Source organism: Streptococcus sp. A69 (assembly GCF_058556195.1).
In genome coordinates this window covers 285194-746566 of record NZ_JBZUJU010000001.1, presented here as the reverse complement: position 1 = coordinate 746566, position 461373 = coordinate 285194, and the positions used below count along the sequence as shown (strand labels likewise).

Sequence of the window (461373 nt, the reverse complement as noted above, 5' to 3'; positions counted from 1 at the left end):
TAGAAGAAAACGATTACACGTTAAGGTGACTTAACGGACAGTCAAAGGAGAATTCATATGACACAACATCTTACTGCTGAAGCCCTTCGCAAAGACTTTCTTGCCGTTTTTGGTCAAGAAGCAGACCAAACCTTCTTTTCACCAGGCCGTATCAATTTGATTGGTGAACACACGGACTACAATGGCGGGCACGTTTTTCCAGCTGCTATTTCCTTGGGAACATACGGTGCAGCTCGCAAGCGTGACGACCAAGTCTTGCGTTTCTACTCAGCTAACTTTGAGGACAAAGGTATCATCGAAGTGCCTCTTGCTGATCTCAAGTTTGAAAAAGAGCACAGCTGGACCAATTATCCAAAAGGAGTTCTTTATTTCTTGCAAGAAGCTGGTCACGTGATTGATAAAGGGTTTGATTTTTATGTTTATGGGAATATCCCAAATGGTTCTGGCTTGTCTTCATCAGCATCCTTGGAACTCTTGACAGGAGTCGTGGCAGAGCATCTCTTTGATTTAAAACTAGAGCGTTTGGATTTGGTTAAAATCGGAAAACAAACAGAAAACAACTTTATCGGAGTCAACTCTGGTATCATGGATCAGTTTGCTATCGGTATGGGGGCAGACCAACGTGCTATTTACCTAGATACCAACAGTCTTGAGTACGATTTGGTGCCACTTGATTTGAAAGACAATGTCGTTGTTATTATGAACACCAATAAACGCCGTGAATTGGCAGACTCTAAATACAATGAACGTCGTGCCGAATGTGAAAAAGCAGTGGAAGAATTGCAAGTTGCCTTGGACATTCAGACCTTGGGTGAATTGGACGAGTGGGCTTTTGATCAATACAGCTATCTGATTAAAGATGAAAATCGTTTGAAACGTGCTCGCCATGCTGTGCTTGAAAACCAACGTACCCTTAAAGCTCAAGCAGCCCTTCAAGCAGGTGATTTGGGAACATTTGGTCGCTTGATGAATGCTTCTCACGTCTCTCTAGAACATGACTATGAAGTAACTGGTTTGGAATTGGATACACTTGTCCACACAGCTTGGGATCAAGAAGGTGTTCTCGGTGCTCGTATGACAGGAGCAGGTTTTGGTGGCTGTGCCATTGCTTTGGTGCAAAAAGATGCTGTTGAGGCCTTTAAAGCAGCTGTTGGCAAGCACTATGAGGAAGTAGTTGGATACGCTCCAAGCTTCTATATCGCTGAGGTTGCAGGTGGCACTCGCGTCCTTGACTAGTTAAAAGGAGGCTCTATCGTGACCTTAGTAGATAAATTTGTAACACACGTTATTGCTGAAAGTTCATTTGAGGAAATGGATCGAATCTACCTGACCAATCGTGTTTTGGCACGAGTAGGCGAAGGTGTTTTGGAAGTTGAGACCAATCTGGATAAAGTGATTGACCTCAAAGACCAGTTGGTTGAGGAAGCGGTTCGATTAGAGACGATTGAGGATAGTCAGGCTGCGCGTGAAATCCTCGGTGCTGAACTAATGGACTTGGTAACGCCTTGTCCAAGTCAGATCAATCGTGACTTCTGGGCAACCTATGCCCAATCTCCCGAACAGGCAATTGCGGACTTCTACCAACTTAGCCAGAAAAATGACTACATCAAACTCAAGGCCATTGCAAAAAATATTGCTTATCGTGTTCCATCTGACTACGGAGAACTTGAGATTACCATCAACCTCTCTAAGCCTGAAAAGGATCCAAAGGAGATTGCAGCAGCCAAGTTGGTGCAAGCTAGCAATTATCCCCAGTGTCAGCTTTGTATAGAGAACGAAGGCTATCATGGTCGAATTAACCATCCAGCTCGCAGCAATCACCGCATTATCCGTTTTGAAATGGCGGGTCAGGAGTGGGGCTTCCAGTATTCGCCCTATGCTTATTTTAATGAGCACTGTATCTTCTTAGACGGCCAGCATCGTCCCATGGCCATTAGTCGTCAGAGCTTTGAGCGTCTGCTGGCGATCGTAGAGCAATTTCCGGGATATTTTGCGGGTTCGAATGCCGACCTACCGATAGTGGGAGGCTCTATTCTAACCCATGACCACTATCAGGGAGGACGTCACGTATTTCCTATGGAATTGGCTCCCTTGCAAAAGGCTTTCCGATTTGCTGGTTTTGAGCAGGTCAAGGCTGGGATTGTCAAGTGGCCTATGTCAGTGCTACGTTTGACTTCGGATTTCAAAGAGGATTTGATTAACTTGGCGAACAAGATTTTACAGGAATGGCGACAATATTCAGACCCTGAAGTGCAAATTTTGGCAGAGACAGACGGGACACCGCATCACACCATCACACCGATTGCTCGTAAACGCGACGGTCAGTTTGAGTTGGACTTGGTATTGCGAGATAATCAGACTTCTGCAGAACATCCTGACGGTATCTATCATCCCCACAAGGATGTCCAACATATCAAGAAGGAAAATATCGGCTTGATTGAGGTCATGGGCTTGGCTATTTTGCCACCTCGTTTGAAGGCAGAAGTGGAGCAAGTTGCCAGCTACCTCGTGGGAGAAGGGGTTACAGTTGCCGACTATCATCAGGAATGGGCAGACCAGCTTAAAGCCCAACATCTGGACCTAGCAGATAAAGAAAAAGCCCTTGAAATCGTCAAGGACTCTGTGGGTGCTATCTTTGCACGTGTTTTGGGGGACGCGGGGGTTTACAAGCAGACGGAACAAGGACAGGCAGCCTTTATGCGCTTTGTAGAACAGGTCGGAATTTTACCCGACTAGGAGCTTTCTCCTTGCACAGTCCTATAAAAAGTAGTATCATAGGGTCGTTTGAAATATCAGGAGGAAACGATGAAAGATTTTCATTTTGACGCTATATCTGCCTTTGAAAATTACGAAATTGAACAAATGAGAGCTGGTCACGTTGAGGTGACGACCAAAGTAGTGGACTCGTCGCTCAACTACTATGGCAATGCCCATGGTGGCTATCTCTTTACTCTTTGTGACCAGATCAGTGGTTTGGTGGTTATTTCGCTGGGACTTGATGGAGTGACGCTCCAGTCCTCTATCAACTACCTCAAGGCAGGAAAACTCGACGATGTGCTGACCATTAAAGGAGAATGTGTCCATCATGGACGCACAACCTGTGTGGTAGATGTTGATATCACCAATCAAGAAGGCAGAAATGTCTGCAAAGCAACCTTTACCATGTTTGTCACAGGCCAGCGGTCTGATGAGAGACAGGTGAGGATATAAGAAACAAAAAAGAGGCTCACACCTCTTTTTCTTATTTCTTCTTCCTGTTTAATACTGCATTGAGGACAATGGCCAGTATGCTGGCTACGACGATTCCGTTTGAGAAGAACATTTGGAAAGCTGTCGGCATGCTGACGAAGAGATTACTGTTGTTTAGACCTACACCAGCAGCGATGGAAACAGCTGCGATAAGGAAGTTGTGTTCATTGTTAGCAAAGTCAACACGGGCGAGGATTTGCATCCCTTGAAGGGAAACAAAACCAAACATCACCAGCATGGCCCCTCCAAGGACAGGGCTTGGAATGATTTGGGCGAGGGCGCCAAACTTAGGAAGGAGTCCAAGGAGAACTAGGAAACCAGCTGCGTAGTAGATTGGTAGGCGAGTCTTGATACCTGACAATTTAACCAAACCAACGTTTTGTGAAAATCCTGTGTAAGGGAAGGTGTTAAAGATTCCTCCGAGAAGGACAGCTAAACCTTCTGCGCGGTAACCGTTGCGCAGGCGCATGCTGTCGATTGGGTCATTGGTAATATCAGACAAGGCCAGGTAAACACCAGTGGATTCAACCATAGACACCGTTGCGATGATACACATCATGACAATAGAGGAGATTTCAAAGGTTGGCACCCCAAAGTAGAGGGGAGTTGGGACATGGACAAGCGGTGCTGCTGCAACAGGGGAGAAATCAACCAAGCCCATGGTAGCAGCAATGGCAGTTCCAACAACCAGACCAATCAAAATGGAGATAGACTTGATAAATCCTTTGGCAAAGATGTTGATCAAGAGGATGATTAGAACAGTGATGGCTGCAAGCAAAAGACTTTGCCCAGTTGGTTCTGGGACGTTATTTCCCATATTTCCAATAGCGACAGGAATCAGGGTCAATCCAATCGTGGTAATGACAGAGCCTGTTACGATAGATGGGAAGAGATTGGCAACTTTTGAGAAAATGCCTGAAATCAGAACTACATAAATCCCAGAAACGATAAGGGCACCAAACATAGCTCCGCTACCGTGACTTTGTCCAATCATAATTAAAGGAGCGACGGATTGGAAGGCAACTCCGAGAACGACTGGTAGTCCAATCCCAAAGTATTTGTTGAGTTGGAGTTGAAGGAAGGTGGCCACCCCACACATGAAGATATCTGTGGAGATTAGGTAGGTCAACTGCTCAGCCGAATAGCCAAGAGCTGTCGCAATCATGATGGGAACCAGGATAGAACCTGAGTACATGGCTAGTAAGTGCTGCAAGCCAAGAACGGCTGCTTGCGAGTGTTTTTCTTGTTTTTGCATTAGAGGTCTGCCTCCTTAAATACGACCTGACCATTTTCAAAACGATCCAAACGGGCCAGTGATAGGACGGGATATCCTGCTTTTTCAAGCAAATCACGACCATCTTGGAAAGACTTTTCAATCACAATACCAATCGCTTCAACTTTTGCTCCGGCTTGTTCGATGATTTGGATCAAGCCTTTGGCAGCTTGTCCATTTGCTAGGAAATCATCGATAATCAAGACCTTGTCCTCTGGTGAGAGGAATTTTCCAGCGATGGAAACAGTGCTGGTCACCTGCTTGGTAAAGGAGTAGACTTGGGCAGTTAAGATACCTTCGTTCATGGTGATGTTTTTAGCTTTCTTGGCGAAAATCATGGGAACATTCAAGGCTTCGGCAGTAAAAATGGCTGGGGCAATGCCTGAAGCTTCAATGGTTACGACCTTGGTAATGCCAGCAGAAGCGAATTTTTCCGCAAAAACCTTACCAATCTCTCGCATCAAGCTAAAGTCAACTTGGTGGGTTAAAAAGGAATCCACCTTGAGGATGTTGTCCCCCAAGATATGCCCATCCTCGAGGATGCGCTCTTCTAATAATTTCATAAGACCTCCTAAAGTCTAAAAGATGATTCATTTGCTTGTTTAGAGATTCTGGCAGGAAATAGAAAAAGAGCCTACTTAACAGATAAGCAAGCTCTCCAAACAGGTATGGCCCAACCCATACCTTCAGCAGACTTACTCATTGTTAGGTGTTCCGGCACCTTGTAGAAACGTCGTGCCAATTCACGACATAAACAAGTAAAATGATATTCAATTTTAAATAAGCTGACGCCAATGTTTTTATTTTACACTAATTAACTTTATAAATCAAATATTTTGTTAATGTTTAGATATAAAAAACGAACAAATTGAACAAAAAAGAGCAAAAGCTCAATTGTAGGCTAACATTTATACTAAATGAAAATCAAAGAGCAAACTAGGAAGCTAGCCGCAGGTTGCTCAAAACACTGTTTTGAGGTTGCAGATGGAAGCTGACGTGGTTTGAAGAGATTTTCGAAGAGTATTAGAAGATTTTTTCATCATAAAAGGCACATTATCAGGATTTTTCAAGACCTGACAATATGCCTTTTTCTGATTTGAAAGATTTTTCCAGTCTCTATTTTTCTACTCGCTGAATCTTAAAAAATAACCATCTGGATCCAAAACTGCAAATTCATGAGGGTAAATAAAGCTATCTCCCACTCGAAATTCTCTTTTGGTCAGCGGACGATGGATAGGATAGTCAGCTTCCAGCAGTTTTTGGTGGAGCTGAGGGACATCTTCAATGCCAAAGGAAATATTGACACCGCGCCCGAAAGGATAGGTTAGTTGGGCTAATTCTTCTGTGCTGCCTTCTTCTAGCATAAGTTGGCAGTCTTCAAGCGAGGGGAAGAGAAATTTCTCCTCTGGACGCTCGTATTCGACAGAAAATCCCAGCAAGTCGCAGTAGAAGTTGCGTGACTTTTCGAGGTCAGATACTACAAATTCAGGAATGACAGCTTGATAGTCCATTAGCTTTCTCCTTAGAGCTCAATCTCCATGACAATGGGCGTATGGTCTTGACGCGCACCTGAGTTAATCATGTCAGACTTGGTCACCTTGTCAGCCACGCGGTTGCTAGTGAGCCAGTAGTCGATTCTCCAGCCTGTATTGTTGATTTTAGAAGTCTTGCTGCGTTGCGCCCACCAAGTGTAGCGCTCTGTGATATCACCGTGAATATGGCGGAAGGTGTCAGTAAATCCAGTTGCCAAAAGGTTGGTAAACCCAGCACGTTCCTCGTCTGTAAATCCAGGTGAGCGGCGGTTGCTGGCAGGATTCGCAAGGTCGATTTCCTTGTGGGCTACGTTGTAGTCACCGGTTGCAAGGACTGGTTTTTCTTTGTCTAGTTGAGCCAAATACTCAGCGTATTTGACGTCCCAGACTTGACGCTCTTCCAAGCGTTTGAGACCATCGCCAGCGTTTGGAGTGTATACTTGGGTCACGAAAAATGTATCAAATTCCAAGGTGATGATGCGGCCTTCCAAGTCCATGGTAGAAGGGGCACCGATTTCTGGGAAGCTAATCGCTGGTGTGAGTTCTTTCCTATAGAGGAACATGGTTCCAGCGTAGCCTTTGCGAGCAGGTTCTTGAGAGGAACGCCAAGTGTTTTCATAACCTGGGAAGAGTTCTTTTAAAATTTCCAAGTGTTTTTTTGTAGGCCCTTTTGCAGAAAGCTTGGTTTCCTGGATAGCGATAATATCAGCATTTTCGGCTACCAAGGTTTGTAGGACTTCTTGGGACAATTTTGCACGAGCTGAGTCGCTCGTTAGGGCTGCATTGAGGGAATCGATATTCCATGATATGAGTTTCATAAAGTTACCTTTTTCATTCAGATTACAGACTATATTATACCAAAAAAAGACGTATTTCCCCAACGTATGGTTTGAAAAATCACCCTCTTTCGTTTATAATGAAGAATGATTTTATGAAAGGGAGTGAAAATACATGAAATTCTATTCTTATGACTATGTCCTCAGCCAAATCGGTCAGCAAAATGGTATCATGATTGGTTTAGGGATTGTTTTATTAGCTGTGACAGGATTTTTGGCCTTCAAGGCTTATCATGATAAAAAGGGGACCAAATTTCGTGAGTTGGTCATGATTTCAGCCTTAACCTTATTAGCTCTCCTTTTGGTCAGCATCACGACTTATCAAAACAATCAAGTATCTAATAATAAATTTCAAGCTTCACTTCATTTCATCGAGCTTGTTTCCAAAGAATTGGGAGTAGACAAGTCAGAGGTTTATGTCAATACTTCTGCCGACACTGATGGCGCACTTATCAAGGTCGGAGATCGCTATTACCGTGCCCTGAACGGCAGTGAGCCAGACAAGTACCTATTAGAGAAAGTCGAATTGTATAAAACAGATGCAATTGAACTGGTGGAGGTGAACAAATGACACTCAATTATATGGAAATTTTAATCAAACTAGCCTTGGGTCTCTTTTCTCTTGTTTTTGTAATTAATGTGACCGGAAAGGGCAACCTAGCGCCTAACTCAGCAATAGATCAAATTCAGAACTATGTACTCGGGGGGATCATCGGTGGGGTGATTTACAATAGTGCCATCAGTATCCTTCAGTATGCAGTTATCCTGATTATGTGGACTATTCTGGTTTTAACTCTCAAATGGCTGAACAACAATGTTCACTTTGTGAAACGTTTGATTGATGGGAAGCCAACCCTGCTCATCAAAAATGGGAAGATTGATCCAGAAGCCTGCCGTTCGGTTGGTTTGTCAGCAGCGGACGTAGCTCTTAAGCTCCGTAGTCAGGGAATTTTCCAAATGAAACAAGTCAAACGAGCGATGCAGGAGCAAAATGGTCAACTCATCGTAGTCCAAATGGGAGATGAGAATCCCAAGTATCCTGTTGTCACAGACGGTGTGATCCAAGTTGAAATTTTGGAGACCATTGGTCGGAGCGAAGAATGGCTGCTTGATAACCTCAGTAAACAAGGGTATGACAATGTGGCCAATATTTTTATCGCTGAGTATGACAAGGGTGTCGTCTCAGTCGTAACTTATGAATAAGAAAAACCTGGGGTCTTGTACTCTTCAAAAATCAAATTCAAACTGCGTCAACGTCGCCTTGCCGTATGTAGGTTACTGACTTCGTCAGTTCTATCTACAACCTCAAAGCAGTGCTTTGAGCAGCCTGCGGCTAGTTTCCTAGTTTGCTCTTTGATTTTCATTGAGTCTTGGCCTCAGGTTTCCATTTGTAATCAGAAAGGGATTTTATGTCCATTATTCAAAAACTTTGGTGGTTTTTCAAGTTAGAAAAGCGCCGTTATCTAGTCGGGATTGTGGCCTTGATCTTGGTTTCCGTCCTCAATCTCATTCCCCCCATGGTCATGGGACGGGTGATTGATGCCATTACGTCGGGACAATTAACCCATCAGGACCTCCTTTTTAATCTATTTTATCTACTGCTGGCAGCTTTTGGTATGTACTATCTGCGCTATGTTTGGCGCATGTATATCCTTGGAACTTCTTATCGTCTAGGGCAGATTATGCGCTCTCGCTTGTTTGAGCATTTTACTAAGATGTCGCCAGCCTTTTATCAGACCTATCGGACGGGAGACCTGATGGCACACGCAACCAATGATATCAATGCCTTGACTCGTCTCGCAGGTGGAGGAGTCATGTCTGCGGTGGATGCCTCTATCACGGCGCTGGTGACCTTGCTAACCATGCTTTTTAGTATCTCATGGCAAATGACCTTGGTTGCCATTCTTCCCCTGCCTTTCATGGCTTATGCGACCAGTCGTCTTGGGAGAAAGACTCATAAGGCCTTTGGCGAATCACAGGCTGCCTTTTCTGAGCTCAATAACAAGGTGCAGGAGTCTGTATCGGGTATTAAAGTGACCAAGTCTTTCGGTTATCAGGCGGACGAGCTAGAGTCTTTTCAGGCAGTCAATGAATTGACCTTCCAAAAGAATCTCCAAACCATGAAATACGATAGTCTCTTTGATCCTATGGTTCTCTTGTTTGTTGGTTCATCCTATGTTTTAACCCTTTTGGTCGGTTCCTTGATGGTGCAGGAGAGGCAAATAACAGTTGGAAATCTGGTCACTTTTATCAGTTATTTGGATATGTTGGTCTGGCCTCTTATGGCCATTGGTTTCCTCTTTAATATTACTCAGCGAGGGAAGGTGTCCTATCAGCGAATTGAGGAACTTTTATCTCAGGAATCACCTGTAAAAGATCCTGAATGTCCTCTGGACGGTATTGAAAATGGACGCTTGGAGTACGATATTGATAGTTTTGCCTTTGAAAATGAGGAAACACTGACGGATATTTACTTTAGTTTAGAAAAAGGGCAAACTCTTGGCTTGGTCGGACAGACAGGCTCTGGGAAAACGTCCTTGATCAAGCTTCTCTTACGCGAATACGATGTGGATAAGGGAGCTATTTATCTAAATGGTCACAATATTCGGGACTATCGTCTGACAGACCTTCGCAGTCTCATGGGCTATGTTCCTCAGGACCAGTTCCTCTTTGCGACCTCTATCTTAGACAATATCCGCTTTGGAAATCCTAACTTGCCCCTTTCAGCAGTCGAGGAAGCGACTAAGCTAGCCCAAGTTTACCAAGATATTGTAGCCATGCCTCAGGGATTTGATACAGTTATCGGTGAAAAGGGAGTCAGTCTTTCTGGTGGTCAAAAGCAACGCCTGGCTATGAGTCGGGCGATGATTTTAGACCCTGATATCTTGATTTTAGATGATTCCTTGTCAGCCGTGGATGCCAAGACAGAGTATGCGATCATCGACAATCTCAAGGAGATGCGGAAGGATAAGACAACTATCATCACAGCCCATCGTCTCAGTGCAGTCGTCCATGCAGATTTGATTTTAGTTCTGCAAAATGGACAGATTATCGAACGAGGTACGCACGAAGACCTGCTAGCTCTAGATGGCTGGTATGCCCAAACCTACCAGTCTCAGCAGTTGGAAATGAAAGGAGAAGAAGATGCAGAATAAGCAAGAACAATGGGCTGTATTGAAGCGCTTGATGTCTTATCTCAAGCCCTATGGACTCCTGACCTTTTTGGCACTCAGTTTTCTCCTTGCGACGACGGTCATTAAAAGTGTCATTCCCCTTGTAGCTTCCCACTTTATCGACCAGTACCTCAGCAATCTCAATCAGTTTGCTATTACAGTTTTATTAGCCTACTATGGCCTCTATATCCTGCAAACTCTGGTCCAGTATGTTGGCAATCTTCTCTTTGCGAGGGTGTCCTACACTATTGTCAGAGATATTCGTCGAGATGCCTTTGCCAATATGGAGAAACTGGGCATGTCTTATTTTGACAAGACGCCAGCAGGTTCCATCGTCTCTCGTTTGACCAATGATACCGAGACTATCAGTGATATGTTTTCAGGGATTTTATCCAGCTTTATCTCAGCAGTTTTTATCTTTCTGACAACTCTGTATACCATGTTGGTGCTGGATTTTCGTTTGACAGCTTTAGTTTTGCTATTTCTACCCTTGATTTTCCTTTTGGTCAATCTCTATCGGAAAAAGTCAGTGAAAGTCATCGAAAAAACCAGAAGTCTTTTGTCGGATATCAATAGTAAGCTGGCAGAGAATATCGAGGGAATCAGGATTATCCAGGCCTTTAATCAAGAGAAGCGCCTGCAGGCAGAATTTGATGAAATCAACCAAGAACACTTGGTCTATGCCAACCGTTCTGTAGCCTTGGATGCCCTCTTTTTGAGACCTGCCATGAGTTTGCTGAAACTTCTAGGCTACGCCGTTTTGATGGCTTACTTTGGTTACCGTGGTCTGTCTATCGGGATAACAGCTGGAACCATGTATGCCTTCATCCAGTACATCAACCGACTTTTTGATCCCCTGATTGAGGTGACGCAAAACTTTTCAACCCTTCAAACGTCTATGGTATCTGCAGGCCGTGTCTTTGCCTTGATTGACGAAACGACCTATGAGCCTCTTCAAAAAGATGGGCAAGCTAAAGTCAAAGAAGGCAATATCCGTTTTGAACATGTGTGTTTCTCATATGATGGCAAACACCAGATCCTAGATGATATTTCTTTCTCTGTTAACAAGGGAGAAACCATTGCCTTTGTAGGACATACAGGTTCTGGGAAATCTTCGATTATCAATGTCCTCATGTGTTTTTATGAATTTCAGTCAGGCCGCGTTCTCTTGGATGGTGTGGATATCCGAAACTACAGTCAGGAAGAGCTGAGAAAGAACATCGGTCTGGTCTTACAGGATCCCTTCCTCTATCACGGGACTATCAAGTCAAATATTGCCATGTATCAAGAACTTAGTGATGAAGAGATTCAGGCTGCAGCTGCCTTTGTCGATGCAGATTCCTTTATTCAGGACCTTCCGCTGGGTTATGATGCCCCTGTTTCCGAGCGTGGTTCGAGCTTTTCTACTGGTCAGCGCCAGCTTCTTGCCTTTGCCAGAACAGTCGCCAGTCAGCCTAAAATCTTGATTTTGGATGAAGCGACAGCCAATATTGACTCGGAGACAGAAAGTTTGGTTCAGGATTCTCTGGCTAAAATGAGAAAAGGACGGACGACCATTGCCATCGCCCACCGCCTTTCGACCATCCAGGACGCCAACTGCATTTATGTTTTGGACAAGGGACGCATCATTGAGAGTGGAACCCATGAGGAACTCTTGGCCTTGGGAGGAACCTATCACAAGATGTATAGTTTGCAGGCAGGGGCTCTTACCTAAAGAAGAATTCCTCTAAATTACAGATTTCTTGCACCGCCTTTTCCATTTTGTGGTATAATGAAAAATGTTGACAAATAGTATAATAAAAACAAAGGAGAAACAGCATGCTGAAATGGGAAGACTTGCCCGTGGAAATGCAATCAAGCGAGGTTGAGTCTTACTACCAGCTTGTCTCTAAAAGGAAAGGTTCGCTGATCTTCAAGCGTTGTCTGGACTGGGTTCTGGCCTTGGTTTTACTGATTTTGACTTCTCCCATCTTTCTTATCTTGAGCATTTGGATCAAGTTGGATAGCAAGGGACCTGTCATTTACAAGCAAGAGCGCGTGACCCAGTACAACCGTTCGTTCAAGATTTGGAAGTTCCGTACTATGGTAACGGATGCGGATAAAAAAGGAAGTCTAGTGACTTCTGCTAACGATAGCCGTATTACCAAAGTGGGAAATTTCATTCGCCGTGTGCGCTTGGACGAACTACCTCAGCTAGTCAATGTCCTTAAAGGCGAGATGTCCTTTGTTGGGACACGACCTGAGGTGCCACGCTACACGGAGCAGTATAGTCCTGAAATGATGGCGACCTTGCTCTTGCCAGCAGGAATCACCTCTCCAGCTAGTATCAACTACAAGGATGAGGACACGATCATCAGTCAAATGACGGAGAAAGGTCTGTCAGTTGACCAGGCCTATGTCGAACATGTCCTTCCTGAAAAGATGCGCTATAACCTCGCCTATCTCCGAGAGTTTAGTTTCCTTGGAGACATCAAAATCATGTTTCAAACCGTGTTTGAGGTACTAAAATAAAGTAGTCATGAGAAAATGAGTACAGATAAAAGGAGCAAATCAATGCCAAATTACAATATTCCATTTTCACCACCCGATATTACAGAAGCAGAAATTGCTGAAGTAGCGGATACCCTTCGTTCTGGTTGGATCACAACAGGTCCGAAGACAAAAGAACTGGAGCGTCGCTTGTCTCTTTACACACAGACACCTAAGACTGTCTGTCTCAACTCTGCGACTGCGGCTCTTGAGTTGATTTTACGTGTTTTGGAAGTGGGACCAGGTGATGAAGTCATCGTTCCAGCCATGACCTATACAGCTTCATGTAGTGTCATCACTCACGTAGGAGCAACACCTGTCATGGTGGATATTCAAGCAGATACGTTTGAGATGGATTATGACTTGCTTGAGCAAGCTATTACTGAGAAAACTAAGGTGATCATCCCAGTAGACCTTGCAGGGATTGTTTGCAACTATGATCGTTTGTTCCAAATTGTGGAGAAGAAACGCGATCTCTTTACTGCTTCAAGTAAGTGGCAAAAGGTCTTTAACCGTATTGTGCTTGTCTCTGATAGTGCCCATGCTTTGGGATCAACTTATAAAGGACACCCTGCGGGCTCTATCGCTGACTTTACTTCCTTCTCATTCCATGCCGTTAAAAACTTTACAACGGCTGAGGGAGGAAGTGCGACTTGGAAGGCCAATCCAGCGATTGACGACGAAGAAATGTACAAGGAATTCCAAATCCTTTCCCTTCATGGTCAGACTAAGGATGCTCTTGCTAAGATGCAATTGGGTTCATGGGAGTACGATATCGTAACACCAGCCTATAAGTGCAACATGACGGATATCATGGCTTCGATAGGTTTGGTACAATTGGATCGTTACCCTGGTTTGCTACAACGTCGTAAGGACATCGTGGATCGCTATAATCGTGGCTTTGCGGGTACTCGTATTCACCCACTGGCACACAAGACTGATACTGTCGAATCTTGTCGTCACCTCTACATCACCCATGTAGAAGGTGCTAGTCTAGAAGAGCGTAATCGTATTATCCAAGAATTGGCCAAAGCAGGAATTGCAAGTAATGTACACTACAAACCGCTTCCTCTCTTGACAGCTTATAAGAATCTTGGCTTTGATATGGCAGATTATCCAAGAGCCTATGCCTTCTTTGAAAATGAAATTACGCTCCCTCTTCATACAAAATTAAGTGATGATGAGGTTGATTATATCGTTCAGACTTTGGTGAGAATTTCCGAAGAAATACTCGGTTCAGGAAAAAAATCATAAAAAAATCTTGACAAAGATAGAACAATAACATATAATATTCTCAATAAATCAGAAAAGTAACTATATTCGATCTTCAGGGAGCCTGTGGTGATTGTGAACAGGTGGTTGGAAGTAGTGAAAGTGGGCTGATTTTAAAAATGAATTTGAAACAATGAAAATTCGGTGCGCACACCTTATAGTGCAACTTGTTGTTAGACAAGGCAGAGATGTAAAGGGGGATAGTCCCTTTACAATTGAGGTGGCACCGCGTTACCAACGCCCTCACATGGAAGTCGATTCTGTGTGTGGGCTTTTTTCATATCTTGAAATCAATACTGAAAGAGGAAAAATTTATGACAACTAAAGGTTATTTTGGACAATTTGGTGGTAGTTTTGTACCGGAGCCGATTCAGGCTTTGTTGGATGAGTTGGAAGTGACATTTGACAAGTACAAGGATGATCCAGAATTTTTGGCAGAATTTCGCCATTACTTGAAGGATTATTCAGGTCGCGAAACACCACTCTATTTTGCGGAAAGTTTGACAGATCACTTAGGTGGTGCTAAGATTTATCTCAAGCGCGAAGATCTTAACCACCTTGGTTCTCACAAGCTCAACAATGTTTTAGGACAAATTCTTCTTGCCAAACGTATGGGCAAAAAACGAGTGATCGCAGAAACAGGAGCTGGTCAGCACGGTGTTGCGACAGCAGCTGCTGCGGCCAAGTTTGGTATGGCCTGTGATGTCTACATGGGGGCAGAAGATGTGGAGCGTCAACGTCTCAATGTTTTCCGTATGGAGATGATGGGAGCGACCGTTCATGCAGTTGAAACGGGAACACGAACTCTTAAGGATGCGGTTGATGCAGCCTTTGGAGCATGGATGAATGACCTTGAAGCCTTCTACGTTTTGGGATCTGCTGTAGGCCCTCACCCTTATCCTACCATTGTTCATGAATTCCAAAAGGTCATCAGTGAAGAATCTCGTTGTCAAATCTTAGAAAAAGAAGGTCGTTTACCAGACTACGTCATTGCCTGTGTAGGTGGTGGTTCCAATGCCATCGGTGCTTTTTCACAGTATGTGGCTGATGAAGAAGTCAAATTGGTTGGGGTCGAAGCTGCCGGTCACGGACTTGACACAGACAAGCATGCAGCCACTATGACAAAGGGTAGTGTCGGAATTGTCGATGGTATGAAGACCTATGCAGTCTTTAAGGAAGACGGAGAGCTGGCGCCAGTTTACTCTATCTCAGCTGGTTTGGACTATCCAGGGGTTGGCCCAGAACACGCCTACTTCAAAGATTCTGGCCGCGTAGAATACGTAGCAGCGACAGATGAAGAAGCTGTTCAAGCCTTGCTCCTTCTAAGCAAGACTGAAGGGATTATCCCAGCGATCGAAAGTTCTCACGCTATCGCAGAAGCGGTTAAACGTGCACCGAAACTAAGTAAAGATGAGATTATCATCATCAATGTCTCTGGTCGTGGAGACAAGGACGTAGCTGCTATTGCAGACTACCTAGAAGCTAAAAAATAAGAGATGGAAAAATTACAGTCTTTTCTCTCACAGAGAGCTTGTGGTTGCTGGAAACAAGCAGAGAAAGCTGTAAGGTTGGGTCCATCTGAAACGAGAGAAGAAAACATAATTCTCAAGGGAGTGCCCTTTATCGCACAGCCTGTTACAGGAGCTTTCTGAGACAGGAATGAGAGATAGGAGAAATCCTATAATTGAGGTGGCACCGCGAATTTCGTCCTCACGCAAGTTATTTTGCGTGGGGATTTTTATATATTTATCGTAGATATGGTCATCAGTTTTAAACTATACTTCATCAATAGATAGATTTCTATAAAATATTTGTGAACGAAGTGAGTTTCTAAAAGATGTTTCCCGCCATAGTGGTATTCTAGAGAAGCAAAGATGCTTATCTAGAACGGAATTTTTGAGAGTAAAATAGTTCGGGGAACTATTTTAGCCTGAGCCTAGAAATTAATGAGCGAGGAGCTCGAAAATTAGGTCTTTCATTTCATGGATTTCTAAAATCATCCACTGGATAATTTTACCTCCCGTCCGCACTATTTAAGGGAAATAGAAAAAAGACAAAAAATTAAAAATAAGAAACTGAAAGGGAAATTACAATGGAACGAATCATTCATGGAGATGTCTTATCACCAATCTTGGCTTATATGCGCTTAAAAGGGCAACACAAGGTGATCTTAGAAAGTATTCCGAGAGACAAGGAAACCGCTCGTTTTTCTATCTTAGCCTATAATCCAGTTTTTGAGATTCAGTTTGAAAATGGAGTCCTTTATCAAAATGGGCAAGTGATTGATCGGGATCCCTTGGATTTCCTTTATGAAGTGACTCATAAGAGCCAACACCATTCAGACCTCCCTTTTGGTGGGGGAGCCATTGGCTTTGTGGGTTACGATATGATTTCGCTCTATGAGGAAATCGGCCAAATCCCTCAAGATACCATTGGGACTCCAGACATGCATTTCTTTGTCTATGAGAGCTACATGGTCTTTGACCACAAGAAGGAAAAAATCCATGTCATCGAAGATGCTCTTTATAGCGATCGCAGTCAAGAAGATTTGGAAGCAGCCTTGAAGCAAGTGCTTGAGGAATTACGCATTCCTGCTTCAAATGAATTTGAAGACCTGGATCTATCTCCGTTAGACTTCAAACCCCATATCGCTCCTCAGAAGTTTGAGCAAATGGTGGAAATCGCTCGTGGCTTGATTCGTAATGGTGATATGTTCCAATGCGTGCTCAGTCAACGTTTCTCAGCAGAAGTTACTGGAAATCCATTTGACTTCTACAGAAATCTTCGCGTGACCAATCCATCTAATTACCTCTATTTCTATGACTTTGGTGACTATCAAATCATCGGTGCCAGTCCGGAAAGTTTGGTTTCTGTCAAAAATGGCATCGTGACAACCAATCCGATTGCGGGTACACGACCAAGAGGGGCTACGGATGAAGAGGACAAGGCCTTGGCGACAGACCTGCTTGCTGATGAGAAGGAAACAGCAGAACATCTGATGTTGGTAGACTTGGGGCGTAACGATATTGGCCGCATCTCTGAAACATCCAGTGTTCAAGTTACCAAGTATATGGAAGTGGAGCTCTTCCGCTATGTCATGCATTTAACCAGTGTTGTGAGAGGGCGTTTGCTTCCAGAACTCACTGCCATGGATGCCTTGAAAGCAACACTTCCAGCTGGAACAGTTTCAGGAGCACCAAAGATTCGGGCCATGAGACGGATCTATGAACTGGAAACAGAAAAACGGGGCTTATACGCAGGAGCAATCGGCTACTTGTCTGCGACGGGTGATATGGATTTGGCCATTGCCATCCGAACTATGATTCTTAAAAATCAAACAGCCTATGTGCAGGCTGGGGCAGGGATTGTCTACGACTCCATCGCCCAAAACGAATACCAAGAAACCATTAACAAAGCAAAATCTATGACTAGAATTGGAGAACTAAGACCATGATTTTATTGATTGACAACTATGATTCTTTTACCTATAACCTGGCACAGTACATTGGGAATTTTGCAGAAGTGCAGGTTTTGAGAAATGATGATCCCAAGCTGTATGAAGAAGCTGAAAAAGCAGATGGTCTGGTCTTTTCTCCTGGTCCTGGTTGGCCAGTTGATGCTGGAAAGATGGAAGACATGATTCGTGATTTTGCTGGCAAGAAGCCGATTCTAGGGATTTGTTTGGGACACCAAGCCATTGCAGAAGTCTTTGGTGGGAAGCTAGGTTTGGCTCCCAAAGTCATGCATGGGAAACAGAGTCATATCAGCTTTGAAGTGCCTTCTGTTCTCTATCAAGGCATTGAGGATGGCCGTCCGGTCATGCGTTACCACAGTATTTTGATTGAAAAAATGCCTGAAGACTTTGAAGTGACAGCTCGTTCGATTGATGACCAAGCCATTATGGGAATTCAACACAAAACCCTGCCGATTTATGGCTTCCAGTACCATCCAGAAAGTATCGGAACGCCAGATGGCTTGTCTTCTATTCGGAATTTTATCGAGAAGGTTGTAAAGTGAGGAAACTAGGATGAAAGAGATTATTGAAAAACTAGCAAAATTTGAAAATTTATCAGGTGTGGAAATGACGGATGTCATTGAGCGTATCGTAACTGGGCGTGTAACCGAAGCTCAGATTGCTTCTCTCCTTTTAGCCCTTAAGATGAAGGGGGAAACACCTGAAGAACGCACAGCCATTGCACAAGTCATGAGAGGCCATGCCCAACACATTCCAACTGAAATTCATGATGCCATGGACAACTGCGGTACAGGTGGAGACAAGTCCTTCAGCTTTAACATTTCGACAACTGCAGCCTTTGTCTTGGCTGGTGGTGGTATTCATATGGCTAAGCACGGTAACCGTTCGATTTCTTCTAAATCGGGTTCGGCAGACGTCCTTCAAGCATTGGGCATCAATCTTGACCTCAAACCAGCTGAACTAGGTAAGGTTTTCGATAAAACTGGAATCGTCTTTCTCTTTGCTAAAAATATGCACCCAGCTATGAAGTACATCATGCCCGCTCGTTTGGAACTAGGAATTCCAACGATCATGAACTTGACTGGTCCACTGATTCACCCAATGGCTTTGGAAACACAGCTTCTTGGTATTAGTCGTCCAGAACTGCTAGAAAGTACCGCTCAGGTTTTGAAAAATATGGGTCGCAAACGTGCCGTCGTGGTTGCTGGACCAGAAGGGCTAGATGAAGCTGGCTTGAACGGAACAACCAAGATTGCTCTTCTTGAAAATGGCGAAATCACCTTGTCAAGTTTCACTCCAGAAGATTTGGGGATGGAACGCTACGCTATCGAAGATATTCGTGGAGGGAATGCTCAGGAAAATGCAGAAATTTTGCTCAGCGTTCTTAAAAACGAACCAAGTCCATTCTTGGAAACGACAATCTTGAATGCTGGTCTTGGTTTCTATGCTAATGGTAAGGTTGATAGTATCAAGGAAGGAGTTGCCTTGGCCCGTCAAGTGATTGCTAGTGGCCAGGCCCTTGAAAAACTCAGACTGTTACAGGAGTACCAAAAATGAGTCAGGAATTTTTAGCACGAATCTTAGAGCAGAAGGCGCGTGAAGTCGAGCAAATGGAGCTGGAGGAAGTCCAGCCCTTGCGCAAGACCTATCGCTTAGCTGACTATTTAAAAAAACATCAAGACCGTTTGCAGGTAATCGCTGAGGTCAAGAAGGCTAGCCCTAGTCTGGGAGATATCAATCTCGATGTGGATATTGTGCAACAGGCCCAGACTTATGAAGCAAATGGAGCAGTGATGATTTCAGTTTTGACAGATGAGGTTTTCTTTAAAGGACATTTGGATTATTTGCGTGAGATTTCCAGTCAGGTAGGAATTCCGACGCTCAACAAGGACTTTATCATCGATGAAAAGCAAATCATCCGTGCTCGCAATGCCGGTGCAACAGTTATCCTGCTCATCGTGGCTGCCTTGTCAGAAGAACGACTCAAGGAACTGTATGACCACGCGACAGAGCTTGGTCTGGAAGTCTTGGTGGAAACTCACAATCTAGCTGAACTAGAAGTGGCCCACAGACTGGGTGCTCAGATTATTGGGGTTAATAACCGCAACTTGACCACCTTTGAGGTCGATTTGCAGACCAGTGTAGACTTGGCCCAGCACTTTGAGGAAGGTAACTATTACATTTCTGAATCAGCCATTTTCACAGGGCAGGATGCGGAACGAGTAGCACCATACTTTAACGGAATTTTGGTGGGAACAGCGCTCATGCAGGTAGAAGATGTAGCCCAGAGAATCAAGGAGTTGCAGATTGACAAAGGTTAAAATTTGTGGACTGTTGACCAAAGAAGCGGTAAAAACAGCTGTATCAGCAGGGGCAGACTACATCGGTTTTGTCTTTGCACCTAGTAAAAGACAGGTGACCTTGGAAGAGGCTACAGAGCTGGCAAAGCTCATTCCTGCAGATGTACAAAAGGTTGGCGTATTTGTTTCACCAAGTCGGGCTCAACTGCTAGAAGCGATTGACAAAGTTGGCTTGGACTTGGTACAAGTTCATGGTCAGGTAGCAGATGGTTTGTTTGAGGATTTGCCTTGTGCCAGCATTCAGGCTGTTCAAGTCGATGGAGAGGGTCATGTACCCAATTCTCAGGCAGACTATCTACTCTTTGATGCCCCTGTAGCAGGGAGTGGCCAGACCTTTGATTGGGGTCAACTGGATACGACAGGACTAGCGCAGCCCTTCTTTATCGCAGGTGGCCTTAATGAAGACAATGTAGTACAAGCAATTCAACACTTTACTCCCTATGCAGTAGATGTATCGAGCGGAGTGGAGACAGATGGACAAAAAGATCAGGAAAAGATTAGAAGATTTATAGAGAGGGTAAAGCATGGCATATCAAGAACCAAATAAAGATGGATTTTACGGAAAATTCGGCGGACGTTTCGTCCCAGAAACATTGATGACAGCAGTTTTGGAGTTGGAAAAAGCTTATCGTGAAAGTCAGGCGGACCCAAGTTTCCAAGAGGAATTAAACCAGCTCTTACGCCAGTATGTAGGACGTGAAACTCCCCTTTACTACGCAAAAAACTTGACCCAGCATATCGGCGGAGCCAAGATTTATCTTAAACGGGAAGACCTCAACCATACAGGGGCTCACAAGATTAATAATGCCTTGGGACAGGTTCTTCTCGCTAAACGCATGGGCAAAAAGAAAATCATCGCTGAAACTGGTGCTGGTCAGCACGGTGTGGCAACTGCAACAGCTGCGGCCCTCTTTAACATGGAATGTACCATCTATATGGGTGAGGAAGATGTCAAACGCCAAGCCCTTAATGTCTTTCGTATGGAGCTTTTGGGAGCTAAGGTTGAGGCCGTGACAGATGGTTCGCGCGTGCTCAAGGATGCGGTCAATGCAGCCCTCCGTTCATGGGTGGCAAATATCGACGATACCCACTATATCCTTGGTTCTGCCTTGGGGCCTCATCCTTTCCCAGAAATCGTTCGTGACTTCCAAAGTGTTATCGGACGCGAAGCCAAACAACAGTACCGTGAATTGACTGGGAAAGACTTGCCAGATGCTCTAGTAGCCTGTGTTGGTGGTGGTTCTAATGCTATCGGTCTCTTCCATCCATTTGTAGAAGATGAGTCAGTAGCCATGTATGGGGCTGAAGCGGCAGGACTTGGTGTGGATACGGAACACCACGCAGCTACCTTGACCAAGGGGCGTCCGGGTGTCCTTCACGGTTCCCTCATGGATGTGCTCCAAGATGCTCATGGTCAAATTCTTGAAGCTTTCTCTATCTCAGCAGGTTTGGACTATCCTGGTATCGGTCCAGAACATTCTCACTACCACGATATCAAACGTGCCAGCTATGTCCCCGTGACAGATGAGGAAGCCTTGGAAGGATTCCAGCTCTTGTCTCGTGTGGAAGGGATTATCCCAGCCTTGGAATCTAGCCACGCTATCGCCTTCGCAGTGAAATTGGCCAAAGAACTCGGACCAGAAAAGTCTATGATTGTCTGCCTATCCGGTCGTGGGGACAAGGATGTAGTTCAAGTCAAAGACCGCTTAGAAGCAGATGCAGCAAAGAAGGGAGAAGCGCATGCCTAAGACACTAACAGAAAAATTAAATGCTATCAAAGCAGCTGGAAAGGGAATTTTCGTTCCTTATATCATGGCTGGGGACCATGAGAAAGGTTTGGATGGTCTCGCTGAAACAATCCACTTTTTAGAAGATTTGGGTGTTTCAGCTATTGAAGTGGGCATTCCCTTTTCAGACCCTGTTGCAGATGGACCTGTGATCGAAGAAGCTGGCTTACGCAGTCTAGCTCGCGGGACTTCTACCCAAGCTTTGGTTGAAACCTTGAAAACCATTCAGACTGAGGTGCCACTGGTCATCATGACCTACTTCAACCCCCTCTTTCAGTACGGTGTGGAGAAATTTGTCAAAGATCTGGCAGATACAGCAGTTAAGGGCTTGATTATCCCAGACCTGCCTCATGAGCATGCCAACTTTGTAGAGCCATTTTTGGTAGACACAGATATCGCCTTGATTCCCCTAGTTAGTTTGACCACAGGACTTGAGCGCCAAAAAGAGTTGATCAAGGGAGCTGAAGGATTCGTCTATGCCGTTGCTGTCAATGGGGTGACAGGGAAATCAGGAAATTACCGTGCAGACTTGGACAAGCACTTGGCGCAACTGCATCAAGTAACTGACATCCCTGTATTGACAGGCTTCGGTGTGTCTAGCCAGGCTGATGTAGAACGTTTCAATGCGGTGTCAGATGGCGTTATCGTCGGTTCGAAAATTGTAAAAGCTCTCCACCAAGGAGAGCCGATTGAGGACTTTATCAAACAAGCAGTAGCTTACCAAAAATAATCACACAAGTAGCAAGTAAGAGGAAAGGCACAAAAGGAAGTCTTTCCTTTTTCTTTTGCGAAAGAAAGGCTAAAATCCCTGCCGCAGAAGCGAACTGAATCAAGATGAGTAATTCTGTCACGCTAAAGACGAGCGCACAAGAAGCCAGAAATAGAAAATCCCCTGCGCCCATGCGGATATCGATAAAATGGGCCATGATTCCGAGGGCAAGGAAAAAGAACATAATCGGATTCCAACCACAGAAAGCCATGAGTATTAGGTGGAAAGTCATCCAGACTAGTAAGGGATATTCCTGATGGCGAAAGTCATAGATTCCCAAGGTTAAGCCAGCAGTGATTAGGATGACTTGACCCAAGGAAAGCCAGCTCCAAGCCCAAGCTAGAAAGAGGACACCCAAGCCCAATTCAAAGAGGGCATACCAGAATGGATAGCGAGCCTTGCAGTAGCGACAGCGAAAGCGATTAACCACCTGCGAAAGGATAGGAATCAAATCTAAGGGACGCAAGCGAGTCTGACAGGAATCGCAGTGGCTAGCTGGTCGAATAATGGATTGCTCAGGGAAACGGTCAATAACCAAACTCAAGAAAGAAGCGAGAATGCTCCCGACAAGAAAATAATAAAGATCAATCATACTTATCTATTCGTAAAAAATAGGAGAAGTAGTATAATAAAGAAACATTGATAAGATGGTGAGGTCAAGATGATGATTCGTTTTGAAGAAAATGTGAGCATAGAAAATGCTCAGCTCTTATGCCAATGGTCCAACTCCCTTGGCAAATCCTTTCAAGAACAATGGATGGGAACAATGATTCCTTTTCCTTTAACAATTCAAATCTTGCAAGATTTGGAAGGAATCTTTTCAATCTTTGATGGACAAGAGTTTGTGGGGCTTATCCAGAAAATCAGGCTAGAAGACAAGAATCTTCATATCGGGAGATTTTTTATCAATCCCCAGAAACAGGGGCAGGGCTTAGGCAGCCAGGCTTTAAGGGAATTTGTTAGTTTGGCCTTTGAAAATGAAGACATAGATACTATTTCTCTAAATGTCTACGAGGCAAATCAAACAGCTTACATGCTTTACCAAAAAGAAGGATTTGAAATCGTTCAAATGGTTGAAGTACCTATACGAAAATACATCATGAAAAAGGGCAAATAGCAGTCACATGGGGCTAGAGTTCCAAGGATTTTCAAGGATAAAGAAGTTATCTTTCAAAGTTAGAAACAAGATTTCTATGATTTTTTAGATAGAGGAGATAAAAATGTCGAGACCTAGAAAAATACGAATCTTGCTCGCTTCTGTACTTGCCTTAGTTGTTGGTATCACTCTTTATTCTCAGTATCAAAGCCACCAAGAACGGTTCCAATTAAAGGCTTCTTTTGAAGAGAGGGACAATACAGCTGTCTTACAACATTTAATGGATTCAGGAAAATATGCGTCTGACATGCGAAAAGCAGGTTATATTGTTCCCCCTGACGGTGCCATCCGCTTGGATGGAGGAATTGACTCCATAGGGATAAAAGGAGACATCGATTTGAAAATGTTGAATCCTAGTAGGGATGAAGTCTCGGTTTTATTTGAAACAATGGTAAATGAGGAACAAATAAATGCCTACTATATTTTAGATCATCAATTAACCCTAAAACGTAGTTACTATTCTCATATTAGTAATCATAAAAAAGAAAGTGTGACCATCTCTCAAGCCGAAGAAGAACACCTGTTAAAGATTGTTCGAACAGAGTTGAAAGTTTTTCTAGATAAGATGTATCAGACTTTGTATGGTTGATGTTACCAGTGAGAAATGGAAGCGAGACTCTGTTCAGAATGTCAACGATGATGAGAAAGGGGGGATAAAATGTTTACAGAATTGCTTTTTATCGTCTCTTTTGTCTTACTTTTACGTTTGTTTAAAAGTAGGCGCTCACGAATCTTTATAGGAGTCTTGTATAGTTTGCTGCTAGTCTGGTTTGTCCTTTCAGTTTTGAACTATGGCAAATACACTCTTCAACCAGGTCAATCCGTCAACTTAAGAGTAAATCCCAGAACACAAGATTTGGAATACTATTCAATCTTCATCTTGAAGAAAAATGATTCAAGTAAAATTAAATTAACTGGCTCTGGTGTTTGGAGTGAGAGAAACAGCGATGTTTACTATGAAGTAGAGGGACAAAAAATTATAAAAAGCCATGGTTTGGACGAGGAGGATGAAGAACTTCCAAACAAGCAAGCAGATATTTATTTAGTAAAAGATGGAGTTGTTGTGAGTTACCAAGGTGAAAAGTATTTGATGCCACCAATAACAAGCCCTACACGATAACCATTACCAATGTAGACACCCAGCCAGCCCAATTTGAGGCTCAGGTGGTGGATAAATAAGCCAGTCTAGTAGTGTGCAGCTTTTAAATTTTCTTTCTTTAAAAGGGAGATATTATTTTAAGTGAGCAAAAAAGCCCTGAAACCAGAGCCTTTCCTATTAAGAATCTCTTTTAACGAAAAATGGGAAGCGTGTTTAGAATCCGATCTACAAAAAAAGAGGACATTTACGGTCCTCTTTTTGACTACTATAATGAAAAGGTCAATTAACGTTTAGCCTTATTTTTCATCTTTGTGAAGCATGTTTTTCACACCTTCAATAGCGCCTTCGACAGCGTCTTTAGCATCTTCAGCAACTTCTTTTACTTTAGATACTACTTTTTCAGTTGCGCCTTCTTTTTCCATTTTTTCATCGCCGATCATTTTGCCGACACCTTCTTTAATGGAACCTTTTGCTTGATTAAATTTTTCTTCTGTTGACATGATTCTGCCTCCTTTAAATTGATTGATTTAGACCAGATGAATTAGTGTACGCGAGCTTTTTCATTTGTTTCGCCCTTAACGGCTTCAACACCTTCGCCTGCTTTTTCTTGAACAGCAGCAACACCTGAACCGATACCAGATTTCACTTTTTCAAATTGTTCTGAAGCAAATTCTCCTGTTGAAGAAGCCACGTCAGTTACTCGGTCTTGAAGGCTAACTGAATCTGCTTCATGCTGTTCCTTCGTTTTGATATCAACAACATTCACATTGACTTCAACAACTTCTAGATCAGTCATTTTTGTAACTTGTGATACCACAACATCTTTGATTTCTTTGTACAAAGCTGGAACATTTTTTTGGTATTCAACAACAATGTTCAAGTCAACTGCGACTTGTTCTTTCCCAACTTCAACATTGACACCATGAGTGACATTATCCGTATTGATAATTTTTTCTGTTAGATTAGAGAAGAATCCTCCATCAACATCCAAAAGTCCAGGCACTTTTTCAAGTGAAAGACCAATGATTTTTTGGATGACTTTATCTTCATAAGTGAGTTCCCCTTTAACATCTTGAGAAACAAGAGCGACATCTTTTTTTTCTACATTTTTATCTACGTTTGACATACGAGACTCCTTTATTTATTTAAATATTTTTCCTTAACATAATATCCAGCAAATGCTCCTAAACCTCCACAGATTAACACAAAGAGTGTTTTGAAAAAGCCAAAGGATAAGATAAAGCATGCGAGAATGACGCCTACTAAACCTGCAATAATTGGATACTGATATTTTTTAAACCATTCCATTTTTACTTCCTTACTTTACACGACTAACAGTCTTTTTGGTCGCTTTTTGAGGTTCATATTCTTTTACTTTAACTTCAAGTTTTACCTCACGTTCAATACCAAAGAACTGCTTTAATCCATGAGTTATTTCATTCTGAATGACTAGACATCGGTTTGAGATGTTGTCTGAAGGAAGAATTTTTCCTTCTACAGTAACGAAACATTTATTTTTGCGGCTATTTACATGGACCGTTGGTTCTTTGATCAACTGATGATCAATGACCAAACATCGAACAAAGCCTTCGATAGCTGAGTTTTTTAGTTTTAATGTATCTTCTTGAGTTTCTAATTGAATCTCTAGATATTGTTTAGGATAAAAGAGTATCACTAACATTGAAATTAAAACTAAAACAGATAGGACAAGTGTCCCCCAAAAGACATATCTAGCAATCAGAAATTCAGCGTAGAGTTCTCTCCAACTGAATAAGTGGATATCTAAATCACTGACCTGATGATAATCTATGAGAATAGGAAGGAAAATAGTCAAGATTAAGATACAGAAAATAAGTAACAATATTTTCTTTGATTTTGACATATTAAATCCTTTCAAATGAAAAGCTTTAAACCATAATTTTACCCGTCTACAGTATTCAAAATTATGGCTTATCACTTTTAATTTCTTATGAGGTAATGCTTATTTTTTACCAAATAAGAATGAAACGACTGCAACAACAATCACTGCACCTACGATTGATGGAATAATAGCCATTCCAGCCAATGAAGGTCCCCAGCTTCCGAGAAGAGATTGTCCTACAGATGAACCGATAAGACCTGCAAAGATATTTGCAATTATTCCCATTGAACCACCTTTTTTAGTGATTGCACCAGCGATGAGACCGATAAGACCTCCTACAATAATGGACCACAACATAGTGTATCCTCCTTTTCTATTTCTAAATCAAAGAATCAATTTCTTTGATTACACTAATTATATAGTATTTCAATTTGGAAAGATAATAGTTCGTCTTAAAAACCGTACTGTAAACATGTACTCTAGGTACAGATAAATAAGAAAAGCTTAATGCTACTGAGTTTCTAGGTGATGAAGCGAATCTTTTCATCGCAAGCTAAAGTCGTTGTAAGAGGATAAATGCACTCCATTTGTGGTATAATTGCATGAAGATTGAAAGACAATCCTTTAGTTTATTATAAAGAGAGAAAAGCTAGTCATGAGAGATTTATTATCTAAAAAAAGTCACAGACAATTAGAATTGTTAGAATTACTATTTGAAAATAAGCGCTGGTTTCATATTTCTGAACTAGCAGAATTATTGAATTCTACAGAGCGTTCAGTAAAAGATGACTTGTCCCATGTCAGATCTTCTTTTCCTGACTTGCTATTTCATTCCTCGACAAATGGTATACGCATCATAAATACTGATGATAGTGATATTGAAATGGTCTATCACCATTTTTTTAAGCATTCAACTCACTTTTCAATTTTAGAATTTGTCTTCTTCAATGAAGGATGTGATGCAGAGAATATTTGCAAAGAGTTTTATATCAGTTCTTCCTCTCTTTACCGTATTATCCGTCATATTAATAAAATTATTAAAAAACAATATCGTTTTGAAATTAGCCTCAATCCAGTTCGAATCACTGGAAATGAGATCGATATCCGTTACTTTTTTGCCCAGTATTTTTCAGAGAAATATTATTTCCTCGAATGGCCCTTTACAGATTTTTCAATAGAACCTTTGTGTAAGCTGTTAGCACTGGCCTATAAAGAAACTGCATTCCCTGTCAATTTCGCAACTCAAAGAATGTTAAAATTGCTCCTGGCTACAAATTTATATCGCATAAAGTTTGGTCATTTCATGGAAGTTGAGAGAGATTCTTTTAACAATCAATTGTTGGAATCGTTCATGCAGGCAGAAGGTATCGAAGACATTGTAGCCAGCTTTGATTCTGAATATCATATCTCTCTGAATAAAGAAGCGCTAGGTCAACTATTTGTATCCTATTTTCAAAAAATGTTTTTCATAGATGAAGAAGTATTTCTGAACTATGCAAAAACAGACAGCTATGTTAAAAAATCGTATCAATTATTGGGAGATTTTGTGGATCAGGTATCAAGAGACTATAATCTCCAAGTAGACAATAGAGATAATCTGATTTGGCACCTGCATAATACGGCACATCTGCATCGTCAGGAATTATCGACAGAGTTTATCCTATTTGACCAAAAAGGCAATACAATCAAGAACTTTCAAAATATTTTCCCTCGCTTTGTTTCAGAGGTGAAGGAAGGGATTGGACATTACCTAAAGACTTTGGAGATGGATGATAGTTCAATGAAAGTCAATCATTTGTCCTATACTTTTATCACTCATAGCAAACACTTAGTGCTAGATCTTTTACAAAATCAACCTAAATTAAAGGTTTTGGTCATGAGTAATTTTGATCAGTATCACGCAAAATCAGTAGCTGAGACACTTTCTTATTATTGCAGCAACAATTTTGAACTGGAAGTTTGGAGTGAATTAGAGTTGTCCATTGATGCTCTAAAAGAATCACCTTACGACATCATTATTTCAAATTTTATTATTCCACCTATTGAAAATAAGAGACTGATCTATTCCAATAATGTCAATACAGTCGCTCTCATCTCTTTGCTTAACGCAATGATGTTTATTCGATTAGACGAGTAACTAAGAATAACAAAAAACGCTAGATAGCGTTTTTTGTTTTATAAGGAAAGAATTTTATCTATACTAAACTCAGAATATCCTAACAATCCTGTCATTTTTTAGTTCAGAACAACAAAAAGCCTTGGTTCCCAAAGCTTTTTTATGTTATAAACTCATTAAAATAACTCCCAGTTAGATTTGGAATATTTTTTATTCTGTGTCACATAAAAATAAATAAAATGAATGGCTATAGCTAGAGCTAAAATGGTTGTTATACTCACTACTATTATAGGATTAGAAGCAAAGATTAAAGAGAGAATCAAGGCAGCCAGATAGAGTGTCGCTTGGACACAGTAGTAACTTTTCGAATAGCGAAGATAGTGTTTGTTATAGGGCCCATTTACTAGGACAGCAGCTTGAAAGAGGCCAAATCCGATATAAGAGAAGCTGGTTGCAAAGAGAAGATTAGCTTCAGGATTCAGAAGAAAACTCATCGAAACGGTCATCATAATAAGTCCAATGAAAATAGGATAGTGACTGTAAATTAGAAATAGTCCCTTTTGATTAGATTCTTCATCAATAGCGTGGTCGAATTGACCAAAATAAAACAAGAACAGAGAAAGCATAATAATGAAATAAAGAACCGAATAAATCGAGAAATTCTCGATTGTAAAGAAGTTAGCTAGCTCCATAATCATCTCTCCAAACGTAATAATGACAAGAAGGGAGATGCGCTAGATTAAATGGGGGAGATTTACCTGGTAATGCTTATCTTTAGTAATCAAGAAAATTGGCACAATAAATGTTAGCAGAATACTAGCAAATAAGACAGAGACTCCAACGTAAATAGGAAGAAGAGCTGCTAGATAGACTCCTAAACTTCCTAGACCTGTTATCCATAGAAAACTTTTGATACTTTCCCGTTCAACATTATCGGTTGATTTTCTAAAAAATTCAACCAAATATTGTAAAAATAAGGTAAAGGTTAATGTACCAACAGCCCAACAAAGATAATGAAAATATTGTTGCCAATCAGGTCCAATCATATTGGCTATAAAGAGTAAAAGTCCCATTTTGATAAACATGATTACCATGTTAAATAAAGAGTTCTTTCCATAGCGATTGGTATAAATGGTTTGAATCATCCATGAATCAGTGAGAACCAAGACAGCCATGAAAAAATCAAGGAAAGAATTCCAAGTCAAAATACCGTTATGAAGATGCTCAATTAAAGTAGTTACTTTTGAAATTGCAAAAACAAAAACTAGGTCATAAAAAAGTTCTGAAAATTCTACACGCTTATGTTTAATAATATTTGTCATCTTAATACCTTTCTATTTTAGAAGTATAGTTTATTATAACAGAAAATGGCAATGAGAGAAAAGGATATGCTTAAATAACTTCATGTGACGCGAATGAACTGCGCCACAAAAGTTAGGTTTTTTCTGTCTAACTTTTGGGGTGCAGTTCAGAAGGGGTGTTTTTTCTATCGTTTTTTAGTGCTAAGACTACACAAAAAAGCCTAGTAAATCAAGGCTTTTTCCTGTTGTATTTAGATGCCCCCTACAGGGATTTGGAAAGGACTTTCATATTGAGAGCAATTAAAAATATTGAAATATAAGTGATTTTAGGTATTTTCAATGTCATGATTTAAAAATGGGACAAAAGTGGGGCAAAAACCATACAGATTCTAAACTGTATGGTTCTTTTTTTATCTAACCAAGAAAGGTTAAAACTTATTAAAACAAATGCAATCAACTGTTGAAAACTTTTTAGTCCGTGTAATATAAAAACAAGTAAAAAGTTGAACTATAGGGAATATTGTGTCATAATAGGTAATAGATGAATAATTAATAGATTGGAAATAATGCTTTCTTACCTTAACAAGTTGAATTGGTTATACATTTTTTCGTCGCAATTGTGTCTATCTCTCGAGTTTAGCTAGTTTTTATAAGCTCTGGTTTCTAATCAATATAACAAATTTTAGAAGTGCATAAGACAAGATGGTGACATTACTACAGTCATTTCTAGTCACCATATGTTGCTGGCACAGGCTGTTTGTAGTGTTGGCTATTTACTAGTCAGTTTAATCGGAGTGTTTAATTTTTATTGTTGAAAGGTTTTTATATGGCGAAAATTCTATCTTTAGGTCTGACAGGTAAGAAATTACTTGCTCAGGGGTTCTTGTTTGTTCTGCTAGGTCTCATCTTGATGGTCACGGGGACTTGGTTGCCAGTAACAGTTATTCGCCTGGTTCTGTTTTTAGCTTGGATAGCAACGGTCGTAGATTTGCTATTAAGAGTTTTCAAAAAAAGCCAGTCAACGGATACCTTGGGAGTTGCACTGGTTAAATTGTTAGTGCTGGGATATTTGCTAGGTTCTAATCTTGCGACTGATATACCGATTTATGTTCTGGCTCTTGTGATTGGAGTTTATCAGATTTTTCATGCTAGTATTAACCTTGTCACCTATGTTCTCTACCGCAAAAACAAAATTCGACCTCGTTTTCGTCTCTTACTAGATGGACTCGTACTAGTTTTTCTTGGTGGGACTAGTCTTTTGTCCTCTACAGGAAATTCTGTCTTTCAACTCTTTGTATTAGGGGCTTATTTTTTCCTTTATGGTCTGTCCAATATCCGTGATGGTTTCTTGTTTGAGGAGGAAATTGGGAAAAACCATCTCAAACGTCGTGTAAGAATGAGCTTACCTATTGTCCTAGCCGCTCTCATCCCTGCAAGAACTTTAGCAAAAATTAACAAATTTATGCTGGAAAATGCTGATGAGGAAGAAGATATCCATCTTGGAATAGTGAAGTCTGGTAAGACAGCAGAGCTAGAAATTTTTGTTCATACAGCTGAGACCTCCCTGTTTTCAGCTATTGGTCATGTGGATATCTGCTATCAGGGCCGTGTTATTTCTTATGGCAACTATGATCCGTCATCTGAGACCTTATTTGGTATGGTAGGAGATGGTGTCTTATATTTCTGTGATCGTGACAAGTACATTGACCTATGTAAACGTGAGAGTCAAAAAACGCTTTTTGGTTATGGGATAGATTTGACGCCTGAAATGGAAAAAGCAGTTCAGAAAAAGTTGGCTGAATTGAAACAACTGACGATTCCATGGGAGCCAAGTGCAGATAAAATCATGACAGGTGATGGTAAGGAAGACTACACCTACGCTTATAAAATCAGACATGAGACAGATGGGGAACTTTATAAATTTATCAAATCTAAGTTTAAATCCTACTTTGTCTTATCTACAAACTGTGTGCTCTTGGCTGATACCATAGTCGGTCAGGCTGGAACAGATATCCTCTCACCCAAAGGATTTATCGCTCCAGGAACTTACCAAGCCTACCTTAATCGAGAGTTTGAAAAACCAAATAGTATAGTCGTATCTAAACATGTTTATTAAGGAAAATTTATGAACTTAGTAAAAAAATACACCCCGTTAATACTTTTTATAGGGCTGGTTGCTCTTGTAATTCTGAATGCATCGAGCTTTATATCAGGAGCAATCTCTCTCTTTGATGTAATATCAACCTTGATTTATGGTGCTGTTATTGCTTTTGTGCTTAATGTTCCTATGAAAAAAATTGAACAGTACTTAGTTAAATTGAAGGTAAAGGCAGAGTTGCGTCGTCCGATTGCCATGGTACTTGTTTTCCTAGCTCTTATCTTAATCGTGATTGCTCTTTTGGTTTTGGTGCTGCCAACCCTAGCCCAGACTATTAGTCAGCTGGGAACAGTCCTTTCAACAGTCCTTACTCAACTTGGGAAATTGCTAGGCAGCTCGGAATTTGTAACCAAAGACATGTTGTCAACTATCGTATCAGGCATACAGGGACAATCTAGTTCTATTAGCCAAGCTTTGATAGGTTTTTTATCAGGTCTGACTAGTAATATCGGCAATATTTTTTCAAGTTTGATGAATGCCTTTTTGATTATAGTCTTCACCTTTTCATTTTTATCCAGTAAGGAACATTTGGCAGCGATGACGAGTCGACTTCTAAAAGTTTTTCTTCCAGAGAAGGTGGTGATAAAGTTGACTTACATTGGACAAGTAGCACTAGAGACTTATGACCAATTTTTGATGAGTCAGCTGATTGAAGCAGTTATCATAGGAGTTATGATAGCGGTTGGTTACAGCGTGTTTGGGATACCCTATGGAGTAATGACAGGTATCTTTGCAGGAGTGCTATCGTTCATTCCTTATGTAGGGCCTATGATTGCTTGTGTTGTGGGAGCGATTTTTATCTTCACAGTGAGTCCTACTCAAGCCTTACTTTCTCTTCTTCTATATCAAGTTATACAGCTGATTGAAGGAAACCTTATTTATCCTAGAGTTGTAGGTCAGTCTATTGGTTTGCCAGCTATTTTCACGCTTGCGGCTGCTAGTATTGGAGGCAATCTCTTTGGCTTACTTGGGATGATATTCTTTACACCGATATTTGCTGTTATCTATCGATTGGTTAAGGAATTTGTCGTTGCAAAGGAAAATCAGGTAGATTAAGAAAAACTAAATTTAATAAGATATACTGAGAAGAGAGTGAGAGATTCTCTTCTCTTTTATTTTTAAATACTTTTCTACAAAAAGCTATTAGACGTTAAAAAAAGCCTTGGTTTCAAGGCTTATTTCTGTTGATTTAGATGTGCCCCCTGCAGGGCTCGAACCTGCGCCCCATAGCTTAAGAGTCTACTGCTCTACCAACTGAGCTAAGGAGGCAACAGAAAAAGCTGAGAATGTAACTTCCCAGCTATTTTAATATGCCCAAAATGGCAGCTAGATTATTTACGAAAGGCATCAAGGATATAGGTGAAACCAACAATTAAAAATGCAAAGGCAACGACATAAACGACAAAGACACTTGTAGCTACTGGATTGAACAAAATCACTAGACCTAGTAAAAATGCAAGCAACGCTATCCACATGATATGGTTGCCAATAATAGGGAAAATCAATCCCAGACGATTGCCTTTAAAGAAAGCTATAATGGCTTCTACAATTAACCAAATTCCTAAAATAGTTGGAATGACAACTGGCAGCGTCACAAAGCCATAGGCAACGAGGTAAAGAGCTAAGAGAAGATTAACAATCCCTTGGAAAAGATGAGCTGGTGAGCGAAGCTCTTTTGGTACAGAGAAATAGCCTAAAATAGCTGCTATAGAAGAAACCAGTAAACCAAATGCAATCCACCAGCTGTAAGCAACAAGATTAGCTACTGGGTTTGTAAATAGGAAAAGTCCTAAAAGGACAAAAACAACTCCTGCAAGGAATAGCAGTAAACGATTAGAAAATTTCATTTCAATACTCCCTATATAGTATAGTATAGTTTGATAATAAAAATATTATACACCTTTTTAGAGGAAATGTCAATAAACAAAATGGAAAATTTGGAAGTTTCAGTCTGATTTATGAAAAGAAAATCAGTTTTTATTATTTTGAAAATAAAAAGAGAAGATAAAATTTGTCTTCTCTACATGAAAATATTGTATGGCATCAAAGCAAAAGTAACTGGCTTTACACTATTTGTAAAGATGTAATTTGATTCAAAAAGAAAAGATAGATTTAAAATGTGGGACAAATGATGAGGCAAATCAGTTATAGATAAGCAAAAAAGCCTTGGAACTCAAGGCTTTTTCCTGTTGATTTAGATGCCCCCTACAGGGATCGAACCTGTGACCCACGGATTAAGAGTCCGCTGCTCTGCCAGCTGAGCTAAGGAGGCAAAGAAAAAAGCTGTATTGGTGCCGAAACTTCACGGTTTGTATTGAACCCGCGCAATTAAGCAGGTGGGCAACTCGCTCTAACTGAAGCTGTTTCCGTGTGAGACGGCCTACATGCTGTTAGAAGACTTTTGTTTCCCTAATAATACAAAAAATAGTCGGTCAACACTTAAGTGTGAAGTCGTACACCACAGCGTTTCTATGTTTATATGATACCACTTTTTCAAAAAAAATCAAGAGGAAAGTGCAATTTTTTGAAAAGGATTTCAGATTTTTCGCAAACGGTCGATAGCTTCCTTTCTTTGAGCCAAGGCCCGTTCATATTTACCAGTATCTTCTGCTTGGAAATAGTGATGATTACGAATTTTTTCTGGTAGATAGTCTTGCTTGACCCAGTGTCCAGGATAGTTGTGCGGATAGAGATAGTTTTGCGCATTCCCTAGTTCCTTGCTTCCACTGTAGTGGCCATCGCGCAGGTGTCGAGGGATAGGCAAATGCCCTGATGTTTTGAGATCAGCAAGGGCCTTGTCCATGGCCACATAGGCTGAGTTGGATTTTGGAGAGAGGGCCAAATCAATCACGACATTGGCAATGAGAATGCGAGCTTCTGGAAAGCCAATCTTTTGAGCAGCATCTAGAGCAGTTACGGTATGAATCTGAGCTTCAGGATTGGCCAAACCGATATCTTCATAAGCAATAACAGTCAAGCGACGAGCGAGACTAGGCAGATCCCCAGCCTCAATCAAGCGGGCCGCGTAGTGGAGACTGGCATCAACATCCGAGCCACGGATGGACTTTTGCAGTGCTGAAAGGACATCGTAGTGACCGTCCCCATCCTTATCCATGGTAATGTAACTCCTCTGCAGGCTGTTCTCCATGATATCAAGAGTGATATGGCGGATGCCCTTATCATTTTCAGGGGTAGAGAGAACAGCCAAGTCAAGTGAGTTGAAGGCAGAGCGAAGATCTCCGTTTGTAGAGGTTGCGATGAAATCCAGCGCCTCCTCATCTAGCTCTACTGGAAAATCAAAACCACGCTCAGGGTTACTTAGAGCTATCTGAATCGCTTCTTTGACATCTTGATTGGACAGAGGTTCCAACTCAAAAATCTGAACACGGCTACGGATGGCAGGAGTGACAGAAAAGAAGGGATTTTCAGTCGTAGCCCCAATCATGATGACAAGTCCACTTTCCAAGAGAGGAAGGAGAAAGTCTTGCTTGGTTTTGTCAAGACGATGAATCTCGTCTAGTAGCAGTACAAGGCCACCTGAGAATTTAGCTTCTTCAGCAATCTCTTGGAGCCGTTTTTTACTATCAACAGTGGCATTGAAGGTCCGAAAGGCATACTTGGTTGTTCCAGCGATGGCAGAGGCGATACTGGTTTTGCCGATTCCTGGAGGTCCGTAGAGAATCATGGAAGACAGACGATTGGCTTCCACCATACGACGGATAATTTTTCCAGGTCCTACCAGATGCTTTTGACCGATGACTTGGTCGATAGTTTTAGGGCGCATGCGAAGCGCGAGATTGTCTGGCATAGCAGTCCTTTCTAACATGGATTTTCTGATGTATATGTGGTAAGATGGTAGTATCTATTTTAGCATATTTCCGAGCAATCGGGGCGATTAAAGAGTCGCATAGAAAGAGGACAAAATGGCAACATACGGATTTTTAGATGTTTTAGAGGAAGAATTGGACAAGAACTTTCCTTTTGACTATGAGATTAGCTGGGACAAGCGCAACCACGCGGTTGAAGTGAGTTTTCTCTTGGAAGCGCAAAACGCTACAGGTGTGGAGATGGTGGATGAAGACGGAGAGGTTTCTTCGGATGATATTCTCTTTGAAGAAGCAGTGCTTTTTTACAATCCTGCTAAGTCAACAGTTAATGCAGACGATTATCTGACTGTCATTCCTTACTTACCAAAGAAAGGCTTCTCTCGTGAATTTTTAAACTATTTTTCACTGTTTCTTAAGGATACAGCTGAGATTGGCTTAGATGCGCTCATGGACTTTTTGGAAGACCCAGAAGCAGAAGAGTTCGTCATGGAATGGAATCAAGAAGTCTTTGAAGAGGGGAAAGTCGGCTTGGAAGAAGGAGAGTTTTATCCTTATCCGAGATACTAGGAGTCTAGAAAAAGGTGACGTCAATGAATTTTAATAAAATAAAAATCAAAAAAGATTATTTACCATTTAATAATAAAATGATTGAGCTGCCTATTGAGGACTGTCATAATCTTATATTTGCTAGAAATGGAACTGGAAAGACAACAATTGCTAGAGAAATTTATGAGAATCGTGATAAGGAATCAAGGGAAGACGAAAAGTATAGTATTTTTTTTAATGATACCAATCCAGTTGACATTAACGAAAAAGAATATATTTATGTTTTTGGATATGACTTTTTTGTTAATTTTAATGTTGAAAATCCACTAATTTATGCAACTAATGATATTAATGATGTAAAAGAAGATATAGAAAACACTAATAAGGAAATAGAACTTTTAGCAAGACAGCTAGCACGATTTGGAGGAAGTAACAGTAATCCAGAGGCTACCATTGCTAGGAGATTGTATGATTTTGGAATAACTAGTGCTAAGTTTGACTCAAAACGCAAAGAAACATTTGTTGAAAAAGGAGAGTTAGGCTTTTTGAAAGAATTGGTTAACTCTGATTTGTATAGAAATTTGAAGGCACAATATCGAAAAAGTGATGGAAAGTATAAATACCAAAGGAATTTGTTCGATAGTATGCGTACTGAGAGAGAAATTGAGACAATTAAGTTATTGAGTAAATTTCCTGGTTTTTTTGAATTAGAGGAAAAGGTGAATTCTTTTGAAAAAAGGTTGCAAGAATCCTACACTGAATTGAATAAAATTGTTGAATCAGCACGTAAACCAACAGAGGGATTTCTTGATAAAATCAACTATTATGCAGCTAGGATTTTTTATTCAAAAGATAGATTAGAGTTTACAAAGAGTAGAGATAAATTGTATGAAGTAAAGTCTAGAGGTAAAAAATTAGACAATTTAAATCAGCTATCTACAGCTGAACAGAACATTGTCAATCTCATTTACTTTTTTTCACGTATTCTATATGAAATCGAAGTGAATCAGGTAACACAAAAGGTTTTAATTGTTTTAGATGACCCTATTGCAAGTACAGATTTTGAAAATAAAATAGGTATATACTCTTTTTTAAGAGAACAGATTAAGATTCTATCGAAACAAATAAATAACTTTACTTGTCTTATTTTTACCCATGATGAAGAGGTTTATTACCATTTTAATAAATTATTTAGCGACTTAGAATTAAACATCAAACGATATGAATTGTCACATGAAAATGGTTTGATGCAAATTAATTCGGAAAATAATTTCTACTCTAAGCATATAACTGATATATATCTATTTGCTTTAGGATATAAAAAAGAGTTGCAATTTTACATTGGAAATGTGATGCGAAAGGTATTGGAAGGATATTCAACTTTTAATTATTGTATGGGTATGGAGGAACTATCAACTTCAGTAGAAATTAAGAATGAGTTATCTACACAGGAAGAAAAAGGACTGTTTGATAATTTCTTATATAGATTGTTATTAAATTCTGAGAGTCATCAAAGTGACAATTCTAAGAAAACAGAACATAATAGAGTTGATTATTTTTCTATACAAGAAAAGCAAAATACAGCTAAAATTGTAATTTCATTGCTTTATCGATTAAATCCACTATATGTTGAAAGACATATTGCAGATTTTGTCGAAATGAGTGAAGACTTAAAGCAATTCAAAAAAGAAAAAGAAAACAAAGAAAATAGAATTGCAAAATATATTAGAGATATAATGAATAGAGAGAAAGGAATTAAAAGTACTGCAGGAGAAAAGCAAGAGGAAATTAAGGAAAAAAAAACTTAGAATAGAAGAAGAAAAGGGGAATCTTGAGGAAGAACTCAAAGAACTCGAAAAATGTTATTTAATGGAATTTGCCAATGACAACTGGCGAGAAAAATTAAAGGAAAATATTGATTGTTGGCTGAGTATATAGAGGAATAATACATGGACAAATGGCAAGAGTTAAAAGTTACAGTGAAGCGTGAGGGGGAGGAGCTGGTCTCCAATCTCTTGATTGAGCTGGGGGCGCAAGGTGTTGCGATCGAAGACAGTATGGACTATGTGGGGAATGTGGATCGCTTCGGTGAGATTTTCCCAGAGGTTGAGCAACAAGAAGAAATCGTAGTGACCGCCTACTATCCTGATACGGTTGATGTAGCTGTGGTTGAGGCGGACTTGCAGGCTCGTCTGGCAGAATTGACAGACTTTATGGATCTAGGAGATGTCAAGATGGGCACGACTGACTTGGCTGAGGAAGACTGGGCAGACAACTGGAAGAAATATTATGAACCAGCTCGCATTACTCATGACTTGACCATAGTGCCGTCTTGGACGGACTATGAGGCGACTGCGGGAGAAAAGATTATCAAGCTGGATCCTGGTATGGCCTTTGGTACGGGTACTCATCCAACGACCAAGATGAGCCTCTTTGCCTTGGAGCAGGTTCTTCGTGGTGGCGAAACGGTGCTAGATGTGGGGACTGGATCAGGTGTCCTTTCTATTGCTAGCTCGCTTCTTGGTGCCAAAGAAATCTTCGCCTATGACCTGGATGATGTGGCGGTTCGTGTTGCTCAGGAAAATATTGAGCTCAACCCTGGTATGGAAAACATCCATGTAGCGGCAGGAGATTTGCTTAAGGGAGTTGAGATTGAGGCAGATGTCATTGTGGCCAATATCTTGGCGGATATTCTCATCCATCTGACAGAGGATGCTTATCGTTTGGTCAAGGGCGAAGGCTACCTGATCATGAGTGGGATTATCAAGGACAAGTGGGACATGGTGCGCGAGTCGGCTGAGTCAGCTGGATTTTTCCTTGAAACCCACATGATTCAAGGGGAATGGAATGCCTGTGTCTTTAAGAAAACCAAGGATATTTCAGGTGTGATTGGAGGCTAGCATGCAGCAGTATTTTGTCAAAGGCAGTGCAATCTCTCCTGTCACTATTGAGGACAAGGAAACCAGCAAGCATATGTTTCAGGTCATGCGCTTGAAAGAAGATGATGAGGTGACCTTGGTCTTTGATGATGGCGTCAAGCGCTTGGCGCGCGTGCTTGATGTGGAAGCACGTCAGTTTGAATTGGTTGAAGAATTAGCTGACAATATGGAACTGACAATCCAAGTGACCATCGCATCTGGCTTTCCCAAGGGAGACAAGCTGGAGTTTATTACTCAGAAAGTAACCGAGCTCGGAGCTAGTCAAATCTGGGCCTTCCCTGCCGACTGGTCAGTTGCCAAGTGGGATGGTAAGAAATTGGGCAAGAAAGCCGAAAAACTAGAAAAAATTGCCCTTGGAGCAGCAGAACAAAGCAAGCGGAATCTGGTCCCAAGTATCCAACTTTTCGAGAAAAAAGCAGATTTTCTAGCTCAGTTTGACCAGTTTGACTCTATCGTAGTGGCCTATGAAGAATCAGCAAAAGAGGGAGAAGCCGCTGCTCTCTTACAAGCAGTCACTGGTCTTGAAAAAGGAGACAAATTGCTCTTTATCTTTGGCCCAGAAGGCGGTCTCTCACCAGCAGAAATTGAAAGTTTTGAATCTAAAGGAGCTGTTCTTGCAGGCCTTGGTCCTCGAATCTTGCGAGCAGAAACAGCCCCACTGTATGCTTTATCAGCCCTTAGTGTATTATTAGAATTAGAAAAATAAGAGGAAAAATATGGAACAAAAACACCGTTCAGAATTCCCAGAGAAGGAACTTTGGGATTTAACAGCTCTTTACCAAGACCGTGAGGATTTCTTGCGTGCAATCGAGAAAACGCGCGAAGACATCAATCAATTTAGCCGTGACTACAAGGGCAAGCTTCACACTTTTGAGGATTTTGAGAAGGCCTTTGCGGAATTGGAGCAAATCTATATCCAGATGAGTCATATTGGCAATTATGCCTTTATGCCTCAGACGACAGACTATAGCAATGAAGATTTTGCTAATATCGCCCAGGCTGGGATGGAATTTGAAACAGATGCCAGCGTAGCCTTGACCTTCTTTGACGATGCCTTGGTGGCAGCAGACGAGGAGGTCTTGGACCGTTTGGGTAAATTGCCTCACTTGACGGCAGCCATTCGTCAGGCCAAAATCAAAAAAGCCCACTACCTAGGGGCTGATGTGGAGAAGGCCTTGACCAATCTAGGTGAAGTTTTCTACAGTCCTCAGGATATTTACACCAAAATGCGAGCTGGGGACTTTGAAATGGCTGACTTTGAAGCCCATGGCAAGACCTACAAAAACAGCTTTGTAACCTATGAGAATTTCTACCAAAACCACGAGGACGCTGAAGTTCGTGAGAAATCCTTCCGTTCCTTCTCAGAAGGACTTCGTAAGCACCAAAATACGGCAGCTGCAGCCTATTTAGCCCAAGTCAAGTCTGAAAAACTCTTGGCAGATATGAAGGGCTACGACTCAGTCTTTGATTATCTCCTAGCTGAGCAAGAAGTGGACCGTGCCATGTTTGACCGCCAGATTGACCTCATCATGAAGGATTTTGCGCCAGTTGCTCAGAGATACCTCAAGCATGTTGCCAAGGTCAATGGTCTTGAAAAGATGACCTTTGCAGACTGGAAATTGGACTTGGACAGCGCCCTGAATCCTGAAGTGACTATTGATGACGCCTATGATTTGGTCATGAAGTCAGTAGAACCTTTGGGACAAGAATATTGTCAGGAAGTTGCGCGCTATCAAGAAGAACGCTGGGTGGACTTCGCTGCTAATAGTGGCAAGGATTCTGGTGGTTATGCGGCGGATCCATATCGCGTGCACCCTTATGTCCTCATGAGCTGGACTGGTCGTTTGAGCGATGTTTATACCTTGATTCATGAAATCGGGCATTCTGGTCAATTCATCTTTTCAGATAATCACCAAAGTTACTTCAATGCCCACATGTCTACTTACTATGTCGAAGCGCCATCAACCTTCAATGAATTGCTTCTCAGTGATTACTTAGAAAACCAGTCTGATGATCCACGTCAAAAACGCTTCGCCCTTGCCCATCGCTTAACAGATACCTACTTCCATAACTTTATTACCCATCTCTTGGAGGCGGCCTTCCAGCGCAAGGTGTATACTCTGGTTGAAGAAGGGGAAACCTTTGGAGCAAGCAAGCTCAACAGCATCATGAAGGAAGTCTTGACGAATTTCTGGGGAGATGCTATTGAGATTGATGATGATGCAGCTCTGACTTGGATGCGCCAAGCTCACTATTACATGGGCTTGTATAGTTACACCTACTCAGCTGGACTAGTCATCTCGACTGCGGGTTACCTTCATCTGAAACATTCAGAAACTGGAGCTGAAGATTGGCTCAATCTCCTCAAATCAGGTGGCAGCAAGACACCGCTTGAATCAGCCATGATTATCGGAGCCGATATCTCAACGGATAAACCACTCCGTGATACGATTCAGTTCTTGTCTGACACAGTTGATCAGATTATTGCCTACAGTGCTGAGTTGGGCGAGTAAGGGGATTTAGGATAAGGATATGAACAGAATTAAAAAATGGCTGGAGCAGGATCCCCAAAGAATGCATTTTATCAAAATTGGTCTAGTTTTGTTGGGAATCATTTTATTGATTGCTTTGCCTACTCTCTATCTTGTTTTGAGCGGAGTTGGTATTTGGTATTTTGTAAAGAAAGCACCAGATATTCGAAAAAGAAATCTAATGATTGGGATTTTCATTGTCAGTTTTGTTGCAGTTGCTATTCAAACTCCGACAGTCACAAAGAAAACTTCATCTTCTCAATCAGAAACTAAGCAGACTGCGACATCTACTACTTCGACAGCTTCAACCACGGATACTTCATCTAGTATAGAGGAAGCAAAACGAATCGAAGAAGAGAAAAAAGCTAAAGAAAAAGCAGAAGAAGAGAGAATTGCCAAAGAAAAAGCTGCAAAGGAGTTGCAAGAAAAAGGTGAAACCTTAGTCAAACAATTAGAAGACAGTCAAGATGCGAGTCAAGTGAAGTCTGCTAAAGAAACAGTTAATCAGATTGAAAATAATGATAAAAAGACAGAGTTGCTTGATAGAATAGGTGCAGTTGAGTCGTTAATTTCTCAAAAAGAAGAAGAAAAAAGAGCTGCGCGTGAAGCTGAAACCAAAGCACAACAGCAAGATAGAATTGTCTATGTTGCAGACCATGGGAAATCAAAAGTTTATTGGTATAGTAAGGATAGAATGCCTTCAAAAACGAATAAAGCCAACGTTGTTGAGATGACAGAGGCAGATGCAATTGCTGCAGGAAAACGTCCATCAAAAACAGAATAAGAAAGAAAGTCATCTTCGGATGACTTTTTGATAAGTTACTAGAAATGTAGAGGTGCTAGAGATGCGTCAAGAATTACAAAGAAAAGTGATAGAAGAAAAACCAAGCTATAGTCGAGAAGAAATTCAGTGGCTGCTTGAGCACTTGGGAGATCCCTCTCCAGAAATTCGAGATGAACTTGTTTTTACGAGTTTGGCTAGGGGGATTCAAGAAGAGTTGTTTTCCCTTGAGCAGTTTCAGTTTATCTCAGAAGAGGTCTCCTCTGATGAAGGTCTATACAAAGAGATTGATAGTAGAGGAGTTTCGACTCTTAAACGTTCTTTTAGGGCGCTTATTTATGCCAATCTTTTGTCTGCAGATGGTAACGAACACTCTCTTTTCTATAAAGGTTTAAAAACTGATATAAGAAATGCTATGCTATCTCAAGGTTTGTATTACCTTAAAAAAGAAAAGGATACGACAGGTTTTTCAAGTCAGTATGGTTGGGTTCACGCTTTTGCACATGGAGCGGATCTCTTGACTGAAGTCGTTTGTCATCCAGATTCTCCTAGTAACAGAGTTTCTGAAGCATTTGATGTACTGGGTCAACTATTTAAAAGAATTACCATTCGTTTTACAAATGATGAGGATTGGCGGTTAGCGAGAGTACTTTATGAACCCATTTTGCAAGTGAAATTAGGGCAAGAACAAGTAGCTTCTTGGATAAAAACGGTTGATTTTCCAATAGAAGAGAGGGAAGATTTTTATAAATTTTCCAATTTCAGATCCAGTCTGTTGGAAGTGTATATCCAACTTGATCAGAAAAATAGTTTACAAGATGCCTTGAAAGAAGCGATTCAATCCTTTCAATACTAAGTCCAAGCGAGTCGTTTCATGATTTTTAAATAACTTTCCAGTCAATTTTCTTGAAACCCTTTGCTTCTTTTGATAGACTAATACTTAGTTTGAAAAAAGGAGACTTATCATGAAAAAATTTGTTGCTGAATTAATCGGTACATTTATGCTTGTGTTCATCGGAACAGGAGCTGTTGTTTTTGGGAATGGTGTTGAAGGTGTTGGGCACCTTGGGATTGCTCTTGCTTTTGGTTTGGCAATCGTAGTTGCAGCTTACTCAATTGGGACGATTTCAGGTGCTCACTTGAACCCAGCGGTTTCGATCGCTATGTTTGTAAACAAACGTTTGTCATCTTCTGAGCTTGTAAACTACATACTTGGACAAGTAGTTGGAGCTTTCCTTGCGTCAGCTGCAGTATTCTTCCTCTTGTCTAACTCAGGCATGTCAACTGCTAGTCTTGGTGAAAATGCCTTGGCAAACGGTGTCACTGTCTTTGGTGGATTCTTGTTTGAAGTCATCGCAACTTTCTTGTTTGTCCTAGTTATTATGACTGTCACTTCAGCAAGCAAAGGTAATGGCGCAATCGCTGGTTTGGTAATCGGTTTGTCATTGACAGCCTTGATCCTTGTGGGATTGAACATCACTGGACTTTCAGTAAACCCAGCTCGTAGCTTGGCTCCTGCTGTCTTGGTAGGTGGCGCAGCCCTTCAACAAGTATGGATTTTCATCCTTGCCCCAATCGTTGGTGGTATTCTTGCAGCCCTTGTTGCGAAAAACTTCCTTGGAACAGAAGAATAATTGAAATTCAAAAAGCCTTGCTCCTCAGTTTGAGGAACAGGGCTTTTTCGTATCTGTTTAGCGGTTGTCAATTTTCTCTGGATAAAGGTCGTGTTGAAAGAGGCGTTGTTCTGCCAATCCTTCATACTTGGTTCCAGGTCTACCGTAATTGTAGTAAGGGTCGATTGAAATGCCCCCGCGCGGAGTGAATTTTCCCCAGACTTCTAAATAGCGAGGGTCGAGCAAGTTAACCAAGTCTTTCCCGATAGTGTTGATACAGTTTTCGTGAAAATCCCCATGATTTCGATAGCTAAAGAGATAGAGTTTGAGGGATTTTGACTCGACGCAGAGCTTGTCAGGAATGTAGGAAATATAAATGGTCGCAAAGTCTGGCTGAGCGGTGATTGGGCACAGGGAAGTAAATTCAGGACAGTTGAATTTGATGAAATAGTCATTTTCCACATGACGATTGTCAAAGGATTCGAGGACTTCTGGTTGATAGTCAAAAATGTAGGTAGTTTCTTTGTTGCCCAGTAGGCTTAGGTTTTTCATTTCTTCTTGTTGTGACATGATTTTTTCTTTCTAATTTTAAACACCACGTTGGTTATCGTAGAGGAGGGTATGGAGTTGAGGAAGGACGCGGACATTGCCCCAGCTATCGTCAGCAGCGACACGTTTCCAGAGTTCTTTGAGGCGATCTAGTTGGTCTTGGACAATATTACCCGTAGCCTTGGGCTCAGGATTTCCTGCTGATAAGAAGAGGACATCTGGCTGGTAACGTTCTTGGATCCCTTTGGCAAAGGCTAAATCGGCATCATCAAAGACAGGGATTTTAAAGGTGACCTTGTCTGGATCTAGTTGGGAAACGATAAAGTCTAAGGTTTCGAAGTTGACTTCCATCTTGGATGAAGGAGGTTTGGGACTCAGAGTGACTTGGTCGATATCTTTTAACCAATTTTGCCAGCGGGAGCCTTGGGTCTCAACAGCCAGAGTGACACCACGTTCCTTGAGTTTGGTGACCAGCTCGGCCATGTTGGCTGCTAGGATAGCAGGATTTCCCCCAGATAGAGTTACATAGTCGTAGGTCCCCAATTTATCCAAGGCAGCAATGACCTCGTCAGCTGTCATACGAGTTGGTTTTTCAGAACCATCCCAAGTAAAGGCAGAGTCGCACCAGTCGCAGTGGTAGTCGCAACCTGCAGTGCGGACAAACATGGTTTTCTGCCCAATAGCACGGCCTTCACCTTGAAAGGTTGGACCAAAAATTTCCAGAACTGGTAGTTTGAGGACACGTTCCCTAGTCATCTAACCACTCCCGTCTAAACTCTGCAAAGGCGGTCGGAGTCTCATAGAGGCGAACGTATTCCAAACGGAGACCGCGCTCGTCTGGCAACTCTTGACTCATAGTTTGGAAAATCCAGTAAACCATATTTTCAGCAGTCGTGTTCATATAAGGCAGGGTTTCATTGAGATAGCGATGATCCAAATGGGGCTCTAAGTAGTCCTTGTAGATAGCTTTGATGTCTCCAAAATCGTAGGTCATGCCACGTTCATCTAAAAATCCACTAATAGCAATCTGCAGACGATAAGTGTGTCCGTGCAGGGATTTGCATTTTCCTTCATAGTGAAAGAGGTGGTGGGCAGCGTCGAAAGTGAATTCTTTTGAAACTAAGGTTCTGTGAGGATTGTAGACGAGAGACTCCCCAGTTTCCTGTTTGATTTCTTTAGGTGCGAAAAACATTAGCCCTCTCCTTTCTGTGAAAGATAAACATCTAAACCATGCTGACGTAGGTGGCAGGCTGGGCAATCTCCACAGCCACTTCCGATAATTCCGTTGTAGCAGGTCAAGGTCTTTTCACGAACATAGTCAAAGGCACCGAGTTGGTCGGCTAATTCCCAAGTTTCAGCCTTGTCTAGCCACATGAGAGGTGTTTGGATAACGAAGTCGTAATCCATGGCAAGGTTGAGGGTGACATTGAGAGATTTGACAAAGACATCACGGCAGTCAGGGTAGCCTGAGAAGTCTGTCTCGCAAACACCTGTCACGATGTCTTTAATACCACGTTGCTTGGCAAGAACCGCCGCAAAGGACAAAAAGAGGTGGTTGCGACCATCAACAAAGGTATTGGGAACCTCTCCCTCTTTTTGCTCGATTTCCATATCAGAGGTCAGGGCATTTTCAGTGATTTGTCCCAGCAGAGACATATCTAGGATGTGATGACGAATACCCTGTTCCTTAGCGATTTCTCTAGCAACTTGGATTTCGAGATGATGGCGTTGACCGTAGGCAAAGGTGACAGCTTCGACTGTTTCATAGTGTTCTTTAGCCCAAAAGAGGCAGGTTGTGGAATCTTGACCGCCACTAAAGACGACCAAGGCTGATTGACGTTTCATAGTACTCCTTCCAAAATGGGAAATGTTCAGAGCACGCAAAAAGCTCCCTTTAGGGGAGCTAAAAAATACCAAGTAGAGGTTTTTTTTAGCGATGGCATGTCCCAAACATCGTAATATTCTACCTACAGTCTAGCATATTTTTTGAAAAATGGCAAAGGGCAAGAAAAAAGAGACCTAAGTGCCTCTTTTATTAATTTTAAGTTATTTCTTGAATTCATTGATAGTGAGCTTCCTATATCTTGACATCAGTTGATTAATAGTGATAAACATGGTACAATGAAAGCGGATATAAAGATTGCGCAAGGAGGGAAAGAAAATGAAAAAAAATAAGCTATTGCTTGCTAGTGCGATTGTGATATCGCTTTTAATTCCAATGTCTCAAGTAAAGGCTGATTGGCATAGAGATAATATTGGTTGGTGGTATACATACCCTAATGGTTCGTATTATATCAGAGGTGCTCGAACTGAAATTGACGGAAAATGGTATAGGTTTGATAACAGAGGATATATGGTAACTGGCTGGCAATTAGATGAGTATACTAGTGGAGGCAAACTAGTAAAACAATGGAGTTATTACGATCCAGTGAATGGTGATTTAAAAACAGGCTGGCAAAATGTAGATGGGAAATGGTATTACCTTTATTCAGATGGTCTACGCGGGGGTATGCATAATATAGGTGGAAAACAATATTATTTTGACTCAGTTACTTACGAGATGAAAACGGGTTGGATGTTATTAGAAACTCCTGATCCAAGTTGGTATTATTTCGATCCTGTCAGCGGAGCACTACCAGAAGGTTGGAAAAATATAGATGGGAAATGGTATTACTTTAAATATTCTGCACTTAAAGGCTCACACAAAATAGACGGAAAATTTTATTATTTTGACCCAGTTAATTGTGATATGAAAACGGGTTGGGTGTTATTAGAAGATTCAAATGGTAAATCAATATGGTATTATTACGACCCAGAAAGTGGAGAACGATTGTCAGGTTGGCAAACGATAGATGGGAAAACGTATTGCTTTGACGAATTTGGTAAGGCATTTGTAGGTCGGTGGATATTATTAGATGGAAAACAATATTATTTCGACCCAGTTACTTTTGAGATGAAAACGGGTTGGCTTGAGTTTAACGGAAGTAGATATTATGCAGATCCTAACGATGGTGGTGCATTTGCAAGTAATAAAACTCTAATTATAGACGGTGTTTCTTATACATTCAGTAGTGGTGGCTCTGTTATCAATAATGAGCCTTAATTGATTAACGCCTCAAAAGTTGGATTATTTCTAACTTTTGGGGTCTTTTTTACTTTGAGAATAATGGTACGATCTATGATTTTAGGAAGTAAGTATATGGATTAAAAAAATTTTAAAGGTCACTGACAAATTAAGGTGAAACTAAATCCTTTAGAGTCGCTTTATATCAAGAAATATAGGATTTCAATTTCTTCTTTATTCTGCTAAAAAATTATAGTAGGGTGTATCAATGTCTTCCCTACAATCGGGATTAACATATTTACCACCATTTAATACACTTCTATAATAATCATCAAACTCATCACTCTGAAATATACTCGTTTCTTTTTCCACTTAAAACCGTCATCCTTAATTCATATCTAGCTACTCTATGTCATAAAATCATCGTTTTAAAAATCAACTAATCCTCAGATTAATCATGTTATACAACTTAATAGTCCAAATTAGGTAAACAATAATGAAACGATCAACTTCTTTGAACTAACTGATTTTGATCATAAAAAATATAAAAACCTCCTCTTATAGAGTCATTATTTATGTTCAAGTTCAAAGGTTTTATTAACTTTCCGAAAAATATAAATTTTTTCGGAAAAAAGAACTGTATATATTTGGATAAAATCCACTGATTTACCACTTGACCCTTCTATTAATAAGTTGTACACTATGAATATATGTTACTGTGTAGAGATTATTAAGATGAAGAGAGATATGGATTTATATCGTTTGATACTTTTTAAAATTGAGGATGAATATAGATCAACTGGGTTGTCTAATTTACAAATTGACGGATATGATATAGAGACAATAGCCTATCATTGCGACTTGTTGTTTGAAGCAGGATTAATAAAAAGTTATAAACCAACGTATGCTAATGATGGAATCTATTTTTTAGTGTCGGTGCTTTGACTTGGGAGGGGCATGATTTTCTAGATAAAATAAGAGAAAACACTATGTGGAATAGGACTAAGACTAATATCAAAGAAAATGCTCTACCTATGACTTTGGAAGTAATTAAAAGTGTAGCAACCAGTTTTATAAATTCTCAGCTAAGTAAATATTTAGATGGCTCTTTATAGGAATAATAAATTTCCCTATTCCAAACAAATTTATTCAATTTTTTTGAAATAAAAAAGCAGTACTAGTCTGCTAAATTTTGATGTAAAGTTATTTATAGATTACTTGAAATCAAACCGTGTCAAACCAGGTTTTAAGTTTAATAAAGTATTTTTGGAAAATCTAGACACTGTATGAATCTCTACCTTTTTCTCTACCTTTTTTCCGCAGACGCTTATAAAGTCTATCAGAATAAGCTTTGTAAGAGTATAAGTTAATTTTTACAGAAGTGAAGTAAGCATTCAATACGAATCAATACATAAGAAAAACGCTGATTTCAAGCGTTTTTTCTTTTTGCCAAATGCAATATATTGCACTGTATTTCAATTCAAACTCTACCTTTTTTGGATAAATTGTAAAATATAGTGTAACAAAAAAAACACCCCAAAAGTTAGATTTTTTGTCTAACTTTTGGGATGCAGTTCAAATTCTTATCTCTTTTTATTTTAAATTAAAATGTAAAATCAATGGAAAAGTCAGAATTATAATTTTCAATTAGGAGTATCTTGAATTATTTCACTCAACAATTCCGGCCATCTTTGTAGTACTTCTTTACCTATTATTACTTCATCCACAAGGCCAATATTTAATACGTCAACAAGCCTACATAAATAAGATTTACCTTGTTTCCACCACGTATGGTATGAGTCTATAAATAATACATGATGACGAATTCCTTGTTCCTTAGCGATTTCTCTAGCAACTTGGATTTCGAGATGATGGCGTTGGCCGTAGGCAAAGGTGACGGCTTCGACTGTTTCATAGTGTTTTTTGGCCCAAAAGAGGCAGGTTGTGGAATCTTGACCGCCGCTAAAGACGACCAAGGCTGAATGACGTTTCATAGTACTCCTTCTAAAATGGGAAATGTTCAGAGCACGCAAAAAGCTCCCTTGAGGGGAGCTAAAAAATACCAAGTAGAGGTTTTTTTTAGCGATGGCATGTCCCAAACATCGTAATATTCTACCTACAGTCTAGCATATTTTTTGAAAAATGGCAAAGGGCAAGAAAAAAGAGACCAAATGAAGCACTTGGTCTCTAGTGTGATTAGCTCAATTCAGCAACGATGGCCTTGATTTGTTCTGCAGTATGAACACCTGCAACTTGTTTCACCACTTGGCCGTCTTTTTTGAAGAGAAGGGTTGGGATAGACATGATTCCAAAAGCACGAGCCGTGTTTGGATTTTCATCAACATCCATTTTAACGATTTTCAAGACATCTTCTGAAAGTTCCTCAGACAATTTGTCCAAGATTGGACCTTGCATACGACATGGACCACACCAAGTTGCCCAGAAATCTACCAAAACCAAACCGTCTTTTGTTTCTTGTTCAAATGTTGCATCTGTAATTGCTTTTGCCATTGTATTTCTCCTTTTTTAGTTATATTGGCTTAAATCTTGTTTCTTGAGATAGAAGAAGATATCTCCGTAAGTCCCATGGTAGTCCAAATCATGACCGTTGTAAGTTAATTTTTGGACAGGGTAGTAGTCTGCGATACCGATAAGGCAAGCCTGTTGTGAACGATCAAAGTCTTCATAAGAATCGAAGGTAACAGTTCTTTCATTCTTGCTGGCATCTAGATAGGTAATTTCAATCATTTTATAACTCCTTTGTTTAATGATGACTTTATTTTACTCCTTGTAAAAAAGAATGTCAAGAAAAATGATTGCGCACGCAACTTTTTTAAAAAATCTGATTAAGAAATGAAATAAAGATTCATTTCCAGTCTTTCTTCGACGGCTTTTTGCAGGTAAGCTAGGGTGGTTTGTCCCTCGTCAGTCAGACAGATAAAACTTGCTCGTCTATCCTGATCGCAACATCTGCGACTAAGCAAGCCACAGTTTTTCTCTTCTAATCGTGCCACCATTCGAGAAACAGCGCTCGGGCTGAGATGGAGTTTATCTGGCAGGTCAATCTGTCGTAAAGATTTTTCATCAGCTAGGTCCAGATAGTAGAGCAGGTAAAACTCTTTCAAGGTCAGACTTTGGTCACTCTGCTGGGCAATGGTCTCTTCCAAGAGACCTTCAATTTCTTTCTGACGACGATTGAAATCAAACCACTTTTCCAAATAGCTCATTGCTTTCTCCTTTCTTTTCAAAGTAAAATCACAAAGTCATTACTGACTGTCTCTACAACACAAGATGATTGCGCATGCAATGATTATACTACTTTTAACTAATCCTTGCAAGAGAGAAGAATTGCGATATTTCCTTGAAATTTTCTGAAAAAAGAGTAAACTGGTATGCAAGAAGTCTATTTCGTGGAGTTTAGGATGAAATTATATGTTCAATTAATGATTCTCTTTGTGATTTCTCTTATCGGAGAGGGAATTTCTAGTTTCTTTCATCTGCCCATCCCAGGCAGTATTATCGGTTTGATTATTCTCTTTCTAGCCTTACAGTTCAAGTGGCTGAGAACCAGACATGTCAACATGGTGGGGAATTTCTTGCTGGCCAATATGACTATTCTCTTTTTGCCACCAGCAGTGGGAATAATGGAGAAGTTTGATGTGATTGCTCCCTATCTCCTGCCCATCGTTTTGATTGTCTTTTTTGCAGCTGTCATCAATATTATCCTCATAGCCGTGGTAGTTCAGTTCATTAAGAGACGATTTGAGGGAGATTATGAGAAAGGAGATGCCAAATGAGTGAATTTGTTTCCAATCCCCTGTTTGGGCTTGCCCTGTCTATCCTTGCTTATCTAGTGGGGATGCTGATTTACAGACGTTTTCCCCATCCATTGACAACGCCCTTGCTTTTGTCGGCTGTTTTCATTATCATTTTTCTAAAGCTGACGGGGATTTCTTACCAAGATTACTACCAAGGTGGGGTTTATCTGAACAATTTGATTGTTCCGTCAACAGTGGCTTTAGGGATTCCGCTTTATAAGAGTTTTCACTTGATGAAGCACCATGCTCGCAGTATTCTCTTTGGTAGTCTGTTAGCAGTAGTTGTCAATACTTGCTTTACTGCCATAGTAGCGAAAATATTTGGCATGGACTTTTTCCTAGCTATTTCTCTCTTTCCCAAGTCAGTGACAACCGCTATGGCAGTGGGGATTACAGAAAAATTGCAAGGTTTGACGACTGTGACCTTGGTCGTCGTAGTGGCCACTGGCATTTTGACCAGTGTGATCGGACCAACCCTTTTGAAATGGTTGAAGATCGATGACCCAGTGGCTGTGGGACTTTCTCTTGGAGGAACAGGTCATGCTGTCGGAACGGGAACCGCCTTTCGATACGGATCGGTAGCAGGAGCCATGGGTGGCTTGGCTATCGGTGTCACTGGTATTCTCTACGTCTTTGTCAGCCCCATCGTAGCCAGTTTGATATTGAGTTAAAGAAAAACCCAGCTTTCTAGCTGGGCATTTTTTATTGCAAATTAACCTTGTTTTTCAAGATGTAATAAGTACCGAGATAGTAGATAACTGATAGAAAGAGATCGCGCAGAATTTCTGTACCAATCATCATGTTAAAGTTATTTTCAATTCGGAAAAAGAGAGAAACATAACCAATGACGATGGCAATGACGATATAGGCTAGAATTCCCATAGCTGTTCGATACTCATTAAAGAGTTGCCCGATTGAGATTGCGAGGTAAATGGACAAGATCCATGTAATCGAACCTGCTAGAAGAGACAGGGCATAGAGCCAACCGTAGCTGAGGTAAGGGGAAATGAAGTTATAGAGGTAAGTGAAGTCTTTTTCTATCGGTGTTAAGAAGAAGATAATCAGTACACTCAAGATAAAGACGATATAGCTTAAGATGGACCAGACAAGACCACCTAAAAGTTTTGCGATGATGATTTGGTGCTCAGAGACAGGCAAGGTCAGGGTCAAATACCCTTGGCGGTCATAAACACTCCCCTTGAATCTTCGGATGATTAAAAAGATTGTTGCAATCCAAAGAGTGACGCTGAGTCCTCCAAAGACTAGTACCAAAAAGAAGATGAAATAAACAGCATTGTTAGAATTGTAACTCTGGCTAAGACTACCAAGAAAAGTTCCAATTAAAACTGAAATTGCAAGCACAGCTCCATAGAGCGCTAAATACCATTTATTGACATTCTTAAATTCATAACGAACTAGATTCCAAAACATAATAATCTCCTTTGCTTAGGCTTTAAATTCCTGGCGGAAGAGCTGGTCAATTGATTCACCTGACTCGTAACGAATATCATCAACATTTCCTTGGCGAACGACTTTCCCGTCTTTGAGGAAGATAATCTCATCCAAGATTGGCTCAATATCTGAAATCAAGTGGGTTGAAATCAGCACCGTAGAGGTTGGTGAGTAGTTGTTGATGATGGTATTGAGGATATAATCACGAGCAGCTGGATCCACACCTCCAATTGGTTCGTCCAGAACGTAGAGGCGGGCTTCACGGCTCATAACCAAAATCAGTTGCACCTTTTCCTTATTTCCTTTTGATAATTTCTTTAAGCGACTATTTTCATCAATGCCAAGGTCTGCAAGCAGATGTTGGGCGCGTTCAAGATTGAAATCCTGATAGAAGGTTTTAAAGTAAGTCAGGGCTTCCTTGACCTTCATCTGTTCATTGAGATAAGTCGTATCTGGTAGATAAGAGACGATCGCCTTGGTAGCAGGACTTGGATCCTGTCCGTTAATGAGGACACGTCCTTTATTTGGTTGAAGGAGGCCATTGATCAGTTTGATCAGTGTTGTTTTCCCGGATCCGTTTGGTCCAAGGAGTCCAACAATCTTTCCAGCTGAGATCTCTAGTGAGATATTGTCAAGTGCCGCAGTTGCTCCATATGATTTTGATACATTTTCAAGTGCTAGTAGTGTCATAGTCTTAAACTCCTTTAATATAGTCGCTTAATACATTTGGCAGTTCTTCTTTTTTGTAGCCAAATTGAAGCATGCAAGAGACGAAGTGTTGCAGTTGCTCCTCGGAAAGTTGTTTGCGGGACTGAACGATGAGGTCCAAATCCTCGGTGACAAAACGACCAGTTGTTCGCTTGCTATAAACGAATCCTTCACGTTCAAGGTCAGACAAGGCGCGCTGAATGGTATTGGGATTGACACCAGCCTCGCTCGCCAGTTCTCTTACGGTAGGGAGCTGTTGGTTGGGTTCCAGTTTATGGGAGACAATCTGTAGTTTAATTTTTTCCATAATCTGTAAATAAATGGGTTTTGTATTATCAAATGACCAGGACATCATAGTCTCCTTTCTTTATCTTTGTTGTTCTAATTAAATAATACAATAAAACAAAAAACTTGTCAAGTAAAAATAAGAATTGTTTTGGGAATTGATCAAAAAATGGTATAATGAAAAGAAAACGACAAGGAGGGAAATGCATGCGTTGTCCAAAATGTGGGGCTACCAAGTCTAGTGTTGTTGATAGTCGACAGGCCGAAGAAGGAAATACCATCCGTCGAAGACGTGAGTGCGACGAGTGTCAGCATCGTTTTACAACCTATGAACGAGTAGAAGAAAGAACGCTGGTTGTCGTCAAAAAAGACGGTACGCGAGAACAATTTTCGAGAGATAAAATCTTTAATGGGATTATCCGCTCAGCCCAGAAGCGTCCTGTGTCAAGTGATGAAATCAACATGGTGGTCAATCGTATTGAGCAAAAACTCCGTAGTCGCAGTGAGAATGAGATCCAAAGTGAATACATTGGGTCCTTAGTCATGGAAGAATTGGCAGAGCTGGATGAGATTACCTATGTTCGTTTTGCCAGTGTTTACCGTAGCTTTAAGGATGTTAGTGAGTTGGAGAGCCTGCTCCAGCAAATCACCCAGTCCTCTAAAAAGAAAAAGGAAAAATAGATGAAACCAAATGACCGTTTTTCTTTTCTAAAGAATAATCGGGTGTCGCAAGATACCTCTTCTCTGGTGCAGTGCTACCTCCCGATTATCGGTCAGGAGGCACTGAGCCTCTATCTATATACCATTACCTTTTGGGATGGTGGGCAAAAAGAACACCTCTTTTCCCATATTCTCAACCACTTAAACTTTGGCATGCCGACCTTGCTCCAATCCTTTAAAATTTTATCTGCTTTGGATTTGTTGACCCTTTATCAGAAGGAGAATGTCTATGAATTACAGCTTCATTCTCCCCTCTCCAGTCAAGAATTTCTAAGCCATTCTGTCTATAGCAGATTATTAGAGAAAAAGATTGGGGATACAGCTGTTTCTGCTATGAAGCAGGTTCCAAGTGAGGGAGAAGCACTCTCTGTTTCTTTGAGTCAAGTCTTTCCAACCCTGACTGAAGAAGTGAAACCAAGCGAGTCTAAAAGCAAGTTAAAAAATGATTTTGATTTGGAACATTTCCAGCGCCTGATGGCTCGAGATGGTTTGCGTTTTAAAGACGAGCAGGCGGATGTTTTGGAATTGTTTGCCATCGCAGATGAAAAAAAATGGACCTGGTTTGAAACTTATCAATTAGCCAAGGCGACAGCAGTAGCTCAGGTTATTTCAGTCAAACGCATGCGTGAAAAGATAGCACAAAAACCAGCATCTTCTGACTTTAGCCCCAAAGAAATGACCATTATCAGGGAAGCAAAAAATAAAACTCCCCTGCACTTTTTAGCGGAAATCAAGCAAACGCGTAAGGGGAACATCACCCAAAGTGAAAGAGAACTCCTTCACCAGATGGCGTCTTTAGGCTTGTTGGATGAAGTCATCAATATCGTCTTACTTCTAACCTTTAACAAGGTTGATTCGGCAAATGTCAATGAGAAATATGCCATGAAGGTCGCCAATGACTATGCTTATCAAAAAATTCGGACAGCAGAAGAAGCTGTGCTTCGGATTCGAGAGCGTCAGCAAAAAGGGCAAGAAGACCAGAAATCGAAAACTAGCTCGACTAAGACAAATGTTCCCAAGTGGAGTAATCCAGAATACAAGAATCAAACCAGTGAGGAGACTCGTCTGGAACTAGAACGCAAAAAACAAGAAATGTTAGCCCGATTAGAAGAAGGAGGAGACTAGATGGAAAGTGTGGGTGACGTTATCAAACGTCAGACAAGTCGTTTTCAGTATCAGGACCTAGTCCAGCAGATTATGAAAGACCCAGATGTGGCGGCTTTTATCCAGAAAGAATCCCTCAGTCAAGAGGAGTTAAATCGTAGCATCTCCAAGTTCAATCAATATATCACAGAACGGGACAAGTTTCTTCGTGGGGATGCGGACTATATTGCGCGTGGCTATAAGCCTATCTTGGTCATGAATCACGGTTATGCGGATGTGTCTTATGAAGAAACACCAGAACTAATCGCAGCAGAAAAAGAGGCTGCGATTAAGAATCGTCTCAAGTTGATCAATCTACCAGCAAGTCTCAAGAAAGCGAAGTTGGCTCAGATTGACCTGGATGATCTAGGACGTTTACCGATTTTTGAGAGACTCTATTCCTTTGTTGACCTTTACCCAAGCATTCGAAAAGGCCTCTATCTTTACGGAGATTTTGGTGTTGGAAAGAGTTTCATGATGGCAGCCTTAGCTCACGACCTATCTGAAAAGCGAGGGGCCTCAACGACCATTCTCCACTATCCAAGCTTTGTCATTGATGTGAAAAATGCCATCGGTGAAGGATCTGTGAAGACCTTGGTGGATGACATCAAGTTAGCTGAAGTTCTGGTCTTGGATGATATTGGTGCAGAACAGTCGACCCCTTGGGTGCGTGATGAGATTCTCCAAGTTATTCTCCAGTATCGTATGCAGGAAGATTTGCCGACCTTCTTTACTTCCAACTTTAATTTCCAAGATTTGGAAAAACATTTTGCCAAAGGAAAGAATGGAAATGATGAGACTTGGGAAGCTAGACGGGTTATGGAGCGAATCCGTTATTTGGCTGAGGAGACAAGACTAGAAGGAGAAAATCGCCGATGACAGAAACCATTAAACTGATGAAAGCTCATACTTCAGTTCGTCGCTTTAAGGAGCAAGAAATTCCTCAGGCGGACTTGGAAGAGATTTTGACTGCTGGACAAATGGCGTCATCTTGGAAAAATTTTCAATCCTACTCTGTGATTCTTGTGCGCAGTCAAGAGAAGAAAGATGCCCTATATGAACTGGTTCCTCAGGAAGCCATTCGCCAGTCAGCTGCTTTCCTACTTTTTGTTGGTGACTTAAACCGAGCTGAAAAGGGAGCCAGCCTTCATACGGACACTTTCCAACCCCAAGGAGTGGAAGGTCTCCTCATCACGTCTGTGGACGCGGCGCTTGCTGGGCAAAATACCTTGCTTGCGGCGGAGAGTCTAGGTTACGGTGGGGTTATTATCGGTTTGGTTCGTTACAAGTCGGAAGAAGTGGCAGCGCTTTTTAACCTGCCTGACTATACCTACCCTGTTTTTGGGATTGCCCTTGGCGTACCAGATCAACAACATGATGTCAAACCAAGACTGCCTTTGAAGCAAGTGGTATTTGAAGAAGAATACCAAGAACAGCCAGTTGAAGCGATTTTGGACTATGACCAAGTACAGGCAGACTATGCTGGTGCGCGTGCGACAACATCTTGGAGTCAGCGTTTGGCAGAGCAGTTTGGCCAAGCCGAACCTAGTTCAACTCGGAAGAATCTAGAACAGAAAAAGTTATTGTAGAAAGTGAGAAAACATGGCCTTACCAACTGTTGCCATTGTAGGACGTCCCAATGTTGGGAAATCAACCCTATTTAACCGAATCGCTGGTGAGCGAATCTCAATCGTAGAAGATGTCGAGGGTGTGACACGTGACCGTATCTATGCAACGGGTGAGTGGCTCAACCGTTCTTTCAGTATGATTGATACTGGAGGGATTGACGACGTCGATGCTCCTTTCATGGAGCAAATCAAACACCAGGCAGAAATTGCCATGGAGGAAGCAGATGTCATCGTTTTTGTGGTGTCTGGTAAAGAAGGGATTACAGATGCGGACGAGTACGTAGCTCGCAAACTCTATAAAACCCATAAGCCTGTGATCCTTGCTGTTAACAAGGTTGACAATCCTGAGATGCGAAATGACATCTATGATTTCTATGCTCTGGGATTGGGCGAACCGTTGCCAATTTCGTCTGTCCACGGTATCGGAACAGGGGATGTGCTCGATGCCATCGTGGAAAATCTACCAAATGAGGTTGAAGAAGAAAATCCAGACGTGATTAAATTTAGCTTGATTGGCCGTCCTAATGTTGGAAAATCAAGTTTGATCAACGCTATTTTGGGAGAAGACCGCGTGATTGCTAGTCCAGTAGCTGGGACAACGCGTGATGCCATTGATACCCACTTTACAGATACGGATGGACAAGAGTTTACCATGATTGATACAGCTGGTATGCGTAAGTCTGGTAAAGTCTATGAAAATACGGAGAAATACTCTGTCATGCGTGCCATGCGTGCCATTGACCGTTCTGACGTGGTCTTGATGGTCCTCAATGCCGAGGAAGGTATTCGTGAGTACGACAAACGTATCGCAGGTTTTGCCCATGAAGCGGGTAAAGGAATGATCATCGTGGTCAACAAGTGGGATACCCTTGAAAAAGACAATCACACCATGAAGAAATGGGAAGAAGATATCCGTGAGCAGTTCCAATACCTGCCTTATGCTCCGATTGTCTTTGTCTCTGCTCTGACCAAGCAACGTCTCCACAAATTGCCTGAAATGATCAAGCAAATCAGCGAAAGTCAAAACACCCGTATCCCATCAGCGGTCTTGAACGATGTCATTATGGATGCCATTGCTATCAATCCAACACCGACAGACAAAGGAAAACGCCTCAAAATCTTCTATGCGACTCAAGTGGCAACCAAGCCACCAACCTTTGTCATCTTTGTTAACGAAGAAGAACTCATGCACTTCTCTTACCTGCGCTTCTTGGAAAATCAAATCCGCAAGGCCTTTGTTTTTGAGGGAACCCCGATTCACTTGATCGCGAGAAAACGCAAGTAAGCTATATTTGTTTTCACACAAAAATAAACTAAAAGAAGGCTATGAGGTCTTCTTTTTTCTATCAAAGGAGTAAAAAGGCTTGTCAAATCGGGGACAAAATCTGTCATCAAAATTCAGTCAATTTCCTAATTTTTGTAATCTATTTGTAATGAAAATGTACTTTCTTTGTAAAAATCAAAATGCTATAATTCCTTAAATCGATTTTCCTTTATCAGGGAGGTTATTATGAAAAAAAGCAAATTGTTTAAACATAGTTTGTTGGTTCGCTTGCTTGGGTTGCTGATGGTCTTTCTCTTCTTGTCAGCATTCACAGCACCTGAAAAACCTGAGTACGGGATCTATGACCCGGATCACTATCTAACGGATGAGACTATTCGTCTGATTCGGGGGTTGAACAATGTAAATAGTAAAAAATCAGAAAAATTCCAGATGGGTGTTTACGTTGTGAAAAGCCTAGATGGAGAAACAATCGAAACAGTCGCCAATGAAACAGCTAGAGCTTGGAAGATTGGCTATTCGGGAGATAACAATGGTGCCTTGGTCGTCATAGCAGTCCAAGATAGAAAATCACGGATTGAAACCAGTAATAATGTGGCCAGTAAGATCACAGACTATCAGACCAATAGATTTTTGAAAACAGCACGACCTTACTTTCAAAAGGGAGACTACAGCAATGGAGTTCTTTCTATAGCAAACAATCTCAACTACATGTTTTATAGTGGATCGAGTACGACTGCTTCAAGTTCTAGAAGTAGTTACGACTATGCTACTAATTCTAGTCGTCTAAGAGAAATTGAAAAGTATACCGCTGGGAGTCAATCTTCGAAACGGCATCGAAAAAGTAGCTTCGATGACGGAGCCCTCGGATTTGTAGTTCTCATTTACTTCATCGTCATGATCATTGGATTTATATTTGGAGGTCGTGGTGGTTCTAGTGGAGATGATTCTGGCGGAGGCTGGTGGGGCGGTGACTCATCAGATTCGGGCTCCTCTTGGTCTGACTCAGGCTCCGACTCATCTGGAGGCTGGGACGGCGGTGGCTTTGATGGCGGCGGTTCGTCTGATGACTGGTGAGTGATTGTATATTGCTCAAACCGATTTCTCCATGCAGTAAGGTGACTCCTTTGCAACAGTTCACTCCTAATTTAAAAATAAAAAAACTTTTGAAATTGATTTAAAATCTGAGTATTTTCTCAGAAAAGTTGATAAAAGAAAGTGTTAAGGTTTTGATATGAAACAAAATAAAGTAATTCTCTCAATAGTGGCGATCTTTTTTGGACTACTAGTTCTGGGAAGTTGTTCCGCAGTGACGACCTATAATGGTCTGGTTGGTGAACAGACTAAAGTGGAGCAGGCTCAGGCCGATGTTTCGACAGCCCTCCAACGTCGTTCGGACTTGATTGGTAACTTGGTGGAGTCAGTTAAAGGACAAATGAATCATGAAACCGAAGTCTTTACCAAGATTGCTGATGCTAGAGCTAAAATCGGTAGTAGCTCAGTAACTTCGGAAGAAAACCAAAAGGCTCAGGGAGAATTGAGCTCTGCTCTTTCCCGCTTGATTTCCTTGACGGAGAATTATCCAGAACTCAAGAGCAATCAAAATGTTGAGCAACTAATGGTCGAACTTTCAGGAAGTGAAAATCGTATCTTTGTAGCACGCAAGGATTATAATAAAGTCGCAGCTGAGTACAATCAAAAGTTGAGAAGTTTTCCAACCGTGCTTTTTGCGAATATGATGAACTTTAAAGAAGCTGAAACCTTTAAAGAAACAGAAGAAGCCAAGACAGTTCCTAAGGTCGATTTTGGAACATCTTCATCAAGTCAATAAAGTGAATCAGCCTATGAATAAAGGAATTTTTTTAGTATGACTAGTGATTTCAAACTCAAACCTGGAAAGCTTTTTCCAGGTTTTTTTGGTATAATAAAAGGGAAGAGACAGTGACTCAAATGGAGGTTTGCTATGGAGAAAACAAAAGCCTTTCTTGAAGCGCACTACAAGAGATATACTCTTACGATTTGCCTTCTCTGGTTCCTCATGTTTTTCCTTCCTTGGGATTGGCAAATAGGAGGAGTTTCAGTATATTATTTCGTTATGAAAAAACTCTTCGTGGTCTTTGGCGTTTTATCCATCCTATACTCCGTGCTGATTAAAAAAATCAGTCTTCTCATCTTTGAAATTATCTTTTGCTTGGCCTTCTGGATCAATCTCTTTTGGTATTTTGGGATACTGCCTGTATTCTTGGGAAATTAAACATTAAAAAATGAAGGACTAGACTAGTAGCTAGTCCTTTTTTCCCCTTTGTAAAACAAGGATTCTTTCTTGAAAAATAACAGTAAATATGCTAAAATGAAAAGAACATTCTAAAATATTCAGAATAAAAAGTAAGGAAAATCATGGCTAATATTTTAAAAACGATTATTGAAAATGATAAAGGAGAACTTCGCCGTCTAGAAAAGATGGCTGATAAGGTTCTTAATTATGAGAGCCAAATGGCTGCGATGTCAGACGAAGAGCTAAAAGCAAAAACTGACGAATTTAAAGAACGTTACAACAAGGGTGAATCACTTGATTCACTACTATATGAAGCTTTTGCGGTAGTTCGTGAAGCAGCAAAACGTGTCCTCGGGCTTTTCCCTTATAAGGTTCAGGTCATGGGTGGGATTGTTCTTCACCATGGTGACGTTCCAGAGATGCGTACCGGTGAAGGGAAGACCTTGACGGCGACCATGCCGGTGTACCTCAATGCCCTTGCAGGTAAAGGGGTTCACGTAGTTACAGTCAACGAATACCTAACAGAACGTGACGCGACTGAGATGGGTGAGTTGTACTCATGGCTCGGTCTATCAGTAGGGATCAACTTGGCAGCCAAATCTCCAATGGAGAAAAAAGAAGCGTACCTCTGTGATATCACCTACTCAACCAACTCAGAGATTGGTTTTGACTACCTTCGCGACAACATGGTCGTTCGTGCAGAAAACATGGTACAACGTCCGCTCAACTATGCCTTGGTCGATGAGGTTGACTCGATCTTGATCGACGAAGCCCGTACTCCTTTGATTGTTTCAGGTGCCAATGCAGTTGAAACGAGTCAGCTCTACCATATGGCGGATCACTTTGTGAAGTCTTTGGACAAGGATGACTATATTATTGACATTCAGTCTAAGACGATTGGTTTGTCTGATTCTGGGATTGACAAGGCTGAGAGCTATTTCAAACTGGAGAATCTCTATGATGTCGAAAACGTGGCTCTTACCCACTTTATCGACAATGCCCTCCGTGCCAACTATATCATGATTCTCGATATCGACTATGTGGTAAGTGAAGAGCAAGAAATCTTGATTGTCGACCAATTTACAGGTCGTACCATGGAAGGTCGTCGTTATTCTGACGGCTTGCACCAAGCGATTGAAGCTAAAGAAGGTGTTCCAATCCAAGACGAGACCAAGACTTCAGCTTCTATCACCTACCAAAACCTCTTTCGTATGTATAAGAAATTGGCAGGTATGACGGGTACTGGTAAGACAGAAGAAGAAGAATTCCGCGAAATATACAACATTCGTGTTATCCCAATCCCAACCAACCGTCCAATCCAACGTATCGACCACTCAGACCTTCTCTATGCCAGTCTTGATGCGAAGTTTAAGGCTGTAGTTGAAGATGTAAAAGCTCGTCACCAAAAAGGTCAGCCGGTCTTGGTAGGTACAGTTGCAGTTGAAACGAGTGACTTTCTTTCTAAAAAACTGGTAGAGGCAGGTGTTCCTCACGAAGTCTTGAATGCGAAGAACCACTACAGAGAAGCGCAAATCATCATGAACGCTGGTCAGCGTGGTGCAGTTACTATCGCAACCAACATGGCCGGTCGTGGTACCGACATCAAGCTTGGCGAAGGGGTTCGTGAACTTGGTGGACTTTGTGTCATTGGTACAGAACGCCATGAAAGTCGCCGTATTGATAATCAGCTTCGTGGACGTTCAGGGCGTCAAGGAGACCCAGGTGAGTCACAATTCTACTTGTCTCTTGAAGATGATTTGATGAAACGTTTCGGTTCAGAACGTTTGAAAGGTGTCTTTGAACGTCTCAACATGTCTGACGAAGCCATCGAATCTCGCATGTTAACGCGTCAAGTTGAAGCAGCTCAAAAACGTGTTGAAGGAAACAACTACGATACTCGTAAACAAGTCCTTCAATACGATGACGTCATGCGTGAACAACGTGAGATCATCTATGCACAACGCTATGATGTCATTACTGCAGATCGTGACTTGGCACCAGAAATCCATGCTATGATCCGTCGTACAATTGGACGTATCGTGGATGCACATGCACGTTCTAAGGAAGATGAAAAATTGGAAGCAATCTTGAACTTTGCTAAATATAACTTGCTTCCAGAAGATTCAATCAGCCGTTCAGATCTTGCAGGTTTGTCAGACCAAGCTATCAAGGATGAACTTTACCAACGTGCCTTGAAAGTTTATGACAACCAAGTTGCCAAACTTCGTGATGAAGATGCAGTGAAAGAATTCCAAAAAGTCTTGATTCTACGCGTTGTAGACAACAAGTGGACAGACCATATCGATGCTCTTGACCAGTTGCGAAATGCTGTTGGCCTTCGTGGATATGCCCAAAACAACCCTATTGTAGAATATCAAGCAGAAGGTTTCCGCATGTTTAATGACATGATTGGATCAATTGAATTCGATGTAACTCGCTTGATGATGAAAGCACAAATCCACGAACAGGAACGTCCTCAAACTGAACACAATATCAGTACAACTGCGACTCGTAATATCGCAGCGCAGCAGACTCAGCTTCCAAAAGATGTGGACTTGAGCCAAATTGGACGAAATGATCAATGCCCATGTGGCTCTGGTAAGAAATTCAAGAACTGTCATGGTAAGAGACAATAATATGAGATAAGATACAGGCGGATACCTGGTAAAAATCATTTTTTGCTTGGTGTCCGTTTGCTTTATAAGGAGATGAATCATGGTATTTAAAGCTAAAAGTCCTAAAATTAACATTGAAGAAGTTCGCGCCTTGTCTAAATTAGAGGGGGCGGCTCTTGCGAGAAAAAAACAACGTGATCAGGAATTGGAAGCTATCATCCGTGGAGAAGACCAGCGTGTTCTTTTGGTGATTGGACCATGTTCATCTGATAATGAAGAGGCAGTCCTCGAGTATGCTAAGCGCCTGTCTGCCTTGCAAGAAGAGGTCAAAGACCGTATCTTTATGGTCATGCGTGTCTATACAGCTAAACCTCGTACCAATGGAGATGGCTATAAGGGCTTGATTCATCAACCAAATGCTAAAGAAGCACCTAGCTTGATCAATGGAATCAAGGCTGTTCGCCAACTGCACTACCGTGTGATTACCGAGACTGGTATGACAACAGCGGATGAGATGCTTTATCCTGAAAATCTTCCGCTGGTGGATGATTTGATTTCTTATATGGCTGTTGGAGCTCGTTCTGTAGAGGATCAACAGCACCGTTTTGTAGCGAGTGGAGCAGACTTTTCAACAGGATTTAAAAATCCAACATCTGGAAATCTCAATGTTATGTTTAACGGGATTTACGCAGCGCAAAATAAACAGAGTTTCCTTTTCCTCGGTAAAGAGGTGGAAACAACAGGGAATCCATTGTCCCACGCCATTCTTCGCGGTGCCTTGAATGAATACGGGAAAAATATTCCTAACTACTACTATGACAATTTGATGGATACCATTGATCAGTATGAAAAGATGGGCTTGGAAAATCCCTTTATCATCATTGATACCAATCATGATAATTCGGGCAAGCAGTACATGGATCAAATCCGTATCGTTCGTCAGACCTTGATTAACCGTGACTGGAATGAGAAGATCAAAAAATATGTTCGTGGTTTTATGATTGAGTCCTATCTAGAAGATGGACGTCAAAATGAGCCAGAAGTTTTTGGTAAGTCCATTACAGATCCGTGTCTAGGATGGGACAACACAGAAGCACTTGTTCGCGAAATTTACCAAACGCTAGGAGAGTAAGATGGCATTTATCGAAAAAGGTCAAGAAATTGATATTGAAGCAATCAAGGCTGCGACCCAGTTGTCACCTGAAGTCTTGCGTTATAAGGAAGTGCGAGATCAAGAGTTGGCAGCCATCATCTCGGGTGAGGACGACCGAATTCTTTTGGTAATGGGACCTTGCTCTTCTGACAATGAAGAGGCTGTTTTGGAATATGCCCGCCGTTTAGCTGACTTGCAGAAAAAAGTTGCGGATAAAATCTTTATCGTCATGCGTGTCTATACAGCTAAACCTCGTACCAATGGAGATGGCTATAAGGGTTTGATTCATCAGCCAAATGCTAGTGAGGCTCCTAGTCTCATCAATGGTTTGCAGGCTGTTCGTCAGCTCCACTACCGTGTGATTACGGAGACGGGATTGACTACGGCTGACGAGATGCTTTATCCGTCTAATCTCCTTTTGGTCGATGATCTGGTCAGCTACCATGCTGTAGGAGCTCGTTCAGTGGAAGACCAGGAACACCGCTTTGTAGCCTCTGGGATTGATGCTCCAGTTGGGATGAAAAATCCGACATCCGGAAACCTTGGGGTTATGTTTAATGCTATCTATGCAGCTCAAAACAAGCAAACCTTCCTTTACCATGGCCAAGAAGTGGAGACTTCAGGAAATCCCTTGGCCCACGTTATTCTTCGTGGCGCCATGAACGAATATGGTAAAAATGAACCCAACTTCTACTATGAAACCCTCTTAAACGCTATCAACCGTTATGAGACCATGGGACTTGAAAAGCCCTTTATCATCATCGATACCAATCATGACAATTCTGGCAAGCAGTATATGGAACAAATCCGCATTGTTCGCCAATCCTTGCTGAATCGTGACTGGAATGAAAAGATTAAAAAGACGGTTCGAGGCTTTATGATCGAATCTTACCTAGCAGATGGTCGTCAAAACCAACCAGAGGTCTTTGGCTGCTCCATAACTGACCCTTGTCTAGGTTGGGAAAATACAGTAGCCTTGGTAGAAGAAATTTATACTACCTTAACAAAATAAGTGAAAAGGATGGAGTTGGGGGAATCTCAGCTCCTTTTGATGAGTATGATAGTTGGACACGGAATTGACATCGAAGAATTGGCTTCGATAGAAAACGCAGTTACACGACGTGAGGGCTTTGCTAAGCGCGTGCTGACCCCTAAAGAAATGGAGCGTTTTGCCAGTCTCAAAGGGCGCAGACAAATCGAATACTTGGCAGGTCGTTGGTCGGCTAAGGAGGCTTTTTCCAAGGCTATGGGGACAGGAATTGGCAAACTGACCTTTCAGGATTTGGAAGTTTTGAACAATGAACGAGGCGCGCCTTATTTTAGTCAGGCACCATTTTCAGGAAAGATTTGGCTATCTATCAGCCACACAGATCAGTTTGTGACAGCCAGTGTCATTTTGGAGGAAAATCATGAAAGCTAGTCCACATAGACCGACCAAGGCTCTGATATATCTGGGAGCCATTCGACAAAATATCCAGCAAATGAGTGATCATATCCCTGAAGGAACGCTCAAGTGGGCAGTGGTCAAGGCCAATGCCTATGGTCATGGAGCAGTTGCTGTTGCCAAGGCTATTCAAAATGATGTTGATGGATTTTGTGTTTCCAATATTGATGAAGCTATTGAACTTCGTCAGGCTGGACTTAACAAGAAAATTCTCATCTTAGGAGTTTCTGAGCTAGAAGCCGTTGACCTAGCTAAAGAATACGACATCACCATGACAGTGGCTGGGCTGGAGTGGATTCAAGCGCTCTTAGCTAGGGAGACAGATTTATCTGGCTTAACTGTCCACCTCAAGATTGATTCAGGAATGGGACGAATTGGTTTTAGAGAAGCCAGTGAAGCGGATCAGGCTCATGCCTTGCTCCAACAACACGGCGCTCGTGTTGAGGGAATTTTTACCCACTTTGCGACTGCAGATGAAGAATCAGACACTTATTTTAATACCCAGTTAGAACGATTTAAAACTATTTTGGCAAGTATGAAGGATGTTCCAGAGCTGATTCATGCCAGCAACTCGGCAACGACCCTCTGGCATGCAGAGACTATTTTCAATGCGGTTCGTATGGGAGATGCCATGTATGGCCTGAATCCTAGTGGAGAGGTCTTGGACTTGCCCTATGATTTGACTCCAGCCTTGACCTTGGAGTCTGCCCTTGTTCATGTCAAGACAGTTCCGGCTGGAGCTTGCATGGGCTATGGGGCGACCTATCAGGCGGATAGTGAGCAAGTCATTGCGACGGTGCCAATCGGTTATGCGGATGGTTGGACACGAGACATGCAGAATTTCTCCGTCTTGGTAGATGGACAAGCGTGCCCAATCGTCGGTCGGGTTTCAATGGATCAAATCACCATTCTATTACCTAAGGTTTACCCTCTAGGAACAAAAGTAACCTTAATTGGCTCCAACGGTGACCAGGAAATCACAGCTACTCAGGTAGCGACCTATCGTGGAACTATTAACTATGAGGTGGTTTGTCTCCTCAGCGACCGCATTCCGAGAGAATATTATTAAAAAGAAAGGAGTGGAGCATGAATTTACACCAACCCTTGCATGTCTTACCTGGTGTGGGACCAAAGTCAGCAGAGAAATACGCCAAACTAGGAATTGAAAACTTGCAAGACCTCTTGCTCTACTTTCCTTTCCGTTATGAAGATTTCAAGACCAAGCAGGTGCTAGAGTTGGAAGATGGAGAAAAGGCTGTTCTGTCTGGTCAGGTAGTGACTCCTGCCAGTGTCCAGTATTATGGTTTCAAGCGCAATCGCCTGCGTTTTAGCCTCAAGCAGGGAGAGGTCGTTTTTGCGGTGAATTTTTTTAACCAACCCTATCTGGCTGATAAGATAGAGTTAGGTGCAACTCTTGCTGTCTTTGGGAAATGGGACCGTGCCAAGGCCAGTTTGACTGGGATGAAGGTTCTAGCTCAAGTGGAAGATGACCTCCAACCGGTTTATCGTCTGGCTCAAGGAATCAGTCAGGCCAGTCTGGTCAAGGTCATTAAGACAGCCTTTGATCAGGGGTTGGACCTCTTGATAGAGGAAAATCTTCCCCAGTCTTTACTTGATAAATACAAACTCATGTCCCGTTGTCAGGCTGTCCGTGCCATGCATTTTCCTAAGGATTTGGCAGAATACAAGCAGGCCCTTCGTCGGATCAAATTTGAGGAACTCTTTTATTTTCAGATGCAGTTGCAGTCACTCAAGTCTGAAAATAGAGTTCAGGGAAGCGGTCTGGTTCTGAATTGGTCTAAGGAAAAGGTGACAGCTGCTAAAGAAAATCTGCCATTTTCCCTGACTCAAGCTCAGGAAAAAAGTTTGCAGGAAATCTTGACCGACATGAAGTCGGACCATCACATGAATCGTCTCCTGCAAGGAGATGTGGGGAGCGGAAAAACGGTGGTTGCTGGTTTGGCCATGTTTGCGGCGGTGACGTCTGGCTATCAGGCAGCTCTCATGGTGCCAACAGAAATCCTAGCAGAGCAACACTTTGAAAGTCTACAGGGTCTCTTTCCAGACTTGAAACTCGCTCTCTTGACTGGATCCTTGAAAGCTGCAGAAAAAAGAGAAGTCTTGGAGACCATAGCAAAGGGTGAGGCTGATTTGATTATCGGAACCCATGCACTGATTCAGGATGGGGTAGATTATGCTCGTCTTGGTTTGATTATCATCGATGAGCAGCATCGTTTTGGTGTGGGGCAAAGGCGTATTTTACGTGAAAAAGGGGACAATCCTGATGTCCTCATGATGACGGCAACTCCCATTCCACGAACTTTGGCCATCACAGCCTTTGGTGATATGGATGTTTCCATTATCGACCAGATGCCCGCGGGTCGGAAACCCATTGTGACACGTTGGATCAAGCATGAGCAACTACCTCAGGTGCTGACTTGGTTAGAGGGAGAAATTCAAAAAGGTTCTCAAGCCTACGTCATCTCTCCCTTGATTGAAGAATCGGAAGCTCTGGATTTGAAAAATGCTATTGCTTTATCAGAGGAGTTGACAGCTCATTTTGCAGGTAAGGCTGAAGTGGCTCTTTTACATGGTAAGATAAGGAGTGACGAAAAAGACCAGATTATGCAGGATTTCAAAGAGAGAAAAACAGATATTCTAGTATCTACAACTGTTATCGAGGTTGGGGTCAATGTTCCCAATGCGACAGTCATGATCATCATGGATGCCGATCGGTTCGGTCTCAGCCAGCTTCACCAGCTCAGAGGCCGTGTTGGTCGAGGGGACAAGCAGTCCTATACTGTTCTCGTTGCTAATCCCAAGACGGACTCTGGGAAGGATCGCATGCGTATCATGACAGAAACGACCAATGGATTTGTCCTTGCGGAGGAAGATTTGAAAATGCGTGGTTCTGGTGAGATTTTTGGAACCAGACAATCAGGACTACCAGAATTTCAAGTGGCGGATATCATCGAAGATTTTCCGATTTTAGAAGAAGCTAGGAAGGTTGCCAGCTACATTAGTTCGATAGAAGGTTGGCAAGAGGATCCAGAATGGCGTATGATTGCTCTCCATCTGGAAAAGAAAGAACATCTAGATTAATACTCTTCGAAAATCTCTTCAAACCACGTCAACGTCGCCTTGGCGTATATATGGTTCCTGACTTCGTCAGTTCTATCTACAACCTCAAAGCAGTGCTTTGAGCAACCTGCGGCTAGTTTCCTAGTTTGCTCTTTGATTTTCATTGAGTATAAGCTTTCTCTAAGGAAAACTTAAGCTAGCTTTTAGGTTTGGGTCTTATACTAGAGTCATCAAAAAGAAACGAGGACTCTCATATGACGATTAAAGTGACCTACCAAAAGAAATTTCAGACTTTCAAACTAGAGAAAGGAGCTAGCACCTATTGATACACAAAGAGCGGAAACGCTCTTTTATTTTTATAAAATGGTCGGCTATAAATCAAACTTAGTCAAGTGATAAAAAGATATTAGTCTCCAAGCCTATTTACTCTTTGACTGAAGCTTGATATAATGACTCCATCTGAATAAGGAGGAGTGAAAAGAATGTTAGAAACCAGAACGATTGCTATCCAGGATAGGTATGGAGAACGATTCCAGCATTGTTGGGGATGTGGTCCAAAGAATGATTTAGGTTTACATTTAAAAACCTATCCAAGTGTAGATGGGAGTAGTTGTATTAGTCGTATAAAGCTTGAGAATGCTTATACTGGTGGAGTTCCTTCAAATGTCTTTGGAGGAATGATAGCGACTATTTTTGATTGCCATGGCACGGCCTCAGCAGCTTGGTTTGCCCATCATCAAAAAGGGTTGGAACTGACGGAATCAACTGTGATAGGACGTTTTATTACAGCTCGCTTGGAGATTGATTACCTTAGTCCTAGTCCAATTGAAGATGAAATTGTGGTCACTTCTACTCTGGAGGAATTAGGGGAAAGAAAAGCAATTATTGCTATGGAGATGACAGTGGCTACTAAAGTCCGTGCCAAAGCCAAAATGGTAGCAGTTGCTGTGAAGGATCATATGTAAAACGGAGGATTAGAAGTTTAAGATTTTAAAACTACTTTCAAACGATGCGTTTGAGGGAGGAGAATTTAAAATCACTTTCTGTTTACCATTCTTTCTTGCATTGCTTTTCTAGATATGCTACAGTTATGATAACGATTACAAATTAAAAGGAGCATGCTATGAAAAACCCAGTTTTGCTAGAAGAAATCAAGACTTATAAAGGAAGGGATGAGGTCCCAGAAGATTTTGATGCTTTTTGGAATGAGGAAGTCAAAAAAGTTTCAGTCCTTCCTGCCTACCAGTGGGAGGAAAAGGATTTCCATATTCCTCAAGTAAGGTGCTATGAACTGACCTTTGAGGGAACTAATGAAGGCAAGGTCTATGCACGCGTCGTCCTTCCAAAGACTGAGGAGAAGGTTCCGCTAATCTTCCATTTCCATGGATACATGGGGCGTGGTTGGGACTGGGCTGACATGCTGGCCTATACGGTGGCTGGTTACGGTGTTGTTTCCATGGATGTGCGGGGCCAGTCGGGCTATTCGCAAGACGGCTTGCGCTCTCCACTAGGAAATACGGTGAAGGGGCATATCATCCGTGGTGCTGTGGAAGGTCGGGAACATCTCTTTTATAAGGATGTCTATCTGGATATTTACCAGTTGATCGAAATTGTTGCTAGTCTACCTCAGGTAGATGAGGAAAGACTTTCTAGCTATGGCGCCTCACAGGGAGGGGCTTTAGCCCTGGTTGCAGCGGCGCTCAATCCTAGGATTCAGAAAACAGTTGCCATCTATCCTTTCTTGTCTGACTTTAGACGAGTGATTGAGATTGGCAATACCAGTGAAGCCTATGATGAACTCTTCCGTTATTTCAAGTTCCACGATCCTTTCCATGAAACAGAGGAGGAAATCATGGCGACCCTTGCCTACATCGATGTGAAAAATCTTGCCCATCGCATTCAAGGTGAGGTCAAGATGATTACGGGCTTGGATGACGATGTTTGCTATCCTATTACCCAGTTTGCAATTTACAATCGTCTAATTTGCGAAAAGGCCTATCGCATCATGCCTGAGTATGCCCACGAAGCCATGAATGTTTTTGTCAATGACCAAGTTTATAACTGGCTCTGTGGTAGTGAGATTCCTTTTAAGTACGCAAGATAATGAATGAGAGAGCCCAGGAGCTCTCTTTTTTGTTTTTTAATAAAAATTATTTAAAATAGATGGCTCTCTGAAACTACTTTCAGGATAGTCTGTTCTATAAAATAGTTTTGAAACTGAAATCTATTCTATCACAACCTATTGAAAGCGCTTAACAAATGATATATAATAAGCCCATAAGAACAAGAAAGGGAGGAAAGAGGATGCCACAGATCAGCAAAGAAGCCTTGATTGAACAAATCAAAGATGGAATCATTGTCTCTTGCCAGGCACTTCCTCACGAACCGCTTTATACAGAAGCGGGAGGAGTCATTCCCTTGCTAGTCAAAGCGGCTGAGCAAGGTGGAGCAGTCGGTATCCGAGCAAACAGTGTTCGCGATATCAAGGAGATTAAGGAGGTTACGAAACTTCCGATTATCGGGATTATCAAACGTGACTATCCGCCACAGGAGCCTTTCATTACAGCTACGATGAGAGAAGTTGATGAACTGGCTGAACTAGACATTGAGGTCATTGCTCTGGATTGTACCAAACGTGAACGTTACGACGGTTTGGAAATCCAAGACTTCATCCGACAAGTCAAAAAAAAATATCCGCATCAACTCTTAATGGCTGATACCAGCACGTTTGAAGAGGGAATAGCAGCAGTTGAAGCCGGAATTGATTTTGTTGGAACAACCCTGTCAGGTTACACCTCTTATAGTCCGAAAGTGGATGGTCCAGACTTTGAACTGATCAAAAAGCTGTGTGAAGCCGGTGTGGATGTCATCGCTGAAGGGAAAATTCATACACCAGAACAAGCTAAGCAAATCCTTGAATATGGGGTGCGAGGTATCGTTGTTGGTGGAGCGATTACTAGACCAAAAGAGATTACGGAACGCTTTGTTGCCGGTCTTAAATAACATAATCTCAAAACAGAGGAGAGTGGTCGATGCGTCGAACAAAATAAAAACGTATACAAATACAAAGAACTCATTATCCAATATGGATACGCTTATCAATTAGGAGAATACAAATGAAATTTAGAAAACTAGCTTGTACAGTACTTGCGGGTGCTGCGATTCTTGGCCTTGCAGCTTGTGGTAACTCTGGTGGAAGTAAAGATGCGGGAAATTCTGGTAGCGATAGCGGAAAAACAGAAATCACTTGGTGGGCATTCCCAGTCTTCACACAAGAAAAAACGGGTGACGGTGTTGGAACTTATGAAAAATCAATCATCGAAGCTTTTGAAAAAGCAAATCCAGATGTAAAAGTGAAATTGGAAACCATCGACTTCAAGTCAGGTCCAGAAAAGATTACAACAGCTATCGAAGCAGGGACAGCGCCAGATGTACTCTTTGACGCACCAGGACGTATCATCCAATACGGTAAAAATGGTAAATTGGCTGAGTTGAACGACCTCTTCACAGACGAATTTGTCAAAGATGTCAACAACGAAAACATCGTACAAGCAAGTAAGGCTGGTGACAAAGCTTACATGTATCCAATCAGTTCAGCTCCATTCTACATGGCTATGAACAAGAAAATGTTGGAAGATGCTGGAGTTGCAAACCTTGTAAAAGAAGGTTGGACAACTGATGACTTTGAAAAAGTTTTGAAAGCGCTTAAAGATAAAGGCTATACACCAGGTTCATTGTTCAGTTCTGGTCAAGGGGGAGACCAAGGAACACGTGCCTTCATCGCAAACCTTTATGGCGGTTCTGTAACAGATGAAAAAGTAACGAAATATACAACCGACGATCCTAAATTTGTCAAAGGTCTTGAAAAAGCTGCTAGCTGGATTAAAGACGGTTTGTTGAACAATGGTTCACAATTTGACGGTGGAGCAGATATCCAAAACTTTGCGAACGGTCAAACTTCATATACAATCCTTTGGGCACCAGCTCAAAACGGTATCCAAGCGAAACTCTTGGAAGCAAGTAAGGTAGACGTGGTAGAAGTACCATTCCCATCAGACTCTGGGAAACCATCTCTTGAATACCTTGTAAACGGATTTGCAGTATTTAACAACAAAGATGACAAGAAAGTCGCAGCTGCTAAGAAATTCGTTCAATTCATCGCTGATGACAAAGAATGGGGTCCTAAAGACGTTGTTCGTACAGGTGCCTTCCCAGTTCGTACTTCATTTGGCAAACTTTATGAAGACAAACGTATGGAAACAATCAGCAGCTGGACTAAATACTACTCACCATACTACAACACTATCGATGGATTTGCTGAAATGAGAACACTTTGGTTCCCAATGTTGCAATCTGTATCAAATGGTGACGAAAAACCAGCGGATGCTTTGAAAGCCTTCACTGAAAAAGCTAACGAAACCATCAAAAAAGCTACAAAACAATAAGCACTAAGTCAGATTGATTCCCCCCTTTTCCCTGTGCACTATGGTGTAAGAAAAGGGGGACTTTTGTTTGAAATGGTAGGAACTGTCACGAAATTAAAATGAAGTTCTTACATAAGCGAATCTTAAAAAATTTCATTTTGGTTTTAAAACAGTTCAAGAAAATCAAAAACTATTCTATTTGAAAGAGAGGTGCCGACTGTGAAAGTCAATAAAATTCGTATGCGGGAAACAGTGATTTCCTACGCTTTCCTAGCACCAGTGTTATTCTTCTTTGTCATCTTTGTCTTGGCTCCTATGATTATGGGATTCATTACAAGTTTCTTTAACTACTCCATGACTAAATTTGAGTTTGTGGGCTTGGACAACTACATTCGCATGTTTAAAGACCCTGTCTTTGTGAAGTCTTTGATCAATACCGTTATCCTGGTTATTGGATCTGTTCCGATTGTGGTTCTCTTCTCTCTCTTTGTAGCATCTCAAACCTATCATCAAAATGCCATTGCCCGTTCTTTTTATCGTTTCGTCTTCTTCCTTCCTGTAGTTACAGGTAGTGTTGCCGTAACGGTTGTATGGAAATGGATCTATGATCCACTATCAGGGATTTTAAACTTTGTCCTTAAGTCAAGCCACATCATCAGCCAAAACATTTCTTGGCTGGGTGACAAAAACTGGGCTTTGCTAGCGATTATGATTATCCTTTTGACAACATCTGTTGGTCAACCGATTATCCTTTATATCGCTGCTATGGGGAATATTGATAACTCACTTGTTGAAGCAGCGCGTGTTGACGGTGCGACTGAATTTCAAGTCTTCTGGAAGATCAAATGGCCTAGCCTTCTTCCAACAACTCTTTACATCGCAATCATCACAACCATCAACTCATTCCAATGTTTCGCCTTGATTCAGTTGTTGACATCTGGTGGTCCAAACTACTCAACAAGTACCTTGATGTACTACCTTTACGAAAAAGCCTTCCAATTGACAGAGTACGGCTATGCCAATACCATCGGTGTCTTCTTAGCAGTGATGATTGCCATTGTCAGCTTTGCTCAATTCAAGATCCTCGGAAACGACGTAGAATACTAAAGAAAGGAGACAGTTATGCAACCTACACAAAAGAAACCTTTAACAGCTTTCACTGTTATTTCAACGATTATCTTGCTCTTGTTGACCGTACTGTTCATCTTTCCATTCTACTGGATCTTGACAGGGGCCTTCAAATCACAGCCTGATACCATTATGATTCCACCACAATGGTTCCCTAAAATGCCAACCATGGAGAATTTCCAACAACTCATGGTGCAAAACCCTGCTATGCAGTGGATGTGGAACTCTGTATTTATCTCACTGGTAACCATGTTCCTAGTGTGTGCAACCTCTTCTCTAGCAGGTTATGTCTTGGCTAAGAAACGTTTCTATGGTCAACGCATTCTCTTTGCAGTCTTTATCGCTGCCATGGCTCTTCCAAAACAAGTTGTCCTTGTACCATTGGTACGTATCGTCAACTTCATGGGAATTCACGATACACTTTGGGCAGTAATTTTACCTTTGATCGGATGGCCATTCGGGGTTTTCCTTATGAAACAATTCAGTGAAAACATCCCTACAGAATTGCTTGAATCAGCTAAAATCGACGGTTGTGGTGAGATTCGTACCTTCTGGAGCGTAGCCTTTCCTATCGTGAAACCAGGCTTTGCAGCTCTTGCGATCTTTACCTTCATCAATACTTGGAACGACTACTTTATGCAGTTGGTTATGTTGACTTCACGTCAAAACTTGACTATATCACTCGGGGTTGCGACCATGCAGGCCGAAATGGCAACCAACTACGGTTTGATTATGGCAGGTGCAGCCCTTGCAGCCGTGCCAATCGTAACAGTCTTCCTTGTCTTCCAAAAATCCTTCACTCAGGGTATTACTATGGGAGCTGTTAAAGGATAATACTCTGCGAAAATCGAATTCAAACTACGTCAGCGTTACCTTGCCATACTTAAGTATTGCCTGCGGTTAGCTTCCTAGTTTGTTCTTCGATTTTCATTGAGTATAAGAGAATACAGAGTTATAAGTGTCTACAAAATGGAGAGTATGCAGTTACTTCGTGAAGTTTTGTCAGACACTTATCAACTTAATTTATGATTTTAGTTAACTATCAGAAACGAAGGAAACAGTATGATTTTTGACGATTTGAAAAACATCGCCTTTTACAAGGGTATCCATCCCAATCTAGACAAGGCTATCGACTATCTCTATCAGCACCGTAAGGATTCTTTCGAACTCGGTAAGTATGAAGTTGACGGAGACAAGGTCTTTCTAGTTGTTCAGGAAAATGTCCTCAATCAAGCTGAAAATGATCAATTTGAACACCATAAGAACTATGCAGACTTGCATTTGCTGGTAGCAGGGCATGAATATTCGAGCTACGGTTCACGTATCAAAGACGAGGCAGTAGCATTCGATGAAGCGAGCGACATTGGCTTTGTCCATTGTCATGAACGTTACCCACTTTTGTTGGGCTATCACAATTTTGCGATTTTCTTCCCAGGAGAACCTCACCAGCCAAATGGCTACGCAGGGATGGAAGAAAAAGTTCGCAAGTATCTCTTTAAAATTTTGATTGATTAAAAGAATCAGGAGGAGTAAACATGGCACAAAAAGGAGTAAGCCTTATCAAGGCAGCATTTGATACAGATAATTTTCTCATGCGTTTCAGTGAGAAGGTCTTGGATATCGTGACAGTCAACCTTCTTTTTGTCGTCTCTTGTTTGCCCATCGTGACGATTGGAGTGGCTAAAATCAGCCTTTACGAGACCATGTTTGAGATTAAGAGAAGCAGACGGGTACCAGTCTTTAGAACTTATCTAAGAGCCTTCAAGCAAAATCTGAAACTGGGTTTCCAGTTAGGTTTGCTGGAGTTAGGCATTGTGTCATTGAGCCTTCTAGATCTCTATCTCTTCTGGGGTCAGACAGCTTTGCCTTTCCAGGTTGTGAAAGCTATTTGTTTGGGGATTCTCATTTTCCTCACTCTCGTGATGCTGGCTAGCTATCCCATCGCTGCGCGCTATGATTTGTCTTGGAAAGAAGTGCTGCAAAAAGGGCTTATCTTGGCAAGTTTTAACTTTCCATGGTTTTTCCTCATGTTAGCCATTCTCTTTCTCATAGTGATGGTTCTTTATCTATCCGCCTTCACTCTCCTTTTGGGTGGGTCAGCCTTTATCCTCTTTGGCTTTGGTTTGCTAGTCTTTCTCCAAGCAGGTTTGATGGAGAAAATTTTTGCCAAATATCAGTAGGATGGCTTGTTTCTGAAACTACTTTCAATCGTTACAGTTTCTAAAATACAAGTAGAAACTAAAATCTAAGTGTATACAAGATATTGAAAGCGATTTTCACAAGGTGTATACTAAACTTGTAAAAAATAGAACTGCTCTCAGCAGAAAAAAAGAAATCTTAGGAGAAAATCTATGTCAGATTTGAAAAAATACGAAGGTGTCATTCCAGCCTTCTACGCATGTTATGATGATCAAGGAGAAGTCAGTCCAGAGCGTACGCGTGCCTTGGTTCAATACTTTATTGATAAGGGTGTTCAAGGTCTCTATGTCAATGGTTCTTCTGGTGAATGTATCTACCAAAGTGTGGCAGACCGCAAGTTGATTTTGGAAGAAGTCATGGCAGTTGCCAAGGGCAAATTGACTATCATCGCTCACGTTGCCTGCAACAATACCAAAGATAGTATGGAACTTGCTCGCCACGCAGAAAGCTTGGGTGTAGATGCCATTGCAACGATTCCACCGATTTACTTCCGCTTGCCAGAATACTCAGTTGCTAAATACTGGAACGATATCAGTTCTGCAGCTCCAAATACAGACTACGTGATTTATAACATTCCTCAATTGGCAGGAGTTGCTTTAACTCCAAGTCTCTACACTGAAATGTTGAAAAATCCTCGTGTTATCGGTGTGAAGAACTCTTCTATGCCAGTTCAAGATATCCAAACTTTTGTTAGCCTTGGTGGGGAAGACCATATCGTCTTTAATGGTCCAGATGAACAGTTCCTAGGTGGTCGCCTCATGGGTGCCAAAGCTGGTATCGGTGGTACTTATGGTGCGATGCCAGAACTCTTCTTGAAACTAAATCAGTTGATTGCTGAAAAAGACTTGGAAACAGCGCGTGAATTGCAGTATGCTATCAACGCAATCATTGGTAAATTGACTGCTGCACATGGAAATATGTACGGTGTGATCAAAGAAGTCTTGAAAATCAATGAGGGACTTAACATTGGATCAGTTCGTTCACCATTGACACCAGTGACTGAAAAAGATCGACCAGTTGTAGAAGCAGCAGCGCAATTGATTCGTGAAACCAAGGAGCGCTTCCTCTAATCCATAAGGAGGTATTTATGACACACTACGTTGCAATTGATATTGGCGGAACCAACATCAAATATGGTTTGATCGACCAAGAAGGCCAACTTGTTGAATCGCATGAAATGCCAACTGAGGCGCATAAGGGTGGACCCCATATCTTACAAAAGACAAAAGATATCGTAGCCAGCTATTTAGAAAAGGGCCCAGTAGCAGGTGTTGCCATTTCTTCTGCAGGGATGGTGGATCCTGATAAGGGTGAAATCTTCTATGCTGGTCCTCAGATTCCCAACTATGCAGGAACCCAGTTCAAGAAGGAAATCGAGACTAGCTTTGCGATTCCTTGCGAAATTGAAAATGATGTCAACTGTGCAGGTCTTGCTGAGGCAGTATCTGGTTCAGGCAAGGGAGCGAGTGTGACACTTTGTTTGACCATTGGAACAGGTATCGGTGGTTGCTTGATTATGGATGGGAAAGTTTTCCATGGATTTAGCAACTCAGCTTGCGAAGTTGGTTATATGCACATGCAGGATGGAGCTTTCCAAGACTTGGCTTCTACGACAGCCTTGGTAGAATATGTAGCAACAGGTCATGGCGATCCAGTTGATCAGTGGAATGGCCGACGCATTTTCAAGGAAGCTACTGAAGGAAACAAGATTTGTATGGCTGGTATTGACCGCATGGTAGACTACCTTGGGAAAGGTCTGGCAAATATTTGCTACGTTGCCAATCCAGAAGTGGTCATTCTCGGTGGCGGGATCATGGGGCAAGAGGCTATCCTCAAACCGAAGATCCGCACAGCCTTGAAGGCGGCCTTGGTGCCAAGCCTAGCTGAAAAAACACGATTAGAATTTGCCCATCACCAAAACACAGCAGGTATGTTGGGTGCCTATTATCATTTCAAAACAAAACAATCCTAGTTTGGTTCAACCAAACTAGGATTTTCTAACGCGTTTTTGTCTACGATAGCCATTGAGTTTTTTATTTTCCCAATAGCTATTAAAGATTTTCTCCTTGCTTTCACGATTGATTTCCAAAAAGTAGGCGTAAACCAAATCTATAAGGAAGAGCATAGGGAGTTGAGCGGAAATACGCTGGATGTAAGAAGATTGACTATGGCTTGCCACAAGGACTGTTTCGGTATAGGCTTGACTATCTTTATTGGGAACACTTGTAAAGAGTACAGTCTTCGCCCCCATCTCTTTTGCGTCTAATAGACTGTCTAAAATAGAAGGAGTTGTACCAGAAAGTGAGAAACCGAGTACGAGACAATTTTCATCCATGATGCTGGTCGTCCATGCAAAGCCGTCCTGATCGGTTAAGGCTTCACAGACCACACCCAGACGCATGAAACGCAATTTCATTTCACGAGCGACAAGACCGGAACTGCCTGTTCCAAAGAAGTAGACACGCTCAGCATCTTCGATTAAATGGGCGACTCGTTCCAGTTGTTCTTCGTCAATCAAATCCTGTGTTTGTTCTCGCATGATACTGTAGCTTCGCAAAACACGTTTGGTCAAAGGACTATGTTTGTGCGAATGAGTGTCCTGTTTACCCGCCTGATGCTGGTATTGAAAGACAAATTCTCTGTAACCTGTAAAACCACACTTTTTAGCAAAGCGGGTCAGCGCTGCTTGGGAGATATGTAATTTCTGGGTAACTTGCTGAGAAGAAAGATCATCTTGGATCGTTTCAGCTTGTAAAAAATAGCGAGCGATTTCTTGCTCAAGCTCGGTTAATTCTTCAAAATGGAGGTCGATTATGGTTGCGATGTCTGGCTTGTTCATGAGGCTCCTTTTTATGAGTCAAAGTCTTAAAGGTTAACGCTTTCCTAACTATTACTATCATTATATCATAGAAGTTAGGATAACCAAATAAAAAGGCATTTTCAGTTGAAAGTCAAAAAATGCTTTGACTTTTCCAAGTCTTTCTCCGTAAAATATGGTACAATGAAAAGTACTGAGCTTCACCTGTTTGCTCTATTATTTTATATGTAAATAAAGGTGAAAATTGGAAATTTTTCTAGAAAAGAGTCTTAGTTGTATGAGAAAATTCAATAGTCATTCGATTCCTATTCGGCTTAATTTACTGTTTGCCATTGTTATCCTGTTGTTTATGGCCATTATTGGTCGATTGTTATACATGCAGGTGCTCAATAAAGATTTCTATGAAACAAAATTGGCCTCAGCCAGCCAGACAAGGGTAACAACCAGTTCAGCTCGTGGGCAAATCTATGATGCAGCAGGGAAACCCTTGGTAGAAAACACTGTCAAGCAAGTTGTTTCTTTCACCCGAAACAATAAAATGACAGCAGCTGAATTGAAGGAGACAGCCAAGAAACTTCTCACATATGTGAATGTAACCTCCCCTAATTTGACAGACCGTCAGATTGCAGACTACTACTTGGCGGACCAGGACGTTTACAAAAAAACAGTCGAATCCTTGCCAAGTGATAAACGCCTGGATTCAGATGGGAACCGCTTATCTGAAGCGACTCTCTACAATAATGCGGTTGAAAGTATTGATGCGAGTCAACTCAATTATACAGATGACCAGAAAAAGGAAATCTATCTCTTTAGTCAGCTCAATGCCGTTGAAAATTTTGCGACGGGTACCATTTCTACGGATGCCTTAGATGATACCCAAGTTGCTCTCGTTGCATCAGCGTCCAAGGAATTACCAGGTATCAGTATTTCAACCTCATGGGATAGAAAAGTCCTAGACACTTCTTTGTCTTCAATTGTAGGTAGTGTATCAAGTGAAAAATCAGGTCTTCCAGCAGAGGAAGTCGATGCCTATCTTAAAAAAGGGTATTCTCTCAATGACCGAGTGGGTACTTCCTATCTTGAAAAGCAATATGAAGATGTTCTCCAAGGCAAACGCTCCGTCAAGGAAATCCACCTCGACAAACACGGAAATATGGAAAGTGTGGAAAATGTTGAAGAAGGAAGCAAAGGAAACAACATCAAACTAACGATTGACCTAACTTTCCAGAATGGTGTAGATGACCTACTCAAGAGCTACTTCAACTCAGAGTTGGGTAACGGTGGAGCTAAATACTCTGAAGGAGTCTACGCCGTAGCCCTCAATCCTAAAACAGGTGCTGTGTTATCCATGTCAGGGATCAAACATGACCTGAACACGGGAGAGTTGACTCCTGATTCCTTGGGAACTGTGACCAATGTCTTTGTACCCGGTTCGGTTGTTAAGGCCGCTACCATCAGCTCAGGTTGGGAAAATGGTGTTTTATCAGGAAACCAAACCTTAACAGATCAGCCTATTGTTTTCCAAGGTTCAGCTCCAATTTATTCTTGGTATAAATTGGCATATGGATCTTTTCCTATTACAGCTGTGGAAGCCTTGGAGTATTCATCTAATGCTTACATGGTTCAAACCGCTCTTGGAATCATGGGCCAGACCTATCAACCAAATATGTTTGTTGGAACCAGCAATTTGGAAACAGCTATGGGAAAACTTCGTGCGACCTTTGGCGAATATGGCTTGGGGGCTGCGACCGGAATTGACCTACCAGATGAATCTACTGGATTTGTTCCCAAAGAGTATAGCTTTGCTAATTACATCACCAATGCCTTTGGGCAGTTTGATAACTACACTCCTATGCAATTGGCCCAGTATGTCGCAACCATTGCAAACAATGGCGTACGTTTGGCTCCTCACATCGTTGAAGGGGTTTATGGAAACAATGACCAAGGTGGCTTAGGTAGTCTGGTTCAAGAAACAGCCACTAAGGAACTAAACAAGGTCAATATTTCAGAATCAGATATGGCTATCTTGCAGCAAGGTTTCTATCAAGTTTCGCATGGAACGAGTGCTCTGACAACTGGTCGTGCCTTTTCAAATGGCGCAGCCGTTTCCATCAGTGGGAAAACGGGTACTGCCGAAAGTTACGTTAATGGCGGTCAAAAAGCCAATAATACCAACGCAGTCGCCTATGCACCGACCGAAAATCCCCAAATCGCAGTCGCAGTCGTCTTTCCTCATAACACCAACCTTACAAACGGTGTCGGACCTTCGATTGCACGCGACATTATCAATCTTTATCACCAACAACATCCAATGAATTAGAAAGGAACTTATGCTGTATCCAACACCTATTGCCAAGTTAATTGATAGTTATTCGAAGCTTCCAGGTATCGGGATCAAAACGGCTACTCGTCTCGCCTTCTATACCATTGGAATGTCTGATGACGATGTCAATGAATTTGCAAAAAATCTCCTATCTGCCAAGCGGGAATTGACCTATTGTTCCATCTGTGGTCGCTTGACCGATGATGATCCCTGCTCTATCTGCACAGATCCGACTCGAGACCAGACAACGATCTTGGTGCTAGAGGATAGTCGCGATGTGGCTGCTATGGAAAATATCCAAGAATACCACGGACTCTATCACGTCTTGCATGGACTCATTTCTCCTATGAATGGCATCAGCCCAGACGATATCAATCTCAAGAGCCTCATGACCCGTCTCATGGATAGTGAGGTTTCAGAGGTGATTGTGGCAACCAATGCGACAGCAGATGGAGAAGCGACATCTATGTATCTCTCTCGTTTGCTCAAACCAGCTGGTATCAAAGTCACTCGTCTAGCACGAGGACTAGCCGTGGGAGCAGATATCGAGTATGCGGATGAGGTCACACTCTTACGAGCCATTGAAAATCGGACAGAGTTGTAAGTGTAGACCAATTTACTAACTCCATTCATCTATACAAAAAATCAAGGAGGCCGACTTTGTTTTTATCGGTCTCTTTTTATGTTTTTTGAAGATTAGTATTAGCTTCAAGTTTTAAAAAAAAAAGTAAATATGATATACTAAAGAACGAGTATTCTATTAGAATTAGGACAAGCAATATGAAACAAACGATTATTCTTTTATACGGCGGACGCAGTGCAGAACGTGAGGTGTCTGTATTGTCAGCTGAAAGTGTCATGCGTGCGGTCAACTACGACCGTTTCACAGTCAAGACTTTCTTTATCAGCCAGTCAGGTGACTTTATCAAGACTCAGGAATTTAGCCAGACTCCAGGTCAAGAGGATCGTCTCATGACCAATGAAACGATTGATTGGAATAAGAAAGTTGCACCAAGTGCCATCTACGAAGAAGGTGCAGTGGTCTTTCCAGTTCTTCATGGCCCAATGGGAGAGGATGGCTCTGTTCAAGGATTCTTGGAAGTTTTAAAAATGCCTTACGTAGGTTGCAATATCTTGTCATCTAGTCTTGCCATGGATAAAATTACGACCAAGCGAGTTCTAGAATCTGTAGGGATTGCCCAAGTTCCTTATGTGGCCGTCGTCGAAGGTGATGATGTGACTGCTAAAATCGCTGAAATTGAAGAAAAATTGACTTATCCAGTCTTCACAAAACCATCAAACATGGGGTCAAGTGTCGGTATTTCTAAGTCTGAAAACCAAGAAGAACTCCGCCAAGCTTTGGAACTTGCCTTCCAATATGACAGCCGTGTCTTGGTAGAGCAAGGTGTGAATGCGCGTGAAATCGAGATTGGTCTCTTGGGCAACTACGATGTTAAGAGTACTTTGCCAGGTGAAGTGGTCAAGGATGTTGCCTTCTATGATTATGATGCCAAATATATCGATAACAAGATTACTATGGATATCCCGGCTAGAATCAGTGATGATGTGGTAGCTATCATGCGTCGAAATGCAGAAACTGCCTTCCGTGCAATCGGTGGCCTCGGTTTGTCTCGTTGTGATTTCTTCTATACAGATAAGGGCGAGATTTTTCTAAACGAGCTCAATACCATGCCAGGTTTTACCCAGTGGTCTATGTACCCACTACTTTGGGACAATATGGGAATCAGCTACCCAGAACTAATCGAGCATTTGGTTGACCTTGCTAAGCAAAGTTTTGACAAGCGTGAAGCGCATTTGCTATAAAAATGAAAGAGAGGGTAGAAGCCAGAACTATCACTGCATGGTGACTAGAGTTCTCGGACTTCAACCCTTTTTAAAGGAGTAGAAATGAAATTAACGATCCATGAAGTGGCCCAAGTTGTAGGAGCTAAAAATGACGTTAGTCTTTTTGCGGATGCTCAGTTAGAAAAAGCAGAGTTTGACAGTCGTTTGATTGGGACAGGTGATTTGTTTGTGCCACTTAAAGGAGCGCGTGACGGTCATGACTTTATCGAAACAGCCTTTGAAAATGGTGCAGCAGTAACCTTGTCTGAGAAAGAGGTTGCAAATCATCCCTACATTCTAGTAGACGACGTTTTGACTGCCTTTCAAACCCTTGCAGCCTACTATCTTGAAAAAACGGCTGTTGATGTCTTTGCAGTTACAGGTTCAAATGGCAAGACGACGACCAAGGATATGTTGGCACATTTACTATCAACAACCTACAAAACCTACAAAACCCAAGGCAACTACAATAATGAGATTGGCCTTCCCTACACGGTTCTCCATATGCCTGAGGGAACAGAAAAGTTGGTCTTGGAGATGGGACAGGATCACTTGGGGGATATCCATCTCTTGTCTGAATTGGCCCATCCAAAAACAGCCATCGTGACCTTGGTTGGAGAAGCTCATTTGGCTTTTTTCAAAGACCGTTCGGAAATTGCTAAAGGGAAGATGCAAATTGCTGATGGTATGGTACCAGGTTCTTTGCTTTTGGCACCAGCTGACCCGATTGTAGAGGATTACTTGCCTACAGATAAAAAAGTGGTCCGTTTTGGGCAAGGGGCAGAGTTGGAAATCACAGACTTGGTCGAACGCAAGGATAGTCTGACCTTTAAGGCTAATTTTTTTGGAAAAGCTCTCGATTTGCCAGTGACAGGTAAATACAATGCCACCAATGCTATGATTGCTGCTTATGTGGCTCTACAAGAAGGAGTTTCAGAGGAACAGATTCGTCAGGCTTTCCAGAACCTAGAATTGACCCGCAATCGTACTGAGTGGAAGAAAGCAGCCAATGGAGCAGATATTCTTTCTGACGTATACAATGCCAATCCCACTGCTATGAAGTTGATTTTGGAGACATTCTCTGCCATCCCAGCCAACGAAGGAGGAAAGAAAATTGCTGTTCTAGCAGACATGAAGGAACTCGGCGACCAGTCTGTTCAACTCCATAACCAGATGATTTTAAGTCTTTCCCCAGATGTGTTGGATACCGTTATTTTTTACGGAGAAGACATTGCCGAATTGGCACAACTGGCTAGTCAAATGTTCCCAATCGGCCACGTTTATTACTTCAAAAAAACAGCCGACGAGGACCAATTTGAAGACCTAGTAAAGCAAGTCAAGGAAAGTCTCGGTGCGAATGATCAAATCCTGCTCAAAGGCTCTAACTCCATGAATCTAGCCAGGTTGGTAGAAAGTTTAGAAAATGAATGCAAGTGATTTTGCCAAGTATCTGCAAAGAATGATTGCCATTACAGATACTGGATTAACCTTTACAAAAGATCCTTTTGACCGCGAGCGTTACGAAGACTTGCGAAGCCTTTTATCTGAAATGTTGAATCAGGTATCAGACCTCGATGCAGAAGAAGTGGCAGAAGTCTTGAAACCAACGTCCGCTTATGCAACTCCTCTGATGGACGTCCGTGCTTGGATTGTTGAGGATGAAAAAGTCTGTTTAGTTAGAGGAAAAGGGGAGGATAGTTGGGCTTTGCCAGGTGGTTTTGGTGAAGTTGGCTATTCTCCAACCGAAAATATTCTTAAGGAAATTGAAGAAGAAACTGGTTTTACAGCAAAAGCTGAAAGGTTACTTGCAGTTTTTGACACTAATCGTTTCCAACTACAGAGCAAACAATATGCAAAGTTTGTCTTTGAATGTAAGCTTTTTGATGGACAATTTCAAGAAAATCAAGAGATTGCTGAGCTTCAATTTTTTGCTATTGACCAACTGCCGGCCTTATCTGAAAAACGCATCACCAAGGAGCAAATGGAGATTCTTTGGCAAGTTTATAGAGGACAAAGAGACCAATATGTCGATTAGTTTGTGCTAGAGAAGTCGACAAATCAAAAAAGGGTGTCTGTAAAGTGCATTTCTGCAATACAAATGATATAATAGGTTGCGAATTTAAGACGCAAGTGTTCTATGCTTAGTATAGAATCAAGCTTTTTAAAAAAATTAAAAACTAGAGTAGTGAACTTTCTACTGCTCTGGCTAGATGAATGAGGAATAGAATATGAATTTGTGGGAACAATTATTTACCACACAGATATCAGAACCGCCCCAGTTTGAACTCCACTGGTATATTGGTTTGTTAAGTTTATTGGCTCTTACTTTCTATGTTTCATATCGTTACCGTGACAAGGTGGCTTACCAGCGCTTTTTTCAGATCCTTCAGTCTCTTCAACTGATTGTTCTGTATAGCTGGTATTGGGGGAATCAAATGCCCTTATCAGAAAGTTTGCCCTTCTATCATTGCCGTATCGCCATGTTTGTCATGCTCTTGATTCCAGGAACTTCCAAGTACAAGCAATACTTTGCCCTTCTAGGAACCTTTGGAGCAACTGCAGCTCTGGCATACCCACTCTTTGACCCTTATCCGTTTCCACACGTGACCATCCTGTCCTTTATCATCGGGCACGTGGCACTTTTGGGGAATGCGCTCCTATACTTGTTTAAGAATTATGAAGATTCCCTGCTCAACTTCAAAAATGTAGCGGTGATTACCTTCACCTTGAACGCTTTGATATGGGTTGTTAATTTAGTTGTCAGTGGGGATTATGGTTTCTTAACGAGACCGCCACTTGTTGGAAATCACGGACAACTTTTGAATTACCTTATTGTTTCGAGCGTTATCGTGATAGCAATTTGCGTAACAGCAAAATTGCTAGAGATTTTTTTACAGCAAAAATCGGAAGAATTTATTCAAGAGAAGGTCTAAAAAGACCTTCTTTTTTTGATGGGTTATAAATGTTATCGAATTGTTGACAAGAACATCAAAAACTTTTTCCAGAAGAAAAATTTTCTAATATGTTCTCAAAAAACATGCAGGAAATTTACGAAAAACTAAGCATGATTAGTTTTTTTGTGTTATAATATTCTTTGAATAGCTATGCCCAAACATAGTTATTAAATAGAAGTGAGAAACTTGGAAGATAGAGAGGATGCGATGTAATGACTAGAGATGGTTTTTTTACAGGCTTAGATATCGGAACTAGCTCCATTAAGGTGTTAGTTGCTGAGCATAGAGATGGCGAAGTAAATGTAATTGGTGTTAGTAATGCCAAAAGTAAAGGTGTAAAAGACGGAATTATTGTTGATATTGAAGCGGCTGCTTCGGCAATCAAATCCGCAATCACACAGGCAGAAGAGAAAGCAGGCATTTCTATCAAGTCTGTCAACGTTGGTCTTCCAGCAAATCTTCTGCAGGTCGAACCAACACAAGGAATGATTCCTGTAACATCAGATACAAAAGAAATCACAGATCAGGATGTTGAAGATGTTGTTAAATCAGCTTTGACAAAGAGCATGACTCCTGATCGTGAAGTGATTACCTTCATTCCTGAAGAGTTCATCGTGGATGGTTTCCAAGGAATCCGTGACCCTCGTGGTATGATGGGTGTCCGTTTGGAAATGCGTGGTCTGCTTTACACAGGTCCTCGTACGATTCTACACAATCTTCGCAAGACGGTCGAACGTGTTGGTATCCAGGTTGATAATGTGATTATTTCACCTTTGGCGATTGTGAACTCCGTTCTCAATGAAGGCGAACGTGAATTTGGTGCGACTGTCATTGACATGGGTGGAGGTCAGACTACTGTAGCGACTATCCGCAACCAAGAATTGCAATTCACCAACATCTACCAAGAAGGTGGAGATTACGTTACAAAAGACATTTCTAAAGTCTTGAAAACATCTCAAAAGATTGCAGAAAGTTTGAAACTGAACTATGGTGAAGCTTACGTTCCACTTGCAAGTAATGAAACTTTCCAAGTTGAAGTAATTGGCGAAGTAGAACCTGTTGAAGTGACAGAAAGCTACTTGGCAGAAATTATTTCAGCACGTATCAAACATATCTTTGACCAAATCAAACAAGAGTTGGAAAGAAGACACTTGTTGGATTTGGCAGGAGGTATCGTCCTTATCGGTGGAAATGCAATTTTGCCGGGCGTTGTTGAATTAGCCCAAGAAGTATTTGGTGTTCGAGTAAAACTCTATGTTCCAAATCAGGTTGGAATTCGCAACCCTGCATTTGCTCACGTGATTAGTTTATCTGAGTTTGCTGGTAAATTGACTGAAGTCAATCTTCTTGCTCAAAAAGCAGTTAAAGGAGATGAATTCCTTCGTCAAAAACCAATCAACTTTGGCATTCCAAATCAACGTTTGAATCCTGTGGCGCAACCAAGCCCAACACAGACAACTCCAGTTGAAACTGTACAGGAAGCTCCAGTTGCTCCCAAGGAAGAATTCCAAGCAAGTTCTCAAAGTAAACCGAAGCTAACAGAACGTTTCCGTGGTTTAATCGGAAGCATGTTTGATGAATAAAAGAGGATAAGAAATTATGACATTTTCATTTGATACAGCAGCAGCTCAAGGCGCAGTTATTAAGGTAATTGGTGTCGGTGGTGGTGGTGGTAACGCCATCAACCGCATGGTTGACGAAGGTGTTGCTGGTGTAGAATTTATCGCAGCCAACACTGATGTACAAGCACTTAGCAGTACGAAAGCAGAAACCGTTATCCAACTTGGTCCCAAATTGACTCGTGGTTTGGGTGCTGGAGGTCGTCCAGAAGTTGGACGTAAAGCTGCAGAAGAAAGCGAAGAAGCTTTGACGGAAGCAATCAGCGGTGCAGACATGGTCTTCATCACTGCTGGTATGGGTGGTGGATCTGGTACAGGTGCTGCCCCTGTTATTGCACGTATCGCTAAAGATCTTGGTGCTCTTACAGTTGGTGTTGTGACACGTCCTTTCGGATTTGAAGGAAGCAAACGTGGTCAGTACGCTGTAGAAGGAATTAATGAACTTCGCGAGCATGTTGATACTTTGTTGATTATCTCTAACAATAACTTACTTGAAATTGTTGACAAGAAAACACCGCTTCTTGAAGCTCTTAGTGAAGCAGATAACGTTCTTCGCCAAGGTGTTCAAGGGATTACTGACTTGATCACGAACCCAGGATTGATTAACCTTGACTTTGCTGACGTGAAGACTGTAATGGCAAACAAAGGGAATGCCCTTATGGGTATCGGTATTGGTAGTGGTGAAGAGCGCGTTGTTGAAGCAGCTCGTAAAGCAATTTACTCTCCACTTCTTGAAACAACTATCGATGGCGCCGAAGATGTGATTGTTAACGTTACTGGTGGTCTTGATTTAACGTTGATTGAAGCAGAAGAAGCTTCAGAAATTGTCAATCAAGCAGCTGGCAAAGGTGTAAATATATGGCTTGGAACATCTATCGACGAAAGCATGAAGGATGAAATCCGTGTGACTGTTGTAGCGACAGGTGTTCGTCAAGAACGACTAGAAAAAGTAGTCGGGTCTGCTACCAACCAACCAGTTGGTCGACCATCAACTAAAACTCCACAAGCACACACATTTGACCGTCAATTCGACTTGAAAGAGACAGCAGAACTGCCTAAATCAAGTCCACGTCGCTTTGAAACCAACCAAGCATCTGCTTTTGGAGATTGGGACTTGCGCCGTGAGTCAATTGTTCGCCAAACAGATCCCGTTGTTTCACCAGTTGAACGCTTTGAAACACCAGTTTCACAAGATGAGGATGAATTGGATACACCTCCATTCTTCAAAAATCGTTAATCAATGAATTTGAAAAAAAACACTGAATTAGTTTTTCAGCAAATTGCTGATGCTAGTCAAAAAGCCAACCGTAATCTAGATGCTGTTTCAGTAATCGCAGTGACAAAATATGTAGATGTACAAACAGCGGAAGCCTTGCTTCCGCTTGGCATCCATCATATCGGTGAAAATCGAGTTGATAAATTTTTAGAAAAATATCAGGCCTTGAAAGATTACCCAGTCACTTGGCATTTAATAGGAACACTACAGAGACGGAAAGTAAAAGAAGTAATCCCATATGTGGATTACTTTCATGCTTTAGACTCCCTAAAGTTAGCACAGGAAATTCAAAAGAGAACAGATCATGTTATCAAGTGTTTCTTGCAGGTTAATATTTCTGGGGAAGAAAGCAAGCATGGGTTTTCAAAAGAAGAATTGCTAGAACTTTTGCCAGAATTGGCTAAGTTAGATCAGATTGAGTATGTTGGTTTAATGACCATGGCTCCTTTTGAGGCAGACAGTGATGAATTGAAAGAAATTTTCAAGGATACGCAGGCTCTGCAAGCAGAAATTAGAGAAAAACAAATCCCTAATATGCCGATGACAGAGCTAAGTATGGGAATGAGTCGTGATTTTAAAGAAGCGATTCAGTTCGGCTCAACCTTTGTTCGAATCGGTACAGCATTTTTTAAATAGGAGAGAGCTATGTCTTTAAAAGATAGATTCGATAAATTTATAGATTATTTTACAGAAGATGGAGAAGAAACGACTAACTACCAGACTCAACAAGAGGAAACAGTTAGCCCAGCCATCTCATCTTCTAAAGGATTACCAGCATCTGCTCAGCCGGGATCAGTAAAAGATGCGAATATTACTCGCCTCCATGCTCGTCAACAAGAGTTGGCAAAGCAAAACCATCACTCAGATGAGAAAGTGACGATTGATGTTCGTTATCCAAGAAAGTATGAGGATGCAACTGAGATTGTTGATTTGTTAACTGGAAATGAAAGCATCTTGATTGATTTCCAATACATGACAGAAGTACAAGCGCGCCGCTGCCTTGATTACTTGGACGGAGCCCGTCACGTCTTGGCTGGAAATATGAAAAAAGTTGCGAGTACGATGTATCTATTGACGCCTGTCAACGTTATCGTGAATATTGAGGATATCAAACTTCCAGACGAATCACAAGGTGCCGAGTTCGGCTTTGATATTAAACGAAATAGAGCAAGATAATGATTTTCTTAATCCGTTTAATTCAAAATGCAGTTAGCATTTACTCCATCATTCTCGTTGCATTTGCTCTTCTTTCATGGTTTCCAAATGCCTATGAAAGTCAACTAGGTCGTTTAGTCATCAGACTTGCTCGTCCAGTTATCGAGCCTCTTCGTAAGCTCAATCTACAATTTGCTGGTCTTGATTTTACAGTTTGGGCTGCGCTGATTCTAATCCAGTTTGTTGGAAATCTCTTAACACGACTAGTGCTATTACTATGACAGTAAATCGAGCCATTTATCAGCATTTTTCCCAAGATGATATTCCCTTTATTGATAAGGGTTTAGAGTGGATCAAGCGGGTAGAAGATACATATGCACCAGTGCTTACTCCTTTTATCAATCCCCATCAGGAACAGATCTTGAGGGTGCTAGCTGGGACATATGGACTGGGTTGCCAAAGTAGTGGTGATTTTCTTCCGACGGAGTCGGTTCGTGTTCTTCTGTATCCAGATTACTTTGAACCGGAAATATCAGACTTTGAAATGACCTTGTTAGAAATTTGCTATCCGAGCAAGTTTGAACAGCTGAGCCATGGAAAAATATTGGGAACAATCATCAACCAGCTAGGAATTGACCGTAAATTATTTGGTGATATCTTGGTAGATGAAAAGAGAGCACAGATTTTTGTCAATCGTGATTTTATTCCTCTTTTTCAGGATGGAATAAGAAAGATTGGCAGACTTCCTGTATCGCTGGAGGAACGTCCTTTTACCGATAGGATTATATCTAAAATTGACTTTAGAGAACGAGAAATTTTAGTTTCGAGTTTTCGATTGGATGCCCTCTTATCAAGTGCCTTGAAATTATCTAGAAATCAAACCAGTCAACTAATTGAGAAAAAATCTGTCCAGGTAAACTATCATCTGGTTGAAAAATCTGATTACCAGGTTGCCGTTGGGGATTTGATCAGTGTGAGAAAGTTTGGCCGTCTAAAAGTTGTCAAAGACAATGGACAGACAAAAAAAGACAAGATAAAATTAAGCATTCAATTATTATTAAGTAAGTGAGGAAAAGTATGCCAATTACATCGTTAGAAATTAAAGATAAAACCTTTGGTACAAGATTTAGAGGTTTTGACCCAGAAGAAGTAGATGAATTTCTTGATATCGTTGTTCGTGACTATGAAGATTTGGTTCGTAGTAATCACGACAAAGAGACACACATCAAGAGTTTGGAAGAACGTTTGTCTTACTTTGATGAGATGAAAGATTCCTTGAGTCAGTCAGTTTTGATTGCTCAAGATACTGCGGAGCGTGTCAAACAGGCTGCTCAAGAACGTTCGAACAATATTATTCAACAAGCTGAACAAGACGCTCAGCGTTTGCTAGAAGAAGCAAAATACAAGGCAAATGAAATTCTCCGTCAGGCAACAGATAATGCTAAGAAAGTGGCTGTTGAGACAGAAGAGTTGAAGAACAAGAGTCGTGTATTCCATCAACGCCTCAAGTCTACGATTGAAAGTCAATTGGCTATTGTTGAGTCATCAGATTGGGAAGACATTCTTCGCCCAACAGCAACGTATCTTCAAACAAGCGATGAAGCCTTTAAAGAAGTGGTGGGTGAAGTTCTTGGTGAAACTATTCCTTCTCAACCAGAGGAAGAGCCAATTGATATGACTCGTCAATTCACACCAGAAGAGGTTGCTGAGTTGCAAGCTCGCATCGAGGCTGGAAATAAAGAATTGGCTGAGTTTGAAGCTCAACAAAATCAACATACAGATGAAAGTGAACAACATGAAGAGTCAGTTGACGTAGAAACTACTGCAGCAACTGAGGAAGATGCAAACAAAGAATCTGTTCTTATCCTATAAAAGTAAATGTGAGAACAAAGTCTAACCAACTATATTTTCAGCGAGCGGGAGATGGTGTGAGCCCTGCAATCCCTAGTCGTTAGATTATCCTCTCAACGAATCCAGTCTGAAAACAGTAAGACTGGACGTTCCCCACGTTACGGGAAAAGAGGAAAAGAGACACTGTCTTTTTTCGAACAAAGGTGGTACCACGATTTTCGTCCTTTTTGGAAGTCGTGGTTTTTAATTTGTTAATATTTATAAAGGAGATACCATGAAACTCAAAGATACCCTTAACCTTGGGAAAACAGCTTTCCCAATGCGTGCAGGACTTCCTACCAAAGAGCCAGTTTGGCAAAAGGAATGGGAAGATGCAAAACTTTACCAACGTCGTCAAGAATTGAACCAAGGAAAACCACATTTCACCTTGCATGATGGACCTCCGTATGCAAACGGAAATATCCACGTTGGACATGCCATGAACAAGATTTCCAAAGATATTATTGTTCGTTCTAAGTCTATGTCAGGATTTTACGCCCCTTATATCCCAGGTTGGGATACACATGGTCTGCCAATCGAACAAGTTTTGGCAAAACAAGGTGTCAAACGCAAAGAAATGGACTTGGTTGAGTACTTGAAACTTTGCCGTGACTATGCTCTTTCTCAAGTAGATAAACAACGAGAAGACTTTAAACGTTTGGGTGTTTCTGGTGACTGGGAAAATCCTTATGTAACCTTGACTCCAGACTATGAAGCGGCTCAAATCCGTGTCTTCGGTGAAATGGCTAAGAAAGGCTACATCTACCGTGGTGCCAAGCCGGTTTACTGGTCATGGTCATCTGAGTCAGCTCTTGCAGAAGCAGAAATTGAATACCATGACTTGCTTTCAACTTCCCTTTACTATGCTAACCGCGTCAAAGATGGCAAAGGTGTCCTAGATACAGATACTTATATCGTCGTATGGACAACTACACCATTTACTATCACAGCATCTCGTGGTTTGACAGTTGGAGCAGATATTGATTATGTATTGGTACAACCAGCTGGCGAATCTCGTAAGTTTGTGGTTGCTTCAGAATTACTGAATAGTCTTTCTGAGAAATTTGGCTGGGCTGATGTTCAGGTCTTGGCGACCTACCGTGGTCAAGAATTGAATAAAATTGTGACAGCTCACCCATGGGATACGGCTGTAGATGAGTTGGTGATCCTCGGTGACCACGTTACGACTGACTCTGGTACTGGTATCGTCCATACAGCTCCTGGTTTTGGTGAGGACGACTACAATGTCGGTGTTGCTAACGGCCTTGAAGTTGCTGTAACAGTTAACGAACGCGGTATTATGATGGCCAATGCTGGCTCTGACTTTGAAGGTCAATTCTATGACAAGGTTGTACCAACTGTTATCGAAAAACTGGGCGATTTGCTCCTTGCCCAAGAAGAAATCTCTCACTCATATCCATTTGACTGGCGTACGAAAAAACCAATCATCTGGCGTGCAGTACCACAATGGTTTGCCTCTGTATCTAAATTCCGCCAAGAAATCTTGGATGAAATTGAAAAAGTGAAATTCCACTCAGAATGGGGTAAAGTTCGTCTTTACAACATGATTCGCGACCGTGGCGACTGGGTTATCTCTCGTCAACGTGCTTGGGGAGTTCCACTTCCTATCTTCTATGCTGAAGACGGAACACCAATCATGACAGCTGAAACGATCGAGCACGTGGCTCAACTCTTTGAGGAACACGGTTCTATCATCTGGTGGGAACGTGATGCCAAAGACCTCTTGCCAGAAGGATTCACCCATCCAGGTTCACCAAATGGCGAGTTCAAGAAAGAAACAGATATCATGGACGTTTGGTTTGACTCAGGTTCATCATGGAATGGGGTTGTAGTAAACCGTCCTGAGTTGACTTACCCAGCAGACCTTTATCTTGAGGGTTCTGACCAGTATCGTGGTTGGTTCAACTCTTCACTCATTACATCTGTTGCCAACCATGGCGTAGCGCCATACAAACAAATCTTATCACAAGGATTTGCCCTTGACGGTAAAGGTGAAAAGATGTCTAAATCTCTTGGGAATACCATTGCTCCAAGTGATGTTGAAAAACAATTTGGTGCGGAAATCTTGCGTCTCTGGGTGACAAGTGTTGACTCAAGCAACGACGTGCGTATCTCTATGGATATCTTGAGCCAAGTCTCTGAAACTTACCGTAAGATCCGTAACACACTTCGCTTCTTGATTGCCAATACATCTGACTTTAACCCAGCTCAAGACGCAGTGGCTTACGATGAGCTTCGTTCTGTTGACAAGTACATGACCATTCGCTTTAACCAGCTTGTGAAGACCATTCGTGATGCTTATGCTGACTTTGAATTCTTAACCATCTACAAGGCCTTGGTGAACTTTATCAACGTTGACTTGTCTGCCTTCTACCTTGACTTCGCCAAAGACGTTGTCTACATCGAAGGTGCCAAATCACTCGAACGCCGTCAAATGCAAACAGTCTTCTATGACATTCTTGTGAAAATCACCAAACTCTTGACACCAATTCTGCCTCACACTGCAGAAGAAATCTGGTCATATCTTGAGTTTGAAGCAGAGGAATTCGTTCAATTGTCAGAATTACCAGAAGCTGAAACTTTTGCCAACCAAGAAGAAATCTTGGATACATGGGTAGCCTTCATGGACTTCCGTGGACAGGCTCAAAAAGCCTTGGAAGCAGCTCGTAATGCAAAAGTAATCGGTAAATCACTTGAAGCCCACTTGACAGTTTATCCAAATGAAGTGGTGAAAACTCTTCTTGGAGCAGTGGACAGTAATGTGGCTCAACTTTTGATCGTGTCAGACTTGACTATTGCAGAAGGACCAGCTCCAGAAGGCGCAGTTATCTTTGAGGATGTTGCCTTCACAGTTGAACGCGCTGCAGGTGAAGTTTGTGACCGTTGCCGTCGTATCGATCCAACTACTGCTGAACGCAGTTACCATGCAGTTATCTGTGACCACTGTGCAAGCATCGTAGAAGAAAACTTTGCGGATGCAGTCGCAGAAGGATTTGAAGCGAAATAATCAGAAAGAGACTGAGAAAGGTCACTAAAATCATAAAAACGCATAATATCAAGAGTTCAAGTGCTTTGATATTATGCGTTTTATCATGGGAAAATTTACTAGTCCATTTTCTAGAATGAAGTTCTTCTTGGCCTGTCCGTGTAGATAATTAACATAATCAACTATTCAGTTTTCTCATAATTTTATATTTCTACTAATTATAAAGAGACTGTAGAACTTAAAATTATTTTTTGAAAATCAATATTTATTATAAAATTTTATAAGATTGTTTAATTTTTAGATAAATTATGATAGAATAATACCTATAAAAATTTTAAGGAGATTATTATGAAAACAAATACACTTGCTCGTGTTAACGCTATTTTTGGTCTTATTTCAGGAATTATATTGCTTTTAGCGCCAGTTATCATGTTTATCCTAGCTATTGGAGCTGCTGCGGCAACTGAAGACGCAGATGTAACGGTTGGGACATTGACAGGGCTCTCAATTATTTTGTCATTGGTTAAAATTGCTGTTTTAGTATTGGGAATTGTGGCTATTGTTTATTATAAAGATGATGAACGTGTTACGAATGCACCTTCTGTCTTGCTCATTGTAGGTGGTGCGGTCGGCTTGATTCCATTTTTAGGATGGGTAGGTGGAATTCTAACCATTATTGGTGGTTCACTTTACTTTGGAACATTGAAAAAATTTGTAATTGAAGAGTAGTAGTTTTCCAATTATTTTTTGGGGACTATTTCATCCTCTATCGAGAACAATTATGATAGTGTGATAAAGAGAAGACTGATAAGCTCTTCTCTTTTTAGTTGATTTTAACTAGCTTTTTTGTGAAAAATTGTGTAAAATAGAATAGATAAACGAGGGAAACCTCGAAAAATAAAAGGAGAATCCATCTAATGGTAAAATTGGTTTTTGCTCGCCACGGTGAGTCTGAATGGAACAAAGCTAACCTTTTCACTGGTTGGGCTGATGTTGATTTGTCTGATAAAGGAACACAACAAGCGATTGACGCTGGTAAATTGATCAAGGAAGCTGGTATCGAATTTGACCAAGCTTATACTTCAGTATTGAAACGTGCGATTAAAACAACAAATTTGGCTCTTGAAGCTGCTGACCAACTCTGGGTTCCAGTTGAAAAATCATGGCGCTTGAACGAACGTCACTACGGTGGTTTGACTGGTAAAAACAAAGCTGAAGCTGCTGAACAATTTGGTGATGAGCAAGTTCATATCTGGCGCCGTTCATACGATGTATTGCCTCCTGCAATGCCTCATGATGACGAATACTCAGCACATACTGACCGTCGTTACGCTTCACTTGACGATTCAGTCATTCCAGATGCTGAAAACTTGAAAGTGACTTTGGAACGTGCCCTTCCATTCTGGGAAGATAAAATCGCTCCAGCACTTAAAGATGGTAAAAACGTATTCGTAGGAGCTCACGGTAACTCAATCCGTGCCCTTGTAAAACACATCAAACACTTGTCAGATGATGAAATCATGGGTGTAGAAATCCCTAACTTCCCACCATTGGTATTCGAATTCGACGAAAAATTGAACGTCGTAAAAGAATACTATCTTGGAAAATAATCTATAAACAGAAAGCCTAGGATTCCTAGGCTTTTTGTTTTTGCTTCTGGTTTCCAACTAGTTGAAAAAGCGTTATAATGATAATAGGAAGTAATTTGTTTGAGAGAAGGTGTGTCTGATGGCTTATATTGAGATGAAACACAGCTACAAGCGTTACCAGGTTGGGGATACAGAGATTGTGGCTAATCGTGATGTGAATTTTGAAATTGAAAAAGGGGAGCTGGTTATCATACTTGGCGCTTCAGGTGCTGGAAAATCAACCGTTCTCAATCTTTTAGGAGGTATGGATACCAATGATGAGGGGGAGATTTGGATTGATGGTGCCAATATTGCCAACTATAGTTCGCACCAACGAACAAACTATCGTCGTGAAGATGTAGGCTTTGTTTTTCAATTTTACAATCTGGTCTCCAATCTGACAGCCAAGGAAAATGTGGAACTGGCTTCAGAAATCGTGATAGATGCCTTGGATCCAGAGCAAGTGCTCAAAGATGTAGGTCTGGCTCATCGCCTGAATAACTTTCCAGCCCAGCTTTCTGGAGGGGAGCAACAGCGAGTCTCCATTGCACGTGCTGTAGCCAAAAATCCTAAAATCCTCCTTTGTGATGAACCAACGGGTGCCTTGGATTACCAGACTGGGAAGCAAGTCTTGAAGATTCTCCAAGACATGTCTCGTCAAAAAGGAGCAACGGTGATTATCGTAACCCACAATGGCGCGCTAGCCCCTATTGCAGATCGGGTGATTCATATGCGCGATGCCACGGTTAAGAGCATGACGGTCAATGAGCATCCGCAGGATATCGATACATTGGAGTATTAGCATGAAAAAAACGTATCGGAAAGACCTATTTCAGTCAGTGACGGCTTCAAAGGGACGCTTTGTTTCTATCCTGACCTTGATGATGCTGGGTTCTTTAGCCCTTGTTGGTCTCAAAGTGGCCAGTCCAAATATGGAACGTACGGCAGGGGATTATCTCCGTAAAGCCAATACCCTAGATCTGGCAGTGATAGCTGATTATGGCTTGGACAAAGAAGACCAAGACGAATTAAAGGCCCTTCAAGGAGCAAGTGTTGAGTTTGGTTATATGGCAGACCTAACCGTTGAAAATAGTGAAGAAGCGGTTCGACTTTATTCCAAGCCAGAGGGGATTTCAACCTTCCAAGTGACAGAAGGGCGACTACCAGAGGCTGATGAGGAAATTGCCCTAGCCGACTTCTGGAAAGACCGCTATCAGATTGGGCAGACCATTACCTTTACTAAGAAAGAAGAAGGGAAGTCCGTCCTAAAATCCCAAACTTTGACAATTACTGGATTTGTTCAGTCGGGTGAGATGCTTTCTCAAAAAGACTTAGGGAGTGCTAGCAGTGGAAATGGAAGCTTGGCTGGCTATGGAGTTATTTTACCCAGTCAGTTTGATATAGAAGTCTACAGTATTGCGCGTGTGCGCTATGATGATTTAAAAAATCTGGATGCTTTTTCATCAGACTATAAGAGGAAACGAACCCAACATCAGGAAGAGTTGCAAGACTTACTTGCCGATAATGGTCAAAAAAGATTGACAAGTATCAAGGAAAATGGGCAAAAGAGCCTGGAAGAGGGCAAAGATCGGCTCCAAACTGCTGAAAGCAACCTTGAAAATGGCAAGAGTCAGTTAGAGCAGGCTGAAAATCGCTTGAAAACGCAAGAAGAACAAGCGACCGCTTTGCCAGAACCACAAAAGAGTCAAGCCAAGGGACAGCTGACAAAAGCTAAGGAAGAACTGGCGACAAAAAAAGAAAAGCTGGCTCAGACAGAGAGTGATCTATCTAAGGAAAAAGAGAAGCTAGAACAGCGCCAGAAAGAGCTTGATGAACTGGCAGAGCCAAAATACCACGTATACAATCGCCAAACAATGCCAGGTGGTCAAGGCTACCTCATGTACAGCAATGCATCGTCAAGCATTCGTTCAGTCGGGAATATCTTCCCAGTGGTGCTTTATATGGTCGCCGCAATGGTGACCTTTACAACGATGACTCGCTTTGTGGATGAAGAACGCACCAATGCTGGTATTTTCAAGGCCTTGGGTTACCGCAACCGAGATATTGTTGCCAAGTTTGTCCTCTATGGTTTTCTTGCAGGAACTGTGGGAACCATTATAGGAACACTTCTTGGGCATTATCTTCTTGCAGGGGTGATTTCAGATGTTATAACAGCTGGGATGGTTGTTGGAAAAAGTCACGAGTATTTCTATTGGTCTTATAGTCTCCTTGCCCTAGCTTTAAGTTGGATATCCAGCGTTTTGCCGGCTTATCTGGTAGCGCGGAGGGAATTACACGATGAAGCAGCCCAACTCTTACTTCCCAAACCTCCCGTTAAGGGAGCAAAGATTTTGCTGGAACGACTGAGCTTTATTTGGAGTCGTTTGAGTTTTACTCATAAGGTTACGGCAAGAAATATCTTTCGTTATAAGCAACGGATGTTGATGACCATTTTTGGAGTTGCGGGTTCGGTTGCTCTTCTATTTGCAGGTCTTGGAATTCAGTCATCTGTGGGAGGAGTTGTCGAGCGCCAATTTGAACAAATCCAGCAATATCAGATGATTGTAGCAGAAAAGAGCAGTGCAACGGAGCAAGAAAAAGCAGATTTAGAAAGCGCCTTGCAGGCTGAATCTATCTATGCTTATCAAAAGATTTACTCTAAATCCATTGAAAAAGATTTCAAAGGAAAAGCAGGACTTCAAACGATTACCATGATGGTTACTAGTGGCGAAGACTTCAAACCCTTTATCACATTAGAGGAAAATGGGCAAGAGGTGCAGGTCACTGATGGAGCAGTCGTGAGTCAAAAATTAGCCCAACTAGCAGGTGTTACGGTTGGAGACAAGTTGGAGCTTGATGGGAAGGAAATCAAGGTCGCGGCTATTTCTGAAAATTATGTTGGACACTTTGTTTATCTCAACCGAGCGACTTACGAACAAGTCTACGGCACCAGTCCGCAAGACAATACCTACCTAGTAAAATTAAAAGAGCCAACACCTTCCAATACGGAGCAAGAAGCTGCTACCTTCATGGGAAAAGCTGCTGTTTCTGGGGTCGTCCAAAATGCGACGGCCATCCATCTCTTTGAATCTGTAGCTAGTTCGCTCAATAAAACTATGGCAATCCTTGTCCTTGTTTCCGTTTTACTAGCCATTGTCATTCTCTACAATCTCACTAACATCAATGTGGCAGAACGTATTCGTGAACTTTCCACTATTAAGGTTCTCGGTTTCCACAATAAAGAAGTGACCCTCTATATCTACCGTGAGACCATGGTGCTGTCCCTTGTGGGAATTGCTCTCGGTTTGGTAGCTGGCCACTATTTACATCAATTTTTGATTCAAATGATTTCACCTGCCACCATACTTTTTTATCCACAAGTCAGCTGGGAAGTCTATGCTCTTCCAATCGTCGCAGTGACTGTGATTTTGACTTTACTAGGTCTCTTTGTCAATTACCACTTGAGAAAAGTAGATATGCTTGAAGCCCTGAAATCAGTAGAGTAATTCACGGTTTTAAATAGTAAATCAGTTGACAAAGTCCCTGCTTCTTGGTAGAATAAGAACTGTCGTAAAGACAAATAACTTCTTCTTGGTTGCAGGCATGCCAACCTGTCACTCGGATGAAGCCAAATAAAAAGGAGAAACATCATGGCAATCTCAAAAGAGAAAAAAAATGAAATCATCGCACAATATGCACGTCACGAAGGTGATACAGGTTCAGTAGAGGTTCAAGTTGCTGTCCTTACTTGGGAAATCAACCACCTTAACGAACACATCAAACAACACAAAAAAGACCACGCTACTTACCGTGGATTGATGAAAAAAATCGGTCGCCGTCGTAACTTGCTTGCATACTTGCGTAAAAATGACGTTAACCGTTACCGTGAGTTAATCAACTCTCTTGGACTTCGTCGCTAATCTGCTTTATTTTCCACTTACATTGCGTTGTCACCTTACCTCGATATACTCAAGTATAATCTTCGGTTACGGTTCCTAGCACTGTAAGGTAAAATAAACCAGAATGATCTCCCTTCGGGGAAATTTTTTGTTTCACTAAAATTTTCGTACAATCTTTGGCTTGTCGCCTAGTCTATAAACGTTTTATCCAGCAAGAATAAAGCTCTCTGATTTCAGAGGGCTTTTTTATTGAGGTTTTATCGGTCACAATTTTGGAGACTACAAAAACCTCAAATAGTATCAGCTAATTACACCATAAAGGTGCGCATCTACTCGGCTTGAAAAGTCGAGTAGCTGTCTGCAAGCCCCCTCGGAGAGCCCACACTTTACGAAGTAAAGTATAGTATGTTATACTTTACATAGAAGTAGTCACCGAATTTCAGTTAGAAATTACTTTGTAACTACGTTTTGAGGAGGAGTAAAATGCTTTCCTACGTTCGACATTACCCACTAGCGATAGCTAAATTAATGTGTCTGTGCTCTCCTAAAATCTGCTGATTTATTACTGACTAATACAGGAGGTTTTTATGGGACAGACAATCATATCTGCTATTGGTGTTTATATTTCCACCAGTATCGATTATTTAATTATTTTAATTATTTTATTTGCACAGCTATCACAGAATAAACAGAAATGGCATATTTATGCGGGGCAATATCTAGGAACAGGCTTACTTGTAGGGGCGAGTTTAGTTGCTGCTTATGTCGTTAATTTCGTGCCTGAAGAATGGATGGTTGGATTGCTTGGTTTAATCCCTATCTATTTAGGGATTCGCTTTGCAATTGTTGGAGAAGGTGAGGAAGAAGAGGAAGAAATTATTGAAAGATTAGAACAAAGCAAGGCAAATCAACTGTTTTGGACAGTTACATTGCTGACAATTGCGTCTGGCGGAGATAATTTAGGTATCTATATACCTTATTTTGCTTCGTTAGATTGGTCACAGACCCTCGTGGCGTTGCTTGTGTTTGTAATCGGCATAATTATCTTTTGCGAGATTAGTCGGATGTTATCCTCTATTCCGTTAATATTCGAGACAATTGAAAAATACGAGCGAATCATTGTGCCCTTAGTATTCATTCTACTTGGACTATACATCATGTATGAAAATGGCACGATAGAGACTTTTCTGACCGTGTAGATTTTTTTGTTTCACTAGGATTTTAGCCCGGGTTCAAATCAGCTCTCTAATTTTAGAGGGCTTTTTATGTTGTCACTTTACCTCGATATACCCAAGTATAATCTTCGGTTACGATTATTAGCACTGTAAGACCAACTATATTTATTTTTCTCATCTTGTTCCATTGTTGAAAATATGGTATACTTTTCATGAGAATTTTCTAAATTTTTAATTTTGTCTAAGGAGGTTTTCATGCTTTCCAAATTTTCTGGAAGCCGACAAGATTTGCAATTTGTGTTGTTTTTGGGTATTTTGCTAAGTGTTTTAGGAATTTCACTTTTCCTAGCTGTTTCTATGGGGTCCGTTGCGATTGATCTAGGAGATACCTATCGAATTATTTTGAGCAGATTGGGGATTCCTCTTGAGATAGGAGAGGTTTCCAAGTCCACTCTTGCCATTGTATGGAACATGAGATTCCCCCGAGTATTGTTAGGTCTGATAGTAGGAGCTGGTCTTTCTATGTGTGGTAGCGTGATGCAGTCCACAGTGAACAACCCCATCGCAGAGCCTTATGTCTTAGGAATCTCTGCTGGTGCAACTCTAGGGGCAACCTTGAGCATCATTCTTGGTTTAAAATTGGTGATTAGCCTTGGAGCTTTTTTAGGAGCTGTTTTGGCAACAATCGCTGTCCTCATTATTGCCTCTATGCAGGGCAGGATGACGACTTCTAGTCTGATCTTATCAGGAACGGTGGTCAACGCTCTCTTTCTGGCTTTTTCAAACTTTATTATCTCAGTCGGCGCTAATGCGGACAGTGTGATGACCATTAAATTTTGGACCATGGGCTCGCTTGCCGGGACCACTTGGTCTGACTTAGTCCTGCCAACTATAGTAGTGGGAGTAGCGTTTCTATTTTTCTCTACTCAGTATCGTGTTTTCAATGCAATGATGATGGGAGATGAGGCTGCTTTAACTTTGGGGATTCCCTTACGCTTTTATTGGTATCTTTATGTGACAATGGTGGCTGTGTTAACAGCAGTCTTAGTGGCAACCTGTGGGATTATTGGATTTGTCGGTTTGATTACTCCACATTTAGCTCGAGGGTTAGTAGGAACGAATTACAGGAGACTTTTTCCTATTGCGACCTTACTGGGTGCCCTCTTTGTGGTCTGGGCAGATGTACTCTCTCGTGTCATCATTCCCAATGCTGAGCTGCCTATTGGTATTTTTACAGCCTTAGTAGGTGCTCCCTTCTTTATCTACATTGTCGGAGGTAGGCGAAGGGAGGTGAGGGGCTGATATGGACTTGAATTGTCAGGATATCCATTTTGGACTAGGAGAGAAAAAAATCCTCAAAGGAGTCTCTCTTAAGGTTGAGGGGAATCAATTTCACACGATACTAGGACCAAATGGAAGTGGGAAAACCAGCCTGCTTAAACTTCTCTATCGTCAGGAAAAGGCGGACAAAGGCTTGATAAGCTTAGATGGAAAGCCGCTGGAGCATTGGTCACTCAAAGAAACAGCCAAGCAAATGGCAGTTGTTACTCAGTTTAATCAATTGCAGTTTGATTGTACAGTTGAGGAAATCGTCTTGCTGGGAAGAACTCCTCACCTCTCTTTTTTACAGAAGGAAAAGGAAAGAGATTATGCCCTCGTTCAAGATGCTCTCGTCAAGGTGGATATGCTTGAGAAGAAAACTCGTCTCTATTCGTCTCTGTCAGGGGGGGAGAAACAACGAGTCTTATTAGCCCGCGCCTTGGCGCAAGAACCAACTCTCTTGCTCCTGGACGAACCAACCAATCACCTAGATATCAAGTACCAGCTAGACTTGTTAGCCATTGTGAAGGAGCTCAAAATCAATGTTCTAGCTGTCCTGCATGATATTCAACTTGCTTGTCGCTATTCGGATTATCTCTATCTGATGAAAGAGGGGGAAATCCTTTACCAAGGGACTCCAAAGGAGACCATCACCCCTGAGTCATTACAAACTGTATATGGAGTTCAAAGTCAGGTTACTTGGACCGAGGATCAGCAAGCCATGATTCACTATTTATAAGAATGAAAAGGAAAACAAAATGAAAAAAACACTCAGTATTTTACTCGTAACAGTAGCTACCCTAACCATGGCAGCTTGTGGTAACACTACCACTGAAAAAGCTACTACACAGTCTAGTACAGAAACAAGTCAGAAGGCCAGCACAGAGACGACTTATCCGTTAACGGTCAAGACCTATGACGCTAAGGGAAATGAAGTCGAACAAGTCTTTGACAAGGCACCTGAAAAAGTTATCACCAATAATCTTTCAACTACTGAAATTTTGTTGGAACTAGGCTTGAAGGATAAAATTGCTGGCATGCTCAACCCTGACAATGCTGTAACAGACAAATACAAGGACGCGATTGCGACCATTCCTCAAATCGGTGATAAAAAAACAGTCTCTCAAGAGACAGTCCTTTCTTATGAGCCAGATGCGGTGATGGGTCGAAACATGATGTTTTCAGAAAAATCCTTGGGAACAGTTAGCGCTTGGAATGAAAACAAAATCCCAGTCTATACGCAAAAAGCTTCTCTCTCAACGATTCAGCAAGATTTGGGAAATATCGTAGAAGATGTCAAAAATCTTGGAATGATTTTCAATGTTCAGGACAAGGCTAATGAATACGCAGCCCAATTACAAGCTAAAATTGACGCTGTTAAGAAAGCAAATCCAACAAGCCAAGGTGAAAAGAAAAAGGCTTTGATTATGGTTGCTTATAATGATGAAACCTTTGGTGCCTACAAGTCTGCTTTGCAAGAAAGCTTGTTGAATCAACTTGGTTATACAAACGTTGCAACGGGAACATCAGGCTTGACCTTGGAAAATCTCGTGTCAATGGATCCTGAGTTGATTATCTATGTGACCAGCGACCGCAATAAAAAATTGGATGCCAACGCAGTAGAGTTGATGAAAGCAAATGAAGTTTTGGAAAACGTTCCTGCAATTAAGAATCAAAAAATCATGACCATTTCTTACGATGAGTTGATGGACTATGGTCCAGCAGTGATTGATTCCCTTGAGAAAATCAATGACTTTATCAATAAATAATGAGTTTGATTGGGAGGGAATCCAAGTCAAGGTCAGCCTTCCTTCGACCTATGATCCCAATCAAACCTATCCAGCTATTCTCTTGAATGATGGAAACTTGGATTTTCTATCTTCCCTTTCAGAGTCTGTGATTTTAGTGGGCTTGACCTCTAAAAATCGCCTAAACGACTACACTCCCTGGAAGGCAGCTGCTCTGAGAGAGGGGGCTCCAGATTTTGGCGGTCAGGCAAATGCCTATCATGGTCATTTATTTGGAGGTCTTTTAGATAAGTTGCGGTCTCTTTATCGCCTGGACGAAGATCGCCTTGCCTATGGAGGATACTCATTAGGTGGACTGGCGGCAGTCTACAGTCTATTCAGCTTTGACAAGGTCTCCTGTATCTTCTCTATCTGCGGTTCCTTTTGGTATCCTGATTTTACGACTTATTGCAAGGATGAAAGGGTGAAAAATTTAGATTGTTTACTGTATTTACAGAATGGTCAAACAGAAGGAGCCCATCATACCAATCGCTTGGCTCAAGCACCAGTTTATGCTGAGCAGATCCATACAAGCCTTCATCAACGATATCCGACTGGTCAGTTTGTCTTTGATCCCTATGGGCATCATGAGCAAGTTGCTGAGCGATTTCTAGCCTTTTCCAGCTGGTTGGCCCAAAAATGGAAAATCGAATAAAAGAAATATCCCTTGGTAAAAGCCAAGGGATAATTGTATTTTTTAACCAAGAGCCTCTCTCTTCTTATCTGGATTCCAGATAAAGCTCGCAATAAAGGTGAAGATAATCGTTAGGATACCAACAATCACAGCAAGGATGAGGGCTGGGATTCGGACAAACCACCAGAGTGGGTTTGGTTTTTTATCATTGTGCCATTGCTTAGTTTCTTCGTCCAAACGTTGGAATTCTGCTTGGATACGATCTGCGACGAGTTCAATCCCTTCATCATTCATTTTCTTGATGTCTGAGATATCGATAGGATTTCCAAAGTTCATATCCACACGTTCACGGCTAACCAAGCCTTTCAAGGTCATAGGACCTGTGTAGGTAACCGGCATGATACGAACCTTAGCCATTTTAGCAATCAAGGCTACTCCACCCTTGACATCGTTTGAGTGACGGCTCCCGCTTGGGAACATGATGAGAGAGCGGTCGCTTTTTTTGAGGACGTTGATAGGGTACTTGATGGCAGATGCATTAGGTTTTTCCCGATCGATAGGAAAGGCGCCACACATACGGATCCACCAGCCAAAGATACGGTTGTTAAACAGCTCTTTTTTGGCCATAAAGATGAACTGTTTTGGCTTGGTCGCAAAGGCCATGTAAACAGGATCCCACCAGGTACGGTGAGGTGCGACGAGGATATAGTTTTCGTCTCGGCTAGGGATTTTATCAGTATTATGATAGTGGGCATTGCCATTGATGGACCACAAGATTAGCATGACTAGTCCACGCAAATAAGTATAAAACATGAGATCTCCTTCGATTGTATTGCTTTTATTATTATACCTTATCGAAAGACTACTGGCAAACTTTTTCAGTTATCAGTGGACAGTTTTTGGATAGGATTAGAAATCTGCTAGAAAAAATGATATGATAGAATTTATGGATAAAAATAAGATAATGGGATTAACCCAAAGAGAAGTCAAGGAAAGACAGGCTCAAGGTTTGGTCAATGACTTTACCGCTTCGGCCAGTACCAGTACTTGGCAAATCATCAAACGAAATGTTTTTACACTTTTTAACGCTTTGAACTTTGTTATTGCTCTAGCGCTGGTCTTTGTGCAGGCTTGGAGCAATCTGGTCTTCTTTGCTGTTATCTGCTTTAACGCTTTTTCAGGGATTGTGACTGAGCTACGGGCCAAACATATGGTGGATAAGCTCAATCTTATGACCAAGGAAAAGGTCAAAACCATTCGTGATGGTCAAGAAGTCGCTCTCGATCCTGAAGAATTGGTGCAGGGTGATGTTATTCGTCTGTCTGCTGGGGAGCAGATTCCTAGTGATGCCTTGGTTCTGGATGGCTTTGCGGAGGTCAATGAAGCCATGTTAACAGGTGAGAGTGATTTGGTGCAAAAGGAAGTTGACGCCTTGCTTTTGTCTGGGAGTTTCTTAGCCAGTGGCGCAGTTTTGGCTCAAGTTCACCATGTCGGGGCAGACAACTATGCTGCCAAACTCATGCTGGAAGCTAAGACAGTGAAACCAATCAACTCCCGTATCATGAAATCGCTAGACAAGCTAGCCGGTTTTACTGGGAAGATTATCATTCCCTTTGGTCTAGCTCTCTTGTTAGAAGCCTTGATTTTAAAGGGTTTGCCCCTCAAGTCATCTGTTGTAAATTCGTCGACAGCCCTTTTGGGCATGTTGCCTAAGGGAATCGCCCTTTTGACCATCACTTCGCTCTTGACTGCGGTAATCAAGCTGGGCTTGAAAAAGGTCTTGGTGCAGGAGATGTACTCTGTCGAGACCTTGGCGCGCGTGGATATGCTCTGTCTGGACAAAACGGGCACCATCACCCAAGGAAAGATGCAGGTGGAGGCGGTTCTTCCTCTGACGGAAACTTATGGTGATAAGGCTATTACTAATATTCTGACCAGCTACATAGCTCATAGTGAGGATAAAAATCCAACAGCCCAAGCCATTCGCCAGCGTTTCCAAGGTCAGGTTTCCTATCCTATGCTTTCGAATCTTCCTTTCTCAAGCGACCGTAAGTGGGGAGCTATGGAGTTAGAAGGTTTGGGGACGGTTTTTTTAGGGGCACCTGAGATGTTGTTGGACTCTGAAATCCCAGAAGCTAGAGAGGCCTTGGAGCGAGGTTCTCGTGTCTTGGTCTTGGCTCTCAGTCAGGAAAATCTAGACCATCACAAACCACAGAAACCATCTGATATTCAGGCCTTGGCACTGCTGGAGATCTTGGATCCCATTCGAGAAGGAGCGGCTGAGACGCTGGACTATCTCCGTTCTCAGGAAGTAGGACTCAAGATTATCTCTGGTGACAATCCGGTCACTGTATCCAGCATTGCCCAGAAGGCTGGATTTGCGGACTATCAAAGCTATGTTGATTGCTCAAAAATCACGGATGAGGAATTGATTGCTATAGCTGAGGCAACAGCCATTTTCGGACGTGTTTCCCCTCATCAAAAGAAACTCATCATCCAAACGCTGAAAAAAGCGGGGCATACAACAGCTATGACGGGGGACGGTGTCAATGATATTCTGGCTCTTCGTGAAGCAGACTGTTCGATTGTAATGGCAGAAGGAGATCCGGCAACACGTCAGATTGCCAATCTGGTTCTCTTGAACTCAGACTTTAATGATGTTCCTGAGATTCTCTTTGAAGGTCGTCGTGTGGTCAATAACATTGCCCATATTGCACCGATTTTCTTGATAAAGACCATCTATTCCTTCTTGCTTGCGGTGATTTGTATTGCTAGTGTTTTACTAGGGCGGTCTGAGTGGATTTTGATTTTCCCTTTCATTCCAATTCAGATTACCATGATCGACCAGTTTGTGGAAGGTTTTCCGCCATTCGTTCTGACTTTTGAGAGAAATATCAAGCCTGTCGAGCCAAATTTCCTCAGAAGATCCATGCTTCGTGCCCTACCAAGTGCTCTTATGGTCGTCTTCAGCGTTCTCTTAGTGAAAATTTTTGGAACGAGCCAAGGTTGGTCTGAGTTAGAAATCTCAACCCTCCTCTATTATCTCCTTGGGTCAATCGGTTTCTTATCCGTATTTAGAGCCTGCATGCCATTCACCCTCTGGCGTGTCCTCTTGATTGTCTGGTCAGTAGGGGGCTTCCTAGCCACAGCTCTTTTCCCAATGATCCAAAAGTTGCTTGAAATTTCGACCTTAACAGGACAAACATTGCCTGTCTATGGGGCCATGATGTTGGTCTTTACCGTGATTTTCATTCTAACTAGTCGTTACCAATCCAGAAAATAAAGAAAGGCTGCAATCTGTGGATTGCGGTCTTTTTAGGTGCAAGATTGCTAGCTGATACTCAATGAAAATCAAAGAGCAAACTAGGAAACTAGCCGCAGGCTGTACTTGAGTAAGGCAAGGCGACGTTGACGCGGTTTGAATTTGATTTTTGAAGAGTATGAAATGTGGTATAATAAGAGGTAACAGAGTTTTGGAAAGTGAGAGAAGATGATTTCAAAGAGATTAGAATTGGTGGCGTCCTTTGTGCCCCAAGGTGCTGTGTTACTTGATGTGGGGAGTGACCATGCTTATCTGCCTATCGAGTTGGTCGAGAGAGGCCAAATTGAAGCTGCTATTGCTGGTGAGGTGGTGGATGGCCCCTACCAGTCTGCGATTAAAAATATTGAGGCTTACGGTCTAAAGGAGAAAATCCAAGTCCGTTTAGCCAATGGTTTGGCAGCTTTTGAAGAGGCAGACCAAGTATCGGTCATCACCATCTCCGGTATGGGCGGGCGCTTGATTGCAACGATTCTAGAAGAAGGTTTGGATAAGCTTGCGAATGTAGAACGTTTAATCCTCCAGCCCAATAATCGTGAAGACGACTTGCGTCTCTGGTTACAAGAGCACGGATTTCAGATTGTGGCCGAAAGTATTCTAGAAGAAGCAGGTAAGTTTTATGAAATTCTAGTGGTGGAAGCAGGACAAATGAAGCTATCAGCAAGCGATGTCCGCTTTGGTCCCTTCTTGTCCAAAGAAGTCGGCCCAGTCTTTTTCCAAAAATGGCAAAAGGAAGCTGCTAAGCTAGAATTTGCTCTTAGCCAAATCCCAGAAAAAAATATAGAAGAACGTCAAGTTCTTGTAGATAAAATTCAAGCCATCAAGGAGGTGCTCCATGCTAGCAAGTGAGGTAATTAGAGCTTATGAAGCCTTTTGCCCTCAGGAATTCTCAATGGAGGGGGACAGTCGTGGCCTGCAAATCGGCACTTTGGACAAGGATATCCAAAGGGTCATGGTTGCTCTCGATATTCGTGAAGAGACGGTGGCTGAAGCCATTGAAAAGGATGTGGATTTGATTATCGTCAAGCACGCGCCGATTTTCCGTCCTATCAAGGACTTGGTCGCCAGCCGTCCGCAAAATCAGATTTACATCGACCTCATCAAGCATGACATCGCAGTTTATGTCAGTCATACGAATATCGATATTGTCGAGAATGGCCTCAATGACTGGTTCTGTCAGATGCTAGGTATTGAGGAGACGACTTATCTACAGGAGACAGGTCCAGAACGTGGGATTGGGCGTATTGGAAATATTCAGCCTCAGACATTTGGGGAATTGGCCCAGCATGTTAAGCAAGTCTTTGGTCTAGATAGTCTTCGAATGGTACATTATCAAGAGAGTGATTTGAAGAAGGAAATTTCAAGAGTTGCCATTTGCGGTGGTAGTGGTCAGTCTTTCTATCCTGATGCTTTGGCAAAGGGGGCAGATGTCTACATCACTGGTGATATTTACTACCACACTGCTCAGGATATGCTGTCTGATGGCTTGTTGGCATTGGACCCAGGCCACTATATTGAAGTTCTCTTTGTGGAAAGAATCGCAGCACTCCTTACTCAATGGAAGTCAGAAAAGGGCTGGACTATTGATATCTTGCCTAGTCAGGTATCGACTAATCCTTTCCACCATATCTAGTTAGAAGGTGAAGACAATGAAAAAAGTTGCCATTATTGGAGCAGGGATTGTGGGAGCAACAGCTGCCTACTATCTCTCAAAAGAAAGCGACCTAGAGGTGACCGTTTTTGACCATGGACAAGGTCAGGCAACCAAGGCTGCAGCAGGAATTATCAGTCCTTGGTTTTCAAAACGCCGCAATAAAGCTTGGTACAAGATGGCACGCTTGGGGGCTGACTTTTATGTGGATTTATTGGCTAATTTAGAAAAGTCTGGTCAGGAAATCGACTTTTACCAGCGTTCGGGAGTTTTTCTCTTGAAAAAGGACGAATCCAAGTTGGAAGAACTCTATGAACTAGCCCTCCAGCGCATAGAAGAATCTCCCTTGATAGGCCAGTTAGCTATTCTGGACCAAGCGTCTGCAAATGAATTATTCCCTGGTTTGCAGGGATTTGACCACCTGCTCTATGCTTCTGGTGGAGCGAGAGTAGATGGCCACCTCTTAGTGACTCGTTTGCTAGAAGTCAGTCAGGTCAAGCATGTCAAAGAAAAAGTGAGTCTGACACCTTTAGCATCAGGTTACCAGATTGGTGAAGAGGTATTTGACCAGGTTATTTTGGCAACGGGAGCTTGGTTGGGAGACATTTTGGAGCCTTTAGGATATGAGGTAGATGTTCGTCCCCAAAAGGGACAGCTCCGAGATTATCAACTTGCCCTAGATATGGAATCTTACCCTGTTGTTATGCCAGAAGGGGAGTGGGATTTGATTCCTTTTGCAGGTGGAAAATTGTCCTTAGGCGCTACTCATGAAAATGACATGGGATTTGATTTGACAGTAGATGAAACCTTGCTCCAACAAATGGAGGATGTGGCCTTGCCTCACTATCCAGCCTTGGCAGGAGTGAAATCATCGGGTGAGCGTGTGGGAATTCGTGCCTACACTAGTGATTTCTCCCCTTTCTTTGGGCAAGTACCTGGCTTAGCAGGTGTCTATGCGGCTAGTGGACTAGGTTCCTCAGGCCTCACAACTGGTCCTATCATTGGTTACCACTTAGCTCAACTGATCCAAGACAAGGAATTGATTCTGGACCCAGTAAACTATCCAATTGCAAACTATGTCAAACGAGTAAAAAGTGAATAAGATTTTACTGAAATTTTAGCAGATAGTTTAGGATGTCAAATGACATTCCCTATCAAAAATGATAAAATAAGAAAAAATAATCCGAGAATCGAGGAAAAAAGATGCAAGAAAAGATTTTGGTAACTGGTGGTGCTGGATTTATCGGAACCCACACTGTTATTGAATTGATCCAAGCAGGTCATCAAGTGGTTGTAGTGGATAACCTTGTTAATAGTAACAGAAAAAGTTTAGAAGTTGTTGAGAGAATTACAGGAGTTGAGGTGCCTTTCTATGAGGCAGATATCCGTGACACAGATACCCTCAGAGATGTTTTCAAGCAGGAAGAGCCGACTGGTGTCATTCACTTTGCTGGTTTGAAGGCTGTAGGTGAATCAACACGTATCCCTCTTGCCTACTATGACAACAATATCGCTGGAACTCTTAGTCTTTTAAAAGTTATGGAAGAAGCAAACTGTAAGAATATCATCTTCAGCTCTTCTGCGACAGTTTACGGAGATCCTCACACAGTTCCAATCTTAGAAGATTTCCCACTTTCAGTGACTAACCCTTACGGTCGTACCAAACTCATGCTAGAAGAAATCTTGACTGATATCTACAAAGCAGACTCAGAATGGAATGTGGTCTTGCTTCGTTACTTTAACCCAATCGGAGCGCATGAAAGTGGAGACTTGGGAGAAAATCCTAATGGAATTCCAAACAATCTCTTACCATATGTGACTCAGGTAGCTGTTGGGAAATTAGAGCAAGTGCAAGTCTTCGGAGACGATTACGATACGGAAGATGGAACTGGTGTTCGTGACTATATCCACGTTGTCGATTTGGCTAAAGGTCACGTTGCAGCTCTTCAAAAAATCCAAAAAGGGTCTGGCCTTAACATTTATAACCTTGGAACAGGCAAAGGCTACTCTGTTCTTGAAATTATTCAAAATATGGAAAAAGCAGTGGGACATCCAATTCCTTACCGCATCGTAGAACGCCGCCCAGGAGACATCGCTGCCTGCTATTCAGATCCTGCAAAAGCCAAAGCAGAACTCGGATGGGAAGCAGAATTTGATATCACGAAAATGTGTGAAGACGCATGGCGTTGGCAAAGTAAGCATCCAAATGGATTTGAAGACTAGGATGATGATTTCGATCATTGTCCCCTGTTTAAATGAAGAGGAAGTACTTCCTCTTTTTTATCAGTCTGTTGAAGATTTGCTTCCTGACTTGGGAGCAGAGGTCGAGTATGTCTTTATAGACGATGGCTCAAGCGATGGGACCTTAGAGCTTTTGAAGGCCTATCGGGAGCAAAATCCTGCGGTACGTTATGTCTCATTCTCACGAAATTTTGGGAAAGAGGCAGCTCTGTACGCAGGTTTACAGCATGCGACTGGAGACCTGGTGGTCGTGATGGATGCAGACCTCCAGGACCCCCCTAGTATGCTACTTGAGATGAAAGCCTTACTAGACCAAAATGCAGACTTGGACTGTGTTGGGACACGGAGAACTAGTCGGGAGGGAGAACCCTTCTTTCGCAGTTTCTGTGCTGATCTTTTTTACCGCCTTATGCAAAAAATTAGCCCAGTAGCTCTGCCCTCAGGCGTCCGTGATTTCCGGATGATGAGAAGGTCTGTGGTAGATGCTATTTTAACCCTGACCGAGTCCAATCGGTTCTCTAAAGGGCTCTTTGCCTGGGTGGGCTTTAAAACGCACTATCTTGATTATCCAAACGTTGAACGACAGGCTGGCAAGACCAGTTGGAGTTTTAGACAGCTCTTTTTCTACTCGATTGAAGGGATTCTCAATTTTTCAGATTTCCCCTTGAGTATAGCCTTTGTAGCTGGACTCCTATCTTGTTTTATTTCTTTTATGATGACTGTTTTTGTAGTGTTTCGGACTCTTATTTTGGGAAATCCAACATCTGGCTGGACCTCTCTGATGGCTGTCATTCTCTTTCTTGGGGGGATTCAACTTCTGACCATTGGAATTCTGGGCAAGTATATCAGTAAGATTTATCTAGAAACCAAAAAAAGACCACTCTACCTCATCAAAGAAAAAAGTGATCTTTCTATTTTTGAAGGAAAAAATAACCGGAAAAGACTATAATTTTACCTAGAAATATGCTAAACTAGTAGGTGAAGGGATTAAAGTGATAAAGAGAATCTACAAAATCAATCTCCCTTTTAAACTATGATGGATCTTTTAGAAGTGCATGTGTAGGACAATTTTTGATGGCCTCTAGAACATCGCTGCTCTCAGCGATTTCTCTTTGCAATTCAACTGGATCATCGCAAAATCGAACGATTCCATTATCGTGGTAATCAAAGAGTTCAGAATAGGTTTGGCAAAGCCCGCAGGCGATGCACCGTTCAGGTATAAGTGTGAGTTTCATATTTATATTGTAATAAGAAAGTTTAAAAAATACAAGGAGTAAGGTATGGCAAAGGAACCATGGCAAGAAGATATCTATGAAAATAGTGAGGAAGAATCAAGATCAGAGCGTCGTCGCCGTAAACAAAAAGGAAAAGGTGCTGTTGCGAATCGTGTCTTAACCGTTCTAGCTAGCCTCTTCTTTGTGATTGTTGTAGCGATGGTAGTTGTATTGATTTACTTATCAACCGGAGGAAGCAATCGTACTTCATCTTTGAAGGACTTCTATGATACATCGTCTCCTTCTACAAGTTCAAGTTCTAAAGTAGAAGCATCGTCATCTTCAAGTAGCAAGGTAGAAGAAACATCGTCTTCTGAAACAACTTCTTCAGAGAGCAGTTCAGAAGAGCACACAGAAGGAGAAGGAACACTCACTGTGCATCCTGGAGAGGGTGAGGCAGCTCTTGCTCAACGTGCAGGGATTTCCATTGCCCAGTTGGAAGCGTTAAATCCTTCTCATATGTCATCTGGATCTTGGTTTGCCAATCCAGGTGATGTGATCAAGACAAGATAGGAGTCGGGAATGAAGACAATTCAAATTGCTATTGATGGCCCAGCTTCCAGTGGTAAGAGTACGGTTGCAAAGATTGTCGCTAAAGATTTTGGATACACTTATCTTGATACGGGCGCTATGTACCGTGCTGCGACTTATATAGCGCTCAAACACCAGTTGGATGCAGGAAAAGTAGAGCAACTTTTGGAATTGCTTGATCAACATCCCATTAGTTTTGGACGTTCAGAAACAGGTGATCAACTTGTTTTTGTAGGGGATGTGGATATCACTCATCCTATCCGTGAAAATGAAGTGACCAACAAGGTTTCAAGCATTGCTGCCATTCCTGAGGTGCGTGAGAAACTGGTTTCGCTCCAGCAAGAGATTGCCCAGCAAGGTGGTATCGTCATGGATGGCCGTGATATCGGGACAGTTGTTTTACCACGAGCTGAACTCAAGATTTTCCTAGTTGCTTCGGTTGATGAAAGAGCAGAGCGTCGTTACAAGGAAAATATTGCTAAAGGGATTGAGACGGACCTGGAAACTCTGAAAGAAGAGATTGCGGCACGTGATTACAAAGATAGTCATCGCGAAACCTCGCCTCTCAAACAAGCAGAGGACGCAGTTTACCTCGACACAACTGGATTGAGTATCCAAGAAGTAGTCGAAAGAATTGAATCAGAAGCAAAAAAATATATGTCCTAGGCACGAGAGGAGCAGGCTAAATGAAGCCTGCTCCTTTTCTCTCTTTTGCGCGCGTTTCAAAACAGTCTTTTTAGGAGTTTTTTGATAAAATAGTAGTATCAATAAAAAGGATGGAAGCATGACAAAGAAAATCGTAGCCATTTGGGCCCAAGATGAAAAAGGTGTAATTGGTAAAGAAGACCGTCTTCCTTGGCATTTGCCAGCAGAATTACAACATTTTAAGGAAACAACTTTGAACCACGCCATCTTGATGGGACGAGTGACTTTTGATGGAATGGGGCGTCGTCTGCTTCCCAAACGCCAAACCTTGATTTTAACGCGCAATAGCGAAGAAGTCATAGATGGGGCGCTCGTATTTCAAGATGTGGAGTCTGTTTTAGCGTGGTATCAGAGTCAGGAAAAAAATCTCTATATCCTTGGCGGAAAGCAGATTTTTCAGGCTTTTGAGCCTTATTTAGATGAAATCATCGTGACACAGATTCATGCTCAGGTGGAGGGAGATACCTATTTCCCTGAGGCGTTTGACTTGTCTCGTTTTGAGACAGTAGCAAGCAAATCTTACACCCGAGATGAGAAAAACGACTATGATTTTACCATCGAATACCGAAAGAGAAAGGAAGTCTAATGGAGCGCAGTATATTTGGATTTTTTACAGCTTTTTTGTGTGTAATCTGTATTTTGACTGGAGCACAGGCTTTTCGTAAGAAGCGCTATGGACTGTCTGCCTTACTCTGGTTGAATGCTTTTACCAATCTAGTAAACAGTGTCCACGCTTTTTATATGACCTTATTTTAGATAGAATGAAAATATAGAACGGAAGGAAATCATGCCTACAAATAGGAAAAATGATATGATGGTTTATTGCTCATTTTGTGGCAAGAGCCAAGAAGAAGTAAAGAAAATAATCGCTGGGAACAACGCCTTTATCTGTAATGAATGTGTGGAGTTGGCCCAGGAAATCATTCGGGAGGAGTTGGCCGAGGAAGTTTTGGCAGACTTGTCTGAAGTACCAAAACCAATCGAACTCCTCAATATCTTAAACCACTATGTGATCGGTCAAGATCGTGCCAAACGTGCCTTGGCAGTGGCAGTTTACAACCACTACAAACGCATCAATTTCCACGATACTCGTGAAGAGTCAGAAGATGTGGATTTGCAGAAGTCAAACATTTTGATGATTGGTCCAACTGGTTCTGGGAAAACTTTCTTGGCTCAGACTTTGGCTAAGAGCTTGAATGTACCTTTTGCTATTGCAGATGCGACAGCTCTTACTGAGGCTGGGTATGTGGGTGAGGACGTGGAAAATATCCTCCTCAAACTCTTGCAGGCCGCTGACTTTAACATCGAACGTGCAGAACGTGGGATTATCTACGTGGATGAAATTGACAAGATTGCCAAGAAGAGTGAGAATGTGTCTATCACACGTGATGTTTCGGGTGAAGGGGTACAACAAGCTCTTCTCAAGATTATCGAGGGAACTGTCGCTAGCGTGCCGCCTCAAGGTGGACGCAAACATCCACAACAAGAGATGATTCAGGTGGACACTAAAAATATCCTCTTCATCGTGGGTGGTGCCTTTGATGGCATCGAAGAAATTGTTAAACAACGTCTGGGTGAAAAAGTCATCGGTTTCGGCCAAAATAACAAGGCGATTGACGAAAAAAGCTCCTACATGCAAGAAATCATCGCGGAAGATATTCAAAAATTCGGTATTATTCCTGAGTTGATTGGACGTTTGCCAGTCTTTGCTGCTCTTGAGCAATTGACGGTCGATGACTTGGTTCGCATCTTGAAAGAGCCAAGAAATGCTTTGGTGAAACAATACCAAACCTTGCTTTCTTATGATGACGTTGAATTGGAATTTGACGATGAAGCCCTTCAAGAGATTGCCAATAAGGCTATCGAACGCAAAACTGGTGCGCGTGGTCTTCGCTCGATCATTGAAGAAACCATGCTAGACGTTATGTTTGAAGTGCCAAGTCAAGAAAATGTGAAATTGGTCCGCATCACGAAAGAAGCTGTCGATGGAACGGAAAAACCAATCCTAGAAACAGCCTAGAGGTGACTATGGAAATCAATACACACAATGCTGAAATCCTGCTCAGTGCGGCAAACAAGTCCCACTATCCGCAGGATGAACTGCCAGAGATTGCCCTTGCAGGGCGTTCAAATGTCGGCAAGTCTAGCTTTATCAACACCATGTTGAACCGCAAAAATCTTGCTCGTACATCAGGAAAACCTGGGAAGACCCAGTTACTCAACTTCTTTAACATTGATGACAAGATGCGCTTTGTGGATGTACCAGGTTATGGCTATGCCCGCGTTTCCAAAAAGGAACGTGAAAAGTGGGGGCGCATGATTGAGGAGTACCTGACGACTAGGGAAAATCTCCGTGCTGTGGTCAGTCTGGTGGATTTTCGTCATGACCCGTCAGCAGATGATGTGCAGATGTACGAATTTCTCAAGTATTATGAGATTCCGGTTATCATCGTTGCGACCAAGGCGGACAAGATTCCTCGCGGTAAGTGGAACAAGCACGAATCAGCAATCAAAAAGAAATTAAACTTCGACCCAAGTGACGACTTCATCCTCTTTTCATCTGTCAGCAAGGCAGGGATGGATCAGGCTTGGGATGCAATATTAGAAAAATTGTGAGGGAAAGAAATGGCAAAAACAATTCATACAGACAAAGCTCCAAAAGCAATCGGACCTTATGTTCAAGGAAAAATCGTTGGCAATCTTTTGTTTGCGAGCGGTCAAGTTCCCCTATCTCCTGAAACTGGAGAAATTGTAGGAGAAACGATCCAAGAACAGACAGAACAAGTCTTGAAAAATATCGGTGCTATTTTGGCTGAAGCAGGAACAGACTTTGACCATGTTGTCAAAACAACTTGCTTCTTGAGCGATATGAATGACTTTGTTCCTTTTAACGAGGTTTACCAGACTGCCTTTAAAGAGGAATTTCCAGCTCGTTCAGCTGTGGAAGTTGCACGTCTTCCTCGGGATGTAAAAGTCGAAATTGAAGTGATCGCAGAGATTGGATAAGCTAGTTGAAGTTTGGCTCTGCCGAACTTTTTTTGATATAAGGAGAGATAGATGACAAAGAAACAACTTCACCTGGTGATTGTGACAGGGATGAGTGGCGCAGGGAAAACGGTAGCCATTCAGTCCTTCGAGGATTTGGGATATTTCACTATTGACAATATGCCACCAGCCCTCTTGCCAAAGTTTTTGCAGTTGGTAGAGACCAAGGATGATGACCACAAACTGGCCTTGGTTGTGGACATGCGGAGCCGTTCCTTCTTTTCAGAGATTCAGGCTGTTTTGGATGAATTGGAAAACCAAGACGATTTGGACTTCAAAATCCTCTTTTTAGACGCAGCAGATAAGGAATTGGTGGCACGCTATAAGGAAACTAGAAGAAGTCACCCTCTAGCTGCTGATGGTCGGATTTTAGATGGCATCAAGCTGGAACGCGAACTCCTAGCACCTTTGAAAAACATGAGTCAAAATGTGGTGGATACGACCGAACTCACTCCGCGTGAACTGCGTAAAACCATTGCAGAGCAATTTTCAGACCAAGAACAAGCCCAGTCTTTCCGTATCGAAGTCATGTCTTTTGGATTCAAGTATGGTATCCCGATCGATGCAGACTTGGTCTTTGATGTCCGTTTCTTGCCAAATCCATACTACCTCCCTGAACTCCGTAATCAGACAGGTGAGGATCAAGCAGTTTATGACTATGTGATGAATCATGAAGAGTCTGAAAGTTTTTATCAGCACTTACTCGCCTTGATTGAGCCCATTTTGCCAAGTTACAAAAAAGAAGGCAAGTCTGTTTTAACCATTGCAGTAGGATGTACAGGTGGACAACACCGTAGTGTTGCCTTTGCAAAACGAATCGCTGAGGACCTTGCTAAAAACTGGCCTGTCAATGAAAGCCATCGTGACAAAGACAGAAGAAAGGAAACGGTAAACCGTTCATGAGAAAACCAAAGATAACGGTAATTGGTGGAGGAACTGGTATCCCCGTCATTTTGAAAAGCTTGCGAGAAAAGGATGTTGATATCGCAGCCATCGTAACGGTAGCTGATGATGGTGGCTCTTCTGGTGAGCTAAGAAAGAATATCCAACAGCTGACACCACCAGGCGATCTTCGCAATGTTCTGGTAGCCATGTCGGATATGCCTAAATTTTATGAGAAGGTTTTTCAGTACCGTTTCTCTGAAGAGGCTGGAGCTTTTGCGGGTCATCCTCTAGGAAATATCATTATAGCAGGACTTTCTGAAATGCAAGGGTCCACTTACAATGCCATGCAGCTGCTAAGTCTCTTTTTCCACACAACAGGAAAAATCTATCCATCAAGCGATCAGCCTCTGACACTGCATGCAGTCTTTAAAGACGGTTCTGAGGTGGCAGGTGAGAGCCACATTGCAGATCATCCCGGTATGATCGACCATGTCTATGTGACCAATACCTTGGATGATGAAACACCCCAAGCCAGCCGTCGAGTGGTCAATACTATCCTCGAGAGTGATATGATCGTCTTGGGGCCTGGTTCCCTCTTTACATCGATTTTGCCAAATATTGTCATTGAGGAGATTGGGCAGGCTCTCTTGGAGACCAAGGCGGAAATCGCCTATGTCTGCAATATCATGACCCAGCGTGGGGAAACAGAGCACTTTTCAGACAGTGACCACGTGGAAGTCCTCCATCGACACTTAGGTCGACCTTTTATTGATACGGTCTTGGTTAATATCGAGAAGGTTCCTAGAGAATACATGGATACCAACCGTTTTGATGAATATTTAGTTCAGGTAGAGCATGACTTTGCTGGTCTTTGCAAACAGGTTCCTCGTGTGATTTCATCCAACTTCCTTCGTTTGGAAAATGGAGGTGCCTTCCATGATGGCGATTTGATTGTAGATGAATTGATGCGCATTATACAGGTGAGAAAATGAGTTTCACAGTTGCAGTAAAAGAAGAAATTCTTGGTCAACACCATCTCAGTCGTTATGAACTATCGGCCATCATCAAGATGTCTGGCAGTATCGGTCTCTCTACTTCAGGCCTGACCTTGTCCGTCGTGACTGAAAATGCCAAGTTAGCTCGTCATCTTTATGAGTCTTTTCTCCATTTTTATGACATCAAGTCAGAAATTCGTCACCATCAGAGAAGCAATCTTCGCAAGAATCGTGTTTACACGGTCTATACCGATGAGAGAGTGCAGGAGCTTTTAGCTGATTTGCGACTTGCGGATTCTTTCTTTGGTTTGGAGACAGGCATTGATCCTGATATTTTAGCAGATGAAGAAGCTGGACGTGCTTACTTATGTGGTGCCTTTCTGGCAAATGGCAGCATCCGAGATCCTGAGTCTGGCAAGTACCAGTTGGAGATTAGTTCCGTTTATCTAGACCATGCCCAAGGACTGGCCTCTCTCCTTCAGCAGTTTTTGCTGGACGCCAAGGTCATTGAGCGCAGGAAAGGTGCAGTTACCTATCTCCAACGGGCAGAAGACATCATGGATTTCTTGATTGTGATTGGGGCCATGCAGGCGCGTGATAATTTTGAGCGCGTCAAGATTTTACGTGAAACCCGTAATGATCTCAATCGAGCCAATAATGCCGAGACAGCTAATATCGCTCGAACGGTTTCTGCTAGTATGAAGACCATTAATAATATCAGTAAAATCAAAGATAGAATGGGTTTGGAAAATTTACCCGTGGATTTACAAGAGGTAGCACAGTTGCGGATTCAGCATCCGGACTACTCTATCCAGCAGTTGGCAGATAGCTTGAGCAATCCCCTGACCAAAAGTGGTGTCAACCACAGACTCAGAAAAATCAATAAAATAGCAGATGAATTATAAAACCACGAATCGTTGATCCGTGGTTCTTTTTTTATAAACTGGTCGAGTGTTTTGGTTGCACTTTTTGCTCTGGGTCGATGTAGTTGATGGCATTGTTAACAGCTGTTGGAGCTTCACCCAGTCCTGTCGCAATCAAATCGATCTTACCTTCATAGTAGCAGCAGTCCCCAATGGCGTAGATACCCTCTTGGCTGGATTCTTGCTTGCTATTGACGATAATCTTGTGGCGGTTGAGATCCAGACCCCAATTTTTAAGATTGCCAACAGATGATTTGAAACCATAGTTGACAAAGAGATGGTCTACTTCGATAGTTTCGGTTTCATCTGATTTGACTTTGGTGATTTCTAGTTTATCGAGTGTTTTTCCATCTCCGAGAAGTTGGCTAGGGACGAACGGTGTCTTGATAGTTACAGATGATTCTTGCAAGGCTTGCACACTATGTTCCAAGGCGCGGAAGTTATCTCTGCGGTGAACAAGGGTAGTTGGGGCAATCTTTTCAAAAGCCAGAGCCCAGTCCACAGCTGAGTCTCCCCCACCAAGGATGGTCACTTTCTTGCCAGCGTATTGCTGAATGTTGGAAACGTGGTAGTGGATATTTTCATAGTTTTCAACGCCATCTAATTCGAGCGGACGTGGTTTGAAGGCGCCACCACCCATAGCAATGATAACGGTTTTAGTCAGGTGACTTCCCTTATTGGTTGTAATGGTAAATCCTTGATCTTGTTTATTAATTTCAAGAACGGTTTCATTGAGATGAATAGGGGTATCAAAGCCGTTTAGCTGTTCAATCAAGCGATTGGTCAGCTCTTCCCCAGTTAAGTTTGGAAAACCTGGCACGTCAAGGATTTGCTTTTCAGGGTAGAGGATGGCTGGTTGACCACCGAGCTGGGGAAGGGAGTCGATGATTTGAACATTGGCTTGGCGTAGGTGGGCGTAAAAGGCAGCAAAGAGCCCGACAGGACCGCTACCTACAATGGTAATATCATAGAGTTGAGACATGATTTCTCCTTTGTTTTTTCTAATCAGTTTATTTTATCATATTTTTGCTTAATTTAAAATGAGGTAGGATAGGGAAAAAATGGGCAAAAAATGGTATAATGATGAGTAAAGTGTTTTGACAGGGAGGAGGCCAAGGATGAATTTTCAACAATTATCCAATTTACAATACTGGACGAGTTTGTTTTCAAGTCCTTGGAGTATAGTCACCAATCTGATTGATATTCTCATTGTGACTTATATTTTATATCATTTTACTAAAGCTATTGCAGGCACCAAGATTATGATATTGGTCCGTGGAGTCTTAGTTTTTATTCTAGCCCAGATTCTTTCCAATATGATTGGTTTAACGACTATTTCCTGGTTGATCAATCAGATCATCACCTACGGGGTGATTGCAGCGGTGGTTATCTTTTCACCAGAGATTCGGACTGGTTTGGAGCGATTGGGCCGGGCTACTGATTTCTTCTCCAATGCCCCTATTAGTGCAGAAGAGCAGATGGTTCGTGCATTTGTGAAATCAGTTGAATACATGAGTCCTCGTAAGATTGGGGCGCTTGTAGTGGTTCAGCGAGTAAGAACCTTGCAGGAATACATCTCGACAGGGATCCCTTTAGATGCTAAAATTTCGGCTGAATTGCTTATCAATATTTTCATTCCCAATACTCCCTTGCATGATGGTGCTGTCATTATCAAGGAAGACCGAATTGCTGTAACTTCAGCCTATCTACCCTTGACTGAAGATACCGGGATTTCCAAGGAGTTTGGAACGCGTCACAGGGCGGCGATTGGTTTGTCGGAAGTGTCAGATGCTCTTACCTTTGTGGTTTCGGAAGAAACGGGTGGAATCTCCATCACCTATAATGGAGTCTTTAAGCACGATTTGACCTTGGAAGAGTTTGAATCTGAATTGAGAAGAATCTTACTTCCAAAATCAGAGAAAAAGCAAGGTCTGAAAGAGCGCTTGCTAGGAGGATTGAAACATGAGAAAAAATAGTCTTTATATCATTTCTTCCTTCTTTTTCGCCTGCATCCTCTTTATCTATGCGACTTCTACAAACTATCAGAATAATAATAGTGCTAGACAAGTGCGGACGGAAACCTATACCAATACGGTTCTTAATGTCCCAATCGATATTCAGTACGACAGAGATCAGTATTTTATTAGTGGCTTTACATCTGAAGTGACCGTCTTTCTGACAGGGTCAAACAGAGTTGCTTTGGCGAGCGAAATGCAGGAAAGTACCCGCAAATTTAAGGTGACGGCTGATCTTTCTGATGCCAGTGTAGGAACCATCGAAGTTCCTCTAACCATTGAAAATCTTCCGAGCGGTTTGACGGCTGTTGCGACACCGCAAAAGATAACAGTGAAGGTCGGTAAAAAAGCAAAACGGGACAATGTCATTGTTGTGCCGGAGATTGACCCTAGTCAGATTGATTCTCGCGTGAAAATCGATACCGTTACTGTATCAGATGAAAAAGTAACGGTTATTAGTGATGAGGAAACCCTCTCCAAAGTAGATCGTGTCATTGCCATCTTACCGACGAGTGAACGGATAACTGGAAACTACTCGTCCTCTGTGCCTCTACAAGCAGTCGATAAAAATGGAAATGTCTTACCAAGCGTCATTATGCCGTTTGACACAACTATGAAAATTACAACAAAAACAGTATCGTCTAGCTCGAGTTCTTCGTCAAAGACCTCGTCAACGGGCTCTTCAACCAGCAGTTCGTCTTCAACGAGTTCAGAAACGAAACCAGACTCGTCTAAACAGGACTAAATAAAATAGTAGAAAAGGATGATAAATAAAATGGGTAAATATTTTGGGACCGATGGAGTCCGTGGAGAAGCAAACGTAGAATTGACGCCAGAATTGGCCTTTAAACTGGGACGTTTTGGTGGTTATGTTCTTAGCCAACATGAAACGGAAGCCCCTAAAGTCTTTGTAGGACGTGATACACGTATCTCAGGAGAAATGCTAGAATCTGCCTTGGTGGCAGGTCTTCTATCAGTAGGGATTCACGTCTACAAACTCGGTGTCCTTGCAACACCAGCAGTAGCTTATTTGGTTAAAACTGAGGGAGCTAGTGCGGGTGTCATGATTTCAGCGAGTCACAACCCAGCCCTTGATAATGGAATTAAGTTCTTTGGTGGGGATGGATTCAAACTTGATGACGAAAAAGAAGCAGAAATCGAAGCCTTGTTGGACGCTGCCGAAGACACACTTCCTCGTCCGAGTGCAGAGGGCTTGGGAACCTTGGTGGACTATCCAGAAGGTTTGCGTAAGTATGAAGGCTACCTTGTTTCAACTGGAACTCCTCTTGAGGGAATGAAAGTTGCCTTGGATACAGCCAATGGTGCAGCAGCTACAAGTGCCCGTCAGATTTTCGCTGATCTAGGTGCCCAGTTGACAGTTATTGGCGAAACACCAGATGGTCTTAATATCAACTTGAATGTGGGTTCTACACATCCAGAAGCTCTTCAAGAAGTGGTCAAAGAAAGCCAGTCAGCTATTGGTTTGGCCTTTGACGGAGATAGTGACCGTTTGATTGCTGTTGATGAAAATGGCGACATCGTCGATGGTGATAAGATCATGTACATCATCGGAAAATACCTTTCTGAAAAAGGCCAGTTGGCTCAAAACACCATCGTGACAACGGTTATGTCTAACCTTGGCTTCCATAAGGCCTTGGAGAGTGCTGGTATTAACAAGGCAGTGACTGCTGTTGGAGACCGCTATGTCGTTGAAGAAATGAGAAAATCAGGCTACAACCTTGGTGGTGAGCAATCAGGCCACGTTATCTTGATGGACTACAATACAACTGGTGATGGTCAATTATCAGCTGTTCAATTGACTAAGATCATGAAAGAAACAGGCAAGAGCTTGTCTCAACTAGCATCAGAAGTGACAATTTACCCACAAAAACTGGTCAATATCCGAGTGGAAAATGCCATGAAAGAGAAAGCCATGGAAGTACCAGCTATCAAGACAATCATCGAAAAGATGGAAGAAGAAATGGCAGGGAACGGTCGTATCCTTGTCCGCCCAAGTGGAACCGAACCTCTCTTGCGCGTTATGGCAGAGGCACCTACAACAGAAGAAGTCAATTACTATGTAGATACGATTGCTGCTGTTGTTAAAGATGAAATCGGAATTGACTAAAGCCTAGAAAACTAGATGAAATGATAAAAATGTGGTACAATTGCATAGTAAATTGTAGCAATGGGAGAGAAAAATGAATCTTAAACGAGAACAAGAATTTGTTAGCCAGTATCACTTTGATGCTCGTAACTTTGAATGGGAAAATGAAAATGGAGCTCCTGAAACCAAGGTAGACGTGAACTTTCAGTTGCTCCAACATGACCAAGAAAATCAAGTGACTTCGCTTGTCGTTATCTTGAGCTTCATGATTGTCTTTGACAAATTTGTCATCAGCGGAACGATTTCCCAAGTTAACCATGTGGAAGGTCGTATTGTCAACGAACCAAGCGAATTTAACCAAGAAGAAGTCGAAACCTTGGCACGTCCATGTTTGAACATGCTCAATCGTTTGACGTATGAAGTAACAGAAATCGCCTTGGATCTTCCAGGGATCAATTTGGAGTTTTAGTCATGAAATTAGCTGTCATTACAGATTCTTCAGCCTATTTAGAGGAGAAGACGCTGCAAAGAGAGAATCTTTTTATCTTGGATATTCCTGTCAATATTGATGGAGAGGAGTATGTTGAAGGTGTCAATCTGACTGCTGAGGAATTTTATCAAAAAATGGCTCAGTCTGTAGAATTGCCTAAAACTAGTCAACCAAGTATTGCCAAATTGGATGAGACTCTATGTTCCTTGAAAGAAGAGGGTTATACCCATGTCTTGGGCCTTTTCCTTTCGTCAGGAATTTCAGGCTTTTATCAGAATATCCAATACCTGTTGGACGAGTATGAAGGTTTGACCATTGCCTTTCCGGATACCCATATCACAAGTGATCCTCTAGGATTTATGGTAGAGAGTGCCTTTGAATGGGCAGAAAAAGGCGATGATTTTACTCAGATTCAGGAGAAATTGGCTATCCAAATCGCTGACAACTCGGCCTTTATCATAGTAGACGACCTTGATCACTTGGTTAAGGGAGGACGTCTGTCAAATGGTGCAGCCATCCTAGGAAATCTCCTCAGTATCAAGCCTATCCTCTATTTTAATGACCAAGGAGTGATTGAAGTTTACGAAAAAGTTCGTACAGAAAAGAAAGCAATTAAACGTTTGGTGGAAATCATCAAGGAGTTGACAAAAGATGGGAACTACCGTATCACAGTCATCCATGGGAACGCTCCTCAAAAGGCAGCGGATTTACGTCAGCTTTTGATGGAGAGTGGTGTGACTGCTGAAATTCCAATTGAAACCTTTGGTAGTGTCATTGGGACCCACCTTGGAGAAGGTAGCATCGCCTTGAGCTATACACCAATCGTCTAAATTGTTCTTGCAGACTTTGTGTCTTAGAAATTGAACACGACCTACCTGCCTCTTGAAAAAAGATGCCTGTCTTGCCTTTCGTAGAAAGTCAGCGCCATTCCCTATTTTTCATGGGCAGCTAACGTCCTTTGTATCTTGATAATTGAACACGCCTGGAACCCTGTGTGAAAAAGATAGTTCTTCCAAGGAGTAGACACTCCTTGATCAGAACACCTATTTTCACTTTGTGTTCTTACAGGCTTTGTATCTTAGACAGGAGTAGAGATGAGTATTCGAGTAATTATTGCCGGTTTTAAGGGAAAGATGGGCCAAGCTGCTTGTCAGATGGTCTTGGCTGATCCAGACTTGGACTTGGTCGCAGTTTTGGATCCTTTTGAGTCTGAGTCAGAGTGGCAGGGGATTCCTGTCTTCAATGATAAGGCTGACTTGGCTGGTGTTGAAGCGGATGTTTGGGTAGATTTTACTACACCAGCCGTTGCCTACGAAAATACACGCTTTGCTCTTGAAAATGGCTTTGCTCCTGTCGTAGGAACAACAGGATTCACTAGTGAAGAAATTGCAGAACTAAAAGCATTTTCCCGTGAACAAGATTTGGGTGGCTTGATTGCCCCTAACTTTGCCATGGGGGCTGTCTTGCTTATGCAATTTGCGACGCAGGCTGCCAAATATTTCCCAAATGTGGAGATTATCGAGCTCCATCATGACAAGAAAAAAGATTCTCCGAGCGGAACAGCTATTAAAACGGCTGAGCTGATGGCGGAAGTGCGAGAGTCTATCCAACAAGGTGCGCCTGATGAGGAAGAATTGATTGCAGGTGCCCGTGGTGCTGACTTTGATGGCATGCGGATCCACTCGGTTCGTCTACCAGGCTTGGTAGCCCATCAGGAAGTCATCTTTGGCAATCAGGGAGAAGGATTGACCCTCCGTCATGACTCCTATGATCGCAGCTCCTTCATGACAGGGGTGAATTTGGGAATCAAAGAAGTTGTCAAGCGTCATGAGCTTGTCTATGGATTAGAACACTTATTATGAGATTAACACAAATGCCTTCTGAATTTCAGAAGGCTTTACCAGTATTAGAAAAAATTAAAGAAGCAGGTTTTGAAGCCTATTTTGTTGGGGGCTCTGTTCGAGATGCCCTCCTCCATCGTCCCATCCATGATGTGGATATTGCGACCTCTTCCTATCCAGAGGAGACCAAGCGGATATTCTCCCGCACAGCCGATATTGGAATCGAGCACGGAACTGTTTTAGTTTTAGATGGGGACGAGGAATATGAAGTGACGACCTTTCGGACCGAAGATGTCTATGTGGACTACCGTAGACCCAGTGCGGTTTCCTTTGTGCGTTCGCTAGAAGAAGACCTCAAGCGCCGTGATTTCACAGTCAATGCCTTCGCTTTGGATGAGACAGGTGAAATCATTGACTTGTTCCATGGTTTAGAAGATTTGGAAAACCAAGTCTTGCGAGCAGTTGGAGTGGCTAGTGAGCGTTTCAACGAAGATGCTTTGCGGATTATGCGTGGTTTCCGTTTTCAGGCCAGTCTCGGTTTTAAACTTGAGTCAGAAACTTTTGAGGCGATGAAGACTTTGACGCCGCTTTTGGAGAAAATTTCTGTAGAGCGCACCTTCGTTGAGTTTGATAAACTCTTGCTGGCACCTTTTTGGCGAGTTGGTCTGGCTTCCATGATTGAAAGTCAAGCTTATGACTATCTTCCAGATATGGCAGGAAGCCAAGACAAGCTCAACGGACTGTTTGATTTAGAGGCTGATCTCACTTTTGAATCCTCTGAACAAGCCTGGGCGGCTCTATTGTGGGCTTTGGAGATTAAAGATGCACAGCCATTTTTGAAAGCTTGGAAAACCTCACGCCAGTTTGCTAAGCAGGTTCAGGATTTGCTGACTATTTTGACTTTGCGAGAAGAAGGAGAGCTGAGCAAGCGTGATTGTTACCGCTTTGACTTGGATTCCCTTCTACAAGCTGAAAGTCTTCGTCAGGCCCAAGGAAAGGAAGTCAACCCACAAGCCATCAAAGAAACTTACCATAGTTTGACCATTCATGACAAGAAAGAAATTCAGATTAACGGTGGAATTTTGATTAAGGAATATGGTTACCAGCCAGGACCAGACTTGGGAGAGATTTTAACAAAGATTGAGTTTGCCATTGTCGATGGAGAATTGGAAAATGATCGTCAAGCAATCCATGCTTACCTGAGGGAGAAAAAATGAGTGATTTTATCGTTGAAAAACTAAGCAAATCCGTTGGTGACAAGACCGTTTTTAAGGATATTTCTTTTATCATCCATGACTTGGACAGAATCGGTCTGATAGGTGTCAATGGGACTGGTAAGACCACCCTTTTAGACGTCCTTTCTGGCGTTTCTGGCTTTGATGGGGATGTCAGTCCTTTTTCAGCTAAGAATGACTACAAGATTGGCTACTTGACACAGGATCCTGATTTTGATGATAGCAAGACGGTCTTGGATACGGTTCTCTCCAGCGACCTCAAGGAAATCCAGTTGATTCGTGAGTATGAGTTGATCATGCTCAACTACAGTGAGGACAAGCAGGCTCGTTTGGAACGCGTCATGGCTGAGATGGACTCTCTCCAAGCTTGGGAAATCGAGAGTCAGGTCAAGACCGTTCTCAGTAAGTTGGGTATTCAGGACTTGTCCACTCCAGTTGGGGAACTGTCAGGCGGTCTGAGAAGACGGGTTCAGTTGGCGCAAGTTCTCCTAGGAAACCACGACCTCTTGCTTCTGGACGAGCCGACCAATCACCTGGACATTGCGACCATCGAGTGGCTGACCCTCTTTTTGAAAAATTCCAAGAAGACAGTTCTCTTTATCACCCATGATCGCTATTTCCTAGACGCTTTATCAACACGGATTTTCGAATTGGATCGCGCAGGATTGACCGAGTATCAAGGAAATTATCAGGACTATGTTCGCCTCAAGGCAGAACAAGATGAGCGTGATGCAGCACTTCTCCACAAAAAAGAACAACTCTATAAGCAAGAATTAGCCTGGATGCGCAGACAACCGCAAGCGCGTGCGACCAAGCAGCAGGCTCGGATCAATCGTTTCCACGACTTGAAAAAGGAAGTTTCAGATAATCCTACTGAGTCAGACTTAACCATGAACTTTGAGACCAGTCGGATTGGTAAGAAGGTCATCGAGTTTAAAGATGTTTCCTTCGCTTATGAGAACAAGCCGATTTTACAAGATTTTAACCTCTTGGTGCAGGCCAAAGACCGTATCGGTATCGTTGGTGACAACGGTGTTGGAAAATCCACCCTGCTTAATCTGATTGCAGGAAGTCTTGAGCCGACAGCAGGTCGAGTTGTGATTGGGGAAACCGTTCGTATCGCCTATTTCTTTCAACAAATCGAAGGCTTGGATGAAAGCAAAAGGGTCATCAATTATCTGCAGGAAGTAGCAGAAGAGGTCAAGACTAGCGGTGGTTCTACGACTTCCATCGCTGAGTTGCTAGAGCAGTTCCTCTTTCCGCGTTCGACGCATGGAACCTTGATTGAGAAATTGTCTGGTGGCGAGAAAAAACGCCTCTATCTTCTCAAATTGCTTTTGGAAAAACCAAATGTTCTTCTCTTGGATGAGCCGACCAATGACTTGGATATTGCGACCTTGACAGTTTTGGAGAATTTCTTGCAGAGCTTTGCAGGGCCAGTATTGACAGTTAGCCACGACCGTTATTTCCTGGATAAGGTAGCGACCAAGATTCTCGCTTTTGAGGATGGCAAGATTCGTCCTTTCTTTGGTCATTATACTGACTATCTTGATGAAAAAGTCTTTGAAACAGAGATGGCCAATCAAGTGCAAAAAGTTGAAAAGGAAAAAGTCGTCAAGGTTCGAGAAGACAAGAAACGCATGACTTACCAAGAAAAGCAGGAGTGGGCAAGCATTGAAGGCGATATTGAAGCCTTGGAAAATCGTATCACTGCTATTGAAGAGGAAATGCAGGCCAATGGTTCTGACTTTGGTAAACTGGCTACTCTTCAAAAAGAACTGGATGAGAAAAACGAGGCACTTCTTGAAAAATACGAACGCTATGAATATCTAAGTGAGTTTGATAGTTAGGTGAATAGAAAAATCCTGTCATTACGACAGGATTTTTCTATTCTTCTTTTTTGGTTTCTTGATGAAAGATATTTTGCCAAGTCTCATGGCGACGCCAGATACTGGTATGGATGATACCATCTAACACATAGCAAATGAGCTTGGTTTTCTGACTAATGGAGGTAATCTGAATGTCCTTAATTGCAGCTTTAAGTTCTTTTTCAGCCTTATAGGCCTCTTTATCCATCTGCTCTCCATCTTGACGGATATAGATAAAGTCCTCAGCAAGGAGTTCTTCTAGTTGGTTTCCTTGGTCAATCAATTGCTCGCGCATGAGTAGTTTTTTGTAGACATTGTCTAAAATTTCATCTTCAGGTATAGGAGCAGGTTCGATATGGACATCGGTGTCAAATACTCCAAAACGCTCTTCTAGCATGGATTCGACCTGGTCTGCAATTTCGTGACTTTCATAGACTGATAAATCAGGATTCATCTCCAGCGTGATATCAAGGTAGATATTGCTACCATAGGTACGCCCTCTTTGGGACTTGACCTTACTAATCTTTGGAATTTCCATTATGGCCTTTTGGTAGTCTTCTAGTAGCTGATCATCAAAACCATCTGAAAGACTGAAGGACGATTCGATAAAGATATCATAGGCTGTCTTTAAGATAAAGAAAGTGATGATGATAGCGACTAATTTATCCACAATCGGATAATTAAAACTGCTGGCTAGGATAGCAATGGAAGTACCAAGCGAGGTGACTGCATCGGAAAGATTATCTTTAGCTGCTGCCTTTAGAGCTTTGGATTTGGATTTCTTACTGAGGCGTGTGTTATAGAGATAAACGACAAACATAACCGCTGCAGAAATGATTCCTAGAAATGCTCCCAGAGGATCGATAATCGTTTGTTCCCGACTGAGAATTTTCTGAATGGTATCCCGAAGCACATCAAAGCCAACGTAGAACATGATGATGGAAGTGATCAAACTAGCTAAATCTTCAATCTTCCAGTGTCCAAAGCGGTGGTCACGGTCTGCAGGCTGGCGAGCCATCCGAATGCCAATCAGAAGAGCAACATTTCCGATAATATCGGATACGTTATTGAAACCATCCGCTACCAAACTGGATGAATGAAGTAGATGACCAGTTGCTAATTTTGCCGCAGACAAGAATAAGTAGGTCGAGATACTGATAATGGCACCACGCTCAGCTAACTTGAGATTTGAGATTGATTGTTTCATCAAACTTCCTTTTCAGTATAAGTAATATTCTTTCATTATACTGGTTTTTGCGGGAAAATTCAAATTTAGTCCACCTTCATCGAATTTTAATGATTGAAAACTTTTCAAATTTTGATATAATAGTACTACTCAAGGGAGTAGCTGGCAGAAACCTGTGATAGTGTCGTCATTCCGAATTGTGTACTGCAAAGTATACCTTCCGGCCCTATCTTAAACAGCGAGACTTGTTATGATTAACAAGTCTCTTTTTGTTTGTCATAAAACAAAAAGAGAACTTGTTTTGCACACAATGTCAAGGAGGAGACGCATGTCAAAAGAACAAAAACGCCAAGCGTTTTATACTCAAAGTCCTGAAGAGGTCTTGAAGTCAGTTGAAGCAACTGAGCAAGGCCTTTCGTCAAGCGAAGTGCAAAAACGCCTAGCTGAATATGGACGCAATGAACTGGAAGAGGGTGAGAAAAAATCTCTCTTGGTTAAATTCATTGAACAGTTTAAGGATTTGATGATTATCATCCTAATTGCTGCAGCTATCTTATCAGTCATAACTTCTGGTGGGGAAGATATCGCAGATGCCATCATTATCCTAGCCGTGGTTATCATCAACGCTGCCTTTGGTGTTTACCAAGAAGGAAAAGCAGAAGAAGCTATCAAGGCCCTCAAGTCTATGTCCAGTCCAGCTGCTCGCGTTATTCGTGATGGGCACATGGCAGAGATTGATTCCAAAGAATTGGTACCAGGTGATATCGTTGCTCTTGAAGCAGGTGACGTCGTACCAGCAGACCTACGTTTGCTAGAAGCCAACTCTCTTAAAATCGAAGAAGCAGCTCTAACAGGTGAGTCTGTTCCAGTTGAAAAAGACTTGACAGTCGAGCTTGCTGCAGATGCTGGTATTGGTGACCGTGTCAATATGGCCTTCCAAAACTCAAACGTGACTTATGGTCGTGGTCTTGGTGTTGTTGTCAATACAGGTATGTATACTGAAGTGGGTCATATCGCTGGCATGCTCCAAGATGCTGATGAGACGGATACACCTCTTAAACAAAACTTGAACAACCTTTCTAAGGTCTTAACCTATGCAATTTTGGTTATTGCCCTTGTTACTTTTGTAGTTGGAGTCTTCATCCAAGGAAAAGATCCACTTGGTGAGTTGATGACCTCTGTTGCGCTTGCTGTTGCAGCCATCCCAGAAGGACTTCCTGCTATCGTGACCATCGTTCTTGCCCTTGGTACTCAAGTTTTGGCAAAACGAAACTCTATCGTTCGTAAGTTGCCAGCAGTTGAAACGCTTGGTTCGACTGAGATCATCGCTTCTGATAAGACTGGTACACTTACTATGAACAAGATGACAGTCGAAAAAGTCTTCTACGATGCAGTCCTACATGATTCTGCTGATGACATTGAACTTGGCTTGGACATGCCACTACTTCGTTCAGTTGTCTTGGCTAATGATACCAAGATTGATGCTGAGGGAAACCTGATTGGTGATCCAACCGAAACAGCCTTCATCCAGTATGCCTTGGACAAGGGCTATGATGTTAAAGAGTTCTTAGAGAAATATCCTCGTGTAGCTGAATTGCCGTTTGACTCAGATCGTAAACTCATGTCAACGGTTCATCCATTGCCAGATGGTAAATTCCTCGTAGCAGTCAAAGGGGCTCCAGATCAACTTTTGAAACGTTGTGTTGCTCGTGACAAGGCTGGAGATATTGCTCCGATTGATGAGAAAGTCACTGAATTAATCCATACAAACAACTCTGACATGGCTCACCAAGCTTTGCGTGTCCTTGCAGGTGCTTATAAGATTATTGACAGCATTCCAGAAAACCTCATTTCTGAAGAGCTTGAAAACAACTTGATCTTTACTGGTTTGATTGGGATGATTGACCCTGAACGTGCCGAAGCAGCAGAAGCCGTTCGTGTGGCTAAAGAAGCAGGAATCCGTCCAATCATGATCACTGGTGACCACCAAGACACAGCGGAAGCCATTGCCAAACGTCTGGGAATCATTGATGAAAAAGATACGGCGGACCATGTTCTGACAGGTGCGGAATTGAACGAACTTTCAGATGAAGAATTTGAAAAAGTCGTTGGTCAATACTCTGTTTACGCGCGTGTATCTCCAGAACACAAGGTTCGTATCGTGAAAGCTTGGCAAAATCAAGGTAAGGTCGTTGCCATGACAGGTGATGGTGTTAATGATGCGCCAGCTCTGAAAACAGCTGATATCGGTATCGGTATGGGAATAACTGGTACAGAGGTTTCTAAGGGGGCTTCTGATATGATTCTTGCGGATGACAACTTTGCGACCATTATCGTCGCAGTTGAAGAAGGACGTAAGGTCTTCTCAAACATTCAAAAGACTATTCAGTATCTTCTTTCTGCCAATACGGCTGAGGTATTAACCATCTTCCTGTCAACCTTGTTTGGTTGGGATGTCCTACAGCCAGTTCATCTCTTGTGGATTAACTTGGTAACGGATACCTTCCCAGCTATTGCTCTCGGTGTTGAGCCAGCTGAGCCAGGTGTTATGACCCACAAACCACGTGGACGCAAGTCAAGCTTCTTCTCAGGTGGGGTCATGAGTTCCATCATCTATCAAGGTCTCCTTCAAGGTGCCCTTGTTCTGGCTGTTTATGGTCTTGCCCTTCTTTACCCAGTTCATGTGGGTGACAATCAAGCTATCCACGCTGATGCTCTTACTATGGCCTTTGCAACACTTGGTTTGATCCAGCTCTTCCATGCCTACAATGTAAAATCTGTTTACCAGTCTATTTTGACTGTTGGTCCATTTAAATCTAAAACTTTCAACTGGTCAATCTTGGTTTCATTTATTTTACTAGCATCAACTATTGTTATCGACCCATTAGAAAGCATCTTCCACGTAACCAAACTAGACTTGTCACAATGGGCCATTGTTCTGGCTGGAAGCTTCTCAATGATACTTATCGTAGAAATCGTTAAGTTTGTTCAACGTAAACTTGGTCTTGATAAGAACGCGATTTAAAAAGAAAGTCATCTTCGGATGGCTTTTTTGCATTTGAGGAGAATAGTTAGGAGTTATCCACTTTTATGCTATAATAAAGTAAAATGGCAAGGAGTGAAAGAAATGGAAAAGAAAATTGTCCGAGATGTCTTATTCCTATCGCAAGTTTCGAAAGCTGCAAGTCAGGAAGACCTTTATCTGGCTAGAGATTTACAGGATACCCTGCTAGCCAATCGCGAGACCTGTGTTGGTCTGGCGGCTAATATGATTGGGGTGCAGAAGCGTGTCATTATCTTTAATCTTGGCTTGGTTCCTATGGTCATGTTTAATCCCGTTCTCCTTTCCTTTAATGGACCTTACGAGACAGAGGAAGGGTGTTTGTCCTTGACTGGGGTACGGCCAACGACTCGTTATGAAACGATTGCGGTTTCCTATCGCGATAGCAAGTGGCAGGAACAGACCATTACACTGACAGGTTTTCCAGCTCAGATCTGCCAACATGAACTGGATCATTTGGAAGGACGGATTATTTAGGAGGAACTCAGATGAAACGCATACTTTTTGAACTTGTTTTTATCGCAACGACTTGGTATATCTTTTTGCCGCCACTTAATCTTACTAGTTGGGAATTTATCTTTTTCCTATGTGGGCATCTGGTGGTGATGGGTATTTTGTTTAGTTTCCGAAAGGATACCAATCTCCTCAAGACGGTTCACGTACGTCATGGAAAGGTTGCCAACGAACTCAATCTAGAAGGGCTTCATTTTAATAAATTAGGTGGAGGATTGTTGCTGGCTGCAGGCCTTATCTTTGCCCTTGCTGGTCTGGTAAGCCTAGTGACCTCTAGCTTTTTCCAAGCAAAAAACTATGCTAATGTGGTGTCTATCACAGAAAAAGACTTTAAAGATTTTCCTAAGAGTGATACCAGTAAGGTTCCAATCCTAGATCGGAGCACTGCAGAAAAGATTGGAGACCGTTATCTAGGCTCGCTGACGGATAAGGTCTCCCAGTACGTAGCAGCAGATACTTATACCCAGCTGACGGTTGATGGCAAACCCTATCGGGTGACACCTTTGGAGTATGCCGACCCGATCAAATGGTTTAATAATCAGTCCAAGGGAATTGGCGAGTATATCAAGGTTGATATGGTGACAGGGAACGCTGAATTGGTAGACTTGAAAACACCGATGAAGTATTCAGACTCCGAGTATTTTAACCGAGACGTCAAACGTCATCTTCGGATCAAGTACCCAACCAAGATTTTTAAAACGCCATCCTTTGAGGTGGATGATGAAGGCAATCCCTTCTATGTAGCAACCGTTTATCAAAAGCAGTTTGGTCTAGGAGTACCTCGTCCTTCATCGGTTATTATCTTAGACGCTACCAATGGAGAAACCAAGGAATACAGCTTGGATGAAGTGCCAGAATGGGTGGATCGTGTCTACCCAGCTGAAGAAACTATCGAGCAAATCAACTACAACGGCAAGTATAAAGACGGCTTCTGGAATGCCTTGATTTCTAAGAAAAACGTTACCCAAACGACCGAGGGCTATAACTATCTTTCTATCGGAAATGACATTTATCTCTACACAGGGGTCACTTCAGCAAATGCTGACGAAAGTAATCTAGGATTTATCCTTGAAAATATGCGAACTGGTGAAATCACCAAGTACAATCTAGCTTCAGCAACCGAAGAATCTGCCCGTGCTTCGGCTGAGGGAGCAGTGCAAGAGAAGGCCTACAAGGCTACCTTCCCTATCCTTGTCAATCTCAATGACAAGCCTCTTTATATCATGGGCTTGAAGGACAATGCAGGCTTGGTCAAGGAGTATGCATTGGTCGATGCCGTGGAGTACCAAAACGTCATCGTAGCAACTACGGTAGATGAACTCCTCAGCAAATATGCCAATAAAAACGACCTCGACCTGGATAATGAAACGGCAGAAAGTATCAAGGGAGTGGTTTCAGATCTTAAATCAGCTGTTATCAAGGGGGATACTGTCTACTTCTTTAAAGTTGATGGCAAAATCTACAAGGTCAAGGCCTCCGTATCAGACGACCTTCCTTACCTTGAAAATGGCCAATCCTTCGAAGGTAAAGTTGGAAAAGATAATTATCTCAAGACCTTTAAAGTACAATAATACTCTTCGAAAATCAAATTCAAACTACGTCAGCGTCGCCTTGCCGTACTCAAGTACAGCCTGCGGCTAGCTTCCTAGTTTGCTCTTTGATTTTCATTGAGTATAAAAATAGGTTTTCTCAGTTCAAGGAGAAAAAAGATAAATTCTTATCTATCTTAACAAGCTTAGCTGGACAGCCCTTGTTCTCGCGGCTATCTGGTTAGGATGGCCAAAATAAACAGAGAAACCTCGGTGTGAACCGAGGTTTTTAAGATGAAATTCTTGGTCGTGGTTGAAAAATATGCTATACTAACAATATGAAAATTTTAATCCCAACAGCAAAAGAAATGAACACCAAAATCCTTAGTTTAGATGCGTATCCATTGCGTCCCGAAAGTCAGGCAGTCCTTGATGAACTAGCGACTTACTCTACTCAAGAACTAGAGAAGTTTTACAAAATCTCTGCCGAAAAAGCGCAAGAGGAATATGAACGCATCCAAGCCTTAAAAGAACAAAGAGCCAAAAACTATCCAGCTTTGAAACTCTTTGATGGTCTTATGTATCGCCACATCAAACGAGATGAGTTGACTGAGACTGAACAAGCCTATCTGGAAGATCATGTTTTAATTACATCAGCTTTGTATGGCGTTTTTCCAGCTCTATCTCCAATAGCTCCTCACCGTTTGGACTTCTTGATGAAGTTAAAAGTCACTGGTAAGACTTTAAAGAGTCATTGGAAGTCAGCCTACGATGAGGCGCTAGAGGATGAGGACTTGATATTTTCTCTCTTGTCATCAGAGTTTGAAACAGTATTTTCTAAGGAAATCAGAGAAAAGATGGTGACCTTCAAATTTATGGAGGACAAGGCTGGTCAGCTGAAGATTCACTCAACCATTTCCAAGAAAGCGCGTGGGGCTTTTTTGACAGCCTTGATAGAAGGGCAAGTTCAAACAGTCGAACAAACTCGTAAGCTCCGCTTCGCCGGCTTTGAATACCAACCTGATTTATCAAGTGACTTAGAACTCGTCTTTGTGAAACAAGCATAAAACCAGCTCGAATGAGCTGGTTTTTGCTGGATTAGTTGATGGCTGCAAGAAGGTTGTCAGCTTGTTTTTCAAGTGATGAAGCAGTTGCTTCTTCTAACACCAATTTTCCGTCTGCCCAAGCAGAGTCATTGACACGAGCGGCAGTAAAGTCACCAACGACTTGTGTGCGGATAAATGGCAAGAGGTCTTTATAAATCGCAAAGAGTTGTTCGTGACCGGCATTGGCTACAGATGAGACAGTAACAAACTTGTCTTGGAGGGCAGAAGCACCACGTGTATCAGACAAATCAATGGCACGAGAGAGCCAGTCAAGCAAGTTTTTCACTGTTCCAGGGATAGAGAAGTTGTAGACTGGAGAGAAGATCCAGATTGCATCCGCAGCAAGGACTGCTTCACGAGCAGCAGCTACAGCTGGATGAGTTGGAACTTCCAAATCTTGGCTGAAGAGAGGAACAGCTGAGTAATCAAGATAGCTAACTTCCACTTTGCCAGCAAGTGCTTTCTCAGCTTCGAGGGCCATTTGGTGGTTGAAAGAACCTTGGCGTAATGAACCGACGATAAATAGTACTTTTTTAGACATGACGTGTCTCCTTTAGTTTAAAATTCAAAGAGTGAACTCTTTTGTCACCATCTATGTTACAACAAATAATACTAATTAGCAATAAATGTGCTCAGCTAAGTTTACTTGTTAGGGGTGGAAAAACTTAGTTCTGAGAAAACAGTATTTGATAGACAGGCAGATATTGTATTTAATTTCAAAGGGAAAATAATCTCGGAATGTTCCTGTCTTCACTTGTAATAAAGGAGGAGAGATGGTAAAATAGACGAGTGAAACTAAGACAGAAAAAAGCAAAAAATAAGCTACTTATACAATATGGAATCGGCATTTCTCTGGTACTGCTAGTCATGACGACTTCCTTTCTTTATCTGATATCACTCAGCATGAAACCCTATCAAGATGCTAGGGTTGAAGGAGAAAAACTGGCCAAGCAGTATGCAGAATTGGAAAAGGCAGATCAGGTTGATTTTTATAATGGACTAGAAGGTTATTACAGCGTTTTAGGACATAATAAAAAGCAAGAGGCCATTGCAGTACTGATTGAAAAGAATGACCACAAAATTTATGTCTATCAGCTAGATAAGGGGATTTCTCAAGACAAGGCGGCAACGATTTCGAGGGAAAAAGGAGCTAGCGACATTGACAAGATTACTTTTGGTCGTTATCAGGACAAGCCGATTTGGGAAGTTAAGTCAGGAAACCAGTACTATCTGGTCGACTTTGAAACTGGAGCATTGATCCAATAAGGAGGACATATGAAACTATCCAAACGTGTACTAGAAATGGAAGAAAGCGTCACTCTAGCCAGTGATGCAAGAGCCAAAGCTTTAAAAGCTCAGGGAAAAGATGTTCTTTTCTTAACCTTGGGACAGCCTGATTTTCATACTCCTGAAAATATTCAGGATGCGGCGGTGGAAGCGATTCGTGATGGCCGTGCTTCCTTTTATACAGTTGCTTCAGGTCTACCAGACTTAAAGGCTGCGGTTAATACCTATTTTGAACGCTACTATGGCTATTCCGTAGCAGCCAACGAGGTTACCTTTGCCACAGGTGCTAAGTTCTCTCTCTATACCTTTTTTATGGCTGTGGTCAATCCAGGTGATGAGGTCATCATCCCTACACCATACTGGGTCAGTTATGGAGACCAAGTCAAGATGGCAGAAGGTGTGCCAGTCTTTGTCCAAGCCAAGGAAGACAATCACTTTAAGGTGACAGTCGAGCAGCTAGAAGCGGCCCGAACAGATAAGACAAAGGTCTTGGTTCTCAATTCGCCATCTAATCCGACCGGTATGATCTACTCTCGTGAGGAACTCTTGGCTATCGGAAATTGGGCTGTTGTGCATGATGTCCTTATCCTAGCAGATGATATTTATGGTCGTTTGGTTTATAACGGGAACGAATTTGTTCCAATCTCTAGTCTGTCAGAAGCCATTCGCAAGCAAACCATCGTGATTAACGGTGTATCTAAGGCTTATGCCATGACTGGTTGGCGGGTAGGTTATGCTGTGGGAAATCCTGAGATTATTGCTGCCATGAGCAAGCTAACAGGACAAACAACCTCAAACCTAACTGCTGTATCACAATATGCTACCATTGAAGCCCTAACTGGACCACAAGACTCTGTCGAAATCATGCGCCAAGCATTTGAGGAACGTTTGAATACCATTTATCCTCTCTTGTGCCAAGTGCCAGGATTTGAAGTTGTCAAGCCACAAGGAGCCTTCTATCTCTTCCCAAATGTTAAAAAAGCGATGGAGATGAAGGGCTATACCAATGTGACGGACTTTACAACGGCTATTCTTGAGGAAGTCGGTCTTGCCTTGATTACAGGAGCAGGATTCGGAGCTCCAGAAAATGTCCGTCTCAGCTATGCAACAGACTTGGATACATTAAAAGAAGCTATTCGTCGCTTGCATCAATTTATGGAAAAATAAAACTTAGAATCTTCGCCTTTTTAGCGAAGATTTTTTGTAACGAAAATCTCGCGATTTTTCTTTAGTAGAACCTAGATATCGCAGCCCATTTATGGTAAAATAATGGGTAATGACGTCTTCGGACAAGTTAAACGAAAAAAGGAAGATAGATTATGACAAAACGTGTAACAATTATCGATGTAAAAGACTACGTTGGTCAAGAAGTGACCATTGGAGCCTGGGTTGCCAACAAATCAGGAAAAGGAAAAATTGCCTTCTTGCAATTGCGTGATGGAACTGCCTTCTTCCAAGGTGTAGCCTTTAAACCAAACTTTATTGAAAAATTTGGTGAAGAGGTAGGTCTTGAAAAATTTGACACCATCAAACGCTTGAGCCAAGAAACTTCTGTTTATGTGACAGGAATTGTCAAAGAAGACGAACGTTCTAAGTTTGGCTATGAGTTGGATATTACAGACATCGAAGTGATTGGTGAATCTCAAGACTACCCAATCACACCAAAAGAACACGGAACAGACTTCTTGATGGACAACCGTCACTTGTGGCTCCGCTCTCGTAAGCAAGTGGCTGTTATGCAAATCCGTAACGCTATTATCTATGCGACTTATGAGTTTTTCGACAAGAACGGTTTCATGAAATTTGATAGTCCAATTCTTTCAGGAAATGCGGCAGAGGATTCAACTGAACTCTTTGAAACTGACTATTTCGGAACCCCGGCCTACTTGAGCCAATCAGGTCAGCTTTATCTTGAAGCGGGTGCTATGGCCCTTGGTCGTGTCTTTGACTTTGGTCCAGTATTCCGTGCTGAAAAATCAAAAACACGCCGTCACTTGACTGAGTTCTGGATGATGGACGCAGAGTACTCATACTTGACACACGATGAGTCCCTTGACTTGCAAGAAGCTTATGTGAAAGCCCTTCTTCAAGGTGTACTTGACCGTGCTCCCCAAGCCTTGGAAACTTTGGAACGTGATACGGAGCTTTTGAAACGCTACATTGCAGAGCCATTCAAACGCATCACTTACGATCAAGCCATTGACCTCTTGCAAGAGCATGAAAATGATGCTGATGCAGACTACGAGCATTTGGAACATGGAGATGACTTCGGTTCACCGCATGAAACATGGATTTCAAACCACTTTGGTGTACCAACCTTCGTTATCAACTACCCAGCAGCTATCAAGGCCTTCTACATGAAACCAGTTCCTGGTAACCCAGATCGTGTGCTTTGTGCAGATTTGCTTGCACCAGAAGGTTACGGAGAAATCATCGGTGGTTCTATGCGTGAGGAAGACTATGATGCCCTTGTCGCTAAGATGGAAGAACTTGGTATGGATCGTACAGAATACGAATTCTACCTTGACCTTCGTAAATACGGTACAGTACCACACGGTGGATTTGGTATCGGTATTGAACGTATGGTCACTTTCGCAGCAGGAACCAAACACATCCGTGAAGCTATTCCATTCCCACGTATGTTGCACCGTATCAAACCATAAACTAGCAAAAAGAAGATAATTTCATCTTCTTTTTTCACTTTTATCTTGCTATCTATCAGTTTTTCTAGTATAATGGTTTATTGTGAGCGAACCTCACTTACCCCTTGCAAAGACTGGGGGTCATTAGACCAAAAGGAGGAACATATCAATGGCTAAATACGAAATTCTTTATATCATTCGTCCAAACATTGAAGAAGAAGCGAAAAACGCTTTGGTAGCACGTTTTGACTCTATCTTGACTGACAACGGTGCAACTGTTGTTGAATCAAAAGATTGGGAAAAACGTCGTCTTGCATACGAAATCCAAGATTTCCGCGAAGGACTTTACCACATCGTTAACGTTGAAGCAAACGACGACGCAGCTCTTAAAGAGTTTGACCGTCTTTCAAAAATCAACGCTGACATTCTTCGTCACATGATCGTCAAACTTGACGCGTAAGAAGGTAGATTATGATTAACAATGTTGTACTTGTAGGGCGTATGACACGTGACGCTGAGTTGCGTTATACTTCATCAAATGTAGCAGTTGCGACTTTTACTCTTGCAGTAAACCGTACATTTAAGAGTCAAAATGGCGAACGTGAGGCTGATTTCATCAATGTCGTTATGTGGCGTCAACAGGCTGAAAATCTTGCTAACTGGGCTAAAAAAGGCTCTCTTATCGGGATTACAGGTCGTATCCAGACTCGTAGTTACGATAACCAGCAAGGACAACGTGTTTACGTAACAGAAGTCGTGGCGGATAATTTCCAAATGTTGGAAAGCCGCGGAGTGCGTGAAGGACATTCAAGTGGCGCTTATTCTGCACCAACTGCTGGTCAATCAGCACCTGCAAACCCAGTACCAGACTTTTCACGTTCTGAAAATCCATTTGGAGCAACCAATCCATTGGACATTTCAGATGATGATTTACCATTCTAATGGACAATTAATACTATAAAGGAGAAAAAACATGGCTCAACAACGTCGTGGCGGATTCAAACGCCGTAAAAAAGTTGATTACATCGCAGCAAACAAAATTGAATATGTTGATTACAAAGATACTGAGCTTCTTAGCCGTTTCGTTTCAGAACGTGGGAAAATTCTTCCTCGTCGTGTAACTGGAACTTCAGCTAAAAACCAACGTAAAGTAACAACAGCTATCAAACGCGCTCGCGTAATGGCTTTGATGCCTTTCGTAAACGAAGATTAAAAAAGAGGTCCGGTGGACCTCTTTTTCATAAGCTTTGAAATGAGAAGGCGAGTTGAGGTCCAGTGGACCTCTTTTTCATGAGCTTGAAAACAAGAAAGTGAATTAAGACCCGAGTGGGTCTTTTTTTCAGCCCTCGGTTGGACAGAGCTCCTTTTTTCTTACTAGGTTATTTCTTTTAATTTTTATTATCGTGCTATAATAGTAGGAGAAAGCTTTAAAGGAGCAACTTATGAAGACGACTTGTTCAATTAGAAAAATGCAAGAATCTGACATTAAAGATCTCTCTCGAGGATTTACTAGCCAAGGTTGGCCAAGTAGAGAGGAGATTTTAACTCGATATTTTAAGGAGCAGAAAAATGGGGAGAGAGAGGTATTAGTTGCAGAGATTGATGGTGTTGTAGCGGGCTACATTACTATTTTACCCGATGCTAAGCAGGGGCCCTTTGCTAGAATGGCTCCAGAACTTTCAGATTTCAATGTCTTTGAACCCTTTCAAAATCAAGGTATTGGCAATCTCTTGCTGGAAGAAGCAGAAAAACGAGTAAAGCTTTTTTCGGACAAAGTGACGTTGGGTGTAGGTTTGCACTCAGACTATGGACCTGCCCAGAGATTGTACATCAAACGTGGCTATATTCCAGATGGTACGGGAGTTTGGTATCAGAACTATCAACCGGCCATAAATGCAGTTTGTGAAGATATCGGTGACCTTGTTTTATATCTGTCAAAAGATTTGATTTAAGATAGATCTTATAAGGTTTAACTTTAAAATAGCAAGAAGTCGTAAATCCCTTTTTCATTAGAGAGGGATTTTTTCGTATTAGAAAAAGAGATATATTCTATGAAACGCTAAAATATAATTATCTGAATTATTAAGAAAAAATAAATATTTAGATAATGGTAAGTTTTAGAATGTTTAAAAAATACTTCACTCAAAAAAATTTTAAGGAAACTTTAAGGTATAAGGTTTACAAGCTATAAATCACAGCGTTACAAAAAATATTACGATTATTTAAAATTAAATTAAATGCAATAATATACTTGGAAAAATTTGACATATAAATTAATTAGCGGTAAAATAATTAAGATAATCAAATTAATTGATTTGCGCAATAATTCGATATAAAGATTAATCTGATGTGTCAAATTTTATTATAGTAGAAGGATACCATAATGAAGAAATTGAAAGTGATGGTTGTTTTTGGAACACGACCAGAAGCTATTAAAATGGCCCCTTTAGTGTTAGAATTGCAAAAACATAGTGATAGTATTGAGACGATTACAGTTGTGACAGCTCAGCATCGTCAAATGCTAGATCAAGTTCTTGAAACGTTTAGCATCGAGCCACATTATGACCTGGATATTATGGGGAAAAATCAATCCCTCTTAGATATTACTGGAAAAATTTTAGAAAAGTTTGATCCAGTTGTTAAGCAAGAACTTCCAGATATAATTCTTGTTCATGGAGATACAACAACAACTTTTGTAGCAAGTTTAGTTGCTTTCTATAATCAGGTACGTATCGGCCACGTTGAAGCTGGTCTGAGGACCTTTGATAAGTATTCTCCTTTCCCAGAGGAAATGAATCGTCAGATGACTGATAACCTAGCGGATCTCTATTTTGCTCCAACTAGTGAGAGTAAAGAAAATCTCCTCAAGGAAAATCACCCTGAGTCTGCTATTGTCATTACGGGGAATACAGCCATTGATGCCTTGAAACTAACCGTTCAATCGGATTACTATCATGAAGTTCTAGATCAATTGGATCCAGATAAGAAACTTGTATTGGTAACCATGCATCGTCGTGAGAATCAAGGTCATCCAATGAGAAATGTCTTTGCAGCTTTACGTGAGATGGTCGATCTTCATCAGGAAATTGAAGTTGTTTATCCTGTTCACCTTAGCCCTGCTGTGCAAGAAGCAGCAAAGGATATTCTAGCTGGTCATGAGCGCATTCACTTGATTGAGCCTTTAGATGTACTTGATTTTCATAATTTGGCTTCAAGAAGTGATTTTATCATGACTGACTCTGGAGGTGTTCAGGAAGAGGCGCCTTCTCTCGGCAAACCTGTCCTTGTTCTTCGTGACACGACGGAACGTCCAGAAGGTGTTCGTGCAGGAACCTTGAAACTAGTTGGTACGGATCCAGTACGTGTCAAAGATGCTATGGCAGAACTCTTAACAGATGAAACTCTTTATAGAAAAATGTCTCAGGCACCAAATCCTTATGGAGATGGAAGAGCCTCTGAACGAATCGTACAATCCATTCAACAGTACTTTGGGGGAGCGACTTCTGTATCTGAATTCAAAGGGGGAAATAAGAAAAAATGAAAAATTGGAGTCGATTTAAAAACTGGCTTATGGCTTTGCTTGCTTGTGAGGTCATTCTTTTGGTACTTTGTTTTTTGTATGCTCGATCAATCATTTTAGAACAAATCTTGTTTTTAGCTTTAGCCTTGTTTGCAGTGTTGGTATTATCTGACCTTTTGCTTACTTGGACCCTTATCTTAGCATTTGGTTTTGGACTTATCGTTTTGGTTGCGGGTGTGGTTTATATCCCAATCATTCAACTGATCTTCTTATTAATCAGTTTTCCACTTTTGATTGGGATTCTACTTAAAGTTCGTTATTATTTCTTCAAGGTAGCTTCAAAGGTCCAAGAACAGGAAGATGAAGCTCGAGCAGATTACCAGGCTATGGTAACTGCACAAAGTGATGTGACGGTTCAATCTCTATTGATTCATTGGGCACATGAAGATTTGTTCTTCCAGATTAAACCGAAAGAACATAATCTGATGCTCAGTCGCATTCAAGAGGTAATTTCTCAGGAATTGAGTTACAACGATAAACTCTATTACGTTTCAGATGGGAATTTTCTTGTTTTATCTAATAGTAGTCAAGATTCTTTGAAGCAACTCTATTTGAATGGTTTGCAGGAGAAACTGAGCAGTTTAGTTTTTCATGGAGAAGATGGAAACCAAGGAATTCAATTCCAAACAGGTTACCTTATGATTAACTCTAAGAATAGAAGTAAATTTAAAGACTACTCTGATGTTGCTAGTCATCTCAAACGTCAATTAGAGACAGATGTAATTGTAGAATATTAAGAGGGAAACATGACTCTAACCAATATATTTTTTGGCATTGCTTTGGGACTCAGTCTTACCTTTGGCATTTGTTTTGTCATATTATTTATTGCATACAGTATTCTTTACCATCGAGTGAACAAAAATTTTAAGGCGGTGAATCATGATTAGTCAAATGTTAATGATTTTTACCTTGCTTACAATTTGGATTTCTCTAGCTTGGGGCTTGGTAATTCTCTTTTCAGCTGTTCACTTTTGGTTTAAACATAGTGATTTTCGTGTGGATACCTCGCCACTACCTTATTACCCTAAGGTTACCATTGTTGTTCCTGCTCATAATGAGGATGTGGTTATTGCCCAGACGGCAAAAGCTATCTTGGATATGAATTACCCTCACGATCGTGTGGAGTTGCTTCTATTTGCGGATAACTGTTCGGACAACACCTATGCAGAGTGTTTGTCTGTACAAGCTCTGCCTGAATATGCAGGAAGAAATCTGACTATTATCGACCGTACTGGTACGGGAGGAAAAGCAGGCGTTCTAAACGATGCCTTAGAGATGGCAACGGGTGAATATATCTGTGTTTATGATGCAGATGCCATGCCTGAAAAAAATGCCCTTTATTTCCTTGTCAAAGAAGTGATAAAGGACCCAGAACGCCACGTGGCATCTTTCGGTCGCAACAAGACTCGAAATGCCAATCAAAATTTTTTGACTCGTTGTATCAACCAAGAAATCGTTGTTACCCAGCGGGTGCACCATGTTGGGATGTGGCATCTCTTTAAAATTGGTCGTATCCCAGGAACCAACTTTATCATTCAAACCGACTTTGTAAAGAGTATCGGTGGTTGGAAAAATGGTGCCTTGACTGAGGATACCGATATTTCTTTTAAAATCATGCAGAGTGGTAAATTGATCGCCCTTGCTTATAACTCAGAGGCTTTCCAACAAGAACCTGAAACCTTAAAGAGTTACTATATGCAACGAAAACGTTGGGCTAAAGGAAACTACGAAGTTGTTCTCTCAAATTTTAAGCATTTATTTGGCAGAGCAAACTGGCGCGTTAAACTAGAAGTCTTTAACTATTCTTGTGTTTTCTTTTGGTTTAACTTTGCCATTGTCCTATCGGATTTGATTTTCCTAGCGAATGTGCTAGCAATCTGTCTTAATCTTTTCTTCCCAGATGTCAGAATTCCATTTGCTTTTGATGCGGATAATATCTACATCGCCCAGCTCATGCTCTTCAACTGGATTCTCATGATTGGTCTCTATTTGATGCAAATTATGACGGCATTAGCAAGTCAGTTTGGACAAGCGACGACAAAACAAATCTGGTTAGCCTTGGTAGCCTATTTCTCTTACGCACAGATGTTTATCGTTGTATCCATTGATTCCATTTCTTCAATCGTGCTGGACAAAGTACTCCGCCGAAAAGAAACTAAGTGGGTTAAAACCAAGCGATTTGCAGGATAGGAGGATTTATGAAAACGAATAAAATAAAATATGTATGGTTTGTGCTCATCCTTTCTATCTTTTGTTTAACCTTGTTTTTGGCAAGAGGAAGGAGTAAAGTCGAGATGCGCAATCGTATTTACCGCCAATGGAGTCAACAGTTTCTTGTTACAAAAGACGATCAGTCTTATGTTCGTACGACGAGTGATTCGGAGGGAACAACAGTTTTATCTGAAGCCCAAAGTTACGGCATGCTCATAACGGTTTTAGCAGCCCAAAAAGGGCAAGCAACACAAGCAAATTTTGATAGCCTTTATCGCTATTACCAAAATCATCGTATCGAGGGAACGCAGTTGATGTCTTGGAAGCAAGTTCTCAAAAATGAGAGTGAAACGGTTGAGAAGCAAAACGCAACTGATGGAGATCTCTACATCGCTTATTCTTTGATTGAAGCTGCCAAACAGTGGCCAGATAAGGCGCAGGAATACCAAGAGCAAGCTAAAAAAATCTTAGAAGATATTCTTCGATACAATTACAATGAAGAGACAGGTGTTTTAACAGTAGGAAACTGGGCAAACAAGGATTCCGATTATTATTACTTGATGCGGACGTCTGATACTCTTCCTCACTATTTCCAGTCTTTCTACGACCTGACTGGAAACAAACAGTGGCTAGATGTTAAGGATAAGATGCTTGGGCAATTGGAGCAAATCAGTTCTCATTCGGATACGGGTCTCTTGCCAGACTTTATCTGGGCTGAGAAGTCAGGCGCGCGTCTTGTTGATGCCAACACAATCGAGTCTCAATACGATGGAGCGTATTCTTATAATGCTTGTCGTTTGCCTTATCACTTGTCTCAAAGTCAAGATGAAAGAAGTCAAAAAGTCGTTCAAAAGATGATGAATTTCTTTATGAAAGAGCGACGCGTTTATGCTGGTTATGACATGAATGGAACTGCCCTCAATCAATACCAGGCAGGTAGTTTTTTGGCCCCTATTACCTATGCGTCTGACAAGGGAGAAGGTTATCTGAAACTTCTTCAGCAAAATAAATACATTTTTACACAAGATTTACCTTTGGACAACTACTATGATGCAACGATGATTACCATGATTGCTCTAGAGATGTTCTAGGATGAGAAGAGAGGGCTAGTTTTACTGGCTCTCTTTTTGATAGGATTTTCATCTTTTTTCAAAAAAGGAATTTCATCAGCTTTATGGTATAATGGAAAGAGTGATGGAAAAGAGGTAGAGAGATGGATGCGAAATTAAAATATAAGGCAAAGAAGATTAAAATCATCTTTTTTGATATTGATGATACCCTGCGTACGTCAAAGACAGGTTTTATTCCAGCTACAATTCCCACTGTCTTTAAGCAGTTGCGTGAAAAAGGAATTTTAACAGGTATTGCTTCTGGGCGTGGTATTTTCGGTGTCGTTCCAGAGATTCGTGAGCTCAAGCCTGACTTTTTTGTAACCCTAAATGGGGCTTATATCGAAGATAAAAAAGGTCAGGTCATTTATCAGCATCAGATTGACAAGTCAGATGTTGAGGAGTATATCTCTTGGACTAAGCGAGAGGGAATTGAATATGGCTTGGTTGGCAGTCATGACGCCAAGCTCTCTACTCGAACAGAACTGATCAGTGAGGCTATTGATCCGATTTATCCGAACTTGGATGTGGATCCTGACTTCCATGAAAAAGCAGATATATACCAGATGTGGACCTTTGAAGATAAAGGGGATGGTTTGCACTTACCAGAGTCTTTATCAGATAAACTTCGCATGGTGCGTTGGCATGAACATTCATCTGATATCGTTCCGATTTCAGGATCCAAAGCAACTGGTGTAGCCAAGGTTGTAGAACATCTAGGCTTGAAACCAGAGAATGTTATGGTCTTTGGGGACGGTCTCAATGACTTGGAACTCTTTGATTATGCTGGAATCAGCGTTGCTATGGGTGTTTCCCATGATAAAATCAAAGAAAAAGCAGATTATATTACAAAAACAGTAGAAGAAGATGGCATTTTTGATGCCTTAGAAGGATTTGGTATGGTAGAAAAAGAATTGCATTTCCCACAGGTAGACATTGAAACAGTAGAAGGTCCGTTGGCGACTATTAAGACAAATTACGGAGACTTGCGTATCAAGCTCTTCCCTGAACAGGCTCCCAAAACAGTAGCCAACTTTGTTGCTCTGTCAAAAGACGGTTACTATGATGGTGTGATTTTCCACCGCATTATCAAGGACTTTATGATCCAAGGTGGAGACCCAACTGGTACTGGTATGGGCGGAGAGTCCATTTATGGTCAAGCTTTTGAAGATGAATTTTCAGAAGAACTTTACAATATCCGTGGTGCTCTTTCTATGGCCAATGCTGGTCCAAATACCAATGGTAGCCAGTTCTTTATCGTCCAAAATCAACACTTGCCATACTCTAAGAAAGAGATTGCGCGTGGTGGTTGGCCTGAACCAATCGCTGAGATCTACGCAGAACAAGGTGGAACTCCTCACCTTGACCGTCGCCATACTGTTTTTGGGCAATTGGTAGATGCAGAATCGTTTGCGGTCTTGGATGCCATTGCAGCTGTTGAGACTGGTGCAATGGATAAGCCAGTTGAAGATGTGGTAATTGAAACGATTGAAATTGAGGACTAGAATGAAAATTGGTGATAAGCTAACTGGGCGTATTACAGGAATTCAGCCCTATGGTGCCTTTGTTGAGTTAGAGACAGGGGTGACAGGGCTGATTCACATCTCGGAGATTCGGACGGGATTTATTGAAAATATCTATGACATTTTAAAGATTGGCGATGAAGTCCAAGTTCAGGTAGTGGATTTTGACGAATACACTGGGAAGGCTAGTCTTTCCATACGTACCTTGGAAGAGGAAAAACATCAATTGCCAAGACGCAGACGTTTTTCAAATGATCGGATCAAGCACGGTTTTGCACCACTTGCTCGAATGATGCCTGTTTGGACGCGTGAGGCATTAGAGCATTTAAAGAAGAAGCCATAAATACGATCATCTAAATTATTTGTGCTATTAACATAATTTGATATAATGAAAGTATGAAAGAAGAACAATTATTAAAATCAGGAGAGCGAATCAACCAGCTCTTTTCGACAGATATCAAGATCATTCAAAATAGAGAAGTGTTCAGCTATTCGGTGGATAGTGTTCTCTTATCACGCTTTCCTCGCTTCCCTAAAAATGGCTTAATTGTGGATTTTTGTGCTGGCAATGGTGCAGTAGGACTTTTTGCAAGTAGTCGTACCAAGGCAAAAATTCTTTCTGTGGAGATTCAGGAGCGCTTGGCGGATATGGCAGAGCGTTCGGTTCAGTTGAATGGCTTGGAAGAGCAGATGCAGGTTATTTGCGATGATTTGAAAAATATGCCTGCTCGCGTTCAGGGAAGTAAGGTGGACATGATTTTGTGTAATCCGCCTTATTTCAAGGTGGATCCGCATTCTAATCTGAACGAGAGTGAACACTATCTCCTAGCAAGACACGAAATTGCGACTAACCTAGAAGAAATCTGCCGAAGTGCCCAGAGTATTCTCAAGTCTAATGGCCGTTTTGCCATGGTTCACCGTCCAGATAGACTTTTGGATATTCTAGACATGCTTCAACGCCACAATTTGGCACCCAAGCGCCTGCAATTTGTCTATCCTAAACGAGAAAAGGAAGCCAATATGCTTTTAATCGAAGCTATCAAAGATGGATCTATTAGTGGCTTCAAGGTCTTGCCACCGCTCATTGTTCACAATGATGATGGTTCCTATACGCCAGAAATTCAAGAGATTTACTATGGATCATAAGGCCTATATGTATGTGGTGGAGTGCCGTGACGGTTCTTACTATACTGGTTATACGACAGACGTTAAGAAACGCCTTACCGTTCATAATAGTGGTAAGGGAGCCAAGTATACCCGAGCTCGATTACCTGTCAAACTTATCTATGTAGAGGCTTTTGCTAGCAAGGAAGAAGCCATGTCTGCAGAGGCTCTCCTCAAACGTAAGAAAAGACCCCAGAAAGAACGATTTTTATCCGAAAATCAAGAAAAAAATCTAGTTAACGATATTGATGTCTAATGAGGAGTCCTTTGACTCCTCTTACTTTTGTCAAAAGAAGAAAAAAGTGCTAAAATAAGATGAATAAATTTAAAGAGGTATTATCATGTCTAAGATTCTAGTATTTGGTCACCAAAATCCAGACTCAGATGCCATCGGGTCATCTGTAGCCTTTGCTTATCTTGCAAAAGAGGCTTATGGATTGGACACAGAAGCAGTAGCACTTGGAACTCCTAATGAAGAAACAGCCTTCGTTTTGAACTATTTTGGTGTAGAAGCACCACGCGTCATCACATCTGCTAAAGCAGAAAGTGCAGAACAAGTCATCTTGACTGACCACAATGAATTCCAACAATCAGTGTCAGATATCGCTGAAGTAGAAGTTTACGGTGTTGTAGACCACCATCGTGTAGCTAACTTTGAAACTGCAAGCCCACTCTACATGCGTTTGGAACCAGTTGGATCAGCTTCATCTATCGTTTACCGCATGTTCAAAGAACACGGTGTAGCAGTTCCTAAAGAAATCGCAGGTTTGATGCTTTCAGGTTTGATTTCAGATACTCTTCTTTTGAAATCACCAACAACTCACCCATCTGATAAAGTCATTGCTCCTGAATTGGCTGAATTGGCTGGTGTCAACTTAGAAGAGTACGGTCTTGCTATGCTGAAGGCTGGTACCAACTTGGCAAGCAAATCTGCTGAAGAATTGATTGACATCGATGCTAAGACCTTTGAACTCAACGGAAATAAGGTTCGTGTTGCTCAAGTGAACACAGTTGATATTGCTGAAGTCTTGGAACGCCAAGCAGAAATTGAAGCTGCTATGCAAGCTGCCAACGCAGCAAATGGCTACTCAGATTTTGTTTTGATGATTACAGACATCGTCAACTCAAACTCAGAAATCCTTGCTCTTGGATCAAACATGGACAAGGTCGAAACAGCTTTCAACTTCAAACTTGAAAACAACCACGCTTTCCTTCCAGGTGCCGTTTCACGTAAGAAACAAGTGGTGCCTCAGTTGACAGAAAGCTTTAATGGCTAATAGTTGGAGTGATAATTGAAATGAGGAAACGTTAGTTTCCTTATAGCTAAAGGAGTTTCGGCTCCTTTTTTTCTAGGAGAGAAAGATGTTAGAAAATGGTGATTTGATTTTTGTGAAGGATCTTTCAGATATGGGGCAGGCCATCCAGGCTTCTACTAGAAACTATAGTCATGTAGCTATCTTTTTAGACGGTTTGATCTACCATGCTAGTGGGCGAGCAGGTGTCATCTGTCAAGAACTGGCTGAATTTTTTGAACCAACTCATCTCTACGATCTTTATGTCTATCAAGAGCTGGAAGCTGACTTGGTAAAGGAGAGAGCTAGCAAACATTTGGGTGCACCCTATAATGCCTCTTTTTATCCAGATGGATCAGGTTTTTACTGCTCCCAGTACATCGCTGAAATCCTACCGATTTTTGAAAGTATTCCGATGAAATTTGGGGATGGGGAGCAGGAGATTAGTGATTTCTGGAGGGAATATTACAGGAAACTCGAACTTCCTGTGCCTCTGAATCAACCAGGGACCAATCCCAGTCAGTTGGCAGCATCTCCTCTTTTAGAATGTAAAGAAAGGAATCTTCATGATTCAGATTTTTAATCCATCACGTTTGACGCGACAGCCATTTTTTGTAGGTTTGGTGGACTATCTAGACCAGCATGATGATGTAATCCTCCGAGAAATCAAGGCTCATTTTCCAGATGTGGCAGTTGATAAACTCATGGAAGAGTATATTAAGGCAGGCTTGATCCGAAGGGAAAACAAACGCTATTTTCTCAATCTCCCTTTTTTAGAATCTACGGATGATTTAGCCCTTGACCAAGAAATTTATATCAGAGAGGACAGTCCAGTCTATCAAGCCTTGCTGAAGAAGACTTTTGAGACAGAATTACGCAATCAAACCAATGCTGCCATTTTAGTCGAATCTACGGATTTTGCTAGAGAAAAGATGACCCTGTCGAATTATTTCTACAAGGTCAAGAATCAATATCCTTTGACGGAAGAACAGCAGAGACTGTATGAAATTTTAGGAGATGTCAATCCTGAGTATGCTCTCAAGTATATGACGACGTTTTTGCTCAAGTTACTCAAAAAGGAGCAGCTCATGCAGAAACGGCGTGATATCTTCGTTGAGAGTTTAGTCATCTTGGGTTATATTGTTCAAAACGAAGAAGGAAAGTATGAGTTGACTGTTGATTTTAACAAGGAACGGTTGACATTCTATTTGACTTAATTATTTGCTTTTGAGCAGATTGTTTGACTTTGCCAAAGAATAAGCATAAACTAAATGTAAGCGATAACCATTATCGTATTAAAAGCAAAGGAGACAGAGCTATGTCACTTGAAAATAAATTGGAACAAGCAACTGGTGCTATCAAAGAAGGATTTGGTAAAGTTACTGGCGATAGCAAAACAGAAGCAGAAGGTGCTGTAGAAAAAACAGTTGCCAAAGCAAAAGAAGTTGTTGAAGATGCTAAAGGTGCTGTAGAAGGTGCCGTTGAAGGTCTTAAAAACTCATTTAAGAAAGAAGACTAAAAAAATCAAGGGAAAACTTCCCTTGATTTTTTGATTTTATAGGTAACGTTCTGCGACAGCTGCGTCACCAGGGTAGGATTCTTTCACTCCATTGACGATTTGGTAGCAATCAGCACCCTTACCCGCAATAATCACGGCATCGAGTTCTTGGTTTGTAGTGGACATGGCTACTTTGATGGCTTGTTCGCGATCGGCAATCTTTTCAACAGGATGGCTGATATAGCTACTGATTTCCTCTGCAATCACCATAGGATCTTCATAGTTGGGATCATCCGCAGTTAGAAAAACTTGAATCTCAGGATGTTGATTGAGAAGGAGTCCAAAGTCTTTGCGACGACTCTCCCCCTTGTTTCCAGTCGAACCGAGAACCAGTGCAATCTTTCCAGTTTGATGAGTTTCAACCACATTGATGAGTTTTTTCAGACTGTCTCCATTGTGAGCATAGTCGATGAAGACCTTGGCTCCATTTTTCTGTGTGAGGACTTCCATACGTCCAGGAACTCGGGTTGCAGCGATTCCTTTTTTGATGTCCTCTAGACTGGCACCTAGACGAAGGCAGGCAAGTCCAGCTGCAACGGCGTTTTCTTGGTTAAAGAGACCAATGAGTTGGATGTCATAATCTCCAGCAAGTTTACCCGTAGCTGAAAAGCTAAAGGCTTTGGAGTTCTCGATTTGGTTGCTCGACTGGCTACCATAGAAGTCATGCTCTTGATCTTCCACTTGTTCTTTCAAGACAGAAAAGTGGTCCATGTCGCTGTTAATGACAACTGCTCGGCTATTTTCCATCAAGAGACGCTTGTGGTAGAAGTAGTCTTCAAAAGTTGGATGCTCAATTGGTCCAATATGGTCAGGACTGATATTGAGAAAGACTCCTACATCGAAAGTGAGGCCGTAGACTCGCTTAACCAGATAGGCTTGGCTGGAGACTTCCATGATGAGATGGGTTCTTCCGTTATGAACAGCTTGAGCCATCATATCAAAGAGATCGATACTTTCAGGAGTTGTGAGTGCAGACTTAAAGAAGGTCTTACCATCTAAGGTTGTATTCATAGTAGACAACATAGCAGGGCGATGATGTTGAGCCAAGATGTTATAGGCAAAATAGGCTGCAGTTGTCTTACCCTTGGTTCCTGTGAAGGCGAGAATTTTGAGTTTCTCTTGTGGATTACCATAAAATTCCATGGCAATCAAACTCATGGCTTTCTTAATGTCGTTCACGATAATAGCAGGAATACCGACCTCGTAGTCTTGCTCCGCTATATACCAATCCAGCCCTTGTGAGATAGCGGAGAGGAGGAATTCTTTTTTGAAAGAAGCTCCCTTAACAAAAAATAGGCTTCGCTCTTTAACTTTACGGCTGTCGTAACTGATGCTATCAAAATCGACATCACTGTAATTGTAGTAGTAGCTTCCCTGAACGATGATCTCACGGAAGAGACCATTTTTCTTTAAAATATCTAATACGGTTTCAATCTTAATCATACTTTCTATTGTAAACCGAAAGTCTGAATTTTACAAGTAACAAGGAAAAGTTTATAATGGAAGATAAGGAACTTTTCCTAGTTATCAAAATTGAATGAGGAAGCTATGTCTAACGAAAACAATCACCAGCAGGCCCAGATGTTGCGAGGAACTGCTTGGCTAACAGCTAGTAACTTTATTAGTCGCCTCCTTGGTGCTATCTATATTATTCCCTGGTATATCTGGATGGGGACTTATGCCGCTAAGGCAAATGGACTCTTTACTATGGGTTATAATATTTATGCTTGGTTCTTGCTGATTTCAACAGCGGGTATCCCAGTTGCGGTCGCTAAACAAGTAGCTAAATACAATACCATGCGAGAAGAAGAACACAGCTTTGCCTTGATTCGGAGTTTCCTAGGCTTTATGACTGGCTTGGGACTGGTCTTTGCCTTGGTCTTGTATCTCTTTTCTCCTTGGTTAGCAGATTTATCAGGTGTGGGGAAAGATTTGATACCCATCATGCAGAGCTTGGCGTGGGCGGTCTTGATTTTCCCGTCCATGAGTGTCATCCGAGGCTTCTTCCAAGGGATGAACAACCTGAAACCCTATGCTATGAGTCAAATCGCCGAGCAGGTCATTCGCGTCATCTGGATGTTGTTGGCGACCTTCTTCATTATGAAGATGGGTTCAGGTGACTACCTATCAGCCGTTACCCAATCGACCTTTGCGGCCTTTGTGGGGATGGTGGCAAGTTTTGCAGTCCTGATCTACTTCCTAGTCCAAGAAGGTTTGCTCAAAAGAGTATTTGAAACACGGGATAAGATCAATAGTAAGCGACTCTTAGTCGATACTATCAAGGAAGCCATTCCCTTTATCCTAACAGGATCAGCCATTCAGCTCTTCCAGATTTTAGACCAAATGACCTTTATCAATAGTATGAAGTGGTTTACTAACTATAGCAATGAAGACTTGGTTGTCATGTTTTCTTATTTCTCTGCCAATCCTAATAAAATCACCATGATTTTAATCTCTGTGGGAGTTTCCATTGGTAGTGTCGGCTTGCCGCTGTTGACGGAAAACTATGTAAAAGGCGACTTGCAGGCGGCGGCTCGCCTAGTCCAAGATAGCCTCACCATGCTCTTCTTATTTTTACTGCCGGCAACGGTTGGAGTGGTCATGGTAGGGGAGCCTCTTTATACAGTCTTTTACGGTAAGCCAGATAGTCTAGCCATGGGCTTATTTGTCTTTGCAGTTTTGCAGTCTACTATCCTAGGCTTGTATATGGTCTTGTCTCCTATGCTTCAGGCCATGTTCCGAAACCGAAAGGCAGTGCTTTACTTTGTCTATGGTTCTATTGCTAAGATAGTCTTGCAATTGCCAACCATTGCTATTTTCCACAGCTACGGTCCTTTGATTTCAACGACCATCGGACTAATCATTCCGAATGTCTTGATGTACCGAGACATCTGCCAGGTAACGGGTGCTCGTCGAAAGATTATCTTGAAGCGAACCATTTTGATTACCATCTTGACCCTTGTCATGTTTATCTTAGTTGGCTTCTTACAATGGCTACTCGGTTTTGTCTTCCAGCCAAGTGGACGTCTCTGGAGTTTCCTTTACGTAGCTCTCATCGGAGGGCTTGGAGGAGGTCTCTATGGTTTGATGAGCCTACGGACACGACTTTTAGACAAGATAATAGGTAAAGCCCAAGCGGACCGACTACGGACACGATTGAAAATATCGTAAGAAGATTTATAAATAAAAGCAATGAATTAACCTTTCTATAATAGAAAGGTTTTTATAGTACATTTTTCTTAAAAAAGGAGAACTTTTTCTAAAATTAAGAGTAGAAAAATCTGTTTTTTAAGTTTTTCTTCAGAAATCGCTTGACTAAATAAAACCAAAGCTGTATAATAAGACAAATCTTTAAAACAGGAGGTTCTGGAAATGAAAAAGTCTAAGGCCAAGTATCTGACACTTGCAAGTGTCGTGTTAAGCGCAGGTATCTTACTGAGCGCATGTGGAAACTCAACTAGTTCTTCTAAAACATATAACTATGTTTATTCGAGTGATCCATCTAGTTTGAACTATCTTGCAGAAAACCGTGCAACAACCAACGACATCGTTACTAATTTGGTAGATGGATTGATGGAAAATGACCAATACGGTAACTATGTTCCATCGTTGGCAGAGGATTGGACTGTTTCTCAGGACGGTTTGACCTATACTTACAAATTGCGTAAGGATGCAAAATGGTATACCTATGAGGGTGAAGAATACGCCCCTGTAACGGCCCAAGACTTTGTCACTGGGTTGAAATATGCTGCTGATAAAAAATCCGAAGCCTTGTACCTGGTTCAAGACTCTGTAGCAGGTTTGGATGACTATATCAACGGTAAAACAACTGACTTTTCAACTGTTGGTGTTAAGGCGATTGACGACCAAACAGTTCAGTACACTTTGACACGTCCAGAACCTTATTGGAATTCTAAGACAACCTCTACTATTCTCTTCCCAGTCAATGCTGATTTCTTGAAATCAAAAGGGGATGATTTTGGTAAGGTAGATCCTTCTAGTATTTTATACAGTGGACCATTCTTGATGAAATCCTTTGTTTCAAAATCTGTTATCGAATACAAGAAGAATCCAAATTACTGGGATGCTAAAAATGTCTTTGTGGATGATGTGAAATTGACTTACTATGATGGTAGTGACCAAGATGCCCTAGCTCGTAACTTTGTAGAAGGAGTCTACAGCTACGCGCGTCTCTATCCAAATAGCTCAAGCTTTGAAGGAATTAAAGAGAAGAACAAGGATAACATCATCTATAGTATGCAAAACGCAACTTCTTATTACTTGAACTTCAACTTGGACAGAAAATCTTATAACTTCACGTCTAAAACATCAGATATCGAAAAGAAATCAACCCAAGAAGCAGTTCTGAATAAAAACTTCCGTCAAGCCTTCAACTATGCTTATAACCGTACAGCCTATGGAGCACAATCTCAAGGGGAAGAAGGAGCAACAAAGATTATTCGTAACTTGGTTGTACCTCCAACATTTGTAAGTATCAACGGAAAAGACTTTGGCGATGTTGTTTCAGAAAAGATGGTCAACTATGGCCAAGAATGGCAAGGAATCAACTTTGCAGATGCGCAAGACCCATACTACAATCCTGACAAGGCTAAAGCTAAATTTGCAGAAGCTAAGAAAGAATTGGAAGCTAAGGGTGTGCAATTCCCAATCCACTTGGATGTATCTGTAGACCAATCAGCTAAAAAAGGTGTACTTGAAGCGAGCTCTTTGAAACAATCCATCGAATCTGTGCTAGGAGCTGAGAATGTTGTTATCGATATCCAACAATTATCGACAGATGACTACGATAATTCTAGCTACCTCGCTCAAACCGCAGCTCAAAAAGACTTTGATATCTATAATGGCGGTTGGAGTGCTGACTACTTGGATCCATCAAGCTATCTAGATATCCTAAATGTCAATAACGGTGGTATGTTGCAAAACCTTGGTCTAGAACCAGGTGAGGTCAATGACAAGGCTAAGGCGGTTGGTCTGGATACCTACACTCAAATGTTGGAAGAAGCTAATAAAGAGCAAGATCCAGCAAAACGTTATGAAAAATATGCTGAAATTCAAGCTTGGCTCGTTGATAGCGCCCTTGCAATTCCAAACGTTTCCCAAGGTGGAACACCTGGCTTGAGAAAGACAGTTCCATTCTCAGCGCCATTCTCACAAGCTGGAAATAAGGGTGTCGAATCATACAAGTACCTCAAGTTGCAAGATAAGACTGTAACGACTGATGAGTATGAAAAAGCTAAAGAAAAATGGCAGAAAGAAAAAGAAGAATCAAATAAAAAAGCGCAAGAAGAACTGGCAAAACACGTTAAATAACCAGTCTATTCAACAGGAAAAACGATAGTTTCTAAAGGAGCTATCGTTTTTATATAGTTTGAAACTATAACTAGCTCTTGAAAACAAGAAAATAAGTTAGTGAAAATAAGTGGTACAATAGTTACTATAGATTTGGAGGTATTGTATGAGCAGAGAACTACACATCAACACAATTTTGGCCCAGGCAGGGATCAAGTCAGATAAGGAAACAGGTGCCTTGGTAACGCCGCTTCATTTTTCAACCACTTATCAGCATCCAGAGTTCGGTCAGTCTACGGGATTTGACTATACCCGTACTAAAAACCCAACTCGTAGTAAGGCGGAGGAGGTTTTGGCTGCAATCGAATCAGCGGACTATGCCCTAGCAACGAGCTCAGGTATGGCTGCGATTGTACTGGCCTTTAGTGTCTTTCCAGTAGGAAGTAAAGTCTTGGCTGTTCGTGATCTGTATGGGGGTTCTTTCCGTTGGTTCAACCAAGTGGAGCAGGAAGGCCGGTTCCATTTTACCTATGCCAATACAGAGGAAGAATTGATTGCCGAATTAGAAAAGGATGTGGATGTTCTCTATATCGAAACGCCAACCAATCCATTGATGTTAGAATTTGATATTGCAAAACTAGCCAAACTAGCTCATGCCAAGGGTGCCAAGGTAGTGGTGGACAATACCTTCTACAGTCCGATTTACCAACGTCCGATTGAAGATGGTGCGGATATCGTTCTTCATTCAGCTACCAAGTATTTAGCAGGGCACAATGATGTCTTGGCTGGGGTAGTTGTGACTAATAGTTTAGAACTATATGAACAACTGTTCTACAATCTAAATACGACTGGTGCGGTCTTGTCGCCATTTGATAGTTATCAGTTGATTCGTGGTCTTAAAACTCTACCTCTTCGTATGGAGCGTTCTACAGCCAATGCCCAAGAAGTGGTTGCCTTTTTGAAGGATTCACCTGCTGTCAAGGAAGTGCTCTATACTGGACGTGGGGGTATGATTTCCTTTAAAGTAGTGGATGAAAAGCGTATTCCTCATATTTTAAATAGCCTCAAGGTATTCTCTTTTGCGGAAAGTTTGGGTGGGGTGGAGAGTCTGATCACCTATCCGACGACTCAGACTCATGCGGATATTCCAGCAGAAGTGCGCCATTCCTATGGTTTAACAGATGACCTCCTGCGCTTGTCAATTGGGATTGAAGATGCTAGAGATTTGATTGCGGACTTGCGCCAAGCTTTGGAAGGATAAGACAGATATGGGAAAATATGATTTTACAAGCCTGCCCAATCGTTTTGGACACCATACCTATAAATGGAAAGAGGCAGAAGCTGATCGCGATGTTCTACCAGCCTGGATAGCGGATATGGACTTTGTAGTCTTGCCTGAAGTTCGACAAGCTGTACAAGCCTACGCAGATCAGTTGGTCTATGGCTATACTTATGCAAGCGACGCTTTGATTGAGTCGGTTCAAGAATGGGAAGCCAGCCAACACGGTTATCACTTTGACAAAGATGCTCTCGTCTTTATCGAGGGAGTGGTGCCAGCTATTTCAACAGCCATTCAAGCCTTTACAAAAGAAGGAGAAGCTGTTCTGATTAACACACCGGTCTATCCACCGTTTGCCCGCAGTGTCAAACTGAACAATCGCCGATTGATTACCAATTCTTTGGTGGAAAAGAATGGTCTGTTTGAGATTGACTTTGACCAGTTGGAGAAGGATATGGTGGAAGAGGATGTGAAGCTTTATATCCTTTGCAATCCTCACAATCCTGGTGGACGTGTTTGGGAAAAGGAAGTGTTAGAAAAGATTGGTCATCTCTGCCAAAAACACGGTGTCTTGCTTGTTTCAGATGAGATTCACCAAGATTTGGCTCTCTTTGGTCACAAACACCAGTCTTTTAATACCATTGATCCAGCTTTTAAAGACTTTGCCCTTATCTTGAGCAGTGCCACTAAGACCTTTAATATTGCTGGGACCAAGAATTCCTATGCAGTTATTGAAAATCCAAAGCTTCGAGTTGCTTTCCAGAAACGCCAGTTGGCCAATAACCAGCATGAAATCTCAGGCTTGGGGTATTTAGCAACAGAAGCTGCCTACCGTTATGGCAAGGACTGGTTAGGAGAACTAAAAGAAGTCATCGAGGACCACATTAACTATGTAGTGGATGTTTTGGGCAACGAAACCAAGATTCAGGTCATGAAACCACAAGGTACCTACTTGATCTGGCTTGATTTTTCAGCCTATGACCTAACGGATGACCGCTTGCAAAAGCTTTTGAAGAATGAAGCCAAGGTCATCCTCAACCGAGGTTTGGACTTTGGAGAGGAGGGAACTCTTCATGCCCGCCTCAATGTAGCTATGCCGAAGTCAGTATTGGAAGAGGTTTGTCAACGCATCGTGACCACTTTTGCTACACTTTAAAAATCCAGCCTTCTAGGAGAAAAGTCTTCCTAGAAGGCTATTTTCATAGGGGAAAATGTGGTATAATGAAAAGATAAGATAAAGGGGTAACTATGGCTAAATTGATTCCAGGAAAGTTGCGCATGGAGGGTGTTACTCTCTATGAGGCAGGCAACATTGAGATTATCAAGGAAAAAGGGAATCGCCTCTATACTCGTGTGGCGGGAGAAGACTTGCGCTACAGTTTAGAGGATGATCTGGTTTTTTGTGCTTGTGATTTTTTCCAAAAAAGAGGTTACTGTGTTCACCTCGCAGCGCTCGAGCATTATCTGAAGAATGATGAGGAAGGCCAGGTGATTCTACAAGCCTTAGAAAAAGGACATGAAGAGCAAGAAGAGGTCGAAACCAAGGTTAGTTTTGGTGGTAGTTTTTTGGAGCGTATTCAACCTCGGAAGAGAGAGAAAATCTACACTTTGTCGGCTCAAGGCCAGGTGGAAGCTGGAACCAATCGCCTCCTTTGGACTCTCCGAATCGGTTTAGTTGATAGTCAAAAATATTATGTCATTCGTGACATCCCTCTCTTTTTGAAGGTTTTAGTCCATCGAAAGCCATATATGATTGGGAAACACTATGAAAATGACTTGTCTTGGGATGCTTTTGATACAGCTAGTCAAGATGTCCTTACTTTTTTATGTGGCTTGATTGAGGAGGGACTGAGCCAAGACCTCTTTTTCCCCAATCAAGGTCGTCACCTCTTTTTCCCTCTGACCTTTTTTGAGCAGGGTGTGGAGTTGCTGATGACCTTGGAGGATTTTCATTTTGAGCACCAGATTACTAGTTATGAAAATCTTCTCTTTCATGATTTAGATCCCGATGCGAAACTGTTCTCTTTTTCTGTTCAGGAGTATCCCGATTATTTTGAGATGGAGATTTCTGAAAGTGAGCGAGTCAACGTATTTTATGGGGGAGCGGTTCTCTTTCATAAGGGGAATCTTTATCTATTAAACCCTAAACAAATCAGCCTACTAAAGGAACTCAAGGAGCTCCCTCAGGAGGAAAGAGGGAGGAAATGCCTCCAATTTGATAACAGTGATCGTGACCGCTTGGCAGCCTGTTTGCCTTTGTTTGGACAGCTGGGCACAGTTTCTGCTCCTGAGCGCTTGCAAATCAGATCCTTTTCACCAATCTTTTACTTTGATAGGGAGGATGACGGTCGCATTCGTTTGGATATCCAGTTTGACTATGGAGATCTTAAGGTGACTAGTCAGCAACAGCTGGAACAATTACCATTTTCAAGCGATGCCGTCTTGGAAAACCAGCTATTTCAAGTCTGTTTAGGAGCTGGTTTTGAGGCTGATTTTCAGTCTTGGAGACAGGCTTTGAAGCCAGAGGCAGTTTATTCTTTCTTTCACCATACGATTCCAGCTTTTGAGAAATTGGGGTTGGTTTTCTTGTCTGATGAAATGAATCAGCTATACAGTGTCCAAGCTCCTCAGGTTCAGATTAAGTCCAAGGGAGGACTGTTGGAGATTCAGTTTGATTTCCAAGGGATTGCCCAAGAAGAGATTGATCAAGCTCTCAAAGCACTGACTAGCAATCAGGATTTCTATATCAGTTCTTCTGACCAAGTATACTTTTTTGATGAGGAAACCAAGCAGATTCGTCAAAATTTACAGGAACTGGGGGTTGAGCTAAAAGATGGTTCTTTTCAAGCGCGAAAATCTCTGGCTTATAGCCTTTCTCAGCTTTTTGAAGGTCGAGACAGGATCTCCTTCTCAGAGGAATTTCAGCATTTAGCTCATGATTTGACCCATCCAGAGGATTTTTCTTTGGGAGATATACGGGTGCAGGCGAGTTTGAGAGACTATCAGGAAAAGGGTGTCCGTTGGCTTCAGATGCTTCATCACTATGGCTTTGGTGGCATTCTGGCAGATGATATGGGACTGGGAAAAACACTGCAAACTATTGCTTTTTTAACTAGTCAGGTGACCAAAGATAGTCGGGTCTTGATTTTAGCGCCGTCAGGTTTGATCTACAATTGGGCAGATGAATTCAGAAAATTTGTCCCACAGTTAGATTTGGCTGTCGTTCATGGTTTGAAAGCGAATCGAGAAGCGATTCTTTCTGAAAATCACCAAATCTATGTAACTAGCTATGCTACCTTTCGTCAAGACAGCGAGCTTTATCAAGAGATGGCTTTTGATTTTCTCTTCTTAGATGAAGCCCAGGTCATGAAAAATGCTCAAACCAAGATTGCTCAGAGTTTGCGCCAGTTTGTGGTACCAGCAGTCTTTGCTTTGTCAGGTACGCCCATCGAAAACCACTTAGGAGAGTTGTGGTCTATCTTTCAAATTGTGCTTCCGGGGCTCTTGCCAAGTAAAAAGGAGTTTATGAAATTACCGGCTGACCGAGTCGCGCAGTTTATCAAGCCCTTCGTCATGAGGCGTAAGAAAGAAGAAGTCCTAACAGAGCTGCCTGACCTGATCGAAGTCGTCTATAAAAATGAACTGGAAGACCAGCAGAAGGCCATCTATCTAGCCCAGTTGCAACAGATGCGAGACCGCCTAGCGCAAGTGACAGATCAAGAATTCCAGAGAAGTCGGGTAGAAATCTTATCTGGCCTCATGCGATTGCGCCAGATTTGCGATACGCCAGCTCTCTTCATGGACGATTACCAGGGAGCCAGTGGTAAACTCGATAGCCTTCGAGATTTATTGCTACAAGTGGCAGATGGTGGGCATCGGGTCTTGATTTTCTCTCAATTTAAAGGAATGTTGGAAAAAATCGAGCAAGAGCTCCCAAATTTGGGCTTGACTTCCTTCAAAATTACGGGCTCAACTCCTGCTCAAGACCGACAAGAGATGAGCAAAATATTTAATCAAGGGGAAAGGGATATCTTTCTCATCTCCCTTAAGGCGGGGGGTGTCGGTCTCAATCTGACAGGAGCTGACACCGTCATCCTAGTGGACCTCTGGTGGAATCCTGCTGTCGAGGCTCAGGCTATCGGACGCGCTCACCGAATGGGACAGGAGCGGAAGGTAGAGGTTTACCGTTTGATTACTAGAGGAACCATTGAAGAAAAGATTCAAGAACTCCAAGAACAGAAGAAACACCTGGTTTCCCAAGTTTTAGATGGGACGGAATCGCGTGCGAGTCTTAGTCTGGCAGAAATTCGAGAAATTTTAGGGATTTCTGAAGCCAGCACTTGAAAAATCAAGACAATACGCTATAATGAAGTGTTGAAAGGAAATACAAAATGAAACAAGATCGATTTCCATTGGTGTCAGATGATGAGATCATGCTGACTAAAATGCCAGTCATGGACTTATACGATGAGTCAGACTTTATTAGCAATATCAAGGGTGATTACCGCGATAAAAACTATTTGGAATGGTCTCCTATCAATGAGGAACAGGCTGTAACTCCCTCGGCAGCTAGCAAGGAGTCAGAACCAGTTCCAGAACCTAAAAAAGTTGAAAAAACGTATGCTGAATTGGCTCGAGAAGAGGCGCGTGCGGATCTGAAGAAGAAACGTTCGGCCAAGTATTTGACTCAGGATGTTAGTCATACTAGACGATACAATGGTTCAACACTTGTTCGTCAAGGAAACCAACCAACAGCACCATTTCAAAAGGAAAATCCAGGTGAGTTTGCAAAATTTAGTAAAAACTTGAGCCAGTCTCACTATATCTTAGCTGAGGAGGTTGGCCAAGTGGCGAATCCAACTCCGAAATCCCAGACGGGAAAGGCTAAAAAGAACAACTATGATTTTCTAAAGAAGAGTCAAATATATAATAAAAAGAATAAGCAAACGGAACAGGAACGTCAGGTTGCCCAAGAGTTGAATCTGACAAGAATTACTGAGTAAGGGAGAAAAACATGTCAAAAACATATCATTTTATTGGAATCAAGGGATCAGGGATGAGTGCCTTGGCCTTGATGTTGCACCAAATGGGACACAAGGTTCAAGGTTCAGACGTTGAAAAATACTACTTTACTCAACGTGGACTAGAGCAGGCAGGGATTACGATTCTTCCTTTTGATGAAAAGAACCTGCAAGGGGATCTTGAAATTATTGCTGGAAATGCCTTTCGTCCAGATAACAATGTTGAAATCGCCTATGCTGACAAAAATGGTATCAGCTACAAACGTTACCATGAATTCCTAGGCAGCTTTATGCGTGACTTTGTCAGCATGGGGGTTGCAGGAGCGCATGGAAAGACATCAACGACTGGGATGCTGTCTCACGTTTTGTCTCACATCACAGACACTAGCTTCTTGATTGGGGATGGAACGGGTCGAGGTTCTGAAAATGCTAAGTATTTTGTTTTTGAATCTGACGAATATGAGCGTCATTTCATGCCTTACCACCCAGAATACTCTATCATCACCAATATTGACTTTGACCATCCAGACTACTTTACAAGTCTAGAGGATGTTTTCAACGCCTTTAATGACTATGCCAAACAAATTACTAAAGGTTTGTTTGTCTACGGTGAGGATGCTGAGTTGCGTAAGATTACAGCCAATGCTCCAATCTATTACTATGGCTTTGATGCTGAGGGAAATGACTTTGTAGCTAGCGACCTTCTACGTTCTACAACTGGTTCGACCTTCACAGTTCATTTCCGCGGACAAGAGTTGGGTCAATTCCACATTCCAACCTTTGGTCGTCACAATATTATGAATGCGACAGCCGTTATTGGTTTACTTTATACAGCAGGGTTTGACTTGAACTTGGTACGTGAACACTTGAAAACATTTGCTGGTGTCAAGCGTCGTTTCACTGAAAAGGTTGTCAATGGCACCATTATTATTGATGATTTCGCCCACCATCCAACGGAAATCATTGCGACCTTAGATGCGGCTCGTCAGAAATACCCAAGCAAGGAAATTGTTGCAATCTTCCAACCACACACTTTTACTAGAACCATTGCCCTATTGGACGATTTTGCTAAAGCTTTGAGCCAGGCAGATGCTGTTTACTTGGCGAAAATCTATGGATCAGCCCGTGAGGTGGACCATGGTGACGTCAAGGTAGAAGACCTAGCAGATAAAATTAAGAAGAAAAGCCAAGTCATCACAGTTGAAAATGTATCACCACTCCTTGAGCATGATAATGCAGTTTATGTTTTTATGGGAGCAGGAGATATCCAAACCTATGAGTACTCATTTGAACGTCTTTTGTCTAATTTGACAAGTAACGTCCAATAAGAAAAAAGAATGGAAATTCCAATCACCATAGGACGGGCTACTTTATCGGATTTAGAAGAAATTGTAGCAATTGAAGAATCTTGTTTATCCTCAGAAGAAATAGTGAACTACGAGTTTTTAGAAGAGAGTATCCGTAAGATTGCGGATACCCTTCTTGTAGCTAGAGATGAAAACCAGCTCGTAGGCTATGTTTTAGGAGAGTCTCAGTCTCTTCATCCCACATGGATAGAAATAAAATCATTTGCTATTCATCCTGACCATCGCGGGCAAGGCTTGGGAACCCTTCTTCTTGCTAGCTTGAAACAAGTGGCGGTAGAAGGAGGGTATGAGTATCTTCGCTTGACTTGTCCTGATGACTTGCTCTCTTATTTTGAGATGAATGGCTTTGTTGCGGGAGAATTGCTAGAGGCTTCGTACGCAAGATTTTCGGGATGGAATCTGATTTGGGCCAATCCTTTTTATCAGGAGGAAGTATGAAAATCAGACACGCAAGATTTTCGGATTTAGATCAAATTTTAGAGATAGAGCTGGAGAATTTCTCCCTTGAAGAAGCGATTCCTCGTTTGGTCTTTGAGGCGCACTTACGTGAAATTCAGACCAGTTTTCTCGTAGCTGAAAAGGAGGGACGTATACTTGGGTATATCGAAGGTCCAGTCGTCCCACATCGTCATCTACAAGATCAGTCCTTTACAGAAGAGATAAAAGACTATAGCCATCGACCTGGAGGCTATATCTCTGTGACCTGTCTCTCCATAGCTAAGGAGGCACAAGCCTTGGGCGTGGGGAAAAGATTGTTAAGGGCTCTGAAAGAAGTCGCTTTAGAACATGAACGAGAAGGTATCAATTTGACCTGTCATGACTATCTCATCCCTTATTATGAAAAAAATGGATTTGTGAATGAAGGGGTATCCCAGTCAAGCTTTGCGGGTGAAAGTTGGTATGATATGGTTTGGCAACCTTAAAAAATGAGAATCATAGCTATAGAAAGGGATGTTTTGTTGCTTTTCTGTAACTTTTAAGATATAATATTATGGATTGTCAACAAGGAGGTAATGCTTTTGACTGAAAAATCAAGAGAAGAAGAAAAATTAAGCTTTAAAGAGCAGATTCTACGTGATTTAGAGAGAGTAAAAGAACAAGATAGAAGAGAGAAAGAAGTAGACATTCCAAATCTGACAGCTTCATCATCTCAAGCTAGTTCAGTAACTCCTGCAAATCCTGAATCGGATACTTCAACAGAAGAGTTGATGGCTGATTCCCTATCTGTTGTCGATAAAATTCTAAAGAATGCGCCGAGTGTTCCTCCACTTTCGAGTGCTGAAGCTGATAAAACGGATGAAAAAGAAGAGAAAGAGATTAGACAGCCTGTCATTGACAAGATTGAAGTTGTAGAATCTGAAGAACCTCTAGTAGAACCGATTCATCCAGCTGAAGAACCTGTAGTGGAGTCCGTTCAACCTAAGGTGGAACCAGTTGAACTTGAACCTGAAGAAAAAGAATTTAACGATACTCCGACCAAGATAGATGTGACTTATAAGACAGAAGAGGCCAATACATCAGTTCCTTCTTCTGAGAATAAAGCTGAAGTGCTAGTTTCGAGTGAATCCTCAGACAGATTAACGGAGGAACCACGTCGTAACCGTCGCCGTAAAGGTAAAAAACCAACCAAGAAAAAGAAGAAATCAAAGGCCAAAGGTTTCCTAGTAACCTTTTTAGTCCTCTTGGTGCTTGTGGCTGCTGGTGGATACTTTGGATACGGTTACGTTCAAAACTCTTTAAAACCTGTTGATGCGAGCTCTAAGGAGTATGTGACAGTTCAAATTCCAGAAGGATCAAATGTGCAACAAATTGGGAGCACTTTGGAAAAATCTGGTTTGGTCAAACATGGACTTATCTTTAGTATTTATGCTAAGTATAAGGGTTCAGATTTGAAGTCAGGTTATTACAATTTGAAGAAGAGCATGAGTACGGATGACTTGATTCAAGAATTGCAAAAAGGTGGAACTCCTGAACTTCAAGAACCAGTGCTTGCGAACTTAACTATTCCAGAAGGTTATACCTTAGAGCAAATTGCTCAGACAGTAGGTCAACTCCAAGGTGATTTTAAAGAACCTCTTACAGCGGATGCTTTCCTGGCAAAAGCTCAAGATGAAACCTTCCTCTCCCAACTAGTAGCTAAGTATCCAAACCTTCTTGGAAGTCTTCCAACAAAAGACAGTGGCGTTCGTTATCGCCTTGAAGGTTACCTTTTCCCAGCAACCTACACTATCAAAGACAGCACCACAGTTGAAAGCTTGATTGATGATATGTTGGCAGCTATGGACAAGGCCATGTCACCGTATTACACTACGATCAAAGAAAAGAATCTGACAGTTAATGAATTGCTCAGTATTGCTTCTCTTGTCGAAAAAGAAGGGGCTAAGACCGAAGATCGTAAATTGATTGCGGGAGTCTTCTATAACCGCTTGAATGTTGGTATGCCACTTCAAAGTAATATCGCTATCCTATATGCTCAAGGAAAACTTGGTCAAAAGATTAGTTTAGCAGATGACGCTGGAATTGATACAACGATTGATTCACCATACAATGTTTACACACACCTTGGCCTCATGCCCGGACCAGTTGATAGTCCAAGCCTCGATGCGATTGAAGCAAGTGTAAATCAGACAAAGAGTGAGTACTTGTACTTTGTAGCTAATGTTGAAGACGGTAAAGTATACTTTGCAACGACAAAAGAAGAGCATGACCAAAACGTTGCAGAACATATCAATAGTAAATTAACACAATCAAGTAGTTCAAACTAAAATTATGTGGTTTTCCACATAATTTTGTTTTAAAAAAAGTAATAGAAAAGAAAGTTGAAAAAATGGCAGAAAAAACTTACCCAATGACCCTTGAAGAAAAGAAAAAGTTAGAAAAAGAATTAGAAGAATTGAAACTCGTTCGTCGTCCCGAAGTCGTAGAGCGTATCAAGATTGCTCGTTCCTATGGAGACCTTTCAGAAAATAGTGAGTATGAAGCAGCGAAAGATGAACAAGCTTTTGTTGAAGGACAAATTTCAAGTCTAGAAACAAAAATTCGCTATGCTGAAATTGTTAATAGCGATGCGGTTGCCCAAGATGAGGTAGCAATCGGTAAGACAGTAACAATCCAAGAAGTCGGTGAAGACGAAGAAGAGGTCTACATCATTGTCGGTTCTGCAGGTGCGGATGCTTTCGCTGGGAAGGTATCAAATGAAAGTCCGATTGGACAAGCTTTGATCGGCAAAAAAACAGGCGATATTGTTACGATTGAGACACCTGTTGGTAGTTACGATGTCAAAATTTTAAAGGTTGAAAAAACAGCCTAAATAGAATGAAAACGGAGTAGTGGAGGTCTTGACTTGCTCAACTCCTTTTTGATTTTTTGAATAAATAGGAGACTATATGAGTTCAAATAAGAAAAAAAATAAAATGGAGCGTGGTTTAACCAATCGCCATGTTCAGGTGATGGCCATTGCGGGGACAATCGGAACAGGACTTTTCCTAGGTGCTGGTCGTTCTATCAGCCTTACTGGACCTTCTATCATCCTGATTTACATGATTACAGGAGCCTTTATGTTTTTGATGATGAGGGCTGTTGGGGAGATGCTATATCAGGATCCAGAACAACATACTTTTATCAACTTTATCACCCGTCATTTGGGGAAAGGCTGGGGGTATTTCTCTGTTTGGTCTTATTGGTTGTCTGTTGTCTTTATCGGTATGGCAGAAATCACTGCGATTTCGCATTATGTTCAGTTTTGGTTTCCTTCTTGGCCTAGTTGGTTGATTCAGATTGTTTTTTTAACGATTTTGGCCTTGGTCAATCTGATTGCGGTTAAGCTCTTTGGAGAAGTCGAGTTTTGGTTTGCTATGGTTAAGATTGTGGCTATTTTAGCTATGATTGCAACAGGGGTCTTTATGGTCTTGACAGGATTTGAAACACCATATGGTGCTGCAAGTCTGGCAAATATCAGCAATCAATTCTCTCTTTTCCCAAATGGAGTCATGAACTTTGTCATGGCCTTTCAAATGGTATTTTTTGCCTATCTGATGATTGAATTTATCGGAGTGACAACCTCTGAAACGAAGAATCCTCGTCAAGTTTTGCCCAAAGCTGTTAAGGAAATTCCTCTCCGAATTGTCTTCTTCTATGGTGGTGCTCTATTAGCCATTATGTCTATTATTCCCTGGAGAGAACTTGCTTCTTCAGATTCACCATTTGTAACGGTTTTTGAGCTGGCAGGTATCAAGTGGGCGGCAGCTCTGATTAACTTCGTTGTTTTGACGTCGGCAGCATCTGCTCTTAATTCAACCCTCTATTCAACAGGGCGACACCTCTACCAGATTGCTCATGATTCACCCAATCGCTTCCTAAAAGCGATCAAGGCAGATACTCTCTCTCGCCATAATGTTCCACAAAATGCTATTATTGCTTCAGCAATCTTGATTGCTCTGGCTGCCTTTATCAATGTTTTGCCAGGTGTTTCCGATGCCTTTGCTTTGATTACGGCGTCTTCATCAGGTGTTTACATCGCGATTTATATCTTGATCATGGTGGCTCATCTCAAATACCGCAAGTCACAAGACTTCATGGCGGATGGCTACCTCATGCCCCATTACCGTTTTCTAAATCCTTTAACCATGCTCTTCTTTATCTTTGTCTTTGTAACCCTCTTTTTACAAGAATCTACTTTTATGGGAGCAATTGGTTCAGCTATCTGGATTATCGGTTTCGGAATTTATAGCCAGTGGAAATTTAGAAAATAACTCATGAACTCATCAACTCTGCTTGGTGAGTTTTTTTCTAGTTTGACAGTCTATTGAAATAAGATTATAATCAAGCTGTAACAGTTCGAAGGAGGTCTGGATGCACTTTAGATTTGAAAATAAGGCGTCTCAGAAAGCGCAAGAAATAGGAAATTTGATTCGTACTTATAATCGTTCCAAACGAGAAGAGGCTGAAAGCGAGCCACTGAATCTTTATATCGAAGACGAAAAGGGTAATCTCTTGGCAGGCTTAGTAGCAGAGACTTTCGGAAATTGGTTGGAAATCGAGTATTTGTTTGTGAAAGAGGAATTGCGAGAACAGGGAATCGGTTCGAAACTATTGCAACAGGCAGAAAGTGAAGCCAAGAATCGAAACTGTCGTTTTGCTTTTGTCAATACTTACCAGTTTCAGGCGCCAGATTTTTATAAAAGGCATAGCTACAAGGAAGTCTTTACCTTGCAAGACTATCCCTATACAGGACAAAGATACTATTACCAAAAAGATTTGTGACCTAGACTTCTTTCTTTTGGAGAGAAACTTAGCTAAGTATCATAAAAGAACGAATACTCTTTATCATGTAAGACGATAGAGAGTTTTTTGTTAATAAAATCTTACAAAATGACATTTATATATTGCATTAAGTTAGATATATGGTATAATATATTTAAAAAGAAGCGCAACTTTTTAAAAATGTGAAGGAGGACGCTAGTGGCTAAGAATTTAAAGTTAAAACTAGCTCGGGTGGAGCTTGATATGACACAGGGTGATTTGGCAGAAGCTGTGGGTGTTACGAGGCAGACTATAGGCTTGATAGAAGCAGGGAAATATAATCCTAGTCTCTCCCTTTGCCAGTCTATTTGCAGATGCTTAGGAAAAACATTAGATCAATTATTTTGGGAGGAAGAAGATGAAAAATAGATTTTTTTATTATCATTTACTAGACGAAAGAGAAGAACAACTGATTAACAAAGCTGGGACAGAGTCTTTTTATGTGTTTATCGGGCTCATTCTACTAAGTTATTTGGTGGCAGTATTAGCACCTGCTCTTTTTAATCCTGATATTCTTCTGGTTACCCTTCTTTTAGGAATTTTATTCTTTTTCAATCATGCACGACATCTTGGAGTGACCTACTATAGTCGTTTTCATTTTACAATTATAGGGTGTTTGCTGGTAACTCTCGCTATTACGACTCTCTTGATGTTGCAGAATTATCAATTCAACATAGAAATTTATCAGCACAATCCTTTGAACTTTAGATACTTGTCTGCTTGGGTGATTACTTATCTGATTTACATTCCTTGGGTTTTTATCGGCAATCTTGGTCTTAAGAGCTATGGAGAATGGGCTCAGAAAAAGTTTGAGCAAGATATGGATGAACTGGAGAATGGAGAATAGCTTGTTAGCTTTTTATCAATCTCGGTAAAATGTGTTATAATAGTACTAAATTTATCGGATGGTGTGAAAGTGGTAGAATACGTTCATACCTTTATAAAGAAGGAAGAAGGAAAACAGATGTATCCAGATGATAGTTTGACATTGCACACGGACTTGTACCAGATCAATATGATGCAAGTTTACTTTGACCAAGGGATTCACAATAAAAAGGCGGTCTTTGAAGTTTATTTCCGCCAGCAACCTTTTCAGAATGGTTATGCAGTTTTTGCTGGTTTGGAAAGAATTGTGAACTATCTTAAAGACTTGCGTTTTTCAGACAGTGATATCGCCTACTTGGAGTCGCTTGGCTATCATGGGGCGTTCTTAGACTACCTCCGCAATCTCGAGTTGGAGTTGACGGTTCGTTCTGCCCAGGAAGGGGACTTGGTTTTTGCTAATGAGCCAATTGTTCAAGTTGAAGGCCCTCTAGCCCAATGTCAATTGGTTGAAACTGCTCTTTTAAACATCGTTAACTTTCAAACCTTGATAGCGACTAAGGCGGCACGTATTCGTTCGGTTATTGAAGATGAGCCTTTGATGGAATTCGGGACACGTCGTGCGCAAGAAATGGATGCAGCTATCTGGGGAACACGCGCAGCCGTGATTGGTGGCGCCAATGGAACCAGCAATGTGCGTGCAGGGAAACTCTTTGGTATTACAGTATTGGGGACTCATGCCCATGCCTTGGTACAGGTTTATGGAAACGACTATGAAGCCTTCAAGGCTTATGCGGCGACCCATCGTGATTGTGTCTTTCTAGTGGATACTTATGATACGTTGCGAATCGGTGTGCCGGCTGCTATTCAGGTGGCGCGTGAGTTAGGTGATAAGATCAATTTTAAAGGTGTTCGTATCGACTCTGGGGATATTGCCTACATTTCCAAGAAAGTCCGTCAGCAACTGGATGAGGCTGGATACCCAGATGCCAAAATTTACGCTTCCAATGACCTAGATGAAAATACCATCCTTAACCTCAAAATGCAACACGCTAAGATTGACGTTTGGGGGGTGGGTACCAAGCTGATTACAGCCTATGATCAGCCAGCTCTTGGGGCAGTTTATAAGATTGTAGCTATCGAAGATGAGAATGGTCGTATGCGCAATACCATCAAACTATCTAATAATGCTGAAAAAGTGTCAACGCCAGGTAAGAAGCAGGTATGGCGCATTACTAGTCGTGAAAAAGGTAAGTCAGAAGGTGACTACATCACCTATGATGGTGTTGATGTGAGCGGCATGACTGAAATCAAGATGTTCCATCCAACTTATACCTACATCAAAAAGACCGTTCGAAATTTTGATGCTGTCCCTCTCTTGGTGGATATTTTTAAAGAAGGAACATTAGTTTACAGCTTGCCTAGTTTGACTGAGATTCAGTCCTATGCTCGCAAAGAATTTGACAAACTTTGGGATGAGTACAAGCGCGTGCTCAATCCGCAACATTACCCAGTAGATTTGGCGCGTGATATTTGGCAAGATAAGATGGACTTGATTGATAAGATGCGCAAAGAAGCCCTTGGTGAAGGAGAAGAAGAATGAGTTTGCAAGAGACCATTATCCAGCAACTGGGCGTCAAACCAGTGATTGATGCCCAGGAAGAAATTCGTCGTTCGATTGACTTCTTAAAAAGATACTTGAAAAAGCACCCCTTCCTTAAAACCTTTGTACTAGGGATTTCTGGAGGACAAGACTCAACCTTGGCAGGGCGCTTGGCGCAATTAGCTATGGAAGAAATGCGAGCAGAGACAGGAGATGACAGCTACCAATTTATTGCTGTCCGCCTGCCATATGGCGTGCAAGTTGATGAAGCAGATGCACAAAAAGCTCTCGCTTTCATCCAGCCAGATGTCAGTCTAGTTGTAAATATCAAGGAATCAGCTGATGCCATGACAGCTGCAGTCGAAGCGACAGGAAGTCCTGTTTCAGACTTTAACAAGGGCAATATTAAGGCTCGTAGTCGTATGATCGCTCAATATGCCCTTGCGGGTGCCCATAGCGGAGCGGTCATTGGAACAGACCATGCTGCGGAAAATATCACAGGCTTTTTTACCAAGTTTGGTGACGGTGGTGCAGACATTCTCCCACTTTATCGTCTCAATAAACGTCAAGGGAAACAACTCTTGAAGGAACTTGGTGCAGACCCAGCTCTTTATGAAAAAATCCCAACAGCAGATTTGGAAGAAGAAAAACCTGGACTTGCTGACGAAGTCGCACTTGGAGTCACTTACAATGAAATTGATGACTACCTCGAAGGTAAAACAATCAGCCCAGAAGCCCAAGCAAGGATCGAAAACTGGTGGCACAAAGGCCAACACAAACGCCACCTACCAATCACCGTATTTGATGACTTTTGGGAGTGAGACAGAAATCGGTAACTCGAAGAGTTCGATTTCGTTGTCTCACCCCCGCAACGATGACTAGGTTTGAAAAAGCTTGATAAAGCGCATTTCAAACCAGACAGCGACTGCGTCAAGTAACTAGATGAAAAACTTGTTTTCTAGCTGTTACTGAGTATAGTCTTTTTACCCTGAGCCTGGAAATGAGAAAGCGAGGAAGGTCCGGGGGACCTTTTTAGCTTCTTGCTTAGAAACTGGGAAGCAAGAATAACCTCCAGTGGAGGTTTTTACCCTGAGCCTAGAAATGAGAAAGCGAAGAAGGTCCGGGAGATCTTTTTAGCTTGAGCCTTAAGCTTAGAAAGCGAGGTAACATTATGCAAGCAATCGGTACGCAAATGTTACAGACAGACCGATTAATCTTGAGAAGATTTGTGGAGAGTGATGCGGAAGCCATGTTTCAAAATTGGGCTTCGTCTGCTGAGAATCTAATCTATGTCTCTTGGGCTCCTCATCCTGATGTTGAGGTGACTCGGAACTCGATTCGAAATTGGGTTGCATCCTATACCAATCCCAACTATTACAAATGGGCCATTTGTCTCAAAGAGAACCCAGAGCATGTGATAGGAGATATCAGCATCATTGAAATGCACGAGGAAGATTTAAGTTGTGAAATTGGGTATGTTTTAGGAAAAAACTTTTGGGACCGAGGTATGATGACAGAGGCCTTGAAAGCTGTGTTGGATTTTTGTTTTACTCAAGCAGGATTTCAAAAAGTCAGAGCTCGTTACGCCAGTCTCAACCCAGCTTCAGGCCGTGTGATGGAAAAAGCGGGAATGTCTTATCTAAAAACCATTACCAATGGTGTGGAGAGAAAAGACTACGTTGCGGACCTTATTTATTACCAGATAAGCAGGGAAGACAGGTGATTCTCTTTTCTGTTTCTACCAAAGTCAGACCTTGTCTGGCTTTTTTTGTGCCAGATTTCTAAATAAACTGATTAAATTCCTATTTTTCCCTATCATGTTCCCTGTTTTTTCTGGAGTTTTGGGGATATAATATACCTATCAAATCAAAGAATGGAGGAAGGCAATGGACAATGTAATCTTTTTTATCAGTGTTTTTCTTGCTGGAATTCTTTCCTTCTTTTCTCCTTGTATTTTACCCTTGTTGCCAGTCTATGCAGGAGTCTTATTGGATGATAAGAATGATGCTCAGGCTTCTAGCGGAAAATTTTCAATCTCAGTTGTAAGTTTATTGCGAACTCTGGCCTTTATAGCGGGGATTTCCTTTGTTTTTATCTTACTGGGTTATGGAGCTGGTTTTTTAGGCAATTTGCTGTATGCTTCTTGGTTTCAGTATGTGACGGGTGCGATTATCATTCTCTTGGGCTTGCACCAGATGGATGTTTTACATTTGCAGGGACTCTACAAGGAAAGAAGGCTACAATTAAAGAGACAGGGTCAAAATGCTAACGGCTATAGTCAGGCATTTTTACTGGGGTTGACCTTTAGTTTTGCTTGGACACCGTGTGTAGGGCCGGTTTTGGGCTCTGTTTTGGCTTTGGCGGCTTCAGGTGGTTCAGGAGCTTGGCAGGGAGCTGGTCTCATGTTAGTCTACACGCTGGGTTTGGCGCTACCATTTTTGGTTCTAGCTCTTGCTTCCAGCTATGTTTTGAAACATTTCCGAAAACTCCATCCTTATCTCGGAACCCTCAAAAAAGTGGGTGGTCTTCTCATTATCGTGATGGGAATCTTGGTGCTTTTGGGAAATGCTTCCATTTTGACTACATTATTTGAATAGAGAGGAAAAAGAAATGAAAAAATGGCAAACATGTCTCCTTGGAGTAGGCTCAATTTGTTGCTTGGCAGCCTGTTCGACTAAAAACATGTCAGACGAGTCTACTATGAAGGAGCAATCCAAAACAGAACAAGTTAGTTCGAAAACTGCGACTAAAGGTCAGGAAGTCGCTGATTTTGAACTGATGGGAGTAGATGGTAAGACCTATCGTTTATCTGATTACAAGGGCAAGAAAGTCTATCTTAAATTCTGGGCTTCTTGGTGTTCCATCTGTCTAGCCAGCCTTCCAGATACGGACGAAATCGCTAAAGAAGCTGGTGATGACTATGTGGTCTTGACAGTGGTGTCTCCTGGACACAAGGGGGAGCAATCTGAAGCAGACTTTAAGAACTGGTACAAGGGATTGGATTATAAAAATTTTCCAGTTTTAATTGATCCATCAGGTAAACTCTTGGAAAGTTATGGTGTCCGTTCTTATCCGACTCAAGCCTTTATAGACAAGGAAGGCAAGCTGGTCAAAACGCAACCAGGTTTTATGGATAAGGAAATGATTTTAAAAGAATTGAAAGAAATGGGGTAGAGAAAGGCTATGAATGATAAAGTAAAACTTTTTGTCTTGGCAGGAGTCATTCTCCTAGCCATAACCGGTTTTTATTTTCTATTGATGCGAAATACAGGGCAGACAGATAGCTCGCAAATTGAGAAAGCATCCGTTAGCCAAGGAGGAAAAACAGTGAAAAAAACAGAAGTGAGTAAAGACGCAGACTTGCACGAAATTTATCTAGCTGGGGGATGTTTCTGGGGAGTGGAGGAATACTTCTCACGCGTGCCTGGAGTAATCGATGCCGTTTCAGGCTATGCAAATGGTAGAGGGGAAACAACCAAGTACGAATTGATTAATCAAACAGGCCATGCAGAGACTGTCCATGTTACTTATGATGCTAAGCAAATTTCCCTCAAGGAAATCCTGCTTCATTACTTCCGCATCATTAATCCAACCAGCAAAAATAAACAAGGAAATGATGTGGGGACCCAGTATCGTACTGGCGTTTATTACACAGATGAAAAGGATTTGGAAGTAATCAACCAAGTCTTTGATGAGGTAGCTAAGAAATACGATCAACCTCTGGCTGTTGAAAAGGAACCCTTGAAGAATTTTGTGGTGGCTGAGGATTACCATCAAGACTACCTCAAGAAAAATCCAAATGGCTACTGTCATATCAATGTCAATCAGGCGGCCTACCCTGTCATTGATGCCAGCAAATATCCTAAACCAAGCGATGAAGAATTGAAAAAGACCTTGTCACCTGAGGAGTATGCAGTTACCCAGAAAAATCAAACAGAACGAGCTTTTTCAAACCGCTATTGGGATAAATTTGAATCTGGTATCTATGTGGATGTGGCAACTGGTGAACCCCTCTTTTCATCAAAAGACAAGTTTGAGTCTGGTTGTGGCTGGCCTAGTTTCACCCAACCAATTAGTCCAGATGTTGCTACCTACAAGGAAGATAAGTCCTACAATATGACGCGCATGGAAGTGAGAAGCCGAGTTGGAGATTCTCACCTTGGCCATGTCTTTACGGACGGTCCAAAGGAAAAGGGTGGCTTACGCTACTGTATCAATAGTCTTTCTATCCGATTTATTCCCAAAGACCAAATGGAAGAAAAAGGCTATGCTTATTTACTAGATTATGTTGATTAAGAAGTCTTTCCTAAGCAGTTAGAGGAGAATTTTGCTATACTGATACTAGTAAGTGGTAAAGGAGCAGAGCATGGCCTACACAATCTTAATCGTAGAAGATGAGTATCTGGTAAGACAAGGCTTGAGCAAGCTGGTCAATGTAGCAGCCTACGATATGGAAATCATCGGTCAGGCTGAAAATGGAAGACAGGCTTGGGACTTGATTCAAAAGCAGGTGCCAGATATCATTTTAACCGATATTAACATGCCTCAGCTGAATGGTATCCAGTTGGCCAGTCTGGTACGAGAAACCTATCCTCAGGTGCATTTGGTTTTTTTGACTGGCTACGATGATTTTGAGTATGCCTTGTCTGCTGTCAAACTCGGTGTGGATGACTACTTGCTCAAGCCCTTTTCGCGTCAGGATATTGAGGAAATGTTAGGGAAAATCAAGCAAAAACTAGACAAGGAAGAAAAGGAAGAGCAGTTACAAGATTTATTAACTGATAAGTTTGAGGGAAACCTGGCCCAGAAAATCCAGTCCCATCTGGCTGACAGTCAATTTAGTTTAAAGAGCTTGGCCAGTGATTTGGGCTTTAGCCCAACTTATTTGAGTTCCTTGATTAAGAAAGAGTTGGGGCTGCCTTTTCAGGATTACCTGGTGAGAGAGCGTGTCAAACAAGCCAAGCTCTTGCTTTTGACCACAGATTTAAAGATTTATGAGATAGCCGAAAAGGTTGGTTTTGAGGATATGAACTATTTTACCCAACGTTTTAAACAGATTGCAGGTGTGACACCTCGTCAGTTTAAGAAGGGAGAAGGTCGATGAAGCGTTCTTCTCTTTTAGTCAGAATGGTTATTTCCATCTTTCTGGTCTTTCTCATTCTACTAGCTGTGGTTGGGACTTTCTATTATCAATCTAGTTCATCAGCTATTGAGGCTACTATCGAGGGTAATAGCCAAACGACCATTAGCCAAACTAGCCACTTTATTCAGTCTTATATCAAAAAATTAGAAACCACCTCTACCAGTTTGACCCAGCAGAAGGATGTCCTAGCCTATGCTGAGAATCCCAGTCAAGATAAGGTAAAGGGAATCCGAGATCTGTTTTTGACCATCTTAAAGGCAGACCAGGACTTGAAAACGGTGGTACTGGTCACCAAATCCGGTCAGGTTATTTCTACAGATGATAGTGTGCAGATGAAAACCTCCTCTGATATGATGGCTGAGGATTGGTACCAAAAGGCCATTCATCAGGGAGCTAAGCCAGTTTTGACCCCGGCTCGTAAATCGGACAGCCAATGGGTCATTTCTGTCACTCAGGAACTTGTCGATACAAAGGGGGCCAATCTTGGCGTGCTTCGATTAGACATTTCATACGAAACTCTGGAAGCCTATCTCAACCAACTCCAGTTGGGTCAGCAGGGTTTTGCCTTTATCATCAATGAAAACCATGAATTTGTCTACCATCCTAAACGTACTGTCTATAGCTCAGCGAGTGAAATGGAGGCTATGAAACCCTACATCGAGACGGGGCAGGGCTATACGCTGGACCATCAATCCTACGTTAGTCAGGAAAAGATTGCAGGAACAGATTGGACGGTGATAGGCGTGTCTTCGTTGGAGAAGTTAGACCAGGTTCGGAGTCAACTCATGTGGACCTTGCTTGGTGCTAGTGCCTTATCTCTTCTTGCCTGTCTCTGCTTGGTGTGGTTCAGTCTCAAACGCTGGATTGCCCCTTTGAAGGACCTAAGAGAAACCATGCTGGAAATTGCTTCAGGTGCTCAAAATCTGCGTGCTAAGGAAGCTGGTGCCTATGAACTGAGAGAAGTGACTCGTCAGTTTAATGCCATGCTGGATCAGATTGATCAGCTGATGGCAGATGTGCGCAGGCAGGAAGAAGCGACCCGACAGTATGAACTTCAAGCCTTGTCAAGCCAGATTAACCCCCATTTCCTCTATAATACTTTGGACACTATCATCTGGATGGCTGAGTTTCAGGATAGTCAGCGAGTGGTTCAGGTGACCAAGTCCTTGGCAACTTATTTCCGCTTGGCGCTCAATCAAGGAAAGGATTTGATTTCTCTTTCTGATGAAATCAATCATGTCCGCCAGTATCTCTTTATCCAGAAACAGCGTTATGGAGATAAGCTGGAGTATGAGATTGATGAAGATCCTGCTTTTGATAACCTAGTCTTGCCCAAGCTGGTGCTACAACCCCTTGTAGAAAATGCTCTTTACCATGGCATTAAGGAGAAGGAAGGTCAGGGCCATATTAAACTTTCTGTTCAGAAAAAGGATACAGGGCTTGTCATCCGCATTGAGGATGATGGTGTTGGCTTTCAAAATCCTGGCGATAGTAGTCAAAGTCAGCTCAAACGTGGGGGAGTTGGCCTTCAAAATGTCGACCAACGACTCAAACTTCATTTTGGAGACAATTACCAGATGAAGATTGATTCTGCACCCGAAAAAGGAACGACAGTTGAAATATACCTCAATAAAATCGCAACAAGCTAACTCCCAGTCTATTCTGGGAGTTTTGCTTTTAAAAATCAGAATGATTAGTTGGCCTTGATAAAATCAGTAAAAAAAGATATGATAGATAGTGACAAAAGAGGTATCAAGTATGATGGAAAAAGACATTCAAAGAGCAACAAGCCAGATTGTAGAAGATGTAATAGACAAGGCTAATTTGAAGCAAGGAGCTATCTTTGTTTTGGGCCTTTCTTCTAGTGAGGTGATAGGTGGTCAGATTGGCAAGGAATCCAGCCAAGAAATTGGGGAAATCATTGTGAAGACCATCCTAGATATCCTAGAGGATAAAGGAATTCATCTAGCCGTTCAAGGTTGTGAACATGTCAATCGAGCCCTCGTTGTTGAACGTCAGGTGGCAGAGCAGTTTGGTCTGGAAATCGTCAGTGTCCTTCCTACACTTCATGCAGGAGGTTCGGGTCAGTTGGCAGCCTTCAAGTTTATGCAGGATCCAGTTGAGGTCGAATTCATCAAGGCTCATGCTGGATTGGATATTGGAGACACTGCAATTGGCATGCATGTCAAGCATGTTCAGGTTCCGATTCGCCCTCTTTTGAGAGAAATTGGGCATGCCCATGTAACGGCTCTTGCAAGTCGTCCAAAATTAATCGGAGGTGCGCGTGCGCAGTATCCACAAGATTCTATCAGAAAGTCGTGAGAATGAGAAAAACAAAACAACAATTAGAAAAAATCACCAAATATTCGATTCGTAAGCTAACTGTTGGGGTAGGTCCTGTAGCCATCGGGGCCTTCCTTTTTGGTGCTAGTACCTTTTCAGTAGATAAGGTGCAAGCCAATGAAGTTGGCGGAGCTCATAGCGTTCATTACCGTTATCTGGCGGAGCAGGAATTGACTGAGTCTGAAAAAGCCTTGATTCACCATGAAGTTCCTACAGAATTTCAAGATGAAGATATTCTCTATGTAGTTTATCGCAAGAAAGCAACTAACAGTCAACAACTTCCTTACACAGGAAGTAAAGAACTAGCCTTGGCTGGTCTTGGCTTGGCAACAGCCTCACTAGCAGTCTTTTTGGTATCCAAAAAAGGTCGCAAAGAGGTCCTAGGTGTTCTCTTGATTGGTTCTTTGGGAGCCAGCACTTTTGTACCTTATGGGACATTTGCATTTGAAAATAAAGAATTGCTTTCTTATAACCAAACTATTTCGACCTCTACACATGAAGGTTTGGCTGAAGGGATTATCCATATTGATGGCTATGAATACATTGGTTACTTCAAGGAAGCAGAACTCCACCCATCAAGACCAGCTTCAGCTGAAAAGTCTCAGTTGCCAGTAGAAAAGCAAAGTTCAAAAGAAATCGAGAAAACAGAAGTAGCTCAGGAAAGACCTGCTGTTGCTTCGGAAATTGCCGTCGAAAAATCTGTAGTAGAGAATCCAGTTGCGCCTGCGGTTGAAGAAAAACCAGTTTCTGAGAAGCCTCAGGCTAGACAGGAAGAGAGCTTGGTAGAGATTCCTTTTGAAACGGTCACAAGCCCAGATGCGAATCTAGCAGAAGGACAGACTCGTATCGTCACAGCCGGAGTAAATGGTCAGCGTCGTCTTGTAACCAAAGTTTCGATGGTCAATGGTCAAGAAGTTAGAGAAGTCATCGAAGACCAAGTATTCCAAAATCCTGTGTCGCAAGTCATTGCAGTCGGAACTAAGAAAGAGGTGCAACCTGCTCCAACTCCAGTACCACAAGCTGAACCAACTCACCAAGTAGCTAAAGGTACGCAAGAAGAAGGCAAAGAAGGTCAATCTTTAACGCAACCCGAATTACCAGAGGTTACAGTAGAGTCTAAAGGAACTCAAGAGGCAGGTAAAGAAGGTCAATCCTTAACGCAACCATCCTTACCAGAAGCTACGATAGATGCCAAAGGAACTCAAGAATCTGGCAAAGAAGGTCAAGCTTTAACTCAACCTGCATTACCAGATGCTCCAGTAGAAGTAAAAGGTACACAAGAGGAAGGTAAAGTAGGTCAAGTTCTTGTACAAGAACAGTTACCTGAGTACAAAGTAACTGAGGGAACCCTTGTTGAAACATCGACTACAGACCTAGACTACAAAACTGAAACGACTGAGGATCCAACCAAGTATACGGACGAAGAAACTGTCGTAAGAAATGGTGAAAAAGGTAGTCAAGTTACTAAAACAACTTATAAAACAGTAGAAGGTGTTAAAACTGACCAAGTTCTTTCAACTAGCACAGAAGTTACCAAGGAGCCTGTAAACCAAGAGGTAAGTCGTGGGACAAAACCAATTGAAGGAACTCTTGTAGAAGAAATTCTTGAAAAGATTCCATTTAAGGAAGTTGTTAAAGAAGATGACCAACTGAAAAAAGGCTTAGAAATTGTAGCTCAAGAAGGAAAAGAAGGCCAGAAAAAAATCACCAAGACCTTTAATACCATTAAGGGAGTTAAAACAGAGGACGCTCCAAAAGTTACAGAGGAAATCCTTGAGGCACCTCAAGATAAAATTTTGAAACGTGGTACCAAGACCTTTGAAAAACCAGTATTGACCATCACAGCAGTTGAGCCTAAGGATTTGAAGCGTACTTCAGATGTTAAGTATAGTCTAGAAAATCCAAGTAAGGCAGCCATTAAATCTATTACCTTAACTCTGAAAAAAGGTGATGAGATTGTCAAAACCTTGAATGTTTCACCAGACGACTTGACAACTACCCTGACAGATTTACAGTACTACAAGGATTATAAACTTGAAACGAAGATGGTTTATGACCGTGGTGAGGGTGATGAGGAAGAGGTTCTGAAAGAAGAACCGCTAAGACTTGACCTTAAAAAAGTTGAAATCAAAAACATCAAAGAAACCAGCTTGATGAGTGTGGATGATGCTGGTGTTGAAACAGATAAGAGCTTACTTACTGAAAAACCGACAGATGTTGCTCCACTTTACTTACGAGTGACAACTCATGACAACAAAGTGACAAGACTTGCGGTAAGTTCTGTTGAAGAAGTGGTTGTCGATGGAAAAACATTGTACAAAGTGGTAGCAAAAGCTCCAAACTTAGTTCAACGTAGAGCAGATGATACTTTCAGTGAAGAGTATGTTCATTACTTTGAAAAACAAAAATTAAAAGAAGGTAATGTATATTACAACTTCAATGAGCTTGTAAAAGATATGCAAGCTAACCCAACGGGTGAGTTTAAACTTGGTGCGGATCTTAATGCAGCAAATGTTCCGACTCCGAATAAACAATACGTGACGAACATTTTTAAAGGTAAGCTGTATAGTGAAGGTGATAAACGTTATACCATTCACAATCTAGCTCGACCATTGTTCAACCGTGTTGAAAATGCTCATATTCATGACATCAACTTTGGTAATGTGAATATCAATATGCCGTGGGCTGATAAAACAGCTCCACTTGGAGATATGTTTAAGAACTCAACGATTGAGAATATTAAGGTTACGGGTAATGTGGTTGGTAATAACGACGTTACAGGTATGGTCAACAAACTAGATGAATCCAATATGCGTAATGTAGCCTTTATCGGTAAAATCGAAAGCGTGGGTAACAAAGGTTGGTGGTCTGGTGGACTTGTAAGTGAAAGCTGGAGAAGCAATGTAGATAGTTCTTATGTTGAAGCTGACATTAAAGCCAACAATGCTAAATTTGGTGGATTGATTGCCAAAGTCAACCATGGTGGAAATCCAAATGATGTTAAACAAAAAGGTCGTTTAACTAAATCTGTGGTCAAAGGGACATTGACACTCAAAACCAATAATCAAAGCGGTGGTTTAATTCACGAAAACTATGACTGGGGTTGGGTTGAAAATAACGTCAGCATGATGAAAGTGACAAATGGTGAAATGATGTATGGTTCAGGGTCAGTTGACTCAGGTGACCCATACTTCGGATTTGATTACTTCAAGAACAATGTGTATGTGAACGATGTTGCATCAGGTAACGTTTCTTATAACCGTTCAAAACAGATTAAGGGTGTCGACCAAGCAGAAGCGGATAAACGTATTGCTTCGTTCAATATCACAGCCGATAAATATGAAATCATACCATATTTGACTGATAAATTAAATCACGTAGCGTATAAAGAAGACACGTACAAAACTACTCAAGATTATAATGCAGAACGTGAACTTGCTTACCGAAATGTTGAAAAACTTCAACCGTTCTACAATAAAGAGTGGATTGTGAATCAAGGTAATAAGACTCCTGAAGGATCTAAATTATTAACTACAGAAGTATTATCTGTGACAGGTATGAAAGATGGGCAATTTGTAACTGACTTGTCAGATGTTGATCATATTATGATTCATTATGCTGATGGTACTAAGGAAGAAAAAGTTGTCACACGTAAAGCTGATTCTCAAGTCCAACAAGTTCGTGAATATAGTATCGAAGGTCTTGGTGACGTCGTTTATACACCGAATATGGTTGTTAAAGATAGAACACAATTAATCAACGATATTAAAGCAAAATTAGCAGGTGTTGAATTGATTTCACCTGAAGTGCGTGCGTTAATGGACAAACGTGGTAAAGCCGAAGAAAATACTGATGGTCGTAAAGATGGTTATATTAAAAATCTATTCCTTGAAGAAAGCTTTGAAGAAACTAAAGCTAATTTGGATAAATTAGTCAAAGCTTTAGCTGAAAACGAAGACCATCAATTGAATAGTGATGAAGCTGCCATGAAAGCTCTTCTTAAAAAAGTAGAAGACAACAAAGCTAAAATTATGATGGCTCTTACTTATTTAAATCGTTATTATGGATTTAAATACAATGATATGAGCATTAAAGACCTTATGATGTTCAAGCCTGATTTTTATGGTAAGAACGTTAGCGTTATCGATAGATTGATTCAAATTGGTTCACGTGAACATTTCTTGAAAGGAGACCGAACTCAAGATGCTTATCGTGATGTGATTGCGGGAGCAACAGGTAAAGGTAATTTAAATGACTTCTTAACATATAACATGAAACTCTTTACAGAAGATACTGATATGAATGTATGGTATAAGAAAGCTATTTCTCATACCAACTATGTAGTTGAGAAACAATCATCTAACCCTGATTTTGCTAATAAGAAATATCACTTATATGAAAACTTAAATAACGGTGAACATGGTCGATACATTTTACCACTTCTTAATACGAAGAAGGCTCACATGTTCTTAATTTCAACGTACAATACGCTAGCGTTTAGTGCATTTGAGAAATATGGTAAGAATACAGAATCTGAACGTGAAGCGTTTAAGAAAGAAATCGATTTACGTGCACAAGAGCAAATTAATTACTTAGACTTCTGGTCAAGACTTGCTGCTGATAATGTACGTAATCAATTGTTGAAATCTGAAAATATGGTTCCATCAGCAATTTGGGATAACCAAGATGTTCCAGGTAATGGATGGGCTGACCGAATGGGTCATAATAAGAATGGTGACTATGCTCCAGTTCGTGAGTTCTATGGACCTACAGGTAAATGGCACGGATATAACGGTATGGGTGCGTATGCTTATATCTTTTCTAACCCACAAAATTCAGAAGCTGTATACTACATCATCTCTAGTATGATTAGTGATTATGGTACATCTGCATTCACTCACGAAACAACTCATATCAATGACCGTATGGCCTATTTAGGAACATGGCGTCACCGTGAAGGGACAGATATTGAATCATTTGCTCAAGGTATGCTACAATCACCATCTCTTACAAACTATAATGGTGAATATGGTTCACTTGGATTAAATATGGCGTACGAACGTAAAAATGATGGTACACAAATTTATAACTATGATCCTAATATGTTAAGTAGTCGTGAGAAGATTGATCACTACATGAAGAACTATAACGAATCAATGATGATGCTTGATTACTTAGAAGCAGAATCTGTCATCAAGAAAAATACTGGAACTAACGATAAGTGGTTCAAGAAAATCGATAAGAAATATCGCGAAAAAGCGAGCTATAATAAGTTAGAAGGTGCACCACACCAATGGGATTTAGTTCGTGATTTAAATGATGATGAGAAGAGTATGAAACTGACAGCTATTGATCAACTTGTAGATAACAACTTCGCTACTAAACACGGGCTACCAGGTAATGGTCATTACCGTACTGAAGGATTCGATTCTGCTTATACTGTTGTGAATATGATGACTGGTATTTACGGTGGTAACACAAGTAAGAGTACGGCTGGCTCAATCTTATTCAAACACAATACATTCCGTATGTGGGGCTACTACGGTTACCTTGATGGATTCTTAGGGTATGCATCTAACAAGTATAAACAAGAATCTAAAGCAGCCGGTAACGTAGGTCTAGGTGATAACTTTATCATCCAAAAAGTTTCTAAAGGTAGATTTAATACATTAGAAGAGTGGAAGAAAGAATGGTATAAAGAAGTCAGAGCTAAAGCTGAGAAAGGTTTTGTAGAAATTGAAATTGATGGTCAAAAGATTTCAACATATGAAAAACTTCAAGAGCTATTCGATGCTGCAGTTGAAAAAGACCTTCAAGGTAATAAATTTGATAATACAGTGAATCTTAAATGGAAAGTTTACAAACAACTCTTGCAGAAATCAGACGGATTTACTGGAGATTTATTCACTAAATAGTAGATAGGACTAGTAAAATGAAAAAAGGTAGATCAGCTTTGTCTGTATCTGCCTTTTTGTGCTATACTTAAGATATGCATAGAAAAACAGTGATTGATTTTAAAGCTTTGGGCGAGAGATACATCTTTACCCAGCCGATCAAAGAGTTAAAAACGAGAGATTTAGCAGAAGTGACGGACCTGCTGGCACAAGTGGAAAGCTACCAGAAACAAGGCTATTATGTAGTGGGCTACGTCAGTTACGAGGCTGCACCTGCATTTGAGGAGAAATTAGCAGTTCACAAGGTTCCTCTACTAGGAGAGTACTTGCTTTACTTTACCGTTCACGATAGGGTGGAAACATCGCCTATTCCTCTGACTTATGAGGAAGTAGATTTGCCTTCAAAGTGGCGGGAACAAACATCTGTAGAGGACTATGAAAAAGCTATTTCCCAGATTCACCATCATTTGCGTCAGGGGGACACCTACCAGGTAAATTACACTGTCCAACTCAAGCAAGACTTAAGCGCCAATCCTTTTGCCATCTACAATCGTATGGTGGTAGAGCAGGAGGCGAACTACAATGCCTATGTTGAACATGATGAGATGGCAGTGATTTCCATGAGTCCAGAGCTCTTTTTTGAGCAAAATGACCGAGAATTAACGACTCGCCCGATGAAGGGAACAACCCAGCGGGGAGTGACTGATCAAGAAGACCTTGCCCAAGCTAGCTGGCTAGAACGGGATCCTAAAAATCGGTCTGAAAATATGATGATTGTGGATCTCTTGCGCAATGACATGAACCGTATTTCTGAAGTGGGCAGTGAATATGTGGAGCGTCTGTGCCAAGTGGAGCAGTATTCAACTGTTTGGCAAATGACGTCGACCATCAAGAGTCAGTTACGATTGGATGTGGACTTGGTTGCCATTTTTCGCTCTCTCTTTCCTTGTGGGTCCATAACGGGAGCTCCGAAAATTGCGACCATGGAAATTATCAAAGATTTGGAGCCCCAACCTAGAGGAGTTTACTGTGGAACGATTGGTCTCTTACTTCCAAATGGGCGACGGATTTTCAATGTCGCCATTCGGACTATCCAACTGCATCAAGGGAAAGCCATCTATGGAGTTGGCGGAGGGATTACTTGGGATAGTACTTGGGAATCTGAATACCGTGAGGTTCATCAAAAGGCGGCTGTTCTCTATCGTAAACAAGCTCGTTTCAAATTGATTACTACAGGGAAAATCGGCCAGAAACGTTTGCTATTTGAAGATCAACATCTGAAAAGATTGACAAAGGCGAGTCGTTATTTTTCCTTTCCTTTTGACCCAGAAGAACTGAGACAAAAGATAGAGGAAGAGTGTCAAGCTTGTGATTCTCACCAAGACTATCGCTTGCGAATTACTATCAGCAAGTCTGGAGAGATGGAACTCAGTCGCCAAATCTTAACACCCCTCAGTCCAAGTTTCTGCAAAGCCAAACTTTGTCTGCAAGAAGCAGATTTGAATCAATCATTTACCTACTTTAAAACAACTCATAGACCACATTTAAGCCTAGGAGAGCAAGAGAAGATTTACCATAATAAGTCAGGAGAACTACTTGAGACCTCTATTGGAAATCTGGTCTTAAAAATTAATGGTAAACTCTACACACCGCCTACCAGTCTAGGAATTTTGCCAGGGATTTACCGCCAGCATTTGCTAGACATAGGACAGGTAGATGAAAAAGTCTTGACTTTGGCAGACTTGAACCAAGCAGAAGCTGTCTATGGCTGTAACGCAGTCAGAGGTTTGTATGAGTTGAAAGTGAATTCTAAATAAACTTCATGAACTAAAAAACATAATGGATATGTTGAATTGTTGGATTAAGTTTGATAAAATAAGAGGAAAACGATATCATTTTATGGGAGGAAATGATGAAAAAAACAGTTCTTTTTAAAGCTGGTCTAGCTAGCTTTTCTGCGTTGATGATGCTCGCTCAACCGACTTTTGCTAATGATACAATTCACTTTTCAAATTGTACAGAAGCGTGGGAAAATGGCTATTCTGATATCCATAGAGGAGAGCCTGGATATTCTTCAAGACTAGACAAAGATGGTGATGGAGTTGCCTGTGAACGCTCAAAAGCTCCTCGAGGTGTTTTTAAACCACGCCAATCTAGTCCACAGAATAGAGTTTCTTCTAGTGGATGGGTTAAGCAGGATGGATATTGGTATTATTATTCTGACAATGGTAATCCAGTGACCAATTCTTGGAAAGGAGATTACTATCTCAAATCAGATGGAACAATGGCTCAGAGTGAGTGGATATATGACTCATATTACAAAGGATGGTATTATCTCAAATCGGATGGTTCATATGCACGAAACACATGGATAGGAAGTTACTACCTTAAAGCAAACGGAAAGATGGCTCAAAGTGAATGGATTTATGATTCATCATACCAAGCTTGGTATTATTTGAAATCAGATGGATCTTATGCCAAAAATGCTTGGCAAGGTGCTTTTTATCTTAAAGCGAACGGTAAAATGGCACAAGGTGAGTGGATATATGACTCTTCTTATCAATCCTGGTACTACTTGAAATCAGATGGTTCATACGCTCGTAATACTTGGCAAGGGAATTACTATTTGAAATCAGATGGTAAAATGGCAAAGAATGAGCGAGTTGATGGTGGCAGATACTACGTAGATGGTTCTGGCCTTTGGAAACCATAAATCAGAATAATTTCTAGGAAGTTAATGCAAACCTTTGCACAAAACAGACGATTTTGTTATACTATATCTGTAAGCATTTTCAATTAAAAAGGAGAAGACGATGAGTCAAAAGATTATTGGGATTGACCTTGGTGGAACATCTATCAAGTTTGCAATTTTAACTCAAGAGGGAGAAATCCAAGAAAAATGGTCTATCAAGACCAATATTTTGGACGAAGGAAGCCATATTGTAGATGATATGATTGAGTCTATTCAACATCGTTTGGACTTGCTCGGATTGTCAGCTACGGACTTTCGAGGCATTGGAATGGGGTCGCCTGGTGTGGTTGACCGTGAAAAAGGGACTGTTATCGGTGCCTACAACCTAAACTGGAAAACCCTTCAACCAATTAAAGAAAAGATTGAAAAAGCCTTGGGTATTCCATTCTTCATCGACAATGATGCCAATGTAGCTGCTCTTGGTGAGCGCTGGATGGGTGCTGGTGACAACCAACCGGACGTTGTCTTTATGACACTCGGTACCGGTGTTGGTGGCGGTATCGTGGCAGAAGGAAAATTGCTCCACGGTGTTGCTGGTGCAGCAGGTGAGCTTGGCCACATCACTGTTGACTTTGACCAACCAATCGCATGTACCTGTGGTAAAAAAGGCTGTCTTGAGACAGTTGCTTCTGCAACGGGGATTGTCAACTTGACTCGTCGTTATGCAGATGAATACGAAGGCGATGCAACCTTGAAACGCTTGATAGACGACGGTGAAGAAGTAACAGCAAAAACTGTTTTTGACCTTGCAAAAGAAGGGGACGACCTTGCTTTGATCGTTTACCGTAACTTCTCACGTTACTTGGGAATCGCTTGTGCCAACATCGGCTCAATCCTCAACCCATCAACAATCGTTATCGGTGGTGGGGTGTCAGCTGCAGGAGAATTCCTTCTCCAAGGTGTTCAAAAAGTCTACGACGAAAATACCTTCCCACAAGTACGCACATCTACTAAATTGGCTCTTGCAACTCTAGGAAATGACGCTGGAGTTATCGGAGCAGCATCACTTGTATTGCAATAAGATAATAAAAAGGAGAAAACACTACTTTAAAGCCAGTGATTTTCCTCCTTTCTTTTTTTATGCTATACTAGTTAGGACAATAAATGAGGTGAGAGTAAATGACAAAAGCTGATACGATTTTTAAAGAAAATATTGAACGAATCCTCAAAGACGGTGTCTTTTCTGAGCAGGCTCGTCCCAAGTACAAGGATGGGACCGTAGCCAACTCCAAGTACGTAACGGGTTCCTTTGCCGAGTATGATTTATCTAAGGGCGAATTTCCCATCACAACCTTGCGTCCCATTGCGATCAAATCCGCCATCAAAGAAGTGCTCTGGATCTACCAGGATCAGTCTAATAGCCTAGAAGTGCTGAATAACAAGTACAATGTTCACTACTGGAATGACTGGGAAGTGGGAGATACGGGAACCATCGGTGAGCGCTACGGTGCGGTCGTTAAGAAACACGATATCATCAACAAGATACTCAAGCAGTTGGAAGCCAACCCTTGGAATCGTCGCAATATCATCTCTCTCTGGGATTACCAAGCATTTGAGGAGACGGACGGCCTCCTTCCATGCGCCTTTCAGACCATGTTTGATGTCCGTCGCGTTGATGGGGACATCTATCTGGATGCGACCTTGACTCAGCGTTCTAATGATATGCTGGTGGCCCACCACATTAACGCCATGCAGTACGTAGCTTTGCAGATGATGATTGCCAAGCATTTCGGCTGGAAGGTTGGGAAGTTTTTCTATTTTATCAACAACCTTCATATTTATGATAATCAGTTTGAACAAGCAGAGGAATTGCTCCGCCGTGAGCCGTCAAACTGCCAACCACGCTTGGTTTTAAATGTTCCTGATGGGACCAATTTCTTTGATATCAAAGCGGAAGACTTTGAGTTGGTTGACTATGACCCAGTTAAGCCACAGCTGAAGTTTGATTTGGCTATTTAAGAAATAAAAAGAAGTTGAGAAATCTCAACTTCTTTTGTTGCTTAATGTGATACGCGGCGGCGAGCTGCTTTTTTGCGGTTTTCTTCGATGAAAGCTGCTTTTTGCTCTTCTGGCTCAATCACTTTCTTTTTAATTGCGTATACTGCACCTGCAACGGCAGCGACAGTTCCTGCGACACCTGTTACAAGACCTTTAGCGAATCCTTTAGCCATGAGTCTTCCTCCTTTATCTTCCCGAACAGTCAGGCTCCTCAAGAGGTAGCATTTTTCTGACTGACCTTTTTGTGATATAATAATAGTAACGAAAAAATGGGAATTTTTCAAGGAAAAAAGATGAAAACAAAAATAATTGTGATTGTTGGACCGACTGCTGTTGGGAAAACAGCCCTTGCTATTGAAGTGGCCAAGCGCTTTGGTGGAGAGGTAGTCAGCGGTGACAGTCAGCAAGTTTATAGAAGGTTAGATATTGGGACAGCCAAGGCTAGCCCAGAGGAACAAGCTACAGTTCCTCATCATTTGATTGATGTCAGAGAGGTGACCGAGTCTTACTCGGCTTTTGATTTTGTTTCGGAAGCTAAGAAGGCTATTAAGGACATTCAAAGTCGTGGCAAGCTTGCTATTATAGCGGGAGGTACCGGGCTTTATATTCAGAGTCTCTTGGAAGGATACCATCTAGGTGGGGAGACACCTCATGAGGAGATTTTAGCCTATCGCGCTAGTTTAGAGTCTTATTCAGATGAGGAATTAGCTCATCTTGTGGAGCAAGCAGGTCTTGAAATTTCCCAGTTTAACCGTCGTCGAGCTATGCGAGCCTTGGAAATCGCCCATTTTGCTCAGGATTTGGAAAATCAAGAGACCTTGTATCAACCGTTGATTATCTGCTTGGACGATGAACGCAGTCAACTCTATGAGCGTATCAACCGCCGAGTAGATCTGATGTTTGAGGCTGGGCTTTTGGATGAGGCTAAGTGGCTTTTTGACCACTATCCAGATGTGCAGGCAGCCAAAGGCATTGGCTACAAGGAACTCTTTCCTTATTTCCGTGGGGAGCAAACTCTTGAGGAAGCAAGCGAGAGTCTCAAACAGGCGACCCGCCGTTTTGCTAAGCGTCAGTTGACCTGGTTCCGTAATCGCATGCAGGTCACCTTTTATCAGATAGGAGAGCCTGGTGTGCAAGACCGTATTTTAAGCCAGATTGAGGAGTTTTTAAATGATTGAAACGGAGAAAAAAGAGGAACGAGTCCTGCTCATCGGTGTGGAATTGCAGGGCATGGACAATTTTGACCTCTCTATGGAAGAATTGGCCAGTCTAGCCAAGACAGCTGGGGCAGTCGTTGTAGATAGCTACAGGCAAAAACGGGAAAAGTATGACTCCAAGACCTTCGTTGGTTCTGGTAAGTTGGAAGAGATTGCGCGGATGGTGGATGCAGAAGAAATTACTACTGTCATCGTCAATAACCGTCTGACGCCACGGCAAAATGTCAATCTAGAAGAAGTTCTCGGTGTCAAGGTCATTGACCGTATGCAGTTGATTTTGGATATCTTTGCCATGCGGGCTCGTAGCCATGAAGGCAAACTCCAAGTCCACCTAGCTCAGCTCAAATATCTCTTACCTCGCTTGGTTGGTCAGGGGATTATGCTTAGTCGTCAGGCTGGGGGAATTGGCTCCCGTGGACCTGGTGAAAGCCAACTGGAGCTGAATCGTCGTAGTGTTCGCAACCAAATCACGGATATCGAGCGTCAACTCAAGATCGTTGAGAAAAATCGGGCTACGGTCAGAGAAAAACGTCTGGAGTCGAGTACCTTTAAGATTGGTTTGATTGGTTACACCAATGCTGGGAAGTCAACTATCATGAACAGCTTAACCAGTAAGACCCAGTACGAAGCAGATGAGCTATTTGCAACTCTGGATGCGACGACTAAGAGTATCCATCTTGGTGGGAATCTGCAGGTAACTTTGACTGATACCGTTGGCTTTATTCAAGATTTGCCGACAGAGTTGGTGTCCAGTTTCAAGTCAACCTTGGAAGAAAGCAAGCATGTGGACCTTCTGGTTCATGTTATTGATGCTAGCAATCCTTATCATGAGGAGCATGAAAAAACGGTTCTGTCTATCATGAAAGATTTGGACATGGAGGACATTCCTCGCTTGACCCTTTATAATAAAGCGGATTTGGTGGCGGATTTCACGCCTACCCAGACACCTTATGCCCTCATTTCTGCCAAGTCTGAGGATAGTCGTGAGCAGCTGCAAGCTTTATTTTTAGAAAAAATCAAGGATATTTTTCAACCCTTTACCCTGCGCGTGCTTTTTTCCAAGTCCTACAAGATTCATGATTTAGAAAGTGTAGCGATTCTGGAAGAACGCGACTATCAAGAGGACGGAGAAATCATTACAGGCTATATTTCCGAAAAAAATAAATGGAAGTTAGAGGAATTTTATGACTGATATTAAAACTTTGGCTCTAAATTATGGGGGCTATACAAGTCTGGATAAGGTCTATCTGGATCAACTTCTAGCTGGTAAATCTGAGCAGGAGCAGCTAGCCCTCATCACCCCTCCACCTAGTGTCGTTAATGCCTACTTTGCTGAACTCTACCAGAAAAAGAGTCCTCAAGCTGCGACGGATTATTTTGCAGAACTAAGCAAGGAATTGAACCTCTACAATGCTGAGCCAAGTTTCACCTTTGAAAATAAGCCTTTCATTCGTCTTAATTTATCTGGCAAATCCTTTGGTTTTTGCTATGAGAGTGAGGGCTTGGGGCGAATTTTCTCTGAAAATGAAGAGGTAATATCGGATGACTTGCTTTTTGAGATTGCGCAAATTTTCCCCCATCAACTCGTCTTTGAAGAGTCTGGAAAGATTTACATGAAGGATGCCGGAGACGAAGAAGTTGTTAGTGTGGAGAGTCTCACAGCTTTGACAGATTTGGAAAGCTTGGCTGATGGTTGCAAACGTCTCAAAGGTTATAGCCAAGAGGATTTATTACAAGAAGCTGTTGCTTTTTCTGGCAAGCGCTATTTCCGATCGGAAAACCGCACAGCCATGTTATATATTGATTAATTAGAAAGTATCAAATGGATATTCAATTTTTAGGAACGGGAGCTGGTCAGCCCTCTAAAGCCCGCAACGTCTCAAGTCTCGCCCTGAAACTCTTGGATGAGATTAACGAAGTTTGGCTTTTTGACTGTGGAGAAGGAACTCAAAATCGCATTCTGGAAACCACAATCCGACCACGTAAGGTCAGCAAAATCTTTATCACCCACCTGCATGGAGACCACATCTTTGGCTTGCCAGGATTTCTCTCTAGCCGTGCCTTTCAGGCCAATGAGGAGCAGACAGATTTGGACATCTACGGACCTCAAGGGATCAAGTCCTTTGTCTTAACCAGTCTACGTGTGTCGGGTTCTCGTCTGCCTTACCGCATTCATTTTCATGAGTTTGACCAAGATTCTCTAGGGAAAATCCTTGAGACCGATAAATTCACGGTGTATGCAGAGGAGCTGGACCACACTATTTTCTGTGTTGGCTATCGTGTCATGCAAAAGGACTTAGAAGGAACTTTGGATGCTGAAAAACTTAAGGCAGCTGGTGTCCCATTTGGCCCGCTTTTTGGAAAAATCAAAAACGGTCAGGATGTTGTTCTCGAAGATGGAACTGAAATCAGGGCAGTTGACTATATCTCAGCTCCCCGTCCAGGTAAGATTATCACTATTCTTGGTGACACCCGAAAAACCAATGCCAGTGTGCGTCTAGCTGTCAATGCCGATGTCCTTGTCCATGAGTCGACTTATGGCAAGGGTGATGAGAAGATTGCCCGCAATCATGGTCACTCAACCAATATGCAGGCAGCGGAGGTCGCAGTAGAAGCAGGTGCTAAGCGCCTCTTGCTCAATCATATCAGCGCCCGCTTCCTCTCAAAAGATATCAGCCGGCTCAAGAAAGATGCGGCCACTGTTTTTGAAAATGTCCATGTGGTCAAAGACTTGGAAGAAGTGGAAATTTAGAAGATTGAGAAAGGATAAGTATGCGTACTATTCTCATTACCGGAGCTAGCGGTGGCTTAGCCCAAGAAATGGTCAAACTCTTGCCAAATGACCAACTCATCTTACTAGGTAGAAACAAGGAAAAACTAGCCCAACTCTACGGAAATCATTCTAATGTGGAATTGATTGAAATCGATATTACTGATGACTCAGCCCTAGAAGCTCTGGTAGCTGACCTCTATCTCCGTTATGGCAAGATTGATGTCTTGATTAACAACGCTGGCTATGGAATTTTTGAGGAATTTGACCAGATTTCTGATCAAGACATTCACCAGATGTTTAAGGTCAATACCTTTGCCCTGATGAACCTATCACGTTTGATTGCTTCTCGTATGAAAGAAAGTCGAAAAGGCCATATCATCAATATCGTCAGTATGGCAGGTTTGATAGCGACTAGCAAGTCTAGTCTTTACTCAGCAACCAAGTTTGCAGCTATTGGATTTTCAAATGCTCTGCGCCTCGAACTCATGCCTTACGGTGTCTATGTAACGACGGTTAATCCAGGACCGATTTGTACTGCCTTTTTTGACCAGGCAGACCCAGATGGGACCTACCTCAATTCGGTTGACCGCTTTCTTTTAGAACCAGATGCAGTCGCTAAAAAGATTGTTAAGTGTATAGGAAAAAACAAACGGGAACTCAATCTCCCAGTTTTGTTGAACCTAGCCCATAAGTTTTATACACTCTTCCCCAAATTAGCCGATAAGTTGGCAGGGGGAATCTTTAATTATAAGTGATGAAGCTGTTCCCTTGAGGAATGGCTTTTTGCTTTAATAAGGAGAAGTTGTTGATCAAAAATAATCCCTGAAAATACTGGTAGTTTATCTCTATTTGATAGTTTTGGAGTATAATTGAGATAAGAAAGCAGATTAAAGAGAGAATAAACTCCGAGTCTAACATAACTAAAAGTATATCTATAGTAGAAGCTTATGAAGTCAAAATAGAAGGAGCAGGTCATGGAATTTATTGTAGCTGAGGAAGGGATTCCTCAAAATATCGGATGTCAGGGAGCCCTGATTGCCTATTATGGCAGTGAGATAGAATTTCATTATGAAACCGTTCCACCACACGGTGATGAGATTTTTTCTGCCAAGTTGCCTTTGTTGGGGCTTGATCTGCCCTTTTGGATCTATGGGAGAAATCTCATATTTTTAGATGCTTACTACCTCTTAGCAGAAACAGTTAAGAAAGGGACTTGGAATCCCATAACGAGTATCCTCATCAATATTCATATGGGGGAATACGCCAGCCTAGACCACTGGTACAATCATATATCTATTGAGCAAAACGGTCTTGAGTTGAAAAATGATTATGATGGAAAAGTCAGGACTTTGAAAAATATTGACAATCTTCATTGGGCTAGCCCTAGATGCTGAATCAGAAGAAAGAAACTAAAAATGGCAAAGAAAAGAGTTACATTACCAAAAGAGTTTAAGGATTTAATGGATGAAGGAAATATTGAAGCCCTTAAAGCAGTCTATGACCGTTGTGAATTAACCGCTCATGATGGAAGATTTAGCTTATGTACACCTCTGCATATGGGAGGAGTCCCGGATGAATTGGTTATCTGGCTTGTAGAAAAGGGCCTAGATATCAATATCCCTGATTATTATGGAGCGACTCCTTTGTATCGTCAGGCAACCATGGGAAGAGAGACTGTAAAACTATTGCTTGAATTGGGGGCAGACATTGGGAAACCCAATACCTATGGCGAGACACCTTTACATGTGGCAGCTGAGTTTTTCCATCCTAAGACAGTCAAATGCTTGCTTGAGAAGGGTGCTAATGTCAATGTAGAGAATGATATGGGAAGAACTCCACTTGCTTCAGTCTTGATGGTCTGCCGGGGAATCTATATTGCCCAAACTGCTGAAATTGCCTCTATGTTATTAGAGGCTGGTGCTAAGAAAACATCTGCTATGAAAGAAAAGGTTGAAAATATTGGCAAGGATTTTGAATTTCATCGGGAAAGTATCCATCCTGACTACATAGAGGCTGCAGATAAAGGCTTAACGAAGCTCTATGAGCTCTTCGATGTCAAGCCTGTAGAAAAACGCATAACTCATGATGGAGTTTCACCGATTAAGCTAGTAGAAGGTTCCTGGGAGGAACAATATGAGGAACTTTGGTCCTTCTTAATCCCTTCGAGTGGGCCAGCCAAAACTGTTCAGGGGGAAGTTATCCGTATACCAGGCAGAGTTCGTGATGAACTGGATCGCAATGGTGGGGCCAACTGGGACAGGGACTATAGAAAAATGCTTCAAGCTCTCCCTCAATACCTGTCTTTAGGAAGCTCTCTTTCAGATCAAGAATTAGAAGAAATCAAGCAAGTCATTGCGCAAATCCACAGCAAAGAGAATGATGATGAAGCAAGTCTGGACCGCCTCTGCCAATTGGCTATTGCTTGGATTAAGCAAAATCCTGGACCCCTTCTCCTAGAAAAAAACAAGTTATAAGCGTTAAAAAGCATTGGAAGACAGATAAAATAAAGAAATCATGGTGAAATGATGCAACTAATTGACCAAGTTAAAAAAATAGAAACTTATATTTGTGAGTGTTTTGAAGACTGGGATTTGGATGATCCTGTAGAGGAAGGATATCTGGAAGATTATCAGGGCATTTCTGGTGCTTCTGAGGAAGAGCTTCAAGGCTTTGAGGAAATATTTGACATTCGTCTACCTAGTGACTTCAAAGAGCTTTATAGCTATAAAAATGGGAGTAAATACTTCTCTATTTTACCTTGTGTAATTGACCAGAGAGATTTAACTTTTTCTCTCATGAGTCTACAGGAAATTGAGACTTGTAAAAAGTACTTTCAAAATAGAGATGCTCTGTTAACCGAATTTCCCGACTATTTTTCTAGTCAAGACCTAGAAAACATGCATGATAATAGAATTAAGCCTTATCTTTTTAATAAAAAATGGCTTCCTTTTGCTCAGTATTATGACTCTTGTTATCTTATGCTGGATTTTGATCCAGACCAGGAGGGTCAGGAAGGTCAGGTTATTTGCTACATCCATGATCCTGACCAGGTGATCTATGCGGCTGAAAGCCTTACAAATCTGATTGAAGGGATAATGGATGAGATCATATGAATGGACAAATGTACCAAATAGCCTGTATCGTGGCAGCAGCTAGGAAGGCTTTAAAAACTGATCAGGCAATCTTGTATCATCCTGACCAATATATCAATAAGATTTGCTTTCAAATTTTGCCGTCAAAAAATGGGGAAGCTACAGAACTTTCTGTATCTGATTGGTTTGAAAATCTTAAGGAAAAAGGTTTGAAGGACTTACAATTATTTTGTCCTATTTCAGTTGAAGACAGAGGTATTTTAGGCTTCTCCAATACAACACAGAGTTCAATTCTCTGTTTTTATAAAGATGGGAAGGCAGGTTATTTCCTACCAAATTGGAAATCTGCTTCCGCAGGTAGGGGCTGGGATGTTACCTACACCGAGTATGAATGGGAAAGGTCTTCTCAAGACATTCCCCACTATGAAAATAATATCGAAGAATTTAAGGACATATTGACTCGTATAGAAAATCTAGCAATTAAAATTGAATGTGACAACTTTGCCAAAGTCTTTCAATCTGCTAGAAACTTTTTGCTAGACCCAGAATCTGGTAAAGGACTGGCAGAACCTCAAATTCCACTGCAACATCTAAGCATATTTAGAGCTGCAAGCTCAGCGGATGTTTTTGGAGGAATGGGCTCCTGGAATGATGAACCTGGATGGCTGGCACAAGATAAGGGACTGGGTCAAGTATACGATGAACTTTCAGATCAATTGCTAAGAAATATTAGATCAGCCATTCTATTTACCATCAACGAGTGGTGATGGATTAGGAGAGAGAAAATGGGGAAGTTAAAGTTAAGTCTATTGAATAAATGGGAGCTTGACAAGGATTACAGTATTGTTCTAAGCTCAGCCATGCTACATGATGGTCGAGCCGTGGTCTTAACCAGTGAGAAGGAAGCTTTCAATCGCTACTGTCTACTAGAAGTATCTCCTTTGGGAGTGAAGGAGATAGATGCTTGGGATTGTGACCATGCTTGCAAGGAAGAGCCTCTAGTCTTTACAGATGGACAAAATATTGGCATCATCAAGGCTGGCAAGGAAATGGTCTATTATACTGGTGATTTTTCTAATCCAGAAATCATTGCCATAAAGGATCCGCAAAGTATACTTCCTAAAAAGGCACAAGAGAGATATTTTCAAATCGTATCAGATAGCGACCAGATACCCGTGTGTTTTGAAAATCAAGTTTATACAAATCAGGCAAGAAACTTTGCCCTTTTAGAATTTGATCGAGAGAAAAAGCAGGCGAAGTGGACCACTTATTCGCATATTGATAAAAAAGAGTTAAATCACCACGACACGAACTCAAGTTTTTGTCCTAAAATCGATAGTATGAAATCTTGGAAGCAAGAGCTCTATGCCTTTAGCTCTGGAGAAAGTCAAACCTCTGTCAATAAATGGGGCATGGACTATTATGCTCTTGTTAAAATCTCTAATGATGGTCGTATTATCGAAAAGTTATTAGAATCTGAACATTTAAAGGCTTTAGGTAAAAAAGCTGGTGTCAATGGAATTTTTACGGATTCGCCTTATATTATCCTGAGCCCCCTACTTAAGAATGATGATTGGAAGGGCAAGCAAAAGCTATTTTCTCTGGCAACGAGAGAATTGTGCGATATAGCCTTGCCTAGAGGAATGAGTAAACACAAGCTTCAAAATATAACAGACAACTTTTGTTTAACCTTCCTGTACGACAGAGGATTAAAAGAACTTGCCCTTTGTCGGATTGACTAGGCTGTGAGGCTGAGTTAGTAATATTCTTAGAATAGATAAAGAAAATAAAAAACCAAAAAATGTTAAAACATCTTGACATTTTAGCGATTTAGAGTATAATAAAAAATGTAAAGGGCTCTTAACATTATTTTGACAGATTGGAGGAACAGGACCATGAGAAAAATGGATGAAATGGACAGAGCGATTCAGCTACGTTCTGAGGAGTGGGGATATAAAACGGCTCTATTTGGCTTATGTGGATGGACAGTATTTAATATCTATCAATCTATTACAAAAGGCATTGAACTTGAAATGTTACCATGTCTGATTTTATGTTTATCTATTTCTGTTCAAGGATATGCACAAACTGCCATAAAACAGAAAATGATTGACGGTGATGAAGATTTTAAAGAACCAAATAAACTTGTTCAAGGAGTAATTTTGATGGTTGTTATCATTATCGTAGTTTTAGCGATTGGCATTTATTGTTTTCAGAAAGACTAATGCTGTATGAAAAATAATATCAAACAGTTAAGAAAGTCTGAAGGACTACGTCAGGAAGATATGGCAAAAATATTAGGCGTTAGTCGACAAACCATTATTGCAATTGAGAATGACAAGTACAATCCTACACTTGAACTAGCAATGAAGATTGCAAGGTTACTACGACTACATGTTGAAGAAATTTTCGTTTTAGACGATTAAAGATATCAGATAGCATTTATTTTAATCATCTGCTCCGTAATGATGAGAGAGTTTTCCAGTTCATGGAAACTCTCTTTTTAAAGCTCAAAAAGAGTCTACTCAATTTTACCCTTGTCCATCTTATATCTCTATCGTAAAACTAGTATAAAATTTGCAAATAAACAGCTAAAATAATATACTAGTTCTATTATTTATGAAAACGTTTTCGTTTTATTAATTTTAGGAGACAAATGATGGAATTAACAGCCATCTATCATAGACCAGAATCCGAGTATGCTTATCTTTACAAAGAAGGTCAGCTACATATCCGAATTAGAACCAAGAAAAATGATGTCCAGCAGGTTATCTTGCATTATGGAGATCCCTTTATTTCATTGAGGATAAGTATGAAGCTAAGAAAGAAATGACCAAAGTAACCTCAGATGTCCTATTTGATTATTGGCAGGTTACGGACTCTGTTGATTTTGCACGCATTCAGTATCTCTTTGAGCTCCTTGATAAAGAAGGTCAAGGTGTTTATTACGGTGATAAGGGTTGTGTAGAGCATACTCAGGAAAACTCGGATGCTGAAGGAAATGGTTTCAAGCTTCCTTATATTCACGAAATCGACGGCTGTCAGGTTCCTAGCTGGGTTTCAAATACCGTTTGGTATCATATTTTCCCAGAACGCTTTGCTAATGGAAATCCTAATTTGACTCTGAGTGGAGCTCGAGAGTGGGATGTTGCCATTGCACCTAATAGGAATGACTTTTTTGGTGGAGATTTACAAGGGATCATCGACCATTTAGACTATCTTAAAGATTTGGGAATCACTGGACTTTACCTATGTCCGATTTTTGAAGCAACAACTAATCACAAGTACGATACAACGGATTATTTTGAAATTGACCGTCACTTTGGGGATAAGGAGGTCTTTGCTAATCTAGTCGAGGAAGCCCACAAACGTAGTATCAAGATTATGCTAGATGCTGTTTTCAATCATATCGGCTACCAGTCTGCCCAATGGCAGGATGTTCTAAAGAACGGAGAAAAATCACCTTATAAAGATTGGTTCCATATCCAGGAATTTCCAGTTACTGAGGATAAACTTAAGAATCCAAGAGAACTCTCTTATTATATCTTTGCCTTTGCTCTAGCTATATGCCTAAGTTGAATACAGCTAATCCGGAGGTTAGGGACTATCTCCTCAGTGTTGCCACTTACTGGATTGAGAATTTTGATATTGATGCTTGGCGCTTGGATGTAGCCAATGAAATCGACCATCAATTCTGGAGAGAATTTAGAAAGGCAGTTCTAGCTAAAAAGCCTGATTTGTATATTTTAGGTGAAATCTGGCATACTTCTCAGCCTTGGCTGCAAGGAGATGAGTTCCATGCGGTCATGAACTACCCGCTATCTGAAAGTATCAAGGATTATTTCTTGCGTCAGCGTAAAAAGACTGAGCAGTTTATTTCAGAAATCAATAGCCAGTCTATGTACTATAAGCAACAAATCTCAGAGGTTATGTTTAATCTTCTGGATTCTCATGATACAGATCGTATTCTTACAACTGCCAAAGGAAATATCCAACACGTCAAGGTAGCTCTAACTTTCCTCTACCTTCAAAAAGGGACTCCTTGTATCTATTACGGAACAGAGCTGGCACTAATAGGTAGACCAGACCCAGATTGCCGTCGTGTCATGCCTTGGGACCGTGTTTCTGAAGACAATGATATGCTGAATTTTATGAAAGAGTTGATTCAAGTCCGTAAGAAAGTGGCAAGTATTATCCAGCATGGTACATATAGTTTGAAAGAATTGAAACCAGATGTTTTATCCTTGAAGTGGAACTACCAAGGGAAAGAAGTTCAAGCCATCTTTAATCAGTCTACAGAGAATTTTATCTTAGACAGAAATTCAGTTGATTTAGCGAGTCATTGCCAGTTTGAAGATGGACAGCAAGTCATCTTGCCAGATGGTTTTGTAGTTTATATGCTAGACTAGCATGGTTCATTTGGGTATTATGCCATATCAGTGAAAAATAATTTAGAAGGTTGTTTCTGTAAAGGAGCGCCCTTTTATTTTGTTTATGATTTAGCAATTCTGTCATAGAATACCTCAATACAGTTTTTTGTATCCATAATTTTCTACTAATTTTAGTAATCATAGTCTGATGTATGCTTTTTTCGATAAACTATTGATGTATCTATTGGAATTGTATAAAATATGAATGAAGATGATGACTCATGAAAATAAAAAGCAAGGATGGGCGGTATATATTGATTGATAATCGAGTAAGAGAATTCAACCAAAACTGGCATTTTAAGCTCAATGTCAATGCTAAAGATGCTATCAAACCTGATGCTGATGTATCAACATGGCAAAAATTGGATCTTCCACATGACTGGAGTATCTTTAACGATTTTGACCATCAGTCACCTGCCCAAAACGAGGGTGGACAGCTCAATGGGGGTGAAGCTTGGTATCGTAAGACCTTTAAACTTGATGAAAAAGATCTCAAGAAGAATGTTCGTTTGACCTTTGATGGTGTCTACATGGATTCTCAAGTCTATGTCAATGGCCAGTTAGTGGGACATTATCCAAATGGTTATAACCAGTTCTCATACGATATCACAAAGTATCTTCACAAAGATGGTCGTGAGAATGTGATTGCTGTCCATGCAGTCAACAAACAACCAAGTAGCCGTTGGTACTCAGGTAGCGGTATTTACCGCGATGTGACCTTGCAAGTGACAGATAAGGTTCATGTTGAAAAAAATGGTACAACCATCTTAACGCCAAAACTAGAACAACAGCAACACGGCAAGGTTGAAACGCATGTGACCAGCAAAATCGTCAATACAGACGATAAAGACCATGACCTTGTAGCAGAGTATCAAATCGTTGAACGTGGTGGTCAAGCAGTGACTGGATTGGTTCGTACGGCGAGTCGTACCTTGAAAGCACATGAATCAACAAGTCTGGATGCTATTTTAGAAGTGGAACAACCAAAACTATGGACAGTTTTAAATGACAAACCAGCCTTGTACGAATTGATTACGCGTGTTTACCGTGATGGTCAGTTGGTGGATGCTAAGAAGGATTTATTTGGTTACCGTTACTATCACTGGACTCCAAATGAAGGCTTCTCTTTAAATGGTGAACGCATTAAATTCCATGGTGTTTCCTTGCACCATGACCACGGAGCGCTTGGAGCAGAAGAAAACTATAAGGCAGAATACCGTCGTCTCAAACAAATGAAGGAGATGGGCGTTAACGCCATCCGTACAACTCATAACCCTGCAAGTCCACAGACCTTTCAAATCGCAGCAGAACTTGGTTTGCTCGTTCAGGAAGAGGCCTTTGATACGTGGTATGGTGGTAAGAAACCTTATGACTACGGACGTTTCTTTGAAAAAGATGCTACTCACCCTGAAGCAAGAAAAGGTGAAAAATGGTCTGATTACGATCTTCGAACAATGGTAGAAAGAGATAAAAACAATCCTGCTGTTGTTATGTGGTCTATTGGTAACGAAATCGGTGAAGCAGATGGGAAAGCCCATTCACTAGCAACTGTAAAACGTCTAGTCAAGGTTATCAAGAATGTTGATAAGACTCGCTATGTTACCATGGGAGCTGATAAATTCCGTTTCGGAGATGGAACTGGAGATCATGAAAAGATTGCAGATGAACTGGATGCAGTTGGATTGAATTACTCTGAAGAAAATTATCAAACTCTTCATGCGAAACACCCTAAATGGCTCATTTATGGTTCAGAAACATCTTCAGCAACCCGTACACGTGGTAGCTATTATCGCCCTGAACGTGAATTGAAACATAGTAACGGACCTGAGCGTAATTACGAACAGTCTGACTATGGAAATGACCGTGTTGGTTGGGGTAAAACTGCTACAGCATCATGGACTTTCGATAGAGACAATGCTGGCTATGCTGGACAATTCATTTGGACTGGTACGGATTATATTGGTGAACCAACACCATGGCACAATCAAAATAGTACACCGGTAAAAAGTTCCTACTTTGGTATTGTTGATACCGCTGGTATTCCAAAAAATGACTATTATCTATACCAAAGTCAGTGGGTTCCTGCTAAGAAAAAACCAATGGTTCATTTACTTCCTCACTGGAACTGGGAAAAGACTGAATTAGCAGACAATGTTGCAGATGCTGAAAATCGAATCCCAGTTCGCGCTTATTCAAACGCTGCAAGTGTAGAATTGTTCTTGAATGGAAAATCTCTTGGAGTTAAGACCTTCAACAAAAAACAAACCAGCAATGGACGGACTTACCAAGAAGGTGCTAATGCTAATGAACTTTATCTTGAATGGAAAGTTGCTTACCAACCAGGTACTTTAGAAGCAGTAGCTCGTGATGAAGCTGGAAAAGAAATCGCACGTGACAAGATTACCACTGCAGGAAAACCAGCAGGTGTTCGTCTTATCAAGGAAGACCATGCAATCGCAGCAGATGGAAAAGACTTGACCTACATCTACTACGAAATCGTAGACAGTGAAGGAAATGTGGTACCAACTGCCAATAATTTGGTTCGTTTCCAATTGCATGGACAAGGTCAACTGGTCGGTGTTGATAATGGGGAACAAGCCAGCCGTGAACGTTACAAGGCGCAACCAGACGGTTCTTGGATCCGCAGAGCCTTTAACGGTAAAGGTGTTGCCATTGTCAAATCAACTGAACAAGCAGGTAAATTCACACTAACAGCCCATTCAGATCTCTTGAAATCTGGTCAAGTAACTGTCTTTACTGGTAAAAAAGAAGACCAAGAAAAGACAGTTCTCGGAACAGAGGTGCCAAAAGTACAGACAGTTATCGGAGATACTCCAGAAATGCCTACTACTGTTCCATTCGTATACAGTGATGGCAGTCGTGAAAAACGTCCAGTAACTTGGTCTTCAGTTGATGTGAGCCAAGCAGGAGTTGTGACTGTTAAAGGTATGGCAGACGGACGTGAAGTTGAGGCCCGTGTCGAAATTCTAGCAATTGCGAAAGAACTACCTACTGTAAAACGTGTTGCTCCAGGAACAGACTTGAGTGCTGTTGATAAATATGTTTCTATCGCTGTAACGGATGGAAGCGTTCAAGAATACGAAGTTGATAAGTGGGAGATTGCGGAAGCAGATAAAGCTAAACTGTCAGTTGCAGGATCACGTATTCAAATGACTGGCCAACTGGGTGGTGAGACTATTCACGCTACCCTTGTAGTAGAAGAAGGTGAGGCTGCGGCACCTGCAGTACCAACTGTAACGGTTGGTGATGAAGCGGTCACAGGACTTACTAGTCAAAAACCAATGCAATACCGAACTCTTGCTTATGGTGCCCAATTGCCAGAAGTCGTAGCCAGTGCTGAAAATGCGGATGTTACCGTAGTCCAAGCAAGTGTAGCAAACGGCATGCGTGCAAGCATCTATGTTCAACCAAAAGATGGTGGCCCTCTTCAAACCTATGCAATTCAATTCCTTGAAGAAGCACCGAAAATTGACCATTTGAGCCTACAAGTAGAGCAAGCTGACGATCTCAAAGAAGACAAGACAGTAAAATTGTCGGTTCGTGCTCATTATCAAGACGGAACACAAGCAGTTTTACCAGCTGATAAAGTAAGCTTCTCTACAAGTGGTGAAGGTGAAGCCGCAGTTCGTAAAGGAATGCTTGAGTTACATAAGCCAGGAACAGTCACTCTCAAAGCAGAATATGAGGGGACTACAGGTCAAATCGATCTTACGATCCAGGCTAATACTGAGACGAAGGTTGCGCAATCTATCCGTCCAGTAAATGTAGTCACAGATTTGCATCAGGAACCAAGTCTTCCAGTAACAGTAACAGTTGAGTATGACAAAGGTTTCCCTAAAGCCCACAAAGTCACTTGGCAAGCCATTCCAAAAGAAAAACTCGATCACTATCAAACCTTTGAAGTTCTAGGTAAAGTTGAAGGAATTGATCTTGAAGCGCGTGCTAAAGTATCTGTAGAAGGTATCGTTTCAGTTGAAGAAGTTAGTGTGACAACCCAAATCGCAGAAGCACCGCAATTACCAGAAAGCGTTCGTACCTATGATTCAAATGGTCACGTTTCATCAGATAAGGTTACTTGGGATACGATTCGTCCAGAGCAATACGCCAAGGAAGGTGTCTTTACAGTTAATGGTCACCTAGAAGGTACGCAATTAACAACTAAACTCCATGTTCGCGTTTCTGCTAAAACAGAGCAAGGAGCAAATATTTCTGACCAATGGACAGGTTCAGAATTGCCACTTGCCTTTGCTTCAGACTCAAATCCAACTGATCCTGTTTCAAACGTCAACGATAAATTGATTTCCTTTAATGACCGCCCAGCTAACCGTTGGACAAACTGGAACCGTACTAATCCAGAAGCTTCAGTTGGTGTCCTATTCGGAGATTCAGGTATTTTGAGCAAACGCTCTGTTGATAACTTAAGTGTCGGATTCCACGAAGACCACGGAGTTGGTGTACCGAAGTCTTATGTGATTGAATATTATGTCGGTAAGACTGTTCCAATAGCTCCTAAAAATCCTAGCTTTGTAGCCAATGAAGACCATGTATTTAACGATCCAGCTAACTGGAAACCTGTTACAAATCTAAAATCCCCTGCTCAACTCAAGGCTGGAGAAATGAATCACTTTAGCTTTGATAAAGTTGAAACCTATGCTATTCGCATTCGCATGGTTAAAGCAGACAATAAACTTGGAACGTCTATCACAGAAGTACAAATCTTTGCGAAACAAGTTGCGCCAGCTAAACAAGGACAGACAAGAATCCAAGTTGACGGTAAAGACTTGGCAAACTTCAATCCTGATTTGACAGACTACTACCTTGAGTCTGTAGATGGAAAAGTTCCTGCAGTAACAGCAAGTGTTAGCAACAATGGTCTCGCGACAGTTGTTCCAAGCGTTCGTGAAGGTGAGCCGGTTCGTGTCATCGCTAAAGCTGAAAATGGCGACATCTTAGGTGAATACCGTCTACACTTCACAAACGATAAAGACCTACTCTCTCGTAAACCTCTTGCTGCGGTTAAACAAGCTCGTTTGTGATAAGATGTGTATAGGTCATTTATGTTAGTTCCTTTCAGACAAATGTGGTGTTTATCTGAGCCTAACATAGATGGCTTTTTCTGTCTAGCTTAATTTTACAAATTGGGATAATTAATCAATAAGATTCTTGCTGCTGATTATCGTGTTACTTTTCATTATAGAATCTTAGGGAACTTTCTAAAAAGAAGTCAGAATTCTTGTTTATCATTGAAATAATAGCTTTGATTTGATATGATGGAAATATGAAGAAAAATATGAACCGTGTTTCTCACGATAAAAAGAGAAGGTTATTGCTTTCCTTTGTTGGGATCTTAGGAATCACTATGATTCTTTTAGGAAGTGCCATTGGCTACAAGGTTCTACAAAAGCAATCTTATGAACAAAAAATTGAAGCGTTAAAAAGCGAAAAGGACCAGCAATTCAACTCAGGTAGTCAGAAGGACCATTTCCGAAAAGGGCAAGCTGAGGTGATTGCCTACTACCCTCTGCAAGGAGAGGAAGTCATTGCGTCTATTAGAGAAAAAATCAACCAGGATATCAAAGAAAAACTAGAAGATAAGGAGGATTTGGTCTTTTATTATACTGAGCAGCTGGATCCCGTCCTAAAGGGAGTTGTTGCTCGTAATATCAGTAAGCAAGTCTACGATTTGTCTGCATCTAAGGTTGAAGAAAAAGAAAAGACTTCTTTAGGAAAAATTTTCTTGACTGAAGATGGGAAAGATTTTGACCTCAGCAAACTCTTCAAAGATGCAAGCAAGGCTAAGGAACTCTTACTGAGTCAGGTCAAATCAACTCTAGAAGATAAGAAACTTAACCAGGAAAAAATTGATCAAGTTGTAAAAAACTTCACAGATCAGGACTTATCATCTTGGAGTTTTGATTATAAAGATAGTCAAATCATCCTTTATCCTGCTAATTCTGAAGAGACTGTTGAAGAAATTGCTTTACCAATATCCAGTTTCTTTGATGTCATTGAGTCCTCTTATCTATTAGAAAAGGATGCTGAACTTTACCAAACATACTTTGCTAAGAAAAATAAAAAAGTTGTAGCCTTGACCTTTGATGATGGTCCAAATCCGACTACAACTCCACAAGCTTTGGATACCTTGGCTAAGTACGGTGTAAAGGCAACCTTCTTTGTACTTGGAAAAAACATAGCAGGAAATGAAAATCTTCTGAAACGAATGAAATCGGAAGGCCATATTGTGGGAAATCATAGCTGGGATCATCCTGTCCTTTCTAAATTATCCCTCGAAGATGCTAAAAAGCAAATCACTGATACAGAAGATTTGTTAACTCAAGTTTTAGGATCAAGCTCTAAACTCATGCGCCCACCTTATGGTGCCATCACTGATGATATTCGAAATAGTCTTGATTTGAGTTTTATCATGTGGGATGTGGATAGTTTAGACTGGAAGAGTAAGAATGAAGCTGCTATTTTGACAGAAATTCAACACCAAGTTCGTAATGGTTCTATCATTCTCATGCACGATATCCATGGTCCTTCTGTTAATTCTCTACCAAGTGTCATTGAGTATCTAAAGAGTGAAGGGTATACATTTGTGACCGTTCCTGAATTGCTCAATTCTCGCTTGAAGGCTCACGAGATCTATTACGACCGTGATCAATAATTGTTAAAATCTAAAGGAGCAAGTGTACTGTTAATCAGGAATTTGTTTCTTTAGATTTTCTTCACATAGAAAGGAAAAACGATGAAATCATATACCCTTAATAATGGAGTTTCCATTCCTGTACTAGGATTTGGAACATGGAAAGCTGAAAATGGAGAGGTAGCCTACCAAGCCGTTTTAGAAGCCTTAAAGGCTGGTTATCGACATATCGATACTGCAGCTATCTATAAAAATGAGGAAAGTGTTGGTCGCGCTATTCGAGATAGCGGTATTACTCGCCAAGAAATCTTTGTAACGACCAAACTCTGGAATACCAATCACAGCTATGAAGAAGCTTGCCAAGCTTTTGAACAATCAATGGAAAAGCTGGGATTAGACTATCTAGATTTGTACCTGATCCATTGGCCAAATCCAAAACCACTAAGAGAAAATGACACATGGAAAGCTCGCAATGCCGATGTCTGGAGAGCGATGGAGGACCTGTACCAAGAAGGTAAAATCCGTGCTATCGGAGTTAGTAATTTCCTTCCCAAGCATTTGGATGCTTTGCTTGAAACAGCAAGAATCATTCCAGCGGTTAATCAGGTACGCTTGGCACCAGGAGTTTATCAAGAGGAAGTGGTTGACTACTGTAGAGAGAAAGGCATTCTCCTAGAGGCCTGGGGACCTTTTGGGCAAGGAGAGTTGTTTGACAAGAAAGAAGTCCAAGAAATTGCTGCGAAGCATGGGAAATCAGTGGCTCAAATTGCCTTGGCTTGGAGTTTGGCAGAAGATTTCTTGCCTCTACCTAAGTCCGTAACAGCTTCTCGCATTCAGAGCAATCTTGACTGTTTTGGAATTGAACTCAGCAAAGACGAGCGAGAAGTCTTAAAGACTATCTCAGTAGCTTCGGGCGCACCTCGTGTGGATGAGATGGATTTTTAGTTTGTGAAATCTATTTATACCGAAATAAAGAAGACTAGGAATTTTTAATCCTAGTCTTTTTGTGTATAAAAAATCTAAATTATTTGTATAATAAAATAGTTTTATAAATTGAAATAAATGAACAAGTTTAGAAAATATTGCTTTAATAGAACAAATAACACGAACGATAAAACTAAATAAGAACATTACATACGCAGATATTACATTTTTGTGACAATTCAGATTTTTATGAAAATTTTTGATTATTTGCGTTATAATAGGTATACTTTAAAGAAAAAGGAGATTATTTATGGATAGACGACAACGTTTTTCATTACGGAAATACAAATTTGGTCTTGCTTCAGTTTTATTGGGAACTGCTTTGGTTTTTGGAGCAAGTCAAGTTAATGCCAATGAGCAGAGTACAGGTAAAAATCAAGCCCAAACTCAGGCCATCAAGACAGAGATAAAAGATGATAAACACTCAAGCTCTTCGACTGACCTAACTACCACTAATGGGATAGCACCAGTAGCTGGAGAGAGACAGGAAGTTGAAACTTCTAAAGAGGATATTAGCAAACAAGATGCTAGGGTAGAAGCCCCAGTTGATAAAACTGCCGAAGTCCAAGAATCAGGAAAAGATAGCGCAGTTGCAAATGAAGAAAATCAAGGTGTCGTCCAAAAAGAAACAACAGTCGATACGACTACTGCGCCTGCCACTGAGAAGGCCTCTACCATAGAGAAAAAAGAGACTCAAGCAACGACAGCTCCTAAAACTACTGGAGAAACAACAACCACTGAAAAAGAACAAGAAAAAACTGAGTCTGCAAAACCAAATAGTCTTTCAAGCAATGATATCATCACAGTACCGAAAACTTGGAAGGCTGGTTACAAGGGGACAGGGACCGTTGTTGCCATAATTGACTCTGGGCTTGATTTGAATCATGAGGTTCTTCGAATTTCGGATCCGTCAAAAGCAAAATTTAAAAACAGGGAAGCCATCGAAGCAGCTAAAAAGGCTGCTGGAATCGACTACGGTAAATGGTATAGCGATAAGGTTGTCTATGCCTATGACTACTTTGACGGAACAGATAAGATCAAAGAAGCAGAAAGAACTTCTCATGGGATGCACGTAACAGGGATTGCAGCTGGAAACCCTGATAAAGAAGCACCGAATGGTGAAAAGGTCTATGGTGTTGCACCAGAAGCCCAAGTCATGTTTATGCGTGTCTTTTCAGATCGCCAAAAGACGACCAGTTCGGCTCTTTATGTAAAGGCGATTGATGACGCGGTTGCCTTGGGAGCAGATGCCATAAATATGAGTTTGGGTTCTAGTACAGGTTCTATGGTGGATGCTGGTTCTGATATCGTGGATGCCATCAAACGGGCTCGTGCCAAGGGAGTTTCTGTTCTTATCTCAGCAGGAAATAGTAATACATTCGGAAATGGTTATTCAAAACCACTAGCTGAAAACCCAGACTATGGCTTGGTTGGAAATCCATCCACTGTGGAGGATTCGATTTCAGTTGCTTCTGTCAACAATAAAACATTGACAACAGCCGTTTTTGAAGTTAAAGGTCTAGAGGGAAATGCCGGCCTTCATAACGGAAAATTTGATTATAATCAACCTGAAGCAGATAAGGACTTTGAAAAAGGAAAAGAGTACGAATACGTCGAAGCAGGCTTAGGTCGTGAAGAAGACTTTGCGAAGTTGGATTTAACTGGGAAACTTGCCCTCATTCAGCGTGGAGCCATGAACTTTTCAGAGAAGATCAAAAATGCACGAAAACACGGTGCAGTTGGTGCTTTGATCTACAATAATGTAGAAGGTGCAAACATCAATATGTCTATTGATGATGAAGCAAAGAAAATTCCTTCTGTATTTATTTCTAAACAGTATGGTGAAGCCTTAAAATCAGGAAAATATAAGATTGTTTTTAATGACAAGATGGATAATCGCCCTTCTGATGTAGCCAATCAGTTATCTGACTTTTCAAGTTGGGGAGTGACTACTGATGGACAATTGAAACCAGACGTGACAGCTCCTGGCGGCAATATCTACTCATCCTTTAATGACAATACCTATGGTAGTATCAGCGGAACCAGTATGGCGGCTCCTCACGTTACGGGTGTTGCAGTTCTGGTTAAGGAATACCTTCAAAAACACCATCCAGAATTGACTCCTGAGCAAGTATCAGAGACTGTCAAGGCCTTGATCATGTCAACTGCAAAACTACACGTTAATAAGGATACAGGCACTTATACCTCTCCTCGTCAGCAAGGTTCTGGTATTGTGGATACAGCTGCTGCAGTGTCAACAGACCTCTATGTAACGGGTGAAAATGGTTATCCAAGTGTGACTTTGGGAAATGTTGGAGATCAATTTACTTTCAAGGTCACTGTACACAATATTTCAGATACTGACCGTACTCTCAAGATGGTGGTGAATACCAATACAGACGAAGTTCAAGATGGAAAATTCACCCTTCGACCTCGAAAATTAACAGAGACAGTCTGGCCTGAAGTGACGGTCAAAGCCCACAGCAGTCAAACAGTCACTGTTAAAGTAGATGCTCGAAAATTTGCTGCTGAACTCAGCAAACAAATGCCAAATGGCTATTTCCTTGAAGGTTTTGTTCGCTTTGTAGATCCAGCAGATGATGGGGATATTGTGAGTCTTGCATTTATGGGCTTCCGAGGAGAATTCCAAAATCTCCCTGCTGTTGAAAAACCAATTTACAATCTTGTCCGAGAAGGGAAAAATGGATTTTACACGGAAGTAGACAAGGAAAATCCTGCCGTTAACTACTCTAATGATGCTACCTATCTCGCAACCTTGCAAAATGACCTTCTAGTGTCTAAAGGTCAACGCCAAGGACGCCGAATTACTGTTCTTGGGATTGAACAAAATGCTGAAGGTAAGCATGTTCTTCAGTTGGACGAAAAAGGGAATGTCCGTATTGCCATTTCTCCAAATGATGATGGAAACAAAGACCTAGTTGAATACAAAACGGTTGCTTTGAGAAATCTTGTAAATCTTCGTGCAACAGTTTATGCGGCTACGGATACTAAGCATGAACATCCTGTTTGGGAGGGCGATGCAAAGGATCTCCGTAAAAATTATTTTGATGGTGACAGTAGAAATCTGAAGAGTTATATTCTAGATAATACTGCTTGGAGAGGTCAGGATTTTGATGGCAATACCGTTGCGGATGGTTTATATGACTATGTTATCAGTTATACACCAGACGTTCCAGGAGCCAAAGAACAATACACGACCTTCAAAATTCAAATTGATACTCAAAAACCTGTCATCACAAGTGGTTATATTCGCTTTAAAGATGGAAATCAAGAATTCGTAGCTCGAAAACCAAAAGATGTCGGTCAAGGTGGTATCCTTTCAGAAAAAGTCTTCTATATCACACCATTTGACCAGAAAGGGACCATGGTTCTAACTGGGAAAGACCAGTCTGGAACTCGTGCGCTTGAAAACACCCATCTGATTAAGGCCAATGCTGATGGTAGTTATACACTTCCTAAGGATGTTGACAAGGCTAATATTTACTATCTTGTAGAGGACTATGCAGGAAATGTAGACTATATCTCACTTGCTGAACTTGTCCGCGATCAAAATAGTGGTCGAGTGAAAATTGCCTTGAAGGATGCAAAAACAAACCAGGATATTGATACCCTCTACGTCTATCGAATCAAAAATAGCAAGGGGCAATATGTTGATGTTGACAAGACAAAAGCGATTCATTTCTTACAGTTTGGTCATTATACAGCAGAAATTTTCAGTTATGACCGAACAGAATTAAAATTTATCAGTGCCTTGTCCCAAGAGTTCGACTTGACGGAAGAAAATAGTTTCCAAACCATTACCTTCCTAGCAAATCTCCTAGAATATGCACCTGTGTCTGTTTCCTTCAATCGAGCAGTTCCAAAGACGACTACAGTAGTTTTGAAAGGAGAAGATGGGACTAGTATAACTCTTCCTGCTGAAAAATACGGTCAATACGCCTTTGGTAAGAAAGTTGCTACAGGTCGTTATACTGTACAAGTCACCTTGCCAACTGGATATGAACTCCTTGAAGATCTTGTTTCCTTGCTCGTTCAGCCCGGTAGAAATAATACTTTGCGCCTATCTGTTGTGTCTAAGTTGGCCTTGCTTGCCTTGGTAAATCAACAAAAAGAACTGGTAGAAACATCTCGTTACTTTAATAGTAGTGCGGATAAGAAAAGAGCTTATGATCAAGCTTTCCAAGTGGCACAGTCAGCCTTGTCAAGCAAGTTGAAGCAAGAATTGATTGATGGAGTTCTCGCTAGTCTTGAAGCTGCTGGTAAGGCTTTGGATGGAAAAGATTCGAATGTTGCAGCTTTGAAAGAAGCCATGAAAGCTTACTATGCAACGACTAAAACTGGAAGATATGCTAATGCCAAGGAAAAAGTACGTCGAGCTTATGATCGTGCCTTCCAAGAAATTGCCTTACTAGCTGTAGATCCTAAAGTCAAACAGGATCAAATTGACCAATCTCTCATTGCCCTAGCGACGGCTAAAAGTAAGCTGAATGGCAAAGCTACTGACTTCTCTAGTCTGAAGAAACTGGTCAAAGATGAACGTCTTTTCCAAGAAAAAAATGCGAGATTTATTTACGCAGATAAGAAAGAAAAAGCTGCTTATCTTCTAGCCTTTAAAGAAGCTCAGGAACTCTTGAATGATCCAGGAGCGAGCCAAGAAGATGTTAAAGATGCCATTACAGCATTGAAACATGCCAAGCGAAATCTACATGGCAAAAAACCAAAAGCAAGAAGACACCCTTAAACAGGAGTTTCTGAAGCTTTACTGATAAATGAGTCTGGAACTTTGTTTTCAGACTCATTTTTGGTTTACACTAGCTAGAAAATCTGCTATAATACTAGCTAGGAAAGAAAGTCTTATGGCGTTCTTCAAGCGAGCTTGGGACAGTGGGAGCCAAGTAGAACAAGCTAAGAAACTGGCGCTTTCTGTCGTATTTTTTAAAAAAAATGAAGTAATAAATTAGGGTGGAACCGCGTTTCTGACGCCCCTGGGTCACAGACTTAGGAGCAAAGACACGGTTCTTTTTGTATCCAAAGTCATAAGAATTTATAAAAAAGGAGTAAATAATGTCTAAAAAATTGACTTTCCACTGCGTCAGTGGCAGAGACCTCCTTACAGTCGGACTGCCCCACGCTCAGCACTAGGGTGCTGAGCTAGATGCAGTACTAACTCGTCTTGCCTCGTATGATCGACAAGGCAGACTCGTGTCGCAAGTAATTTATAAAAAAGGAGTAAACAATGTCTAAAAAATTGACTTTCCAGGAAATCATCCTTACTTTGCAACATTTTTGGAATGACCAAGGTTGTATGCTTATGCAGGCTTATGATAATGAAAAAGGTGCGGGGACAATGAGTCCTTACACTTTCCTTCGTGCTATTGGGCCTGAGCCATGGAATGCGGCTTATGTAGAGCCATCACGTCGTCCTGCTGACGGTCGTTACGGGGAAAACCCTAACCGTCTATATCAACACCATCAATTCCAAGTGGTCATGAAGCCATCTCCATCAAATATCCAGGAACTTTACCTTGAGTCTTTGGAAAAATTGGGAATCAATCCATTGGAACACGATATCCGCTTCGTTGAAGATAACTGGGAAAATCCATCGACTGGTTCAGCTGGTCTCGGTTGGGAAGTTTGGCTTGATGGGATGGAAATCACTCAGTTCACTTATTTCCAACAAGTCGGTGGATTGGCAACTGGCCCTGTGACTGCGGAAGTTACCTATGGTTTGGAGCGTTTGGCTTCTTACATCCAAGAAGTGGACTCTGTCTATGATATCGAGTGGGCTGATGGTGTAAAATACGGAGAAATCTTTATCCAGCCTGAGTACGAGCACTCAAAATATTCATTTGAAATTTCGGATCAAGAAATGTTGCTTGAAAACTTTGATAAGTTTGAAAAGGAAGCTGGTCGTGCCTTGGAAGAGGGCTTGGTTCACCCTGCCTATGACTATGTTCTCAAATGTTCACATACCTTTAACCTGCTTGATGCGCGTGGTGCTGTATCCGTAACCGAGCGCGCTGGCTATATCGCTCGTATCCGTAACTTGGCCCGTGTCGTAGCTAAAACTTTTGTCGCAGAACGCAAACGCCTAGGCTACCCACTTTTAGATGAAGCAACACGAGCTAAACTCTTAGCAGAAGACGCAGAATAGTAAGTGATACTGTGCCTAAAGATCGTTAAAGGCAAGTCGAAGACTTGCTAGAGAGATATGCACCGCCGTACTGTTATGTGGGGATTTTTGAAACCTTGGGTTCAAAAATCAGTCAGCTAAATCCACTTTGATGAGACTGTTGGAAATCTTAGTTTATTTGGTATAAGATTTCCTTACAGACTCACAAAAGTTAGTTAGCGACGTCCCCAGTACATAAGGTGCATATCAAAAAAGATTGAAGAAAATGTAAAGGAAAAAACATGACAAAAAACTTATTAGTAGAACTCGGTCTTGAAGAGTTACCAGCCTACGTAGTAACTCCAAGCGAAAAACAACTAGGTGAAAAAATGGCAGCCTTCCTCAAGGAAAACCGCCTGTCTTTTGAAGCCATTCAAACCTTCTCAACACCACGTCGTTTGGCTGTTCGTGTGACTGGGCTTGCAGACAAGCAATCTGATTTGACAGAAGATTTCAAGGGACCAGCAAAGAAAATCGCCTTGGATAGTGATGGAAACTTCACCAAAGCAGCCCAAGGATTTGTCCGTGGAAAAGGCTTGACGGTTGAAGATATTGAATTCCGTGAAATCAAGGGTGAAGAATATGTCTATGTTACCAAGGAAGAAGTGGGGCAACCAGTTGAATCCATTGTTCCAGGTGTTGTAGACGTCTTGAAGTCACTGACTTTCCCTGTCAGCATGCACTGGGCTAACAATACTTTTGAATATATCCGCCCTGTACACACTTTGACAGTTCTCTTGGACGAGCAAGAGTTTGACTTGGATTTCCTTGATATCAAGGGCGATCGTGTAAGTCGCGGTCATCGTTTCTTGGGACAAGAAACCAAGATTCAGTCAGCATTGAGCTATGAAGAAGACCTTCGTGCACAGTTTGTAATCGCGGATCCACGTGAACGTGAGCAAATGATTGTTGACCAAATCAAGGCAATCGAAACTGAACATGGTGTACGTATCGAAATTGATGCTGACTTACTGAACGAAGTCTTGAACTTGGTTGAATACCCAACTGCCTTTATGGGAAGTTTTGATGCAAAATACCTTGAAGTTCCAGAAGAAGTTTTGGTGACTTCGATGAAGGAGCACCAACGTTACTTCGTTGTTCGTGATCAAGACGGTAAACTCTTACCAAACTTCATTTCAGTCCGTAACGGAAATGCAGAGCATTTGGAAAATGTCATCAAGGGAAATGAAAAAGTCTTAGTTGCCCGCTTGGAAGACGGTGAATTCTTCTGGCGTGAAGACCAAAAATTGGTCATTTCAGATCTTGTTGAAAAATTGAACCATGTGACCTTCCATGAAAAGATTGGTTCCCTTCGTGAACACATGATTCGTACAGGTCAGATTGCCGTCCTTTTGGCGGAAAAAGCTGGTTTATCAGTGGATGAAACGATTGATCTTGCCCGCGCAGCATCCATTTACAAGTTTGACTTGTTGACAGGGATGGTTGGTGAGTTTGATGAACTCCAAGGAATTATGGGTGAGAAATATGCCCTCCTTGCTGGTGAAACTCCAGCAGTTGCGGCTGCCATTCGTGAACACTACATGCCTACATCAGCGGACGGAGCTCTCCCAGAGAGCAAGATTGGAGCCATTCTAGCCATTGCAGACAAATTGGATACGATTTTGAGTTTCTTCTCAGTAGCCTTGATTCCTTCAGGTTCTAATGACCCTTATGCCCTTCGTCGTGCGACGCAAGGTGTAGTTCGTATCTTGGATGCCTTTGGTTGGCACATTGCTATGGATGAGCTGATTGATAGCCTTTATAATTTGAAATTCGACAGCTTAACTTATGAAAATAAAGAGGAGGTCATGGACTTTATCAAGGCTCGTGTCGATAAGATGATGGGTTCAACTCCAAAAGACATCAAGGAAGCAGTCCTTGCAAGTTCGAACTTTGTCGTGGCGGATATGTTGGAAGCAGCAAGTGCTCTCGTCGAAGCAAGCAAGGAAGAAAACTTCAAACCGTCTGTAGAATCTCTTTCACGTGCTTTCAACTTAGCTGAGAAAGCGGAAGGATCTGAAACAGTTGACCCTGCTCTCTTTGAAAATGAAGAAGAGAAAGCCTTGGCGGAATCAGTAGAGTCACTCATTTTATCAGGGACTGCAAGTCAGCAATTAGAACAACTTTTTGCGCTTAGTCCAGTTATTGATGCTTTCTTTGAGAATACTATGGTAATGACCGATGATCAAGATATTCGTCAAAATCGATTGGCCATCTTGTCGCAATTAACCAAGAAAGCAGCTAAGCTTGCACGCTTTAACCAAATCAATACCAAGTAGATTCTCTATTAAACGAACTGTATCTTTTTACAAAGGAGATAAACATGGATTCAAAAAAAATCGCTCGTATCAACGAGCTCGCTAAAAAGAAAAAAACAGAAGGCTTAACTTCTGCTGAAAAAGTGGAACAAGCTAAACTTCGTGAGGAATATATCGAAGGCTATCGTCGTGCTGTTCGTCACCATATTGAAGGAATTAAGATTGTTGATGAAGAGGGAAATGATGTAACGCCAGAAAAACTACGCCAAGTGCAACGTGAAAAAGGTTTACACGGTCGCAGTTTAGATGATCCTAACTCATAAAATGAAAGGGGGCTGTAGATGATTTACAAGCCCTTTTTCTGTTGTAATAAAAAAAGGAGCCCAATGGCTCCTTTTTGGTTTCTTAGTTGCTTGCGCCAGAAGTAGCGTCTGCGCCACCACCGTGGCCTCCAGCATCACCTGAATCAGAAGCGCCAGAAGTAGCATCAGCATTTCCATGTCCTCCAGCAGCAGGAGCAAATGGTCCGTTACCGCCTACCAAACGTTGACCCGTTTCTTTTAGGTACCAGTCAAGCCATGGTTGGAAGTTAAAGACAATTTCATTGATACCAGCGTATGATCCGTCAGGATAGTACATTGCTTGGTAGTTGTGAGTGTTGATGACACCTGCAGGAGAACCTGGAACGATCGTACGGACGTATTCTTGGTTTCCGTTGCGAAGTGTTCCGATAACCCACTCTACATTCTTCATACGTGCTGGTGGAAGAGAGTTATGGACAGTCGACATACGGTTACCTGATTGAGGTGGTACACGTTTGGCAAACATGGTGTCTGGATCTTGGTGAGCGTTGTTGTAGTAGAGGAATTGGTTGTTATCGTCAGCGTATGTCAATTCAAATGGCATAGCTTTCAAGAACATATCAATTTGGTTAACTGTCAAGATACCGTGGTCCAATTTGACATAGGTATCACCAGAAACAGCTCCAGTGATTGCAGCAACTTTTTCTACCCATTCTGGATCGTCAGGATCAACTTCTGTGATGGTTGTAGCGATTGGTTTTCCACAATCCAAGTCTTCTGGTTCAATTGGTTTTGGTTTTTTCAATTTTGAAACGACTCCTACGTATTTTACAAAGTTATCTAAGCAAGTTTCAAGGAATTTAACAGTTCCTTCGTTGGTGATATTTCCGTCGTTATCAAAAGCTTCCTTAGCTTTACCAAGAAGGAATTCGTTACCTGGAAGCGTGTAGGCATTAACACCTGGAGCGTCAAGGATTTTACGAAGGTGAACTTGGGCACGTGATGTTCCTTGGTCGTAGTATGATGCTCCCACAATCATAACAGGCTTGTTTTCAAATGGATGAACTTCGTATGAAAGCCATTCAAGTACAGATTTGAGTGAAGCTGAGATAGTGTGGTTGTGCTCAGGAGTAGCGATAATGACACCATCAGCACGTGTAATCTTGTTATACAAGAAACGCAATTGGAAGCTTTCGTCCCATTTTTCGTCTTGGTTAAACATTGGAACTTCGTCAATTTCAAGAACTTCTAATTCAAATTTGAATTTGAAATTGCGACGAATAAATTCCAAGAGTTTGCGGTTATATGATTGATCGTAGTTTGATCCAACAAGTCCAACAAATTTCATTCTTTCGGTCTCCTATCTTACAAATTTTCCCAGTCAAATTCTTCTGCATCTTTGCGAAGCAATTCTTGTGCGTTGCGCAATTTTTCAGTAATTTTCACGAAGATACGGAAGTCATCAAAAATGGCATCCAATTTCTTGATGACATCAAGGTCAACCAAGTCACCACTTGGGTTAAATGCTTGAAGAGAGTGTGAGAGCAAGAATTCATCTGGTAGAACATTTGCCTTAATTTCAGGAGCGTTCAAGATTTGACGAAGCTGCAATTGGGCACGAGATGAACCAAGTGTACCATAGGAAGCACCAGTGATCATGATTGGTTTGTTCAAAAGTGGGTAGATACCGTAAGATAGCCAAGCAAGAGCGCTCATCAAAACCGCAGGGATAGAGTGGTCGTACTCAGGAGTACCGACAATCACACCGTCAGATGCTTCAATTTTAGCAGCAATTTCAAGAATTTCATCTGGAAGTTGCTTATCTGCTGGCTTGTTGAAAACAGGGATATCCTTGATTTCAACGAGTTCAATTTCAGCTTTATCAGCAAAGTGTTTTTGCATGTATTGGAGCAATTGGCGATTTGTAGAACGTTTAGAGTTCGTTCCAACAATGGCAATAAGTTTTAGCATGAGATTTCCTTTCTCTTTTTACATAATACAATTTTGAAGGCCTGAAGAACATGCAAGGCGTCCCTCTTTGTCGATGAGGATGGCTTCAATCCCATCTATACTTTCGACTTGCCAGAGGATAGAAGCGCTACGTTCTCCAAATAGGCGGGTTGTCCAAATCTCACCATCAACGGATTTATCTGAGATAATCGTTAGGCTAGCGAGGTCTGTTTCGACAGGGAATCCTGTCTCACTATCAAAGATATGGTGATAGTCTTTTCCATCTACTGTCAGGTGGCGTTCATAGATACCTGAAGTTACAACGGATTTGTTAGACGCAGGAATGGTTAGGAGATGATTGCCACGAGGATTTTGCGGATCTTGAATCCCAATCTGCCAGGCTTTCCCTTCTTTAGCTTGGTTATTCCCGATGGTGAGGATATTTCCTCCGAGATTGATCAAGGCAGAGGTGACACCGTGTGCTTTTAAATACTGGGCAACCTTATCTGCACTATAGCCCTTGGCTAAGCAACCTAGATCAAGCTTCATTCCTTTCTTCTCTAAAAAAACAGTAGAGCTAGTCGGATCCAACTTGATAAAATGCGGGTCAACTAGGGGCAAGACAGCTTCGATTTCGTTTAACTCTGGAAGTCGTGCATCTGCAAATCCGATTCGCCAGGTTTGAATCAAGGGACCGATACTGATATTTAGATGGCTAGAGGGAGCTAGGCTGTGCTCTAGTCCAAGAGCAATCAGTTCAAATAGGTCAGGGTGAACCTTAACAGGTGCGATTCCAGCCTTGTAGTTGATTTCCATCAGTTCGGATTCTTGACTATTGGCGTTGAAACGGTATTCGAGCTCCTTGAGCAAGTCAAAAGCGCCCTGAAGCAGGATTTCTGCCCGCTCATCTACTAATGAAATCGTGATAGTTGTTCCCATTAGCCGTTCAGAACGTGAATGAAGAGACAAGCTACCAGCTCCTTTCTCTTTATAGGAAATCATTCAATATAAGTTGGTTAAAGAAAAATTAAACCCCTTACATTTTATTTCCATGTAACTAGCATACCATAAAGTCAGCGTTTTCACAAATGAATTTTGACAAAAAAGTCAAGAAATATGCTCAAAATTAGAACGAAAACGATAGAAAAATAAGGCCTGTTAATATTAAGTGTATTTTTTTCTGAAAAAAAGAGAATTCTGAGCAAATACCTTGTAAACGCTAACAGTAAATGATATACTAGAAAAGTAAATCAAAAATTAAAGGTAGGAATTTTTCTATGAGTAAAATCGTTGTAGTTGGTGCTAACCATGCTGGTACAGCTTGTATTAATACGATGTTGGATAACTTTGGTCATGAGAATGAAATCGTAGTATTTGACCAAAACTCAAATATTTCATTCCTTGGTTGTGGAATGGCGCTTTGGATCGGGGAACAAATTGATGGTCCAGAAGGTCTCTTCTACTCTGATAAAGAAAAATTGGAAGCAAAAGGTGCTAAAATCTACATGAACTCACCTGTTCTTTCAATCGACTATGACAATAAAGTTGTGACTGCAGAAGTTGAAGGTCAAGAGCACAAAGAATCTTATGACAAATTGATCTTTGCGACTGGTTCAACTCCAATCTTGCCTCCAATCGAAGGTGTTGAAATTGTCAAAGGTAACCGCGAATTCAAGACAACTCTTGAAAATGTTCAATTTGTTAAGTTGTACCAAAATGCTGAAGAAGTTATCAATAAACTTGCTGACAAGAGCAAACACCTTGAGCGCATCGCTGTTGTTGGTGGAGGTTATATCGGTGTTGAACTTGCTGAAGCTTTTGAGCGTCTTGGCAAAGAAGTTGTCCTTGTTGACATCGTAGATACTGTCTTGAACGGCTACTATGACAAAGACTTCACCCAAATGATGGCGAAGAATTTGGAAGACCACAACATCCGGTTGGCACTTGGTCAAACAGTTAAAGCCATCCAAGGTGACGGTAAAGTTGAACGCTTGGTCACAGACAAAGAAACATTTGATGTAGATATGGTGGTTCTTGCAGTTGGTTTCCGTCCAAACACAGCTCTTGCAGATGGTAAGATTGAACTCTTCCGCAACGGTGCCTTCCTTGTAGACAAGAAACAAGAAACATCTATCCCAGGTGTATATGCTGTTGGTGACTGTGCAACAGTTTATGACAATGCTCGTAAAGATACAAGCTACATCGCTCTTGCATCTAACGCTGTACGTACTGGTATCGTTGGTGCTTACAATGCTTGTGGACATGAATTGGAAGGAATCGGTGTGCAAGGATCAAACGGTATCTCAATCTACGGTCTTCACATGGTTTCAACTGGTTTGACTCTTGAAAAAGCTAAAGCTGCTGGTTACAACGCAACTGAAACAGGCTTTAACGACCTTCAAAAACCAGAATTTATGAAGCATGACAACCATGAAGTTGCCATCAAGATTGTCTTTGATAAAGACAGCCGTGAAATCCTTGGTGCTCAAATGGTATCACGTGATTCAGCTATCAGTATGGGAATCCACATGTTCTCACTTGCTATCCAGGAGCATGTAACAATTGATAAATTGGCCTTGACAGACCTATTCTTCTTGCCACACTTTAACAAACCATACAACTACATTACAATGGCTGCACTTACAGCTGAAAAATAAAAATTGATGAACTATCTGGCCTTAATTGAAGGTCAGATAGTTTTTTAGTCAATCTGTACCCAGACAAATATTGTTTTTCTGTCTTGTACTTCACTCTGTTCTGACTTAAAATGAAATGGTAGCTACCAATACAAATGATGAGGAAAAAGAAATGACTGAAAATCGTTATGAACTAAATAAAAACTTGGCGCAGATGCTTAAGGGCGGTGTTATCATGGATGTGCAGAACCCTGAACAGGCTCGGATTGCGGAAGCTGCTGGTGCGGCAGCTGTCATGGCCTTGGAGAGGATTCCAGCTGATATTCGGGCTGTTGGCGGGGTTTCCCGTATGAGTGATCCAAAGATGATTAAGGAAATCCAAGAAGCGGTTAGCATTCCAGTGATGGCCAAGGTCAGAATCGGACATTTTGTTGAAGCTCAGATTTTAGAGGCTATTGAGATTGACTATATCGATGAGAGTGAAGTGCTGTCTCCAGCAGACGATCGTTTCCATGTGGACAAGAAAGAATTCCAAGTTCCTTTTGTCTGTGGAGCTAAGGATTTGGGTGAAGCCTTGCGTCGTATCGCTGAGGGAGCTTCCATGATTCGGACAAAAGGAGAACCGGGGACAGGAGATATCGTCCAAGCCGTTCGCCATATGCGTATGATGAATCAAGAAATTCGCCGCATTCAAAACCTCCGTGAAGATGAGCTCTATGTGGCTGCAAAGGACTTGCAAGTCCCTGTTGAATTAGTCCAATACGTCCACCAACATGGAAAATTACCAGTTGTCAACTTCGCAGCCGGAGGTGTGGCAACACCAGCAGATGCTGCGTTAATGATGCAATTGGGGGCAGAGGGCGTCTTTGTCGGTTCAGGTATTTTCAAGTCAGGAGATCCTGTTAAACGAGCAAGTGCCATTGTCAAAGCCGTAACCAACTATCAAAATCCTCAAATTCTGGCACAAATCTCTGAAGACCTAGGGGAAGCCATGGTGGGTATCAATGAGAATGAAATCCAAATTCTTATGGCAGAGCGAGGAAAATAGATGAAAATCGGAATATTAGCCTTGCAGGGTGCCTTTGCAGAACATGCAAAAGTGCTAGAAAAGTTAGGTGTTGTTAGTGTCGAAATCAGAAATTTAGATGATTTTCAACAACATCAGAGTGACTTGGTGGGTTTGATATTACCTGGCGGTGAGTCTACAACCATGGGCAAACTCTTGCGTGACCAGGAGATGCTGATTCCAATTCGAGAAGCTATTTTATCTGGTCTTCCCGTTTTTGGTACTTGCGCGGGCTTGATTTTGCTGGCTAAGGAAATCACTTCTCAGGAAGAGAGTCATTTAGGAACCATGGATATAGTGGCTCAGCGCAATGCCTACGGCCGCCAACTGGGAAGTTTCTATACTGTGGCCGAATGTAAGGGAGTTGGCAAGATTCCGATGACCTTTATTCGCGGTCCAATTATCAGTAGTCTTGGAGAGGGTGTGGAAATTCTAGCAACCGTAGATGACCAAATCGTTGCAGCCCAAGAAAAAAATATGTTGGTGACCTCTTTTCATCCAGAATTAACAGATGATGTTCGCTTGCACCAGTATTTTATCAATATGTGTAAAGAAAAAAGTTGAGAAAAAGATTCTCAACTTTTTTACATGTAATAAACAATCGCAATGTATTGGAGAGCAGATGCAGCTAAGATAAAGAGATGCCAGATCATGTGGAAATAAGGTTTTTTCTTAGCGTAAAATCCAGCTCCAACTGTATAACAGAGTCCGCCAGTTACCATGAGACTCCAAAAGATTGGCGTTGTTTGACTGATAATGGCAGGAATAATAGCCAGAACCAACCAGCCCATAATCAGGTAAAGAGCAAGGCTGAATTTCTCATTAACCTTTTTAGCAAAGATTTTATAGAGGATGCCGAAAATGGTCGTTCCCCACTGAATGGCAATGATCAGATAGCCAAACCAGTTATTCATCAAAGTCAAGACGACCGGCGTATAAGAGCCTGCGATAGCCACATAAATCATAGAATGGTCGATGATTCGCAAGACGTATTTATGGGTCGAACCATAGGCCATAGAGTGGTAAATGGTTGACGAGAGGAACATGAGAAAGAGACTGATAACAAAGATAGAAACACCAAAAGATGATAAAAATCCATGTGCTTCATAACTATAGGTGGATGAAATAGGGAGTAAGATGAGCATGATAACGGCACCCACAGCATGGGTCACGCTATTGGCGATTTCTTCTCCAAAACTGAGTTTTTTACTGAGTTTTAGACTGGTATTCATTGGATTTCCTCCTCTTCTTTGTTAAGGATTAAGTCTAGAGTTTGATGATAGAGTTTAACCGTTTGACAGCTGGTTTGGATAATAGGATTCTCTGGATCGATCCCATGGTTCATGTAGTCCACAAAAGCATCGTAGAGCTGGTCTGAGCTTGCATAAGTGTGTAGAGTATTCAGTGTCTGAGCGATTTCTTGAATCGAAAAGACAGATTTGAGAGTAGTGATAGCAATCAAACGGGCAATCTGTTTGCGTTGGTATTTCTTCTTGTCAGGCTTTATCAGGTAACCATGTTTGACATAGTTATTGACCATAGATGCGGTCAGGCCCTTTTCTTTATCCGGAGAGATAGGGGCGCAGACTTGATTGACATAAAGCAAAACCTGATCCAGATAGAGGTCAATGTTTGGAATTTCTTCCCATTTTGGGTAGGAAAAGATAGAATTCATTTCCAACTCCTTTTTATCTAGTTTTGATAACTAGATTATAAAATAATAAAAAACAAAAGTCAAGTTTCAACTGCTTGTAGAAAGCCCTAAATTATGCTATGATGAGAGAAAATAGTCAGAAAAGAGGAGAAAATATGGAGATTCGTTTAGCTTTTCCAAACGAAGTAGAGATGATTATGCAGATGATGGAGGATGCCAAAAAATGCTTAGCCAAGTCAGGAAGTGACCAGTGGCAAAATGGCTATCCAAATGCTGATATCATTATTGATGATATTATCTCTGGTCAAGCCTATGTTGCCTTAGAAGAAGGAGAACTAGTAGCCTATGCTGCAGTAACCAAGAGCCCTGAGGAAGCCTATGAAGCGATTTATGAAGGACATTGGCAAGGGAGAGAGCCAGAATATCTGGTCTTTCACCGTATCGCCGTGGCAACAGATGTTCAAGGGCAGGGAGTTGCTCAGACTTTCCTAGAAGGCTTGATTGAAGGATTTGATTACCTAGATTTTCGTTCAGATACGCATGCAGAAAACAAGGCCATGCAGCATATTTTTGAAAAGCTAGGCTTCCAACAGGTCGGGAAAGTTCCAGTGGATGGAGAACGCTTGGCCTATCAGAAATTAAAATAATGACGCAGAAAAAGTACGCAAAAATGCTCTACTTGTCGCCAATCGGAACCTTGTCCTTAGTTGCTGACGAGCAATATCTGCATGGAATTTGGGTGCAGGACCAAACTCATTTTGAGAGAGGTATTGATACGGATGGGATAGAAATCGTTAAGGAACATCCTGTCCTCGACAAAGTTATTTCCTATTTAAATGCTTATTTCGATGGGAGAGTTCAAGACTTGTCTCTCTTACCCTTGGCTCCCATTGGGACGGATTTTGAAAAGCGAGTCTGGACCTACTTACAGAGTATTCCTTATGGGCAAACAATGACTTACGGTCAAATAGCTCAAGACTTGCAGGTACTCTCTGCCCAAGCTATTGGCGGAGCAGTGGGGCGTAATCCCTGGTCCATCCTCGTCCCCTGTCATCGTGTGCTGGGAGCAGGCAAGCGTCTGACAGGTTATGCTGCAGGAGTGGAAAAGAAAGCTTGGCTCTTGGAGCATGAAGGCGCAGATTTTCAAGAAAATAAAGAATAGAAAGAAAAGAAAATGTTAGAATTTATCGAATACCCAAAATGTTCAACTTGTAAGAAAGCAAAAAATGAATTGGATCAACTTGGACTAGAATACCAAGATGTCCACATCGTAGAAGAAACCCCAAGTGAAGACGTGATTTTAAACTGGTTAGAGACTTCAGGTTTCGAGTTGAAACAATTTTTCAATACCAGCGGGATCAAATATCGTGAACTTGGCTTGAAAGATAAGGTAGGAAGTCTGTCAAACCAAGAAGCTGCCAAGCTTCTGGCTAGTGATGGCATGTTGTTAAAACGCCCAATCTTATTAGAAAATGGTGCTGTTAAGCAAATTGGCTATAGAAAATCCTACGGGGAACTGGGCTTGAAATAGTTTTTATCTATCTTCTTGATAGGTAAATTATATAGCCTTTCTGGTTTAAAGTGTGATAAACTAGAAGGTAGACAAAGTCTGCTTTACCCGTAGCAAATAATTTGCTTGCGAGCAGAAGTATGGTAGAATGAATCATTATCAGGAGAGGATGTTTTTATGACTGTTACAACACTTTTAGCATCAGATTGGTACCAGAGCTTGATGCAGCTGATTCCAGACGGTAAGCTCTTTAGCTTGCGTTCAGTTTTTGATGGAATTCCAAGAATTGTCCAACAACTTCCCACAACTATCATGTTGACGCTTAGTGGTGCGATTTTTGGTTTGGTGCTGGCCTTGGTTTTTGCCATTGTTAAAATCAATCGTGTTAAGATTTTATATCCCTTGCAGGCCTTTTTTGTCAGCTTTTTAAAAGGGACGCCGATTTTGGTTCAGCTTATGTTGACCTACTACGGGATTCCACTTGCTCTAAAAGCCCTTAATCAACAATGGGGAACCAGCTTCAATATCAATGCTATTCCAGCAGCAACCTTCGCGATTGTAGCTTTTGCCTTTAATGAGGCGGCTTATGCCAGCGAAACCATTCGTGCAGCCATCCTTTCTGTCAATCCTGGTGAGATTGAAGCGGCACGCAGTCTGGGGATGACCCGTGCGCAAGTTTATCGTCGTGTCATTATTCCTAATGCAGCGGTTGTAGCTACTCCAACCTTGATCAATTCCCTCATCGGTTTGACCAAGGGAACTTCTCTAGCTTTTAGTGCGGGTGTTGTCGAAGTTTTTGCCCAGGCTCAGATTTTGGGTGGAGCGGATTATCGCTATTTTGAACGATTCATCTCTGTTGCTCTTGTTTACTGGGTAGTCAATATCGGAATCGAAAGCCTCGGTCGCTTTATCGAGAAGAAAATGGCCATTTCAGCGCCGGATGCAATAACTACAGATGTGAAAGGAGACCTTCGTTAATGATTAAGATTTCGAATTTAAGCAAATCCTTTTCAGGTCAAACTGTCTTGGATCATCTGGACTTGGATATCCAAAAGGGAGAAGTAGTAGCCTTGATTGGTTCATCTGGAGCAGGGAAATCAACTTTCTTGCGTAGTCTTAACTATCTTGAGACACCTGATAGTGGTTCCATCCAGATTGACAATTTTACAGTTGATTTTTCTCAGATTAGCCAAGAGGAGATTTTGACCCTTCGTCGCAAGTTGTCCATGGTTTTCCAACAGTTTAACTTATTTGAACGCCGAACAGCCCTTGACAATGTCAAGGAAGGCTTGGTCGTTGTGAAGAAATTATCGGATGAGGAAGCAACCAAAATCGCCAAGGAAGAATTGGCTAAGGTCGGTCTTTCTGATAAGGAACAACATTACCCTCGCCATTTGTCGGGTGGGCAAAAGCAACGGGTTGCCCTAGCGCGTGCCCTCGCTATGAAACCAGATGTCTTGCTCTTGGACGAACCAACATCAGCTCTTGACCCAGAATTGGTCGGAGAAGTGGAAAAGTCTATTGCAGACGCCGCTAAGTCTGGTCAGACCATGATTTTGGTCAGTCACGATATGTCTTTTGTAGCCCAAGTGGCAGATAAGATTTTGTTCCTAGATAAGGGGAAAATCATCGAGTCTGGCACACCGGATGAGATTATCCACCATCCAAAAGAAGAACGGACAAAAGAATTCTTCGCTAGTTACAAACGGACTTATATTTGATATAATAGTAAAAGGAAAACTCAGTTAGTTGGACTAGCTGAGTTTACTCTTTAAAAAAGATAGAAACGAGAGAGATCATGCTGCTGCAACTATTTTCTTTATATTTCGAGAGTTTGATCTTAACGACCATTCTCGTCGTGATTTCTTTAGGGATTTGGATTGGATTGCGAGCTATGTCTGGTGTGGACAAGACAGCCAAGGCCCGTCAAGCCCATCTCTATGATATGATCATGATTGGGGTTTTGGTGATTCCAGTATTATCCTTTGCCGTCATGAGTCTCATTTTAGTTTTTAGAGCATAATGCTTGCTAAATAAACTTCAAACAGTTAGAATAAAGATAGTTACAACAAGAAAGAAGGAATCGAAATGTACGATACGATTATTGTCGGTGCTGGACCTGCAGGAATGACCGCTGCCTTATATGCTGCTCGCAGCAATCTGAAAGTGGCTTTGATTGAAGGTGGTCTGCCAGGCGGGCAGATGAATAACACATCTGATATTGAAAACTATCCAGGTTATGCCAATATCAGTGGACCTGAATTGGCTGAAAAGATGTTTGAACCACTTGAAAACCTTGGAGTGGAGCATCTTTATGGCTATGTTGAAAATATTGAAGACCAGGGTGACTATAAGAAGGTAATCACTGATGATCAAGTTTACGAAACCCGTACTGTCATTGTGGCAACTGGGTCAAAACACCGTCTTTTGGGGGTTCCTGGAGAAGAAGAACTGAACAGTCGTGGTGTTTCTTACTGTGCAGTCTGTGATGGAGCTTTCTTCCGTGACCAAGACTTGCTCGTAGTCGGTGGTGGAGATTCAGCGGTAGAAGAAGCCCTCTTCTTAACTCGCTTTGCCAAGACTGTTACCATTGTTCACCGTCGTGACCAACTTCGTGCTCAAAAGGTTTTGCAAGACCGTGCCTTTGCAAATGAGAAAGTCAACTTTATCTGGGACTCTGTAGTCAAGGAAATCAAGGGTGAAAACCGAGTAGAATCTGTCGTATTTGAAAATGTGAAAACAGGTCAAGTGACAGAGCAAGCCTTTGGAGGAGTCTTTATCTATGTTGGATTGGACCCTGTTAGTGATTTTGTTAAGGATTTGAATATCCAAGACCAGGCGGGGTGGATTGTAACAGATAACCACATGAAGACTGCCGTTGATGGTATCTTTGCGGTTGGGGATGTTCGTCAAAAAGACCTTCGCCAAGTCACAACAGCAGTTGGAGATGGGGCTATCGCAGGTCAAGAAGCCTATAAATTTATCACTGAACATAGTTAATACTCTTCGAAAATCTCTTCAAACCACGTCAACGTCGCCTTGGATTATATATGAGACTGACTTCGTCAGTTCTATCTGCAACCTCAAAACAGTGTTTTGAGCAGCTTGCGGCTAGTTTGCTCTTTGATTTTCATTGAGTATAATCATAAAAAAGTTTCCAATCAATCTGATTGGAAACTTTTTTATAGTCGATTTCGGAAAACTTCGTACATGAGAATGGCTGCAGCAACACTGGCATTGAGACTTTGAACATGTCCATTCATCGGAATGGTAATCATCTCATCGACCTGTTTTTTGATGTTGCTAGAGATACCTTTTCCTTCATTTCCGATGATGAGGGCGATTTTCCCTTTTGTATTCCACTTGTGGCAAGGGGTGCCGTTCATATCTGTTCCAAAGGTCCAGAAGCCTTCATCCTTGAGTTTGTCTAGGGTTTGACTGAGGTTGGTCACTCGGGCAATCGGTACATGCTCGATAGCACCTGTGGCCGTTTTGGCAACGACAGGAGTCACTCCGACAGCACGGTGCTTGGGAATGATGACGCCTGAAACATTGGTCGCATCGGCTGTTCGCAAGATAGAACCTAGATTATGGGGATCAGTTAACCCGTCCAGAATCAATAGCAAAGGATTTTCTTCTTGGCGTGTTTTTGCAAGGATGTGATCCAGATCGCTATAGGCAAATTCGGACACTCGTAGAACAAAACCTTGGTGGACAGCGCCTTCGGTCATTTCAGAGAGGGATTTTTTTGAAGTCCAAGAGATGGAGACTTTTTTCTCAGCAGCCAGTTCCTTGACCTTCTCAACATTCTTACCCCTTAGATCATCTTGGAGGTAGAGTTTGTTTCCTGTATTTGCAAGGAGGGCTTCTGTAACGGCATGGAAGCCATAGACAATATCATTTGTTTTCATGCCTCTATTATAACACAAATATAACACAAAACCCCGTCTTGCAACGGGATTTTCTTTATTCCAGAATTAGCAAACCATCTTTAACTGCAAATGGGTCTTTCTCATTGATACGATCGTAAAACATGATTCCGTTTAGATGATCAATTTCATGTTGGACAACGATAGAGTTGTATCCTTTGAGCTTGATACGGTGTTTTTCTCCGTCCTTGTCAAAGTAATCAACAGTGACGCGGGCATGACGAACAACATAGCCTGGAACTACACGGTCGACAGATAGGCACCCTTCTCCTTCGCCGAGGGCAGCGTCTTGAACAGAGTGAGATATGATTTTTGGATTGTACATAATAGCTTGCAGATCGTAGGCTTCCTGTGGAGTTTCACCTTCTTCCACAATATTTGGCACTAAAACAGCGATAATGCGTTTTGAGATATCGAGTTGGGGAGCAGCAAGTCCAACACCACCACGCAAGCCCATTTTCTCAGCCATAACAGGATCCTGAGAATGTTTGAGGAATTGCATCATCTTTTCTCCAAGGATGATTTCCTGGTCAGACAGTGGGAAAGTGACCTCCTCAGCAACCGCGCGTAAAGTCGGATTCCCCTCGCGGATAATATCGTTCATATTAATTAAATGAGCAGCTTTTGTAATACGTTCTATAGCAGACATTTTCTCTCCTTTCATTACCTCTACATGATAACACAAAATAGACGAGAAAGAAAGTCACAGAAGTTCCTAAAAAATAATATAATAAACGGTATTCCCCTTTTATCTGTGATATAATAAAAGAAAAGGCTTGCAGTAAAAGCAAGGGGGGAATAAAGATGGAAAAGCGACAAGATAGACGGTCTCATGGTCCTATTTTTGGATTGTTGAAGAGTGGTATTGGTTTCTTTCGGAATTATAAATCTTGGACAAATGCCCAATTTATTACGGTGTTACTACTTGCAGTTACCTTGTCTATGGGATTGAACTTGTTGGCCCAAGCAGTACAAGGGAACAAGGGAACAAGTCCGAATGGTCAAACTCTTGATTCTGCTCAGACGTCTGGTCAATCCAAGGAAAATCAGTCTGATGAAACGACAGCCCGTATCATGGCAAATGGTGACCTCCTCTACCATATTCCTATCTACCGAACAGCTCTGAAAGAAGATGGAACCTATGATTTCCATGAAAATTTTGAGTATGTAAAACCCTGGCTCAAACAAGCGGATTTAGTGCTTGGTGATTTTGAAGGAACGGTGAACAAGGACCACTACTTGGCAGGTTACCCTCTCTTTAATGCACCTGGAGAAGTCATGGATGCGATCAAAGATGCAGGCTATCAAGTTCTAGACTTGGCTCATAATCACATCTTGGATTCTCAGATAGAGGGAGTGGTTTCGACAGCAGAAGCTATTGAAAAGGCAGGGATGACACCCATAGGAGTCTACACACATGAATCCCGTGACCAAGCTCCGCTAGTTATCAAGGAAGTCAATGGTATCAAGGTAGCTCTCCTGGCCTATTCTTACGGTTTTAATGGCATTGAGCAGTATATCTCTCAAGAGGATTATAATCGCTATCTTTCTGACCTGAATGAAGATAAGATGAAGGCAGAAATTGAACGAGCTGAGCAAGAAGCGGATATTACTGTCATCATGCCTCAGATGGGAATTGAGTACCAGCTAGAACCAACGGAAGAACAGAAAACACTGTACCACAAGATGATTGACTGGGGAGCTGATATTATCTTTGGAGGGCATCCTCATGTCGTTGAACCTGCTGAAACCGTTGAAAAAGATGGTGACAAAAAATTGATCATCTATTCCATGGGAAATTTCCTCTCAAACCAACGCATTGAAACCATGCAAGACGAGGAAAATGCCAAGTGGACGGAGCGAGGAGTTCTCATGGATGTGACCATTAAGAAAAAAGATGGCAAGACAAGGATTGAAACTGCTAAAGCACATCCAACTTGGGTTAATCGAACTCCAAAAGGAACTTACTCTCCAGAAGGCTATCCGCTCTTCCTCTATCAGACCTATATCCTAGAGGACTTCATCGAGGGAGGCAGTCATCGTGATCAGTTGGACGAGGCGACCAAGGAACGAATTGACACGGCCTATAAAGAAATGAATGAACATGTAGGGTTGAAGTGGTAGGTGCTCACCCTAAAGGAGATAGGATGACGATTAAATTAATTGCAACAGACATGGATGGAACCTTGCTAGACCCGAGAGGTCAGCTGGATCTGCCCCGCTTGGAAAAGATTTTAGATCAGCTGGATCAAAGGGATATCCGTTTTGTCATTGCGACGGGGAATGAAGTTCATCGTATGAGACAATTGCTTAAACATTTGGCGAGTAGAGTTGTCCTAGTCGTTGCCAATGGGGCGCGTATTTTTGAAAATAATAAACTGATTCAAGCACAGATCTGGGATAATGCTATGGTTGACAAGGCTTTAGTTCATTTTAAAGGGAGGGAGTGTCGAGATCAATTTGTTGTCACTAGTATGAATGGGAGTTTTGTCAAGAAAGGAACTGTTTTTACAGAACTTGATAAATTTATGACTCCTGAGATGATTGAAAAACTCTATCGGCATACAAACTTTGTTGAAGAGCTCAGATCGGACCTCTTCGGTGGAGTGTTAAAGATGAGCATGGTCGTCGGTGAAGAACGTTCTAGTTCTGTTTTGCAGAAAATCAATGACCTCTTTAATGGGCATGTAAGAGCCGTTTCTAGCGGTTATGGTTGTATTGATATCCTACAGGCTGGTGTTCACAAGGCTTGGGGATTGGAAGAATTACTCAAGCGCTGGAATTTGCAATCGGAGCAAATCATGGCCTTTGGTGATAGTGAAAATGATATCGAAATGCTAGAACTGGCTGGAATTGCCTATGCGATGGAAAACGCAGATGATGAGGTCAAGGCAGTTGCGACTGCCCTAGCTCCAGCTAACAGCCAGGCGGGTGTTTATCAAGTCCTAGAAAATTGGTTAGAGAAAGAGGGATAAGGTGGCAGTACAGTTATTAGAGAATTGGCTCTTAAAGGAGCAGGAAAAAATTCAAACCAAGTATCGTGGATTGAATCAAGTCTCTGTCCTAGAGCCGGATATTATCTTTATCGGAGATTCGATTGTGGAATATTACCCTCTGCAAGAGTTGTTTGGGACTGCCAAGACGATTGTTAATCGTGGCATCCGAGGCTACCAGACGAGACTTTTATTAGAGAATCTAGACGCCCATCTTTATGGTGATGCTGTGGATCAAATTGTTCTCTTAATTGGGACAAATGATATTGGGAAAGATATTCCCTTGAATGAAGCTTTGGATAATCTTGAGCGAGTTATCCAATCAATTGCCCGAGATTATCCGTTGTCACAAATAAAGCTCCTTTCTATTCTGCCAGTCAATGAGGGAGAGAAATACAAGCAGACTGTTTATATCCGAACCAATGAAAAGATTAGAGAATGGAATCAAGCCTATGAGGCTCTAACATCCGCCTATATGCAGGTAGATTTTGTGCCTGTTTATGATAGTTTGATAGATTCAGAAGGACAACTCAAAAAAGACTATACAACAGATGGCCTCCATCTAAGTGTAGCCGGTTATCAAGTCTTATCGGAAGCCTTAAAAGGGGTTCTTTTCTAAAGAGGTGGCTTGATTTTGCATTTTTCATGAAGATAGGTTATAATGGTTCTATCGTCTTTTGGGGTCGTTACGGATTCGACAGGCATTATGAGGCATATTTTGCAACCCGTGTGGCGACGTAAACGCTCAGTTAAATATAACTGCAAAAAATAACACTTCTTACGCTTTAGCTGCCTAAAAACCAGCAAGCGTGACCCGATTTGGATTGCTCGTGTTCAATGACAGGTCTTATCATTAGCGAGATACGATCAAACTTTGTCTAGCAGTTTGATAAGAGAGTGATAGACTCGCAGTTCCTAGGCTTGAGTTATGTGTCAAGGAGTTGTTAAAATAATACATAACCTATGGTTGTAGACAAATATGTTGGCAGGTGTTTGGACGTGGGTTCGACTCCCACCGGCTCCATATATACTTTGCATTCTTTCGCAAACCTTTCTAGAACGTTGTTAAATCAACGTTTTTTATTTTTGCCTTTGGTATTCCTTGGTATTCTTTTTTTAAAAAGGGATACAAAAAAAGATACAACATTTGTTGTATCTAAAAAAATAATTTTTTTCTACGGAAGACATGGGATTCGAACCCACGCACGCTGTTACACGCCTACCGCGTTTCCAACACGGCCTCTTAAGCCTCTTGAGTAATCTTCCAATACTTACTCAAATAGTCTACCATAAAGCCACTTATCTTGCAATAAAAATTTTTGAAACAAGAAAAATGATAGAATTTGAAAGAAAATGATAAAAAATGCTTGACTTTGATAGAAAATGTGTTAGAATGAATAGTGTAAACGATAACAGGAGGTGATTTGGTGTTAAAAACAGAGAGAAAACAACTGATTTTAGAGGAGTTAAATCAACATCATGTAGTTTCTCTAGAAAAATTAGTTAGTTTGCTAGAAACGTCAGAATCAACGGTTCGAAGAGACTTGGATGAGTTGGAAGCGGAAAACAAGCTTCGTCGCGTGCATGGTGGAGCAGAATTGCCCCATTCCTTGCAGGAAGAAGAAACCATCCAAGAAAAATCTGTCAAAAACCTTCAAGAGAAGAAGCTACTGGCTCAAAAAGCAGCCTCTCTTATTAAGGAGCAAGATGTTATCTTTATTGATGCTGGAACGACAACTGCTTTTTTAATCAAGGAATTGGTTAATAAGAATATCACAGTTGTGACCAACTCCATTCATCATGCGGTTCAGTTGGTTGAAAAACAGATTCCAACGGTTATGGTTGGGGGTAGTGTCAAGATGGCGACAGATGCATGTATCGGTGGTGTTGCTCTTAACCAAATCAATCAATTGCACTTTGACCGTGCCTTTATCGGGATGAATGGTGTGGACGATGGTTATTATACGACTCCTGATATGGAGGAAGGAGCTGTTAAGCGTGCTATTTTAGAGAATGCCAAACAGACCTATGTCTTGGTGGATTCGTCAAAAATTGGACAAACTTGCTTTGCCAAGGTAGCACCACTCAAACGCGCTATTGTTATCACAAGTCAAGGGCATGAGCTCTTGCAGGCTATTAAGAAGAAAACGGAGGTAATAGAAGTATGATTTATACAGTCACACTCAATCCGTCTATTGACTATATCGTTCGCTTGGACCAAGTTCAAGTTGGAAGTGTCAATCGTATGGACAGTGATGATAAGTTTGCTGGTGGGAAAGGAATCAATGTCAGTCGTGTCTTGAAACGTTTGGATATTCCAAATACAGCGACTGGATTTATCGGAGGCTTTACTGGTAAATTTATCACAGATACCCTTGCAGAAGAGGAAATCGAAACTCGTTTTGTCCAAGTAGCAGAAGATACTCGTATCAATGTCAAGATTAAAGCAGACCAAGAAACAGAAATTAATGGGACTGGTCCTAATGTTGAGCCCGAACAACTTGAAGAGTTAAAAGCCATTCTTTCAAGTCTGACAGCAGAAGATACGGTTGTGTTTGCGGGTTCGAGTGCTAAGAACCTAGGCAATGTTATCTATAAGGATTTGATTGCATTGACACGCAAGACTGGTGCCCAAGTGGTTTGTGACTTTGAAGGACAGACCTTGATTGATAGTTTGGACTACCAGCCACTATTGGTTAAACCAAACAATCACGAACTTGGAGCTATCTTTGGAGTGAAACTCGACAGTTTAGATGAAATCGAGAACTATGCTCGTCAGTTACTGGCCAAAGGAGCTCAAAATGTCATCATCTCTATGGCTGGGGACGGTGCCCTCCTTGTAACATCCGAGGGAGCATACTTCGCTAAACCAATCAAAGGGACAGTAAAAAATTCAGTTGGTGCTGGTGACTCTATGGTTGCTGGATTTACAGGTGAATTTGTCAAATCAAAAGACGCAGTAGAAGCCTTCAAGTGGGGAGTGGCTTGTGGGACAGCAACTACTTTCTCTGATGACTTGGCAACTGCAGCATTTATAAAAGAAACTTATGAAAAAGTTGAGGTAGAAAAACGATGAAAATTCAAGACCTATTGAGAAAAGATGTCATGTTGCTGGATTTGCAAGCAACTGAAAAAACAGCTGTCATCGAAGAGATGATTAAAAGTCTAGTGGATCACGGTTATGTGACAGATTTTGAAACCTTTAAAGAAGGCATTTTAGCGCGTGAAGCTCTAACTTCCACTGGTTTGGGTGATGGAATCGCTATGCCTCACAGCAAGAACTCTGCAGTTAAAGAAGCTACGGTTCTCTTTGCTAAGTCAAACAAGGGTGTTGACTACGAAAGCTTGGATAGGCAACCAACAGACCTCTTCTTTATGATTGCAGCTCCAGAAGGTGCCAATGACACTCACTTGGCAGCCTTGGCAGAATTGTCTCAATACTTGATGAAAGACGGCTTTGCTGATAAACTGCGCAAAGTATCTTCACCAGACGAAGTTATCACTTTTTTTAACCAAGCGTCTGAAAAGGCAGCTGAACCGGCAACTGTTGCTCCTGCCAACGAATCTGGTGACTTCCTCGTAGCTGTTACAGCTTGTACAACAGGAATTGCCCACACTTACATGGCCCAAGAAGCCCTACAAAAAGTTGCGGCTGAAATGGGGGTTGGAATCAAGGTTGAAACCAACGGTGCTAGCGGTGTTGGTAACCAATTGACAGCAGAAGATATTCGCAAGGCTAAAGCTGTTATCATCGCAGCAGACAAGGCGGTCGATATGGATCGTTTCGATGGCAAACCATTGATCAATCGTCCAGTTGCAGACGGTATCCGTAAGACGGAAGAGTTGATCAACTTGGCTCTTTCAGGAGATGCTGAAGTTTATCGTGCAACTAATGGAGCAAAAGCTACAACAGCAAGCAATGAAAAACAAAGTATCGGTGGTGCTTTCTACAAACACTTGATGAGTGGTGTATCTCAAATGTTGCCATTCGTTATCGGTGGTGGTATCATGATTGCCCTTGCTTTCTTGATCGACGGAGCTTTTGGTGTGCCACAGGATAGTCTTGGCAATCTCGGATCCTACCATGAGCTAGCTTCCATGTTCATGAAAATCGGTGGGGCTGCCTTTGGCTTGATGCTTCCAGTCTTTGCTGGTTATGTAGCCTACTCTATTGCTGAAAAACCAGGTTTGGTAGCTGGTTTTGTGGCTGGTGCTATTGCCAAAGAAGGTTTTGCCTTTGGTAAAATTCCTTATGCCGCAGGTGGTGAAGCAACTTCAACTCTTGCAGGTGTATCATCTGGTTTCCTAGGTGCCCTTGTTGGTGGATTTATCGCAGGAGCTTTGGTTCTTGCTATCAAGAAATACGTTAAAGTTCCACGTTCACTTGAAGGGGCTAAGTCAATTCTTCTCTTGCCACTTCTTGGAACTATTTTGACAGGATTTGTCATGCTGGCTGTCAACATTCCAATGGCAGCAATCAACACTGCTATGAATGACTTCCTTGGCGGACTTGGAGGAGGCTCAGCGGTCCTTCTCGGTATCGTTCTTGGTGGTATGATGGCTGTTGATATGGGTGGACCTGTCAATAAAGCAGCCTATGTCTTTGGTACAGGTACGCTTGCAGCGACTGTTTCTTCAGGCGGTTCTGTAGCCATGGCAGCAGTTATGGCTGGAGGAATGGTGCCTCCACTTGCAATCTTTGTCGCAACCCTTCTTTTCAAAGACAAATTTACCAAAGAAGAACGCAACTCTGGTTTGACAAATATCATCATGGGCTTGTCATTTATCACTGAGGGTGCGATTCCATTTGGTGCCGCTGACCCAGCTCGTGCGATTCCAAGCTTCATCCTTGGTTCTGCAGTAGCAGGAGGACTTGTTGGTCTTGCAGGAATCAAACTCATGGCGCCACACGGAGGAATCTTCGTTATCGCCCTTACTTCAAATGCCCTCCTTTACCTTGCCTCTGTCTTGGTTGGTGCAATTGTAAGTGGTGTGGTTTATGGTTACCTTCGTAAACCATTAGAAAAATAATCACAAATACTCAAATGACTGAACACGAAAGTGGGCAGTCATTTTTTGATGATGGAGTTAGGGAGAACGGTCTTCAAAGTGATATAATAGAGGTAAATCTTAGAGAATTTAAATGATAGAATGCTGAAGTTCTACAAATATCTTAGAGGAGATAAGTGTCATGAGTGATTCTAGAAAAGAAGGAATCGACAAACTAGAAAAGGAACAGTTCGGTCGCAAAAGTCTTACAAAAGAAGCGTTACAAGGAACCTATGCCAGCTTGGTGGAGGAAGATTTTCCTGATTCTAAACGAATTCATTTTATAGCTGATTTAGGTAGGAGCCCAGAAATTGCCTTTCATTTTGAACTCATTTGCAACGATTGGGAGGAAGGAACTGACCTAAATTTTGAAGCAAGTTTTGACCAGCATGGGCAGGAGGGAATAGACTATCTTTTGGAAACTCTCAATCAAGAGGAAGATGAGAGTCAACGCATTTTGATTGTTTATTTCCTAGCGAAAATCCTTTCCAAAGTAAGACATAGAGATTTTTATGCATCTTCTTGCAAGCAAGTACTTCCTGTTCTAATATCTCTTTTACCTAGTTCAGAAGCTTCGAATCGTAGAAAGCTAATCATTGCCCTAGGTTGGATTGGTTCAATAAGTGAGATAGAAATCTTAGGGCAACATCTCTTGACTGACCAAGATGCACTTTGTCGTGCCTGGTCTGCCAGTAGTTTGATGCAATTATCTTTTCATCAAGTTGAAAAAGAAGTCTTGATGGAGAAAACGAAGGATTTGTTTCGAGAGGCGATTCCAGAAGAAAAGGACTTTCGGGCTTGTGCTCTGATGATAGAAGCAGCTCAAGTTTTATTTGGGAAAAAATGGATTCCTACATCTGCTGTAGAGAAGTTGGAAATCGAGAAGATTGAGAAGGCAAGAAAATCAGCAATTAGATTTTTGAAGAAGTAGTGAGACAAGGTTGTTGAAAAATCATATAGAATAGAAAATTCAGAAATATCAACGAAAGATGATTGTGTCTAGTAGATGCAGTCATTTTTTTGATTTCTCTAGATGTTTCTGAAATATGGTATAATAGAAGCATGGCAAACAAAAATACAAGTAAAACAAGACGGAGACCGTCTAAAGCAGAACTCGAAAGAAAACAGGCTATCCAGAGGATGTTGATTTCCTTAGGAATTGCCTTATTGTTGATTATTGCAGCTTTCAAGCTTGGTGCTGCGGGTATCACCCTTTATAATCTCATTCGACTGTTAGTCGGAAGTTTAGCTTATGTGGCTATAGGTGCCCTCCTCATCTATCTTTTTCTATTTAAATGGATCCGCAAGCAAGAGGGACTTCTGTCAGGATTTCTCTGTATCTTCGCTGGCTTGCTCTTGATTTTTGAGGCCTATCTTGTCTGGAAGTTTGGTTTGGAGCAGTCAGTTCTAAAAGGGACCTTGGCTCAAGTTATGACGGATCTGACTGGTATTCGGGTGACTAGCTTTGCTGGTGGAGGTCTGCTAGGTGTTGGACTTTATATCCCCATATCCTTTCTTTTCTCCAATATCGGATCGTACTTTATTGGAGTTCTTTTGATTCTAGTTGGGGCTCTCTTGGTCAGTCCTTGGTCTATTTATGATGTTGCAGCCTTTATTGGAGCTCAGTTCAGATCCTTCATGGAAAAACAGGAACAGAGAAAACAGGAACGCTTCATCAAGAGAGAAGAAGAGAAGGCTCGTCAAGAAGCTGAAGAAGCTGCCAGAATCAAGAGAGAACAAGAAGAACAGGATGCACTACCGCTTCCTCCTGTAGATCCTGAAACGGGAGAAATCTTATCAGAAGTTCCAGACTATGATCTTCCACCAATTCCTGAAAAAGAATGGAGTGAACCGGAGATTATCCTGCCTCAAGCTGATTTTGACGTTCCAGATGTGGAAGAAGACTTTGAGGATGAAGAGGTGCAGGTTGATTTTTCTGCCAAAGAAGCTCTTGAATACAAACTGCCAAGCTTGCAACTCTTTGCGCCAGATAAACCCAAAGATCAATCCAAGGAAAAGAAGATTGTTCGAGAAAATATCAAAATCCTAGAAGAAACCTTTGCTAGCTTTGGTATCAAGGTGACAGTAGAACGGGCTGAAATTGGACCATCAGTTACCAAGTATGAAGTCAAACCAGCAGTCGGTGTACGGGTTAACCGCATTTCCAATCTGGCAGACGACTTAGCGCTAGCTCTAGCAGCTAAGGATGTTCGGATAGAGGCTCCAATCCCTGGTAAATCCTTAGTCGGAATTGAGGTTCCTAACTCTGAGATTGCGACTGTTTCCTTCCGTGAACTCTGGGAACAGTCTCAGACTAAACCAGAAAATCTCCTCGAAATCCCTCTAGGTAAGGCCGTCAATGGAACTGCTCGCACCTTTGACCTTTCCAAGATGCCCCATCTACTCGTTGCAGGTTCAACGGGATCAGGGAAGTCAGTCGCAGTTAATGGTATTATCGCTAGCATTCTCATGAAAGCAAGACCCGACCAGGTCAAGTTTATGATGGTGGATCCAAAGATGGTTGAGTTATCGGTTTACAATGACATTCCTCACCTCTTGATTCCAGTTGTGACTAATCCACGCAAGGCCAGCAAGGCTCTGCAAAAGGTTGTGGATGAGATGGAAAACCGTTATGAACTCTTCGCTAAGGTTGGTGTACGAAATATCGCTGGTTACAATGCCAAGGTCGAGGAATTCAATGCCCAGTCTGAGTACAAACAAGTACCCCTGCCTTTGATTGTTGTCATTGTGGATGAGTTGGCAGACCTCATGATGGTGGCTAGCAAGGAAGTAGAAGACGCCATCATTCGTCTCGGACAGAAGGCGCGTGCCGCAGGAATTCACATGATTCTCGCAACGCAACGTCCATCAGTCGATGTCATTTCTGGTCTCATCAAGGCCAATGTCCCATCTCGTGTGGCTTTTGCAGTTTCATCGGGCACAGATTCACGAACCATTTTGGATGAAAATGGAGCAGAAAAACTGCTTGGTCGAGGAGACATGCTCTTTAAACCAATCGATGAAAATCACCCAGTCCGTCTGCAAGGATCCTTTATCTTGGATGATGATGTTGAACGCATCGTAAACTTCATCAAGGCTCAGGCGGATGCGGACTACGATGAGAGTTTTGACCCAGGTGAGGTTTCTGAAAATGAAGGAGAATTTTCAGATGGTGAAGCTGGTGGCGATCCGCTTTTTGAAGAAGCTAAGGCTCTGGTTATCGAGACGCAGAAAGCCAGTGCCTCTATGATTCAGCGCCGTTTGTCGGTTGGATTTAACCGTGCGACCCGCCTGATGGAAGAACTCGAAATGGCAGGTGTCATCGGTCCAGCTGAGGGAACCAAACCACGAAAAGTATTGCAACAATAAAAAATAGCTTCTTTCCAAATCTGGAAGGAAGCTATTTTAGTAGTTATTGATTGCTTTTGTTTTCGGAACTAGTCGTTTTGGACGAGTTTCCACTATCAGTTGTTTCTTTTGTTGAGGAAGGTGTAGAAGAATCCTGAGTTGTGGTTTTCTTCTCTTCTTTTTTCTCCTCTTTCGTGTTGGATTGAGGAGTTTCTTCCTGCGGGGTATTTTCTTTAGTAGAAGTGTTGTCCTTGTTAGGTGTAGTATTTTCCTGAGGGGATTCCTTTTGAATTTCTTTGACAACAGTTGTTTGAGTTGTCGTTGGTTCTTTTTTGTTATTCTTGTTATTATCCATAGCGTTCATGATGGTAATAGTAGCGGTAATTAGGCCAAGGATACTACCGATGGTAGCAATCGTTTTTTGAAAGACAGTAAATCCCTTTTTGATGTGTTCTGTTTTTGGTTTTGAAGTTCTATGATAGTTAGACATGATACTCTCCTTTAATTATGATTTATTATACCTCATTTCTTTAAAAAAATCTTAAAAAAAGAGGACTTGCCCTTTCTTGTCGCAAGCTTCGTTTCATGATACAATAGAAGAAGTGATTTTAGAAAGCGTGAGAAAACATGATCTACTTTGATAATTCGGCAACGACCAAGCCTTATCCTGAAGCACTTGAAACTTATACTCAGGTCGCTTCGAAAATTGTAGGAAATCCATCCAGTCTCCATCGTTTGGGAGATCAGGCAACACGAATTTTAGATGCTTCCCGTCAGCAAATTGCAGATTTGATTGGCAAGAAGAGTGATGAAATCTTCTTTACCTCTGGTGGTACAGAAGGGGATAACTGGGTCATCAAGGGTGTGGCCTTTGAAAAATCCCAGTTTGGCAAGCACATCATCGTATCAGCCATTGAACATCCAGCAGTTAAGGAATCAGCCCTCTGGCTGAAAAGTCAAGGTTTTGAGGTGGATTTTGCTCCAGTTGATGAGAAAGGGTTTGTGGATGTTGAGGCTCTAGGAGCTTTGATACGACCTGACACGACCCTCGTCTCCATTATGGCAGTAAACAATGAAATTGGGTCTATTCAGCCTATTGAGGCTATCTCAGAACTTTTGGAAGACAAGCCAACTATTTCCTTCCACGTTGATGCAGTTCAGGCACTCGCTAAGATTCCGACTGAAAAATATCTGACAGATCGAGTGGATTTTGCGACCTTTTCGAGTCATAAGTTTCATGGTGTCAGAGGTGTTGGCTTTGTATATATCAAGTCTGGTAAAAAAATTACGCCTCTTTTGACTGGTGGTGGTCAGGAGCGAGACTATCGTTCGACAACTGAAAATGTGGCAGGGATTGCAGCGACAGCCAAATCTCTCCGTTTGTCTATAGAAAAGCTGGATATCTTTACTAGTAAGACAGGGCAGATGAAGGAAGTTATTCGCCAAGCTCTTTTAGATTATCCAGACATTTTAGTCTTTTCAGACGAGGAAGACTTTGCCCCTCATATCCTGACTTTTGGAATCAAGGGTGTTCGTGGTGAAGTCATCGTTCACGCCTTTGAAGACTATGACATTTTCATTTCCACAACCTCGGCTTGTTCATCTAAGGCAGGAAAACCTGCGGGTACCTTGATTGCCATGGGAGTGGACAAGGATAAGGCCCAGTCAGCGGTACGCCTCAGCCTAGACCTAGAAAATGATATGAGTCAGGTTGAGCAGTTTTTGACCAAGCTAAAATTAATTTACAATCAAACTAGAAAAGTAAGATAGGAGCATTCATGCAGTATTCAGAAATTATGATTCGCTACGGAGAGCTTTCAACCAAGGGAAAAAATCGTATGCGTTTCATCAATAAACTTCGCAATAACATTTCGGACGTTTTGTCCATCTATCCCCAAGTCAAGGTGATCGCTGATCGCGACCGTGCCCATGCTTATTTAAACGGAGCGGATTATACAGCAGTAGCAGAATCTCTCAAACAAGTCTTTGGGATTCAAAACTTTTCTCCAGTTTACAAAGTAGAAAAGTCTGTCGAAATTCTCAAAGTTGCCGTCCAAGAGATTATGAAAGACATCTACAAGCAAGGCATGACCTTTAAGATTTCTAGTAAACGTAGTGACCACAACTTTGAGTTGGACAGTCGAGAACTCAACCAAACCCTTGGTGGAGCTGTTTTTGAAGCTATTCCTACTATTCAAGCCCAAATGAAAAATCCTGATATCACTCTTCAAGTGGAGATTCGTGAGGAGGCAGCCTATCTTTCCTATGAGACCATTCGTGGAGCAGGAGGATTACCTGTGGGAACTTCTGGTAAGGGGATGCTTATGTTGTCAGGTGGCATTGACTCACCTGTAGCGGGTTATCTTGCCCTTAAACGTGGGGTAGATATCGAAGCCGTTCACTTTGCTAGTCCACCATATACTAGTCCCGGTGCCCTTAAGAAAGCGCAGGACTTGACCCGCAAATTGACCAAGTTTGGTGGCAATATCCAATTTATCGAGGTACCTTTCACTGAGATTCAAGAGGAAATCAAGGCTAAGGCGCCAGAAGCCTACCTCATGACCTTGACCCGTCGTTTCATGATGCGCATTACTGATCGTATCCGTGAGGTACGAAATGGTTTAGTTATCATCAATGGGGAAAGTCTTGGTCAGGTGGCAAGCCAAACCCTGGAGAGCATGCAGGCTATCAACGCTGTGACTAGCACTCCAATTATTCGTCCCGTGGTTACGATGGACAAGTTGGAAATCATTGACATTGCGCAGGAAATCGATACCTTTGAAATTTCAATCCAGCCGTTTGAGGACTGCTGTACTATTTTTGCGCCTGACCGTCCTAAGACAAATCCTAAGATAGAGAATGCAGAGCAGTATGAAAAACGGATGGATGTCGAAGGTTTGGTTGAGCGAGCAGTGGCAGGGATTATGATTACTGAAATCACTCCCCAGGTTGAAAAAGATGCTGTCGATGAGTTAATTGACAATCTCCTCTAATCAGAAAACCCAGAAGAATTTAGAATATTAAATGAGAAAAGTTAGTAATTTATCCTTAAAATGGACATTTACTGACTTTTTTTCTATTTTTATGGTATAATGAGATAAAATTTTGAATATAGAGAGTTTTCTGACAATGAATCATTCCTACTTTTATTTAAAAATGAAAGAACATAAACTCAAGGTTCCTTATACTGGAAAAGAGCGTCGTGTGCGTGTGCTCCTGCCAAAGGACTACGAGAAAGACACAGACCGTTTTTACCCTGTTGTTTACTTTCATGATGGGCAAAATGTCTTTTACAGCAAGGAGTCTTATATCGGACACTCTTGGAAGATTATTCCAGCCATTAAGCGGAATCCTGACATCAGTCGCATGATTGTTGTTGCTATTGATAATGATGGAATGGGACGGATGAATGAGTATGCAGCTTGGAAGTTTCAAGAATCTCCTATCCCAGGTCAGCAGTTTGGCGGTAAGGGTGTGGAGTATGCTGAGTTTGTCATGGAGGTGGTCAAGCCTTTTATCGATGAAACCTATCGTACCAAAGCTGATCGCCAGCATACTGCTATGATTGGTTCGTCTCTAGGAGGCAATATTACCCAGTTTATCGGACTAGAGTACCAAGATCGAATTGGTTGTCTAGGTGTCTTCTCATCTGCTAACTGGCTTCACCAAGAAGCCTTTAACCGCTATATCGAGCGCAAGAAACTATCGCCTGAACAACGCATTTTTATCTATGTTGGAACGGAAGAAGCGGATGATACGGACAAGACCCTGATGGCTGGCAATATCAAGCAAGCCTATATCGACTCATCGCTTCGCTATTACCATGATTTGATTGCAGGTGGAGTACACCTGGATAATCTTGTCTTGAAGGTTCAGTCTGGTGCGATCCATAGTGAAATCCCTTGGTCGGAAAATTTACCAGACTGTCTCCGTTTTTTTGCAGAGAAATGGTAAGTTAGAAAAGGAGAAAGCCAATGCATATTGAACATCTTAGCCACTGGAGCGGTAACCTCAACCGTGAAATGTACCTCAACCGTTATGGACACGCTGGGATTCCAGTTGTGGTTTTTGCTTCATCTGGTGGCAGTCACAATGAATACTATGATTTTGGCATGATTGATGCCTGTGCTTCCTTTATCGAGGAAGGCCGTGTTCAGTTCTTTACTCTATCCAGTGTGGACAGCGAGAGCTGGTTGGCCACTTGGAAAAATGGTCACGACCAAGCAGAGATGCACCGTGCCTATGAACGCTATGTGATTGAGGAGGCCATTCCTTTTATCAAGCATAAGACAGGTTGGTTTGATGGCATGATGACGACAGGTTGCTCGATGGGAGGCTACCATGCACTCAATTTCTTCCTCCAGCATCCAGATGTCTTTACCAAGGTGATTGCTCTTAGTGGTGTTTACGACGCACGTTTCTTTGTCGGTGATTACTACAATGATGATGCTATTTACCAGAACTCGCCAGTAGATTATATTTGGAATCAGAATGACGGCTGGTTTATCGATCGTTACCGTCAGGCGGAGATTGTCGTCTGTACGGGCCTCGGTGCTTGGGAACAAGATGGTCTGCCGTCCTTCTACAAACTGAAAGAAGCCTTTGACAAGAAACAAATCCCTGCCTGGTTTGCTGAATGGGGGCACGATGTCGCCCACGACTGGGAATGGTGGCGTAAACAAATGCCCTATTTTCTTGGACACCTGTATCTATAAAAGGAGTTGCCTATGAATTACCTTGTTATTTCTCCCTACTATCCGCAAAACTTTCAACAGTTTACCATCGAGCTAGCTAATAAAGGCATCACCGTTTTGGGAATTGGTCAGGAGCCTTACGAACAACTAGATGAACCTTTGTGCAATAGCCTAACCGAGTATTTCCGTGTAGATAATCTTGAGAACATAGACGAAGTCAAGCGTGCTGTTGCCTTTCTTTTCTACAAGCATGGTCCTATCGACCGTATCGAGTCGCACAATGAATACTGGCTTGAACTAGACGCAGCCCTACGAGAACAATTCAATGTCTTTGGTGCCAAACCCGAAGACCTTAAAAAAACCAAGTTTAAGTCTGAAATGAAGAAACTCTTCCAAAAGGCAGGTGTACCTGTTGTACCTGGCACTGTTATCCAGACAGAAGCAGATGTAGACCAAGCAGTCGAGACGATTGGCCTACCAATGATTGCCAAACCGGATAATGGAGTGGGAGCGGCAGCAACCTTTAAGCTTGAGACAGAAGACGATGTAAATCACTTCAAGGAAGAATGGGACCATTCAACCGTTTATTTCTTTGAGAAATTTGTCACTTCCAGCGAAATCTGTACCTTTGATGGACTAGTGGACAAGGATGGTAATATCGTCTTTTCAACGACTTTTGACTACGCCCATACACCACTTGATCTCATGATTTATAAGATGGACAATTCCTACTATGTGCTTAAGGATATGGATCCCAAACTGCGCAAGTATGGGGAGGCCATTGTCAAGGAATTTGGCATGAGAGAACGCTTTTTCCATATCGAGTTCTTTCGTGACGGGGACGACTACATTGCCATTGAGTACAATAACCGTCCTGCAGGTGGCTTTACCATTGATGTTTATAACTTTGCTCACTCTTTGGACCTCTATCGTGGCTATGCAGCTATTGTCGCAGGAGAAGAGTTTCCAAGTTCAGAGTTTGAGCCCCAGTATTGCTTGGCAACTTCACGTCGTGCCAATGTCAACTATGTTTATTCAGAAGAAGACTTGCTTGCCAAATACAGCCATCAGTTCAAGGTTAAGAAGATCATGCCAGCTGCCTTTGCGGAACTTCAAGGAGATTACCTGTATATGATGACAACTCCGAGTCGACAAGAAATGGAGCAGATGATTGCAGACTTTGGTCAACGTCAAGATTAATGAAAAGGATGAAAGGAGTTTGACTTCTTTTGTCCTTTTCTTAAAGATAGATTAAATAAAGCGTTTTCCAGAGATTCTTTTAGAAAATCTGTTGCTAAAAGGCCTAAAAATTGATAGAATAAGGATTGTCTAAAAAAATTGAAGGAGAATCTATCAAATGGATTTTACATGGGCTATTAAATATGCCACTGAATTCTTGGGAACTGCTATTTTGATCATTCTTGGTAATGGTGCAGTTGCTAACGTTGAACTTAAAGGTACGAAAGGTCACCAAAGTGGCTGGCTCGTTATCGCTGTTGGTTATGGTATGGGGGTTATGATTCCGGCCTTGATGTTTGGTAATGTATCTGGTAACCACATCAACCCAGCTTTCACTCTTGGTCTTGCAGTTAGCGGACTTTTCCCTTGGGCTCAAGTAGTGCCATACATTATCGCACAAGTTTTGGGAGCAATCTTCGGACAAGCTTTGGTTGTTGCAACTCATCGTCCTTACTACTTGAAAACAGAAAATCCAAATAATATCTTGGGAACTTTCTCAACTATTTCAAATGTTGACCAAGGAACAAAAGAATCACACTTTGCAGCATCTGTTAACGGGTTTATCAACGAGTTTGTTGGTTCGTTCGTTCTCTTTTTTGCAGCACTAGGTATGACTAAAAACTTTTTTGGTGCAGAAGTAATGCAATACATGAAACAAATGGCAACGCAGGCTAATCAAACAGTTGACTTTTCTGAATTAGCTATCAAAGCTCAAATAGCACCACACACAACAGCAGGTCTTTCAGTAGCTCATTTAGGACTTGGTTTCCTAGTAATGGCCTTGGTAACTTCACTCGGTGGACCTACTGGACCTGCTTTGAACCCAGCTCGTGACTTTGGACCACGTCTCCTTCACGCTGTTCTTCCAAAATCGGTTCTTGGTCAACACAAGGGTGATTCAAAATGGTGGTATGCTTGGGTTCCGGTTGTAGCTCCAATTGCAGCGGGTATTGCAGCAGTAGCAGTATTCAAACTACTTTACCTATAAGAAACGAAACTGGGGAAACCCAGTTTTTTGTTATAAAATTTCTAAATAAATCAGATATGTCTTGTAAAATATTCGAAAATCCTTTAAAATAAAAGAGTTGGAGGAATTTATGAGTGTGAATGAGATTGTTCGGATCATTCCGACTTTGAAAGTTAATAACCGAAAATTAAATGAAAAATTTTACATTGAAACCCTAGGGATGAAACCCTTGTTAGAAGAGTCGGCCTTTCTTTCCTTGGGAGACCAGACAGGTACTGAGAGGTTGATTCTAGAAGAAGCTCCGAGCATGCGAACACGCAGAGTTGAAGGGCTTAAGAAACTCGCTAGACTCGTGGTGAAGGTTGATAATCCTTCTGAAATCGAGGACCTTCTTTCACAGATGAAGTCCCTTCCTCGCCTATTTAAAGGAAGCTGTGGTTATGCTTTTGAGATTGTTTCTCCTGAACAGGATGTGATCCTTGTTCATGCGGAAAATCATATTGAAGACTTAGTTCCGCTAGATACGATTCCTGAATTTTATTCAAATAAAAGTATAAAATACTTGAGTCAATTTGAAGTTTCCGTTGAACTCCGTCTGCCTGAGGACAGGGAGAGTTTACTTGATTCAGAATTGGCGACCAATGCCATTACCTTTACTCAAGGGCAAGGTCCAGATTTGGCTGTTGAAAACAATGTTACCTGGGACTTGTCTATGCTGAAATTTTTGGTAAAGGATCTAGAGTTGACTAGTCTTCGTCAGAAATTTGAAGGCACAGACTATTTTATTCCAAAGTCTGAAAAATTCTTCCTTGGTAAAGATACCAATAACATCGAATTGTGGTTTGAAGAAGCATGAAGTGGACAAAAATTCTAAGAAAAATAGAAGATCAAATCGAGGCAGGGGTCTATCCCGGGGCCTCTTTTGCGTATTTTAAGGATGGTAAATGGAAAGAATCTTACCTAGGCTTAAGTGATCCTGAGAAAGGTTTGAAAACAGAGTCAGGGCTAGTCTATGACCTAGCCAGTGTGAGTAAGGTTGTGGGAGTAGGGACAGTCTTGACCTTCTTGTGGCAACAGAGGAAACTAGACATTGATCGACCAGTGACGGACTTTTTTGTTGCATGTGATTACCCAGATATCACTATTCGTCAACTCTTGACCCACGCAACAGATCTGGACCCCTTTATTCCTCATAGAGACCAGTTGGATTCTGAAGAATTAAAAGAAGCCATGTTTCACCTCAATAGACGAAGTCAGCCAGCCTTCCTATACTCGGACGTTCACTTTTTACTCTTGGGCTTTCTTTTGGAAAAAATCTTTAATCAAGACTTGGATCAGATTATAGAAGAACAAGTTTTGAACCCGTGGGGGATGAAAGAAACAATGTTTGGTCCCGTTGAGTTTGCTGTACCAACAGTTAGAGGAGTAGCGGCAGGTAGTATCCACGATCCCAAAGCTCGTCTTTTGGGTAAACATGCTGGAAGTGCTGGTTTATTTTCAACTGTTAAGGATTTGCAAATCTTTCTGGAACATTACTTAAAAGATGATTTTGCAGCAGATTTGAGCCAAAATTTTTCTCCCTTAGATGATAAGGAGCGTTCCCTAGCCTGGAATCTGGAAGGAGCTTGGCTCGACCATACGGGCTATACTGGTACCTTTATCATGTGGAATCGAGAGAAGCAGGAGGCTGCCATCTTTTTATCCAATCGAACGTATGAGAAGGATGAGCGTGCCCAGTGGATAGTCGATCGAAATCAAGTAATGGAAATGATTCGTCAAGATAAGTAGGGGTGAAGCATGTCAAAAACATTAAAAGGAACTCTGTATACAGTAGTGGCAGGGATTGCTTGGGGCTTGTCTGGAACTAGTGGTCAATACCTGATGGCACACGGGGTTTCTGCTCTGGTCTTGACCAATTTGCGACTTATCATTGCAGGCTTGGCACTGGTAGCCTTATCCTATATGACTGCAAGGGATAAACTCTATGCTTTTTTTAAAGACAGAAAAAGCCTTTTATCTCTGCTGTTATTTGCCTTGTTTGGACTTTTCTTAAACCAGTTTGCTTATCTTTCTGCCATTCAGGAAACCAATGCTGGAACGGCGACAGTTCTCCAGTATGTATGCCCCGTTGGGATCTTGATTTATACCTGTATCAAGGACAAGGTAGCACCGACACTGGCTGAGATTATTTCGATTGGTTTAGCAATTGGAGGAACTTTTCTGATTGCGACGCACGGGAAAGTTGACCAGTTGTCTGTCACACCTGCTGGTCTTTTCTGGGGTCTCTTTTCTGCCTTGACCTATGCTCTCTATATTATCCTTCCCATCGCTTTGATTAAGAAGTGGGGCAGTATTTCGGTGATTGGTGTTGGGATGGTTATTTCTGGTGTAGTGGCTCTTCCCTTTACAGGAGTCTTACAGGCCAGCATACCGACTAGCTTAGATTTTCTCTTTGCATTTGCTGGGATTATCATTATCGGAACGGTCTTTGCCTATACAGCTTTTCTAAAAGGGGCTAGTCTGATAGGCCCTGTTAAGTCTAGTTTATTAGCTTCCATAGAGCCAATTTCTGCTGTTTTCTTTGCCTTTCTGATTATGAAGGAACAGTTTTATGCGATTGATTTTGTCGGTATGGCCATGATTTTACTAGCCGTGACCATTATTTCATTGAAAGATTTATTGCTGGAAATAAAGAGTAAGTAATAAAAAAATCCACTCAATCGAGTGGGTTTTGTGTGTATAGATGATTAGTCTTTATTTTCGTGTGGCAAAATCAAGTTTAAGATAATTCCTGTCATGGCTGATAAAGCAGTACCTGAAAGTGTAACTGGGCCAAGTTTGAGGATGGCTCCACCAAGTCCAAGTACCAACATGGCACTGGCAATGATGAGGTTACGCATTTGACTGAAGTCAACACGTTCCTTAATCAAAACTTTCAAACCATTGCTGGCGATAACTCCGTAGAGAAGGATGGACATGCCACCAAGCACAGCATTTGGAATGGTTGAAATCAAGGCAGTGAATTTACCTAGGAAGCTAAGAGCAATGGCGATGAAGGCCGCGTTACGGATAACGGAGACAGAAGCGATACGAGTCATCCCGATAACCCCTGTATTTTCTCCGTAAGTCGTATTAGCTGGTCCACCGAGGAAAGCAGATACTGATGTCGCGATACCGTCACCGAGAAGCGTACGGTGAAGTCCTGGTTCTTTCAGGAATTGACGGCCACAGATTTGGCTTAAAACTGTGTGGTCTCCGATGTGTTCTGAAATTGTTACAATAGCGATTGGCAAGATGGCGATTGTTTCAGGACCGAAGTACAAGTTGTACTCTTTAAATGCTCCACCTGTACTAAATGGCAAGTAGAAACCAGGAATTTCAAACCAGTTGGCTTGAAGGACTGGGGTAAAGTCAACCAAACCAAGCATCATAGCGAAGATATAACCACCGATGATGGCAAAGAGGAAAGGAATGATACGGAGGAAGCCTTTTCCTTTTGTATTGATAAAGGCGGCAATCAAGAACGTCACGACAGCTACAAGAGCGTTCTTCCAGTTTCCGTCTGCTACAAGTCCAGCATTCGTTACAGCAGAACCAGCAAGACCAAGACCGATAACGATAATCATAGGTCCGATAATGATTGGTGGCAAGAGTTTGTCAATCCATTTCGTACCTGCAAAACGAACACTTGCTGCTACAAGGACATAGACTAAACCAGTCAGGATAACCCCAGTTTGAGCGGCAGAGACATCGCCTCCCATTTCTTTCATGGCTAGAGACATCGCTGTGATAAAGGCAAATGAAGAACCTAGATAAACTGGAACCTTAAAGCCAGTAGAAATCATGTAGATAAGTGTTCCAATACCAGAAGCAAAGAGAGCAACCGATACGGGCATTCCCAAAATTAAGGGAACGAGAATGGTTGCACCAAACATGGCAAATACGTGCTGGAAACTTAGAAGAATACCTTTACCAGCAGAAGGACGTTGATCAACGTCTAGTAACAAGTCAACAGTTGATTCCTGTTTCATAAAAACCTCACTTTTGGGCACCAAAAAAGAGCCCATTATTTTACAGCAATAGGCCCTCAGAGTAAGACTTTTTAAAAAATAGCTATCTTTTAAAAATTTATATAAATCTGCGCCTTCGTCACCTCACAGGATGACATTAAAAACCTTTGCTTAGGATAGTATAGCAGAAAAAATTCGTTTTGTAAACGAATTTTTCCCGAGCCTAGAAATACGAGAGCGAGGTATGATTTTGTAAATTGTTTTCTGAACTTTAAACAAGGGCTCACCATTGTTTAAAGTGGGCGTTTGTTGGGCATGCCAGCCTTTCTTGGGTACTTGTTAGGTGTTTCCTTTTTCTTTTCGACGACAGTGATGTAGCGCGGATCTCCATTTGGCAGGGCATAGCTGAGGTTGTTCTCTACCTTGCTAAAGAGGAGGTTGAGGGCGTTCTTGGCTTCTAGCAATTCCTCGGGCGCATTGCTGGCCTTGAGTGCCAATAGTTTTCCACCGACTTTAAGATAGGGAATGGTCAGTTCAGACAAAACCTGCATACGAGCAACAGCACGAGCCGTTACAAAATCATATTGAGCACGGAATTTCTTGTCTTGGGCAAAGTCTTCTGCACGACCATGGTAGAAGTGAACTCCGTCCAAGTTCAGCTCCTGAGCCAAGAGTTGGAGGAAGTTGATGCGCTTATTTAGCGAATCAATGATGGTCACATCTAACTGAGGATAGAGGATTTTCATAGGAAGACTAGGAAATCCTGCTCCAGCGCCGATATCAAGAAGTTTGATAGTTTCATTTGAAATCAAACCTTGTAGGATAGGTGCAATCGAATCATAAAAGTGTTTAAGGTAGACTTCTTCTTTGTCAGTGATAGCGGTCAGGTTAATCTTTTCATTCCACTCGACCAAGAGTTCAAAATACCGTTCAAATTGTTCTTTTTGCTGGTCTGAAAGTGGAAGGTTTTGCTTCGCTAGCAAGTCGTAAAATGTTTCTGGTTTCATAGTTATTTCCTTCTCTAGTATCATCTTATTTTACCATATTCGTTAAAATTTTGATATACTGGTATTAATCTAAAAGAAGAAAGGAATAAGATTATGACTTGGATTATTCTTGGAGTTTTGGCTCTGATTGTTATTTTTGTGATTGTTAGCTATAACGGTTTGGTGAAAAATCGTATGCAAACCAAGGAGGCTTGGAGCCAGATCGATGTTCAGTTGAAGCGTCGTAATGATCTGCTCCCAAACTTGATTGAAACGGTCAAAGGCTATGCCAAATATGAAGGCTCTACCTTGGAAAAAGTGACAGAACTTCGTAGACAAGTAGCCGCAGCAACGTCACCAGCTGAAGCAATGAAGGCCAGTGATGCCCTTACCCGCCAGATTTCCGGTATCTTTGCAGTAGCAGAGAATTACCCAGACTTGAAGGCTAGTGCTAACTTTATCAAATTACAAGAAGAGCTGACCAATACAGAAAATAAAATTTCTTATTCACGTCAACTCTACAATAGTGTTGTCAGCAACTACAATGTAAAACTAGAAAGCTTCCCAAGTAATATTATCGCTGGACTATTTGGCTTTAAAGCTGCAGATTTTCTTCAAACACCTGAAGAGGAAAAGGCAGTTCCTAAAGTTGACTTTAGCGGTTTAGGTGACTAAGATGTTGTTTGATCAAATTGCGAGCAATAAACGAAAAACCTGGATTTTGTTGCTGGTTTTCTTCCTACTCTTGGCCTTGGTTGGTTATGCCGTTGGCTATCTCTTTATGAGATCAGGTCTTGGGGGGATGATCATAGCCCTAATCATTGGTCTTGTCTATGCCTTAACCATGATCTTTCAATCAACAGAGATTGTCATGTCTATGAATGGGGCGCGTGAGGTTGATGAGCAAACGGCACCAGACCTCTACCATGTAGTGGAAGATATGGCCATGGTCGCTCAGATCCCTATGCCACGTGTTTTCATCATTGAGGATTCTTCCTTAAATGCCTTTGCGACAGGTTCCAACCCGCAGAATGCGGCAGTTGCGGCCACTTCGGGTCTCCTAGCTATCATGAATCGCGAAGAACTAGAAGCTGTTATGGGACATGAGGTCAGTCATATTCGTAACTACGATATCCGCATTTCGACCATTGCTGTTGCTCTTGCTAGTGCTATTACCCTGCTATCTAGTATGGCTGGTCGTATGATGTGGTGGGGTGGTGCTGGTCGCAGACGGAGCGATAATGATCGTGACGGAAATGGTCTAGAGATTATCATGCTTATTATCTCTCTCTTAGCCATTGTTCTAGCACCTCTCGCAGCAACCTTGGTGCAGCTTGCCATTTCCCGTCAGAGGGAATTTCTAGCGGATGCATCCAGTGTGGAGCTGACCCGCAATCCTCAAGGGATGATCAATGCCTTGCGCAAGTTGGACAATAGCGAGCCGATGCATCACCATGTTGACGATGCCAGCAGCGCTCTTTATATCAATGATCCTAAGAAAGGTGGCGGACTCCAAAAACTATTTTACACCCACCCACCTATCTCAGAACGGATTGAACGTTTAAAACATATGTAGAAAAAATGGCTCTTTGTCAACTGTAGTGGGTTGAAGAAAAGCTAAAATAAGCTCCATAATATCCATAGGGGATTTACCCACTACAAATATTATAGAGCCGAAAAATATTTGAAGCAGGTGGATAGAAGAAATCACCTGCTTTTTTCTCGTCTTTTGAAAATGATGGACATTTTGAGGATAGTATAGTAGATGAGGGTTTTGATGTAGATAAAAACGTTCAGACACAGAGGATGATTGAGGCAGTGCGAGATGCACTATCAAAATTAAATGATGAAGAAAGAGAAATCATTGATAGACTTTATTTCAATGATGAAACTATTCGTTTGGTAGCTGAAATGAAAAAAATATCTCATCCAGCTCTCATAAAGAGAAGAAATAAGATATTGGAAAAGCTAAGAGAGCTGCTGAAAGAATTTAGATAGTAATGAGAAGAAGCGGGCAAAAAAATTTTTGTCTGCTTCTTTTTAGATATTGCAATGTTTCAACTGTTATGCTATAATAATAACAGTTAAAACACAAATAACAGTAGGGGGTTGATGATGAATATACAGATAAATAATTCCAGTGATGAACCAATATATCTGCAAATAAAAAATCAAATTAAAGCACAAATCATTTCTGGAGATTTGAAAGTGGGAGAACAACTACCTTCGATAAGATTCTTAGCGAAAGAAATAAGAGTAAGTATGTTAACTGCAAAAAGAGCTTTTGATGAATTAGAGTTAGACGGGTTTATAAATTCGGTACAAGGAAAAGGTAATTTTGTTGCAGCACAAAATAAAGAACTAATTCGAGAAGAATACTTAAAGAAAATTGAATCGAAGCTTCAAGAAGTAGTTGAACTTTCAGAAATTGCAGATGTATCCAGTGATGAATTGATAAAAATGTTAAAGAGTTATGTGGAGGGTGAATATGAGTAAATATGCTATTGAAATTAAAGATTTAGTAAAAACATTTGACAGTTTTAAACTAGGACCGGTAAATCTTACTATTCCGAAAGGAACAATAGTTGGATATATCGGACAGAATGGAGCTGGTAAAAGTACAACTATAAAATTGTTACTTGGGCTTTTAAGAAAAGATTCTGGCGATATAAGACTTTTAGATGAGGAAAATCCTAATAGTGTTGAACTGAAAGATAAACTTGGAGTGGTATTTGATGATTTGTTAGTGCCGGAAGAAATGACATTAATCGATGTTGAAAAGTTTTGTCATAGAGTTTATTCAAAATGGGATAAAAAGCAGTTTTATGGATTCGTTGAAAAATTCAATTTACCACATAAAAAGATGATTAAAAACTATTCTCGTGGTATGAAAATGAAACTTTCAATGGCTGTTGCTTTATCTCACAATGCTGAACTTTTGATTTTAGATGAAGCAACAAGTGGGCTTGACCCAATTGTAAGAGAGGAAATCTTGGATTTGTTATTAGATTTTATGCAAGATGAAAATCATACAATTCTTATTTCTTCCCATATTTTATCTGACTTAGAAAAAGTGGCAGATTACATTGCTTTTATTCACAATGGAAAAATCTTATTTATGGAAACAAAAGATGAGTTAAAAGAAAACTACGGTATATGTACTTTATCCAATGAAGAAGTAAATAACATTGATGAAGAAGCCATTGTAGGAAGAAGAATACATTCTTTTGGGCAAGAGTTACTTGTTAAAAAAAGTCTTGTACCTGATGGTATCAAGTTACAAAAACCGTCAATTGAGGATATTATGATTTACATTGTGAAAGGAGTGAGACAATAATGACATCATTAATTTTGAAAGATATAGCTACTTTAAAAAAGACATTATTATTAACGGTTACTATCAGTATTGCACTGGCTGTATATGGAATTTATGAAAATGAATTGTTTATGGTTCCGTTAATATGTGTAATGATTCCGCTCATACTTACTGCAATCGCCTTTGGCTATGATACAAAATCAAATTTCGAACAGTTTGCATTTTCGATGCCAATAAAAAAGAGCAGTTATGTGTTGAGCAAGTTTTTCTTTGCATTTGCCTTTGGTTTGGTTGGTTCAATCTGCATTTTTGTACTGTTGATGACAAAAAATCAAATGTCATTGGATAATATAGTGTTTATTTCTTTAATTACATTAGCTGCTAGTATACTTATGTCTGCCATTCAATTACCATTTATTCTTAAATATGGTGCAGAAAAGGGTAGACTCATTATGGTAATCACTTATTTCTTAATATTTGCTTTATCAACACTGTTAAAAGAAAAGTCAAATTTTCTTGCAGAACTAATGGAGATTTTTAGTAAGAATTCTATATCAATGATTTGCTTTGGAATTTTAGTTGTAAGCATATTAATCATAGGGCTTGCAGTAAAATTGTCCGTTATGATTATGGAGAAAAAAGAATACTAGTTATAAATTATTTAATTTGTAGTTAAGTGGCAGAGATGGAAAAACAATTTTTTCCTTAATTGTCAAGTCAAGTGCAACAAAGTTGTTCTTCTGATTAAGTGAGTATCTTTCAAGCTGTTTGAGTTAGCTCAAACAGCCCACAGAATCCAGAGCTCGTCTCTGGATTTTTGCTATGTTGCAAATTTATAAATCTTCTAAATTAACTACCTCCAGACCGTGTTCTGTCAAACGATAGAGGCTGGTACAGACCTCTTTTAAGAAACGTCTGTCATGCGAAACAGTGACTAGACCGCCGGGATAAGAGGCAAAGAGTTTTCTGATTTCGGGTTGAGAAGTGGGAGAAAAATTTCGTGTGGGTTCGTCCAGAAGGAGAAAATTTGGTTTTCGGAGAACGAGTTCCAAAAGAAGGAGTTTGCCTTGTTGACCACCAGATAAGGAAAGGATTTGGTGCTGCATCTCTGGATAACTGAAATTGAGACTGGCTAAGTGGGATTGGATTTTCTGTAGTTCCTCTTTTTCCCCAGTGTGGCTGAGGTATGCTACTGGAGAAAAATCTAATTGCAGTTTTTTGTGGTAATCTTGTGGCATAAAACCAAGCGAAATTTCTCTTTTGGCGCTTAGGAGTTGTTGCAACTTGGTTAACAGAGTTGATTTTCCAACACCATTAGGCCCGATGATACCGATTTTATCTTGGCCACGGACCGTTAGTCGTAACTCCTGAGCTAAAATACGCTCGCCAATGGACAAATTTTCTTTTTCCAGTTGGACTAAGACTTTAGAAGATGGTAATGGTTGGATGTCTGAAAAGAAAAGTTGGATTTGTTCCTCTTCAAGTGGCTTTTGGATCATGGACTGAGCTTCCTTTTCAAAGCGTTTTTCTTGAGAGAGAACAGTTTTCATCTTTTTAGCCAATAGGCGACCGGCAGTACTGTCTTTAGTTGCTCGAAGTGCAGTTTCTACATTTTGCTTAACTCGGCGATGTTTTTCCATGGTTTTGTCATAGGCTCTCTGGTCGTTAGCAGCTTGCTGACTTTGTCTGGCAAAATTAGCCTTTCTCTGCTCACTATAGCGATCATAGTCTAAATGCTCGACTAGCGTTTCCGCTTCTTTCCGATGCTTGACCAGTCGCAAGTGGACAATAGTATCAGCCGTTTGAGAAAGAAAGTCTTCATCATGGGAAATGAAAATAACAGTTTGCCTAATCTTTCGAATCTGATCTTTTAGTCAATCAACTGTCTCAAGGTCTAGGTCATTTGAAGGTTCATCTAAAAATAGAATCTCAAAAGGTTTGGCTAACTCGTGAATGAGCTGAATTTTCAAAGCTTCGCCCCCTGATAGACTGCCAATTTCTTGGTCGCTAGCAAAACGGTCGCTATCAAAGTGCAACTCCTCCGCCAAGCGATAGAGAATACTGTAGTCTAAATCAGCAGAATCCAAAAAGAAGTAGTCATGTAGAGTCCTATTTTTTAGCTCCTCAGGTAACTTTTGAGGAATGTAGGCCAGTGATTGAAGGTCAGACTGGATGTCGCCCTTGATAGTAAAATCAGGTAATGCTTCCCCCGTTAAAGCTCGTAGTAAAGTCGATTTACCATTTCCTTCTTCACCAATAATAGCAACCTTTTCTCCGTCTTGGATAGTCATGGTTAGGTCAGATACAAGATCTCGTAGATTTTTGTTTTGTGTGATGGTCAGATGATTGATTTTTATCATATTGTTGCCCTTTCTAGAATGTCCATAGTGCATAACAAAAAGCTCTACTTTATCTAGTAGAGCCCAAAGTCACTGTCAAAAACTCTAATATCCTCATTGAAAAGGTCGTCAAACTAGCTTGGAACTGTCCAACCCAAGAGGAGCATAGCTTTCTAGTTTTTTGATTTTCAATGGAGACAAGATACTAGAAAATCTAGTACAAAAAGAGCATGCAAAAAGAGACAAAAACAAGATCTACTAAATAAAGTTCTTTATTTGATAGACTTAGTTGTTCATGTCTCCCTTACCTCCGAGTATTAGTACCTCTATCCTATACCTTTCAGGAAATTTTGTCAATAGAAAACAAGTGATTTCAAGCTCTAAAAACCGAAAACAGGTCCATAGAGAGTCAATACGTGTTTGACATGTTCGTAGTGGAACTTGTCATAGTTGCGCCAAGCAGTACGAGCTTGATCGTTTAGTTTTAGGCTCCCTAGTCCAATCAGAAGACTGGTGCGTTGGTAAAATTTCTCAAGGTCGATTAAGATACTGTTGTCCAGCTTTTCTGCTTTTTTTAGTTCCTCAAGAGTGGTGTTCAGCAGCTCTTGCAGTCGAAGATCATCGGCTGTTCCTTGTTTGCAGCTTTGGTAGCTTTTATTTAACTCGGAAAGGAGTTGGTAAGCTTCAGTGATGAGTATTTTGTCTTCCATATGAGCATCCTCCTTGCTCTGATGTATTCTTGCCTATAGTATAGCACTAATAGGAAAGTTTGTCATAGTAAATATGTTAAAAAATGAGATTTTAATATCAAAGTTTGGAAAGCTGACTTATAGCCTTTTCATGGTATAATCAAGTGAGTACATCTTTATGGAGGAAATATGAAGTTAAATATTCAAGAAATTCGTAAGCAGCCTGAAGGCCTGCATTTTGAACAAGCTTTAGATCTGGCAGCAGAATTGTGTAAACGAAATCAAGAGATTTTAGATGTCAAAGATATCCTTGCAGTGGGGAAGGTACAGTATGAAGACCGTCTGTATTTCTTAGACTATCAGTTGTCATATACCATTGTCCTTGCTTCCAGCCGCAGTATGGAGTCGGTTGAGTTAGCTGAGTCTTATCCAGTCACAGAAGTTTTCATGGATGGAGCGACCAACCAACTGGATCAGGAAGTTCTAGATGATGATTTGGTCTTGCCTATCGAAAATGGAGAAATCGACCTTGCTGAGAGCGTAGCAGATAATATCTTGCTCAATATCCCAATCAAGGTCTTGACGGCAGAAGAAGAGGCGGGCCAAGGTTTTGTGTCAGGAAATGACTGGCAAATTATGACTGAAGACGAATATCAAGCTCAACAAGCAGTCAAGAAAGAAGAAAACAGTCCATTTGCTGGCTTGCAAGGACTGTTTGATGGAGACGAGTAGATGGTTTTATCCAAGAAACGCGCCCGTCATGTCATTGAGGAAATTATTGCCCTTTTTCCAGATGCCAAACCAAGTCTAGATTTTCGCAATCATTTTGAACTCTTGGTTGCGGTGATGTTGTCAGCCCAGACGACAGATGCAGCGGTAAATAAGGCCACGCCAGGTCTCTTTGCTGCTTTTCCAACACCACAAGCCATGTCTGTCGCGACTGAAAGTGAAATTGCTTCACACATTTCTCGTCTGGGACTGTATCGAAATAAGGCTAAATTCCTTAAAAAATGTGCTCAACAATTACTAGATGATTTTGACGGGCAAGTACCTCAGACTCGAGAGGAATTAGAAAGCCTAGCAGGTGTTGGTCGCAAGACCGCCAACGTGGTCATGAGTGTGGGATTTGGCATTCCGGCCTTTGCGGTGGACACCCATGTTGAGCGTATCTGCAAGCATCATGATATTGTCAAGAAATCGGCTACACCCCTCGAAGTAGAAAAACGTGTCATGGACATTCTGCCACCAGAGAAATGGTTGGCAGCCCACCAGGCCATGATTTACTTTGGACGAGCTATCTGCCATCCCAAAAATCCAGAATGTGACCACTATCCCCAGTTATATGATTTTAGCAATGTTTAAGGGGACTCTGAAAAAGTTTTTGCTTGATTTTAAGGGTGCTTTGTGCTATAGTAAATGGTAACTAAATAGTCCTTTAAACCTGTCCCGTGAGGCAGGCAAGGAGCGCGATAAAGTAGAAGGGTAAGTCTATACTGTATACAGTAGGGCTCGCTTGGCTGTACATTTCAAGTCTCCTTGTAGAAGGAGACTTTTCTTTTTGGAGGTTTGTCATGAAGACAAAAGAAGTTGTAGACGAATTGACTGTCAAACGAGCGATTACGCGAATTACTTATGAGATTATTGAGCGCAATAAAGATTTGAATAAAATTATCCTAGCTGGGATAAAAACGCGTGGTGTTTTCATCGCTCATCGTATCAAAGAACGCTTGGAGCAGTTGGAAAACATCATTGTTCCTGTTGTGGAATTGGACACCAAGCCTTTCCGTGATGATGTTAAAAGCGGAGAAGATACTTCTTTGATTTCTGTTGATGTGACAGACCGTGAAGTTATCTTGGTGGATGATGTACTCTATACAGGCCGTACCATCCGCGCCGCTATTGATAACATTGTCGGCCATGGTCGTCCTGCGCGCGTGAGTCTTGCGGTGCTAGTTGACCGTGGACATAGAGAATTGCCAATCCGTCCAGATTACGTTGGGAAAAATATCCCAACTAGCCGTTCTGAAGAAATCATCGTAGAGATGACAGAACTTGATGGCCAAGACAGAGTTCTGATTACTGAAGAAGCTTAGAAAGCTGAAGGAGTAGCCATGTCAGAAAATCAACAAGCATTGAACCATGTGGTTTCCATGGAAAACCTCACTGTCAATCAAGTGATGAAATTGATCAAACGAGGAATCGAGTTTAAAAACGGAGCCCAACTTCCCTACGAGAACAAACCTATCGTATCGAATCTCTTCTTTGAAGATTCTACACGGACACATAAGTCCTTTGAAGTGGCAGAGATTAAGCTAGGATTGGAGCGACTGGACTTTGATGTGAAGACCAGTTCGGTCAATAAGGGTGAGACACTGTATGATACCATCTTGACCCTATCTGCTCTAGGAGTGGATGTCTGTGTGATTCGCCACCCAGAGGTTGACTATTACAGAGAGTTGATTGCGAGTCCGTCGATTACAACTTCTATTATCAATGGTGGGGATGGTTCGGGACAACATCCTAGCCAGAGCTTGCTTGATTTGATGACTATTTATGAGGAATTTGGTCACTTTGAGGGGCTCAAGGTTGCTATTGCAGGCGACTTGGACCACTCACGCGTTGCCAAATCCAATATGCAAATTTTGAAACGCTTGGGAGCTGAACTGTACTTTGCAGGACCTGAGGAATGGAGAAGTCAAGAGTTTGCGGACTATGGACAGTTTGTAACTATTGATGAGATTGTTGATCAGGTGGATGTTTTGATGTTACTCCGAGTTCAACATGAACGCCATGATAGTGGAGCCGTTTTTTCAAAAGAGGACTACCATGCTCAACATGGATTGACACAGGAACGATACAATCGCTTAAAAGAAACAGCAATCATTATGCATCCTGCTCCAGTGAATCGAGATGTGGAAATTGCTGACCACTTGGTTGAAGCGCCAAAATCACGCATTGTCCAACAAATGACCAACGGTGTCTTTGTTCGAATGGCAATCTTAGAATCCGTACTGGCGAGTAGAAACGCCAACTAAAACACAAGACGTTAAAAGACGCCAGTGAGCGTCCACGAGAGGTGAAAATATGACAAAAAGACTTCTAGTATTAGAAGATGGCACAGTTTTTGAAGGCAAGGCCTTCGGAGCAGATATTGATGTAACAGGCGAAATCGTCTTTAACACAGGGATGACCGGCTATCAAGAATCCATTACAGACCAGTCTTATAATGGACAAATCTTGACCTTTACTTATCCTTTGGTGGGAAATTATGGAATTAACCGTGATGATTACGAATCCATTATTCCAACTTGTAAGGGAGTTGTTGTTTTCGAAGAGGCACGTAGAGCTAGCAACTGGCGCAACCAAATGACGCTAGATGAATTTTTGAAAGCCAAGAAAATTCCTGGTATTTCAGGGATTGATACGCGTGCCCTTACTAAGATTATCCGTAAGCACGGTACTATGCGTGCAACCTTGACTCACGTTGGGGACAGCATGGACCATGTGACGGATCAGCTCCAAGCAACAGTCTTGCCGACAGACAATATCAAGCAGGTTTCTACTAAAACTTCCTACCCAGCTCCTGGAGTTGGTTTGAGTGTGGTCTTAGTAGACTTTGGGCTCAAGCACTCAATCCTACGTGAACTTTCTAAGCGCAACTGTAACGTTACGGTTGTTCCTTATTCAACAACAGCAGAAGAAATTCTCCACCTCAATCCTGATGGAGTTATGTTGTCAAATGGCCCAGGTAACCCAGAAGACGTTCCAGAAGCACTGGACATGATTCGTGGTGTGCAAGGAAAAATTCCAATCTTCGGAATTTGTATGGGACACCAACTCTTTGCCATGGCAAACGGGGCTAAGACATATAAGATGAAGTTTGGTCACCGTGGATTTAACCACGCGGTACGTGAGATTGCAACAGGACGCGTAGACTTTACCAGCCAAAACCATGGTTATGCAGTCAGCCGTGAGGACTTGCCAGAGCATTTGATCATTACCCACGAAGAAATCAATGACAAGTCAGTTGAAGGAGTTCGCCACAGATACCAACCAGGTTTTTCTGTACAATTCCACCCAGATGCAGCTCCTGGTCCACACGACGCAAGCTACCTATTTGATGAATTTATCGAGATGATGGAAGCCTTTAAACAAGCAAACTAAGAACGAGTAAAAGCTCGTCGGAGAATTTATTTAACTGAACACGGACGGAAAGCTCGGAATTTAGAGAAACCAACTTGGATTGTCAATACTTCCTTGGTTTCCTAAAATTCAATCGCTTTCTATTCGTCCTTTGTATCTTATTTAATGTCGCTCTGTGAGGCGACGATAGAAAGTCAGGTCGTTTTTTAGTCGCTATCGGGCGAACTAAAAACTCCCTGCACTAGATTTTTTATCGAAAAATATCGTTTCTCTAAAAAATCGTCGGAGAATTTATTTAATGGCAACCTGAGAGTTGCCGAATAGAAAGGAGAAGGGTGGTCCGTATTTGCTGAACTGAATACGGGCTACGGACGGTGCTAAAAAGATAGTTATTCCTAGAACTGACAGTTCTTCGTCATAACTCCTATTTTAGCTTTGTCCGCTTGACGCCCTTAATATCTTATAAATGCCTAAACGTACTGATATTCAAAAAATTATGGTGATTGGTTCTGGTCCGATTATTATTGGTCAGGCTGCTGAGTTTGACTACGCTGGGACCCAGGCTTGCTTGTCGTTGAAAGAGGAAGGTTATGAGGTTGTTTTGGTTAACTCAAACCCTGCAACCATCATGACGGATAAGGAGATTGCAGATAAGGTCTACATCGAACCGATTACACTCGAGTTTGTGACACGTATTCTCCGTAAGGAACGTCCAGATGCCTTGCTTCCAACTCTTGGTGGTCAAACAGGGCTTAATATGGCCATGGAATTGTCTAAAAACGGTATTCTTGATGAGCTTGGTGTCGAACTTCTGGGGACTAAATTGTCTGCCATCGACCAAGCGGAGGACCGTGACCTCTTTAAACAATTGATGGAAGAGCTTGAGCAGCCGATTCCTGAATCTGAAATTGTCAACACAGTGGAAGAAGCTATTGCCTTTGCGGCGTCAATTGGCTATCCTGTTATAGTTCGTCCAGCCTTTACCCTTGGTGGTACTGGTGGCGGTATGTGTGCCAACGAGGAAGAATTGCGTGAAATCGCTGAAAATGGGTTGAAATTGTCACCTGTTACCCAATGTTTGATTGAACGTTCCATTGCCGGTTTCAAGGAAATCGAATACGAAGTCATGCGTGATTCAGCTGACAATGCCCTCGTTGTTTGTAACATGGAAAACTTTGACCCAGTTGGGATTCATACAGGGGATTCTATTGTATTTGCTCCTGCGCAAACCATGTCGGACTATGAAAACCAAATGCTCCGTGACGCGAGCTTGAGCATTATCCGCGCTCTCAAGATTGAAGGTGGGTGTAACGTTCAGCTGGCCCTTGATCCGCATAGCTTCAAGTACTATGTTATCGAAGTAAACCCTCGTGTATCGCGTTCGTCAGCCCTTGCTTCTAAGGCGACGGGTTATCCGATTGCCAAATTAGCTGCCAAGATTGCTGTCGGTTTGACCCTGGATGAGGTCATCAACCCAGTTACAGGTTCAACTTATGCCATGTTTGAGCCAGCCCTTGACTACGTCGTTGCGAAAATTCCACGTTTCCCATTTGACAAGTTTGAAAAAGGTGAGCGTCGTCTGGGAACTCAGATGAAAGCGACTGGGGAAGTCATGGCCATTGGTCGTAACATCGAGGAATCTCTTCTAAAAGCCTGTCGTTCACTTGAAATTGGGGTTCACCACAATGAAATGCCTGAACTGGCAACCGTTTCTGATGATGCCTTGATTGAAAAGGTTGTCAAGGCCCAAGACGACCGTCTCTTCTACGTATCAGAAGCTATTCGCCGTGGTTACACACCAGAAGAAATTGCTGAATTGACTAAGATTGATATCTTTTATCTTGATAAGCTCTTGCACATCTTTGAAATTGAGCAAGAATTGGGTGCCCATCCACAAGATCTAGAAGTCTTGAAAACAGCTAAACTCAATGGATTTTCAGACCGTAAGATTGCTGAACTCTGGAAAACGACAGCTGACCAAGTTCGCCAACTTCGTTTGGAAAACAAGATTATCCCAGTCTACAAGATGGTTGATACTTGTGCGGCAGAGTTTGACTCTGAAACACCATATTTCTATTCAACATATGGTTGGGAAAATGAATCTATCAAATCTGATAAGGAATCTGTACTTGTCCTAGGTTCAGGTCCAATCCGTATCGGACAAGGAGTTGAGTTTGACTACGCAACTGTTCACTCAGTTAAGGCTATCCAGGCTGCTGGCTATGAAGCTATCATCATGAACTCAAATCCAGAGACCGTTTCTACAGACTTCTCTGTGTCTGACAAGCTCTACTTTGAACCATTGACATTCGAAGATGTCATGAATGTTATCGATTTGGAACAACCAAAAGGTGTTATTGTTCAGTTTGGTGGTCAAACAGCCATCAACCTTGCGGAGCCTTTGGCAAAAGCAGGTGTGACCATCCTTGGTACCCAAGTAGCTGACTTGGACCGTGCCGAAGACCGTGACCTCTTTGAACAAGCCCTTAAAGACTTGGATATTCCACAGCCACCAGGTCAAACGGCTACCAATGAAGAAGAAGCAGTGCTTGCAGCTCGCAAGATTGGTTTCCCAGTCCTCGTTCGCCCATCTTATGTCTTGGGGGGACGTGCTATGGAAATTGTAGAAAACGAAGAAGACCTTCGTTCTTACATGCGTACCGCTGTTAAGGCTAGTCCAGACCACCCAGTACTTGTTGACTCTTACATCGTTGGGCAAGAGTGTGAAGTTGATGCCATTTCAGACGGAGAAAATGTCCTTATCCCTGGTATCATGGAACATATCGAACGTGCCGGTGTTCACTCAGGTGACTCAATGGCCGTTTACCCACCACAAACCTTGTCGCAAAAGGTTCAGGAAACCATCGCAGACTATACCAAACGCCTAGCAATTGGTCTTAACTGTCTTGGCATGATGAACATCCAGTTTGTCATCAAGGATGAAAAAGTTTATGTTATTGAGGTTAATCCACGTGCCAGCCGTACAGTGCCATTCCTTTCTAAGGTAACTAATATTCCTATGGCTCAGGTAGCGACTAAGCTGATTCTTGGGCAAAGTCTTGAAGAACTTGGCTACCAAGATGGACTTTATCCTGAAAGTACTCGCGTTCATATCAAGGCTCCAGTCTTCTCCTTTACCAAACTAGCTAAGGTAGACAGCTTGCTCGGCCCTGAAATGAAGTCAACAGGTGAAGTCATGGGTTCTGATACGACTTTGGAAAAAGCTCTCTATAAAGCTTTTGAAGCTTCTTACTTACACTTGCCAACCTTTGGAAATGTGGTCTTCACCATCGCTGATGATGCCAAAGATGAAGCCTTGGACTTGGCTCGCCGTTTCCAAAATATCGGCTACGGTATCCTCGCGACAGAAGGGACAGCAGCCTTCTTTGCCAGTCATGGACTCGAAGCCCAACCTGTTGGTAAGATTGGTGACGATGAACAGGATATCCCAAGCTATGTCCGTAAAGGAAAAGTCCAAGCGATCATCAATACTGTCGGAACCAAACGAACTGCTGACGAAGATGGTGAGCAAATCCGTCGTTCAGCCATTGAACACGGTGTGCCACTTTTTACAGCCTTAGATACAGCTAATGCCATGCTTAGAGTGCTTGAAAGCCGTAGTTTTGTCACAGAAGCGATCTAGTTGAGAAATATTTTTCACAGTTTTAAAGCCAGCGTCAAAAAACGCTGGCTTTTACAATACTGATATTGCCTATTTCAATTATCATTTCTTTTATTAGGAATCATTCTAAAATGTGATATAATAAGGGTGAATTGGAAATAGATAAACTATTTTCATCATTCTTTCAAAAAATATTCTATTAAGAAATATGTAAAGACAGATTAGAAAGTGGGAAATCCCTATGTCCTCTTATGAAAAAGTCTCTCTTTCTGAGATCAATCAATCTATTGAGACTCCAAATAACAATCATTTTTGGCAAAATCTAAAAGCATTCTTAGGACCTGGTGCACTTGTGGCAGTTGGCTACATGGATCCAGGAAACTGGATCACCAGCGTGGTTGGTGGCGCCTCCTACAAGTACAGCCTTTTATTTGTTATTTTAATTTCATCCATCATTGCTATGCAGTTACAACAGATGGCTGGAAAGCTCGGTATCGTGACTAGGATGGACCTAGCGCAGGCAACGGCTCATCATGCTCCCAAGTGGCTTCGCTATAGTTTATGGGTGATTTTAGAATTAGCTTTAATGGCGACAGATTTGGCTGAAGTTTTAGGTTCAGCAATTGCCTTAAATCTTTTGTTTAAAATACCGATTATGATTGCTATCCTTCTAACCGTTTTAGATGTATTTTTGTTACTTTTATTGATGAAATTTGGTTTCAAAAAAATTGAAGCCATTGTTACGACTCTTATTTTAACCATATTAGCCATCTTTGCCTATCTTGTGGCCTTATCCAATCCAAGTATCCAGGGGATTATTGGTGGTTATTTACCAACTTCAACTTTATTTGAAGCACCGTTACCAGGTCATGAAAGTCAATTGACCTTGGCTCTAGGGATTGTAGGTGCGACAGTCATGCCTCATAATCTCTATCTTCATTCATCCCTATCACAAACAAGAAAAATTAACCACAAAGATAAGAAGGATGTTCGAAAAGCAGTGCGCTTTATGACCTGGGATTCAAATCTTCAGTTGTCCCTAGCCTTTATTGTCAATTCCTTGCTTCTCATTTTAGGTGCCTCCCTCTTTTTTGGTCATGCATCCGAAATTTCAGCTTTCTCCCAAATGTACAATGCTTTACAGGATTCGACAATAGCAGGAGCGATAGCTAGCTCAACTCTGTCAACTTTATTTGCTCTGGCCCTCTTAGCCAGTGGACAGAATTCTACCATAACAGGCACCTTGACAGGTCAGATCGTTATGGAAGGTTTCTTGCATCTGAAATTACCTCAGTGGATTATCCGTATCGGGACACGTATTTTTGCCTTGATCCCTGTGATTATAGTCGCCGTCTTGTTTGGACATCAAGAAAAAACCTTGGATCAGTTATTGGTCTATTCACAGGTCTTTCTTTCAATCGCTCTTCCATTCTCAATTTTCCCCCTAATTTATTTGACCTCTAAGAAGTCACTGATGGGAGAATTTACCAATGCCAAGTGGAATACAATCCTAGGTTACGCAGTTTCAATCATCTTGACCATTCTCAATATCAAGCTTCTTTTCGATATTTTTTAAACTTGTTTAAATCAGGTCTCGGCATCAGCTTGAGGATTGATAAAGAAATAATAGTAGCGGTTGGTTCATGAAAATAAGAAACAAAAAAAGAACAGTTGAAACTGTTCTTTTTATGATTATTTGAGACCGTATTTTTTGTTGAAACGATCCACACGTCCATCTGCTTGAGTGAACTTTTGACGTCCAGTGTAGAATGGGTGTGAGTCTGATGAAATTTCCACACGGATCAATGGGTAAGTTTCGCCTTCGAACTCAACAGTTTCGTTAGAGCGTTTTGTTGAACCGCTAAGGAATTTGTAACCAGTAGTTGTGTCCATGAAGACAACTGGGCGATATTCTGGATGGATATCTTTTTTCATTTTGCAATATTTCCTTTCTGCCATGGTCTCTTTGCGAGCCATAGATTGTTACCTTACTAGTCTATCAGATTCTGAAAAGTTTGGCAAGTATTTTATCAGTTTTTAAGCAAGTTTTTTAACTTTTGATAGATGATTTCGTTTTCTTCTAGACTATAGGAATTGGCGCCACTAGCTAATGGATGTCCTCCTCCGTCGTGTTCTTTGGCAATTTCATTGATAGGGGTTATTTTACTGCGCATACGCACGCGGAAGTGGCCATCAGCTTGCTCAACAAAGATAGCCCAAGCCTTAACAGTATCAATTCGGCCAGGTGCTCCGACAATTGCAGCTGTTTCAGCATCCGTAACCTTATATTCTTTCAGGATTTCTTGAGTAAGCAGAACGCGTGCAGCTCCATTCTCATCAACTTCCAAATGATCATAGACAAAGCCTTGCAGTTTTGCAATCTTAAAGCTCATGGTATCCATTTGACGAGACAATCCAGCAAAGTCAAAATCAACTTCTCGGAGCTGGGCAGCTATTCTAAAGGTACGGGCACTAGTTGACGGGTAGAGAAAACGCCCTGTGTCCCCGACAATTCCTGCATAGAGAAGTCGTGCCGCTTCACTAGACAAAGCTAGCTGATTTTCTTGAGCAAATAATGCAATCATCTCACTGGCACTGCTTGAACTTGTATCCACCCAAGATAGGTCACCATAGATATCATCATTTGGATGGTGATCGATTTTGATGGTGAAAGTGGCTTGTTCGTAGCGTTTATCATCGATACGAGGACGATTCGCTGTATCACAAATAATAGCAAGAGCTCCGTGGTAGTCACTGTCTTGGACAGTATCCATTTCCGCCATCCAGGTTAGAGTTGGTTCGTTATAACCGACTGCTTTGATGGTCTTTTCTGGAAAATGGTGTGTGAGAAGAGCTTTTAAACCTACCTGACTCCCTAAGGCATCTGGATCTGGTTTCATGTGACGATGAATGATAATGGTATCGTATTCTTTGATTTTCTCTAATATTTGCTGGCAAATTTCCATAAACAACCTCAATTCTTTCTCATTTCATTGTAGCACAAGAATTTTTATTTTTAAAATGAAAAAGATATGATATAATGGAGAAAGATAAATTGAGGAGGACGATATGGCATTAGCAAAAATTGTATTTGCCAGTATGACCGGTAATACCGAAGAAATTGCAGATATTGTAGCAGATAAATTGCGTGACTTGGGTTTGGATGTCGATGTTGATGAATGTACGACTGTTGACGCTTCAGACTTCTTGGAAGCGGATATCGCAATCGTTGCGACTTACACCTACGGAGATGGAGAATTGCCAGATGAGATGATGGACTTCTACGAAGACCTAGCTGATCTCAACTTGAATGGCAAAATCTACGGAGTGGTCGGTTCAGGAGATACCTTCTACGACGAATTCTGTAAGGCTGTCGATGACTTTGATCGTGTATTTGTAGCGACAGGAGCTGAAAAAGGTTCAGAGTGCGTTAAAGTAGACCTTTCTGCCGAAGAAGAAGACATCGAACGCTTGGAACAATTCGCAGAAGAATTGGCTGCAAAAGTAGGATAAGAAACAAACTGCGCTGACTGGAAGGAGTCAGTGCAGTTTTTAGTAGTTAAACTAGATTTTACTAGCCTATTTGCTGGCTTTTTGATACAATAATTCAAATAAAGGAGGAGACACTATGGATTTAGCTAGTATTCGGCAAGAAATTGATCAAATCGACGACCAAATCGTCAAGCTCCTAGAAGAACGGATGCATTTGGTTGAGGGAGTGGTTGCCTATAAGAAAGCTTCAGGAAAACATATTTTAGATACTAAGAGAGAAGAAGTTATTTTTGATAAAGTCAGAAATCGAGTAGAAGATAAGCGTTATCAGGAGACTATTGTCGCGACTTTTTCAGACATTCTCAAACGTTCGCGTGATTATCAGGATCAAAACATCAAATGAAAAAAGAACAATTCTATCCGCTAGGAATTTTTCTGGCTGCAATGGTGGGAGGCCTTGTCCGCTATCTCATTTCCACTTGGTTACCAGCCAGTCCAGACTTTCCATGGAGTACCCTCCTTGTCAACTATCTGGGCATTTTCTGCCTGGTCTATCTGGTGAAAGGCTATCTGGTCTATAAGGAAAGCAGTAAAGGTTTGGTTTTGGCGCTGGGGACGGGTTTTTGCGGAGGTTTAACAACCTTTTCTAGCTTAATGCTTGATGCTGTGAAATTGCTCGATACCGGGCGTTATCTTAGTTTAGGCATCTACTTATTTTTGAGCATTGGTGGAGGTCTGCTCTTGGCTTATGTTCTAGGGAGGAAGAAATGGTAATCGTTTATCTTGCAATCGCCTGCGGGCTTGGAGCCCTAGTGCGCTATTTTTTTTCCCGCTACAATCAAGCTTCTAAATTGCCGCTGGGCACTCTCATTGCCAATCTTCTAGGTTGTTTTTTGATTGGCTTACTCTACAATCATGTGGAGTCCAAGGAAGTCTATGCCACCCTAGCAACAGGTTTTTGTGGTGGGTTGACGACCTTTTCAACCTTGAATGACGAGCTACAAAGACTGTTAAGCAATAAGAAGGTATTTTATAGCTATTTATTCTTAACCTACATAGGCGGTTTTCTAGCGATTTTTTTAGGAATTCTGCTATAAATTTCTTTACTTTTAGGTGGAAATTTGGTAAACTGTATCTTGTGTGTAATGGACGCACAAAAATACAGTTTATCCGCTGAGGAAGGTTCCTCAAGATTGACAAAGATAGGAGAATAAAATGAATCCATTAATCCAAAGCTTGACTGAAGGTCAACTTCGTACAGATATCCCATCATTCCGTCCTGGTGACACTGTTCGTGTACACGCGAAAGTTGTCGAAGGTAACCGTGAACGTATCCAGATTTTTGAAGGTGTTGTTATTGCACGTAAAGGTGCTGGCATCTCAGAAAACTACACAGTTCGTAAAATCTCTAACGGTGTAGGTGTTGAGCGTATCTTCCCAATCCACACTCCACGTGTTGAAAAGATCGAAGTTGTTCGTTACGGTAAAGTACGTCGTGCGAAATTGTACTACTTGCGTGCACTTCAAGGTAAGGCAGCTCGTATCAAAGAAATCCGTCGTTAATTCGACTAAAAAACTCTGCTTACCCAGCAGGGTTTTTCTCTAGCTCCCTTAGTTCAATGGATATAACAACTCCCTCCTAAGGAGTAGTTGCAGGTTCGATTCCTGCAGGGGGCATATAAATTATTGATTTTACTAGGGGTTTGAGGTGTTTCGCCCCAAATCCGCCCCTAAATTACAAGAATTATATAAAGTGTCGATGTAGAATCGATAAGCAACTGCTAGAAGTACTTTAACAAAATATCATGGATTATAAAATTTGGAGTAATAATGGTTGATAAAGATTGTTATTTTGATAAGATAGAATCTATCTTAAACGGATCTAGCAATTTTTATATTTCTTCAACTGAACAATTGAATAAATGTTTAGATCATGTTGTTCAGTTGATTTCGGATTCATATGTTTTATATATAAATGATTCATATACCTCCTCATCTTTTTTAGCTATTAGTGTGTTGGAAGAGGTTGGAAAAATTCAAATGGGAATATTTATTAAAGGTTCAGATTCCTATATGAGAAAAGATAAATTAAGAGATCATAAGTCTAAACAAATTGTAGGTGCGAGTCACACTATTTGTATTGGCGAAAGGATTAAAAATTCAATTTCTAATGAAAATTTGGAGAAGATTTTTAAATTTATTTATTCTGGTGAATTAAAAGATTTAAGAGAAAAAGCAATTTATTGTGATAGAAAAAATAACAATATTGTGACACCAAAAGATTTAATTACTCAAGAACTTGCAAGAAATCTACTTTTATTTGCGATAGAATCATTTGATGATAATCTGGTGGGATGGACAGATCACTCAATCGAGTTATCAAAGAAAACTGATTTATTTTTTGAAACTATTGCTAATTCTAAGATGAAATAGATAAAAACCGCTCAGCTGAGCGGTTTTCGTATTTTATCATACTTTACAATACCCACGTACGAATAGCATGAGCAACGCCGGATTCATCATTTGTTTTAGTGATGTATTTGGCGATTTTTTTGAGTTCTGGATTTCCATTTTCCATGACAACAGGATTACCAACGACTTCCAGCATGGCACGATCATTTTCCTCGTCACCAATCGCCATGGTTTCATCTGTGGTCAATCCGAGTTTTTCAGCTAGGTGAGTGATGGCTGAACCCTTGTCTACATTCTTTTTAAGGAGTTCGAGGTAAAAGGGAGCTGATTTGTTAATAGAGTAGCGCTCGTAAAATTCGGCTGGAATCTTTTCAATCGCAGCATCGAGGATTTCTGGTTCATCGATAAACATACACTTGACGATTTCCTTGTCAGCCATTTCTTCGGGAGTACGGTAGAAAATGGGCATGTTGACGAGGGTTGATTCGTGCACCGTGTATTTTCCGATATTGCGATTGGCAGTATAGATACCGTCCTTGGTAATGGCGTGCATGTGGACACCAAGCTTGCGACTGAGAAATTCCATATCGAGATAATCCTCATAGGCTAAAGATTCGCTGATAATCTCATGGCCAGTAGCAGTTTCTTGGACAAGGGCACCGTTGAAGGTTACCACATAGTCACCCTCGTCTCTCAACTGCAAGTCGTCCAGCAATTTGGCAACACCTGCGATAGGACGACCCGTTGCAATCACGACTTTGACACCAGCTTGTTTGGCATCTTGGATGGCCGAAAAGACTTCCGGAGTGATTTCCTTTTTACTGTTAACCAGGGTACCATCGATATCGACGGCGATTAGTTTAATACTCATATATTTCCTCTATTCCTTCTTATTTGGGGTAAAATGATCGTTCTCAATCAAGTGTAAAAATTGCTGGGTGATACTTGCAAAGATACTGTTTTGGTCCAACATTTCTTTTGGAAAATAGAAACGATTGTCTCCGTGGCGACTGCCAGCAAGGGATTGGACGATAGGAGACAGGCTAGAGAGTTCTGCCAGTTCACCATTTTTTTGTAAAATCTCAATCTGTGTCCGCGGGTTTTCAGATTCGGGACGATAGATATCATAAGGGAGGTCAAAGTTCTTATGAATAGCAGTATAGTAGTCTGGATCAAAACCGATTTCTTCAACCAGTTGTCTCATGGTTGCGAGTTGGTCTTGGTCTTCTTGTGAAAAAGTAATGGATTTAAAGACCTTGCGGTTGACAAAGCGTTGCGACAGGTCTGCTAGTATCTTATCAGGACTAGTCATCCAGAGCTGGAAGTAGGTATTCATCACACCGTCATCAAGTGCCAGGTAGTCAGATAGAGTAACTTTCTTTTCAAAAAAAGGTAGCAAATGAGGAGAAGTGCGTGCAAAGAAGTCCTTATCTTCAGGATAGAGTTCCTTGGCGCGTTTGAGGAGATTCTGTAGGAGGACTTCCATGGCCCGAGTTGCTGGGTGGAAATAAACCTGCATATACATTTGGTAGCGACTGAGGACATAGTCTTCAATAGCGTGCATGCCATTGCGCTGAAAGGCGATGCCATTTTCGACAGGACGAATCACTCGAAGGATCCGTGTCAGGTCAAATTCCCCATATGATGCTCCTGTAAAATAGGAGTCACGCAAGAGATAGTCCATGCGGTCTGCATCAATCTGACTAGAAATGAGCTGTACGACCTGCTTGTTAGGATAGGTATGGTCGATGACGCTAGCCACCTTTTTGGGGAAATCAGGTGCCACTTGTAGCAGGACTTTGTGAATCTCTGTCTCAGGACTTTGGATGATTTCCTGGGTAATGGCTTCATGATCTGTATCAAAGAGATGCTCAAAAGTATGGGAGTAGGCCCCATGTCCAAGGTCATGTAGGAGCGCAGCGGTCATGGTCAAGAGAGACTCAGCAGGATCCCATTCTTCAGGATATTTTTCTTCAAAAATCTCCGTGATACGTCGTGCAATCTCATACACTCCAAGACAATGGGAGAAGCGACTGTGCTCCCCACCGTGGAAGGTATAACTGGAAGTTCCTAGTTGCTTAATACGGCGTAGACGTTGAAATTCCTTTGTATTGATCAAGTCATAGATGACCTGGTTGTTTACATGGATGTAGTTGTGAACTGGGTCACGGAATACTTTTTCGTTCATATGACCATTATAGCAAAAAGCTAGAGTTTTTGGTAAAATAGTAGGACAAGAGACAAGAAAGAGGACCTGATGTGAAGATTCGGATGCGAAATACGATTCAGTTTGATGAACAGTTGGAAGTCATAGACCAACTCTATGACGTGGAAGTGCGTGAAAAAGGAGATTATACTTACTTGCTTTTTTACAATGAGGAAAAGGAAAAAGTGGTTCTCAAGTTTCATCAAGAAGAACTGGTGATGACCCGTTTCTCGAGTCCAAAGACCGTCATGCGTTTTCTAAAGGATAGTGATAGTTTGGCCTATATTCCTACTCCAATGGGGATGCAGGAATTTGTCATCCAAACCAGTCACTACAAACTGGATGGGCAAAAGATTGAACTCGCCTATCAACTGCAAAACCAAGAGGGACACCCCTTTGCCAGCTATCAATTAGAAATTACTTGGGGATAAGAAAAAGGTTGGCGAATGCCAACCTTATTTGATATAGAGTTCTTGGTTTTTTAGGATGATTTCACGAACACTTGCGAACTTCTTGAGTTTTTTAAGTTCTTCAGGATGGGTTACGAGAGTGATAACATAGCCCTCTTTACCCATGCGACCTGTACGCCCCGCACGGTGAGTGTAGGTTTCCATGTCTCTAGGAACATCAAAGTTTACGACACATTCTAGGCTATCGATATCAATTCCACGAGCCAGAAGGTCAGTTGCAAGGAGCAGGGTTAGCTGCTTGTCTTTGAACTTTTCTAAGATGACTTTTCGAAATTTAACATTGACATCGCTAGCGAGGGAAACGGCCAAGACATCGCGATACTGTAGTTTTTCCTCCGCACTTCCAAGATCTGATAGGCTATTAAAGAAAACTAGTCCGCGGAAATCCTCTACATGAGCTAATTTTCGTAGCATGTCCACTCGGTGGCGTTGGTCTACTTGCATGTAGAAATGCTGAATGTTGTCCAGTTTTTGATCAGAGAGATCAATGGTGCGCGTGTTTGGTGCAATCTTTTCTTGGTCAAACTTGGTCGTCGCACTCATGTAGATGAGTTGATGGTCACGAGGTGCGTAGTGAGTGATTTTCTCAACAAAGTGAATCTGAGAATCATCAAGTAATTGGTCAAATTCATCCAGGATGACAGTTTCCACATTCATCATCTTGATTTTCTTCAATTTAATTAATTCAAAGACACGGCCAGGAGTTCCGATGAGAATTTCTGGTCCTTTTTTAAGGCGTTCAATCTGGCGTTTCTGACTGGAACCTGATAGGAAGAGCTGAGCAGTCAAGCCGATAGCCTCTGCCCACGTTTTACATACGTCAAAAATCTGTCCAGCTAGTTCTGTATTTGGTGCTAGAATCAAGAGTTGTTGGGCTTTTTTCTTTTGTAGTCTGAGAAGACTAGGTAAGAGATAAGCGAGGGTCTTACCAGTTCCTGTTGGGCTCACTCCTAGGAGGTTTTCTCCAGCAAGAATGGGCTCAAATAGTTGAGTTTGAATGGGGGTAAATTCTTGGAAACCGAGCTGGTCGCTCAATTTCTGCCATTCAGTCGGTAGTTTGGTTTTCATTTTTCTGCCTCAAATCTAATGCCAGCAGTCTGGCGCATGGTATATAATAGGTCATGAACAGAACCTGCATCATTCAGCCAGTTCTGGTAAAGCGTCTGGTCTGGCCGCTGGATCATCTGTGCAAATGCAGCTGCTTCCTCAGTCATTGTATGAGGATCCTGTTGGATAGGAAGTTGGACTTGATTTCCTTGGTGGTCTCTAAAAATAGCTGAGCGGACATGTTCAATCGTGTTAAGGGTCAAGGTTCCATCTGCTGTGTAAATCTCGCAAGGAAGATTGGAAGTGATGTTTTTCCCAGCCTTGAAATGAACTTGAAAGTCAGGGTAGAAGAGGATACCGTCTCCATTTAGGTCAATGCTATTGACAAGCTGTTGAGCCTGATAGGTCGCGTCTTGAGCCTTTCCAAAGAGGCGAACAGCAGCATAGAGAGGATAAATCCCCAAATCCATAAGAGCTCCACCAGCAAAACGATCTGAAAAAACATTTGGCGTCTCACCAGCCAACAAGTCAGGCATCTTGGAAGAATATTTGGCATAGTTGAAATCTGCTCCCAGCACTTGCTTGTCTGCCAAAAAATTCTTGATAGTGGTAAAAGCTTCCTCGTGGTAATTTCGTGCCGCTTCAAAGATAAAACAGTGATTTTTCTCAGCCGTTTGAATCAGATTAAGCCATTCTTGTGGCTGAGTGACAGCTGGTTTTTCAAGAATGACATGCTTGCCAGCAGACAAGGCAGCTTGTGCCTGAGCAAAATGCAAGGAGTTTGGACTGGCGATATAGACTACATCAAAGGAAGACTTAAAGAAGTCTTCTAATTGATCAAAGAGTTGGATATTCTGATAGCGAGAAGCAAAGGTTGCGGCAGTTTCTCGTTTTCTAGAATAGACTGCAACTAGCTGGTATTCTCCACTAGTATGGGCTGCTCCTATGAAATGATGGCTGATAGCGCCTGTTCCGATGACACCTAATTTAAGCATAGATACTCCTTTTCCGACTTCAAATCCTTCCTTCATTATAACATAGAAAAGAAGGACTATCCAACAGATGGTAAAAATTTTCAAATGGACTACGCTTTTCTCAAAGAAAGTGGTACAATATTGAAATGAGTATATGAAATGGGAGGGAAAATGAGATTATTACCAATAAGAAAAATATCACGTCAGTCTAAGAGACTAGCGCTTTTTTTGACTTTTTGCGCAGGATATGTAGATGCCTATACCTTTATCGTGCGAGGAAATACCCTGGTGGCAGGACAGACTGGGAATGTGGTTTTTCTATCAGTAGGACTCATTCAACACAATGTGTCAGATGCCAGTGCTAAAGTAATGACCTTGCTAGCTTTTATGATGGGGGTCCTTTTATTAACTATTTATAAGGAAAAATTGAGAATTGTTAAAAAGCCAATTTTGTCCGTAATTCCACTTGCAGTCCTTTCCCTAATTATTGGATTCGTGCCACAAACTGTAGAGAATATCTATCTCGTACCGCCATTGGCCTTCTGTATGGGACTGGTGACAACTGCTTTTGGAGAAGTGTCAGGGATTGCCTATAATAATGCTTTTATGACAGGGAATATCAAACGTACCATGTTAGCTTTTGGAGATTATTTCCGGACCAAGCATACGCCTTTCCTACGAGAGGGCTTGATTTTTGTTAGCTTACTTAGCAGTTTTGTCTTCGGAGTTGTTTTTTCAGCTTATTTGACGATTTACTATCAGGAGAAGACAATTCTAGGTGTTCCTCTTATGATGAGTATCTTTTACTTCAGTATGCTTTTTGCTTCTTGGAGAAAAAAAGGAGAGAAATAGCTTAATTTTAATTGATTTTACTTGTAAGAAAAAAGAAGATATGCTATACTTGAAGAGTTGACTATGCACAGTCCTGTGCAACCGCACGAACATCGTTGCTCGTCGTATAACAAATTTAAACTTTGTTATACTTAGAGCTTTTCTTTTAAGTGGTTCGTCCCACGATGCTAGGCGAGTCTTCACAAAAATACGGGGAAACCCTAAAAATCATAGGAGGTGCATAATGAGCACATACGCAATTATCAAAACTGGCGGAAAACAAGTTAAAGTTGAAGTTGGTCAAGCAGTTTACGTTGAAAAATTGAACGTTGAAGCTGGTCAAGAAGTTACTTTTAACGAAGTTGTTCTTGTTGGTGGTGAAAACACTGTTGTCGGAACTCCACTTGTTGCTGGAGCTACTGTAGTTGGAACTGTTGAAAAACAAGGAAAACAAAAGAAAGTTGTTACTTACAAGTACAAACCTAAAAAAGGTAGCCACCGTAAACAAGGTCACCGTCAACCATATACAAAAGTTGTCATCAACGCGATCAACGCTTAATTTTTAAGGAGAACACATGATACAAGCAGTCTTTGAGAGAGCCGAAGATGGCGAGCTGAGGAGTGCGGAAATTACTGGACACGCCGAAAGTGGCGAATACGGCTTAGATGTCGTGTGTGCATCGGTTTCTACGCTTGCCATTAACTTTATCAATTCCATTGAGAAATTTGCAGGCTATGAACCAATCTTAGAATTAAACGAAGATGAAGGTGGCTATCTAAAGGTTGAAATACCAGCGGATCTTCCTTCGCACCAGAGAGAAATGACCCAGTTATTCTTTGAATCATTTTTCTTAGGTATGGCAAACTTATCGGAGAACTCTTCTGAGTTCGTCCAAACCAGAGTTATCACAGAAAACTAACACGGAGGAAAACATTATGTTAAAAATGACTCTTAACAACTTGCAACTTTTCGCCCACAAAAAGGGTGGAGGTTCTACATCAAACGGACGTGATTCACAAGCAAAACGTCTTGGAGCTAAAGCAGCTGACGGACAAACTGTAACAGGTGGATCAATCCTTTACCGTCAACGTGGTACACACATCTATCCAGGTGTAAACGTTGGACGTGGTGGAGACGATACTTTGTTCGCTAAAGTTGAAGGCGTAGTACGCTTTGAACGTAAAGGACGCGATAAAAAACAAGTTTCTGTTTACCCAATCGCAAAATAAAAAGGTCCAGTGAACCTTTTTATCCCGAGCCTTAAAATGAAAAGGCGAGGAAGCTAGAAGTAGCATAAAATGAGGTTTTCCGAGTTTTCGGAGAGCCTTTTTTTGTTTTGATACCCATTTTGAATTTAATAGAGAATAGTTAGATTTAAACTTGCGATGGACACTTTTTTCTTTTTTGGAAAAATTCTGAAATATGGTATAATGAACAGATAGAGAAGTTGGGGGTAAAAGATGAACATTCAACAATTACGCTATGTTGTGGCTATTGCCAATAGTGGTACTTTCCGTGAAGCTGCTGAAAAGATGTATGTTAGTCAACCAAGTCTATCTATTTCTGTGCGCGATTTGGAAAAAGAGTTGGGATTTAAGATTTTCCGTCGAACCAGCTCAGGGACTTTCTTGACTCGTCGTGGCATGGAATTCTATGAAAAAGCGCAAGAATTGGTTAAAGGATTTGATATTTTTCAAAATCAGTATGCCAATCCTGAGGAAGAAAAAGATGAATTTTCCATTGCTAGTCAGCACTATGACTTCTTGCCACCAACCATTACGGCTTTTTCAGAGCACTATCCTGACTACAAGAACTTCCGTATTTTTGAGTCTACTACAGTTCAAATCCTAGATGAAGTAGCTCAGGGTCACAGTGAGATTGGGATTATCTATCTCAACAATCAAAATCAAAAAGGAATTATGCAACGGGTTGAAAAGCTTGGTTTAGAAGTTATTGAACTAATTCCTTTCCAGACTCACATTTATCTTCGTGAAGGGCATCCTTTAGCACAGAAAGAGGAATTGGTCATGGAGGACCTAGCGGATTTACCAACAGTTCGTTTCACTCAGGAAAAGGACGAGTACCTTTATTATTCAGAGAACTTTGTCGACACCAGCGCGAGCTCACAGATGTTCAATGTGACCGACCGTGCTACTTTGAATGGTATTTTGGAGCGAACGGATGCCTATGCGACAGGTTCAGGATTTTTAGATAGTGACAGTGTCAATGGAATCACAGTCATTCGTCTCAAGGATAATTTAGATAACCGCATGGTCTATGTCAAACGGGAAGAAGTGGAGCTTAGCCAAGCTGGTACTCTCTTCGTAGAAGTCATGCAAGAATATTTTGATCAAAAGAGGAAATCATGAAAAAAAGAGGAATAGTAGCAGTCATTGTACTGCTTTTGATTGGGCTGGATCAGTTGGTCAAAAATTATGTTGTCCAGCAGATTCCACTGGGTGAAGTGCGTTCGTGGATCCCCAATCTCGTTAGCTTGACCTACCTGCAAAATAGAGGGGCAGCCTTCTCCATGTTACAAGACCAACAGTGGTTTTTTGCTGTCATTACACTGGTCGTCATGGTAGGAGCTATTTGGTATCTACATAAACACATGGAGGATTCTCTGTGGATGGTTTTTGGACTGACCTTGATCATCGCGGGAGGTCTGGGCAACTTTATTGACAGAATGAGTCAAGGTTTTGTGGTGGATATGTTTCACCTAGACTTTATCAACTTTGCGATTTTCAATGTGGCTGACAGCTATTTGACAGTTGGTGTGATTGTTTTATTGATTGCAATGCTTAAAGAGGAAGTAAATGGAAATAAAAATTGAAACGGGTGGGCAACGACTAGACAAGGCTCTGTCGGACCTGACAGAATTGTCACGCAGTCTCGCTAATGAACAAATCAAGGCTGGACAAGTTTTGGTGAATGGGCAAGTAAAGAAAGCCAAATACACTGTCCAAGAGGGGGATGTGATCACTTACCATGTGCCAGAACCAGAGGTTTTAGAGTATGTGGCTGAAAATCTTCCACTAGATATTATCTACCAAGATGAGGATGTAGCCGTTGTTAACAAACCTCAAGGGATGGTGGTTCATCCCAGCGCTGGCCATACCAGTGGAACCTTGGTCAATGCCCTCATGTACCATATCAAGGACTTGTCAGGTATCAATGGGATTCTTCGCCCAGGCATCGTCCACCGCATTGACAAGGACACGTCTGGTCTGCTCATGATTGCTAAAAATGATGAGGCCCACTTGGCACTTGCCCAAGAACTCAAGGACAAGAAGTCTCTCCGCAAATACTGGGCGATTGTTCATGGCAATCTTCCCAATGATCGTGGTGTGATTGAAGCGCCAATTGGCCGTAGTGAAAAAGACCGTAAGAAACAGGCTGTGACTGCTAAAGGAAAGCCTGCGGTGACCCGTTTTCACGTTTTGGAACGTTTTGGAGATTATAGTTTGTTAGAGTTGCAACTGGAAACAGGGCGTACCCACCAAATTCGTGTTCATATGGCTTATATTGGCCATCCAGTCGCTGGGGATGAGGTCTATGGTCCTCGTAAAACCCTGAAAGGACATGGACAATTCCTCCATGCTAAGACTCTAGGCTTTACCCATCCGAGAACAGGTGAAACCTTGGAGTTCACAGCAGATATTCCAGAGATTTTTAAAGAAACGCTGGAAAGATTGCGTAAAACTGAGAATAGATAAAAGAGTTGAGATGCCTTGTCTCAACCTTTTTTATTTCAAGTCTTTTCTATTTTAAAGCATTCATGTTATAATGGATAAATATGAAGAATCGGAGTGAGAATATGAAGTACAAACGAATCGTCTTTAAGGTGGGAACCTCCTCCTTGACAAATGAAGACGGGAGTTTATCAAGAAGTAAAGTAAAGGCAATTACCCAGCAATTAGCTATGTTGCATGAAGCTGGGCATGAGTTGATTTTAGTCTCATCTGGGGCAGTAGCGGCTGGATTTGGTGCTTTGGGTTTTAAAAAACGTCCGACAAGGATTGCAGATAAACAAGCTTCGGCTGCAGTTGGTCAGGGACTTTTGTTGGAGGAATACACAACCAACCTCCTCATGCGCCAAATCGTTTCTGCACAAATTTTGCTGACCCAGGATGATTTTGTAGATAAACGTCGCTATAAGAATGCACATCAGGCCTTGTCTGTATTGCTTCATCGTAGTGCCATTCCTATCATCAACGAGAATGACAGTGTCGTCATTGATGAGCTCAAGGTGGGGGATAATGACACTCTGAGTGCTCAGGTAGCGGCGATGGTTCAGGCGGATCTTTTGGTTCTCTTGACGGATGTGGACGGTCTCTATACTGGAAATCCTAATTCAGATCCAACAGCTAAACGCTTGGACAAAATTGAGACTATCAATCATGAGATTATTGATATGGCTGGTGGAGCAGGTTCTTCAAATGGAACTGGGGGTATGCTGACAAAAATCAAAGCTGCAACTATTGCGACGGAGTCAGGTGTACCAGTCTATATTTGCTCCTCCTTGAAATCAGATGCCCTGATTGAGGCAGCGAAAGAGACCAAGGATGGTTCTTACTTTGTTGCGCAAGAGAAGGGACTTCGTACCCAGAAACAATGGCTGGCTTTCTATGCTCAAAGTCAGGGAACGATTTGGGTAGATGGTGGAGCTGCAGAGGCACTTTCAAAAAACGGGAAAAGTCTCCTTTTATCGGGTGTGGTAGAAGTGGAAGGAAATTTCTCTTACCACGATATTGTAACAGTAGCAGATAAAGAAACAGATCAATCTCTTGGAAAGGGACGTGTCCAATTTGGCGTCTCAGCTCTAGAAGATATGCTCCGTTCTCAAAAAGTCAAGGGAGTCTTGATTCACCGTGATGACTGGATTTCCATCACTCCTGAAATCCAGCTACTCTTTACAGAATTTTAGAGGTGAACGATGGTAAGTACACAAGAACAATTTGAACAGGTACGGGCTGTTAAAAAATCGATCAACACAGCTAGTGAAGATGTGAAAAACCAAGCCTTGCTAGCTATGGCTGATCACTTATTGGCAGCTACTGAAGACATTTTAGCGGCCAATGTCCTCGATATGGAAGCAGCAAAGGGTAAAATCTCAGATGTGATGCTGGATCGTCTTTATTTGGATGCAGGACGTATTGAAGCGATGGCAACTGGTATTCGTGAAGTGGTTACCTTACCAGATCCAATCGGTGAAGTTTTAGAAACAAGTCAGCTTGAAAATGGCTTGGTTATTACCAAGAAACGTGTGGCCATGGGGGTTATTGGGATTATCTATGAAAGTCGACCAAATGTGACGTCTGATGCAGCTGCTTTGGCTCTCAAGAGTGGGAATGCGGTTGTTCTTCGTAGTGGGAAGGATGCCTATCAAACTGCCCATGCTATTGTCACAGCCCTGAAGAAAGGTTTGGAGACGACTACCATTCATCCAGAGGTGATTCAACTAGTGGAAGACACCAGTCGTGAAAGTAGCTATGCTATGATGAAGGCCAAAGGTTATCTAGATCTTCTCATTCCTCGTGGAGGCGCTGGCTTGATTAATGCTGTGGTTGAAAATGCTATCGTGCCTGTTATTGAGACAGGAACTGGGATTGTCCATGTCTATGTGGATAAGGATGCAGACGAAGACAAGGCTCTAGCCATCATCAACAATGCTAAAACCAGTCGTCCTTCTGTCTGCAATGCTATGGAAGTTTTGCTGGTTCATGAAGACAAGGCAGCGGATTTCCTTCCTCGCTTGGAGCAAGTTCTTGTTACAAGTCGGAAAGAAGCTGGACTGGAACCAATTCAATTCCGCTTGGATAGCAAAGCAAGTCACTTTCTTTCAGGTCGAGCAGCTGAGGCCCAAGACTTTGACACCGAGTTTTTAGACTATATCTTAGCGGTTAAGGTCGTGAGCAGTTTAGAAGAAGCGGTTGAGCATATTGAAGCTCACAGTACCCATCATTCGGATGCGATTGTGACGGAAAATGCTGAAGCTGCAGCTTACTTTACAGATCAAGTGGACTCTGCAGCAGTTTATGTCAATGCCTCAACGCGTTTCACTGATGGTGGGCAATTTGGTCTTGGATGTGAGATGGGGATTTCTACTCAGAAACTGCATGCGCGTGGCCCAATGGGTTTAAAAGAATTGACTAGCTACAAGTATGTGGTTACTGGTGAAGGACAGATAAGGGAGTAAGAGATGAAGATTGGATTTATCGGTTTGGGAAATATGGGAGCTAGCTTGGCTAAGGCTGTTTTGCAGGCCAAGACGGGTGCTCAGATTCTCCTTGCCAATCGTAGTCAAGCAAAAGTAGATGCTTTCATTGCCAACTTTGGTGGTCAGGCTTCCAGCAATGACGAAATCTTCGCAGAAGCAGATGTGATTTTTCTAGGAGTAAAGCCTGCGCAGTTTTCTGAACTGCTTGCTCAATACCAGACTATCCTTGAAAAAAGAGAGAGTCTTCTTTTGATTTCCATGGCTGCTGGATTGACCTTGGAAAAACTGGCTAGACTTCTTCCCAGTCACCACCGAATTATTCGCATCATGCCCAATACTCCAGTGGCTATCGGCCAAGGAGTGATTAGTTATGCCATGTCAGCAAACTGCTGTGCTGAGGACAGGGAACTCTTTTGTCAGCTTCTAGTCAAGGCTGGTCTCTTGGTTGAACTTGGGGATGGCTTAATTGATGCTGCGACAGGTCTTGCAGGATGTGGACCAGCTTTTGTCTACCTCTTTATTGAGGCTTTGGCAGATGCAGGTGTGCAGACAGGATTGTCAAGAGAAAGGGCCTTGAAAATGGCAGCCCAAACAGTAGTAGGCGCTGGACAAATGGTCCTCGAAAGTCAACAACATCCAGGAGTTTTGAAAGATCAAGTTTGCAGCCCAGGAGGTTCGACTATCGCGGGTGTAGCAAGTCTGGAAGAACATGCCTTTAGAGGTACCGTCATGGACGCAGTTCATCAAGCCTACAAACGAACACAAGAATTAGGTAAATAAGAGGTTGGATGACTCCCAGCCTCTTTTATGCTCTTTTGAAATCAGAAGACGCAAAAAGATTGTCACAAAAACCTATTTTTTTGATAGAATAGAAGGTAGAAAAAAAGAAATGAGTTAGACATGTTAAAAGGATTTTTAGTCTCTCTTGAGGGACCAGAGGGAGCAGGAAAGACCAGTGTTTTAGAGGCTCTACTCCCAATTTTAGAGGAAAAAGGAGTAGAGGTACTGACGACCCGTGAGCCAGGTGGAGTCTTGATTGGAGAGAAGATTCGGGAAGTGATTTTAGATCCAAGTCATACTCAGATGGATCCTAAAACAGAGCTTCTTCTCTATATCGCCAGTCGCAGACAGCACTTGGTAGAAAAAGTTCTTCCAGCTCTTGGAGCTGGTAAGTTGGTCATTATGGACCGTTTCATCGATAGTTCAGTAGCTTATCAGGGATTTGGTCGTGGCTTGGATATTGAAGCTATTGATTGGCTCAACTATTTTGCGACAGATGGCCTCAAACCCGATTTGACGCTCTATTTTGACATTGAGGTGGAAGAAGGGCTGGCTCGCATTGCTGCTAATAGTGACCGCGAGGTCAATCGTTTGGACATGGAAGGCTTAGACTTGCACAAAAAAGTTCGTAAAGGCTACCTTTCTCTTCTGGACAAAGAAGGAAATCGCATGGTCAAGATTGATGCCAGTCTTCCTTTTGGGCAAGTTGTGGAAACGACCAAGGCTGTCTTATTTGACAGAATGGGCTTGGCTAAATGAAACAAGATCAACTAAAGGCTTGGCAACCAGACCAGTTTGACCGCTTTGTCCGTATTCTAGAACAAGACCAGCTCAATCACGCCTATCTCTTTTCGGGATTCTTTGGAAGCTTGGAAATGGCGCAGTTTTTGGCTAAGAGCCTCTTTTGTACGGATAAAGTAGGCGTTTTACCATGTGAGAAATGCCGAAACTGCAAGCTGATTGAACAGGAAGAATTTCCCGATGTTACTTTAATCAAGCCAGTCAATCAGGTCATCAAGACAGAACGGATTCGAGAATTAGTGGGACAGTTTTCCCAAGCAGGGATTGAAAGTCAGCAACAGGTTTTTATTATCGAGCAGGCGAATAAAATGCATCCCAACGCAGCCAACTCTCTGCTCAAGGTCATCGAAGAACCCCAGAGTGAAGTTTATATTTTTTTCTTGACTAGCGATGAGGAAAAGATATTACCAACTATCCGAAGTCGGACGCAGATTTTCCACTTTAAAAAGCAAGAAGAAAAGCTCATCTTGCTCTTAGAACAAATGGGACTGGTTAAGAAAAAGGCGACTATTTTAGCCCAGTTTTGTCAGTCACGAGCTGAAGCAGAAAAGTTGGCAAACCAGGCAAGTTTTTGGACCTTGGTGGATGAAAGTGAGCGCATGCTGACTTGGTTATTAGACAAGAAAAAAGAAAGTTATCTTCAGGTTGCTAAATTAGCCAGCTTGGCAGATGATAAGGAAAAACAAGATCAGGTTTTGCGAATCCTCGAAGTCCTCTGTGGCCAGGACCTCTTACAAGCAAGGATTCGACAGATTTTACAAGATTTGCTAGAAGCTAGAAAAATGTGGCAAGCCAATGTTAGCTTTCAAAACGCCATGGAATACCTGGTCTTGAAAGAAATATAAACTCATACTCTTTGAAAATCAAATTCAAACCACGTCAACGTCGCCTTGCCGTACTCAAGTACAGCCTGCAGCTAGTTTCCTAGTTTGCTCTTTGATTTTCATTGAGTATTAAAAATGAACGATATAGAAAGGAAAGGGCTGGTTTATGGACAAAAAAGAATTATTTGACGCGCTGGATGATTTTTCCCAACAGTTATTGGTGACCTTAGCCGATGTGGAAGCCATCAAGAAAAACCTCAAGAGCCTGGTAGAGGAAAATACAGCTCTTCGCTTGGAAAATAGTAAGTTACGCGAACGCTTGGGTGAGGTGGAAGCAGACGCTCCTGTCAAGGCCAAGCATGTTCGTGAAAGCGTCCGCCGAATCTATAAAGATGGGTTTCACGTATGTAATGATTTTTACGGCCAACGCCGCGAGCAGGATGAGGAATGTATGTTCTGCGACGAGTTGTTGTACAGGGAGTAGGCATGCGGATTCAAAAAAGTTTTAAGGGGCAATCTCCCTATGGCAAGATTTATCTAGTGGCAACGCCGATTGGCAATCTGGATGATATGACCTTTCGTGCTATCCAGACCTTGAAAGAGGTGGACTGGATTGCTGCTGAGGACACGCGCAATACTGGTCTCTTACTCAAGTATTTTGACATTCAGACCAAGCAGATCAGCTTTCATGAGCACAATGCCAAGGAAAAAATTCCTGATTTGATTGCTTTTTTGAAGGCGGGGCAAAGTATTGCTCAGGTTTCTGATGCGGGTCTGCCTAGCATCTCGGACCCTGGTCACGATTTAGTTAAGGCAGCCATCGAGGAAGAGATTGCAGTTGTCACAGTTCCAGGTGCAAGTGCAGGGATTTCTGCCTTGATTGCCAGTGGTTTGGCGCCACAACCACATATTTTTTATGGTTTTTTACCGAGAAAATCAGGCCAGCAAAAGCAATTTTTCGACTCGAAAAAAGACTATCCAGAAACTCAGATTTTCTATGAATCGCCCCACCGTGTAGCGGATACGTTAGAAAATATGCTAGAAGTCTACGGTGACCGCTCGGTAGTCTTGGTCAGGGAATTGACCAAAATCTATGAAGAATACCAACGAGGAAAGATTTCAGAGCTGCTAGAAAGCATCGCTGAAACGCCACTCAAGGGCGAATGCCTTCTCATCGTTGAAGGTGCCAGTCAGGATGTGGAGGAAAAGGACGAGGAGGACTTGTTTTCAGAAATCCAATCTCGTATCCAGCAAGGTATGAAGAAAAATCAAGCCATAAAGGAAGTTGCGAAACTCTACCAGTGGAATAAAAGCCAACTCTATGCTGCCTACCACGATTGGGAAGAGAAACAATCCAACGACTAAACAGGGAAGTTTGCCTTCTTCCCTTTTTTTGTTATACTAGTAAAAGAAAAATTAGAAAGATTTGTGGGTGTCAAATAGTCTAGTAGCTTGTTTTTATTTGGACTTAGTTTCCACCCAAAGAGGTATTAGTGTCGTGTCTCAATCTTATATCAATGTTATCGGAGCAGGTTTGGCAGGTTCTGAAGCAGCCTACCAAATCGCAGAACGTGGTATTCCAGTTAAGCTCTATGAAATGCGTGGGGTCAAGTCAACACCTCAGCACAAAACAGACAATTTTGCTGAATTGGTTTGTTCCAATTCCTTACGTGGGGATGCTTTGACCAATGCAGTTGGGCTCCTCAAGGAAGAAATGCGTCGCTTGGGTTCGGTCATCTTGGAATCTGCTGAGGCTACACGTGTTCCTGCAGGTGGTGCGCTTGCGGTGGACCGCGATGGTTTCTCAAAGATGGTGACTGAGAAAGTAGCTAATCATCCCTTAATTGAGGTGGTTCGTGATGAAATTACAGAATTGCCAACTGACGTTATTACTGTTGTCGCTACTGGTCCTTTGACCAGCGATGCCCTAGCTGAGAAGATTCATGCCCTTAATGATGGGGATGGATTCTATTTCTATGACGCGGCGGCGCCAATTATTGACGTTAACACCATCGATATGAGTAAGGTCTATCTCAAATCTCGTTATGATAAGGGAGAGGCGGCCTACCTCAATGCTCCAATGACCAAGCAAGAGTTTATGGATTTTCATGAAGCCTTGGTCAATGCGGAAGAAGCACCGCTCAATTCGTTTGAAAAAGAAAAGTACTTTGAAGGTTGTATGCCTATCGAAGTCATGGCTAAGCGTGGCATTAAAACTATGCTTTATGGTCCGATGAAGCCAGTCGGTCTGGAGTATCCAGACGACTACACAGGCCCTCGAGATGGAGAATTTAAAACACCTTATGCGGTTGTCCAGCTCCGTCAGGACAATGCGGCTGGTAGCCTCTACAATATCGTCGGTTTCCAGACCCACCTCAAATGGGGAGAACAAAAGCGTGTCTTCCAAATGATTCCAGGTCTTGAAAATGCGGAGTTTGTCCGTTATGGGGTCATGCACCGCAATTCTTACATGGATTCACCAAATCTTCTCGAGCAAACCTATCGTTCTAAGAAACAGCCCAACCTCTTCTTTGCTGGTCAAATGACGGGTGTGGAAGGCTATGTTGAGTCAGCAGCCTCAGGCTTGGTTGCAGGTATTAACGCAGCTCGCCTCTTCAAGGGTGAAAGTGAAGCTATCTTCCCAGAGACCACAGCGATCGGAAGTCTAGCTCATTATATCACTCATGCGGACAGCAAACATTTCCAACCAATGAATGTCAATTTTGGGATTATCAAGGAATTGGATGGCGAGCGTATCCGTGATAAGAAGGCTCGTTATGAAAAAATTGCAGAGCGCGCCCTTACCGACTTAGAGGAATTTTTAACGGTCTAATTTTTTTGAAAGAATTGCTCATGATACTATAAAAATCTTAGAAATTGTGATAAAATAGGTAGGATAAAAAAAGGAGAGTAAAAATGGCGAATCCCAAGTATAAACGTATTTTAATCAAGTTATCAGGTGAAGCCCTTGCCGGTGAACGTGGCGTAGGGATTGATATCCAAACAGTTCAAACAATCGCAAAAGAGATTCAAGAAGTTCATAGCTTAGGTATCGAAATTGCCCTTGTTATTGGTGGAGGAAATCTCTGGCGTGGAGAACCTGCTGCAGAAGCTGGAATGGACCGCGTTCAGGCCGATTACACTGGAATGCTTGGGACCGTGATGAATGCTCTTGTGATGGCAGATTCATTGCAGCAAGTTGGCGTCGATACGCGTGTGCAAACTGCCATTGCTATGCAACAAGTGGCAGAACCTTACGTACGTGGACGTGCCCTTCGCCACCTTGAAAAAGGCCGTATCGTTATCTTTGGTGCCGGAATTGGTTCACCTTACTTCTCAACAGATACAACAGCGGCTCTTCGTGCAGCTGAAATCGAAGCAGATGCCATCCTTATGGCTAAAAATGGCGTAGATGGTGTTTACAATGCCGATCCTAAGAAAGACAAGACAGCTGTTAAGTTTGAAGAATTGACCCACCGTGACGTTATCAACAAAGGTCTTCGTATCATGGACTCAACAGCTTCAACCCTCTCTATGGACAACGACATTGACTTGGTTGTCTTTAACATGAACCAACCAGGCAACATCAAACGTGTCGTATTTGGTGAAAATATCGGAACAACAGTTTCAAACAATATCGAAGAAAAGGAATAGGAAAGATTATGGCTAACTCAATTATTGAAAAAGCGAAAGAAAGAATGACCCAGTCTCACCACTCACTTGCTCGTGAATTTGGTGGTATCCGTGCCGGCCGTGCCAATGCAAGCTTGCTTGACCGTATCCACGTAGAATACTATGGAGTAGAAACTCCTCTTAACCAAATCGCTTCTATCACTATTCCAGAAGCGCGTGTTTTGTTGGTAACACCATTTGACAAGTCTTCATTAAAAGACATCGAACGCGCCTTGAACGCTTCTGATCTTGGTATTACACCAGCTAACGACGGTTCTGTGATTCGCTTGGTTATCCCAGCTCTTACAGAAGAAACTCGTCGAGACCTTGCTAAAGAAGTGAAGAAGGTCGGTGAAAATGCTAAAGTAGCTGTTCGTAATATCCGTCGTGATGCTATGGACGAAGCTAAGAAACAAGAAAAAGCAAAAGAAATCACTGAAGATGAATTGAAGACTCTTGAAAAAGATATTCAAAAAGTAACAGATGATGCTGTGAAACACATCGACGATATGACTGCCAACAAAGAGAAAGAACTTTTGGAAGTCTAAAAATAAACAGAAAAACTCAGTTGGCATTGCTGGCTGAGTTTTATTCGAAAGAAGGAAATATGAATACAAATCTTGCAAGTTTTATCGTTGGACTCATTATCGATGAAAATGACCGTTTTTACTTTGTACAAAAGGATGGTCAGACCTATGCTCTTGCTAAAGAAGAAGGGCAACACACAGTAGGGGATACGGTCAAAGGTTTTGCCTACACGGATATGAAGCAAAAACTCCGCCTGACAACCTTAGAAGTGACTGCCACTCAGGACCAATTTGGCTGGGGAACCGTAACAGAAGTTCGTAAGGACTTGGGTGTCTTTGTTGATACCGGTCTACCTGATAAGGAAATCGTTGTGTCACTCGATATCCTCCCTGAGCTCAAGGAACTCTGGCCTAAGAAAGGTGATAAACTTTACATCCGTCTTGAAGTGGACAAGAAAGACCGAATCTGGGGATTATTGGCTTATCAAGAAGACTTCCAACGTCTGGCTCGTCCTGCCTACAACAACATGCAGAACCAAAACTGGCCTGCAATCGTTTATCGTCTTAAGTTATCAGGAACTTTTGTCTATCTTCCAGAAAACAACATGCTTGGATTTATCCATCCAAGTGAGCGCTATGCAGAGCCACGTTTGGGGCAAGTGTTAGATGTGCGTGTCATTGGTTTCCGTGAAGTGGACCGCACCTTGAACCTCTCCCTCAAACCACGTTCTTTTGAGATGTTGGAAAATGATGCCCAGATGATTTTGACTTACTTGGAAAGCAATGGTGGCTTCATGACCCTGAATGATAAGTCATCTCCTGAGGACATCAAGGCAACCTTTGGCATTTCTAAAGGTCAGTTCAAGAAAGCACTCGGTGGCTTGATGAAGGCTGGCAAAATCAAGCAGGACCAGTTTGGGACAGAGTTGATTTAGGGAGGCTTATGAGAAAATCATTTTACACTTGGCTCATGACCGAGCGCAATCCTAAAAGTAACAGTCCTAAAGCTATCTTGGCAGACCTCGCTTTTGAGGAGTCAGCTTTTCCAAAACATACGGATGATTTTGATGAGGTGAGTCGCTTTTTGGAGGAGCATGCCAGCTTCTCTTTTAACCTAGGAGACTTTGACGCCATCTGGCAAGAATACTTAGAACACTAGAGACAATGAGATGAGGCTAGTATTTTATTGTTCTCTTTGCTATAATAAAAAGAAATAAACGGATTAGAGAGGTTCTTTATTTGAAGGAACATTCAATAGACATTCAACTAAGTCACCCAGATGACTTGTTCCATCTTTTTGGTTCCAATGAGCGCCATCTTCGTTTGATGGAAGAAGAGCTCGATGTGGTGATTCATGCCCGTACGGAGATTGTCCAGGTTTTGGGAGAAGAGACTGCCTGTGAAGAAGCCCGTCAGGTTATCCAAGCCTTGATGGTCTTGGTGAATCGGGGGATGACCGTTGGCACGCCAGATGTGGTGACTGCGATTAGCATGGTCAAAAACGATGAAATCGACAAGTTTGTCGCCCTTTACGAAGAAGAAATCATCAAGGACAATACTGGGAAACCGATTCGTGTCAAAACCCTGGGGCAAAAGCTTTATGTGGACAGTGTCAAACAGCATGATGTGACCTTTGGAATCGGGCCTGCAGGGACAGGGAAGACCTTTCTTGCGGTTACATTGGCAGTGACTGCCCTTAAACGTGGGCAGGTCAAACGAATTATTCTAACTCGTCCGGCAGTGGAAGCTGGTGAGAGTCTTGGATTTCTTCCGGGTGATCTCAAGGAAAAGGTGGATCCTTATCTTCGACCAGTTTATGATGCCTTGTATCAGATTCTGGGCAAAGACCAAACGACTCGTCTCATGGAGCGTGAGATTATCGAAATCGCGCCCCTTGCCTACATGCGTGGACGGACCTTGGATGATGCCTTTGTCATTCTCGATGAGGCGCAAAATACGACTATCATGCAGATGAAGATGTTCTTGACGCGTTTAGGCTTTAATTCTAAGATGATTGTCAATGGAGATATCAGTCAGATTGACCTACCACGTAACGTCAAGTCGGGTTTGATTGATGCCCAAGAAAAGCTCAAGAACATTCATCAAATTGACTTTGTTCATTTTTCAGCCAAGGATGTGGTTCGCCATCCAGTTGTCGCTCAAATTATCCGAGCCTATGAACCAGCTCCAGTTAAGGTTGAAGAAAAGAAGGAAGAAACAGAATAGCAAAAAAAGCAGTTCAGATGTGAACTGCTCTTTTTCTGATTTAATGACTGATTGTTGTTAAACAAGTTCGTCGATAGACGTGTGCTCTTTATCGAGGCCTTGAGCAACTGGGAGGCTGGTCAAGTAACCTTGATAAGTGGTCACACCTTGACGTAAGCCTTCATCTTCAGAGATTGCTTGTGCGAATCCTTTGCCAGCCAGTGCTTCGATATAAGGAAGAGTGACATTTGTTAGGGCGATAGTAGAAGTACGGGCAACCGCACCAGGGATATTGGCAACGGCATAGTGGAGAACGCCGTGTTTCTCATAGACAGGTTCATCGTGTGTTGTCACACGGTCAGCTGTCTCGATAACGCCACCTTGGTCAACGGCAACGTCAACGATGACAGAGCCTGGACGCATTTGTTTGACCATCTCATCTGTCACCAATTTCGGAGCCTTGGCACCAGGGATGAGAACTGCACCAATCACCACATCTGCATCTCTCACACTTGCTTCGATGTTGAATGAATTAGACATAAGAGTTTGGATTTGATTTCCGAAGACTTCTTCTAGTACTGAGAGGCGTTTAGCACTGATATCTAAAATAGTCACTTGAGCACCGAGTCCAAGGGCAATGCGGGCAGCATGTGTACCGACGACACCACCACCGATGATGGTTACTTTTCCTTTTGGAACACCCGGCACACCACCTAGTAGGACACCAGAACCACCAGCTTGCTTAGTAAGGAAGTGAGCTCCGATTTGAACAGCCATACGACCTGCAACCTCACTCATAGGAACGAGGAGCGGTAGTTGTCCTTGATTATCACGAACAGTTTCATAGGCAATTCCTGTTGTTTTGGCTGCTAGCATGGCATCTGCTAATTCTGGAGCAGCGGCCATGTGTAAGTAGGTGAAGAGAAGCAGATCGTCGCGCAAGTATCCATATTCAGAAGCTAGTGGTTCTTTTACTTTTACGACTAACTCTGCTGCCCAAGCTTGACCAGCAGTAGCGACAATCTCAGCTCCTTGCTTTTGATAGTCAGCATCAGTAAATCCTGAACCGAGACCAGCATTTGTTTCGATGAGGACGCGATGACCACGACCAACTAAGCTATGGACGCCAGCAGGAGTGAGGGCAACGCGGTTTTCGTTATTTTTAATTTCTTTTGGGATTCCGATTAACATAGAGATAACCTACCTTTCAATTGACGGGATTGTTTTAGTTGTCACATTTCAGTTCATAAATCAAAAATGTGATGGTTTTATTGTATATGAAACCGCTTCAAAAATCAAGAAAAACTTGTCATCCAAATTTATTTATGCTAGACTAGTGAGAATCAAGCTCTAATGGAGGAAAAAGCATGGAATCAATATTTGTGAAATTTGCCCAGTATCCATCTATAGAAACGAAGCGTTTATTGCTCCGACCTGTAACCTTGGACGATGCAGAAGACATGTTTGAGTATGCTTCAGACAGAGAAAATACACGCTACACTTTTCCAACAAATCAAAGCTTAGAAGAAACTAAGAATAACATTGCTCAGTTTTACTTGGCTAATCCCTTGGGACGGTGGGGAATCGAACTAAAAAGCACTGGTCAGTTTATCGGAACCATTGACTTGCACAAGATTGACCACATTCTCAAAAAAGCAGCTATTGGCTACATTGTCAATAAAAAGTATTGGAATCAAGGATTGACGACAGAAGCCAATCGGGCCGTGATTGAGCTGGCTTTTGAGAAGATTGGAATGAACAAGTTAGTTGCTTTACACGATAAGGATAATCCCGCGTCAGGAAAGGTCATGCAGAAATCAGGTATGCGCTTTTCCCACGAAGAAACATATGCCAGAATGGATAATACAGAACCAGGTCGAATCATCACAAGAGTTCATTATGTCTTGACCAAGGAAGATTATTTTGCAAATAAGTAAGCAGTTGAAAAGATTTTTCAGCTGTTTTTTTCTTTCTCTTACGAATAACTTAAGAGAGGAGAAAATATGGAAGCAATTATCGAGAAAATCAAAGAGTATAAAATCATTGTCATCTGTGCTGTTTTAGGTTTGGCCTTGGGCGGATTTTTCTTGCTAAAGCCAAGTTCACAAACATCTGTGAAAGAAACAAATTTGCAGACTGAAGTCGCGGCTTTTTCAAAAGATCCATCGTCTGAAAAAGCAGTGAACAAGGAAGAAAAGGAAGAGTCTCCTGAACAAGATCTGATTACAGTAGATGTCAAAGGTGCTGTTAAATCGCCAGGAATTTATGATTTGCCAGTTGGCAGTCGAGTTCATGATGCTGTTCAGAAAGCTGGTGGATTGACAGAGGAGGCAGATAGCAAATCGCTAAATCTCGCTCAGAAAGTCAGTGATGAGGCTCTGGTCTACGTTCCGAGTAAGGGGGAAGAAGCAGCTAGTCAGCAGACTGCTTCGGGAACGCCCCCTTCTACAAGTAAAGAAAAGAAGGTCAACCTAAATAAAGCTAGTCTGGAAGAACTCAAACAGGTCAAGGGACTGGGTGGCAAACGAGCTCAGGATATTATCGACCATCGTGAGGCAAATGGCAAGTTCAAGTCAGTAGACGAACTCAAGAAGGTCTCTGGTATTGGCGCTAAGACCATAGAAAAGCTAAAAGACTATGTTACAGTGGATTAAGAATTTCCCTATCCCCCTAATCTATCTGAGCTTTCTGTTACTCTGGCTTTACTATGCCATTTTTGGAGCGTCCTATCTCGCTCTGCTAGGTTTTGTTCTTTTGCTGGTCTGCCTCTTTTTCCAATTTCCATGGAAATCCGCTGGTAAAGTTCTAGCAATCTGCGGAGTTTTTGGATTCTGGTTTCTGTTTCAAACTTGGCAACAGGGTCAAGCTAGTCAAAACCTAGCGGATTCTGTTGAGAGGGTACGGATTTTACCAGATACCATCAAGGTCAATGGAGATAGTCTGTCCTTTCGGGGCAAGGCTGACGGCCGTACCTTCCAAGTTTACTATAAACTCCAGTCTGAGGAGGAGAAAGAACATTTTCAAGCCTTAACAGACCTTCATGACCTAGAACTAGAAGGGAAAGTTTCAGAGCCAGAAGGGCAGAGGAATTTTGGTGGTTTTGACTACCAAGCCTATCTGAAAACTCAAGGGATTTACCAGACACTGACTATCAAGAGAATCCAGTCAGTTAAACAGGTTAGCAGTTGGGATATTGGTGAAAATCTATCAAGCCTACGTCGAAAGGCTGTAGTTTTGATTAAGAGCCATTTTCCAGACCCTATGCGCAACTACATGACGGGGCTTCTTTTCGGACACCTAGATACGGACTTTGAAGAGATGAATGAGCTTTATTCTAGTCTTGGTATTATCCACCTCTTTGCCTTGTCGGGTATGCAGGTGAGCTTCTTTATGGATGCCTTTAAGAAACTCCTCTTACGATTGGGCTTGGCCCAAGAAAAGTTGAGGTGGCTAACTTATCCCTTTTCTCTTATCTATGCAGGTCTGACAGGGTTCTCAGCTTCGGTTATTCGCAGTCTCTTGCAAAAGTTACTGGCCCAACATGGCTACAAGGGATTGGATAATTTTGCCTTGACGGTTCTTGTCCTCTTTGTCATCATGCCCAATTTTTTCCTGACGGCAGGAGGTGTCTTGTCCTGTGCCTACGCTTTTATCTTGACCATGACCAGCAAAGAAGGGGAGGGAATTAAGGCTGTTGCCAGAGAAAGTCTAGTCATTTCCTTGGGAATATTGCCCATTCTTTCCTTTTATTTTGCAGAATTTCAGCCTTGGTCAATTCTTTTAACCTTTGTCTTTTCCTTTCTTTTTGACTTGGTTTTCTTACCACTTTTGTCTATCTTATTCATTCTGTCTTTTGTTTACCCAATCACCCAGCTTAACCTTGTCTTTGAATGGTTGGAGGGCATCATTCGCTTGGTTTCGCAGATGGCAAGTAGGCCCTTGGTCTTTGGGCAACCAAACGCATGGCTTTTGATTCTCCTTTTAGTTTCATTGGCCTTGGTCTATGACATGAGGAAAAATATCAAAAGACTAGCAGGATTCAGTCTCTTTATCGTGGGGCTCTTTTTCTTAACCAAACATCCGCTGGAAAATGAAATTACCATGCTGGATGTAGGGCAGGGAGAAAGTATTTTTCTACGGGATGTGACTGGTAAAACCATTCTCATAGATGTGGGCGGAAAGGCAGAGCCTGATAAGAAAGTTGAGAATTGGCAAGAAAAGTCGACGACCAGCAATGCCCAGCGAACCTTGATTCCCTATCTTAAAAGTCGCGGAGTAGATAAGATTGACCAGCTAATTTTGACCAATACAGAGAAGGAACATGTCGGAGATTTGTTGGAGGTGACCAAGGCTTTACATGTCGGGGAGATTTTAGTATCAAAAGGAAGTTTGACACAGAAAGAATTTGTGGTAGAACTACAAGCGACTCAAACCAAGGTACGCAGTGTGACAGTAGGGGAGAATTTACCGATTTTTGGCAGTTATTTAGAAGTATTATCGCCAAGTAAAATGGGAGATGGAAGTCATGATGATACTCTTCTTCTTTATGGGAAACTTTTGGATAAGCACTTTCTCTTCACTGGAAACTTGAGAGAGAAGGGAGAGAAAGAACTTTTAAAGCAATACCCTACCTTAGAGGTGGATGTTTTGAAAGGTGCTCAGCATGGTGCTAAAACATCATCAAATCCAGTTTTCCTAGAAAAACTTAAACCAGAAATTACACTCATCTCAGTAGGTAAGAACAATCGTGCCAAACTCCCCCATCAGGAAACCTTGACACGACTGGAAGACATCAAGAGTAAGATTTGCCGAACCGATCAGCAAGGAGCCATTCGCTTTAAAGGATGGATGAGTTGGCGAATTGAAAGTGTTCGTTAGGAAGAAAAGTGTTATATATTAGTGAAATAAACTAAAAATCTGTTGCATGATACCGAGAAAAACGATATAATGAAAGTGTTTTCAATGGTAATGATATAAATGCAATGAAAACATAAAAAATCAGCAAAAGTCGTTTTATTAGCTAGTTTATACTCTATTGGTCTTTTTCAGTCCAGTGTATCTGCTGTGAAAGTCACTAAGAGTTATCGGTATGATTGGTATACTGTTTGGGAGTATAGTACCAACTATCACGACCATCAATATATTTGAATTCCGTCATGGTCTCGTTATGACAGCTACGATGAATATAAAGTAGGTTCTGGCTTGAATTACGATCGTTATGAGGTCATAAACTACTATACTGACGGATATTAATAGTTAAACGTTTAGAAGAAGGAGAGATGGATATGTTAAGGCTTACTCATGTTACCTTAAAAACGCGACAAGTCATCTTGCAAGATGCGGATTTCATCTTTAAAAAGGGTAGGATTTATGGCCTTCTTGCTATCAATGGCTCAGGAAAGACAACCCTGTTCCGCGCCATTAGCAACTTAATTCCAATAAGTAGTGGAAATATCGCAGTCCCTCCTTCTTTATTTTATTATGAAAGTGTTGAATGGCTGGATGGAAACTTAAGTGGGATGGACTACCTTCGTCTTATCAAAAACATCTGGAAGTCAGAACTGAACTTGATGGATGAAATTAATTACTGGGAAATGTCTGACTATATCAGCCTTCCCATCCGTAAGTATTCCTTAGGCATGAAGCAACGCTTGGTGATTGCCATGTATTTCCTCAGTCAGGCGAAATGCTGGCTCATGGATGAGGTAACAAATGGTTTAGACGAGTATTATCGACAGAAGTTTTTTGATAGATTGGCACAAATCAATAGGCAAGAACAGCTGGTTCTTTTGAGTTCTCACTACAAAGAGGAGTTAGTGGAGATTTGCGATAGCATGGTAACCATTCGTCAGGGTCAGATAGAAGAGGTTCCGTTATGAAAGGTATTAGCCTATTTTTGTTAAAGAAAGTTTTCAAAAGTCGCTTAAACTGGATTATCTTAGTTTTATTTGTTTCAGCTCTTGGTATTACCTTTTATTTCAATAGTCGGACTGCAAACTCAGTCAGCTTGGAGACTAGGTTGGAAACTCATCTTGTAGCCAACGAGAGAGCTATCAATGAAAATGAAGAGAAGCTCTCCCAAATGTCTGACACCAGCTCGGAGGAATACCAGTTTGCTAAAGAAAATTTAGACTTGCAAAAAAATCTTTTGACGCAAAAGAAAGAAATTCTGACTCTATTAAAAGAAGGACGCTGGAAAGAAGCCTATTATTTGCAGTGGCAAGCTGAAGAAAAGAGTTATGAAATTGTATCAAAGGAACCGACTTCTAGCTCTGACTTAAAAATGGCGGTTGACCGCGAACGAAAGATTTACCAGGCCTTGTATCCCTTGAATATAAAGGCACACAGTTTAGATTATCCGACACATGGGATTGATCAGATTGTCTGGATTTTAGAGGCTATCATTCCAAGCTTGTTTGTGATTGCTATTATTTTCATGCTAACACAATTGTTCGCAGAAAGATATCAAAATAATCTGGATACAGCTCAGTTATATCCTTTTTCAAAAGTGACATTTGCCATGTCCTCTCTTGGAGTTGGGATGAGCTATGTAACCGTGCTGTTTATCGGAATCTGTGGATTTTCTTTTTTAGCGGGAAGTCTGATAAGTGGTTTTGGACAGTTAGATTATCCCTACCCAATCTATAGCTTAACGAATCAAGAGGTAACTATTGGAAAAATACAAGATGTGTTAATTCCTAGCTTGCTCTTAGCTTTCTTAGCCTTTATCGTCATTGTGGAAGTCGTCTACTTGATTGCTTACTTTTTCAAGCAAAAAATGCCTGTCCTCTTTCTTTCTCTCATTGGGATTGTTGGCTTATTGTTTGGTATCCAAACGATCCAGCCTCTTCAGAGTATTGCACATCTGATTCCCTTTACTTACTTGCGTTCAGTAGAGATTTTATCTGGAAGATTACCTAAGCAGATTGATAATGTAGATCTAAATTGGAGCATGGGGATGGTCTTACTTCCTTGCCTGATTATCCTTTTGTTAGTGGGTATTCTATTTATCGAAAGATGGGGAAGTTCACGTAAAAAGGAAGATTTTAATAGGTCTTAGCATTCCTATACGGAAGGTGAGGAAAAAACTAACACAAGGAGGGAACCAAGTAGGTTCTCTCTTTTTGATGCGGACATCAAGAAGAATCAAGAATAAAACAGAAAGTTTTTCGAAAAAATGACTTTTTATCTTGACAAGGGATAGAAAACTTGGTATCATATAAAAGTTGAGAAAAGCAGAAGTGAGAGCTTCTCGCCTTGTGACATCAAGTTGCCTGGCCCTACGGATGAAAAGTTTCTAAGAAACGCTATCATAACGTGCGGGCTTGTATCATTACGAGTCCGCTCTTGTTTTTCTCTAATAATAAAAAAGAGGTGAAAACCATAGCAAAGCAAGACTTATTCATCAATGATGAAATTCGTGTACGTGAAGTTCGCTTGATCGGTCTTGAGGGAGAACAGCTAGGCATTAAGCCACTCAGCGAAGCGCAAGCATTGGCTGATAGTGCAAATGTTGACTTAGTATTGATTCAACCCCAAGCAAAACCGCCTGTTGCTAAAATTATGGACTACGGTAAGTTCAAATTTGAGTACCAGAAGAAACAAAAAGAGCAACGCAAAAAGCAAAGCGTTGTGACCGTGAAAGAAGTTCGTTTGAGCCCAGTTATCGATAAGGGTGATTTCGAAACGAAACTTCGCAATGCTCGCAAGTTCCTTGAAAAAGGGAACAAAGTTAAGGTATCCATTCGCTTTAAAGGGCGTATGATCACCCATAAAGAGATTGGTGCAAAAGTTTTAGCCGAGTTTGCTGAAGCAACACAAGATATTGCGATCATTGAACAACGAGCTAAGATGGATGGACGCCAAATGTTCATGCAGTTGGCGCCAGCAACTGACAAAAAATAATTGTCAGAAAGTTAAATAAAGGAGAAAAAATCATGCCAAAACAAAAAACACACCGCGCATCAGCTAAACGTTTCAAACGTACAGGTTCTGGTGGACTTAAACGTTTCCGTGCTTACACTTCTCACCGTTTCCACGGAAAAACTAAGAAACAACGTCGTCATCTTCGTAAAGCATCTATGGTGCATTCAGGAGATTTCAAACGTATCAAAGCAATGCTTACTCGCTTGAAATAATAGCCTGACAGTAAGTAAACAATTCTAGGAAATATTTGGAGGAAATAAAACATGGCACGTGTTAAAGGTGGCGTTGTATCACGCAAACGTCGTAAACGTATTCTTAAATTAGCAAAAGGTTACTATGGAGCTAAACACATCTTGTTCCGTACTGCAAAAGAACAAGTAATGAACTCTTACTACTATGCATACCGTGACCGTCGTCAGAAAAAACGTGACTTCCGCAAATTGTGGATCACTCGTATCAACGCGGCAGCTCGTATGAACGGACTTTCATACTCACAATTGATGCATGGTTTGAAATTGGCTGAGATCGAAGTAAACCGTAAAATGCTTGCTGACTTGGCTGTTAACGATGCAGCAGCTTTCACAGCTCTTGCAGATGCAGCGAAAGCAAAACTTGGTAAATAATAACAAACTGTTTCATTCTTACTCTTGTGGTTTTTACCGCTTGAGTAAGGTGAAACTTTTTTGTTTTCCTTAAATGATTTTCTATTTTATAGAGTAAATCACAGATTTTTTCAAAGAAAATAGGATATTTCTTGTATAATAGGAATAACTAAAAAGATTTGGAGTTAGAAGAAGATGATAGTAGGTATTGATTTAGGAACGACGAATTCTTTGGTAGGAGTTTATCAAGATGGTCAAGTCAAGCTGATCCCCAACGCTTTTAGTGAGTATTTGACGCCTTCTGTTGTGGCTTTGGATGACAATGATGAGATTATAGTTGGAAAAATTGCCAAGGAACGCTTGGTGACCCACCCAGACAAGACGGTTTCTCAGTTCAAGCGTTTTATGGGGACCAAGCATGAGTTGACGCTAGGAAATCGAGCATATAAGGCTGAAGAATTAAGCTCTTTTATCATTCGAAAGTTGGTAGACGATGCAGAGACCTATCTTGGAGAAAAGGTTGAGGAAGTGATTGTTAGTGTTCCAGCCTATTTCAATGATGCTCAACGCTATGCGACCAAACTAGCAGGGAAATTTGCAGGCGTTCAGATTGATCGGATTATCAATGAACCTTCCGCAGCGGCTCTAGCTAAAAGATCTATGGTAAACCAAGAAGATCAATCTTTTATTGTAGTCGATTTTGGTGGTGGGACTCTTGACATTTCAGTTGTAGAGCTTTTTGATAATATTGTCGAAATCGTGTCGATTGCAGGGGACAATCGTTTGGGAGGAGAAGACTTTACTGCGGCTATTGCTGAGGAATTTTTAGTCTCCAATCAATTAACCAAGGATACGATTTCCCGAGAATTTTATAGCAAAATTCTGGTACAGGCTGAAAAGACAAAGCTAGAACTCAATGATAAAGAAGAAGTGAAGATGACAGTTCTGGACCAAGATCAGGAATACACTCTAGACTTGAGCTACCAGCGTTTTTATGAGCTTTGTCAACCTCTGCTAGCCCGTGTTAAGGCCGTTTTGGACCGTGCCTTGATGGATGCGCGCTATAGCTATGTATCATCAGATAACTTTGTTCTTGTTGGGGGGACTTCGAAACTCCGCTTGGTTCAGGATTTTTTATCCTACTGTATCAATCAAGTGGTGCAGGTTTCGGATGATCCCGATCGGATGATTGCGAGAGGTTGTGCCCTTTTAGCAGGAATAAAAGAGCGGCAAGGTGAGATACGAGATTTATTACTGTCTGATATTTGTCCTTTTACACTGGGGATTGAGATAGTTGGAGACCGTTTTTCGCCGATTATTGAGCGAAATTCAACCCTACCTGCTTCACGCATCGAGCAGTACTATACGGCTGAATTGGGACAGAGCCAAGTCAAGATAAAGGTCTATCAAGGTGAGATGATGAAGGCATCACAAAACCTGTTTCTAGGAGAATTAGAAGTTCCCGTCCCTGTGAATACTAGAGTAAATGAAAGTTTCACAGTTCGATTTACCTATGATTTAAATGGGATTTTGGATGTCGAAGTGAAAATTGATTCAACACAGGAAGTCTTTAGTCATGTTATTCTCCAAGATAGTGTTACTCTGACAGAAAAGGAAATCAAGGCTAAGCAAGCAGAGTTGACTCGCTATAAGATTAATGCTCAAGAAACAGAGGTTTATCGTTTCTTGATTGAAAAAGCGAATCGCGTGTACAGTATGCTCTTGGGGAGAAGAAGAGATGAGCTAATGGCTGAAACTAGACGATTTGAAGAAGAGGTCAGTCAAGCATCTGTGTATCATTTGCCAAAACTTTATCAATCATTTTCAAACTATTTAGACTTCCTAGAGCGAGGACTGTAAAAGAGGAGACCTTATGAATATATGGGAAACTTTAGGGATAGAGCCAACGACTGACGTCAAGCTTATTAGAAGGCGTTATGCTGAACTGGTTCGGCTCTATCACCCAGAAGACCAACCAGAAATTTACCAAGAAATTGTTGAAGCTTATCAAAAAGCCTTGACTTATGCGAGATCTAGAAATACAAAACCAGAAAATAGTCTAAGAAAAGCGAGTGACTCTCAAGAAGCTGCTGAACTTGAAGAAGAGGCGAATGAAAAGCCTAACTCTAGTCTCAACTTTGAAAACTTGACTGAAGAAACGAATACTGAAAACGAAGAGTCTGAAAGATCAAGTCTTGATTTCAGTGATTATCAGAAATCAACTGATAAAACAAGCAATTCCTTTAACTTTGAAACCTTTAAAGCAGAAGAGGATGAGCAAAAGTCAACCCTTGACTTTGGTGACTATGATGAGGAAGTTCAGCTAAATGGAGATTCTGAAGCAAGAGCTAAGAATACCCTCAACTTTGAAACGTTTGGTGACGAAGAGAACCGTGGGCAAGAAGAAACAACAAGATCTACTCTTGACTTTAGTGGTTATAATGAAGGAACCTATCTGATCCGAAATGCGATTGAAAGTATTGTTGGAAATGACGGTTATAATCAAGAGGAACAAGAGCATCTATGGCGTCAGTTCTTTCATCAGTATCAGTATGATATGGACATAGTTCAATCCGTCTTAGAGGAAATGGATGTTTATATTTTTAATAAACCGAAGCAATTCTCTATCCTCATTCCCTTGCTAGAAGACTATATACCTGACTTTAAGTACTGGGGCTATTACTATAAACTGAAGTATTGGAAAGTTAAAAGAGCTATAGCAGAAGAGGAAGGCAGTTCGCTTGAAAGCGCACATGGAGCCACTGAAGAATTCTATTATTCTTATCAACTTTGCCAAGAAATTCTCCAAGATTTTAACAAAGCAAATCAATTGAGCTCTTGGATAGAGTTTTTCAAGCACCCCTATTTGAGCTTTATGGTCTTAGATCAAGTAAATCAAAATCGTCAGATAATCAAGAGTGTGCCCGTTTTAACCTATATCCTGGAAAAAAACCGACAAGTCATATTTGAAGAGGATTATCCACTCTTGAATGACTTGGCTGATTACTTAGAGGAAGTAAAAGAGGAGCTGGGAGAAAACGTTGACTTTAGTCATTACTCTCTAGATAATCCAGATGAAGTTGAGGCAGCCTTCTATGAGTTGCTCCATGCTCACTATGAAGACGAGTACAAACTTTTACGTGATTGGCAATACCTTTTTGAATCAGTCAAAGATCACACGCTCCTACTTTATTTGTTAGAAAAGGTGGACGTCTATCCTTTAACCAATGCGAAAGTGTTAGCCCTTGTTTTCCAATTTGTGGAGCGTTACAGTGATGAGGAATCAAATCCTTACCTGAAAAAACTCCATTTCTGGAAGAGTATCCATTCTTATCCTTCAGTGGTAGAGGAGTACGCACTAGATAAAAAAGAAAATTTTGATTACTGGTACAATGAAGGTTATCTTTATATAGATAAACTCACTAAGAACGATGAAGATATCAATGATTGGGAAAAGTGGAGAAGCTACTTTAAAGGAAGACCACGCATTCTAACGATTTTGCTTCAACAAATCTATAAGGAGTACCATCGGTTTACAGATGGCAAGCTCTTGAGATATGTTTTGGCTCCTTTTCCTACTTCTAAAATGGCTCCCCAAATGATGACGGAGGAGACAGACCAGAAACTAGAAGAGATGACAGTTTATGCTTATGAACTTAGTCATCCAAAGACCAAGCTCTCTTATTTGGATTGGAAAAAAAGACAGGTCTTTAAAAATAAGTTTCTTCAGATTTTCTCTGGTCTCTTTACGATTGTAAGTTTGCTACTCAGTATTATAGAGCGACCGGGTTATAATTCATGGGTTCATGCGGGTATGTTTTCTCTCTTTTACGTCTATATGCTAAAATTAAGGAAAACACCGATTGAGGAAGGAGTGACTGCTAGGGGGGAAAAACGGAAATTCTACTACAGCCCCCATCCATGGTTCCTACTAATCTTGCTATTGACCCTCGTCATTCCATCCTTACCGTTTGGTCTCATTGGTGCCCTTATGTTTATTACATTTTTCAGCTTCATCGATGGTTTCCAAGTGAGTCAGGGGCTGAAGTGGGATTATTCTTTGGATAAGCTGATTCCTATCGGTATCTTTCTTTCTGCTGGTTTTCTTTCTGCTTTGGTAAATCGAAGCCAGACTATTTCAGGAGTTGCAATAGCTTACTTCCATATTTTTGCAATCCTTGTGATTTGCTTATCTTTTACAAAATTTAGTCCTGGATTTCCACCATCTCTGAAGAAAATTTTCATACCAGCAATCTTGGGAATCTTACTCTTTCAAACGTTGCCCTACATTCACAGCCGTTTAGACATCTTTGATCCAACTATTCTACGAAATGAAACACTGGCTATAACTATTATCCTCTTGTTAAATGGAGTTGCCTTGTCTTATTTTACAAAGGATCAAGGCTTCATGATTGGTGTGAAGAAGGTCTTTATGATTTATGGATTGCAGATCTTTATTTTCCTAAGAAGACTGTTCCGAATCCTATTCGCACCAAATTCAGTTTTCGGTAATAACTATCATTACAAAGACTTACTAATCATGAACAGCGAATTTGCTTTCTACTTCCTCGAGGGACTTTTTATCCTTATCATACTTTTCCTTATTGGCAATATACGCAAGGAAAATCGTAAAAGTGCTTCTTAGAATGAAAGCGTAGAGAAGAGGACTCTAGTTCAAGTTTCTAGTAAATTTTCCTGAATAAAGGTATAATAGAACTATTCAAATGAAAGAGGTAATGAAAATGGCTTCAAAAATGCTACACACTTGCTTACGAGTAGAAAACCTTGAAAAATCAATCGAATTCTATCAAGATGCTTTTGGTTTTAAAGAATTGCGTCGCAGAGATTTTCCAGACCATGCCTTCACGATTGTCTATCTAGGACTTGAGGGGGATGACTACGAGTTGGAGTTAACCTATAATTATGATCACGGTCCTTATGTGGTAGGAGATGGCTTCGCCCATATCGCCCTCAGTACACCTGACCTTGAGGCCTTACATCAAGAACATAGCGAGAAGGGCTATGAGGTGACAGCCCCTAATGGACTTCCAGGAACTCAACCAAACTATTACTTTGTCAAAGATCCTGACGGTTACAAGGTCGAAGTCATTCGTGAAAAATAATCCAGTAAGGTCAAGTAGAATGTTCGTTTTCTACTTGACTTTTTTTCTTTGAAAGAGTATACTAATACAAATTTAACCTTTAAGGGGAGTCCAGAGAGACTCACAAGGTGTCAGATAAAAGGGATAGGGGACTCTCTGTGGAGACTTTTTAAGTGTGCACATGAGTTCTGTCCTATCTCGACTGAGACCTTGCATTAGCAAGGTCTTTTCTTTATCTGATCCCCTTAAAATTTAAGGAGGAAAATCATGAATCCCACATGTAAGAAGCGTTTGGGTGCGATTCGTTTAGAAACCATGAAGGTGGTTGCACAGGAGGAAATTGCGCCAGCAATCTTTGAATTAGTCTTAGAAGGAGAAATGGTTGAAGCGATGCGAGCAGGCCAATTTCTACATTTGCGTGTGCCTGATGATGCCCATCTCTTACGCCGTCCTATTTCAATTTCGTCTATCGATAAGGCAAACAAGCAGTGTCATCTCATTTATCGGATTGAGGGGGCTGGGACCACTATTTTTTCAACATTAAGTCAGGGAGATACTCTTGATGTGATGGGGCCTCAGGGAAATGGTTTTGACTTGTCTGATCTGGACGACCAGAACCAAGTTCTCCTCGTTGGTGGGGGGATTGGTGTTCCGCCCTTGCTCGAAGTAGCCAAGGAATTGCATGCGCGTGGGGTGAAAGTAGTAACAGTCCTCGGTTTTGCTAACAAGGATGCTGTTATCCTCGAAAAGGAATTGGCCCAATATGGTCAGGTCTTTGTTACGACAGATGATGGTTCGTATGGTATTAAGGGAAATGTGTCAGTTGTCATCAATGAATTAGAAAATCAGTTTGATGCTGTTTACTCATGTGGGGCTCCAGGAATGATGAAGTACATCAATCAAAGATTTTATGACCACCCAAGAGCCTATCTATCTCTAGAGTCTCGTATGGCTTGCGGGATGGGGGCCTGCTATGCCTGCGTTCTAAAAGTGCCAGATAGTGAGACGGTCAGCCAACGCGTCTGTGAAGATGGTCCTGTTTTCCGTACAGGAACAGTTGTATTATAAGGAGAAAGTCATGACTACAAATCGTTTACAAGTTTCTCTCCCGGGCTTGGACTTGAAAAATCCTATCATACCAGCATCTGGCTGTTTTGGTTTTGGACAGGAGTATGCCAAGTACTATGATTTAGACCTTTTAGGCTCCATTATGATCAAGGCGACGACACTAGAACCCCGTTTTGGAAATCCAACTCCCAGGGTGGCAGAAACACCTGCCGGTATGCTCAATGCAATCGGTCTGCAAAATCCTGGTTTAGAAGCTGTTTTAGCTGAGAAGTTGCCTTGGCTGGAAAGAGAGTATCCTACGCTTCCCATCATCGCAAATGTTGCAGGCTTTTCAAAACAAGAGTACGCTGCCGTTTCTCGAGGAATTTCCAAGGCAGCAAATGTAAAAGCTATCGAGCTCAATATCTCTTGTCCGAATGTGGATCACGGCAATCATGGACTTTTGATTGGGCAAGATCCTGATTTGGCCTACGAAGTGGTAAAAGCAGCTGTGGAAGCCTCTGATGTGCCAGTTTATGTTAAGTTAACCCCTAGTGTAACGGATGTTGTCACTATTGCTAAAGCCGCAGAAGATGCAGGAGCAAGTGGCTTAACCATGATCAATACCCTTGTCGGTATGCGCTTTGACCTTAAAACCAGAAAACCAATCCTTGCCAATGGAACGGGTGGGATGTCTGGTCCAGCAGTTTTTCCAGTAGCCCTCAAACTCATCCGTCAAGTCGCCCAAACAACAGACCTGCCCATCATTGGAATGGGGGGAGTGGATTCGGCTGAAGCCGCTTTAGAAATGTATCTGGCTGGTGCCTCTGCCATCGGAGTTGGAACAGCTAACTTTACCAATCCTTATGCCTGTCCTGATATCATCGAACATTTACCAAAAGTCATGGACAAATATGGCATTAGCAGTTTGGAAGATCTCCGTCAGGAAGTCAAAGCCAGTCTGAGATAAGCTAGGTCTTCCTTATCGTCAACAAGAAATAGAATCTTCATCAATTTGTAATATTTCCGTTGGTTAACTATGTTACAATAGGGTTTAGAAAATGTATATAGTTTTTTACTAAGGAGAATAAAATGAAGAAGATACTACTTGCAAGTACTGTTGCTCTCTCTATAGCAGGATTTGCAAAATCGGCAGTGTATGCCGAAGAGTCTCAAGTTACAAAAAAAACTCAGACAACAGATGTAGTTGAGAAAAAAGAAGAGTCTGCTCCGAATAAAGAAGAGTCTGCTCCGAAAAAAGAAGTTCCCCGAGTTGATACTAGGAAAGAGTCAGTTGTAAAAGAGAAAGATCCCGCTAAAGAAGATTTATCAAATAAGGAAAAAGATAGGGAAAGCAAAAAAGAAGGTTGGCTGAAGGAGCAGGGAAGTTGGCGCTTTTATGAAAATAATCAACCTGTCTTAGACTGGAAACAAATCGATAACAAATGGTATTACTTCAATAAAGAAGGTGTTATGATTAGTAATATTATAATCGATGATTATCTTATTCAAGACAATGGTGCTTTGGCAGAAAATACATGGGTAAAAATTTCTGACAAGTGGTACTATGCTACAGCTTCTGGAAAAATTCTCCGTAATAAATGGGAAAAAATCGCTGGTATTTGGTATTACTTTGATAAAGAAGGCATCATGGTAACTAATACTTTAGTTGGTGATTATCTTATCCAAAATAGTGGTGCTCTTGCAGAAAATATATGGGTAAAGATTTCTAACAAGTGGTACTATGCTACAGCTTCTGGGAAAATTTCTCGTAATAAATGGGAAAAAATCAAAGGGATATGGTACTATTTTGATACTGATGGTGTAATGCTAAGTAATCAGTGGAAAACAGATTACTATCTAAAAGACAGTGGTGCCATGGCAGAAAAAGAATGGATATTTGATAATTCATACAATAGTTGGTTTTATTTAAAAACAGGAGGGGCTTATGCTTCTCGAGAATGGAGTGGCTCATATTACCTTAAAACAGGTGGATATATGGCCAAAAATGAGTGGATTTTTGATAAAGATTATGATGCTTGGTACTATCTAAAAGAAGATGGTATGTATGTGACAGGTACTTTTAATATTAAAGGTAAAGAGTATTCTTTTCAAAACAATGGAAAGTGGATTTCAGAATCTAAATATTACAAAGTGAAACCTATCACTGCATATGTATATAGTAGTTCGGGAGAAAAATTAAGCTATGTATCAAAAGGAACAATTGTCTCGCTTGGAGATACTCAATCTACGAAAAACACCCAAATACCAGTGAATATTTCTGGACTTTCGGGTTTCATGAATAAAAGTGATTTGACAGCAGTGGATGAAGGAAGCGAGTTTATCCCTCATTATACTAGTGATGGGAAATTCCTCTACCATGAACTCTCTCCTTATACGAGTATCAAAGTAGCTCCACATACATCTGATATGGTTATTGGTAAGAAGTACTACTCAACTGATGGAGAGCATTTTGATGGCTTTACGGTTAAAAATCCTTTCCTCTTTAAAAACTTGAGAGAGCCAAGTAATTATAGTGCAGCTGAGTTGGATAAAGTTTATTCTGTTATGAATATTCAAAATAGTCCTCTAGCGGGGAAAGGAGCGACTTTCAAAGAGGCTGAAGAACGTTACGGTGTCAATGCCCTTTACTTGATGGCTCATAGTGCCCTTGAAAGTGCTTGGGGTCGCAGTCAAATTGCCAGAGATAAGAACAATTTCTTTGGTATTGCGGCTTATGATACTAGCCCTTATCTCTCAGCCAAGAGCTTTGATGATGTGGACAAAGGAATTCTCGGAGCTGCCAAGTGGATTCGTGAGAATTATATCGACTACGGCAGAGACCACCTTGGAAACAAGGCAACAGGAATGAATGTTCGCTATGCTTCCGATCCTTACTGGGGAGAGAAAATAGCCAGCATCATGATGACCATCAATAGTAGACTTGGTGGGAAAGACTAATCAAAAAAATCAACGGTAACTACTGAAAAAGTGGTTATCGTTTTTGTTTTGGACACGCGAGAAAAATAGTATAATAACAGTTTCTTTATTGTTGAATAATTAGCAAAATGATAGTAAAATGTAGAAGGAAGTATTAGTATAGTTATTATACAAAATAAAGGAGTTTATTATGAAAAAGTTGCTCACCCTTTCACTTGCCTTACTTTCAGTAACAACACTTGTTGCTTGTTCTGGTCATAAGGTAGAACAAGCGGTTCCAGAAGAAAAAGTCGAACAGAAGCAAGTCAAATTCGATGAAAAGTTGTTTAAAGAAGCTGGACTCTTGCCTTTTAAAAATGAAAAGCAGCTAGAACTTGGAGAATTGGATTCCAAATCACGCGCGACGTTTGCTCATATTCAACTCAAGGACAGCGATGAGCCAACTGAGAAGAGAGAGCCTAAGATAAGTTATAACCCAGTTGGTTGGCTTTTACTATGGAGATGGTTCTAAAAAGGCTTGGTTAATGAATCGAGGCCATTTGATTGGGTACCAATTTAGTGGATTTAATGATGAAAAGAAAAACTTGGTTCCGATGACTAACTGGCTCAATGCTGGAAATTATTCTGGAACAGATGACCAAAACCAAAGTGGTATGCTTTATTATGAAAATCGGTTGGACTCTTGGTTGGCCAATCACCCAAACTACTATCTTGACTACAAGGTGACCCCGATTTATCAAAAGGACGAATTGATTCCAAGACAGATTGAGTTGCAGTATGTGGGAATTGATGAAAATGGCAAACTCTTGGAAATCAAGTTAGGTGGTAGTAAGGAAAAGGTTGATCAGTATTCTGTGACGCATGTTATTCTAGACAATGTTTCAGCTAATGCGGAAATCAATTATTTGGATGGTACTGCTAAAAATACAGTTGAAGATGCAAAGATAAAAGAAGAAAAAGAAAAGGCTAAGAAGGAAGCTGAGGAAAAATCCAAGAAAGAGGCTAAAGAAAAAGAAGCAGCTGAAAAGAAAGCGAAAGAGGAAGAAGAAAAAGCACGTCAGGCTGCACAAGAAAAAGAAGAAAGTCAGAAATCAAACTCGCAATCAACAAATTCAGGTGGCTACTTTAGGGATAGAAACGGAAGATGGCACAGACCAAATGGTAAATTTGCTTCCAAGAAAGAAATTAGAGAAGCCGGATTGCAGTGGTAGGAAGAATTTAGTAGATATACAGTCAAAAAGCCGTTGGAAAACGGTTTTTTGTTATAATTAAATTAAGAATGTAGCATTAAAGGAGAAGAACATGACATTTGAAGAAATCTTGCCTGGATTAAAGGCTAAGAAAAAATATGTACGAACTGGTTGGGGAGGGGCTGAAAACTATGTGCAGCTTTTTGATACCATCGAGCAAAACGGGGTTGCACTTGAAGTGACACCTTATTTCCTCATCAACGTGTCTGGAGAAGGGGAAGGGTTTTCGATGTGGAGTCCGACACCTTGTGATGTTTTGGCGACGGATTGGGTAGAAGTGCATGACTAAACGTGTATTGATTACGGGAGTAAGTTCAGGGATCGGTCTAGCTCAAGTTCGCCTCTTTTTAGAGAATGACTATCAAGTTTATGGTGTAGACCAAAGAGAAAATCCACTCCTACAGGGTGATTTCCACTTTTTACAGAGAGATTTAACTCTTGACTTGGAACCAATTTTTGACTGGTGTCCTCAAGTTGATATTCTTTGTAATACAGCGGGAGTGTTGGATGACTACAAGCCTTTACTAGAACAATCAGCGAAGGAAATTCAAGAGATTTTTGAAATCAACTATGTGACTCCAGTTGAGATGACACGGCATTATTTGACACAAATGTTGGAAAATAAAAAAGGAATCATAATCAATATGTGTTCGATTGCCTCAAGCCTAGCAGGAGGTGGTGGTCACGCCTATACTTCCTCTAAGCATGCCCTGGCTGGCTTTACCAAGCAGTTGGCACTAGACTATGCTGAAACTGGGATTCAGGTCTTTGGTATCGCTCCAGGAGCAGTAAAAACTGGAATGACCGCAGCTGACTTTGAGCCAGGTGGACTAGCTGACTGGGTAGCTAGTGAGACACCCATCAAACGTTGGATTGAGCCAAGTGAAATTGCTGAAGTTAGTCTCTTTTTAGCAAGTGGAAAAGCAAGCGCCATGCAGGGACAAATCCTAACGATTGATGGAGGATGGAGCTTGAAGTAGCATAGTTGCTATTCTGTAAATATGTGGAGGTAAACTATGAAAAGAGATGAATTTGGATTTGTCTTGCCCAATCTCTACTATCAGTTTTTAACGGAGTGGAAAGAGATTGACCCCTTTGAAATTGGAGATACAGGTATCTGTTTGTATGCTAAGGAGGATCTTCAAGAGCGTAATGAGACTTATCAGATTGAGGAAGTAGAGCCAGATTATTTTATGATTGGACAGGAAGGAGATTTGGCCTGCTTTATCGAGAAAAATGCTGATGATTGCATTTATGAAAATGACTTGGGTGCTTTTGGCTCCTTGGAAATACAAAAAGTTGCTACAAACGTCTATGACTTTATTGACAAGATTTTAGAGGAAGGATTGTAAAAATGGGAGGGAGAAATCATGTTTAGGGTGCTAGATGCAGATTCGCCGATTTCAAAAGAAGAACTTTTACAATTTGAGGAGTTTCTTGGAAAGAAATTGCCGGAAGCTATGAAGGATTTTTATCTCAAGTACAACGGTGGGCAACCCCAGGTAATAGGTGTCCACGATGACCGTCATCTCTTTCCTTTCAATTCCTTTAATTCAGTAGGGGAGATGAGAAATTCTCTTACATGGTTTGACGATGAGGTTGTGCCTGAAGGATTTAAGGCAATAGACCTTCTCCATTTTGCCTATGATCCTGGATCTGGCAACTATGCTCTTTCCTTAAGGGAAGAGGATTATGGAAAGGTTTACTTCTATGTTTTAGAAGAAAAAGCTGAGTTGTATGGTCAATGGCCATCTTTTGAGGATTTTTTGAATTCCTTTGTTGAAGAGTGATACGAAAAAAGGAGAAGGGATGCGGAAATACCAAGAACTTTCACTAGAGCAGATAATCGAGCAAATGCGCGTGGACGAGTCTTCTTCAGATGATTTTTGCCTCTATGGCAAGGAGGATGGAGAGCTAGCACTAGATAGGCTCTATTTGGTATCAGATTATCCGGATGTCGTAGAAGACCGTGATGTCTACCCGACGGATGTAGTGGAGCAAAGTCTTCAACTAGTCTACTATGGAGAGCAGTTGTTCGATGTTCTCTCGGTTGCACTTGAGGAAAAGCCAGATGCAAGTCTCCAAGACTTGGTTGAGGCTTTGAATTATTATCATCAGCACGATAGTTTCATGCCATTTGAACCCTAGTTACAAACATAGAATGTTGCAGTCCATTGACAATATAAAAAGAAGTTAAGAAATGATAGATTACGAAAACATAAATGAAAAAATTTCCCCCTTTAACTTGCTTGTATATGATGAGGATCCTCAAAATGTTCGCGGATCGCTCATTTATTACCCTGATGGAGAATATAGACAGGAAGTGTTTGACACTCGAGAAGAGGAGGGATTTGAAGGAAATGGCTACGATTGGGTATCCTTGGCTTTGGTATTTTTGGAGGAAAAAATGCCGGAATTAAGCGATGCTATCGACTTTGATCCTGAAGGAAGTATGTTTTGTGCCTATTCTTCCAAGGTAGATGCCTTGTCTAAATTTGCTCAGGGTTTTAAAGAGTTTTGCGATGATATTGAAGCTATGAAAGACTTGTTCAGTAGAGCAGAGTTGGATTAATTAACTAAAATAGTTTTAAAATTTTTGAGAAGATAATAGAAAGGAATTCAGATGAAGCTATCAGAAGTAGTTGAGCTAGTGGAAAATCATCCAGACCTACATCTCTATATAGATAAAATTTTAAAAAAGCATAAAAAGACTCAAGCTGGCTATCTCGAATCACTGAGTCATCTGGCCTATTTACTTTATCTGGATGGTCAAGAGGAAACGGCTAATGAATTATTAGATAGGATCATACAGGTTCCATTTGAAGGGAATCATAACACCTGGACCTTTGTTGACAGTTCTCTGGTTTTATTGGCCTATCTGGAAAGAGAAAAAGAAAATCAGGTACTTGTCTATAAAAAACTTCTTTTATCTCCGCTAGAACAAGGGGAGGAATCCACTCAAAAAATAAGAAGGAGAGTTCATCAGAGATTTTTGAATGGCGATAGCTTAGAGCAAAAGCTTGAAAAAATCGAGCAAGCTCTAAGTCCTGAATCAGAAATGGAACGTCGTCTGCTATACTTGGCAGATTTATTGAAGATTCACCTTTTTATTGATGAGTCAACTTGTGAAGAGACAGATATCCAGACAAAAATGGAAGAGAATATGGAGATACTAAAGAAGTATATCAAGGAGCATGAAATCTATAGCCTCTTTCCTTTTAAAGGATAAGGTGAGGTAGCAATCTTGGATTGTTAGAAAGAGTAGGAAATGGAAATCAAAAAACACTTTGGTGTTTATGGCGTTTGCCTTGAGAATGGGAAATTGCTTTGCATTGAGAAAACAAGAGGACCTTATCAACATCGTTTTGATTTACCTGGTGGTAGTCAAGAACTAGGTGAGGGGTTGACAGAAACTCTCAAGAGAGAAGTTCTGGAAGAGACAGGATATGCTCTTAGCGATTATTCAAACCCTAGAATCTATGATGTGTTGGTTCAAGAAGAAGGGCAAGATTTCGCAGTACACCATATCATGGCTTTTTATGATGTGGTGCTCGATTTCGGGAGCTCTCAAAAATCTCTTCCTCATGAAGTTCTTGATGGAAGTAATGATTCAGTAAATGCAATTTGGCTTCCTATCGAGCAGATGACCGAAGAAAATGCCTCACCCCTAGTATTAAAAGTTAAGGCAGAGTTAGGAGGATTTCCAGAATTGGACAAGACCTCTTACATGAATTGGAAGGTAAAAGAAAAGCAGGAGAAGAAATGACACCGCAAGAAATGTGGAATAAATACAAACAAATCAATCCCTTGATCGGAGATGAAATCGATGCCTGGACTTTTGGAGTGGAAGCCGATCTCTTGGCAGATTTGGTTTTAAAAGGTGAAAAGACGGCAACTGCATCAGCCTATGATCTTTATGCAGTTGATAACGAACTCCTGCCACAAGAAGGGACCTTTGATGTCATTTTAGATAGTCAAGATCGGGCTGTCTGTATTATCGAAATTACAAAGGTTTCCGTTCAGCCTTTTCATCAAGTGTCAGCTGACCATGCCTTCAAGGAAGGGGAAGGTGACAAATCTTTAGCCTATTGGCGTCAGGTTCATGAGGACTGTTTCGTCGAGTGGCTGAGAGAAGCAGGTCTGACTTTTACACCTGATAGTAAGGTTGTATTAGAAGAATTTCGCAAGGTCTACCCTCAGTAGACTACTAGAAGGAAGAAAGTTTTGGAAATCGCCGTCCAATCCTTTTTTCTTAAGCAAAACATGATATAATAAGTTTGTTTGAAGAAGAGCTCTAGCTCTTAAACTTAGATAGGAGAAAACTATGCAAGCAGTTGAACATTTTATTAGCAAATTTGTTCCTGAACATTATGATTTATTTTTAGACTTGAGTCGTGAGACCAAGACGTTTTCTGGTAAGGTGACCATCACTGGTCAAGCGCAGAGCGACCGTATTTCCCTTCACCAAAAAGACTTGGAAATCGCTTCTGTAGAAGTTGTGGGTCAAGCGCGTCCATTTACTGTTGACCATGAAAATGAAGCCCTTCATATCGAACTGGCTGAGGCAGGTCAAGTTGAATTAGTCATTGCTTTTTCAGGAAAAATTACAGACAACATGACAGGGATTTACCCTTCTTATTACACTGTTGATGGAGTGAAGAAGGAAGTCTTGTCTACTCAGTTCGAGAGCCACTTTGCGCGCGAAGCCTTCCCATGTGTGGATGAGCCAGAAGCTAAAGCAACTTTTGACCTTTCTCTACGTTTTGACCAAGCGGAAGGTGAAGTGGCCTTGTCGAACATGCCAGAAATCGATGTGGAAAACCGTAAGGAAACAGGTATCTGGAAGTTTGAGACAACACCTCGCATGTCATCTTATTTGTTGGCTTTTGTCGCTGGTGATTTGCAAGGGGTAACCGCTAAAACGAAGAATGGTACTCTCGTAGGTGTCTACTCAACCAAAGCTCATCCACTTTCTAACCTTGATTTCTCTTTGGACATCGCAGTTCGCTCAATCGAGTTCTACGAAGATTACTACGGAGTTAAATATCCAATTCCTCAATCTCTCCACATCGCCCTTCCTGACTTCTCAGCAGGTGCTATGGAAAACTGGGGTCTTGTCACTTACCGTGAAGTTTACTTGATTGTCGATGAGAACTCAACCTTTGCCAGCCGTCAACAAGTTGCCCTAGTTGTAGCACATGAGTTGGCTCACCAATGGTTTGGTAACCTCGTGACTATGAAATGGTGGGATGACCTCTGGCTCAATGAAAGCTTTGCTAACATGATGGAATATGTCTGTGTCGATGCCATTGAGCCAACTTGGAATATCTTTGAAGACTTCCAAACAGGTGGTGTTCCAGCGGCACTTAAACGCGATGCGACTGATGGCGTTCAGTCTGTTCACGTTGAAGTCAAACACCCGGATGAAATCAATACTCTCTTTGACGGAGCTATCGTCTATGCCAAAGGAAGCCGTCTCATGCACATGCTTCGTCGTTGGCTCGGCGATGCTGATTTTGCTAAAGGTTTGCATGCCTACTTTGAAAAGCACCAATATGGAAATACCATTGGTCGTGACCTATGGAATGCCCTTGGTCAAGCTTCAGGTCGTGATGTTGCAGCTTTCATGGATTCTTGGTTGGAACAGCCTGGTTACCCAGTTCTCACTGTCAAAGTTGAAAATGATGTCTTGAAGATTTCGCAAAAACAATTCTTTATCGGTGAGCACGAAGATAAGAACCGTCTCTGGGTGGTGCCACTCAACAGCAACTGGAAAGGCCTGCCAGATACACTCGAAACTGAAAGTATCGAAATCCCTGGCTACGCAGCTCTTCTTACTGAAAATGACGGAGCTCTTCGTCTCAACACTGAAAATACTGCCCACTACATTACAGACTATCAAGGAGACTTGTTAGAAGCTGTTCTTGCTGAGCTAGAGACACTAGATAACACAAGCAAACTGCAAATCGTCCAAGAACGTCGTTTACTTGCTGAAGCAGGACACATTTCTTATGCTGACTTGCTCCCAGTCCTTGATAAACTTGCTAAGGAAGAGTCTTACCTTGTGGTTTCAGCTGTTTCTCAAGTGATTTCTGCCCTTGAGCGCTTTATCGATGAAGGAACAGAAACTGAGAAAGCCTTTAACACACTCGTTGCTAAATTGGCTCGTCATAACTATGACCGTCTTGGTTTTGAAGCCAAAGATGGGGAATCAGATGAAGACGAATTGGTTCGTCAGTTGACCATTTCCATGATGATTCGCTCTAATGATGCAGAAGCTAGTCAAGTCGCTAGTCAAATCTTTGCAGCTCACAAGGAAAATCTTGCAGGACTTCCAGCAGCAATCCGTGCCCAAGTGCTCATCAATGAAATGAAACACCATGAGACCAAGGACTTGGTCGCAACTTATCTAGACCTCTACACTCATGCAACAGATGCTGTTTTCAAACGCCAGTTGGCAGCAGCTCTAGCCTACAGTACAGATGCCGACAATATCCAAACCTTGATTCGTTCATGGAAAGATAAATTTGTGGTGAAACCACAAGACTTGTCTGCTTGGTATTACCAGTTCCTAGATCATCAAACAACTCAAGAAACTGTTTGGGTATGGGCGCGTGAAAACTGGGATTGGATCAAGGCAGCCCTAGGTGGGGACATGAGCTTTGATAGCTTTGTTATCCTACCTGCCCATGTATTTAAGACAGAGCAACGCTTGGCAGAGTACAAGGAATTCTTTGAACCACAACTCTCTGACCTTGCTCTTAGCCGTAACATTCGTATGGGTATCAAGGATATCGCAGCGCGTGTTGACTTGATTAAGCGTGAAAAAGCGGCAGTAGAAACTGTTGTAGCTCAATATGCTAAAGCTTAATTCGTTCGAAATGTAAATAAAAAAACTCAACTTTCTATCTGAATAGAAGAGAGAGTTGAGTTTTTTTTAAGGCAATTTTGGTATAATAATCATAACAAGGAGGAGTTTCTGATGATAAAAATCTTATTAGTAGAAGATGACCTAGGTCTGTCAAACTCAGTATTTGACTTTTTGGATGATTTTGCAGATGTCATGCAGGTCTTTGATGGAGAAGAAGGTCTCTACGAAGCTGAGAGTGGTGTTTATGACTTGATTCTGCTTGATCTGATGTTGCCTGAAAAAAATGGTTTCCAAGTCTTGAAAGAATTACGTGAAAAAGGAATTACAACCCCTGTCCTTATCATGACCGCTAAGGAAAGTTTGGATGACAAGGGTCATGGATTTGAATTGGGTGCGGATGACTACCTCACCAAACCTTTCTATCTAGAAGAACTCAAAATGCGGATCCAAGCCCTTCTCAAACGTTCAGGTAAGTTTAACGAAAACACCTTGACCTATGGGGATATTGTCGTCAACCTTTCAACGAATGAGGTTAAGGTGGAAGACACGCCTGTGGAACTACTCGGAAAAGAGTTTGAGTTATTGGTTTATTTCCTTCAAAATCAAAATGTTATTCTTCCTAAGACGCAAATTTTTGACCGTCTATGGGGATTTGATAGCGATACGACGATTTCCGTTGTAGAAGTCTATGTTTCAAAAGTTCGTAAGAAATTGAAGGGGACAGCCTTTGCTGAAAATCTTCAAACCTTGCGTAGTGTCGGGTATATATTAAAAGATGTTCAATAAACTAAAAAAAACATGGTATGCGGATGATTTCAGCTATTTCATTCGAAACTTCGGAGTGTTCACCCTGATTTTCTCTGCTATGACCTTGATTATCCTTCAGGTCATGCACTCGAGTCTCTACACCTCTGTAGATGAAAAACTACAAGCCCTTAGTAGTAGTCCTCAAGCTGTTATCCAGTTAGCCCTGAATCGGGCAACTGAGGAAGTTAAGGATATTCAACCAGCAACAGCGGATGCCAGCAAGGCTGAAATCAAGACCAATGTTAGCTCTAATACAGAAGTTTTGCTTTTTGACAAGGATTTTAACCAACTCTTACTGGGCAATCGCTTTTTAGGCTTGGACAAGATCAAGCTGGACAAGAAAGAGTTGAATCACATTCGCCAAATCCAAGTTGTCAATAGCTATGGTCAGGAAGAAACCTACCGAATGGTCTTGATGGAAACCAATTCATCCACTGTTTCAAGTAATGTCAAATATGCGGCGGTTTTAATCAATACCAGCCAGCTTGAGCAAATCAGCCAAAACCACGAGCATTTAATTGTTGTAGTTATGGCTAGTTTCTGGCTCCTGTCTTTAATTGCCAGTGTTTACCTGGCACGTGTCAGTGTCAAACCTCTGCTGGAAAGTATGCAAAAGCAGAAGTCCTTTGTTGAAAATGCGAGCCACGAATTGAGAACGCCTTTGGCCGTTTTACAAAATCGTTTAGAGACTCTCTTTCGAAAACCAGAAGCAACGATTATGGAATCCAGCGAAAGCATCGCTTCTAGTCTTGAAGAAGTTCGCAATATGCGCTTCCTCACGACCAATCTTCTCAATCTAGCGCGCCGAGATGATGGAATTAAGCCAGAAATAGCAGAAGTATCACCACAGTTTTTTAAGACGACCTTTGCCAACTATGAGTTGATTGCTTCTGAAAATGATCGTATTTTTGAGTATGAAAATCGGATTTATCGTCCCTTTATGACCGATCAGTTGCTTCTAAAACAGCTCATGACCATTTTATTTGATAATGCCATTAAGTATACCGAAGAAGATGGGAAAATTGAGTTTGTGGTCCATGCTACGGATCGCCACCTCTATCTATCCGTAAAGGATAATGGAATTGGGATCTCAGCTGCCGATAAGAAGAAAATCTTTGACCGTTTTTACCGTGTAGACAAGGCGAGAACCCGTCAGAAAGGTGGGTTTGGTCTGGGACTATCTTTGGCCAAGCAGATCGTAGATGCCTTACGAGGAACGATTACCGTTAAAGATAACAAGCCTAGAGGAACAATTTTTGAAGTTAAGATTGCTATTCAATCTCCTCCCAAACGTAAGAATAAATAAAAAGACAGTTTTTGAACTGTCTTTTTTGTTAACTAGAAAAGAGGTTGGTAGTGGTACAAACCTTTATTTTGAAATTTTTCGTTTAATAATCTTTCGTTGGAGTTGGAGGAGTGTCAAGCTTGCCCCCATAGCAGCAACAAATGATAAAGCTGTGTTCAATTTTAAGGCTAAAAAGATAAAACTAAAAAACACCATAAAAACACAAAAACAAGCAATATTTACAAAAAATAAAATCTCTTTTAAATTGGAGCTAACAGGTGCTTCCAGTGTATAATTTTGATAAAGCGGAGTTTGATTTGATTCGGGAGTGTGTTCAAACTCATAGGCTTCTAATTTTCTTGCGGGCATGATTCTCTCCTTAACAGTACATAACTATTCTATCATTTTTTATGTAGAGAATTATTACAGAATTGTTACAAAACTACTAAAGTCTTATATCATCTTCTAAGTTGCTTTTCTTGACACCCACTAGGGAAAGTGATAGCATGGATGTTACACTTGAAACAGATGGCCTGACCTTCTCTATTATAAATATACTGAGTAAGGAAGGGATGACTTATATAAATTGATAGCAAGCAAGTGCTTTTCCTAAGATAATTTGTTGAGTTGCTACCTGGATACTTTTGAAGAGTGTTGGTAGGAGTTGTTTTGAATGGATGATAAGACAGAGATGCTGTCTATTGGACTGGGTAGCATTTTGCTACCTCTGGGGAAAGTTAAAGGAGATAAGCATGTATCTTGCTATCAAAGAAATAGTACGAAATAAACTTCGATATAGTTTGATTCTAACGACCATTTTTCTTATTGCTTTCATGGTCTTTTTTATGACTAGTTTGGCTCTTGGTCTTGTGCGGAACAACCGAGCCGCTATTGATAACTGGCAAGCAACGGGTGTCGTTTTATCCGACTACGCAAATGATAATTTGACAGCATCCTTTATTCCTGAAAAGGACTACAAAGAGAAGAGTTCTAAAGAGGCTACTCCACTGGGCTATATGTTCGCTGTGACCAATCTAGTCGATGGTAGTGAAAAGGTCAATGTTTCCATCTTTGCTCAAGAGTGGGACTCTTTTATCTCTCCGAGTCTGATTGAGGGCCATTATCCTGAAGGAGATGATGAGGTTGTCGTGGATCAGTCCTTTGAGAATTATGGGATTAGGCTAGGTGATGCCATTCAGCTCAATGGAAGTGAGACAAGTTACAAGATTGTAGGCTTGACTCAAGGAAATAAATTTTTCACCGAGCCTGTTATCTTTACGAGTTTGACGACTTATTGGACCTTACAAGGAACCTTGAAAGCCAATCGTTCCATCTCTGCTTTGGTATTGAAAAATGATATAGAAGTGGCTGGCGATGGACTGAAACAGATTTCTATTCCAAAAATGATATCAAAAATTCCTGGTTACACACCTCAGGTTAATGTATTTTCAGGGATGATTCTTGCTATGATTATCATCACAGGCTTGATAGTGGGTATATTTGTCTATATCATTACCATCCAAAAACTAGGACTTTATGGAATAATGCGGGCTCAGGGGATACAGATTAAAACCATTGTTTGGTCACTTTTCTGTCAAATCTTTCTACTAGCCGGTATGGGAATTGCTTTAGCCTTGCTGGCTATTGGTGGAGTGATTTTAGTCTTACCAGCAACCTTCTTTTTCTACCCAAGTTGGATAGCCTACTCTGTCCTAAGTTTGGTAATTTGCTTGATGGCCCTTCTAGGTGGTGTCATTTCACTTCCACGCTTGCTAAAGGTGGACCCGATTACTGCGATTGCAGAGTGATAAGGAGAATAGTATGACAGCACTGATTGAAATGACTCAAGTGACAAAAACGTATGGGGAAGGAAAGATGAAAGTCGTGGCCCTGCATGAGACGAATTTTCAGCTAAATGCAGGAGAGTTCGTTGCTATCGTTGGGCCTTCTGGCTCTGGAAAGACGACCTTTCTAACAACTCTAGGACAACTACAGGAAGCATCGAGTGGAAAGATTCTAGTCAAGGGGAAGGAAACAGGCAGTTTAACGGAGAAGGAAAAAACAGATCTCCGTTTTAGAGAGTTTGGTTTCATTCTTCAGGCTTCAAACTTAATTCCTTTTCTAACGGTCAAGGAACAGCTGGATTTGATTGACAGACTGGATAAGGGAAAAAATAGTAAAAGTGACCGAAAAGAGCTCTTTGACCTGTTGGATTTGGAAAAAGTACAAGATCAGTATCCCAAGGCTTTATCAGGTGGTGAACGTCAACGTGCAGCAATCGCTAGAGCGCTTTATAACAACCCAAGTATCGTGCTTGCAGATGAGCCAACAGCAAGTCTAGATACCCAGCGTGCCTATCAAGTAACGGAAATGTTGGCTTCCATTGCCCACGAACAAGGTAGAGGAGTTGTTATGATTACACATGATACACGCCTTCTTGATAAGGTTGACCGCGTTTATGTTATGAATGACGGCCATCTAGTTGAAAAAACACATGCATAAAAAAGAAAGTGGACGGTACTGGTTACTGTTCCCTTTTTGATTGCAACCTTTAAAAAATGACTTTGACTTTTTATAAAAATCTTAGTATTCATAGCTGATTTTTGAGAATTGTGGTATAATTTTCCTTATGGAAAAGATTATCATTACAGCAACTGCTGAAAGTATTGAACAAGTTGAACAACTACTCGAAGCTGGCGTAGACCGTATCTATGTCGGTGAGAAAGATTTTGGTCTTCGTCTGCCAACGACCTTTAGTTATGAAGAGTTGCGCACTATCGCTAATCTCGTTCATAATGCGGGTAAGGAATTGATCGTTGCAGTCAACGCCCTCATGCACCAAGACATGATGGACCGTATCAAGCCCTTTTTAGACTTCTTGGAAGAAATCAAGACAGACTATATTACAGTAGGAGATGCAGGTGTCTTTTATGTGGTCAACCGTGATGGCTATTCCTTCAAGACTATCTACGATGCTTCAACCATGGTGACAAGCAGTCGTCAGATTAACTTCTGGGGTCAAAAGGCAGGAGCTTCTGAGGCGGTCTTGGCGCGAGAAATTCCATCTGCTGAACTCTTCAAGATGCCAGAGATTTTGGAAATTCCTGCTGAAGTCTTGGTTTACGGAGCTAGTGTCATTCACCATTCTAAGCGTCCGCTCTTACAAAACTATTATAACTTTACGCATATTGATGATGAAAAGACGCGTAAGCGTGACCTCTTCTTGGCAGAACCAAGTGACCCAGAGAGTCATTACTCTATATTTGAAGACAATCATGGTACCCATATCTTTGCCAACAATGACCTTGATTTGATGACCAAATTGACAGAATTGGTGGAGCATGGTTTTACCCATTGGAAGTTAGAAGGACTCTATACTCCAGGTCAGAACTTTGTTGAGATTGCTAAACTCTTTATCCAAGCTCGCAGTTTGATCCAAGAGGGCAAATTCAGCCATGATCAAGCCTTCTTGCTAGACGAAGAAGTGCGCAAGCTCCATCCAAAAAATCGTTTCCTTGATACAGGATTTTATGACTACGATCCTGATATGGTTAAATAGGTCACAAAAACCCGAAATAAAAATGTTCGGGTTTTTCAAGTGTATTCATGAAATAAAAACGGATACATGTTATAATAAATGTAGCTCTATATTGGAGGTGTTAAAGTGGAAAATCTGAAAAAAATGGCAGGAATCAAGGCTGCTGAGTTTGTCAACGATGGTATGGTTGTCGGACTGGGGACTGGATCAACTGCCTACTATTTCGTAGAAGAGATAGGTCGTCGGACTAAGGAAGAAGGATTACAGATTACAGCTGTAACGACTTCTAGTGTGACCAGTAAACAGGCAGAAGGACTCAATATTCCGCTCAAGTCTATTGACCAAGTAGACTTTGTCGATCTGACAGTCGATGGAGCAGATGAAGTGGATAGCCAGTTTAATGGAATCAAAGGTGGTGGGGGTGCCCTTCTCATGGAGAAGGTTGTAGCGACACCATCAAAAGAATACATTTGGGTGGTGGATGAAAGCAAACTGGTAGACAAACTAGGTGCTTTTAAATTGCCTGTGGAAGTGGTTCGGTATGGCGCAGAACAAGTTTTTCGTCGTTTTGAGCGAGCTGGCTACAAACCAAGTTTTCGTGAAAAAGACGGTCAGCGTTTTGTAACCGATATGCAGAATTTTATCATTGACCTAGCCTTGGATGTCATTGAAGATCCAATTGCCTTTGGGCAAGAATTGGACCATGTCGTTGGTGTTGTAGAGCACGGTTTATTCAATCAAATGGTGGATAAGGTCATCGTAGCTGGACGAGAAGGAGTTCAGGTTTTAACTTCAACAAAAGCAAACTAATCAAAGTAATAAGGAGACATACTATGTCAAAATTTAATCGTATTCACTTGGTGGTATTGGATTCTGTAGGAATCGGTGCAGCACCAGACGCTAATAACTTTGTCAATGCAGGGGTACCAGATGGAGCTTCTGACACACTGGGGCACATTTCAAAAACAGTTGGTTTGAATGTGCCAAATATGGCCAAAATCGGTCTAGGAAGTATTCCACGTGAAACTCCTCTTAAGACTGTACCAGCTGAAAGCAATCCAACAGGGTATGCAACAAAATTGGAAGAAGTATCCCTTGGTAAGGATACTATGACTGGTCACTGGGAAATCATGGGACTCAATATTACTGAGCCTTTTGATACTTTCTGGAACGGATTCCCAGAAGAAATTTTGACAAAAATCGAAGAATTCTCAGGACGCAAGGTCATTCGTGAAGCCAATAAACCATACTCAGGAACAGCTGTTATCGAAGATTTTGGACCACGTCAGATGGAAACTGGAGAGTTGATTATCTATACTTCAGCTGACCCAGTCTTGCAAATTGCTGCCCACGAAGACATCATTCCTTTGGATGAACTCTACCGTATCTGTGAATACGCTCGTTCGATTACCCTTGAGCGTCCTGCCCTTTTAGGTCGTATCATTGCCCGTCCATATGTTGGTGAACCTGGTAACTTCACTCGTACAGCAAATCGTCGTGACTTGGCAGTATCTCCATTTGCACCAACTGTTTTAGATAAATTGAACGAAGCAGGTATCGATACTTATGCTGTTGGTAAGATCAACGATATCTTTAACGGCGCGGGCATCAACCATGATATGGGCCACAATAAATCAAACAGCCATGGAATTGATACATTATTGAAAACCATGGGATTTGCTGAGTTTGAAAAAGGATTCTCCTTCACAAACTTGGTTGACTTTGATGCCCTTTACGGCCACCGTCGCAATGCTCATGGTTACCGTGATTGCTTGCATGAGTTCGATGAACGCTTGCCTGAAATTATCGCAGCCATGAGAGAGAATGACCTTCTCTTGATTACTGCGGACCATGGAAATGACCCAACCTATGCTGGAACTGACCACACTCGTGAATATATCCCACTTTTGGCTTACAGTCCTGCCTTTAAAGGAAATGGTGTCATTCCAGTTGGACATTTCGCAGATATCTCAGCGACTGTTGCCGATAACTTTGGTGTGGAAACTGCTATGATTGGGGAAAGTTTCTTAGATAAATTGGTATAAGATGACGCGGTATGCTTTACTGGTACGAGGCATTAATGTCGGTGGGAAAAATAAGGTTGTCATGGCGCAACTTCGTCAAGAACTGACAGAGTTGGGGCTGGAAAATGTTGAAACCTACATCAACAGTGGCAATGTTTTCTTTACTTCGACAGACTCAAAATCTCAATTGGTTGAAAAGTTAGAGGCTTTCTTTGAAGCCCATTATCCATTTATTCAGAGTTTTTCTTTGCTGAGTCAGGAAGATTATGAAGCAGAGCTGGAGAATCTGCCAGATTGGTGGACCAAAGACCTGGCTAGAAAAGATGTGCTCTTCTACACAGAGGGTTTGGATGTGGCTCAAGTCATTGAGAAAGTGGATAGCTTGGTACTGGAAGATGAAGTCGTTCATTTTGGAAAACTTGGTATTTTCTGGGGAAAATTCTCTGAAGAATCCTACTCTAAGACTGCTTATCACAAGTACTTGCTCAAGATGCCTTTCTATCGCAACATCACCATTCGCAACGCAAAAACCTTTGACAAAATCGGTCAAATGCTAAAAAATAATAAAGGAGACACAGAATGACATTCTTAGATAAAATCAAGGAAACAGCTGCTTTTCTGAAAGATAAAGGAATCAAAGCGCCTGAATTTGGTTTAATCCTTGGATCAGGTCTTGGAGAATTGGCAGAAGAAATTGAAAATCCAGTTGTAGTAGACTATGCAGATATTCCAAACTGGGGCCGTTCGACAGTAGTCGGTCACGCTGGTAAATTGGTATATGGAGAACTTGCAGGTCGCAAGGTCTTGGCTCTTCAAGGTCGTTTCCATTTCTACGAAGGAAATCCTCTGGAAGTCGTGACTTTCCCAGTACGTGTGATGAAAGTTCTCGGATGCGAAGGTGTCATTGTAACCAATGCTGCAGGAGGTATTGGTTATGGTCCTGGTACTTTGATGGCTATCTCAGACCATATCAACTTTACGGGTCAAAATCCGTTGATGGGTGAAAACTTGGATGATTTCGGTCCTCGTTTCCCTGATATGTCTAAAGCTTACACACCTGAATACCGTGCTGTAGCTCATCAAGTAGCTAAAAAACTTGGTATCAAGCTTGATGAAGGTGTCTATATCGGTGTAACTGGTCCAACTTATGAAACACCAGCAGAGATTCGTGCCTATAAGACCCTTGGAGCAGATGCAGTTGGTATGTCTACTGTTCCTGAAGTTATCGTGGCAGCCCACTCTGGCTTGAAAGTTCTAGGAATTTCATGTATTACTAACTTTGCGGCTGGTTTCCAAGAAGAACTCAACCACGAAGAAGTTGTGGAAGTGACTGAACGTGTCAAGGGTGATTTCAAAGGTTTGCTGAAAGCTATTCTTGCTGAATTGTAAGATGATGAAAGCACGACTCCAAAGACTGCCCTACGAATGGCGTTTGCTTTTTGCCACTCTTGCTTTGGGAGTAGGTACGGGTCTAGTCGGAATTGCCTGTCATTATCTGCTAGAAGGCGTGCAAATGTTGGCTTTTGGCCAAGAGAGATCTGATCTGCTCCAGCAATTTCAAGAAGCTGGAGGACTTCGTAGATTTCTTGTCTTATGTGTGACAGGGACTTTGGCAGCTGGTTTTTGGTATATTCTACAAGAGCGTTATAAAATTCTCTCTATTCGCAGGCAAATCGACCTGGTTGGAGATAGAGATCCAGCGCCCCTAGCCCACCTCCTTCATGCAACTATGCAGGTTGCGATTGTTGGAGCTGGCGCTTCGGTCGGAAAAGAAGGAGCCCCACGTGAGGTTGGGGCTCTTCTAGCTGGTCGTTTGGGGAAAGTCTTGTCCTTGACGATCAAAGAGCAAAGAGTTTTGATTGCTTGTGGAGCTGGAGCAGGTTTGGCTGCGGTTTATCAGGTTCCCTTTGCAAGTAGCTTGTTTGTCTTTGAGACATTAGGGTTGGCCTATCACTGGAAAAATATCTTACTGGTCTTGTCTAGTTCTTATTTGGCGACTTGGATTGCCCAGCCAATCGTTGGACATGGTGCTATATATCATATGTCGCCAGTTCATTGGTCAGCCAGTAGTTTTATCCAGGCTGTCATAGTGGCTCTATTGCTTACTCCTTTGGCACTGGCCTTTCGTTTTCTAGCCAATCGGGCTAGTCGCAAACGGCGGAAGGATTGGACCATTCTTTTGGCTCTGCCTTTAGCATTTGTGGTGTTCGCTGGCATTGTGATCTTTTACCCGATTTTTATGGGAAATGGACAGGTTCTAGCCCAAACCCTCTTATCAGGCCAGCCACTTTCTAGTCTAGCCTTGACCTTGGCCGTAAAAGGGTTCCTAACCTATCTCCTCTTACGAAATGGGGCTTACGGAGGGACCTTGACACCGTCATTTGCCTTGGGGATTGGATCTGGCTACTTAGCGAGTTTGCTTTTGACAGTCGTTGGCATTCACCTAGATCCTGCTCTAGGAATGTTGCTTGGAGCGACCGTCTTTTTAGGGACGACCTTACAAGCTCCCTTGACTGCCATTGCCCTAAGTCTTGGTTTTACAGGACAGAGCTGGGCTTTGATTCTACCACTAGCACTAGCTGCTAGTATGTCTTATGTGATTCAAAATAGATGGGAGAATAAACGATGAGAGTGCATTTTGTCTTGCACGAAACTTTTGAAGTACCGGGTGCTTATCTAAAGTGGGCGCAGGAGCGTGGTCATCAGGTGACGATGTCCAAGGTCTACGAGCGAGAAGCTCTACTTGAGACAGTGGATGAGATCGATTTTTTGATTGTCATGGGAGGACCACAATCACCAGATGAGGATCGCGCAACCTTCCCTTACTATGATCCGCAAGCTGAGATTAAACTTATTCAAAAAGCAATGAAGGCGGATTGCTACATCGTTGGTGTCTGTCTGGGTGCGCAGCTCCTGTCTGTTGCTTATGGCGCGGAGTATGAACACAGTCCAGAGTGGGAAATTGGAGTGTATCCTGTGGATTTAACGCCTGAAGGATTGGCGGATCCGCATGTCAGCTTGTTTGGCGCCAGCTTTGATTCTGGTCACTGGCATGGTGATATGCCGGGATTGACGGATGATGTCGTTGTCCTTGCGACCAGTCGAGGTTGTCCACGTCAGATTGTCCGTTTTTCTCCCAAGCCCACTTGGAATTCGATCCAGAAGCAGTCGATCTCTTGATTGCGGCTGATGGAGCAGCTGCTTTGGAAGAGCAAAGTAAACAATTGCCATTTGTCGAAAAACCTGAAGCTATTCGTGCTTACGATTATCAAGAAATGAATGCAAAATTGTACGCATTTTTGGATTCATTAACAAACTAAATAAAAAAGAAAGGCAGAGCGTGTGTTTTTATTTGAACACGAGCGGAAAACTTTTCATAACAACAATAAAAGAAAGGATGGGTAAACCGTATTTGCTGAACTGAATACGGGCGGAGAACTATGTAAAAAAGATAAACTGTCTAGCATCTGCGATGCGTCGTCAGTTTCCTATTTTTACTTTGTTCTCTGTCGCCCTTTATATCTTAACTATGTCTATCCATATTGCTGCTAAGCAAGGTGAAATTGCTGATAAAATTCTTCTTCCTGGGGATCCTCTTCGTGCGAAATTTATTGCTGAGAATTTCCTTGAAGACGCTGTATGTTTTAACGAAGTGCGTAACATGTTTGGTTACACTGGGACTTACAAGGGTCACCATGTATCTGTCATGGGAACTGGTATGGGAATGCCATCAATTTCTATCTATGCGCGTGAGTTGATTGTGGACTACGGAGTGAAAAAATTGATCCGTGTCGGAACTGCTGGTTCCTTAAACGAGGATGTCCATGTCCGTGAATTGGTCTTGGCGCAAGCTGCTGCGACTAACTCAAACATCATCCGTAATGACTGGCCACAGTACGATTTCCCACAAATCGCTAGCTTTGATTTGCTGGATAAGGCCTATCATATCGCCAAAGAACTTGGTATGACCACCCACGTTGGGAACGTTTTGTCATCAGATGTCTTTTACTCAAACTACTTTGAAAAGAACATCGAGCTTGGTAAATGGGGAGTCAAGGCTGTGGAAATGGAAGCAGCAGCTCTTTACTATCTTGCTGCCCAACACCACGTTGATGCACTTGCTATCATGACCATTTCTGATAGTTTGGTCAATCCAGAAGAAGACACAACAGCTGAAGAACGCCAAAACACCTTCACCGATATGATGAAGGTTGGATTGGAAACCTTGATTGCAGACTAAACATCGTATTACTTTGAGATAAGGTTATTTCTAAGATTGATTCAAATGCTTTAATCTCAAATATATCAGTAATGATAAAGGAAGAGTTGAAAATCAGATTGCTGGAACTATTGATTTTCAACTTTTTTAGAACCCAGCTTAAGGAGAGATGTGATGGATAAAATAGAACTATTACAAGATTTGATTGATAAAAGCCACAGAATAGTCTTTTTCGGAGGGGCAGGAGTGTCAACCGAGTCTAATATCCCAGATTTTCGTAGTTCAGATGGTGTTTATAGTCATCAGTTAGGCCGTCATTTTACGGCAGAGCAACTCGTTTCTCGGACCATGTTTGAGCGCTATCCAGAAGATTTTTTTGACTTCTATAAAAAATACCTGATTTATCCAGAAGCCAAGCCTAATGCTGCTCATACTTATCTAGCTGCTTTGGAAAAGACAGGTAAGCTCAAGGCTGTTGTGACACAAAATATCGATAGTCTTCATGAAATGGCTGGCTCCCAAAAAGTCTTTAAATTGCATGGGAGTGCGGACCGTAATTACTGCCTAGGTTGTCATCGTTTCTATGACTTACCTGATTTTCTGGCCCTCGAGGGACCGATTCCTCACTGCTTAGACTGTGGCAAGGTGGTCAAGCCTGACGTGACCTTATATGAAGAATCGCTTGACATGGATGTCTTTAGCCAGGCTGCACAAGCTATTCGGCAGGCAGACTTGCTGATTGTCGGTGGGACTTTTTTGGTTGTTTATCCTGCAGCTAGCCTAGTAAACTATTTTTCGGGGACAAATCTGGTCCTTATCAATAAAACCAGTATTCCACAAGACAGCCAAGCTACATTGGTCATTGAAGGCAAGATTGGGGAAGTCTTTTCGAAATTGAGACAATAAAAAAATTTTAGAAGATAGTAACAAAACCTTGTTACTTGAAAGAGGAAGATATCTCAGTTTTTGATCACTATCTCGCTCTTTGAGACTTGTTAAAAACTGGCTGAGAAAATCAAAACACCTTCACCAATATGATGAAGGTTGGATTGGAAACCTTGATTGCAGACTAAATTTGTAATAGAAAATCCTGATTTCAAGTGAAATCAGGATTTTTTCATGGATGCGATTTTTTCTGGGTCTGGTGTGACACGGAGGGTCTTTTGTCCTGTATAGGTCACAAAGCCAGGTTTTCCACCAGTTGGTTTGTTGAGTTTTTTGACCTCAATCATATCCACTTGAACCAAGTTCGACAAGCGTCCTTTAGAGAAATATGCAGCAAGTTCTGCAGCGTCTGTCTTGACTTCGTCAGAAGGGTTGAGGTTGCCTGAGATGACGACGTGGCTGCCAGGAATGTCCTTGGCGTGGAACCAAAGTTCTTCCTTGCGAGCCATTTTAAAGGTTAGTTCTTCATTTTGCAAGTTGTTTCGACCGACATAAATGATGGTTTTGCCATCGCTTGCTAGATACTGCTCTGGTTTTTTGCGCTTATGGATTTTCTCTCGCTGTCTTCTACGGATAAAGCCTGTTTGGATCAATTCTTCACGTATTTCAGCGATTTCCTCCAGTCCAGCTTGATTGAGAACAGTTTCCACACTTTCCAGATAGAGAATAGTTGCCTTGGTTTCTTCAATCAACTCAGTCAGGTATTTAACAGCTTCTTTGAGCTTTTGGTAGCGTTTAAAGTAGCGCTGGGCATTCTGGCTGGGAGTCAGGGCCTTATCAAGCGTTATGGTAACAGGTTGATTCGTGTAGTAGTTATCCAAGATAACCTGGTCTTGGTCATTGGGAACTTGGTGGAGGAAGGTTGTCAGTAATTCTCCTTTTTGGCGAAATTCCTCAGCGTTGTCCGTTGCCAGTAATTCTTTTTCTTGTTTTTTGAGTTTGTGGCGATTTTTTTGCAATTCATTTTCAACACGGCGAATGAGTTCACTGGCTTGCTGTTTGACGCGATCGCGCTCTGCCTTATCTTTGTAGTAGATATCTAGAAGATCAGAAAGACTGGCAAAAGGCTCTCCTATACGATTTGCAAAAGGAACTGGACTAAAGGAAGTCTCAGTCAAGCATGGCTTGGTTTCTTGTTCGAAAAAGTGACGGAAGGTAGAAAGCTTATCACGAACCAGGAGTCTTTCCAGTTCGTTTGCTGTATCACGTCCTAGACCTTGAAAGAGGCTTTGAAGATTTTTTGCAGTTAGTTCATTGGTTTGCAAGATTTCAAAGAGTTTTTCATCCTTGACAGTGAAAGGATTGAGAGACTCGGTACTTGGTGGAGCGATATAGCTTGAGCCTGGCAGTAAGGTGCGGTAGCTATTTTGTGAAAAGCCGACGTGTTTGATGACTTCGAGGATTTTATGGCTACTTTTATCCACGAGGAGAATATTGCTGTGTTTAGCCATAATCTCGATAATCAAGGTAGCCTGAATGTGGTCCCCAATTTCGTTCTTATTGGAAACGGTGATTTCCACAATACGGTCGTTTTCCACTTGCTCAATCGACTCAATCACGGCACCCTGCAAATACTTTCTCAAAACCATGATAAAAGTCGAAGGTTGGGCTGGATTTTCAAAAGTCGTTTGGGTTAGCTGGATGCGCCCAAAAACAGGATGGGCAGAGAGGAGCAGACGATGGCTTTGGCGATTGCTGCGGATTTGCAAGACCAACTCTTGTTCAAAAGGCTGATTGATTTTCTGAATGCGACCATTGACCAACTCGCTTCGTAATTCCTCAACCATGTGGTGTAAAAAAAATCCGTCAAATGACATCGTTCTCTCCTTGTGATTGTATTCCATAGTATTATATCAAAAAGGTAGAATAAAATCATGGAAATATGGTATAATAAAGCCAAGTAAAGAGAATCGAGAAGTACATGTATATTGAAATGGTAGATGAAACTGGCCAAGTTTCACAAGAAATCTTGCAACAAACCCAAGAAATTTTGGAATTTGCAGCCCAAAAAATAGAAAAAGAAGACAAGGAGATGGCAGTTACTTTTGTGACCAATGAGCGTAGCCATGAACTCAATCTCGAGTACCGTGACACGGACCGTCCGACAGATGTCATCAGCCTTGAGTATAAACCAGAGTTGAACATTGCCTTTGATGAAGAAGATTTGCTTGAAAATCCTGAATTAGCAGAGATGATGTCTGAGTTTGATGCCTACATTGGGGAACTGTTCATCTCTATCGATAAAGCGCATGAGCAGGCTGAGGAATACGGCCACAGCTTTGAGCGTGAGATGGGCTTCTTGGCAGTACACGGCTTTTTACACATTAACGGCTATGATCACTACACTCCGGAAGAAGAAGCGGAGATGTTCGGTTTACAAGAAGAAATTTTAACAGCCTATGGACTCACAAGACAATAAACGAAAATGGAAAAATCGTGACCTGATATCCAGTTTAGAATTTGCCCTTACAGGAATTCTGACTGCTTTCAAGGAAGAACGCAATATGCGAAAACATGCAGTGACGGCTCTAGTAGTCATCCTTGCAGGTTTTGTTTTTCAGGTGTCACGAATCGAATGGCTCTTTCTCCTAGTGAGCATTTTCTTGGTAGTAGCCTTTGAGATTATTAACTCTGCTATTGAAAATGTGGTGGATTTAGCCAGTCACTATCACTTTTCTATGTTAGCGAAGAAAGCCAAGGACATGGCGGCTGGTGCCGTACTTGTGGTTTCCCTTCTTGCTGCGGTGATTGGTGCACTTATCTTTATCCCACGCATTTGGGATATACTATTTTAAACTATAAGAGGAAATTATGACATTTAAATCAGGCTTTGTAGCCATTTTAGGGCGTCCCAATGTTGGGAAGTCAACCTTTTTAAATCACGTCATGGGGCAAAAGATTGCCATTATGAGTGACAAGGCGCAGACAACGCGCAATAAAATCATGGGGATTTACACCACAGATAAGGAGCAAATCGTCTTTATCGACACACCAGGAATTCACAAGCCCAAAACAGCTCTTGGGGATTTCATGGTGGAATCTGCCTACAGTACCCTTCGTGAAGTGGATACCGTTCTTTTCATGGTGCCAGCTGATGAGCCACGTGGTAAGGGCGACGACATGATTATCGAGCGTCTGAAAGCTGCCAAGGTTCCTGTGATTCTGGTGGTGAATAAGATTGACAAGGTTCATCCAGACCAGCTTTTGTCTCAGATTGATGACTTCCGCAACCAGATGGACTTTAAGGAAATTGTTCCTATCTCAGCCCTTCAGGGAAATAACGTTTCTCGACTAATCGATATTTTGAGTGAAAATCTAGAGGAAGGTTTCCAGTATTTCCCAGCTGATCAAATCACAGATCATCCTGAGCGTTTCTTGGTTTCAGAAATGATTCGTGAGAAGGTTCTTCATTTGACACGTGAAGAGATTCCACACTCAGTTGCCGTAGTGGTTGACTCTATGAAACGGGATGAAGAGACAGACAAGGTTCACATCCGTGCAACCATCATGGTGGAGCGAGATAGCCAAAAAGGCATTATCATCGGAAAAGGTGGCGCTATGCTCAAGAAAATTGGGACTATGGCCCGTCGTGATATCGAACTCATGCTAGGGGATAAGGTTTTCCTAGAAACTTGGGTCAAGGTCAAGAAAAATTGGCGTGATAAAAAGCTAGATTTGGCTGACTTTGGCTATAATGAAAAAGAATACTAAGTAGAGGTGGGCTCATGCCTGCTTCTTGTTTTTACAGAAGGAGGATTTATGCCTGAATTACCTGAGGTTGAAACGGTTCGTCGTGGCTTAGAAAAATTGATTATAGGAAAGAAGATTTCGAGTATAGAAATTCGTTATCCCAAGATGATTAAGACAGATGTGGACGAGTTTCGAAAGGAAGTGCCTGGTCAGATTATCGAGTCAATGGGACGTCGTGGTAAATACTTGCTTTTTTACTTGACAGACAAGGTCTTGATTTCTCATTTGCGGATGGAGGGCAAGTATTTTTACTATCCAGATCAGGTACCTGAACGCAAGCATGCCCATGTTTTCATCCAGTTTGAAGATGGCGGCACTCTTGTATATGAGGACGTACGCAAGTTTGGTACTATGGAACTATTGGCACCCGACCTGTTGGATGCCTACTTTATTTCTAAGAAACTAGGTCCTGAACCAAGGGAGCAAGACTTTGATTTACAGGTCTTTCAAGTTGCCCTAGCTAAGTCTAAAAAGCCTATCAAATCCCACCTTTTAGACCAGACCTTGGTAGCTGGTCTTGGCAATATCTATGTGGATGAGGTTCTCTGGCGAGCTCAGGTTCATCCAGCAAGACCTTCCCAGACTTTAACGTTAGAGGAGGTGTCAGCTATACATAAGCAGACTATTGCTGTTTTGAGTCAGGCTGTTGAAAAAGGGGGTTCAACTATTCGAACCTATACAAATGCCTTTGGGGAAGATGGAACCATGCAGGATTTTCATCAGGTCTATGATAAGACTGGTCAAGCATGTTCACGCTGTGGCGCCATCATTGAGAAATTCCAGCTTGGCGGAAGGGGAACTCATTTTTGTCCCCAGTGTCAAAGGAGGGACTGATGGGAAAAATCATCGGAATCACAGGTGGTATCGCTTCAGGTAAATCAACTGTGACAAATTTTTTGAGACAGAAAGGTTTTCAAGTGGTGGATGCCGATGCAGTCGTCCACCAACTACAAAAACCTGGTGGTCGTCTTTATCAGCTCTTAGTCCAGCACTTTGGGCAAGAAATTATCTTAGAAAATGGAGAACTCAATCGCCCTCTCCTGGCTAGTCTCATCTTCTCAAATCCTGAGGAGCGGGAATGGTCTAAGCAAACCCAAGGGGAGATTATTCGTGAGGAATTGGCTGCATTGCGAGACCAGTTGACTCAGACAGAAGCGATTTTTTTCATGGATATTCCCCTACTTTTTGAACAGGACTACAGTGCTTGGTTTGATGAAACATGGCTGGTCTATGTGGATCGAGATGTTCAGGTGGAACGTTTCATGAAACGGGATCATCTTTCTAAGGAAGTAGCTGAGTCGCGTCTGGCAGTCCAGTGGTCTTTAGAAGAAAAGAAAAAATTGGCGAGCCATATATTAGATAATAATGGCAGTCGCGATCAGCTTGTGGGTCAAGTAGTGAAATTACTTGAAGGAGGCGATAGCTGTGCAAGAGATTAGTTGGAAAGAGAATCTTCGTGTCGCCTGGTTCGGTAGTTTTCTAACGGGAGCCAGTATCTCCTTGGTCGTCCCTTTCATGCCTATCTTTGTAGAGCAGTTGGGAATTGAAGGGGATCAAGTTGCTTTTTATGCTGGATTAGCCATCTCAGTTTCGGCTGTTTCAGCAGCTCTAGTTTCTCCTATCTGGGGTATTCTTGCTGACAAATATGGACGAAAGCCCATGATGATTCGAGCAGGTCTTGCCATGACCATTACGATGGGAGGTTTGGCCTTCGTGCCAAATATCTGTTGGCTACTCTTTTTGCGCTTGCTCAATGGTGTATTTACTGGTTTTGTCCCCAATGCAACGGCCTTGATTGCTAGTCAGGTACCCAAAGATAAGTCTGGAGCGGCTCTGGGGACTCTATCTACAGGAGTTGTTGCAGGAACATTGACGGGTCCCTTTGTTGGAGGCTTTATTGCTGAAATTTTTGGCATTCGCAATGTCTTTTTATTGGTAGGCGCTTTCTTATTTTTAGCTGCAATCCTAACTATTTTCTTCATCAAGGAAGATTTTCAGCCAGTGGCTAAGGAGAAGGCTATCCCAACGAAAGAATTATTTTCTTCTTTCAAGTATCCTAGGCTCTTAGTAAACCTATTTTTGACTAGTTTTGTCATTCAATTTTCAGCTCAATCAATTGGCCCCATTCTAGCTCTCTATGTGCGGGACTTAGGGCAGTCCGAAAGTCTCCTCCTTGTATCAGGATTGATCGTATCCAGCATGGGATTTTCTAGCATGATGAGTGCTGGATTTCTAGGAAAACTTGGCGATAAGGTAGGGAATCATAGATTGTTGGTCACGGCGCAGATTTATTCCGTCATCATTTACCTACTTTGTGCTCATGCAACCAGCCCCCTTCAACTTGGCTTGTATCGTTTTCTCTTTGGTTTGGGAACAGGTGCTCTCATACCAGGAGTCAATGCCCTTCTTAGCAAAATGACTCCAAAATCAGGTATTTCAAGGATTTTCGCCTTCAACCAAGTCTTTTTTTACCTTGGTGGAGTGATCGGACCTATGGCGGGATCCGCAGTTGCAGGATATTTGGGCTACCATGCTGTCTTTTATGCGACAGCAGCTTGTGTGGCTTTCAGTTGTTTATGTAACTTAGTGCAATTTAGATCGTTATTAAAAGTAAAGGAAATCTAGTGCGAGTAAAAATCAATCTCAAGTGCTCCTCTTGTGGCAGCATGAATTATCTAACCAGTAAGAACTCCAAAACTCATCCAGACAAGATTGAGGTGTTAAAGTATTGTCCCAAGGAAAGAAAAGTAACCCTACATCTTGAATCTAAGTAGATTTTATGGTAAAATAATAGGGATTTTAAGGAGTTTGATATGTATAACCTATTGTTAACCATTTTATTAGTATTATCTGTTGTGATTGTGATTGCGATTTTCATGCAACCAACTAAGAACCAATCCAGCAATGTATTTGATGCCAGCTCAGGTGATTTGTTTGAACGTAGTAAGGCGCGTGGTTTTGAAGCTGTGATGCAACGTTTGACAGGTATTTTAGTCTTTTTCTGGCTAGCCATTGCCTTAGCATTGACGGTATTATCAAGTAGATAAGAAATGGGCGAGACTAGGTCTTAGCCTATTTTTATTTTGAATGACACTTAGAAAGTTATCACTCAAAAAGAAATTATAAAAATCTAGAAAGAAAACATGAAAGATAAAATTAAAGATTATTTGCAAGAGAAGGGGCGAGTGACGGTAAATGACCTAGCTCAGGCTCTCGGAAAGGATAGATCCAAGGATTTCCGTGAGTTGATTAAAACCCTGTCTCTGATGGAAAGAAAGCACCAGATTCGCTTTGAAGATGATGGCAGTTTATGTCTGGACCAAAAGAAGAAACATGAAATCACCCTCAAAGGGATTTTTCATGCCCATAAAAACGGCTTTGGCTTTGTCAGTATAGAAGGCGAAGAGGACGACCTTTTTGTAGGAAAAAACGATGTCAACTATGCCATTGATGGTGATACCGTAGAGGTGGTCATCAAGAAAGTCGCTGACCGCAACAAGGGAACTGCTGCAGAAGCCAAAATTATTGATATCTTAGAACACAGCCTGACAACCGTTGTCGGGCAAATCGTTCTGGATCAGGAAAAGCCCAAGTATGCGGGCTACATTCGTTCAAAGAATCAGAAAATCAGCCAACCGATTTATGTGAAGAAACCGGCTATCAAGTTGGAAGGTACTGAAGTTCTCAAGGTCTTTATTGACAAATACCCAAGTAAGAAACATGATTTCTTTGTCGCTAGTGTGCTAGACGTGGTGGGGCACTCGACTGATGCTGGGATTGACGTTCTTGAAGTCTTGGAATCCATGGATATTGTTTCAGAATTTCCAGAAGCTGTTCTCAAGGAAGCAGAAAGTGTGCCAGAAGCTCCGTCTCAAAAGGATATGGAAGGTCGTCTGGACCTGAGAGATGAAATCGCCTTTACCATTGACGGTGCGGATGCCAAGGACTTGGACGACGCAGTACACATCAAGGCTTTGAAAAATGGCAATATCGAGCTTGGAGTTCACATCGCAGATGTTTCCTACTATGTGACCGAGGGTTCTGCCCTTGATAAGGAAGCTCTTAACCGCGCGACTTCTGTCTACGTGACAGACCGTGTGGTACCAATGCTTCCAGAACGACTGTCAAATGGCATCTGCTCGCTCAATCCTCAAGTAGATCGCTTGACCCAGTCTGCTATTATGGAAATTGATAAACACGGTCGTGTGGTTAATTACACCATTACCCAAACAATTATCAAGACTAGTTTCCGTATGACCTATAGTGATGTCAATGATATCCTAGCTGGCGATGAGGAAAAGAGACGAGAGTTTAAGAAAATTGTTCCAAGTATCGAGCTCATGGCCAAGCTTCATGAAAGGCTAGAAAGCATGCGTGAGAAGCGTGGTGCCCTTAACTTTGATACCAGCGAAGCTAAGATCTTGGTGGATAAAAAAGGTAAGCCTGTGGATATCGTTCTTCGCCAACGTGGAATTGCAGAGCGGATGATCGAGTCCTTCATGTTGATTGCTAATGAAACGGTGGCCGAACACTTTAGTAAAATGGACCTACCTTTCATTTATCGGATTCACGAGGAGCCCAAGGCTGAAAAAGTTCAGAAGTTTATTGATTATGCTTCGAGCTTTGGATTGCGGATTTATGGAACTGCAAGTGAGATGAGCCAGGAGGCCCTCCAAGACATCATGCGTGCGGTTGAGGGAGAGCCTTATGCGGATGTATTATCCATGATGCTTCTCCGTTCTATGCAGCAGGCTCGTTATTCAGAGCACAATCACGGTCACTATGGACTTGCTGCCGACTATTACACTCATTTTACCAGTCCCATTCGCCGTTATCCTGACCTTCTAGTCCATCGAATGATTCGGGACTATGGGCGTTCTAAGGAAGTAGCAGAGCATTTTGAACAAGTGATTCCAGAGATTGCAACCCAGTCTTCCAACCGTGAACGTCGTGCCATCGAGGCGGAGCGTGAAGTCGAAGCCATGAAAAAGGCTGAGTACATGGAAGAATACGTGGGTGAAGAGTACGATGCGGTTGTGTCTAGCATCGTTAAATTCGGTCTCTTTGTCGAATTGCCGAACACAGTTGAAGGCTTGATTCACATCACCAATCTACCTGAATTTTATCATTTCAACGAGCGTGATTTGACTCTTCGTGGAGAGAAATCAGGAATAACTTTCCGCGTGGGACAGCAGATTCGTATTCGCGTAGAAAGAGCGGATAAGATGACAGGTGAGATTGACTTCTCTTATATCCCAAGTGAGTTTGATGTCATCGAAAAAGGCTTGAAACAAGCTGGACGCAAAGACAGAGGTCGTAGTTCAAGTCGTCGTTCAGACAAGAAGGAAGACAAGAGAAAATCAGGGCGCTCGAATGATAAGCACAAGCATTCACAAAAAGATAAAAAGAAAAAGGGTAAGAAACCATTTTACAAAGAAGTAGCTAAGAAAGGAGCCAAGCATGGCAAAGGGCGAGGGAAAGGTCATCGCACAAAATAAAAAAGCGCACCACGACTATACAATCGTAGATACGCTAGAGGCAGGAATAGTGCTGACAGGAACGGAAATCAAGAGTGTACGTGCTGCACGTATCAATCTCAAGGACGGCTTTGCCCAAGTAAAAAATGGGGAAGTCTGGCTGAGCAATGTTCATATCGCCCCTTACGAAGAGGGGAATATCTGGAACCAGGAACCGGAACGCCGCCGCAAACTCCTGCTCCATAAGAAGCAAATTCAAAAACTGGAACAGGAAACCAAAGGGACAGGAATGACCCTTGTTCCCCTCAAAGTCTATATTAAAGATGGCTATGCCAAGCTTCTTTTAGGACTTGCTAAAGGGAAACATGACTATGACAAACGCGAATCCATCAAGCGTCGTGAACAAAACCGCGACATCGCGCGTGTCATGAAAGCTGTCAACCAGCGATAAAAGAGGAAGTAAAATGGAAAAATTAATTGCCTATAAACGGATGCCCTTATGGAATAAACAGACCATGCCAGAAGCTGTCCAGCAGAAACACAATACCAAGGTCGGGACTTGGGGAAAAATCACGGTCTTGAAGGGGACACTCAAGTTTATTGAGTTGACTGAAGATGGTGAGGTTCTAGCTGAGCACCTCTTTGAGGCAGGAGCAGACAACCCCATGGCGCAACCACAAGCCTGGCACCGAGTAGAGGCCGCAACAGACGATGTAGAATGGTACTTGGAATTTTATTGTAAACCTGAGGATTATTTCCCTAAGAAATACCAGACCAATCCAGTCCATTCAGAGGTCCTAGAAGCCATGCAAACGGTGAAACCAGGAAGAGCCTTAGATTTGGGTTGTGGTCAGGGTCGTAACTCTCTCTTTCTTGCACAGAATGGTTTTGATGTGACAGCTGTTGATCAAAATGAATTGTCCCTTGAAATCTTGCAAAGCATCGTGGAGCAAGAGGATCTAGACATGCCTGTAGGTCTATATGATATCAATTCAGCTAGCATTGGGCAAGTCTATGATTTTATCGTTTCAACAGTTGTTCTGATGTTCCTACAAGCAGACCGTATTCCAGCTATTATCCAAAATATGCAGGAGCACACCACGATCGGTGGCTATAACCTTATCGTCTGTGCCATGGATACGGAGGATTATCCTTGCTCAGTAAACTTCCCATTCACTTTTAAAGAAGGGGAGTTGGCGGACTACTACAAGGATTGGGGATTGGTCAAGTATAATGAAAACCCAGGACATCTGCACCGTCGTGATGAAAATGGTAATCGCATTCAACTACGCTTTGCGACTATGTTAGCCAAAAAAATCAAGTAAATTAAACATCTACAAGCGAATAGTAACCGATTTGCAAGGTTTCTATTCGTTTTTGTTTGCGTTGGTTGATTGGGGTGAGCAGGATTTTATGCTATACTAGAAGTAGGAAATCAGAGCAGTAGAATTATATTGCTGACACTCTCAGCGAAAGAAAGTCTTTATGGTGGAGGTGGTCGAATGACGAGTCTTTTGGTGGAATTGTATGATCGGCATGTATTGGAAAAGAATGTCTACCAAGCCTTTATCAGTGATTGTGACGAGATTCTTTTTTTATCTTTGACGAAAATAAGCAATGAAGAGAAACTCTCTCTCCGTCAGTTCATCATGGAAGAGGTTCCTCATATCCAACGAGTGACCTTTCGTCAGTTATCCTTAGAACAACTAGCAAACCAGTTAGATTATTGCTTGGCCGAGTATGACCAGGTTCTTCTTGATGTTTTTGGTGGAGATTCGCTACTAGCCTTATCCCTCTATCAATATGGCTTGGATCGGGACCTCCCCATCGTTGCCATGGATGTCGAGCGAGGAAAACAATACAAGTGGGTAGCCGGTCAGTTAGAAAAAGAAGACTTGGACATTCCCGCCCTAAGCATCCAGCAGCTGATAGCCTTGCGTGGTGGAAAAATGCTCAAATCAAAACGCCCTATCCACTCAGTTCAGCAAATTGCAGCCATCAAAAAACTAGCCAGATCTGCCATTGCCAATCCTGCCCACTGGTATCAAGTGACCCAATTTTTCTCTCTAGCTAAGACCAATGACCTGCATGCTGAGACCGAAAAGATACTGGAAAACAATGGCAGGTATTATCACTATCCAAAATCCCTTATTCCTTTACTTGTGGAAGCAGGGATGCTTTGTATTGAAAGCGAAGACAAGAAACGAGTAGCCTACAGCTTTCCAAGTCAAGAAGCTCAAGTCTTTTGCCGCAACAAGGGACATATTTTAGAGGTATATCTCTATCTCTTGGCGCTTGAATCTCAGCTGTTTGATGAGTGCATGATAGGTGGTGAGATTGATTGGAATGGCATCTTTCCAGAGGCGGACAATGTTCAAAATGAGATTGATGTCATTCTGAGAAAGGGACGCTCGATTACCTTTATCTCTTGCAAGATGACAGATTTATCAGTCGAAGCCATCAATGAACTAGAAGTCTACGCCAATCATTTTGCTGGGGAGAGTTGCCTCAAGTTAATTGTCTGTACGGGGAAAATCAATCCCGTTTATGCCAATCGTTGTCAGGAATACGGGGTGCTGGTCATTAGAAGTGAGCAGATTCCCAATCTCATTCCCATGCTAAAAAAATATTCTAAGAGACAAAAAAGATAAGAAATAATATCATGAAAGGCTGGAATTCCAGTCTTTTTTAGTTCTTTTTCGAATAAATGAGAAAAGGAGGTAGACCATGTTTGTAGCCAGAGATGCCAAGGGAAAATTGGTGAATGCCCTCGAAAAAGACGTTCCCAAGCAAGCTTATACTTGTCCAGCCTGTGGAGGCGGACTACGATTACGCCAAGGACAGAGCATTCGAACGCATTTTGCCCATGAATCTTTAAGAGATTGTATGGCATTTTTTGAAAATGAAAGTCCAGAACATTTGGGAAATAAAGAGGTCCTTTATCACTGGGCCAAGAAAGACAGTCAGGTCGCCTTAGAATATAGTTTACCCGAGATTCAGCAGGTTGCGGATGTTCTCGTCAATGGGAAACTAGCTCTGGAGGTTCAGTGCAGTCCCTTGTCTCAAAAGCTTTTAGGCGATAGAAGTCAAGGATACCACAGCCAGGGCTATCAGGTTATCTGGCTACTGGGAGAAAAACTCTGGTTAAAAGAGCGGTTAACACAACTGCAAAGAGGATTCCTCTATATTAGTCAAAATATGGGTTTCTATGTTTGGGAACTGGATCTCAAAAAGCAAGTTTTGAGACTCAAATATCTTTTGCATCAGGATCTACGTGGCAAGCTTCATTTTCAGGTCAAGGAATTTCCCTATGGCCAAGGAAATCTCTTGGAAATTCTACGATTTCCTTATCAAAAACAAAAACTGCCTCGTTTTGCAGTTGTGCAAGATTCCACTATCTGTCACTACATTCGCCAGCAGTTGTACTATCAAACGCCCTACTGGATGAAGAAGCAGGAGGAAGCTTATTATCAAGGAGACAATCTATTAAACCATCAACTAGACGACTGGTATCCTCAAGTCAAGCCGATAGAATCAGGTGATTTTTTGCAGATTGAAACGGATTTGACTAGCTATTATAGAAATTTTCAGGCTTACTATCAAAAAAATCCGAAAAATAATCGCCAAAAGCTCTATCCGCCAGCCTTTTATCGCTTATATTTCTCAAAAAATGTGGTAAAATAGAAAGGATGGAGGAATCTTATGGTATTACAACGACATGAAATAAATGAAAAAGATACATGGGATCTTTCGACAATCTACCCAACAGACCAGGCTTGGGAAGAAGCCTTGAAAGATTTAACTGAAAAAGTACAAACAGCGTCCCAGTATGAGGGGCATCTCTTGGATAGCGCAGACAGTTTGCTTGAGATCACAGAATTCTCACTTGACTTGGAACGCCAAGTTGAAAAGCTTTATGTCTATGCACATATGAAAAATGACCAGGACACGCGTGAGGCCAAGTATCAAGAGTACTATGCTAAGGCAATGACCCTATACAGTCAGTTAGAACAAGCCTTTTCATTCTATGAACCTGAGTTTATGGAGATTGGCGAAGAGCAGTATGCGGCCTTCCTAGAAGCTCAACCAAAACTCCAAGTTTACAAGCACTTTTTTGACAAACTCTTGCAAAAGAAAGACCATGTTCTTTCGCAACGTGAGGAAGAATTGCTTGCGGGAGCAGGAGAAATCTTTGGCGCTGCTAGTGAAACCTTTGCTATTTTGGACAATGCGGATATCACCTTCCCATATGTCCTTGATGACGAAGGCAAGGAAGTGCAACTCTCACATGGTACTTACATCCGTTTGATGGAGTCTAAAAACCGTGAAGTGCGCCGTGGTGCCTATGAAGCTCTCTATGCGACATATGAGCAATTCCAACATACTTACGCTAAGACTTTGCAGACAAATGTTAAGGTGCAAAACTACCGAGCAAAAGTTCGCAACTATAAGAGTGCTCGCCATGCAGCCCTCGCAGCAAACTTTGTCCCAGAGAGTGTCTATGACAATCTAGTAGCAGCAGTTCGCAAGCATTTGCCTCTCTTGCATCGTTACCTTGAACTTCGTTCTAAAATCTTGGGGATTTCAGATCTCAAGATGTATGATGTTTACACACCACTATCTTCAGTAGAATACAGCTTTACCTACGAAGAAGCCTTGAAAAAGGCAGAAGAAGCCTTGGCAGTCTTGGGTGACGACTACTTGAGCCGTGTCAAACGTGCCTTTAGCGAGCGTTGGATTGATGTTTATGAAAACCAAGGCAAGCGTTCTGGTGCTTATTCTGGTGGTTCTTATGATACTAATGCCTTCATGCTTCTCAACTGGCAGGATAACTTAGATAATCTCTTTACCCTTGTCCATGAGACAGGTCACAGTATGCACTCCAGTTATACTCGTGAAACCCAACCTTATGTTTACGGAGATTACTCAATTTTCTTGGCTGAGATTGCCTCAACGACCAATGAAAATATCTTGACGGAGAAATTACTGGAAGAAGTAGAAGACGATGCAACGCGCTTTGCTATCCTCAATAACTTCTTGGACGGTTTCCGTGGAACGGTCTTCCGCCAAACTCAATTCGCTGAGTTCGAACATGCCATTCACCAAGCAGACCAAAATGGAGAAGTCTTGACAAGTGATTTTCTGAATAAACTCTACGCTGACTTGAACCAAGAGTACTATGGACTCAGCAAGGAAGATAATCCTCAAATCCAATACGAGTGGGCACGAATCCCACACTTCTACTATAACTACTATGTTTATCAGTATTCAACAGGTTTTGCAGCTGCTTCAGCCTTGGCTGAAAAGATTGTCCATGGAAGTCAAGAAGATCGTGACCGCTATATCGACTACCTCAAAGCAGGTAAATCTGACTATCCGCTCAATGTTATGAGAAAAGCGGGTGTTGATATGGAAAAAGAAGACTATCTTAACGATGCCTTTGCAGTCTTTGAACGTCGCTTGAACGAGTTTGAAGCTCTTGTTGAAAAATTGGGACTAGCTTAAGATGGTAGAGTCTTATAGTAAAAATGCCAATCACAATATGCGTCGTCCCGTCGTCAAGGAAGAAATCGTTGAACTCATGCGCCAGCGTCAAAAGCAGGTGACAGGTTCTTTGAAAGAATTGGAAACCTTCGCTCGCAAGGAAAATATCCCAATCATTCCTCATGAAACAGTTGCTTACTTTCGATTTCTCATGGAAAGTCTGCAGCCTAAGAATATTTTGGAAATTGGGACAGCTATCGGTTTTTCAGCTCTTTTGATGGCGGAGCATGCGCCAGATGCTAAGATTACAACCATTGACCGTAATCCTGAGATGATAGGCTTTGCCAAGGAAAACTTTGCTCAGTTTGACAGTCGTAAGCAAATCACCCTCTTAGAGGGAGATGCCGTAGATGTTTTGTCTAGCCTGACAGAAACTTATGACTTTGTCTTTATGGATTCGGCTAAGTCCAAGTACATCGTCTTTCTACCTGAAATCCTCAAACGACTTGAAGTTGGTGGAGTGGTTGTCTTGGATGATATTTTTCAAGGAGGAGATGTTGCCAAGGACATCATGGAAGTCCGCCGTGGTCAAAGAACTATTTACCGTGGTTTGCAAAGACTTTTTGAAGCAACTTTGGACAATCCAGATTTAACGGCAACTCTAGTTCCGCTTGGGGATGGCATTCTCATGCTACGTAAGAATGTAGCAGATGTGCAACTTCCTGAGAGTGAATGATTTTCAGAAAAATTTAAGAAATTATAGTAAAATAGATAAGGTAACACTTACCGTAAAAGGAGTAAACATGAAGAAAAAACTAATGGCAGGAGCCATCACACTTTTATCAGTGGCAACACTTGCAGCTTGTTCAAACAGTTCTGAAGGAAAAGATTTGATCAGCATGAAAGGTGATGTGATTACAGAAAATCAATTCTTTGAAGAAGTAAAGAACAATCCAACTGCGCAACAAGTCTTGCTAAACATGACCATCCAAAAAGTCTTTGAAAAACAATATGGTTCTGAAGTGACTGAACAAGAAGTGGATGATGCTGTTGCGGAAGAACAAAAGAAATACGGTGATAGCTATAACAGCGTCCTTCAACGTGCAGGTATGACTCCTGAAGCTCGTAAAGCTCAAATCCGTACCAACAAATTGGTTGAATTGGCAGTTAAGAAAGCTGCCGAGAGTGAATTGACAGATGAGGCTTACCAAAAGGCTTTTGAGTCTTATACACCAGATGTGACAGCTCAAATCATCCGTATGGATAATGAAGACAAGGCAAAAGAAGTGCTTGAGAAAGCCAAAGCAGAAGGTGCAGATTTTGCTCAGTTGGCGAAAGACAACTCTAACGACGACAAAACAAAAGAAAATGGTGGAGAAATCACTTTTGACTCTGCTTCAACAGAACTTCCAGAACAAGTCAAAAAAGCAGCCTTTGCCTTGGATGTGAACGGTGTTTCTGATGTGATTACGGCTACTGGAACACAAGCCTACAGCAATCAATTCTACATCGTTAAAGTAACGAAGAAGACAGAAAAATCTTCTAACTTAGAGGATTACAAAGAAAAATTGAAGACCATCATTTTGACTCAAAAACAAAATGATTCTGCCTTTGTTCAAGGAGTAATTGGTAAAGAATTACAAGCTGCTAATATCAAAGTCAAAGATCAAGCCTTCCAAAACATCTTCACCCAATACATCGGTGGTGGTGACTCAAGCTCAAGTTCAAGCAGTAGCTCTTCATCTAACTAAGCAATGAAAATACAAATCTCATTTGAGGTTTGTATTTTTTATGCTTGAAGACAAAAAATAAGTAAAATTCGAAGGATTAAAGGATAATAGTTTTTTTCTTTCTGAAAAAGTGGTATAATAACAATCAAAACTAGAAAATAAAACGGAATTAGGGACAACTGCCTCTGTTCCTATTAGAGTGGTGAAATATGAAAATTAGTAAAAGGCACCTACTAAACTATTCCATTTTGATTCCTTACTTCCTTTTGTCGATTTTGGGGCTGATTGTGGTATATTCGACAACGAGTGCAACCCTGATTGAAGAAGGGAAAAGTGCATTTCAATTGGTACGTAACCAGGGGATCTTTTGGATAGCTAGTTTGATTCTGATTGCCTTAATCTACAAATTAAAATTAGGTTTCCTGAGAAATGGACGTCTGATCTTCATTGTTATGGGGGTTGAGATGGTTCTCTTAGCTCTGGCGCGTTTGATTGGTACCCCTGTCAATGGAGCTTACGGATGGATTTCTGTAGGACCCGTAACGATTCAGCCGGCTGAATACCTTAAGATTATCATCATCTGGTACTTGGCGCATCGTTTTTCAAAACAGCAAGATGAGATTGCGGTTTATGACTTCCAGGTTTTGACCCAAAACCAGTGGTTGCCTCGTGCTTTTAATGACTGGCGCTTTGTTCTGCTAGTTCTGATTGGTAGCTTGGGAATTTTCCCAGACTTGGGGAATGCAACCATCTTGGTTTTAGTGGCGCTTATCATGTATACGGTTAGTGGAATTGCTTATCGTTGGTTCTCGACTATACTGGCTCTCTTAGCAGGAAGTTCAATTTTATTCTTATCTGTCATTCGTCTCGTTGGGGTTGAAAAATTTTCTCAGATACCGGTATTTGGTTATGTTGCTAAACGTTTTAGTGCCTTCTTTAATCCCTTTAATGACTTGGCGGGTGCAGGACACCAGCTTGCAAATTCCTACTATGCCATGGTTAATGGAGGCTGGTTCGGACTAGGATTGGGAAATTCTATCGAGAAGCGTGGCTATCTGCCAGAAGCCCATACGGATTTCGTCTTTTCGATTGTCATCGAAGAGTTTGGATTCGTAGGAGCGAGTATGATTTTGGCTTTACTCTTCTTCTTAATTTTACGAATCATCTTGGTTGGTATTCGAGCTAAGGATCCCTTTAACTCCATGGTTGCTATCGGTGTTGGAGGGATGATTCTTGTCCAGGTCTTTGTCAATATCGGTGGGATTTCTGGTTTGATTCCTTCTACAGGGGTGACCTTCCCCTTCCTTTCACAAGGTGGGAACAGTCTCCTGGTATTATCCGTAGCCATTGCCCTCGTATTAAATATCGATGCCAGCGAGAAACGTGCTAAACTCATTAGAGAATACGAATCTCAAACTGTTGAAGGTCTGTAAGGATTGTATGGAAAGGAAAAATATATGTCTCTTCAGAAATTAGAAAACTATAGTAATAAAGCCGTCATCCAAGAAGAAGTCTTGATTTTGACTGAGCTGCTAGAAGATATCACAAAAAATATGCTAGCGCCAGAGACCTTTGAGAAAATCATGCAGTTGAAGGAATTATCAACAAATGAAAACTATCAAGGGCTCAATGAACTGGTGACTAGCCTTTCCAATGAAGAAATGATTTACATTTCTCGTTATTTCTCTATCCTTCCACTCTTGATTAATATATCTGAGGATGTGGACTTAGCCTATAAAATTAACCACCAGAACAATGTGGACCAAGACTATCTAGGGAAATTGTCTACAACCATAAAGATGGTAGCTGAAAAAGAAAATGCAGCTGAAATTTTAGAAAAGTTAAATGTCGTTCCTGTCTTGACCGCCCATCCAACGCAAGTACAACGCAAGAGTATGCTGGACTTGACCAACCATATCCATACGCTCTTGCGTAAGTACCGTGATGTCAAACTAGGCTTGATTAATAAAGAAAAATGGAACATGGATCTCCGTCGTTACATTGAAATTATCATGCAAACAGACATGATTCGTGAGAAGAAGTTGAAAGTAACTAACGAAATCACCAACGTGATGGAGTACTATCAAAGTTCCTTCCTGAATGCTGTTCCGCGTTTGACGGCTGAATATAAGAAACTAGCTAAAGAACAAGGAATTGAGCTCCAACATCCAAAACCAATTACTATGGGGATGTGGATTGGAGGAGACCGTGATGGAAATCCTTTCGTAACAGCGGAAACCCTCAATAAATCAGCTTTGACTCAGTGCGAAGTCATCATGAACTACTACGATGAAAAGATTTATAATCTTTATCGTGAATTTTCACTGTCAACCAGTATCGTGAATGTCAGTGATAAAGTTCGTGAGATGGCGCTGAAGTCACAAGATAACTCCATTTATCGCGAAAAAGAACTCTATCGTCGTGCTCTTTTTGATATCCAAGCTAAGATGCAGGCAACTAAGGCTTATCTCATTGAAGATAAGGATCTTCAGCCTAGATATGCTACTGCAGATGAATTTTATCAAGACTTGTTGGCCATTCGAGATTCTCTCCTTGAGAACAAGGGAGAATACCTGATTTCAGGAGAATTTGTTGAACTGATGCAAGCCGTTGAAATCTTTGGCTTCTACCTTGCTTCTATTGACATGCGTCAAGACTCTAGTGTTCATGAAGCCTGTGTGGCTGAATTGTTAGCATCTGCTGGCATCAACGACCATTATAGCGATCTCTCTGAAGATGAAAAATGCGCCCTCCTCTTAAAAGAGTTGGAAGAAGATCCTCGTATCCTCTCAGCTACTCATGCTGAAAAGTCAGAACTGCTTGAGAAAGAATTGTCTATCTTCAAAACTGCTCGCAAGTTGAAGGATAAACTGGGGGAAAATGTCATTCGCCAAACCATCATCTCTCATGCGACAAGTGTATCTGATATGCTAGAATTAGCCATCATGCTCAAGGAAGTCGGCTTGGTTGATGCTCAAAAAGCGCGCGTTCAGATTGTTCCCCTCTTTGAAACGATTGAAGACTTGGATCACTCGGAAGAAACCATGAGAAGATATTTCTCTCTTCCATTGGCTAAAAAATGGATTGCTTCAAAAGACAACTACCAAGAAATCATGCTTGGTTACTCTGATAGTAACAAGGATGGTGGTTATCTATCATCGTGTTGGACACTCTACAAAGCTCAACAACAACTGACTGCTATCGGGGATGAATTTGGCGTTAAGGTCACCTTCTTCCATGGACGTGGTGGTACTGTTGGTCGAGGTGGTGGTCCAACTTATGAAGCTATCACATCTCAACCGCTCAAGTCTATCAAGGACCGTATCCGTCTGACTGAGCAAGGAGAAGTCATTGGAAACAAATACGGAAACAAAGACGCTGCCTATTATAACCTTGAAATGTTGGTTTCTGCAGCCATTAACCGTATGATTACCAAGAAGAAGAGCGATACCAACACGTCAAATCGTTATGAAGCTGTTATGGATCAAGTAGTGGACCGTAGCTACGATATCTACCGTGATTTGGTCTTTGGAAACGAACATTTCTATGATTATTTCTTCGAGTCAAGCCCAATCAAGGCTATATCAAGCTTCAACATTGGTTCACGTCCTGCAGCTCGTAAGACTATCACTGAAATCGGTGGTTTGCGTGCCATACCTTGGGTCTTCTCATGGTCACAAAGTCGTGTCATGTTCCCTGGATGGTATGGAGTAGGATCCAGCTTTAAAGAGTTTATTGATCAAGATCCGAAGAATATCGAGTTTCTTCGTGACATGTACCAAAACTGGCCTTTCTTCCAATCTTTGCTTTCCAATGTAGACATGGTCTTATCTAAGTCTAACATGAACATTGCTTTTGAATATGCTAAGCTCTGTGAAGATGAAGAAGTGCAAGCTATCTACTACACTATTTTAGATGAATGGCAATTGACCAAGAACGTCATTCTAGCTATCGAAGGTTATGACGAACTCTTGGCAGAAAATTCCTACCTAAAAGACAGTCTAAACTATCGTATGCCTTACTTTAATATCCTTAACTATATCCAGTTGGAGTTGATCAAACGTCAACGTCGTGGTGAATTGTCGGTAGACGAAGAAAAACTAATCCATACAACTATCAACGGAATTGCGACCGGTTTGCGTAATTCAGGCTGATATTCTACAAACTTCCTCTTTTTTCAAGGGGAAGTTTTTGAATTGTTTAAAAAATTCTAAAAATAGCCTTGACAAGTAGTTGAAAAATGATATAATTTAAACATTCAGAAAGTAATCATGCTCATTTTTTAGAGAGTCTGTGGTTGGTGAAAACAGATAGATGAAAGTGATGAAATTGGGCTGAATGTTATTAAGAATTTGAAATCATAAAAATTCGGTGAGCACACCTTACAGTGCAACTCGTTATTGCGAGAAAGAGCGATAGGGATACTCCCTATAATTGAGGTGGTACCGCGCATCGACGTCCTCACACAAGTTTTTTGTGTGAGGATTTTTTCTATGGGAGGAAAGATTATGAAATTTAAACGATGGCGTCGCTTGTTTTGAGTGAAAAGAGTATTATACAAGTGATTTAAAAGGAGAAAGAATATGAAAAATAAACGTTTGATTGGAATTATCGCTGGATTAGCTATATTGGTGGTGGCTAGCTTGATTTATTCATCAATGAACAAGCCAGCAACTAAGGAAGAGCAAAAGGTCGCTAAGGTTGGTGTTCTTCAGTTTGTTAGTCACCCATCCTTGGACTTGATTTACCAAGGGATTCAAGATGGACTTGCTGAAGAAGGATATAAGGACGATCAAGTAAAAATCGACTTTATGAACTCTGAAGGTGATCAGAGCAAGGTTGCAACCATGAGTAAACAATTGGTAGCAAATGGAAACGACGTTGTTGTTGGGATTGCGACACCAGCTGCTCAAGGTTTAGCTAGTGCTACAAAAGATCTACCTGTTATCATGGCGGCTATTACAGACCCAATCGGTGCTAACTTGGTCAAAGATTTGAAAAAACCAGGTGGCAACATCACAGGGGTGTCAGATCATAACCCAGCTGAACAGCAAGTGGAATTGATTAAAACTTTGACACCAAATGTCAAAACAATCGGAGCTCTTTACTCAAGTAGCGAAGATAACTCAAAAACACAGGTAGAAGAATTCAAGGCTTATGCTGAAAAAGCAGGTTTGACAGTCGAAACCTTTGCCGTTCCATCAACCAACGAAATTGCTTCAACAGTTAATGTCATGACAAGCAAGGTCGATGCGATTTGGGTTCCAATTGACAACACCATCGCATCAGCATTCTCAACAGTTGTTTCAAGCAACCAAACAGTTAAAAAGCCAATCTACCCAAGTGCCACTGCCATGGTAGAAGCAGGTGGATTAGCATCTGTAGTAGTTGACCAACACGATCTTGGAGTGGCTACTGGTAAAATGATTGCCAAAGTTTTGAAAGGTGAAAAACCAGCTGATACGCCAGTCAATGTCTTTTCAACTGGTAAGTCAGTGATTAACAAAAAACTAGCGCAGGAACTTGGTATCACCATTCCTGAGTCTGTTCTAAAAGAAGCAGGACAAGTGATAGAATAAAGATAAAGGAGGAGCTGGACACATCTCCTCCCATTTTTACTAAAGAAAGAAATGAGTGAAAGATTATGATAGTATCCATTATTTCTCAGGGGATGGTCTGGGCGATTCTAGGTTTGGGAATCTTTATGACTTTCCGAATTTTGAATTTTCCAGATATGACTACTGAGGGCTCTTTTCCTCTAGGGGGAGCAGTAGCTGTAACCTTGATAACGCAGGGAGCCAACCCATTTTTAGCAACCCTAGCTGCAGTAGGGGCGGGCTGTCTAGCTGGAATGGCGACGGGACTCTTATATACTAAAGGAAACATTCCAACCCTCTTATCAGGAATTTTGGTCATGACTTCTTGCCATTCCATCATGCTCATGATTATGGGACGTGCCAATCTGGGGCTTCTTGGAACCAAGCAAATTCAGGATGTCTTGCCTTTTGATTCAGACCTTAACCAACTCCTGACTGGATTAATCTTTGTAGCTCTTGTTATTGGCCTCATGCTCTTTTTCCTTGATACCAAACTAGGCCAAGCCTACATCGCTACAGGTGACAATCCTGATATGGCTCGTAGCTTTGGTATCAATACGGGACGTATGGAACTCATGGGCTTGGTTCTCTCAAATGGGATTATCGCGCTTGCAGGAGCCTTAATTGCTCAACAAGAAGGATATGCAGATGTTTCTCGAGGAATCGGTGTGATTGTCGTAGGGCTTGCCAGCTTGATTATTGGTGAGGTATTGTTCAAGAGTTTGACCTTGGCAGAGCGTCTCATGACCATTGTCGTAGGCTCTATCGCTTATCAGTTCCTCGTTTGGGGAGTGATTGCTCTTGGGTTTAATACAAGTTATCTTCGTTTGTACAGCGCCTTGATTTTGGCAGTTTGCCTTATGATTCCAACCTTCAAAAGCAAATACCTGAAAGGAGTCAAGTTTAGCAAATGACAGCAATTGTAGAATTAAAAAATGCTACCAAAGTCATCACGAATGGCTTTGATGAGGAAAAAATCATTCTGAATGATGTTTCTCTTGAAATTTTCGAACATGATTTCATTACTATTCTAGGTGGAAATGGAGCAGGGAAGTCAACGCTTTTTAACACTATTGCAGGTACCTTACCTTTAACAAGTGGAAGTATTCGTATCATGGGTGAGGACGTGACGCATTTTTCACCTGAAAAGCGGGCTAAGTATTTGTCTCGTGTCTTTCAGGATCCTAAGATGGGTACGGCTCCCCGTATGACAGTGGCGGAAAATCTCTTAATTGCCAAGTTTCGTGGTGAAAAGAGAGGACTCCTGCCTAGAAGGCTTTCAAGCCATAGGGAAGAGTTTCAGGCTACCATTGAAAAAGTGGGAAATGGTCTTGAAAAGCATCTAGATACTCCGATTGAGTTTCTATCAGGTGGACAACGTCAGGCCTTGAGTCTCTTGATGGCAACCTTGAAGCGACCAGAGTTGCTCTTGTTGGATGAACACACAGCAGCTCTTGACCCAAAAACAAGTGTGGCCTTGATGGAATTAACAGATGACTTTGTCAGCAAGGATCATCTGACAGCTTTGATGATTACTCACCATATGGAAGATGCACTGAAGTATGGAAATCGTCTGATAGTCATGAAAGAAGGTCGAATCATTCAAGATTTGAACAAAGAAGAAAAAGCAAAAATGAAGATTTCAGACTACTATCAATTATTTGAGTAAAGTAGAAAATTGTTCGTCAAAAAATAGAGAAGAAAAACTTAGAAACCAGTTTACTGTTTCTAAGTTTTTTTGCTGACAATCTTGACAGATATGATTAGTAAAATACGGACGTCAAAGAATTTATAGTATAATGAGTATAGGCAAAATGTCTTATGAGTTGAAATTAAAATAAAGGATGCATGCTAGTTTTGACTTTTTCGAACCGTCGAACGCCTTAACTTCATTCTAAAATCGCCTATCAAACAGTTCGAACAGTCAAGATTTTTAAATAATCAAGTATTCTAAATTTAGAATTGCTAGAATATAGGTGTATTTTAGGCATTAGAAGCTTCGAATAGCTAAATATTTTCTAAAGATAAGCCATTCGACCCACTTGAATGCTCAAATCTGAAAAAATTAGGGTGTCAAAGAAAAAGAAACCTACATCTCAACTATTTTTAACTTGGCCCAAATGTTAGTAAGGGAAAAATAAATGAAAAAAATTTTAAAAATCCTAGTCATAACTGTATTAGTTTTTCTAACTTTATTTGGTCTATATCCTTTGTATCAAAAGTATTATTATAAAGGAGTGTATGAATCTTTAAGTAATGACTTTTTAGAAATGAACTATGCAGAGATAAATAGTGGTGTTTTACCTGGACTCGCTGATTTCAGTAAAGCCGTTGACGGAAGTCAGTCGTTTAGAGATCCAGACTGGATAATTCCCATAGGACTTGATGCAGACTTGTCTGAAAATGAAAGTTTAAAAGTGATTGTAGGTTTTGAAGAAACTTTTATTATTGAATACCAGCAACTGTTATCTGATGGGAGATATCTTTATATTAAATATGACTACAATGATAAGAAACTCAACCAATCTGTCGAAATCTCAGATTCTAAATGGTCGATAGCGTATGACTTAGCTAGTTACAATATACTCCATAAGGATGAGGGAAAACTAGATTTGGAGGCATATAAAGAATTATCACGTCAGTCGAAAACAGGGGATTCGATACCCAATTTTTACCTAACAAATCCCAACGAAGAACTAGAGTATTTAAAACCTTATGGGATTGATGAAGCTTGGATTAAAGAAAAATCTCACTTCATGCTCTATGATGTTGTTCTAGAACGCTGGTTTAAAATGGGCAGTCAACGTTACTCAGTTGATAATCTTGGGGATGTAGAGATTGTGCCACTAAGTTTTTCTGAATAGGATGGATCCGACTCAAACTTATTTTTCCTATACTTTTAAGAAAATATCAAAATCAAGGATATCTAGGATAATAATAAGTCATTCAAAGTGAAAAAAATTTAAATAAACATATTCTTTACGGAGGTAGAACATGACATACACACAAGAAGATTTTCAGGAATGGATTTTCCAAATTGAGTTTAAAATGGATTACTTTACAAGTGACTTTGCTCAAGAACAAAATCTAACACTAGACTACAGTATGCAGTCCTTGGATGATTTGGAGGCTTGGCTTTTGACTCACTATGACAATCACCACGTCTTGATGGAGGATAAAAAGCTTTTGGATTACCTGACTGTCTATATCGGAGAAACCTTCCGCAAGCACCTCGGAGGCAAATGGTTTATTGACCTAAAAAATAAAAAGAACGCTTATTACTCCATGCCTGTTTTGACAGATCCCTCCTATCGAGGAGAAGTCTATATAGCACCAATGACTTTTGCGACGGCCTGTATCAGCAGAAAGGACGGGCAGTATATTAGCCGAATACTGAAATATAATATTGAAAGCCAAGCTAAATAAGTGTACCTGATTAGAGGTTTCAAAATAAAATATAAGGAGGACTTGTTGGAGTTTTGGAGAAAATTCTCAATAAGATGTTAGCAGTGAGTTTTTATGAAATATAGGGACGGAAAATGTATGAAATGGTTTACTTTTTTTCAGAAATAAGCTATACTAGTTAACGTGAAACTATGATAAGATGGAGGTGTTGTGTATGGTTGACAAGCAAGTCATTGAAGAAATCAAAAACAATGCCAACATTGTGGAAGTCATAGGCGACGTGATTTCTTTACAAAAGGCTGGACGGAACTATTTAGGTCTCTGTCCTTTTCATGGTGAAAAGACCCCCTCTTTCAACGTTGTGGAAGACAAGCAGTTTTATCATTGCTTCGGCTGTGGTCGTTCAGGAGATGTTTTTAAGTTCATCGAAGAGTACCAAGGTGTGTCCTTTATGGAAGCTGTTCAGCTCTTAGGGGAGCGCGTCGGTATTCAATTAGCCATGCCTGTCCAGTCTCGTCCTCAACAGGCTTCCCCTCATCAAGCTTTATATGATATGCATGAAGAAGCTGCCCGTTTTTACCATGCAATCCTCATGACGACCAAGATGGGAGAAGAAGCAAGGGCTTATCTCTACAAACGTGGATTGACAGATGATGTTCTGAAGCACTTTCAAATTGGACTGGCTCCAGCAGAGAGAACCTATCTCTATCAACGTTTGGCTGACAAGTTCGAGGAAAAGGATTTATTGGATTCGGGCTTGTTTTACTTATCAGATGGCAATCAGTTTTATGATACTTTTTTCGGACGTATCATCTTTCCTTTGACCAATGACAAGGGGCAGGTTATTGCTTTTTCAGGTCGTATCTGGCAGGAAACTGATAGTCAGACTGCCAAGTACAAAAATAGCCGTTCGACTGCAATTTTTAACAAGAGTTATGAATTGTATCATTTGGACAAGGCAAAAAAGGGAACAGGGAAGATCACAGAGCTCTATCTGATGGAAGGCTTCATGGATGTAATCGCAGCCTACCGTGCTGGTATAGAAAATGCTGTGGCTTCCATGGGGACAGCCTTAAGCAAGGAGCATGTTGACCACCTCAAACGCTTTACCAAAAAAATTGTTCTCAGCTATGATGGCGACAAGGCAGGACAGGCAGCAACAGCCAAGGCATTAGAGGAGTTAAAAGACTTTTCAGTTGAGGTTATTCGAGTACCTGATGCCATGGATCCAGATGAGTATTTGCAAAAGAATTCTGCTGAAGACCTGGCTTACCTCTTAACAAAGACTCGTATCAGTCCTATAGAGTTCTATATACACCAGCTCAAGCCTGAGAATAGTGATAACCTGCAAGCGCAAATCGAGTTCATTGAAAAGATTGCGCCCCTAATCGCTAAAGAAAAGTCTATCACTGCCCAGAATTCTTATATCCACATTCTGGCGGATAATCTACCTTCTTTTGATTACCAGCAGGTGGAGCAGATTGTAAATGAAAGTCGGATTGTTCAGAGGCAGGAGAGAGTCAAAGAGGAGCATCCTAGGCCAGTAGCGATTAGTTTGCCTGTGACCCGGCAACTGACAGCAGTTATGAGAGCAGAGGCTCATCTCCTTTATAGGATGGCTGAGAATCCAGTTGTTCTAAATGACTACAGATTAAGAGAAGATTTTTTCTTTGATACCCCAGAATTTCAAATTCTTTACGAATTATTAAGTGAGCAGGGAGAAATCGGCTCAGAGGAGCTTTCTCATCAGACACCTGAGGTTGAAAATGCTTGGTACCACGTGCTTAGCTTGGATTTGCCAGCTGAGATGTCGCCTCAAGAGCTAGTAGAAGTAGAAGCGACTCGAAACCGTGCCCTCCTCAGCAAGGACAACTTACGAATTAAAAAGAAAGTGCAGGAAGCTAGTCATGTAGGAGATACTGACACAGCCTTGGAAGAATTGCAACGATTGATTTCCCAAAAGAGAAGAATGGAGTAATAATGGCAACAAAACAAAAAGAAGTAACCACATTTGATGTGCAAGTAGCAGACTTTATCCGTAACCACAAAAAAACAGGAACAGCAACAGATGACGAAATCAATTCAAGTCTGGTTATTCCTTTTACCCTCGATGCAGACGGCATTGAAGACCTTTTGCAACGGATTCAGGATGCTGGCATTTCTATCACGGATAACGAAGGGAATCCAAGTGCACGTGTCCTTAGTACAGAAGAAGAGCCAGAACTCAGTGATGAGGACTTGATTGGCTCAACTTCTGCCAAGGTTAATGACCCAGTCCGTATGTATTTGAAGGAAATCGGGGTTGTTCCTCTCTTGACCAACGAAGAGGAAAAAGAATTGGCCCTAGCTGTTGAAGCTGGTGATATCGAAGCCAAACAGCGTCTTGCAGAAGCCAACCTTCGTTTGGTGGTTTCGATCGCTAAGCGATACGTAGGTCGTGGCATGCAGTTTCTTGACTTGATCCAAGAAGGAAACATGGGCTTGATGAAGGCTGTTGACAAGTTTGACTATTCAAAAGGATTTAAGTTTTCTACCTATGCAACTTGGTGGATTCGTCAGGCAATCACTCGTGCCATCGCTGACCAAGCCCGCACCATTCGTATCCCTGTTCACATGGTAGAAACCATTAACAAGCTTGTCCGTGAACAGCGGAATCTCCTTCAAGAATTGGGGCAAGATCCGACTCCTGAACAAATCGCTGAGCGTATGGATATGACACCTGACAAGGTTCGCGAAATCTTGAAAATCGCCCAAGAACCAGTATCGCTTGAAACACCGATTGGTGAAGAGGACGATAGCCATCTTGGGGACTTTATCGAAGACGAAGTGATTGAAAATCCAGTGGATTATACAACGCGTATCGTCTTGCGCGAGCAGTTGGATGAAGTCTTGGATACTCTCACAGATCGTGAAGAAAATGTTTTGCGCCTTCGTTTCGGTTTGGACGATGGGAAAATGCGTACTCTTGAAGATGTTGGTAAAGTCTTTAACGTGACTCGTGAGCGTATCCGTCAGATTGAGGCCAAGGCTTTGAGAAAATTGCGTCAACCAAGTCGCAGCAAACCCCTTCGTGATTTTATTGAAGACTAAGAGTGAGGAATAACATGGCTTATACAGAAGAGCAAATTGAAACGATCAAAACACGCATTTTAAATGCTTTGGAAGAAGTCATCGACCCTGAGTTGGGGATTGATATTGTCAACCTAGGTTTAATTTATGAAATTCGTTTTGATGGTGAAACAGGTCACACTGAAATTGATATGACCTTGACAACTATGGGTTGCCCACTGGCTGACCTTTTGACAGACCAGATACATGATGCGATGACAGATGTGCCTGAGGTAACCAATACCGAAGTTAAATTGGTCTGGTATCCAGCTTGGACTGTTGAGAAAATGAGCCGATACGCGCGTATCGCCCTAGGAATTAAATAAACAGTAGAAAAATATGAGAGACGATTGGAAAATAGGATAAATTCCTCCTTTTTCCTCTGGTCTCTCTTTCTTTTGCTGATTTTCTAGAAATAAAATGGTATAATGAAAGGTATGGAAAACGAAAAATTGCGTATTAATATGCTAAGTTCAAGTGAAAAAGTAGCTGGTCAAGGAGTATCAGGAGCCTACCGTGAGTTGGTACGTCTCCTACATCGCGATGCCCAAGATCAGTTGATTGTTACGGAGAATCTTCCTGTTGAGGCAGATGTAACTCACTTTCATACCATTGATTTCCCTTATTATTTATCTACATTTCAAAAGAAGCGATCTGGGAGAAAAATTGGCTATGTGCATTTTTTGCCTGATACGCTTGAGGGGAGTTTGAAGATTCCATTTTTCCTAAAAGGAATTGTCAAACGCTATGTTTTTTCCTTTTACAACCGAATGGAACACTTGGTTGTGGTCAATCCCATGTTTATCGAGGATTTAGTGGCTGCGGGTATTCCACGTGAAAAAGTAACTTATATTCCTAACTTTGTAAACAAAGAAAAATGGCATCCACTGCCAGCTGACCAAGTAGCAAAACTTCGTCAGGAAATGGATCTCGCCAAAGATCAGTTTGTCGTGGTTGGTGCGGGCCAGGTTCAGAAACGAAAAGGGATAGATGATTTTATCCGTCTTGCTGAAGAATTGCCAGAAATTACCTTTATCTGGGCTGGTGGTTTTTCATTTGGTGGAATAACAGATGGTTATGAACGCTATAAGAAGATTATGGACAATCCACCTAAAAATCTAATTTTCCCAGGTATTGTGTCACCGGAGAGGATGCGGGAACTGTATGCTTTAGCTGATTTGTTCTTACTACCTAGCTATAATGAACTATTCCCTATGACCATCTTAGAGGCAGCTAGTTGCGAGGCTCCTATTATGTTAAGGGATTTGGACCTGTATAAGGTCATTCTTGAGGGAGATTATCGTGCTACAAGTGATGTCTTTGAGATGAGAGAAGCAATCCTAGAATATAAAGAAAATCCTGAAGCGTTGAAAGAATTGAAAGAAAAAGCTAAAAGGATATCCAAGCAGTATTCAGAAGAGCGTTTACTGGGAATTTGGTTAAAATTTTATCGGGAACAGGCTGCTCTAGGTAAAAAGTGAGGTAATCTATGCGAATTGGTTTATTTACAGACACCTATTTTCCTCAGGTTTCCGGGGTTGCGACCAGTATTCGAACCTTGAAGACAGAGCTTGAGAAGCAAGGCCATGCAGTTTTTATCTTTACAACAACAGATAAAGATGTGAACCGCTACGAGGATTGGCAAATTATTCGAATTCCAAGTGTCCCTTTCTTTGCATTTAAAGATCGACGATTTGCCTATCGAGGTTTTACAAAGGCACTTGAAATCGCCAAGCAGTATCAACTCGATATCATTCATACCCAGACAGAATTTTCACTTGGATTATTAGGGATTTGGATCGCACGAGAATTGAGAATTCCTGTTATCCATACCTACCATACCCAGTACGAAGACTATGTACATTATATTGCTAAGGGGATGTTGATTCGTCCAAGTATGGTAAAATATCTGGTACGTGGTTTCCTTCGTGATGTAGATGGAGTAATCTGCCCTAGTGAGATTGTTCGGGACCTTTTATCTAAATACAAAGTGAAGGTTGAAAAACGTGTCATTCCAACCGGAATTGAGCTAGCTAAGTTTGAACGACCTGAGATTAAAGAGGAAAACTTGCAAGAACTTCGTTCGAAGTTAGGTATTCAGGAAGGCGAGAAAATGCTACTGAGTCTTTCTCGTATCTCCTTTGAGAAGAATATCCAAGCAGTCCTAGATGCTTTTGCTGAAGTATTGAAAGAAGAAGATAAGGTGAAGCTGGTCGTTGCTGGAGACGGTCCTTATCTGGACAGTCTGAAAGAGCAAGCAGTGAAATTAAACCTGCAAAAACATGTGATTTTTACAGGTATGATTGCTCCAAGCGAGACAGCCTTATACTATAAGGCTGCAGATTTCTTCATCTCTGCCTCAACGAGTGAAACTCAGGGCTTAACCTATCTAGAAAGTCTAGCCAGTGGAACGCCTGTTATCGCTCATGGCAACCCCTATCTTGATAACCTGATCAGTGATAAAATGTTTGGTACCCTCTACTATGGAGAACGAGAGCTTGCAGGAGCTATCCTTGAAGCCTTGATTGCTACTCCTGATATGTCTGAACAAAAGTTGGCGGATAAGTTGTACGAAATTTCGGCTGAGAACTTTGGGAAACGAGTACATGAGTTTTACCTCGATGCCATTATCTCAAATAACTTTGAACATGAATTACATGATGGGAAACCTGTTAGTCAGCGCTTTTTGAAAACGATTTTATATCTACCCCAACAGGCTGTTACAAGTCCAGTAAAAGAGTCTAAGCGTATTTTGCGGGCTTCTCGGAAGCAATTATCCAGCATCAGAGATTATTGGAAAGATGAATTCAAATAATAGAATAAGAGGAAAATACTATGAAAAAATTAATGCGAAGTGGAAAAAATCAAATAATTGGTGGAGTTTGTGCAGGAGTTGCCCATTATTTTGATATTGACCCAACAATTGTTCGTGTTGTTTGGGGTGTTCTTGCATTTTGTTATGGAGCAGGAATACTTGCTTACATCATTTTATGGGTGGTTGCACCCGTTTCGACAGACTATTAAATTAGAATTATAAAGTGAAAAGGAGAAGTTATGGCTTTTGGAGATAATGGAAAACGTAAAAAAACATTGTTTGAGAAAGTGACACTTGTTGTCGTGCTCATCATGTTGTTTGTGACCCTTGCTGGTATCTTTGCGACAGCGCTTGGAGCGTTTAGCAGATTTTAAGCAAGCTGCGAGGATAGAAACAATAACTAATGACTGGGTTCTCCCCAGCCTTTTTAAAGCGAGAAGAAAATATGAGTGTGTTTTTAGATACAGCCAAGATCAAGGTCAAGGCTGGTAATGGTGGCGATGGCATGGTTGCCTTTCGCCGTGAAAAATATGTCCCGAATGGTGGTCCTTGGGGCGGTGATGGTGGACGTGGTGGTAACGTTGTTTTCGTGGTAGACGAAGGCCTGCGTACCTTGATGGATTTCCGCTATAACCGTCATTTCAAGGCTGATTCTGGCGAAAAGGGGATGACCAAAGGAATGCACGGACGTGGTGCAGAAGATCTTCGTGTTCGCGTGCCACAGGGAACTACTGTACGTGACGCAGAAACAGGTAAAGTCATTACAGACTTGATTGCACATGGTCAAGAATTTATCGTGGCTCATGGCGGTCGAGGTGGTCGTGGGAATATCCGTTTTGCAACACCAAAAAATCCTGCGCCTGAAATCTCTGAGAATGGAGAGCCAGGTCAAGAACGTGAGTTGCAACTGGAATTGAAAATCTTAGCAGATGTTGGTCTAGTCGGTTTCCCATCTGTCGGCAAGTCAACTTTGCTCAGTGTCATTACTTCAGCTAAACCCAAAATCGGTGCTTACCACTTTACGACGATTGTCCCTAATTTGGGTATGGTTCGTACACAGTCAGGTGAATCTTTTGCAGTTGCTGACCTTCCAGGTTTGATTGAAGGGGCTAGTCAAGGTGTTGGTCTTGGAACCCAGTTTCTCCGTCATATCGAACGTACACGAGTTATCCTCCATGTCATCGATATGTCAGCTAGCGAAGGACGTGATCCTTACGAGGATTACCTTGCTATCAATAAAGAATTGGAATCCTACAACCTTCGTCTCATGGAACGTCCGCAGATCATCGTAGCCAATAAGATGGATATGCCTGAAAGTCAGGAAAATCTTAAAACTTTCAAGGAAAAGTTAGCAGCAAACTACGACGAGTTTGAGGAACTTCCAGCCATCTTCCCTATTTCTGGATTGACCAAGCAAGGTTTGTCAACTCTTTTGGATGCGACAGCTGAATTGTTAGACAAGACTCCAGAATTTCCAATCTATGATGAGTCTGATATGGAAGAAGAGGCGTACTACGGTTTTGACGAGGAAGAAAAAGCCTTTGAGATTAGTCGTGATGATGATGCGACATGGGTACTTTCTGGTGAAAAACTCATGAAACTCTTTAACATGACCAACTTTGACCGTGACGAATCAGTTATGAAATTTGCCCGCCAGCTTCGTGGTATGGGGGTTGATGAAGCCCTTCGTGCGCGTGGAGCCAAAGATGGTGATTTGGTTCGCATCGGTAAATTTGAGTTTGAATTTGTAGACTAGGAGAGTGATATGGGAGATAAACCGATATCATTCCGAGATGCAGATGGAAATTTTGTTTCTGCAGCAGATGTATGGAATGAAAAGAAACTAGAAGAATTGTTTAATCGTCTCAACCCTAAACGTGCCCTTCGATTAGCACGTACAAAGAAAGAAGAAACACAGTCCAAGAAATAAAAAATTCCCGTGATTTTTTGATCACGGGATTTGTGTTATTCACCAAAGAAAAATGGTGGTGCATATTTTTTAAGACTTTCAAAACAAGCTTGCGCTTTTGTAGCATCCTCACAGATAATCATGCAGACATCATCTCCACAAAGCGTTGCAATGACATCTGGAAAGTCCAAGGAATCAATTACAGATCCAAATGATTGAGCTAAACCGGGTAAGGTTTTCAAAATAACTTGGTGTTGGACAGGACGCAACATAACAAGAGCATCTTCCATATAATTTTCAAGACGTTTTTCCCACTTGGAGATAGAGCCTGTATTTAACACGTAGTAAGAATGATCTTCTTCTCGTACTTTTGAAAGGTTCATGGTTTTGATATCGCGTGATAAGGTAGCCTGTGTAACTTGGATATCGTTTTCGGCTAACAAGGCTTGCAATTTCGCTTGGGTATGGATTTTATTTTTTGAAACGAGGGCACGAATAAGTTGGTGTCTGTGTTCAGATTTGTTCATAAGTGTTAATAGCTCCTTTTATGAGGGAATAGTGATAGTAGATTGTGCTAAATCAACAGTCAAGTGATAGTCTGTATTATCTCGAATTGTAATCTCAAAGTCTGTTGTGTAGAGCACTAAGCGGAGAATGTCTCCTTCCTTAAGTTTGTAAATAGTTGGTTGAAGCTCTAGCTTGAAGTCCATCCATTCATTTGGTTGGATTTCTTCGATTGTCAAGAGATCATCTCGGTTTTGAAGATTGAGGTAGCCTTTAGTGATGACACGTTGAGCACTTGGATTGAATGGCAGTTCACAGAGATTTTCTAACATGTGGTAACGACCATTATCAATTGTTCGGACTGATTGAACTGCTGGATAGGGTTGAAGGTACTTCTGTTGTCCTAGTTGGAGGAGTTGAGCAGACAATAAGCCCTTGTTTGTATTTGATTTGACACGAAGTTTCAGCTCCACTCGCCCATTTAAGTGAATGTTTTGACTTACTGGAAGGTCAATGGTGATTTGATTGGCTTTTCCTTGGTAAAGTTCTGTGTTGAAGGTTTGGTAAGTCTTGCCATACCGCTCAAAATCTTTTTGATCATACTGGTTTTGAATCACCTTTTCTTCAGTTCCAAGTGGGAAAGTATGCAGTTTATTCTGTTTGCCAAAGTCGTCAAGGCTCTGCCATGTTTGCGGTTCGGTATTGTCCTGCCAGATGACAGTAGGGAGTTGATAGCTTGAGTCAAGTCCTAACAATTTATTACTTAACAAGGCATTCATGGACTCGCGGAAGTCAATTGACTGCCAATTGTTCATATAGACATGGGCACCATGATGGAAAAAGAGGTGCTTATTGATATGAGTTGGAAGAGCATGAAACATCTGGTAAACATGAAGAGGTTTGACGTTCCAATCTTGAGAACCATGCGTAAAGACGACCTCAGCTTGAACCTTATGAGCATTGAGCAGATAGTTGCGGTTATGCCAAAACTGATTGTAGTCACCAGTCTTGCGATCGAGTTTCTCTTTTACCTTCTCTAAGTCTGCCTGATGAGCTCCATTACCACGAATATAATCACCTGCTAGGAGATTACGGGAGTAGGTCAATTCAGCAAGTGAGTCAAAATCCTCACCTGGATAACCACCTGGGCTAGTCACCAAACCATTTTCCCGATAGTAGTTGTACCATGAGGAAATACCTGCTTCTGCGATGATCACTTCTAAGCCATCAACACCAGTGGTCGCAAGTCCATTGGACATGGTCCCTAGATAGGAAATTCCTGTCGTTGCGACTTTGCCGTTTGACCAGTCAGCCTTGACTTGACGTTTGCGTGTGTGATCCGTGAAAGCACGGCAACGACCATTAAGCCAGTCAATCACGTTTTTATATGCTTCAATTTGATGGTAGTCTCCATTAGTCATGAGACCTTGGGAATCCCTGGTACCAACACCCGATACATAGAGATTGGCAAATCCTCGTGGGAGGAAGTAGTCATTGAGGGTGTATGAGCTATTGATATGAGCTAACTTTTCTTCAGCTTCAGAGACGAGTTCAGCTTGGCCGAGAGGCTCGACTAAATTCAGCTTAGGCTCCTCAAGCTCAATGGTGTGGGCAGGTTTGACCTCAAGTTCTCCTTCCATTTTGTAGAGAGCTTTATCGCTAGCTTTGACATTGGTCCCTTGGTGATAAGGGCTGGCAGTCATAACTGAAGGAATCTGTCCATCATAACGCGGGCGAATAATGCTGACCTTGACTAAGTCAGAGAGACCGTCTTTATCAGTATCCACACGACTTTCGACATAGACGACTTCACGAATGACATCATGAGTAGAGAAGGTTGCCAAGCTCTTACCGTTAAAGTAGTGGTAGTGATTGTCTTCTAAAATGAGTCTGTCACTAACAAGTTGGTCGATGAGCGTATTTCCTTTTTTAGTTCGTGTATTGAGCAATTGATAAAGATTTTCGATGAGATCTCCATAAACAATAGGAAATCCAGTTTCTTTACGGAATTGTTCGGCGTCCTCAAAGTCAACAAGATAGTTAAACCCTAAAAGTTGAAAAACTACCGTGTAGAAAACATCAGCAGTTAAATCACGCTCTGATTGAAAAAAAGTTAATAGATCTGTTTCGTTATCCGCAGCCAAAGTGGATAAGACATAATCCGTGTTAGAATAAGTGAAAAAACTCCAGCGGATGAAGTCTTCAAATTGCTTTTTTAAGGGCAGTTGAGGGGACAATTCCAGACCAAGACTTGCTAATTCATCTAATTGTTGAGAACTAGAGGTCGGAAGATAGCTAAATTGATTAAAACGCATGGTTCTCTCCTTTGAAAACAGACTGAATTTATTATATCAAAAAATAAGGAAAAATGGAATAAATAAACTTTAATGCAAGAAATTTCGTGAAGCGGAATACCTATTTAGTAAGTTATTATAAAATAGTGAATAAATACTATAATAAAAAGCCTTTTCTTAGAATTTTTTATATGTGAAATTGCATATAGAGTCCGGCTTTATTATACTTTACTTAGTATAAAAATGTCTAAAATGACATTCAAATCCATCTTATAATATTAAAAATTAAAGGGAAGAAAGACGGAGAGGTTGTAAATGCTGATGTTGAAAAGAAAGCATCCGAGTTGCTTCAATATCCAACTTAAAATGGTATAATAGTAGTAAAACGAAAGCAAGGAGGAGAAGAAATGATTGCGCAGCTCGACACCAAGACTGTTTACAGTTTTATGGAAAGTGTGGTTTCGATTGAAAAATACGTTCAAACGGCTAAAGAGTATGGCTATTCTCACCTTGCTATTATGGATGTGGATAATCTCTATGGAGCCTATCATTTTCTAGAAGCGACTCGTAAGTATGGAATTCAACCTTTAGTCGGTCTAGAAATGACTTTGGTCAAAGATGAAGACAATATTTCTCTCCGTTTTCTAGCCCTATCCACTAAAGGTTACCAGGAGTTGATGAAGTTATCCACTTTAAAAATGACTGGACGGAAAAATTGGTCTGACTTCACCTCCCACCTCGAAGATGTGGCCATTATTGTTCCCTATTTTGATGGGGTCGAACAGTTGGATTTAGGGCATGATTATTTTATCGGTGTCAGTCCAGATACTCCTCAAGAAGCCTTTACTAGACCCATTCTTCCACTCTATCAAGTCAACTCTTTTGAAAAAGAAGACCTACAGGTTTTACAAATCTTGTCAGCAGTCAAGGACAATGTCAGCCTGAGAGAAGTGGATGTACATTCACAACAGGGGATTTTTTTACCTGCCTCAGACTTGGAAGCACGGTTTAAAAATCGCTTCCCTCAGGCACTTGCCAATCTCCAAGGTCTGATAGAGAATGTAAGCTATCAAATCGACCCAAGTTTAAAACTCCCTCGCTTTAATCCTGAAAGACCAGCAGTAGAAGAACTTCGAGAGAGGGCTGAACAAGGCTTGAGTGACAAGGGGCTAACCTCAGCTATCTATCGTGACCGACTGAATGAGGAATTAGCTGTGATTCATGATATGGGCTTTGACGACTATTTCCTTGTAGTTTGGGATTTGCTCCGTTTTGGACGTTCCCAAGGCTACTATATGGGTATGGGGCGTGGTTCTGCGGTTGGTAGTCTGGTAGCTTACTCACTGGATATTACAGGAATTGACCCGGTTGAAAAGAACCTGATTTTCGAACGCTTTTTGAATCGCGAGCGTTACACCATGCCCGATATCGATATCGACATCCCTGACCTTTATAGGCAGGAGTTCATTCGCTATGTTCGTGATCGGTATGGTAGTCAACATGTGGCACAGATTGTTACCTATTCGACTTTTGGAGCAAAACAGGCAATTCGTGATGTTTTCAAACGTTATGGTGTTCCAGAGTACGAATTAACCAATATTACGAAAAAAATCAGTTTTCGAGATACGCTAACGACAGCCTATGAAAAGAATTTACAGTTTAGGCAGGTCATCAATAGCAAAATGGAATATCAAAAAGCTTTTGAGATTGCTCGAAAGATTGAAGGTTATCCTCGTCAGACCTCTATCCATGCAGCTGGGGTCGTTATGAGTGACCAAGACTTGACGGACTACATTCCTCTAAAATATGGTGAGGATATGCTCATCACTCAGTATGATGCTCATGGTGTTGAAGCCAATGGACTTCTAAAAATGGATTTCCTCGGTTTACGTAACCTGACTTTTGTCCAAAAAATGCAGGAATTGCTTGCGGAGTCAAAGGGTGTTCATCTAAAAATCGAAGAGATTGATCTGGAAGACAGTGAAACTTTAGCTCTCTTTGCAGCTGGAAATACGAAAGGTATTTTCCAATTTGAACAACCTGGTGCCATTCGACTCTTGAAACGAGTTCAACCACAAGTCTTCGAAGAAGTGGTAGCAACGACATCTCTCAACAGACCAGGGGCTAGTGATTATATTGATAATTTTGTGGCTCGCAAGCATGGTAAAGAAAAGGTGACGGTGCTGGATCCCGCATTGGAGGACATCCTATCATCAACCTACGGTATCATGCTCTATCAAGAGCAAGTCATGCAGGTAGCTCAGCGATTTGGAGGCTTTAGTCTTGGTAAAGCTGACATCCTCAGACGAGCCATGGGTAAGAAAAATGCTAAAGAGATGCATTTAATGAAGGAAGATTTTATCACAGGAGCTATGAAACTTGGGCATACAGAAGAAAAAGCCAACCAAGTTTTTGCAGTGATGGAAAAGTTTGCGGGCTACGGATTTAACAGATCCCACGCCTATGCCTACTCAGCGCTGGCTTTCCAGCTAGCTTATTTCAAGACACATTATCCTGCTATTTTCTTTCAAGTTATGTTGAATTATTCTAGCAGTGATTATATTGTAGATGCATTGCAGATGGGCTTTGAAGTAGCCCCGTTAGCAATCAATAGCATTCCCTATCATGATAAGATTGCTCAGAAGAAAATCTATCTTGGCTTAAAAGCCATTAAGGGAATGCCAAGAGATTTGTCTTACTGGATCATCGAAAATCGTCCTTTCTCAAGCATTGAAGATTTCGTCACACGTCTTCCCAAGAATTACAAGAAACTGTCGCTTTTGACTCCTTTGGTTGAACTAGGGCTTTTTGATGAATTTGACAAGAATCGCCAGAAAATCTTAGTGAACCTACCAAACTTATTTGTCTTTGTTGAGGAGTTAGGTGGACTCTTTGCGGATACAAATTATAGTTGGACTGAAGCTGATGATTTTACTGAGGCAGAGAAATTTTACAAAGAGCAGGTACTGATTGGGGTAGGTATCAGTCCCCATCCACTCCAAACTCTTGCCAAACACGCCCTATATCCGACCACTCCAATCACTAATCTAACCGAGGGAGCTCAAGCCACTCTCCTAGTTGAAGTTCAAAAGATTAAAGTGATTCGAACCAAGAAAGGTGAGAGTATGGCCTTTCTACAGGTACATGATAGTAAGTCTCGGTTGGATGTAACTATATTTTCAGACCAGTATAGAAAATTTGCTTCCATTTTATCCGAAGGGAAATTTTACTACATCAATGGCAAAGTTCAATCTCGAGATGGTCGTCTGCAAATGATTGCACAAGATTTGAAAGAAGCAGTGGCGGAACGATTCTGGATTCAAGTTAAAAATCATGAATACGATAAAGAGATTTCAAATATCCTAGAACAATACAAAGGCCCAATTCCTGTGATTATCAGGTATGAAGAGGAGCAAAAAACAGTTGTTTCTACACGGCATTTTGTAAAAAAAGAGCTTGCCTTACAGGAGAAATTAAAGGAAATCACCATGAAAACGATTTATCGCTAAAAATACAAAAAATAGAAGAATTTTCGATTTAAATGTGGTATAATCAGTAAGAATGTTAAAAGGAAAAGGAGCAAAAACCAAATGAAACGTATTGCTGTTTTGACCAGTGGTGGAGATGCCCCTGGTATGAATGCTGCCATCCGTGCAGTAGTTCGCCAAGCAATCTCAGAAGGAATGGAAGTTTTTGGTATCTATGATGGGTATGCAGGTATGGTTGCCGGCGAAATTTATCCACTTGATGCTGCTTCAGTAGGAGACATCATTTCCCGTGGTGGTACTTTCCTTCACTCTGCTCGTTACCCTGAGTTTGCACAACTTGAAGGCCAACTTAAAGGGATTGAGCAGTTGAAAAAACACGGTATCGAAGGTGTCGTTGTTATCGGTGGTGATGGTTCTTATCACGGAGCTATGCGCTTGACTGAGCATGGATTCCCTGCTATCGGACTTCCAGGTACAATTGATAACGATATCGTAGGTACTGACTTCACAATCGGATTTGATACTGCAGTTACTACTGCAATGGATGCAATCGATAAGATTCGTGATACATCATCAAGTCACCGTCGTACTTTCGTTGTTGAAGTAATGGGACGTAATGCTGGTGATATCGCACTTTGGGCAGGTATTGCAACTGGTGCTGATGAAATCATTATCCCCGAAGAAGGCTTCAAGATGGAAGATATCGTAGCTAGTATCAAAGCTGGTTATGAATGCGGTAAAAAACACAACATCATCGTTTTGGCCGAGGGGGTTATGTCAGCCGATGAATTCGGTAAGAAACTCAAGGAAGCAGGAGATACTAGTGACCTTCGTGTGACTGAGCTTGGACATATCCAACGTGGTGGTTCACCAACCGCTCGTGACCGTGTATTAGCGTCACGTATGGGAGCACACGCTGTTAAACTTCTCAAACAAGGAATCGGTGGTGTCGCTGTTGGTATCCGTAACGAAAAAATGGTTGAAAACCCAATTCTTGGAACAGCAGAAGAAGGAGCCTTGTTCAGCCTAACAGCTGATGGCAAAATCGTTGTTAACAACCCTCACAAAGCTGACCTTGAACTTGCTAGCTTGAACAAGAGCTTGTCATAATCAACTTTAACTAATCTGGTAAAATGACCATAAAAGGTCAAATTATATAAAGGAGTCACAAATCATGAATAAACGTGTAAAAATCGTTGCAACTTTGGGTCCTGCGGTTGAAATCCGTGGTGGAAAGAAATTCGGTGATGACGGATACTGGGGTGAAAAACTTGACGTTGAAGCTTCAGCAAAAAACATTGCTAAATTGATTGAAGCGGGAGCCAACACTTTCCGTTTCAACTTCTCACACGGTGACCACCAAGAACAAGGTGAACGTATGGCAACTGTTAAACTTGCAGAAAAACTTGCAGGTAAAAAAGTTGGTTTCCTTCTTGATACTAAAGGACCAGAAATCCGTACTGAATTGTTCGAAGGTGAAGCTAAAGAGTACTCATACAAAACTGGTGAAAAAATCCGTGTTGCAACTAAACAAGGAATCAAATCAACTCGCGATGTGATTGCTTTAAACGTTGCTGGTGCTCTTGACATCTATGATGACGTTGAGATTGGAAAACAAGTGCTTGTTGATGACGGAAAACTTGGACTTCGCGTAATTGGTAAGGATGACTCAACTCGTGAATTTGAAGTAGAAGTTGAAAATGACGGCATCATTGCTAAGCAAAAAGGTGTAAACATCCCGAATACTAAGATTCCTTTCCCAGCACTTGCTGAGCGTGACAACGCTGACATCCGCTTTGGTCTTGAACAAGGTATTAACTTCATCGCGATTTCATTCGTCCGTACTGCAAAAGACGTAAACGAAGTTCGTGCAATCTGTGAAGAAACTGGTAATGGTCACGTTCAATTGTTCGCTAAAATCGAAAACCAACAAGGTATCGACAACTTGGATGAAATCATTGAAGCTGCTGACGGTATCATGATTGCTCGTGGTGACATGGGTATCGAAGTACCATTCGAAATGGTTCCAGTTTACCAAAAAATGATCATCACAAAAGTAAATGCAGCTGGTAAAGTTGTTATCACAGCAACAAACATGCTTGAAACAATGACTGAAAAACCACGTGCAACTCGTTCAGAAGTATCAGACGTATTTAACGCTGTTATCGACGGAACTGACGCAACAATGCTTTCAGGTGAGTCTGCAAATGGTAAATACCCACTTGAGTCAGTAACAACAATGGCTACAATTGACAAGAACGCACAAACTCTTCTTAACGAATACGGACGTTTGAACTCAGATACTTTCGAACGTAACTCTAAGACAGAAGTTATGGCTTCAGCTGTTAAAGACGCTACTAACTCAATGGATATCAAATTGGTTGTAACTCTTACTAAGACAGGTCACACAGCACGTTTGATTTCTAAATACCGTCCAAATGCTGATATCTTGGCATTGACATTTGACGAATTGACAGAACGTGGATTGATGTTGAACTGGGGTGTTATCCCAATGTTGACAGATGCTCCATCATCAACTGACGATATGTTCGAAATTGCTGAACGTAAAGCAGTTGAAGCAGGTCTTGTACAATCTGGTGACGATATCGTTATCGTTGCAGGTGTACCAGTTGGAGAAGCTGTTCGTACAAACACAATGCGCATCCGTACAGTACGTTAATCTAACATTAAAACCTATCATTCAAGCTGTTCAGCTTGAATGATAGGTTTTTTTATCGAAATGGAATGTTTAATCAATAGGAATGGGAAAAAATTGAAAATTGTGGTATAATAGAACGAAAAGACCTTTTTAGTAAATTTTGAAAGAGTAAAACATGAGAAAAATTGTCATCAATGGTGGACGTCCATTGCAAGGTGAGATCACCATTAGTGGTGCTAAAAATAGTGTTGTAGCACTTATTCCAGCTATTATCTTATCAGATGATATTGTCACTTTAGATTGTGTTCCAGATATTTCAGACGTTGCTAGTCTTGTCGAAATCATGGAGATTATGGGGGCAACTGTTAAGCGTTATGACGATGTCTTGGAGATTGATCCAAGAGGCGTTCAAAACATTCCTATGCCTTATGGTAAGATTAATAGCTTGCGTGCTTCTTATTATTTCTACGGAAGTCTTTTAGGTCGATTTGGTGAAGCTACAGTTGGACTTCCTGGTGGATGTGATCTGGGGCCTCGTCCGATTGATCTTCACTTAAAAGCCTTTGAGGCCATGGGTGCTAAGGTCAGCTATGAGGGAGATAATATGAATTTATCTGCCCAAGGTAAGGGACTTCATGGCGCAAGTATTTACATGGATACCGTCAGCGTTGGTGCAACTATTAACACCATGATTGCTGCGGTCAAAGCTAAGGGGCGTACTGTCATTGAAAATGCGGCTCGTGAACCGGAAATTATCGATGTTGCTACCCTTTTGAACAATATGGGCGCTCACATTCGTGGTGCAGGGACTGATATTATCATTATTGATGGTGTTGAGAAACTTCATGGAACGCGTCACCAAGTCATTCCAGACCGTATCGAAGCTGGAACCTATATTTCACTTGCTGCAGCGGTAGGAAAAGGAATTCGCATTAACAACGTTCTCTATGAGCACTTAGAAGGTTTTATCGCCAAACTAGAGGAAATGGGCGTTCATATGACGGTCTCAGAAGACAGTATCTTCGTTGAAGAACAGTCTGATTTGAAGGCCATCAATATCAAAACAGCTCCTTATCCTGGATTTGCAACCGATTTGCAACAGCCTATAACTCCGCTATTGCTGACTGCTCAAGGTCGTGGAACCATTATTGATACGATTTATGAAAAACGTGTTAACCATGTTTTTGAATTAGCAAAAATGGATGCGGATATTACGACTACAAATGATCACATTATCTACAACGGTGGTCGTAGATTGCACGGGGCAAGCGTAAAAGCTACAGACTTGCGAGCTGGTGCTGCACTTGTCATCGCTGGCTTGATGGCTGAAGGTAAAACTGAAATTACAAATATTGAGTTTATCTTGCGTGGCTACTCAGATATTATTGAGAAATTACGTAGTCTCGGAGCGGATATTACACTCGTTGAAGACTAAACCGTTGAGGTGATTATGAATATTTGGACCAAATTAGCAATGTTTTCTTTTTTTGAAACGGAGCGCTTGTATTTGCGTCCTTTCTTTTTTAGTGACAGTCAAGCATTTTACGAGATTGCTTCCAATCCTGAAAATTTGCAGTTTATTTTTCCTAGTCAATCAAGTTTAGAAGAAAGTCAATACGCGCTTGCCAACTATTTTATGAAGGCTCCTCTAGGAGTTTGGGCAATTTGTCTCCAAGGAAATCAGGAAATGATTGGCTCTATTAAATTTGAAAAGATTGATGAAATCAAAAAAGAAGCAGAAATTGGTTATTTCTTAAAAAAAGATTCTTGGTCACAAGGTTATATGACAGAAGTAGTTACCAAACTTTGTCAGCTTTCCTTTGAAGAATTTGGTTTAAAACAATTATCCATCATCACTCATCTGGAGAATCAAGCTAGCCAAAAAGTAGCCTTAAAATCAGGATTTAGTCTCTTCCGACAGTTTAAGGGGAGCGATCGCTATACACGAAAAATGAGGGACTATCTTGAATTTCGTTACGTAAAAGGAGATTTCAATGAGTAAACACCAGGAAATTTTGTCTTATCTGGAAGAGTTACCAATTGGGAAGAGAGTTAGTGTTCGAAGTATTTCAAATCACCTAGGTGTTAGTGATGGAACCGCCTATCGGGCTATCAAAGAAGCTGAAAATCGAGGAATTGTTGAAACTCGCCCCCGCAGTGGAACCATACGTGTCAAGTCAAAGAAAGTAGCTATTGAGCGACTAACCTATGCAGAAATTGCAGAAGTGACTAGTTCCGAGGTTTTAGCAGGTCAGGAAGGGTTAGAGAGAGAGTTTAGTAAATTCTCCATTGGCGCCATGACTGAGCAGAATATCCTCTCTTATCTCCATGATGGGGGACTTTTGATTGTAGGTGACCGTACTCGTATTCAACTTTTAGCACTTGAAAATGAAAATGCAGTCCTTGTAACTGGTGGTTTCCATGTCCAAGATGATGTATTGACTCTTGCCAATAAAAAAGGTATCCCAGTTCTGAGAAGTAAGCATGATACCTTTACAGTCGCAACCATGATTAACAAAGCTCTCTCAAATGTTCAAATCAAAACAGACATTTTAACAGTCGAAAAGCTCTATCGTCCGAATCATGAGTATGGCTTTTTGAGAGAAACGGATACAGTCAAAGACTACCTGGACTTGGTACGTAAGAACAGAAGCAGCCGTTTCCCAGTCATTAACCAACACCAAGTGGTTGTTGGGGTTGTTACTATGCGTGACGCAGGAGATAAATCCCCCAGCACAACGATTGACAAGGTGATGACACGTAGTATCTTTGTAACAGGCTTAGCGACCAATATTGCCAATGTTAGTCAACGGATGATCGCAGAAGACTTTGAGATGGTTCCCGTTGTCAGAAGTAACCAAACCTTGCTCGGTGTCGTAACACGACGAGATGTCATGGAAAAGATGAGTCGTTCTCAGGTTTCAGCTTTGCCGACCTTCTCAGAGCAAATCGGGCAAAAACTGTCTTATCATCATGATGAAGTCGTTATTACTGTTGAGCCCTTCATGCTGGAGAAAAATGGGGTCCTTGCTAATGGAGTCTTGGCTGAAATCCTCAACCATATGACCCAAGACCTCGTTGTCAATAGTGGACGTAATCTCATCATTGAACAGATGTTGATTTATTTCTTGCAGGCTGTGCAGATAGATGATACTTTGCGGATTCAGGCTCGGATTATTCACCACACGAGACGTTCAGCTATTATTGATTATGATATTTATCATGGGCATCAGATTGTTTCAAAAGCAAATGTTACGGTTAAAATTAATTAGAATCTAGGAGAAAAAATGATAACTTTAAAATCAGCACGTGAAATCGAAGCCATGGACAAGGCTGGTGATTTCTTAGCAAGTATCCATATCGGCTTACGTGATTTGATTAAGCCAGGCGTAGATATGTGGGAAGTCGAAGAGTATGTTCGTCGACGTTGCAAAGAGGAGAATTTTCTTCCTCTACAGATTGGCGTGGATGGCGCAGTCATGGATTACCCATACGCTACCTGTTGTTCTCTCAACGACGAAGTTGCTCATGCTTTTCCACGTCATTACATCTTGAAAGATGGCGATTTGCTCAAGGTTGACATGGTACTGGGTGGTCCGATTGCCAAATCTGACCTCAATGTATCTAAACTCAACTTCAACAATGTTGAGCAAATGAAAAAATACACCCAAAGTTATAATGGTGGTTTAGCTGACTCATGTTGGGCTTATGCGGTTGGTACACCGTCTGAAGAAGTGAAAAACTTGATGGACGTGACCAAGAAAGCTATGTATATAGGGATTGAGAAAGCAGTTGTTGGCAATCGCATCGGTGATATTGGTGCAGCCATTCAAGAATACGCTGAAAGTCGCGGTTATGGTGTCGTACGTGATTTGGTTGGTCATGGTGTTGGTCCAACTATGCACGAAGAGCCAATGGTTCCTAACTACGGTATAGCAGGCCGTGGGCTCCGTCTCCGTGAAGGAATGGTACTAACTATTGAACCCATGATTAATACTGGTGACTGGGAAATTGATACAGATATGAAGACTGGCTGGGCTCATAAGACTATAGATGGCGGCCTGTCTTGCCAATATGAACATCAGTTCGTGATTACCAAAGACGGCCCTGTTATCTTGACTAGTCAAGGTGAAGAAGGAACGTATTAAAATAAAGGGAGCTTAGCTCCTTTTTTTGTGTCATATTTAGTCAAAATAAATAAGCGTAGCAGACTTCTTACAAATTTATTCTTTTGTAGTAAAATAGGATTAGAATTTTGAGGAAGTAGGTAATTCGTTGGAGTCGATTATATTTCTAGTATCCGTTTTTTTAGCAGGTATCCTGTCCTTCTTTTCACCCTGCATCTTTCCTTTGCTACCAGTCTATGCTGGTATTTTACTGGATGATCAGGGAAATTCGAAAAGCTTTCGCTTTTTTGGAAGAGACGTTGCATGGTCAGGTTTAATTCGAACCTTGTACTTTATTGCTGGAATCTCCCTTATTTTCTTTATTTTAGGATTTGGAGCTGGATTCCTAGGGCACATGCTCTATGCAGACTGGTTTCGTTATGTTATGGGAGCAGTCATTATCCTCTTGGGCCTTCACCAGATGGAAATTTTGCATTTCAATAAACTGGAGGTTCAAAAGACAGTCACCTTCAAACAATCAAAACCTAATCACTATCTGTCAGCCTTTTTACTTGGGATAACCTTTAGTTTTGGTTGGACCCCTTGTATCGGACCAGTTTTGAGTTCGGTCTTGGCCCTAGCAGCTTCCGGTGGCAATGGTGCTTGGCAAGGAGCCGTGTTAACATTAGTATACACATTGGGAATGGCCCTTCCTTTCATTGTTTTGGCCTTGGCTTCGGGCTGGATTATGCCCTACTTTAGTAAATTAAAACCCCATATGATCATACTAAAGAAAATCGGGGGAGCTTTGATTATTTTGATGGGATTATTATTAATGCTAGGGCAGTTAAATGCCTTGTCAGGAATTCTTGGATAAAAGGAGAAAAAATGAAAAAAGTTATTTTTGCTGGATTGAGCCTCATGTCTCTATTCTTGTTGATTGCCTGTGGTGAAAAAGAAACCAGACAGACAAGCAGTCCAAAACAACCTGCTGTACAACAAATCGCAGTCGGTAAGGATGCGCCAGACTTTACCTTGCAGTCTATGGATGGCAAAGAAGTGAAGTTATCAGACTACAAAGGGAAAAAGGTCTATTTGAAATTCTGGGCTTCTTGGTGTGGACCATGTAAAAAAAGCATGCCTGAGTTGATGGAATTAGCTGCCAAACAAGATCGAGACTTTGAAATCTTGAGTGTCATTGCACCAGGTCTCCAAGGTGAAAAAACAGTTCAAGACTTTCCAAAATGGTACCAAGAACAAGGCTACAAGGATATACCAGTTTTATATGATACGCAAGCAACTACCTTCCAAGCCTACCAAATTCGTAGTATTCCAACGGAATACTTGATTGACAGTCAGGGTAAAATCGGAAAAATCCAATTTGGTGCTATTAGCAATGCTGATGCAGAAGCAGCGTTTAAAGAAATGAAATAAAATAAAGAAAAAATCGCGATTCTTCGCGATTTTTTTATAGTTTTTCATTGATAAAGCGGATAAATTGATTCCACCAAACCTTCAAAAAGAAGGCTTTTTCTACTTTCTTTTCAGAAACCATTTCAAAAGATGGTTTTTCAGAAGTGAGGTAGCCTTGACCAATCAAGTCCTGGTCATCATAGGTTAGGCTACCGACAACCTTTCCTTCTTCCAAAGGAGCAGTTTCTGATCTTGATTTTGGTGTGAATTGAAGAGCTGATGTAGTTCCGCTTCCAACTCGTTGGACAACTGAAATATCTGACTTAGCGACAGCTGTCACATTATCTTCTTTACCATCAAGAACTGTTACTTTACTATCATTGTATGCTTCACCTTTCTGAACGACAGTTTTTAAGGCAAAGTTTGCAGAAATATAATCTAAAAGTGCAGAAGTAGCAGTAAAACGTGCATAAGGGTTGGTATCTTGTTGGTCTGCATTTAAAACAACCGTAATAATACGCATCCCTTTCTCAACAGTTGTTCCAACGAATGAAGCACCAGCTTTATCAGTAGTACCTGTCTTTAGTCCATCAATTCCACCACGATAGGCAGGCATTCCCTCCAACATATAGTTGGTTGAGTGGATTTCAAGTCCTGCAAAGGTAGAAGTTGGTTTTTTGGTGATTTCCAAAACTTGAGGATAATCTCGGATGAGGTTACGAGCGACTATTGCAACGTCGTAAGCACTCAACTTGTTTTCATCGTCTTTTTTAGAACCAGGATAGATATTATCGCCAAGGGTCTCATTATTTAAACCAGTAGTGTTTACAATAGTTGCATCTTGAATTCCCCATTCAAGAAGTTTAGCCCTCATCTTGTCTACAAAGTCTTTCTCAGAACCAGCAATCTTTTCTGCTAGTGCAATCGCAGCGCTGTTTGCACTGGATACCATTGTAGCCTCTAATAGTTGTTCAACAGTATAATTTCGAGCTTCCATAGGGACGTTACTCGCCTCAGAATTGGTTGTAAGTTTGTAAGGATAGTCCGAAATATCGACAGGTGTAGATAGGCTGATGGTTCCTTGTTCCAAGGCCTCATAGACCAAATAGACTGTAACCAGTTTCGTAATAGAAGCAATTTCTACAGGCTGATTTGCATCTTTCTCGTAGAGGATTTTTCCGGTTGTAGCCTCGACAGCAATGGCATGTTTAGCAGCAACGTCAAACTCCTGAGCAGAAACAGTAGAAACTGTTCCAAAAACAAAAAGTGTTATAAAAGATAAAATTATTTTTTTCATATTAGCTTTATTTTATCATAAAGAAAAAAAATATTCTCGATTTTATACTAAAGCCATCTTATCTTTTGAAGAAATATGATAAAATAAATAGAGGAGGATGCCTATGTTCCGTAGAAACAAATTATTTTTTTGGACAGCTGAAATTTTATTATTAACACTGATTTTCTATCTTTGGAGAGAGATGGGAGCCATCATTACTCCCTTCGTGACAGTTGTGAATACCATCATGATTCCATTTTTGTTAGGTGGATTTTTTTACTACATTACCAATCCAATCGTTACCTTTTTGGAAAAGAGATGTAAGATTAATCGTCTAATTGGTGTCTTGGTCACTCTCTGTGCTTTAATTGGTGCTATCGTTGTAGGCGTTGTTTATCTCTTACCGATTCTGATTAATCAGTTGACTAGCTTGATTATTTCTAGTCAAAATATCTATAGTAGACTACAAGATTTAATCATTGATTTGTCCATGAATCCAGTCTTCCAAAATATAGATATTCAACAAACCATTCAACAACTTAACCTCTCCTATGTGGATATCCTCCAGAATATCCTTAATAGCGTTAGCAATAGTTTAGGAAGCGTTCTTTCAGCCTTGTTTAGTACAGTTTTGATTCTCATTATGACCCCTGTATTCTTGATTTATTTCTTGTTGGATGGTCATAAGTTGCTACCAATGTTGGAACGTACTGTCTTAAAACATGACAAATTGAATCTTTCTAGCCTTTTAACCAATCTCAATACAACCATAGCGCGCTATATCAGTGGAATTGCGATTGATGCTGTTATTATCGGATGTTTAGCCTATATTGGTTATAGCGTTATCGGATTAAAGTACGCTCTTGTTTTTGCTATTTTCTCTGGAATCGCAAATTTAATTCCTTATGTTGGTCCAAGTATTGGCTTGATTCCAATGGTGATTGCCAATGTGTTCACGGATCCTCATCGTATGTTGATTGCGGTTGCTTATATGCTTATTATTCAGCAAATCGATGGAAATGTTCTCTATCCACGTATCGTTGGAGGGGTTATGAAAGTGCATCCGATTACGATTTTGGTGCTCCTCTTACTGTCAAGTAATATCTACGGCGTCATAGGGATGATTGTAGCAGTGCCAACCTACTCTATTCTCAAAGAAATCACTAAGTTCTTGGCGAAATTATATGAAAATCATAAGGAAGCTAAAGAACTGGAAAAATCAGAATCCATTTAGAATCAGGGGAACCTGATTTTTTTGTGAGCATAATACCGCTAGAATGAAATAAGCTTGAATTGTATAAAGAAGCAGAAGAACAGCACTTTGTAAGATTCAGATTAATTCATAAAATATGTGTAAAACACTTGCAATTTAGCAGAAATTTGATAAAATAGTAAGGAAAGTTAGACTGTATTGCCTACTGTCTATCTATAAAATATATTTTATTGGAGGCTTTTACTCAAATGGCAAAAGAAAAATACGATCGTAGTAAACCACACGTTAACATTGGTACTATCGGACACGTTGACCACGGTAAAACTACTTTGACTGCAGCTATCACAACTGTTTTGGCACGTCGCTTGCCTTCAGCAGTTAACCAACCTAAAGACTATGCGTCTATCGATGCTGCTCCAGAAGAACGCGAACGCGGTATCACTATCAACACTGCGCACGTTGAGTATGAAACTGCAAAACGTCACTATGCTCACATCGACGCTCCAGGACACGCGGACTACGTTAAAAACATGATCACTGGTGCCGCTCAAATGGACGGAGCTATCCTTGTAGTAGCTTCAACTGACGGACCAATGCCACAAACTCGTGAACACATCCTTCTTTCACGTCAAGTTGGTGTTAAACACCTTATCGTCTTCATGAACAAAGTTGACTTGGTAGACGACGAAGAATTGCTTGAATTGGTTGAAATGGAAATCCGTGACCTCTTGTCAGAATACGACTTCCCAGGTGACGATCTTCCAGTTATCCAAGGTTCAGCTCTTAAAGCACTTGAAGGTGATACTAAATACGAAGATATCATCATGGAATTGATGGATACTGTTGATGAGTACATCCCAGAACCAGAACGTGATACAGATAAACCATTGCTTCTCCCAGTCGAAGACGTATTCTCAATCACTGGACGTGGTACTGTTGCTTCAGGACGTATCGACCGTGGTACTGTTCGTGTCAACGACGAAATCGAAATCGTTGGTATCAAAGACGAAACTAAAAAAGCAGTTGTTACTGGTGTTGAAATGTTCCGTAAACAACTTGATGAAGGTCTTGCCGGAGATAACGTAGGTGTACTTCTTCGTGGTATTCAACGTGACGAAATCGAACGTGGACAAGTTATCGCTAAACCAGGTTCAATCAACCCACACACTAAATTCAAAGGTGAAGTCTACATCCTTACTAAAGAAGAAGGTGGACGTCACACTCCATTCTTCAACAACTACCGCCCACAATTCTACTTCCGTACTACTGACGTTACAGGTTCAATCGAACTTCCAGCAGGTACTGAAATGGTAATGCCTGGTGATAACGTGACTATCGACGTTGAGTTGATCCACCCAATCGCCGTAGAACAAGGTACTACATTCTCTATCCGTGAGGGTGGACGTACTGTTGGTTCAGGTATGGTTACAGAAATCGAAGCTTAATTCGATTAAGTTCCCAGAAGAACAATTATTTAAGTCAGACACTAAAAGAATCTTGCCTTGCAAGGTTCTTTTTTTGTTCTTGATCTATTTAAAGTGCTCCTACTCTAGCAGTATAATCGTTTTTTTGGTATAATAAAGGTTATGGAAATCGAAAAAACCAATCGTATGAATGCGCTTTTTGAATTTTATGCTGCGCTTTTGACAGACAAGCAGATGAACTATATTGAACTCTACTATGCTGATGACTACAGTCTTGCTGAGATTGCTGAAGAGTTCGGTGTCAGTCGTCAAGCTGTTTATGATAATATCAAGCGGACGGAAAAGATTCTAGAAGATTATGAGATGAAACTGCACATGTATTCGGACTACATTGTCCGCAGTCAGATTTTTGACCAGATCTTGGAGCGTTATCCCAAGGATGACTTTCTGCAGGAGCAGATAGAAGTTTTAACAAGCATTGATAATAGAGAATAAGTGTGGGAAGTATAGTCATCTACAAAGGTATACCCTGTACACTATTAGCTGCTGAGGACCCTTTTCCCATAAGACTACAAATCCTCTCACCTGATTCTATCTCCCGAGCTTTTCAAGAGGGATTTAGCTGTTGGGGATATCCAAATGAGATAATGAAAGAAGTCACTCCAGAAGAACTTGTTTGTTTACAAGATTTTGGACGTTTTCCACCGAATTAATGAAACATAGGAGAAAAAAATGGCATTTGAAAGTTTAACAGAACGTTTACAGAACGTCTTTAAAAATCTACGTAAAAAGGGAAAAATTTCTGAGGCTGATGTCCAAGAAGCAACCAAAGAGATTCGTTTGGCCTTGCTGGAAGCTGACGTTGCCTTGCCTGTTGTAAAGGATTTTATCAAGAAGGTTCGTGAGCGTGCAGTAGGGCACGACGTCATTGATACCCTTAATCCAGCACAACAGATTATTAAAATCGTTGATGAGGAACTGACGGCTGTTTTAGGTTCCGATACGGCAGAGATTATCAAGTCACCAAAAATTCCAACCATTATCATGATGGTCGGTTTGCAGGGGGCTGGTAAAACGACATTTGCTGGTAAGCTGGCTAATAAACTCAAGAAGGAAGAAAATGCTCGTCCTTTGATGATTGCGGCAGATATTTATCGTCCAGCAGCCATTGATCAGCTGAAAACACTTGGACAACAGATTGATGTTCCCGTCTTTGCACTTGGAACAGAGGTTCCAGCTGTTGAGATTGTTCGTCAAGGTTTGGAGCAAGCACAAGCCAATCATAACGACTATGTCTTGATCGATACGGCAGGTCGTTTACAGATTGATGAACTTCTCATGAATGAGCTTCGTGACGTAAAAGCATTGGCCCAACCAAACGAAATTCTACTTGTAGTGGACGCCATGATTGGTCAGGAGGCGGCTAATGTTGCCCGTGAGTTTAATGCTCAGTTAGAAGTGACTGGTGTTATCCTTACCAAGATTGATGGGGATACTCGTGGTGGTGCGGCTTTGTCTGTTCGCCACATCACTGGTAAACCTATCAAGTTCACTGGTACGGGTGAAAAGATTACAGATATCGAAACCTTCCACCCAGACCGTATGTCAAGCCGTATCCTTGGCATGGGGGATATGCTGACCTTGATTGAGAAAGCTTCTCAGGAATACGATGAGCAGAAGGCCCTTGAAATGGCTGAAAAGATGCGTGAAAACACCTTTGATTTCAATGATTTCATTGATCAATTGGATCAGGTGCAAAACATGGGACCGATGGAAGACTTGCTCAAGATGATTCCAGGTATGGCTAACAACCCTGCCCTTCAAAATATGAAGGTGGATGAGCGCCAGATTGCGCGCAAACGTGCCATCGTGTCTTCTATGACTCCTGAAGAGCGTGAAAATCCTGATTTGTTAAATCCAAGTCGTCGCCGTCGTATCGCTGCAGGTTCTGGAAATACCTTTGTTGAAGTCAATAAATTCATCAAGGACTTTAACCAGGCCAAACAGCTCATGCAAGGTGTCATGTCTGGTGATATGAACAAGATGATGAAACAAATGGGAATCAATCCAAATAACCTTCCTAAAAATATGCCAAATATGGGAGGAATGGATATGTCTGCCCTTGAAGGCATGATGGGACAAGGCGGCATGCCAGATATGTCAGCTCTTGGAGGAGCAGGTATGCCAGATATGAGTCAGATGTTTGGTGGTGGACTAAAAGGTAAAATAGGCGAATTTGCTATGAAACAGTCTATGAAACGCATGGCCAACAAAATGAAAAAAGCGAAGAAAAAACGCAAATAAAAAAGGAAAGCAGAAGTGCTTACCTTAAAAAGAACTCTGAATCGGATTCAGAGTTCTTTTGTGTTTGATTGGTTTATTCCCACTCAACAGTTGCAGGTGGTTTACTTGTAATGTCGTAGACGATACGGTTAACGTGATCTACTTCATTTACGATACGTACAGAGATCTTTTGAAGGACTTCCCAAGGGATCTTAGCAAAGTCAGCTGTCATACCATCAATAGAAGTGATGGCACGAATAGCAATCGTGTAGTCGTAAGTACGACCGTCACCCATAACACCGACTGAACGAACGCCTGTGTTGACAGTAAAGTATTGCCAGATATCGCGGTCCAGACCAGCTTTAGCGATTTCTTCACGAAGGATAGCATCAGACTCACGAACAGTTTCTAGTTTTTCTTCAGTGATTTCACCCATGACACGGATAGCGAGTCCTGGTCCTGGGAATGGTTGGCGCCATACGATGTGGTCTGGCATACCAAGCTCTGTACCGAGGGCACGGACTTCGTCTTTATAAAGAGTGTTCAATGGTTCAATCAATTCAAACTGCATGTCTTCTGGAAGACCACCTACGTTGTGGTGTGATTTGATGGTTTGAGCAGTATCTGTACCAGACTCAATCACGTCAGTGTAAAGCGTTCCTTGAGCAAGGAATTTCACATCTTTTAGCTTACTTGCTTCGTCATCAAAGACATAAACAAACTCGTTACCGATGATTTTACGTTTTTGTTCAGGGTCAGAAACGCCAGCAAGTTTGTCAAGGAAACGTTTTGAAGCATCAGCTTTGACAATATTCAAACCAAACTTACCACCAAGCATGTCCATAACTTGGTCAGCCTCTCCCTTACGGAGAAGACCGTGGTCTACAAAGATACAGATTAATTGATCACCGATTGCTTTTTGGAGAAGAACTCCAACAACAGAAGAGTCAACACCACCTGATAGACCTAGAAGAACACGCTTGTCACCTACAGTTTCACGGATTTTCTTGATCTGCATATCGATAAAGTTGTCCATTGACCAGTCGCCTTTAGCTTTACAGATGTTAAGGGCAAAGTTGCGAAGAATATCATTTCCGTATACAGAATGGCGAACTTCTGGGTGGAATTGGATACCATAGATGTGCTTGTCAGGGTTTTCAATAGCTGCATAAGGACAGTCAGCAGAAGTTCCAGTACGAACGAAATCAGCTGGAATCTCTGTAACCGCATCGCCATGGCTCATCAAAACAATCTGTTCTTCAGGAGTCCCTTCAAAGAGGTCAGAAGTGGTATGGGTAAGTGGTGATTGGCCATACTCGCGGTTACCAGCATCACCTGCAGGTACAACTTTTCCTCCAAGTTTATGAGTTAAAAGTTGCATACCATAGCAGATTCCTAAAATTGGAATGCCAAGTTCAAAAATTTCTGGGTCAATATCAAATGAACCATCTTCGTATACAGAGTTTGGTCCACCAGAGAGGATAATCCCTACAGGGTTAATCGCACGAACTTCTGCGGCTGAGATTTTGTGACTTTTTAGCTCTGAAAAAACACCAATTTCACGAATACGGCGTGAAATCAGCTGGTTGTATTGGCTACCATAGTCCAGCACGATGATTTTTTCGACATCTTGCAGATCAGTTGAAATGTTGCTCATCTTTTTCCTTTCTCAAAAGAAATATCTTTTTCAATATTTTATCACAAATGAGAGCGAATTACCAACTAAACAAAGGAAAGTTTGACTTTTCCTAATTAAATACGGTACAATAGAGAAAATAAAGAAAAGAAGTGAAAAGCATGTTACCAGCTTATATGAAAATCCACGATCAGATAAAAAAAGATATCGACGAGCATCGTTGGATGATAGGAGAAAGGCTTCCAAGTGAACGGGATCTTGCAGACCAGTTTCAAGTTAGCCGGATGACCTTGCGACAAGCCATCTCTCTCTTGGTTGAGGAGGGAGTTTTGGAGCGTCGTGTAGGAAGCGGAACCTTTGTTTCTAGCACTCGAGTTCAAGAAAAAATGCGTGGAACCACTAGTTTTACGGAGATTGTCAAATCTCAGGGGAAAGTACCTTCCAGCCAACTCATTTCTTACAGAAGAACCATTCCCAACGAGCAGGAAGTGGCAAAACTTGGGATTTCACCAACTGATAATATCATCCGTATGGAACGGGTTCGGTATGCTGATCAAGTTCCGCTTGTTTATGAAGTGGCTTCGATTCCAGAAAAGTTTATTAAGAATTTTAAAAAAGAAGAAATAACCAGTCATTTCTTTCAGACCTTGCAAGAACATGGTTACCGAATTGGAAAATCCCAACAGACCATTTATGCGAGATTGGCTAAGGAAAAGATTGCCCATTACTTAGAAGTCGAAAAAGGGCATGCCATTTTAGCCTTGACTCAGGTTTCCTATCTCGATGATGGGACAGCTTTTGAATATGTTAAGAGTCAGTATGTGGGTGAACGTTTTGAATTTTATCTTGAAAACAACTAGTCTCAGAAGACTAGTTTTTCGTTTCTAAGAAGATTAGAATTGTCAAAACAATCTGCCTAGGCTTGATTTTATTCATTATTTACTATAAAATGAGAAGGAAAAACGTCAAACTTTTATATTGCAAATAGGAGAAAAAATGACAAAAACATTAAAACGTCCTGAGGTTTTATCACCTGCAGGGACTTTAGAGAAGCTAAAAGTAGCTGTTCGATATGGTGCAGATGCGGTCTTTATCGGTGGTCAAGCCTATGGGCTTCGTAGCCGTGCTGGAAACTTTACCTTTGAACAGATGGAAGAAGGCGTGCAGTTCGCCGCTAAATACGGTGCCAAGGTTTATGTGGCTGCCAATATGGTCATGCATGAAGGAAATGAAGCTGGTGCTGGTGAATGGTTCCGTAAGTTGCGTGATATTGGAATTGCGGCAGTTATTGTATCAGATCCAGCCTTGATCATGATTGCAGCAACAGAAGCACCAGGTCTTGAAATCCATCTTTCAACTCAAGCCAGTGCGACCAACTATGAAACGCTAGAGTTCTGGAAAGAACTGGGTCTAACTCGTGTGGTTTTGGCTCGTGAAGTTTCAATGGAAGAATTGGCAGAGATTCGCAAACGTACAGATGTTGAGATTGAGGCCTTTGTCCATGGTGCTATGTGTATTTCTTACTCAGGTCGCTGTACGCTTTCAAACCACATGAGTATGCGTGATGCTAACCGCGGGGGGTGTTCTCAATCTTGCCGTTGGAAATACGACCTCTACGACATGCCCTTTGGCCAAGAACGCAAGAGTCTTAAAGGTGAAATTCCAGAAGAATTTTCGATGTCAGCCGTTGACATGTCTATGATTGATCATATTCCAGATATGATTGAAAATGGTGTAGATAGTCTAAAAATCGAAGGTCGTATGAAGTCAATCCACTATGTTTCAACAGTAACCAACTGTTATAAGGCGGCTGTGGATGCTTACCTTGAAAGTCCAGAAAAATTTGAAGCTATTAAACAAGACCTGGTAGATGAGATGTGGAAGGTTGCCCAACGTGAATTGGCAACAGGTTTCTACTATAGCACACCTACAGAAAATGAACAGTTATTTGGCGCTCGCCGTAAGATTCCTGAGTACAAGTTTGTCGCTGAGGTGGTTTCTTATGATGAAGCAACCCAGACAGCAACCATTCGTCAACGGAACGTAATCAACGAGGGCGACCAAGTTGAGTTTTATGGTCCAGGTTTCCGTCATTTTGAGACCTATATTGAGGATCTTCACGATGCCAAAGGAAATAAAATCGATCGCGCTCCAAATCCAATGGAACTCTTGACCATCAAGGTTCCACAGCCTGTGCAAGCAGGTGACATGGTCCGTGCTCTGAAAGAAGGACTTATCAACCTCTATAAGGAAGACGGGACAAGTGTCACAGTTCGTGCATAGATAAGGAAAAGTGAATGAATCAAACACAAGGTTTATTGGTAGATGATGAAAGTAGGTGTATTCATTACCATGGCGAAAAGGATATTGTTTCACTCCAGTGTTATGAATGCAAGAAATACTACGCATGCTATCAGTGTCACAATGCGATGGAGACACATATATTTTCACCCTACCCCTTGACGCTTGCGGAGGATCGACCGATTTTATGTGGGGTTTGTAAGAGGATAATGACTTTCCAAGAATACCAAAAGCAGATAGCCTGCCCTTATTGCAAATCTCCATTTAATCTAAGTTGTAAACAACACTATTCCTACTATTTCAAATAAACTGAATCTATCCAAGTTCTAAACTTGGATTTTTCAATTTATCTCGGAAAATGTAGAAAAAGTGGAAACACATTTCGTCATAAAATGAGAAACTTATCTATACTGTAGTATAAAAATAGAAATAAATCATCTGAAACGCTTTCAACGTAAGTAAAAAGTTGACAAAAACAAATTTTAGGACTAAACTAAGTAAGTAAATTTTAAATAAAAGGAGAATTCATCATGAATTTAACATTTTTCGGTCTATGTCTTGCCTGTATGGGTGTATCTCTTGCAGAAGGATTTTTGATGAACGGTTTGTTCAAATCTGCAGCACGCCAACCAGATATCATCCCACAATTGCGTAGTTTGATGATCATGGGGATTGCCTTTATCGAAGGAACATTCTTTGTAACTCTCGTATTTTCATTTATCATCAAATAAAGAGAAGTATAAAATGGAAAAGGGAGGATTCTAGATGGAAGAAAGTATCAATCCAACCATCAATATTGGTCCTGTTACCTTTGATTTAACCTTGACAGCATTGACTTTGTTGTCTGTGGCACTGATTTTTGGCTTTATCTATTGGGCAAGTCGTAATATGACTGTGAAACCCAAAGGAAAGCAAAATGTACTAGAGTATCTCTATGACTTTGTAGTCGGATTTACAGAACCCAACATAGGTTCTCGGTACATGAAAGATTACTCACTCTTTTATTTGTGTTTATTTCTTTTTATGGTTATCGCAAACAATCTTGGTTTGATGGCAAAACTTCAAACTACAGATGGGACAAACCTTTGGACATCGCCAACTGCAAATCTCCAGTTTGACTTGGCTTTGTCATTTGGAATTATCCTGATGACCCATATTGAAGGAATTCGTCGTCGTGGTATTAAAAAATATCTAAAAGGTTTTGTAACCCCAGGTTTTATGACACCGATGAATCTCCTTGAAGAAGTCACGAATTTCCTATCACTTGCTTTGCGGGTGTTCGGGAATATCTTTGCCGGAGAAGTGATGGCAAGCTTGCTTATTACTCTTTCTCATCAGGCTCTTTATTGGTATCCAGTCGCATTTGTTACCAATCTTGTCTGGACGGCATTCTCTGTGTTTATTTCCTGTGTTCAGGCCTATGTATTCACAGTCTTGTCTTCAATGTATCTAGGAAATAAAATTAATGATGAAGAGTAGAAAGGAGTAAATGATGCACGTAACAGTAGGTGAATTGATTGGTAACTTTATTTTAATCGCTGGCTCTTTTATCCTTTTGGTCGTCTTAGTCAAAAAATACGCATGGTCAAACTTGACAAGTATCTTTGAAGAACGAGCTGAAAAGATTGCTGCTGATATTGATGGCGCTGAACAAGCTCGTCAAAAAGCAGAGACTCTTGCTCAAAAGCGCGAAGATGAATTAGCAGGTAGTCGTAGTGAAGCTAAAACTATCATTGAAAATGCTAAAGAGACAGCTGAAAAGAGTAAATCAGATATTTTGGCTGAAGCTAAGCTAGAAGCTGGTCGCTTGAAAGAAAAAGCTAACCAAGAAATTGCGCAAAACAAAGCTGAGGCTTTACAAAGTGTTAAGGGCGAGGTGGCAGATTTGACAGTTAGCCTAGCTGGGAAAATCATCTCACAAAACCTTGATAGTCATGCCCATAAGGAACTCATTGATCAGTATATCGATCAGCTAGGAGAAGCCTAATGGACAAGAAAACAGCAAAGGTAATTGAAAAATACAGCATGCCTTTTGTCCAATTAGTGATTGAAAAAGGAGAAGAGGACCAGATTTTTTCAGACTTGGATCAAATCAAGCAAGTCGCAGAAGAAACGGGCTTACCTTCTTTTTTAGCTCAGGTGGCAGTTGATGAGTCAGATAAGGAAAAAACAGTTCGTTTCTTTCAAGACTCTGTGTCACCTTTAATGCAAAACTTTATTCAAGTCCTGGTTTACAATCACAGAGCAAATCTTTTTTATGAAGTAATTGCGGATTGTTTGAATCGCCTTGAAAAAGAGACCAATCGTTTTGTAGTCACGATTTCTTCAGCCCATCCTTTAACAGATGAACAGAAGAAACGTCTGCTCCCATTGATAGAGAAAAAAATGTCTCTGAAAGTGCGGAGCGTCAAAGAACAAATTGATGAAGGACTCATTGGTGGTTTTGTCATTTTTGCTAATCACAAGACAATTGATGTGAGTATTAAACAACAACTTCGAGTTGTTAAAGAAAATTTGAAATAGAAAGTGGTGTTCTTTTGGCAATTAACGCACAAGAAATCAGCGCTTTAATTAAGCAACAAATTGAAAATTTCAAACCCAATTTTGATGTATCTGAAACAGGTGTTGTAACCTATATCGGGGACGGAATTGCGCGTGCTCACGGCCTTGAAAATGCCATGAGTGGAGAGCTGTTGATTTTTGAAAACGGCTCTTATGGGATGGCGCAAAACTTGGAGTCAACAGACGTCGGGATTATCATCCTAGGTGACTTTACAGATATTCGTGAAGGCGATACAATTCGTCGTACAGGTAAAATCATGGAAGTTCCTGTTGGTGAGAGCCTTATTGGACGTGTTGTGGATCCACTTGGTCGTCCAGTTGACGGTCTTGGAGAAATCCATACTGATAAGTCTCGTCCAGTAGAAGCGCCGGCTCCTGGCGTTATGCAACGTAAGTCTGTATCAGAACCATTGCAAACAGGTTTGAAAGCTATTGATGCCCTTGTTCCGATTGGTCGTGGTCAACGTGAGTTGATTATCGGTGACCGTCAAACAGGGAAAACAACCATCGCTATTGATGCTATTTTGAACCAAAAAGGTCAAGATATGATCTGTATCTATGTAGCGATTGGACAAAAAGAGTCAACTGTTCGTACGCAAGTTGAAACACTTCGTCAGTACGGTGCCTTGGACTACACAATCGTTGTGACAGCTTCTGCTTCACAACCTTCTCCATTGCTCTTCCTAGCTCCTTATGCTGGGGTTGCTATGGCAGAAGAGTTTATGTACCAAGGGAAGCATGTTTTGATCGTTTATGATGATCTTTCAAAACAAGCGGTCGCTTATCGTGAACTTTCCCTCTTGCTTCGTCGTCCACCAGGTCGTGAAGCCTTCCCTGGGGATGTTTTCTACCTTCATAGCCGTTTGCTTGAGCGTTCAGCTAAGGTTTCTGATGAACTTGGTGGTGGTTCAATCACAGCTCTACCATTTATCGAGACACAAGCAGGAGATATCTCTGCTTATATCGCAACCAACGTGATTTCAATCACCGATGGTCAAATCTTCCTTGGCGATGGTCTCTTCAATGCGGGTATTCGTCCAGCCATCGATGCGGGTTCATCTGTATCTCGTGTAGGTGGTTCTGCACAAATTAAAGCTATGAAGAAGGTTGCTGGTACACTTCGTATTGACCTTGCTTCATATCGTGAGTTGGAAGCCTTCACTAAGTTTGGTTCTGATCTGGATGCGGCTACTCAAGCTAAGTTAAATCGTGGACGTCGTACCGTTGAAGTTCTGAAACAACCAGTTCACAAACCATTGCCTGTTGAGAAACAAGTAACCATTCTCTATGCTTTGACACATGGTTTCTTGGATACGATTCCTGTAGATGACATTGTTCGTTTTGAGGAAGAGTTTCATGATTTCTTTGATGCACAACATCCAGAGATTTTGGAAACTATTCGTGAAACAAAAGACTTGCCAGAAGAGGCAGTCTTGGATGCTGCGATTACAGAGTTTCTCAATCAATCCAGCTTCCAATAAGAATAGAGGTGTCAGATGGCAGTATCTCTAAATGATATTAAAACAAAAATCGCCTCAACAAAAAATACTAGTCAAATCACTAATGCCATGCAAATGGTATCGGCTGCTAAACTAGGTCGCTCTGAAGAAGCGGCTCGCAACTTCCAAGTTTACGCTCAGAAAGTTCGTAAGCTTTTGACGGATATTCTGCATGGTAACGGATCAGGTGGTTCAACCAATCCGATGCTCATCAGTCGCCCAGTTAAGAAAACAGGCTATATCGTTATCACTTCAGACCGTGGCTTGGTTGGAGGTTATAATGCTTCCATCCTTAAAGCTGTTATGGAGTTGAAAGAAGAATACCATCCAGATGGTAAAGGTTTTGAGATAATCTGTATCGGTGGGATGGGAGCTGATTTCTTTAAGGCTCGTGGTATTCAGCCAATCTATGAACTACGTGGCTTGGCAGATCAACCTAGTTTTGATGAAGTTCGTAAAATTATTTCAAAAACGATTGAGATGTACCAAAACGAACTTTTTGATGAATTATACGTCTGCTACAATCATCATGTCAATACTCTCACAAGTCAAATGCGTGTAGAACAAATGCTTCCAATCGTTGACTTAGATCCAAATGAAGCGGATGAAGAATATAGCTTGACCTTTGAGTTGGAAACGAGTCGTGATGAGATTCTAGAGCAGTTGTTGCCACAGTTTGCAGAAAGTATGATATACGGGGCTATCATCGATGCCAAGACAGCTGAGAATGCTGCAGGTATGACAGCCATGCAAACGGCAACTGATAATGCCAAGAAAGTCATCAATGATTTGACAATCCAGTATAACCGTGCTAGACAGGCGGCGATTACACAAGAAATTACAGAAATTGTAGCGGGGGCTAGTGCCTTAGAATAAGGCTTTGCCTCCCTCGTATCAAAATGAACTTAGGACCTAGGTGAACTAGGAACCGACAGTATCTTATATAGAATAGGAGAAGGAGATGAGTTCAGGTAAAATTGCTCAGGTTATTGGACCCGTTGTTGACGTCTTGTTCGCAGCAGGTGAAACACTTCCTGAGATTAATAATGCACTTGTCGTCTACAAAAATGACGAAAGAAAAACAAAAATCGTCCTTGAAGTAGCCTTGGAGTTGGGTGATGGTATGGTTCGTACTATCGCCATGGAATCAACAGATGGTTTGACTCGTGGTATGGAAGTTTTGGACACGGGCCGTCCAATCTCTGTGCCAGTAGGTAAAGAAACTTTGGGACGTGTCTTCAACGTTTTGGGAGATACCATTGACTTGGATGCTCCTTTCGATGAAGACGCTGAGCGTCAGCCAATTCATAAGAAAGCTCCAACTTTTGATGAATTGTCTACCTCATCTGAAATCTTGGAAACAGGGATCAAGGTTATCGACCTTCTTGCCCCTTACCTAAAAGGTGGTAAAGTTGGACTTTTCGGTGGTGCCGGAGTTGGTAAAACTGTCTTGATTCAAGAATTGATTCACAATATTGCCCAAGAACACGGTGGTATTTCAGTATTTACTGGTGTTGGGGAACGTACTCGTGAAGGGAACGACCTTTACTGGGAAATGAAAGAATCAGGTGTTATCGAGAAAACAGCCATGGTATTTGGTCAGATGAATGAACCACCTGGAGCACGTATGCGTGTTGCCCTTACTGGTTTGACAATCGCCGAATATTTCCGTGATGTAGAAGGCCAAGATGTGCTTCTCTTTATCGATAATATCTTCCGTTTCACTCAAGCTGGTTCAGAGGTATCTGCCCTTTTGGGTCGTATGCCTTCAGCCGTTGGTTACCAACCAACACTTGCTACGGAAATGGGTCAATTGCAAGAACGTATCACATCAACCAAGAAGGGGTCTGTAACCTCTATTCAGGCTATCTATGTGCCAGCGGATGACTATACTGACCCAGCGCCAGCAACAGCCTTCGCTCACTTGGATTCAACTACAAACTTGGAACGTAAGTTGGTACAGTTGGGTATCTACCCAGCCGTTGACCCTCTAGCTTCAAGCTCTCGTGCCTTGGCACCTGAGATTGTTGGTGAGGAGCACTATGCAGTTGCTGCTGAGGTCAAACGTGTCCTTCAACGTTACCATGAATTGCAAGATATCATTGCTATCCTTGGTATGGATGAACTCTCTGATGAAGAAAAGACTTTGGTTGCTCGTGCCCGTCGTATCCAGTTCTTCTTGTCTCAAAACTTTAACGTTGCCGAACAATTTACTGGCCAACCTGGTTCTTATGTACCAGTAGCGGAAACAGTTCGCGGCTTTAAGGAAATCCTTGAAGGAAAACATGACCATCTACCAGAAGATGCCTTCCGTGGTGTCGGTTCAATCGAAGATGTGATTGCAAAAGCTGAGAAAATGGGATTTTAAGAGGTGATCTATGGCTCATTTAACTGTCCAGATCGTGACACCAGATGGCCTCGTCTATGATCACCATGCCAGCTTTGTATCGGTACGAACTCTGGATGGTGAGATGGGGATCTTGCCACGACATGAAAATATGATTGCGGTTTTAGCGGTTGATGAAGTAAAGGTAAAACGAATCGATGACGATACTCATGTGAACTGGATTGCAGTGAACGGAGGAATTATCGAGATTGCCAATGACATTATTACTATTGTAGCAGACTCAGCAGAACGTGCTCGTGATATCGATATCAGCCGTGCCCAACGTGCTAAACTTCGTGCTGAACGTGAGATTGAAGAAGCACAAGATAAACACTTGATTGACCAAGAACGGCGAGCTAAGGTTGCTTTGCAACGCGCCATTAACCGTATCAATGTCGGAAATAAACTATAAAAAAAATGAACTTGAGTTTCAAGTTCATTTTTATTTTACATTAATGTTTAAATGTGATGCAAACGGCTTCGGGAACTTGGAAATCGTTAGAAAGCTCAGCTAATCGACCAGTTTCGGGATTACGTTTAAAGACGGTTGCATTATCTGAATCTTGGTGAACTGCAATTAGAAATTCTTGGTCAGGAGTAAGATTGAAATCGCGCGGATTTTGTCCATGGCTGGGCACAATTTCTAATAATTCCAGACTACCATCAGCTAGGATGCTAAATACAGCAATGGAATCATGACCTCGGTTTGATGCATAGAGATATTTACCATCTTTTGAAAGACGAATGGCAGCAGTAGCATTAAATCCCTCATATCCATCTGGCAAAGTCGAAATGACTTGCATGCGTTCAAATTCACCAACACCATCGTAAATCAAGACTTCAATGGTACTGTTGAGTTCACAGATGAGGTAGGCAATCTTATAATGATGATGGAAAACGATATGGCGAGCCCCTGCTCCAGCTTGGCTATGATAAGTATAGAGTTTACTTAGTTTTCCTTCTGGACTAACATCGTAGGTCGTTACTTCATCCGTACCTAAATCACATGTGACGAGATACTGGTCAGGTGTTAGATCTGTAAAGTGGACATGAGGAGAAGTTTGATTTTCATGAGGACCTTGTCCACTATGCTGATCTAGATCCGTTTGGATGAGGCTACCATCCGTTTGACGTTTATAAACCAGGACTTGCCCCTTATGATAGTTGGCTCCGTAAACGAGACTACGTTTTTCATCTACTGCCACATAACAATGAGGAGCGCCTTCTTCCACCACATGATTTAATAAGGTGCCGTCGGTCTTGTAAGCAGCGATTCCACCCAAACCATCCTGGCTCCCTACGGTGTATAAGTGTTGCTGTTTGTCAAAGGCAAGGTAGGTCGGACTTGGTTCAGCAGCAAAGAGTTCAAGATTTGTAAGCTGACCTGTTTCTGTATTAAAATCTGCCTTGTAAATCCCTTTAGATAAGCGACGAGTGTAAGTTCCAAAATAAACAGTTTCTTTCATGTCCATACCTCTTAATAATGATAAACTTATTATACCACAAAATGAAATTCTTAACTGACTTTCATCATTTTTTGAAAATTACAGAAAACATCTTAGGGAGATTTATTTAGTTTTTACCTTGCTTTCAAAAATCAAAGTGATATAATAATCATATATTTGATTTAAAGGAGTGCCTTATGAAAAAACGTATTTTTCTAACGGCTGCAGTAGCAGTGTTGTCCTCAGCACTACTAGCAGCTTGTTCGTCTGGTGGTAAAAATGCCAACCAACCTGTGACTTATACTTATGTCTTCTCATCGGATCCTGCAACTCTGGACTACACAGTTTCTGGAAATTCCAGTACCAAACAGGTGACTGGGAATGTCATCGATGGTTTGCTTGAGAATGACCAATATGGAAATCTTGTACCGTCTGTAGCAGAGGACTGGAGTGTTTCTAAAGATGGTTTGACTTACACCTATAAAATCCGAAAAGGGATTAAGTGGTACACTAATGAAGGCGAAGAATATGGTGAAGTAAAGGCTCAGGATTTCGTGACAGGTTTGAAACATGCTGTCGCTAAGAAATCACAAGCCCTCTATCTTGTACAGGATTCAATCAAAGGGTTGGATGATTATATTAACGGGAAAACAAATGATTTTTCTACTGTTGGAATTAAGGCGACAGATGATTATACACTCGTTTATACGCTTAATAATCCTGAATCTTTCTGGAATTCCAAGACAACGATGGGTGTTTTAGCACCAATCAATGAAGACTTTTTAGCCTCTAAAGGGGATGATTTTGGTAAACCTACTGATGTTACAAGTATTCTATACAATGGTCCTTACCTTCTGAAAGGTCTCACATCGAAATCTTCAATTGAGATGACGAAAAACCAAAACTATTGGGATAAAGGAAACGTCTTCATTGATGATATAAAATTGACTTTCTTTGATGGTCAAGATGCAGACTCTCTTGGTCGTGGTTTTGATGAAGGACACTACCCAGCAGCTCCGCTCTTTAAGAATTCTGCAAACTATGAGCGATTCAAAGAAAAATACAAAGACAACATTGTGTATGGTCAACAAAGAGGAGGTAGCTACTACATTTCAACTAATATTGACCGTGTAGCCTATAACCATACTTCTAAAACAACGGACGAAGAAAAGACATCTACTAAGAAAGCTTTGTTGAACAAAGATTTCCGCCAAGCCTTGGCTTTTGGAGCAGATCGTAAGGCTGCTGTCTCTCAAGTATTTGGTGATGAAGTTGCCCCTCGTAAATTACGTACTAGCTTTACACCTCCAACATTTGTTCAAATTGGGGATCAATCTTTTGGTCAAGTAACAAAAACAGAACTTGACAAGTTGGATACTGCTTGGAGCGATGTTAGCTTGGATGATGCACAAGATTCACTTCATAATGTAGATAAAGCTAAAACTAAACTTGAAGCGGCTAAGAAAACTCTTCAAGCCGACGGTGTTCAGTTCCCTATTCATTTGGACTTGCCAGTATCCTCTACTCAAACGGATTTTGTACGTCAAGCTCAATCGTATAAACAATCAATAGAGGAAGCTCTTGGAGTTGAAAATGTCGTGGTTGATATCCAACAAGTTTCTGATGATGAATTGGGAAGTATGACCGTTCTTGCAACTTCAAAAGACAATATCGACTGGGATATCAATCCAAACAGTGGATGGAGCCCAGACTATGCAGATCCATCAACCTATCTTGATGCATTTGATCCAACATCTGGACCAACTCTTCTTGGAGCACTTGGTATTGCACCAGGATCAGATAGTTCAGCCATTAAGGCAGTAGGATTGGATAAATACAAAGAATTACTTGATGATGCAAACAGTGAGAAAACAGATCTCGAAAAACGCTATTCAAAATATGCTAAAGCTCAAGCATGGTTGACAGATAGTGCTCTAGTTATTCCTGTACACTCAGACGGTGCCCAAATGCTTGTTACAAAGAAAGTCCCAGGAACAGGAGCAGATGGTTGGGTCGGTGATAAAACAGGTGAAAACAGTTATAAATATCTGAAGATTCAAGATAAGATTGTGACAAGTAAAGAAATGGAAGAATTCCGCAAGAAATTTGCTGAAGAAAAAGCAAAATCAAACGAAGAATACCAAAAACAACTATCAAGTCATATTAAAGATTAAATAAATCTCCTCAATAGAGGAGATTTTTCTTTTTTGTCTATTCATGTAAGCACTTTAAAAAAGAGTTATTTTAGTTTAAAAATGGTATAATGAGAGAATGACAGAAAGGATGTATTTATGGAACATAAAGAGAAACATTTTAGCCTATCTTGGTTCTTCAAGTGGTTTTTAGATAATAAAGCTATTACCGTATTCTTGGTGACCTTGTTACTGGGCTTGAACCTTTTCATTCTAAGTAAGATTAGTTTTATTTTTTTACCAGTTTTAGATTTTCTAGGAGTTGTCATGTTGCCAGTTATTTTATCTGGTTTACTTTATTATCTCCTCAATCCGATTGTTGACTGGATGGAGAAACACAAAATCAATCGTGTTCTTGCCATTAGTATTCTCTTTGTTATAATTGGTCTCTTTATCATTTGGGGGCTAGCGGTTGCTATTCCAAATCTGCAACGTCAGGTCTTAAATTTTGCGAAGAATGTGCCGACATACCTGGAAGACGCTGATAAGGTGATCAATGATCTTATAACCAAACGTTTACCAGATGATTTTAGGCCACAGTTGGAGCAGGTTCTTGCGAATATTTCTACTGAGGCGACGATGTGGGCGAGCAAAATCTCTTCCCAAGCCGTTAACTGGGTGAGTGCCTTTGTCAGCAGTGTATCCCAGGTTATTGTAGCGGTCATTATCTTACCTTTCATGCTCTTTTATCTTTTACGCGATGGGAAAGGTTTGCGAGATTATTTGACCAAGTTTATTCCCACGAAGTTAAAGGAACCAGTAGGACAAGTTTTGTCAGATGTTAATAAACAGTTGTCAAACTACGTTAGAGGACAGGTTACAGTTGCTATTATCGTGGCGATTATGTTTATTATCTTCTTTAAGATTATTGGTCTCAGATATGCTGTGACTCTTGGTATTACGGCTGGTATCCTCAATCTAGTACCTTACCTGGGTAGTTTTCTAGCGATGTTGCCTGCTCTGGTTTTGGGCTTGATAGCGGGGCCTGTCATGCTTTTGAAAGTGATTATTGTCTTTATTGTTGAACAAACGATTGAAGGTCGCTTCGTTTCTCCGCTTATTTTAGGTAGCCAGCTAAATATCCATCCGATCAATGTCCTCTTTGTTCTCCTAACTTCAGGGTCTATGTTTGGTATTTGGGGAGTTTTGCTGGGAATTCCTGTCTATGCCTCTGCTAAGGTCGTTATCTCAGCTATCTTTAACTGGTACAAAAAAGTCAGCGGTTTGTATGAAGAAGAAGGGGAGGAAATCAAGAGTGAACAATAGTCAACGCATGCTCCAAGCTTTGGATGACCAAGATTTAAGCAAAGCAGATCAGTATTTTCACAAAGCCCTTGAAACAGATTCAAGTGAGGTTCTCTATGAACTAGCAAGCTATCTAGAGGGAATTGGCTTTTATCCTCAAGCAAAAGAAATTTACCAAGATATCGTTACAGAATTTCCAGAAGTGAATCTGAACTTAGCTAGCATTGCTAGCGAGGATGGCAATGTTGAGGAAGCCTTTGCTTACCTTGAGGAAATCAAACCTGAAAGTGACTGGTATGTATCGGCCTTGGCCTTGAAGGCAGACCTCTATCAGTTGGAAGGATTGACAGATGTAGCACGTGAAAAGTTACTGGAAGCCTTAAATTACTCAGATGATGCCTTATTAGTTTTTGGTTTGGCTGAGTTGGATAGCGAGTTAGGGAATTATCAGGAAGCCATTCAGGGCTATGCTAAATTAGACAATCGCTCCATCTATGAGCAAACGGGTGTCTCAACTTATCAGCGAATTGGCTATGCTTATGCCCAGTTAGGTAAGTTTGAAGCTGCAACAGAATTCTTAGAAAAAGCTTTAGAATTAGAATATGATGACCAAACTGCCTTTGAACTGGCTAGTCTTTACTTTGACCAAGAAGAGTATCAAAAATCTGTTCTTTACTTTAAGCAGATTGATACCATTTCACCAGATTTTGAAGGATATGAATATGGTTATAGTCAAGCCTTGCATAAGGAACATCAGGTGGAAGAGGCCCTTCGTATCGTTAAAAAAGGGCTGGAGAAAAATCCATTTGAGACTCGGCTCTTACTAGCTGCTTCTCAGTTCTCGTACGAATTGCATGATCCTAGTGCTGCAGAGCAGTTTCTCCTTACTGCTAAGGATGATGCAGAGGATACAGAAGAAATTTTCCTTCGCCTTACAACTATTTATATGGAACAAGAGCGGTATGAAGATATCATTGCTCTCCAAAGTCAAGAACCTGAAAATCTCTTGACTAGATGGATGATTGCACGTTCTTACCAGGAAATCGAGGATTTAGATAAGGCCTATGAGCTCTATCAGGAACTATCGTCTGACCTCAAGGATAATCCTGAGTTTCTGGAGCAGTATAGCTATCTATTGCGTGAATTGGGATATTTTGAAGAGGCCAAGATACAAGTTGAATCCTATTTAAAACTCGTTCCAGATGATGTTCAGATGCAAGAACTCTTAGAAACACTTTAAAAGTTATCTCTATAAAAGAACGTATCCGTCAATTTGTCAGATACGTCTTTTTAGGAGAAATGGAATTTTTTTACAAAAACTCTTGCTAAATTGTTTATTTATGCTATAATAGGAACAATTATTTTTAGGAGGTGCAGTATGTCTTATATGTTTGAGATATTACCAAGTTTGTTAAACGGTGCAAGTATGACACTTCAAGTCTTTGCTCTGGTTTTAATTTTTTCAATTCCCTTAGGTATTGTCGTTGCCTTTGCTTTGCAAGTCCGTTGGAAACCCCTCCATTATCTCATTGACCTTTATATTTGGGTAATGCGAGGAACTCCCTTGCTTTTGCAATTAATCTTTATTTACTATGTGCTCCCTAGTATTGGGATACGTTTAGATCGTTTGCCTGCTGCTGTGATTGCTTTTGTATTGAACTATGCAGCCTACTTTGCAGAAATCTTTCGTGGTGGGATCGAAACCATTCCAAAAGGGCAGTATGAAGCCGCAAAAGTGTTAAAATTTAGCTCCTTTGATACAGTTCGCTACATCATCCTTCCTCAGGTTACAAAGATTGTCTTACCGAGTGTCTTTAATGAAATTATGAGTCTGGTCAAGGATACTTCTTTGGTTTATGCCCTTGGGATTTCAGATTTGATTTTGGCAAGTCGTACAGCAGCCAATCGAGATGCCAGCCTTGTGCCTATGTTTTTAGCTGGAGCGATTTATTTGGTTATGATTGGTCTTGTAACCATTGTAGCGAAAAAACTTGAGAAGAAGTACAGTTATTACAGATAGGAGGATTGCTATGTTAGAATTACGAAATATCAACAAGGCCTTTGTTGGCAAACAAATCTTAACCAATTTCAGCCTATCAATTCCTGAAAAGCAAATCCTCGCAATCGTAGGTCCATCAGGAGGCGGAAAGACAACCCTATTACGTATGCTAGCTGGACTGGAAACCATCGATTCTGGGGAAATCTACTATAACGGCGAATCGCTAGCTATAGACGAACTAGAAAAGCGAAATCTTCTAGGATTTGTTTTCCAAGATTTTCAACTCTTTCCGCATTTGTCAGTTCTAGATAACTTAACTCTGTCGCCCATAAAAACGATGAGCATGGAGAAGGAAGTTGCAGAGAAGAAGGCGCGTGGTTTGTTAGAACAACTTGGGTTAGCAGGGTATGCAGATGCCTTTCCTTTCTCGCTTTCAGGTGGGCAAAAACAACGGGTGGCCTTAGCACGCGCCATGATGATAAACCCAGAAATTATTGGATATGATGAGCCTACATCAGCCTTAGATCCAGAGTTGCGATTAGAAGTAGAAAAACTTATCCTTCAAAATAAAGAGCGTGGGATGACTCAGATTGTTGTGACCCACGATCTTCAGTTTGCGGAAAACATTGCTGATCAGATTCTTAAGGTTGATCCAAAGTAGGACTAGGAGGTGCCTATGAAGAGAAAGAAAATTGCCCTTGTACTTGCTCTGTTCTTTAGCTTCTTCCTGACGGCTTGTACTCAGAAGGCAAGTGATCCAAATCAGGATAATTGGGCCAAATATCAAAAACAGGGAAGCATTACCATTGGCTTTGACAATACCTTTGTTCCCATGGGATTTGAGGAAAAGAATGGCCAGTATGCAGGCTTTGATATTGACCTGGCCCAAGCTGTCTCTGAAAAGCTAGGAATTCAGATTAAATTTCAACCCATCGACTGGGATATGAAAGAAACCGAGCTACAAAATGGTACCATTGATGCCATCTGGAATGGCTATACAGCTACAGATGAACGGAAAGAGAAGGTTGCTTTTACCATTCCTTACATGGAAAATCAACAAGTTTTAGTCTCTAAAAAGTCTCAAAATATCCACTCAATTCAGGATATGACTGACAAAGTTTTAGGGGCCCAGGCAGGATCTTCTGGCTATTTGAATTTTGAAGGACAATCAGAACTACTCAAGAATCGAGTGAAAGATCAGAAGGCCAATCAATACCAAAGTTTCAATGAAGCCTTAATTGATTTGAAAAACGATCGGATTGATGCCTTGTTGATTGACCGGGTATATGCCAATTATTATCTCCAGTCTGAAGGAATATTAAATGACTACAATGTCTTTTCAGCTGGATTTGAAAGTGAAGCTTTTGCAGTGGGTGTTAGACCTGTTGATAAAACTTTGCTAGCTGCTCTGAATCAAGCCTTTGTATCACTATACCAAGAAGGAAAATTTCAGGAAATCAGTCAGAAGTGGTTTGGGGAAGATGTAGCCACCAGTCAAGTTAAAAATCAAGAATAAGAAAAGAGATTGAGTGTTTCCTCAGTCTCTTTTTGCATCGAAAAATCCTCTGGAAAGTACCAGAGGATAAGGGTTTATTTCATTGTTGGGAAGAGCAATACATCACGGATAGTGGTTGTATCAGTGAGGAGCATGCAAAGACGGTCGATACCGATACCCAAACCACCAGTTGGTGGCATACCGTATTCAAGAGCCTCGATGTAGTCGTAGTCGATACCTGTTGCCTCATCATCACCAAGTTCTTTGGCTTTTGCTTGAGCTTCAAAACGGCTAAGCTGATCGATTGGGTCGTTCAACTCAGTAAAGGCATTACCGTACTCCTTAGTCATGATAAAGAGCTCGAAACGGTCAGTAAAGCGTTCATCTTCAGGATTTTTCTTAGCAAGTGGAGAGACAGCTACTGGATGCCCATAGACAAAGGTTGGTTGGATCAAGGTTTCTTCAACAAATTCTTCAAAGAAAGCATTGATAATGTGACCAACTTCAGTGTAGTGTTTCTCAACTGGAACTTTCTTTTCAGCAGCGATAGCTTTGGCTTCTTCCAAAGTCATGTCTTGCCAGAAATCTACACCAGTAATTTCTTTGATAGCATCCACCATGTGAACACGTTTAAATGGTTCGTTGATTTTGATTTCAGTTCCTTGGTAGTTGACTGGGCCGTCACCTTTAACAGCTTTAGCAGCATGTTGGATAATACCTTCCGTCAAGTCCATGATATCTTGGAAGTCCGCATAAGCTTGGTAAACTTCGATAGAAGTGAACTCAGGGTTATGTGTAGCATCCATTCCTTCGTTACGGAAGATACGGCCAATTTCATAAACACGTTCCATACCACCAACGATAAGGCGTTTCAAGTGAAGCTCAGTCGCAATACGAAGCACCATGTCAATGTTTTGTGCATTGTGGTGAGTGATAAATGGACGAGCAGCAGCACCACCGGCTTCATTATGAAGAACAGGTGTTTCCACTTCAAGGAAACCTTTTTGGTCTAGATAACGACGGATTTCAGAGATGATTTTTGAACGAGTGACAAAACGTTCAAAGCTTTCACGGTTAGAAATCAAGTCAAGGTAACGTTTACGATAGATGGTTTCAACGTCAGTCAAACCGTGGAATTTCTCTGGAAGTGGGCGAAGTGCTTTAGACAAGTGTGTAATGTGAGTTGCCTTGATAGAGAGCTCTCCCATATCTGTACGCATGACTTCACCTTCGACACCGAGGAAGTCACCGAGGTCAGCCTTCTTAAAGATTTCGTAGTTTTCTTCACCAACAGCATCTTTACGAACGTAGATTTGGATTTGACCTTCTCGGTCTTGAAGATGGGCGAAGCCGACTTTACCTTTACCACGTTTACTAACTAAACGTCCAGCGATAGTAGCAGTTTCGTTTAATTCATGTAATTGTTCTTTATCGAGTTCTGCAAATTTGTCTTTTAGTTCTTGAGAGTTAGCAGTACGTTCAAAACGTTTACCGAAAGGATCAATTCCTTGTTCACGGAGCGCAGCCATTTTTTCACGGCGAACGATCTGCTGGTCATTTAGTTCTTCCATATGTTCTGTAGACATGAAATCCTCCTAATTTTACTCAAAATTTGATACGATGAGTCTTTTTTGCGATACTCCCATTCTATCATAAATAGTCAAGAAATTCACGGATATTCTTTGAAAACTAAAAAGAACTTGACCATTAAGATCAAGTTCCATTATTTTCCCTGATAGGAAATGTCATTCCACCTTTCCAGAGTGAAGGTTTCAAAATCCTTGGTTTCTAAAACTGTTAGACTAGCATTGGCTAAACCACCATCTTTTCGAAGAAGGGGCTCTTTATAACCTAGAAGGGTACGAAGACTAGCAGTGAGATTTGCACCATGACCAACAATTAGAACTCTCTCAGCCTGACTCTTCTTCAGAGATTTGATAAATTGAATGGTGCGTTGAGTTGTAGAGTAGAGGGATTCCGCTTCAAACATTCTTGTATCGAACTTAGCTAAGTTTGTACGAAAAGCCTTGATTTGTTGTGGGTAGATGGCCTCTAATGTTGCAATTTTTAATCCCTCTAGTTTTCCGAGATGCCATTCACGCAGGTCAGGAATAGCCTTTAAAGGACATTGTATCTGGAGTTGACTTTGGATAATTTTAGCAGATTTGACCGCTCTTGGTAAATCACTTGAATAAATCTCATCGAAAGGGATATTGCTGAGATATTGACCGAGCGCCTTTAAGGTATCAATAGACTCAGGAAGAAGAGGTGAGTCCCCTCCAGCACCTTGGAAACGTCCTTCAAGATTCCAGATAGTTCGGCCGTGACGCACAAAATAGAGTTTCATCAGTTGTTTTCCTCCAAGATATCTGCAAAATCTGCTTTCACAAAGCTAGCCAAGTCTTGTGGAGCAATAATGATACTATGCCCGACTTCCCCAGCAGAGACGATTATTTTGTCCAAATCTAAAGCTGTTTTATCAATAAAAATAGGATAGTTGTGTTTTTGGCGAATGCCGACGGGGTTATTTGCCCCATGAATATAGCCTGTCGTTTTTTCTAGGTCTTTTTGTGGAATCATACTCACCTTTTTATTATCAGAAACCTTTGCTAGTTTTTTCTCAGCGAGGTGTTCTGTTATGGGGACGATTCCGATAATTGGGCCTGTCTTGTCCCCCAGCAGAGCCAAGGTTTTAAAGATATGTGTTCGATCATATTCCGAAGGAAGTTCTCCCTCAAGCGCATTGATTTGAATCCCTGTGTGCTCAATTCCTGCTTTGGTTAAGATTTGCTCGACAAGAGTTTTTTTAATTTTTACTTTTTTTGCCATTATTTATACTTATCCTCCAATTGACTCATCCAGATACCAAGCCAAATGCCAAGTGCAAAGAAGAAGGCGATGAGAACATAGCTCACGATGGAAAGTCCAGTGTATTGGATACTTTCAGCACTTCCAGCATTTGGAATCAAAATCAAGAGGGTGCTTGATAGCACAATCCCAATAATAAAGTGATAAACACGGGAGTGGTAGTTGTTCAAGGCATGGTCCATTAATTTTGAAAAGATAATAAGAGTTGCTCCTGCACCAATCCCGATAGGAAGGAAGGTACCAAATAAATCAAAGATCTTAAAGCCAGTTAACATTGGAGCGTACAGTCCTAAAATCAAGAGTAGATTTGATGGACTTAAACCAGGCACCAAGACACCTAGAGCTAAAAGAACACCTGCCAAGATGAAACTAGCGAAACTGGCGCTGAGAGAACCAACAACAAAGTTTAGCGCGTAGAGCCCTAGACCTGAAAGGATAAAGGTAGTCCAGAACCAGACTAGATCAATCTTATCACGATCAGATTCTCGAGTAGATTCTTTAAGGAGACTAGGAACTGTACCGATGATAGCTCCAGCAAAGCTCCACAAAACATAGACTTGGTAATTTTCTAGCAGATACTCGATTGGATAAGAAAACAAACCAATACCTAGCAACATCCCGATGGCTACTGGGATAAAGTATAGGACATTCTCTTTAAAATCCTTAAAGGGATGAGCAAGAAAGCCAATCATTCGCTCGTAGATTCCCAAAATCGCTGCCAGAACACCACCAGAAATTCCAGGTAGGATAAATCCTAAGGCGATGACGATTCCTTTAATAACTCTTGCAATCCATGAAAACATATTAGACTCCTCAATTTCATAAATTTCTTTCTCTGTCTTATCAATTATAACACAGACGGCAAAAAAATGAAAAAGCAAGTGAAAAAGTTGCGATTTTCACTTGCTTTATGGTCTTAAAAATAGCTTTCTGAAGGTTTCTTCTTTTTCCTTATCAGTAGAAATGAGATTGATGTCTAGGTGATGTTCAAATCCTGCAATTTTTCCTTTGGAAGTATACTGATGGAGGTCATAGTCTAAATCAGTATTGGGTGTGGCCTCAAAGTAGCCTGAGTCTGTCCCATAAGAAGGAATCCAGACGGCCGAGAAATTCTTCGTATTGATGCTATGTTCTTGCATGAAATAAACACCAATGTAAATCCCGATATTTTTAGCGCCAAGCGATTCAAGTTTAGCCCGAAAAGCTTCGACTCCGTCATTCATATCGGCCATTGTTTTTTCCTCAACGTCAAGCCAGTAATAACTAGGATTGTATGGAGAAGCAGAATTGTAGAAAACTTCAGCCGCTTTTTCCATTTCTTCTTTGTTCGTACCAGCTAGATAAGCATAAACGGCTACGGGAACATTGCGCTTTTGAAATTCTGAAATGTGATTTTTATAGGATTTATCGACCCCGTTGATAAAGGCCGCATCATTTGCTTCCGTGTGTTGAGTACCACTGTGCACACGAACAATAACTCCAGAAATATTTTGAGATAAAATATCGTAGTTTATCTCCTCCGGTCTTTGCCAACCAGAAATGTCAATAATGGGTTTATCAAGATTATGCAAGGCCTGGTTTTCAACTTGGGCAGTGTTGCTTTTTGACTTGACCGAATGGTCTTCATAAGCTGGTTTATTAAAGATTAAAATAGCTATAACAATGGTGAATAGACTAAAAATAATAGCTGGATGAATCTCTTTTCTCATATCTAATTAGTTTAACGTAAATAGATAAAAAAATCAAAGAAAACGTTGAAAAGATGAATGAACTAGCATGTTTTCCCCTATTTCTCTGTTTGTTTACTCCTAAGGAAGTAAATTATGGTATAATATAAGGGAATTTTTACAGAAAAGAGAATAGTATGTCAAATTATGCCATTATCTTAGCAGCGGGTAAAGGTACTCGCATGAAATCAGATCTTCCAAAGGTACTTCATAAGGTAGCAGGAATTTCGATGTTGGAACATGTTTTTCGTAGTGTTGGTGCTATTCAACCTGAAAAAACAGTTACTGTAGTTGGTCACAAAGCAGAGCTAGTTGAGCAAGTATTAGCCGGTCAGACAGACTTTGTTACCCAATCAGAACAACTAGGAACTGGGCATGCTGTCATGATGGCAGAGCCTATTCTCCAAAATCGTACAGGCCACACATTGGTTATCGCTGGAGATACTCCTCTGATTACAGGTGAAAGCTTGAAAAACCTCTTGGATTTCCATATCAATCACAAAAATGTGGCGACGATCTTGACAGCTGAAGCAGCTGATCCTTTTGGATATGGTCGTATCGTCCGTAACGATAATGCTGAAGTTCTTCGTATTGTTGAGCAGAAAGATGCTACAGACTTTGAAAAGCAAATTAAGGAAATCAATACAGGAACTTATGTATTTGACAATGAACGTCTTTTTGAGGCTCTTAAAAACATCAACACCAACAATGCCCAAGGTGAGTATTATATTACTGATGTGATTGGTATTTTCCGTAATGCGGGTGAGAAGGTTGGCGCCTATACTCTCAAGGATTTTGATGAAAGTCTTGGGGTAAACGACCGTGTGGCTCTTGCTACTGCGGAAGCAGTGATGCGCCGTCATATCAACCAAAAGCATATGGTTAATGGTGTTAGTTTTGTCAATCCAGAAGCAACTTACATCGATGTTGATGTCGAGATTGCTCCTGAAGTCCAAATCGAAGCCAACGTTACCTTGAAAGGTCAAACGAAGATTGGGGCGGAAACTGTTTTAACAAATGGAACTTATATCGTGGATAGCGCTATCGGAGCTGGAGCTGTGATTACGAATTCCATGATTGAGGAAAGTACAGTTGCAGATGGTGTGACAGTCGGTCCCTATGCCCACATTCGTCCAGGCTCAAGTCTAGCTTCCCAAGTTCACATTGGAAACTTTGTTGAAGTAAAAGGATCTTCAATCGGTGAAAATACCAAGGCAGGTCATTTGACCTATATTGGAAACTGTGAAGTAGGTAGCCATGTTAACTTTGGCGCAGGCACGATTACAGTTAACTACGACGGGAAGAATAAGTACAAGACTGTCATTGGCAATAATGTCTTTGTTGGATCAAACTCAACCATCATTGCTCCAGTGGAACTTGGTGATAATTCACTAGTTGGAGCTGGTTCAACGATTACAAAAGATGTTCCAGCTGACGCCATTGCTATTGGACGTGGACGTCAAGTTAATAAAGATGAATATGCACTACGTTTGCCTCATCATCCTAAGAATCAGTAGGAGTCTATCATGGAATTTGAAGAAAAAACGATTAGCCGGAAGGAAATCTATCAAGGTCCTATTTTTAAGCTAGTGCAAGATCAGGTGGAACTACCCGAAGGGAAGGGAACTGCCCAACGTGATCTGATTTTTCACAATGGAGGCGTATGTGTTCTAGCTGTGACAGCTGAGGATAAAATCGTCCTTGTTAAGCAATACCGAAAAGCTATTGAAGCCATCTCTTATGAAATTCCTGCTGGTAAACTGGAAATTGGTGAAAATGCAGATCCCATGTCGGCGGCTCTTCGTGAATTGGAGGAGGAAGTTGCCTATACGGGTAAGTTAGAGCTTCTATATGATTTCTACTCTGCTATTGGTTTTTGTAATGAAAAATTAAAACTCTACCTCGCAAGAGATTTAACTAAGGTGGAAAATCCTCGTCCGCAAGATGATGATGAAACCTTGGAAGTTCTAGAGGTCAGCCTTGAGGAAGCAAAAAACTTAATTCAGTCTGGTCATATCTGTGATGCCAAGACGATTATGGCAATCCAGTACTGGGAATTGCAAAAGAAATAGAGGAGTAGCCCATGGGAAAACCTTTGTTAACAGATGAAATAATCGAACGTGCCAATCGTGGGGAGAAAATCTCTGGGCCACCTCTTCAAGATGACGAGGAAACTAAAATTTTATCAACTTCTTCACAAAACTTTGGTTATTCACGTTCTAGAGACTATAATTCTATTCAAGATACTTTAACAATCGAAGTAGAGCCAACGATTCATAAGAGCCGTCGCATTGAGAATACCAAGAGAAATGTTTTTAACTCGAAATTAAACAGAATCTTATTTACAGTCATCCTACTCTTGATTTTACTTGTGCTGGCGATGAAACTTTTGTAATAGAAAAGGAAATAAAATGAAAATTGGAATCATTGCAGCAATGCCAGAAGAGCTCCTACACTTGACTCAGAATTTAGATAGAACGCAAGAAGTCCAAGTCCTCGGAAATACTTACTACACTGGCACTGTTGGCAAGACAGAAGTTGTTCTGGTTCAGAGTGGGATTGGAAAGGTCATGTCAGCTATGAGTGTAGCGGTGTTAGCTGACCATTTCCAAGTGGATGCCGTTATCAATACAGGATCAGCAGGTGCAGTTGCAGAAGGGATTGCCGTTGGAGATGTCGTGATTGCGGATAAACTTGTCTACCATGATGTGGATGTGACTGCATTTGGCTACGCTTATGGTCAGATGGCTGGTCAACCTCTTTACTTTGAATCCGATAAGAACTTTATCACTAGAATTCAAACAAATTTATCTCAGTTAGAACAGACCTGGCACCTCGGCTTGATTGCTACAGGGGACAGTTTTATAGCCGGAGATGATAAGATTACTAGTATCAAGTCCCACTTTCCAGATGTTTTAGCAGTTGAAATGGAAGGGGCAGCCATTGCTCAGGCGGCTCAGGCTCTTGGCCTACCTTTCCTAGTCATTCGTGCCATGAGTGACAATGCCAATCACGAAGCATCTATCTCATTTGATGAGTTTATCATTAAAGCTGGACGTCGTTCTGCCCAAGTCTTACTAGCCTTTTTAAAGTCTTTGGATTAAGTGGAAATTTGACAGTTTATCTAGCTTATGATAAGATTTAAGTAAAGAAAAGCTAGAAAACGTTTCAGAGGATATTATGAGTATTGAAATGACCGTCAGTGAGATTGCAGAGGTCCTAGGACTCTCTCGTCAAGCAATCAACAATCGTGTCAAAGAGCTTCCAGAAGAGGACACGAAAAAAAATGACAAAGGTGTAACTGTAGTGACTCGAAGTGGCTTGATCAAGCTAGAAGAAATCTACAAAAAAACGATTTTTGAAGATGAACCAGTCAGTGATGATGTCAAACAACGTGAACTGATGGAAATATTGGTTGATGAGAAAAATGCTGAAATTCTTCGATTGTACGAGCAACTCAAGGCCAAAGACCAGCAGTTGGCAGAAAAAGATGAGCAGATGCGCATCAAAGACCGTCAGATTGCAGAAAAGGACAAACAGTTGGACCAACAGCAACAGTTAACTCTTCAAGCTATGAAGGATCAAGAAACCTTGAAACTAGAGTTGGATCAAGCAAAAGAAGAAGTCCAAGCAACCAAAAAAGGCTTTTTTGCTCGCCTATTTGGAGGAAAATAAAGAAGCTGTTTGGGTTATTCACTAACCTAATGGCTTCTTTTATTATTTATAGTTTTAAATCGAGTTGAAATTGAGGGAAAAGATGGAAAAATTAAGAGATTATATTGCCTTTGACTTAGAATTCAATCAACACGAAGGGGTTACCCATTTAATTCAAGTGTCAGCAGTCCGTTTTCAAGATGGTAAAGAAAGTGCAGCTTTTGATTCTTATGTCCATACTACAGTACCTTTAAAGAGTTTTATCAATGGTTTGACTGGAATTACAGCCGAGACATTGAAAGATGCGCCGAAAGTCGAGCAAGTTTTAAAAGACTTTCAGGCCTTTGTTGGTAAATCACCTTTCGTTGGTTACAATGCGGCTAAGAGTGATTTGCCTATTCTTTTGGAGCATGGTATTGATTATCGTGACCAGTATAAGGTTGATCTATATGAGGAGGCTTTTGAACGCCGTAGTTCTGATCTACACGGCATAGCCAATCTTAAATTACAAACTGTAGCAAATTTTTTAGGCTTTCACGGGAAGTCTCATAACAGTTTAGAAGACGCCCGCATGACGGCGCGTGTTTACGAAGCCTTTTTGGACTCGGATGACGGAAAGCTATTAATAGAAGACCAGAGTAGTTTTTCGATGAATAATCCTTTCGATGGCTTAGATTTATCCCAATTTTTAGACTAGGAGTGCTTATGAAACCTGAAAAACCTAAAAAGCTAGGTTTTAGGAAGATATACTATAACCTAGATAAGATTTTATTTCTATTTTTCTTGATATTTATGATGGTTGAGTTTGTCTGGCTACCATTAAATTCATGGATTGCTGGCATCCTTCTGAGACAAACTGGTTATTTGTTTATCTCCTACAATAACTTTTGGGCGATTATACAAGGCTCGCCTTTTATCAGTTTAGCCTTTCTCATCTTAATTGCAATCAATCTCCTGGTCGCCTATTTCCAGATTTGTCTTTTGTTTATCGGGGCGCGGCACCTTCTCTACCATGAAAAGAGAACCTTGATTGAGTATAGTAGAAAAGTCTTTCACCAGAGCTTTCTATTTGTCAAACGATTGAGCTTTTGTAAGATGGCCTTTGTCTTCTTTTATGTAGCTCTACTTTTTCCTTTTATTAGGAAAATTTTAAAAATCTACTATCTCAATAAGATTATTATCCCTGATTTTATCGTTACATACCTAGAAGATAAGAACTGGCTGGTAGGGCTGTTGATCATAGCATCCGCTTGGATCTTTCTCTACATTTCTGTTCGCTTCATGTTTGCCCTTCCTAAGATTCTCTTTGAAAGAAAGACAGTAAGAGAAAGTGTGAAATATAGTCTCCAAAAGACGAAGAAAAACGTCCTTTTCTTCTCTTGGCATCTCCTACTCATTATCATTAAAACCTATCTCTTCTTCTTTGTCTTGTTAATCCCCTTGCTCTTTGCTCAGGCAGTAATGGATAATTTTACTCAAAAAGAATCCTTGATTCTTGGTGTGATTAATTTTGTCTTGATTAAAAACCTCCATTACATGACTCTGACTTATTTCCTAGTGAAGTTTGTTTCCTTCCTGACAGGAGAAGAGTTGGAGATCATGCCAAGGCGAAAGAAAGACCATTTGATGAGGTGGGGAGTCATGGGGTGTGCAAGTATCTTCTTTGCTTTAGAAGGTTACATCTATTTGGAGTCTCCGGATACCAATACACCTTTAGTGATTTCGCACAGAGGAGTAAGTAATAAAAATGGTGTTCAAAATACTGTGCAGTCTTTGGAAAAGACAGCTCAACTAAAACCAGATCTCATTGAAATGGATGTTCAGGAAACGAAAGACGGTCAGTTCGTGATGATGCACGATGCTAACCTTAAATCGCTTGCAAGAATTAATGCTACACCGCAAGACTTAACTCTGGATGAATTAACAAATACAGATATTTACGAGAATGGTTATCAAACAAAGATTTCAAGTTTTGATGCCTATTTAGGGCGAGCAAATGCTTTAAACCAAAAATTGCTGATTGAGATTAAAACCAGTAAAAAAGATAGCCCACAAATGATGGACCATTTTCTCGAAAAGTATGGAGCGACTATCAAGAAATATGGCCACCAGATGCAGTCACTAGACTATCATGTGATTGATAAGGTCTTGGCTTATGATTCTGAAATTCCAGTGTACTTCATTCTGCCATATAATAGTGTGTTTCCGAGAACCAAGGCGACTGGCTATACCATGGAGTATTCAACTTTGGATGAATACTTTGTCAATAAACTTTGGACAACAGATCAGAAACTATATGTTTGGACTGTGAATAGTTCTGAGTCCTTTGATAAGGCAGTCAGACTTGGAGCAGATGGCATGATAACGGATGATCTTGAAATGGTCCAGTCACAAGTCACAATGGCTCAAGACGATCCAGAATACACGGAATTACTCTTAAAGAAAGCAATGGAATTCTTTGATTTCTAAGAAAAAAAGAGAAACATCTGTTTCTCTTTTTTTGTGGATTAGAAAGGCAATTTTCCAGCGAAAGCACCGAGTTTCTTCTTAGTCGTTTCGTCAATTTGTTCAAGTGCAGCGTTAATCGCTTGAACAGCCATGTCAGAAAGGGTTTCGAGATCTTCTGGGTCAACGACGGCTGGGTTAAAGTCAATGCTGACAACTTTTTTGTCTCCAGTCAAAGTTGCTTGGACAAGGTCCTGAGCTGATTTTCCAACAAATTCCATGGAAGCGAGTTCTGCTTGGCTTTGTTCCATTTGTTTTTGAAGTTTCTGTGCTTTGCGCATCATGTTTTGCATGTTCATCATAGCGGTTTACAGTTTCCTCTTTCTATTATTTTCTTTTTATTTTACCAATTTTAGGAGCAAAAGTCTAACAATAGTTTAAAACATCGTAGAGATTGCTTTCTTAAATTTACAAAAATGGATGCCATGATTTTCCTAGCTTTTTCTTGTATTTCTAAAAATGTGTTTAAGTTTTCTTTAAGGTTTCTATTATATTCTAAAGAACTCTATATTAACCGAACGTTGAATGAGGGGGGATAGAGAATAACCTAAATTTATTTCTTAATTTGTTATGATTTTTCAGATTTTGTTGAATATTGTTCATTTTTCATCCTAAATAATGAGCTGATTCATATAGTGGCTCTTTATCTTTTCTTCATGATAGGCATATATTGTGATATAATAGATGGTAATGAGTTTTTTAGAATAAACTAAAGGAGAATATAAATGATCTATGCAGGAATCCTAGCCGGAGGAACTGGCACACGCATGGGAATCAGTAATTTACCAAAACAATTCTTAGAGTTGGGTGATCGACCTATTTTGATCCACACAATTGAAAAATTTGTTTTGGAACCAAGTATTGAAAAAATTGTAGTTGGAGTTCATGGAGATTGGGTGTCACACGCTGAGGACCTAGTTGACAAGTATCTTTCTCTCCACAAGGATCGTATCATCATTACAAAGGGTGGTGCTGATCGCAATACCAGTATTGAGAAGATTATAGAAGCTATTGATGCCTATTGCCCAATCACTCCAGAAGATATTGTGATTACCCACGACTCTGTTCGTCCTTTTATCACACTTCGCATGATTCAGGACAATATCAAACTGGCGCAAAATCATGATGCGGTTGACACAGTAGTAGAAGCAGTTGATACCATTGTTGAAAGTACTAATGGTCAGTTTATCACTGATATTCCAAATCGTGCTCACCTCTATCAAGGTCAAACACCTCAGACATTCCGCTGCAAGGATTTCATGGATTTGTATGGTTCCCTATCTGACCAAGAAAAGGAAATCCTGACGGATGCATGTAAGATTTTTGTTATCAAAGGGAAAGACGTTGCCCTAGCTAAAGGGGAATATTCAAACCTTAAAATCACAACTGTAACAGATTTGAAAATCGCGAAAAGCATGATTGAGAAAGATTAGGGCTATGATTAATCAAATTTATCAACTGACCAAACCAAAGTTTATCAATGTAAAATACCAAGAAGAGGACATTGATCAGGAGAATCATATCCTTATTCGTCCAAATTATATGGCGGTTTGTCATGCAGATCAACGTTACTATCAAGGGAAGCGTGATCCAAAGATATTGGCTAAAAAACTTCCGATGGCCATGATTCACGAGTCTTGTGGAACTGTTATTTCCGATCCAACTGGTACTTATGAAGTCGGTCAAAAGGTAGTTATGATTCCCAATCAACCGCCTATGCAGAGTGACAAGGAATTCTACGAGAACTACATGACAGGGACCTACTTCCTATCTAGTGGTTACGATGGCTTTATGCGAGAATTTGTTTCTCTTCCCAAAGATCGTGTTGTGTCTTATAATGACATTGAGGACACTGTTGCAGCCATTACCGAGTTTGTAAGTGTTGGTATGCATGCCATGGATCGTTTCTTGCATCTTGCTCATAGCAAGCAAGAACGCATAGCAGTTATCGGAGATGGTAGTTTGGCCTTTGTGGTTGCCAATATTATCAATTACACACTACCGGAAGCAGAGATTATCGTTATTGGTCGCCATTGGGAAAAATTGGAGCTCTTCTCTTTTGCAAAAGAATGCTATATTACTGATAATATCCCAGAGGATTTGACATTTGACCATGGATTTGAGTGTTGCGGTGGCGATGGTACAGGCCCAGCTATCAATGACTTGATTCGCTATATTCGTCCACAGGGAACGATTCTCATGATGGGAGTGAGCGAATACAAGGTTAATATCAATACACGAGATGCTTTGGAAAAAGGATTGTTATTAGTAGGTTCATCTCGTTCAGGACGCGTCGATTTTGAGAAGGCTATTCAAATGATGGAAGTCAAAAAGTTTGCGAATCGTCTGAAGAATATCCTTTATGTTGAAGAACCAGTGAGAGAAATCAAGGACATTCACCGTGTCTTTGCTACAGACCTTAATACTGCTTTTAAAACAGTATTTAAGTGGGAAGTGTAGAAGATGGAGGTTAATTGTGGAGAAACTCATCAAAGAAAAAATTTCTTCTTTACTATCTGATGAAGAGGAAGTACTCAGTGTTGAACAGCTGGGAGGCATGACCAACCAAAACTATTTGGTTAAAACAACCAACAAACAGTATATTGTGAAATTTTTTGGTAAAGGGACTGAAAAACTCATCAATCGTCAAAATGAAAAGTACAATCTTAAACTTTTAGAGGATTTAGATTTAGATGTCAAAAATTATCTCTTTGATATTGAGTCAGGGATTAAAGTAAATGAGTACATCGAATCAGCAGTAACTCTTGATTCAACATCAATTAAGTCCAAGTTTGAAAAGATTGCACCAATTTTACAAACCATTCACGCTTCGGGGAAAGAATTAAGAGGAGAGTTTGCTCCTTTTGAGGAAATCAGAAAATATGAATCCTTAATTGAAGGAGCTGTCCCTTATGAAAACTATGAAGCTGTAAGAAAAGATGTATTTTCACTAGAAAAGAGATTGGCTGATTTGGGTGTTGATAGAAAGTCCTGTCACATCGATTTGGTACCAGAAAACTTTATCGAGTCACCACAAGGTCGATTGTATTTGATTGACTGGGAATACTCTTCTATGAATGACCCGATGTGGGATTTGGCAGCACTTTTCTTAGAATCTGAATTTACAAAGCAAGAGGAAGATGATTTCCTTTCCTACTATGAAAGTGATAAAACGCCTGTATCACGTGAGAAGATTCGTATCTATAAAATCTTGCAAGATACTATCTGGAGTTTGTGGACAGTGTATAAAGAAGCTCAAGGAGCTGATTTTGGAGATTATGGTATCAACCGTTACCAAAGAGCTGTCGAAGGTTTGACTTATTATGGAGGTTAGGATGAAGAATAAAAATGGTGTTTCCTTTGGTCTGCTCTCTGGTATCTTCTGGGGATTAGGTCTAACGATTAGTGCTTATATCTTTTCAATTTTTACAAATCTTTCGCCTTTTGTGGTGGCTGCTGCTCATGATTTCTTGAGTATCTTTATCTTGTTAGCTTTTCTTTTGGTAAAAGAAGGAAAAGTTCGCCTCTCGATTTTCTTAAATATTCGAAATGTGAGTGTAATTATCGGTGCTTTACTAGCAGGACCTATTGGTATGCAGGCCAATCTTTATGCGGTTAAATATATTGGTAGTTCTCTAGCTTCATCTGTATCGGCTATTTACCCAGCAGTTTCAGTTTTACTAGCCTTCTTCATTTTGAAACACAAGGTTTCAAAGAATACAGTATTCGGTGTTTTCTTGATTATTGCAGCTATCATTGCTCAAACCTACAAGGTTGAACAAGTAAACTCGTTTTACATTGGGATTCTTTGTGCCCTTATCTGTGCCATTGCCTGGGGGAGTGAAAGTGTTCTCAGCTCCTATGCTATGGAAAGTGATTTAAGTGAAATTGAAGCCTTGTTAATCCGACAAGTAACCTCATTCTTGTCCTATCTTGTGATTGTGCTCTTTTCTCACCATTCATTTGCAGAAGTGGCAGATGGGCAATTATTCGGCCTCTTGATTGTCTTTGCGGCCTTTGATATGATTTCCTACTTAGCTTATTATATCGCTATTAATCGTTTGCAACCTGCGAAAGCAACAGGTTTGAATGTGAGCTATGTAGTTTGGACTGTCTTATTTGCAGCTATTTTCTTAGGTGCACCGCTAGATATGCTGACAATTATCACTTCACTTATTGTTATGGCTGGTGTTTATATTATTATTAAAGAATAAAGGAGATTCATGTGAAAGCGATTATTTTAGCAGCGGGATTAGGAACTCGTCTGCGCCCTATGACTGAAAATACCCCAAAAGCTTTGGTTAAGGTTAATCAAAAACCTTTGGTAGAATACCAAATCGAGTTTTTGAAAGAGAGAGGAATTGATGAGATTATCATAGTTGTCGGTTACCTCAAAGAACAATTTGACTACCTAAAAGAAAAATATGGTGTCCGTTTAGTCTTTAACGACAAGTATGCTGATTACAATAACTTTTACTCACTTTATCTAGTAAAAGAAGATTTGGCTAACAGCTACGTCATCGATGCAGATAACTATCTTTTCAAAAATATGTTTAGAAACGATCTCAAACGTTCTACCTATTTCAGCGTTTATCGTGAAGACTGTACGAACGAGTGGTTCTTGGTTTATGGTGATGACTATAAGGTTCAAGACATCATTGTTGACAGCAAAGCTGGTCGCATTTTGAGTGGGGTTTCATTCTGGGATGCTCCAACTGCAGAGAAGATTGTTGGCTTTATTGACAAAGCATATGCAAGTGGTGAATTTGTAGATCTCTACTGGGACAACATGGTTAAGGATAATATCAAAGAATTAGATGTGTATGTTGAAGAATTAGAAGACAATAGCATTTATGAAATTGATAGTGTAAAAGATTACCATAAGTTAGAAGAGATTTTATCTACTATTGAGTAAGGAAAGAGAAGAAGGCTTGAGCCTTCTTTTTTTGTAGATTTTAAAATAGAAATGTTTGATATTGATTATATTCTTTAAACAAAACAAAAATTACAAAAAAATGAACAAAATAAAACAAAAAAATATTGACAACGATTTCATATAGTGTTATACTTATACCATAAAAGATAATTGAAAGAAGGGAAAAGGTTATGGGATTAGATCATTTCTTTGACAAAAACCTGGTGTTTTGCTTAGAAGCGGATAATCAAGAACAACTGTTTAATCAGGTGGCAACCTTATTGGAAGAACGAGAAATCGTTACTCCAACTTATCGTGAAGCCTTGATCGCGCGTGAGAAGTCATTTCCAACTGGCTTAGATATGGAATTTTTGGGGAAAGATCTACCAAATGTTGCGATTCCTCATACAGATATTGTCCATAATCTAGCTGAGAAAGTAGTGGTTGTTCGATTAGAAAAACCAGTAACTTTTCACAATATGATTGCTCCTGATAGAGAGGTTGAAGTTTCACTGCTCTTCTTTATCATTAACAATTCAAGTTCAAGTCAAACGAATATTCTGGCTCAGTTGATGGATTTCTTTACAGGGAAGGATCATCTAGAAGATCTATCAAAAATTTCTGAACCAGAAAAACTTTATGCTTATATTGCTGAAGCAACAGCTTAATCTTGTCTATTAAAATATAAAATCGGAGGAAATCCAAATGATTAAAATTCTTGCTGCCTGCGGTGCAGGTGTTAACTCAAGTCACCAAATTAAAAGTGCTCTAGAAGAAGAACTCTCAAATCGTGGTTATGACGTTCACTGTGATGCAGTCATGGTGAAAGATGTAAACGAAGACCTTATCAAGGGCTACGATATCTTTACTCCAATCGCTGCAACTGACCTTGGTTTTGAACCAGGAATTCCAGTAATTGAAGCTGGACCAATCTTGTTCCGTATTCCAGCAATGAGTACTCCAGTATTTGACAATATTGAAGCAGCTATCAAAGAACATGGACTAAGCTAATTCATTCTTTATCTTGTTAACATTCATATAACTTAGAAAAACGGGAGGAACTATTATGGATGTCATTATCAATCTGGCCAACGATATCTTCAAACCTATCTTGGCTATGGGTGGCCCTATCATCATGCTGATCATTTTGACAGTATTGGCCCTACTTTTTGGAGTGAAATTCTCCAAAGCGCTTGAAGGTGGTATCAAACTTGCCATCGCTCTTACTGGTATCGGTGCTATTATCGGTATGCTCAACGGAGCTTTCTCAGCATCACTTGCGAAATTCGTTGAAAACACTGGTATTCAATTGAACATCACTGACGTTGGTTGGGCACCACTTGCTACTATCACTTGGGGTTCTGCCTGGACACTTTACTTCTTGCTTGTGATGTTGATTGTCAACGTTGTGATGCTTGCAATGAAGAAAACAGACACACTTGACGTTGATATCTTCGATATCTGGCACTTGTCAATCACTGGTCTTTTGATCAAATGGTACGCAGACAACAATGGAGTTAGCCAAGGGGTTTCCCTTTTCATCGCAACTGCAGCAGTTGTCCTTGTAGGTATTTTGAAAATCATCAACTCTGACTTGATGAAACCAACATTCGACGACCTTCTTAATGCACCAAGTTCATCACCAATGACTTCAACTCACATGAACTACATGATGAACCCAGTTATCATGGTTTTGGATAAGATTTTTGATAAAGTATTGCCTGGTCTTGATAAATACGACTTTGACGCTGCAAAATTGAATAAAAAAATCGGTTTCTGGGGATCTAAATTCTTCATCGGTTTCATCCTTGGTATTGTTATCGGTTTGATGGGAACTCCACATCCAGTTGCTGGAGTAGAAGAAGCGGCATCTTGGGAACTTGTTATTAAAGGTTGGTTGAGCCTTGGTTTGACTGCCGGTGTCTCCTTGGAGCTCTTCTCACTTATCGGATCTTGGTTCATTGCAGCCGTAGAACCACTTTCACAAGGTATTACAAACGTTGCTACTAAACGTCTTCAAGGACGTAAATTTAACATCGGTCTTGACTGGCCTTTCATCGCTGGTCGTGCTGAAATCTGGGCTTGTGCCAACGTACTTGCTCCTATCATGCTAGTAGAAGCTGTACTTCTTTCTAAAGTCGGAAATGGTATCTTGCCACTTGCAGGTATCATCGCAATGGGTGTAACTCCAGCTCTCTTGGTTGTTACTCGTGGTAAATTGCTCCGTATGATCATCTTCGGAACTCTCTTGTTGCCACTCTTCCTTCTTTCAGGTACACTTATTGCACCATTTGCAACTGAACTTGCTAAAGGTGTGGGTGCCTTCCCAGAAGGTGTGAGTCAAACTCAATTGATTACTCACTCAACTCTTGAAGGACCAATCGAAAAACTTCTTGGTTGGGCAATTGGTAATGCCACAACAGGTGATATTAAAGCAATCCTTGGCGCAGTAGTCTTCCTTGTATTCTATGTAGGTATCTTTGCTTGGTATAGAAAACAAATGATTAAACGTAATGAAGAATACGCAGCAAATGCTAAATAATTCGCTCCTATAAAATGTAAATTGTGAAAACTAGGTTGTCAGTTTCCTAATGGGGAGTGACAGCCTAGTTTTTTATAAACTATCAAGAAATCGGAGAAAATAATGGTAATTGAAATAAAATCAGAGCAATTGACGGTCCAATTTAAAACTTTTGGTGGTGCCTTGTTGTCTATTAAGAATCGGGATGGCGTTGAGTACTTGTGGCAAGGAGATGCCACCTATTGGAGTGGGCAAGCTCCAGTACTTTTTCCAATCTGTGGCTCTTTAAGAGAGGATACAGCCTTCTACAGTCACGGAGATGGAACGGAGACGAAAGGAACTATTCCTCGACATGGTTTGGTTCGCAAAAAAGAATTTGAATTAGTTGATCAAACTGAAAACAGTGTAACCTTCGCTATCGAAGATGATGAGAATACTTATCAAAACTATCCTTATCATTTTCGACTTGAAATCACTTATAGGGTTACTGGCAAGACCGTTCGTACCCAATACAAAGTCTTTAATAAAGAAACGAATAAAGTAATGCCATTCTTCGTAGGAGGCCATCCAGGGTTTAATTGCCCTCTTCTAGATGGCGAAACTTATGAAGACTACTATTTAGAGTTTGAGAAGGAAGAGACTTGCTCTGTTCCGCGTCCATTCCCGGAAACAGGACTCTTAGACTTCCAAGATAGAAGTCCATGGTTGGATTCACAAAAGGAAGTGGATCTCAGTTACGATCTGTTTCGTGTTGATGCAGTGACTTTGGATGAGTTGCAATCTAGAACAATTGCCCTTCGTTCTCGTAAGAATGAGAAGGGATTAAAAGTACACTTCCAAGAGTTCTCAAATCTCATCATTTGGTCAACTTTGAATAAGGGACCTTTTATAGCGTTCGAACCATGGTCTGGCTTGTCAACGTCCCTTGAAGAAGGAGATCATTTAGAAGATAAGAAAAACGTTCGTCTCTTAGAAGCTGGTCAAGTAGATCAAATTGGCTTTGATATTGAAATATTTTAGATAAAAAACCACAAAAACAAACATTTACTGTTGACTTTTTATGGAAATAGGAGTATATTATGTTTGTAAACAACAAACGGTGTTTGTAACAAACAAATAATCACTTGTTATATTCTCTTTAACGGAGAAAGTTTGTTTCCAGGAGATTGATTTCCTGGACTTGGATAAGGTGTTATTCATCTCATTCAATAAAATTTGTCACTAAACTGCTAGAAAGTCTTTTATAGGTTATAAAAGTCTTTACTAGCCTAGAAAAGTAAAAAGGAGTAAACAATATGTCTATTGTTATCGGTGCAGATGCTGCAGGTTTGAGATTGAAAGAGGTTGTGAAAGACTTCTTGGAAAAAGAAAACTTCCACGTTGTGGATGTTACAGCTGAAGGTCAAGACTTTGTTGATGTGACTCTTGCCGTTGCTGCGGAAGTAAACAAAGAAGAACAAAACCTTGGTATCGTGATTGATGCTTATGGTGCTGGTCCATTTATGGTCGCAACAAAAATCAAAGGAATGGTTGCCGCAGAAGTATCTGACGAACGTTCAGCTTATATGACTCGTGGCCACAACAACTCACGTATGATTACTATGGGTGCAGAAATCGTTGGTGATGAATTGGCGAAAAACATTGCTAAAGGTTTTGTTAATGGTAAATACGATGGTGGACGTCACCAAATTCGTGTTGATATGTTGAACAAAATGTGCTAATTAGATTACAGTAAGAAAGGTAAGATAAAAATGAGAATTGCAATTGGATGTGACCACATCGTAACAGATGAAAAAATGGCAGTTTCAGAATTTTTGAAATCAAAAGGATATGAAGTCATCGACTTTGGTACCTATGACCACACACGTACTCACTACCCAATCTTTGGTAAAAAAGTTGGTGAAGCCGTTACAAGCGGTCAAGCTGATCTTGGGGTATGTATCTGTGGTACTGGTGTTGGTATCAACAACGCTGTAAATAAAGTTCCAGGAGTTCGTTCTGCCTTGGTTCGTGATATGACAACAGCTCTTTATGCAAAAGAACAATTGAATGCCAACGTTATTGGTTTTGGTGGTAAAATCACTGGTGAGTTGCTCATGTGCGACATCATTGAAGCTTTCATCAATGCTGAATACAAACCATCAGAAGAAAATAAAAAATTGATTGCGAAAATCGAGCACGTTGAAACTCACAATGCTCATCAAGCAGATGCAAACTTCTTTACAGAATTCCTTGAAAAATGGGATCGCGGTGAATACCACGACTAAGAGGTGACGCATGATTTTAACAGTCACAATGAATCCATCCATTGATATTTCTTATCCTTTGGATGAATTGAAAATTGACACTGTCAACCGTGTGGTGGACGTGACCAAGACAGCTGGTGGTAAAGGTCTCAATGTTACACGAGTTCTTTCAGAATTTGGTGATTCTGTTGCTGCTACTGGTTTGGTCGGTGGTAAACTTGGTGAGTTTTTAGTAGAGCATATCGATGATAAAGTAACGAAACGTTTCTTCTCCATTCAAGGAGAGACTCGTAACTGTATTGCTATTCTACACGGTGAAAACCAAACAGAAATCCTTGAAAAAGGGCCCGAAGTTCTTGAACAAGAAGGGCAAGATTTCTTGGCCCATTTCAAAAATCTCCTTGACACTGTGGAAGTAGTTGCTATCTCTGGTAGTTTGCCAGCAGGTCTTCCAGTTGACTACTATGCAAGCTTGGTAGAGCTTGCTAATCAAGCAGGGAAACCAGTTGTTCTGGATTGCTCTGGTGCAGCTCTTCAGACGGTTCTTGAATCACCCCACAAACCAACAGTAATCAAACCAAATAACGAAGAATTGTCTCAGCTTCTTGGGAGAGAAGTTTCTGAGGAGTTGGATGAATTAAAAGAAGTTCTTCAAGAGCCTCTATTTGCAGGTGTTGAGTGGATAATCGTTTCACTTGGTGCAAATGGTGCTTTTGCAAAACATGGTAACACTTTCTACAAGGTAGATATTCCAAGAATTCAGGTAGTCAATCCTGTCGGATCTGGAGATTCTACTGTTGCAGGTATTTCATCAGGACTTCTTCATAAGGAATCTGATCAAGAAATCCTCATCAAGGCCAATGTCCTTGGTATGCTCAATGCACAAGAAAAAATGACAGGTCATGTGAATATGGCCAACTATCAAGCTCTATATGATCAATTAATAGTAAAAGAGGTATAAAATGGCTTTAACAGAACAAAAACGTGCACGCTTAGAAAAACTTTCAGATGAAAATGGAATCATCTCAGCTCTTGCCTTTGACCAACGTGGTGCTTTGAAACGCCTCATGGCTCAATACCAAACAGGAGAGCCAACAGTGGCTCAAATGGAAGAACTCAAGGTCTTGGTTGCAGATGAATTGACAAAATACGCTTCTTCTATGCTTCTAGACCCAGAGTATGGACTTCCAGCTACAAAAGCGCTTGATGCCAATGCTGGTCTTCTCCTTGCTTATGAGAAAACTGGCTACGACACAACAAGCACTAAACGCTTGCCTGACTGCTTGGATGTTTGGTCTGCAAAACGCATCAAAGAACAAGGTGCAGATGCAGTCAAATTCTTGCTTTACTATGACGTAGACAGCTCTGACGAACTCAACCAACAAAAACAAGCCTATATCGAACGCATCGGTTCAGAGTGTGTGGCGGAAGACATTCCATTCTTCCTTGAAATCCTCGCTTACGATGAAAAAATCGCTGACGCTGGCTCTGCTGAATACGCAAAAGTAAAACCACACAAGGTTATCGGTGCTATGAAGGTCTTCTCAGACCCACGCTTCAACATCGATGTCTTGAAAGTGGAAGTTCCAGTCAACGTCAAATACGTTGAAGGCTTTGGCGATGGTGAAATCGTGCATACTCGTGAAGAAGCAGCAGCCTTCTTCAAAGCACAAGATGAAGCAACTAATTTGCCATACATCTACTTGAGTGCAGGTGTGTCAGCTAAACTCTTCCAAGAAACGCTTGTCTTTGCCCACGAATCAGGCGCAAACTTCAATGGTGTTCTTTGTGGACGTGCAACATGGGCTGGATCAGTTGAAGCCTACATCAAAGACGGTGAAGCAGCAGCTCGTGAATGGCTTCGCACAACTGGATTTGAGAACATTGATGAACTCAACAAAGTTCTCAAAACAACAGCAACTTCATGGACTGAACGTGTGTAAGATTTTAATTAGACTGTTTGATCATTTTCGTCTAAAAATGGAATTTTTTTGATTGAAAGTGTTTACAATCTTTTATCTTAGTGGTATAATTAAGCTATAAATTAATAGTAGTGAGTGTTACTAAGTAATATTAGGCATGATCACAGATGAATTAGAAAATAGTAGATTTTCTAACCTCATTTGTGGTCATTTTTTGTACTCATATACCTTTAAGATACAAAAGGAGGTTGCCATGTATCGAATTCTAAATCCAATGAATCACAATGTCTCGCTTGTCAGAAATGACAAAGGAGAAGAAGTGATTGTGATTGGTAAGGGGATTACATTTGGAAAGAAGAAGGGGGATTTAATTTCTGAAAACCAAGTAGAGAAGATCTTTCGAATGAAGACAGAAGAGTCCAGAGAAAACTTTCAGACTCTCTTAAGAGATATTCCACTAGATATACTAACGATAGGCTATAGTACGATTGATGAGGTCGTCGAAAAGTATCACTTTCCCATCCAAGAATATCTATACGTTACTTTGACTGACCACCTATACTCCGTCTATAAAAAATTATTAAGTGGTTCATATCAAAAAAGTCATCTTCCTGATATTTCAAATGAATATGTCACAGAATTTTCAATGGCTCGAGATACAATTAAAATTTTAAATAAGAAATTATCGATTGTGTTTCCTGAAGATGAAATTGCTAGGATTGCCTTGCATTATATCAATGCAAAAGGTGAGTATGAATTATCAGAAGAGTTAACCGAGAATGTTGCAAAGAGAGTTTTAAGCATAGTTGAAAATGAACTATCAAAATTTCATATTGAAAGAAATACTGAAAATAGTAATTTATATGATCGCTTGATGATTCATTTGTCCTATCTAGTAAATCGTCTTCAGAATGATAAACAAGATATGACTCCGTTAATACCATTGGAAGAGCATGTTAAGTTGGATTATCCTAAGGCCTATCAGATTGGACAGAGAATTCACCAAGTGATTGAAAGAGAACTAAACATTGATTTATCGAGAAGTGAGCGTGTATATCTCGTTTTACATATTCAACGCTTGTTAAAATAAGGAGAAAAACATGTACAAATTACCAGAAGATTTTATTTTTGGTGGAGCTACAGCCGCCTATCAAGTTGAAGGAGCAACACAAGAAGGAGGAAAAGGTCCGGTGGCATGGGATGAATTTTTGTCAGAACAGGGCCGCTTTAGTCCAGATCCCGCTAGTGATTTTTATCATCAGTATCCAAAGGATATTGAACTGTGTGAAAAGTTTGGTGTCAATGGACTTCGTTTGTCTATAGCTTGGAGTCGTATCTTTCCAAATGGTACTGGTGAAGTGAATCAGGAAGGTGTGGACTATTATCATAAAGTATTTGCAGAATGTAAAAAAAGACAGATTACAGCTTTTGTAACGCTCCATCACTTTGATACGCCAAAAGTATTATTTGATAATGGCGATTTTCTAAATAGGGATACAATTGAAGCATTTGTAAATTATGCAAAGTTCTGCTTTGAAGAATTTACAGAAGTTCTACATTGGAGTACTTTCAATGAAATCTATCCAGTAGCAACAAACCAATACCTTCTCGGTATTTTTCCACCAGGAATTAAATATGACCTTTCAAAAGTGATTCAATGCCTGCACAATATGATGTATGCACATGCCAGAGTAGTTAACTTGTTTAAAGATAGTGGCTATCAAGGAGAAATTGGAGTAGTACATTCTCTTGAAACGAAATATCCTGCGAGTGATAGTGAAGAAGACAAACATGCAGCATTTCTAGATGATGCCCTTTCAATTCGTTTTTTGCTGGATGCTACATACTTAGGCTATTACTCAAAAGAGACTCTCGATGCACTAGAGGAGATTTGTCAAGCAAATCAGGCAACATATGAATTCTTAGATAGTGATTTTGAAGAAATGAAAAAGGCAAGCCATCGGAATGATTATCTAGGAATTAATCATTATCAATGCCACTTTGTGAAGGCTTATACAGGTGAAAATGCTATTCACCATAATGGTACTGGTGATAAAGGGACCTCTGTTTATAAAGTAAAAGGAATTGGAGAACGTATATACAAAGAGGGAATTCCAAGAACCGACTGGGATTGGATTATTTATCCAGAAGGATTATATGATTTATTGCTCCGAATCAAATCGGACTATCCTCATTACAATAAGATTTTCATCACTGAAAATGGTATGGGATATAAAGATCAATTTGATAACGGAATCATCATGGATCAACCTCGAATTGAATACCTTAAAGTTTATCTACAAGCAATTTCAAAAGCAATTAGCGCAGGTGTTAATGTCAAAGGTTACTTCTTATGGTCATTGATGGATCTGTTTTCTTGGTCAAATGGATACAATAAACGTTATGGTCTGTTTTATGTCGATTTTGAAACACAGAAACGGTATCCTAAGGCATCGGCTTATTGGTACAAGCACATCAGTACGACCAAAATTGTAGAATAGAGGAACTGAAACATGAAAAAAAATGAATTACAAATGCTTGGATTTGAAATTGTTGCATACTCAGGTGATGCTCGCAGTACACTGTTGCAACTATTAAAAGAAGCAAGGTCTGGAAACTTTTATAATGTAGAGCGAGCTATGCGTGATGCTGACGAGAATCTAGCGAAAGCCCATAATGCTCAGACAAAACTATTAGCAGAAGAAGCCGCTGGTGAAGATTTGGATATTGGTTTTATCTTTATCCACGGTCAGGATCACCTGATGACAACCTTGTTGCTTCGTGATTTAATTCAGGATTTTATAGAACTTTATAAAAATCATTAATTTAAAAGAAAGGATATAACCAATGCTTAGTAGAATTTTCCTCCCTTTCTACTAGGCATTGATTGTAGGGAGTTTTATCATGAATAAACTCATTCAACAAATTGAAAAAGGAAAACCCTTTTTCGAGAAGGTCTCACGTAACATTTATCTAGGCGCTATCCGTGATGGTTTCCTAGCAGCTATGCCAGCGATATTATTTTCAAGTATTTTTATCTTGATCGCTTCCATACCGGATGTTCTTGGTGTTAAATTGCCCGAAGACGTTTCAGCTTGGCTTTGGAAAATATATAACTATTCAATGGGAGTAGTTGCTCTCCTAGTTTCTGCCACAACTGCACGTTGTTTAGCTGAATCTGTCAATAGAAAAATGCCTGCAAACAAAAATATTAATGCAGTATCCGTGATGCTAGCTTCTATCGTTAGTTTTCTCCTATTAAGTGTTGATCAAATAGACAAGGGTCTTGCTAGTGGTTACATGGGGACAAAGGGAATTCTAGCAGCATTCGTAGCAGCTTTTATCACAGTAAATATGTATAAATTCTGTGTTTTGAAAGATATTACGATTAAGATGCCTAAAGAAGTGCCAGGGACTATATCCCAAACCTTCCGAGATATCTTCCCATTCTCATTTGCAGTTTTTGCAGCAGTCATTATTGATACGCTTGTCCGCCATTTTTTTGGACATTCATTTGCGGAAGCTGTAATCACTTTAATGCAACCGTTATTCAGCGCCGCTGATGGTTATCTAGGAATTGCCATTATCTGGGGTGCGATGGCTCTCTTCTGGTTTGTAGGTGTACACGGACCATCTATCGTAGAACCAGCGATTGTAGCAGTTATCTATGCAAATGTTGAAACAAACCTTCAATTGGTTAAAGCAGGGGAACAGGCTTCAAATGTTTTGACAGCTGGTTTGGGTAATTTCGTTGGTACCATGGGTGGTACAGGTGCAACGTTAGTTGTTCCCTTCTTATTCCTCCTTTTTGCAAAATCAAAACAATTAAAAGCTGTAGGTAAGGCTTCCTTCATTCCAGTAAGTTTCGCAGTTAATGAACCTTTACTTTTTGCCACACCAATTATTTTAAATCCATATTTCTTTGTACCATTTCTATTTGCACCAATTGCAAATGTTTGGATCTTCAAGTTATTTGTAGATGTCTTAAAAATGAATAGTTTTATGTACGTTCTACCTTGGGCTACACCTGCTCCAATAGGATTGATCCTCGGTACTGGTGTAAGCGCTCTCGCAATTATCTTAGTATTTGTCTTAATTTTTGTGGATAGTATTATCTATCTTCCATTTATCAAGGCTTATGATGCCTCACTTCTTGAAGAAGAAAAACAAAACACAAGCGAAGAAAGAACAGAACAGTCTAATCCTGAAACAGTATCAACTAAAGAAGTTGTTACCAAATTAGGGAATCAATCCATCAATGTATTGGTCCTTTGTGCTGGAGCAGGAACGAGCGCTATGCTTGCAAATGCAATCACTGAAGGAGCCAAAGAAACAGGAGCCACTATTTCAGCATCAGCTGGCGCTTATGGATCTCATTATGAAATCATGAAGAACTTTGATATGATTATACTGGCTCCACAGGTAAATTCATTCTATGAAGATATCAAGAAAGACACAGATGCCCTCGGTATAAAACTTGCTGCTACAAAAGGTGCTGAATACATTAAATTAACACGTGATCCTAAAGGAGCAATTTCATTTGTGCTATCCTATTTCGATTAATGTTTAGGTGATGATATGAGATATAATTCTAAATTGGTCAATTTCATCTCGATGACTTTTCTGTTAGCATTCCTCTTTATCTTCCCAGTTAAAAATGTCTTTGCAGATGATGATTTTTATGTCGAAAAGGTTGAAAACTTACCCAGTGATTTTATTAAAGGAGCTGATATTTCAACATTAATAGCTCAAGAAGAAAGTGGTGTTCGCTATTATGATGAGAATGGTAACGAGAAGGATTTAATCACTATTCTAGCAGAAAATGGCGTCAATTATGCTCGTGTTCGAATATGGAATAACCCTTATGATGACAAAGGTCATGGGTACGGTGCTGGTAATAGTGACCTCTCTAAGGCGATTGCAATTGGGAAAAGAGCTATTGCTGCAGGGATGAGAGTTCTGGTGGATTTTCACTATTCAGATTTCTGGGCAGATCCGGGTCGTCAGGTCTCTCCAAAAGCTTGGACCAATATGACGATTGATGAAAAATCTAAAGCTTTATATCAATTTACAAAAGAAAGTTTGAACACACTGCGTGCTTCAGGTGTTGATGTTGGTATGGTTCAAGTTGGGAATGAAACAACTAGCAGTGGCGTGGCAGGAGAAGCAGGTGACGAACGTTATCAGTTATTTAAAGCGGGTACGCAGGCTGTCAGGGATGTTGACAAATCTATATTGATAACCTTACACTTCACCAATCCAGAAAAGAAATCAACGATCTTGTATTATGCAGAAAAGCTAAAAGAGAACCAGATTGATTATGATGTTTTTGCAACGAGTTACTATTCATTTTGGCACGGAAGTCTTGAAAACTTAAATTCAGTTTTGACAGAGATTAGAGAAAAATATGGAAAACAAACTTTAATCGCAGAAACAAGTTATGCTTATACACTGGAAGATGGTGATGGTCAGAATAATGTAATCAAATCTGAGCAACAAACGAAGAATGGAGGGTATCCTCCAACTGTGCAAGGCCAGGCCAATAATTTGCGTGATGTGATTGCTACAAGTCAATCTGCAGGTGCTTTAGGAGTGTTCTATTGGGAACCTGCTTGGATACCAGTCGGTAAAGTTGATAGAAATTCGAATCTCCCTATTTGGGAGCAATATGGTTCTGGCTGGGCTTCATCATATGCCATCTCTTATGATCCTAATGTTGATGAATCAAATTATGGAGGATCTGAATGGGATAATCAAGCACTATTTGATTTCAATGGGAAAGCCCTTCAATCATTAAAGGTATTTAAATTTGTCAATACAGGTTATGGCACAGTACCTGAGAAAAAGGATAATCAAAATAGAGAAAAAGAAGATGAAGATACCACAAATTTACTTCAAAATGGAAGTTTCGAAGAAGAGAACCTAGGAGCCTATAAGATCAGTCAAAGCTATGTTGAGCGTCAGAATGATACCCCTAAAACGGGTCAATATGCCCTTCATTTTTGGTCAGATAAGAGTATTGATTATCAAGTAGAGCAAGCAGTTACTCTTGAACCAGGAACCTATCGTTTCTCAATTCAAATGCAAGGGGACAAAACAGGTAGTCGTGAAAGAATCTTCTCTTATGTGAGGTTCAATGATACAACTTCAGAAGGGAATCAACTACACTTGGAAGGTTATGCTATTTGGAAAGAAAGTGTTATTGAGTTTAAACTTACTGAAAAGACTCAGGTAAATGTGGGTCTATCAGTTACAGCGGATGCGGGAGCTTGGGGAACAACTGACGATTGGAACTTGAAAAAATCAATGCAACCGAAAATTCCCAAACCCCATCGGAACAAACTCAAACTGATGATAGCCATGAAGGAAAGCTAGAACCACCATTATCTCCATCAGAAGATCCAAAGTCTCTAAAACAGAACCATCAACTTCCTCCCAAGAAGTGACTACTAACCAGTCTCAGTCTGTTCGAAAAGATGAAGGTAGTAGAACCCAGAATGATAAACGTAAAAATCTTCCTAAAACGGGAATGAGAGATCAAAAGATATTGTTCATATTGGGATTGGGAGGTATCGTATTAGCTTTAGGAACAAATTTGTATCGTAGGAAAAAATAGTTGAAATTTTAACTTATCGATTAAACATTCATATAAAAATTCCCCGCTGAAAAGCAGGGGAATTTTTATGGTTTTGATAAAAGAATGGTTGTTTGTTTCGACAGATCTTCCAATGTATCCTGACTCAGTTTGGAATCGGAAACGATGGTATCAATCTCTGAGATATTGTAGAAGGTGTAAAAATCAAACTTATTAAACTTACTGTGGTCTGCCAGTAAGTATTTTTTATTGGCATTGTTCAAGGCGATTCGTTGTACCTCGCCCTCTTCCTCGCTGAAAGTAGCAATAGCTTTATCCTTAATACCATTACAACTTACAAATGCCTTAGAAAACTGAAGGTTGGTCAAATCCTGCAAGGTAAGTGTCCCTACAAAAGCACCAGTGATAGCGCGATAATTCCCACCAATCAAGATCAAATCTGTTAGTTTTCGTTCGTTTAGGATGAGAAAAACGGGAAGACTGTTTGTTACAACACGAATGTTATCGATAGGGAGCTCACGAGCAAAACATTCTAAGGTTGTTCCTGGCCCGATAAAAATAGTTTCGCCTTCGTCAATCAAATGACCAGCAAAACGACTGATTTCTTGTTTTTCAGCAATCTGCAATCCTTGTTTTTCGACGTTTGAGCGTTCGTTGTTTAAGAGAGAACCTGTACGAAGTTTTTCAGCGCCACCATGCACGCGTACCAGCAAATCCTTATCTGCTAGCTCTTGTAAATAGCGGCGAGCTGTCATATCTGACACATCCAGACGAGTCATGATTTCTTTTACAGTAATGGTTCCGTTAGTATTCACCGTTTCTAAAATACTATCTAGTTTTTCTTGCTTTAGCATCCTTATCACCTCGATTTCTACTATTATTATCTTACCATAAAACGCTCAATCAATCAAATAGAAAAAAACAAAAGAAAACAAAAACAAAAATATCATGGTTATTTTAAACAAACCATGATATTTTGAATGATTGGTCAAATTAGTCCAAACCGTAGTTGTAATCCTCGTCTTGCATGGCTTCAACTTCACCAAGGAGGTATCCATTTCCGACTTGAGAGAAGAAGTCGTGGTTAGAAGTTCCTGTTGAGATTCCGTTCATGACGATAGGATTGACATCATCAGCTGAATCTGGGAAGAGCGGATCTTGTCCTAGGTTCATAAGCGCCTTATTGGCATTGTAACGAAGGAAGGTTTTAACTTCCTCAGTCCAGCCAACACCGTCATAAAGGCTTTCTGTATAGCCCTCTTCGTTCTCGTAGAGAGTGTAGAGCAGGTCGTACATCCATTCTTTGAGTTTTTCTTGCTCTTCTTCAGGCAATTCATTGAAACCAAGTTGGAATTTGTAACCAATGTAAGTTCCATGAACAGACTCATCACGGATGATCAGTTTGATGATTTCCGCAACGTTGGCCAGTTTGTTGTTACCGAGATAGTAAAGTGGTGTAAAGAAACCAGAGTAGAAGAGGAAGGTTTCAAGGAAAACGCTGGCAACTTTCTTTTCTAGTGGGCTACCATTGAGATAGATTTCATTGATAATTTCCGCTTTTCTTTGTAGGTAGGGATTAGTGTTGGTCCATTCAAAGATTTCTTCAATTTCAGCCTTGGTATTCAAGGTTGAAAAGATAGAAGAGTAAGATTTTGCGTGGACAGATTCCATAAATTGGATGTTGTTGAAAACAGCTTCCTCATGCGGTGTACGGATGTCTGCGCGAAGAGCTTGAACCCCTGTTTCAGATTGCATGGTATCCAAAAGTGTCAAACCACCAAAGACTTTTCCTACCAAGTCTTTTTCTTTGTTTGATAATTTTCTCCAGTCGTCTAGGTCATTTGACAAGGGGATACGCGTATCGAGCCAGAATTGCTCCGTCAGCTTTTCCCAAGTTGATTTGTCGATGACATCTTCGATGGCATTCCAGTTAATGGCTTTGTAGTAAGTTTCCATTTGAAATCTCTTTCTGTATGTAATAATGCGATTGTCGAATCATCTCTATTTTATCATAGTCTGAGAAGAGTATCGCACAAAAAGTCGGAAGACCGACTTTTTGGTTTTTCATAGTATTTAAGATACTTATCAAGTTTTGTCTGGCGGGTAACTTAATCAGTAATCTGAGAAAATGTGGTTGCCTTTGACTAAAATTAAATCACACAGCTTTCACATTGGTTAGCACCAACTTCCCCACCGTCGTCTGTAAAGGTACGGACGTAGTAGATAGACTTGATACCCTTGTTAAAGGCATAGTTACGAAGGATGGATAAGTCACGTGTCGTTTGTTTGTTTTCTTTCTTCCATTCGTAAAGACCTTTTGGAATGTCACTACGCATGAAGAGGGTGAGTGAAAGTCCTTGGTCCACGTGTTCAGTTGCAGCCGCGTATACATCGATTACCTTACGCATATCCATGTCGTAGGCAGAAGTGTAGTATGGAATGGTTTCTGTCGACAAACCAGCAGCTGGGTAGTAGATTTTACCAATTTTCTTTTCCTGACGTTCTTCGATACGTTGCGTAATCGGGTGGATAGAAGCAGAAACGTCGTTGATGTAGCTGATCGAACCATTTGGAGCTACAGCAAGGCGGTTTTGGTGGTAAAGACCATCTGCTTGAACCTTTTCGCGAAGTTCAGCCCAGTCAGCAGCGCTTGGAATAAAGACATCTTTAAAGAGTTCTTTAACACGGTCTGATTTTGGAACAAACTCGCCTGTCACATACTTGTCAAAGTATCTTCCGTTAGCATAGTCTGATTTTTCAAAGTTGTGGAAGGTGATACCACGTTCGCGCGCTATATTGTTTGATTCCACCAAGGTCCAGTAGTTCATAAGCATAAAGTAGATGCTTGTAAATTCAATTGACTCAGCTGATCCGTACTCAATCAGTTGTTGGGCAAGGTAACTATGAAGTCCCATGGCACCAAGACCAAAGGTGTGAGCCAAACTGTTTCCGTGGTCGATAGTAGGGACAGCTACGATGTGTGAACTATCTGTAACGAAAGTCAAAGCACGAACCATCGCACGGATAGAACGACCAAAGTCAGGTGAAGTCATCATGTTGACCACGTTGGTTGATCCAAGGTTACATGAAACGTCTGTTCCCATTTGAAGGAATTCTTGAGCATCGTTGATCAAGCTTGGTTCTTGAACTTGAAGAATCTCAGAACACAAGTTACTCATGATAATCTTACCCTCGACTGGATTTGCACGGTTAGCTGTATCAATGTTAACTATATAAGGATAGCCAGATTCTTGTTGCAATTTAGAGATTTCAGTTTCCAAGTCACGTGCCTTGATTTTTGTCTTGCGAATGTTTGGATTTGCTACTAATTCATCGTATTTCTCAGTGATGTCGATGTAGTTGAATGGCACACCGTACTCAAGCTCTACAGAGTATGGGCTAAAGAGGTACATTTCTTCATTTTTACGGGCCAATTCGTAGAATTTATCGGGTACTACAACACCAAGTGAAAGAGTCTTCACACGAACTTTTTCATCGGCATTTTCTTTCTTAGTGGAAAGGAAGGCGATGATATCTGGGTGAAAGACATTGAGGTAGACAACCCCAGCACCTTGACGTTGCCCCAATTGGTTAGAGTAAGAGAAGCTGTCCTCAAAAAGCTTCATAACTGGTACGACACCAGAAGCAGCACCTTCATAACCTTTGATAGGAGCTCCGGCTTCACGAAGGTTGCTGAGGGAAATTCCCACACCACCACCGATACGTGAAAGTTGAAGGGCTGAGTTGATAGAACGTCCGATAGAGTTCATGTCATCAGTTACTTGGATCAAGAAACAAGATACCAATTCCCCACGACGAGCACGACCTGCGTTCAAAAAGGAAGGAGTAGCTGGTTGGTAGCGTTGGTGGATGATTTCATTGGCAATATCAGTCGCAATCGCTTCATCCCCGTCAGCAAAATAAAGTGCATTAAAGAAGACACGGTCTTCCATGCTTTCAAGGTAATATTCACCGTCATTAGTCTTCAAGGCATATTGATTGTAAAACTTATAGGCTGCCATAAACGACTTGAATTGGAAGTTTTGGTCCTTGATAAATTGATGCAATTCTTCCAAAAACTCTGGACGGTATTTCTTGAGAAATACAGTTTCGATGTAGTTATGTTCAATAAGGTAGTTGATTTTATCAGTAATTGAATCAAAAACCATAGTGTTTGGAACTACATTTTCTTTAAAGAAAGCATCCAAGGCTTCCTTATCTTTATGAAGCATGATTTGTCCATTGACAGGACGGTTGATTTCGTTATTGAGACGGAAGTAAGTCACGTCTTCAAGATGTTTTAATCCCATAAAATTTTCCTTATCTAACCTGATTACAAAAGAAAGGCCTCTAAGTTAGCCCTAGAAGCAATTTCTTCTGGATGATGCACTAAAATTATGCTAACTGTTTTAGTTTTCCTGGTTGGAAACCTGAAAAGACCTCAGTTGGTGTTTGGATGACAGGAGCAGCGCTGAAACCAAGCTCTTTAACTTGATCGATGTACTCTGGTTGCTCATCGAGATTGATCTCACGATAAGCGACATTGTTGCTATCCAAGAAACGTTTAGTCATTTTACATTGTACACAGTTATTTTTAGAATAAACGGTTACCATTTTCGTAACTCCTCTTTCAAAATAGATTACTTTCTTAGTATATCAGAAAAAAAAACTTTGTCAAACTTTTTAAACTAAATCTTGTGCCAAAAAGTTACGGTTTTAAAATCAAAACACAAGATATAGTGTTTTCGAAAACATAAATTTTGATTTTCGTTGAACTGTCAAACTTTCTCAAAATAAAAAAACTACATACTGTATATTGGCAATATAAATAGAAGATTTTCAGCAAGTTATCAGAAAGGAAAACGAAGAAAATAGCAAAAATCGTAAGAACAGTAATAAGTATAGCTGAGATAATACTTTAACAAAATAGAAACTGTAATATTTACGAAAAAAGAAATTTTCTACACACGATGTCCCAATATTTGTATTAGAATATATAAAATATAACCAAAATGGAAATGACAGATTATGATGTATTCATAAAAATGGATCATTGGTTAATTTTATATAGGATACTTATGAGTTTCGTATCCTTTCATAAGGAGTATATAAATACAATGTTTGAAAAAGTTCATTTTATGTGATACACTATCTGTGATTATAAGATTAAAAAATGGATATCTGGATACTTTTGTTTGATAGAGAATGTTATCAGATTATAATTAGATTAAATAAATGAAAGAACACAGAATTAGGAGGCGCGTGGTGAAAGAAAATGATGTTATTTTAAAACGGCAATCAACTCAAATATTTTTTAAGAATGGTGATACGGATTTTTTCTTTAATTGGTTGTTAGGAATCGGTGAAATTTTTGGTTTCTCTCATGGAGAGCTTTATTATCTTGCTCAAAGATTGGGGAACTCACCAAAGCCTGATGACTGGAAAAATGTATTTTTATCGCATGTAAACTACCTTGAACAAGAAGCAAGTAATTCAGGGTTGAGTGAACAAACAAAGGCGCAGTATTATCTTGCACAGACCTACTCACTTCGCTCGGCAATCCAATTTACCGATCCATTTTCTGAAGAGTATTTACCGACCGTTCGTCAAATGGAGAAGGTGTTTTCTAGTGCAATTCATTCACTAGGTGCACCGATTGAAAAATTAACTATTACCTATCAGGGTTCTTACTTGCCTGGTTATTATCTTCATAGCGGCGATAATTGCCCAACGCTAATCATGATTGGTGGAGGTGATACTTATCGCGAAGATTTATTTTACTTTGCAGGATATCCTGGATGGATACGAAATTATAATGTTTTAATGGTTGACCTTCCCGGTCAAGGGAGCAATCCTAGTAGAGGGCTGGTCTTTGATGTGGATGCCTCTATTCCAATTTCATTATGCATAGACTGGTTGGAAAATAGAAATCCTAAACTAAATGATTTAGCCATTTATGGTGTCAGCGGAGGGGGATATTTTACCGCACAAGCTGTTGAAAAGGATCCAAGAATTCATGCTTGGATTGCTAGTACCCCTATTTACGACGTTGCAGAACTTTTCAGAAAAGAATTTGGATCAAGTTTGAAAGCACCTAGTTGGTTAATAAATGCCATTTTAAAATTCGCTGGAAATTTGAATGAATCAGCAAATTTGAATCTTAAAAAGTATGCATGGCAGTTTGGTACTTCTGATTTTAAGAGTGCTATTGATGATGTATTTAACCATGCAAAGATTGTGGATTATCAAAAAATTCAATGCCCATGCCTGTTTATCATGGGAAAGGGTGAGGGTGCTGAACTGCAGCATCAAACCAAGGTGATTTATGAATCACTTAAATCTAAAAATCAGCAAACTAAACTTCAAGTATTTGAGGCGGAAAGTGGTGCGGACGCTCATTGCCAAGTCAATAATTTAAGGCTCTCCCATAATGTCGTTTTTGATTGGTTGGATACTTTATTTGAATGGAATCAATCAAAGTTTTAGTTCTACTTATACCACTTAGATATATCTACCTTTTTACTGTTAGGTGCTACAAGCTTATTTTACTTTAAGTAGCAAATTGGATAAATTCTCTACTGTTGATGGTAAGAGTAGGTTTTAGAATCTCAGTATTTGATGAAGCCTTTTCAAATAATAGATTTGCTGAGTTATATCAATTATGACTAAATAGTATTATTTTTTCATTGTTTACTAGGATTATCTTCTGATTGATATTAAGAAAAAATAGCTTTGATAATTGGAATTTTGAGGGTAATATTCTTTTAATAATTAGTGCCTAAATTTCCCATAGTACCTGTACGATAGAAAAAGAAGCAATTTCATTTTCAGTAAAAGTCCATAAAACACTTGAAAAATAATCTAGAAGGTGATATAATACAGTCTTGTAAGGGTTATCACATATAATCCAAAAAAGAAATAACTAAAGGAGAGTCAAACTATGGCTTCTAAAGATTTCCACGTAGTGGCAGAAACAGGTATTCACGCACGTCCAGCAACATTGTTGGTTCAAACAGCTAGCAAATTTGCTTCAGATATCACTCTTGAATACAAAGGTAAATCAGTAAACCTTAAATCTATCATGGGTGTTATGAGTCTTGGTGTTGGCCAAGGTGCTGACGTTACAATTTCAGCTGAAGGTGCAGATGCTGACGACGCAATCGCTGCTATCACTGAAACTATGGAAAAAGAAGGATTGGCATAAGGAAAATGACAGAAATGCTTAAAGGAATCGCAGCATCTGACGGTGTTGCAGTTGCAAAAGCATATCTACTCGTTCAACCGGATTTGTCATTTGAGACTATTACAGTCGAAGATACAAACGCAGAAGAAGCTCGCCTTGATGCCGCTCTAAAAGCATCACAAGACGAGCTTTCTGTTATTCGTGAGAAAGCAGTAGGTACGCTTGGTGAAGAAGCTGCTCAAGTTTTTGACGCTCACTTAATGGTTCTTGCTGACCCAGAAATGATCAGCCAAATCAAGGAGACAATCCGTGCGAAGAAAGTGAATGCAGAAGCAGGTCTGAAAGAAGTGACAGACATGTTTATCACTATCTTTGAAGGCATGGAAGACAACCCATACATGCAAGAACGTGCAGCGGATATCCGCGACGTGACAAAACGTGTATTGGCAAATCTCCTTGGTAAAAAATTGCCGAACCCAGCTTCTATCAATGAAGAAGTGATCGTGATTGCGCATGACTTGACTCCTTCAGATACAGCTCAATTGGACAAAAACTTTGTAAAAGCTTTTGTAACCAACATTGGTGGACGTACAAGCCACTCAGCTATCATGGCGCGTACACTTGAAATTGCGGCAGTATTGGGTACAAACAACATCACTGAAATTGTTAAAGATGGTGATATCCTTGCTGTTAACGGTATCACTGGTGAAGTGATTATCAACCCAACTGATGAGCAAGCGGCAGAATTCAAGGCTGCTGGTGAAGCTTATGCGAAGCAAAAAGCTGAATGGGCACTTTTGAAAGATGCTCAAACAGTGACTGCTGATGGTAAACACTTTGAATTGGCTGCTAATATCGGTACTCCAAAAGACGTTGAAGGTGTCAATGCCAACGGTGCCGAAGCTGTTGGTCTTTACCGTACAGAGTTCTTGTACATGGATTCTCAAGACTTCCCAACAGAAGACGAGCAGTATGAAGCTTACAAGGCTGTACTTGAAGGAATGAACGGTAAACCTGTTGTTGTTCGTACAATGGATATCGGTGGAGATAAGGAACTTCCTTACTTCGATATGCCTCACGAAATGAACCCATTCCTTGGATTCCGTGCCCTTCGTATCTCTATTTCTGAAACTGGAGATGCAATGTTCCGTACACAAATCCGTGCTCTTCTTCGTGCGTCTGTTCACGGTCAATTGCGTATCATGTTCCCAATGGTTGCGCTTTTGAAAGAATTCCGTGCAGCGAAAGCAGTCTTTGACGAAGAAAAAGCAAATCTTCTTGCTGAAGGTGTTGCAGTTGCGGATGATATCCAAGTTGGTATTATGATTGAGATCCCTGCAGCAGCCATGCTTGCAGACCAATTTGCAAAAGAAGTTGACTTCTTCTCAATTGGTACAAACGACTTGATCCAATACACAATGGCAGCAGACCGTATGAACGAACAAGTTTCATACCTTTACCAACCATACAACCCATCAATCCTACGCTTGATCAACAATGTGATCAAGGCAGCTCACGCTGAAGGTAAATGGGCTGGTATGTGTGGTGAGATGGCTGGTGACCAAAAAGCTGTTCCACTTCTTGTCGGAATGGGCTTGGATGAGTTCTCTATGTCAGCAACATCAGTCCTTCGTACACGTAGTTTGATGAAGAAATTGGATACTGCTAAGATGGAAGAGTACGCTAACCGTGCCCTTACAGAATGCTCAACAATGGAAGAAGTTCTTGAACTTCAAAAAGAATACGTTAATTTTGATTAATCGAAAAGTCCTTGCAACTCAGTTGCAGGGATTTTTTGTTTTTTTTAGTTGGGGAAATGAGAGTTAGACTTCATAGTTCGTATCTGAAATAATTATTAAAAAGTAAAAAAATAGTAAAAGTTACTTAACCGGTTCATAAAATCCTTGACAAGGTAGAAATTTTAGAGTAAACTGTTAACCAGTTAAGTAATAGAAAGGAGTTTCTGCAATTTAGAAATGAATTGCAACTAGAAATATCAAAAAGAAAGAGAGTTTCAATGAAAATTAATAAGAAATACCTTGCTTGTTCTGCGGCAGCCCTGATTTTAAGTGTTTGTTCTTACGAGTTGGGACTGTATCAAGCTAGAACGGTCAAGGAAAATAACCGTGTGTCTTATGTTGATGGAAAACAAACAGCGCAAAAAACGGAGGATCTCACTCCTGATGAGGTCAGTAAAAAAGAAGGCATCAATGCCGAACAAATCGTCATCAAGATAACTGACCAGGGATATGTCACTTCACACGGCGATCACTATCATTATTACAATGGTAAGGTTCCTTATGACGCTATCATCAGTGAAGAGTTGCTGATGAAGGATCCAAACTATACACTAAAAGATGAAGATATTGTTAGTGAAATCAAGGGTGGTTATGTTATCAAGGTGGACGGAAAATACTATGTCTACCTTAAGGATGCGGCCCATGCGGATAATGTCCGTACAAAAGAAGAAATTAATCGACAAAAACAAGAGCATAGTCAGCATCGTGAAGGAGGAACTTCAGCAAATGATGGTGCGGTAGCCTTGGCACGTTCACAAGGACGCTACACCACAGATGATGGTTACATCTTTAATGCCTCTGATATCATTGAAGATACAGGTGATGCTTACATTGTTCCTCATGGCGACCATTACCATTATATTCCTAAAAGTGAGTTATCAGCCAGCGAATTGGCTGCCGCAGAAGCCTTCCTATCTGGTAGAAGTGGTCAATCAAACACGCCTACTTATCGCCGTACCAATAACAACAGTGCTAGTTACGATGTAGATAGATGGACCCCATCCTATAATAATCAAGGTAGTGGCTATACGAACACGAATACGGCTAACAACGGTAGCGACGATAGCCAAGCAAGTCAAAGTGATGACATTGATAGTCTCTTGAAAGAACTTTATGCCTTGCCACTCAGCCAACGACATGTGGAATCTGATGGCCTCGTTTTCGACCCAGCACAGATTACAAGTCGAACAGCTAGAGGAGTTGCTGTGCCTCATGGGAATCATTACCATTTCATCCCTTATTCACAGATGTCTGAATTGGAAGAACGAATCGCTCGTATTATTCCTCTTCAGTACAGTTCGGACCATAGGGTGCCAGATTCAAGACCAGAACAACCAAGTCCACAACCGACTCCTCAACCAACTCCAAGCAATCCAATTGATGAAAAATTAGTTAAACAGGTGATTCGAAAAGTAGATGATGGTTATGTATTTGAGGAGAATGGAACATCTCGTTATATTCCTGCCAAGGAATTATCAGCTGAAACTACTGCAGCTATTGATAGTAAACTAGACAAGCAAGAAAGTTTGTCTCATAAGCTCGGAGCTAAGAAAACCAATCTCCCATCTGGTGATCGAGGATTTTACAATAAGGCTTATGATTTACTAGCAAGAATTCATCAGGACTTACTTGATAATAAAGGTCGACAAGTTGATTTTGAGGCTTTGGATAAACTGTTGGAACGTCTCAATGATGTCTCAAGTGATAAAGTCAAGTTAGTGGATGATATTCTTGCCTTCTTAGCACCGATTCGTCATCCAGAACGTTTAGGAAAACCAAATGCGCAACTTGCCTACACTGATGATGAGATTCAAGTAGCCAAGTTGGCGGGCAAGTATACAACAGAAGACGGTTATATCTTTGATCCTCGTGATATCACCAGTGATGAGGGGGATGCCTATGTAACTCCGCATATGACCCACAGTCATTGGATTAAGAAAGATAGTTTGTCTGAAGCTGAAAGAGCAGCAGCCAAGGCTTATGCTAAAGAGAAAGGTTTGACACCTCCTTCAACAGATCACCAAGGTTCAGGAAATACTGAGGCTAAGGGAGCAGAAGCTATCTACAATCGAGTAAAAGCAGCTAAGAAGGTGCCACTTGATCGTATGCCTTACAATCTCCAACATACTGTGGAAGTCAAAAATGGAAGTTTGATTATACCTCATTACGACCATTACCATAACATCAAATTTGAGTGGTTTGACGAAGGTCTTTATGAGGCTCCTAAGGGCTATACTTTAGAGGATCTCTTTGCGACTGTGAAGTACTATGTCGAACATCCAAACGAACGTCCGCATTCAGATAGTGGTTGGGGAAATGCAAGTGACCATGTTCAAAGAAACCAAAATGGTCAAGCTGATAACAATCATACGGAAAAACCATCAGTAGAGAAACCTCGGACAGAAAAACCTGAGGAAGAAAAACCTCGCGAAGAGAAACCTCAGAGTGAGAAACCAGAGTCTCCAAAACCAACTGAGGAGCCAGAAAAAGAATCGCCAGAGGAAACAGAAGAACCTCAGGTTGATACTGAAAAGGTTGAAGAAAAACTGAGAGAGGCTGAAGATTTACTTGGAAAAATCCAAGATCCAATTATCAAGTCTAATGCCAAAGAAACTCTCACGGGATTAAAGAATAACTTGCTATTTGGCGCCCAAGACAACAATACTATTATGGCAGAAGCTGAAAAATTATTGGCTTTGTTAAGGGAGAGTAAGTAGTCGTAGCAACATTTTCTAACTCCTAAAAACAGGATAGGAGAGCTAGAAAAGATAAAATCGAAAAATGAGAGCAGAATGTGAGTTCTAGTTCTCATTTTTTTCATGAAAATGTGCAAAATAACTTGACATATAATGTAAATAAAGATAAACTATTTACTAGTTAATTAAATGGTTAAATACTAGTTAAGGAGTAATGATGAAAAAAAGAACATTTCTATTATTAATGGCAGGTCTGTTGGTTCTTGTCTTAGGAGCATGTAGCCAAAAAGAAAAACAAGAAGCAAAAGGAATGAAGATTGTAACAAGTTTTTACCCAATCTATGCCATGGTCAAAGAGGTATCAGGTGACTTGAATGACGTACGGATGATTCAGTCAAGTAGTGGGATTCACTCCTTTGAACCGTCAGCAAATGACATTGCTGCCATTTATGATGCGGATGTTTTTGTCTACCATTCTCATACGCTCGAATCTTGGGCTGGAAGTCTAGATCCTAACTTGAAAAATTCAAAAGTTAAGGTTTTAGAAGCGTCTGAAGGGATGACCTTGGAGCGTGTACCAGGTTTGGAAGATGTAGAAGCTGGTGACGGTATTGATGAAAAAACACTTTACGACCCGCACACTTGGTTAGATCCTGAAAAAGCAGGCGAAGAAGCACAGATTATTGCGGACAAACTTTCAGAGGTTGATAGTGAGCACAAAGAAACTTACCAAAAAAATGCTCAAGCCTTTATCAAAAAAGCTCAGGAATTGACTAAGAAATTCCAGCCTATTTTTGAAAAAGCGAGTCAAAAGACCTTTGTTACGCAACACACAGCCTTTTCTTACATGGCTAAACGTTTTGGATTGAAACAACTTGGAATTGCTGGTATTTCTCCAGAACAAGAGCCGAGTCCGAGACAGTTGACAGAAATCCAAGAATTTGTAAAAACCTATAAGGTCAAAACCATCTTTACTGAGAGCAATGCTTCCTCTAAAGTTGCTGAAACCTTGATCAAATCAACAGGAGTTAGTCTGAAAACACTGAATCCTTTGGAAGCAGACCCCAAAAATGACAAAACTTACTTAGAAAATCTAGAAGAAAATATAAATGTTCTTGCAGAAGAATTGAAATGAGGAAATTATGAAAATTAAGAAAAAGTATCTTGCGGCGGGATCGGCTTTAGTCCTTTCCCTAAGTCTTTGCATCTATGCGCTGAATCAACACCAGGTAGAAGAAAAAAAAGATACAAATCGTGTATCTTATGTTGATGGTAAACAAGACTCTCAAAAAACAGAGACTCAGACACCAGATCAAGTTAGCAAAAAAGAAGATATTCAGGCAGAACAAATTGTCGTGAAAATTACAGATCAAGGTTATGTGACTTCACACGGTGATCATTTCCATTATTACAATGGGAAAGTTCCTTTTGATGCGATTTTCAGTGAAGAACTTTTGATGAAGGATCCAAACTACCAACTTAAGGATGGAGATATTGTCAATGAAGTCAAGGGAGGGTATATCATCAAGGTAGATGGAAAATATTATGTCTACCTGAAAGATGCAGCTCATGCTGATAATGTTCGAACTAAGGATGAAATCAACCGTCAAAAACAAGAACATGTCAAAGATAATGAGAAGGTCAACTCTAATGTTGCTGTAGCAAGGTCTCAGGGACGCTATACAACAGATGATGGTTATGTCTTTAACGCTTCAGATATCATTAAAGACACAGGTGATGGTTATATAGTACCACATGGTGGTCACTATCATTTCATTCCTAAGAGCGACTTGTCGGCAGGTGAATTAGCAGCTGCAAAAGCATATTTATCAGGGAATACTACAGCTCTCAGTCAACCTTTGTCAGTGACACCGAATAATGGTGTTACCGCAGCAGATGATGGTTATGTCTTTAATCCTAATGACATTGTCAGAGATACAGGTGATGCTTATATAGTAAGACATGGTGACCACTATCATTATATTCCTAAGTCATCTCTAAACAATCCTCCATCACACTCTAACACGGAAGAGGGAGGAAGTTCTTCTAGTTCTGTATTAAGTAATCCGTCACCACATGTCCACCACGAGGAAGAAGATGGTCATGGTTTCGATGCCAATCGAATTATAAGTGAAGATTCAGAAGGTTTTGTCATGACTCATGGCGACCACAATCATTACTTCTTTAAGAAAGATTTGACGGCAGAACAAATCAAGGCGGCACAAGATCATTTGAAAGGTGTAAGAACAGGAACACCAACTCCATCTCATGATGACGATCATGATGAAGATGCACATGGTCATCACCATGACGAACATGGTCATGATTTTGATGCCAATCGAATTATCAGTGAAGATGCGGTAGGCTTTGTCATGTCACATGGCAACCACAATCATTACTTCTTTAAAAAAGATTTGACACCAGAACAAATCAAGGCGGCGCAAGATCATTTGAAAGGTGCAAGCTCAGCAACACCAAGTCCAGCCCATGATGACGATGATGATCATGATGAAGATGCACATGATCATCACCATGAAGACCATGATCATGGTTTTGATGCCAATCGCGTTATCAGTGAGGATGCGGCAGGATTTATCATGAGTCACGGTGACCACAATCATTATTTCTTCAAGAAGGACTTGACAGCTGAACAAATTAAGGCCGCACAAGACCATCTGAAAAGTAAAACGCCATCAGTACCAAGTCCAGCCCGTGATGAACACGATAAAAATAATCATGGCCACAAACATGATGAAGACCATGGTCACGGTTTTGATGCCAATCGTGTCATCAGTGAGGATGAGCAAGGCTTTGTCATGAGTCATGGTGACCACAATCATTACTTCTTTAAGAAAGATTTGACAGCAGAGCAGATTAAGTCGGCCCAAGATCATTTGAAAAACCATCATGATGCAGAGCCTGTAAAACCTCTTGCTAAAACGGTAGAGTCTTTCTCAAGAGATGCTAGCGATGAAGAAAAAATTGCTTATATTTCTAAGACCTATGGAGTTCCACTTGAAGCTATTAGAATTTCAAACGGATTCTTTGTCTTTGGAAATCCAGACCAAGCCTACGATCCAACTCATATCCATCCATATGCTGTTCGTAAAGAACACGTTCGGATTCCTCTTCAAACTGGCAATCCAGAACTTGATTTCCTAAATGAACTCTATACCACTGCTTTGCGAGATGGGGTATCTCCTTATAGCTTGCAGGTAGAAAATGGTAGTTTTGTGATTCCTCATGGCGACCACAATCACTACATCAAGGTTCAAACGAAGGGATATGAAGTGGCTTTGAAAAACAAAATTCCAGCCCTACAATCCAACTATCAACCTGGAGCTTTTGATGAGAAAGCAGTCTTGGCGAAAGTAGATCAACTTCTAGCTGATAGCAGAAGTATCTACAAAGACAAGCCTATTGAACAAAGACAGATTGAGTTAGCTTTAGGTCAGTTTACTGAAAACATGAAGAAACTGGCAACTAACTCTACAGCAGGTTATCTTGCAACACTGGATCTCTTTGATAAGCAATATATCCATATTGATGAAAGTGTTAAACCAGTTGAAACAAGTGCTTTAGATAAGAAATATCAGGCCTTGATTGATAAAATCAATACCTTGGATACAGAGTCTTATGGCCTTCCTAAGAAAGACCTTCTCGTTCGACTCCAAGAAGCTAAATTGGCTAAAGATGAGGCTGCTTTAGTGGCGGTTGAATCACAACTTCAAGCTCTTCAAGACTTTAATGATCGAACAGGTGTTACAACAGTGGAATACATCAAGTATTTCTACGAACACGTAAATGATGGTCGTTTGAGTGATGAACTTCGAAACAAAGTCGCTCAGTTGACTTGGACCTTGTATCAATCTCAATCCTTCCTTAAGGCAGCGGAATTGAACAAATTATTCCCAAGCATCTATCAAACAAAACAAGAAGTAGAAGAAGCTTTGAAAGCTCAGCCAACAACAGCGAAATCAACGAAAACAGTTCTAGATACTGAAAAAGTCGATAACCAAACTGCCAAGACAGCTATTTATGCCTTCTTGAAAGAATTGTACGGAGACTTTATGCCTGAAGAACATGTCAACCATGTTAGCAAGGAAGAAGTAGAAAGTCTTTTGGGCAAGGCAAATCAACTCTTGGAACAAATCCAAGAAGAAGGAATCAGACAATCCTTGGCAGAAGAAGTAGAAAATCTCAAAGCTGCTACAAATAAGGCTGATGCAGACTTGGATGAAGTAAACAGTCAGGTAAAAGATGTCTTGACTCGTATCGCTAGCGCCCTTCAACAAGAGAAAGAAAATGCTGAGCAAGATCCTCAGACACTTGTACTCTATCAAAAACTCTACGATATTCTCATGTCGCTTCATGCTTATTTAGAAAACAATAAGGGTTCTGATGCTGACTTTGATAAGGTGGATGCATTACTAGATCAACTTTCTGCTAAGAGTAAAGATAAAGCTGCTTTACTTGAATTGACAAAAGCTATTCTGGTCTTGAATCAAGAAATCAAGTCAAAATCAAGCGCAAGTGAAAAAGCAACTCCAGCAACAAATGCTGAAGCAAATGGTGAGAACACAAGTTCCAAAACTGAAACATCAGCAGCTGCAGAATCTAACAGTGAAACAGTAAGCGACGAAAACAAACCAAGCAACACAAGTGATTCTAAACATGCTGAATCAACTTCAGAAAAGGAAACAATAGAATCTACAACAAGTGCTGACAATCAAGAAAAACCAGCAGAATAAACAGAAAGGCGAAGTAGCTGAGCTACCTCGTCTTTTTTAGTCTTTATAAGCTACGATACCAATGATGGTATCAACTGCACGTTCCATAGTTTGAAGGCTAACGTACTCAAAACGTCCGTGCATATTTTCTCCACCCGCAAAGATATTTGGAGTTGGGATTCCCATAAAGGAAATCTTAGAGCCGTCTGTTCCTCCACGAATTGGTTCAATAATAGGCGTGATGCCTAAATCTTCCATAATAGCTTTAGCAATGGTAACAGGCGTCATGTCTTTCTCAATGACTTCCTTCATATTGTAGTACTGGTCTGTCAAGTTTAGAGTGACACGGTCGCTACCAAGTTCTTGATTCATCTTATCAGCGATAGACTGCATGGCTGCTTTACGCGCTTCAAAGGCATCTTTTTCAAAATCACGAATGATGTAGCTTGCACGCGCCTCCTCGACACTACCTGTCACATCCATAAGATGATAGAAACCTTGGTAACCATCTGTCAGCTCTGGCCGGTCATTCTCAGGAAGTTGATTATGAAAATCGATCGCCATCTGAAGGGCATTGACCATCTGTCCTTTGGCAGTACCAGGGTGGACATTACGTCCTTGGAAATGAAGCTCAGCACCAGCTGCTGAAAAAGTCTCGTACTGCAGTTCTCCTAGCGGACCACCATCAACAGTATAGGCAAAGTCCACATCAAAATCTTCTGCGTCAAATTTATTGGCACCAACACCGATTTCTTCATCTGGACCAAAACCAACTCGAATTTCACAATGCTTGATTTCAGGATGAGCAGTCAAGTATTCGATAGCGGTCATAATCTCAGCAATTCCAGATTTGTCATCAGCGCCCAGCAAGGTCGTTCCGTCAGTTGTGATAAGCGTTTGGCCTAGATATTTTTCAAGACTCTTGAAGTCAGCAGGATCGAGTCTGAAACCAGAAGTACCTAAGTCGATGACTCCGCCATCATAGTCTTCGATAACTTGCGGTTTTACGCCTTCAGCATTAAAATCAGCAGTATCCATGTGAGAGATGAAACCAATCTTACGGGTCAAACTTGGATCATTGGCAGGCAGTGTTCCGATAGCAAAACCATTTGGTAAGTAGTAAACATTTTGCAATCCAACACGTTTCATTTCAGGGATAAGAACATTGGTTGCGAAGTCAACCTGACTCTGCGTACTTGGAGTAGTAGTAGAGTGTTCATCAGAGCGCGTGTTGACCTTAACGTAGGTTAAGAAACGGTCCAAGAGATTTGGATAAGTCATAAAAAACTCCTTTTGAATTCATTTTTTCCATTGTATCATAGAAAGAAGAGAAAAACAAAAGCCAGAAGTTAGGGGAATATACAATGTTAGCGTTTACTAATCAACGAATTAATGGTAAAATAAACTTGATAAAAATATCACAAGGAAGCGATTATGAAAAAAGCAATTTTAATGATGACTTTCGGTTCGCCAGAAAGAGATTACTTTTGAAGGTGTGGCTGTTTTTTCACAAATATTCGTTGTGGAGTGAGACCTCGAAACCACGAAATTCAAACTCTCTACGATAATTATGTACGAATTGGTGGCACGCCTCCGCAAAAAATTACCCGTCAAGAGGTTGCATTGGTAGAAGCTAGGCTGGGGAATGAGTATAGTGTTTATTTTGCTAATAAGTTTTCCAAACCCTTTATTCCAGATGTGATTGGTCAGATGGAAGTAGACGGAATCGAGCAGTGTATTTGCTTGATTTTGGAGCCCCATTATTCTTTCTACTCTGTCATGGGTTATGAGAAATTTTTAGAAAGCAAGCAAATTCAGTTTTTGGTCATTAAGGACTGGTATCAGGAAGAAGCGCTCTTAAACTATTGGGCAGATGAAATTGCTAAGATTTTAAAAGAAGAAGTGAAGCAGGATAGTTTTAAAGTCATCTTTTCAGCCCACAGTGTACCCATTTTTGCCTTGGATTTTGGTGACCCATATATCGACCAAATTTTTGAAAATAGCAAGTTAGTTGCTGCAAAACTGAGTTTGAGTTCCGAGCAATATACCAACACTTGGCAGAGTGAGAGTGATATCGGGATTCCATGGATTAAGACAGATGTATTAGAATATCTCAGAGAACAGACAGAGCATCCAGACCATTATATTTTTGTACCTATTAGTTTTATCAGTGAGCACATTGAAGTCTTGTTTGATAATGTGTGGAATGTTATGAGCTATGTCAGGAATTGGGGGTGCATTACCATCGTCCACCTAAACCCAATACGGATAGTCGTTTAATTGACGCCTTAGTTGCTACTGTAAGAGCCAATGAAGACAAAGGATTTAAAGCTTTTCTTCCAGAAGAAGAAACTTTTGATGAGTTAGCGCTTTCAGCAACTACCAAGGACATCATGAAAGAGACAGACGACCTTCAGATGCCAGAATTTGTGAAAAAGCTCATTGAGAAAAAAGGCCGTGAAAATGTGAAGATGCCATACTTGATTAAGAAAATGCTGGAAAAGGCTGGTAAGTTACCAAAAGAGTAAAGAAAAAAGGATTTAGCTTTAAGCTAGATCCTTTATTTGTCTTATTTTTTTTCAAGAAGAGCTTTGATTTCTTGAAGAACTTCAAGTTCAGTTGGAGCAGCAGGTGCTTCCTCAACCACTTCCTCTTTCTTACGAAGGTTTTGCGCTTTTTCCATAGCTTTAATAACGAAGAAAAGCACAGTACCTACAACGAGAAAGTTGATAATAGCACTCAAGAATTTACCATATGTAACACCATTCCATGCAAGCTCAGCGATGTTTTGTACTTTCGCAGCTTCCAAGGCTGGATTCAAGATAAGTGGAGTGATGATATCGTTAACGAGTGAAGTTACGATAGCACCAAATGCAGAGGCGATGATTACACCGACAGCAAGGTCAACAACATTACCGCGAAGCAAGAATTCTTTAAGATCCTTTAACATTTTCATAAATTCCTTTCCTAATTTTCTGACTTATTATATCCTAAAACCGAACGAATTGCAAGATTAATGTTTTAGAGATGAATTGCCCTTTTTAAAAATGTAAATTTTACTGAGAATATAGTTTAAAATAATGATCAATATCTGAGCCAAGATAGTCTCAATAGTATTAACCCTATCTATATTTTGTTCAACAAACTGACCAATAATATTAGGATAAGATGTAACGAAGATATATGTTAAAAGAACGTCCAGTCCAAGAGTAGACAGACGAGCTAAGAAAAATTTAGCCAGACGGATTGCCCAATTCTTTCTCTCTTGTTTAAAGACAAAAGTATCATTAGTGATAAAGGCAAAAAGAATACCGATAATATTAGCGACTGCGGTTGCTAGGATTTCCTGACGGTTGATATGGTAGATAGCTAAACGTGATAAAATAGATACTAAAGTAGTAGTACCACCAAAAAATAAGTAGGAGAGAAGCTCGTTATCAAAAAAAGCTTTTATTTGATTTTTCATGATTTTAGTATAGCATAAAGTCATATAATGTGCTATACTAGTAAGGTTGGTTCACTCAACCCTTGGTGCTTAGCTTCTTTCACCAAGCATATTTTACGCGGGAAACCGCCAAAGGAGAAAATATGAAAAATTTAACTGTTCGTGACATGGCAGATATTGCTATTGTTGCTGCTATTTATGTGGTTTTGACTATTACACCACCAATCAATGTTCTTAGTTTTGGGGCGTATCAGTTCCGTATTTCAGAAATGTTGAATTTCTTGGCATTTTACAACCCTAAATACATCATTGGTGTGACAATTGGATGTATGATTGCTAATTTATTTAGTAGTTTTGGCCTAATAGATGTCTTTGTCGGCGGGGGATCTACTCTAGTTTTCCTTAGTCTAGGTGTTTGGCTCTTTAGCAAGTACAAGAAAGACTATCTGTTTAATGGTTTTATTCGAAAAGATCATTTCTTCTTTTCAATCCTCTTCTCCATTTCAATGATTACCATTGCAGCTGAACTTCATATCTTGACAGAAGCTCCATTCTTCTTTACTTGGTTTTCTACAGGGATTGGAGAGTTTGCATCGCTTATCGTTGGTGCAATCCTAATCGGAAAACTGGGACAGCGAATCGACCTTACAAAATAAGAAATTTATAAGCTAGATACTTGCCAAGTCTAGCTTTTTTCATTATAGAAAATTAAAAGAGAGCGCTTGACAAGAGCATAGAACTATAGTATACTTTTCAGGTAAGCTGATTTAGCTCAGTTGGCAGAGCGCATCCATGGTAAGGATGAGGTCGCCGGTTCAATCCCGGCAATTAGCATTAAATAGACAGAAAAACCCTTGATTTAAAAGGGTTTTTGTTATGTCTGCCCCAAATCTGCCCCAAATTTTTCAAAGATATTTCTTACCTTGTCATTATTCTTCTCTCTTAACGCTTCTAGTTGATGAGCGTATACTTTGAGGGTGATATTCAAATTCTCATGTCCCAAAAGCTGAGAGATGGAAATGAGTTCTATACCTTGGGTAATAAGGTAAGAAGCGTATGTGTGTCTGAGCGAGTGGATATGGACATTTCTACCGACTATTTTTTTGATAGTCTTATTAGCAGCAGCATTTGACACAGATGCAAAGATTCTGTTTTGTTCGTTCTCTTTCCAGTATTTTTCTTTATACTCTTTTAGAATCGATAATGTCTGATCGTCAACAGGAATCTTACGGACGGAACTAGCGTTTTTGGTAGGAGCAAAATTAAACGTGGTGTTATAGTTGTATGTTTTGTTTACATCAATGATTTTTTCGCTGAAATCAACATCATTCCATGTTAAGCCAAGGGCTTCAGAAAATCTCATTCCAGTTACAGCAATGAGGTAAATAATTGCATAAGAATGATATTTAAATTTTTCTTTAGTAGTATTAATAAGTTCAATATATTCGTCCGTTTCTAGAAATTTAGTTTCTTTTGCAAAAGATTCAACAGACGAGCGAATAACTGCGAAATCGCAAAAATTACGTTCAATAATTCCTTCATAGACAGCCATCTTAATTGCTGCTTTCAAATGATAGTGGAATTTCTCGACAGTTTCTTGAGTGTGGGTACTACTAAAATCATTTAATACTTGCTGATACATGGAATTGGTGATGCTATTAAGTCTTGTATCTCTGAAATATAACTTAATTTTACTTTCAGTATGTTGGTATTTTTTCCAAGTTACTGGGCTGACATTTGGTTTTTTATGTATTTTCGCCCAATTTTGAAAGTATTCTAATAAAGTTTGTTGGTCATCTACAATAATATTTTTATTGAGCAAGCGTTCAGCTTCAAGTGATGCAGCTTGCGCTAGTTTTTTTGTTTTGAATCCCCCTTTTGATTTTTGACAAAATTTTCCATTAGGAGCCTTGTAACTAATTCGATATTCCCAACCGTTATCTCTTTGTCTGAAGTAGGCCATTGTTTTTACCTCACTTTTTTGATAAAATAGGTATAGTAAAAAGGGCTTTTTAATGCCTTTTACTATCCTGATTGCCTCACGCTCAGACTCGCCAAAGTTTGAGAGCGTGGGGCTTTTTTATTATTTTTTGGCTAGGCGCCATATTGTTAAATCTAGATAATACGTTAATTCTTTTTCACGAGTAACAACTCTCTCGGTTTCAATATTTAGGGTTTTATATGGTCCACCTCTACCAGTAAGGATTGCATCGTATCTGTAATTTGGATTAGCCATAAATGATGAAATTTGTGATGCGACCATAGCTGGTAAGTATCCAACAAAGATATTATTCACTAAAACTTTGACAGCATTTTTATCATGTGGATTTGAAGGTTCTGGTAATAGTTGAACATCCACTGTTTTCAATTTATTGTATTTGTAAACAGGTTTATATGTTTCAAGCATATAAGATTTCAAACTTTTATTATCTTTTCCAAAATAATGGACACCCTTGGAAAGAAAATCAGCAGCAGCTTCAGCTTCTTCTTTATGATAATTTGTTCCCATTAACAAGAAGTCATCTCGGAAAACAATTGTATCAATCTGTGGACTGTAATTTTCAACTTTCTTCTTTTTCTCTCGCTTTGCAGTTAGAC

444 protein-coding genes, 5 tRNA genes, 1 other RNA gene, 14 pseudogenes, 2 riboswitches and 5 other annotated features (1 of these 471 running past the window's edge) are annotated in these 461373 nt (G+C 41.2%); of the genes and pseudogenes, 387 read left to right on the top strand and 77 right to left on the bottom strand.

Going from position 1 to position 461373, the window contains the following annotated elements; all coding sequences use genetic code 11:
• Window positions 1–57: 57 nt before the first annotated feature.
• The 3 genes from AC4ME5_RS03835 (at window position 58) to AC4ME5_RS03825 (ending at window position 3210) form a co-directional block, all read left to right on the top strand.
• The gene (locus tag AC4ME5_RS03835) at window positions 58–1236 is read left to right on the top strand and encodes a galactokinase (RefSeq protein WP_491800024.1); all 1179 of its coding nucleotides are present in this window, start codon (window positions 58–60) and stop codon (window positions 1234–1236) included.
• Window positions 1237–1254: 18 nt separating this feature from the next.
• On the top strand, window positions 1255–2736 hold the full coding sequence (locus AC4ME5_RS03830; RefSeq protein WP_491800023.1) for a UDP-glucose--hexose-1-phosphate uridylyltransferase: 1482 nt from the start codon (window positions 1255–1257) through the stop codon (window positions 2734–2736).
• Between the two features lie 69 nt (window positions 2737–2805).
• Window positions 2806–3210, top strand: a complete 405-nt coding sequence (locus AC4ME5_RS03825; protein ID WP_491800021.1) for a PaaI family thioesterase — start codon at window positions 2806–2808, stop codon at window positions 3208–3210.
• Window positions 3211–3241: 31 nt separating this feature from the next.
• On the opposite strand, the gene AC4ME5_RS03820 is transcribed toward AC4ME5_RS03825, so the two are convergent.
• From AC4ME5_RS03820 to AC4ME5_RS03805, 4 genes are all read right to left on the bottom strand, one after another.
• Window positions 3242–4504: a nucleobase:cation symporter-2 family protein gene (locus AC4ME5_RS03820; RefSeq protein WP_061588687.1), complete on the bottom strand. Its 1263-nt coding sequence runs from the start codon at window positions 4502–4504 to the stop codon at window positions 3242–3244.
• Entirely contained in the window at window positions 4504–5085 is a 582-nt protein-coding gene (locus AC4ME5_RS03815) for a xanthine phosphoribosyltransferase (protein ID WP_084939890.1), read from the bottom strand. Before AC4ME5_RS03815 ends, AC4ME5_RS03820 begins: the two co-directional genes overlap by 1 nt.
• A 119-nt stretch (window positions 5086–5204) precedes the next feature.
• Window positions 5205–5300, bottom strand: a riboswitch (purine riboswitch).
• Between the two features lie 346 nt (window positions 5301–5646).
• Window positions 5647–6033 carry a bleomycin resistance protein gene (locus AC4ME5_RS03810; RefSeq protein WP_491800019.1) on the bottom strand — a complete coding sequence of 129 codons (387 nt, stop codon included), beginning with the start codon at window positions 6031–6033 and terminating at the stop codon, window positions 5647–5649.
• An 11-nt stretch (window positions 6034–6044) separates the two neighbouring features.
• Window positions 6045–6872 (bottom strand): exodeoxyribonuclease III, encoded by an 828-nt coding sequence (locus AC4ME5_RS03805; RefSeq protein WP_491800017.1) that lies wholly within the window; start codon window positions 6870–6872, stop codon window positions 6045–6047.
• Between the two features lie 133 nt (window positions 6873–7005).
• Here AC4ME5_RS03805 and AC4ME5_RS03800 point away from each other — a divergent pair, with 133 nt between their 5' ends.
• The 14 genes from AC4ME5_RS03800 to trpA all read left to right on the top strand — a co-directional run bounded on the left by AC4ME5_RS03800 (window position 7006) and on the right by trpA (window position 22216).
• Window positions 7006–7461 carry a DUF3290 family protein gene (locus AC4ME5_RS03800; RefSeq protein WP_000675323.1) on the top strand — a complete coding sequence of 152 codons (456 nt, stop codon included), beginning with the start codon at window positions 7006–7008 and terminating at the stop codon, window positions 7459–7461.
• On the top strand, window positions 7458–8093 hold the full coding sequence (locus AC4ME5_RS03795; RefSeq protein WP_220107137.1) for a DUF421 domain-containing protein: 636 nt from the start codon (window positions 7458–7460) through the stop codon (window positions 8091–8093). The genes AC4ME5_RS03800 and AC4ME5_RS03795 overlap by 4 nt, the downstream gene beginning before the upstream one ends.
• Window positions 8094–8299: 206 nt before the next feature.
• Window positions 8300–10045: an ABC transporter ATP-binding protein gene (locus AC4ME5_RS03790; protein WP_491800015.1), complete on the top strand. Its 1746-nt coding sequence runs from the start codon at window positions 8300–8302 to the stop codon at window positions 10043–10045.
• Window positions 10035–11777 (top strand): ABC transporter ATP-binding protein, encoded by a 1743-nt coding sequence (locus tag AC4ME5_RS03785; RefSeq protein ID WP_084873447.1) that lies wholly within the window; start codon window positions 10035–10037, stop codon window positions 11775–11777. Before AC4ME5_RS03790 ends, AC4ME5_RS03785 begins: the two co-directional genes overlap by 11 nt.
• A 104-nt stretch (window positions 11778–11881) precedes the next feature.
• Window positions 11882–12574: a sugar transferase gene (locus AC4ME5_RS03780; protein WP_000922228.1), complete on the top strand. Its 693-nt coding sequence runs from the start codon at window positions 11882–11884 to the stop codon at window positions 12572–12574.
• A 42-nt stretch (window positions 12575–12616) separates the two neighbouring features.
• A complete protein-coding gene (locus AC4ME5_RS03775) occupies window positions 12617–13846 on the top strand; it encodes a DegT/DnrJ/EryC1/StrS family aminotransferase (protein WP_001134487.1) in 1230 nt (409 codons plus the stop codon).
• Between the two features lie 34 nt (window positions 13847–13880).
• Window positions 13881–14112, top strand: a binding site (T-box leader).
• A gap of 66 nt (window positions 14113–14178) precedes the next feature.
• Window positions 14179–15357 (top strand): tryptophan synthase subunit beta, encoded by a 1179-nt coding sequence (gene trpB, locus AC4ME5_RS03770; protein ID WP_084939884.1) that lies wholly within the window; start codon window positions 14179–14181, stop codon window positions 15355–15357.
• Window positions 15354–15579 (top strand) — a binding site (T-box leader). Its footprint overlaps the gene before it by 4 nt.
• 377 nt (window positions 15580–15956) lie before the next feature.
• Window positions 15957–17318 (top strand): anthranilate synthase component I, encoded by a 1362-nt coding sequence (gene trpE, locus AC4ME5_RS03765; RefSeq protein WP_000439665.1) that lies wholly within the window; start codon window positions 15957–15959, stop codon window positions 17316–17318.
• Window positions 17315–17881 (top strand): aminodeoxychorismate/anthranilate synthase component II, encoded by a 567-nt coding sequence (locus tag AC4ME5_RS03760; RefSeq protein ID WP_000601903.1) that lies wholly within the window; start codon window positions 17315–17317, stop codon window positions 17879–17881. Before trpE ends, AC4ME5_RS03760 begins: the two co-directional genes overlap by 4 nt.
• 10 nt (window positions 17882–17891) lie before the next feature.
• Window positions 17892–18896, top strand: a complete 1005-nt coding sequence (gene trpD, locus AC4ME5_RS03755; protein WP_084939883.1) for an anthranilate phosphoribosyltransferase — start codon at window positions 17892–17894, stop codon at window positions 18894–18896.
• Complete coding sequence (gene trpC / locus AC4ME5_RS03750; protein ID WP_084939882.1) at window positions 18893–19660, top strand: indole-3-glycerol phosphate synthase TrpC; 768 nt, start codon at window positions 18893–18895, stop codon at window positions 19658–19660. The genes trpD and trpC overlap by 4 nt, the downstream gene beginning before the upstream one ends.
• Entirely contained in the window at window positions 19647–20246 is a 600-nt protein-coding gene (locus tag AC4ME5_RS03745) for a phosphoribosylanthranilate isomerase (protein WP_491800010.1), read from the top strand. Before trpC ends, AC4ME5_RS03745 begins: the two co-directional genes overlap by 14 nt.
• The gene (gene trpB, locus AC4ME5_RS03740) at window positions 20224–21447 is read left to right on the top strand and encodes a tryptophan synthase subunit beta (RefSeq protein ID WP_000331277.1); all 1224 of its coding nucleotides are present in this window, start codon (window positions 20224–20226) and stop codon (window positions 21445–21447) included. Before AC4ME5_RS03745 ends, trpB (AC4ME5_RS03740) begins: the two co-directional genes overlap by 23 nt.
• On the top strand, window positions 21440–22216 hold the full coding sequence (gene trpA / locus AC4ME5_RS03735) for a tryptophan synthase subunit alpha (protein ID WP_491800008.1): 777 nt from the start codon (window positions 21440–21442) through the stop codon (window positions 22214–22216). Before trpB (AC4ME5_RS03740) ends, trpA begins: the two co-directional genes overlap by 8 nt.
• Here trpA and AC4ME5_RS03730 read toward each other — a convergent pair.
• Entirely contained in the window at window positions 22188–22847 is a 660-nt protein-coding gene (locus AC4ME5_RS03730) for a prepilin peptidase (protein ID WP_491800006.1), read from the bottom strand. The two genes, trpA and AC4ME5_RS03730, sit on opposite strands and share 29 nt — an antisense overlap.
• 69 nt (window positions 22848–22916) lie before the next feature.
• On the opposite strand from AC4ME5_RS03730, the gene AC4ME5_RS03725 reads away from it, so the two are divergent.
• From AC4ME5_RS03725 to AC4ME5_RS03715, 3 genes and pseudogenes are all read left to right on the top strand, one after another.
• The gene (locus tag AC4ME5_RS03725; protein ID WP_491800005.1) at window positions 22917–23372 is read left to right on the top strand and encodes a GNAT family N-acetyltransferase; all 456 of its coding nucleotides are present in this window, start codon (window positions 22917–22919) and stop codon (window positions 23370–23372) included.
• A gap of 103 nt (window positions 23373–23475) precedes the next feature.
• The gene (locus AC4ME5_RS03720) at window positions 23476–24000 is read left to right on the top strand and encodes a thiol-disulfide isomerase (RefSeq protein ID WP_491800002.1); all 525 of its coding nucleotides are present in this window, start codon (window positions 23476–23478) and stop codon (window positions 23998–24000) included.
• Between the two features lie 69 nt (window positions 24001–24069).
• Window positions 24070–24590 (top strand): annotated as a pseudogene (locus tag AC4ME5_RS03715) (hypothetical protein).
• A 216-nt stretch (window positions 24591–24806) separates the two neighbouring features.
• Here AC4ME5_RS03715 and AC4ME5_RS03710 read toward each other — a convergent pair.
• From AC4ME5_RS03710 to AC4ME5_RS03690, 5 genes are all read right to left on the bottom strand, one after another.
• A complete protein-coding gene (locus tag AC4ME5_RS03710; RefSeq protein ID WP_491800001.1) occupies window positions 24807–25010 on the bottom strand; it encodes a CsbD family protein in 204 nt (67 codons plus the stop codon).
• Window positions 25011–25051: 41 nt separating this feature from the next.
• Window positions 25052–25636, bottom strand: coding sequence for an Asp23/Gls24 family envelope stress response protein (locus AC4ME5_RS03705; RefSeq protein ID WP_491799999.1), 585 nt, complete (start codon window positions 25634–25636; stop codon window positions 25052–25054).
• Between the two features lie 11 nt (window positions 25637–25647).
• On the bottom strand, window positions 25648–25818 hold the full coding sequence (locus tag AC4ME5_RS03700) for a DUF2273 domain-containing protein (protein ID WP_045616759.1): 171 nt from the start codon (window positions 25816–25818) through the stop codon (window positions 25648–25650).
• A 10-nt stretch (window positions 25819–25828) separates the two neighbouring features.
• Window positions 25829–26392 carry an alkaline shock response membrane anchor protein AmaP gene (gene amaP, locus AC4ME5_RS03695; protein WP_491799996.1) on the bottom strand — a complete coding sequence of 188 codons (564 nt, stop codon included), beginning with the start codon at window positions 26390–26392 and terminating at the stop codon, window positions 25829–25831.
• Between the two features lie 99 nt (window positions 26393–26491).
• Window positions 26492–26728: a GlsB/YeaQ/YmgE family stress response membrane protein gene (locus AC4ME5_RS03690; protein ID WP_000964740.1), complete on the bottom strand. Its 237-nt coding sequence runs from the start codon at window positions 26726–26728 to the stop codon at window positions 26492–26494.
• Between the two features lie 298 nt (window positions 26729–27026).
• Between AC4ME5_RS03690 and AC4ME5_RS03685 the strand changes: the two genes are divergently transcribed.
• Window positions 27027–28508 carry an AcpB/EbpR/MafR family transcriptional regulator gene (locus AC4ME5_RS03685; protein WP_491799994.1) on the top strand — a complete coding sequence of 494 codons (1482 nt, stop codon included), beginning with the start codon at window positions 27027–27029 and terminating at the stop codon, window positions 28506–28508.
• Between the two features lie 155 nt (window positions 28509–28663).
• Here the strand turns inward: AC4ME5_RS03685 and AC4ME5_RS03680 are convergent.
• A pseudogene (locus tag AC4ME5_RS03680) lies at window positions 28664–29809 on the bottom strand (low temperature requirement protein A).
• An 805-nt stretch (window positions 29810–30614) separates the two neighbouring features.
• Here AC4ME5_RS03680 and AC4ME5_RS03675 point away from each other — a divergent pair.
• The gene (locus AC4ME5_RS03675) at window positions 30615–31904 is read left to right on the top strand and encodes a DUF308 domain-containing protein (RefSeq protein WP_491799992.1); all 1290 of its coding nucleotides are present in this window, start codon (window positions 30615–30617) and stop codon (window positions 31902–31904) included.
• Between the two features lie 9 nt (window positions 31905–31913).
• Window positions 31914–33002 (top strand): AI-2E family transporter, encoded by a 1089-nt coding sequence (locus tag AC4ME5_RS03670; protein WP_181146609.1) that lies wholly within the window; start codon window positions 31914–31916, stop codon window positions 33000–33002.
• Window positions 33003–33142: 140 nt separating this feature from the next.
• Here the strand turns inward: AC4ME5_RS03670 and AC4ME5_RS03665 are convergent.
• The 4 genes from AC4ME5_RS03665 to AC4ME5_RS03650 form a co-directional block, all read right to left on the bottom strand.
• Window positions 33143–33215: transfer RNA gene (locus tag AC4ME5_RS03665), tRNA-Lys, on the bottom strand.
• Window positions 33216–33277: 62 nt separating this feature from the next.
• A complete protein-coding gene (locus tag AC4ME5_RS03660) occupies window positions 33278–33793 on the bottom strand; it encodes a DUF308 domain-containing protein (protein WP_000672739.1) in 516 nt (171 codons plus the stop codon).
• A 352-nt stretch (window positions 33794–34145) separates the two neighbouring features.
• A tRNA-Lys gene (locus AC4ME5_RS03655) sits at window positions 34146–34218 on the bottom strand.
• A 264-nt stretch (window positions 34219–34482) separates the two neighbouring features.
• Window positions 34483–35754: a replication-associated recombination protein A gene (locus tag AC4ME5_RS03650; protein ID WP_491799990.1), complete on the bottom strand. Its 1272-nt coding sequence runs from the start codon at window positions 35752–35754 to the stop codon at window positions 34483–34485.
• 115 nt (window positions 35755–35869) lie between these two features.
• On the opposite strand from AC4ME5_RS03650, the gene AC4ME5_RS03645 reads away from it, so the two are divergent.
• From AC4ME5_RS03645 to AC4ME5_RS03610, 8 genes are all read left to right on the top strand, one after another.
• Window positions 35870–36340, top strand: a complete 471-nt coding sequence (locus tag AC4ME5_RS03645; protein WP_000257116.1) for a DUF3013 family protein — start codon at window positions 35870–35872, stop codon at window positions 36338–36340.
• A 23-nt stretch (window positions 36341–36363) separates the two neighbouring features.
• The gene (locus AC4ME5_RS03640; protein ID WP_491799987.1) at window positions 36364–38127 is read left to right on the top strand and encodes an AAA family ATPase; all 1764 of its coding nucleotides are present in this window, start codon (window positions 36364–36366) and stop codon (window positions 38125–38127) included.
• Window positions 38128–38268: 141 nt separating this feature from the next.
• Window positions 38269–39219, top strand: coding sequence for a 50S ribosomal protein L11 methyltransferase (gene prmA, locus AC4ME5_RS03635; protein WP_491799985.1), 951 nt, complete (start codon window positions 38269–38271; stop codon window positions 39217–39219).
• A 1-nt stretch (window position 39220) separates the two neighbouring features.
• Entirely contained in the window at window positions 39221–39964 is a 744-nt protein-coding gene (locus AC4ME5_RS03630; RefSeq protein ID WP_491799983.1) for a 16S rRNA (uracil(1498)-N(3))-methyltransferase, read from the top strand.
• A gap of 10 nt (window positions 39965–39974) precedes the next feature.
• Window positions 39975–41771 carry an oligoendopeptidase F gene (gene pepF, locus AC4ME5_RS03625; protein WP_491799981.1) on the top strand — a complete coding sequence of 599 codons (1797 nt, stop codon included), beginning with the start codon at window positions 39975–39977 and terminating at the stop codon, window positions 41769–41771.
• A 19-nt stretch (window positions 41772–41790) separates the two neighbouring features.
• Entirely contained in the window at window positions 41791–42573 is a 783-nt protein-coding gene (locus AC4ME5_RS03620) for a deoxyribonuclease (protein WP_268704001.1), read from the top strand.
• A gap of 61 nt (window positions 42574–42634) precedes the next feature.
• Window positions 42635–43426, top strand: a complete 792-nt coding sequence (locus AC4ME5_RS03615) for a DUF2785 domain-containing protein (RefSeq protein WP_491799979.1) — start codon at window positions 42635–42637, stop codon at window positions 43424–43426.
• 109 nt (window positions 43427–43535) lie between these two features.
• Complete coding sequence (locus tag AC4ME5_RS03610) at window positions 43536–44204, top strand: MIP/aquaporin family protein (RefSeq protein ID WP_096422628.1); 669 nt, start codon at window positions 43536–43538, stop codon at window positions 44202–44204.
• A gap of 57 nt (window positions 44205–44261) precedes the next feature.
• On the opposite strand, the gene queF is transcribed toward AC4ME5_RS03610, so the two are convergent.
• The 4 genes from queF to queC are packed head-to-tail and all read right to left on the bottom strand — an operon-like array spanning window position 44262 to window position 46577.
• Complete coding sequence (gene queF, locus AC4ME5_RS03605; protein WP_000082591.1) at window positions 44262–44753, bottom strand: preQ(1) synthase; 492 nt, start codon at window positions 44751–44753, stop codon at window positions 44262–44264.
• 18 nt (window positions 44754–44771) lie between these two features.
• Entirely contained in the window at window positions 44772–45488 is a 717-nt protein-coding gene (gene queE, locus AC4ME5_RS03600) for a 7-carboxy-7-deazaguanine synthase QueE (RefSeq protein WP_491799976.1), read from the bottom strand.
• Window positions 45481–45924 (bottom strand): 6-carboxytetrahydropterin synthase QueD, encoded by a 444-nt coding sequence (gene queD, locus AC4ME5_RS03595; protein ID WP_007521140.1) that lies wholly within the window; start codon window positions 45922–45924, stop codon window positions 45481–45483. The genes queE and queD overlap by 8 nt, the downstream gene beginning before the upstream one ends.
• A complete protein-coding gene (gene queC, locus AC4ME5_RS03590; RefSeq protein ID WP_000828773.1) occupies window positions 45924–46577 on the bottom strand; it encodes a 7-cyano-7-deazaguanine synthase QueC in 654 nt (217 codons plus the stop codon). Before queC ends, queD begins: the two co-directional genes overlap by 1 nt.
• Window positions 46578–46893: 316 nt before the next feature.
• Here queC and AC4ME5_RS03585 point away from each other — a divergent pair, with 316 nt between their 5' ends.
• From AC4ME5_RS03585 to AC4ME5_RS03575, 3 genes are all read left to right on the top strand, one after another.
• Complete coding sequence (locus AC4ME5_RS03585; protein ID WP_007521142.1) at window positions 46894–47835, top strand: cell wall-binding protein; 942 nt, start codon at window positions 46894–46896, stop codon at window positions 47833–47835.
• Between the two features lie 663 nt (window positions 47836–48498).
• Window positions 48499–48741 (top strand): DUF2513 domain-containing protein, encoded by a 243-nt coding sequence (locus tag AC4ME5_RS03580; RefSeq protein WP_080619117.1) that lies wholly within the window; start codon window positions 48499–48501, stop codon window positions 48739–48741.
• Window positions 48738–48911: a DUF2513 domain-containing protein gene (locus tag AC4ME5_RS03575; RefSeq protein WP_080619118.1), complete on the top strand. Its 174-nt coding sequence runs from the start codon at window positions 48738–48740 to the stop codon at window positions 48909–48911. Before AC4ME5_RS03580 ends, AC4ME5_RS03575 begins: the two co-directional genes overlap by 4 nt.
• Before the next feature lie 528 nt (window positions 48912–49439).
• Here AC4ME5_RS03575 and AC4ME5_RS03570 read toward each other — a convergent pair.
• The 4 genes from AC4ME5_RS03570 to AC4ME5_RS03555 all read right to left on the bottom strand — a co-directional run bounded on the left by AC4ME5_RS03570 (window position 49440) and on the right by AC4ME5_RS03555 (window position 51023).
• Complete coding sequence (locus AC4ME5_RS03570; protein WP_007521147.1) at window positions 49440–49790, bottom strand: DUF7687 domain-containing protein; 351 nt, start codon at window positions 49788–49790, stop codon at window positions 49440–49442.
• Between the two features lie 202 nt (window positions 49791–49992).
• A complete protein-coding gene (gene trxA, locus AC4ME5_RS03565; RefSeq protein WP_001029581.1) occupies window positions 49993–50307 on the bottom strand; it encodes a thioredoxin in 315 nt (104 codons plus the stop codon).
• Window positions 50308–50322: 15 nt separating this feature from the next.
• Window positions 50323–50544 (bottom strand): DUF4649 family protein, encoded by a 222-nt coding sequence (locus tag AC4ME5_RS03560; RefSeq protein ID WP_007521148.1) that lies wholly within the window; start codon window positions 50542–50544, stop codon window positions 50323–50325.
• 98 nt (window positions 50545–50642) lie between these two features.
• Window positions 50643–51023 (bottom strand): MarR family winged helix-turn-helix transcriptional regulator, encoded by a 381-nt coding sequence (locus AC4ME5_RS03555; protein ID WP_491799971.1) that lies wholly within the window; start codon window positions 51021–51023, stop codon window positions 50643–50645.
• A gap of 195 nt (window positions 51024–51218) precedes the next feature.
• On the opposite strand from AC4ME5_RS03555, the gene AC4ME5_RS03550 reads away from it, so the two are divergent.
• Both AC4ME5_RS03550 and AC4ME5_RS03545 read left to right on the top strand, forming a co-directional pair.
• Entirely contained in the window at window positions 51219–51593 is a 375-nt protein-coding gene (locus AC4ME5_RS03550) for a CidA/LrgA family protein (protein WP_000781327.1), read from the top strand.
• Complete coding sequence (locus AC4ME5_RS03545) at window positions 51590–52285, top strand: LrgB family protein (protein ID WP_001288947.1); 696 nt, start codon at window positions 51590–51592, stop codon at window positions 52283–52285. Before AC4ME5_RS03550 ends, AC4ME5_RS03545 begins: the two co-directional genes overlap by 4 nt.
• Window positions 52286–52316: 31 nt before the next feature.
• Here AC4ME5_RS03545 and AC4ME5_RS03540 read toward each other — a convergent pair whose 3' ends face one another.
• From AC4ME5_RS03540 to AC4ME5_RS03530, 3 genes are read right to left on the bottom strand one after another with little or no spacing between them, the layout of a single operon-like run.
• Complete coding sequence (locus tag AC4ME5_RS03540; protein WP_247917589.1) at window positions 52317–53045, bottom strand: hypothetical protein; 729 nt, start codon at window positions 53043–53045, stop codon at window positions 52317–52319.
• 15 nt (window positions 53046–53060) lie between these two features.
• Window positions 53061–53756, bottom strand: a complete 696-nt coding sequence (locus AC4ME5_RS03535; protein WP_033584369.1) for an ABC transporter ATP-binding protein — start codon at window positions 53754–53756, stop codon at window positions 53061–53063.
• 4 nt (window positions 53757–53760) lie between these two features.
• Window positions 53761–54126: a GntR family transcriptional regulator gene (locus tag AC4ME5_RS03530; protein ID WP_000119124.1), complete on the bottom strand. Its 366-nt coding sequence runs from the start codon at window positions 54124–54126 to the stop codon at window positions 53761–53763.
• A 140-nt stretch (window positions 54127–54266) separates the two neighbouring features.
• Between AC4ME5_RS03530 and nrdR the strand changes: the two genes are divergently transcribed.
• The 24 genes from nrdR (at window position 54267) to AC4ME5_RS03410 (ending at window position 79123) form a co-directional block, all read left to right on the top strand.
• Window positions 54267–54740 (top strand): transcriptional regulator NrdR, encoded by a 474-nt coding sequence (gene nrdR / locus AC4ME5_RS03525; RefSeq protein WP_001203678.1) that lies wholly within the window; start codon window positions 54267–54269, stop codon window positions 54738–54740.
• The gene (locus tag AC4ME5_RS03520; protein WP_491799967.1) at window positions 54741–55904 is read left to right on the top strand and encodes a DnaD domain protein; all 1164 of its coding nucleotides are present in this window, start codon (window positions 54741–54743) and stop codon (window positions 55902–55904) included.
• Window positions 55905–56801 carry a primosomal protein DnaI gene (gene dnaI, locus AC4ME5_RS03515; RefSeq protein ID WP_007521157.1) on the top strand — a complete coding sequence of 299 codons (897 nt, stop codon included), beginning with the start codon at window positions 55905–55907 and terminating at the stop codon, window positions 56799–56801. It begins immediately after the preceding gene.
• Window positions 56798–57511, top strand: coding sequence for an NADPH-dependent oxidoreductase (locus tag AC4ME5_RS03510; RefSeq protein WP_491799965.1), 714 nt, complete (start codon window positions 56798–56800; stop codon window positions 57509–57511). The genes dnaI and AC4ME5_RS03510 overlap by 4 nt, the downstream gene beginning before the upstream one ends.
• 13 nt (window positions 57512–57524) lie before the next feature.
• Window positions 57525–58835: a ribosome biogenesis GTPase Der gene (gene der, locus AC4ME5_RS03505; RefSeq protein WP_084920172.1), complete on the top strand. Its 1311-nt coding sequence runs from the start codon at window positions 57525–57527 to the stop codon at window positions 58833–58835.
• A gap of 225 nt (window positions 58836–59060) precedes the next feature.
• Window positions 59061–59909 (top strand): TPM domain-containing protein, encoded by an 849-nt coding sequence (locus AC4ME5_RS03500; protein ID WP_007521163.1) that lies wholly within the window; start codon window positions 59061–59063, stop codon window positions 59907–59909.
• Between the two features lie 157 nt (window positions 59910–60066).
• Window positions 60067–60663 carry a LemA family protein gene (locus AC4ME5_RS03495; RefSeq protein WP_000812473.1) on the top strand — a complete coding sequence of 199 codons (597 nt, stop codon included), beginning with the start codon at window positions 60067–60069 and terminating at the stop codon, window positions 60661–60663.
• A 132-nt stretch (window positions 60664–60795) separates the two neighbouring features.
• Window positions 60796–61086, top strand: coding sequence for a hypothetical protein (locus AC4ME5_RS03490; RefSeq protein ID WP_491799963.1), 291 nt, complete (start codon window positions 60796–60798; stop codon window positions 61084–61086).
• Between the two features lie 143 nt (window positions 61087–61229).
• A complete protein-coding gene (gene secA / locus AC4ME5_RS03485; RefSeq protein ID WP_491799961.1) occupies window positions 61230–63743 on the top strand; it encodes a preprotein translocase subunit SecA in 2514 nt (837 codons plus the stop codon).
• Between the two features lie 79 nt (window positions 63744–63822).
• Complete coding sequence (locus AC4ME5_RS03480; protein WP_061588658.1) at window positions 63823–64854, top strand: 3-deoxy-7-phosphoheptulonate synthase; 1032 nt, start codon at window positions 63823–63825, stop codon at window positions 64852–64854.
• 1 nt (window position 64855) lies between these two features.
• On the top strand, window positions 64856–65887 hold the full coding sequence (locus AC4ME5_RS03475) for a 3-deoxy-7-phosphoheptulonate synthase (RefSeq protein WP_061588657.1): 1032 nt from the start codon (window positions 64856–64858) through the stop codon (window positions 65885–65887).
• 45 nt (window positions 65888–65932) lie between these two features.
• Entirely contained in the window at window positions 65933–66295 is a 363-nt protein-coding gene (acpS, locus tag AC4ME5_RS03470; protein ID WP_025171527.1) for a holo-ACP synthase, read from the top strand.
• A complete protein-coding gene (gene alr / locus AC4ME5_RS03465) occupies window positions 66285–67388 on the top strand; it encodes an alanine racemase (RefSeq protein ID WP_061588656.1) in 1104 nt (367 codons plus the stop codon). The genes acpS and alr overlap by 11 nt, the downstream gene beginning before the upstream one ends.
• Window positions 67379–69421, top strand: coding sequence for an ATP-dependent DNA helicase RecG (gene recG / locus AC4ME5_RS03460; protein WP_268698763.1), 2043 nt, complete (start codon window positions 67379–67381; stop codon window positions 69419–69421). The genes alr and recG overlap by 10 nt, the downstream gene beginning before the upstream one ends.
• Before the next feature lie 461 nt (window positions 69422–69882).
• Entirely contained in the window at window positions 69883–70365 is a 483-nt protein-coding gene (locus AC4ME5_RS03455) for an acyl-CoA thioesterase (RefSeq protein WP_000894828.1), read from the top strand.
• 158 nt (window positions 70366–70523) lie between these two features.
• A complete protein-coding gene (locus AC4ME5_RS03450) occupies window positions 70524–71504 on the top strand; it encodes an acetylxylan esterase (protein ID WP_491799957.1) in 981 nt (326 codons plus the stop codon).
• A 200-nt stretch (window positions 71505–71704) separates the two neighbouring features.
• Complete coding sequence (locus AC4ME5_RS03445; RefSeq protein WP_061588654.1) at window positions 71705–72403, top strand: N-acetylmannosamine-6-phosphate 2-epimerase; 699 nt, start codon at window positions 71705–71707, stop codon at window positions 72401–72403.
• A 113-nt stretch (window positions 72404–72516) separates the two neighbouring features.
• On the top strand, window positions 72517–73845 hold the full coding sequence (locus AC4ME5_RS03440) for an ABC transporter substrate-binding protein (protein WP_045616794.1): 1329 nt from the start codon (window positions 72517–72519) through the stop codon (window positions 73843–73845).
• 219 nt (window positions 73846–74064) lie between these two features.
• A complete protein-coding gene (locus AC4ME5_RS03435; protein ID WP_161801140.1) occupies window positions 74065–74931 on the top strand; it encodes a carbohydrate ABC transporter permease in 867 nt (288 codons plus the stop codon).
• A gap of 15 nt (window positions 74932–74946) precedes the next feature.
• Entirely contained in the window at window positions 74947–75786 is an 840-nt protein-coding gene (locus AC4ME5_RS03430; protein WP_001183243.1) for a carbohydrate ABC transporter permease, read from the top strand.
• Between the two features lie 228 nt (window positions 75787–76014).
• A complete protein-coding gene (locus tag AC4ME5_RS03425; RefSeq protein WP_491799954.1) occupies window positions 76015–76467 on the top strand; it encodes a NanQ anomerase/TabA/YiaL family protein in 453 nt (150 codons plus the stop codon).
• A gap of 20 nt (window positions 76468–76487) precedes the next feature.
• Complete coding sequence (locus AC4ME5_RS03420) at window positions 76488–77132, top strand: YesL family protein (protein WP_084868007.1); 645 nt, start codon at window positions 76488–76490, stop codon at window positions 77130–77132.
• A 171-nt stretch (window positions 77133–77303) separates the two neighbouring features.
• Window positions 77304–78221: a dihydrodipicolinate synthase family protein gene (locus AC4ME5_RS03415; RefSeq protein WP_491799951.1), complete on the top strand. Its 918-nt coding sequence runs from the start codon at window positions 77304–77306 to the stop codon at window positions 78219–78221.
• Window positions 78222–78238: 17 nt separating this feature from the next.
• A complete protein-coding gene (locus AC4ME5_RS03410) occupies window positions 78239–79123 on the top strand; it encodes an ROK family protein (RefSeq protein ID WP_061588650.1) in 885 nt (294 codons plus the stop codon).
• A gap of 15 nt (window positions 79124–79138) precedes the next feature.
• On the opposite strand, the gene AC4ME5_RS03405 is transcribed toward AC4ME5_RS03410, so the two are convergent.
• On the bottom strand, window positions 79139–79990 hold the full coding sequence (locus tag AC4ME5_RS03405; protein WP_491799948.1) for a MurR/RpiR family transcriptional regulator: 852 nt from the start codon (window positions 79988–79990) through the stop codon (window positions 79139–79141).
• A gap of 256 nt (window positions 79991–80246) precedes the next feature.
• On the opposite strand from AC4ME5_RS03405, the gene pbp2b reads away from it, so the two are divergent.
• From pbp2b to AC4ME5_RS03285, 24 genes are all read left to right on the top strand, one after another.
• Window positions 80247–82289, top strand: a complete 2043-nt coding sequence (gene pbp2b, locus AC4ME5_RS03400; protein WP_491799946.1) for a penicillin-binding protein PBP2B — start codon at window positions 80247–80249, stop codon at window positions 82287–82289.
• 10 nt (window positions 82290–82299) lie between these two features.
• A complete protein-coding gene (recR, locus tag AC4ME5_RS03395) occupies window positions 82300–82896 on the top strand; it encodes a recombination mediator RecR (protein ID WP_000966754.1) in 597 nt (198 codons plus the stop codon).
• 176 nt (window positions 82897–83072) lie between these two features.
• Window positions 83073–84116, top strand: a complete 1044-nt coding sequence (locus AC4ME5_RS03390) for a D-alanine--D-alanine ligase (RefSeq protein WP_491799942.1) — start codon at window positions 83073–83075, stop codon at window positions 84114–84116.
• A gap of 84 nt (window positions 84117–84200) precedes the next feature.
• A complete protein-coding gene (locus AC4ME5_RS03385) occupies window positions 84201–85574 on the top strand; it encodes a UDP-N-acetylmuramoyl-tripeptide--D-alanyl-D-alanine ligase (RefSeq protein WP_491799941.1) in 1374 nt (457 codons plus the stop codon).
• The gene (locus AC4ME5_RS03380) at window positions 85561–86172 is read left to right on the top strand and encodes an NUDIX hydrolase N-terminal domain-containing protein (protein WP_491799939.1); all 612 of its coding nucleotides are present in this window, start codon (window positions 85561–85563) and stop codon (window positions 86170–86172) included. The genes AC4ME5_RS03385 and AC4ME5_RS03380 overlap by 14 nt, the downstream gene beginning before the upstream one ends.
• 193 nt (window positions 86173–86365) lie before the next feature.
• A complete protein-coding gene (locus AC4ME5_RS03375; RefSeq protein WP_491799937.1) occupies window positions 86366–87070 on the top strand; it encodes a YwaF family protein in 705 nt (234 codons plus the stop codon).
• A 233-nt stretch (window positions 87071–87303) separates the two neighbouring features.
• On the top strand, window positions 87304–88674 hold the full coding sequence (gene ftsA / locus AC4ME5_RS03370; protein WP_491799935.1) for a cell division protein FtsA: 1371 nt from the start codon (window positions 87304–87306) through the stop codon (window positions 88672–88674).
• Between the two features lie 16 nt (window positions 88675–88690).
• Window positions 88691–89947, top strand: coding sequence for a cell division protein FtsZ (gene ftsZ / locus AC4ME5_RS03365; RefSeq protein WP_272155928.1), 1257 nt, complete (start codon window positions 88691–88693; stop codon window positions 89945–89947).
• Window positions 89948–89950: 3 nt separating this feature from the next.
• Complete coding sequence (locus tag AC4ME5_RS03360) at window positions 89951–90622, top strand: YggS family pyridoxal phosphate-dependent enzyme (protein ID WP_001049621.1); 672 nt, start codon at window positions 89951–89953, stop codon at window positions 90620–90622.
• 9 nt (window positions 90623–90631) lie between these two features.
• Window positions 90632–91162: a cell division protein SepF gene (locus AC4ME5_RS03355; protein ID WP_009730430.1), complete on the top strand. Its 531-nt coding sequence runs from the start codon at window positions 90632–90634 to the stop codon at window positions 91160–91162.
• Window positions 91162–91422 (top strand): YggT family protein, encoded by a 261-nt coding sequence (locus AC4ME5_RS03350; RefSeq protein WP_000576501.1) that lies wholly within the window; start codon window positions 91162–91164, stop codon window positions 91420–91422. The genes AC4ME5_RS03355 and AC4ME5_RS03350 overlap by 1 nt, the downstream gene beginning before the upstream one ends.
• Window positions 91419–92210: a YlmH family RNA-binding protein gene (locus AC4ME5_RS03345; protein WP_000217811.1), complete on the top strand. Its 792-nt coding sequence runs from the start codon at window positions 91419–91421 to the stop codon at window positions 92208–92210. The genes AC4ME5_RS03350 and AC4ME5_RS03345 overlap by 4 nt, the downstream gene beginning before the upstream one ends.
• Window positions 92211–92218: 8 nt before the next feature.
• Complete coding sequence (locus AC4ME5_RS03340) at window positions 92219–93013, top strand: DivIVA domain-containing protein (RefSeq protein ID WP_001123186.1); 795 nt, start codon at window positions 92219–92221, stop codon at window positions 93011–93013.
• A gap of 253 nt (window positions 93014–93266) precedes the next feature.
• Window positions 93267–96059 (top strand): isoleucine--tRNA ligase, encoded by a 2793-nt coding sequence (ileS, locus tag AC4ME5_RS03335; RefSeq protein WP_491799931.1) that lies wholly within the window; start codon window positions 93267–93269, stop codon window positions 96057–96059.
• A 327-nt stretch (window positions 96060–96386) separates the two neighbouring features.
• A complete protein-coding gene (locus tag AC4ME5_RS03330; protein WP_491799929.1) occupies window positions 96387–96767 on the top strand; it encodes a hypothetical protein in 381 nt (126 codons plus the stop codon).
• Window positions 96768–96955: 188 nt separating this feature from the next.
• A complete protein-coding gene (locus tag AC4ME5_RS03325; RefSeq protein ID WP_000240120.1) occupies window positions 96956–97648 on the top strand; it encodes a phosphoglycerate mutase in 693 nt (230 codons plus the stop codon).
• 118 nt (window positions 97649–97766) lie between these two features.
• Window positions 97767–98468: an ABC transporter ATP-binding protein gene (locus AC4ME5_RS03320; protein ID WP_268702972.1), complete on the top strand. Its 702-nt coding sequence runs from the start codon at window positions 97767–97769 to the stop codon at window positions 98466–98468.
• Between the two features lies 1 nt (window position 98469).
• On the top strand, window positions 98470–101172 hold the full coding sequence (locus tag AC4ME5_RS03315) for an FtsX-like permease family protein (RefSeq protein ID WP_491799927.1): 2703 nt from the start codon (window positions 98470–98472) through the stop codon (window positions 101170–101172).
• Window positions 101173–101316: 144 nt separating this feature from the next.
• Window positions 101317–101586 carry a 30S ribosomal protein S15 gene (rpsO, locus tag AC4ME5_RS03310; protein WP_001018251.1) on the top strand — a complete coding sequence of 90 codons (270 nt, stop codon included), beginning with the start codon at window positions 101317–101319 and terminating at the stop codon, window positions 101584–101586.
• A 566-nt stretch (window positions 101587–102152) separates the two neighbouring features.
• Window positions 102153–102764 (top strand): CadD family cadmium resistance transporter, encoded by a 612-nt coding sequence (locus tag AC4ME5_RS03305; RefSeq protein ID WP_000531731.1) that lies wholly within the window; start codon window positions 102153–102155, stop codon window positions 102762–102764.
• Window positions 102765–102995: 231 nt separating this feature from the next.
• Window positions 102996–104042 (top strand): FecCD family ABC transporter permease, encoded by a 1047-nt coding sequence (locus AC4ME5_RS03300; protein ID WP_033606219.1) that lies wholly within the window; start codon window positions 102996–102998, stop codon window positions 104040–104042.
• 1 nt (window position 104043) lies between these two features.
• Window positions 104044–104799 carry an ABC transporter ATP-binding protein gene (locus tag AC4ME5_RS03295; RefSeq protein ID WP_491799912.1) on the top strand — a complete coding sequence of 252 codons (756 nt, stop codon included), beginning with the start codon at window positions 104044–104046 and terminating at the stop codon, window positions 104797–104799.
• A 19-nt stretch (window positions 104800–104818) separates the two neighbouring features.
• Entirely contained in the window at window positions 104819–105829 is a 1011-nt protein-coding gene (locus AC4ME5_RS03290; protein WP_247941056.1) for an ABC transporter substrate-binding protein, read from the top strand.
• Window positions 105810–106502, top strand: a complete 693-nt coding sequence (locus tag AC4ME5_RS03285) for an alpha/beta hydrolase-fold protein (protein ID WP_491799910.1) — start codon at window positions 105810–105812, stop codon at window positions 106500–106502. The genes AC4ME5_RS03290 and AC4ME5_RS03285 overlap by 20 nt, the downstream gene beginning before the upstream one ends.
• Window positions 106503–106544: 42 nt before the next feature.
• Here the strand turns inward: AC4ME5_RS03285 and AC4ME5_RS03280 are convergent, their stop codons facing one another.
• Complete coding sequence (locus AC4ME5_RS03280; RefSeq protein WP_491799908.1) at window positions 106545–107294, bottom strand: lysophospholipid acyltransferase family protein; 750 nt, start codon at window positions 107292–107294, stop codon at window positions 106545–106547.
• Between the two features lie 133 nt (window positions 107295–107427).
• On the opposite strand from AC4ME5_RS03280, the gene AC4ME5_RS03275 reads away from it, so the two are divergent.
• From AC4ME5_RS03275 to AC4ME5_RS03250, 6 genes are all read left to right on the top strand, one after another.
• Window positions 107428–109764 (top strand): cation-translocating P-type ATPase, encoded by a 2337-nt coding sequence (locus tag AC4ME5_RS03275; RefSeq protein ID WP_491799906.1) that lies wholly within the window; start codon window positions 107428–107430, stop codon window positions 109762–109764.
• Between the two features lie 207 nt (window positions 109765–109971).
• Window positions 109972–110649, top strand: a complete 678-nt coding sequence (locus tag AC4ME5_RS03270) for a tRNA (adenine(22)-N(1))-methyltransferase (protein WP_491799904.1) — start codon at window positions 109972–109974, stop codon at window positions 110647–110649.
• Window positions 110636–111433, top strand: coding sequence for a Nif3-like dinuclear metal center hexameric protein (locus AC4ME5_RS03265; protein WP_491799902.1), 798 nt, complete (start codon window positions 110636–110638; stop codon window positions 111431–111433). Before AC4ME5_RS03270 ends, AC4ME5_RS03265 begins: the two co-directional genes overlap by 14 nt.
• Before the next feature lie 16 nt (window positions 111434–111449).
• Window positions 111450–112553, top strand: coding sequence for an NAD(P)/FAD-dependent oxidoreductase (locus tag AC4ME5_RS03260; RefSeq protein WP_007521249.1), 1104 nt, complete (start codon window positions 111450–111452; stop codon window positions 112551–112553).
• A gap of 101 nt (window positions 112554–112654) precedes the next feature.
• On the top strand, window positions 112655–113674 hold the full coding sequence (gene galE, locus AC4ME5_RS03255; RefSeq protein ID WP_007521251.1) for a UDP-glucose 4-epimerase GalE: 1020 nt from the start codon (window positions 112655–112657) through the stop codon (window positions 113672–113674).
• Between the two features lies 1 nt (window position 113675).
• Entirely contained in the window at window positions 113676–114641 is a 966-nt protein-coding gene (locus AC4ME5_RS03250) for a glycosyltransferase family 2 protein (protein ID WP_491799899.1), read from the top strand.
• Window positions 114642–114723: 82 nt separating this feature from the next.
• Here AC4ME5_RS03250 and AC4ME5_RS03245 read toward each other — a convergent pair whose 3' ends face one another.
• Window positions 114724–114927 carry a ferredoxin gene (locus AC4ME5_RS03245; RefSeq protein WP_162278922.1) on the bottom strand — a complete coding sequence of 68 codons (204 nt, stop codon included), beginning with the start codon at window positions 114925–114927 and terminating at the stop codon, window positions 114724–114726.
• A gap of 45 nt (window positions 114928–114972) precedes the next feature.
• Between AC4ME5_RS03245 and AC4ME5_RS03240 the strand changes: the two genes are divergently transcribed.
• The 9 genes from AC4ME5_RS03240 to whiA all read left to right on the top strand — a co-directional run bounded on the left by AC4ME5_RS03240 (window position 114973) and on the right by whiA (window position 122032).
• Window positions 114973–115479, top strand: coding sequence for an SAG1386/EF1546 family surface-associated protein (locus tag AC4ME5_RS03240; RefSeq protein ID WP_491799897.1), 507 nt, complete (start codon window positions 114973–114975; stop codon window positions 115477–115479).
• A gap of 9 nt (window positions 115480–115488) precedes the next feature.
• On the top strand, window positions 115489–116163 hold the full coding sequence (gene cmk / locus AC4ME5_RS03235; protein WP_491799895.1) for a (d)CMP kinase: 675 nt from the start codon (window positions 115489–115491) through the stop codon (window positions 116161–116163).
• A gap of 118 nt (window positions 116164–116281) precedes the next feature.
• Window positions 116282–116788: a dihydrofolate reductase gene (locus tag AC4ME5_RS03230; protein ID WP_491799893.1), complete on the top strand. Its 507-nt coding sequence runs from the start codon at window positions 116282–116284 to the stop codon at window positions 116786–116788.
• Window positions 116789–116989: 201 nt separating this feature from the next.
• Complete coding sequence (clpX, locus tag AC4ME5_RS03225) at window positions 116990–118222, top strand: ATP-dependent Clp protease ATP-binding subunit ClpX (protein ID WP_045592370.1); 1233 nt, start codon at window positions 116990–116992, stop codon at window positions 118220–118222.
• Between the two features lie 8 nt (window positions 118223–118230).
• Window positions 118231–118818 carry a ribosome biogenesis GTP-binding protein YihA/YsxC gene (gene yihA, locus AC4ME5_RS03220; RefSeq protein ID WP_049489756.1) on the top strand — a complete coding sequence of 196 codons (588 nt, stop codon included), beginning with the start codon at window positions 118231–118233 and terminating at the stop codon, window positions 118816–118818.
• Window positions 118819–118827: 9 nt separating this feature from the next.
• Window positions 118828–119208 carry a RidA family protein gene (locus AC4ME5_RS03215; RefSeq protein WP_001140420.1) on the top strand — a complete coding sequence of 127 codons (381 nt, stop codon included), beginning with the start codon at window positions 118828–118830 and terminating at the stop codon, window positions 119206–119208.
• Between the two features lie 51 nt (window positions 119209–119259).
• A complete protein-coding gene (gene rapZ, locus AC4ME5_RS03210) occupies window positions 119260–120150 on the top strand; it encodes an RNase adapter RapZ (RefSeq protein ID WP_000163039.1) in 891 nt (296 codons plus the stop codon).
• On the top strand, window positions 120147–121124 hold the full coding sequence (locus AC4ME5_RS03205; protein ID WP_001231059.1) for a YvcK family protein: 978 nt from the start codon (window positions 120147–120149) through the stop codon (window positions 121122–121124). The genes rapZ and AC4ME5_RS03205 overlap by 4 nt, the downstream gene beginning before the upstream one ends.
• Window positions 121121–122032: a DNA-binding protein WhiA gene (gene whiA / locus AC4ME5_RS03200; RefSeq protein ID WP_491799889.1), complete on the top strand. Its 912-nt coding sequence runs from the start codon at window positions 121121–121123 to the stop codon at window positions 122030–122032. The genes AC4ME5_RS03205 and whiA overlap by 4 nt, the downstream gene beginning before the upstream one ends.
• A gap of 31 nt (window positions 122033–122063) precedes the next feature.
• On the opposite strand, the gene AC4ME5_RS03195 is transcribed toward whiA, so the two are convergent.
• A complete protein-coding gene (locus AC4ME5_RS03195; RefSeq protein ID WP_491799887.1) occupies window positions 122064–123032 on the bottom strand; it encodes an NAD(P)/FAD-dependent oxidoreductase in 969 nt (322 codons plus the stop codon).
• Window positions 123033–123168: 136 nt separating this feature from the next.
• Here AC4ME5_RS03195 and cdaA point away from each other — a divergent pair, with 136 nt between their 5' ends.
• The 8 genes from cdaA (at window position 123169) to AC4ME5_RS03155 (ending at window position 131588) form a co-directional block, all read left to right on the top strand.
• Window positions 123169–124026 (top strand): diadenylate cyclase CdaA, encoded by an 858-nt coding sequence (gene cdaA, locus AC4ME5_RS03190; protein ID WP_001011078.1) that lies wholly within the window; start codon window positions 123169–123171, stop codon window positions 124024–124026.
• The gene (locus AC4ME5_RS03185; RefSeq protein ID WP_491799885.1) at window positions 124013–124810 is read left to right on the top strand and encodes a CdaR family protein; all 798 of its coding nucleotides are present in this window, start codon (window positions 124013–124015) and stop codon (window positions 124808–124810) included. The genes cdaA and AC4ME5_RS03185 overlap by 14 nt, the downstream gene beginning before the upstream one ends.
• 30 nt (window positions 124811–124840) lie before the next feature.
• Window positions 124841–126193 carry a phosphoglucosamine mutase gene (glmM, locus tag AC4ME5_RS03180; RefSeq protein ID WP_167265693.1) on the top strand — a complete coding sequence of 451 codons (1353 nt, stop codon included), beginning with the start codon at window positions 124841–124843 and terminating at the stop codon, window positions 126191–126193.
• Between the two features lie 73 nt (window positions 126194–126266).
• Window positions 126267–126641, top strand: coding sequence for a DUF1149 family protein (locus tag AC4ME5_RS03175; protein ID WP_001050092.1), 375 nt, complete (start codon window positions 126267–126269; stop codon window positions 126639–126641).
• A 2-nt stretch (window positions 126642–126643) separates the two neighbouring features.
• Window positions 126644–127492, top strand: a complete 849-nt coding sequence (locus AC4ME5_RS03170) for a DegV family protein (RefSeq protein WP_268704039.1) — start codon at window positions 126644–126646, stop codon at window positions 127490–127492.
• A 264-nt stretch (window positions 127493–127756) separates the two neighbouring features.
• Window positions 127757–128524, top strand: a complete 768-nt coding sequence (gene dapB, locus AC4ME5_RS03165; RefSeq protein ID WP_268704040.1) for a 4-hydroxy-tetrahydrodipicolinate reductase — start codon at window positions 127757–127759, stop codon at window positions 128522–128524.
• Window positions 128521–129720, top strand: a complete 1200-nt coding sequence (locus AC4ME5_RS03160) for a CCA tRNA nucleotidyltransferase (RefSeq protein ID WP_491799881.1) — start codon at window positions 128521–128523, stop codon at window positions 129718–129720. Before dapB ends, AC4ME5_RS03160 begins: the two co-directional genes overlap by 4 nt.
• Entirely contained in the window at window positions 129717–131588 is a 1872-nt protein-coding gene (locus AC4ME5_RS03155) for an ABC-F family ATP-binding cassette domain-containing protein (protein ID WP_491799879.1), read from the top strand. The genes AC4ME5_RS03160 and AC4ME5_RS03155 overlap by 4 nt, the downstream gene beginning before the upstream one ends.
• A gap of 37 nt (window positions 131589–131625) precedes the next feature.
• Here the strand turns inward: AC4ME5_RS03155 and mntE are convergent, their stop codons facing one another.
• Window positions 131626–132813: a CDF family manganese efflux transporter MntE gene (gene mntE / locus AC4ME5_RS03150; protein WP_491799877.1), complete on the bottom strand. Its 1188-nt coding sequence runs from the start codon at window positions 132811–132813 to the stop codon at window positions 131626–131628.
• 307 nt (window positions 132814–133120) lie between these two features.
• Between mntE and AC4ME5_RS03145 the strand changes: the two genes are divergently transcribed.
• From AC4ME5_RS03145 to yaaA, 5 genes and pseudogenes are all read left to right on the top strand, one after another.
• The gene (locus tag AC4ME5_RS03145) at window positions 133121–135817 is read left to right on the top strand and encodes a cation-translocating P-type ATPase (RefSeq protein ID WP_000032440.1); all 2697 of its coding nucleotides are present in this window, start codon (window positions 133121–133123) and stop codon (window positions 135815–135817) included.
• Between the two features lie 102 nt (window positions 135818–135919).
• A complete protein-coding gene (locus AC4ME5_RS03140; RefSeq protein WP_491799875.1) occupies window positions 135920–136330 on the top strand; it encodes a peptide deformylase in 411 nt (136 codons plus the stop codon).
• 11 nt (window positions 136331–136341) lie between these two features.
• Window positions 136342–137937, top strand: coding sequence for a hypothetical protein (locus tag AC4ME5_RS03135; protein WP_491799873.1), 1596 nt, complete (start codon window positions 136342–136344; stop codon window positions 137935–137937).
• An 86-nt stretch (window positions 137938–138023) separates the two neighbouring features.
• Window positions 138024–138154, top strand: a pseudogene (locus tag AC4ME5_RS03130) (DUF3953 domain-containing protein).
• Window positions 138155–138233: 79 nt separating this feature from the next.
• Window positions 138234–138962 (top strand): peroxide stress protein YaaA, encoded by a 729-nt coding sequence (gene yaaA / locus AC4ME5_RS03125; RefSeq protein WP_491799871.1) that lies wholly within the window; start codon window positions 138234–138236, stop codon window positions 138960–138962.
• 31 nt (window positions 138963–138993) lie between these two features.
• Here the strand turns inward: yaaA and AC4ME5_RS03120 are convergent, their stop codons facing one another.
• Window positions 138994–139542 (bottom strand): NAD(P)H-dependent oxidoreductase, encoded by a 549-nt coding sequence (locus AC4ME5_RS03120; RefSeq protein WP_491799869.1) that lies wholly within the window; start codon window positions 139540–139542, stop codon window positions 138994–138996.
• A 248-nt stretch (window positions 139543–139790) separates the two neighbouring features.
• Between AC4ME5_RS03120 and AC4ME5_RS03115 the strand changes: the two genes are divergently transcribed.
• The 19 genes from AC4ME5_RS03115 to AC4ME5_RS03025 all read left to right on the top strand — a co-directional run bounded on the left by AC4ME5_RS03115 (window position 139791) and on the right by AC4ME5_RS03025 (window position 155328).
• Window positions 139791–140267, top strand: coding sequence for a cell wall elongation regulator TseB-like domain-containing protein (locus AC4ME5_RS03115; protein WP_213952179.1), 477 nt, complete (start codon window positions 139791–139793; stop codon window positions 140265–140267).
• Window positions 140268–140276: 9 nt separating this feature from the next.
• Window positions 140277–141455 carry a pyridoxal phosphate-dependent aminotransferase gene (locus AC4ME5_RS03110; RefSeq protein WP_220107179.1) on the top strand — a complete coding sequence of 393 codons (1179 nt, stop codon included), beginning with the start codon at window positions 140277–140279 and terminating at the stop codon, window positions 141453–141455.
• A 152-nt stretch (window positions 141456–141607) separates the two neighbouring features.
• Window positions 141608–142951 carry an asparagine--tRNA ligase gene (gene asnS, locus AC4ME5_RS03105; protein WP_491799867.1) on the top strand — a complete coding sequence of 448 codons (1344 nt, stop codon included), beginning with the start codon at window positions 141608–141610 and terminating at the stop codon, window positions 142949–142951.
• 148 nt (window positions 142952–143099) lie between these two features.
• Window positions 143100–143390 carry a 30S ribosomal protein S6 gene (rpsF, locus tag AC4ME5_RS03100; protein WP_002896497.1) on the top strand — a complete coding sequence of 97 codons (291 nt, stop codon included), beginning with the start codon at window positions 143100–143102 and terminating at the stop codon, window positions 143388–143390.
• A gap of 11 nt (window positions 143391–143401) precedes the next feature.
• Entirely contained in the window at window positions 143402–143872 is a 471-nt protein-coding gene (locus tag AC4ME5_RS03095) for a single-stranded DNA-binding protein (RefSeq protein ID WP_491799864.1), read from the top strand.
• A gap of 31 nt (window positions 143873–143903) precedes the next feature.
• The gene (gene rpsR / locus AC4ME5_RS03090; RefSeq protein ID WP_000068664.1) at window positions 143904–144143 is read left to right on the top strand and encodes a 30S ribosomal protein S18; all 240 of its coding nucleotides are present in this window, start codon (window positions 143904–143906) and stop codon (window positions 144141–144143) included.
• 229 nt (window positions 144144–144372) lie between these two features.
• Window positions 144373–144882: a GNAT family N-acetyltransferase gene (locus AC4ME5_RS03085; RefSeq protein ID WP_491799849.1), complete on the top strand. Its 510-nt coding sequence runs from the start codon at window positions 144373–144375 to the stop codon at window positions 144880–144882.
• Window positions 144883–145313: 431 nt separating this feature from the next.
• A complete protein-coding gene (wecB, locus tag AC4ME5_RS03080) occupies window positions 145314–146471 on the top strand; it encodes a non-hydrolyzing UDP-N-acetylglucosamine 2-epimerase (protein WP_491799848.1) in 1158 nt (385 codons plus the stop codon).
• A complete protein-coding gene (locus tag AC4ME5_RS03075) occupies window positions 146468–147247 on the top strand; it encodes a hypothetical protein (protein WP_491799846.1) in 780 nt (259 codons plus the stop codon). Before wecB ends, AC4ME5_RS03075 begins: the two co-directional genes overlap by 4 nt.
• Before the next feature lie 142 nt (window positions 147248–147389).
• Complete coding sequence (locus AC4ME5_RS03070; RefSeq protein WP_458624101.1) at window positions 147390–148700, top strand: glycosyltransferase family 2 protein; 1311 nt, start codon at window positions 147390–147392, stop codon at window positions 148698–148700.
• Between the two features lie 8 nt (window positions 148701–148708).
• Window positions 148709–149812 (top strand): family 8 glycosyl hydrolase, encoded by a 1104-nt coding sequence (locus tag AC4ME5_RS03065; protein WP_195216775.1) that lies wholly within the window; start codon window positions 148709–148711, stop codon window positions 149810–149812.
• A 122-nt stretch (window positions 149813–149934) separates the two neighbouring features.
• A complete protein-coding gene (locus AC4ME5_RS03060; protein WP_491799843.1) occupies window positions 149935–151335 on the top strand; it encodes a bifunctional Cof-type HAD-IIB family hydrolase/peptidylprolyl isomerase in 1401 nt (466 codons plus the stop codon).
• A gap of 1 nt (window position 151336) precedes the next feature.
• Window positions 151337–151696 (top strand): S1 RNA-binding domain-containing protein, encoded by a 360-nt coding sequence (locus AC4ME5_RS03055; RefSeq protein WP_000689618.1) that lies wholly within the window; start codon window positions 151337–151339, stop codon window positions 151694–151696.
• A 53-nt stretch (window positions 151697–151749) separates the two neighbouring features.
• Window positions 151750–152499: a tRNA1(Val) (adenine(37)-N6)-methyltransferase gene (locus AC4ME5_RS03050; protein ID WP_491799841.1), complete on the top strand. Its 750-nt coding sequence runs from the start codon at window positions 151750–151752 to the stop codon at window positions 152497–152499.
• Entirely contained in the window at window positions 152489–152773 is a 285-nt protein-coding gene (locus AC4ME5_RS03045; RefSeq protein WP_485645194.1) for a GIY-YIG nuclease family protein, read from the top strand. Before AC4ME5_RS03050 ends, AC4ME5_RS03045 begins: the two co-directional genes overlap by 11 nt.
• A gap of 85 nt (window positions 152774–152858) precedes the next feature.
• Window positions 152859–153794, top strand: a complete 936-nt coding sequence (locus AC4ME5_RS03040; RefSeq protein ID WP_491799839.1) for a manganese-dependent inorganic pyrophosphatase — start codon at window positions 152859–152861, stop codon at window positions 153792–153794.
• 85 nt (window positions 153795–153879) lie between these two features.
• On the top strand, window positions 153880–154392 hold the full coding sequence (locus tag AC4ME5_RS03035; RefSeq protein WP_491799837.1) for a YiiX/YebB-like N1pC/P60 family cysteine hydrolase: 513 nt from the start codon (window positions 153880–153882) through the stop codon (window positions 154390–154392).
• Window positions 154376–155026, top strand: coding sequence for a DUF1803 domain-containing protein (locus AC4ME5_RS03030; RefSeq protein ID WP_491799835.1), 651 nt, complete (start codon window positions 154376–154378; stop codon window positions 155024–155026). The genes AC4ME5_RS03035 and AC4ME5_RS03030 overlap by 17 nt, the downstream gene beginning before the upstream one ends.
• 101 nt (window positions 155027–155127) lie before the next feature.
• Window positions 155128–155328, top strand: coding sequence for a CsbD family protein (locus AC4ME5_RS03025; protein WP_000051185.1), 201 nt, complete (start codon window positions 155128–155130; stop codon window positions 155326–155328).
• 36 nt (window positions 155329–155364) lie between these two features.
• Here AC4ME5_RS03025 and AC4ME5_RS03020 read toward each other — a convergent pair whose 3' ends face one another.
• Complete coding sequence (locus tag AC4ME5_RS03020) at window positions 155365–156810, bottom strand: UDP-N-acetylmuramoyl-L-alanyl-D-glutamate--L-lysine ligase (protein ID WP_491799833.1); 1446 nt, start codon at window positions 156808–156810, stop codon at window positions 155365–155367.
• A gap of 105 nt (window positions 156811–156915) precedes the next feature.
• On the opposite strand from AC4ME5_RS03020, the gene AC4ME5_RS03015 reads away from it, so the two are divergent.
• The 29 genes from AC4ME5_RS03015 to AC4ME5_RS02875 all read left to right on the top strand — a co-directional run bounded on the left by AC4ME5_RS03015 (window position 156916) and on the right by AC4ME5_RS02875 (window position 194161).
• Window positions 156916–158538: a putative polysaccharide biosynthesis protein gene (locus tag AC4ME5_RS03015; protein ID WP_491799831.1), complete on the top strand. Its 1623-nt coding sequence runs from the start codon at window positions 156916–156918 to the stop codon at window positions 158536–158538.
• Window positions 158539–158739: 201 nt separating this feature from the next.
• Entirely contained in the window at window positions 158740–160698 is a 1959-nt protein-coding gene (locus tag AC4ME5_RS03010) for a peptide ABC transporter substrate-binding protein (RefSeq protein WP_033584499.1), read from the top strand.
• Between the two features lie 145 nt (window positions 160699–160843).
• Window positions 160844–161938, top strand: a complete 1095-nt coding sequence (locus AC4ME5_RS03005) for a cystathionine gamma-synthase (RefSeq protein ID WP_491799829.1) — start codon at window positions 160844–160846, stop codon at window positions 161936–161938.
• 7 nt (window positions 161939–161945) lie between these two features.
• A complete protein-coding gene (locus AC4ME5_RS03000; protein ID WP_491799827.1) occupies window positions 161946–163112 on the top strand; it encodes a MalY/PatB family protein in 1167 nt (388 codons plus the stop codon).
• A gap of 92 nt (window positions 163113–163204) precedes the next feature.
• Window positions 163205–166300 carry a pilus expression-regulating Snf2 family helicase gene (locus AC4ME5_RS02995; RefSeq protein ID WP_491799825.1) on the top strand — a complete coding sequence of 1032 codons (3096 nt, stop codon included), beginning with the start codon at window positions 163205–163207 and terminating at the stop codon, window positions 166298–166300.
• A 47-nt stretch (window positions 166301–166347) separates the two neighbouring features.
• Window positions 166348–166959, top strand: a complete 612-nt coding sequence (gene zapJ / locus AC4ME5_RS02990; protein WP_491799823.1) for a divisome accessory protein ZapJ — start codon at window positions 166348–166350, stop codon at window positions 166957–166959.
• Between the two features lie 11 nt (window positions 166960–166970).
• Complete coding sequence (gene murC / locus AC4ME5_RS02985) at window positions 166971–168305, top strand: UDP-N-acetylmuramate--L-alanine ligase (RefSeq protein ID WP_000048097.1); 1335 nt, start codon at window positions 166971–166973, stop codon at window positions 168303–168305.
• A 9-nt stretch (window positions 168306–168314) separates the two neighbouring features.
• Window positions 168315–168782, top strand: a complete 468-nt coding sequence (locus AC4ME5_RS02980; RefSeq protein ID WP_491799820.1) for a GNAT family N-acetyltransferase — start codon at window positions 168315–168317, stop codon at window positions 168780–168782.
• Window positions 168779–169267 carry a GNAT family N-acetyltransferase gene (locus tag AC4ME5_RS02975; RefSeq protein ID WP_195216754.1) on the top strand — a complete coding sequence of 163 codons (489 nt, stop codon included), beginning with the start codon at window positions 168779–168781 and terminating at the stop codon, window positions 169265–169267. Before AC4ME5_RS02980 ends, AC4ME5_RS02975 begins: the two co-directional genes overlap by 4 nt.
• Before the next feature lie 90 nt (window positions 169268–169357).
• Window positions 169358–171109 (top strand): endolytic transglycosylase MltG, encoded by a 1752-nt coding sequence (gene mltG / locus AC4ME5_RS02970; protein WP_491799818.1) that lies wholly within the window; start codon window positions 169358–169360, stop codon window positions 171107–171109.
• A gap of 62 nt (window positions 171110–171171) precedes the next feature.
• On the top strand, window positions 171172–171654 hold the full coding sequence (gene greA, locus AC4ME5_RS02965; RefSeq protein WP_491799816.1) for a transcription elongation factor GreA: 483 nt from the start codon (window positions 171172–171174) through the stop codon (window positions 171652–171654).
• Window positions 171655–171730: 76 nt separating this feature from the next.
• Window positions 171731–173095, top strand: coding sequence for an amino acid permease (locus tag AC4ME5_RS02960; RefSeq protein ID WP_057489444.1), 1365 nt, complete (start codon window positions 171731–171733; stop codon window positions 173093–173095).
• A gap of 100 nt (window positions 173096–173195) precedes the next feature.
• Window positions 173196–173606 (top strand): GNAT family N-acetyltransferase, encoded by a 411-nt coding sequence (locus AC4ME5_RS02955; protein ID WP_491799813.1) that lies wholly within the window; start codon window positions 173196–173198, stop codon window positions 173604–173606.
• Between the two features lie 198 nt (window positions 173607–173804).
• On the top strand, window positions 173805–174014 hold the full coding sequence (locus tag AC4ME5_RS02950; RefSeq protein WP_001107501.1) for a helix-turn-helix transcriptional regulator: 210 nt from the start codon (window positions 173805–173807) through the stop codon (window positions 174012–174014).
• Window positions 174004–174492, top strand: a complete 489-nt coding sequence (locus tag AC4ME5_RS02945; RefSeq protein ID WP_096422499.1) for a DUF6773 family protein — start codon at window positions 174004–174006, stop codon at window positions 174490–174492. Before AC4ME5_RS02950 ends, AC4ME5_RS02945 begins: the two co-directional genes overlap by 11 nt.
• A gap of 117 nt (window positions 174493–174609) precedes the next feature.
• Window positions 174610–176070 (top strand): nicotinate phosphoribosyltransferase, encoded by a 1461-nt coding sequence (locus tag AC4ME5_RS02940; protein WP_491800069.1) that lies wholly within the window; start codon window positions 174610–174612, stop codon window positions 176068–176070.
• Complete coding sequence (nadE, locus tag AC4ME5_RS02935; protein WP_491799810.1) at window positions 176067–176891, top strand: NAD(+) synthase; 825 nt, start codon at window positions 176067–176069, stop codon at window positions 176889–176891. Before AC4ME5_RS02940 ends, nadE begins: the two co-directional genes overlap by 4 nt.
• Before the next feature lie 350 nt (window positions 176892–177241).
• Window positions 177242–177793 carry a GNAT family N-acetyltransferase gene (locus AC4ME5_RS02930; protein ID WP_491799808.1) on the top strand — a complete coding sequence of 184 codons (552 nt, stop codon included), beginning with the start codon at window positions 177242–177244 and terminating at the stop codon, window positions 177791–177793.
• A gap of 163 nt (window positions 177794–177956) precedes the next feature.
• Window positions 177957–178667, top strand: coding sequence for a thiol-disulfide oxidoreductase-associated membrane protein CcdA2 (gene ccdA2, locus AC4ME5_RS02925; RefSeq protein WP_033606127.1), 711 nt, complete (start codon window positions 177957–177959; stop codon window positions 178665–178667).
• Window positions 178668–178680: 13 nt separating this feature from the next.
• The gene (locus AC4ME5_RS02920; RefSeq protein ID WP_491799806.1) at window positions 178681–179244 is read left to right on the top strand and encodes a redoxin family protein; all 564 of its coding nucleotides are present in this window, start codon (window positions 178681–178683) and stop codon (window positions 179242–179244) included.
• Window positions 179245–179253: 9 nt separating this feature from the next.
• The gene (gene msrB, locus AC4ME5_RS02915; protein WP_491799804.1) at window positions 179254–180366 is read left to right on the top strand and encodes a peptide-methionine (R)-S-oxide reductase MsrB; all 1113 of its coding nucleotides are present in this window, start codon (window positions 179254–179256) and stop codon (window positions 180364–180366) included.
• A gap of 70 nt (window positions 180367–180436) precedes the next feature.
• Window positions 180437–181174, top strand: coding sequence for a response regulator transcription factor (locus tag AC4ME5_RS02910; protein WP_000331941.1), 738 nt, complete (start codon window positions 180437–180439; stop codon window positions 181172–181174).
• Window positions 181171–182862 carry a cache domain-containing sensor histidine kinase gene (locus AC4ME5_RS02905; RefSeq protein WP_220107191.1) on the top strand — a complete coding sequence of 564 codons (1692 nt, stop codon included), beginning with the start codon at window positions 181171–181173 and terminating at the stop codon, window positions 182860–182862. Before AC4ME5_RS02910 ends, AC4ME5_RS02905 begins: the two co-directional genes overlap by 4 nt.
• Window positions 182863–182971: 109 nt before the next feature.
• Window positions 182972–183535 carry a TIGR01440 family protein gene (locus AC4ME5_RS02900; RefSeq protein WP_000970208.1) on the top strand — a complete coding sequence of 188 codons (564 nt, stop codon included), beginning with the start codon at window positions 182972–182974 and terminating at the stop codon, window positions 183533–183535.
• A gap of 2 nt (window positions 183536–183537) precedes the next feature.
• Window positions 183538–189471 carry a ZmpA/ZmpB/ZmpC family metallo-endopeptidase gene (locus tag AC4ME5_RS02895; protein WP_491799800.1) on the top strand — a complete coding sequence of 1978 codons (5934 nt, stop codon included), beginning with the start codon at window positions 183538–183540 and terminating at the stop codon, window positions 189469–189471.
• Window positions 189472–189545: 74 nt separating this feature from the next.
• Window positions 189546–191267 (top strand): aminodeoxychorismate synthase component I, encoded by a 1722-nt coding sequence (gene pabB, locus AC4ME5_RS02890; protein WP_414387966.1) that lies wholly within the window; start codon window positions 189546–189548, stop codon window positions 191265–191267.
• A 95-nt stretch (window positions 191268–191362) separates the two neighbouring features.
• Window positions 191363–192163, top strand: a complete 801-nt coding sequence (locus AC4ME5_RS02885) for an excalibur calcium-binding domain-containing protein (RefSeq protein ID WP_414387964.1) — start codon at window positions 191363–191365, stop codon at window positions 192161–192163.
• A gap of 100 nt (window positions 192164–192263) precedes the next feature.
• On the top strand, window positions 192264–193223 hold the full coding sequence (locus tag AC4ME5_RS02880) for an ROK family glucokinase (protein WP_000078550.1): 960 nt from the start codon (window positions 192264–192266) through the stop codon (window positions 193221–193223).
• 98 nt (window positions 193224–193321) lie between these two features.
• The gene (locus AC4ME5_RS02875) at window positions 193322–194161 is read left to right on the top strand and encodes a thymidylate synthase (RefSeq protein ID WP_084939832.1); all 840 of its coding nucleotides are present in this window, start codon (window positions 193322–193324) and stop codon (window positions 194159–194161) included.
• A 41-nt stretch (window positions 194162–194202) separates the two neighbouring features.
• Here the strand turns inward: AC4ME5_RS02875 and AC4ME5_RS02870 are convergent, their stop codons facing one another.
• Window positions 194203–194373 carry a DUF3042 family protein gene (locus AC4ME5_RS02870; protein ID WP_001051782.1) on the bottom strand — a complete coding sequence of 57 codons (171 nt, stop codon included), beginning with the start codon at window positions 194371–194373 and terminating at the stop codon, window positions 194203–194205.
• A 120-nt stretch (window positions 194374–194493) separates the two neighbouring features.
• Here AC4ME5_RS02870 and miaA point away from each other — a divergent pair, with 120 nt between their 5' ends.
• The 20 genes and pseudogenes from miaA (at window position 194494) to AC4ME5_RS02770 (ending at window position 222137) form a co-directional block, all read left to right on the top strand.
• Entirely contained in the window at window positions 194494–195378 is an 885-nt protein-coding gene (gene miaA, locus AC4ME5_RS02865) for a tRNA (adenosine(37)-N6)-dimethylallyltransferase MiaA (RefSeq protein WP_491799796.1), read from the top strand.
• Entirely contained in the window at window positions 195371–196609 is a 1239-nt protein-coding gene (hflX, locus tag AC4ME5_RS02860) for a GTPase HflX (RefSeq protein ID WP_491799795.1), read from the top strand. The genes miaA and hflX overlap by 8 nt, the downstream gene beginning before the upstream one ends.
• A complete protein-coding gene (locus tag AC4ME5_RS02855; RefSeq protein ID WP_491799793.1) occupies window positions 196602–197225 on the top strand; it encodes a cystathionine beta-lyase in 624 nt (207 codons plus the stop codon). Before hflX ends, AC4ME5_RS02855 begins: the two co-directional genes overlap by 8 nt.
• Window positions 197226–197239: 14 nt before the next feature.
• Complete coding sequence (gene rnz, locus AC4ME5_RS02850) at window positions 197240–198169, top strand: ribonuclease Z (protein WP_247917185.1); 930 nt, start codon at window positions 197240–197242, stop codon at window positions 198167–198169.
• A 20-nt stretch (window positions 198170–198189) separates the two neighbouring features.
• A complete protein-coding gene (locus tag AC4ME5_RS02845) occupies window positions 198190–198945 on the top strand; it encodes an SDR family NAD(P)-dependent oxidoreductase (RefSeq protein ID WP_491799791.1) in 756 nt (251 codons plus the stop codon).
• 219 nt (window positions 198946–199164) lie between these two features.
• Window positions 199165–199584 (top strand): hypothetical protein, encoded by a 420-nt coding sequence (locus AC4ME5_RS02840; RefSeq protein WP_084873294.1) that lies wholly within the window; start codon window positions 199165–199167, stop codon window positions 199582–199584.
• Between the two features lie 21 nt (window positions 199585–199605).
• Window positions 199606–200671 (top strand): annotated as a pseudogene (locus AC4ME5_RS02835) (ankyrin repeat domain-containing protein).
• A 44-nt stretch (window positions 200672–200715) separates the two neighbouring features.
• Window positions 200716–201303, top strand: coding sequence for an SMI1/KNR4 family protein (locus tag AC4ME5_RS02830; RefSeq protein ID WP_084873499.1), 588 nt, complete (start codon window positions 200716–200718; stop codon window positions 201301–201303).
• A complete protein-coding gene (locus AC4ME5_RS02825; RefSeq protein WP_491799789.1) occupies window positions 201300–202049 on the top strand; it encodes a hypothetical protein in 750 nt (249 codons plus the stop codon). The genes AC4ME5_RS02830 and AC4ME5_RS02825 overlap by 4 nt, the downstream gene beginning before the upstream one ends.
• Window positions 202050–202067: 18 nt before the next feature.
• Entirely contained in the window at window positions 202068–203024 is a 957-nt protein-coding gene (locus tag AC4ME5_RS02820) for a hypothetical protein (RefSeq protein ID WP_491799787.1), read from the top strand.
• A 153-nt stretch (window positions 203025–203177) separates the two neighbouring features.
• The gene (locus AC4ME5_RS02815; RefSeq protein WP_007521414.1) at window positions 203178–203507 is read left to right on the top strand and encodes a hypothetical protein; all 330 of its coding nucleotides are present in this window, start codon (window positions 203178–203180) and stop codon (window positions 203505–203507) included.
• A 6-nt stretch (window positions 203508–203513) separates the two neighbouring features.
• Entirely contained in the window at window positions 203514–203708 is a 195-nt protein-coding gene (locus AC4ME5_RS02810) for a helix-turn-helix transcriptional regulator (RefSeq protein ID WP_007521416.1), read from the top strand.
• Between the two features lie 233 nt (window positions 203709–203941).
• A pseudogene (locus AC4ME5_RS02805) lies at window positions 203942–205691 on the top strand (glycoside hydrolase family 13 protein).
• Between the two features lie 275 nt (window positions 205692–205966).
• A pseudogene (locus tag AC4ME5_RS02800) lies at window positions 205967–210766 on the top strand (Ig-like domain-containing protein); the annotation flags it as partial.
• A 245-nt stretch (window positions 210767–211011) separates the two neighbouring features.
• Complete coding sequence (pgdA, locus tag AC4ME5_RS02795; RefSeq protein WP_491799785.1) at window positions 211012–212400, top strand: peptidoglycan-N-acetylglucosamine deacetylase PgdA; 1389 nt, start codon at window positions 211012–211014, stop codon at window positions 212398–212400.
• Window positions 212401–212481: 81 nt separating this feature from the next.
• Window positions 212482–213324, top strand: coding sequence for an aldo/keto reductase (locus AC4ME5_RS02790; protein ID WP_491799783.1), 843 nt, complete (start codon window positions 212482–212484; stop codon window positions 213322–213324).
• A 289-nt stretch (window positions 213325–213613) separates the two neighbouring features.
• Window positions 213614–218125, top strand: a complete 4512-nt coding sequence (locus AC4ME5_RS02785; RefSeq protein WP_491799782.1) for a S8 family serine peptidase — start codon at window positions 213614–213616, stop codon at window positions 218123–218125.
• Between the two features lie 495 nt (window positions 218126–218620).
• Entirely contained in the window at window positions 218621–219538 is a 918-nt protein-coding gene (glyQ, locus tag AC4ME5_RS02780) for a glycine--tRNA ligase subunit alpha (RefSeq protein WP_491799780.1), read from the top strand.
• Between the two features lie 260 nt (window positions 219539–219798).
• A complete protein-coding gene (gene glyS / locus AC4ME5_RS02775; protein ID WP_491799778.1) occupies window positions 219799–221835 on the top strand; it encodes a glycine--tRNA ligase subunit beta in 2037 nt (678 codons plus the stop codon).
• Between the two features lie 44 nt (window positions 221836–221879).
• Window positions 221880–222137 (top strand): DUF896 family protein, encoded by a 258-nt coding sequence (locus tag AC4ME5_RS02770; RefSeq protein ID WP_000377481.1) that lies wholly within the window; start codon window positions 221880–221882, stop codon window positions 222135–222137.
• Window positions 222138–222219: 82 nt separating this feature from the next.
• Here the strand turns inward: AC4ME5_RS02770 and AC4ME5_RS02765 are convergent, their stop codons facing one another.
• Genes AC4ME5_RS02765 through AC4ME5_RS02755 form a run of 3 tightly spaced genes read right to left on the bottom strand, consistent with a single transcriptional unit; the run spans window position 222220 to window position 225035 of the window.
• The gene (locus AC4ME5_RS02765; RefSeq protein ID WP_220107069.1) at window positions 222220–223464 is read right to left on the bottom strand and encodes an NAD(P)H-dependent oxidoreductase; all 1245 of its coding nucleotides are present in this window, start codon (window positions 223462–223464) and stop codon (window positions 222220–222222) included.
• 17 nt (window positions 223465–223481) lie between these two features.
• Window positions 223482–224087: an NADPH-dependent FMN reductase gene (locus tag AC4ME5_RS02760; protein WP_000915936.1), complete on the bottom strand. Its 606-nt coding sequence runs from the start codon at window positions 224085–224087 to the stop codon at window positions 223482–223484.
• A gap of 18 nt (window positions 224088–224105) precedes the next feature.
• On the bottom strand, window positions 224106–225035 hold the full coding sequence (locus AC4ME5_RS02755) for an FAD:protein FMN transferase (RefSeq protein WP_282184219.1): 930 nt from the start codon (window positions 225033–225035) through the stop codon (window positions 224106–224108).
• 308 nt (window positions 225036–225343) lie between these two features.
• On the opposite strand from AC4ME5_RS02755, the gene nox reads away from it, so the two are divergent.
• From nox to pdxT, 3 genes are all read left to right on the top strand, one after another.
• Window positions 225344–226723 carry a H2O-forming NADH oxidase gene (gene nox / locus AC4ME5_RS02750; protein ID WP_045616887.1) on the top strand — a complete coding sequence of 460 codons (1380 nt, stop codon included), beginning with the start codon at window positions 225344–225346 and terminating at the stop codon, window positions 226721–226723.
• Between the two features lie 151 nt (window positions 226724–226874).
• Window positions 226875–227750, top strand: a complete 876-nt coding sequence (gene pdxS / locus AC4ME5_RS02745) for a pyridoxal 5'-phosphate synthase lyase subunit PdxS (protein WP_084939097.1) — start codon at window positions 226875–226877, stop codon at window positions 227748–227750.
• Window positions 227751–228332, top strand: coding sequence for a pyridoxal 5'-phosphate synthase glutaminase subunit PdxT (pdxT, locus tag AC4ME5_RS02740; protein ID WP_084939037.1), 582 nt, complete (start codon window positions 227751–227753; stop codon window positions 228330–228332). It abuts the gene before it with no gap.
• A gap of 20 nt (window positions 228333–228352) precedes the next feature.
• Here pdxT and trhA read toward each other — a convergent pair whose 3' ends face one another.
• Window positions 228353–229000, bottom strand: coding sequence for a PAQR family membrane homeostasis protein TrhA (trhA, locus tag AC4ME5_RS02735; RefSeq protein WP_001097972.1), 648 nt, complete (start codon window positions 228998–229000; stop codon window positions 228353–228355).
• Window positions 228997–229443 (bottom strand): DUF1836 domain-containing protein, encoded by a 447-nt coding sequence (locus AC4ME5_RS02730; RefSeq protein ID WP_084939038.1) that lies wholly within the window; start codon window positions 229441–229443, stop codon window positions 228997–228999. The genes trhA and AC4ME5_RS02730 overlap by 4 nt, the downstream gene beginning before the upstream one ends.
• Window positions 229444–229577: 134 nt before the next feature.
• Between AC4ME5_RS02730 and AC4ME5_RS02725 the strand changes: the two genes are divergently transcribed.
• The 7 genes from AC4ME5_RS02725 (at window position 229578) to trxB (ending at window position 233932) form a co-directional block, all read left to right on the top strand.
• The gene (locus tag AC4ME5_RS02725) at window positions 229578–230069 is read left to right on the top strand and encodes a GNAT family N-acetyltransferase (protein ID WP_084939039.1); all 492 of its coding nucleotides are present in this window, start codon (window positions 229578–229580) and stop codon (window positions 230067–230069) included.
• Window positions 230069–230584: a methylated-DNA--[protein]-cysteine S-methyltransferase gene (locus AC4ME5_RS02720; RefSeq protein WP_458624155.1), complete on the top strand. Its 516-nt coding sequence runs from the start codon at window positions 230069–230071 to the stop codon at window positions 230582–230584. Before AC4ME5_RS02725 ends, AC4ME5_RS02720 begins: the two co-directional genes overlap by 1 nt.
• A 12-nt stretch (window positions 230585–230596) precedes the next feature.
• Window positions 230597–230953 (top strand): arsenate reductase family protein, encoded by a 357-nt coding sequence (locus AC4ME5_RS02715; protein WP_491799772.1) that lies wholly within the window; start codon window positions 230597–230599, stop codon window positions 230951–230953.
• A 156-nt stretch (window positions 230954–231109) separates the two neighbouring features.
• Window positions 231110–231910, top strand: coding sequence for an amino acid ABC transporter permease (locus tag AC4ME5_RS02710; RefSeq protein ID WP_045616893.1), 801 nt, complete (start codon window positions 231110–231112; stop codon window positions 231908–231910).
• The gene (locus AC4ME5_RS02705; RefSeq protein WP_138100033.1) at window positions 231910–232653 is read left to right on the top strand and encodes an amino acid ABC transporter ATP-binding protein; all 744 of its coding nucleotides are present in this window, start codon (window positions 231910–231912) and stop codon (window positions 232651–232653) included. The genes AC4ME5_RS02710 and AC4ME5_RS02705 overlap by 1 nt, the downstream gene beginning before the upstream one ends.
• Window positions 232654–232730: 77 nt before the next feature.
• Window positions 232731–232955, top strand: coding sequence for a DUF4059 family protein (locus AC4ME5_RS02700; protein WP_000926604.1), 225 nt, complete (start codon window positions 232731–232733; stop codon window positions 232953–232955).
• A gap of 65 nt (window positions 232956–233020) precedes the next feature.
• Window positions 233021–233932 (top strand): thioredoxin-disulfide reductase, encoded by a 912-nt coding sequence (gene trxB / locus AC4ME5_RS02695; protein WP_084939044.1) that lies wholly within the window; start codon window positions 233021–233023, stop codon window positions 233930–233932.
• A 182-nt stretch (window positions 233933–234114) separates the two neighbouring features.
• On the opposite strand, the gene rlmB is transcribed toward trxB, so the two are convergent.
• Together rlmB and def are read right to left on the bottom strand one after the other, a co-directional pair.
• Window positions 234115–234843, bottom strand: coding sequence for a 23S rRNA (guanosine(2251)-2'-O)-methyltransferase RlmB (gene rlmB / locus AC4ME5_RS02690; protein ID WP_491799769.1), 729 nt, complete (start codon window positions 234841–234843; stop codon window positions 234115–234117).
• A gap of 55 nt (window positions 234844–234898) precedes the next feature.
• Window positions 234899–235510: a peptide deformylase gene (gene def, locus AC4ME5_RS02685; protein ID WP_491799767.1), complete on the bottom strand. Its 612-nt coding sequence runs from the start codon at window positions 235508–235510 to the stop codon at window positions 234899–234901.
• A gap of 155 nt (window positions 235511–235665) precedes the next feature.
• Here def and AC4ME5_RS02680 point away from each other — a divergent pair, with 155 nt between their 5' ends.
• The 4 genes from AC4ME5_RS02680 to ssrA all read left to right on the top strand — a co-directional run bounded on the left by AC4ME5_RS02680 (window position 235666) and on the right by ssrA (window position 238881).
• Window positions 235666–236985, top strand: coding sequence for a CapA family protein (locus AC4ME5_RS02680; protein WP_491799765.1), 1320 nt, complete (start codon window positions 235666–235668; stop codon window positions 236983–236985).
• A gap of 23 nt (window positions 236986–237008) precedes the next feature.
• Window positions 237009–237836: an HAD family hydrolase gene (locus AC4ME5_RS02675; RefSeq protein ID WP_491799764.1), complete on the top strand. Its 828-nt coding sequence runs from the start codon at window positions 237009–237011 to the stop codon at window positions 237834–237836.
• 1 nt (window position 237837) lies between these two features.
• On the top strand, window positions 237838–238473 hold the full coding sequence (locus AC4ME5_RS02670) for an SGNH/GDSL hydrolase family protein (protein WP_268700790.1): 636 nt from the start codon (window positions 237838–237840) through the stop codon (window positions 238471–238473).
• Between the two features lie 60 nt (window positions 238474–238533).
• Window positions 238534–238881: a transfer-messenger RNA gene (gene ssrA / locus AC4ME5_RS02665) on the top strand.
• A gap of 151 nt (window positions 238882–239032) precedes the next feature.
• On the opposite strand, the gene AC4ME5_RS02660 is transcribed toward ssrA, so the two are convergent.
• Window positions 239033–239120: transfer RNA gene (locus tag AC4ME5_RS02660), tRNA-Ser, on the bottom strand.
• Window positions 239121–239281: 161 nt separating this feature from the next.
• Here AC4ME5_RS02660 and AC4ME5_RS02655 point away from each other — a divergent pair.
• From AC4ME5_RS02655 to AC4ME5_RS02635, 5 genes are all read left to right on the top strand, one after another.
• Window positions 239282–240022 (top strand): DeoR/GlpR family DNA-binding transcription regulator, encoded by a 741-nt coding sequence (locus AC4ME5_RS02655; RefSeq protein WP_000920660.1) that lies wholly within the window; start codon window positions 239282–239284, stop codon window positions 240020–240022.
• Complete coding sequence (gene pfkB, locus AC4ME5_RS02650; RefSeq protein WP_195215516.1) at window positions 240019–240930, top strand: 1-phosphofructokinase; 912 nt, start codon at window positions 240019–240021, stop codon at window positions 240928–240930. Before AC4ME5_RS02655 ends, pfkB begins: the two co-directional genes overlap by 4 nt.
• Window positions 240927–242885 carry a PTS fructose transporter subunit IIABC gene (locus AC4ME5_RS02645; RefSeq protein ID WP_491799761.1) on the top strand — a complete coding sequence of 653 codons (1959 nt, stop codon included), beginning with the start codon at window positions 240927–240929 and terminating at the stop codon, window positions 242883–242885. The genes pfkB and AC4ME5_RS02645 overlap by 4 nt, the downstream gene beginning before the upstream one ends.
• Window positions 242886–243045: 160 nt before the next feature.
• Window positions 243046–243834, top strand: coding sequence for a HEAT repeat domain-containing protein (locus AC4ME5_RS02640; protein WP_001285303.1), 789 nt, complete (start codon window positions 243046–243048; stop codon window positions 243832–243834).
• Window positions 243835–243965: 131 nt separating this feature from the next.
• On the top strand, window positions 243966–246272 hold the full coding sequence (locus AC4ME5_RS02635) for a DNA translocase FtsK (protein WP_491799759.1): 2307 nt from the start codon (window positions 243966–243968) through the stop codon (window positions 246270–246272).
• Between the two features lie 43 nt (window positions 246273–246315).
• On the opposite strand, the gene AC4ME5_RS02630 is transcribed toward AC4ME5_RS02635, so the two are convergent.
• Window positions 246316–246741: a DUF6556 family protein gene (locus AC4ME5_RS02630; RefSeq protein WP_491799757.1), complete on the bottom strand. Its 426-nt coding sequence runs from the start codon at window positions 246739–246741 to the stop codon at window positions 246316–246318.
• Window positions 246742–246878: 137 nt separating this feature from the next.
• Between AC4ME5_RS02630 and AC4ME5_RS02625 the strand changes: the two genes are divergently transcribed.
• The 9 genes from AC4ME5_RS02625 to AC4ME5_RS02585 all read left to right on the top strand — a co-directional run bounded on the left by AC4ME5_RS02625 (window position 246879) and on the right by AC4ME5_RS02585 (window position 255854).
• On the top strand, window positions 246879–248021 hold the full coding sequence (locus tag AC4ME5_RS02625) for a cysteine desulfurase family protein (protein WP_491799755.1): 1143 nt from the start codon (window positions 246879–246881) through the stop codon (window positions 248019–248021).
• A gap of 8 nt (window positions 248022–248029) precedes the next feature.
• Window positions 248030–249244, top strand: a complete 1215-nt coding sequence (gene thiI, locus AC4ME5_RS02620; RefSeq protein WP_491799753.1) for a tRNA uracil 4-sulfurtransferase ThiI — start codon at window positions 248030–248032, stop codon at window positions 249242–249244.
• Between the two features lie 136 nt (window positions 249245–249380).
• Window positions 249381–250205: an alpha/beta hydrolase gene (locus AC4ME5_RS02615; protein ID WP_001016814.1), complete on the top strand. Its 825-nt coding sequence runs from the start codon at window positions 249381–249383 to the stop codon at window positions 250203–250205.
• 20 nt (window positions 250206–250225) lie between these two features.
• Window positions 250226–250966, top strand: coding sequence for an esterase family protein (locus AC4ME5_RS02610; protein WP_491799751.1), 741 nt, complete (start codon window positions 250226–250228; stop codon window positions 250964–250966).
• A gap of 12 nt (window positions 250967–250978) precedes the next feature.
• Window positions 250979–252145 carry an ATP-grasp domain-containing protein gene (locus AC4ME5_RS02605; RefSeq protein ID WP_491799750.1) on the top strand — a complete coding sequence of 389 codons (1167 nt, stop codon included), beginning with the start codon at window positions 250979–250981 and terminating at the stop codon, window positions 252143–252145.
• Window positions 252146–252302: 157 nt separating this feature from the next.
• A complete protein-coding gene (gene gla / locus AC4ME5_RS02600; protein WP_057488548.1) occupies window positions 252303–253172 on the top strand; it encodes an aquaglyceroporin Gla in 870 nt (289 codons plus the stop codon).
• Window positions 253173–253281: 109 nt separating this feature from the next.
• Complete coding sequence (locus AC4ME5_RS02595; protein WP_045616911.1) at window positions 253282–254007, top strand: CppA N-terminal domain-containing protein; 726 nt, start codon at window positions 253282–253284, stop codon at window positions 254005–254007.
• Entirely contained in the window at window positions 254004–254939 is a 936-nt protein-coding gene (locus AC4ME5_RS02590) for a serine hydrolase domain-containing protein (protein ID WP_061588087.1), read from the top strand. The genes AC4ME5_RS02595 and AC4ME5_RS02590 overlap by 4 nt, the downstream gene beginning before the upstream one ends.
• 9 nt (window positions 254940–254948) lie before the next feature.
• Window positions 254949–255854 (top strand): DMT family transporter, encoded by a 906-nt coding sequence (locus tag AC4ME5_RS02585; protein ID WP_061588088.1) that lies wholly within the window; start codon window positions 254949–254951, stop codon window positions 255852–255854.
• Window positions 255855–255898: 44 nt separating this feature from the next.
• Here AC4ME5_RS02585 and AC4ME5_RS02580 read toward each other — a convergent pair whose 3' ends face one another.
• Complete coding sequence (locus AC4ME5_RS02580) at window positions 255899–257182, bottom strand: uracil-xanthine permease family protein (protein WP_000808282.1); 1284 nt, start codon at window positions 257180–257182, stop codon at window positions 255899–255901.
• Between the two features lie 272 nt (window positions 257183–257454).
• Window positions 257455–258168: a 16S rRNA (guanine(527)-N(7))-methyltransferase RsmG gene (rsmG, locus tag AC4ME5_RS02575; protein ID WP_491799746.1), complete on the bottom strand. Its 714-nt coding sequence runs from the start codon at window positions 258166–258168 to the stop codon at window positions 257455–257457.
• A 93-nt stretch (window positions 258169–258261) separates the two neighbouring features.
• Here rsmG and AC4ME5_RS02570 point away from each other — a divergent pair, with 93 nt between their 5' ends.
• The 6 genes and pseudogenes from AC4ME5_RS02570 (at window position 258262) to AC4ME5_RS02545 (ending at window position 262113) form a co-directional block, all read left to right on the top strand.
• Window positions 258262–258822 carry a LemA family protein gene (locus AC4ME5_RS02570; RefSeq protein WP_000219838.1) on the top strand — a complete coding sequence of 187 codons (561 nt, stop codon included), beginning with the start codon at window positions 258262–258264 and terminating at the stop codon, window positions 258820–258822.
• Window position 258823: 1 nt separating this feature from the next.
• Complete coding sequence (gene htpX / locus AC4ME5_RS02565; protein WP_491799744.1) at window positions 258824–259723, top strand: zinc metalloprotease HtpX; 900 nt, start codon at window positions 258824–258826, stop codon at window positions 259721–259723.
• A 60-nt stretch (window positions 259724–259783) separates the two neighbouring features.
• Window positions 259784–260145, top strand: a pseudogene (locus AC4ME5_RS02560) (RNA polymerase sigma factor).
• A gap of 117 nt (window positions 260146–260262) precedes the next feature.
• Complete coding sequence (locus tag AC4ME5_RS02555; protein WP_001025497.1) at window positions 260263–260643, top strand: GntR family transcriptional regulator; 381 nt, start codon at window positions 260263–260265, stop codon at window positions 260641–260643.
• A complete protein-coding gene (locus AC4ME5_RS02550) occupies window positions 260636–261484 on the top strand; it encodes an ABC transporter ATP-binding protein (protein WP_061427085.1) in 849 nt (282 codons plus the stop codon). The genes AC4ME5_RS02555 and AC4ME5_RS02550 overlap by 8 nt, the downstream gene beginning before the upstream one ends.
• The gene (locus AC4ME5_RS02545; RefSeq protein WP_491799741.1) at window positions 261484–262113 is read left to right on the top strand and encodes an ABC-2 transporter permease; all 630 of its coding nucleotides are present in this window, start codon (window positions 261484–261486) and stop codon (window positions 262111–262113) included. The genes AC4ME5_RS02550 and AC4ME5_RS02545 overlap by 1 nt, the downstream gene beginning before the upstream one ends.
• Before the next feature lie 183 nt (window positions 262114–262296).
• Here AC4ME5_RS02545 and AC4ME5_RS02540 read toward each other — a convergent pair.
• Window positions 262297–263856: pseudogene (locus AC4ME5_RS02540) on the bottom strand (ATP-binding cassette domain-containing protein).
• A 326-nt stretch (window positions 263857–264182) separates the two neighbouring features.
• Window positions 264183–264512, bottom strand: a complete 330-nt coding sequence (locus tag AC4ME5_RS02535; protein ID WP_076984459.1) for a helicase BlpT — start codon at window positions 264510–264512, stop codon at window positions 264183–264185.
• 168 nt (window positions 264513–264680) lie between these two features.
• On the opposite strand from AC4ME5_RS02535, the gene AC4ME5_RS02530 reads away from it, so the two are divergent.
• From AC4ME5_RS02530 to AC4ME5_RS02500, 7 genes are all read left to right on the top strand, one after another.
• Window positions 264681–265223 carry a YceD family protein gene (locus tag AC4ME5_RS02530; RefSeq protein ID WP_491799738.1) on the top strand — a complete coding sequence of 181 codons (543 nt, stop codon included), beginning with the start codon at window positions 264681–264683 and terminating at the stop codon, window positions 265221–265223.
• The gene (nth, locus tag AC4ME5_RS02525; protein ID WP_000244430.1) at window positions 265224–265853 is read left to right on the top strand and encodes an endonuclease III; all 630 of its coding nucleotides are present in this window, start codon (window positions 265224–265226) and stop codon (window positions 265851–265853) included. It begins immediately after the preceding gene.
• 209 nt (window positions 265854–266062) lie between these two features.
• Window positions 266063–266584 carry a bifunctional pyr operon transcriptional regulator/uracil phosphoribosyltransferase PyrR gene (gene pyrR, locus AC4ME5_RS02520; protein ID WP_491799736.1) on the top strand — a complete coding sequence of 174 codons (522 nt, stop codon included), beginning with the start codon at window positions 266063–266065 and terminating at the stop codon, window positions 266582–266584.
• An 18-nt stretch (window positions 266585–266602) separates the two neighbouring features.
• Window positions 266603–267526 carry an aspartate carbamoyltransferase catalytic subunit gene (locus AC4ME5_RS02515; RefSeq protein WP_491799734.1) on the top strand — a complete coding sequence of 308 codons (924 nt, stop codon included), beginning with the start codon at window positions 266603–266605 and terminating at the stop codon, window positions 267524–267526.
• 49 nt (window positions 267527–267575) lie between these two features.
• Complete coding sequence (locus AC4ME5_RS02510) at window positions 267576–268655, top strand: carbamoyl phosphate synthase small subunit (RefSeq protein WP_000166847.1); 1080 nt, start codon at window positions 267576–267578, stop codon at window positions 268653–268655.
• A 445-nt stretch (window positions 268656–269100) separates the two neighbouring features.
• Window positions 269101–272277, top strand: coding sequence for a carbamoyl-phosphate synthase large subunit (gene carB, locus AC4ME5_RS02505; protein ID WP_096422430.1), 3177 nt, complete (start codon window positions 269101–269103; stop codon window positions 272275–272277).
• Between the two features lie 220 nt (window positions 272278–272497).
• Window positions 272498–273832 carry an Nramp family divalent metal transporter gene (locus AC4ME5_RS02500; RefSeq protein ID WP_491799731.1) on the top strand — a complete coding sequence of 445 codons (1335 nt, stop codon included), beginning with the start codon at window positions 272498–272500 and terminating at the stop codon, window positions 273830–273832.
• 116 nt (window positions 273833–273948) lie between these two features.
• Here the strand turns inward: AC4ME5_RS02500 and AC4ME5_RS02495 are convergent, their stop codons facing one another.
• Window positions 273949–274191 carry a type B 50S ribosomal protein L31 gene (locus AC4ME5_RS02495; protein ID WP_000710762.1) on the bottom strand — a complete coding sequence of 81 codons (243 nt, stop codon included), beginning with the start codon at window positions 274189–274191 and terminating at the stop codon, window positions 273949–273951.
• 95 nt (window positions 274192–274286) lie between these two features.
• Window positions 274287–275222, bottom strand: a complete 936-nt coding sequence (locus AC4ME5_RS02490; RefSeq protein WP_007521516.1) for a DHH family phosphoesterase — start codon at window positions 275220–275222, stop codon at window positions 274287–274289.
• A gap of 103 nt (window positions 275223–275325) precedes the next feature.
• Between AC4ME5_RS02490 and AC4ME5_RS02485 the strand changes: the two genes are divergently transcribed.
• The 7 genes from AC4ME5_RS02485 to AC4ME5_RS02455 all read left to right on the top strand — a co-directional run bounded on the left by AC4ME5_RS02485 (window position 275326) and on the right by AC4ME5_RS02455 (window position 278181).
• Window positions 275326–275769: a flavodoxin gene (locus AC4ME5_RS02485; RefSeq protein ID WP_001162125.1), complete on the top strand. Its 444-nt coding sequence runs from the start codon at window positions 275326–275328 to the stop codon at window positions 275767–275769.
• 115 nt (window positions 275770–275884) lie between these two features.
• Entirely contained in the window at window positions 275885–276151 is a 267-nt protein-coding gene (locus AC4ME5_RS02480; protein ID WP_007521517.1) for a chorismate mutase, read from the top strand.
• A complete protein-coding gene (gene crcB, locus AC4ME5_RS02475) occupies window positions 276148–276522 on the top strand; it encodes a fluoride efflux transporter CrcB (protein ID WP_007521518.1) in 375 nt (124 codons plus the stop codon). Before AC4ME5_RS02480 ends, crcB (AC4ME5_RS02475) begins: the two co-directional genes overlap by 4 nt.
• Complete coding sequence (gene crcB, locus AC4ME5_RS02470; RefSeq protein ID WP_007521520.1) at window positions 276516–276845, top strand: fluoride efflux transporter CrcB; 330 nt, start codon at window positions 276516–276518, stop codon at window positions 276843–276845. Before crcB (AC4ME5_RS02475) ends, crcB (AC4ME5_RS02470) begins: the two co-directional genes overlap by 7 nt.
• A gap of 118 nt (window positions 276846–276963) precedes the next feature.
• A complete protein-coding gene (gene rplS / locus AC4ME5_RS02465; RefSeq protein WP_001068669.1) occupies window positions 276964–277311 on the top strand; it encodes a 50S ribosomal protein L19 in 348 nt (115 codons plus the stop codon).
• Between the two features lie 42 nt (window positions 277312–277353).
• Window positions 277354–277425 (top strand) — tRNA-Arg (locus tag AC4ME5_RS02460).
• A gap of 153 nt (window positions 277426–277578) precedes the next feature.
• The gene (locus AC4ME5_RS02455) at window positions 277579–278181 is read left to right on the top strand and encodes an AbiV family abortive infection protein (protein ID WP_061588093.1); all 603 of its coding nucleotides are present in this window, start codon (window positions 277579–277581) and stop codon (window positions 278179–278181) included.
• A gap of 43 nt (window positions 278182–278224) precedes the next feature.
• On the opposite strand, the gene yidA is transcribed toward AC4ME5_RS02455, so the two are convergent.
• Complete coding sequence (yidA, locus tag AC4ME5_RS02450) at window positions 278225–279031, bottom strand: sugar-phosphatase (RefSeq protein WP_007521524.1); 807 nt, start codon at window positions 279029–279031, stop codon at window positions 278225–278227.
• A gap of 9 nt (window positions 279032–279040) precedes the next feature.
• Window positions 279041–280348, bottom strand: a complete 1308-nt coding sequence (locus AC4ME5_RS02445) for an HD domain-containing protein (protein WP_061588094.1) — start codon at window positions 280346–280348, stop codon at window positions 279041–279043.
• 71 nt (window positions 280349–280419) lie between these two features.
• On the opposite strand from AC4ME5_RS02445, the gene AC4ME5_RS02440 reads away from it, so the two are divergent.
• Window positions 280420–280797, top strand: coding sequence for a YwiB family protein (locus AC4ME5_RS02440; RefSeq protein WP_491799717.1), 378 nt, complete (start codon window positions 280420–280422; stop codon window positions 280795–280797).
• A gap of 24 nt (window positions 280798–280821) precedes the next feature.
• Here the strand turns inward: AC4ME5_RS02440 and AC4ME5_RS02435 are convergent, their stop codons facing one another.
• Both AC4ME5_RS02435 and AC4ME5_RS02430 read right to left on the bottom strand, forming a co-directional pair.
• Window positions 280822–281904, bottom strand: coding sequence for a DEAD/DEAH box helicase (locus AC4ME5_RS02435; protein ID WP_491799715.1), 1083 nt, complete (start codon window positions 281902–281904; stop codon window positions 280822–280824).
• Window positions 281901–282878, bottom strand: a complete 978-nt coding sequence (locus tag AC4ME5_RS02430; RefSeq protein WP_491799713.1) for a Gfo/Idh/MocA family protein — start codon at window positions 282876–282878, stop codon at window positions 281901–281903. Before AC4ME5_RS02430 ends, AC4ME5_RS02435 begins: the two co-directional genes overlap by 4 nt.
• Window positions 282879–283028: 150 nt before the next feature.
• Between AC4ME5_RS02430 and AC4ME5_RS02425 the strand changes: the two genes are divergently transcribed.
• The 4 genes from AC4ME5_RS02425 (at window position 283029) to rpmA (ending at window position 284918) form a co-directional block, all read left to right on the top strand.
• On the top strand, window positions 283029–283709 hold the full coding sequence (locus AC4ME5_RS02425; RefSeq protein WP_308688185.1) for a YoaK family protein: 681 nt from the start codon (window positions 283029–283031) through the stop codon (window positions 283707–283709).
• Between the two features lie 69 nt (window positions 283710–283778).
• Window positions 283779–283898, top strand: a sequence feature (ribosomal protein L21 leader region).
• Window positions 283899–283932: 34 nt separating this feature from the next.
• A complete protein-coding gene (rplU, locus tag AC4ME5_RS02420; protein WP_000109141.1) occupies window positions 283933–284247 on the top strand; it encodes a 50S ribosomal protein L21 in 315 nt (104 codons plus the stop codon).
• 16 nt (window positions 284248–284263) lie between these two features.
• Window positions 284264–284608: a ribosomal-processing cysteine protease Prp gene (locus tag AC4ME5_RS02415; RefSeq protein ID WP_000613697.1), complete on the top strand. Its 345-nt coding sequence runs from the start codon at window positions 284264–284266 to the stop codon at window positions 284606–284608.
• Window positions 284609–284624: 16 nt separating this feature from the next.
• On the top strand, window positions 284625–284918 hold the full coding sequence (gene rpmA / locus AC4ME5_RS02410; RefSeq protein WP_000916509.1) for a 50S ribosomal protein L27: 294 nt from the start codon (window positions 284625–284627) through the stop codon (window positions 284916–284918).
• A gap of 143 nt (window positions 284919–285061) precedes the next feature.
• Here rpmA and AC4ME5_RS02405 read toward each other — a convergent pair.
• Window positions 285062–285157, bottom strand: a pseudogene (locus tag AC4ME5_RS02405) (AraC family transcriptional regulator); the annotation flags it as partial.
• Between AC4ME5_RS02405 and AC4ME5_RS02400 the strand changes: the two are divergent.
• From AC4ME5_RS02400 to AC4ME5_RS02325, 16 genes are all read left to right on the top strand, one after another.
• On the top strand, window positions 285150–286058 hold the full coding sequence (locus AC4ME5_RS02400) for a LysR family transcriptional regulator (RefSeq protein WP_295588923.1): 909 nt from the start codon (window positions 285150–285152) through the stop codon (window positions 286056–286058). The pseudogene AC4ME5_RS02405 and the gene AC4ME5_RS02400 overlap by 8 nt on opposite strands.
• A complete protein-coding gene (gene lspA / locus AC4ME5_RS02395; RefSeq protein ID WP_007521543.1) occupies window positions 286055–286522 on the top strand; it encodes a signal peptidase II in 468 nt (155 codons plus the stop codon). The genes AC4ME5_RS02400 and lspA overlap by 4 nt, the downstream gene beginning before the upstream one ends.
• Window positions 286506–287405 (top strand): RluA family pseudouridine synthase, encoded by a 900-nt coding sequence (locus tag AC4ME5_RS02390; protein ID WP_491799692.1) that lies wholly within the window; start codon window positions 286506–286508, stop codon window positions 287403–287405. The genes lspA and AC4ME5_RS02390 overlap by 17 nt, the downstream gene beginning before the upstream one ends.
• Window positions 287406–287506: 101 nt before the next feature.
• Complete coding sequence (proB, locus tag AC4ME5_RS02385) at window positions 287507–288616, top strand: glutamate 5-kinase (RefSeq protein WP_491799690.1); 1110 nt, start codon at window positions 287507–287509, stop codon at window positions 288614–288616.
• Window positions 288617–288625: 9 nt separating this feature from the next.
• Window positions 288626–289888 carry a glutamate-5-semialdehyde dehydrogenase gene (locus tag AC4ME5_RS02380; protein WP_491799689.1) on the top strand — a complete coding sequence of 421 codons (1263 nt, stop codon included), beginning with the start codon at window positions 288626–288628 and terminating at the stop codon, window positions 289886–289888.
• 3 nt (window positions 289889–289891) lie between these two features.
• Window positions 289892–290689 (top strand): pyrroline-5-carboxylate reductase, encoded by a 798-nt coding sequence (proC, locus tag AC4ME5_RS02375; RefSeq protein ID WP_491799688.1) that lies wholly within the window; start codon window positions 289892–289894, stop codon window positions 290687–290689.
• 120 nt (window positions 290690–290809) lie between these two features.
• Window positions 290810–291448: a dTMP kinase gene (gene tmk, locus AC4ME5_RS02370; protein WP_491799686.1), complete on the top strand. Its 639-nt coding sequence runs from the start codon at window positions 290810–290812 to the stop codon at window positions 291446–291448.
• Window positions 291445–292335: a DNA polymerase III subunit delta' gene (locus AC4ME5_RS02365; protein WP_491799684.1), complete on the top strand. Its 891-nt coding sequence runs from the start codon at window positions 291445–291447 to the stop codon at window positions 292333–292335. Before tmk ends, AC4ME5_RS02365 begins: the two co-directional genes overlap by 4 nt.
• A gap of 145 nt (window positions 292336–292480) precedes the next feature.
• Window positions 292481–292798: a DNA replication initiation control protein YabA gene (gene yabA / locus AC4ME5_RS02360; protein WP_000358227.1), complete on the top strand. Its 318-nt coding sequence runs from the start codon at window positions 292481–292483 to the stop codon at window positions 292796–292798.
• 2 nt (window positions 292799–292800) lie between these two features.
• Window positions 292801–293679 (top strand): 16S rRNA (cytidine(1402)-2'-O)-methyltransferase, encoded by an 879-nt coding sequence (gene rsmI / locus AC4ME5_RS02355; protein ID WP_491799682.1) that lies wholly within the window; start codon window positions 292801–292803, stop codon window positions 293677–293679.
• A 133-nt stretch (window positions 293680–293812) separates the two neighbouring features.
• Window positions 293813–295147, top strand: a complete 1335-nt coding sequence (gene trmFO / locus AC4ME5_RS02350) for a methylenetetrahydrofolate--tRNA-(uracil(54)-C(5))-methyltransferase (FADH(2)-oxidizing) TrmFO (protein ID WP_033605695.1) — start codon at window positions 293813–293815, stop codon at window positions 295145–295147.
• An 83-nt stretch (window positions 295148–295230) separates the two neighbouring features.
• Entirely contained in the window at window positions 295231–295968 is a 738-nt protein-coding gene (pyrH, locus tag AC4ME5_RS02345; RefSeq protein WP_000002996.1) for a UMP kinase, read from the top strand.
• An 8-nt stretch (window positions 295969–295976) separates the two neighbouring features.
• Complete coding sequence (gene frr / locus AC4ME5_RS02340) at window positions 295977–296534, top strand: ribosome recycling factor (RefSeq protein WP_084940801.1); 558 nt, start codon at window positions 295977–295979, stop codon at window positions 296532–296534.
• A 59-nt stretch (window positions 296535–296593) separates the two neighbouring features.
• Window positions 296594–297448 carry an RNA-binding virulence regulatory protein CvfB gene (gene cvfB / locus AC4ME5_RS02335; RefSeq protein ID WP_491799677.1) on the top strand — a complete coding sequence of 285 codons (855 nt, stop codon included), beginning with the start codon at window positions 296594–296596 and terminating at the stop codon, window positions 297446–297448.
• Between the two features lie 8 nt (window positions 297449–297456).
• Entirely contained in the window at window positions 297457–297672 is a 216-nt protein-coding gene (locus AC4ME5_RS02330) for a YozE family protein (protein ID WP_001232084.1), read from the top strand.
• 80 nt (window positions 297673–297752) lie between these two features.
• A complete protein-coding gene (locus tag AC4ME5_RS02325; RefSeq protein WP_084854010.1) occupies window positions 297753–298739 on the top strand; it encodes a PhoH family protein in 987 nt (328 codons plus the stop codon).
• A 57-nt stretch (window positions 298740–298796) separates the two neighbouring features.
• Here AC4ME5_RS02325 and ald read toward each other — a convergent pair whose 3' ends face one another.
• Window positions 298797–299909, bottom strand: coding sequence for an alanine dehydrogenase (ald, locus tag AC4ME5_RS02320; RefSeq protein WP_491799674.1), 1113 nt, complete (start codon window positions 299907–299909; stop codon window positions 298797–298799).
• A gap of 176 nt (window positions 299910–300085) precedes the next feature.
• Between ald and AC4ME5_RS02315 the strand changes: the two genes are divergently transcribed.
• The 28 genes and pseudogenes from AC4ME5_RS02315 to AC4ME5_RS02180 all read left to right on the top strand — a co-directional run bounded on the left by AC4ME5_RS02315 (window position 300086) and on the right by AC4ME5_RS02180 (window position 326569).
• On the top strand, window positions 300086–300655 hold the full coding sequence (locus tag AC4ME5_RS02315) for a GNAT family N-acetyltransferase (protein ID WP_491799672.1): 570 nt from the start codon (window positions 300086–300088) through the stop codon (window positions 300653–300655).
• Between the two features lie 66 nt (window positions 300656–300721).
• Complete coding sequence (locus AC4ME5_RS02310) at window positions 300722–301372, top strand: helix-hairpin-helix domain-containing protein (RefSeq protein WP_491799670.1); 651 nt, start codon at window positions 300722–300724, stop codon at window positions 301370–301372.
• A complete protein-coding gene (locus AC4ME5_RS02305; RefSeq protein ID WP_491799668.1) occupies window positions 301356–303596 on the top strand; it encodes a DNA internalization-related competence protein ComEC/Rec2 in 2241 nt (746 codons plus the stop codon). The genes AC4ME5_RS02310 and AC4ME5_RS02305 overlap by 17 nt, the downstream gene beginning before the upstream one ends.
• A gap of 186 nt (window positions 303597–303782) precedes the next feature.
• Window positions 303783–303971 (top strand): annotated as a pseudogene (locus tag AC4ME5_RS02300) (hypothetical protein).
• A 32-nt stretch (window positions 303972–304003) separates the two neighbouring features.
• On the top strand, window positions 304004–304597 hold the full coding sequence (locus tag AC4ME5_RS02295; protein ID WP_045616947.1) for an ATP-binding cassette domain-containing protein: 594 nt from the start codon (window positions 304004–304006) through the stop codon (window positions 304595–304597).
• Window positions 304594–305778 carry a hypothetical protein gene (locus tag AC4ME5_RS02290; protein ID WP_491799665.1) on the top strand — a complete coding sequence of 395 codons (1185 nt, stop codon included), beginning with the start codon at window positions 304594–304596 and terminating at the stop codon, window positions 305776–305778. The genes AC4ME5_RS02295 and AC4ME5_RS02290 overlap by 4 nt, the downstream gene beginning before the upstream one ends.
• Before the next feature lie 167 nt (window positions 305779–305945).
• Window positions 305946–306077: a sequence feature (ribosomal protein L20 leader region), on the top strand.
• A 15-nt stretch (window positions 306078–306092) separates the two neighbouring features.
• Complete coding sequence (gene infC / locus AC4ME5_RS02285; RefSeq protein ID WP_007521573.1) at window positions 306093–306623, top strand: translation initiation factor IF-3; 531 nt, start codon at window positions 306093–306095, stop codon at window positions 306621–306623.
• Window positions 306624–306655: 32 nt separating this feature from the next.
• Window positions 306656–306856 (top strand): 50S ribosomal protein L35, encoded by a 201-nt coding sequence (rpmI, locus tag AC4ME5_RS02280; protein ID WP_001125942.1) that lies wholly within the window; start codon window positions 306656–306658, stop codon window positions 306854–306856.
• A gap of 51 nt (window positions 306857–306907) precedes the next feature.
• Window positions 306908–307267 carry a 50S ribosomal protein L20 gene (gene rplT / locus AC4ME5_RS02275; RefSeq protein ID WP_000124834.1) on the top strand — a complete coding sequence of 120 codons (360 nt, stop codon included), beginning with the start codon at window positions 306908–306910 and terminating at the stop codon, window positions 307265–307267.
• A gap of 174 nt (window positions 307268–307441) precedes the next feature.
• Window positions 307442–309106, top strand: coding sequence for an Hsp70 family protein (locus tag AC4ME5_RS02270; RefSeq protein WP_491799659.1), 1665 nt, complete (start codon window positions 307442–307444; stop codon window positions 309104–309106).
• A 13-nt stretch (window positions 309107–309119) separates the two neighbouring features.
• On the top strand, window positions 309120–311891 hold the full coding sequence (locus AC4ME5_RS02265) for a J domain-containing protein (RefSeq protein WP_491799657.1): 2772 nt from the start codon (window positions 309120–309122) through the stop codon (window positions 311889–311891).
• Window positions 311892–311988: 97 nt separating this feature from the next.
• Window positions 311989–312369: a lactoylglutathione lyase gene (gloA, locus tag AC4ME5_RS02260; protein WP_007521580.1), complete on the top strand. Its 381-nt coding sequence runs from the start codon at window positions 311989–311991 to the stop codon at window positions 312367–312369.
• A gap of 246 nt (window positions 312370–312615) precedes the next feature.
• Window positions 312616–313416 carry a dihydroorotate dehydrogenase electron transfer subunit gene (locus tag AC4ME5_RS02255; RefSeq protein ID WP_007521582.1) on the top strand — a complete coding sequence of 267 codons (801 nt, stop codon included), beginning with the start codon at window positions 312616–312618 and terminating at the stop codon, window positions 313414–313416.
• Entirely contained in the window at window positions 313379–314365 is a 987-nt protein-coding gene (locus tag AC4ME5_RS02250; RefSeq protein ID WP_162097466.1) for a dihydroorotate dehydrogenase, read from the top strand. Before AC4ME5_RS02255 ends, AC4ME5_RS02250 begins: the two co-directional genes overlap by 38 nt.
• 122 nt (window positions 314366–314487) lie before the next feature.
• Entirely contained in the window at window positions 314488–316356 is a 1869-nt protein-coding gene (locus AC4ME5_RS02245; RefSeq protein WP_491799654.1) for a glucosaminidase domain-containing protein, read from the top strand.
• 169 nt (window positions 316357–316525) lie between these two features.
• Window positions 316526–317546 (top strand): annotated as a pseudogene (locus AC4ME5_RS02240) (DNA/RNA non-specific endonuclease).
• A gap of 91 nt (window positions 317547–317637) precedes the next feature.
• Window positions 317638–317874, top strand: coding sequence for a DUF2829 domain-containing protein (locus AC4ME5_RS02235; RefSeq protein ID WP_000141913.1), 237 nt, complete (start codon window positions 317638–317640; stop codon window positions 317872–317874).
• A complete protein-coding gene (locus AC4ME5_RS02230; protein WP_007521593.1) occupies window positions 317867–318565 on the top strand; it encodes a 3-oxoacyl-ACP reductase in 699 nt (232 codons plus the stop codon). The genes AC4ME5_RS02235 and AC4ME5_RS02230 overlap by 8 nt, the downstream gene beginning before the upstream one ends.
• 36 nt (window positions 318566–318601) lie before the next feature.
• Window positions 318602–318937 (top strand): hypothetical protein, encoded by a 336-nt coding sequence (locus AC4ME5_RS02225; protein ID WP_045616953.1) that lies wholly within the window; start codon window positions 318602–318604, stop codon window positions 318935–318937.
• An 18-nt stretch (window positions 318938–318955) separates the two neighbouring features.
• Entirely contained in the window at window positions 318956–319375 is a 420-nt protein-coding gene (locus AC4ME5_RS02220) for an SMI1/KNR4 family protein (RefSeq protein WP_061588103.1), read from the top strand.
• Window positions 319376–319394: 19 nt separating this feature from the next.
• Window positions 319395–319733, top strand: coding sequence for a DUF7716 domain-containing protein (locus tag AC4ME5_RS02215; protein WP_007521599.1), 339 nt, complete (start codon window positions 319395–319397; stop codon window positions 319731–319733).
• A 52-nt stretch (window positions 319734–319785) separates the two neighbouring features.
• On the top strand, window positions 319786–320157 hold the full coding sequence (locus AC4ME5_RS02210) for an Imm51 family immunity protein (RefSeq protein WP_061588104.1): 372 nt from the start codon (window positions 319786–319788) through the stop codon (window positions 320155–320157).
• A 51-nt stretch (window positions 320158–320208) separates the two neighbouring features.
• Window positions 320209–320814, top strand: coding sequence for a DUF6707 family protein (locus AC4ME5_RS02205; RefSeq protein ID WP_061588105.1), 606 nt, complete (start codon window positions 320209–320211; stop codon window positions 320812–320814).
• A 39-nt stretch (window positions 320815–320853) separates the two neighbouring features.
• Entirely contained in the window at window positions 320854–321351 is a 498-nt protein-coding gene (locus tag AC4ME5_RS02200; RefSeq protein WP_007521606.1) for an NUDIX hydrolase, read from the top strand.
• Window positions 321348–321788, top strand: coding sequence for an ASCH domain-containing protein (locus tag AC4ME5_RS02195; RefSeq protein WP_061588106.1), 441 nt, complete (start codon window positions 321348–321350; stop codon window positions 321786–321788). Before AC4ME5_RS02200 ends, AC4ME5_RS02195 begins: the two co-directional genes overlap by 4 nt.
• Window positions 321789–321909: 121 nt before the next feature.
• On the top strand, window positions 321910–324456 hold the full coding sequence (locus AC4ME5_RS02190) for a M1 family metallopeptidase (protein WP_195593949.1): 2547 nt from the start codon (window positions 321910–321912) through the stop codon (window positions 324454–324456).
• Window positions 324457–324567: 111 nt separating this feature from the next.
• On the top strand, window positions 324568–325242 hold the full coding sequence (gene ciaR, locus AC4ME5_RS02185; protein WP_000590630.1) for a two-component system response regulator CiaR: 675 nt from the start codon (window positions 324568–324570) through the stop codon (window positions 325240–325242).
• The gene (locus tag AC4ME5_RS02180) at window positions 325232–326569 is read left to right on the top strand and encodes a sensor histidine kinase (RefSeq protein ID WP_491799648.1); all 1338 of its coding nucleotides are present in this window, start codon (window positions 325232–325234) and stop codon (window positions 326567–326569) included. The genes ciaR and AC4ME5_RS02180 overlap by 11 nt, the downstream gene beginning before the upstream one ends.
• Window positions 326570–326632: 63 nt before the next feature.
• Here AC4ME5_RS02180 and AC4ME5_RS02175 read toward each other — a convergent pair whose 3' ends face one another.
• Entirely contained in the window at window positions 326633–326917 is a 285-nt protein-coding gene (locus tag AC4ME5_RS02175) for a DUF3270 domain-containing protein (protein WP_084938571.1), read from the bottom strand.
• A gap of 383 nt (window positions 326918–327300) precedes the next feature.
• Here AC4ME5_RS02175 and AC4ME5_RS02170 point away from each other — a divergent pair, with 383 nt between their 5' ends.
• The 11 genes and pseudogenes from AC4ME5_RS02170 (at window position 327301) to AC4ME5_RS02120 (ending at window position 337235) form a co-directional block, all read left to right on the top strand.
• Window positions 327301–328356: an ABC transporter permease gene (locus AC4ME5_RS02170; protein WP_045616957.1), complete on the top strand. Its 1056-nt coding sequence runs from the start codon at window positions 327301–327303 to the stop codon at window positions 328354–328356.
• A gap of 13 nt (window positions 328357–328369) precedes the next feature.
• Window positions 328370–329050, top strand: coding sequence for an ABC transporter ATP-binding protein (locus AC4ME5_RS02165; protein ID WP_491799646.1), 681 nt, complete (start codon window positions 328370–328372; stop codon window positions 329048–329050).
• A gap of 127 nt (window positions 329051–329177) precedes the next feature.
• Window positions 329178–330107 (top strand): peptidase U32 family protein, encoded by a 930-nt coding sequence (locus tag AC4ME5_RS02160; protein ID WP_491799644.1) that lies wholly within the window; start codon window positions 329178–329180, stop codon window positions 330105–330107.
• Window positions 330108–330212: 105 nt separating this feature from the next.
• Window positions 330213–330896, top strand: coding sequence for a ribose-5-phosphate isomerase RpiA (gene rpiA, locus AC4ME5_RS02155; RefSeq protein ID WP_096422390.1), 684 nt, complete (start codon window positions 330213–330215; stop codon window positions 330894–330896).
• A 23-nt stretch (window positions 330897–330919) separates the two neighbouring features.
• Window positions 330920–332131 (top strand): phosphopentomutase, encoded by a 1212-nt coding sequence (locus tag AC4ME5_RS02150; RefSeq protein WP_491799642.1) that lies wholly within the window; start codon window positions 330920–330922, stop codon window positions 332129–332131.
• Window position 332132: 1 nt separating this feature from the next.
• Window positions 332133–332693 (top strand): DUF1697 domain-containing protein, encoded by a 561-nt coding sequence (locus AC4ME5_RS02145; RefSeq protein ID WP_096422388.1) that lies wholly within the window; start codon window positions 332133–332135, stop codon window positions 332691–332693.
• Entirely contained in the window at window positions 332690–333499 is an 810-nt protein-coding gene (locus tag AC4ME5_RS02140) for a purine-nucleoside phosphorylase (protein ID WP_061588112.1), read from the top strand. The genes AC4ME5_RS02145 and AC4ME5_RS02140 overlap by 4 nt, the downstream gene beginning before the upstream one ends.
• 4 nt (window positions 333500–333503) lie before the next feature.
• Window positions 333504–334739 carry a chloride channel protein gene (locus AC4ME5_RS02135; protein WP_491800066.1) on the top strand — a complete coding sequence of 412 codons (1236 nt, stop codon included), beginning with the start codon at window positions 333504–333506 and terminating at the stop codon, window positions 334737–334739.
• A pseudogene (locus AC4ME5_RS02130) lies at window positions 334736–335430 on the top strand (glutamine amidotransferase-related protein). Before AC4ME5_RS02135 ends, AC4ME5_RS02130 begins: the two are co-directional and overlap by 4 nt.
• A gap of 209 nt (window positions 335431–335639) precedes the next feature.
• Window positions 335640–336350, top strand: coding sequence for a purine-nucleoside phosphorylase (gene deoD, locus AC4ME5_RS02125; protein WP_007521620.1), 711 nt, complete (start codon window positions 335640–335642; stop codon window positions 336348–336350).
• A gap of 153 nt (window positions 336351–336503) precedes the next feature.
• A complete protein-coding gene (locus AC4ME5_RS02120; RefSeq protein ID WP_491799640.1) occupies window positions 336504–337235 on the top strand; it encodes an NAD-dependent protein deacylase in 732 nt (243 codons plus the stop codon).
• 200 nt (window positions 337236–337435) lie between these two features.
• On the opposite strand, the gene pavA is transcribed toward AC4ME5_RS02120, so the two are convergent.
• Window positions 337436–339091, bottom strand: coding sequence for an Rqc2 family fibronectin-binding protein PavA (pavA, locus tag AC4ME5_RS02115; protein WP_491799638.1), 1656 nt, complete (start codon window positions 339089–339091; stop codon window positions 337436–337438).
• Window positions 339092–339195: 104 nt separating this feature from the next.
• Between pavA and ybeY the strand changes: the two genes are divergently transcribed.
• From ybeY to AC4ME5_RS01955, 32 genes are all read left to right on the top strand, one after another.
• A complete protein-coding gene (gene ybeY / locus AC4ME5_RS02110; RefSeq protein ID WP_084938561.1) occupies window positions 339196–339693 on the top strand; it encodes an rRNA maturation RNase YbeY in 498 nt (165 codons plus the stop codon).
• Window positions 339674–340069, top strand: a complete 396-nt coding sequence (locus AC4ME5_RS02105; protein ID WP_084938560.1) for a diacylglycerol kinase family protein — start codon at window positions 339674–339676, stop codon at window positions 340067–340069. The genes ybeY and AC4ME5_RS02105 overlap by 20 nt, the downstream gene beginning before the upstream one ends.
• A gap of 16 nt (window positions 340070–340085) precedes the next feature.
• Window positions 340086–340985, top strand: coding sequence for a GTPase Era (era, locus tag AC4ME5_RS02100; RefSeq protein WP_000143280.1), 900 nt, complete (start codon window positions 340086–340088; stop codon window positions 340983–340985).
• 48 nt (window positions 340986–341033) lie between these two features.
• Window positions 341034–341858, top strand: coding sequence for a DNA-formamidopyrimidine glycosylase (gene mutM, locus AC4ME5_RS02095; protein ID WP_491799636.1), 825 nt, complete (start codon window positions 341034–341036; stop codon window positions 341856–341858).
• Complete coding sequence (gene coaE, locus AC4ME5_RS02090) at window positions 341858–342463, top strand: dephospho-CoA kinase (protein ID WP_247941493.1); 606 nt, start codon at window positions 341858–341860, stop codon at window positions 342461–342463. Before mutM ends, coaE begins: the two co-directional genes overlap by 1 nt.
• Entirely contained in the window at window positions 342450–343649 is a 1200-nt protein-coding gene (pmrA, locus tag AC4ME5_RS02085) for a multidrug efflux MFS transporter PmrA (protein ID WP_491799634.1), read from the top strand. Before coaE ends, pmrA begins: the two co-directional genes overlap by 14 nt.
• Window positions 343649–343798 (top strand): 50S ribosomal protein L33, encoded by a 150-nt coding sequence (gene rpmG / locus AC4ME5_RS02080; protein WP_007519517.1) that lies wholly within the window; start codon window positions 343649–343651, stop codon window positions 343796–343798. Before pmrA ends, rpmG begins: the two co-directional genes overlap by 1 nt.
• Window positions 343799–343837: 39 nt before the next feature.
• The gene (gene secG / locus AC4ME5_RS02075) at window positions 343838–344071 is read left to right on the top strand and encodes a preprotein translocase subunit SecG (RefSeq protein ID WP_000282517.1); all 234 of its coding nucleotides are present in this window, start codon (window positions 343838–343840) and stop codon (window positions 344069–344071) included.
• A gap of 96 nt (window positions 344072–344167) precedes the next feature.
• Window positions 344168–346522, top strand: coding sequence for a ribonuclease R (gene rnr / locus AC4ME5_RS02070; protein WP_491799624.1), 2355 nt, complete (start codon window positions 344168–344170; stop codon window positions 346520–346522).
• Window positions 346485–346952 (top strand): SsrA-binding protein SmpB, encoded by a 468-nt coding sequence (gene smpB / locus AC4ME5_RS02065; protein WP_491799622.1) that lies wholly within the window; start codon window positions 346485–346487, stop codon window positions 346950–346952. The genes rnr and smpB overlap by 38 nt, the downstream gene beginning before the upstream one ends.
• A gap of 13 nt (window positions 346953–346965) precedes the next feature.
• A complete protein-coding gene (tehB, locus tag AC4ME5_RS02060) occupies window positions 346966–347826 on the top strand; it encodes an SAM-dependent methyltransferase TehB (RefSeq protein WP_491799620.1) in 861 nt (286 codons plus the stop codon).
• 177 nt (window positions 347827–348003) lie between these two features.
• Complete coding sequence (locus AC4ME5_RS02055; protein WP_491799619.1) at window positions 348004–349152, top strand: PDDEXK family nuclease; 1149 nt, start codon at window positions 348004–348006, stop codon at window positions 349150–349152.
• Window positions 349153–349228: 76 nt separating this feature from the next.
• Window positions 349229–350185: a competence protein CoiA gene (locus AC4ME5_RS02050; RefSeq protein WP_491799617.1), complete on the top strand. Its 957-nt coding sequence runs from the start codon at window positions 349229–349231 to the stop codon at window positions 350183–350185.
• Window positions 350186–350203: 18 nt separating this feature from the next.
• Window positions 350204–352006 carry an oligoendopeptidase F gene (pepF, locus tag AC4ME5_RS02045; protein WP_491799615.1) on the top strand — a complete coding sequence of 601 codons (1803 nt, stop codon included), beginning with the start codon at window positions 350204–350206 and terminating at the stop codon, window positions 352004–352006.
• Between the two features lies 1 nt (window position 352007).
• Window positions 352008–352721 carry an O-methyltransferase gene (locus tag AC4ME5_RS02040; protein WP_491799613.1) on the top strand — a complete coding sequence of 238 codons (714 nt, stop codon included), beginning with the start codon at window positions 352008–352010 and terminating at the stop codon, window positions 352719–352721.
• A 67-nt stretch (window positions 352722–352788) separates the two neighbouring features.
• Window positions 352789–353736, top strand: a complete 948-nt coding sequence (gene prsA, locus AC4ME5_RS02035; RefSeq protein WP_045616983.1) for a peptidylprolyl isomerase PrsA — start codon at window positions 352789–352791, stop codon at window positions 353734–353736.
• A 188-nt stretch (window positions 353737–353924) separates the two neighbouring features.
• Window positions 353925–355148 carry a cell division peptidoglycan polymerase FtsW gene (ftsW, locus tag AC4ME5_RS02030; protein ID WP_491799610.1) on the top strand — a complete coding sequence of 408 codons (1224 nt, stop codon included), beginning with the start codon at window positions 353925–353927 and terminating at the stop codon, window positions 355146–355148.
• 24 nt (window positions 355149–355172) lie between these two features.
• Window positions 355173–357869 carry a phosphoenolpyruvate carboxylase gene (gene ppc, locus AC4ME5_RS02025; RefSeq protein WP_084940211.1) on the top strand — a complete coding sequence of 899 codons (2697 nt, stop codon included), beginning with the start codon at window positions 355173–355175 and terminating at the stop codon, window positions 357867–357869.
• A 96-nt stretch (window positions 357870–357965) separates the two neighbouring features.
• Window positions 357966–358181 (top strand) — a binding site (T-box leader).
• A 117-nt stretch (window positions 358182–358298) separates the two neighbouring features.
• Entirely contained in the window at window positions 358299–359294 is a 996-nt protein-coding gene (gene trpX, locus AC4ME5_RS02020; RefSeq protein WP_491799608.1) for a tryptophan ABC transporter substrate-binding protein, read from the top strand.
• Window positions 359295–359359: 65 nt separating this feature from the next.
• A complete protein-coding gene (locus AC4ME5_RS02015) occupies window positions 359360–360226 on the top strand; it encodes an ABC transporter permease (RefSeq protein WP_057489028.1) in 867 nt (288 codons plus the stop codon).
• Window positions 360223–360981 (top strand): ABC transporter ATP-binding protein, encoded by a 759-nt coding sequence (locus AC4ME5_RS02010; RefSeq protein ID WP_000125419.1) that lies wholly within the window; start codon window positions 360223–360225, stop codon window positions 360979–360981. Before AC4ME5_RS02015 ends, AC4ME5_RS02010 begins: the two co-directional genes overlap by 4 nt.
• A gap of 472 nt (window positions 360982–361453) precedes the next feature.
• A complete protein-coding gene (locus tag AC4ME5_RS02005) occupies window positions 361454–362176 on the top strand; it encodes a TipC family immunity protein (RefSeq protein ID WP_096422360.1) in 723 nt (240 codons plus the stop codon).
• A gap of 130 nt (window positions 362177–362306) precedes the next feature.
• The gene (locus AC4ME5_RS02000) at window positions 362307–362738 is read left to right on the top strand and encodes a hypothetical protein (protein WP_491799605.1); all 432 of its coding nucleotides are present in this window, start codon (window positions 362307–362309) and stop codon (window positions 362736–362738) included.
• A gap of 193 nt (window positions 362739–362931) precedes the next feature.
• On the top strand, window positions 362932–364695 hold the full coding sequence (gene dnaG, locus AC4ME5_RS01995; RefSeq protein ID WP_491799603.1) for a DNA primase: 1764 nt from the start codon (window positions 362932–362934) through the stop codon (window positions 364693–364695).
• Window positions 364696–364697: 2 nt separating this feature from the next.
• Window positions 364698–365807, top strand: a complete 1110-nt coding sequence (gene rpoD / locus AC4ME5_RS01990) for an RNA polymerase sigma factor RpoD (protein ID WP_000201893.1) — start codon at window positions 364698–364700, stop codon at window positions 365805–365807.
• Window positions 365808–365821: 14 nt separating this feature from the next.
• Entirely contained in the window at window positions 365822–366151 is a 330-nt protein-coding gene (locus AC4ME5_RS01985) for a metal-sulfur cluster assembly factor (RefSeq protein WP_000331930.1), read from the top strand.
• 111 nt (window positions 366152–366262) lie between these two features.
• Complete coding sequence (locus AC4ME5_RS01980) at window positions 366263–367306, top strand: glycosyltransferase family 4 protein (protein WP_491799601.1); 1044 nt, start codon at window positions 366263–366265, stop codon at window positions 367304–367306.
• Window positions 367307–367314: 8 nt separating this feature from the next.
• On the top strand, window positions 367315–368640 hold the full coding sequence (locus AC4ME5_RS01975) for a glycosyltransferase family 4 protein (protein ID WP_045616995.1): 1326 nt from the start codon (window positions 367315–367317) through the stop codon (window positions 368638–368640).
• Between the two features lie 20 nt (window positions 368641–368660).
• Window positions 368661–368849 carry a PspC domain-containing protein gene (locus AC4ME5_RS01970; RefSeq protein ID WP_000735791.1) on the top strand — a complete coding sequence of 63 codons (189 nt, stop codon included), beginning with the start codon at window positions 368661–368663 and terminating at the stop codon, window positions 368847–368849.
• A 30-nt stretch (window positions 368850–368879) separates the two neighbouring features.
• On the top strand, window positions 368880–369014 hold the full coding sequence (locus AC4ME5_RS01965) for a DUF4044 domain-containing protein (protein ID WP_000863851.1): 135 nt from the start codon (window positions 368880–368882) through the stop codon (window positions 369012–369014).
• A gap of 71 nt (window positions 369015–369085) precedes the next feature.
• Window positions 369086–370396: a GTPase ObgE gene (gene obgE, locus AC4ME5_RS01960; RefSeq protein ID WP_491799600.1), complete on the top strand. Its 1311-nt coding sequence runs from the start codon at window positions 369086–369088 to the stop codon at window positions 370394–370396.
• Window positions 370397–370405: 9 nt separating this feature from the next.
• Window positions 370406–370570, top strand: coding sequence for a hypothetical protein (locus AC4ME5_RS01955; RefSeq protein WP_000502578.1), 165 nt, complete (start codon window positions 370406–370408; stop codon window positions 370568–370570).
• A 35-nt stretch (window positions 370571–370605) separates the two neighbouring features.
• Here AC4ME5_RS01955 and AC4ME5_RS01950 read toward each other — a convergent pair whose 3' ends face one another.
• Window positions 370606–371076, bottom strand: coding sequence for an arginine repressor (locus AC4ME5_RS01950; protein ID WP_491799598.1), 471 nt, complete (start codon window positions 371074–371076; stop codon window positions 370606–370608).
• Between the two features lie 18 nt (window positions 371077–371094).
• Window positions 371095–373368: a Xaa-Pro dipeptidyl-peptidase gene (locus tag AC4ME5_RS01945; RefSeq protein WP_491799596.1), complete on the bottom strand. Its 2274-nt coding sequence runs from the start codon at window positions 373366–373368 to the stop codon at window positions 371095–371097.
• Window positions 373369–373754: 386 nt separating this feature from the next.
• Here AC4ME5_RS01945 and AC4ME5_RS01940 point away from each other — a divergent pair, with 386 nt between their 5' ends.
• The 9 genes from AC4ME5_RS01940 (at window position 373755) to sdbB (ending at window position 385034) form a co-directional block, all read left to right on the top strand.
• Window positions 373755–376856, top strand: a complete 3102-nt coding sequence (locus tag AC4ME5_RS01940; protein WP_491799594.1) for a DNA polymerase III subunit alpha — start codon at window positions 373755–373757, stop codon at window positions 376854–376856.
• Between the two features lie 81 nt (window positions 376857–376937).
• On the top strand, window positions 376938–377945 hold the full coding sequence (gene pfkA, locus AC4ME5_RS01935; protein WP_000820879.1) for a 6-phosphofructokinase: 1008 nt from the start codon (window positions 376938–376940) through the stop codon (window positions 377943–377945).
• A 64-nt stretch (window positions 377946–378009) separates the two neighbouring features.
• The gene (pyk, locus tag AC4ME5_RS01930; protein WP_491799592.1) at window positions 378010–379515 is read left to right on the top strand and encodes a pyruvate kinase; all 1506 of its coding nucleotides are present in this window, start codon (window positions 378010–378012) and stop codon (window positions 379513–379515) included.
• Between the two features lie 154 nt (window positions 379516–379669).
• A complete protein-coding gene (gene murA / locus AC4ME5_RS01925; protein WP_009730073.1) occupies window positions 379670–380929 on the top strand; it encodes a UDP-N-acetylglucosamine 1-carboxyvinyltransferase in 1260 nt (419 codons plus the stop codon).
• 15 nt (window positions 380930–380944) lie between these two features.
• Window positions 380945–381496 carry a GNAT family N-acetyltransferase gene (locus AC4ME5_RS01920; RefSeq protein WP_061588124.1) on the top strand — a complete coding sequence of 184 codons (552 nt, stop codon included), beginning with the start codon at window positions 380945–380947 and terminating at the stop codon, window positions 381494–381496.
• A complete protein-coding gene (gene spxR, locus AC4ME5_RS01915; RefSeq protein WP_084872986.1) occupies window positions 381489–382766 on the top strand; it encodes a CBS-HotDog domain-containing transcription factor SpxR in 1278 nt (425 codons plus the stop codon). The genes AC4ME5_RS01920 and spxR overlap by 8 nt, the downstream gene beginning before the upstream one ends.
• A gap of 15 nt (window positions 382767–382781) precedes the next feature.
• Entirely contained in the window at window positions 382782–383642 is an 861-nt protein-coding gene (locus tag AC4ME5_RS01910) for a methionyl aminopeptidase (RefSeq protein WP_491799589.1), read from the top strand.
• Between the two features lie 127 nt (window positions 383643–383769).
• Window positions 383770–384477 (top strand): thiol-disulfide oxidoreductase-associated membrane protein CcdA2, encoded by a 708-nt coding sequence (ccdA2, locus tag AC4ME5_RS01905; protein ID WP_491799587.1) that lies wholly within the window; start codon window positions 383770–383772, stop codon window positions 384475–384477.
• Window positions 384478–384488: 11 nt separating this feature from the next.
• A complete protein-coding gene (sdbB, locus tag AC4ME5_RS01900) occupies window positions 384489–385034 on the top strand; it encodes a thiol-disulfide oxidoreductase-associated lipoprotein SdbB (RefSeq protein WP_084872989.1) in 546 nt (181 codons plus the stop codon).
• Between the two features lie 34 nt (window positions 385035–385068).
• Here the strand turns inward: sdbB and pbp3 are convergent, their stop codons facing one another.
• Window positions 385069–386310: a D-alanyl-D-alanine carboxypeptidase PBP3 gene (gene pbp3 / locus AC4ME5_RS01895; protein ID WP_491799584.1), complete on the bottom strand. Its 1242-nt coding sequence runs from the start codon at window positions 386308–386310 to the stop codon at window positions 385069–385071.
• 103 nt (window positions 386311–386413) lie between these two features.
• On the opposite strand from pbp3, the gene AC4ME5_RS01890 reads away from it, so the two are divergent.
• The 5 genes from AC4ME5_RS01890 (at window position 386414) to ffh (ending at window position 391230) form a co-directional block, all read left to right on the top strand.
• Window positions 386414–387523, top strand: a complete 1110-nt coding sequence (locus AC4ME5_RS01890; protein WP_000489822.1) for an AI-2E family transporter — start codon at window positions 386414–386416, stop codon at window positions 387521–387523.
• 227 nt (window positions 387524–387750) lie between these two features.
• Entirely contained in the window at window positions 387751–388947 is a 1197-nt protein-coding gene (tuf, locus tag AC4ME5_RS01885; protein ID WP_007521701.1) for an elongation factor Tu, read from the top strand.
• A gap of 141 nt (window positions 388948–389088) precedes the next feature.
• Window positions 389089–389421, top strand: a complete 333-nt coding sequence (locus tag AC4ME5_RS01880) for a putative DNA-binding protein (protein ID WP_000402068.1) — start codon at window positions 389089–389091, stop codon at window positions 389419–389421.
• Between the two features lie 2 nt (window positions 389422–389423).
• The gene (locus tag AC4ME5_RS01875) at window positions 389424–389639 is read left to right on the top strand and encodes a 2-oxoglutarate:acceptor oxidoreductase (protein ID WP_084938541.1); all 216 of its coding nucleotides are present in this window, start codon (window positions 389424–389426) and stop codon (window positions 389637–389639) included.
• A gap of 19 nt (window positions 389640–389658) precedes the next feature.
• The gene (gene ffh, locus AC4ME5_RS01870; RefSeq protein ID WP_084938540.1) at window positions 389659–391230 is read left to right on the top strand and encodes a signal recognition particle protein; all 1572 of its coding nucleotides are present in this window, start codon (window positions 389659–389661) and stop codon (window positions 391228–391230) included.
• A gap of 73 nt (window positions 391231–391303) precedes the next feature.
• Here ffh and guaA read toward each other — a convergent pair whose 3' ends face one another.
• A complete protein-coding gene (gene guaA / locus AC4ME5_RS01865) occupies window positions 391304–392866 on the bottom strand; it encodes a glutamine-hydrolyzing GMP synthase (protein ID WP_268713491.1) in 1563 nt (520 codons plus the stop codon).
• A gap of 140 nt (window positions 392867–393006) precedes the next feature.
• On the opposite strand from guaA, the gene AC4ME5_RS01860 reads away from it, so the two are divergent.
• The 11 genes from AC4ME5_RS01860 (at window position 393007) to AC4ME5_RS01810 (ending at window position 402005) form a co-directional block, all read left to right on the top strand.
• Window positions 393007–393705, top strand: coding sequence for a GntR family transcriptional regulator (locus tag AC4ME5_RS01860; RefSeq protein WP_084938538.1), 699 nt, complete (start codon window positions 393007–393009; stop codon window positions 393703–393705).
• Between the two features lie 136 nt (window positions 393706–393841).
• Window positions 393842–395128: a peptidase U32 family protein gene (locus tag AC4ME5_RS01855; protein WP_084938537.1), complete on the top strand. Its 1287-nt coding sequence runs from the start codon at window positions 393842–393844 to the stop codon at window positions 395126–395128.
• Between the two features lie 14 nt (window positions 395129–395142).
• Window positions 395143–395454 (top strand): CHY zinc finger protein, encoded by a 312-nt coding sequence (locus tag AC4ME5_RS01850; RefSeq protein WP_491799579.1) that lies wholly within the window; start codon window positions 395143–395145, stop codon window positions 395452–395454.
• 222 nt (window positions 395455–395676) lie between these two features.
• Window positions 395677–395877, top strand: coding sequence for a F0F1 ATP synthase subunit C (locus tag AC4ME5_RS01845; RefSeq protein WP_001054552.1), 201 nt, complete (start codon window positions 395677–395679; stop codon window positions 395875–395877).
• Window positions 395878–395911: 34 nt separating this feature from the next.
• Window positions 395912–396625 carry a F0F1 ATP synthase subunit A gene (gene atpB / locus AC4ME5_RS01840; protein WP_491799577.1) on the top strand — a complete coding sequence of 238 codons (714 nt, stop codon included), beginning with the start codon at window positions 395912–395914 and terminating at the stop codon, window positions 396623–396625.
• A gap of 13 nt (window positions 396626–396638) precedes the next feature.
• Window positions 396639–397133 carry a F0F1 ATP synthase subunit B gene (atpF, locus tag AC4ME5_RS01835; RefSeq protein ID WP_000558551.1) on the top strand — a complete coding sequence of 165 codons (495 nt, stop codon included), beginning with the start codon at window positions 396639–396641 and terminating at the stop codon, window positions 397131–397133.
• Window positions 397133–397669 (top strand): F0F1 ATP synthase subunit delta, encoded by a 537-nt coding sequence (locus AC4ME5_RS01830; RefSeq protein WP_491799575.1) that lies wholly within the window; start codon window positions 397133–397135, stop codon window positions 397667–397669. Before atpF ends, AC4ME5_RS01830 begins: the two co-directional genes overlap by 1 nt.
• Window positions 397670–397683: 14 nt before the next feature.
• Complete coding sequence (gene atpA, locus AC4ME5_RS01825) at window positions 397684–399189, top strand: F0F1 ATP synthase subunit alpha (RefSeq protein ID WP_000996624.1); 1506 nt, start codon at window positions 397684–397686, stop codon at window positions 399187–399189.
• Window positions 399190–399204: 15 nt separating this feature from the next.
• Window positions 399205–400083: a F0F1 ATP synthase subunit gamma gene (locus AC4ME5_RS01820; RefSeq protein WP_061414282.1), complete on the top strand. Its 879-nt coding sequence runs from the start codon at window positions 399205–399207 to the stop codon at window positions 400081–400083.
• Between the two features lie 85 nt (window positions 400084–400168).
• A complete protein-coding gene (gene atpD, locus AC4ME5_RS01815) occupies window positions 400169–401575 on the top strand; it encodes a F0F1 ATP synthase subunit beta (protein ID WP_000094373.1) in 1407 nt (468 codons plus the stop codon).
• A gap of 10 nt (window positions 401576–401585) precedes the next feature.
• Window positions 401586–402005: a F0F1 ATP synthase subunit epsilon gene (locus AC4ME5_RS01810; RefSeq protein WP_000940837.1), complete on the top strand. Its 420-nt coding sequence runs from the start codon at window positions 401586–401588 to the stop codon at window positions 402003–402005.
• A gap of 40 nt (window positions 402006–402045) precedes the next feature.
• Here the strand turns inward: AC4ME5_RS01810 and AC4ME5_RS01805 are convergent, their stop codons facing one another.
• A complete protein-coding gene (locus AC4ME5_RS01805) occupies window positions 402046–403059 on the bottom strand; it encodes a lactonase family protein (protein WP_061588132.1) in 1014 nt (337 codons plus the stop codon).
• Window positions 403060–403235: 176 nt separating this feature from the next.
• Here AC4ME5_RS01805 and AC4ME5_RS01800 point away from each other — a divergent pair, with 176 nt between their 5' ends.
• From AC4ME5_RS01800 to AC4ME5_RS01775, 6 genes are all read left to right on the top strand, one after another.
• Complete coding sequence (locus tag AC4ME5_RS01800) at window positions 403236–405212, top strand: peptide ABC transporter substrate-binding protein (RefSeq protein ID WP_061588133.1); 1977 nt, start codon at window positions 403236–403238, stop codon at window positions 405210–405212.
• Window positions 405213–405329: 117 nt separating this feature from the next.
• Window positions 405330–406496, top strand: coding sequence for an AI-2E family transporter (locus tag AC4ME5_RS01795; protein WP_491799571.1), 1167 nt, complete (start codon window positions 405330–405332; stop codon window positions 406494–406496).
• Complete coding sequence (locus AC4ME5_RS01790) at window positions 406486–407715, top strand: tetratricopeptide repeat protein (RefSeq protein WP_491799569.1); 1230 nt, start codon at window positions 406486–406488, stop codon at window positions 407713–407715. The genes AC4ME5_RS01795 and AC4ME5_RS01790 overlap by 11 nt, the downstream gene beginning before the upstream one ends.
• 138 nt (window positions 407716–407853) lie before the next feature.
• Window positions 407854–408495, top strand: coding sequence for an amino acid ABC transporter permease (locus AC4ME5_RS01785; protein WP_491799567.1), 642 nt, complete (start codon window positions 407854–407856; stop codon window positions 408493–408495).
• A gap of 10 nt (window positions 408496–408505) precedes the next feature.
• On the top strand, window positions 408506–409135 hold the full coding sequence (locus AC4ME5_RS01780; RefSeq protein ID WP_491799565.1) for an amino acid ABC transporter ATP-binding protein: 630 nt from the start codon (window positions 408506–408508) through the stop codon (window positions 409133–409135).
• 15 nt (window positions 409136–409150) lie between these two features.
• Window positions 409151–409990 (top strand): amino acid ABC transporter substrate-binding protein, encoded by an 840-nt coding sequence (locus AC4ME5_RS01775; protein ID WP_491799563.1) that lies wholly within the window; start codon window positions 409151–409153, stop codon window positions 409988–409990.
• A gap of 74 nt (window positions 409991–410064) precedes the next feature.
• On the opposite strand, the gene lysS is transcribed toward AC4ME5_RS01775, so the two are convergent.
• The 5 genes from lysS to AC4ME5_RS01750 form a co-directional block, all read right to left on the bottom strand.
• A complete protein-coding gene (gene lysS / locus AC4ME5_RS01770) occupies window positions 410065–411555 on the bottom strand; it encodes a lysine--tRNA ligase (RefSeq protein WP_491799561.1) in 1491 nt (496 codons plus the stop codon).
• A gap of 137 nt (window positions 411556–411692) precedes the next feature.
• Complete coding sequence (locus AC4ME5_RS01765; RefSeq protein WP_491799559.1) at window positions 411693–412316, bottom strand: histidine phosphatase family protein; 624 nt, start codon at window positions 412314–412316, stop codon at window positions 411693–411695.
• Window positions 412316–412798: an aminoacyl-tRNA deacylase gene (locus AC4ME5_RS01760; protein WP_247946547.1), complete on the bottom strand. Its 483-nt coding sequence runs from the start codon at window positions 412796–412798 to the stop codon at window positions 412316–412318. The genes AC4ME5_RS01765 and AC4ME5_RS01760 overlap by 1 nt, the downstream gene beginning before the upstream one ends.
• Window positions 412798–413655 (bottom strand): DUF368 domain-containing protein, encoded by an 858-nt coding sequence (locus AC4ME5_RS01755; protein WP_491800064.1) that lies wholly within the window; start codon window positions 413653–413655, stop codon window positions 412798–412800. The genes AC4ME5_RS01760 and AC4ME5_RS01755 overlap by 1 nt, the downstream gene beginning before the upstream one ends.
• A gap of 90 nt (window positions 413656–413745) precedes the next feature.
• On the bottom strand, window positions 413746–414546 hold the full coding sequence (locus AC4ME5_RS01750; RefSeq protein ID WP_491799557.1) for a glycoside hydrolase family 25 protein: 801 nt from the start codon (window positions 414544–414546) through the stop codon (window positions 413746–413748).
• Window positions 414547–414701: 155 nt separating this feature from the next.
• Here AC4ME5_RS01750 and glmU point away from each other — a divergent pair, with 155 nt between their 5' ends.
• From glmU to AC4ME5_RS01715, 7 genes are all read left to right on the top strand, one after another.
• Window positions 414702–416081, top strand: coding sequence for a bifunctional UDP-N-acetylglucosamine diphosphorylase/glucosamine-1-phosphate N-acetyltransferase GlmU (glmU, locus tag AC4ME5_RS01745; RefSeq protein ID WP_491799555.1), 1380 nt, complete (start codon window positions 414702–414704; stop codon window positions 416079–416081).
• 9 nt (window positions 416082–416090) lie between these two features.
• On the top strand, window positions 416091–416636 hold the full coding sequence (locus AC4ME5_RS01740) for an NUDIX hydrolase (RefSeq protein WP_000393798.1): 546 nt from the start codon (window positions 416091–416093) through the stop codon (window positions 416634–416636).
• 11 nt (window positions 416637–416647) lie between these two features.
• Window positions 416648–416959, top strand: coding sequence for a cell wall synthase accessory phosphoprotein MacP (gene macP, locus AC4ME5_RS01735; RefSeq protein ID WP_000517856.1), 312 nt, complete (start codon window positions 416648–416650; stop codon window positions 416957–416959).
• Between the two features lie 16 nt (window positions 416960–416975).
• Window positions 416976–417668: a 5'-methylthioadenosine/adenosylhomocysteine nucleosidase gene (locus AC4ME5_RS01730; RefSeq protein WP_491799553.1), complete on the top strand. Its 693-nt coding sequence runs from the start codon at window positions 416976–416978 to the stop codon at window positions 417666–417668.
• 76 nt (window positions 417669–417744) lie between these two features.
• Window positions 417745–418239, top strand: coding sequence for a chromosome segregation protein RocS (rocS, locus tag AC4ME5_RS01725; protein WP_000021248.1), 495 nt, complete (start codon window positions 417745–417747; stop codon window positions 418237–418239).
• Window positions 418240–418321: 82 nt separating this feature from the next.
• Window positions 418322–418915, top strand: a complete 594-nt coding sequence (locus AC4ME5_RS01720) for a 3'-5' exonuclease (RefSeq protein WP_491799551.1) — start codon at window positions 418322–418324, stop codon at window positions 418913–418915.
• Window positions 418916–418923: 8 nt separating this feature from the next.
• On the top strand, window positions 418924–420687 hold the full coding sequence (locus tag AC4ME5_RS01715) for a glycerophosphoryl diester phosphodiesterase membrane domain-containing protein (RefSeq protein WP_491799550.1): 1764 nt from the start codon (window positions 418924–418926) through the stop codon (window positions 420685–420687).
• A gap of 38 nt (window positions 420688–420725) precedes the next feature.
• Here the strand turns inward: AC4ME5_RS01715 and AC4ME5_RS01710 are convergent, their stop codons facing one another.
• Complete coding sequence (locus AC4ME5_RS01710) at window positions 420726–421025, bottom strand: YbaB/EbfC family nucleoid-associated protein (protein ID WP_491799549.1); 300 nt, start codon at window positions 421023–421025, stop codon at window positions 420726–420728.
• Between the two features lie 423 nt (window positions 421026–421448).
• On the opposite strand from AC4ME5_RS01710, the gene AC4ME5_RS01705 reads away from it, so the two are divergent.
• From AC4ME5_RS01705 to AC4ME5_RS01610, 20 genes and pseudogenes are all read left to right on the top strand, one after another.
• Entirely contained in the window at window positions 421449–422156 is a 708-nt protein-coding gene (locus AC4ME5_RS01705) for an IspD/TarI family cytidylyltransferase (RefSeq protein WP_491799548.1), read from the top strand.
• A 4-nt stretch (window positions 422157–422160) separates the two neighbouring features.
• Window positions 422161–423183 carry a ribitol-5-phosphate dehydrogenase gene (locus AC4ME5_RS01700; RefSeq protein WP_491799546.1) on the top strand — a complete coding sequence of 341 codons (1023 nt, stop codon included), beginning with the start codon at window positions 422161–422163 and terminating at the stop codon, window positions 423181–423183.
• Window positions 423184–423199: 16 nt separating this feature from the next.
• Entirely contained in the window at window positions 423200–424057 is an 858-nt protein-coding gene (locus tag AC4ME5_RS01695; RefSeq protein WP_007519736.1) for a phosphotransferase family protein, read from the top strand.
• Between the two features lies 1 nt (window position 424058).
• Window positions 424059–424937 carry a DMT family transporter gene (locus tag AC4ME5_RS01690; protein WP_491799543.1) on the top strand — a complete coding sequence of 293 codons (879 nt, stop codon included), beginning with the start codon at window positions 424059–424061 and terminating at the stop codon, window positions 424935–424937.
• An 11-nt stretch (window positions 424938–424948) separates the two neighbouring features.
• The gene (locus AC4ME5_RS01685) at window positions 424949–425638 is read left to right on the top strand and encodes a sugar phosphate nucleotidyltransferase (protein WP_000643949.1); all 690 of its coding nucleotides are present in this window, start codon (window positions 424949–424951) and stop codon (window positions 425636–425638) included.
• Between the two features lie 191 nt (window positions 425639–425829).
• Window positions 425830–426306: a PTS sugar transporter subunit IIA gene (locus tag AC4ME5_RS01680; RefSeq protein ID WP_000521983.1), complete on the top strand. Its 477-nt coding sequence runs from the start codon at window positions 425830–425832 to the stop codon at window positions 426304–426306.
• A gap of 37 nt (window positions 426307–426343) precedes the next feature.
• Window positions 426344–426649 carry a PTS sugar transporter subunit IIB gene (locus AC4ME5_RS01675; protein ID WP_125391036.1) on the top strand — a complete coding sequence of 102 codons (306 nt, stop codon included), beginning with the start codon at window positions 426344–426346 and terminating at the stop codon, window positions 426647–426649.
• Window positions 426650–426704: 55 nt separating this feature from the next.
• A complete protein-coding gene (locus tag AC4ME5_RS01670) occupies window positions 426705–428180 on the top strand; it encodes a PTS galactitol transporter subunit IIC (RefSeq protein WP_000382525.1) in 1476 nt (491 codons plus the stop codon).
• Window positions 428181–428282: 102 nt separating this feature from the next.
• Window positions 428283–429179 carry an aldose 1-epimerase family protein gene (locus tag AC4ME5_RS01665; RefSeq protein WP_491799540.1) on the top strand — a complete coding sequence of 299 codons (897 nt, stop codon included), beginning with the start codon at window positions 428283–428285 and terminating at the stop codon, window positions 429177–429179.
• A gap of 275 nt (window positions 429180–429454) precedes the next feature.
• Window positions 429455–429880 carry a galactose-6-phosphate isomerase subunit LacA gene (gene lacA / locus AC4ME5_RS01660; RefSeq protein ID WP_000029276.1) on the top strand — a complete coding sequence of 142 codons (426 nt, stop codon included), beginning with the start codon at window positions 429455–429457 and terminating at the stop codon, window positions 429878–429880.
• Between the two features lie 30 nt (window positions 429881–429910).
• Window positions 429911–430426 carry a galactose-6-phosphate isomerase subunit LacB gene (gene lacB / locus AC4ME5_RS01655; protein WP_001216921.1) on the top strand — a complete coding sequence of 172 codons (516 nt, stop codon included), beginning with the start codon at window positions 429911–429913 and terminating at the stop codon, window positions 430424–430426.
• Window positions 430427–430436: 10 nt separating this feature from the next.
• Window positions 430437–431366 (top strand): tagatose-6-phosphate kinase, encoded by a 930-nt coding sequence (locus AC4ME5_RS01650; protein ID WP_491799538.1) that lies wholly within the window; start codon window positions 430437–430439, stop codon window positions 431364–431366.
• 1 nt (window position 431367) lies between these two features.
• Window positions 431368–432348, top strand: coding sequence for a tagatose-bisphosphate aldolase (lacD, locus tag AC4ME5_RS01645; RefSeq protein ID WP_491799536.1), 981 nt, complete (start codon window positions 431368–431370; stop codon window positions 432346–432348).
• Between the two features lie 232 nt (window positions 432349–432580).
• On the top strand, window positions 432581–433417 hold the full coding sequence (locus tag AC4ME5_RS01640; protein WP_000285744.1) for a PRD domain-containing protein: 837 nt from the start codon (window positions 432581–432583) through the stop codon (window positions 433415–433417).
• Between the two features lie 10 nt (window positions 433418–433427).
• A complete protein-coding gene (gene lacG, locus AC4ME5_RS01635) occupies window positions 433428–434828 on the top strand; it encodes a 6-phospho-beta-galactosidase (RefSeq protein WP_491799534.1) in 1401 nt (466 codons plus the stop codon).
• Window positions 434829–434840: 12 nt separating this feature from the next.
• Entirely contained in the window at window positions 434841–435152 is a 312-nt protein-coding gene (locus AC4ME5_RS01630) for a PTS sugar transporter subunit IIA (RefSeq protein WP_491799532.1), read from the top strand.
• 79 nt (window positions 435153–435231) lie between these two features.
• A pseudogene (locus AC4ME5_RS01625) lies at window positions 435232–436212 on the top strand (PTS transporter subunit EIIC); the annotation flags it as partial.
• A gap of 105 nt (window positions 436213–436317) precedes the next feature.
• Entirely contained in the window at window positions 436318–436890 is a 573-nt protein-coding gene (locus AC4ME5_RS01620) for a lactose/cellobiose PTS transporter subunit IIB (RefSeq protein WP_491800062.1), read from the top strand.
• A 15-nt stretch (window positions 436891–436905) separates the two neighbouring features.
• Window positions 436906–438702 (top strand): glycoside hydrolase family 53 protein, encoded by a 1797-nt coding sequence (locus tag AC4ME5_RS01615; RefSeq protein WP_491799531.1) that lies wholly within the window; start codon window positions 436906–436908, stop codon window positions 438700–438702.
• Between the two features lie 154 nt (window positions 438703–438856).
• Window positions 438857–438943: a hypothetical protein gene (locus tag AC4ME5_RS01610; protein WP_458624005.1), complete on the top strand. Its 87-nt coding sequence runs from the start codon at window positions 438857–438859 to the stop codon at window positions 438941–438943.
• Between the two features lie 65 nt (window positions 438944–439008).
• Here the strand turns inward: AC4ME5_RS01610 and AC4ME5_RS01605 are convergent, their stop codons facing one another.
• The 4 genes from AC4ME5_RS01605 to nrdH all read right to left on the bottom strand — a co-directional run bounded on the left by AC4ME5_RS01605 (window position 439009) and on the right by nrdH (window position 443536).
• A complete protein-coding gene (locus AC4ME5_RS01605; RefSeq protein ID WP_491799529.1) occupies window positions 439009–439776 on the bottom strand; it encodes a DeoR/GlpR family DNA-binding transcription regulator in 768 nt (255 codons plus the stop codon).
• A gap of 139 nt (window positions 439777–439915) precedes the next feature.
• The gene (nrdF, locus tag AC4ME5_RS01600; RefSeq protein WP_000451372.1) at window positions 439916–440878 is read right to left on the bottom strand and encodes a class 1b ribonucleoside-diphosphate reductase subunit beta; all 963 of its coding nucleotides are present in this window, start codon (window positions 440876–440878) and stop codon (window positions 439916–439918) included.
• Between the two features lie 194 nt (window positions 440879–441072).
• Window positions 441073–443232 carry a class 1b ribonucleoside-diphosphate reductase subunit alpha gene (gene nrdE / locus AC4ME5_RS01595; protein WP_491799527.1) on the bottom strand — a complete coding sequence of 720 codons (2160 nt, stop codon included), beginning with the start codon at window positions 443230–443232 and terminating at the stop codon, window positions 441073–441075.
• Between the two features lie 85 nt (window positions 443233–443317).
• Window positions 443318–443536: a glutaredoxin-like protein NrdH gene (nrdH, locus tag AC4ME5_RS01590; RefSeq protein ID WP_000259240.1), complete on the bottom strand. Its 219-nt coding sequence runs from the start codon at window positions 443534–443536 to the stop codon at window positions 443318–443320.
• A gap of 651 nt (window positions 443537–444187) precedes the next feature.
• Here nrdH and AC4ME5_RS01585 point away from each other — a divergent pair.
• The 6 genes from AC4ME5_RS01585 to AC4ME5_RS01560 all read left to right on the top strand — a co-directional run bounded on the left by AC4ME5_RS01585 (window position 444188) and on the right by AC4ME5_RS01560 (window position 455351).
• Window positions 444188–445408, top strand: a complete 1221-nt coding sequence (locus AC4ME5_RS01585; protein ID WP_007521825.1) for an alpha/beta hydrolase family protein — start codon at window positions 444188–444190, stop codon at window positions 445406–445408.
• A gap of 454 nt (window positions 445409–445862) precedes the next feature.
• The gene (locus AC4ME5_RS01580) at window positions 445863–446126 is read left to right on the top strand and encodes a phosphocarrier protein HPr (protein WP_000146948.1); all 264 of its coding nucleotides are present in this window, start codon (window positions 445863–445865) and stop codon (window positions 446124–446126) included.
• Window positions 446127–446131: 5 nt separating this feature from the next.
• Window positions 446132–447865, top strand: coding sequence for a phosphoenolpyruvate--protein phosphotransferase (ptsP, locus tag AC4ME5_RS01575; protein ID WP_045617060.1), 1734 nt, complete (start codon window positions 446132–446134; stop codon window positions 447863–447865).
• A 257-nt stretch (window positions 447866–448122) separates the two neighbouring features.
• Window positions 448123–450621: a pneumococcal-type histidine triad protein gene (locus AC4ME5_RS01570; protein ID WP_491799523.1), complete on the top strand. Its 2499-nt coding sequence runs from the start codon at window positions 448123–448125 to the stop codon at window positions 450619–450621.
• Between the two features lie 196 nt (window positions 450622–450817).
• Window positions 450818–451735 (top strand): metal ABC transporter substrate-binding protein, encoded by a 918-nt coding sequence (locus tag AC4ME5_RS01565; protein ID WP_096422293.1) that lies wholly within the window; start codon window positions 450818–450820, stop codon window positions 451733–451735.
• A 7-nt stretch (window positions 451736–451742) separates the two neighbouring features.
• Window positions 451743–455351 (top strand): pneumococcal-type histidine triad protein, encoded by a 3609-nt coding sequence (locus AC4ME5_RS01560; RefSeq protein WP_491799521.1) that lies wholly within the window; start codon window positions 451743–451745, stop codon window positions 455349–455351.
• A 36-nt stretch (window positions 455352–455387) separates the two neighbouring features.
• On the opposite strand, the gene pepT is transcribed toward AC4ME5_RS01560, so the two are convergent.
• Complete coding sequence (pepT, locus tag AC4ME5_RS01555) at window positions 455388–456611, bottom strand: peptidase T (protein WP_096422289.1); 1224 nt, start codon at window positions 456609–456611, stop codon at window positions 455388–455390.
• Window positions 456612–456764: 153 nt separating this feature from the next.
• Here pepT and hemH point away from each other — a divergent pair.
• A pseudogene (gene hemH, locus AC4ME5_RS01550) lies at window positions 456765–457858 on the top strand (ferrochelatase).
• 41 nt (window positions 457859–457899) lie between these two features.
• Here hemH and mscL read toward each other — a convergent pair.
• The gene (gene mscL / locus AC4ME5_RS01545; protein ID WP_033584199.1) at window positions 457900–458280 is read right to left on the bottom strand and encodes a large conductance mechanosensitive channel protein MscL; all 381 of its coding nucleotides are present in this window, start codon (window positions 458278–458280) and stop codon (window positions 457900–457902) included.
• 63 nt (window positions 458281–458343) lie between these two features.
• Entirely contained in the window at window positions 458344–458796 is a 453-nt protein-coding gene (locus AC4ME5_RS01540) for a GtrA family protein (RefSeq protein ID WP_096422994.1), read from the bottom strand.
• A 28-nt stretch (window positions 458797–458824) separates the two neighbouring features.
• Window positions 458825–458921, top strand: a riboswitch (PreQ1 riboswitch).
• Between AC4ME5_RS01540 and AC4ME5_RS01535 the strand changes: the two genes are divergently transcribed.
• Window positions 458919–459431, top strand: coding sequence for a QueT transporter family protein (locus AC4ME5_RS01535; protein WP_491799519.1), 513 nt, complete (start codon window positions 458919–458921; stop codon window positions 459429–459431). Its footprint overlaps the riboswitch before it by 3 nt.
• Before the next feature lie 105 nt (window positions 459432–459536).
• Window positions 459537–459609, top strand: a tRNA-Thr gene (locus AC4ME5_RS01530).
• Window positions 459610–459649: 40 nt separating this feature from the next.
• On the opposite strand, the gene AC4ME5_RS01525 is transcribed toward AC4ME5_RS01530, so the two are convergent.
• Complete coding sequence (locus tag AC4ME5_RS01525; protein WP_491799517.1) at window positions 459650–460738, bottom strand: tyrosine-type recombinase/integrase; 1089 nt, start codon at window positions 460736–460738, stop codon at window positions 459650–459652.
• A gap of 120 nt (window positions 460739–460858) precedes the next feature.
• A protein-coding gene (locus tag AC4ME5_RS01520) for an HIRAN domain-containing protein (RefSeq protein WP_491799515.1) crosses the window boundary here: on the bottom strand, window positions 460859–461373 show its 3' portion. It continues 400 nt past the right edge of the window; 515 of the gene's 915 nt are visible here — the last part of the coding sequence; its start codon lies beyond the right edge, outside the window — the gene reads right to left on this strand; its stop codon occupies window positions 460859–460861.

Bases quoted from the DNA above. Each gene is read 5' to 3' on its own strand.
- AC4ME5_RS03835 (WP_491800024.1), top strand. From the start codon at position 58: ATGACACAACATCTTACTGCTGAAGCCCTTCGCAAAGACTTTCTTGCC.
- AC4ME5_RS03825 (WP_491800021.1), top strand. From the start codon at position 2,806: ATGAAAGATTTTCATTTTGACGCTATATCTGCCTTTGAAAATTACGAA.
- AC4ME5_RS03820 (WP_061588687.1), bottom strand. From the start codon at position 4,504: ATGCAAAAACAAGAAAAACACTCGCAAGCAGCCGTTCTTGGCTTGCAG.
- AC4ME5_RS03815 (WP_084939890.1), bottom strand. From the start codon at position 5,085: ATGAAATTATTAGAAGAGCGCATCCTCGAGGATGGGCATATCTTGGGG.
- AC4ME5_RS03810 (WP_491800019.1), bottom strand. From the start codon at position 6,033: ATGGACTATCAAGCTGTCATTCCTGAATTTGTAGTATCTGACCTCGAA.
- AC4ME5_RS03805 (WP_491800017.1), bottom strand. From the start codon at position 6,872: ATGAAACTCATATCATGGAATATCGATTCCCTCAATGCAGCCCTAACG.
- AC4ME5_RS03800 (WP_000675323.1), top strand. From the start codon at position 7,006: ATGAAATTCTATTCTTATGACTATGTCCTCAGCCAAATCGGTCAGCAA.
- AC4ME5_RS03795 (WP_220107137.1), top strand. From the start codon at position 7,458: ATGACACTCAATTATATGGAAATTTTAATCAAACTAGCCTTGGGTCTC.
- AC4ME5_RS03790 (WP_491800015.1), top strand. From the start codon at position 8,300: ATGTCCATTATTCAAAAACTTTGGTGGTTTTTCAAGTTAGAAAAGCGC.
- AC4ME5_RS03785 (WP_084873447.1), top strand. From the start codon at position 10,035: ATGCAGAATAAGCAAGAACAATGGGCTGTATTGAAGCGCTTGATGTCT.
- AC4ME5_RS03780 (WP_000922228.1), top strand. From the start codon at position 11,882: ATGCTGAAATGGGAAGACTTGCCCGTGGAAATGCAATCAAGCGAGGTT.
- AC4ME5_RS03775 (WP_001134487.1), top strand. From the start codon at position 12,617: ATGCCAAATTACAATATTCCATTTTCACCACCCGATATTACAGAAGCA.
- trpB (WP_084939884.1), top strand. From the start codon at position 14,179: ATGACAACTAAAGGTTATTTTGGACAATTTGGTGGTAGTTTTGTACCG.
- trpE (WP_000439665.1), top strand. From the start codon at position 15,957: ATGGAACGAATCATTCATGGAGATGTCTTATCACCAATCTTGGCTTAT.
- AC4ME5_RS03760 (WP_000601903.1), top strand. From the start codon at position 17,315: ATGATTTTATTGATTGACAACTATGATTCTTTTACCTATAACCTGGCA.
- trpD (WP_084939883.1), top strand. From the start codon at position 17,892: ATGAAAGAGATTATTGAAAAACTAGCAAAATTTGAAAATTTATCAGGT.
- trpC (WP_084939882.1), top strand. From the start codon at position 18,893: ATGAGTCAGGAATTTTTAGCACGAATCTTAGAGCAGAAGGCGCGTGAA.
- trpB (WP_000331277.1), top strand. From the start codon at position 20,224: ATGGCATATCAAGAACCAAATAAAGATGGATTTTACGGAAAATTCGGC.
- trpA (WP_491800008.1), top strand. From the start codon at position 21,440: ATGCCTAAGACACTAACAGAAAAATTAAATGCTATCAAAGCAGCTGGA.
- AC4ME5_RS03730 (WP_491800006.1), bottom strand. From the start codon at position 22,847: ATGATTGATCTTTATTATTTTCTTGTCGGGAGCATTCTCGCTTCTTTC.
- AC4ME5_RS03725 (WP_491800005.1), top strand. From the start codon at position 22,917: ATGATGATTCGTTTTGAAGAAAATGTGAGCATAGAAAATGCTCAGCTC.
- AC4ME5_RS03720 (WP_491800002.1), top strand. From the start codon at position 23,476: ATGTCGAGACCTAGAAAAATACGAATCTTGCTCGCTTCTGTACTTGCC.
- AC4ME5_RS03710 (WP_491800001.1), bottom strand. From the start codon at position 25,010: ATGTCAACAGAAGAAAAATTTAATCAAGCAAAAGGTTCCATTAAAGAA.
- AC4ME5_RS03705 (WP_491799999.1), bottom strand. From the start codon at position 25,636: ATGTCAAACGTAGATAAAAATGTAGAAAAAAAAGATGTCGCTCTTGTT.
- AC4ME5_RS03700 (WP_045616759.1), bottom strand. From the start codon at position 25,818: ATGGAATGGTTTAAAAAATATCAGTATCCAATTATTGCAGGTTTAGTA.
- amaP (WP_491799996.1), bottom strand. From the start codon at position 26,392: ATGTCAAAATCAAAGAAAATATTGTTACTTATTTTCTGTATCTTAATC.
- AC4ME5_RS03690 (WP_000964740.1), bottom strand. From the start codon at position 26,728: ATGTTGTGGTCCATTATTGTAGGAGGTCTTATCGGTCTCATCGCTGGT.
- AC4ME5_RS03685 (WP_491799994.1), top strand. From the start codon at position 27,027: ATGAGAGATTTATTATCTAAAAAAAGTCACAGACAATTAGAATTGTTA.
- AC4ME5_RS03675 (WP_491799992.1), top strand. From the start codon at position 30,615: ATGGCGAAAATTCTATCTTTAGGTCTGACAGGTAAGAAATTACTTGCT.
- AC4ME5_RS03670 (WP_181146609.1), top strand. From the start codon at position 31,914: ATGAACTTAGTAAAAAAATACACCCCGTTAATACTTTTTATAGGGCTG.
- AC4ME5_RS03660 (WP_000672739.1), bottom strand. From the start codon at position 33,793: ATGAAATTTTCTAATCGTTTACTGCTATTCCTTGCAGGAGTTGTTTTT.
- AC4ME5_RS03650 (WP_491799990.1), bottom strand. From the start codon at position 35,754: ATGCCAGACAATCTCGCGCTTCGCATGCGCCCTAAAACTATCGACCAA.
- AC4ME5_RS03645 (WP_000257116.1), top strand. From the start codon at position 35,870: ATGGCAACATACGGATTTTTAGATGTTTTAGAGGAAGAATTGGACAAG.
- AC4ME5_RS03640 (WP_491799987.1), top strand. From the start codon at position 36,364: ATGAATTTTAATAAAATAAAAATCAAAAAAGATTATTTACCATTTAAT.
- prmA (WP_491799985.1), top strand. From the start codon at position 38,269: ATGGACAAATGGCAAGAGTTAAAAGTTACAGTGAAGCGTGAGGGGGAG.
- AC4ME5_RS03630 (WP_491799983.1), top strand. From the start codon at position 39,221: ATGCAGCAGTATTTTGTCAAAGGCAGTGCAATCTCTCCTGTCACTATT.
- pepF (WP_491799981.1), top strand. From the start codon at position 39,975: ATGGAACAAAAACACCGTTCAGAATTCCCAGAGAAGGAACTTTGGGAT.
- AC4ME5_RS03620 (WP_268704001.1), top strand. From the start codon at position 41,791: ATGAACAGAATTAAAAAATGGCTGGAGCAGGATCCCCAAAGAATGCAT.
- AC4ME5_RS03615 (WP_491799979.1), top strand. From the start codon at position 42,635: ATGCGTCAAGAATTACAAAGAAAAGTGATAGAAGAAAAACCAAGCTAT.
- AC4ME5_RS03610 (WP_096422628.1), top strand. From the start codon at position 43,536: ATGAAAAAATTTGTTGCTGAATTAATCGGTACATTTATGCTTGTGTTC.
- queF (WP_000082591.1), bottom strand. From the start codon at position 44,753: ATGTCACAACAAGAAGAAATGAAAAACCTAAGCCTACTGGGCAACAAA.
- queE (WP_491799976.1), bottom strand. From the start codon at position 45,488: ATGACTAGGGAACGTGTCCTCAAACTACCAGTTCTGGAAATTTTTGGT.
- queD (WP_007521140.1), bottom strand. From the start codon at position 45,924: ATGTTTTTCGCACCTAAAGAAATCAAACAGGAAACTGGGGAGTCTCTC.
- queC (WP_000828773.1), bottom strand. From the start codon at position 46,577: ATGAAACGTCAATCAGCCTTGGTCGTCTTTAGTGGCGGTCAAGATTCC.
- AC4ME5_RS03585 (WP_007521142.1), top strand. From the start codon at position 46,894: ATGAAAAAAAATAAGCTATTGCTTGCTAGTGCGATTGTGATATCGCTT.
- AC4ME5_RS03580 (WP_080619117.1), top strand. From the start codon at position 48,499: ATGAATATATGTTACTGTGTAGAGATTATTAAGATGAAGAGAGATATG.
- AC4ME5_RS03570 (WP_007521147.1), bottom strand. From the start codon at position 49,790: ATGAAACGTCATTCAGCCTTGGTCGTCTTTAGCGGCGGTCAAGATTCC.
- trxA (WP_001029581.1), bottom strand. From the start codon at position 50,307: ATGGCAAAAGCAATTACAGATGCAACATTTGAACAAGAAACAAAAGAC.
- AC4ME5_RS03560 (WP_007521148.1), bottom strand. From the start codon at position 50,544: ATGATTGAAATTACCTATCTAGATGCCAGCAAGAATGAAAGAACTGTT.
- AC4ME5_RS03555 (WP_491799971.1), bottom strand. From the start codon at position 51,023: ATGAGCTATTTGGAAAAGTGGTTTGATTTCAATCGTCGTCAGAAAGAA.
- AC4ME5_RS03550 (WP_000781327.1), top strand. From the start codon at position 51,219: ATGAAATTATATGTTCAATTAATGATTCTCTTTGTGATTTCTCTTATC.
- AC4ME5_RS03545 (WP_001288947.1), top strand. From the start codon at position 51,590: ATGAGTGAATTTGTTTCCAATCCCCTGTTTGGGCTTGCCCTGTCTATC.
- AC4ME5_RS03540 (WP_247917589.1), bottom strand. From the start codon at position 53,045: ATGTTTTGGAATCTAGTTCGTTATGAATTTAAGAATGTCAATAAATGG.
- AC4ME5_RS03535 (WP_033584369.1), bottom strand. From the start codon at position 53,756: ATGACACTACTAGCACTTGAAAATGTATCAAAATCATATGGAGCAACT.
- AC4ME5_RS03530 (WP_000119124.1), bottom strand. From the start codon at position 54,126: ATGTCCTGGTCATTTGATAATACAAAACCCATTTATTTACAGATTATG.
- nrdR (WP_001203678.1), top strand. From the start codon at position 54,267: ATGCGTTGTCCAAAATGTGGGGCTACCAAGTCTAGTGTTGTTGATAGT.
- AC4ME5_RS03520 (WP_491799967.1), top strand. From the start codon at position 54,741: ATGAAACCAAATGACCGTTTTTCTTTTCTAAAGAATAATCGGGTGTCG.
- dnaI (WP_007521157.1), top strand. From the start codon at position 55,905: ATGGAAAGTGTGGGTGACGTTATCAAACGTCAGACAAGTCGTTTTCAG.
- AC4ME5_RS03510 (WP_491799965.1), top strand. From the start codon at position 56,798: ATGACAGAAACCATTAAACTGATGAAAGCTCATACTTCAGTTCGTCGC.
- der (WP_084920172.1), top strand. From the start codon at position 57,525: ATGGCCTTACCAACTGTTGCCATTGTAGGACGTCCCAATGTTGGGAAA.
- AC4ME5_RS03500 (WP_007521163.1), top strand. From the start codon at position 59,061: ATGAAAAAAAGCAAATTGTTTAAACATAGTTTGTTGGTTCGCTTGCTT.
- AC4ME5_RS03495 (WP_000812473.1), top strand. From the start codon at position 60,067: ATGAAACAAAATAAAGTAATTCTCTCAATAGTGGCGATCTTTTTTGGA.
- AC4ME5_RS03490 (WP_491799963.1), top strand. From the start codon at position 60,796: ATGGAGAAAACAAAAGCCTTTCTTGAAGCGCACTACAAGAGATATACT.
- secA (WP_491799961.1), top strand. From the start codon at position 61,230: ATGGCTAATATTTTAAAAACGATTATTGAAAATGATAAAGGAGAACTT.
- AC4ME5_RS03480 (WP_061588658.1), top strand. From the start codon at position 63,823: ATGGTATTTAAAGCTAAAAGTCCTAAAATTAACATTGAAGAAGTTCGC.
- AC4ME5_RS03475 (WP_061588657.1), top strand. From the start codon at position 64,856: ATGGCATTTATCGAAAAAGGTCAAGAAATTGATATTGAAGCAATCAAG.
- acpS (WP_025171527.1), top strand. From the start codon at position 65,933: ATGATAGTTGGACACGGAATTGACATCGAAGAATTGGCTTCGATAGAA.
- alr (WP_061588656.1), top strand. From the start codon at position 66,285: ATGAAAGCTAGTCCACATAGACCGACCAAGGCTCTGATATATCTGGGA.
- AC4ME5_RS03455 (WP_000894828.1), top strand. From the start codon at position 69,883: ATGTTAGAAACCAGAACGATTGCTATCCAGGATAGGTATGGAGAACGA.
- AC4ME5_RS03450 (WP_491799957.1), top strand. From the start codon at position 70,524: ATGAAAAACCCAGTTTTGCTAGAAGAAATCAAGACTTATAAAGGAAGG.
- AC4ME5_RS03445 (WP_061588654.1), top strand. From the start codon at position 71,705: ATGCCACAGATCAGCAAAGAAGCCTTGATTGAACAAATCAAAGATGGA.
- AC4ME5_RS03440 (WP_045616794.1), top strand. From the start codon at position 72,517: ATGAAATTTAGAAAACTAGCTTGTACAGTACTTGCGGGTGCTGCGATT.
- AC4ME5_RS03435 (WP_161801140.1), top strand. From the start codon at position 74,065: ATGCGGGAAACAGTGATTTCCTACGCTTTCCTAGCACCAGTGTTATTC.
- AC4ME5_RS03430 (WP_001183243.1), top strand. From the start codon at position 74,947: ATGCAACCTACACAAAAGAAACCTTTAACAGCTTTCACTGTTATTTCA.
- AC4ME5_RS03425 (WP_491799954.1), top strand. From the start codon at position 76,015: ATGATTTTTGACGATTTGAAAAACATCGCCTTTTACAAGGGTATCCAT.
- AC4ME5_RS03420 (WP_084868007.1), top strand. From the start codon at position 76,488: ATGGCACAAAAAGGAGTAAGCCTTATCAAGGCAGCATTTGATACAGAT.
- AC4ME5_RS03415 (WP_491799951.1), top strand. From the start codon at position 77,304: ATGTCAGATTTGAAAAAATACGAAGGTGTCATTCCAGCCTTCTACGCA.
- AC4ME5_RS03410 (WP_061588650.1), top strand. From the start codon at position 78,239: ATGACACACTACGTTGCAATTGATATTGGCGGAACCAACATCAAATAT.
- AC4ME5_RS03405 (WP_491799948.1), bottom strand. From the start codon at position 79,990: ATGAACAAGCCAGACATCGCAACCATAATCGACCTCCATTTTGAAGAA.
- pbp2b (WP_491799946.1), top strand. From the start codon at position 80,247: ATGAGAAAATTCAATAGTCATTCGATTCCTATTCGGCTTAATTTACTG.
- recR (WP_000966754.1), top strand. From the start codon at position 82,300: ATGCTGTATCCAACACCTATTGCCAAGTTAATTGATAGTTATTCGAAG.
- AC4ME5_RS03390 (WP_491799942.1), top strand. From the start codon at position 83,073: ATGAAACAAACGATTATTCTTTTATACGGCGGACGCAGTGCAGAACGT.
- AC4ME5_RS03385 (WP_491799941.1), top strand. From the start codon at position 84,201: ATGAAATTAACGATCCATGAAGTGGCCCAAGTTGTAGGAGCTAAAAAT.
- AC4ME5_RS03380 (WP_491799939.1), top strand. From the start codon at position 85,561: ATGAATGCAAGTGATTTTGCCAAGTATCTGCAAAGAATGATTGCCATT.
- AC4ME5_RS03375 (WP_491799937.1), top strand. From the start codon at position 86,366: ATGAATTTGTGGGAACAATTATTTACCACACAGATATCAGAACCGCCC.
- ftsA (WP_491799935.1), top strand. From the start codon at position 87,304: ATGACTAGAGATGGTTTTTTTACAGGCTTAGATATCGGAACTAGCTCC.
- ftsZ (WP_272155928.1), top strand. From the start codon at position 88,691: ATGACATTTTCATTTGATACAGCAGCAGCTCAAGGCGCAGTTATTAAG.
- AC4ME5_RS03360 (WP_001049621.1), top strand. From the start codon at position 89,951: ATGAATTTGAAAAAAAACACTGAATTAGTTTTTCAGCAAATTGCTGAT.
- AC4ME5_RS03355 (WP_009730430.1), top strand. From the start codon at position 90,632: ATGTCTTTAAAAGATAGATTCGATAAATTTATAGATTATTTTACAGAA.
- AC4ME5_RS03350 (WP_000576501.1), top strand. From the start codon at position 91,162: ATGATTTTCTTAATCCGTTTAATTCAAAATGCAGTTAGCATTTACTCC.
- AC4ME5_RS03345 (WP_000217811.1), top strand. From the start codon at position 91,419: ATGACAGTAAATCGAGCCATTTATCAGCATTTTTCCCAAGATGATATT.
- AC4ME5_RS03340 (WP_001123186.1), top strand. From the start codon at position 92,219: ATGCCAATTACATCGTTAGAAATTAAAGATAAAACCTTTGGTACAAGA.
- ileS (WP_491799931.1), top strand. From the start codon at position 93,267: ATGAAACTCAAAGATACCCTTAACCTTGGGAAAACAGCTTTCCCAATG.
- AC4ME5_RS03330 (WP_491799929.1), top strand. From the start codon at position 96,387: ATGAAAACAAATACACTTGCTCGTGTTAACGCTATTTTTGGTCTTATT.
- AC4ME5_RS03325 (WP_000240120.1), top strand. From the start codon at position 96,956: ATGGTAAAATTGGTTTTTGCTCGCCACGGTGAGTCTGAATGGAACAAA.
- AC4ME5_RS03320 (WP_268702972.1), top strand. From the start codon at position 97,767: ATGGCTTATATTGAGATGAAACACAGCTACAAGCGTTACCAGGTTGGG.
- AC4ME5_RS03315 (WP_491799927.1), top strand. From the start codon at position 98,470: ATGAAAAAAACGTATCGGAAAGACCTATTTCAGTCAGTGACGGCTTCA.
- rpsO (WP_001018251.1), top strand. From the start codon at position 101,317: ATGGCAATCTCAAAAGAGAAAAAAAATGAAATCATCGCACAATATGCA.
- AC4ME5_RS03305 (WP_000531731.1), top strand. From the start codon at position 102,153: ATGGGACAGACAATCATATCTGCTATTGGTGTTTATATTTCCACCAGT.
- AC4ME5_RS03300 (WP_033606219.1), top strand. From the start codon at position 102,996: ATGCTTTCCAAATTTTCTGGAAGCCGACAAGATTTGCAATTTGTGTTG.
- AC4ME5_RS03295 (WP_491799912.1), top strand. From the start codon at position 104,044: ATGGACTTGAATTGTCAGGATATCCATTTTGGACTAGGAGAGAAAAAA.
- AC4ME5_RS03290 (WP_247941056.1), top strand. From the start codon at position 104,819: ATGAAAAAAACACTCAGTATTTTACTCGTAACAGTAGCTACCCTAACC.
- AC4ME5_RS03285 (WP_491799910.1), top strand. From the start codon at position 105,810: ATGACTTTATCAATAAATAATGAGTTTGATTGGGAGGGAATCCAAGTC.
- AC4ME5_RS03280 (WP_491799908.1), bottom strand. From the start codon at position 107,294: ATGTTTTATACTTATTTGCGTGGACTAGTCATGCTAATCTTGTGGTCC.
- AC4ME5_RS03275 (WP_491799906.1), top strand. From the start codon at position 107,428: ATGGATAAAAATAAGATAATGGGATTAACCCAAAGAGAAGTCAAGGAA.
- AC4ME5_RS03270 (WP_491799904.1), top strand. From the start codon at position 109,972: ATGATTTCAAAGAGATTAGAATTGGTGGCGTCCTTTGTGCCCCAAGGT.
- AC4ME5_RS03265 (WP_491799902.1), top strand. From the start codon at position 110,636: ATGCTAGCAAGTGAGGTAATTAGAGCTTATGAAGCCTTTTGCCCTCAG.
- AC4ME5_RS03260 (WP_007521249.1), top strand. From the start codon at position 111,450: ATGAAAAAAGTTGCCATTATTGGAGCAGGGATTGTGGGAGCAACAGCT.
- galE (WP_007521251.1), top strand. From the start codon at position 112,655: ATGCAAGAAAAGATTTTGGTAACTGGTGGTGCTGGATTTATCGGAACC.
- AC4ME5_RS03250 (WP_491799899.1), top strand. From the start codon at position 113,676: ATGATGATTTCGATCATTGTCCCCTGTTTAAATGAAGAGGAAGTACTT.
- AC4ME5_RS03245 (WP_162278922.1), bottom strand. From the start codon at position 114,927: ATGAAACTCACACTTATACCTGAACGGTGCATCGCCTGCGGGCTTTGC.
- AC4ME5_RS03240 (WP_491799897.1), top strand. From the start codon at position 114,973: ATGGCAAAGGAACCATGGCAAGAAGATATCTATGAAAATAGTGAGGAA.
- cmk (WP_491799895.1), top strand. From the start codon at position 115,489: ATGAAGACAATTCAAATTGCTATTGATGGCCCAGCTTCCAGTGGTAAG.
- AC4ME5_RS03230 (WP_491799893.1), top strand. From the start codon at position 116,282: ATGACAAAGAAAATCGTAGCCATTTGGGCCCAAGATGAAAAAGGTGTA.
- clpX (WP_045592370.1), top strand. From the start codon at position 116,990: ATGCCTACAAATAGGAAAAATGATATGATGGTTTATTGCTCATTTTGT.
- yihA (WP_049489756.1), top strand. From the start codon at position 118,231: ATGGAAATCAATACACACAATGCTGAAATCCTGCTCAGTGCGGCAAAC.
- AC4ME5_RS03215 (WP_001140420.1), top strand. From the start codon at position 118,828: ATGGCAAAAACAATTCATACAGACAAAGCTCCAAAAGCAATCGGACCT.
- rapZ (WP_000163039.1), top strand. From the start codon at position 119,260: ATGACAAAGAAACAACTTCACCTGGTGATTGTGACAGGGATGAGTGGC.
- AC4ME5_RS03205 (WP_001231059.1), top strand. From the start codon at position 120,147: ATGAGAAAACCAAAGATAACGGTAATTGGTGGAGGAACTGGTATCCCC.
- whiA (WP_491799889.1), top strand. From the start codon at position 121,121: ATGAGTTTCACAGTTGCAGTAAAAGAAGAAATTCTTGGTCAACACCAT.
- AC4ME5_RS03195 (WP_491799887.1), bottom strand. From the start codon at position 123,032: ATGTCTCAACTCTATGATATTACCATTGTAGGTAGCGGTCCTGTCGGG.
- cdaA (WP_001011078.1), top strand. From the start codon at position 123,169: ATGAATTTTCAACAATTATCCAATTTACAATACTGGACGAGTTTGTTT.
- AC4ME5_RS03185 (WP_491799885.1), top strand. From the start codon at position 124,013: ATGAGAAAAAATAGTCTTTATATCATTTCTTCCTTCTTTTTCGCCTGC.
- glmM (WP_167265693.1), top strand. From the start codon at position 124,841: ATGGGTAAATATTTTGGGACCGATGGAGTCCGTGGAGAAGCAAACGTA.
- AC4ME5_RS03175 (WP_001050092.1), top strand. From the start codon at position 126,267: ATGAATCTTAAACGAGAACAAGAATTTGTTAGCCAGTATCACTTTGAT.
- AC4ME5_RS03170 (WP_268704039.1), top strand. From the start codon at position 126,644: ATGAAATTAGCTGTCATTACAGATTCTTCAGCCTATTTAGAGGAGAAG.
- dapB (WP_268704040.1), top strand. From the start codon at position 127,757: ATGAGTATTCGAGTAATTATTGCCGGTTTTAAGGGAAAGATGGGCCAA.
- AC4ME5_RS03160 (WP_491799881.1), top strand. From the start codon at position 128,521: ATGAGATTAACACAAATGCCTTCTGAATTTCAGAAGGCTTTACCAGTA.
- AC4ME5_RS03155 (WP_491799879.1), top strand. From the start codon at position 129,717: ATGAGTGATTTTATCGTTGAAAAACTAAGCAAATCCGTTGGTGACAAG.
- mntE (WP_491799877.1), bottom strand. From the start codon at position 132,813: ATGAAACAATCAATCTCAAATCTCAAGTTAGCTGAGCGTGGTGCCATT.
- AC4ME5_RS03145 (WP_000032440.1), top strand. From the start codon at position 133,121: ATGTCAAAAGAACAAAAACGCCAAGCGTTTTATACTCAAAGTCCTGAA.
- AC4ME5_RS03140 (WP_491799875.1), top strand. From the start codon at position 135,920: ATGGAAAAGAAAATTGTCCGAGATGTCTTATTCCTATCGCAAGTTTCG.
- AC4ME5_RS03135 (WP_491799873.1), top strand. From the start codon at position 136,342: ATGAAACGCATACTTTTTGAACTTGTTTTTATCGCAACGACTTGGTAT.
- yaaA (WP_491799871.1), top strand. From the start codon at position 138,234: ATGAAAATTTTAATCCCAACAGCAAAAGAAATGAACACCAAAATCCTT.
- AC4ME5_RS03120 (WP_491799869.1), bottom strand. From the start codon at position 139,542: ATGTCTAAAAAAGTACTATTTATCGTCGGTTCATTACGCCAAGGTTCT.
- AC4ME5_RS03110 (WP_220107179.1), top strand. From the start codon at position 140,277: ATGAAACTATCCAAACGTGTACTAGAAATGGAAGAAAGCGTCACTCTA.
- asnS (WP_491799867.1), top strand. From the start codon at position 141,608: ATGACAAAACGTGTAACAATTATCGATGTAAAAGACTACGTTGGTCAA.
- rpsF (WP_002896497.1), top strand. From the start codon at position 143,100: ATGGCTAAATACGAAATTCTTTATATCATTCGTCCAAACATTGAAGAA.
- AC4ME5_RS03095 (WP_491799864.1), top strand. From the start codon at position 143,402: ATGATTAACAATGTTGTACTTGTAGGGCGTATGACACGTGACGCTGAG.
- rpsR (WP_000068664.1), top strand. From the start codon at position 143,904: ATGGCTCAACAACGTCGTGGCGGATTCAAACGCCGTAAAAAAGTTGAT.
- AC4ME5_RS03085 (WP_491799849.1), top strand. From the start codon at position 144,373: ATGAAGACGACTTGTTCAATTAGAAAAATGCAAGAATCTGACATTAAA.
- wecB (WP_491799848.1), top strand. From the start codon at position 145,314: ATGAAGAAATTGAAAGTGATGGTTGTTTTTGGAACACGACCAGAAGCT.
- AC4ME5_RS03075 (WP_491799846.1), top strand. From the start codon at position 146,468: ATGAAAAATTGGAGTCGATTTAAAAACTGGCTTATGGCTTTGCTTGCT.
- AC4ME5_RS03070 (WP_458624101.1), top strand. From the start codon at position 147,390: ATGATTAGTCAAATGTTAATGATTTTTACCTTGCTTACAATTTGGATT.
- AC4ME5_RS03065 (WP_195216775.1), top strand. From the start codon at position 148,709: ATGAAAACGAATAAAATAAAATATGTATGGTTTGTGCTCATCCTTTCT.
- AC4ME5_RS03060 (WP_491799843.1), top strand. From the start codon at position 149,935: ATGGATGCGAAATTAAAATATAAGGCAAAGAAGATTAAAATCATCTTT.
- AC4ME5_RS03055 (WP_000689618.1), top strand. From the start codon at position 151,337: ATGAAAATTGGTGATAAGCTAACTGGGCGTATTACAGGAATTCAGCCC.
- AC4ME5_RS03050 (WP_491799841.1), top strand. From the start codon at position 151,750: ATGAAAGAAGAACAATTATTAAAATCAGGAGAGCGAATCAACCAGCTC.
- AC4ME5_RS03045 (WP_485645194.1), top strand. From the start codon at position 152,489: ATGGATCATAAGGCCTATATGTATGTGGTGGAGTGCCGTGACGGTTCT.
- AC4ME5_RS03040 (WP_491799839.1), top strand. From the start codon at position 152,859: ATGTCTAAGATTCTAGTATTTGGTCACCAAAATCCAGACTCAGATGCC.
- AC4ME5_RS03035 (WP_491799837.1), top strand. From the start codon at position 153,880: ATGTTAGAAAATGGTGATTTGATTTTTGTGAAGGATCTTTCAGATATG.
- AC4ME5_RS03030 (WP_491799835.1), top strand. From the start codon at position 154,376: ATGATTCAGATTTTTAATCCATCACGTTTGACGCGACAGCCATTTTTT.
- AC4ME5_RS03025 (WP_000051185.1), top strand. From the start codon at position 155,128: ATGTCACTTGAAAATAAATTGGAACAAGCAACTGGTGCTATCAAAGAA.
- AC4ME5_RS03020 (WP_491799833.1), bottom strand. From the start codon at position 156,810: ATGATTAAGATTGAAACCGTATTAGATATTTTAAAGAAAAATGGTCTC.
- AC4ME5_RS03015 (WP_491799831.1), top strand. From the start codon at position 156,916: ATGTCTAACGAAAACAATCACCAGCAGGCCCAGATGTTGCGAGGAACT.
- AC4ME5_RS03010 (WP_033584499.1), top strand. From the start codon at position 158,740: ATGAAAAAGTCTAAGGCCAAGTATCTGACACTTGCAAGTGTCGTGTTA.
- AC4ME5_RS03005 (WP_491799829.1), top strand. From the start codon at position 160,844: ATGAGCAGAGAACTACACATCAACACAATTTTGGCCCAGGCAGGGATC.
- AC4ME5_RS03000 (WP_491799827.1), top strand. From the start codon at position 161,946: ATGGGAAAATATGATTTTACAAGCCTGCCCAATCGTTTTGGACACCAT.
- AC4ME5_RS02995 (WP_491799825.1), top strand. From the start codon at position 163,205: ATGGCTAAATTGATTCCAGGAAAGTTGCGCATGGAGGGTGTTACTCTC.
- zapJ (WP_491799823.1), top strand. From the start codon at position 166,348: ATGAAACAAGATCGATTTCCATTGGTGTCAGATGATGAGATCATGCTG.
- murC (WP_000048097.1), top strand. From the start codon at position 166,971: ATGTCAAAAACATATCATTTTATTGGAATCAAGGGATCAGGGATGAGT.
- AC4ME5_RS02980 (WP_491799820.1), top strand. From the start codon at position 168,315: ATGGAAATTCCAATCACCATAGGACGGGCTACTTTATCGGATTTAGAA.
- AC4ME5_RS02975 (WP_195216754.1), top strand. From the start codon at position 168,779: ATGAAAATCAGACACGCAAGATTTTCGGATTTAGATCAAATTTTAGAG.
- mltG (WP_491799818.1), top strand. From the start codon at position 169,358: ATGCTTTTGACTGAAAAATCAAGAGAAGAAGAAAAATTAAGCTTTAAA.
- greA (WP_491799816.1), top strand. From the start codon at position 171,172: ATGGCAGAAAAAACTTACCCAATGACCCTTGAAGAAAAGAAAAAGTTA.
- AC4ME5_RS02960 (WP_057489444.1), top strand. From the start codon at position 171,731: ATGAGTTCAAATAAGAAAAAAAATAAAATGGAGCGTGGTTTAACCAAT.
- AC4ME5_RS02955 (WP_491799813.1), top strand. From the start codon at position 173,196: ATGCACTTTAGATTTGAAAATAAGGCGTCTCAGAAAGCGCAAGAAATA.
- AC4ME5_RS02945 (WP_096422499.1), top strand. From the start codon at position 174,004: ATGAAAAATAGATTTTTTTATTATCATTTACTAGACGAAAGAGAAGAA.
- AC4ME5_RS02940 (WP_491800069.1), top strand. From the start codon at position 174,610: ATGTATCCAGATGATAGTTTGACATTGCACACGGACTTGTACCAGATC.
- nadE (WP_491799810.1), top strand. From the start codon at position 176,067: ATGAGTTTGCAAGAGACCATTATCCAGCAACTGGGCGTCAAACCAGTG.
- AC4ME5_RS02930 (WP_491799808.1), top strand. From the start codon at position 177,242: ATGCAAGCAATCGGTACGCAAATGTTACAGACAGACCGATTAATCTTG.
- ccdA2 (WP_033606127.1), top strand. From the start codon at position 177,957: ATGGACAATGTAATCTTTTTTATCAGTGTTTTTCTTGCTGGAATTCTT.
- AC4ME5_RS02920 (WP_491799806.1), top strand. From the start codon at position 178,681: ATGAAAAAATGGCAAACATGTCTCCTTGGAGTAGGCTCAATTTGTTGC.
- msrB (WP_491799804.1), top strand. From the start codon at position 179,254: ATGAATGATAAAGTAAAACTTTTTGTCTTGGCAGGAGTCATTCTCCTA.
- AC4ME5_RS02910 (WP_000331941.1), top strand. From the start codon at position 180,437: ATGGCCTACACAATCTTAATCGTAGAAGATGAGTATCTGGTAAGACAA.
- AC4ME5_RS02905 (WP_220107191.1), top strand. From the start codon at position 181,171: ATGAAGCGTTCTTCTCTTTTAGTCAGAATGGTTATTTCCATCTTTCTG.
- AC4ME5_RS02900 (WP_000970208.1), top strand. From the start codon at position 182,972: ATGATGGAAAAAGACATTCAAAGAGCAACAAGCCAGATTGTAGAAGAT.
- AC4ME5_RS02895 (WP_491799800.1), top strand. From the start codon at position 183,538: ATGAGAAAAACAAAACAACAATTAGAAAAAATCACCAAATATTCGATT.
- pabB (WP_414387966.1), top strand. From the start codon at position 189,546: ATGCATAGAAAAACAGTGATTGATTTTAAAGCTTTGGGCGAGAGATAC.
- AC4ME5_RS02885 (WP_414387964.1), top strand. From the start codon at position 191,363: ATGAAAAAAACAGTTCTTTTTAAAGCTGGTCTAGCTAGCTTTTCTGCG.
- AC4ME5_RS02880 (WP_000078550.1), top strand. From the start codon at position 192,264: ATGAGTCAAAAGATTATTGGGATTGACCTTGGTGGAACATCTATCAAG.
- AC4ME5_RS02875 (WP_084939832.1), top strand. From the start codon at position 193,322: ATGACAAAAGCTGATACGATTTTTAAAGAAAATATTGAACGAATCCTC.
- AC4ME5_RS02870 (WP_001051782.1), bottom strand. From the start codon at position 194,373: ATGGCTAAAGGATTCGCTAAAGGTCTTGTAACAGGTGTCGCAGGAACT.
- miaA (WP_491799796.1), top strand. From the start codon at position 194,494: ATGAAAACAAAAATAATTGTGATTGTTGGACCGACTGCTGTTGGGAAA.
- hflX (WP_491799795.1), top strand. From the start codon at position 195,371: ATGATTGAAACGGAGAAAAAAGAGGAACGAGTCCTGCTCATCGGTGTG.
- AC4ME5_RS02855 (WP_491799793.1), top strand. From the start codon at position 196,602: ATGACTGATATTAAAACTTTGGCTCTAAATTATGGGGGCTATACAAGT.
- rnz (WP_247917185.1), top strand. From the start codon at position 197,240: ATGGATATTCAATTTTTAGGAACGGGAGCTGGTCAGCCCTCTAAAGCC.
- AC4ME5_RS02845 (WP_491799791.1), top strand. From the start codon at position 198,190: ATGCGTACTATTCTCATTACCGGAGCTAGCGGTGGCTTAGCCCAAGAA.
- AC4ME5_RS02840 (WP_084873294.1), top strand. From the start codon at position 199,165: ATGGAATTTATTGTAGCTGAGGAAGGGATTCCTCAAAATATCGGATGT.
- AC4ME5_RS02830 (WP_084873499.1), top strand. From the start codon at position 200,716: ATGCAACTAATTGACCAAGTTAAAAAAATAGAAACTTATATTTGTGAG.
- AC4ME5_RS02825 (WP_491799789.1), top strand. From the start codon at position 201,300: ATGAATGGACAAATGTACCAAATAGCCTGTATCGTGGCAGCAGCTAGG.
- AC4ME5_RS02820 (WP_491799787.1), top strand. From the start codon at position 202,068: ATGGGGAAGTTAAAGTTAAGTCTATTGAATAAATGGGAGCTTGACAAG.
- AC4ME5_RS02815 (WP_007521414.1), top strand. From the start codon at position 203,178: ATGAGAAAAATGGATGAAATGGACAGAGCGATTCAGCTACGTTCTGAG.
- AC4ME5_RS02810 (WP_007521416.1), top strand. From the start codon at position 203,514: ATGAAAAATAATATCAAACAGTTAAGAAAGTCTGAAGGACTACGTCAG.
- pgdA (WP_491799785.1), top strand. From the start codon at position 211,012: ATGAAGAAAAATATGAACCGTGTTTCTCACGATAAAAAGAGAAGGTTA.
- AC4ME5_RS02790 (WP_491799783.1), top strand. From the start codon at position 212,482: ATGAAATCATATACCCTTAATAATGGAGTTTCCATTCCTGTACTAGGA.
- AC4ME5_RS02785 (WP_491799782.1), top strand. From the start codon at position 213,614: ATGGATAGACGACAACGTTTTTCATTACGGAAATACAAATTTGGTCTT.
- glyQ (WP_491799780.1), top strand. From the start codon at position 218,621: ATGTCTAAAAAATTGACTTTCCAGGAAATCATCCTTACTTTGCAACAT.
- glyS (WP_491799778.1), top strand. From the start codon at position 219,799: ATGACAAAAAACTTATTAGTAGAACTCGGTCTTGAAGAGTTACCAGCC.
- AC4ME5_RS02770 (WP_000377481.1), top strand. From the start codon at position 221,880: ATGGATTCAAAAAAAATCGCTCGTATCAACGAGCTCGCTAAAAAGAAA.
- AC4ME5_RS02765 (WP_220107069.1), bottom strand. From the start codon at position 223,464: ATGAAATTTGTTGGACTTGTTGGATCAAACTACGATCAATCATATAAC.
- AC4ME5_RS02760 (WP_000915936.1), bottom strand. From the start codon at position 224,087: ATGCTAAAACTTATTGCCATTGTTGGAACGAACTCTAAACGTTCTACA.
- nox (WP_045616887.1), top strand. From the start codon at position 225,344: ATGAGTAAAATCGTTGTAGTTGGTGCTAACCATGCTGGTACAGCTTGT.
- pdxS (WP_084939097.1), top strand. From the start codon at position 226,875: ATGACTGAAAATCGTTATGAACTAAATAAAAACTTGGCGCAGATGCTT.
- pdxT (WP_084939037.1), top strand. From the start codon at position 227,751: ATGAAAATCGGAATATTAGCCTTGCAGGGTGCCTTTGCAGAACATGCA.
- trhA (WP_001097972.1), bottom strand. From the start codon at position 229,000: ATGAATACCAGTCTAAAACTCAGTAAAAAACTCAGTTTTGGAGAAGAA.
- AC4ME5_RS02730 (WP_084939038.1), bottom strand. From the start codon at position 229,443: ATGAATTCTATCTTTTCCTACCCAAAATGGGAAGAAATTCCAAACATT.
- AC4ME5_RS02725 (WP_084939039.1), top strand. From the start codon at position 229,578: ATGGAGATTCGTTTAGCTTTTCCAAACGAAGTAGAGATGATTATGCAG.
- AC4ME5_RS02720 (WP_458624155.1), top strand. From the start codon at position 230,069: ATGACGCAGAAAAAGTACGCAAAAATGCTCTACTTGTCGCCAATCGGA.
- AC4ME5_RS02715 (WP_491799772.1), top strand. From the start codon at position 230,597: ATGTTAGAATTTATCGAATACCCAAAATGTTCAACTTGTAAGAAAGCA.
- AC4ME5_RS02710 (WP_045616893.1), top strand. From the start codon at position 231,110: ATGACTGTTACAACACTTTTAGCATCAGATTGGTACCAGAGCTTGATG.
- AC4ME5_RS02705 (WP_138100033.1), top strand. From the start codon at position 231,910: ATGATTAAGATTTCGAATTTAAGCAAATCCTTTTCAGGTCAAACTGTC.
- AC4ME5_RS02700 (WP_000926604.1), top strand. From the start codon at position 232,731: ATGCTGCTGCAACTATTTTCTTTATATTTCGAGAGTTTGATCTTAACG.
- trxB (WP_084939044.1), top strand. From the start codon at position 233,021: ATGTACGATACGATTATTGTCGGTGCTGGACCTGCAGGAATGACCGCT.
- rlmB (WP_491799769.1), bottom strand. From the start codon at position 234,843: ATGAAAACAAATGATATTGTCTATGGCTTCCATGCCGTTACAGAAGCC.
- def (WP_491799767.1), bottom strand. From the start codon at position 235,510: ATGTCTGCTATAGAACGTATTACAAAAGCTGCTCATTTAATTAATATG.
- AC4ME5_RS02680 (WP_491799765.1), top strand. From the start codon at position 235,666: ATGGAAAAGCGACAAGATAGACGGTCTCATGGTCCTATTTTTGGATTG.
- AC4ME5_RS02675 (WP_491799764.1), top strand. From the start codon at position 237,009: ATGACGATTAAATTAATTGCAACAGACATGGATGGAACCTTGCTAGAC.
- pfkB (WP_195215516.1), top strand. From the start codon at position 240,019: ATGATTTATACAGTCACACTCAATCCGTCTATTGACTATATCGTTCGC.
- AC4ME5_RS02645 (WP_491799761.1), top strand. From the start codon at position 240,927: ATGAAAATTCAAGACCTATTGAGAAAAGATGTCATGTTGCTGGATTTG.
- AC4ME5_RS02640 (WP_001285303.1), top strand. From the start codon at position 243,046: ATGAGTGATTCTAGAAAAGAAGGAATCGACAAACTAGAAAAGGAACAG.
- AC4ME5_RS02635 (WP_491799759.1), top strand. From the start codon at position 243,966: ATGGCAAACAAAAATACAAGTAAAACAAGACGGAGACCGTCTAAAGCA.
- AC4ME5_RS02630 (WP_491799757.1), bottom strand. From the start codon at position 246,741: ATGTCTAACTATCATAGAACTTCAAAACCAAAAACAGAACACATCAAA.
- AC4ME5_RS02625 (WP_491799755.1), top strand. From the start codon at position 246,879: ATGATCTACTTTGATAATTCGGCAACGACCAAGCCTTATCCTGAAGCA.
- thiI (WP_491799753.1), top strand. From the start codon at position 248,030: ATGCAGTATTCAGAAATTATGATTCGCTACGGAGAGCTTTCAACCAAG.
- AC4ME5_RS02615 (WP_001016814.1), top strand. From the start codon at position 249,381: ATGAATCATTCCTACTTTTATTTAAAAATGAAAGAACATAAACTCAAG.
- AC4ME5_RS02610 (WP_491799751.1), top strand. From the start codon at position 250,226: ATGCATATTGAACATCTTAGCCACTGGAGCGGTAACCTCAACCGTGAA.
- AC4ME5_RS02605 (WP_491799750.1), top strand. From the start codon at position 250,979: ATGAATTACCTTGTTATTTCTCCCTACTATCCGCAAAACTTTCAACAG.
- gla (WP_057488548.1), top strand. From the start codon at position 252,303: ATGGATTTTACATGGGCTATTAAATATGCCACTGAATTCTTGGGAACT.
- AC4ME5_RS02595 (WP_045616911.1), top strand. From the start codon at position 253,282: ATGAGTGTGAATGAGATTGTTCGGATCATTCCGACTTTGAAAGTTAAT.
- AC4ME5_RS02590 (WP_061588087.1), top strand. From the start codon at position 254,004: ATGAAGTGGACAAAAATTCTAAGAAAAATAGAAGATCAAATCGAGGCA.
- AC4ME5_RS02585 (WP_061588088.1), top strand. From the start codon at position 254,949: ATGTCAAAAACATTAAAAGGAACTCTGTATACAGTAGTGGCAGGGATT.
- AC4ME5_RS02580 (WP_000808282.1), bottom strand. From the start codon at position 257,182: ATGAAACAGGAATCAACTGTTGACTTGTTACTAGACGTTGATCAACGT.
- rsmG (WP_491799746.1), bottom strand. From the start codon at position 258,168: ATGAAACCAGAAACATTTTACGACTTGCTAGCGAAGCAAAACCTTCCA.
- AC4ME5_RS02570 (WP_000219838.1), top strand. From the start codon at position 258,262: ATGACTTGGATTATTCTTGGAGTTTTGGCTCTGATTGTTATTTTTGTG.
- htpX (WP_491799744.1), top strand. From the start codon at position 258,824: ATGTTGTTTGATCAAATTGCGAGCAATAAACGAAAAACCTGGATTTTG.
- AC4ME5_RS02555 (WP_001025497.1), top strand. From the start codon at position 260,263: ATGAATATACAGATAAATAATTCCAGTGATGAACCAATATATCTGCAA.
- AC4ME5_RS02550 (WP_061427085.1), top strand. From the start codon at position 260,636: ATGAGTAAATATGCTATTGAAATTAAAGATTTAGTAAAAACATTTGAC.
- AC4ME5_RS02545 (WP_491799741.1), top strand. From the start codon at position 261,484: ATGACATCATTAATTTTGAAAGATATAGCTACTTTAAAAAAGACATTA.
- AC4ME5_RS02535 (WP_076984459.1), bottom strand. From the start codon at position 264,512: ATGGAAGACAAAATACTCATCACTGAAGCTTACCAACTCCTTTCCGAG.
- AC4ME5_RS02530 (WP_491799738.1), top strand. From the start codon at position 264,681: ATGAAGTTAAATATTCAAGAAATTCGTAAGCAGCCTGAAGGCCTGCAT.
- nth (WP_000244430.1), top strand. From the start codon at position 265,224: ATGGTTTTATCCAAGAAACGCGCCCGTCATGTCATTGAGGAAATTATT.
- pyrR (WP_491799736.1), top strand. From the start codon at position 266,063: ATGAAGACAAAAGAAGTTGTAGACGAATTGACTGTCAAACGAGCGATT.
- AC4ME5_RS02515 (WP_491799734.1), top strand. From the start codon at position 266,603: ATGTCAGAAAATCAACAAGCATTGAACCATGTGGTTTCCATGGAAAAC.
- AC4ME5_RS02510 (WP_000166847.1), top strand. From the start codon at position 267,576: ATGACAAAAAGACTTCTAGTATTAGAAGATGGCACAGTTTTTGAAGGC.
- carB (WP_096422430.1), top strand. From the start codon at position 269,101: ATGCCTAAACGTACTGATATTCAAAAAATTATGGTGATTGGTTCTGGT.
- AC4ME5_RS02500 (WP_491799731.1), top strand. From the start codon at position 272,498: ATGTCCTCTTATGAAAAAGTCTCTCTTTCTGAGATCAATCAATCTATT.
- AC4ME5_RS02495 (WP_000710762.1), bottom strand. From the start codon at position 274,191: ATGAAAAAAGATATCCATCCAGAATATCGCCCAGTTGTCTTCATGGAC.
- AC4ME5_RS02490 (WP_007521516.1), bottom strand. From the start codon at position 275,222: ATGGAAATTTGCCAGCAAATATTAGAGAAAATCAAAGAATACGATACC.
- AC4ME5_RS02485 (WP_001162125.1), top strand. From the start codon at position 275,326: ATGGCATTAGCAAAAATTGTATTTGCCAGTATGACCGGTAATACCGAA.
- AC4ME5_RS02480 (WP_007521517.1), top strand. From the start codon at position 275,885: ATGGATTTAGCTAGTATTCGGCAAGAAATTGATCAAATCGACGACCAA.
- crcB (WP_007521518.1), top strand. From the start codon at position 276,148: ATGAAAAAAGAACAATTCTATCCGCTAGGAATTTTTCTGGCTGCAATG.
- crcB (WP_007521520.1), top strand. From the start codon at position 276,516: ATGGTAATCGTTTATCTTGCAATCGCCTGCGGGCTTGGAGCCCTAGTG.
- rplS (WP_001068669.1), top strand. From the start codon at position 276,964: ATGAATCCATTAATCCAAAGCTTGACTGAAGGTCAACTTCGTACAGAT.
- AC4ME5_RS02455 (WP_061588093.1), top strand. From the start codon at position 277,579: ATGGTTGATAAAGATTGTTATTTTGATAAGATAGAATCTATCTTAAAC.
- yidA (WP_007521524.1), bottom strand. From the start codon at position 279,031: ATGAGTATTAAACTAATCGCCGTCGATATCGATGGTACCCTGGTTAAC.
- AC4ME5_RS02445 (WP_061588094.1), bottom strand. From the start codon at position 280,348: ATGAACGAAAAAGTATTCCGTGACCCAGTTCACAACTACATCCATGTA.
- AC4ME5_RS02435 (WP_491799715.1), bottom strand. From the start codon at position 281,904: ATGAAAACCAAACTACCGACTGAATGGCAGAAATTGAGCGACCAGCTC.
- AC4ME5_RS02430 (WP_491799713.1), bottom strand. From the start codon at position 282,878: ATGCTTAAATTAGGTGTCATCGGAACAGGCGCTATCAGCCATCATTTC.
- AC4ME5_RS02425 (WP_308688185.1), top strand. From the start codon at position 283,029: ATGAGATTATTACCAATAAGAAAAATATCACGTCAGTCTAAGAGACTA.
- rplU (WP_000109141.1), top strand. From the start codon at position 283,933: ATGAGCACATACGCAATTATCAAAACTGGCGGAAAACAAGTTAAAGTT.
- AC4ME5_RS02415 (WP_000613697.1), top strand. From the start codon at position 284,264: ATGATACAAGCAGTCTTTGAGAGAGCCGAAGATGGCGAGCTGAGGAGT.
- rpmA (WP_000916509.1), top strand. From the start codon at position 284,625: ATGTTAAAAATGACTCTTAACAACTTGCAACTTTTCGCCCACAAAAAG.
- AC4ME5_RS02400 (WP_295588923.1), top strand. From the start codon at position 285,150: ATGAACATTCAACAATTACGCTATGTTGTGGCTATTGCCAATAGTGGT.
- lspA (WP_007521543.1), top strand. From the start codon at position 286,055: ATGAAAAAAAGAGGAATAGTAGCAGTCATTGTACTGCTTTTGATTGGG.
- AC4ME5_RS02390 (WP_491799692.1), top strand. From the start codon at position 286,506: ATGGAAATAAAAATTGAAACGGGTGGGCAACGACTAGACAAGGCTCTG.
- proB (WP_491799690.1), top strand. From the start codon at position 287,507: ATGAAGTACAAACGAATCGTCTTTAAGGTGGGAACCTCCTCCTTGACA.
- AC4ME5_RS02380 (WP_491799689.1), top strand. From the start codon at position 288,626: ATGGTAAGTACACAAGAACAATTTGAACAGGTACGGGCTGTTAAAAAA.
- proC (WP_491799688.1), top strand. From the start codon at position 289,892: ATGAAGATTGGATTTATCGGTTTGGGAAATATGGGAGCTAGCTTGGCT.
- tmk (WP_491799686.1), top strand. From the start codon at position 290,810: ATGTTAAAAGGATTTTTAGTCTCTCTTGAGGGACCAGAGGGAGCAGGA.
- AC4ME5_RS02365 (WP_491799684.1), top strand. From the start codon at position 291,445: ATGAAACAAGATCAACTAAAGGCTTGGCAACCAGACCAGTTTGACCGC.
- yabA (WP_000358227.1), top strand. From the start codon at position 292,481: ATGGACAAAAAAGAATTATTTGACGCGCTGGATGATTTTTCCCAACAG.
- rsmI (WP_491799682.1), top strand. From the start codon at position 292,801: ATGCGGATTCAAAAAAGTTTTAAGGGGCAATCTCCCTATGGCAAGATT.
- pyrH (WP_000002996.1), top strand. From the start codon at position 295,231: ATGGCGAATCCCAAGTATAAACGTATTTTAATCAAGTTATCAGGTGAA.
- frr (WP_084940801.1), top strand. From the start codon at position 295,977: ATGGCTAACTCAATTATTGAAAAAGCGAAAGAAAGAATGACCCAGTCT.
- cvfB (WP_491799677.1), top strand. From the start codon at position 296,594: ATGAATACAAATCTTGCAAGTTTTATCGTTGGACTCATTATCGATGAA.
- AC4ME5_RS02330 (WP_001232084.1), top strand. From the start codon at position 297,457: ATGAGAAAATCATTTTACACTTGGCTCATGACCGAGCGCAATCCTAAA.
- ald (WP_491799674.1), bottom strand. From the start codon at position 299,909: ATGTTAATCGGAATCCCAAAAGAAATTAAAAATAACGAAAACCGCGTT.
- AC4ME5_RS02315 (WP_491799672.1), top strand. From the start codon at position 300,086: ATGGAATCAATATTTGTGAAATTTGCCCAGTATCCATCTATAGAAACG.
- AC4ME5_RS02310 (WP_491799670.1), top strand. From the start codon at position 300,722: ATGGAAGCAATTATCGAGAAAATCAAAGAGTATAAAATCATTGTCATC.
- AC4ME5_RS02305 (WP_491799668.1), top strand. From the start codon at position 301,356: ATGTTACAGTGGATTAAGAATTTCCCTATCCCCCTAATCTATCTGAGC.
- AC4ME5_RS02295 (WP_045616947.1), top strand. From the start codon at position 304,004: ATGTTAAGGCTTACTCATGTTACCTTAAAAACGCGACAAGTCATCTTG.
- AC4ME5_RS02290 (WP_491799665.1), top strand. From the start codon at position 304,594: ATGAAAGGTATTAGCCTATTTTTGTTAAAGAAAGTTTTCAAAAGTCGC.
- rpmI (WP_001125942.1), top strand. From the start codon at position 306,656: ATGCCAAAACAAAAAACACACCGCGCATCAGCTAAACGTTTCAAACGT.
- rplT (WP_000124834.1), top strand. From the start codon at position 306,908: ATGGCACGTGTTAAAGGTGGCGTTGTATCACGCAAACGTCGTAAACGT.
- AC4ME5_RS02270 (WP_491799659.1), top strand. From the start codon at position 307,442: ATGATAGTAGGTATTGATTTAGGAACGACGAATTCTTTGGTAGGAGTT.
- AC4ME5_RS02265 (WP_491799657.1), top strand. From the start codon at position 309,120: ATGAATATATGGGAAACTTTAGGGATAGAGCCAACGACTGACGTCAAG.
- gloA (WP_007521580.1), top strand. From the start codon at position 311,989: ATGGCTTCAAAAATGCTACACACTTGCTTACGAGTAGAAAACCTTGAA.
- AC4ME5_RS02255 (WP_007521582.1), top strand. From the start codon at position 312,616: ATGAATCCCACATGTAAGAAGCGTTTGGGTGCGATTCGTTTAGAAACC.
- AC4ME5_RS02250 (WP_162097466.1), top strand. From the start codon at position 313,379: ATGGTCCTGTTTTCCGTACAGGAACAGTTGTATTATAAGGAGAAAGTC.
- AC4ME5_RS02245 (WP_491799654.1), top strand. From the start codon at position 314,488: ATGAAGAAGATACTACTTGCAAGTACTGTTGCTCTCTCTATAGCAGGA.
- AC4ME5_RS02235 (WP_000141913.1), top strand. From the start codon at position 317,638: ATGACATTTGAAGAAATCTTGCCTGGATTAAAGGCTAAGAAAAAATAT.
- AC4ME5_RS02230 (WP_007521593.1), top strand. From the start codon at position 317,867: ATGACTAAACGTGTATTGATTACGGGAGTAAGTTCAGGGATCGGTCTA.
- AC4ME5_RS02225 (WP_045616953.1), top strand. From the start codon at position 318,602: ATGAAAAGAGATGAATTTGGATTTGTCTTGCCCAATCTCTACTATCAG.
- AC4ME5_RS02220 (WP_061588103.1), top strand. From the start codon at position 318,956: ATGTTTAGGGTGCTAGATGCAGATTCGCCGATTTCAAAAGAAGAACTT.
- AC4ME5_RS02215 (WP_007521599.1), top strand. From the start codon at position 319,395: ATGCGGAAATACCAAGAACTTTCACTAGAGCAGATAATCGAGCAAATG.
- AC4ME5_RS02210 (WP_061588104.1), top strand. From the start codon at position 319,786: ATGATAGATTACGAAAACATAAATGAAAAAATTTCCCCCTTTAACTTG.
- AC4ME5_RS02205 (WP_061588105.1), top strand. From the start codon at position 320,209: ATGAAGCTATCAGAAGTAGTTGAGCTAGTGGAAAATCATCCAGACCTA.
- AC4ME5_RS02200 (WP_007521606.1), top strand. From the start codon at position 320,854: ATGGAAATCAAAAAACACTTTGGTGTTTATGGCGTTTGCCTTGAGAAT.
- AC4ME5_RS02195 (WP_061588106.1), top strand. From the start codon at position 321,348: ATGACACCGCAAGAAATGTGGAATAAATACAAACAAATCAATCCCTTG.
- AC4ME5_RS02190 (WP_195593949.1), top strand. From the start codon at position 321,910: ATGCAAGCAGTTGAACATTTTATTAGCAAATTTGTTCCTGAACATTAT.
- ciaR (WP_000590630.1), top strand. From the start codon at position 324,568: ATGATAAAAATCTTATTAGTAGAAGATGACCTAGGTCTGTCAAACTCA.
- AC4ME5_RS02180 (WP_491799648.1), top strand. From the start codon at position 325,232: ATGTTCAATAAACTAAAAAAAACATGGTATGCGGATGATTTCAGCTAT.
- AC4ME5_RS02175 (WP_084938571.1), bottom strand. From the start codon at position 326,917: ATGCCCGCAAGAAAATTAGAAGCCTATGAGTTTGAACACACTCCCGAA.
- AC4ME5_RS02170 (WP_045616957.1), top strand. From the start codon at position 327,301: ATGTATCTTGCTATCAAAGAAATAGTACGAAATAAACTTCGATATAGT.
- AC4ME5_RS02165 (WP_491799646.1), top strand. From the start codon at position 328,370: ATGACAGCACTGATTGAAATGACTCAAGTGACAAAAACGTATGGGGAA.
- AC4ME5_RS02160 (WP_491799644.1), top strand. From the start codon at position 329,178: ATGGAAAAGATTATCATTACAGCAACTGCTGAAAGTATTGAACAAGTT.
- AC4ME5_RS02150 (WP_491799642.1), top strand. From the start codon at position 330,920: ATGTCAAAATTTAATCGTATTCACTTGGTGGTATTGGATTCTGTAGGA.
- AC4ME5_RS02145 (WP_096422388.1), top strand. From the start codon at position 332,133: ATGACGCGGTATGCTTTACTGGTACGAGGCATTAATGTCGGTGGGAAA.
- AC4ME5_RS02140 (WP_061588112.1), top strand. From the start codon at position 332,690: ATGACATTCTTAGATAAAATCAAGGAAACAGCTGCTTTTCTGAAAGAT.
- AC4ME5_RS02135 (WP_491800066.1), top strand. From the start codon at position 333,504: ATGAAAGCACGACTCCAAAGACTGCCCTACGAATGGCGTTTGCTTTTT.
- deoD (WP_007521620.1), top strand. From the start codon at position 335,640: ATGTCTATCCATATTGCTGCTAAGCAAGGTGAAATTGCTGATAAAATT.
- AC4ME5_RS02120 (WP_491799640.1), top strand. From the start codon at position 336,504: ATGGATAAAATAGAACTATTACAAGATTTGATTGATAAAAGCCACAGA.
- pavA (WP_491799638.1), bottom strand. From the start codon at position 339,091: ATGTCATTTGACGGATTTTTTTTACACCACATGGTTGAGGAATTACGA.
- ybeY (WP_084938561.1), top strand. From the start codon at position 339,196: ATGTATATTGAAATGGTAGATGAAACTGGCCAAGTTTCACAAGAAATC.
- AC4ME5_RS02105 (WP_084938560.1), top strand. From the start codon at position 339,674: ATGGACTCACAAGACAATAAACGAAAATGGAAAAATCGTGACCTGATA.
- era (WP_000143280.1), top strand. From the start codon at position 340,086: ATGACATTTAAATCAGGCTTTGTAGCCATTTTAGGGCGTCCCAATGTT.
- mutM (WP_491799636.1), top strand. From the start codon at position 341,034: ATGCCTGAATTACCTGAGGTTGAAACGGTTCGTCGTGGCTTAGAAAAA.
- coaE (WP_247941493.1), top strand. From the start codon at position 341,858: ATGGGAAAAATCATCGGAATCACAGGTGGTATCGCTTCAGGTAAATCA.
- secG (WP_000282517.1), top strand. From the start codon at position 343,838: ATGTATAACCTATTGTTAACCATTTTATTAGTATTATCTGTTGTGATT.
- rnr (WP_491799624.1), top strand. From the start codon at position 344,168: ATGAAAGATAAAATTAAAGATTATTTGCAAGAGAAGGGGCGAGTGACG.
- smpB (WP_491799622.1), top strand. From the start codon at position 346,485: ATGGCAAAGGGCGAGGGAAAGGTCATCGCACAAAATAAAAAAGCGCAC.
- tehB (WP_491799620.1), top strand. From the start codon at position 346,966: ATGGAAAAATTAATTGCCTATAAACGGATGCCCTTATGGAATAAACAG.
- AC4ME5_RS02055 (WP_491799619.1), top strand. From the start codon at position 348,004: ATGACGAGTCTTTTGGTGGAATTGTATGATCGGCATGTATTGGAAAAG.
- AC4ME5_RS02050 (WP_491799617.1), top strand. From the start codon at position 349,229: ATGTTTGTAGCCAGAGATGCCAAGGGAAAATTGGTGAATGCCCTCGAA.
- pepF (WP_491799615.1), top strand. From the start codon at position 350,204: ATGGTATTACAACGACATGAAATAAATGAAAAAGATACATGGGATCTT.
- AC4ME5_RS02040 (WP_491799613.1), top strand. From the start codon at position 352,008: ATGGTAGAGTCTTATAGTAAAAATGCCAATCACAATATGCGTCGTCCC.
- prsA (WP_045616983.1), top strand. From the start codon at position 352,789: ATGAAGAAAAAACTAATGGCAGGAGCCATCACACTTTTATCAGTGGCA.
- ftsW (WP_491799610.1), top strand. From the start codon at position 353,925: ATGAAAATTAGTAAAAGGCACCTACTAAACTATTCCATTTTGATTCCT.
- ppc (WP_084940211.1), top strand. From the start codon at position 355,173: ATGTCTCTTCAGAAATTAGAAAACTATAGTAATAAAGCCGTCATCCAA.
- trpX (WP_491799608.1), top strand. From the start codon at position 358,299: ATGAAAAATAAACGTTTGATTGGAATTATCGCTGGATTAGCTATATTG.
- AC4ME5_RS02015 (WP_057489028.1), top strand. From the start codon at position 359,360: ATGATAGTATCCATTATTTCTCAGGGGATGGTCTGGGCGATTCTAGGT.
- AC4ME5_RS02010 (WP_000125419.1), top strand. From the start codon at position 360,223: ATGACAGCAATTGTAGAATTAAAAAATGCTACCAAAGTCATCACGAAT.
- AC4ME5_RS02005 (WP_096422360.1), top strand. From the start codon at position 361,454: ATGAAAAAAATTTTAAAAATCCTAGTCATAACTGTATTAGTTTTTCTA.
- AC4ME5_RS02000 (WP_491799605.1), top strand. From the start codon at position 362,307: ATGACATACACACAAGAAGATTTTCAGGAATGGATTTTCCAAATTGAG.
- dnaG (WP_491799603.1), top strand. From the start codon at position 362,932: ATGGTTGACAAGCAAGTCATTGAAGAAATCAAAAACAATGCCAACATT.
- rpoD (WP_000201893.1), top strand. From the start codon at position 364,698: ATGGCAACAAAACAAAAAGAAGTAACCACATTTGATGTGCAAGTAGCA.
- AC4ME5_RS01985 (WP_000331930.1), top strand. From the start codon at position 365,822: ATGGCTTATACAGAAGAGCAAATTGAAACGATCAAAACACGCATTTTA.
- AC4ME5_RS01980 (WP_491799601.1), top strand. From the start codon at position 366,263: ATGGAAAACGAAAAATTGCGTATTAATATGCTAAGTTCAAGTGAAAAA.
- AC4ME5_RS01975 (WP_045616995.1), top strand. From the start codon at position 367,315: ATGCGAATTGGTTTATTTACAGACACCTATTTTCCTCAGGTTTCCGGG.
- AC4ME5_RS01970 (WP_000735791.1), top strand. From the start codon at position 368,661: ATGAAAAAATTAATGCGAAGTGGAAAAAATCAAATAATTGGTGGAGTT.
- AC4ME5_RS01965 (WP_000863851.1), top strand. From the start codon at position 368,880: ATGGCTTTTGGAGATAATGGAAAACGTAAAAAAACATTGTTTGAGAAA.
- obgE (WP_491799600.1), top strand. From the start codon at position 369,086: ATGAGTGTGTTTTTAGATACAGCCAAGATCAAGGTCAAGGCTGGTAAT.
- AC4ME5_RS01955 (WP_000502578.1), top strand. From the start codon at position 370,406: ATGGGAGATAAACCGATATCATTCCGAGATGCAGATGGAAATTTTGTT.
- AC4ME5_RS01950 (WP_491799598.1), bottom strand. From the start codon at position 371,076: ATGAACAAATCTGAACACAGACACCAACTTATTCGTGCCCTCGTTTCA.
- AC4ME5_RS01945 (WP_491799596.1), bottom strand. From the start codon at position 373,368: ATGCGTTTTAATCAATTTAGCTATCTTCCGACCTCTAGTTCTCAACAA.
- AC4ME5_RS01940 (WP_491799594.1), top strand. From the start codon at position 373,755: ATGATTGCGCAGCTCGACACCAAGACTGTTTACAGTTTTATGGAAAGT.
- pfkA (WP_000820879.1), top strand. From the start codon at position 376,938: ATGAAACGTATTGCTGTTTTGACCAGTGGTGGAGATGCCCCTGGTATG.
- pyk (WP_491799592.1), top strand. From the start codon at position 378,010: ATGAATAAACGTGTAAAAATCGTTGCAACTTTGGGTCCTGCGGTTGAA.
- murA (WP_009730073.1), top strand. From the start codon at position 379,670: ATGAGAAAAATTGTCATCAATGGTGGACGTCCATTGCAAGGTGAGATC.
- AC4ME5_RS01920 (WP_061588124.1), top strand. From the start codon at position 380,945: ATGAATATTTGGACCAAATTAGCAATGTTTTCTTTTTTTGAAACGGAG.
- spxR (WP_084872986.1), top strand. From the start codon at position 381,489: ATGAGTAAACACCAGGAAATTTTGTCTTATCTGGAAGAGTTACCAATT.
- AC4ME5_RS01910 (WP_491799589.1), top strand. From the start codon at position 382,782: ATGATAACTTTAAAATCAGCACGTGAAATCGAAGCCATGGACAAGGCT.
- sdbB (WP_084872989.1), top strand. From the start codon at position 384,489: ATGAAAAAAGTTATTTTTGCTGGATTGAGCCTCATGTCTCTATTCTTG.
- pbp3 (WP_491799584.1), bottom strand. From the start codon at position 386,310: ATGAAAAAAATAATTTTATCTTTTATAACACTTTTTGTTTTTGGAACA.
- AC4ME5_RS01890 (WP_000489822.1), top strand. From the start codon at position 386,414: ATGTTCCGTAGAAACAAATTATTTTTTTGGACAGCTGAAATTTTATTA.
- tuf (WP_007521701.1), top strand. From the start codon at position 387,751: ATGGCAAAAGAAAAATACGATCGTAGTAAACCACACGTTAACATTGGT.
- AC4ME5_RS01880 (WP_000402068.1), top strand. From the start codon at position 389,089: ATGGAAATCGAAAAAACCAATCGTATGAATGCGCTTTTTGAATTTTAT.
- ffh (WP_084938540.1), top strand. From the start codon at position 389,659: ATGGCATTTGAAAGTTTAACAGAACGTTTACAGAACGTCTTTAAAAAT.
- guaA (WP_268713491.1), bottom strand. From the start codon at position 392,866: ATGAGCAACATTTCAACTGATCTGCAAGATGTCGAAAAAATCATCGTG.
- AC4ME5_RS01860 (WP_084938538.1), top strand. From the start codon at position 393,007: ATGTTACCAGCTTATATGAAAATCCACGATCAGATAAAAAAAGATATC.
- AC4ME5_RS01855 (WP_084938537.1), top strand. From the start codon at position 393,842: ATGACAAAAACATTAAAACGTCCTGAGGTTTTATCACCTGCAGGGACT.
- AC4ME5_RS01850 (WP_491799579.1), top strand. From the start codon at position 395,143: ATGAATCAAACACAAGGTTTATTGGTAGATGATGAAAGTAGGTGTATT.
- AC4ME5_RS01845 (WP_001054552.1), top strand. From the start codon at position 395,677: ATGAATTTAACATTTTTCGGTCTATGTCTTGCCTGTATGGGTGTATCT.
- atpB (WP_491799577.1), top strand. From the start codon at position 395,912: ATGGAAGAAAGTATCAATCCAACCATCAATATTGGTCCTGTTACCTTT.
- atpF (WP_000558551.1), top strand. From the start codon at position 396,639: ATGCACGTAACAGTAGGTGAATTGATTGGTAACTTTATTTTAATCGCT.
- AC4ME5_RS01830 (WP_491799575.1), top strand. From the start codon at position 397,133: ATGGACAAGAAAACAGCAAAGGTAATTGAAAAATACAGCATGCCTTTT.
- AC4ME5_RS01820 (WP_061414282.1), top strand. From the start codon at position 399,205: ATGGCAGTATCTCTAAATGATATTAAAACAAAAATCGCCTCAACAAAA.
- atpD (WP_000094373.1), top strand. From the start codon at position 400,169: ATGAGTTCAGGTAAAATTGCTCAGGTTATTGGACCCGTTGTTGACGTC.
- AC4ME5_RS01810 (WP_000940837.1), top strand. From the start codon at position 401,586: ATGGCTCATTTAACTGTCCAGATCGTGACACCAGATGGCCTCGTCTAT.
- AC4ME5_RS01805 (WP_061588132.1), bottom strand. From the start codon at position 403,059: ATGAAAGAAACTGTTTATTTTGGAACTTACACTCGTCGCTTATCTAAA.
- AC4ME5_RS01800 (WP_061588133.1), top strand. From the start codon at position 403,236: ATGAAAAAACGTATTTTTCTAACGGCTGCAGTAGCAGTGTTGTCCTCA.
- AC4ME5_RS01795 (WP_491799571.1), top strand. From the start codon at position 405,330: ATGGAACATAAAGAGAAACATTTTAGCCTATCTTGGTTCTTCAAGTGG.
- AC4ME5_RS01785 (WP_491799567.1), top strand. From the start codon at position 407,854: ATGTCTTATATGTTTGAGATATTACCAAGTTTGTTAAACGGTGCAAGT.
- AC4ME5_RS01780 (WP_491799565.1), top strand. From the start codon at position 408,506: ATGTTAGAATTACGAAATATCAACAAGGCCTTTGTTGGCAAACAAATC.
- AC4ME5_RS01775 (WP_491799563.1), top strand. From the start codon at position 409,151: ATGAAGAGAAAGAAAATTGCCCTTGTACTTGCTCTGTTCTTTAGCTTC.
- lysS (WP_491799561.1), bottom strand. From the start codon at position 411,555: ATGTCTACAGAACATATGGAAGAACTAAATGACCAGCAGATCGTTCGC.
- AC4ME5_RS01765 (WP_491799559.1), bottom strand. From the start codon at position 412,316: ATGAAACTCTATTTTGTGCGTCACGGCCGAACTATCTGGAATCTTGAA.
- AC4ME5_RS01760 (WP_247946547.1), bottom strand. From the start codon at position 412,798: ATGGCAAAAAAAGTAAAAATTAAAAAAACTCTTGTCGAGCAAATCTTA.
- AC4ME5_RS01750 (WP_491799557.1), bottom strand. From the start codon at position 414,546: ATGAGAAAAGAGATTCATCCAGCTATTATTTTTAGTCTATTCACCATT.
- glmU (WP_491799555.1), top strand. From the start codon at position 414,702: ATGTCAAATTATGCCATTATCTTAGCAGCGGGTAAAGGTACTCGCATG.
- AC4ME5_RS01740 (WP_000393798.1), top strand. From the start codon at position 416,091: ATGGAATTTGAAGAAAAAACGATTAGCCGGAAGGAAATCTATCAAGGT.
- macP (WP_000517856.1), top strand. From the start codon at position 416,648: ATGGGAAAACCTTTGTTAACAGATGAAATAATCGAACGTGCCAATCGT.
- AC4ME5_RS01730 (WP_491799553.1), top strand. From the start codon at position 416,976: ATGAAAATTGGAATCATTGCAGCAATGCCAGAAGAGCTCCTACACTTG.
- rocS (WP_000021248.1), top strand. From the start codon at position 417,745: ATGAGTATTGAAATGACCGTCAGTGAGATTGCAGAGGTCCTAGGACTC.
- AC4ME5_RS01720 (WP_491799551.1), top strand. From the start codon at position 418,322: ATGGAAAAATTAAGAGATTATATTGCCTTTGACTTAGAATTCAATCAA.
- AC4ME5_RS01715 (WP_491799550.1), top strand. From the start codon at position 418,924: ATGAAACCTGAAAAACCTAAAAAGCTAGGTTTTAGGAAGATATACTAT.
- AC4ME5_RS01710 (WP_491799549.1), bottom strand. From the start codon at position 421,025: ATGATGAACATGCAAAACATGATGCGCAAAGCACAGAAACTTCAAAAA.
- AC4ME5_RS01705 (WP_491799548.1), top strand. From the start codon at position 421,449: ATGATCTATGCAGGAATCCTAGCCGGAGGAACTGGCACACGCATGGGA.
- AC4ME5_RS01700 (WP_491799546.1), top strand. From the start codon at position 422,161: ATGATTAATCAAATTTATCAACTGACCAAACCAAAGTTTATCAATGTA.
- AC4ME5_RS01690 (WP_491799543.1), top strand. From the start codon at position 424,059: ATGAAGAATAAAAATGGTGTTTCCTTTGGTCTGCTCTCTGGTATCTTC.
- AC4ME5_RS01680 (WP_000521983.1), top strand. From the start codon at position 425,830: ATGGGATTAGATCATTTCTTTGACAAAAACCTGGTGTTTTGCTTAGAA.
- AC4ME5_RS01675 (WP_125391036.1), top strand. From the start codon at position 426,344: ATGATTAAAATTCTTGCTGCCTGCGGTGCAGGTGTTAACTCAAGTCAC.
- AC4ME5_RS01670 (WP_000382525.1), top strand. From the start codon at position 426,705: ATGGATGTCATTATCAATCTGGCCAACGATATCTTCAAACCTATCTTG.
- AC4ME5_RS01665 (WP_491799540.1), top strand. From the start codon at position 428,283: ATGGTAATTGAAATAAAATCAGAGCAATTGACGGTCCAATTTAAAACT.
- lacA (WP_000029276.1), top strand. From the start codon at position 429,455: ATGTCTATTGTTATCGGTGCAGATGCTGCAGGTTTGAGATTGAAAGAG.
- lacB (WP_001216921.1), top strand. From the start codon at position 429,911: ATGAGAATTGCAATTGGATGTGACCACATCGTAACAGATGAAAAAATG.
- AC4ME5_RS01650 (WP_491799538.1), top strand. From the start codon at position 430,437: ATGATTTTAACAGTCACAATGAATCCATCCATTGATATTTCTTATCCT.
- lacD (WP_491799536.1), top strand. From the start codon at position 431,368: ATGGCTTTAACAGAACAAAAACGTGCACGCTTAGAAAAACTTTCAGAT.
- AC4ME5_RS01640 (WP_000285744.1), top strand. From the start codon at position 432,581: ATGTATCGAATTCTAAATCCAATGAATCACAATGTCTCGCTTGTCAGA.
- lacG (WP_491799534.1), top strand. From the start codon at position 433,428: ATGTACAAATTACCAGAAGATTTTATTTTTGGTGGAGCTACAGCCGCC.
- AC4ME5_RS01630 (WP_491799532.1), top strand. From the start codon at position 434,841: ATGAAAAAAAATGAATTACAAATGCTTGGATTTGAAATTGTTGCATAC.
- AC4ME5_RS01620 (WP_491800062.1), top strand. From the start codon at position 436,318: ATGAATAGTTTTATGTACGTTCTACCTTGGGCTACACCTGCTCCAATA.
- AC4ME5_RS01615 (WP_491799531.1), top strand. From the start codon at position 436,906: ATGAGATATAATTCTAAATTGGTCAATTTCATCTCGATGACTTTTCTG.
- AC4ME5_RS01610 (WP_458624005.1), top strand. From the start codon at position 438,857: ATGAGAGATCAAAAGATATTGTTCATATTGGGATTGGGAGGTATCGTA.
- AC4ME5_RS01605 (WP_491799529.1), bottom strand. From the start codon at position 439,776: ATGCTAAAGCAAGAAAAACTAGATAGTATTTTAGAAACGGTGAATACT.
- nrdF (WP_000451372.1), bottom strand. From the start codon at position 440,878: ATGGAAACTTACTACAAAGCCATTAACTGGAATGCCATCGAAGATGTC.
- nrdE (WP_491799527.1), bottom strand. From the start codon at position 443,232: ATGGGATTAAAACATCTTGAAGACGTGACTTACTTCCGTCTCAATAAC.
- nrdH (WP_000259240.1), bottom strand. From the start codon at position 443,536: ATGGTAACCGTTTATTCTAAAAATAACTGTGTACAATGTAAAATGACT.
- AC4ME5_RS01580 (WP_000146948.1), top strand. From the start codon at position 445,863: ATGGCTTCTAAAGATTTCCACGTAGTGGCAGAAACAGGTATTCACGCA.
- ptsP (WP_045617060.1), top strand. From the start codon at position 446,132: ATGACAGAAATGCTTAAAGGAATCGCAGCATCTGACGGTGTTGCAGTT.
- AC4ME5_RS01570 (WP_491799523.1), top strand. From the start codon at position 448,123: ATGAAAATTAATAAGAAATACCTTGCTTGTTCTGCGGCAGCCCTGATT.
- AC4ME5_RS01565 (WP_096422293.1), top strand. From the start codon at position 450,818: ATGAAAAAAAGAACATTTCTATTATTAATGGCAGGTCTGTTGGTTCTT.
- AC4ME5_RS01560 (WP_491799521.1), top strand. From the start codon at position 451,743: ATGAAAATTAAGAAAAAGTATCTTGCGGCGGGATCGGCTTTAGTCCTT.
- pepT (WP_096422289.1), bottom strand. From the start codon at position 456,611: ATGACTTATCCAAATCTCTTGGACCGTTTCTTAACCTACGTTAAGGTC.
- mscL (WP_033584199.1), bottom strand. From the start codon at position 458,280: ATGTTAAAGGATCTTAAAGAATTCTTGCTTCGCGGTAATGTTGTTGAC.
- AC4ME5_RS01540 (WP_096422994.1), bottom strand. From the start codon at position 458,796: ATGAAAAATCAAATAAAAGCTTTTTTTGATAACGAGCTTCTCTCCTAC.
- AC4ME5_RS01535 (WP_491799519.1), top strand. From the start codon at position 458,919: ATGAAAAATTTAACTGTTCGTGACATGGCAGATATTGCTATTGTTGCT.
- AC4ME5_RS01525 (WP_491799517.1), bottom strand. From the start codon at position 460,738: ATGGCCTACTTCAGACAAAGAGATAACGGTTGGGAATATCGAATTAGT.